454 protein-coding genes, 1 tRNA gene, 12 pseudogenes and 7 riboswitches (2 of these 474 cut by a window edge) are annotated in these 461,373 nt (G+C 40.4%); of the genes and pseudogenes, 304 read left to right on the top strand and 163 right to left on the bottom strand.

Annotated features, from left to right (window positions below):
* Positions 1 to 67, top strand: the final stretch of a protein-coding gene (locus BS1321_RS07495; RefSeq protein ID WP_053347531.1) for an SRPBCC family protein. It extends 374 nt beyond the left edge of the window; 67 of the gene's 441 nt are visible here — the last part of the coding sequence; the start codon falls outside the window, past its left edge; it ends in the stop codon at positions 65 to 67.
* A gap of 436 nt (positions 68 to 503) precedes the next feature.
* Here the strand turns inward: BS1321_RS07495 and BS1321_RS07490 are convergent, their stop codons facing one another.
* Positions 504 to 959: a YfmQ family protein gene (locus BS1321_RS07490; protein WP_063236452.1), complete on the bottom strand. Its 456-nt coding sequence runs from the start codon at positions 957 to 959 to the stop codon at positions 504 to 506.
* Between the two features lie 296 nt (positions 960 to 1,255).
* On the opposite strand from BS1321_RS07490, the gene BS1321_RS07485 reads away from it, so the two are divergent.
* The 6 genes from BS1321_RS07485 (at position 1,256) to BS1321_RS07455 (ending at position 6,145) form a co-directional block, all read left to right on the top strand.
* Positions 1,256 to 2,530 (top strand): IS110 family RNA-guided transposase, encoded by a 1,275-nt coding sequence (locus BS1321_RS07485; RefSeq protein WP_063236580.1) that lies wholly within the window; start codon positions 1,256 to 1,258, stop codon positions 2,528 to 2,530.
* 471 nt (positions 2,531 to 3,001) lie between these two features.
* Positions 3,002 to 3,298: a TIGR04104 family putative zinc finger protein gene (locus BS1321_RS07480; protein WP_063236574.1), complete on the top strand. Its 297-nt coding sequence runs from the start codon at positions 3,002 to 3,004 to the stop codon at positions 3,296 to 3,298.
* A gap of 200 nt (positions 3,299 to 3,498) precedes the next feature.
* A complete protein-coding gene (locus tag BS1321_RS07475; protein ID WP_063236575.1) occupies positions 3,499 to 4,020 on the top strand; it encodes a DUF2199 domain-containing protein in 522 nt (173 codons plus the stop codon).
* A 142-nt stretch (positions 4,021 to 4,162) separates the two neighbouring features.
* Entirely contained in the window at positions 4,163 to 4,834 is a 672-nt protein-coding gene (locus BS1321_RS07470) for a hypothetical protein (protein ID WP_063236576.1), read from the top strand.
* Positions 4,835 to 5,341: 507 nt separating this feature from the next.
* Entirely contained in the window at positions 5,342 to 5,659 is a 318-nt protein-coding gene (locus tag BS1321_RS07460; RefSeq protein ID WP_063236588.1) for a hypothetical protein, read from the top strand.
* Positions 5,660 to 5,806: 147 nt separating this feature from the next.
* Positions 5,807 to 6,145, top strand: a complete 339-nt coding sequence (locus tag BS1321_RS07455; protein ID WP_094246593.1) for a hypothetical protein — start codon at positions 5,807 to 5,809, stop codon at positions 6,143 to 6,145.
* Between the two features lie 322 nt (positions 6,146 to 6,467).
* Here the strand turns inward: BS1321_RS07455 and BS1321_RS07450 are convergent, their stop codons facing one another.
* From BS1321_RS07450 to BS1321_RS07415, 7 genes are all read right to left on the bottom strand, one after another.
* Positions 6,468 to 7,742, bottom strand: coding sequence for an IS110 family RNA-guided transposase (locus tag BS1321_RS07450; RefSeq protein WP_063236581.1), 1,275 nt, complete (start codon positions 7,740 to 7,742; stop codon positions 6,468 to 6,470).
* 305 nt (positions 7,743 to 8,047) lie between these two features.
* On the bottom strand, positions 8,048 to 9,283 hold the full coding sequence (locus BS1321_RS07445; RefSeq protein ID WP_094246592.1) for an IS110 family RNA-guided transposase: 1,236 nt from the start codon (positions 9,281 to 9,283) through the stop codon (positions 8,048 to 8,050).
* Between the two features lie 870 nt (positions 9,284 to 10,153).
* Positions 10,154 to 11,479: an MFS transporter gene (locus tag BS1321_RS07435; protein WP_230161051.1), complete on the bottom strand. Its 1,326-nt coding sequence runs from the start codon at positions 11,477 to 11,479 to the stop codon at positions 10,154 to 10,156.
* 31 nt (positions 11,480 to 11,510) lie between these two features.
* Entirely contained in the window at positions 11,511 to 12,659 is a 1,149-nt protein-coding gene (gene dgoD, locus BS1321_RS07430) for a galactonate dehydratase (RefSeq protein ID WP_063232406.1), read from the bottom strand.
* Between the two features lie 51 nt (positions 12,660 to 12,710).
* Positions 12,711 to 13,337: a bifunctional 4-hydroxy-2-oxoglutarate aldolase/2-dehydro-3-deoxy-phosphogluconate aldolase gene (locus BS1321_RS07425; RefSeq protein WP_063232405.1), complete on the bottom strand. Its 627-nt coding sequence runs from the start codon at positions 13,335 to 13,337 to the stop codon at positions 12,711 to 12,713.
* A gap of 13 nt (positions 13,338 to 13,350) precedes the next feature.
* Positions 13,351 to 14,304: a sugar kinase gene (locus tag BS1321_RS07420; protein WP_063232428.1), complete on the bottom strand. Its 954-nt coding sequence runs from the start codon at positions 14,302 to 14,304 to the stop codon at positions 13,351 to 13,353.
* A 17-nt stretch (positions 14,305 to 14,321) separates the two neighbouring features.
* Complete coding sequence (locus BS1321_RS07415; protein ID WP_063232404.1) at positions 14,322 to 15,083, bottom strand: IclR family transcriptional regulator; 762 nt, start codon at positions 15,081 to 15,083, stop codon at positions 14,322 to 14,324.
* Positions 15,084 to 15,266: 183 nt separating this feature from the next.
* Here BS1321_RS07415 and BS1321_RS07410 point away from each other — a divergent pair.
* The 5 genes and pseudogenes from BS1321_RS07410 to BS1321_RS07390 all read left to right on the top strand — a co-directional run.
* A pseudogene (locus BS1321_RS07410) lies at positions 15,267 to 15,407 on the top strand (HU family DNA-binding protein); the annotation flags it as partial.
* Positions 15,408 to 15,516: 109 nt separating this feature from the next.
* Positions 15,517 to 15,767 (top strand): annotated as a pseudogene (locus BS1321_RS28095) (DDE-type integrase/transposase/recombinase); the annotation flags it as partial.
* Between the two features lie 575 nt (positions 15,768 to 16,342).
* Positions 16,343 to 16,516: pseudogene (locus BS1321_RS07400) on the top strand (aromatic acid/H+ symport family MFS transporter); the annotation flags it as partial.
* 1 nt (position 16,517) lies between these two features.
* A pseudogene (locus BS1321_RS07395) lies at positions 16,518 to 16,847 on the top strand (monooxygenase); the annotation flags it as partial.
* A gap of 69 nt (positions 16,848 to 16,916) precedes the next feature.
* Positions 16,917 to 17,474 carry a hypothetical protein gene (locus tag BS1321_RS07390; RefSeq protein WP_063232400.1) on the top strand — a complete coding sequence of 186 codons (558 nt, stop codon included), beginning with the start codon at positions 16,917 to 16,919 and terminating at the stop codon, positions 17,472 to 17,474.
* A gap of 229 nt (positions 17,475 to 17,703) precedes the next feature.
* Here BS1321_RS07390 and BS1321_RS07385 read toward each other — a convergent pair whose 3' ends face one another.
* The 3 genes from BS1321_RS07385 to BS1321_RS07375 are packed head-to-tail and all read right to left on the bottom strand — an operon-like array spanning position 17,704 to position 20,303.
* Positions 17,704 to 18,255, bottom strand: coding sequence for a TVP38/TMEM64 family protein (locus tag BS1321_RS07385; RefSeq protein WP_063232399.1), 552 nt, complete (start codon positions 18,253 to 18,255; stop codon positions 17,704 to 17,706).
* Between the two features lies 1 nt (position 18,256).
* Positions 18,257 to 18,934 carry a response regulator transcription factor gene (locus BS1321_RS07380; RefSeq protein ID WP_063232398.1) on the bottom strand — a complete coding sequence of 226 codons (678 nt, stop codon included), beginning with the start codon at positions 18,932 to 18,934 and terminating at the stop codon, positions 18,257 to 18,259.
* Entirely contained in the window at positions 18,912 to 20,303 is a 1,392-nt protein-coding gene (locus BS1321_RS07375) for a HAMP domain-containing sensor histidine kinase (protein ID WP_063232397.1), read from the bottom strand. The genes BS1321_RS07380 and BS1321_RS07375 overlap by 23 nt, the downstream gene beginning before the upstream one ends.
* Before the next feature lie 956 nt (positions 20,304 to 21,259).
* On the opposite strand from BS1321_RS07375, the gene BS1321_RS07370 reads away from it, so the two are divergent.
* Complete coding sequence (locus BS1321_RS07370; RefSeq protein ID WP_034315019.1) at positions 21,260 to 21,736, top strand: chromate efflux transcriptional regulator ChrS; 477 nt, start codon at positions 21,260 to 21,262, stop codon at positions 21,734 to 21,736.
* A gap of 37 nt (positions 21,737 to 21,773) precedes the next feature.
* On the opposite strand, the gene BS1321_RS07365 is transcribed toward BS1321_RS07370, so the two are convergent.
* Together BS1321_RS07365 and BS1321_RS07360 are read right to left on the bottom strand one after the other, a co-directional pair.
* The gene (locus tag BS1321_RS07365; RefSeq protein WP_063232396.1) at positions 21,774 to 22,325 is read right to left on the bottom strand and encodes a chromate efflux transporter ChrA; all 552 of its coding nucleotides are present in this window, start codon (positions 22,323 to 22,325) and stop codon (positions 21,774 to 21,776) included.
* The gene (locus BS1321_RS07360) at positions 22,325 to 22,912 is read right to left on the bottom strand and encodes a chromate efflux transporter ChrB (RefSeq protein WP_063232395.1); all 588 of its coding nucleotides are present in this window, start codon (positions 22,910 to 22,912) and stop codon (positions 22,325 to 22,327) included. Before BS1321_RS07360 ends, BS1321_RS07365 begins: the two co-directional genes overlap by 1 nt.
* 275 nt (positions 22,913 to 23,187) lie before the next feature.
* Here BS1321_RS07360 and ggt point away from each other — a divergent pair, with 275 nt between their 5' ends.
* Positions 23,188 to 24,765 (top strand): gamma-glutamyltransferase, encoded by a 1,578-nt coding sequence (gene ggt / locus BS1321_RS07355; RefSeq protein WP_063232394.1) that lies wholly within the window; start codon positions 23,188 to 23,190, stop codon positions 24,763 to 24,765.
* Positions 24,766 to 24,882: 117 nt separating this feature from the next.
* Here ggt and BS1321_RS07350 read toward each other — a convergent pair.
* Positions 24,883 to 25,744: pseudogene (locus tag BS1321_RS07350) on the bottom strand (DMT family transporter).
* A 678-nt stretch (positions 25,745 to 26,422) separates the two neighbouring features.
* A complete protein-coding gene (locus BS1321_RS07345) occupies positions 26,423 to 26,635 on the bottom strand; it encodes a hypothetical protein (RefSeq protein WP_063232393.1) in 213 nt (70 codons plus the stop codon).
* Positions 26,636 to 27,109: 474 nt separating this feature from the next.
* On the opposite strand from BS1321_RS07345, the gene BS1321_RS07340 reads away from it, so the two are divergent.
* The 8 genes and pseudogenes from BS1321_RS07340 to BS1321_RS07315 all read left to right on the top strand — a co-directional run bounded on the left by BS1321_RS07340 (position 27,110) and on the right by BS1321_RS07315 (position 31,601).
* Positions 27,110 to 27,295 (top strand): response regulator, encoded by a 186-nt coding sequence (locus tag BS1321_RS07340; protein ID WP_063232392.1) that lies wholly within the window; start codon positions 27,110 to 27,112, stop codon positions 27,293 to 27,295.
* 131 nt (positions 27,296 to 27,426) lie between these two features.
* Positions 27,427 to 27,618: pseudogene (locus tag BS1321_RS28725) on the top strand (GntR family transcriptional regulator); the annotation flags it as partial.
* Between the two features lie 9 nt (positions 27,619 to 27,627).
* Positions 27,628 to 28,116 (top strand): GntR family transcriptional regulator, encoded by a 489-nt coding sequence (locus BS1321_RS07335; RefSeq protein ID WP_063232391.1) that lies wholly within the window; start codon positions 27,628 to 27,630, stop codon positions 28,114 to 28,116.
* A gap of 405 nt (positions 28,117 to 28,521) precedes the next feature.
* A complete protein-coding gene (locus BS1321_RS07330; protein ID WP_063232390.1) occupies positions 28,522 to 28,743 on the top strand; it encodes a 4-hydroxyphenylacetate 3-hydroxylase C-terminal domain-containing protein in 222 nt (73 codons plus the stop codon).
* Between the two features lie 29 nt (positions 28,744 to 28,772).
* Positions 28,773 to 29,564 carry a carbon-nitrogen family hydrolase gene (locus BS1321_RS07325; RefSeq protein ID WP_063232389.1) on the top strand — a complete coding sequence of 264 codons (792 nt, stop codon included), beginning with the start codon at positions 28,773 to 28,775 and terminating at the stop codon, positions 29,562 to 29,564.
* Positions 29,565 to 29,709: 145 nt separating this feature from the next.
* A complete protein-coding gene (locus BS1321_RS07320) occupies positions 29,710 to 30,105 on the top strand; it encodes a DUF2848 family protein (RefSeq protein WP_063232388.1) in 396 nt (131 codons plus the stop codon).
* A 390-nt stretch (positions 30,106 to 30,495) separates the two neighbouring features.
* Positions 30,496 to 30,636, top strand: coding sequence for a hypothetical protein (locus BS1321_RS27820; protein ID WP_169803971.1), 141 nt, complete (start codon positions 30,496 to 30,498; stop codon positions 30,634 to 30,636).
* Positions 30,637 to 31,151: 515 nt separating this feature from the next.
* Positions 31,152 to 31,601: a hypothetical protein gene (locus BS1321_RS07315; RefSeq protein WP_063232387.1), complete on the top strand. Its 450-nt coding sequence runs from the start codon at positions 31,152 to 31,154 to the stop codon at positions 31,599 to 31,601.
* Positions 31,602 to 31,789: 188 nt separating this feature from the next.
* On the opposite strand, the gene uraH is transcribed toward BS1321_RS07315, so the two are convergent.
* From uraH to BS1321_RS07295, 4 genes are all read right to left on the bottom strand, one after another.
* Positions 31,790 to 32,149, bottom strand: coding sequence for a hydroxyisourate hydrolase (gene uraH / locus BS1321_RS07310; protein ID WP_063232386.1), 360 nt, complete (start codon positions 32,147 to 32,149; stop codon positions 31,790 to 31,792).
* Between the two features lie 9 nt (positions 32,150 to 32,158).
* Positions 32,159 to 33,652, bottom strand: a complete 1,494-nt coding sequence (gene pucL, locus BS1321_RS07305) for a factor-independent urate hydroxylase (RefSeq protein ID WP_063232385.1) — start codon at positions 33,650 to 33,652, stop codon at positions 32,159 to 32,161.
* Positions 33,653 to 33,666: 14 nt separating this feature from the next.
* A complete protein-coding gene (locus BS1321_RS07300; RefSeq protein WP_063232384.1) occupies positions 33,667 to 34,992 on the bottom strand; it encodes a nucleobase:cation symporter-2 family protein in 1,326 nt (441 codons plus the stop codon).
* 161 nt (positions 34,993 to 35,153) lie between these two features.
* A complete protein-coding gene (locus BS1321_RS07295) occupies positions 35,154 to 36,770 on the bottom strand; it encodes a PucR family transcriptional regulator (RefSeq protein WP_063232383.1) in 1,617 nt (538 codons plus the stop codon).
* Between the two features lie 308 nt (positions 36,771 to 37,078).
* Here BS1321_RS07295 and BS1321_RS07290 point away from each other — a divergent pair, with 308 nt between their 5' ends.
* The 4 genes from BS1321_RS07290 to BS1321_RS07275 all read left to right on the top strand — a co-directional run bounded on the left by BS1321_RS07290 (position 37,079) and on the right by BS1321_RS07275 (position 42,279).
* Complete coding sequence (locus BS1321_RS07290) at positions 37,079 to 38,134, top strand: Rieske 2Fe-2S domain-containing protein (RefSeq protein ID WP_063232382.1); 1,056 nt, start codon at positions 37,079 to 37,081, stop codon at positions 38,132 to 38,134.
* A 210-nt stretch (positions 38,135 to 38,344) separates the two neighbouring features.
* Positions 38,345 to 39,592, top strand: a complete 1,248-nt coding sequence (gene allC, locus BS1321_RS07285) for an allantoate deiminase (RefSeq protein WP_063232381.1) — start codon at positions 38,345 to 38,347, stop codon at positions 39,590 to 39,592.
* Between the two features lie 14 nt (positions 39,593 to 39,606).
* On the top strand, positions 39,607 to 40,869 hold the full coding sequence (locus BS1321_RS07280; RefSeq protein WP_063232380.1) for a pyridoxal-phosphate-dependent aminotransferase family protein: 1,263 nt from the start codon (positions 39,607 to 39,609) through the stop codon (positions 40,867 to 40,869).
* 30 nt (positions 40,870 to 40,899) lie between these two features.
* Entirely contained in the window at positions 40,900 to 42,279 is a 1,380-nt protein-coding gene (locus BS1321_RS07275) for an allantoinase (RefSeq protein ID WP_063232379.1), read from the top strand.
* Between the two features lie 165 nt (positions 42,280 to 42,444).
* Here BS1321_RS07275 and BS1321_RS07270 read toward each other — a convergent pair whose 3' ends face one another.
* From BS1321_RS07270 to BS1321_RS07260, 4 genes and pseudogenes are all read right to left on the bottom strand, one after another.
* Positions 42,445 to 42,891, bottom strand: a complete 447-nt coding sequence (locus tag BS1321_RS07270) for a PaaI family thioesterase (protein ID WP_063232378.1) — start codon at positions 42,889 to 42,891, stop codon at positions 42,445 to 42,447.
* A 15-nt stretch (positions 42,892 to 42,906) separates the two neighbouring features.
* Positions 42,907 to 44,434, bottom strand: a pseudogene (locus BS1321_RS07265) (solute symporter family protein).
* A gap of 24 nt (positions 44,435 to 44,458) precedes the next feature.
* Positions 44,459 to 44,623, bottom strand: a complete 165-nt coding sequence (locus BS1321_RS28720; RefSeq protein ID WP_155726448.1) for a DUF485 domain-containing protein — start codon at positions 44,621 to 44,623, stop codon at positions 44,459 to 44,461.
* 9 nt (positions 44,624 to 44,632) lie between these two features.
* Complete coding sequence (locus tag BS1321_RS07260; protein WP_063232377.1) at positions 44,633 to 44,812, bottom strand: DUF485 domain-containing protein; 180 nt, start codon at positions 44,810 to 44,812, stop codon at positions 44,633 to 44,635.
* Between the two features lie 264 nt (positions 44,813 to 45,076).
* Between BS1321_RS07260 and paaK the strand changes: the two genes are divergently transcribed.
* From paaK to paaX, 14 genes and pseudogenes are all read left to right on the top strand, one after another.
* On the top strand, positions 45,077 to 46,405 hold the full coding sequence (gene paaK / locus BS1321_RS07255) for a phenylacetate--CoA ligase PaaK (RefSeq protein ID WP_063232376.1): 1,329 nt from the start codon (positions 45,077 to 45,079) through the stop codon (positions 46,403 to 46,405).
* Positions 46,406 to 46,623: 218 nt separating this feature from the next.
* Positions 46,624 to 46,853: pseudogene (locus tag BS1321_RS07250) on the top strand (ferredoxin).
* 129 nt (positions 46,854 to 46,982) lie between these two features.
* Positions 46,983 to 47,939, top strand: coding sequence for a 1,2-phenylacetyl-CoA epoxidase subunit PaaA (gene paaA / locus BS1321_RS07245; RefSeq protein ID WP_063232375.1), 957 nt, complete (start codon positions 46,983 to 46,985; stop codon positions 47,937 to 47,939).
* Between the two features lie 18 nt (positions 47,940 to 47,957).
* The gene (paaB, locus tag BS1321_RS07240) at positions 47,958 to 48,317 is read left to right on the top strand and encodes a 1,2-phenylacetyl-CoA epoxidase subunit PaaB (RefSeq protein ID WP_063232374.1); all 360 of its coding nucleotides are present in this window, start codon (positions 47,958 to 47,960) and stop codon (positions 48,315 to 48,317) included.
* Positions 48,307 to 49,107: a 1,2-phenylacetyl-CoA epoxidase subunit PaaC gene (paaC, locus tag BS1321_RS07235; RefSeq protein WP_063232373.1), complete on the top strand. Its 801-nt coding sequence runs from the start codon at positions 48,307 to 48,309 to the stop codon at positions 49,105 to 49,107. The genes paaB and paaC overlap by 11 nt, the downstream gene beginning before the upstream one ends.
* 24 nt (positions 49,108 to 49,131) lie before the next feature.
* Positions 49,132 to 49,629: a 1,2-phenylacetyl-CoA epoxidase subunit PaaD gene (paaD, locus tag BS1321_RS07230; RefSeq protein WP_063232372.1), complete on the top strand. Its 498-nt coding sequence runs from the start codon at positions 49,132 to 49,134 to the stop codon at positions 49,627 to 49,629.
* 20 nt (positions 49,630 to 49,649) lie between these two features.
* Positions 49,650 to 49,955 carry an EthD family reductase gene (locus BS1321_RS07225; RefSeq protein ID WP_063232371.1) on the top strand — a complete coding sequence of 102 codons (306 nt, stop codon included), beginning with the start codon at positions 49,650 to 49,652 and terminating at the stop codon, positions 49,953 to 49,955.
* Positions 49,952 to 50,728 carry an enoyl-CoA hydratase/isomerase family protein gene (locus BS1321_RS07220; protein WP_063232370.1) on the top strand — a complete coding sequence of 259 codons (777 nt, stop codon included), beginning with the start codon at positions 49,952 to 49,954 and terminating at the stop codon, positions 50,726 to 50,728. The genes BS1321_RS07225 and BS1321_RS07220 overlap by 4 nt, the downstream gene beginning before the upstream one ends.
* 10 nt (positions 50,729 to 50,738) lie before the next feature.
* Positions 50,739 to 51,512, top strand: a complete 774-nt coding sequence (locus BS1321_RS07215; protein WP_063232369.1) for an enoyl-CoA hydratase-related protein — start codon at positions 50,739 to 50,741, stop codon at positions 51,510 to 51,512.
* 23 nt (positions 51,513 to 51,535) lie between these two features.
* Entirely contained in the window at positions 51,536 to 53,053 is a 1,518-nt protein-coding gene (locus BS1321_RS07210; RefSeq protein WP_063232368.1) for an aldehyde dehydrogenase family protein, read from the top strand.
* Positions 53,054 to 53,173: 120 nt separating this feature from the next.
* The gene (locus BS1321_RS07205) at positions 53,174 to 54,046 is read left to right on the top strand and encodes a 3-hydroxyacyl-CoA dehydrogenase (RefSeq protein WP_063232367.1); all 873 of its coding nucleotides are present in this window, start codon (positions 53,174 to 53,176) and stop codon (positions 54,044 to 54,046) included.
* The gene (locus BS1321_RS07200) at positions 54,043 to 55,251 is read left to right on the top strand and encodes an acetyl-CoA C-acyltransferase (protein ID WP_063232366.1); all 1,209 of its coding nucleotides are present in this window, start codon (positions 54,043 to 54,045) and stop codon (positions 55,249 to 55,251) included. The genes BS1321_RS07205 and BS1321_RS07200 overlap by 4 nt, the downstream gene beginning before the upstream one ends.
* A 67-nt stretch (positions 55,252 to 55,318) precedes the next feature.
* A complete protein-coding gene (locus BS1321_RS07195; protein WP_063232365.1) occupies positions 55,319 to 56,095 on the top strand; it encodes an enoyl-CoA hydratase-related protein in 777 nt (258 codons plus the stop codon).
* A gap of 85 nt (positions 56,096 to 56,180) precedes the next feature.
* On the top strand, positions 56,181 to 57,062 hold the full coding sequence (gene paaX / locus BS1321_RS07190) for a phenylacetic acid degradation operon negative regulatory protein PaaX (RefSeq protein WP_094246683.1): 882 nt from the start codon (positions 56,181 to 56,183) through the stop codon (positions 57,060 to 57,062).
* A gap of 73 nt (positions 57,063 to 57,135) precedes the next feature.
* Here the strand turns inward: paaX and BS1321_RS07185 are convergent, their stop codons facing one another.
* On the bottom strand, positions 57,136 to 57,648 hold the full coding sequence (locus BS1321_RS07185) for a gamma carbonic anhydrase family protein (RefSeq protein WP_063232363.1): 513 nt from the start codon (positions 57,646 to 57,648) through the stop codon (positions 57,136 to 57,138).
* Between the two features lie 80 nt (positions 57,649 to 57,728).
* Between BS1321_RS07185 and BS1321_RS07180 the strand changes: the two genes are divergently transcribed.
* Positions 57,729 to 58,694 (top strand): NAD(P)H-dependent flavin oxidoreductase, encoded by a 966-nt coding sequence (locus BS1321_RS07180; RefSeq protein WP_094246591.1) that lies wholly within the window; start codon positions 57,729 to 57,731, stop codon positions 58,692 to 58,694.
* Between the two features lie 187 nt (positions 58,695 to 58,881).
* Here the strand turns inward: BS1321_RS07180 and BS1321_RS07175 are convergent, their stop codons facing one another.
* Positions 58,882 to 59,016, bottom strand: coding sequence for a YjcZ family sporulation protein (locus tag BS1321_RS07175; RefSeq protein WP_063232361.1), 135 nt, complete (start codon positions 59,014 to 59,016; stop codon positions 58,882 to 58,884).
* 216 nt (positions 59,017 to 59,232) lie between these two features.
* Here BS1321_RS07175 and BS1321_RS07170 point away from each other — a divergent pair, with 216 nt between their 5' ends.
* The 5 genes from BS1321_RS07170 (at position 59,233) to BS1321_RS07155 (ending at position 63,706) form a co-directional block, all read left to right on the top strand.
* Positions 59,233 to 59,976 (top strand): metallophosphoesterase family protein, encoded by a 744-nt coding sequence (locus BS1321_RS07170; RefSeq protein ID WP_063232360.1) that lies wholly within the window; start codon positions 59,233 to 59,235, stop codon positions 59,974 to 59,976.
* A gap of 95 nt (positions 59,977 to 60,071) precedes the next feature.
* On the top strand, positions 60,072 to 60,200 hold the full coding sequence (locus BS1321_RS28495) for a hypothetical protein (RefSeq protein WP_257790334.1): 129 nt from the start codon (positions 60,072 to 60,074) through the stop codon (positions 60,198 to 60,200).
* 200 nt (positions 60,201 to 60,400) lie between these two features.
* The gene (locus BS1321_RS07165; protein ID WP_063232359.1) at positions 60,401 to 61,327 is read left to right on the top strand and encodes a cation diffusion facilitator family transporter; all 927 of its coding nucleotides are present in this window, start codon (positions 60,401 to 60,403) and stop codon (positions 61,325 to 61,327) included.
* A gap of 269 nt (positions 61,328 to 61,596) precedes the next feature.
* A complete protein-coding gene (locus BS1321_RS07160; protein WP_063232358.1) occupies positions 61,597 to 62,286 on the top strand; it encodes a response regulator transcription factor in 690 nt (229 codons plus the stop codon).
* Positions 62,276 to 63,706, top strand: coding sequence for a HAMP domain-containing sensor histidine kinase (locus tag BS1321_RS07155; RefSeq protein WP_232522803.1), 1,431 nt, complete (start codon positions 62,276 to 62,278; stop codon positions 63,704 to 63,706). Before BS1321_RS07160 ends, BS1321_RS07155 begins: the two co-directional genes overlap by 11 nt.
* Before the next feature lie 55 nt (positions 63,707 to 63,761).
* Here BS1321_RS07155 and spx read toward each other — a convergent pair whose 3' ends face one another.
* Positions 63,762 to 64,157 carry a transcriptional regulator Spx gene (spx, locus tag BS1321_RS07150; protein ID WP_063232356.1) on the bottom strand — a complete coding sequence of 132 codons (396 nt, stop codon included), beginning with the start codon at positions 64,155 to 64,157 and terminating at the stop codon, positions 63,762 to 63,764.
* A gap of 247 nt (positions 64,158 to 64,404) precedes the next feature.
* On the opposite strand from spx, the gene modB reads away from it, so the two are divergent.
* Positions 64,405 to 65,058, top strand: a complete 654-nt coding sequence (modB, locus tag BS1321_RS07145; RefSeq protein WP_063232355.1) for a molybdate ABC transporter permease subunit — start codon at positions 64,405 to 64,407, stop codon at positions 65,056 to 65,058.
* Here modB and BS1321_RS07140 read toward each other — a convergent pair.
* Positions 65,020 to 65,499 carry a GNAT family N-acetyltransferase gene (locus BS1321_RS07140; protein WP_069981686.1) on the bottom strand — a complete coding sequence of 160 codons (480 nt, stop codon included), beginning with the start codon at positions 65,497 to 65,499 and terminating at the stop codon, positions 65,020 to 65,022. The genes modB and BS1321_RS07140 overlap by 39 nt on opposite strands.
* A gap of 116 nt (positions 65,500 to 65,615) precedes the next feature.
* Between BS1321_RS07140 and BS1321_RS07135 the strand changes: the two genes are divergently transcribed.
* Together BS1321_RS07135 and BS1321_RS07130 are read left to right on the top strand one after the other, a co-directional pair.
* Positions 65,616 to 66,107: a hypothetical protein gene (locus tag BS1321_RS07135; RefSeq protein WP_063232353.1), complete on the top strand. Its 492-nt coding sequence runs from the start codon at positions 65,616 to 65,618 to the stop codon at positions 66,105 to 66,107.
* Between the two features lie 198 nt (positions 66,108 to 66,305).
* On the top strand, positions 66,306 to 66,503 hold the full coding sequence (locus BS1321_RS07130) for a cold-shock protein (protein WP_028393295.1): 198 nt from the start codon (positions 66,306 to 66,308) through the stop codon (positions 66,501 to 66,503).
* A gap of 40 nt (positions 66,504 to 66,543) precedes the next feature.
* On the opposite strand, the gene BS1321_RS27375 is transcribed toward BS1321_RS07130, so the two are convergent.
* The 4 genes from BS1321_RS27375 to BS1321_RS07115 form a co-directional block, all read right to left on the bottom strand.
* Complete coding sequence (locus BS1321_RS27375; protein ID WP_155726447.1) at positions 66,544 to 66,711, bottom strand: hypothetical protein; 168 nt, start codon at positions 66,709 to 66,711, stop codon at positions 66,544 to 66,546.
* Positions 66,712 to 66,832: 121 nt separating this feature from the next.
* Positions 66,833 to 67,270 (bottom strand): flavodoxin domain-containing protein, encoded by a 438-nt coding sequence (locus tag BS1321_RS07125; protein ID WP_081112850.1) that lies wholly within the window; start codon positions 67,268 to 67,270, stop codon positions 66,833 to 66,835.
* Positions 67,242 to 68,294 (bottom strand): ribonucleotide-diphosphate reductase subunit beta, encoded by a 1,053-nt coding sequence (locus BS1321_RS07120; RefSeq protein WP_063232351.1) that lies wholly within the window; start codon positions 68,292 to 68,294, stop codon positions 67,242 to 67,244. Before BS1321_RS07120 ends, BS1321_RS07125 begins: the two co-directional genes overlap by 29 nt.
* A gap of 42 nt (positions 68,295 to 68,336) precedes the next feature.
* On the bottom strand, positions 68,337 to 70,634 hold the full coding sequence (locus tag BS1321_RS07115; RefSeq protein WP_081112849.1) for a ribonucleoside-diphosphate reductase subunit alpha: 2,298 nt from the start codon (positions 70,632 to 70,634) through the stop codon (positions 68,337 to 68,339).
* A 141-nt stretch (positions 70,635 to 70,775) separates the two neighbouring features.
* Positions 70,776 to 70,955, bottom strand: a riboswitch (cobalamin riboswitch).
* 294 nt (positions 70,956 to 71,249) lie between these two features.
* Here BS1321_RS07115 and BS1321_RS07110 point away from each other — a divergent pair.
* Positions 71,250 to 72,179, top strand: coding sequence for a manganese-dependent inorganic pyrophosphatase (locus tag BS1321_RS07110; protein ID WP_063232350.1), 930 nt, complete (start codon positions 71,250 to 71,252; stop codon positions 72,177 to 72,179).
* Positions 72,180 to 72,278: 99 nt separating this feature from the next.
* Here the strand turns inward: BS1321_RS07110 and BS1321_RS27370 are convergent, their stop codons facing one another.
* Together BS1321_RS27370 and BS1321_RS07105 are read right to left on the bottom strand one after the other, a co-directional pair.
* Positions 72,279 to 72,425, bottom strand: a complete 147-nt coding sequence (locus tag BS1321_RS27370; RefSeq protein WP_155726446.1) for a hypothetical protein — start codon at positions 72,423 to 72,425, stop codon at positions 72,279 to 72,281.
* Between the two features lie 85 nt (positions 72,426 to 72,510).
* Positions 72,511 to 73,968 carry a SulP family inorganic anion transporter gene (locus BS1321_RS07105; protein ID WP_063232349.1) on the bottom strand — a complete coding sequence of 486 codons (1,458 nt, stop codon included), beginning with the start codon at positions 73,966 to 73,968 and terminating at the stop codon, positions 72,511 to 72,513.
* 305 nt (positions 73,969 to 74,273) lie between these two features.
* Between BS1321_RS07105 and BS1321_RS07100 the strand changes: the two genes are divergently transcribed.
* From BS1321_RS07100 to BS1321_RS07060, 8 genes are all read left to right on the top strand, one after another.
* Positions 74,274 to 76,487: a helix-turn-helix domain-containing protein gene (locus BS1321_RS07100; RefSeq protein ID WP_063232348.1), complete on the top strand. Its 2,214-nt coding sequence runs from the start codon at positions 74,274 to 74,276 to the stop codon at positions 76,485 to 76,487.
* 498 nt (positions 76,488 to 76,985) lie between these two features.
* A riboswitch (cyclic di-GMP riboswitch) is annotated at positions 76,986 to 77,076 on the bottom strand.
* A 367-nt stretch (positions 77,077 to 77,443) separates the two neighbouring features.
* Positions 77,444 to 78,580: an acyl-CoA dehydrogenase family protein gene (locus tag BS1321_RS07090; protein ID WP_063232346.1), complete on the top strand. Its 1,137-nt coding sequence runs from the start codon at positions 77,444 to 77,446 to the stop codon at positions 78,578 to 78,580.
* Between the two features lie 22 nt (positions 78,581 to 78,602).
* Positions 78,603 to 79,463, top strand: a complete 861-nt coding sequence (locus BS1321_RS07085; protein ID WP_063232345.1) for a 3-hydroxyacyl-CoA dehydrogenase family protein — start codon at positions 78,603 to 78,605, stop codon at positions 79,461 to 79,463.
* Between the two features lie 13 nt (positions 79,464 to 79,476).
* Positions 79,477 to 80,250, top strand: a complete 774-nt coding sequence (locus tag BS1321_RS07080; RefSeq protein ID WP_063232426.1) for an enoyl-CoA hydratase/isomerase family protein — start codon at positions 79,477 to 79,479, stop codon at positions 80,248 to 80,250.
* A gap of 43 nt (positions 80,251 to 80,293) precedes the next feature.
* Positions 80,294 to 81,478, top strand: coding sequence for an acetyl-CoA C-acetyltransferase (locus BS1321_RS07075; protein WP_063232344.1), 1,185 nt, complete (start codon positions 80,294 to 80,296; stop codon positions 81,476 to 81,478).
* Between the two features lie 32 nt (positions 81,479 to 81,510).
* A complete protein-coding gene (locus BS1321_RS07070; protein WP_063232343.1) occupies positions 81,511 to 83,097 on the top strand; it encodes a class I adenylate-forming enzyme family protein in 1,587 nt (528 codons plus the stop codon).
* Positions 83,098 to 83,116: 19 nt separating this feature from the next.
* Complete coding sequence (locus tag BS1321_RS07065; protein ID WP_063232342.1) at positions 83,117 to 83,554, top strand: acyl-CoA thioesterase; 438 nt, start codon at positions 83,117 to 83,119, stop codon at positions 83,552 to 83,554.
* Between the two features lie 28 nt (positions 83,555 to 83,582).
* Positions 83,583 to 84,887 (top strand): MFS transporter, encoded by a 1,305-nt coding sequence (locus BS1321_RS07060; RefSeq protein WP_063232341.1) that lies wholly within the window; start codon positions 83,583 to 83,585, stop codon positions 84,885 to 84,887.
* Positions 84,888 to 84,946: 59 nt separating this feature from the next.
* Here the strand turns inward: BS1321_RS07060 and BS1321_RS07055 are convergent, their stop codons facing one another.
* A complete protein-coding gene (locus tag BS1321_RS07055; protein ID WP_063232340.1) occupies positions 84,947 to 86,158 on the bottom strand; it encodes an MFS transporter in 1,212 nt (403 codons plus the stop codon).
* A gap of 202 nt (positions 86,159 to 86,360) precedes the next feature.
* Between BS1321_RS07055 and BS1321_RS07050 the strand changes: the two genes are divergently transcribed.
* Both BS1321_RS07050 and BS1321_RS07045 read left to right on the top strand, forming a co-directional pair.
* Entirely contained in the window at positions 86,361 to 87,668 is a 1,308-nt protein-coding gene (locus BS1321_RS07050; RefSeq protein ID WP_063232339.1) for a CitMHS family transporter, read from the top strand.
* 169 nt (positions 87,669 to 87,837) lie between these two features.
* Positions 87,838 to 88,470 (top strand): superoxide dismutase family protein, encoded by a 633-nt coding sequence (locus BS1321_RS07045; RefSeq protein WP_063232338.1) that lies wholly within the window; start codon positions 87,838 to 87,840, stop codon positions 88,468 to 88,470.
* Between the two features lie 308 nt (positions 88,471 to 88,778).
* Here BS1321_RS07045 and trhO read toward each other — a convergent pair whose 3' ends face one another.
* Positions 88,779 to 89,744 (bottom strand): oxygen-dependent tRNA uridine(34) hydroxylase TrhO, encoded by a 966-nt coding sequence (gene trhO, locus BS1321_RS07040; RefSeq protein ID WP_063232337.1) that lies wholly within the window; start codon positions 89,742 to 89,744, stop codon positions 88,779 to 88,781.
* Positions 89,745 to 89,885: 141 nt separating this feature from the next.
* On the opposite strand from trhO, the gene BS1321_RS07035 reads away from it, so the two are divergent.
* A complete protein-coding gene (locus tag BS1321_RS07035; protein ID WP_081112848.1) occupies positions 89,886 to 90,902 on the top strand; it encodes a nitronate monooxygenase in 1,017 nt (338 codons plus the stop codon).
* A gap of 17 nt (positions 90,903 to 90,919) precedes the next feature.
* Positions 90,920 to 91,375 carry a GNAT family N-acetyltransferase gene (locus tag BS1321_RS07030; protein ID WP_063232424.1) on the top strand — a complete coding sequence of 152 codons (456 nt, stop codon included), beginning with the start codon at positions 90,920 to 90,922 and terminating at the stop codon, positions 91,373 to 91,375.
* A 265-nt stretch (positions 91,376 to 91,640) separates the two neighbouring features.
* Here BS1321_RS07030 and BS1321_RS07025 read toward each other — a convergent pair whose 3' ends face one another.
* On the bottom strand, positions 91,641 to 92,219 hold the full coding sequence (locus BS1321_RS07025; protein WP_069981679.1) for a GNAT family N-acetyltransferase: 579 nt from the start codon (positions 92,217 to 92,219) through the stop codon (positions 91,641 to 91,643).
* 103 nt (positions 92,220 to 92,322) lie between these two features.
* On the opposite strand from BS1321_RS07025, the gene pdxR reads away from it, so the two are divergent.
* Entirely contained in the window at positions 92,323 to 93,714 is a 1,392-nt protein-coding gene (gene pdxR, locus BS1321_RS07020) for a MocR-like pyridoxine biosynthesis transcription factor PdxR (RefSeq protein ID WP_063232336.1), read from the top strand.
* A gap of 62 nt (positions 93,715 to 93,776) precedes the next feature.
* Here the strand turns inward: pdxR and BS1321_RS07015 are convergent, their stop codons facing one another.
* Positions 93,777 to 94,196, bottom strand: coding sequence for a MarR family winged helix-turn-helix transcriptional regulator (locus BS1321_RS07015; protein ID WP_063232335.1), 420 nt, complete (start codon positions 94,194 to 94,196; stop codon positions 93,777 to 93,779).
* A gap of 379 nt (positions 94,197 to 94,575) precedes the next feature.
* Positions 94,576 to 94,779 (bottom strand): hypothetical protein, encoded by a 204-nt coding sequence (locus BS1321_RS07010; RefSeq protein ID WP_081112853.1) that lies wholly within the window; start codon positions 94,777 to 94,779, stop codon positions 94,576 to 94,578.
* A 128-nt stretch (positions 94,780 to 94,907) separates the two neighbouring features.
* Here BS1321_RS07010 and ytvI point away from each other — a divergent pair, with 128 nt between their 5' ends.
* Positions 94,908 to 95,951 (top strand): sporulation integral membrane protein YtvI, encoded by a 1,044-nt coding sequence (ytvI, locus tag BS1321_RS07005; RefSeq protein WP_174524157.1) that lies wholly within the window; start codon positions 94,908 to 94,910, stop codon positions 95,949 to 95,951.
* A gap of 344 nt (positions 95,952 to 96,295) precedes the next feature.
* On the opposite strand, the gene BS1321_RS07000 is transcribed toward ytvI, so the two are convergent.
* The gene (locus BS1321_RS07000; RefSeq protein WP_063232333.1) at positions 96,296 to 97,648 is read right to left on the bottom strand and encodes a hemolysin family protein; all 1,353 of its coding nucleotides are present in this window, start codon (positions 97,646 to 97,648) and stop codon (positions 96,296 to 96,298) included.
* 598 nt (positions 97,649 to 98,246) lie between these two features.
* Between BS1321_RS07000 and BS1321_RS06995 the strand changes: the two genes are divergently transcribed.
* From BS1321_RS06995 to uptA, 4 genes are all read left to right on the top strand, one after another.
* Entirely contained in the window at positions 98,247 to 98,819 is a 573-nt protein-coding gene (locus BS1321_RS06995; protein ID WP_307264028.1) for a YitT family protein, read from the top strand.
* Positions 98,820 to 98,913: 94 nt separating this feature from the next.
* Positions 98,914 to 99,630, top strand: coding sequence for a FixH family protein (locus BS1321_RS06990; RefSeq protein WP_081112847.1), 717 nt, complete (start codon positions 98,914 to 98,916; stop codon positions 99,628 to 99,630).
* 91 nt (positions 99,631 to 99,721) lie between these two features.
* Positions 99,722 to 99,874, top strand: coding sequence for an Lmo0850 family protein (locus tag BS1321_RS27365; RefSeq protein ID WP_155726445.1), 153 nt, complete (start codon positions 99,722 to 99,724; stop codon positions 99,872 to 99,874).
* A gap of 174 nt (positions 99,875 to 100,048) precedes the next feature.
* On the top strand, positions 100,049 to 100,678 hold the full coding sequence (gene uptA, locus BS1321_RS06985; RefSeq protein ID WP_069981685.1) for an undecaprenyl phosphate transporter UptA: 630 nt from the start codon (positions 100,049 to 100,051) through the stop codon (positions 100,676 to 100,678).
* A 53-nt stretch (positions 100,679 to 100,731) separates the two neighbouring features.
* Here the strand turns inward: uptA and BS1321_RS06980 are convergent, their stop codons facing one another.
* From BS1321_RS06980 to BS1321_RS06965, 4 genes are all read right to left on the bottom strand, one after another.
* Positions 100,732 to 102,063, bottom strand: a complete 1,332-nt coding sequence (locus BS1321_RS06980) for a hemolysin family protein (RefSeq protein ID WP_063232330.1) — start codon at positions 102,061 to 102,063, stop codon at positions 100,732 to 100,734.
* A gap of 281 nt (positions 102,064 to 102,344) precedes the next feature.
* Positions 102,345 to 103,454, bottom strand: a complete 1,110-nt coding sequence (locus BS1321_RS06975) for a histidine kinase N-terminal domain-containing protein (protein WP_063232329.1) — start codon at positions 103,452 to 103,454, stop codon at positions 102,345 to 102,347.
* Positions 103,455 to 103,690: 236 nt separating this feature from the next.
* Positions 103,691 to 104,581, bottom strand: coding sequence for a cation diffusion facilitator family transporter (locus tag BS1321_RS06970; protein WP_094246589.1), 891 nt, complete (start codon positions 104,579 to 104,581; stop codon positions 103,691 to 103,693).
* A gap of 474 nt (positions 104,582 to 105,055) precedes the next feature.
* Positions 105,056 to 105,580: a universal stress protein gene (locus BS1321_RS06965; protein ID WP_063232327.1), complete on the bottom strand. Its 525-nt coding sequence runs from the start codon at positions 105,578 to 105,580 to the stop codon at positions 105,056 to 105,058.
* A gap of 311 nt (positions 105,581 to 105,891) precedes the next feature.
* On the opposite strand from BS1321_RS06965, the gene BS1321_RS06960 reads away from it, so the two are divergent.
* Positions 105,892 to 107,889 (top strand): transglycosylase domain-containing protein, encoded by a 1,998-nt coding sequence (locus tag BS1321_RS06960; protein ID WP_232522772.1) that lies wholly within the window; start codon positions 105,892 to 105,894, stop codon positions 107,887 to 107,889.
* Positions 107,890 to 108,337: 448 nt separating this feature from the next.
* On the opposite strand, the gene BS1321_RS06955 is transcribed toward BS1321_RS06960, so the two are convergent.
* On the bottom strand, positions 108,338 to 108,646 hold the full coding sequence (locus BS1321_RS06955) for a hypothetical protein (RefSeq protein WP_063232325.1): 309 nt from the start codon (positions 108,644 to 108,646) through the stop codon (positions 108,338 to 108,340).
* A gap of 191 nt (positions 108,647 to 108,837) precedes the next feature.
* On the opposite strand from BS1321_RS06955, the gene iadA reads away from it, so the two are divergent.
* From iadA to BS1321_RS06920, 6 genes are all read left to right on the top strand, one after another.
* Positions 108,838 to 110,013 (top strand): beta-aspartyl-peptidase, encoded by a 1,176-nt coding sequence (gene iadA / locus BS1321_RS06950; protein WP_063232324.1) that lies wholly within the window; start codon positions 108,838 to 108,840, stop codon positions 110,011 to 110,013.
* Between the two features lie 529 nt (positions 110,014 to 110,542).
* Positions 110,543 to 111,631 carry a pyruvate dehydrogenase (acetyl-transferring) E1 component subunit alpha gene (pdhA, locus tag BS1321_RS06940; protein ID WP_063232420.1) on the top strand — a complete coding sequence of 363 codons (1,089 nt, stop codon included), beginning with the start codon at positions 110,543 to 110,545 and terminating at the stop codon, positions 111,629 to 111,631.
* On the top strand, positions 111,631 to 112,614 hold the full coding sequence (locus tag BS1321_RS06935) for an alpha-ketoacid dehydrogenase subunit beta (RefSeq protein WP_063232322.1): 984 nt from the start codon (positions 111,631 to 111,633) through the stop codon (positions 112,612 to 112,614). Before pdhA ends, BS1321_RS06935 begins: the two co-directional genes overlap by 1 nt.
* Before the next feature lie 30 nt (positions 112,615 to 112,644).
* Positions 112,645 to 113,925, top strand: coding sequence for a dihydrolipoamide acetyltransferase family protein (locus BS1321_RS06930; RefSeq protein ID WP_063232321.1), 1,281 nt, complete (start codon positions 112,645 to 112,647; stop codon positions 113,923 to 113,925).
* Positions 113,926 to 115,350, top strand: a complete 1,425-nt coding sequence (gene lpdA / locus BS1321_RS06925) for a dihydrolipoyl dehydrogenase (RefSeq protein ID WP_063232320.1) — start codon at positions 113,926 to 113,928, stop codon at positions 115,348 to 115,350.
* Between the two features lie 371 nt (positions 115,351 to 115,721).
* Positions 115,722 to 117,101, top strand: coding sequence for an amino acid permease (locus tag BS1321_RS06920; RefSeq protein WP_063232319.1), 1,380 nt, complete (start codon positions 115,722 to 115,724; stop codon positions 117,099 to 117,101).
* A 105-nt stretch (positions 117,102 to 117,206) separates the two neighbouring features.
* Here BS1321_RS06920 and hisC read toward each other — a convergent pair whose 3' ends face one another.
* A complete protein-coding gene (gene hisC / locus BS1321_RS06915) occupies positions 117,207 to 118,304 on the bottom strand; it encodes a histidinol-phosphate transaminase (protein ID WP_094246588.1) in 1,098 nt (365 codons plus the stop codon).
* Between the two features lie 173 nt (positions 118,305 to 118,477).
* Here hisC and BS1321_RS06910 point away from each other — a divergent pair, with 173 nt between their 5' ends.
* Positions 118,478 to 118,945, top strand: a complete 468-nt coding sequence (locus tag BS1321_RS06910) for an Lrp/AsnC family transcriptional regulator (protein WP_063232317.1) — start codon at positions 118,478 to 118,480, stop codon at positions 118,943 to 118,945.
* 115 nt (positions 118,946 to 119,060) lie between these two features.
* On the opposite strand, the gene BS1321_RS06905 is transcribed toward BS1321_RS06910, so the two are convergent.
* Entirely contained in the window at positions 119,061 to 119,456 is a 396-nt protein-coding gene (locus tag BS1321_RS06905; protein ID WP_063232316.1) for a carboxymuconolactone decarboxylase family protein, read from the bottom strand.
* 118 nt (positions 119,457 to 119,574) lie between these two features.
* Here BS1321_RS06905 and BS1321_RS06900 point away from each other — a divergent pair, with 118 nt between their 5' ends.
* Positions 119,575 to 120,003 carry an Lrp/AsnC family transcriptional regulator gene (locus tag BS1321_RS06900; RefSeq protein WP_063232315.1) on the top strand — a complete coding sequence of 143 codons (429 nt, stop codon included), beginning with the start codon at positions 119,575 to 119,577 and terminating at the stop codon, positions 120,001 to 120,003.
* A 387-nt stretch (positions 120,004 to 120,390) separates the two neighbouring features.
* Positions 120,391 to 121,323: a catalase family peroxidase gene (locus BS1321_RS06895; protein WP_063232314.1), complete on the top strand. Its 933-nt coding sequence runs from the start codon at positions 120,391 to 120,393 to the stop codon at positions 121,321 to 121,323.
* A gap of 217 nt (positions 121,324 to 121,540) precedes the next feature.
* On the opposite strand, the gene BS1321_RS06890 is transcribed toward BS1321_RS06895, so the two are convergent.
* Positions 121,541 to 123,211, bottom strand: coding sequence for an ABC1 kinase family protein (locus BS1321_RS06890; protein ID WP_063232313.1), 1,671 nt, complete (start codon positions 123,209 to 123,211; stop codon positions 121,541 to 121,543).
* A 14-nt stretch (positions 123,212 to 123,225) separates the two neighbouring features.
* Positions 123,226 to 123,528 (bottom strand): phasin family protein, encoded by a 303-nt coding sequence (locus BS1321_RS06885; protein ID WP_063232312.1) that lies wholly within the window; start codon positions 123,526 to 123,528, stop codon positions 123,226 to 123,228.
* A 221-nt stretch (positions 123,529 to 123,749) separates the two neighbouring features.
* Between BS1321_RS06885 and BS1321_RS06880 the strand changes: the two genes are divergently transcribed.
* On the top strand, positions 123,750 to 124,499 hold the full coding sequence (locus BS1321_RS06880) for an SDR family NAD(P)-dependent oxidoreductase (protein ID WP_063232311.1): 750 nt from the start codon (positions 123,750 to 123,752) through the stop codon (positions 124,497 to 124,499).
* A gap of 2 nt (positions 124,500 to 124,501) precedes the next feature.
* On the opposite strand, the gene BS1321_RS06875 is transcribed toward BS1321_RS06880, so the two are convergent.
* Both BS1321_RS06875 and BS1321_RS06870 read right to left on the bottom strand, forming a co-directional pair.
* Positions 124,502 to 124,708, bottom strand: a complete 207-nt coding sequence (locus BS1321_RS06875; protein WP_232522771.1) for a hypothetical protein — start codon at positions 124,706 to 124,708, stop codon at positions 124,502 to 124,504.
* Positions 124,709 to 124,796: 88 nt separating this feature from the next.
* A complete protein-coding gene (locus tag BS1321_RS06870) occupies positions 124,797 to 125,588 on the bottom strand; it encodes a TIGR00266 family protein (protein ID WP_063232309.1) in 792 nt (263 codons plus the stop codon).
* Positions 125,589 to 125,778: 190 nt separating this feature from the next.
* Here BS1321_RS06870 and glpK point away from each other — a divergent pair, with 190 nt between their 5' ends.
* Both glpK and BS1321_RS06860 read left to right on the top strand, forming a co-directional pair.
* On the top strand, positions 125,779 to 127,269 hold the full coding sequence (glpK, locus tag BS1321_RS06865) for a glycerol kinase GlpK (protein ID WP_063232308.1): 1,491 nt from the start codon (positions 125,779 to 125,781) through the stop codon (positions 127,267 to 127,269).
* 68 nt (positions 127,270 to 127,337) lie between these two features.
* Complete coding sequence (locus BS1321_RS06860; RefSeq protein WP_063232307.1) at positions 127,338 to 127,805, top strand: CBS domain-containing protein; 468 nt, start codon at positions 127,338 to 127,340, stop codon at positions 127,803 to 127,805.
* Positions 127,806 to 127,860: 55 nt separating this feature from the next.
* Here BS1321_RS06860 and BS1321_RS06855 read toward each other — a convergent pair whose 3' ends face one another.
* The 4 genes from BS1321_RS06855 to BS1321_RS27360 all read right to left on the bottom strand — a co-directional run bounded on the left by BS1321_RS06855 (position 127,861) and on the right by BS1321_RS27360 (position 132,163).
* Positions 127,861 to 129,975, bottom strand: a complete 2,115-nt coding sequence (locus tag BS1321_RS06855; RefSeq protein ID WP_081112844.1) for a peptidoglycan D,D-transpeptidase FtsI family protein — start codon at positions 129,973 to 129,975, stop codon at positions 127,861 to 127,863.
* A 381-nt stretch (positions 129,976 to 130,356) separates the two neighbouring features.
* Complete coding sequence (locus tag BS1321_RS06850; RefSeq protein ID WP_063232305.1) at positions 130,357 to 130,710, bottom strand: hypothetical protein; 354 nt, start codon at positions 130,708 to 130,710, stop codon at positions 130,357 to 130,359.
* A 74-nt stretch (positions 130,711 to 130,784) separates the two neighbouring features.
* Positions 130,785 to 131,903, bottom strand: coding sequence for a DUF2515 family protein (locus tag BS1321_RS06845; protein ID WP_063232304.1), 1,119 nt, complete (start codon positions 131,901 to 131,903; stop codon positions 130,785 to 130,787).
* 89 nt (positions 131,904 to 131,992) lie between these two features.
* Positions 131,993 to 132,163 carry a hypothetical protein gene (locus tag BS1321_RS27360; RefSeq protein WP_155726444.1) on the bottom strand — a complete coding sequence of 57 codons (171 nt, stop codon included), beginning with the start codon at positions 132,161 to 132,163 and terminating at the stop codon, positions 131,993 to 131,995.
* A gap of 506 nt (positions 132,164 to 132,669) precedes the next feature.
* Here BS1321_RS27360 and BS1321_RS06840 point away from each other — a divergent pair.
* The 3 genes from BS1321_RS06840 (at position 132,670) to BS1321_RS06830 (ending at position 136,817) form a co-directional block, all read left to right on the top strand.
* Positions 132,670 to 134,421 carry an ABC transporter ATP-binding protein gene (locus tag BS1321_RS06840; protein WP_063232419.1) on the top strand — a complete coding sequence of 584 codons (1,752 nt, stop codon included), beginning with the start codon at positions 132,670 to 132,672 and terminating at the stop codon, positions 134,419 to 134,421.
* A complete protein-coding gene (locus BS1321_RS06835; RefSeq protein ID WP_063232303.1) occupies positions 134,418 to 136,436 on the top strand; it encodes an ABC transporter ATP-binding protein in 2,019 nt (672 codons plus the stop codon). The genes BS1321_RS06840 and BS1321_RS06835 overlap by 4 nt, the downstream gene beginning before the upstream one ends.
* A gap of 132 nt (positions 136,437 to 136,568) precedes the next feature.
* A complete protein-coding gene (locus BS1321_RS06830; RefSeq protein ID WP_063232302.1) occupies positions 136,569 to 136,817 on the top strand; it encodes a type B 50S ribosomal protein L31 in 249 nt (82 codons plus the stop codon).
* Positions 136,818 to 136,920: 103 nt separating this feature from the next.
* Here BS1321_RS06830 and metC read toward each other — a convergent pair whose 3' ends face one another.
* Positions 136,921 to 138,102 carry a cystathionine beta-lyase gene (metC, locus tag BS1321_RS06825; protein ID WP_063232301.1) on the bottom strand — a complete coding sequence of 394 codons (1,182 nt, stop codon included), beginning with the start codon at positions 138,100 to 138,102 and terminating at the stop codon, positions 136,921 to 136,923.
* Positions 138,099 to 139,211, bottom strand: a complete 1,113-nt coding sequence (locus tag BS1321_RS06820; RefSeq protein WP_063232300.1) for a methionine biosynthesis PLP-dependent protein — start codon at positions 139,209 to 139,211, stop codon at positions 138,099 to 138,101. Before BS1321_RS06820 ends, metC begins: the two co-directional genes overlap by 4 nt.
* A gap of 86 nt (positions 139,212 to 139,297) precedes the next feature.
* Positions 139,298 to 139,411, bottom strand: a riboswitch (SAM riboswitch).
* Positions 139,412 to 139,736: 325 nt separating this feature from the next.
* Here BS1321_RS06820 and fumC point away from each other — a divergent pair.
* Positions 139,737 to 141,119 carry a class II fumarate hydratase gene (fumC, locus tag BS1321_RS06815; RefSeq protein WP_063232299.1) on the top strand — a complete coding sequence of 461 codons (1,383 nt, stop codon included), beginning with the start codon at positions 139,737 to 139,739 and terminating at the stop codon, positions 141,117 to 141,119.
* Positions 141,120 to 141,228: 109 nt separating this feature from the next.
* Positions 141,229 to 141,471 (top strand): hypothetical protein, encoded by a 243-nt coding sequence (locus tag BS1321_RS06810; RefSeq protein WP_063232298.1) that lies wholly within the window; start codon positions 141,229 to 141,231, stop codon positions 141,469 to 141,471.
* A 58-nt stretch (positions 141,472 to 141,529) separates the two neighbouring features.
* Here BS1321_RS06810 and BS1321_RS06805 read toward each other — a convergent pair whose 3' ends face one another.
* Both BS1321_RS06805 and BS1321_RS06800 read right to left on the bottom strand, forming a co-directional pair.
* Positions 141,530 to 142,675, bottom strand: coding sequence for an ABC transporter ATP-binding protein (locus BS1321_RS06805; RefSeq protein WP_063232297.1), 1,146 nt, complete (start codon positions 142,673 to 142,675; stop codon positions 141,530 to 141,532).
* 124 nt (positions 142,676 to 142,799) lie between these two features.
* Positions 142,800 to 143,684 (bottom strand): PucR family transcriptional regulator, encoded by an 885-nt coding sequence (locus tag BS1321_RS06800; RefSeq protein WP_157732803.1) that lies wholly within the window; start codon positions 143,682 to 143,684, stop codon positions 142,800 to 142,802.
* A 199-nt stretch (positions 143,685 to 143,883) separates the two neighbouring features.
* Here BS1321_RS06800 and BS1321_RS06795 point away from each other — a divergent pair, with 199 nt between their 5' ends.
* A complete protein-coding gene (locus BS1321_RS06795) occupies positions 143,884 to 144,921 on the top strand; it encodes an NAD-dependent epimerase/dehydratase family protein (protein ID WP_063232295.1) in 1,038 nt (345 codons plus the stop codon).
* Positions 144,922 to 145,043: 122 nt separating this feature from the next.
* Here BS1321_RS06795 and BS1321_RS06790 read toward each other — a convergent pair whose 3' ends face one another.
* The 4 genes from BS1321_RS06790 to BS1321_RS06775 form a co-directional block, all read right to left on the bottom strand.
* Complete coding sequence (locus BS1321_RS06790; RefSeq protein ID WP_063232294.1) at positions 145,044 to 146,150, bottom strand: iron-containing alcohol dehydrogenase family protein; 1,107 nt, start codon at positions 146,148 to 146,150, stop codon at positions 145,044 to 145,046.
* 62 nt (positions 146,151 to 146,212) lie between these two features.
* On the bottom strand, positions 146,213 to 147,034 hold the full coding sequence (locus tag BS1321_RS06785; RefSeq protein WP_063232293.1) for a MetQ/NlpA family ABC transporter substrate-binding protein: 822 nt from the start codon (positions 147,032 to 147,034) through the stop codon (positions 146,213 to 146,215).
* Positions 147,035 to 147,089: 55 nt separating this feature from the next.
* Positions 147,090 to 147,758 carry a methionine ABC transporter permease gene (locus BS1321_RS06780; RefSeq protein ID WP_063232292.1) on the bottom strand — a complete coding sequence of 223 codons (669 nt, stop codon included), beginning with the start codon at positions 147,756 to 147,758 and terminating at the stop codon, positions 147,090 to 147,092.
* Positions 147,745 to 148,761 (bottom strand): methionine ABC transporter ATP-binding protein, encoded by a 1,017-nt coding sequence (locus BS1321_RS06775; RefSeq protein WP_063232291.1) that lies wholly within the window; start codon positions 148,759 to 148,761, stop codon positions 147,745 to 147,747. Before BS1321_RS06775 ends, BS1321_RS06780 begins: the two co-directional genes overlap by 14 nt.
* A gap of 69 nt (positions 148,762 to 148,830) precedes the next feature.
* Positions 148,831 to 148,935: riboswitch (SAM riboswitch) on the bottom strand.
* Positions 148,936 to 149,228: 293 nt separating this feature from the next.
* On the opposite strand from BS1321_RS06775, the gene BS1321_RS06770 reads away from it, so the two are divergent.
* Together BS1321_RS06770 and BS1321_RS06760 are read left to right on the top strand one after the other, a co-directional pair.
* Positions 149,229 to 150,056, top strand: coding sequence for an MBL fold metallo-hydrolase (locus BS1321_RS06770; protein ID WP_063232290.1), 828 nt, complete (start codon positions 149,229 to 149,231; stop codon positions 150,054 to 150,056).
* Between the two features lie 104 nt (positions 150,057 to 150,160).
* A riboswitch (cobalamin riboswitch) is annotated at positions 150,161 to 150,361 on the top strand.
* A gap of 268 nt (positions 150,362 to 150,629) precedes the next feature.
* Positions 150,630 to 150,863: a hypothetical protein gene (locus tag BS1321_RS06760; protein ID WP_063232288.1), complete on the top strand. Its 234-nt coding sequence runs from the start codon at positions 150,630 to 150,632 to the stop codon at positions 150,861 to 150,863.
* 33 nt (positions 150,864 to 150,896) lie between these two features.
* On the opposite strand, the gene BS1321_RS06755 is transcribed toward BS1321_RS06760, so the two are convergent.
* From BS1321_RS06755 to BS1321_RS06730, 6 genes are all read right to left on the bottom strand, one after another.
* Positions 150,897 to 151,085: a hypothetical protein gene (locus BS1321_RS06755; RefSeq protein ID WP_063232287.1), complete on the bottom strand. Its 189-nt coding sequence runs from the start codon at positions 151,083 to 151,085 to the stop codon at positions 150,897 to 150,899.
* An 85-nt stretch (positions 151,086 to 151,170) separates the two neighbouring features.
* Positions 151,171 to 151,374, bottom strand: a complete 204-nt coding sequence (locus BS1321_RS06750) for a YheE family protein (RefSeq protein ID WP_063232286.1) — start codon at positions 151,372 to 151,374, stop codon at positions 151,171 to 151,173.
* Between the two features lie 63 nt (positions 151,375 to 151,437).
* On the bottom strand, positions 151,438 to 152,634 hold the full coding sequence (locus BS1321_RS06745; RefSeq protein ID WP_063232285.1) for a YheC/YheD family endospore coat-associated protein: 1,197 nt from the start codon (positions 152,632 to 152,634) through the stop codon (positions 151,438 to 151,440).
* Positions 152,631 to 153,998: a YheC/YheD family endospore coat-associated protein gene (locus tag BS1321_RS06740; RefSeq protein ID WP_063232284.1), complete on the bottom strand. Its 1,368-nt coding sequence runs from the start codon at positions 153,996 to 153,998 to the stop codon at positions 152,631 to 152,633. Before BS1321_RS06740 ends, BS1321_RS06745 begins: the two co-directional genes overlap by 4 nt.
* Positions 153,999 to 154,001: 3 nt before the next feature.
* Complete coding sequence (locus tag BS1321_RS06735) at positions 154,002 to 155,072, bottom strand: YheC/YheD family endospore coat-associated protein (RefSeq protein ID WP_063232283.1); 1,071 nt, start codon at positions 155,070 to 155,072, stop codon at positions 154,002 to 154,004.
* 16 nt (positions 155,073 to 155,088) lie between these two features.
* Complete coding sequence (locus tag BS1321_RS06730) at positions 155,089 to 156,450, bottom strand: YheC/YheD family endospore coat-associated protein (protein WP_081112842.1); 1,362 nt, start codon at positions 156,448 to 156,450, stop codon at positions 155,089 to 155,091.
* A gap of 136 nt (positions 156,451 to 156,586) precedes the next feature.
* Here BS1321_RS06730 and BS1321_RS06725 point away from each other — a divergent pair, with 136 nt between their 5' ends.
* The 4 genes from BS1321_RS06725 to BS1321_RS06710 all read left to right on the top strand — a co-directional run bounded on the left by BS1321_RS06725 (position 156,587) and on the right by BS1321_RS06710 (position 159,558).
* Positions 156,587 to 157,726 carry a DUF445 domain-containing protein gene (locus BS1321_RS06725; protein ID WP_063232280.1) on the top strand — a complete coding sequence of 380 codons (1,140 nt, stop codon included), beginning with the start codon at positions 156,587 to 156,589 and terminating at the stop codon, positions 157,724 to 157,726.
* A 72-nt stretch (positions 157,727 to 157,798) separates the two neighbouring features.
* Positions 157,799 to 158,155, top strand: coding sequence for a YlbF/YmcA family competence regulator (locus BS1321_RS06720; protein WP_034314741.1), 357 nt, complete (start codon positions 157,799 to 157,801; stop codon positions 158,153 to 158,155).
* A 149-nt stretch (positions 158,156 to 158,304) separates the two neighbouring features.
* Positions 158,305 to 159,171 carry a Cof-type HAD-IIB family hydrolase gene (locus BS1321_RS06715; RefSeq protein WP_063232418.1) on the top strand — a complete coding sequence of 289 codons (867 nt, stop codon included), beginning with the start codon at positions 158,305 to 158,307 and terminating at the stop codon, positions 159,169 to 159,171.
* A 114-nt stretch (positions 159,172 to 159,285) separates the two neighbouring features.
* Positions 159,286 to 159,558 (top strand): transcriptional regulator SplA domain-containing protein, encoded by a 273-nt coding sequence (locus BS1321_RS06710; RefSeq protein WP_230160273.1) that lies wholly within the window; start codon positions 159,286 to 159,288, stop codon positions 159,556 to 159,558.
* A gap of 388 nt (positions 159,559 to 159,946) precedes the next feature.
* On the opposite strand, the gene BS1321_RS06705 is transcribed toward BS1321_RS06710, so the two are convergent.
* Positions 159,947 to 160,396: a DinB family protein gene (locus BS1321_RS06705; protein ID WP_063232279.1), complete on the bottom strand. Its 450-nt coding sequence runs from the start codon at positions 160,394 to 160,396 to the stop codon at positions 159,947 to 159,949.
* 343 nt (positions 160,397 to 160,739) lie between these two features.
* Between BS1321_RS06705 and BS1321_RS06700 the strand changes: the two genes are divergently transcribed.
* From BS1321_RS06700 to BS1321_RS06655, 10 genes are all read left to right on the top strand, one after another.
* A complete protein-coding gene (locus BS1321_RS06700; RefSeq protein WP_048687392.1) occupies positions 160,740 to 161,042 on the top strand; it encodes an urease subunit gamma in 303 nt (100 codons plus the stop codon).
* Between the two features lie 13 nt (positions 161,043 to 161,055).
* Entirely contained in the window at positions 161,056 to 161,370 is a 315-nt protein-coding gene (locus BS1321_RS06695) for an urease subunit beta (protein WP_063232278.1), read from the top strand.
* A gap of 4 nt (positions 161,371 to 161,374) precedes the next feature.
* Positions 161,375 to 163,084, top strand: a complete 1,710-nt coding sequence (gene ureC, locus BS1321_RS06690; protein WP_063232277.1) for an urease subunit alpha — start codon at positions 161,375 to 161,377, stop codon at positions 163,082 to 163,084.
* A 10-nt stretch (positions 163,085 to 163,094) separates the two neighbouring features.
* Positions 163,095 to 163,541 (top strand): urease accessory protein UreE, encoded by a 447-nt coding sequence (gene ureE / locus BS1321_RS06685; RefSeq protein ID WP_063232276.1) that lies wholly within the window; start codon positions 163,095 to 163,097, stop codon positions 163,539 to 163,541.
* Entirely contained in the window at positions 163,534 to 164,220 is a 687-nt protein-coding gene (locus BS1321_RS06680; RefSeq protein WP_174524156.1) for an urease accessory protein UreF, read from the top strand. The genes ureE and BS1321_RS06680 overlap by 8 nt, the downstream gene beginning before the upstream one ends.
* A 50-nt stretch (positions 164,221 to 164,270) precedes the next feature.
* Positions 164,271 to 164,888, top strand: coding sequence for an urease accessory protein UreG (ureG, locus tag BS1321_RS06675; protein WP_048687385.1), 618 nt, complete (start codon positions 164,271 to 164,273; stop codon positions 164,886 to 164,888).
* Positions 164,885 to 165,700, top strand: coding sequence for an urease accessory protein UreD (locus BS1321_RS06670; RefSeq protein ID WP_063232275.1), 816 nt, complete (start codon positions 164,885 to 164,887; stop codon positions 165,698 to 165,700). The genes ureG and BS1321_RS06670 overlap by 4 nt, the downstream gene beginning before the upstream one ends.
* Before the next feature lie 21 nt (positions 165,701 to 165,721).
* Positions 165,722 to 166,366, top strand: coding sequence for an urease accessory protein UreH domain-containing protein (locus BS1321_RS06665; RefSeq protein WP_063232274.1), 645 nt, complete (start codon positions 165,722 to 165,724; stop codon positions 166,364 to 166,366).
* 170 nt (positions 166,367 to 166,536) lie between these two features.
* A complete protein-coding gene (locus BS1321_RS06660) occupies positions 166,537 to 166,932 on the top strand; it encodes a hypothetical protein (RefSeq protein ID WP_063232273.1) in 396 nt (131 codons plus the stop codon).
* 136 nt (positions 166,933 to 167,068) lie between these two features.
* The gene (locus tag BS1321_RS06655; RefSeq protein WP_063232272.1) at positions 167,069 to 167,479 is read left to right on the top strand and encodes an HIT family protein; all 411 of its coding nucleotides are present in this window, start codon (positions 167,069 to 167,071) and stop codon (positions 167,477 to 167,479) included.
* Positions 167,480 to 167,546: 67 nt separating this feature from the next.
* Here BS1321_RS06655 and BS1321_RS06650 read toward each other — a convergent pair whose 3' ends face one another.
* Together BS1321_RS06650 and BS1321_RS06645 are read right to left on the bottom strand one after the other, a co-directional pair.
* On the bottom strand, positions 167,547 to 168,425 hold the full coding sequence (locus BS1321_RS06650) for a dimethylarginine dimethylaminohydrolase family protein (RefSeq protein ID WP_174524155.1): 879 nt from the start codon (positions 168,423 to 168,425) through the stop codon (positions 167,547 to 167,549).
* A 119-nt stretch (positions 168,426 to 168,544) separates the two neighbouring features.
* Positions 168,545 to 168,766 carry a hypothetical protein gene (locus BS1321_RS06645; protein WP_155726443.1) on the bottom strand — a complete coding sequence of 74 codons (222 nt, stop codon included), beginning with the start codon at positions 168,764 to 168,766 and terminating at the stop codon, positions 168,545 to 168,547.
* A gap of 273 nt (positions 168,767 to 169,039) precedes the next feature.
* Here BS1321_RS06645 and BS1321_RS06640 point away from each other — a divergent pair, with 273 nt between their 5' ends.
* Both BS1321_RS06640 and BS1321_RS06635 read left to right on the top strand, forming a co-directional pair.
* Entirely contained in the window at positions 169,040 to 170,656 is a 1,617-nt protein-coding gene (locus BS1321_RS06640) for a long-chain fatty acid--CoA ligase (RefSeq protein ID WP_063232270.1), read from the top strand.
* Between the two features lie 93 nt (positions 170,657 to 170,749).
* A complete protein-coding gene (locus BS1321_RS06635) occupies positions 170,750 to 171,547 on the top strand; it encodes an enoyl-CoA hydratase (protein ID WP_081112841.1) in 798 nt (265 codons plus the stop codon).
* Between the two features lie 105 nt (positions 171,548 to 171,652).
* Here the strand turns inward: BS1321_RS06635 and BS1321_RS06630 are convergent, their stop codons facing one another.
* A complete protein-coding gene (locus tag BS1321_RS06630) occupies positions 171,653 to 171,841 on the bottom strand; it encodes a YhzD family protein (protein WP_063232269.1) in 189 nt (62 codons plus the stop codon).
* Positions 171,842 to 172,182: 341 nt separating this feature from the next.
* Here BS1321_RS06630 and cysK point away from each other — a divergent pair, with 341 nt between their 5' ends.
* From cysK to BS1321_RS06590, 8 genes are all read left to right on the top strand, one after another.
* Complete coding sequence (gene cysK / locus BS1321_RS06625; RefSeq protein ID WP_063232268.1) at positions 172,183 to 173,106, top strand: cysteine synthase A; 924 nt, start codon at positions 172,183 to 172,185, stop codon at positions 173,104 to 173,106.
* A gap of 195 nt (positions 173,107 to 173,301) precedes the next feature.
* The gene (locus BS1321_RS06620; protein WP_232522802.1) at positions 173,302 to 174,504 is read left to right on the top strand and encodes a metallophosphoesterase family protein; all 1,203 of its coding nucleotides are present in this window, start codon (positions 173,302 to 173,304) and stop codon (positions 174,502 to 174,504) included.
* Positions 174,505 to 174,525: 21 nt separating this feature from the next.
* The gene (locus tag BS1321_RS06615) at positions 174,526 to 177,546 is read left to right on the top strand and encodes an ATP-binding protein (protein ID WP_063232266.1); all 3,021 of its coding nucleotides are present in this window, start codon (positions 174,526 to 174,528) and stop codon (positions 177,544 to 177,546) included.
* 41 nt (positions 177,547 to 177,587) lie between these two features.
* Positions 177,588 to 177,995 carry a hypothetical protein gene (locus BS1321_RS06610; protein WP_232522770.1) on the top strand — a complete coding sequence of 136 codons (408 nt, stop codon included), beginning with the start codon at positions 177,588 to 177,590 and terminating at the stop codon, positions 177,993 to 177,995.
* Between the two features lie 333 nt (positions 177,996 to 178,328).
* A complete protein-coding gene (locus tag BS1321_RS06605; protein WP_063232264.1) occupies positions 178,329 to 179,153 on the top strand; it encodes an ABC transporter ATP-binding protein in 825 nt (274 codons plus the stop codon).
* Positions 179,146 to 179,844 carry a (2Fe-2S)-binding protein gene (locus BS1321_RS06600; RefSeq protein ID WP_063232263.1) on the top strand — a complete coding sequence of 233 codons (699 nt, stop codon included), beginning with the start codon at positions 179,146 to 179,148 and terminating at the stop codon, positions 179,842 to 179,844. Before BS1321_RS06605 ends, BS1321_RS06600 begins: the two co-directional genes overlap by 8 nt.
* A 176-nt stretch (positions 179,845 to 180,020) precedes the next feature.
* Positions 180,021 to 180,959, top strand: coding sequence for a 3'-5' exoribonuclease YhaM (gene yhaM / locus BS1321_RS06595; RefSeq protein ID WP_063232262.1), 939 nt, complete (start codon positions 180,021 to 180,023; stop codon positions 180,957 to 180,959).
* A gap of 98 nt (positions 180,960 to 181,057) precedes the next feature.
* On the top strand, positions 181,058 to 181,240 hold the full coding sequence (locus tag BS1321_RS06590; protein ID WP_053344914.1) for a sporulation YhaL family protein: 183 nt from the start codon (positions 181,058 to 181,060) through the stop codon (positions 181,238 to 181,240).
* A 53-nt stretch (positions 181,241 to 181,293) separates the two neighbouring features.
* On the opposite strand, the gene BS1321_RS06585 is transcribed toward BS1321_RS06590, so the two are convergent.
* Positions 181,294 to 182,160 carry a peptidylprolyl isomerase gene (locus BS1321_RS06585; protein WP_063232261.1) on the bottom strand — a complete coding sequence of 289 codons (867 nt, stop codon included), beginning with the start codon at positions 182,158 to 182,160 and terminating at the stop codon, positions 181,294 to 181,296.
* A gap of 199 nt (positions 182,161 to 182,359) precedes the next feature.
* Here BS1321_RS06585 and BS1321_RS06580 point away from each other — a divergent pair, with 199 nt between their 5' ends.
* Both BS1321_RS06580 and BS1321_RS06575 read left to right on the top strand, forming a co-directional pair.
* Entirely contained in the window at positions 182,360 to 182,443 is an 84-nt protein-coding gene (locus BS1321_RS06580) for a YjcZ family sporulation protein (RefSeq protein WP_081112840.1), read from the top strand.
* Between the two features lie 183 nt (positions 182,444 to 182,626).
* Entirely contained in the window at positions 182,627 to 182,710 is an 84-nt protein-coding gene (locus BS1321_RS06575; RefSeq protein WP_061462016.1) for a YjcZ family sporulation protein, read from the top strand.
* Between the two features lie 112 nt (positions 182,711 to 182,822).
* Here BS1321_RS06575 and BS1321_RS28090 read toward each other — a convergent pair whose 3' ends face one another.
* Entirely contained in the window at positions 182,823 to 183,005 is a 183-nt protein-coding gene (locus BS1321_RS28090; RefSeq protein ID WP_034314696.1) for a hypothetical protein, read from the bottom strand.
* A gap of 108 nt (positions 183,006 to 183,113) precedes the next feature.
* On the bottom strand, positions 183,114 to 183,500 hold the full coding sequence (locus tag BS1321_RS28715; RefSeq protein ID WP_369691210.1) for a DUF3267 domain-containing protein: 387 nt from the start codon (positions 183,498 to 183,500) through the stop codon (positions 183,114 to 183,116).
* Positions 183,501 to 183,895: 395 nt separating this feature from the next.
* Between BS1321_RS28715 and BS1321_RS06560 the strand changes: the two genes are divergently transcribed.
* Positions 183,896 to 184,222: a DUF1878 family protein gene (locus BS1321_RS06560; RefSeq protein WP_063232259.1), complete on the top strand. Its 327-nt coding sequence runs from the start codon at positions 183,896 to 183,898 to the stop codon at positions 184,220 to 184,222.
* Between the two features lie 2 nt (positions 184,223 to 184,224).
* Here BS1321_RS06560 and BS1321_RS06555 read toward each other — a convergent pair whose 3' ends face one another.
* Complete coding sequence (locus BS1321_RS06555) at positions 184,225 to 184,803, bottom strand: HTH-type transcriptional regulator Hpr (protein WP_034314691.1); 579 nt, start codon at positions 184,801 to 184,803, stop codon at positions 184,225 to 184,227.
* Between the two features lie 188 nt (positions 184,804 to 184,991).
* On the bottom strand, positions 184,992 to 185,354 hold the full coding sequence (locus tag BS1321_RS06550; protein ID WP_063232258.1) for a YtxH domain-containing protein: 363 nt from the start codon (positions 185,352 to 185,354) through the stop codon (positions 184,992 to 184,994).
* Positions 185,355 to 185,647: 293 nt separating this feature from the next.
* Here BS1321_RS06550 and yhzF point away from each other — a divergent pair, with 293 nt between their 5' ends.
* Positions 185,648 to 185,851 (top strand): membrane protein YhzF, encoded by a 204-nt coding sequence (gene yhzF / locus BS1321_RS28895; RefSeq protein ID WP_473743244.1) that lies wholly within the window; start codon positions 185,648 to 185,650, stop codon positions 185,849 to 185,851.
* A gap of 99 nt (positions 185,852 to 185,950) precedes the next feature.
* On the opposite strand, the gene BS1321_RS06540 is transcribed toward yhzF, so the two are convergent.
* From BS1321_RS06540 to BS1321_RS06530, 3 genes are all read right to left on the bottom strand, one after another.
* A complete protein-coding gene (locus BS1321_RS06540; RefSeq protein WP_063232256.1) occupies positions 185,951 to 186,469 on the bottom strand; it encodes a tryptophan transporter in 519 nt (172 codons plus the stop codon).
* A 126-nt stretch (positions 186,470 to 186,595) separates the two neighbouring features.
* Positions 186,596 to 187,699, bottom strand: a complete 1,104-nt coding sequence (gene serC, locus BS1321_RS06535) for a 3-phosphoserine/phosphohydroxythreonine transaminase (RefSeq protein ID WP_063232255.1) — start codon at positions 187,697 to 187,699, stop codon at positions 186,596 to 186,598.
* Positions 187,700 to 187,972: 273 nt separating this feature from the next.
* Positions 187,973 to 188,395 carry an HIT family protein gene (locus BS1321_RS06530; protein ID WP_063232254.1) on the bottom strand — a complete coding sequence of 141 codons (423 nt, stop codon included), beginning with the start codon at positions 188,393 to 188,395 and terminating at the stop codon, positions 187,973 to 187,975.
* Between the two features lie 660 nt (positions 188,396 to 189,055).
* Between BS1321_RS06530 and BS1321_RS06525 the strand changes: the two genes are divergently transcribed.
* The 3 genes from BS1321_RS06525 (at position 189,056) to BS1321_RS06515 (ending at position 191,810) form a co-directional block, all read left to right on the top strand.
* Complete coding sequence (locus BS1321_RS06525; protein WP_048677969.1) at positions 189,056 to 189,799, top strand: ABC transporter ATP-binding protein; 744 nt, start codon at positions 189,056 to 189,058, stop codon at positions 189,797 to 189,799.
* Positions 189,792 to 191,000, top strand: a complete 1,209-nt coding sequence (locus BS1321_RS06520; RefSeq protein ID WP_063232253.1) for an ABC transporter permease — start codon at positions 189,792 to 189,794, stop codon at positions 190,998 to 191,000. Before BS1321_RS06525 ends, BS1321_RS06520 begins: the two co-directional genes overlap by 8 nt.
* A 102-nt stretch (positions 191,001 to 191,102) precedes the next feature.
* Positions 191,103 to 191,810 carry an EcsC family protein gene (locus tag BS1321_RS06515; protein WP_311631705.1) on the top strand — a complete coding sequence of 236 codons (708 nt, stop codon included), beginning with the start codon at positions 191,103 to 191,105 and terminating at the stop codon, positions 191,808 to 191,810.
* 29 nt (positions 191,811 to 191,839) lie between these two features.
* On the opposite strand, the gene BS1321_RS06510 is transcribed toward BS1321_RS06515, so the two are convergent.
* Positions 191,840 to 193,051 carry a M20 family metallopeptidase gene (locus tag BS1321_RS06510; protein WP_063232252.1) on the bottom strand — a complete coding sequence of 404 codons (1,212 nt, stop codon included), beginning with the start codon at positions 193,049 to 193,051 and terminating at the stop codon, positions 191,840 to 191,842.
* A 92-nt stretch (positions 193,052 to 193,143) separates the two neighbouring features.
* On the opposite strand from BS1321_RS06510, the gene BS1321_RS06505 reads away from it, so the two are divergent.
* Positions 193,144 to 193,767: a phosphatase PAP2 family protein gene (locus BS1321_RS06505; protein ID WP_063232251.1), complete on the top strand. Its 624-nt coding sequence runs from the start codon at positions 193,144 to 193,146 to the stop codon at positions 193,765 to 193,767.
* A gap of 184 nt (positions 193,768 to 193,951) precedes the next feature.
* Here the strand turns inward: BS1321_RS06505 and BS1321_RS06500 are convergent, their stop codons facing one another.
* Positions 193,952 to 194,467: an antibiotic biosynthesis monooxygenase family protein gene (locus tag BS1321_RS06500; protein WP_063232250.1), complete on the bottom strand. Its 516-nt coding sequence runs from the start codon at positions 194,465 to 194,467 to the stop codon at positions 193,952 to 193,954.
* Between the two features lie 271 nt (positions 194,468 to 194,738).
* Between BS1321_RS06500 and hemE the strand changes: the two genes are divergently transcribed.
* The 3 genes from hemE (at position 194,739) to BS1321_RS06485 (ending at position 197,655) form a co-directional block, all read left to right on the top strand.
* The gene (gene hemE / locus BS1321_RS06495) at positions 194,739 to 195,782 is read left to right on the top strand and encodes a uroporphyrinogen decarboxylase (RefSeq protein WP_063232249.1); all 1,044 of its coding nucleotides are present in this window, start codon (positions 194,739 to 194,741) and stop codon (positions 195,780 to 195,782) included.
* Between the two features lie 78 nt (positions 195,783 to 195,860).
* Entirely contained in the window at positions 195,861 to 196,796 is a 936-nt protein-coding gene (hemH, locus tag BS1321_RS06490; protein ID WP_063232248.1) for a ferrochelatase, read from the top strand.
* 283 nt (positions 196,797 to 197,079) lie between these two features.
* On the top strand, positions 197,080 to 197,655 hold the full coding sequence (locus tag BS1321_RS06485; RefSeq protein WP_063232247.1) for a TetR/AcrR family transcriptional regulator: 576 nt from the start codon (positions 197,080 to 197,082) through the stop codon (positions 197,653 to 197,655).
* A 163-nt stretch (positions 197,656 to 197,818) separates the two neighbouring features.
* Here the strand turns inward: BS1321_RS06485 and yhfH are convergent, their stop codons facing one another.
* A complete protein-coding gene (gene yhfH / locus BS1321_RS06480; protein ID WP_065310849.1) occupies positions 197,819 to 197,947 on the bottom strand; it encodes a protein YhfH in 129 nt (42 codons plus the stop codon).
* 173 nt (positions 197,948 to 198,120) lie between these two features.
* Here yhfH and BS1321_RS06475 point away from each other — a divergent pair, with 173 nt between their 5' ends.
* From BS1321_RS06475 to BS1321_RS06445, 7 genes are all read left to right on the top strand, one after another.
* Positions 198,121 to 198,855 (top strand): MBL fold metallo-hydrolase, encoded by a 735-nt coding sequence (locus tag BS1321_RS06475; RefSeq protein WP_063232246.1) that lies wholly within the window; start codon positions 198,121 to 198,123, stop codon positions 198,853 to 198,855.
* Positions 198,856 to 198,896: 41 nt separating this feature from the next.
* Positions 198,897 to 199,886 (top strand): lipoate--protein ligase, encoded by a 990-nt coding sequence (locus BS1321_RS06470; protein WP_063232245.1) that lies wholly within the window; start codon positions 198,897 to 198,899, stop codon positions 199,884 to 199,886.
* Positions 199,887 to 200,066: 180 nt separating this feature from the next.
* Positions 200,067 to 201,611, top strand: a complete 1,545-nt coding sequence (locus BS1321_RS06465) for a fatty acid--CoA ligase family protein (protein WP_063232244.1) — start codon at positions 200,067 to 200,069, stop codon at positions 201,609 to 201,611.
* Between the two features lie 173 nt (positions 201,612 to 201,784).
* Positions 201,785 to 202,312, top strand: a complete 528-nt coding sequence (locus BS1321_RS06460) for an HD domain-containing protein (protein WP_063232243.1) — start codon at positions 201,785 to 201,787, stop codon at positions 202,310 to 202,312.
* Positions 202,313 to 202,494: 182 nt separating this feature from the next.
* A complete protein-coding gene (locus BS1321_RS06455; protein ID WP_162268735.1) occupies positions 202,495 to 203,163 on the top strand; it encodes a LuxR C-terminal-related transcriptional regulator in 669 nt (222 codons plus the stop codon).
* A 307-nt stretch (positions 203,164 to 203,470) separates the two neighbouring features.
* The gene (locus BS1321_RS06450) at positions 203,471 to 204,736 is read left to right on the top strand and encodes a M48 family metallopeptidase (RefSeq protein ID WP_063232241.1); all 1,266 of its coding nucleotides are present in this window, start codon (positions 203,471 to 203,473) and stop codon (positions 204,734 to 204,736) included.
* A gap of 142 nt (positions 204,737 to 204,878) precedes the next feature.
* Positions 204,879 to 205,688: a YitT family protein gene (locus BS1321_RS06445; protein WP_063232240.1), complete on the top strand. Its 810-nt coding sequence runs from the start codon at positions 204,879 to 204,881 to the stop codon at positions 205,686 to 205,688.
* A 72-nt stretch (positions 205,689 to 205,760) separates the two neighbouring features.
* Here BS1321_RS06445 and BS1321_RS06440 read toward each other — a convergent pair whose 3' ends face one another.
* The gene (locus tag BS1321_RS06440) at positions 205,761 to 205,997 is read right to left on the bottom strand and encodes an IDEAL domain-containing protein (RefSeq protein ID WP_063232239.1); all 237 of its coding nucleotides are present in this window, start codon (positions 205,995 to 205,997) and stop codon (positions 205,761 to 205,763) included.
* Between the two features lie 323 nt (positions 205,998 to 206,320).
* Between BS1321_RS06440 and BS1321_RS06435 the strand changes: the two genes are divergently transcribed.
* On the top strand, positions 206,321 to 206,884 hold the full coding sequence (locus BS1321_RS06435) for a competence protein ComK (RefSeq protein ID WP_063232238.1): 564 nt from the start codon (positions 206,321 to 206,323) through the stop codon (positions 206,882 to 206,884).
* Between the two features lie 77 nt (positions 206,885 to 206,961).
* Here the strand turns inward: BS1321_RS06435 and BS1321_RS06430 are convergent, their stop codons facing one another.
* Positions 206,962 to 207,180, bottom strand: coding sequence for a DUF3006 domain-containing protein (locus tag BS1321_RS06430; RefSeq protein WP_063232237.1), 219 nt, complete (start codon positions 207,178 to 207,180; stop codon positions 206,962 to 206,964).
* The gene (locus BS1321_RS06425; RefSeq protein ID WP_063232236.1) at positions 207,181 to 208,020 is read right to left on the bottom strand and encodes a ComEC/Rec2 family competence protein; all 840 of its coding nucleotides are present in this window, start codon (positions 208,018 to 208,020) and stop codon (positions 207,181 to 207,183) included.
* A gap of 570 nt (positions 208,021 to 208,590) precedes the next feature.
* Between BS1321_RS06425 and BS1321_RS06420 the strand changes: the two genes are divergently transcribed.
* Positions 208,591 to 209,445, top strand: a complete 855-nt coding sequence (locus tag BS1321_RS06420; RefSeq protein ID WP_063232235.1) for an STAS domain-containing protein — start codon at positions 208,591 to 208,593, stop codon at positions 209,443 to 209,445.
* Between the two features lie 257 nt (positions 209,446 to 209,702).
* On the opposite strand, the gene BS1321_RS06415 is transcribed toward BS1321_RS06420, so the two are convergent.
* Complete coding sequence (locus tag BS1321_RS06415) at positions 209,703 to 210,074, bottom strand: YhjD family protein (RefSeq protein ID WP_063232234.1); 372 nt, start codon at positions 210,072 to 210,074, stop codon at positions 209,703 to 209,705.
* Between the two features lie 290 nt (positions 210,075 to 210,364).
* Between BS1321_RS06415 and BS1321_RS06410 the strand changes: the two genes are divergently transcribed.
* The 6 genes from BS1321_RS06410 (at position 210,365) to trpB (ending at position 220,281) form a co-directional block, all read left to right on the top strand.
* Complete coding sequence (locus tag BS1321_RS06410; protein WP_063232233.1) at positions 210,365 to 210,979, top strand: TVP38/TMEM64 family protein; 615 nt, start codon at positions 210,365 to 210,367, stop codon at positions 210,977 to 210,979.
* Positions 210,980 to 211,012: 33 nt separating this feature from the next.
* Positions 211,013 to 211,576 carry a signal peptidase I gene (gene lepB / locus BS1321_RS06405; RefSeq protein WP_063232232.1) on the top strand — a complete coding sequence of 188 codons (564 nt, stop codon included), beginning with the start codon at positions 211,013 to 211,015 and terminating at the stop codon, positions 211,574 to 211,576.
* Positions 211,577 to 211,578: 2 nt separating this feature from the next.
* On the top strand, positions 211,579 to 211,752 hold the full coding sequence (locus tag BS1321_RS27355; RefSeq protein ID WP_155726442.1) for a hypothetical protein: 174 nt from the start codon (positions 211,579 to 211,581) through the stop codon (positions 211,750 to 211,752).
* Between the two features lie 12 nt (positions 211,753 to 211,764).
* Positions 211,765 to 215,262 (top strand): helicase-exonuclease AddAB subunit AddB, encoded by a 3,498-nt coding sequence (gene addB / locus BS1321_RS06400; protein ID WP_063232231.1) that lies wholly within the window; start codon positions 211,765 to 211,767, stop codon positions 215,260 to 215,262.
* Positions 215,255 to 218,989, top strand: a complete 3,735-nt coding sequence (gene addA, locus BS1321_RS06395) for a helicase-exonuclease AddAB subunit AddA (protein WP_063232230.1) — start codon at positions 215,255 to 215,257, stop codon at positions 218,987 to 218,989. Before addB ends, addA begins: the two co-directional genes overlap by 8 nt.
* 128 nt (positions 218,990 to 219,117) lie before the next feature.
* Entirely contained in the window at positions 219,118 to 220,281 is a 1,164-nt protein-coding gene (gene trpB / locus BS1321_RS06390) for a tryptophan synthase subunit beta (protein ID WP_063232229.1), read from the top strand.
* A 43-nt stretch (positions 220,282 to 220,324) separates the two neighbouring features.
* On the opposite strand, the gene BS1321_RS06385 is transcribed toward trpB, so the two are convergent.
* The 6 genes from BS1321_RS06385 to BS1321_RS06360 form a co-directional block, all read right to left on the bottom strand.
* A complete protein-coding gene (locus tag BS1321_RS06385) occupies positions 220,325 to 220,543 on the bottom strand; it encodes a spore germination protein (protein ID WP_063232228.1) in 219 nt (72 codons plus the stop codon).
* 36 nt (positions 220,544 to 220,579) lie between these two features.
* Entirely contained in the window at positions 220,580 to 220,972 is a 393-nt protein-coding gene (locus tag BS1321_RS06380) for a spore germination protein GerPE (protein WP_063232227.1), read from the bottom strand.
* A gap of 5 nt (positions 220,973 to 220,977) precedes the next feature.
* A complete protein-coding gene (locus tag BS1321_RS06375; protein ID WP_034314611.1) occupies positions 220,978 to 221,157 on the bottom strand; it encodes a hypothetical protein in 180 nt (59 codons plus the stop codon).
* Positions 221,147 to 221,758 (bottom strand): spore germination protein GerPC, encoded by a 612-nt coding sequence (gene gerPC / locus BS1321_RS06370; RefSeq protein WP_063232226.1) that lies wholly within the window; start codon positions 221,756 to 221,758, stop codon positions 221,147 to 221,149. The genes BS1321_RS06375 and gerPC overlap by 11 nt, the downstream gene beginning before the upstream one ends.
* Before the next feature lie 83 nt (positions 221,759 to 221,841).
* On the bottom strand, positions 221,842 to 222,048 hold the full coding sequence (locus BS1321_RS06365) for a spore germination protein GerPB (RefSeq protein WP_063232225.1): 207 nt from the start codon (positions 222,046 to 222,048) through the stop codon (positions 221,842 to 221,844).
* Positions 222,049 to 222,070: 22 nt separating this feature from the next.
* Entirely contained in the window at positions 222,071 to 222,292 is a 222-nt protein-coding gene (locus tag BS1321_RS06360; protein ID WP_063232412.1) for a spore germination protein, read from the bottom strand.
* 212 nt (positions 222,293 to 222,504) lie between these two features.
* On the opposite strand from BS1321_RS06360, the gene BS1321_RS06355 reads away from it, so the two are divergent.
* The 4 genes from BS1321_RS06355 to BS1321_RS06340 all read left to right on the top strand — a co-directional run bounded on the left by BS1321_RS06355 (position 222,505) and on the right by BS1321_RS06340 (position 227,389).
* Complete coding sequence (locus BS1321_RS06355; protein WP_063232224.1) at positions 222,505 to 224,097, top strand: long-chain-fatty-acid--CoA ligase; 1,593 nt, start codon at positions 222,505 to 222,507, stop codon at positions 224,095 to 224,097.
* A gap of 319 nt (positions 224,098 to 224,416) precedes the next feature.
* Positions 224,417 to 225,691, top strand: a complete 1,275-nt coding sequence (locus tag BS1321_RS06350; RefSeq protein ID WP_063232223.1) for an MFS transporter — start codon at positions 224,417 to 224,419, stop codon at positions 225,689 to 225,691.
* Positions 225,692 to 225,731: 40 nt separating this feature from the next.
* The gene (locus BS1321_RS06345) at positions 225,732 to 226,913 is read left to right on the top strand and encodes a DUF418 domain-containing protein (protein ID WP_063232222.1); all 1,182 of its coding nucleotides are present in this window, start codon (positions 225,732 to 225,734) and stop codon (positions 226,911 to 226,913) included.
* 134 nt (positions 226,914 to 227,047) lie between these two features.
* Positions 227,048 to 227,389 carry a YisL family protein gene (locus BS1321_RS06340; RefSeq protein ID WP_063232221.1) on the top strand — a complete coding sequence of 114 codons (342 nt, stop codon included), beginning with the start codon at positions 227,048 to 227,050 and terminating at the stop codon, positions 227,387 to 227,389.
* A gap of 56 nt (positions 227,390 to 227,445) precedes the next feature.
* On the opposite strand, the gene BS1321_RS06335 is transcribed toward BS1321_RS06340, so the two are convergent.
* Positions 227,446 to 228,012, bottom strand: coding sequence for a DUF2777 domain-containing protein (locus BS1321_RS06335; protein WP_063232220.1), 567 nt, complete (start codon positions 228,010 to 228,012; stop codon positions 227,446 to 227,448).
* A 285-nt stretch (positions 228,013 to 228,297) separates the two neighbouring features.
* Between BS1321_RS06335 and asnB the strand changes: the two genes are divergently transcribed.
* Positions 228,298 to 230,145: an asparagine synthase (glutamine-hydrolyzing) gene (gene asnB / locus BS1321_RS06330; RefSeq protein WP_063232219.1), complete on the top strand. Its 1,848-nt coding sequence runs from the start codon at positions 228,298 to 228,300 to the stop codon at positions 230,143 to 230,145.
* A 41-nt stretch (positions 230,146 to 230,186) separates the two neighbouring features.
* On the opposite strand, the gene BS1321_RS06325 is transcribed toward asnB, so the two are convergent.
* Positions 230,187 to 231,938 (bottom strand): glycoside hydrolase family 13 protein, encoded by a 1,752-nt coding sequence (locus tag BS1321_RS06325; protein WP_063232218.1) that lies wholly within the window; start codon positions 231,936 to 231,938, stop codon positions 230,187 to 230,189.
* A 367-nt stretch (positions 231,939 to 232,305) separates the two neighbouring features.
* On the opposite strand from BS1321_RS06325, the gene BS1321_RS06320 reads away from it, so the two are divergent.
* From BS1321_RS06320 to BS1321_RS06305, 4 genes are all read left to right on the top strand, one after another.
* Complete coding sequence (locus BS1321_RS06320; RefSeq protein WP_063232217.1) at positions 232,306 to 233,553, top strand: extracellular solute-binding protein; 1,248 nt, start codon at positions 232,306 to 232,308, stop codon at positions 233,551 to 233,553.
* A gap of 149 nt (positions 233,554 to 233,702) precedes the next feature.
* Positions 233,703 to 235,238 carry an alpha-amylase family glycosyl hydrolase gene (locus BS1321_RS06315; protein ID WP_063232216.1) on the top strand — a complete coding sequence of 512 codons (1,536 nt, stop codon included), beginning with the start codon at positions 233,703 to 233,705 and terminating at the stop codon, positions 235,236 to 235,238.
* A 79-nt stretch (positions 235,239 to 235,317) separates the two neighbouring features.
* On the top strand, positions 235,318 to 236,967 hold the full coding sequence (locus tag BS1321_RS06310; protein ID WP_063232215.1) for a glycoside hydrolase family 13 protein: 1,650 nt from the start codon (positions 235,318 to 235,320) through the stop codon (positions 236,965 to 236,967).
* A gap of 342 nt (positions 236,968 to 237,309) precedes the next feature.
* Positions 237,310 to 238,353 (top strand): LacI family DNA-binding transcriptional regulator, encoded by a 1,044-nt coding sequence (locus BS1321_RS06305; RefSeq protein ID WP_063232214.1) that lies wholly within the window; start codon positions 237,310 to 237,312, stop codon positions 238,351 to 238,353.
* 38 nt (positions 238,354 to 238,391) lie between these two features.
* On the opposite strand, the gene BS1321_RS06300 is transcribed toward BS1321_RS06305, so the two are convergent.
* The 5 genes from BS1321_RS06300 to BS1321_RS06280 all read right to left on the bottom strand — a co-directional run bounded on the left by BS1321_RS06300 (position 238,392) and on the right by BS1321_RS06280 (position 242,059).
* Positions 238,392 to 239,171 (bottom strand): MBL fold metallo-hydrolase, encoded by a 780-nt coding sequence (locus BS1321_RS06300; protein WP_232522801.1) that lies wholly within the window; start codon positions 239,169 to 239,171, stop codon positions 238,392 to 238,394.
* A gap of 115 nt (positions 239,172 to 239,286) precedes the next feature.
* The gene (locus BS1321_RS06295) at positions 239,287 to 240,162 is read right to left on the bottom strand and encodes an SDR family oxidoreductase (protein ID WP_063232212.1); all 876 of its coding nucleotides are present in this window, start codon (positions 240,160 to 240,162) and stop codon (positions 239,287 to 239,289) included.
* A gap of 235 nt (positions 240,163 to 240,397) precedes the next feature.
* A complete protein-coding gene (locus BS1321_RS06290; RefSeq protein WP_063232211.1) occupies positions 240,398 to 240,889 on the bottom strand; it encodes a YajQ family cyclic di-GMP-binding protein in 492 nt (163 codons plus the stop codon).
* A gap of 103 nt (positions 240,890 to 240,992) precedes the next feature.
* The gene (locus BS1321_RS06285) at positions 240,993 to 241,124 is read right to left on the bottom strand and encodes a DUF3941 domain-containing protein (RefSeq protein WP_072272565.1); all 132 of its coding nucleotides are present in this window, start codon (positions 241,122 to 241,124) and stop codon (positions 240,993 to 240,995) included.
* Between the two features lie 68 nt (positions 241,125 to 241,192).
* Positions 241,193 to 242,059, bottom strand: coding sequence for a DegV family protein (locus tag BS1321_RS06280; protein WP_063232210.1), 867 nt, complete (start codon positions 242,057 to 242,059; stop codon positions 241,193 to 241,195).
* A 156-nt stretch (positions 242,060 to 242,215) separates the two neighbouring features.
* On the opposite strand from BS1321_RS06280, the gene BS1321_RS06275 reads away from it, so the two are divergent.
* Both BS1321_RS06275 and BS1321_RS06270 read left to right on the top strand, forming a co-directional pair.
* Positions 242,216 to 243,058: a YitT family protein gene (locus BS1321_RS06275; RefSeq protein WP_063232209.1), complete on the top strand. Its 843-nt coding sequence runs from the start codon at positions 242,216 to 242,218 to the stop codon at positions 243,056 to 243,058.
* A gap of 136 nt (positions 243,059 to 243,194) precedes the next feature.
* A pseudogene (locus BS1321_RS06270) lies at positions 243,195 to 243,443 on the top strand (KGG domain-containing protein); the annotation flags it as partial.
* Positions 243,444 to 243,490: 47 nt separating this feature from the next.
* On the opposite strand, the pseudogene BS1321_RS28710 reads toward BS1321_RS06270, so the two are convergent.
* From BS1321_RS28710 to BS1321_RS06260, 3 genes and pseudogenes are all read right to left on the bottom strand, one after another.
* Positions 243,491 to 243,592, bottom strand: a pseudogene (locus tag BS1321_RS28710) (DUF3813 domain-containing protein); the annotation flags it as partial.
* A gap of 146 nt (positions 243,593 to 243,738) precedes the next feature.
* Entirely contained in the window at positions 243,739 to 243,891 is a 153-nt protein-coding gene (locus tag BS1321_RS27815; RefSeq protein WP_164468789.1) for a hypothetical protein, read from the bottom strand.
* A 104-nt stretch (positions 243,892 to 243,995) separates the two neighbouring features.
* Complete coding sequence (locus tag BS1321_RS06260) at positions 243,996 to 244,811, bottom strand: Cof-type HAD-IIB family hydrolase (RefSeq protein WP_063232207.1); 816 nt, start codon at positions 244,809 to 244,811, stop codon at positions 243,996 to 243,998.
* A gap of 231 nt (positions 244,812 to 245,042) precedes the next feature.
* On the opposite strand from BS1321_RS06260, the gene BS1321_RS06255 reads away from it, so the two are divergent.
* The 3 genes from BS1321_RS06255 to moaA all read left to right on the top strand — a co-directional run bounded on the left by BS1321_RS06255 (position 245,043) and on the right by moaA (position 247,380).
* Entirely contained in the window at positions 245,043 to 245,831 is a 789-nt protein-coding gene (locus BS1321_RS06255) for an alpha/beta fold hydrolase (RefSeq protein ID WP_063232411.1), read from the top strand.
* Positions 245,832 to 245,949: 118 nt separating this feature from the next.
* Entirely contained in the window at positions 245,950 to 246,258 is a 309-nt protein-coding gene (locus BS1321_RS06250; RefSeq protein ID WP_063232206.1) for a metal-sulfur cluster assembly factor, read from the top strand.
* A gap of 108 nt (positions 246,259 to 246,366) precedes the next feature.
* Entirely contained in the window at positions 246,367 to 247,380 is a 1,014-nt protein-coding gene (gene moaA / locus BS1321_RS06245; RefSeq protein ID WP_063232205.1) for a GTP 3',8-cyclase MoaA, read from the top strand.
* Positions 247,381 to 247,637: 257 nt separating this feature from the next.
* Here the strand turns inward: moaA and BS1321_RS06240 are convergent, their stop codons facing one another.
* Entirely contained in the window at positions 247,638 to 248,327 is a 690-nt protein-coding gene (locus BS1321_RS06240) for a Crp/Fnr family transcriptional regulator (RefSeq protein WP_063232204.1), read from the bottom strand.
* A 232-nt stretch (positions 248,328 to 248,559) separates the two neighbouring features.
* Between BS1321_RS06240 and argC the strand changes: the two genes are divergently transcribed.
* The 8 genes from argC (at position 248,560) to BS1321_RS06200 (ending at position 258,755) form a co-directional block, all read left to right on the top strand.
* Entirely contained in the window at positions 248,560 to 249,597 is a 1,038-nt protein-coding gene (gene argC / locus BS1321_RS06235; RefSeq protein ID WP_063232203.1) for an N-acetyl-gamma-glutamyl-phosphate reductase, read from the top strand.
* Between the two features lie 16 nt (positions 249,598 to 249,613).
* Positions 249,614 to 250,846 (top strand): bifunctional ornithine acetyltransferase/N-acetylglutamate synthase, encoded by a 1,233-nt coding sequence (gene argJ, locus BS1321_RS06230; RefSeq protein WP_063232202.1) that lies wholly within the window; start codon positions 249,614 to 249,616, stop codon positions 250,844 to 250,846.
* A gap of 11 nt (positions 250,847 to 250,857) precedes the next feature.
* Positions 250,858 to 251,631, top strand: a complete 774-nt coding sequence (argB, locus tag BS1321_RS06225; protein ID WP_063232201.1) for an acetylglutamate kinase — start codon at positions 250,858 to 250,860, stop codon at positions 251,629 to 251,631.
* The gene (locus BS1321_RS06220; RefSeq protein ID WP_063232200.1) at positions 251,628 to 252,779 is read left to right on the top strand and encodes an acetylornithine transaminase; all 1,152 of its coding nucleotides are present in this window, start codon (positions 251,628 to 251,630) and stop codon (positions 252,777 to 252,779) included. Before argB ends, BS1321_RS06220 begins: the two co-directional genes overlap by 4 nt.
* Before the next feature lie 82 nt (positions 252,780 to 252,861).
* Positions 252,862 to 253,944 (top strand): carbamoyl phosphate synthase small subunit, encoded by a 1,083-nt coding sequence (locus BS1321_RS06215; RefSeq protein WP_063232199.1) that lies wholly within the window; start codon positions 252,862 to 252,864, stop codon positions 253,942 to 253,944.
* Positions 253,937 to 257,056, top strand: a complete 3,120-nt coding sequence (locus BS1321_RS06210; protein WP_063232198.1) for a carbamoyl-phosphate synthase (glutamine-hydrolyzing) large subunit — start codon at positions 253,937 to 253,939, stop codon at positions 257,054 to 257,056. Before BS1321_RS06215 ends, BS1321_RS06210 begins: the two co-directional genes overlap by 8 nt.
* On the top strand, positions 257,053 to 258,012 hold the full coding sequence (gene argF, locus BS1321_RS06205) for an ornithine carbamoyltransferase (RefSeq protein WP_063232197.1): 960 nt from the start codon (positions 257,053 to 257,055) through the stop codon (positions 258,010 to 258,012). Before BS1321_RS06210 ends, argF begins: the two co-directional genes overlap by 4 nt.
* 563 nt (positions 258,013 to 258,575) lie before the next feature.
* A complete protein-coding gene (locus tag BS1321_RS06200) occupies positions 258,576 to 258,755 on the top strand; it encodes a YjzC family protein (RefSeq protein WP_034314546.1) in 180 nt (59 codons plus the stop codon).
* A 54-nt stretch (positions 258,756 to 258,809) separates the two neighbouring features.
* Here BS1321_RS06200 and BS1321_RS06195 read toward each other — a convergent pair whose 3' ends face one another.
* The gene (locus BS1321_RS06195; protein WP_063232196.1) at positions 258,810 to 259,568 is read right to left on the bottom strand and encodes an IclR family transcriptional regulator; all 759 of its coding nucleotides are present in this window, start codon (positions 259,566 to 259,568) and stop codon (positions 258,810 to 258,812) included.
* A 406-nt stretch (positions 259,569 to 259,974) separates the two neighbouring features.
* Between BS1321_RS06195 and BS1321_RS06190 the strand changes: the two genes are divergently transcribed.
* The 5 genes from BS1321_RS06190 (at position 259,975) to clpB (ending at position 266,705) form a co-directional block, all read left to right on the top strand.
* On the top strand, positions 259,975 to 260,922 hold the full coding sequence (locus BS1321_RS06190; RefSeq protein WP_063232195.1) for a fumarylacetoacetate hydrolase family protein: 948 nt from the start codon (positions 259,975 to 259,977) through the stop codon (positions 260,920 to 260,922).
* 1 nt (position 260,923) lies between these two features.
* Positions 260,924 to 261,415 (top strand): DinB family protein, encoded by a 492-nt coding sequence (locus BS1321_RS06185; protein ID WP_063232194.1) that lies wholly within the window; start codon positions 260,924 to 260,926, stop codon positions 261,413 to 261,415.
* Positions 261,416 to 261,447: 32 nt separating this feature from the next.
* The gene (locus BS1321_RS06180; RefSeq protein ID WP_063232193.1) at positions 261,448 to 262,560 is read left to right on the top strand and encodes a cupin domain-containing protein; all 1,113 of its coding nucleotides are present in this window, start codon (positions 261,448 to 261,450) and stop codon (positions 262,558 to 262,560) included.
* Positions 262,561 to 262,686: 126 nt separating this feature from the next.
* Positions 262,687 to 263,886 carry an FAD-dependent monooxygenase gene (locus tag BS1321_RS06175; RefSeq protein ID WP_326152052.1) on the top strand — a complete coding sequence of 400 codons (1,200 nt, stop codon included), beginning with the start codon at positions 262,687 to 262,689 and terminating at the stop codon, positions 263,884 to 263,886.
* A 230-nt stretch (positions 263,887 to 264,116) separates the two neighbouring features.
* On the top strand, positions 264,117 to 266,705 hold the full coding sequence (gene clpB / locus BS1321_RS06170) for an ATP-dependent chaperone ClpB (protein ID WP_063232191.1): 2,589 nt from the start codon (positions 264,117 to 264,119) through the stop codon (positions 266,703 to 266,705).
* A gap of 82 nt (positions 266,706 to 266,787) precedes the next feature.
* Here clpB and BS1321_RS06165 read toward each other — a convergent pair whose 3' ends face one another.
* Positions 266,788 to 266,979: a YjzD family protein gene (locus tag BS1321_RS06165; RefSeq protein ID WP_063232190.1), complete on the bottom strand. Its 192-nt coding sequence runs from the start codon at positions 266,977 to 266,979 to the stop codon at positions 266,788 to 266,790.
* Between the two features lie 297 nt (positions 266,980 to 267,276).
* On the opposite strand from BS1321_RS06165, the gene BS1321_RS06160 reads away from it, so the two are divergent.
* The 3 genes from BS1321_RS06160 (at position 267,277) to BS1321_RS06150 (ending at position 269,353) form a co-directional block, all read left to right on the top strand.
* A complete protein-coding gene (locus BS1321_RS06160; protein WP_063232189.1) occupies positions 267,277 to 267,999 on the top strand; it encodes an alpha/beta fold hydrolase in 723 nt (240 codons plus the stop codon).
* A gap of 102 nt (positions 268,000 to 268,101) precedes the next feature.
* Entirely contained in the window at positions 268,102 to 268,932 is an 831-nt protein-coding gene (locus BS1321_RS06155) for a Rossmann-fold NAD(P)-binding domain-containing protein (protein WP_063232188.1), read from the top strand.
* 238 nt (positions 268,933 to 269,170) lie between these two features.
* A complete protein-coding gene (locus BS1321_RS06150) occupies positions 269,171 to 269,353 on the top strand; it encodes a ComZ family protein (RefSeq protein WP_034314525.1) in 183 nt (60 codons plus the stop codon).
* Between the two features lie 43 nt (positions 269,354 to 269,396).
* Here the strand turns inward: BS1321_RS06150 and BS1321_RS06145 are convergent, their stop codons facing one another.
* Entirely contained in the window at positions 269,397 to 269,618 is a 222-nt protein-coding gene (locus BS1321_RS06145; protein ID WP_063232187.1) for a hypothetical protein, read from the bottom strand.
* 201 nt (positions 269,619 to 269,819) lie between these two features.
* Here BS1321_RS06145 and BS1321_RS06140 point away from each other — a divergent pair, with 201 nt between their 5' ends.
* The 4 genes from BS1321_RS06140 to BS1321_RS06125 all read left to right on the top strand — a co-directional run bounded on the left by BS1321_RS06140 (position 269,820) and on the right by BS1321_RS06125 (position 273,813).
* Complete coding sequence (locus tag BS1321_RS06140; RefSeq protein WP_063232186.1) at positions 269,820 to 270,755, top strand: beta-ketoacyl-ACP synthase III; 936 nt, start codon at positions 269,820 to 269,822, stop codon at positions 270,753 to 270,755.
* A gap of 50 nt (positions 270,756 to 270,805) precedes the next feature.
* Entirely contained in the window at positions 270,806 to 272,044 is a 1,239-nt protein-coding gene (gene fabF / locus BS1321_RS06135) for a beta-ketoacyl-ACP synthase II (RefSeq protein ID WP_063232185.1), read from the top strand.
* Positions 272,045 to 272,181: 137 nt separating this feature from the next.
* Positions 272,182 to 272,949: a DUF2268 domain-containing putative Zn-dependent protease gene (locus BS1321_RS06130; RefSeq protein WP_063232184.1), complete on the top strand. Its 768-nt coding sequence runs from the start codon at positions 272,182 to 272,184 to the stop codon at positions 272,947 to 272,949.
* A 108-nt stretch (positions 272,950 to 273,057) separates the two neighbouring features.
* Complete coding sequence (locus tag BS1321_RS06125) at positions 273,058 to 273,813, top strand: YjbA family protein (protein WP_034314514.1); 756 nt, start codon at positions 273,058 to 273,060, stop codon at positions 273,811 to 273,813.
* A 36-nt stretch (positions 273,814 to 273,849) separates the two neighbouring features.
* On the opposite strand, the gene trpS is transcribed toward BS1321_RS06125, so the two are convergent.
* On the bottom strand, positions 273,850 to 274,836 hold the full coding sequence (trpS, locus tag BS1321_RS06120; RefSeq protein ID WP_063232183.1) for a tryptophan--tRNA ligase: 987 nt from the start codon (positions 274,834 to 274,836) through the stop codon (positions 273,850 to 273,852).
* Between the two features lie 540 nt (positions 274,837 to 275,376).
* Here trpS and BS1321_RS06115 point away from each other — a divergent pair.
* A complete protein-coding gene (locus BS1321_RS06115) occupies positions 275,377 to 276,555 on the top strand; it encodes a putative glycoside hydrolase (protein WP_081112852.1) in 1,179 nt (392 codons plus the stop codon).
* A 51-nt stretch (positions 276,556 to 276,606) separates the two neighbouring features.
* Here the strand turns inward: BS1321_RS06115 and BS1321_RS06110 are convergent, their stop codons facing one another.
* Positions 276,607 to 276,795, bottom strand: a complete 189-nt coding sequence (locus BS1321_RS06110; RefSeq protein WP_034314508.1) for a hypothetical protein — start codon at positions 276,793 to 276,795, stop codon at positions 276,607 to 276,609.
* Between the two features lie 96 nt (positions 276,796 to 276,891).
* Here BS1321_RS06110 and BS1321_RS06105 point away from each other — a divergent pair, with 96 nt between their 5' ends.
* The 6 genes from BS1321_RS06105 to pepF all read left to right on the top strand — a co-directional run bounded on the left by BS1321_RS06105 (position 276,892) and on the right by pepF (position 284,927).
* Positions 276,892 to 277,473 (top strand): GNAT family N-acetyltransferase, encoded by a 582-nt coding sequence (locus BS1321_RS06105; RefSeq protein WP_063232182.1) that lies wholly within the window; start codon positions 276,892 to 276,894, stop codon positions 277,471 to 277,473.
* A 955-nt stretch (positions 277,474 to 278,428) separates the two neighbouring features.
* Positions 278,429 to 278,824, top strand: coding sequence for a transcriptional regulator SpxA (gene spxA, locus BS1321_RS06095; RefSeq protein WP_034314502.1), 396 nt, complete (start codon positions 278,429 to 278,431; stop codon positions 278,822 to 278,824).
* Positions 278,825 to 279,317: 493 nt separating this feature from the next.
* Complete coding sequence (gene mecA / locus BS1321_RS06090) at positions 279,318 to 279,986, top strand: adaptor protein MecA (protein WP_063232180.1); 669 nt, start codon at positions 279,318 to 279,320, stop codon at positions 279,984 to 279,986.
* A gap of 116 nt (positions 279,987 to 280,102) precedes the next feature.
* Positions 280,103 to 281,611: a cardiolipin synthase gene (gene cls / locus BS1321_RS06085; protein ID WP_063232179.1), complete on the top strand. Its 1,509-nt coding sequence runs from the start codon at positions 280,103 to 280,105 to the stop codon at positions 281,609 to 281,611.
* Between the two features lie 93 nt (positions 281,612 to 281,704).
* Positions 281,705 to 282,913 (top strand): competence protein CoiA, encoded by a 1,209-nt coding sequence (locus BS1321_RS06080; protein WP_063232178.1) that lies wholly within the window; start codon positions 281,705 to 281,707, stop codon positions 282,911 to 282,913.
* 196 nt (positions 282,914 to 283,109) lie between these two features.
* Positions 283,110 to 284,927, top strand: coding sequence for an oligoendopeptidase F (gene pepF / locus BS1321_RS06075; protein WP_063232177.1), 1,818 nt, complete (start codon positions 283,110 to 283,112; stop codon positions 284,925 to 284,927).
* Positions 284,928 to 285,865: 938 nt separating this feature from the next.
* Here the strand turns inward: pepF and BS1321_RS06065 are convergent.
* From BS1321_RS06065 to BS1321_RS06050, 4 genes are all read right to left on the bottom strand, one after another.
* Positions 285,866 to 286,759 carry a ClpXP adapter SpxH family protein gene (locus tag BS1321_RS06065; protein WP_063232175.1) on the bottom strand — a complete coding sequence of 298 codons (894 nt, stop codon included), beginning with the start codon at positions 286,757 to 286,759 and terminating at the stop codon, positions 285,866 to 285,868.
* Entirely contained in the window at positions 286,756 to 287,160 is a 405-nt protein-coding gene (locus BS1321_RS06060; protein ID WP_063232174.1) for a globin domain-containing protein, read from the bottom strand. Before BS1321_RS06060 ends, BS1321_RS06065 begins: the two co-directional genes overlap by 4 nt.
* A 232-nt stretch (positions 287,161 to 287,392) precedes the next feature.
* Positions 287,393 to 288,058 (bottom strand): lytic transglycosylase domain-containing protein, encoded by a 666-nt coding sequence (locus BS1321_RS06055; protein WP_311631683.1) that lies wholly within the window; start codon positions 288,056 to 288,058, stop codon positions 287,393 to 287,395.
* 22 nt (positions 288,059 to 288,080) lie between these two features.
* Positions 288,081 to 288,659 (bottom strand): CYTH domain-containing protein, encoded by a 579-nt coding sequence (locus tag BS1321_RS06050; RefSeq protein WP_063232172.1) that lies wholly within the window; start codon positions 288,657 to 288,659, stop codon positions 288,081 to 288,083.
* Between the two features lie 319 nt (positions 288,660 to 288,978).
* Here BS1321_RS06050 and yjbM point away from each other — a divergent pair, with 319 nt between their 5' ends.
* The 3 genes from yjbM to BS1321_RS06035 are packed head-to-tail and all read left to right on the top strand — an operon-like array spanning position 288,979 to position 291,376.
* On the top strand, positions 288,979 to 289,599 hold the full coding sequence (yjbM, locus tag BS1321_RS06045) for a GTP diphosphokinase (RefSeq protein ID WP_034314484.1): 621 nt from the start codon (positions 288,979 to 288,981) through the stop codon (positions 289,597 to 289,599).
* A 50-nt stretch (positions 289,600 to 289,649) separates the two neighbouring features.
* The gene (locus tag BS1321_RS06040) at positions 289,650 to 290,444 is read left to right on the top strand and encodes an NAD kinase (RefSeq protein ID WP_053534153.1); all 795 of its coding nucleotides are present in this window, start codon (positions 289,650 to 289,652) and stop codon (positions 290,442 to 290,444) included.
* 17 nt (positions 290,445 to 290,461) lie between these two features.
* A complete protein-coding gene (locus tag BS1321_RS06035; RefSeq protein WP_063232171.1) occupies positions 290,462 to 291,376 on the top strand; it encodes an RluA family pseudouridine synthase in 915 nt (304 codons plus the stop codon).
* Between the two features lie 92 nt (positions 291,377 to 291,468).
* Here the strand turns inward: BS1321_RS06035 and prpE are convergent, their stop codons facing one another.
* On the bottom strand, positions 291,469 to 292,212 hold the full coding sequence (prpE, locus tag BS1321_RS06030) for a bis(5'-nucleosyl)-tetraphosphatase PrpE (RefSeq protein WP_063232170.1): 744 nt from the start codon (positions 292,210 to 292,212) through the stop codon (positions 291,469 to 291,471).
* 122 nt (positions 292,213 to 292,334) lie between these two features.
* Here prpE and mgtE point away from each other — a divergent pair, with 122 nt between their 5' ends.
* Together mgtE and fabI are read left to right on the top strand one after the other, a co-directional pair.
* Positions 292,335 to 293,705, top strand: a complete 1,371-nt coding sequence (gene mgtE, locus BS1321_RS06025) for a magnesium transporter (RefSeq protein ID WP_063232409.1) — start codon at positions 292,335 to 292,337, stop codon at positions 293,703 to 293,705.
* Between the two features lie 134 nt (positions 293,706 to 293,839).
* Positions 293,840 to 294,613 carry an enoyl-ACP reductase FabI gene (gene fabI, locus BS1321_RS06020; RefSeq protein ID WP_063232169.1) on the top strand — a complete coding sequence of 258 codons (774 nt, stop codon included), beginning with the start codon at positions 293,840 to 293,842 and terminating at the stop codon, positions 294,611 to 294,613.
* Here the strand turns inward: fabI and BS1321_RS06015 are convergent.
* On the bottom strand, positions 294,598 to 294,861 hold the full coding sequence (locus tag BS1321_RS06015; RefSeq protein ID WP_063232168.1) for a GerAB/ArcD/ProY family transporter: 264 nt from the start codon (positions 294,859 to 294,861) through the stop codon (positions 294,598 to 294,600). The genes fabI and BS1321_RS06015 overlap by 16 nt on opposite strands.
* Positions 294,862 to 295,077: 216 nt before the next feature.
* On the opposite strand from BS1321_RS06015, the gene BS1321_RS06010 reads away from it, so the two are divergent.
* From BS1321_RS06010 to spoVIF, 9 genes are all read left to right on the top strand, one after another.
* Entirely contained in the window at positions 295,078 to 295,392 is a 315-nt protein-coding gene (locus BS1321_RS06010) for a hypothetical protein (RefSeq protein WP_063232167.1), read from the top strand.
* Between the two features lie 11 nt (positions 295,393 to 295,403).
* Positions 295,404 to 295,973, top strand: coding sequence for a hypothetical protein (locus BS1321_RS06005; RefSeq protein WP_063232166.1), 570 nt, complete (start codon positions 295,404 to 295,406; stop codon positions 295,971 to 295,973).
* 14 nt (positions 295,974 to 295,987) lie between these two features.
* Positions 295,988 to 296,353 carry a DUF1360 domain-containing protein gene (locus BS1321_RS06000; protein ID WP_063232165.1) on the top strand — a complete coding sequence of 122 codons (366 nt, stop codon included), beginning with the start codon at positions 295,988 to 295,990 and terminating at the stop codon, positions 296,351 to 296,353.
* Positions 296,354 to 296,642: 289 nt separating this feature from the next.
* Positions 296,643 to 297,140, top strand: a complete 498-nt coding sequence (locus BS1321_RS05995) for a YhcN/YlaJ family sporulation lipoprotein (RefSeq protein ID WP_063232164.1) — start codon at positions 296,643 to 296,645, stop codon at positions 297,138 to 297,140.
* A 17-nt stretch (positions 297,141 to 297,157) separates the two neighbouring features.
* Complete coding sequence (gene spoVAC / locus BS1321_RS05990) at positions 297,158 to 297,628, top strand: stage V sporulation protein AC (protein ID WP_063232163.1); 471 nt, start codon at positions 297,158 to 297,160, stop codon at positions 297,626 to 297,628.
* 3 nt (positions 297,629 to 297,631) lie between these two features.
* Positions 297,632 to 298,657: a stage V sporulation protein AD gene (gene spoVAD, locus BS1321_RS05985; RefSeq protein ID WP_063232162.1), complete on the top strand. Its 1,026-nt coding sequence runs from the start codon at positions 297,632 to 297,634 to the stop codon at positions 298,655 to 298,657.
* 16 nt (positions 298,658 to 298,673) lie between these two features.
* Positions 298,674 to 299,030, top strand: a complete 357-nt coding sequence (gene spoVAE, locus BS1321_RS05980; protein WP_057278904.1) for a stage V sporulation protein AE — start codon at positions 298,674 to 298,676, stop codon at positions 299,028 to 299,030.
* Between the two features lie 101 nt (positions 299,031 to 299,131).
* The gene (locus BS1321_RS05975) at positions 299,132 to 299,281 is read left to right on the top strand and encodes a YjcZ family sporulation protein (RefSeq protein ID WP_081112837.1); all 150 of its coding nucleotides are present in this window, start codon (positions 299,132 to 299,134) and stop codon (positions 299,279 to 299,281) included.
* 114 nt (positions 299,282 to 299,395) lie between these two features.
* Positions 299,396 to 299,650: a sporulation-specific transcription regulator SpoVIF gene (spoVIF, locus tag BS1321_RS05970; protein ID WP_034314458.1), complete on the top strand. Its 255-nt coding sequence runs from the start codon at positions 299,396 to 299,398 to the stop codon at positions 299,648 to 299,650.
* 38 nt (positions 299,651 to 299,688) lie between these two features.
* Here spoVIF and BS1321_RS05965 read toward each other — a convergent pair whose 3' ends face one another.
* Positions 299,689 to 301,962, bottom strand: a complete 2,274-nt coding sequence (locus BS1321_RS05965) for an ATP-dependent helicase (protein ID WP_063232161.1) — start codon at positions 301,960 to 301,962, stop codon at positions 299,689 to 299,691.
* A 151-nt stretch (positions 301,963 to 302,113) separates the two neighbouring features.
* Here BS1321_RS05965 and BS1321_RS05960 point away from each other — a divergent pair, with 151 nt between their 5' ends.
* Positions 302,114 to 302,302 (top strand): hypothetical protein, encoded by a 189-nt coding sequence (locus tag BS1321_RS05960; RefSeq protein ID WP_063232160.1) that lies wholly within the window; start codon positions 302,114 to 302,116, stop codon positions 302,300 to 302,302.
* Positions 302,303 to 302,465: 163 nt separating this feature from the next.
* Here the strand turns inward: BS1321_RS05960 and BS1321_RS05955 are convergent, their stop codons facing one another.
* The 5 genes from BS1321_RS05955 to BS1321_RS05935 form a co-directional block, all read right to left on the bottom strand.
* Positions 302,466 to 302,954 (bottom strand): spore coat protein, encoded by a 489-nt coding sequence (locus BS1321_RS05955; RefSeq protein ID WP_063232159.1) that lies wholly within the window; start codon positions 302,952 to 302,954, stop codon positions 302,466 to 302,468.
* 235 nt (positions 302,955 to 303,189) lie between these two features.
* A complete protein-coding gene (locus tag BS1321_RS05950; protein ID WP_063232158.1) occupies positions 303,190 to 303,453 on the bottom strand; it encodes a hypothetical protein in 264 nt (87 codons plus the stop codon).
* A 158-nt stretch (positions 303,454 to 303,611) separates the two neighbouring features.
* Positions 303,612 to 304,040, bottom strand: coding sequence for a GNAT family N-acetyltransferase (locus BS1321_RS05945; protein WP_063232157.1), 429 nt, complete (start codon positions 304,038 to 304,040; stop codon positions 303,612 to 303,614).
* A 4-nt stretch (positions 304,041 to 304,044) separates the two neighbouring features.
* Positions 304,045 to 304,560 carry a YjcG family protein gene (locus BS1321_RS05940; protein WP_063232156.1) on the bottom strand — a complete coding sequence of 172 codons (516 nt, stop codon included), beginning with the start codon at positions 304,558 to 304,560 and terminating at the stop codon, positions 304,045 to 304,047.
* 88 nt (positions 304,561 to 304,648) lie between these two features.
* Positions 304,649 to 305,371 (bottom strand): alpha/beta hydrolase, encoded by a 723-nt coding sequence (locus BS1321_RS05935; RefSeq protein ID WP_063232155.1) that lies wholly within the window; start codon positions 305,369 to 305,371, stop codon positions 304,649 to 304,651.
* Between the two features lie 188 nt (positions 305,372 to 305,559).
* Here BS1321_RS05935 and BS1321_RS05930 point away from each other — a divergent pair, with 188 nt between their 5' ends.
* On the top strand, positions 305,560 to 306,117 hold the full coding sequence (locus tag BS1321_RS05930; RefSeq protein ID WP_063232154.1) for a phosphatidylglycerophosphatase A family protein: 558 nt from the start codon (positions 305,560 to 305,562) through the stop codon (positions 306,115 to 306,117).
* A 17-nt stretch (positions 306,118 to 306,134) separates the two neighbouring features.
* On the opposite strand, the gene BS1321_RS05925 is transcribed toward BS1321_RS05930, so the two are convergent.
* Entirely contained in the window at positions 306,135 to 306,356 is a 222-nt protein-coding gene (locus tag BS1321_RS05925; protein WP_063232153.1) for a hypothetical protein, read from the bottom strand.
* A gap of 1,337 nt (positions 306,357 to 307,693) precedes the next feature.
* Here BS1321_RS05925 and BS1321_RS27345 point away from each other — a divergent pair.
* The 6 genes from BS1321_RS27345 (at position 307,694) to BS1321_RS05890 (ending at position 312,948) form a co-directional block, all read left to right on the top strand.
* Positions 307,694 to 308,089, top strand: a complete 396-nt coding sequence (locus BS1321_RS27345; RefSeq protein WP_157732799.1) for a hypothetical protein — start codon at positions 307,694 to 307,696, stop codon at positions 308,087 to 308,089.
* Positions 308,089 to 308,643: a hypothetical protein gene (locus BS1321_RS28700; RefSeq protein ID WP_144477861.1), complete on the top strand. Its 555-nt coding sequence runs from the start codon at positions 308,089 to 308,091 to the stop codon at positions 308,641 to 308,643. The genes BS1321_RS27345 and BS1321_RS28700 overlap by 1 nt, the downstream gene beginning before the upstream one ends.
* A 595-nt stretch (positions 308,644 to 309,238) precedes the next feature.
* Positions 309,239 to 309,310: transfer RNA gene (locus tag BS1321_RS05905), tRNA-Val, on the top strand.
* A gap of 816 nt (positions 309,311 to 310,126) precedes the next feature.
* Entirely contained in the window at positions 310,127 to 310,474 is a 348-nt protein-coding gene (locus BS1321_RS05900) for a hypothetical protein (protein WP_063232119.1), read from the top strand.
* A 1,113-nt stretch (positions 310,475 to 311,587) separates the two neighbouring features.
* On the top strand, positions 311,588 to 312,325 hold the full coding sequence (gene truA, locus BS1321_RS05895) for a tRNA pseudouridine(38-40) synthase TruA (RefSeq protein ID WP_063232118.1): 738 nt from the start codon (positions 311,588 to 311,590) through the stop codon (positions 312,323 to 312,325).
* 98 nt (positions 312,326 to 312,423) lie between these two features.
* Complete coding sequence (locus BS1321_RS05890) at positions 312,424 to 312,948, top strand: type 1 glutamine amidotransferase domain-containing protein (protein WP_063232117.1); 525 nt, start codon at positions 312,424 to 312,426, stop codon at positions 312,946 to 312,948.
* A gap of 145 nt (positions 312,949 to 313,093) precedes the next feature.
* Here the strand turns inward: BS1321_RS05890 and BS1321_RS05885 are convergent, their stop codons facing one another.
* Positions 313,094 to 313,786 (bottom strand): DUF421 domain-containing protein, encoded by a 693-nt coding sequence (locus BS1321_RS05885; protein ID WP_063232116.1) that lies wholly within the window; start codon positions 313,784 to 313,786, stop codon positions 313,094 to 313,096.
* Between the two features lie 361 nt (positions 313,787 to 314,147).
* Between BS1321_RS05885 and BS1321_RS05880 the strand changes: the two genes are divergently transcribed.
* From BS1321_RS05880 to BS1321_RS05865, 4 genes are all read left to right on the top strand, one after another.
* Positions 314,148 to 316,250, top strand: coding sequence for a YhgE/Pip domain-containing protein (locus BS1321_RS05880; RefSeq protein ID WP_063232115.1), 2,103 nt, complete (start codon positions 314,148 to 314,150; stop codon positions 316,248 to 316,250).
* Positions 316,251 to 316,535: 285 nt separating this feature from the next.
* Positions 316,536 to 317,378 (top strand): ABC transporter ATP-binding protein, encoded by an 843-nt coding sequence (locus BS1321_RS05875; protein ID WP_063232114.1) that lies wholly within the window; start codon positions 316,536 to 316,538, stop codon positions 317,376 to 317,378.
* On the top strand, positions 317,311 to 318,069 hold the full coding sequence (locus BS1321_RS05870; protein WP_063232113.1) for an ABC transporter permease: 759 nt from the start codon (positions 317,311 to 317,313) through the stop codon (positions 318,067 to 318,069). Before BS1321_RS05875 ends, BS1321_RS05870 begins: the two co-directional genes overlap by 68 nt.
* A gap of 35 nt (positions 318,070 to 318,104) precedes the next feature.
* Complete coding sequence (locus tag BS1321_RS05865; protein ID WP_063232112.1) at positions 318,105 to 319,121, top strand: aliphatic sulfonate ABC transporter substrate-binding protein; 1,017 nt, start codon at positions 318,105 to 318,107, stop codon at positions 319,119 to 319,121.
* A gap of 205 nt (positions 319,122 to 319,326) precedes the next feature.
* Here the strand turns inward: BS1321_RS05865 and BS1321_RS05860 are convergent, their stop codons facing one another.
* Positions 319,327 to 320,265, bottom strand: coding sequence for a DHH family phosphoesterase (locus BS1321_RS05860; RefSeq protein ID WP_063232111.1), 939 nt, complete (start codon positions 320,263 to 320,265; stop codon positions 319,327 to 319,329).
* 455 nt (positions 320,266 to 320,720) lie between these two features.
* Between BS1321_RS05860 and BS1321_RS05855 the strand changes: the two genes are divergently transcribed.
* From BS1321_RS05855 to BS1321_RS05845, 3 genes are read left to right on the top strand one after another with little or no spacing between them, the layout of a single operon-like run.
* Entirely contained in the window at positions 320,721 to 321,908 is a 1,188-nt protein-coding gene (locus BS1321_RS05855; protein WP_063232152.1) for a CaiB/BaiF CoA transferase family protein, read from the top strand.
* A 14-nt stretch (positions 321,909 to 321,922) separates the two neighbouring features.
* Positions 321,923 to 323,128 carry an acyl-CoA dehydrogenase family protein gene (locus BS1321_RS05850; protein WP_063232151.1) on the top strand — a complete coding sequence of 402 codons (1,206 nt, stop codon included), beginning with the start codon at positions 321,923 to 321,925 and terminating at the stop codon, positions 323,126 to 323,128.
* A gap of 23 nt (positions 323,129 to 323,151) precedes the next feature.
* Positions 323,152 to 323,463, top strand: coding sequence for a DUF3870 domain-containing protein (locus BS1321_RS05845; protein WP_048682993.1), 312 nt, complete (start codon positions 323,152 to 323,154; stop codon positions 323,461 to 323,463).
* Between the two features lie 508 nt (positions 323,464 to 323,971).
* Here the strand turns inward: BS1321_RS05845 and BS1321_RS05840 are convergent.
* Entirely contained in the window at positions 323,972 to 324,310 is a 339-nt protein-coding gene (locus BS1321_RS05840; RefSeq protein WP_063232110.1) for a hypothetical protein, read from the bottom strand.
* Positions 324,311 to 324,332: 22 nt separating this feature from the next.
* A pseudogene (locus tag BS1321_RS28695) lies at positions 324,333 to 324,386 on the bottom strand (hypothetical protein); the annotation flags it as partial.
* 154 nt (positions 324,387 to 324,540) lie between these two features.
* Between BS1321_RS28695 and BS1321_RS05835 the strand changes: the two are divergent.
* Together BS1321_RS05835 and BS1321_RS05830 are read left to right on the top strand one after the other, a co-directional pair.
* Positions 324,541 to 325,632, top strand: coding sequence for a CotH kinase family protein (locus BS1321_RS05835; protein ID WP_063232109.1), 1,092 nt, complete (start codon positions 324,541 to 324,543; stop codon positions 325,630 to 325,632).
* 145 nt (positions 325,633 to 325,777) lie between these two features.
* A complete protein-coding gene (locus BS1321_RS05830; RefSeq protein ID WP_063232108.1) occupies positions 325,778 to 326,749 on the top strand; it encodes a TRM11 family SAM-dependent methyltransferase in 972 nt (323 codons plus the stop codon).
* A gap of 53 nt (positions 326,750 to 326,802) precedes the next feature.
* Here BS1321_RS05830 and BS1321_RS05825 read toward each other — a convergent pair whose 3' ends face one another.
* Positions 326,803 to 327,768, bottom strand: coding sequence for an MBL fold metallo-hydrolase (locus BS1321_RS05825; protein ID WP_063232107.1), 966 nt, complete (start codon positions 327,766 to 327,768; stop codon positions 326,803 to 326,805).
* Between the two features lie 328 nt (positions 327,769 to 328,096).
* Between BS1321_RS05825 and BS1321_RS05820 the strand changes: the two genes are divergently transcribed.
* Both BS1321_RS05820 and BS1321_RS05815 read left to right on the top strand, forming a co-directional pair.
* Entirely contained in the window at positions 328,097 to 329,074 is a 978-nt protein-coding gene (locus BS1321_RS05820; protein ID WP_063232106.1) for a 2-hydroxyacid dehydrogenase, read from the top strand.
* Positions 329,075 to 329,454: 380 nt separating this feature from the next.
* A complete protein-coding gene (locus BS1321_RS05815; RefSeq protein WP_094246681.1) occupies positions 329,455 to 330,678 on the top strand; it encodes a multidrug effflux MFS transporter in 1,224 nt (407 codons plus the stop codon).
* A gap of 62 nt (positions 330,679 to 330,740) precedes the next feature.
* On the opposite strand, the gene BS1321_RS05810 is transcribed toward BS1321_RS05815, so the two are convergent.
* Positions 330,741 to 331,526, bottom strand: coding sequence for an SDR family oxidoreductase (locus BS1321_RS05810; protein WP_063232104.1), 786 nt, complete (start codon positions 331,524 to 331,526; stop codon positions 330,741 to 330,743).
* A gap of 207 nt (positions 331,527 to 331,733) precedes the next feature.
* On the opposite strand from BS1321_RS05810, the gene BS1321_RS05805 reads away from it, so the two are divergent.
* The 20 genes from BS1321_RS05805 (at position 331,734) to BS1321_RS05710 (ending at position 353,477) form a co-directional block, all read left to right on the top strand.
* Positions 331,734 to 332,720: a Gfo/Idh/MocA family protein gene (locus BS1321_RS05805; protein WP_063232150.1), complete on the top strand. Its 987-nt coding sequence runs from the start codon at positions 331,734 to 331,736 to the stop codon at positions 332,718 to 332,720.
* A gap of 100 nt (positions 332,721 to 332,820) precedes the next feature.
* On the top strand, positions 332,821 to 333,129 hold the full coding sequence (locus BS1321_RS05800) for an iron-sulfur cluster assembly accessory protein (protein WP_063232103.1): 309 nt from the start codon (positions 332,821 to 332,823) through the stop codon (positions 333,127 to 333,129).
* Positions 333,130 to 333,150: 21 nt separating this feature from the next.
* Positions 333,151 to 334,272, top strand: a complete 1,122-nt coding sequence (locus tag BS1321_RS05795; RefSeq protein ID WP_063232102.1) for an NADH-dependent flavin oxidoreductase — start codon at positions 333,151 to 333,153, stop codon at positions 334,270 to 334,272.
* Positions 334,273 to 334,590: 318 nt separating this feature from the next.
* Positions 334,591 to 336,000 carry a glycoside hydrolase family 1 protein gene (locus BS1321_RS05790; protein ID WP_063232101.1) on the top strand — a complete coding sequence of 470 codons (1,410 nt, stop codon included), beginning with the start codon at positions 334,591 to 334,593 and terminating at the stop codon, positions 335,998 to 336,000.
* A gap of 542 nt (positions 336,001 to 336,542) precedes the next feature.
* Positions 336,543 to 338,183 (top strand): SulP family inorganic anion transporter, encoded by a 1,641-nt coding sequence (locus BS1321_RS05785; RefSeq protein WP_063232149.1) that lies wholly within the window; start codon positions 336,543 to 336,545, stop codon positions 338,181 to 338,183.
* An 84-nt stretch (positions 338,184 to 338,267) separates the two neighbouring features.
* Positions 338,268 to 338,681, top strand: a complete 414-nt coding sequence (locus BS1321_RS05780; protein WP_063232100.1) for a MerR family transcriptional regulator — start codon at positions 338,268 to 338,270, stop codon at positions 338,679 to 338,681.
* 237 nt (positions 338,682 to 338,918) lie between these two features.
* A complete protein-coding gene (locus BS1321_RS05775) occupies positions 338,919 to 340,433 on the top strand; it encodes a carboxylesterase/lipase family protein (protein ID WP_063232099.1) in 1,515 nt (504 codons plus the stop codon).
* A gap of 56 nt (positions 340,434 to 340,489) precedes the next feature.
* Entirely contained in the window at positions 340,490 to 341,752 is a 1,263-nt protein-coding gene (gene kynU, locus BS1321_RS05770) for a kynureninase (protein ID WP_063232148.1), read from the top strand.
* Between the two features lie 60 nt (positions 341,753 to 341,812).
* The gene (locus tag BS1321_RS05765) at positions 341,813 to 343,114 is read left to right on the top strand and encodes an amino acid permease (protein WP_063232147.1); all 1,302 of its coding nucleotides are present in this window, start codon (positions 341,813 to 341,815) and stop codon (positions 343,112 to 343,114) included.
* 17 nt (positions 343,115 to 343,131) lie between these two features.
* Complete coding sequence (gene kynA / locus BS1321_RS05760; protein ID WP_063232098.1) at positions 343,132 to 343,977, top strand: tryptophan 2,3-dioxygenase; 846 nt, start codon at positions 343,132 to 343,134, stop codon at positions 343,975 to 343,977.
* A 111-nt stretch (positions 343,978 to 344,088) separates the two neighbouring features.
* Positions 344,089 to 344,235 (top strand): cyclase family protein, encoded by a 147-nt coding sequence (locus tag BS1321_RS28605; protein ID WP_144477883.1) that lies wholly within the window; start codon positions 344,089 to 344,091, stop codon positions 344,233 to 344,235.
* Between the two features lie 348 nt (positions 344,236 to 344,583).
* Positions 344,584 to 345,237: a nicotinate (nicotinamide) nucleotide adenylyltransferase gene (gene nadD, locus BS1321_RS05750; protein ID WP_063232146.1), complete on the top strand. Its 654-nt coding sequence runs from the start codon at positions 344,584 to 344,586 to the stop codon at positions 345,235 to 345,237.
* 258 nt (positions 345,238 to 345,495) lie between these two features.
* The gene (locus BS1321_RS05745) at positions 345,496 to 346,527 is read left to right on the top strand and encodes a sulfate ABC transporter substrate-binding protein (RefSeq protein WP_063232097.1); all 1,032 of its coding nucleotides are present in this window, start codon (positions 345,496 to 345,498) and stop codon (positions 346,525 to 346,527) included.
* A 66-nt stretch (positions 346,528 to 346,593) separates the two neighbouring features.
* Positions 346,594 to 347,433: a sulfate ABC transporter permease subunit CysT gene (gene cysT / locus BS1321_RS05740; protein ID WP_063232096.1), complete on the top strand. Its 840-nt coding sequence runs from the start codon at positions 346,594 to 346,596 to the stop codon at positions 347,431 to 347,433.
* 65 nt (positions 347,434 to 347,498) lie between these two features.
* Positions 347,499 to 348,332, top strand: a complete 834-nt coding sequence (cysW, locus tag BS1321_RS05735) for a sulfate ABC transporter permease subunit CysW (RefSeq protein ID WP_232522797.1) — start codon at positions 347,499 to 347,501, stop codon at positions 348,330 to 348,332.
* Positions 348,333 to 348,342: 10 nt separating this feature from the next.
* A complete protein-coding gene (locus tag BS1321_RS05730; RefSeq protein WP_063232094.1) occupies positions 348,343 to 349,407 on the top strand; it encodes a sulfate/molybdate ABC transporter ATP-binding protein in 1,065 nt (354 codons plus the stop codon).
* Between the two features lie 523 nt (positions 349,408 to 349,930).
* Complete coding sequence (locus BS1321_RS05725; protein WP_063232093.1) at positions 349,931 to 351,301, top strand: C40 family peptidase; 1,371 nt, start codon at positions 349,931 to 349,933, stop codon at positions 351,299 to 351,301.
* A gap of 198 nt (positions 351,302 to 351,499) precedes the next feature.
* Positions 351,500 to 351,946, top strand: coding sequence for a hypothetical protein (locus tag BS1321_RS05720; protein WP_063232145.1), 447 nt, complete (start codon positions 351,500 to 351,502; stop codon positions 351,944 to 351,946).
* Positions 351,934 to 352,233, top strand: coding sequence for a YxcD family protein (locus tag BS1321_RS05715; protein WP_063232092.1), 300 nt, complete (start codon positions 351,934 to 351,936; stop codon positions 352,231 to 352,233). The genes BS1321_RS05720 and BS1321_RS05715 overlap by 13 nt, the downstream gene beginning before the upstream one ends.
* Positions 352,234 to 352,502: 269 nt before the next feature.
* The gene (locus BS1321_RS05710) at positions 352,503 to 353,477 is read left to right on the top strand and encodes an aldose 1-epimerase (RefSeq protein ID WP_063232091.1); all 975 of its coding nucleotides are present in this window, start codon (positions 352,503 to 352,505) and stop codon (positions 353,475 to 353,477) included.
* A 34-nt stretch (positions 353,478 to 353,511) separates the two neighbouring features.
* On the opposite strand, the gene BS1321_RS05705 is transcribed toward BS1321_RS05710, so the two are convergent.
* Positions 353,512 to 354,900 carry an amino acid permease gene (locus BS1321_RS05705; protein ID WP_063232090.1) on the bottom strand — a complete coding sequence of 463 codons (1,389 nt, stop codon included), beginning with the start codon at positions 354,898 to 354,900 and terminating at the stop codon, positions 353,512 to 353,514.
* Positions 354,901 to 355,424: 524 nt separating this feature from the next.
* On the opposite strand from BS1321_RS05705, the gene BS1321_RS05700 reads away from it, so the two are divergent.
* The 3 genes from BS1321_RS05700 (at position 355,425) to BS1321_RS05690 (ending at position 357,088) form a co-directional block, all read left to right on the top strand.
* A complete protein-coding gene (locus BS1321_RS05700) occupies positions 355,425 to 355,592 on the top strand; it encodes a YezD family protein (RefSeq protein WP_069981673.1) in 168 nt (55 codons plus the stop codon).
* A gap of 173 nt (positions 355,593 to 355,765) precedes the next feature.
* A complete protein-coding gene (locus tag BS1321_RS05695) occupies positions 355,766 to 356,551 on the top strand; it encodes a serine hydrolase (protein ID WP_063232089.1) in 786 nt (261 codons plus the stop codon).
* A 39-nt stretch (positions 356,552 to 356,590) separates the two neighbouring features.
* Positions 356,591 to 357,088, top strand: coding sequence for a YdcF family protein (locus BS1321_RS05690; protein WP_326152022.1), 498 nt, complete (start codon positions 356,591 to 356,593; stop codon positions 357,086 to 357,088).
* A gap of 50 nt (positions 357,089 to 357,138) precedes the next feature.
* Here BS1321_RS05690 and BS1321_RS05685 read toward each other — a convergent pair whose 3' ends face one another.
* Entirely contained in the window at positions 357,139 to 357,399 is a 261-nt protein-coding gene (locus BS1321_RS05685; RefSeq protein WP_063232087.1) for a hypothetical protein, read from the bottom strand.
* 310 nt (positions 357,400 to 357,709) lie between these two features.
* Here BS1321_RS05685 and cspC point away from each other — a divergent pair, with 310 nt between their 5' ends.
* The gene (gene cspC, locus BS1321_RS05680; protein ID WP_010331195.1) at positions 357,710 to 357,910 is read left to right on the top strand and encodes a cold shock protein CspC; all 201 of its coding nucleotides are present in this window, start codon (positions 357,710 to 357,712) and stop codon (positions 357,908 to 357,910) included.
* 125 nt (positions 357,911 to 358,035) lie between these two features.
* On the opposite strand, the gene BS1321_RS27805 is transcribed toward cspC, so the two are convergent.
* Positions 358,036 to 358,203: a hypothetical protein gene (locus tag BS1321_RS27805; RefSeq protein WP_169803969.1), complete on the bottom strand. Its 168-nt coding sequence runs from the start codon at positions 358,201 to 358,203 to the stop codon at positions 358,036 to 358,038.
* Positions 358,204 to 358,322: 119 nt separating this feature from the next.
* Between BS1321_RS27805 and BS1321_RS28080 the strand changes: the two are divergent.
* Positions 358,323 to 358,648 (top strand): annotated as a pseudogene (locus BS1321_RS28080) (hypothetical protein); the annotation flags it as partial.
* Between the two features lie 101 nt (positions 358,649 to 358,749).
* Here BS1321_RS28080 and BS1321_RS05670 read toward each other — a convergent pair.
* Both BS1321_RS05670 and BS1321_RS05665 read right to left on the bottom strand, forming a co-directional pair.
* Positions 358,750 to 359,982 (bottom strand): aminopeptidase, encoded by a 1,233-nt coding sequence (locus BS1321_RS05670; protein ID WP_063232086.1) that lies wholly within the window; start codon positions 359,980 to 359,982, stop codon positions 358,750 to 358,752.
* A gap of 383 nt (positions 359,983 to 360,365) precedes the next feature.
* Entirely contained in the window at positions 360,366 to 361,853 is a 1,488-nt protein-coding gene (locus tag BS1321_RS05665) for an aldehyde dehydrogenase family protein (protein ID WP_063232085.1), read from the bottom strand.
* A 270-nt stretch (positions 361,854 to 362,123) separates the two neighbouring features.
* Between BS1321_RS05665 and BS1321_RS05660 the strand changes: the two genes are divergently transcribed.
* Positions 362,124 to 363,329, top strand: coding sequence for an MFS transporter (locus tag BS1321_RS05660; RefSeq protein WP_063232084.1), 1,206 nt, complete (start codon positions 362,124 to 362,126; stop codon positions 363,327 to 363,329).
* Between the two features lie 40 nt (positions 363,330 to 363,369).
* Here BS1321_RS05660 and thiE read toward each other — a convergent pair whose 3' ends face one another.
* From thiE to tenA, 5 genes are read right to left on the bottom strand one after another with little or no spacing between them, the layout of a single operon-like run.
* A complete protein-coding gene (gene thiE / locus BS1321_RS05655) occupies positions 363,370 to 364,002 on the bottom strand; it encodes a thiamine phosphate synthase (protein ID WP_063232083.1) in 633 nt (210 codons plus the stop codon).
* The gene (thiM, locus tag BS1321_RS05650; protein ID WP_063232082.1) at positions 363,983 to 364,798 is read right to left on the bottom strand and encodes a hydroxyethylthiazole kinase; all 816 of its coding nucleotides are present in this window, start codon (positions 364,796 to 364,798) and stop codon (positions 363,983 to 363,985) included. Before thiM ends, thiE begins: the two co-directional genes overlap by 20 nt.
* A complete protein-coding gene (gene thiD, locus BS1321_RS05645; protein ID WP_063232081.1) occupies positions 364,795 to 365,601 on the bottom strand; it encodes a bifunctional hydroxymethylpyrimidine kinase/phosphomethylpyrimidine kinase in 807 nt (268 codons plus the stop codon). Before thiD ends, thiM begins: the two co-directional genes overlap by 4 nt.
* Positions 365,570 to 366,097, bottom strand: coding sequence for an energy coupling factor transporter S component ThiW (thiW, locus tag BS1321_RS05640; RefSeq protein WP_174524152.1), 528 nt, complete (start codon positions 366,095 to 366,097; stop codon positions 365,570 to 365,572). Before thiW ends, thiD begins: the two co-directional genes overlap by 32 nt.
* 9 nt (positions 366,098 to 366,106) lie before the next feature.
* Positions 366,107 to 366,796: a thiaminase II gene (tenA, locus tag BS1321_RS05635; protein WP_063232080.1), complete on the bottom strand. Its 690-nt coding sequence runs from the start codon at positions 366,794 to 366,796 to the stop codon at positions 366,107 to 366,109.
* A gap of 89 nt (positions 366,797 to 366,885) precedes the next feature.
* Positions 366,886 to 366,991, bottom strand: a riboswitch (TPP riboswitch).
* Between the two features lie 158 nt (positions 366,992 to 367,149).
* Positions 367,150 to 367,254: riboswitch (SAM riboswitch) on the top strand.
* A 176-nt stretch (positions 367,255 to 367,430) separates the two neighbouring features.
* Here tenA and BS1321_RS05630 point away from each other — a divergent pair.
* Complete coding sequence (locus tag BS1321_RS05630) at positions 367,431 to 367,619, top strand: Fur-regulated basic protein FbpA (RefSeq protein WP_034314291.1); 189 nt, start codon at positions 367,431 to 367,433, stop codon at positions 367,617 to 367,619.
* Between the two features lie 255 nt (positions 367,620 to 367,874).
* Positions 367,875 to 368,069 (top strand): aspartyl-phosphate phosphatase Spo0E family protein, encoded by a 195-nt coding sequence (locus tag BS1321_RS05625; protein ID WP_063232079.1) that lies wholly within the window; start codon positions 367,875 to 367,877, stop codon positions 368,067 to 368,069.
* Between the two features lie 68 nt (positions 368,070 to 368,137).
* Here the strand turns inward: BS1321_RS05625 and BS1321_RS05620 are convergent, their stop codons facing one another.
* On the bottom strand, positions 368,138 to 368,644 hold the full coding sequence (locus tag BS1321_RS05620) for a GNAT family N-acetyltransferase (RefSeq protein ID WP_063232078.1): 507 nt from the start codon (positions 368,642 to 368,644) through the stop codon (positions 368,138 to 368,140).
* Positions 368,645 to 368,863: 219 nt separating this feature from the next.
* Here BS1321_RS05620 and BS1321_RS05615 point away from each other — a divergent pair, with 219 nt between their 5' ends.
* The gene (locus tag BS1321_RS05615; protein ID WP_063232077.1) at positions 368,864 to 369,565 is read left to right on the top strand and encodes a GDSL-type esterase/lipase family protein; all 702 of its coding nucleotides are present in this window, start codon (positions 368,864 to 368,866) and stop codon (positions 369,563 to 369,565) included.
* A gap of 51 nt (positions 369,566 to 369,616) precedes the next feature.
* Here the strand turns inward: BS1321_RS05615 and BS1321_RS05610 are convergent, their stop codons facing one another.
* Complete coding sequence (locus tag BS1321_RS05610) at positions 369,617 to 371,434, bottom strand: ABC transporter ATP-binding protein (RefSeq protein WP_094246586.1); 1,818 nt, start codon at positions 371,432 to 371,434, stop codon at positions 369,617 to 369,619.
* Between the two features lie 186 nt (positions 371,435 to 371,620).
* Here BS1321_RS05610 and BS1321_RS05605 point away from each other — a divergent pair, with 186 nt between their 5' ends.
* The 3 genes from BS1321_RS05605 (at position 371,621) to BS1321_RS05595 (ending at position 373,391) form a co-directional block, all read left to right on the top strand.
* Positions 371,621 to 372,103, top strand: a complete 483-nt coding sequence (locus tag BS1321_RS05605; RefSeq protein ID WP_063232076.1) for a DinB family protein — start codon at positions 371,621 to 371,623, stop codon at positions 372,101 to 372,103.
* A gap of 74 nt (positions 372,104 to 372,177) precedes the next feature.
* Positions 372,178 to 372,717 (top strand): M15 family metallopeptidase, encoded by a 540-nt coding sequence (locus BS1321_RS05600; RefSeq protein ID WP_063232075.1) that lies wholly within the window; start codon positions 372,178 to 372,180, stop codon positions 372,715 to 372,717.
* Positions 372,718 to 372,848: 131 nt separating this feature from the next.
* Positions 372,849 to 373,391 (top strand): acyl-CoA thioesterase, encoded by a 543-nt coding sequence (locus tag BS1321_RS05595; protein WP_063232074.1) that lies wholly within the window; start codon positions 372,849 to 372,851, stop codon positions 373,389 to 373,391.
* Positions 373,392 to 373,594: 203 nt separating this feature from the next.
* Here the strand turns inward: BS1321_RS05595 and BS1321_RS05590 are convergent, their stop codons facing one another.
* Positions 373,595 to 374,230 carry a Bax inhibitor-1/YccA family protein gene (locus BS1321_RS05590; protein WP_063232073.1) on the bottom strand — a complete coding sequence of 212 codons (636 nt, stop codon included), beginning with the start codon at positions 374,228 to 374,230 and terminating at the stop codon, positions 373,595 to 373,597.
* A gap of 494 nt (positions 374,231 to 374,724) precedes the next feature.
* Here BS1321_RS05590 and BS1321_RS05585 point away from each other — a divergent pair, with 494 nt between their 5' ends.
* From BS1321_RS05585 to BS1321_RS05555, 8 genes are all read left to right on the top strand, one after another.
* On the top strand, positions 374,725 to 375,750 hold the full coding sequence (locus tag BS1321_RS05585; RefSeq protein ID WP_063232072.1) for an ABC transporter ATP-binding protein: 1,026 nt from the start codon (positions 374,725 to 374,727) through the stop codon (positions 375,748 to 375,750).
* Entirely contained in the window at positions 375,728 to 376,654 is a 927-nt protein-coding gene (locus BS1321_RS05580) for an ABC transporter ATP-binding protein (protein ID WP_053534228.1), read from the top strand. The genes BS1321_RS05585 and BS1321_RS05580 overlap by 23 nt, the downstream gene beginning before the upstream one ends.
* Positions 376,655 to 376,669: 15 nt before the next feature.
* Positions 376,670 to 377,635 carry an oligopeptide ABC transporter permease gene (opp4B, locus tag BS1321_RS05575; protein ID WP_063232071.1) on the top strand — a complete coding sequence of 322 codons (966 nt, stop codon included), beginning with the start codon at positions 376,670 to 376,672 and terminating at the stop codon, positions 377,633 to 377,635.
* 22 nt (positions 377,636 to 377,657) lie between these two features.
* Positions 377,658 to 378,557: an ABC transporter permease gene (locus BS1321_RS05570; protein WP_063232142.1), complete on the top strand. Its 900-nt coding sequence runs from the start codon at positions 377,658 to 377,660 to the stop codon at positions 378,555 to 378,557.
* Between the two features lie 19 nt (positions 378,558 to 378,576).
* Positions 378,577 to 380,340: an oligopeptide ABC transporter substrate-binding protein gene (gene opp4A, locus BS1321_RS05565; RefSeq protein WP_063232070.1), complete on the top strand. Its 1,764-nt coding sequence runs from the start codon at positions 378,577 to 378,579 to the stop codon at positions 380,338 to 380,340.
* Positions 380,341 to 380,451: 111 nt separating this feature from the next.
* Positions 380,452 to 380,640, top strand: a complete 189-nt coding sequence (locus BS1321_RS05560) for a hypothetical protein (protein ID WP_063232069.1) — start codon at positions 380,452 to 380,454, stop codon at positions 380,638 to 380,640.
* A gap of 32 nt (positions 380,641 to 380,672) precedes the next feature.
* Positions 380,673 to 380,810: a hypothetical protein gene (locus BS1321_RS27335; protein ID WP_155726441.1), complete on the top strand. Its 138-nt coding sequence runs from the start codon at positions 380,673 to 380,675 to the stop codon at positions 380,808 to 380,810.
* 92 nt (positions 380,811 to 380,902) lie between these two features.
* Positions 380,903 to 381,949: a M42 family metallopeptidase gene (locus BS1321_RS05555; RefSeq protein ID WP_063232068.1), complete on the top strand. Its 1,047-nt coding sequence runs from the start codon at positions 380,903 to 380,905 to the stop codon at positions 381,947 to 381,949.
* Positions 381,950 to 382,097: 148 nt separating this feature from the next.
* On the opposite strand, the gene BS1321_RS05550 is transcribed toward BS1321_RS05555, so the two are convergent.
* Positions 382,098 to 382,520, bottom strand: coding sequence for a pyridoxamine 5'-phosphate oxidase family protein (locus BS1321_RS05550; protein WP_063232067.1), 423 nt, complete (start codon positions 382,518 to 382,520; stop codon positions 382,098 to 382,100).
* A 184-nt stretch (positions 382,521 to 382,704) separates the two neighbouring features.
* Between BS1321_RS05550 and BS1321_RS05545 the strand changes: the two genes are divergently transcribed.
* Both BS1321_RS05545 and cphA read left to right on the top strand, forming a co-directional pair.
* Complete coding sequence (locus BS1321_RS05545; RefSeq protein ID WP_063232066.1) at positions 382,705 to 383,517, top strand: cyanophycinase; 813 nt, start codon at positions 382,705 to 382,707, stop codon at positions 383,515 to 383,517.
* The gene (gene cphA / locus BS1321_RS05540) at positions 383,514 to 386,135 is read left to right on the top strand and encodes a cyanophycin synthetase (protein WP_063232065.1); all 2,622 of its coding nucleotides are present in this window, start codon (positions 383,514 to 383,516) and stop codon (positions 386,133 to 386,135) included. The genes BS1321_RS05545 and cphA overlap by 4 nt, the downstream gene beginning before the upstream one ends.
* Before the next feature lie 112 nt (positions 386,136 to 386,247).
* Here cphA and yidC read toward each other — a convergent pair whose 3' ends face one another.
* From yidC to BS1321_RS05515, 3 genes are all read right to left on the bottom strand, one after another.
* Complete coding sequence (gene yidC / locus BS1321_RS05535; RefSeq protein WP_230160119.1) at positions 386,248 to 387,033, bottom strand: membrane protein insertase YidC; 786 nt, start codon at positions 387,031 to 387,033, stop codon at positions 386,248 to 386,250.
* A 28-nt stretch (positions 387,034 to 387,061) separates the two neighbouring features.
* A complete protein-coding gene (locus BS1321_RS05530; RefSeq protein ID WP_063232064.1) occupies positions 387,062 to 387,349 on the bottom strand; it encodes a hypothetical protein in 288 nt (95 codons plus the stop codon).
* An 811-nt stretch (positions 387,350 to 388,160) separates the two neighbouring features.
* Entirely contained in the window at positions 388,161 to 388,982 is an 822-nt protein-coding gene (locus tag BS1321_RS05515; RefSeq protein WP_063232061.1) for a glycerophosphodiester phosphodiesterase, read from the bottom strand.
* Between the two features lie 220 nt (positions 388,983 to 389,202).
* On the opposite strand from BS1321_RS05515, the gene BS1321_RS05510 reads away from it, so the two are divergent.
* Positions 389,203 to 390,519, top strand: coding sequence for an MFS transporter (locus BS1321_RS05510; protein WP_063232060.1), 1,317 nt, complete (start codon positions 389,203 to 389,205; stop codon positions 390,517 to 390,519).
* 53 nt (positions 390,520 to 390,572) lie between these two features.
* Here the strand turns inward: BS1321_RS05510 and BS1321_RS05505 are convergent, their stop codons facing one another.
* Positions 390,573 to 390,989 (bottom strand): organic hydroperoxide resistance protein, encoded by a 417-nt coding sequence (locus BS1321_RS05505; RefSeq protein WP_063232059.1) that lies wholly within the window; start codon positions 390,987 to 390,989, stop codon positions 390,573 to 390,575.
* Between the two features lie 191 nt (positions 390,990 to 391,180).
* Between BS1321_RS05505 and BS1321_RS05500 the strand changes: the two genes are divergently transcribed.
* The 3 genes from BS1321_RS05500 to BS1321_RS05490 are packed head-to-tail and all read left to right on the top strand — an operon-like array spanning position 391,181 to position 394,402.
* Entirely contained in the window at positions 391,181 to 391,564 is a 384-nt protein-coding gene (locus BS1321_RS05500; RefSeq protein ID WP_063232058.1) for a GntR family transcriptional regulator, read from the top strand.
* The gene (locus BS1321_RS05495) at positions 391,561 to 392,460 is read left to right on the top strand and encodes an ABC transporter ATP-binding protein (RefSeq protein WP_063232057.1); all 900 of its coding nucleotides are present in this window, start codon (positions 391,561 to 391,563) and stop codon (positions 392,458 to 392,460) included. Before BS1321_RS05500 ends, BS1321_RS05495 begins: the two co-directional genes overlap by 4 nt.
* A complete protein-coding gene (locus tag BS1321_RS05490) occupies positions 392,435 to 394,402 on the top strand; it encodes a DUF6449 domain-containing protein (protein ID WP_063232056.1) in 1,968 nt (655 codons plus the stop codon). Before BS1321_RS05495 ends, BS1321_RS05490 begins: the two co-directional genes overlap by 26 nt.
* Positions 394,403 to 394,504: 102 nt before the next feature.
* Here BS1321_RS05490 and BS1321_RS05485 read toward each other — a convergent pair whose 3' ends face one another.
* Positions 394,505 to 394,708 carry a cold-shock protein gene (locus BS1321_RS05485; protein WP_061462203.1) on the bottom strand — a complete coding sequence of 68 codons (204 nt, stop codon included), beginning with the start codon at positions 394,706 to 394,708 and terminating at the stop codon, positions 394,505 to 394,507.
* A gap of 894 nt (positions 394,709 to 395,602) precedes the next feature.
* On the opposite strand from BS1321_RS05485, the gene BS1321_RS05480 reads away from it, so the two are divergent.
* From BS1321_RS05480 to nhaC, 7 genes are all read left to right on the top strand, one after another.
* Complete coding sequence (locus BS1321_RS05480) at positions 395,603 to 397,177, top strand: peptide chain release factor 3 (RefSeq protein ID WP_063232055.1); 1,575 nt, start codon at positions 395,603 to 395,605, stop codon at positions 397,175 to 397,177.
* Positions 397,178 to 397,414: 237 nt separating this feature from the next.
* On the top strand, positions 397,415 to 397,612 hold the full coding sequence (locus tag BS1321_RS05475; RefSeq protein WP_063232054.1) for a hypothetical protein: 198 nt from the start codon (positions 397,415 to 397,417) through the stop codon (positions 397,610 to 397,612).
* A 1,339-nt stretch (positions 397,613 to 398,951) separates the two neighbouring features.
* On the top strand, positions 398,952 to 400,547 hold the full coding sequence (gene dcuS, locus BS1321_RS05470) for a DcuS/MalK family sensor histidine kinase (protein ID WP_063232052.1): 1,596 nt from the start codon (positions 398,952 to 398,954) through the stop codon (positions 400,545 to 400,547).
* A gap of 1 nt (position 400,548) precedes the next feature.
* Complete coding sequence (locus BS1321_RS05465; protein ID WP_063232051.1) at positions 400,549 to 401,256, top strand: response regulator; 708 nt, start codon at positions 400,549 to 400,551, stop codon at positions 401,254 to 401,256.
* Between the two features lie 295 nt (positions 401,257 to 401,551).
* Positions 401,552 to 403,246 carry an NAD-dependent malic enzyme gene (locus BS1321_RS05460; RefSeq protein ID WP_063232050.1) on the top strand — a complete coding sequence of 565 codons (1,695 nt, stop codon included), beginning with the start codon at positions 401,552 to 401,554 and terminating at the stop codon, positions 403,244 to 403,246.
* 121 nt (positions 403,247 to 403,367) lie between these two features.
* Positions 403,368 to 404,315 (top strand): AEC family transporter, encoded by a 948-nt coding sequence (locus BS1321_RS05455; protein WP_063232049.1) that lies wholly within the window; start codon positions 403,368 to 403,370, stop codon positions 404,313 to 404,315.
* A 788-nt stretch (positions 404,316 to 405,103) separates the two neighbouring features.
* Complete coding sequence (gene nhaC / locus BS1321_RS05450; protein ID WP_063232140.1) at positions 405,104 to 406,483, top strand: Na+/H+ antiporter NhaC; 1,380 nt, start codon at positions 405,104 to 405,106, stop codon at positions 406,481 to 406,483.
* A gap of 114 nt (positions 406,484 to 406,597) precedes the next feature.
* Here the strand turns inward: nhaC and BS1321_RS05445 are convergent, their stop codons facing one another.
* Positions 406,598 to 407,791: an FtsW/RodA/SpoVE family cell cycle protein gene (locus BS1321_RS05445; RefSeq protein ID WP_063232048.1), complete on the bottom strand. Its 1,194-nt coding sequence runs from the start codon at positions 407,789 to 407,791 to the stop codon at positions 406,598 to 406,600.
* 728 nt (positions 407,792 to 408,519) lie between these two features.
* On the opposite strand from BS1321_RS05445, the gene BS1321_RS05440 reads away from it, so the two are divergent.
* The 4 genes from BS1321_RS05440 (at position 408,520) to BS1321_RS05425 (ending at position 413,536) form a co-directional block, all read left to right on the top strand.
* A complete protein-coding gene (locus BS1321_RS05440) occupies positions 408,520 to 410,079 on the top strand; it encodes an aldehyde dehydrogenase family protein (protein WP_063232047.1) in 1,560 nt (519 codons plus the stop codon).
* Between the two features lie 259 nt (positions 410,080 to 410,338).
* On the top strand, positions 410,339 to 411,121 hold the full coding sequence (locus tag BS1321_RS05435; RefSeq protein WP_063232046.1) for a TerC family protein: 783 nt from the start codon (positions 410,339 to 410,341) through the stop codon (positions 411,119 to 411,121).
* Positions 411,122 to 411,476: 355 nt separating this feature from the next.
* Entirely contained in the window at positions 411,477 to 412,220 is a 744-nt protein-coding gene (sigI, locus tag BS1321_RS05430) for an RNA polymerase sigma factor SigI (protein ID WP_063232045.1), read from the top strand.
* On the top strand, positions 412,217 to 413,536 hold the full coding sequence (locus BS1321_RS05425; RefSeq protein ID WP_063232044.1) for an anti-sigma-I factor RsgI family protein: 1,320 nt from the start codon (positions 412,217 to 412,219) through the stop codon (positions 413,534 to 413,536). The genes sigI and BS1321_RS05425 overlap by 4 nt, the downstream gene beginning before the upstream one ends.
* 56 nt (positions 413,537 to 413,592) lie before the next feature.
* Here BS1321_RS05425 and BS1321_RS05420 read toward each other — a convergent pair whose 3' ends face one another.
* Positions 413,593 to 413,784, bottom strand: a complete 192-nt coding sequence (locus BS1321_RS05420) for an alpha/beta-type small acid-soluble spore protein (RefSeq protein WP_034314196.1) — start codon at positions 413,782 to 413,784, stop codon at positions 413,593 to 413,595.
* 232 nt (positions 413,785 to 414,016) lie between these two features.
* Here BS1321_RS05420 and BS1321_RS05415 point away from each other — a divergent pair, with 232 nt between their 5' ends.
* The 14 genes from BS1321_RS05415 to BS1321_RS05350 all read left to right on the top strand — a co-directional run bounded on the left by BS1321_RS05415 (position 414,017) and on the right by BS1321_RS05350 (position 427,858).
* Entirely contained in the window at positions 414,017 to 415,369 is a 1,353-nt protein-coding gene (locus BS1321_RS05415) for a TrkH family potassium uptake protein (protein ID WP_063232043.1), read from the top strand.
* Positions 415,370 to 415,714: 345 nt separating this feature from the next.
* Positions 415,715 to 416,890, top strand: a complete 1,176-nt coding sequence (locus BS1321_RS05410) for an ATP-binding protein (protein ID WP_063232042.1) — start codon at positions 415,715 to 415,717, stop codon at positions 416,888 to 416,890.
* 163 nt (positions 416,891 to 417,053) lie between these two features.
* Positions 417,054 to 418,226 (top strand): acyl-CoA dehydrogenase family protein, encoded by a 1,173-nt coding sequence (locus tag BS1321_RS05405; RefSeq protein ID WP_419555887.1) that lies wholly within the window; start codon positions 417,054 to 417,056, stop codon positions 418,224 to 418,226.
* Positions 418,223 to 418,996 (top strand): SDR family oxidoreductase, encoded by a 774-nt coding sequence (locus tag BS1321_RS05400; protein WP_063232040.1) that lies wholly within the window; start codon positions 418,223 to 418,225, stop codon positions 418,994 to 418,996. The genes BS1321_RS05405 and BS1321_RS05400 overlap by 4 nt, the downstream gene beginning before the upstream one ends.
* Before the next feature lie 37 nt (positions 418,997 to 419,033).
* Positions 419,034 to 420,644: a long-chain-fatty-acid--CoA ligase gene (locus BS1321_RS05395; protein ID WP_063232139.1), complete on the top strand. Its 1,611-nt coding sequence runs from the start codon at positions 419,034 to 419,036 to the stop codon at positions 420,642 to 420,644.
* A gap of 72 nt (positions 420,645 to 420,716) precedes the next feature.
* Positions 420,717 to 421,280, top strand: coding sequence for a TetR/AcrR family transcriptional regulator (locus tag BS1321_RS05390; RefSeq protein ID WP_063232039.1), 564 nt, complete (start codon positions 420,717 to 420,719; stop codon positions 421,278 to 421,280).
* A 43-nt stretch (positions 421,281 to 421,323) separates the two neighbouring features.
* Positions 421,324 to 422,211, top strand: a complete 888-nt coding sequence (locus BS1321_RS05385; RefSeq protein WP_063232038.1) for a 3-hydroxyacyl-CoA dehydrogenase family protein — start codon at positions 421,324 to 421,326, stop codon at positions 422,209 to 422,211.
* On the top strand, positions 422,208 to 422,987 hold the full coding sequence (locus tag BS1321_RS05380; RefSeq protein WP_063232037.1) for an enoyl-CoA hydratase: 780 nt from the start codon (positions 422,208 to 422,210) through the stop codon (positions 422,985 to 422,987). Before BS1321_RS05385 ends, BS1321_RS05380 begins: the two co-directional genes overlap by 4 nt.
* A 15-nt stretch (positions 422,988 to 423,002) precedes the next feature.
* Complete coding sequence (locus BS1321_RS05375; protein ID WP_063232036.1) at positions 423,003 to 423,404, top strand: acyl-CoA thioesterase; 402 nt, start codon at positions 423,003 to 423,005, stop codon at positions 423,402 to 423,404.
* Between the two features lie 30 nt (positions 423,405 to 423,434).
* On the top strand, positions 423,435 to 424,496 hold the full coding sequence (locus BS1321_RS05370) for a phosphotransferase family protein (protein WP_063232035.1): 1,062 nt from the start codon (positions 423,435 to 423,437) through the stop codon (positions 424,494 to 424,496).
* Between the two features lie 4 nt (positions 424,497 to 424,500).
* The gene (locus BS1321_RS05365; RefSeq protein WP_230160140.1) at positions 424,501 to 425,259 is read left to right on the top strand and encodes a 2-phosphosulfolactate phosphatase; all 759 of its coding nucleotides are present in this window, start codon (positions 424,501 to 424,503) and stop codon (positions 425,257 to 425,259) included.
* Between the two features lie 28 nt (positions 425,260 to 425,287).
* Positions 425,288 to 426,067 (top strand): SDR family NAD(P)-dependent oxidoreductase, encoded by a 780-nt coding sequence (locus tag BS1321_RS05360; protein ID WP_063232034.1) that lies wholly within the window; start codon positions 425,288 to 425,290, stop codon positions 426,065 to 426,067.
* A 17-nt stretch (positions 426,068 to 426,084) separates the two neighbouring features.
* Positions 426,085 to 426,864 (top strand): enoyl-CoA hydratase/isomerase family protein, encoded by a 780-nt coding sequence (locus BS1321_RS05355; RefSeq protein WP_063232033.1) that lies wholly within the window; start codon positions 426,085 to 426,087, stop codon positions 426,862 to 426,864.
* 16 nt (positions 426,865 to 426,880) lie between these two features.
* Positions 426,881 to 427,858: a quinone oxidoreductase family protein gene (locus BS1321_RS05350; protein WP_063232032.1), complete on the top strand. Its 978-nt coding sequence runs from the start codon at positions 426,881 to 426,883 to the stop codon at positions 427,856 to 427,858.
* A 71-nt stretch (positions 427,859 to 427,929) separates the two neighbouring features.
* Here the strand turns inward: BS1321_RS05350 and BS1321_RS05345 are convergent, their stop codons facing one another.
* On the bottom strand, positions 427,930 to 428,265 hold the full coding sequence (locus BS1321_RS05345) for a DUF3905 domain-containing protein (protein WP_063232031.1): 336 nt from the start codon (positions 428,263 to 428,265) through the stop codon (positions 427,930 to 427,932).
* A gap of 122 nt (positions 428,266 to 428,387) precedes the next feature.
* On the opposite strand from BS1321_RS05345, the gene BS1321_RS27800 reads away from it, so the two are divergent.
* Positions 428,388 to 428,546, top strand: a complete 159-nt coding sequence (locus tag BS1321_RS27800) for a hypothetical protein (RefSeq protein ID WP_094246584.1) — start codon at positions 428,388 to 428,390, stop codon at positions 428,544 to 428,546.
* Positions 428,546 to 428,692: a hypothetical protein gene (locus BS1321_RS27795; protein ID WP_169803968.1), complete on the top strand. Its 147-nt coding sequence runs from the start codon at positions 428,546 to 428,548 to the stop codon at positions 428,690 to 428,692. Before BS1321_RS27800 ends, BS1321_RS27795 begins: the two co-directional genes overlap by 1 nt.
* Positions 428,693 to 428,729: 37 nt before the next feature.
* Here BS1321_RS27795 and BS1321_RS05335 read toward each other — a convergent pair whose 3' ends face one another.
* Together BS1321_RS05335 and BS1321_RS05330 are read right to left on the bottom strand one after the other, a co-directional pair.
* The gene (locus BS1321_RS05335; RefSeq protein ID WP_063232030.1) at positions 428,730 to 430,490 is read right to left on the bottom strand and encodes a B12-binding domain-containing radical SAM protein; all 1,761 of its coding nucleotides are present in this window, start codon (positions 430,488 to 430,490) and stop codon (positions 428,730 to 428,732) included.
* 202 nt (positions 430,491 to 430,692) lie between these two features.
* Positions 430,693 to 431,718: an acyltransferase family protein gene (locus BS1321_RS05330; RefSeq protein WP_063232029.1), complete on the bottom strand. Its 1,026-nt coding sequence runs from the start codon at positions 431,716 to 431,718 to the stop codon at positions 430,693 to 430,695.
* A 275-nt stretch (positions 431,719 to 431,993) separates the two neighbouring features.
* On the opposite strand from BS1321_RS05330, the gene BS1321_RS05325 reads away from it, so the two are divergent.
* Positions 431,994 to 434,153: a PAS domain-containing sensor histidine kinase gene (locus tag BS1321_RS05325; protein WP_063232028.1), complete on the top strand. Its 2,160-nt coding sequence runs from the start codon at positions 431,994 to 431,996 to the stop codon at positions 434,151 to 434,153.
* Between the two features lie 448 nt (positions 434,154 to 434,601).
* A complete protein-coding gene (locus tag BS1321_RS05320) occupies positions 434,602 to 434,844 on the top strand; it encodes an aspartyl-phosphate phosphatase Spo0E family protein (RefSeq protein WP_063232027.1) in 243 nt (80 codons plus the stop codon).
* A 304-nt stretch (positions 434,845 to 435,148) separates the two neighbouring features.
* Here BS1321_RS05320 and BS1321_RS05315 read toward each other — a convergent pair whose 3' ends face one another.
* From BS1321_RS05315 to BS1321_RS05305, 3 genes are all read right to left on the bottom strand, one after another.
* Positions 435,149 to 435,880, bottom strand: a complete 732-nt coding sequence (locus BS1321_RS05315; protein ID WP_063232026.1) for a ZIP family metal transporter — start codon at positions 435,878 to 435,880, stop codon at positions 435,149 to 435,151.
* 113 nt (positions 435,881 to 435,993) lie between these two features.
* On the bottom strand, positions 435,994 to 437,217 hold the full coding sequence (locus BS1321_RS05310) for an MFS transporter (RefSeq protein ID WP_063232137.1): 1,224 nt from the start codon (positions 437,215 to 437,217) through the stop codon (positions 435,994 to 435,996).
* A gap of 142 nt (positions 437,218 to 437,359) precedes the next feature.
* A complete protein-coding gene (locus tag BS1321_RS05305) occupies positions 437,360 to 438,856 on the bottom strand; it encodes a PAS domain-containing sensor histidine kinase (RefSeq protein WP_063232025.1) in 1,497 nt (498 codons plus the stop codon).
* Between the two features lie 156 nt (positions 438,857 to 439,012).
* Between BS1321_RS05305 and BS1321_RS05300 the strand changes: the two genes are divergently transcribed.
* From BS1321_RS05300 to BS1321_RS05290, 3 genes are all read left to right on the top strand, one after another.
* Positions 439,013 to 439,450: a MarR family winged helix-turn-helix transcriptional regulator gene (locus BS1321_RS05300; RefSeq protein WP_034314147.1), complete on the top strand. Its 438-nt coding sequence runs from the start codon at positions 439,013 to 439,015 to the stop codon at positions 439,448 to 439,450.
* A gap of 227 nt (positions 439,451 to 439,677) precedes the next feature.
* Positions 439,678 to 441,372 carry a M3 family oligoendopeptidase gene (locus tag BS1321_RS05295; RefSeq protein WP_063232024.1) on the top strand — a complete coding sequence of 565 codons (1,695 nt, stop codon included), beginning with the start codon at positions 439,678 to 439,680 and terminating at the stop codon, positions 441,370 to 441,372.
* 260 nt (positions 441,373 to 441,632) lie between these two features.
* On the top strand, positions 441,633 to 442,673 hold the full coding sequence (locus tag BS1321_RS05290; RefSeq protein ID WP_063232023.1) for a YkvI family membrane protein: 1,041 nt from the start codon (positions 441,633 to 441,635) through the stop codon (positions 442,671 to 442,673).
* 52 nt (positions 442,674 to 442,725) lie between these two features.
* Here the strand turns inward: BS1321_RS05290 and BS1321_RS05285 are convergent, their stop codons facing one another.
* Both BS1321_RS05285 and BS1321_RS05280 read right to left on the bottom strand, forming a co-directional pair.
* Positions 442,726 to 443,352, bottom strand: a complete 627-nt coding sequence (locus tag BS1321_RS05285; RefSeq protein ID WP_063232022.1) for a hypothetical protein — start codon at positions 443,350 to 443,352, stop codon at positions 442,726 to 442,728.
* Positions 443,353 to 443,552: 200 nt separating this feature from the next.
* A complete protein-coding gene (locus tag BS1321_RS05280) occupies positions 443,553 to 443,729 on the bottom strand; it encodes a YkvS family protein (RefSeq protein WP_064505160.1) in 177 nt (58 codons plus the stop codon).
* Between the two features lie 454 nt (positions 443,730 to 444,183).
* On the opposite strand from BS1321_RS05280, the gene BS1321_RS05275 reads away from it, so the two are divergent.
* A complete protein-coding gene (locus BS1321_RS05275) occupies positions 444,184 to 444,378 on the top strand; it encodes a hypothetical protein (RefSeq protein ID WP_063232021.1) in 195 nt (64 codons plus the stop codon).
* A 48-nt stretch (positions 444,379 to 444,426) separates the two neighbouring features.
* On the opposite strand, the gene BS1321_RS05270 is transcribed toward BS1321_RS05275, so the two are convergent.
* Both BS1321_RS05270 and BS1321_RS05265 read right to left on the bottom strand, forming a co-directional pair.
* Positions 444,427 to 444,918, bottom strand: a complete 492-nt coding sequence (locus tag BS1321_RS05270) for a sigma-70 family RNA polymerase sigma factor (RefSeq protein ID WP_063232020.1) — start codon at positions 444,916 to 444,918, stop codon at positions 444,427 to 444,429.
* Positions 444,919 to 445,674: 756 nt separating this feature from the next.
* Positions 445,675 to 446,493: a thermonuclease family protein gene (locus tag BS1321_RS05265; protein ID WP_069981670.1), complete on the bottom strand. Its 819-nt coding sequence runs from the start codon at positions 446,491 to 446,493 to the stop codon at positions 445,675 to 445,677.
* 188 nt (positions 446,494 to 446,681) lie between these two features.
* Between BS1321_RS05265 and BS1321_RS05260 the strand changes: the two genes are divergently transcribed.
* The 7 genes from BS1321_RS05260 to BS1321_RS05230 all read left to right on the top strand — a co-directional run bounded on the left by BS1321_RS05260 (position 446,682) and on the right by BS1321_RS05230 (position 452,731).
* Positions 446,682 to 447,311, top strand: a complete 630-nt coding sequence (locus BS1321_RS05260; protein ID WP_069981675.1) for an ABC transporter ATP-binding protein — start codon at positions 446,682 to 446,684, stop codon at positions 447,309 to 447,311.
* The gene (locus BS1321_RS05255) at positions 447,311 to 448,096 is read left to right on the top strand and encodes an ABC transporter permease (RefSeq protein ID WP_063232018.1); all 786 of its coding nucleotides are present in this window, start codon (positions 447,311 to 447,313) and stop codon (positions 448,094 to 448,096) included. Before BS1321_RS05260 ends, BS1321_RS05255 begins: the two co-directional genes overlap by 1 nt.
* Before the next feature lie 214 nt (positions 448,097 to 448,310).
* A complete protein-coding gene (locus BS1321_RS05250) occupies positions 448,311 to 448,577 on the top strand; it encodes a phosphocarrier protein HPr (protein WP_034314127.1) in 267 nt (88 codons plus the stop codon).
* Positions 448,577 to 450,295: a phosphoenolpyruvate--protein phosphotransferase gene (gene ptsP / locus BS1321_RS05245; RefSeq protein WP_063232017.1), complete on the top strand. Its 1,719-nt coding sequence runs from the start codon at positions 448,577 to 448,579 to the stop codon at positions 450,293 to 450,295. The genes BS1321_RS05250 and ptsP overlap by 1 nt, the downstream gene beginning before the upstream one ends.
* Before the next feature lie 310 nt (positions 450,296 to 450,605).
* Positions 450,606 to 451,391, top strand: coding sequence for an SDR family oxidoreductase (locus BS1321_RS05240; RefSeq protein ID WP_063232016.1), 786 nt, complete (start codon positions 450,606 to 450,608; stop codon positions 451,389 to 451,391).
* Between the two features lie 39 nt (positions 451,392 to 451,430).
* The gene (locus tag BS1321_RS05235; protein WP_063232015.1) at positions 451,431 to 452,300 is read left to right on the top strand and encodes an NAD(P)-dependent oxidoreductase; all 870 of its coding nucleotides are present in this window, start codon (positions 451,431 to 451,433) and stop codon (positions 452,298 to 452,300) included.
* Positions 452,301 to 452,365: 65 nt separating this feature from the next.
* Entirely contained in the window at positions 452,366 to 452,731 is a 366-nt protein-coding gene (locus BS1321_RS05230; protein WP_034314117.1) for a hypothetical protein, read from the top strand.
* 98 nt (positions 452,732 to 452,829) lie between these two features.
* Here BS1321_RS05230 and BS1321_RS05225 read toward each other — a convergent pair whose 3' ends face one another.
* Positions 452,830 to 453,978 carry an aminotransferase A gene (locus BS1321_RS05225; protein ID WP_063232014.1) on the bottom strand — a complete coding sequence of 383 codons (1,149 nt, stop codon included), beginning with the start codon at positions 453,976 to 453,978 and terminating at the stop codon, positions 452,830 to 452,832.
* 157 nt (positions 453,979 to 454,135) lie between these two features.
* Between BS1321_RS05225 and corA the strand changes: the two genes are divergently transcribed.
* Positions 454,136 to 455,110, top strand: a complete 975-nt coding sequence (gene corA, locus BS1321_RS05220; RefSeq protein WP_063232013.1) for a magnesium/cobalt transporter CorA — start codon at positions 454,136 to 454,138, stop codon at positions 455,108 to 455,110.
* 437 nt (positions 455,111 to 455,547) lie between these two features.
* Complete coding sequence (locus BS1321_RS05215) at positions 455,548 to 456,453, top strand: chemotaxis protein (RefSeq protein WP_063232012.1); 906 nt, start codon at positions 455,548 to 455,550, stop codon at positions 456,451 to 456,453.
* Positions 456,454 to 456,508: 55 nt separating this feature from the next.
* Here BS1321_RS05215 and BS1321_RS05210 read toward each other — a convergent pair whose 3' ends face one another.
* The gene (locus tag BS1321_RS05210; RefSeq protein ID WP_063232011.1) at positions 456,509 to 457,015 is read right to left on the bottom strand and encodes a YkyB family protein; all 507 of its coding nucleotides are present in this window, start codon (positions 457,013 to 457,015) and stop codon (positions 456,509 to 456,511) included.
* A 290-nt stretch (positions 457,016 to 457,305) separates the two neighbouring features.
* Positions 457,306 to 457,617, bottom strand: a complete 312-nt coding sequence (locus BS1321_RS27790) for a hypothetical protein (RefSeq protein ID WP_375781428.1) — start codon at positions 457,615 to 457,617, stop codon at positions 457,306 to 457,308.
* Positions 457,618 to 457,779: 162 nt separating this feature from the next.
* Between BS1321_RS27790 and BS1321_RS05200 the strand changes: the two genes are divergently transcribed.
* Positions 457,780 to 458,160 (top strand): fluoride efflux transporter FluC, encoded by a 381-nt coding sequence (locus BS1321_RS05200; RefSeq protein WP_063232010.1) that lies wholly within the window; start codon positions 457,780 to 457,782, stop codon positions 458,158 to 458,160.
* The gene (gene crcB, locus BS1321_RS05195) at positions 458,157 to 458,519 is read left to right on the top strand and encodes a fluoride efflux transporter CrcB (protein ID WP_063232009.1); all 363 of its coding nucleotides are present in this window, start codon (positions 458,157 to 458,159) and stop codon (positions 458,517 to 458,519) included. The genes BS1321_RS05200 and crcB overlap by 4 nt, the downstream gene beginning before the upstream one ends.
* 169 nt (positions 458,520 to 458,688) lie before the next feature.
* Here the strand turns inward: crcB and BS1321_RS05190 are convergent, their stop codons facing one another.
* On the bottom strand, positions 458,689 to 459,552 hold the full coding sequence (locus tag BS1321_RS05190; RefSeq protein WP_063232008.1) for a metallophosphoesterase: 864 nt from the start codon (positions 459,550 to 459,552) through the stop codon (positions 458,689 to 458,691).
* Positions 459,553 to 459,715: 163 nt separating this feature from the next.
* Between BS1321_RS05190 and BS1321_RS05185 the strand changes: the two genes are divergently transcribed.
* On the top strand, positions 459,716 to 461,373 hold the 5' portion of the coding sequence (locus BS1321_RS05185) for an SLC13 family permease (RefSeq protein WP_069981668.1). It continues 199 nt past the right edge of the window; the window shows 1,658 of its 1,857 coding nt (coding positions 1-1,658); its start codon is at positions 459,716 to 459,718; its stop codon lies beyond the right edge, outside the window.

Here is a 461,373-nt window from a genome sequence, read left to right as displayed (position 1 = left end):
GGCTGTTCCAAAAGTAGCATCTCGTTTAACAGAATCTATCGCACGTAAAATTGCAGTATTCTCATAGTTTTCAAAGATTGAAAGCCAATTCATTTTGGAGATACCTTCTCTGAAGTATAGATGGTAACATTCTGAAGTGACCAATATAATGATATCGAGCTCTACTAGAAATTTTATAATTAGCGGAAAGGGGGCTGTCCAAAAAGGATGGCCTCTTTTTTTAATATTCCAGAATCGCTTTTCTTAATGAACTAACGGGTGCGTTAGCGTCATAAGAAGGCAGCCATTTGGCTGCCTTTTGAACGTGCGATTCTTTACATTATCATACATTCAAATCAAGTAAAAAAAATTCCCTTGTTCAGCTAAAGTGTGCGTCGTACTAGAAAATAAGCGAGCAAAAAATGAAGGCATCCTAATAAGAGAAGAAGAAGTCGTGTCAGAAAATAAATAATTCCCTATCAAAAAACCACACATCATGGTGTGGTTTTTCATTTTTCTTCCTTTTATGCTCCTTTTACATCCATTCCCTTCATCATCGAACGGTCTTGGAGGCTTTCGGAACGCATGCTATATGCCACAAGCTTCTTATTGTCCTGTTTTACGACATCCACATGGTCGCCGTACACGAACACCAATAACCGAATATCCTTTTTGCCTTTTTTCGTATCGATGACCAATGGCTTCACACCGCTCTTTGGCTTTAAAAACAAGGAATCGTTTCCAGGAAATATATGATTTTTCTTCAAAACCATCGCGTGGTTAACATCCTGAATCACTTGGTTCTTCTCTTCCCCTTCCAATCGTTTTCCGTCAATCGTGATCACGGTATTCCCGTCACTAAGTGTTGGATGCATCTTAAATTTATTCAAAAGCCAATTGACGACATCGGTTGGAAGGCAGGTAACAACTAGTTTAAATATCGTTAAAATAATGGTCAAAATCAAAACGGGTCCTGTCATTTTTTCATCATCTCCGTATGTTATAAATGCCTCATTATAAACAGCTGCCTCTATATTACCAAAAGAATGGACATTTTTTCTTCGGAAATATGTCCATTCTCGTAACAATTTCCTTTTGGAGCGTGCGGTATAAACTAACGGACAGGGGTTGTTCCCGCAGCTCCTTTCATATTGAAAAGGGTAGATTAGCATTCCTGTAGATCGTTAAATATCAGGTTTGAAAAAAATAGAGCCCCTCAGTAAGATACGAGTATAGAGTCCAATCTAACTCAGAGTCTTAAGGAGGAAGCCCTACTATGAATTTTAAAATGCAAGACAAACAAAATCAACTAATAGAAAGAATTTCCGATACACACCTTATTGTTGGTGTGGATATCGCTCAACAACTACACGTTGCAAGAGCAGTTAACTTCCGTGGAATTGTAGTTGGAGAGCCTCTTACATTTGAAAATAATGAAGAGGGGTTCCTTAAACTATTAAAATGGATTCATGATTTAAAAAGATTAAAAAACTTAGATGCAGCAATAGTAGGTATGGAGCCTACAGGCCATTACTGGATTAACCTTTCAAAATGGTTATATAACCAAAACATTGAGGTTGTAACAGTCAATCCCCACTTAGTAAAAAGGAATAAAGAGAATCGTGATAATACCCAATCTAAGAGTGATAAAAAAGATGCGCTCGTTATCGCGGATATGGTCAAAAACGGCTACTATTCCTTTATTCGCCCATCATCAGAATCATTTGAGAAGCTTAGAGTTCTAATGTCTAATCGTGATGTGATTGTTAAACGTCTCGTGATGTCTATTAATCAAGTAAATCGATGGGTGGATGTGGTCTTTCCTGAACTCAGACAAGTGTTTAAAGATGTAACGTGCAAAGGGGCGATCGCAACCCTTCGTTTATTTCCTACACCGGATGAAATATCTTCACTAGAAACACTAGATGTCATGAGGGGTTGGAAGTCTTTAATGAAACGACAACCAGGACCCAAGAAGGCTCAATTACTAATCAATCTAGCAAAATCCTCTATTGGGACCGGACAAGCTCTTGATGCTTATAAATTCCATTTAGAACAATTATTAGAGGAATATGACCTCGCTGTCAAACAACTCGAAAGAGTTGAACAACAAGTTAAAGAAGTTCTCTACAAAATACCATTTGCAAAAAAACTACTTATGATTAAAGGAATAAGTGAAATTTCATTAGCCGGGATACTGGGTGAATCAGGAGATCTAAGTGGTTTCTCTCACGGAAACTCTCTATTGCGGCATGCGGGATTACATCTAGCTGAAGCAAGTTCAGGCAAATGGAAAGGTCAGATTGTCATTTCAAAGCGTGGAAGGTCAAGACTACGACGATTCCTCTACTTAGCAACTATGAGCCTTGTGATGAATAACCCTGAGTTTAAGGCCGTCCATTCCCATAATGTGAAGGTAAAGAAGATAAAGAAAATGAAATCAATCATGAAACTCATAGGTAAACTAGCAAGGATTTTTGTAGGAATAGCACGACGAAACGAGTCTTATTGTCCAAATAAAGTCCAAGTATTAATCCCATTAGCAGCATAGAAATAAAACATTAGTTATATAGAATGTATCATTCAAAATAGTTAACTTTAATTTTGAATGTTGTCTTATTCGTAGGATTTCAAATATGTACGAGTACCAGGTTTCTTAAACAAAAGGGCACAGTGACCCATCAGGTTAGCATAACTGGCCTCCACCCCTTGGATAGGCATGACGAAGGAATGAGAGGGCGATTGACCCGTTGAGACATGGGAGGGAAAGCCTCCAGGGGCGGCATGGAGATGTACATTATATGGTAAAATGTGGAGTGGTAACTGACTCCTTTATTTAACTATGCCTTCACGAAGCCTAACTTATCTGAACTCATTTCATTTACCCGTAAGTCTAATTACAAGGGGTATGAAATCCTGCGAATAAGTGAGCATTCGAGAGATATTCGCATCAAACTGAGGGAGTTTAGGAATAAATGATATAATTTGTAATATTGATTTAATTGAAAGGAGGTTGCTTCATATGCCAATATGTCAGCACTGTGGCTATAAATGGGGTTGGATAGAGGCTTTTTTTAAAATGTTTACCTTTAAAAAAAAGTTAAGATGTCCATCCTGTGATTCATCTCAATACGTTTCCAAGAAATCAAGAAAGCTATTAAGCTTATATATATTTATATCTTTATTGTTTGTCCCATTAGTATCATTTGGTGTACCTAAAGGTTATGTCTTAGCTTTTGAAATAGTTGCTTATGCTTTGGTTATTATTTTGATGCCATTTATATATAAGCTAAGTAACAAGGATGAACCGATGTGGTAGGCATTTAAGTAACCAGTGCGTTAGCTGAAGATCGGAGCTGGCTTTAAGGCAGCTTTTTTTTATGGAACTAAAGGGGCAGTTTAGTTCCATAAGAATTCTATGTTATTCGACCAACGCGTCAGGCTAAATTATCAAACTTAGTCTTGTCTTTTTGGGTTAATATTGAGGTAAGGCTATTGTTTTTATATGGGGGATGTAAAATGAGCAATTATAATATTGGTTTTCAATGTAAATGTTGTGGAAATTACCACGAGGAACTTCCCTTGAGTTATGGAAGTCCTGTTCCTGATTACTATGAAGAAGTTCCAATCGAAGAACAAGAAAATCGTATTGAGATGAATGAAGATGTGTGCATTATAGATGATGAATATTTCTTTATTCGTGGATGTATTGAACTTCCAGTAATAGATGGGGAAGGTCCTTTTATTTGGGATGTTTGGGTTTCATTAAGTGAAACGAATTTTGATAAAATGATGGAGTATGGGGAAGTTGAAGGAAGAGAAAAGGATTTGGAACCAATGTTTGGTTGGCTGCAAACTTCTATCCCTTGTTATCCTGAAACACTAAACTTAAAAACAATGGTACACACTCGTCCAATAGGTTTGCGACCTTATATAGAATTAGAACCAACACAACACCCATTATCCTTAGAACAAAGAGAAGGAATTGGTTTTAAAAAAATAAAACAGATTGCAGAAGATTTATGTGATGTAGAAGAATAATAATAACCCTCAACGGGTATGTGAGCTGATTGATTGAGCTGTCTTTAAGGCATCTTTTTTTATAGAACTATCGGGGCAATTTAGTTTAATAAGTTCAAATGATAAGATAAAGAATTAATGGCGAATATAGGGGCGATTCAAAATGGATAACTGGAGAAATAATACGATTTGGTTTGAACAATTACCAGATATTCTTCAGTCTTACTTAAACTTAAAAGAAGATAAGTTTAATGAGATGCAGCTTGAAAACATTGAGTATTTAACTCTTTGGTACCATAAAAAGAATAAGCTGGGCAACTTTGTTGGTATTCCTGAAAATCTCCTCTATCTAGAATTAAACAGGTCCAATATACAAGAATTCCTTGGGATAGAAAAAATGACTAAATTAAAGCGTTTAGAATTACATTATTGTACTAATTTACAAAATGATTTTGGTTTATCTGGATTAGCCAATACTCTAGAACATTTACATATTAATCAATCAGGGAAATTTGTACCAAATGAAGAATTATTCTCTCTGACAAATCTACGGGTTCTGTGCCTTAATTCTTGCGGTAATCTTGAAAATTTGAATTTTTTAAATCAATTTCTTAACCTAATTGACTTTAGATTTGTTGATACTAATGTGTTAGATGGTGACTTATCACCAATTTTAGACCATCCAACAATCCGAAGTGTAGGCTTTCTGAATAGGCGACATTACAATATTAAAGATGATAAGATGGATGCTTTGTTAAAGGATAAAAATGGTGGAGAAGAATTTAAAACTGTTATCAAGTATGGAAAATACGAGACTTTTAGATATATTTATTAACTCAATTGTTAATGAACTAACGGGTGCGTTAGCTGAAGATCGGAGCTGTCTTTAAGGCAGCTTTTCCTTATGGAACTAAAGGGGCAGGATAGTTGCATAAGGATTGAAACTTTATTAATTTCGGAATCGTATAAAAGAGAGTAAATACGGGTAGGATACGATAACTTATAAGGGATGATATTTAATGGAAACTTGTAGCAAATGCGGCAACGAACTTACGAAGGCCTATATTTCTGGAATTCAAGGAGAATTTCAGATAAACCAAAAACCAAGAGGTTTTTTCACGGATAGTCCGATTTACAGCAAAGTATCTACTTATGTTTGTTCTAAATGTGGGTATTTAGAGTTCTATGTAGAACAACCTGACAAATTCAAATATTGAAAGGGATTTCTACTTCTTGTAAAAGACTCAAGGTTGCTGCGGCAACCTTTTTATATGGCACTAACGGGGCAGGATAGTTGAACAAAAGGTACAATAATCTGGTATTTCATTTAGGAGGCTTAGATATGAATGATTACGGATATTTTGACAATGTAAATTATACAGGTAACCACCTACATATAGACAATTACCAAAACGAGTTTACTCCTTATATCGAGGCCATTGCTTGGGAAAGACAAGATAAGACAATGGATATATTTTTCGATGATTTTGAAAATGAAAAGGAGTTTAACACATTATTTGGAGCTAAGGAACGTTATTATGATGACTTTATGGGGGTATTTTTAGGTAATGTAAAAACAGACGAACAAGCCTATGAAATGTTTCGTAGTTGGGTCGATACAGTGCTATATCCGTATAGAAATGGAACTAATAAAATGTAATCTAGTTAAACTAACCGGTGCGTTAGCTGAAGCCGAAGATCGGAGCTGTCTTAAGGCAGCTTTTTCTTTATGTAACTAACGGGGCGGGGTAGTTCATTACAGTTTATAATATGAGTAGACTTTGATTTAGATTGAGGAGATAAAATAATGCGTTCTTTTTTGAGAAAAGAATTTTGGGATGATAGAAATAAACCTATTCTGTTTATACAGTGGGCATTGACACTCTTTGCAATAATATTATATTTCCAAACTTATGACAGTATAGATTACTTTTACTCTGGAATTTTAAGACTAATTGCAGGAATAATCACCCTTCTAATAGGAATTGAAAACTATATTGTTAAAAAAAGAGAATATATATTTTGGTTCATCCTAACGATATTGTTTTGTGGAATGGGGATAGACATATTAATGAACTCCCTCAGTTTAATAGATAATGCTCACGAATACTCGCTTATTCGCAGGATTTCAAACCACATGGTATAGGTTGCTATAGATGAACGCAAGAGATAGGACCGTTTTGATAAGATGAGGGCAGATTGAAATAGGGGATCTGTTGAAAATCCCATATTATTACATATACTGCACGCATTCTCCACGCTGCCCCTGGAGGCTTTCCCTCCCATGTCTCAACGGGTCATAATCCTATGCCCTTTCATTCCTTCGTCATGCCTATCCAAGGGGTGAAGGCCGGTTTTGCTAACGGAACGGGTCATTGCCCTTTTGTTCATTACATCCAGTACTTCGTGCTTTCTTTGAAATCCTACGAATAAGCCAACTTTCGTTAAATAACAATGTGAATGTAAATTTACGCTGCTAGTTGTTCAAATGGGAAGATCATTTCCGGTTTATAGGCAGAGCCATTACGAGCTATACCTACTAGGACACGGGCGAGTTTTCCACAAAGTTTCATGATGGATTTCATTTTCTTAATCTTCTTCACTTTAACATTATTCGAGTGTAGGGCTTTAAACTCAGGGTTATTCATCACTAGACTCATGGTCGCAAGGAAGAGGTAACGCCGCAGGCGTGATCTTCCACGTTTGGAAAGAACAATTTGGCCTTTCCACTTCCCAGAGCTTGCTTCAGCGAGATGCAATCCTGCATGACGAAGGAGCGCATTCCCGTGAGCGAACCCACTCAGATCTCCAGCTTCTCCTAAGATTCCCGCTAGTGAAATCTCGCTGATTCCTTTAATGGCAAGTATTTGCTTAACGAATGGAATCTGTTCCAAGACGTTTGTGACTTCTTGCGTCACTCTTTCGAGTTGGGATGAAGCGAGATCATATTCCTCTAATAATTGTCCCAAGTGAAGTTTATACGCATCAAGGGCTTGTTTCGTACCAATTGAACGCTTGGCCAATACAAGCAGGGAACGGGCTTTTTTATGCCCGGAATGTCGCTTCATACATGATTTCCAACCGGTTACGATATCTTGAGGCTGTAAGGAACATAATTCAGCTGGGGTAGGAAAGAGGCGTAGGGTTGCGATTGCCCCTTTACATGATACGTCTTTAAACACTTGCCGGAGCTCGGGAAAGACCACATCCACCCATCGATTAATTTGGTTGATGGAGCTAACATGACGCTTAACGATCACATCTCGGTTAGCCATAAGGACACGAAGTTTTTCAAATGATTCTGAAGTGGAACGAACGAAGGCATAGTAGCCATTCTTCACCATATCAGCGATGACAAGGGCATCTTTTTTATCACTTTTGGATTGCGTATTATCACGATTTTCTTTGTTTCTTTTGACATGGTGAGGATTGACGGTGACGACATCCATGTTTTGTTTGACTAGCCACTTTGAAAGGTTTATCCAATAATGTCCGGTAGGTTCCATTCCGACTATCGTTGTGTCTAGGTTTTTCATTTGTTTTAGTTCCTGGATCCAGTTTAGTAATCGAGTAAAACCCTCTTCGTTATTTTCAAAAGACAAGGGTTTCCCGACCACAATGCCCCGAAAGTTTACAGCACGGGCCACGTGTAAGTGTTGGGCAATATCCACACCAACAACTAGATGTTGATCCGTAATTCTCTCAATTAGTTGATTTTGTTTGTTTTGCATTTTAAAATTCATAGTAGGGCTTCCTCCTTAAGACTTTGAGTTAGATTGGTCTCTATACTCGTATCTTACTGAGGGGCTCTATTTTTTTCAAACCTGATATTTAACGATCTACAGGAATGCTAACGGGTGCGTTAGCTGAAGATCAGAGCTGTCTTTAAGGCAGCTTTTTCTTATGGAACTAAACCAGCTAATAGTTTGTCAACATTTTTCAATAAAAAGATAAAAACATACGTGATATACTAATAATAGGCATACCAAATAACCTTCCTTCAGACTCTCATTTGGAAGGTTTTGTTCTTTTTAGTTAAATATAAATTTTAAACAATATCTTGGAAAGTCATTTTGTTCTTTAATAGAGCGAAAATCCAGTGTAAGAGCTTATTTACACAGGCTATGACGGCTACCTTATAAGGCTTTCCTTCCTCGCGTTTCTTGTCATAAAACACGCGTAGCTTCTTATTTCGAGGGATAATTTCATCAGTTGTCTTAGACTTCCGGCAATCACGAATAGCACAACGAACCGCCATATATAAGGCATGTCGAAGTCTGCTAGAACCTCTTTTAGTGATTCTATTTTTGGTAGCTGTAAACTTACCGGATTCGAATACACTAGGATCAACTCCAGAGAAAGCTACAAGTTTTTTAGGATTATTAAATCGATCTATCTCACCAATTTCAGAAATAATCGTTGCCGCGATCTTTTCTCCGATACCTGGGATAGATTTGAGGATCGTATATTCTTCAATTTCTTTAGCGAGGGCGTCTATCTCTGCCTCTAACTTTGATAGATGCTCTTTGTACTGAAGAAGAATATTTATATACATACCAAGGCTTAAAATATGACTCTGATAGACTGTCTTTTCAAAAGGGTTACGAGCTGCCGCAGCTTTAAGCTGAATCGCTTTTTCATTTGCCCATTTAATTGATCTACTCTTGCATAACTCAAATATCCTTGCTGTAATTGCTTCTTCACTTGCCTTCAAAATGTCCTCTGAAGAGGGAAACTCTGAAAGAGTTAAGAGTGACACCACAGAATATAAATCTCCAAAAACTCCTTTATATTCAGGAAACACTTGTTCAAGCACTGCCTGAAATTGAAGCTTTGTTTGAATCATAACGCCAGTTATGTTTTCATGTTGTCTTGTGAGATTACGAAGGTTCAATAACTGGACTCCACGCTTTTTATATGGCTCTAACTCTTCTTTATAAAACAACTCACAGAGAAGATAGGCATCAATGGCATCTGTTTTTACCTTTCTTAAGCTTGATCCTCTTGCCTTATATGAAATCAATGGATTAATGATAATCAATAAATATCCTCGTTCTTCCAAGTAATGAACGACTGGAGTTTGATAATGTCCAGTGGCTTCTAAAACGACTGAAGGCTTCTGACCAGACACTTTCTTTACATCCTCAAGAAACGCTACAAGTAAATTAAGCCCCTCAACAGTATGAGTTATTTTAAAACTCTTTTGATAAGGTTTCCCCTTATCCAAAAATGCTTGAACCTGACTTTCCCCTTTTGAAATATCCAGACCAACGACTGGATTCATTCTAAATCTCCTCCTAATCTAGTGGATTACCGGTACCCCTATTTCTCCTTGCAGTGTCACAGCTTCGCTTGTTATACGAGATCTACGTCCCAACCAGCCTAATCATGTTTCTACAAGTAGGGGGCAAACTGTTTAGTTGACGGGGTCTATCCCCACGAGCAGGTACGTTTTGCCCCGGCTACCGTTATAATAAAACCATATAAAAAATGGTCAACCAGAAATATTTTCTGGCTGACCTTATAATACGAAAGGGGCAGGTTAGTTCAATAAACTTAGTGTATTCGGACTGTGCGTATTTATATAGGTTAAATAAGCAATATTAGCTTTATAAAACTAAAGACCCTAATTTGTTTTAGTATATTTTTTCGGAAGAAAGACTTATTCATAATCTTCTTTATTAACTTGAAAAAGTTAACCGATCAAAATATTTCTGTAAGAGGTTTGTACTTCTCTGAAACCGGCTCTTTCTTTTCAGTAACCCCTCTAATATTATTAAATAAGAATACCTTATTCTGTGGATCAGATTTAATTATTCTATATTTATCATCCATTATTACAAAGGCACAATTGTTATCAATTGCAATACCTGGAATATTACTTACTGAGCAAAGGCTTTTTACAATAGGGTTCGTACTTATAAGAACCAACTTCTTTTCCTCATTATTATAGTTTAAGGTACTCTATACAAAAGTATTTGAATATTGTACTTTCCCTGCCTATTCAGTTCCTTTTTATTCTAAATAGGTTCGAGAAATAAGGTCGTCATTAAGTGCTTACGATATATGATATCTAAACAAACAAAAAAGCTGTGATCCCAATTTTCGGGATGCACTGCTTTTTTGTTTGTTTAGGTATTCTACGCATTCATCATTAGCTCGATAACTTCTTATCATTCGTTAAATCAAAATCCGCATAATCCTGAACCCTTTCGATTTTACCAACCAAGAAAATGTATGACAGGGCTCCAGCAAAGGTTATACAAGCAATAAAGGTAAGTGCAGGAGCAAAATCACCGCCCTTTGCCAGGAAACCAATCACAATCGGTATAATAATTGATGCTGTACCACCAATGAAATTGAAGGTACCTCCAGCAATCCCAATCAGCCTTTTTGGGGCAAGCAATGAAACAAACACCCAGGTGATTGAAGCGAAACCGTTTCCAAAAAAGGCGATACACATGAATAAAATAACTAGATTAGTATTGTCAACGAAATTCGCTCCAATGATTGAAGTGGAAAGCAATAATCCTGATATTACCGGAACTTTCCTTGCAATATCTGCAGATACTCCTTTTTTAACAAGGAAATCAGATAGGAAGCCTGCGAGTAAAACTCCGACAAATGCCGCTAAGAATGGTAGGGAAGCCAGAAGACCAGACTTAATGAATGTTAAGCCTCTGTATTCAACAAGGTAAGTAGGGAACCATGTTAAGAAAAACCATAGTGTGGAAGCTACTGCAAACTGTCCTATATATATTCCCCATAGTTTTCTGCTTGTCAGAACAGCCAAGAAATCTTTTTTACCTATTTTTCTAACAGGTGAATCATCATTTCCAGAAGAAGATTCAACGATAGCTCCACCTTTTTTGATATAATCCATTTCAGCCTTGTTAATGCTCTTACTATGCTGTGGATCTCTATATAAAACATACCATAAAATGGACCAAGCCACCCCTATGATACCTGTTATAATGAAAAGCCCTCGCCAGCCTACTGACTGCTGGAGAAACACTAATGTTGGAGTTAAAAAAGCCAGTCCTACAAATTGACCAGATGTGTAGATGGAGATGGCTCTTGCTCGTTCATTTTCTGGAAACCAGCTAGCCGCAACCTTACTGTTGGTCGGGAAGGCAGGAGCTTCGAACGCTCCAAGCCCAATCCTCAACAAGAAAAACCCTGAAAAACCGCTTACAAATCCCTGTAGAAGCGTTGCGATGGAAAAGCCCGCAATTCCGTATGCGTGAGTTCTACGATTTCCTAGTTTTTCTAAAATCCACCCGCCTGGAATCTGCAAAGCACAATAAGTCCAGCCGAACGCAGAAAAGATTAACCCCATACTTACGGAATCCAATCCTAGTTCTTTTGAAATAAAAGGTGCTGCTATGGAAATATTGCTTCGATCCATGTAGTTAATAATTACGGTGAAAAATAGCATCATTACAATTCCGTAACGAACTTTTGTCATTTTCTTATTCACTGTACTCACCTTTTTCATTTGGGATTTTCTTTTACCACTCCGCGATACTACCGTCCTTGTGTCTCCAAACAGGGTTTCTCCAATTATGACCAATCTCCGTCATTTTTCTCACATGGTCCTCATTTATCTCGATTCCCAGTCCTGCCCCATCCGGAATCTTCACATAACCTTCCTCGTATTTGAACACTTGGTTATCAACTATGTAATCCAGTAAATCACTACCTTGGTTATAATGAATGCCTAGGCTTTGTTCTTGGATAAATGCATTATGGCACGTAGCATCCACTTGTAGGCAGGCTGCCAAAGCAATCGGCCCTAATGGACAATGAGGAGCAGCTGCCACATCAAAAGCCTCAGCCATCGAGATGATTTTCTTACATTCTGTTATTCCCCCAGCGTGCGATAAATCAGGCTGAATAATATCGGCATATCCATCTGTAAGCAGCTTTTTAAAATCCCACTTAGAGTACATTCTTTCACCGGTTGCAATCGGAATCGCAGTATGATTCACAATTTCCCGCAAAGCTTCATTATTCTCTGGTAATACAGGCTCTTCAATGAACATCGGTCTGTATGCTTCCAGCTCTTTTACAAGGATTTTGGCCATTGGTTTATGGACCCTTCCGTGAAAGTCAATTCCGATTCCAATATGTGGGCCTACTGATTCACGTACAGCAGCAATTCGCTCTATCACCTGATCAATTTTTTCATATGAGTCCACATATTGGAGTTCCTCAGTCCCATTCATTTTAACCGCTGTGAATCCTTTAGATACCACTGCCTTAGCAGCTTCACCAACATCGGAAGGACGGTCTCCGCCAATCCAAGAATAAACCTTAATAGAATCTCTGGCTTTTCCTCCAAGAAGCTGGTGGACCGGGGCGTTATAATATTTCCCTTTGATATCCCAAAGAGCTTGATCAATCCCAGAAATCGCACTCATTAAGATTGGGCCTCCACGATAGAATCCTGCTCTGTACATGAGATTCCAATGATCTTCAATATTAAGTGGATCTTTACCAATTAGATTTTCCATTAATTCATCAACTGCAGCTTTAACAGTTGCCGCTTTTCCCTCAATTACGGGTTCTCCCCAGCCAACAATGCCTTCATCTGTTTCAATTTTTAAAAATAACCAACGAGGTGGTACTTGGAATAATTCATAGCTTTTAATTTTCATAGTTAATCTCTCCTTAGTAGTTTTATGGGTGATTGATAGACATCTATGTTTTTAAGATCGAATAGCAGAAACAAATGATCTAGCTTTTTGCGTCAATTCCATTAAGTACCTTTCATTTACTTCCTGTTTTGCGTCGACAAGCGAGCTGCCAATTCCGAAACCAACAACTCCAGCTTTTTGGAACTCGGCTATATTGTCTAAAGTAACTCCCCCTGTAGGTAAAAGAGGGATATGAGATAACGGACCACGAATATCCTTAAAATAATTTGGACCGACACTTGCCGGGAAAACCTTGATAATATCTCCTCCATTTTCATATGCTGTTAGAATTTCTGTAGGGGTGTAAGCTCCTGGTATACTAACTGCACCATATCTTTTCGTCATTTTAATGGTTTCTAGATCTACGGTTGGAGATAAGATGAATTTTGAACCTGCGAGGAGGGCTGCCCGGGCTGTTTCAGGGTCTAATACCGTACCAGCGCCCACCACCATTTCCTCGCCAAGCTCTTGAGAAACAAGTTCAATAGATTCTAGAGCATTAGGAGAGTTAAGAGTGATCTCAATTAATCTGATACCACCATCCCGTAAAGCCTTTGCAATTTTTAATGTATCCTCTGGCTTTGCCCCTCGGACAATGGATATGATTTTATTTTCAAAAATACGAGTAAGCGTATTCATTCTGAACACTCCTTTAACGGATTACATCCTCTTTATTGGTTTGGTTCATATATTTTTCAAGTGTTTCTTTATCTGGAAGCCCTTCAATATCACCATTTACAGATGTAACAATTGCTCCTATCGCACAACCACGTTTTACCGCTTCATGAATAGGTATTTCATCCAATATCCCGGATAATACGCCGGCAGCGAATCCATCGCCAGCTCCAATAGGATCGATTACCGTTTCGACTTGATAAGGCTGAACATAACCAGAAGTATCAGAAGTGGAATAGTATGCTCCCTTTTCTCCTAGTTTCACTATTACCATTTCAGCACCTAATTGTTTACATTCTCTCGCTATCTGTTCACAATCTGTTGACTTGAATAAGTAGTATCCTTCCGTGATTCCTGGAAGAATGATATCGGACTTTGCTGCTATTTCCAATAACGTTTCTCTACCTGTTTTATCATCAAGAAGCGTCTTTCGTACATTGGGGTCAAATACAATTTTTTGACCATTTTTCTTGGCAAGCTCTATTGCATGTAAAACGGTATTTTTACAAGAATCACTAAGTGCAGGTGTTATTCCAGTAAGATATAGGAACTTTGCTTTGGCTATATAGCTTTCTTCCATATCTGCAGGGACCATTTTACTGGCAGCAGATTGATTTCGGTAATAGAAGACTCTTGAACTATTGTTAGTTGTTCTTTCTCTTAAAAACAAACCTGTGGGTGCGCTTTCATCTTCTTTTACAAAAGAAGTGTCTACGCCTTCCCCCCGTATTCTTGAAAGGATACGTTTTCCAAGCTCATCCTTGCCTACTCTGCTCATCCAGCCCGTTTGATAGCCAAGCTTCGCTAATCCAATAAGTGTATTTGTTTCAGCACCGGCAACTCTCGAAGTGAAATTCCGGTTGTATCGTAATTGACCTGTATCTTCAGCAGAAAATAAGATCATCGTTTCCCCTAAACTTACAACATCCATATGAACACCTCGTTTCATTAAAACTGACTATTCCCTGCATTTCCAATACTGGTTGCAACGTCTTTTGCGGTGGTAATCAATTTTCCTACGATAAAATCCTTTTGCTTAATCATCCTTTCTTTTGGACCCGCCACACTGATGGCTGCTTGAATGGTATGGTTTGTTCCATAAATCGGAGCAGCCAGACAGAATAAACCATCTTCATTTTCCTCATCATCTATCGAATAACCAAGCTCATTGAACATCGTTAGCTGCTGTTCAAGCCGCTTTTTGTCTGTGATGGTGTGCTCGGTGATAGGGCGTAATTCAAGACTATCTAGGATAGTAGTCCTTTGTTGCTGAGGTAAAAAGGCCAAAAAAGCCTTTCCGAGACCTGTGCAATATAATGGTTTTTGACTTCCAGGCTGTGCGGTAGTACGAATAGAACGGTTGTTATCAATTTTCGCAACATATACCAGTTCATTCTCTGATAACACCGCCATGAATACCGTTTCTTGAACATCCTCCATCAATTTTTTTAAATAAGGCAAGCCTTGAGAGGAAATATCCAACGAATCCATAGCAGCGCTACCAATTTGAATCAGCTTTGGTCCTAATTTATATTTATTATAGGAATCGAGAGAGAGATACCCCTCATTTAACAACGTTCTAATGAGACCAGAAGTACTGCTTTGTGGAAAAGACAAGGATTCACTAATTTCCTTAATGGTTAAACCATGCTGATCCTGGCTTAATAATTCAAACACTCTTAAAACTCTTTCTGCAGATTTAACGGACATTTGTTTACTCTCCTTTAAATCACATATATGATTTAATATCCTATATATGATTTGATAATTTAATATTATCATAGGGATATTAATTATCAAGATTAAAATTTTTATTTTTCAAAAAATTTAAATTTTAAGAATTATAAACCCGTTAAGAATAATTCTGATATCGACTTTCGCCAAATTGCATTTCTTGTTGGATTCGGCACATTTGAAGTAAGTGATCGTGCTGATCGTACTTGTAGAAACCCACAAACAGGAGAGGAAATACAAATTGCGGTATCCAAAGTTCCTACTTTTAAACCAGGTAAGGAATTAAAAGAGGCTGTTAAAATAAAATTCAGCGTTCAAAGTCAACAACCCCTTGTAATTTCTTCAATTTCCCTGAATGTCATTCTTTGAGAATAACATTGCAATAGCAGCCTGATACAATCACAACTTGAGCTCGGTTATGCGTTGGGTTCATCAATATGAAACGGAATTAGAAAGGGCACAGCGTATATCTTAGGCCAACAAATGACTCCTGGAGAGTCGGTGAAACGTATATCAAAGAAAAAAGTAAATGTATTTATCTGTATTGTGCAGTGGATTCTAAAGGGGAATTTTTATCTCAGTAAAACAAGAGACAAAAAGACTGCAAAGCGCTTCTTCAAGAAAAGCTTTGCAGTCTTTTTGAAATCAAACGAAAAAGTAGAAAGAAAGAATTCACAAATAAACAAGGATACGAAACTAAGAAGCAATTTTCAAATGAACAATAGACTCGGTAGAAGATACTGATAAGGCCATAACAAACAAGGTTAGTAGTCATATGGTTAAATGAGAGGTCTACATAATATCCATTTTACTATTAATTTATGGCTCGCCCCTTATAAATTGCTTAGGAATCGAAAGAGATTAGGATCAAGGGAGATTTGAAAACGGAGTTCCATGCTTTTCTAAAACAATATAAATTAGTCGAATGATTCAAGTCTAAGAAGAGAACTGTGCAAAATAAATTAGCGAACTTCTTCTTTTTTATATATCACTCAGCTGTTGTACTAGTTAGGATAGGTTGCACTATCCGAATAGACTACATAATAACTGAAAATAAACTTCTTTTTTCCTACATTAAGTGGCTAACAATCTTAACCTCCAGCTAATAAAATTAGATTACGGAAAATTCAGACATTAAAAAGGAGGGGACAAAGGTTATTGAAAAATGAAAGCGTTTCCTATTGGTGCGGGATACGATTTGTTAAATGAAATCTAAATTTAAGGGGGGCAATAATATGAAGTTGATTAACCCAATGAAAGTAATTGACGGAAGCCGCATTCATTCATTTCATATTTGGCTTGTTTTCTGGCTTTTTCTTGTCATTTTGTTTGATGGATATGATGTTGTCATTTACGGGGCTGTCGTTCCATCTCTTATTAAGGAGTGGGGAATATCGGATGTGACAGCACGCACCTTTTGGTGCACGTGGATTGAATTCCGGAGTACCGGATGCAATTATTTCTGTAAGGGGAATTGAGAAAGCGCTTCAATCTAACTCTGAAGCGAAGCGAAAAGAAGCAATTGATGCAGCAGCCACTGAAAGACGTATTGCCGCAAAGTGGAACCGAGACGGTTCAACCACTGCATTGCATCACCTTCAAGGGGATGCCCCTGAAATGAACCTTAAGCGTGAACTTGCAGCATCCCTCGTATCCATAGTTCCAAGACTGGGACGCTGGTTCGATGAAGGACCATATGGACCGAAATTTGGTCCTTCAGAACTGACAACAAAATATTAACAGACATTGGTCGGCAGGGAAATCCCAGTCGGCCTGATAAAACGGAAGATATGAAAGGAGCGGACTAATATGGCTTTAGCCGGAATAATCAATGAAGAAAAGTACGGTACGGACGCACGGTCTGCCAATGAAATGATTGAGCGACTTACATCCATCGAATGGTATTCACAAGTCGGGGTAAAGTGTAGTGAAGCAGAGAAAAAAGTAAATCAGTTTATGAGCGCAATTGGCGTCAGTGAATATAAAATAAAGTGGATTTCGGCAGCGCAGGTTTCAGAAGCAATCAGCTGTCTTTCGTTTGAAAGAAGTATGCTTTGGGAAGTTCTGAAAGAATTACCGGATCAACTTAAGGAAAAGATCGATGCCTCTGGAAGTGAAAAACTGCTTGCAGATATCGTGGACAAAGTGCCGGATGCCGTTTTTCATGGAGCATATAAACAAGCATTCAATACATTTAGGGATGAAAAGGCAATCAAGTTCCTCGTAGGACATGCCATGTATATAAGTATTCTTGCTTGTACAGCCGAACTTGCCTGTGAAGAAAACCCATTTTCATTTATTGTAGAATTGCTTGCAGATGGACATTTGCCGCTCGGTCCTGAAGGAAATACATTTTATCTTCTATAATTTAGGAAGCAAACATTATAGTGATGTTTGCTTTCTAATATCACCTACTCACACATATCTACCGGATAACACATATAGTAGTGTTGAGATACTATTGCGTTTTTACATTAGCCCGTCGGACGACCACTATCTTCGAATAAGAAAACATAGAAGAATGGCGCCTTATCAATTGTAGGGTTAAAAAGGAAATCCCCTACCAATTTACCCCGGAAGTAGAGGAGCTTTTTTCCTACATTCCTTTTTTCTTATTTCTATTAAAGTAATAAAAGACTGCGATTACCAGAATCAACAGTACCAAAACAATCCTTACATCGTCCGATGCCTTCAATACTTGTGTTACCGAATACGCTTCGACAAGGAGGGCAGGCAGTTTTCCGATGGATGTCGCGAGAAAGAAAATCATCATTCCCGTCTTGCTTAATGCTGCTGTAAGGTTGATCACGCCGGATGGTATAAAAGGAAGGAGCCTAAGCATCAGGATCATCCAAAAAGCATGAAACCCTTGTGACTTTTGCAGCTTCATGACCCACCGGTTCTTCATGAACTTGGGTTTGAATGTTTGAAAGCCCTTCCGATATAACCAAAAGCTGACCACTGCTCCGGCAATTTCTCCCATGTAAGAAAGGATCAATCCCTTTTCAAAACCAAATACGGTGATATTGGCAGCCGTGATGAATACGCTTGGAATAAAACCGAGCACGCTAATCAATATATTGAATACTAAACTTACAGCAATGGAAAAAGGTCCGCTGGATAGTAATGCCTCAGAAATGAAATTCATATCAATCCACAGAACTCCATTTATATCCGATGCCCCAGACCGTTTTCAAATGTTGATCTGTTGGAAAACCGGCATGACGCAATTTCTCTCTAATATTTCGAATATGGGAATCGATTGTCCGATCTTCCGTATCCGTTTTAAATCCCCATATGGTCGAAAGCAGGTGATCTCTGGAATACACTTGATCTGGGGATTTTAAAAACAAGAACAACAGTGAGAACTCTTTTGGTGTTAATGGGATTGTTTTGGCATCATAATGTGCTTCATAAGAGGATTCAGTTAATTTTAGCCCCCTAAAGATCACATGATCATCCTGGCTTTGCATTCGCCGCGTCACCGCTTCGATTCTGGCAAGTAAAACATCTTCATTAAAGGGTTTCGTAATATAATCGTCTGCGCCCTTTTTCAACCCTTTCACCATTTCTTGTGCAGCATCCCGGGCGGTGAGCATGATTATGGGAATATTGGAAAACGCACGGATCCTTTCGCACGTTTCCCACCCATCCATCTCAGGCATCATTATATCAAGAAGTACTATGTCCGCATGTTTATGCCCTAAGAACTGTAAGGCTTCATGTCCAGATTTCATCTTCATGCATGTATATCCGTGAGGTACAATGTATAGCTCTAATAGATCAAGCATTCTCTGTTCATCATCAACCAGAACTACTGTCTTCATTTGTTATCTCCTTAAATGTGATGGTGAAGCACGTTCCTTGCTCCAAGTTGCTTTTAACCGAAATGGTTCCTCCTTGTATTTCCACTAATTGCTTGACGATGGAGAGGCCCAATCCGAATCCACCGGTATCTCTGGCGCGTGATTTCTCGACACGATATAAACGATCAAAGATATGGGGGATATCTTCAGGAGGAATGCCAACCCCTTGATCGATTATGGAGATGGAAATCCTGCCATTGCATTCAGTGGCTTTGATGGTGGTGACTGTATATTCGTTCGAGTACTTCAGTGCATTATCCAGCAGGTTAAGAATGACTTGCTCAAACCGTGAGGGATCTATATCTATAAATAAATAATCCTTACATTCCAGATTCAATTGAATTCTTTCATTTGCAAAAGCCGGTAACACTTTTTCATGAATGTTTTGCAGGATTGAAGAGAGCTGGACGGTTTCTTTTGATATGGTGAATGTATTTACATCCATTCTAGCGATATTGAATAGTTCGTCCAATAATCTGTTTATTCGTTCGGATTCATCATGGATGATCTCTAAGTATTGTGTTCTTTTGGATACATCTAAATCTTTCCGGCGGGCAATATCTGCGTATCCCTTGATATAAGTTAGCGGCGTGCGCAGTTCATGTGAGATGCTTGCCAAAAATTCATTGCGTTCCTTCGTTAAATAGTTCAATTCATTAGCCAAGCTTTGAATGGATTGGGCAAGCTCCCCAAGTTCATCATGAGATCGTACTGGCACAGCTACCGAAAAATTCCCTTTGCTGAGTTTGGTTGTCGCTTCCTTCATGGCAATAAGCGGTCTAGTCAAAGCTTTTGATAGAAAATAAATGATGATAAGCATGAAGAAAAGGAGCAATGCAGTCGCAAGAAGGAAATGCCTATTCAATTGTGCGATTAAATCCTCAACATCTCTAGTATCTTTGAACATATAAACATAGCCTTTGTTTTCTTTATCACTGATAAATGGCGTAACGGTGGCTATATATCTATCATCCTTCCAACTTGATTGTATGACCAGACCTTTTCGGGGTACTTGTGGGATGTTTATTGCTAAGGTTTTTTCCATTCCCCCATTTACCTTTTCTGAAGATATCAGAATATCTCCTCTTGTGTTCGTAATCACGACATCTGTATCGGTATGTGATTCCATTAGGGCGATATGCTGAAGTGTTGAGTCGGAATACGTAATTTCCAACACATCACGATGACTATTGCCACGGGCCTTCAGTGATTCCAATTCTTGATTGATACGGGAATGGATCACTTTATTATGTAAGTAAATCATGGAAACTGTTTCCAATAAAAAAATGCAAACAAATATAGATAGTCCGAGTTTAAAGGAGATTTTCAATGCATTCACCTTCTTATAGAATAAAGTCAGTTTAGCGAAAAAGTATGAAGAAAGTATGCAGTTTTTTCAATTTCTTCGCATCTTCTTAAACAACGATAATCCGAATGATCACTTGTTGCAAGAAGGACAACATTTTAATGGACCCAAACTGCATTTTTTCAGTCTTGGTTATATGGTAATCGGAAATCAAGTTGTATTTTGACACCTACTCCAAATAAACATAAGCATTGCTAAACAGCACAAAAATCAATTGGAAATATACATAACGCTTTTAGTTGATTTAGTCTATTCGAAATATTTTGCATAGAGGAAACATTTTGTCATAAATGAATACTATGTAAAAAAGGAGCTGATCCAAATGAATTGTACAAACCGTACGCAAAAAAAAATAATGGCTTATTCCGCATTATTCAAAAAAATGGGCATTCTCAATGATGAGGAATACAAAAATATCGCAAAGACCTTTCAAACAAAGGATTGAGGATGTGTCCATTGGATATTCATACACTTTTATCCTGCATTAAACGGTCTGTAAAACCCCCGCCTTCCATTTTTTCGAATGGGGAGGGGGACTGCAGTCTGGTAGGAACTCATTTGCTCCCATTAATTACAGAGGAGGATGATGGTTTCCCTTGTTGTCTCTTAAGGGGGTGTCTCCGATGCGGTTAATTTGTCCGGTTCTGATTCCTATCGGATTTCATCTTTTTGACGGCTTCACTTTTAGCCATACAGCTGGACGGAATATGTATCCTAAGTTTGAAAAATTACATATATGATGGACGTTCATGTGAAAATAGGAGGTTGATTATTAAAAATGGGCAGGCCATTATATATTTTGCTATTGCTTAATTTCTCTGTTTTTATGGATGTTAAAAAGTGAAAAGGAAGATTGTTGTGATCCGGTGGTGTTCTCTGCGATAATGTTTAATAAAGAAATCGAAAAGGAGTTACGTAGGATGGCAGAGGACTTTAAGATTCCCAGCTTGAAAGTTGATGAGATCGATAAGAAAATCATATCGGTTTTACATGAAGATGCGCGAATTTCATATACCGACTTAGCGAAGAAAGTGGAGCTCTCCAGGGTTGCGGTTCAAATGAGAATTAATCATCTTGTTGAAAACGGTGTGATCGAGAGGTTTACCGCAGTTATAAATCCAGCAAAGGTCGGCATCCATGTTTCGGCTTTCTTTAACGTTGAGGTTGAGCCTAAATATCTGGAATCGGTAGCGCAGCAATTAGAAAGTGAACCGGCAGTAACGAGCTTATACCATATGACCGGTCCGAGTAAACTCCATATGCACGGAATCTTTACTGATAATCAGGAGATGGAACGCTTTCTCAATGAGAAGCTGTATGCGGTCGTCGGTGTTGTCAGCGTTGATTGCCAAATTCTAATTAAACGTTATAAAAGCCGGATGGGCATGAAGCTTTAAATGAAAAAATCCCCCTATATAGGTGGATTTTTTATTATCATGTGAGCGGTATGATAAAGCCGCCGTACGCAAATGCAAGAATGATTACGAATGCAGGGTGAATCTTGAATTTACCTAAAGCCAGGAAGGCTAATCCAGCGATGACGATTGAATGGATGTAGCCGATGGAACCGACGGCATCAGCAGCCATATTCCAGGTGAGCAATAACATCATGATCGCGATCACGGGCTGCACAAGCAGGGACATGCCTTTTACGATAGGTGATTGCTTGTATTTTCGCAGGATTTTTAATAAATATATCAAAGCCACGGCTGAAGGGATGATCGTACCCGCCAATGCAGCTAAAAATCCTGGCCAGCCATATACATCATATCCGACATATGCGGCTATTTTGGTGGCGATAGGACCTGGGAGTGAATTTCCTAACGCAAGCATTTGTGAGAACTCGGTATTATCAAGCCAGCCGTAACGGGTGACGATTTGATCATACATAAGCGGAATCGAGGCTGGACCACCGCCGTATCCAAGAATATTGGCTATGAAAAATGCTAGAAAAACAGCAACTCCAATAGGGATGATTAGACCCATTAGGCGGATTCCTCCTTCCTATTAACCTTTTTATTTTTCAATCTATCCTTTAATTTAAAATGGAACGCCCCATATATAAGGAAAATCATAATGACGATACCCGGATGTAGGGAAATGATCTGCAGGAGGAAAAAGGAAATCGCAAAAAAGGTGATTCCGAGCACCTTTCCTAAACCTTTTACCGCCTTTTCGCCAAACTCATAAGCCATTTGACCAAGCATGACGGCAACAACTGGCATGACAGCAGCAATCATATTACTGATCATCGCTGAATTACTTAAAACATTAATGAACGCAATTAAGAAAACCATCGCAAAGCATGAAGGTAAAACGTGTGCGGCCACACTTACGAGGGCTCCCGGCCAGCCTTTTAATTTATAACCAAGATATGCTGCCATCTTCGTGGCAATCGGTCCTGGGAGTGTATTGGCAATCGCCAAAGTGTCCCCGAATTCATCATCGTCGAGCCAATGATAGCGGGAAACTGCTTCATGGCGGATGAGCGGGATGACAGATGGCCCGCCGCCGAAACCTAAAATGCCCGTTCTCATCATCCCGACCGTTAATTCCGTATATGAATTTTTCAAAAACGATTCCTCCTTTGTTTTAAATTTAGAGTTCATTTCCATGATTATGAATTAATGATAACAAAAATGATTTCGAAATGTACATAAAATTCAAATGATAATTACGTAATGAATGTATAAATGGTATTTATTAATTAAATTGACTGATGAGTATGAAAAAAAACCAACTTTTTGTCATAAAGATGAATTTGGATTTCTAAAAAAAACCAAACAAGTTATAATACAATTATCATGAATTTTTGGAAAAATCAAATAATTATAGAAGGAGTGAATTTATGACCCAATCGATAATTGGAACGAAAAGTATGGTGGTAAGTCCTCACTATTTAGCGTCGATGGCAGGAAATAAAATTCTTGAAAAAGGGGGGAATGCTTTTGATGCGGCAGTGGCAGTCAGTGCCTGTTTGGGTGTAGTTTATCCACATATGACCGGACTTGGTGGGGATGCTTTCTGGCTTACATATGAAAGGGAGGTCGGGAAAATTCGTGCTTTCAATGGAAGCGGACGCTCAGGAAGCAATGTCAATCGTGATGCATATAAAGGGGAAAAGAAGATTCCTTTTCGAGGGGTGAGAAGCGCAATTACAGTTCCTGGGATGGTAGACAGCTGGGATGAGATATTGAGAGAATGCGGGAAACTTACGTTAGCTGATGTTCTTGATTCGGCGATCGAGTATGCAGAAAAGGGTTTTCCGATTACGAAAAATCAAGTGATGTATACGGAGAAAAATTGGGATTGGCTCTCGACGGCACCGATAACATCTGAAATATATGCACCGGGTGGACATGTTCCGCAGGTAGGTGAACGGTTTGTTCAAAAAGATCTTGCTCGAAGCTTAGCGTTGATTGCTGATCAAGGTCGTGACGTTTTTTATAAGGGAGAACTTGCAAAAGCAATCGTATCCTTTTTAAAAGAGCAAGGGGGTCTGTTATCCGCTGTTGATTTCGCTGATCACCATGGCAATTGGGTAGAACCCATTTCAACTCAGTATCGAAATTATACGATTTATCAGGTTCCGCCGAATTCTCAGGGGTTCGTCGGGCTGATGGCTCTCAATATTCTTGAGAATTTCAACTTTGACAACATTGATCATGGTTCTGCTGAATACTATCATTTATTGGCAGAGGCTCTAAAAGCAGGTTTCCGCGATCGGAACGAAGTCCTTACAGACCCTGAATTCTTTGATATTCCAATAGATAAGCTGCTAGATAAACAATATGCAGCGAAGCTAGCATCAGCAATTCAGACAAATGCTGAGAAAGTTACGAGTCCTTCAATGGGAAATGACACGGCCTATGCCGCAGTGGTCGATAAAGATGGAAACTCGGTTTCCTTTATTCAAAGCCTTTATTTTGAGTTTGGATCTGGTGTCACTGCCGGTCAAACAGGGGTCATGTTACAAAATAGAGGATCGTTTTTCTCGCTTGATTCCAATCATGTCAACTCACTCGAACCTAACAAGCGCTCATTCCATACATTGATGCCGGCAATAGCCTGCAAAGATGGAAAACCCAGCATTTTATATGGTACTCAGGGTGGGGAAGGACAGCCGCAAACACAGACTGCTATCATTACCAGGATGATAGATTACGGAATGGACCCACAAGCTGCAATCAATGAACCGCGATTCGTATGGGGAAGAACCTGGGGTGAAGATAGCGAGTCGTTGAAAATCGAAAGCCGTGTCAAAAAGGAGGCGGTAGATGAACTGAAAGAAAGGGGACATCATGTCGAAGTGGTGGAAGAATTCGATGGGGTGATGGGCCATGCACAAGCAATTCGGATTGATGAGCATAACTTCCTCAAAGGCGGGGTCGATCCGCGTGGGGACGGTGCGGCGGTCGGTTCTTGAAGGTTTCTCCTTCTTATTAAGACAAAGGGGAATAATGAAAAAAATTACAAACAAAAAACAACTTTTCCCTAATCTCCCTTTTTAATATATAACTTTAATAAACATTTTTAATGTGGGTTATTCTTCCTGAATGACTAATAACACACCAATAAAAATTAATATTGTACCTATCCAAAAAGACAGGCCGATTTGTTTCACCTAGTATTAACCAACCTAAAAAAGTACCGACTATAGGTTGTAAAAAGAAAAATAATCCACCACTTGAAGCAGTAAGCATTTGCAGTCCGCGATTCCACAGTAAAAAGGCACATGCTGTGGAAATAACGCCCAAGTATAAAAGGCCGCCCCATATGGATGGATGCATGATTGCTTGAAAATCAAGCTCATCTAATCGACTAATCGTAATAGGTGTTAAAAAGACAATTGCCACATGCACAGCATAGGTCGTTATAACAATTTGTAAATATTGCCCAGGTACACGTTTAATTAGAACAGACATAAGTGCCCAAGTTAATGCAGCAATAAGCAGTGATACGCCCCCAAGTTGGTGAGATGAGCCGATATGAGCATTTCCGACAATGATACCGACACCGATTGACGCTAAAATAACAGAAATTGATTTTTTTAATGTGATCTTTTCTTTTAAAACGATACGTGCAAATATCACCATAAATGCAGGTGTTGTTGAAGTAATGATGGCTCCCATTTGTGCAGTAGATAGTAGCGTACCGACTTCCTGGGTTACGATAGAAATTGTGTTTCCAACAAGTCCTATAATGAAAACCAAAAGCCAGTCTCGTTTTTCGATCCGCCAAGATTGTTTTGTTATAAAACCAATAGTTAGCAATGCTAAAATCGCAATAACATATCGTAATAATACTAATTCAAGTGGTGGAACAACGTCTACCACAACATACATCCCGCCCCAAATGCTAGCAGCGAGTGATAAATATAAAGAACCTAATATAGTGTTTTTCATTTTGTACCCTCCGTTTTAACTAAACGTTTCCAGTCCCTAACGGAGATGCAAGTTTTCTACCGTTAAGGAAGAATAACTGCAGGTACATCATTTTCGAATAGCGGTGACCACATCATTAGCTTTCAGCTTACTTTCAAAATATTTATTTTATCATACAATGATTATAGTTAAGTGTGTATAAAGTTGTTCGAGATTCTACTAATCATTCGATTCAAAATTCTGTAAAAAATAACTACATACTCATTTGAATAAACAAGATTTTAGTAACAAATAATAGTCTTAGATCTAGCGTACCATTAGAAAAACAGCAAGAGGATTGTACATTCTAATTTGCAATCTTACATAAAATAAAAGCAAAAGATTATTCGTCAATCAGGATAGTATAATAAAACTTAAAACACATGACAAAACCCCACCTGTTACTATTAACAACTGATGGGGTTTCTATTTGGCTTATTGGATTCTAGTTGGAATGTAAAGAGGGATTTATAGGGAAGGGAAAGAACAAATGGTACAGTAATAATGTTAGTCAAATTGTCGGTAGCGGTAATGATCGATATTACATAGTAAGTTATAAAGCTGGAAAGAAAACGTGGATTAGGATTAAACGGCACCCTTAAGGAGTATATTCCTAATCAACCGTTAAGTTATATTTAGTGCTTGACCTTTCCAGAAACATCACAATTCGTTATATTTTCTTTCAATTTTCCTGAACTCGTCTGATAGTTCAAATAGGGTGTGTAATACGGCTGTTTGAATATATAGATTCATATAATTATCATTGCTTTTCTTTTGAAAAGATAAATCATGTTTTTCATTAATTTTCCGAGTTATACATGCATTAATTTCTCTCCACATTTCTTTCGTTCCTTCTTTAATTTTAGTCTCCATAATCTCCCACTCCTTTTTTATTAGTTTATCCACTCTATTACATTCTTATACTTATTTTTTGGCCAAGCTGGAACTTTTTTTATCTTAAAATTAATTTCTACTGTTCAAGTTTATTTTCATAAACTGAAGTTTAATATTGGGTTCAGCAATAAAACCAGTGCATGATTCTTTGGCGTAGGAGAGGGAGAGCGAAGCGAATATAGGGTTAGTCCACAATATTTTTTTGTAGCAATTAAAAACCTCTAATGGATGGATGACTTCTCCTTATTTTTCGAGTTTGCTTTCATACAGCAGGATACCTAAAGGGGGATTTCGGGGGAGTCACTATCGCATCTCTTCTCTAAAGTTTCTTTAATTGGACCATATTCTGGAGTGACGTATTGTACAAATGACAGGAGTTTGGAATAATTAGCATTATGAAATTAAAGAAAAAATTTAAACCTTTATCGATCAGTCCATGAATAGGAGATTGTTATGTTTAAAATTATGATAATTGAAGATGATGAAAAAATTAGAAAAATAGTAGCTGATACCCTAACAAAGTGGAAATATGAAGTTGTGGAGGTTATGGAGTTTGACCACATTTTAGATGATTTTGAGAAAACAAGTAAAAGGAAAAGAAAAATAAATGACTTTATTAATGGCCGTTCGGTCTGGTAGTTTTGGAAAATTCAGAAAAATATAAAATATATTATTAACTTATTTCTTGGATGTTATGTATTATGTATACATAACACATATGGAGTTTTAGCCAATCATATAGATTTAAATTGTTCATATTGTAAAGACTTATCAAAAAGGACGGATTAATAATATGGCGAATTCAATTAAAACCAATCGAAAAGGAAAGAACAACGCAAGATAAAATTTATAAGCAAATAAAAAAAGCAATTTTATTTGGTGGTATTGCCAGTGATGAAATATTTACAGAAGTTCAATTAGCGGAAAGGTTAAATACTTCAAGAACGCCTGTAAGGGCCGCTATTCAAGATTTGGTAAAGGATGGATTACTTGTTTCTATCCCAAGGAAGGGCTTAACTGTAAGAAAGATTACACCGGAGGAACAGGATGAAATCTTTTTACTAAGAAGTGCTATTGAAGTTGAATCGGTGAAAAAACTAACACAAGAAATTACAACACCTGAACAATTGAGGTTACTTAAATTAATTCTGAAGCAACAAGAAGCATTGCAAAATGATGATGCTATTAGTTTTATTAGGCTAGACCATGATTTTCATCTCTCGCTGACAAGACTAGCAAACTTCACCATAATAGAGCAAGTTTTGAACAATCTTCATAACCTTACTCAGCTTATGGGTTTAAAAGCAGTCAGTAAACATGGGAGAATGAAAAATGTTTTAATGGAACATAATCAGATTATCCAGGCCTTAGAGGAGAAAAATCCCGAACTAGCTTCACAGGCGATTTTGAACCATTTAGAAAAAACAAAAGAAACATTAATTATTGTTGATAATTCCTGATTTTCTATCAAATGCTTGAAGGGGGGGATTGCTCCTAGTAAAAGGTAGTTTACTACATCTCTAGGGACAAAAATAAGGGTTTAGAATCAACTTCAACCTATGAAATAGAGGATTTAAGAGGTAAGTCTATAGTTTATTTGAAATGAAAGCGTTTCCTCCTGTTGTCTCGTTGTAACAATTTAACAGCGAACCTTAATTGTATTGCGTGTGGTGTATTATGTTTTTTGTATACATTAAAGGTTTTGTATTTCCAATCATGTAATTAAGGTAGGTAATGACACTACAATCGAATTTCATGTTTATTCCGTCATATCCTTTACTCTTTTACTTATGAACATTAACAACGGGTTCTTTTACTTATGAACATTAACAACGGGTTCTTTTACTTCTTGATGAGTGCTTCCGATGTCAAAGTTGGAAAGCCTGATAATATTTAAGTTAGTATGGGATATCATTGGTTCAGAATTCGGTGGTGGACATCAACAGTATGAGACGTTCTATAATGGTGCACTCTTCGTCACGAAAGGCTTTTCATTTAGAAATTACGGATATGATGAGCCGGTTCAAATGGTGGATGAATTTTTAGGAAGCTATTCTCTTCCCACTCAGGTGAAAGAACTAATATAAGAAATATAAATAAAAGGATGGTTGAAGAAATGAAAATTGCATCGATACAATTAGAGATTAAAGATAGTGAATCTAAAAATGCTCGCATAGATCGTGTGGAGTCAATGATTGACGGATTAAAAGGACAAGATTTAATAGTTTTACCAGAAACGTGGGCAACGGGGTACTTTTCTTTTGATCGTTATATTGAAGAATCAGAAGAATTGAATGGGAATTTTGTACAACGTTTCTCCTCAAAGGCCAAAGAAGTTAATTCATATATATTTGCAGGTAGTTTTATAGAAAAAAATAATGGAAAATACTACAACACAAGTGTTCTATTTTCTCCTGATGGGACACTTATAGGAACCTATCGAAAAATGCATTTATTTCGTTATGGTTCAAAAGAAGGTCAAATATTGACGAGAGGAAATGAAACAACTGTAGTAGATACAGAATTCGGGAAAGTAGGCTTATCAACTTGCTATGATTTGCGATTTCCTGAATTGTATCGTGCTGAAGTAGATTTAGGAGCAGAATTACTTCTTGTTACATCTGCTTGGCCACATAGAAGGCTGGAGCATTGGAAATTATTCAATTCAGTTCGAGCATTAGAAAACCAGTGTTTCTTGATTTCGAGTAATTGTGTTGGTAATACTAATGACGTCCTTTTAGCTGGTCATAGTCAAGTGGTTGACCCATGGGGGATTGTTGTGGCTGCTGGAGGAGATGAGGAAACTATTATAAAAACAGAGATTGATCCATCTCAGATTTCTAAAATTCGTGATGTATTCCCTAATTTGAAGCACCGAGTCTTAGATAGGCAGGAGGAATTCAGTTGATAAATATTAATGTTTGTGGAAGAAATATTGTCGCAGATCCTAAACGATTACTTATTGCCGGCTATACGGGAAAAGACCAGGAATCTGTAAAAAACATATTGATGAATTGAAGGAGAACGGCGTTCCAGCTCCTCCATAAGTTCCGATGATTTACGATCTTTCAACAAATCTTATTACGACAAATAGGTCATTTTCAGTTATTCAAGAAAGTAGCAGCGGAGAAGCAGAAGTGGTCATTATGAAAATTGAAGGGAAATGGTATTTAGAACTAGGTAGTGACCACACGGACCGTGGGCTTGAAAAAGTGTCAATTCAGAAATTCAAACAAGTATGCAGCAATCCTATTTCAACACAATTTTGGTCCTTGGATGACGTAAAAGATCGATGGGATGACATTGAAATGAGAAGCTGGATGATTGTTGATGGGTTGAAAAAAGATTACGAAACAGGCAAACTAGGAGAGTTCTTGCATCCTAAAGAATTGCTCAAAATTATAGAGGAATGTGGATATGATTGTGTTTTGCGGAATATTACCGATTAAAAATGGTGAATTTATTTATGGATTTCAGAAATCACCTGGAATGTTTTTTTGAGGGTTTTAAAATTTGAGATAATCTATAGTTGAAAAGAAAAAAACCAATTTTCCTTTATATGGAGAGTTGGTTTTTTAACGCTTTCGAAAGGTCGTTTATGTAAACATGCATTCCTTTTCTTGCTTTTTATAGAAACAACGGGTTAGTTAGCTTTTTATCGGAGCTGTCGCTAGGATGGCTTTTTCTTTATAAGACGGTTAGCGAAGAACAATGTGGGAAATACTAAGAGAATGAAAATGTTACCGAATTTTCAGAAAAATATATTGACGGGAAATTACAGTTGTTATATATTATTAATAAGTTAAATTTATTGTTATATAACAGAAGGAGGAGTCAAGATGATGAACATTCATGATAAAGCCTATGAAAGTTATTTAAAGATTTGTGAAAGGTATGAAATCGAGTCGATAAACTTCGACCGCTTCATCAAAAATCTAACCAAAGACCAGTTGGATGAATACAGTAAATTAGCCGTTTAAATGAAAGGGCGTGATTGCACAAGATGGACCTCCCAGTTGATGTAGATGTAGAAGCCAGTTAGAAACCCCACCAGTTGCTATGGGAACAGGTGGGGTTTTGTCATGTGTTTAGCGTATTTTCATTTAGTTACACGCCGCTATTGGGCAAGGGTATTATAGCCCTTCTTACTAGCCTTAACTTACCTTTTCTGTGCTACTAATACCACCACTGTGTGAACAAACCCACAGTTTAAAATAAAAATGGCTCCTATATTTAAAATATCCCATGTATTTTATAGAGAATTGTAGTAATTCGGCGTCCCGATAACAAAAGCATTGCAACGATAATTCAAGCTGGTGCTTGTCCAAAATGTGGTGACAAAGAAGACCGCTGAACAATAGCGTTTTTGTTTAGTACAGATGCTTTATAAAACTTTATTTCAACCGCAGCTGTTGTGACGCTTGTTCTTTGATATACAATATATGTAAGGAGGTTTGGTGATTAAAAGATAAGGGTTAGACGATGGAGGTTCGTAGTGAAAAAAATCGGGGTTTTATTTGGAGTAATTGTTATTATAGGTATTGCACTTTATTTTATACTTGCTCAACCAAAACTTGTAGCGGATTTATTAGGAACAGGAGAAGATAAAAAGGTCATATTAGTCACTTTAGAAAACACGGGATTTCGTGATATTCAATTACTCGATATTCACGTTAACGGTACTGAAAAACCCGATATAGTTAAGCTACAAGTAAATAAAACAGGTAAAGGATTTACTATTACTGATACTTTCGATGATCCGGGATATGAGTTTATGGATTATGACTCAATAGCAATTGAGCCTGAAAAAGTAGTGAATAAGAATAAAGAAGAAATTGTTTCTGTCTATGCGCTGACCATAAAACATAGTGTTGAAGTTCATTCATTAACTGTGAGTTATAAATATTTAGGTAAGGAATTTGAAGAAATTGCTAGGATAGATTAGTTCGCCTTTGTTATATAGTTTTCTCATCTTCTATTGAAATCAAGCATCAATATAAAGACTCGCTATCCACCTTTACTGATGCTTTTCAGTTGTAAACATTTAGATTGCTCATCCAGCTAACTATCCTGAATGTAATCAATCAAACAAGAAACTGCCGGAGAAGGAAGTTATCTTCTCCGGCAGTTTTTTTAACTTCCCCGATAAACTTGATAGCCCCATGGGGAAACGAGCAGTGGCACATGATAATGGGAGGATGGGGAAGATAGTCCGAAACGGACAGGTACCTGGTCCAAAAAGGGCGGATCAGGAAGCTCGATGGACTTATTCCGGAAGTAATCCCCGATATGAAAAACGATTTCGTAGTTTCCCATTTTAGTATTTTCTGCGTTCAGCAGCGGGGCATCGAGCCTCCCATCTGTATTTGTGACAGCTGACTGGAGCAGCTGCCAGTCAGCTGTGGATGATTCGGAAAAGTATAATTCAATCGTCACGTTTTCGGCCGGCTTGCCGTGCATTAAATCCAATATATGTGTTGTTATACCAGGCATAAATACTCCTTAACCGATGTTTTCTTCAGCAGCAGCCAGGATTATGTTGTTTTCGAGATTTTCTTTTTTAACGGTGAAGACCTGAAAACCATATGGCGGGCGTGGCTCTGTATATACTTTTCCTTTGGATTCCGGGATTTCGGAAACGACTGTATCCCATGTGTGGTTTTGGGATTCGAATGTAACTTCAAGAAGCTGGGGGAATCTAGTTAAAATACGGCAGCCGATTTCATAAATCAGATTTTGGATTGAAGGAGTCTCCATTTCGTGGAAAATGGATGTAGCAATATCGATTACCTGTTCAGCAGCTACGTATTTAGAGGGATCCACGCCGAATGCATCCTTTTGATCCTCATAGACCCAATGGAGATTCAAATAGATGAAAAGCGGACGATTTCCATCTTCGGGAAGCGTCGTATACTCATCACGGACAAAACCGACAAAAGAGTTCCCGCTTACTTTGATTAATTGAAGGTCGAGGATGGAGCTGCTTTGCTGAACGATTTCGCTGCCGTTTTCCCCGCGGATGATTTCGACGGCAGCATTGGCACGTTCGTTGCGGGACTTTTTGAATACTAGGTCGCTCGGTTTCAATTGAGGATCCGTCGCTTCAGTAACAGCTTCGAAAGGGATATCTTCGGCAATCAATTTAACAGTATCGATTTGAGGATATTTGTTCAGGAAGGCTTCTGACACATATGAAGCAAACCCTTCTAATGTGGCCCCTTTGAATGTTGCTAAATGCTGTTGGATGAAGTTTTTCATCGAATCTGTCGCGACGACCATGGAATTGTCTCCTTCCGTGAAGGAGGGAAGAAAAGAGGAGCCGCCAACGGAAACTTTTACATTGGTGCCAAAAATGATATGGTCTCTGCCTGAAAAAGTGGATTCTGGTATTTGTTTGATTCCGGTTAAAGGATTTGAATAGGTCCTATAGGCAAAAACATTCCCTTTTCCATAGCTGAGTGTTTGTGCGGCTGATTTATTTTTCATTGGTTTCTCTCCTTCAATTTTGATTTTATCCTGTAAACGAAATAGGGCAATTTGATGAATTTCAGATAGGGCCTTATCGAACTCGGCTGTTTCGGAATGGTGAATCCTTGTTTTCATCGATTGATATATGTCATTTTTATCTTTGCCGCGTACTGCCAGGATAAATGGAAAGCCGAATTTATTCATATATTGTCGGTTCAATGATATGAAATTTTCATATTCATCGGCAGTAAGGTCCTTTAAACCGGCGCCATGCTGTTCTTTAATCGAATCCTCACTCATTTCAACTTTGTCCCCAAGGTTCGGATGCTTCCTGATTAACGTTAACTTTTCTTCCTTTGACGAATTGCTTACAATGTTTACCATGCATCGATGCAAGTTGATTATTGATGAAAAGGGCCTATTGGCGGCTGATTTTTCTGCAATCCAAGGTGAATGTTCGAAGGTATCACCAAGGAACTTCGTGAACTCCTTTTCGCTTAGTGCATTTAGTGACTTAAGAGTAATCATTCTCAGGCTCCTTCTTATATACTTTTTGCCATTAACTGATCTGTATCAGGAATGGTACTATCGGCTGCCTTTTTCCTTCGCGGAGTCAAGATCACATTTAGGATGATGGCTGTCAGGCTTCCTGTGATGATTCCATCGCCGACAACGATACGGATTGCTTCCGGCAGACTTGAGAATAACTCGGGAACGACGGTGGCGCCCAGTCCGAGTGAGACTGAACAAGCAATGATCAATAAATTAGCATTATCCGAGAAATCGACGTCATTCAACATTTTAATTCCTGATGAAACGACCATTCCGAACATGACGACGGTAGCACCCCCGAGGACGGCAGTAGGAATCAGTGTAGCGAGTGCTGCGATTTTCGGTACAAGTCCAAGCCCGATTAAAATGAAGCCGGCTACAATGGTGATCGTTCTTTTTTTCACACCGGATAATTGAACGAGGCCTACATTCTGGGCGAATGTACTATAAGGAAAGGCATTGAAAATCCCACCTAAAGTGAATGCAAGGCCTTCTGCCCGGTAGCCCTTGACAATATCTTTTTCACTCAATTCCCTACCGGTTATTTTTCCGAGAGCAAGGAATGCGCCAGTGGATTCGACCAGGATGACTGTGCCAACCAACATCATCGTAAGTATGGGTGCTATTTCAAAACTGGGTGTACCAAAATACAAAGGAGCAGGGATATGGAACCAAGAAGCCTCGGCAACAGTTGAAAAGTCCATTTTCCCAAAAAATGTTGAAGCGATCGTTCCTGCTATGATGCCGATCAGAACGGAAATGGATCGAATGAATCCAGTGAAGCAGCGATTGATAATCAGAATAACAGCGAGGACTCCTAAAGAAAGCATCAAGTTTTCGGCTGATCCAAAGTCTTTGCTGCCGGAACCCCCAGCCATATTCTTTATGCCAGTGGGTACTAAGGATAATCCGATGATGATGACGACGGTCCCGGTCACGACAGGAGGGAATAATTTAAGCAGTTTACCAAATATGTTGGAGAAAAAAATGATGAATAATCCAGCGGCGATAATTGATCCATAGATAGCGGAAATGCCATAATTACTGCCGATGGATATCATGGGGGTGACTGCTACGAAAGAAGTTCCCAAAACTATAGGGAGGCCAATGCCAAAGTATTTATTTTTCCAAGATTGCAATAATGTAGCGATTCCGCAGGTCAATAGATCAATGGCAATAAGGTAGGCGAGCTGTTGGGAATTGAATCCCAATGCCCCGCCGACAATGATCGGTACCAAGATGGCACCAGCATACATGGCAAGAACGTGCTGAAGACCTAATGAGAAGGCCTTGGACTTGTTAATTCTTTCATTCATAAAAAAACTCCCTTCTCTAATAGAATGTCATTTTATATCACGTGATTTTGTTATGATTAATATCATCATAATAAAAAATCAGAAAATTGTCATTAGTTAGATTAGACAATTTTTGGTTGTGGATATAGACAACTTGTATAAAGTGAAGGGAGAATTGTGTTTTATATATTAAGTAAGGATTTAATGCGAAGGGCAAGACGTATCTGGAGTGTTGTCTCTGAATCTTTTAAGCTCTTGCCGAGTAGCTCTTCGCATTTCTCTAGTCTGTATACAACGGTGTTCCGATGAACGAATAATCTTTTGGCAGTTTCGGATATTTGGCAATGCGTTTCGAGATAGACGGATAATGTCTGTAATAAAGTTTGTTCCTCCTCTGTGAAAATCTTCGAAAACCCTTGTAGTGCAAAATGGTGAAAATTCATTAGGTCTTCTTCAGGTATGATTCTCAATAACTCCATAATATCCTTTGTCCGGAATATTTGGATGTATTCGGTCCTTTTCGAAAGACCTCCTTCGAGAAGGGAGTCGTTCGCTTCTTTATAAGAGTTCTTGGTCTGTAAAAAACTCGGGCTCATATGGCTCACTCCGAAAGAAATCGTGCAGTCGAACTGGCTGGCTGTTATCCTTTGCAATGATCTTATCGAGGTTTCGACAGTTTGGAGAACATCTGCAGAGACTTCATTCACTTCGTATAAAAGAATGCATTTCTTGCCTTTTGTAAAGAGGTGAATGGGATCAGGTGATAGGTGAAGTTCATCTTCCAAAAACTCGTATATCGAATCAGCTCTTCGTTGCAGCTGTGTGTAACTTATGTCCGAGTCGGATTCATCGATCTTACCCACTGCACATATATAGGTTTGTTCATTGTGTAAGGAAAACTCTTTTGCTCGGTTTATGATTTCCTCCTGTGAGGAGAAACTGCCATCCAGAAAATGAAGGAAGAAATCGTTTCGGATATTCCGATCATGCTGTTTAAGGGCATGTTCTTTCATCAGGGCGAAAGAAATGACATTAGTTGCCTGCTCTATCGTCAATGTTATGAGGTTATCGCTAGTCTTGATTTCTCCCGATATCGTCAAATAACCAAATTTTTCTTCATTCATATAGATGGGGAATACGGTATAGGGCTGTTTATTGGAAAGGGATGAAAATGAAAAGAATGAAGTTTTGGTTTTATGGAATCGAAATCCCTCTTCGTTCATTTTTTTGATTATTGGAATAATTCCGGATGTTGAGATTGGATGGAATATCGGTTTTAGGTACTGATCAACTAATAAGATGGGGTATCCAATCATATCCGATAAATGATCAAGCAGCTTTTGAATCCCTTTACCCCGCATGATTAAGTTTGTGAATTGTTTATGTGTTTCCATGGCAAAAGTCAATTCTGTTGCACGTTGATCCAAAATCCCCCGTAATGTATGGTTGATGATTTCCCCGAGTGACAATTCTGCCGGGAGTTCAATGATTGGAAAGGATAAATCATTGGCAAGAACCAGTGCTTCCGCCGGTATTTCTTTTAGGTACCTCCTTGTCTTTATCCCTAGGGCTGCGCAGCCTTGATTTGCCATCGCTTCGACGAGTGATGACAAGAGTTGTGGTTTGTCCTTTATGTGATAAGCCGTGGTTACAAGGAATTCATTTGGTTTTAAAAAGTTGATGATATCTGGAGCGTCCATCATATTGACTGTGCGGACTTCCCGTTCGATCCCTGTTCTTCCGGCAATTAAATGCATGCCGTTTAATGCCGGCAATGTTAAAAGCTCGCTTACCTTCATCTGAAACACCTCATTTTGGTAAATTAGAGTATTGAGTGTGATTTTATACATACAGGGGAATTGAATCCGTTTTAATAGTGCGTGTTACTGATATTTATCTGAATCCCTCCGTTTAATAGAGTGCTTTGCGGATTTTCATTATCATATCATACAAACCCTTTGGCATATCCTACAAATTTCATTGTTTGGATTATCAGGATAAATAAAAAGTGTTTTTATGTTAGGTTTTATAACATTGTTGGTGACATATTATCTGAATTTTGTTAATATTTATAAAAAATTAACGTGAGGATAAGGGAGACGATAAAATGAGCGAAGGCACAGTTGCTTCAAGTAAGAAAAAAAGAGTAACGCCGTTTCCAAAAGAATGCACATTCAGCAAAGAAGACTGGGAAGTATTATCGCAATATTGGTTTCCTGTGGCTGCAGTCGAGGAAGTATCGGAAAAACCGATAGGCATTAAACTTCTGGATGTACACCTTGTCCTTTATCGGGCCAATGGGAAGATTATCGTTGCAAGGGACCTTTGTCTGCATCGCGGTGTGCCATTAAGCATGGGGTGGGTGGAAGGTGATGATATCGTATGCCCTTATCACGGTTTTAGATATGGCCCTGAAGGGAATTGTACAGGGATACCTGCGCATCCCAATGCTAAAATATCCCCGCGTCTTTGCATTAATATTTATCCCACGGTAGAACGCTACGATTTGATTTGGACATCGATTGCGAGCGATAAAGAGGATATTCCGAAGTTACCGGCCTGGGATGATGAGGAATATTTGAACATCCTACCGCCATCCATAGACATTGCCGGTTCAGCCGGTCGGCAGATGGAAGGTTTTTTGGATGTGTCGCACTTTGCTTGGGTTCATTCGGAAAGCTTCGCTGATCGCAACAATCCTATCGTTCCTAGTTATAAGGTGGAAAAAACGGAGTATGGCCTGCATGTGGAATACTTAAGTTCCGTCAGTAATTACGGAAAGGGTATGCGCCATTTAGAACCTGCCAACTTTGAGTGGCTGCGTGTTTTTGATATCTATCCGCCGCTTGCGGCCAGGCTTACTGTCCATTTCCCGGAGGGTGGAAAACTTCATATCCTGAACTGTGCCAGTCCAGTTTCTGCACGAAAGACAAGAATGTTTTCGCCGATGGCCCGTAACTTTGATTTAGATGCCCCGATTGAAGATACCTATGAATTCAACTTGCAGATTTTCAATGAAGATAAGGAAATGGTGGAAAATCAAAAGCCGGAGGAGCTGCCTCTCGATTTGCAAGCGGAAGCACATATCGCGGCAGATAAGACGTCGATCGCTTATCGTCAGCTATTGAGGGAATTGGGCTTAGGTTCGAATTATACAAGTTGACAAAAAGAGGGTGTCCCTGTTAAATGGGCACTCTCTCTTCTTTTATTGGTTTGTTTCGCTTTGCTTTCAATTGGTTATTTTGCACAAAAAAACACCGGAATACTAACAAAATTGTCAATGAAGTTAGATGCGAAAGCAAGTAAAATAATAGATAACATAAATTTGTGAATATTCATAACATGAATGAATATTGAGAAGGGAAGCGATGTGATGGGCATTCAAATCGAAAAATTCATAGATGAAAAGGATGATGTTGCGTCGATGATTGAATGGTTAGCATCTTTCGGGGCAACGGAGAGTAATGGGGTGACCCGGTTATTATATTCCAGGGAATGGATGAGCGCTCAGCAGGCAATGAAAGCTGAGATGGAAAAAGAAAACCTTATTACATATTTTGATAGTGTAGGCAACTTGTTTGGCAGGCTAGAGGGAACAGATCCCTCCGGTGGAACCATTCTAACCGGTTCTCATATAGACACGGTCAAGGATGGAGGGAAATATGACGGCGCATATGGGGTCATCGCCAGTTTCCTCGCAGTTAAGAGGTTGTATAAAGCCTATGGGGCGCCGCGAAAGACGATTGAAGTCGTTTCCTTTTGTGAGGAGGAAGGAAGCAGATTTCCCTTAACGTTTTGGGGGTCGAGGAATATTAAAGGAGTCTATGGTCTTGAGCATGTCAGGGATTTAAAAGATACAGAAGGAATTCCTTTTTTGGAAGCCATGAAAAAATCAGGGTTTGAACCTGAAGCCTATATAACCCCGGTCCGCGATGATATTGACCGGTTCGTCGAAATTCATATAGAACAGGGAATGATACTTGAAAAGAATGAGAATTCAATTGGGGTCGTCAGCCATATTGTCGGGCAGCGCCGTTATACGGTGAAAATCATTGGTGAGAGTAATCATGCGGGCACCACTCCCATGTCATTTAGGAAGGATGCAGTAGGTCTTGCTTCGGAATTCATCTCTTTTTTAACGAAAAAAGCGAAGGGTATGGACCTGGATTTAGTTGCGACGGTTGGCAGAATGGATGTTAAACCTAATGTTCCGAATGTCATTGCTGGTGAAGTGGAGTTCAGTCTCGATATCAGGCACCACGAGGAAGTTGTTCTTGAAGGGTTTTGTAAGGAAATCTTTTCGACTTTCGATTCCTTGGCAAAAGAAGCTGAAATGAAGCTGGAGGTTTCACAATGGATGGATGTCAAACCTGTTGCGATGGATCGGGAAATGAATCGCCTTGTCCGAAAGATAGCTAAAGATAAAAATATACCTTACCAAGATATGGTCAGCGGAGCCGGGCATGATGCACAGGTGTTCGGTTCGTTTTGTCCGACTTGCCTGCTGTTCGTTCCAAGTGAGGGTGGGATCAGCCATTCTCCTAAGGAATTTACGAGTGTTGGGGATATGGAAAAGGGAATCGACGTTTTAAGTGAAATACTATATAAATTAGCCTATTAAAGGAGTTGGGTAAAATGGCATATTCAGAATTGAATGCACCGATGAGAACGATCATGACACCAGGCCCGGTCGAAGTGGACCCGCGTGTTTTAAGGGCGATGAGCACACCGATATTAGGGCAATTCGATCCTGCTTTCACTACTATCATGAATGAAGTGATGGAAATGCTGCGTTTGGTCTTTCAAACGAAAAATAAATGGGCGTTCCCGATAGATGGCACCTCAAGGTCGGGTAATGAAGCGATTCTATGCAGCATCATTGAGCCGGGAGATAAGGTTCTGGTTCCCATATTCGGAAGGTTCGGGCATTTGTTGGTGGAAATTTGTGAGCGATACGGAGCTGAAGTCCATACGATAGAATGTCCTTGGGGAGAGGTGTTCGAACCGCAAGCTGTCATCGCGGAAATCAAGAAAGTCTCCCCTAAAATAACAGCAATCGTCCATGGGGAAACTTCCACTGGTTGTATGCAGCCTTTGAAGGAAATCGGGTTGGCCTGCCGTGAATTAGGTGTCCTGCTTGTGGTGGATGCGGTTGCCTCCATCGGGGGCACCGATGTTAAGGTGGATGAATGGTGTATTGATGGATTGATAGGCGGGACACAAAAATGCTTGTCCGTTCCTTCAGGTATGGCACCTATTACGTATAATGAGCGAATAGAAGAAATCATCCAGTCCCGCAAAAAAGTGGAACGTGGTATTGCAACGGATGAAGACAACCAAAGGGTTTCGGACCGCCGTCCGATCACCAGTAATTATTTCGATTTAAGCATGCTGCAGGATTATTGGGGACCGCGCCGCTTGAATCACCATACAGAAGCGACTTCCATGATTTATGCGTTACGTGAAGGATTGCGCCTTGTGCTTGAAGAAGGTCTGGAAACGCGCTTTGCCCGTCATGAACTCCACGAAGCTGCTCTCGTTGAAGGGATCAAGGCGATGGGACTAAAGTTATTCGGGGATGGGAAAAACAAACTTCCGTGTGTAACTTGCATCGAAATTCCAAAAGGAATCGACGGTGAAGCTGTAAGAGCGATGCTGTTGAATGAATTCAGTATCGAGATTGCGTCCTCGTTTGGTCCACTTCACGGAAAAATCTGGAGAATTGGGACCATGGGATTCAGTTGTAGGAAAGAAAACATCCTCTTTGTATTGGCCTCCTTGGAAGCTGTCCTTTTGCGCCAGGGGTTCCAAGTTAATCGGGGAGAGGCTTTGCAGGCTGCACTGGATGTGTATATGGGAAAGACGGAGAAAGTGGTTGCACCAAGGGGATCTTTTTGATTAAAAAACTATTTTGGAGGAGTGGTCCGTATGTCAATATATGATCTTATTATCCGCAATGGATATGTAGTTTTTCCTGATGAAGTGAAGAAAGCTGATCTTGCCATCCAAGATGGGGTGATTGTTAAGATTGGGGAACGTCTGGATGGTAATGCGAATGTAGAGTATGAAGCGGGTGGCCAGCATATCTTTCCTGGTATGATTGATGTCCATGTACATTTTAGCGAACCTGGCCGCGCTCATTGGGAAGGCTTTGAATCAGGATCGCAAATGATGGCAGCGGGAGGTTGCACCACATATTTCGATATGCCATTGAATGGAATCCCTTCAACCATCGATCGAAAGGCTCTCCTTGAAAAGGGCGAGATCGGTGAGATGAAGTCGGTTATAGACTTTGGATTATGGGGAGGACTGGTCCCGGGAAATATCGATGATTTAGAGGATCTCGCCAAATCCGGAGTCATTGGATTTAAAGCTTTTCTCTCAGCGACGGGAAATGAGGAGTTTGAACGAGCGGATGATTTCACCCTTTTACACGGAATGAAGAAAATTGCAGAATTGGGCAAGGTCTTGGCCCTTCATGCGGAAAGTGATCCGATCACTCAGTGGTTTAAGCAGGAAAAAGAGAAGAATGGACTATTCAGTGCGAATGATTATGCAGCTACAAGACCTGTGCAAGCGGAAGCTGAGGCTGTGGGACGTGCCATTACATATGCAGAGTTAACAGGATGTCCGCTGCACTTTGTCCATATTAGCAGTGTCTTGGCCATCGAAAAAATTGAATCGGCCAAACAAAAGGGGCTGGATGTGACGGTTGAGACGTGTCCGCATTATTTATTATTCAATCAGGATGATTTAATAGAAAAAGGCGCGGTTGCAAAATGTGCTCCCCCACTAAGGGAAAGAGAAGAACAAGAAAAATTGATTGCCTGTTTAATGGAAGGGAAATTCGATATGATTTCTTCCGACCACTCACCATGCCCTTATGAGCTGAAAGATCCTGCCATACATAATATTTTTGAAGCGTGGGGCGGAATAAGCGGGGGGCAATTTTCATTGATGTCGATGATAGAATTGGCTGTTTTACACGGTATCCCGCTTCATAAAGTCGCTGAGTGGACAGCTTCAGCCCCGGCTGAAAGATTCGGTCTCTCTTCTAGAAAAGGACAAATTAAGGAAGGGAAGGATGCAGACCTTGCAATCGTTTCCCTTAATGGTACGCATGAAGCTTCGGAAACGAATTTTTTCGCGAAACATAAGCAAAGCGTTTATATGGGCCATACCTTTCCTTGCCAAATCACGGCTACCATTAATAGAGGGAAAATAGTTTATCAGACTGATGTAATAAGTGAAAGGGAGCGTGGGGAGTGGTTAAAAGTAATAGATTCCAGTATTGCGGCCAATAACTAGGAAGAAGACTTTGCAAATAAGTTTCGGGGTAATTTAATTCATTAAAAGGGTGGGGGATTCCAAATCGGGAATCCCCCCTTTTATCAGTTCTGCGTATGTATCATGGGCAAAACAATGGGAAAAGAAACCGGACAAGTGGATTGCTTGTCCGGTTTCAAACGTTACTTATTCAACTTGGTCGACGAAATATTGATTTTTCCTGAATACCATCGCTTCCATGGATGCAATCAATTCCCTTTCATTTAACACATCTATTTTATACCATGCCAGTTTATGGTTTTTCTTTATCTCTTTCGCTCTAGCAGTTAATGTCTCACCCCGTTTACCAGCTGATAAGAAGTTTATGTTGTTTGAAACGCCAACCGCTATTCTGCCATATGAATTGCTGGCTGCTGCGAACACGTAATCAGCAAGCGAAAAAATAATGGCACCGTGAACCGTTCCGTGTGCATTAAGCATGTGGTCACTTGGAATCAATTCTGCTTCCGCTGTGCCGGGACCAAGTTTCGTCAACCTCATCCCGAGAAAAGAAGCATATGGTTCGTCTACCAGTACTTGTTTGATTTGGTCGTAATGCAATTCGTGAATATCCTGATCTAAATGTGTGGTCATGGAAATCCCCCTTCTTTAATGGTCTTTTGCTGAACTTATCCCATATCCGGTGTTAGATTTGAACAGTACTTCAGGAAAATTGTTTTCCCCATCTTTTGCCTTTGACAAGATGGTACCTAAATAGGCTCCAATGAAGCCAAGCGGTACGGTGAAAATGGTCGGGTTGCTCATCGTGAAGAGGGGATTGCCTGTGAAAATCCCCATTCCAGGTTCCGGATTCCATACATTAGGACTGAGCATGACCAGTATGATGGAGCTGAGTAACCCGAATAACATTTCTGTGATCGCTCCGGTTGCGTTGAAGCGTTTCCAATATATTGTGCAAAGGATGATCGGTAAATTGGCACTGGCAGCAATTCCATTCCAAGCGCAAGGACTGAAAGAAAAGCGACATTCATTGATTGAGCAAATAAAGCAAGTAAAATCGAAATGACCGCTACGCCGATCGAAGCCATTCGGGCAACGAGTATCTGCTGTTTTTCCGTAATATTTCCTTCCTTGATGATTTCACCGTATATATCATGTGTAAAAGCGGATGCCGACGTTAAAACAAGACCGGATACAACCGCTAAAATCGTGGCAAATGCCACAGCTGAAACGAATGCGAATAAAAATTCACCGCCCATGGTTAATGCAAGAAGGGGTGCGGCTATGTTTCCAGCAGAGTTTGCTTCGACGATCCGCTCAAAACCGACGAAAGATGCAGCGCCGAAACCAAGGAAAATCGTCATGATGAAAAATACCCCAATAAACCATGTGGAATATACGACGGATTTCCTTGCGGTAGCTGCGTCCTTTACTGTAAAGAAGTGGACGAGTAAATGCGGAAGGCCCGCCGCTCCAAGGACAAGCGACATATTAAATGAAATCATGTCAAGTCCATCTGTGTATTTATTTCCAGGATTCAAAAAATCCTTTCCGAGTGGTGTTGCAGTTTGGGCATGATGGAACATCTCTGAAATGTTAAAATTAAAACGGGAGAATACGATGAACGTCAACACAGCGGAACCGCCTAATAAGAGAACAGCTTTGGTGATTTGCACTCAGCTTGTCGCTCTCATCCCACCGAAAATTACATAAATCGTCATCAGTACACCGACAAGAAGAACGGATAGCCAATAATCGATGCCGAGCAACAGTTTAATTAATCCTCCTGCACCAACAATTGTGCAATCATTTAAAAGATTGAAATGACAAGTGTGTTAGCCGCAGCTATCCCTCGCACTTTTTTTGATTTGAAGCGTGCTGAAATCATGTCTGCCAGCGTAAACTTACCTAAATTGCGAAGTGGTTCCGATACAAGATACAATAAGACAAGAAAGGCAACAAGGTTCCCGATGCTCATGTAAAAGCCATCAAAACCAATCAATGCGATTGCACCTGTAATTCCCAGGAAAGAAGCGGCTGACATAAAGTCACCGGCTACGGCCAATCCATTTTGCCATGCTGTCAATCCGCCCCCGGCAGTATAAAAATCACTGGAATTTTTAGTTTTCTTAGAAGAGTAATAGGTTATTGTAAGCGTTAACAAAATAATGCCCAAAAAAAAGCGTGAGGGATAAAATGCTCATTCGCCAAGCTCCTTCTCATATTTATTCAATATGTTTTTAGCTATCTTGTCGTACTTCGCTGCTTTTTTGATATATACAATTCCCCCTAACCATACGACAGCGAATTGGAGAAGTGCATATACCCAAGCCCAAGTAATATTGAAAAAGGCTTCACCTTTCAATAATTCGCTTTAAGCAGCTAAAATAGGCATAACAAAATAAAAAGCAAGAAAGAAGACGGTGACAGGTACGATGAAAGCTTTTTTCTTTTGAAGCAAATACTTGAATTCTTCAGTTTCAATTAATTGTCGATACTTATTTTCCTTGTCATGACCTGATGGTGAATGCCCAGTTTTAGCTGGTGATTCCATAGTAAGCCCCATTTTTAGTGTAGTACGTTTTTAAAACGATTGTTTGATAAAATGATATATCATTGTTAAAATTAACATAGTCTGAAAATTTAGTAAATTGATATTTTGTTTATTCGGTCATTTTTCTGAATTAAAAAAACATTATTGACAACGTACAAATGACGTATTAATCTTGAAATGAATCATAACAATAATTTAATATCCGTTTCTTTACCGTTATGTATATATGAGGGGACAATAGTAAAATTGAGGGGGACTGAAACAATGTACAATCCGGAAGTTGAAACGGCTACGCGTGCTGAAATGGAAAGTTTGCAAATGGCACGCCTTAAAAAAACGATAAGCCATGTATATGAAAATGTACCTTATTACAGAGAAAAGTTTAGAGAGATGGGCCTGGAACCAGAAGATATTCAAACTCTGAACGATGTGATAAAGCTTCCATTTACAAAAAAACAAACACTTCGTGATCAGTATCCATTCGGTTTATTCGCCGTTCCAATGGAGGATGTAACACGTATTCATGGTTCATCCGGAACAAGCGGAAAGCCTACAATTGTCGGGTATACGAAAAATGATTTGGAAAACTGGGCAACAATCGTCGCACGTGGAATTGTAGCTGCAGGAGGTCGCAAGTCAGATATTTTCCATAACGCATATGGATATGGTCTGTTTACAGGGGGCCTAGGTTTGCATTGCGGTGCAGAAAAGCTAGGAGTTGCAACAGTCCCAATTTCAGGGGGGAATACCGATCGCCAGATTACGATTATCAATGATTTTAAACCGCGTGGGATTTGTGGCACCCCTTCTTATATATTGAATATTGCAGAAAAGATGGAAGAGATGGGAATTGACCCAGCCAATAATGGGCTTGAGTATGGGATTTTCGGAGCTGAGCCGTGGTCAGAGGAAATGAGGGCTACCCTAGAGAAGAAACTGAATTTGAAAGCAGTCGATATTTATGGATTAAGTGAAATCATGGGGCCAGGGGTTGCAATAGAATGCCATGAAGCACAGGATGGACTGCATATCGCAGAAGACCATTTCCTTGTTGAAGTCATTAATCCGGATACGCTTGAACCGGTTGAGGACGGCGAGGATGGTGAACTTGTCTTTACAAGCCTTACAAAGGAAGCGCTTCCAATCATTCGTTATCGTACAGGCGATATTGCCTCGATTACCCATGAACCATGTACCTGCGGACGTACCACAACAAGAATGTCCCGTGTTAAAGGCAGAACGGATGATATGATCATAGTCAGGGGAGTGAATGTATTTCCATCTGAAATTGAGCGAGTGTTATTCCAAATGGACGGAATTGTACCTCATTACCAAATTCACCTCCTTAAAAAGGGGAAAATGGATAGTGTTGAACTACACATCGAAATTGAAAGCGGTTTCTACAGGGAGATTGAAGAAGACTTAACACATATAAATGTAGAGAAATTAAAGAAAACGATTCAACATCATATGAAATGCACATGTCTTGTAACGATGGATATTGTTGTTAACACTCCAAAAAGCATTCCGCGTTCAGAAGGAAAAGCCATTCGTGTCGTGGATAAACGGAAGGATGAAGTCATTAGTTTATAAATTCCGTGCTCATGAACATAGCGTGGAAACAGTACGATTTTGTCGTTCAGTATTTGCCTGCTTATGTACCGGTTGAAATACGCGGAGCTGAAGGAAATCGAACGAGTGGTGTGAAAACGCGATACATAAAGCGGATGCAGTCTTGGTTAACTATGGGTTTATCTCTTGATGGAAGAGAAGATGAACCAATCATAAAAATAGAGAAGGAGGAGGGCATCTTGGCTAAATATACAGTTGTGGATCAAGAAACTTGCATTGCTTGCGGTGCCGCTGCGCCGGAAATCTTTGATTACAATGATGGGGAGTCGCATTCGTCATCCTGGATGAAAATGAAGGAACCGCAGAAATCGAGGAAGATTTATTTGATGACTTGGATGATGCACTGGAAGGCTGCCCAACAGAGTCCATCAAGGTGGAATCGTCGCCGTTTAACATATTAGTTGAATAAAAGACTGGTCCAATTCCGATAATTTCCTTTTATTTAGTAAAAAGACGGAATAGTCTTGCATTTAATATAACAATAAAATATAATAACGTTATATAAACGTTATATATTATCGAATAAGAGGTGTTTTGGATGAACGTTCTTTTAAATGATATGGCAGAACAAGAAAAGCTAAATCAATTTATTGCCAGAATCGAGGCTGGAGAAAAGATAGAAGCGGATGATTGGATGCCGGAAGATTACCGAGGCACCCTCATCAAATTAATTTCAATGCATGGCATAAGTGAAATCATGGGGGCGCTTCCAGAAAAGGAATGGGTACCTAAAGCTCCGACCTTAAATAGAAAACTTGGAATCATGGCAAAGGTGCAGGATGAAATGGGGCATGGACAATTATTGCTTCGAGTCGCAGAGGATTTGCTAAAGCCTTATAACAAAAAACGAGATGACCTAATGCAAGATTTATTTAAAGGAGATTTAAAGTTTCATAATGTTTTCCATATGGAAGCAAAAACTTGGGGAGATGCAGGATTGATTGGCTGGTTGGTTGATGGGGCAGCGATCATTTCCCAAACGAACATGCTTGGCGCTTCATACGGACCTTATGCCCGTGCGCTACAAAGGATTTGCGCGGAAGAAGTTTTTCACGCTCAGCATGGTGAAGCGATCATCATGGCTTTGGCTGAAGGAACGGAAGAACAAAGGAAATTGGTTCAAGACTCCATCAATTATTGGTGGGAATCCTTGTTACTCTTCTTTGGACCTCCGAGTAAGAAAGAAGTGGGCTCATCCAAACAGGATGTAACGATCAAATACAGGATCAGAACAAGTACGAATGAAGAGCTTCGCCAAGCCTTCTTTTCTAAATATGTGAAGCGGATCCTTTCACTCGGCTATACCATTCCTGATGAAACACTTCGATTTGATAAAGAATCGGAAACCTGGATTTACCAACAACCTGATTGGGGGAAATTGAAGGTATACGCAAGGAATGAAGGGCCCCGTTCACAGGATCGCTTAAGTCTTCGAAGAATTTCTTATGAAAATAATAAATGGGTGCGCGAAGCGTTAGCGCCGAAGGTCATCTAAGAGAGGGGGAAGGACTATATGGAAACTAGACAAAAAACTTACTTTGAAGAATTTGAAGTATTTAGCCGTAAAACACAAACCTCACCTGTTCAATATCATTTTAGCTTGCTGGCCCCTAATGAGGATATTGCCATCATGATGGCACAAGAAAACTTCATGAGACGTGAAGCGGTTGATGATATCTGGGTCGTCAAAAGACAGAATATACGGAAAATGACGGTCGAGGAAAAGAAAACGCTTCAACGTATTGATAATAAAGATTACAGGACCACAAAAGGGTACGGGTATTTAAAGAAAAAATGGCGAAAGTATGAGCAGGGAATGCTCGATGAAAAAGAGATAATGTCTTGGGCTGGAGGTGTGAAAAATGAAGAATGAATCATTGAAGAACATCGCAATCAAGGAATTGCTGCTTCAACTGGCGGACGATGACTTCATCCATTCATACCGTGGTGCAGAATGGCTTGGACTCGCACCGCATATTGAAGAAGATGTTGCATCCGCTTCGATATCTCAAGACACGATGGGGCATGCAGCCATATATTATAAGTTACTGGATGAACTCGGTGAAGGCGATGCTGATAAGCTTGCTCACGACCGTCCCGCCAAGGAACGGCGCAATGCGATCATTCTCGAATTGGTCAATGGTCCTGGGTACTATATGAAAGACCCGGATTATGATTGGGCGTTTGCGGTAGTGCGGAATTATTTTTATACCCAAGCCAAAGCGATTAAGGTTCAATCCCTTCATTCATGTTCATATGAACCGCTTTCTGAAGTGGCGCAAAAGGTACAAATGGAACTTTACTATCATTTGATGCACTGGAAAACATGGTTCGTCCAATTGCTGGGATCTGGTCATTTGGAAGCGGTTTCGAGAATGCAAGCGGCGATTGGGAAAACAATGCCGGATTTTGCTGGCGTATTTTCACTGGGACAATATGGAGAGGAAATGGTTGAGCTCGGCTTGATAGAGGGCGAAGCTGACTTACAGAAAAAATGGATCGAGGCTATCACCCCAATTTTTGAAAGTGTTGGCTTGGCAATAACTATTGAAATAGGCATGGCAAGAGGTGATGGTCGTAATGGGCAGCATACGGAAGATTTGGAAAAGGCGCTAGAAACGTTAAGCGAAGTGTACGCAGCCGATAAAGCAGCTTCATGGTGAATCAATAGAAAGGGGAGGGGTACCATGTCGGCCGTACAGTTAAACACAGAAGAAATATATAAACTCCTGGAAGACGTTAAAGATCCCGAAATCGATACAGTAAGTATTCTGGATTTAGGGATGGTTGAAGACGTGACGGTTTCGGGCCATGACGTTTCGGTAAAAATGCTGCCAACTTTTCTTGGGTGCCCGGCATTGTCGATCATTCAAAAAAATGTGGAAACAGCCCTTCGACAGCTGCCTGCCATAAAAAATGTAAGTGTGGAATTTTTACGTTCCCCTTCCTGGACATCCGATCGAATTACGGAAAAGGGGAAAGCTGGATTGAAGGTTTTCGGAATCTCCCCTCCTCCTCGACAAATGAAAAGTGATGGATCATGGCATGTGGACTGCCCATATTGTGAATCGACATATGTCACGATGGAAAATATCTTCGGTCCAACGGCCTGCCGCAGCATTTTATATTGTAAAGCATGCAAAAATCCGTTCGAAGCAATGAAACCGATGATAAAAATAATCTAATAAAATGGAGGTTCTATAAAATGGTAAAGTTAATCGCCCTATACAAACAACCTGAAAACAAGGAAGAGTTCGATGAGCACTATTTCAATGTACATGGTCCGATAACGGAAAAAATTCCTGGTCTTCAAAAAATGGAGGTAACTAAAATTGTAGGGACCCCAATGGGCAAAGACTCTGAGTATTACATTCTTTGTGAAATGTATTATGAAGACCACGATGCATTGCAACAAGGAATGCGTTCCGCGGAAGGAAAAGCATCAGGGAAAGACCTAATGGGCTTTGCCGGGAAACTTGTAACGATGATGATCGGAGAAGAAATAAAATGAATGCGCTTCAATTCATTGAAACGTCAATTGCGGAGGGCATTGGTTATATTTCTTTAAATCGTCCGAAGCAACTGAATGCCCTTAACAGGAAAATGGTTAGGGAAATAGTTTCAACCATGGAAGAATTCGACCGGGACCCACAAGTGAAGGTGATCTTGCTATCGGGCAATGGAAAAGCATTTTCCGCTGGAGCTGATATTGACGAGATGGTGAACGACAATCCAATCAGTATGGAGTTAACGAACCAATTTGCCGATTGGGACCGAATAAGCCTAGTCAAGAAGCCTGTGATTGGTGCGGTGAAAAGTTTTGTATTCGGTGGTGGTTTTGAACTTGCTTTATCCTGCGATTTCCTTATCGCTTCCAGTGATACCCAGTTTTCCTTTCCGGAAGTGACATTAGGGGTCATGCCTGGTGCAGGAGGAACCCAAAGGTTGACGAAATTGGTAGGCAAGACAAAGGCACTTGAATGGATATTGACGGCTGAAAGGATAAAGGCAAAGACAGCTCTGCAATATGGTTTCATTAATAAGATCGTGGCACCTGAATTGTTAATGGAAGAAACGGTTGATTTTGCTAGAAAGATAGCAAAGCAACCCGCGTTAGCTGTAAGACTGATTAAAGAATCCGTCAATAAAGCCGTTGATTACCCCTTATATGAGGGCATGCAATTTGAAAGGAAGAACTTCTATATTCTTTTTGCATCAGAGGACCAAAAAGAAGGAATGAAAGCATTTGTTGAAAAAAGAGAGCCGAATTTCACAGGCGAATAAGGGGTGCTCTATGTACGAAACGATCAAATATAGGGTTGAAAATGGAGTGGCTTGGCTTACTTTGAACCGTCCTGATAAACTTAATGCCTTTACGTCCCAAATGAATAAGGAAATACAGAAAGCGATCAAAATATCCGCAGGGTCAGATGAAGTGCGGGCCATTATCATTACAGGGGAAGGCAGGGCCTTTTGTTCGGGGCAGGATTTATCGGATGTTAATGAAGGCATGAATTTAGGCCAGATGCTTCGCGACGACTACGGTCCGATGATGCAGCAAATAGCAAACTGTGAAAAACCGATCATTGCAGCAGTCAATGGAGTGGCTGCAGGGGCTGGTTTCAGCCTAGCGCTGGCATGCGATTTCCGGCTTGTTTCTGAAAAAGCCAGTTTTTTAAATGCTTTTGTCAATATCGGGTTGATCCCTGATTCGGGGAATTTGTATTACCTTTCGCGGATCGTTGGTCATGCGAAGGCCTTGGAATTATCATTATTGGGGGAAAAGGTTCCTGCAGCCGAAGCGAAAAATATCGGGCTCGCTACAAAAGTGATCGATGTGGAAGAATGGAACGAGCAATTGAAAGCCTTTGCAGAGAATATCGCAAACAAACCAACGAAAGCAATCGGTTTAATTAAAAGATACTTAGAAGCTTCCTATCACCTTTCATTGGAAGAATACTTAAAAGAAGAAGCTGAGGGTCAGCGAATTGCTGGCTTAACGAAGGATTATGCAGAAGGTGTGGCAGCATTCACTGAAAAAAGGAAAGCTCAATTCATAGGCAAGTAATATAGAAAAGGGAGTGGGATTACATGGTTAGAGTACAAGAGGCGGCATTTGAAAAAGCGGAAATGAAGCGTGATTATTATCATCTGATCATTAATGGAGAAAGAGTGGAAAGCTCTGACGGTTCTACGATTGATGCGTACAATCCTGCGACTGGTGAAATCATTGCCAAGGTTGCAAAGGCGACCAAGGAAGATGCAGAAAAAGCTGTTCAAGCTGCACGTGAAGCATTTGATAACGGGAAATGGAAGAGGACCCCGATTAATAAACGGTCTCGTGTATTGAATAAAATTGCTGCAATCATGCGTTCACGCTTTAATGAATTGGTTGAATTGGAGGTCCTGAACAGCGGCAAATCCATTTCTGCAGCGCAAGGCCAAGTCATGCAGGCAATTGAAGATTTCGAGTTTTATGCAGGCGCTTTAGTTGCACACCGCGGATCTGTCAATAATGTTCCTGGTCAATTCCATAACTATACGGAAAAAGAGCCAGTAGGTGTTTGTGCTCAAATCATCCCTTGGAATTACCCTATGATGATGGCAGCGTGGAAAATTGCACCTGCAATCGCAGTTGGATGTTCAGTCATTGTCAAGCCAGCTTCGTTAACGCCGCTGACTGCCATTGTATTAGGGGAAATCTGTTTAGAAGCTGGTGTTCCTTCCGGCGTGGTCAATATCATTCCAGGTCCTGGATCGGACGTAGGGAATTACCTGGTCGAGCATCCGAAAGTGAATAAGGTGGCCTTCACGGGCTCTACGCCAATCGGCAGGGATCTCATGGGCAAAGCCTCACAGACATTAAAAAGGGTGACATTGGAGCTTGGCGGTAAGTCCCCTAATATTGTCTTCGAAGATGCGGACCTTGAAGCAGCTATCGATGGATCATTATATGGCATTTTCTACAATACTGGGCAGTCTTGCGAAGCTAGATCCCGTTTATACGTTCACGAAGACATATATGATGAGTTCGTTGCTAGATTCGTAGAAAAAACGAAAAAATTGAAATTGGGCAATCCGCTCGACAAAGAAACACACGTCGGTGCAGTCATAGATCAAGGGCAATTGGATGTCATCGACAATTATGTACAATCTGCCATTACTGACGGAGCGAAAATCCTGACAGGAGGAAAGCCAGCGGTAATTGAAGGTTTCGAAAACGGTTATTGGTATGAGCCGACGGTGATAGCGAATGTCAATCATGAAATGGATGTAGTGAAAGAGGAAATATTCGGGCCGGTTGTTGTCATAATGAAATTCAAAGATGAAAAAGAAGCCGTGAGACTCGCAAATGATACGGAATTCGGTTTGGGTTCAGCCCTATGGACAAAAGATGGCGGGCGTGCGACTAGAGTGGCGAATCAAATAGAAGCGGGAATCGTCATGGTGAATTGCCCATTCTCCGCATTTCCTGGAACACCTTTCGGAGGGTATAAACAGTCAGGGTTCGGCCGGGAACTTTGTATTGAGACACTTGATCTTTATACAGAAACGAAAAGCATCATTTCCTATCATGGAAGCCGTCCCTTAAATCCCTTTGGAATTTAATAAAACATAAAATAGGCGGCTGGCTGAACGGTATGTCGGAAAAGTAATTCAGGTATGGATGAATGCTGATCTGGTTCATCGTAGCCAGCCTCTATTTATTTTTGAAGGAGGAATAAATGAATGATTAGAAATTTAGTGATTGTCGGATCTGGTGTCATGGGCAGGGGAATAGCTTATGTAGGAGCAACAGGCGGCTTTAAGGTAGTACTGGTGGACGTGAATCAGGATGCTTTGGAAAGTGCAAGAAAAGAAATCGATGCCATTTTTGAGAAGGGTGTGCGCTACCAAAAAATCACCCAGGAAGAAGCGGCAGCCGCAAAAAGCAGATTTTGCTATTCTTCCAATTTGAAAGAATCAGCAGCATATGCCGACTTGATCATAGAGGCAGTTCCGGAAAAGGCGGAAATTAAGAGGGCAGTCTTCGAAACGATTGAAGTCCATGCAAAAGAAGACTGTTACTTTGCAACCAATACTTCCACGATGAGCCCTACGGAAATTGGTTCTTATGGAAAGCGTCCCGAAAGAACGATTGCCATGCATTTTTTCAATCCTGTACAAAAGATGCCACTCGTTGAAATTGTACGTGGTCTAGAAACCAGCGATGAAACGGCAGCCATAATAAAAGAGGTAGCCGGAAAAATGGGAAAAGAAACCGTGGTCATAAATGAATTCCCTGGGTTTGTAACCAGCAGGATCAGCTGCTTGGTAGGTAATGAAGCGTTCTATATGCTTCAAGAAGGTTTAGGAACACCGGAAGAAATCGATAAGGCAATAAAGTTAGGGCTGAATTACCCAATGGGACCTTTTGAGCTAGGTGATTTGGTGGGATTGGATGCCCGTTTAAATAATTTAAAATATTTACATAGTAAACTTGGTGAGAAATACCGCCCGGCCCCGCTCCTTGAACAATATGTTAAAGCTGGCAGGCTCGGCCGAAAGTCAGGTAAAGGTGTGTACGATTATACAAAAGATGGCGAGCTGGTGAGGAAATGAAGGATGTTGTGATTATCGATGCTGTGAGAACACCAATCGGCAGATATAAAGGCGCTTTGAAAAGCGTTCGCCCGGATGACCTCGGTGCAATTGTAATCAAGGCGCTGACCGACCGCAATCCAGAGTTGCCGCCGGATCAAATAGAAGATGTCATATTCGGGAATGCAAATCAAGCAGGGGAGGATAATCGTGATGTTGCCCGGATGTCCGCCCTTTTAGCTGGTCTTCCGGTAAACGTAGCTGGAACGACAATAAATCGTTTGTGTGGATCCGGACTGGATGCCGTCATGTATGCTGCACGCTCCATTGCTGTAGGTGAAGGCGATATTTATATCGCAGGCGGTACTGAAAGCATGACAAGGGCACCGTACGTCATGGCCAAACCTGAGAGTGAATTTCCGCGGGGTTCAATGGAACTTCAGGATACAACGATCGGATGGCGCTTCACGAATGAGAAACTTAAAGAAATGTATGGCACGGATTCCATGCCTCAAACGGCTGAAAACGTCGCACGGCGTTTTTCCGTTTCAAGGGAGGACCAAGATCAATTCGCGTATCAAAGCCAGCAAAGAGCGAAAAACGCAGTGGAAAATGAGCGTTTCATTAATGAAATCGTACCTGTTCGATATACAGACAGTAAAGGGAATGAGGTCATTTTCGATAAAGATGAACACCCTCGTCCTGACACGACCATCGATAAGTTGGAAAAACTCAAACCGATCTTTAAAGGCGGCACTGTAACGGCCGGTAATGCTTCAGGTGTAAATGATGGAGCCTCGGCATTACTTTTGATGAGTGCAGAAAAGGCACGGGAGCTTGGATTGAAACCTCTTGCCAAATATGTTGTAGGGGCGGTAGCGGGCTTAGAACCGTCCATTATGGGCCTTGGTCCGGTTCATGCCACTATAAAAGCATTGGAGAGGGCGAGTTTGACGATTGAAGACATCGGGCTAGTGGAATTGAATGAAGCATTCGCTTCCCAATCCTTGGAGTGCATCCGCCAATTGAAATTGGATCAGGAGAAAGTGAATGTCAACGGCGGGGCAATAGCGTTTGGGCATCCGCTTGGTGCAAGCGGGGCGCGTATTTTAACAACACTTGTCCACGAAATGAAAAAGCGGAAAGTACGCTATGGTCTTGCGACGATGTGTGTAGGCGTTGGCCAAGGCATATCCGCCATTATAGAAAATATTGAAAAAGATTGATGATGTGCCCGGTCCTAATTAGTTTTATCTGCAAAAGGGTCATTTTTATAAAAAGGGGAGGAGACTCATGTCCAAGGTTATTTATAAAGTGATAAATCAAATCGGCTATGTAACAGTGAATCGGCCCGACGTATTGAACTGCTTCGACTATGAGACACTTTGTGAACTGCAGGAAGTCATCGATGCAGTTTATTATGACGGCGATATCCGTGTCGTTATTTTCACCGGTGCAGGGGAAAAAGCATTCAGCGCAGGAGCGGATTTGAAAGAAAGGAAGTCTTTGAATGATGCGGAAGTAAGAAGGAACGTTAAAGCGATTCGCGATGTTTTTAATAGTATCGCAGGGCTTCCGCAGCCAACCATAGCTGCCGTCAATGGATATGCATTGGGGGGAGGATTTGAATGGCTGCTTTCATGTGACTTTGCAATTGCTGCGGAAGGTGTTTCTTTGGGGCTCACTGAAACTAGCTGGGCCATTATTCCTGGGGCAGGCGGTACACAGCGGCTGCCAAGATTGATTGGGGAAATGAAAGCGAAGGAATTAATCTTCACCGCTAAAAAATTGACTGCAGAAGAGGCATGTCAATTAGGGATCCTTTTAAAGGTCGTGCCAAGGGATCAACTTATGTCAGCTTGTGAAGAATTGACAGCCAATATCATGAAAAATGGGCCGATTGCAGTCAAACAAGCCAAATATGCGATTGACCAAGGAATGAATACCGACTTGCAAACCGGAATGGCCATAGAAGGAAAAGCCTATGAATTGACCATCCCGACTCAAGACAGATTGGAAGCGCTCCTAGCATTTAGTGAACGGAGAAAAGCACGATTTACTGGTGAATAATATTGCGCTTTCATTTTAAAAAGATATAATAATTATTATGTCTTCCGTGTGAAAATAGTAACAAAGTAAGGACGAGGTGAGAAAGATAGGTACTAATACTCAATCTATGATTTTTACGATATACGGCGATTATATCCGTAACTATGGAAGTAAAATCTGGATAGGCAGTTTAATTCGTTTGTTAAAGGAATTCGGTCATAATGAGCAGGGAGTTCGTGTAGCCGTTTCACGAATGGTCAAACAAGGGTGGATTCAGTCAGAAAAGCAGGGAAATAAAAGCTATTATTTTTTGACTGATCGCGGTGTGCAGAGAATGGATGAAGCGGCCAATCGCATATATAAGATGAAACCGAATGAATGGGACGGTAAATGGCGTATTTTAATGTACACGATCCCTGAAGATAAGCGGCAATTACGGGATGATCTCCGTAAAGAATTATTATGGAGCGGGTTTGGCAGTTTTTCAAGTGGTTGCTGGATTTCTCCTAATGATTTGGAGAAACAAATCAATCGCTTGATCGAGAAATATGACATCAATGAATATGTTGATTTTTTCATTTCGGAGTACAAAGGTCCAAAAGAAAACCAATCGCTTGTAGAGAAGAGCTGGCATTTAGAAGAGATTGAAAATAAATATGAAGAATTCATCGAGAAATACAGCAAACAATTCATCGTTCATCAAAGCATCATCAGCAGGGGGGAAATGTCCGATGCTGATTGTTTTGTGGAACGAACGAACTTGGTGCATGAATACCGTAAATTTTTATTTATCGATCCGGGCCTGCCAAAGGAACTTCTGCCTTCAAAGTGGAATGGGAATCATGCTGCTCTTTTATTTAGCCAGTATTATCAAGTCTTGGCTGAACCAGCAAGCCGTTTCTTTGAAAGCGTATTTCAGGAAAACAATGATCTATGCCGGAAAGACGAAACATATGATGCGAAGGATCATCCACTTATCATTAAGTGAAAAAGAGCTTCAGCCAGTCGCTAATGACTTGCCGAAGCTCTTTTCACATTATCAATTTCGACTCTTGCAATAATTAATCAAGTATCCCTTTGAAGTCTTTTCCTTTTTGAACATATGTATCGATCGAAAGTTGGATCAATTCAAGATCTTTATTATTCAATCTGCGAACCACTTTCCCCGGGGAACCAATAACCAGTGAACGTGGTGGTATGATTTTGCCAGAGGAAATCAATGTGTTCGCTCCGATGATGCATTCTTCGCCGATCTCTACATTATCCAAAATCGTTGAACCCATACCAATAATGGAGCGTTTGCCTATTTTACAACCATGCAGGATAACATTATGACCAACCGTCACTTCGTCTTCAATGACAACCGGGCATCCTTCAAATAAATGAATGGTGGAGTTATCTTGAATACTGCATTTTTCTCCTATTGTAATTGAATCCTCATCACCGCGCAGTACGGCATTAAACCAAATGGTCGAGTCTTTCCCAATCGAAATATCACCGATTAAATGAGCACCAGGTGCCACGAAAGCGGTATCATCAATGGATGGTTTTTTATTATTGTACGGAATAATCATAGTCTCGCTCCTTTTGGAATAGTCAGAATTGTTTTTCTAATGAATATAGTATAACATTAAATAGACAGGGAGGGATGAAAGTGAAATATATTTGTGAACTTTTTGCGATAAAATATCCAATTATACAAGGTGGCATGGGGAATATAAGCAATGCAAGTCTTGCCGCTGCAGTATCCAATGCAGGGGGCCTAGGGACAATAGGGTGCGGTACCATGAACCCTGGACAGGTAGAAGCCATCATTCTCGAGACCAAAGATAAAACCAATAACAATTTTGCGTTGAACATTCCAATAAACGTTAGTCCATATACAGATGAGTTAGTGAATCTTGTCCTGAAGCATGATATACCTGTAGTTTCCTTATCTGCAGGAAATCCTGCCCCTTTCATTCCACTATTGCAAAAAAAGAATATAAAAGTGATCGCCATCGTTGCGTCGGTCAAGCACGCGCAAAAAGCGCAAGCTGCAGGGGCCGATGTGTTGGTCGCAGAAGGGTTTGAAGCTGCCGGCATCAATTCGAACCTGGAAATGACGACCTTTACACTCATTCCGCAAATCAGCAAGCATGTGACGCTTCCAGTTTTGGCAGCTGGCGGAATAGGCAATGGACAGGGGTTGGCAGCTGCATTGATGCTGGGGGCTTCAGGAGTCCAATTAGGAACCAGGCTTATCGCTACACAAGAAGCACCGTTCCATCCGTCATATAAACAGAAACTCATCGAAGCGATGGGCAATGATACGGTAATTTTGGGCAGATCATTTGGCCAGGTCAGAAGGGTATTGAAGGACCCCTATACCGAGAAAGTCCTGGATTTGGAAAAACAGGGACTGTCTCCTATGAATTATCGTGAAATGACCTCTGAAGTCCATCATATTAATGGGGCGATGAACGGGGATGTTAACAATGGTTTTATGAACAGCGGCCAGGTTGCCGGATTGATTGACGATATACCTACGGTAAAGGAATTACTTGATGGCATGATGAAAGATGCGAAAAAACAAATGGAGGATGGATTGAGCAGGCTCTCTGCCCCTTTTATGATTTGAGAACGGAGACTACGATAGTCTTGTCTACCAGAGGTTATTCCCTTCGTTAACAGCTAAAATTAATGGATCTTATGTAATAACCATTTGAAAAGGGAAAATTCTATGGAAAATCAAAGACCAATCACTATTAGTCAATTCATAACAAAGAAGGCGCCTTGATCAGGCGCCTTTTTGATTTATGTCATTATTAGCAGCATCCACCGAAGCCGCCGCCGAATCCCCAACTGCATCCGATGATGATCAACAAGATGAATAATACGATCAGCAATGCAAATCCGTTATCGAAACCGCCGCCACAACAATCGTTACCATTTCCACCCATTTGATTTCCTCCTCATACATATTATGAATAACATACCTAGCAAAACATCTTTACCAGGAATACTCCATACTATGTATTCTAGGCCGAAGTGTTTGCTTATTCTAAAAAAATGGGCATGGGTAGATCAGGGGGAATAAGCCCGAATATTTTTTTGATTTCGTTTTAAATGTTATAATATACCATGTGGATTGTGGGGGAAGGGAGCTGAATTAAGTCATGAAAGTTGCCATTATAACGGATGTGCATGGTAATGCATCAGCGTTAAAAGCCGTTCTTAGGGATATTGATCAAAGGGAAGATATAGATCGTCTCTATTGTTTGGGAGATATGGTTGGGATTGGCCCGGATACAAATGAAGTTCTTGAACTTTTATTTTCAAGAAATGATTTATCGATGATAACTGGAAATCATGATGAAGCTGTCTTGGCCATCATTAACGGGGAGCCGCATCCGGCCGGTCATATTCATGTAAAGGAGCATCATGAATGGATAGCAGATAGGATGCATCGGAAATTCATAACTAAATTGGAACAATTACCTCGTACCATACATCATATCATTAATGATCACTCCGTTTACTTCACCCATTATCACATGGAATCGAAGAAATTGGATGAGCACATAAGCCAAAATCCATTTAGTAAAATCGTTGAACCGAATTTAAATAACTTAGAAATGCTTTTCAAAGATCAGCATCACGATTTAATAGGGTTTGGTCATCATCACCCTATCCACCTTTTTAAAAATGACCGAACGATATTCCTGAACCCTGGTTCTCTTGGCTGTAATGGTGAACCAGTTGCTCCTTATGCCATTGTTACGATTAAAAATACCGGTATTCAGGTAAATCTTGAAAAAGTATCCTATGATAATACATCGTTCCTGTTATCGTATAAAAGCTTACAAGTTCCAGAGCATGAATTCATTATACGTGCCTTCCATGGCGGGCAGCAGGCCTAATACGTTTATAATTGAAGTATGGGGAAATGTTGAGCATAAAGGTACATGCTTGTGGATACGATAATAGGCAAACATCATGATGCTGGAGGTAGGTTATGAAGGAAAAGGAACAGGTAAGTCAAGAGCAGGAAGAGATGGAACGGCACAGTCTTGTCTGCAATGATGAATTGTTTAATAAGGATCTGCACGCCATTGTCGATGATACGATGCAAGAAGAAAGATAAAACGGGAAAAACGCTGCAGGAATTGTCTGTAGCGTTTATTTTTACTTTGAAATGGGAAGGCAGAATATTGGTTTTTCGTAAAAAATCACGCCCTGCATCTCTCTTTTTACAGCCAGTGAATCGCGGAAGTGAATCATTTGAAACCATTCTGGATTTATCCCATACTATATATAAGTTTCAAATCAGAGAGGAGGGATGGCATGGGACATCATCATGGTCACTCCCATGATCATGGGCACGGACACCACCATCATTCTAATAATAAAAAAGCATTGTTGGCTTCTTTCTTATTAATCTCCACATTTATGATAGTCGAGGTCATTGGTGGATTCTTGACAAATAGTCTGGCTTTACTGTCGGATGCAGGTCACATGCTTAGCGATGCGGCAGCTTTAGGGCTTAGTTATACAGCGATAAGGTTGGGGGAAAGGAGAGCAACATCGTCCAAATCGTTTGGATATAAACGTTTTGAAATCATTGCTGCTTGTTTGAATGGATTGACTTTGATCGTCATATCCGTATTTATTTTCGTAGAGGCAATTAAGAGGTTCCTGGATCCCCCTGAGGTGCAAAGCATGGGAATGCTAATGATTTCTATCATCGGCTTACTTGTTAATATCATTGCGGCCTGGATTTTAATGAGCGGAGATAAGGAAGACAATCTGAATGTACGGAGTGCTTTTTTACATGTTATTGGTGATATGCTTGGATCTGTGGGTGCCATCGCGGCCGCACTCTTTATTTATTTTTTCGATTGGGGAATAGCAGACCCGATTGCGAGCGTCATAGTAGCGATTTTAATTATTATAAGCGGTTTTAGGGTAGTGAGGGATTCTTTCCATATCTTGATGGAGGGCACACCAGACCAAGTCGATATGGATGAAGTGAAAGCATCCTTGACGGAATTGGTGGGTGTATCCGAAGTCCATGATCTCCATATCTGGACGATCACCTCTGGTTTTTTGACAATGAGCTGCCATGTTGTCATAGATGAAAGCGGTAATCACGATTCAGTTTTAGCAGAAGCGCAAAAACTACTTCATGATCAGTTTGGAATCGAACATAGCACGATTCAAGTGGAAAGACAGGAAGCAGGCTGTCCGAATCCACACGAGACATGTAATTGAAAAGGGCTGGCTCAGTTTAGAGCCAGCCTCTTAAGAGTGTAATAAGAGTTCAAGCAATTTTATATCCATTTCCGACCATGTAGTACATTCCTGTTAAAATGAACCCAGATCACTTGCACGAAATGACTAAGTGAAAACATCGGTGAATTTTACTGCGAACATAATCCTGACACATAAAAAGGGTAAGATTGAGGGAAAAAGCTTGGTGCTTTTAATAGTTAGCATATACAACATGATTCCACTATAATTCAGGAAGGAGGAATCCATAAATGAAGAAAATTCTTGTAGTAGAAGATGAAATTGCCATATCGATGGTATTGAAAGCATATTTGGAGCGGGAGGGTTTTGATGTAGTCCAAGTTTACGATGGGCTAAAGGCCATTCCGGTGTTTGAAGAAACGAAGCCAGACCTTGTCCTGCTTGATGTCATGCTGCCGGGTAAGGAAGGCTGGGATATATTGAATGAAATTCGGGAGGACGATACATGTCCGGTCATTATGTTGACTGCACTGACAGATGTCGATTACAGATTATCGGGATTTAAGTCAGGTGCGGATGATTACATCTCCAAACCCTTCGTTGCCGAAGAAGTCGTGGCCCGGGTACATGCCGTTTTAAGAAGATCCTCATCGGTAGTTACGGAAGATGGTCATGTACATGAGTTTGGGAGTTTAACCATCGATGATCTGTCTTATATGGTGCATTTGAATGGAGAAGAGATAAACTTGACGCCGCGTGATTTGTCGCTGCTCGTTTTTTTCGCTAAGCACCCTAATCAAATTTTCACGAGAGAACAGCTGCTCGACCAAGTGTGGGGCTTGGATTATGACGGCAGTGACCGTGCGGTGGACCTGGCCATCAAACGAATTAGGAAGGCGATAGATGCATGGCCTGTAACTGAGGGGGAAATAAAAACCTTGCGTGGATTGGGGTATCAATTGAGTGTCTATGAAAACTAAAAAAAGAACCACTTTACAACGCTATTGGACTAAGAGATACGTATTGACCTTGATTTCCGGTTTGATATTATTGTCTGTTTTTTCCTTATGGTGGATGGAAAAAACGGCTCTGGAATATAGGCTTAGCCTTCTTAAGTACTTAGCTGATGAAACATCCGATCGGGCGATTAAGGAAAATGGTCAGATTGTCATTGGCCCGATCCTTTCGGAAATTGTTGAGGAAAGGGAGAAAATCCTCCATCTGAACCAACAGCCAATCATCTATATCGTCGATCCCGATGCCACCATCATTTATACGATGCCACAATTGTATATAGATCCGGATGAAAATAAACTCCCTGACGTCATCATGAAAAATACGGAGTTAATCCAGAAGGTCAAGATTTCCGACAACAAAGTATATGTCGTCAAATCCCCCATTACGTTTAATGATGAGACGAGAGGCTGGGTGGTCATTGCACAGGAAGAAGGGGCATTGAAGGAAATCAACCAAGATCATGGCTTGTTGGCGATCATGATTGGAGGCCTTCTGATTCTGGGAACGGGAGTCATTTATTTTCTTTCCAGGCAGATTTCGCGGCCCATTCAAGACGTAGCTAACGCCGCTGTCCAGGTTCGTGAAGGCAACTATGATATCCATTTCAAAGAGGAAGAGGAAATCAAGGAAGAAGAAATTTATGAACTGATAGAATCATTTAAGGAAATGACCAACCGATTGAAGGTCATGGAGAAGTTGCGGGCGGAATTGCTTGCAGGCGTAACCCATGATTTGAAAACGCCAGTCACTTCCATTAGCGGACTGATACAAGCGGTTAAGGATGATGTCGTTAAGGGAGAGCAAAGTAAGGAATTCCTCGATATTTCCTTAAAGGAAACTCAACGTTTACAAGGGATGATAGAGGATTTACTCAATCATAATGCCATATCTGCAGGCGCTTTTAAAATTCGGGTGCAAAAAGAGAATATCAATATATTCATTAAGGAAATTGCCCATCGCTGGCAGGTGACCCAGGATGATGATCAATCGTTCGCTTTTGAGATAAAAGTTCCTGATGAACCGGTCTTTGGTCAAATAGATTCATTACGGATGCAGCAAATCGTCATTAACCTTTTGAATAATGCCAGACATGCACTTGATGGCAAAGGGAAAATAGAGATTCACCTTTATGAAAAGGATGAAGAACGAATCTGCATTGATGTACTGGATAGTGGCCGGGGGATCCCGGAACATGAACAACAATATGTGTTCGAACCATTTTACCGAGGTGAAAACAAAAAGTTGAAGGTACGTGGTTTAGGTTTGGGACTGCCATTCAGTAGAATGCTCGCAAAAGCGCAAAAGGGAGATCTTGTGCTTAAGGATAGCGATGAACAAGGGACTACCTTCACGATTGTCATAGAGAAAGCGGATCAGATATAAAAAAGGGTTGTCCAATGTAATGGACAACCCTCTTATTATGCAGAATGCTAACTAATTAAGCCAATTGGCTGATTGCACGCCATAATTGTACATGACGGACCTTCCTTGGAAGGAAGCGTCCCATTTCTTCTTCATTATATCCTGCATGCAAGTTCTTATGGTCGAAAATGATTGGCCGGCGAAGTAAATCCGGGTTATCTTGAATAAGCTTGCAAAGATCATTAAGTGGTGTATTATTTATATCGATATTCAGGCTTTTGAATTTTTTGGAACGGGTTGAGATGATTTCATCTGTCCCGCCTTCCGTTTTACGTAAAATCTCTTTTATTTCTTCTATAGAAAGAGGTTGGGAATATAGGTTACGTTCATTAAAGGAAATTTCGTTCTTCTTAAGCCAAGCTTTTGCTTTACGACATGCTAAACTGCTTGGAGTAGTATAAATTGTTATCATTAAAATCGACTCCTTCAAAGTTTTCAAGTTTATTGGAATGAAATTATTTTTATATTTGTGATACTCTTACTTTAACGTTTCTTTGTGTCAGCAAGATGTCAAGAAAAATAAACTTAAATGTTATTTTAAAAAGAAAGGGAGAAACTGAAATGAAGTCTGCCTTTAATGAAAAAGAAACCGTTTGGGTAATGATGCCGAACAAGGACCTGCATAGGCCGATATTTAACAATGATGTGCGGATAGTATCATGACAGAGGATTTTTGGTCACCAGTCAGGCTATCGATACAAGTAGCGGGACTATCGGGTATCCTTGTTTTCATTTTAGGAATTATCCTAGCGCGAATGATGGCTAAAAAGCAATTCAGGGGAAGAGTCCTGTTGGAAACAGCGTTTTTATTGCCGCTTGTTTTGCCGCCTTCCGTCGTTGGTTTTTTATTGATTGTGATTTTTGGCAAGAGTGGAATCCCGGGACAATTCATTGAAAGGGTTTTTGATCAGCCCCTGATGTTCACGTGGTGGGCGGCGGTCATTGCATCTACCGTGGTAGCGTTTCCGCTTATGTATCAATCTGCTAAAACGGGCTTTGAAGGTATAGATGAAGAAATCGAAAATGCAGCAAGGGTAGACGGGGCCGGCGAGTGGAGATTATTCCTGAATGTATCCCTTCCATTGGCGGTCAAATCCATCGTCACAGGTGCCATCTTAAGTTCTGCGCGTGCGTTGGGGGAATTTGGGGCCACACTCATGTTTGCCGGAAACATTCCCGGACAGACACAAACCATACCGACTGCGATTTATATCGCCATGGACTCCGGGAATATGACATTAGCCTGGCTATGGGTTGCCGTAATCATTGTCATTTCATTCATTATGCTTTTTATCGTGACATACATAAAATGAATGCTTTTTCTCGTATATGCTTATGAATAAGAGAGGTGCGGCTTCTACGTCCTCTTTATGAATGAAGCCGTTTTTTTCGTAAAGGTTCCGTGCAGGCAGGTTCATTTTACCGGTCGAAACGGATATCTTTTCCCAGTCGCAGTGTAATTGAAGAGCATGCAACAGTGCATCCGCGATACCCTGCCGAAAATAATCAGGATGGACGACCATTCGGCAAATCAGCAATTGACCATTCTCTTTTGTATAAGATATTGCACCCGCTATGGCATCACCCTTTAAATAGCATAAAAACGTTTCATGACAATGAATGAATTGTTCATATGTTTCCAATAGAGGAGGTATATCGGCAAAACCGATCATTTCAGCTTCCACCTTATAGGCTTCTTTCTGAAGTTTAAAAAGCTGCTGGCCGTAATCGAAGTCCAGGTCCCGAATTTTCATGATCAAATCCTATCACTCCCTTTCCTTACATTATTAAGGAAGAGGGAGATTATTGTTTCTAATCAGTCTGTGTTATAATCGACAAACAATATGAACTAATGAAATGAGGAAGAAATTTGTTAACATTTGAAGAAAAATTGAGCATCATTGAAACTTTTCCGGAATTACAGCGAAAAGACGTTTCATTGGGACGTGTGAACTTCCATTATCCAGATAGTGTCCAGGAGAAAAAGATCGTCGTTCAGCACTTGCATCCCAATGGAAATGGATTCGTTTACGCAGGGCATATGAGAAAAAAAGACACTGACCGTAAAGGGTTTATCAATATACGTGACTATAATGAAGCGGAATTAAAAGAATTGATTCAAAAAAGCGTGGATTACCTATCTGAACCTCCTGTTGAATTCGAAGAAGAGGAAAACGAGTTCGCTAGGTTGGAAGGGACATGGATTGGCCCTGAAAAGCAAGAGCTTACACTTGAAAGGGAAGACCTGCTTTGGAATGTGTATTCAGGGTCGAATCTTGAGGAGTGTTTCGAGAGTCCAGTAGAGGCGGAGCGCTACTTATTGGACGAAGGCTTCCGACAAACCAAGAAGAGGAATATGTAGAATTTTAGGATAATTTGTCGGTTGATTTACTGCGATAATCTTGTTTTTTTAGGATTTCCCATGATATAATATAAGTAATTATTTTTGTTCGGAATAAGTTTGATAGAAGGATTTACTGTAATAGGATTCCTCTTGAAACATTATCCAGAACCAAAAATAGTAATAAAATGGATTTTTCCAAACACAGGAGGAACTATCATGGTACAAGGTAAAGTAAAATGGTTTAACGCAGAAAAAGGTTTCGGTTTCATCGAAGTTGAAGGCCAAGACGATGTATTCGTACATTTCTCAGCTATCCAAGGTGAAGGCTTCAAAACGCTTGAAGAAGGCCAAGAAGTTTCTTTCGAAATCGAGCAAGGCGCTCGTGGACCACAAGCAGCTAACGTTCAAAAATAATTGAACGCATATAAAAAAAGACTCCGATTTTGGAGTCTTTTTATTTTTCTTTTTTTTCGGCCATTTCCTTTAATACTTTGTCCAATTTTTCTTCGATCCGTTTAGAACGATTAAAATGCCCTGACAGGAAAAACACGATGAATATAACGAATACGACAAGCGCTAGCATAAAAAGGATAGGCAGGAACTGGGTTATATTTTCAGTCATTGGATATTATCTCCTTTTTTCTTCCATTATACTTCATGCTTACCGCTGCTATGCTAGTGGGACCCAAGTTTTTTTAAAAAAAACTGAAAGGGGATATGCAAAAACGCATATCCCCTTTCAGTCAGTTCTGGAATAGCGAGGCGAACTTTTGAAGTCTGGGCAAGTCTGATTTTTGATACATCTGTTCTATCTTCAATGTCACCAATAACTGGCTCTTGGCAAATAACATATCCCGGAAATGATCAACCGCCCCACAAAAATGATTATAGTTGGTTTCACCAGTGCCGAAGACTCCCGTTTTCAGATGGGCAATAGGCAACTGTTCCAGTTCTTTATAAAGTGCTGCTGATTTAGCGGGAAGCTCCCCATTGCCCCATGTATAGGTGCCGATAATCAAAGCATCGTAATCCGGCAATGTACGTAAATCAAATTCATTCATTCGATATAGTTCAGCTTCAGGTAAAAGGGAAGTAAGGGCTTCAGCAAGCGCTTTTGTATTGCCGCCGGCAGAATGATAGACTATGGCAACTTTACAGCTCATCGAACCCATTGCTGGCATTTACTTGACTGTATGTCCTTGACTTCTGTTCGAAGAAATCGGTTTTGGTAAGTCCGATGGATTCATCATCGAACGTTTTGATCCATGGCATCGGGTTCTCGTCATACTCTCTATACAAATTTTCAAGGCCTAGCATACGTAACCGTTTGTTGGCGATATATTCGATGTACTCATTGAATTCTTCCAAATCGAGATCGGCTTTGGTTTGGATATCTTCGAGCATATATTCAGACCATTCCTTTTCGAGTTCGACTGCTTTTTCAATCGTTGTATAGATGAACTTAGTATTTTCTTCATTATTTAACTCAGGATATTCATACATCAAGATTTGAACGAGCATTCCAATGAAATCGAAATGGACCATTTCATCGCGATGAATATAGGATATCATCGTAGCGGAACCGGTCATTAAATTTTGGCGTCCTAAATTATAATAAAAGGCGAAAGCCAGGTAGAAATAAATCCCTTCAAGGTTCGTTGAATGGATCAGTGCCTCGAATAAATGCTGAGGGCTGGGATCATCCACGAACGTTTGATAAGCATCAACGATCGGTTGGTTACGCTTAATCACTTCAGGATGTTCTTTAATGCGGTCGAAAAGCTGTTTTTGCTTGCCTACCGGAATCAAGGAAGCAAGGATATAGGAATAAGATTCATTATGGATCGATTCCTGCTGGGCCATGTTGGCCAGGATAGCCTTTGCCGCCGGATCCTTGATGTACCGAAGGATTTCTACTAAAGTGGGCGTTTGAAGACTGTCCATTCCAGCAATCATCGTAAGGATATCGAGAAAAGCGTCCTGGATATCTTCGTCCAATTCGCCCCACTGCTTTTTATCCTGAATCATGTTCACGCTCGAAGGCTTCCAAAAGTTATTGATGAGCTGTGTATAGGTATCATAGAATTTTTCATACTGAATATCGTTCCAAAGGAGGAAGCCTGAAGCTTCTCCTTTGAAAACACCGGTTGCCTTGGTTGGATGCGTTGGTTCCAGCATCCGAATCTTTTTGATATGATTGGTCATTCGTGAAAACTCCTTTAATAGATTACTGGGTTATGATTGTCGTTAACTTGAACAGCTTTCGCAGGCATTGTCATATTCGGAAGAAGTCGAACGAACATAATACGTTGATTTCAACCCGCTTTCCCATGCCGTTAAATGGATATCCAATAGGACCTTCGCTTTGATTGTATTGTGTACATACAGATTAAAGCTGATTGCTTGGTCAATATGGCGTTGGCGGGCTGCATTTTGCCTGATGCTTTCCAGTTGGTCCAAATTAAATCGCGTCTTTTTATAATATTCATAAGTTTTTGGCGTCAAGCCTGGTGCGGTCACCTTGAATTTGAAGTTTTTCTTTTCTTCGTAAAATTCAATTTCATACAAAGGATCGATTCCATCCGTGGAATTACCGATTTTAGCGGTCGATGAATTGGGTGCAATGGCCATTAAATATCCATTACGGGTCCCGTGTTCCTGCACGTCTGCTTTTAAATCCATCCATTTTTGATCTGTATAGTCACGCAGTTCGAAATAGCTCCCTGTATGCCAATCCGATCCTTCAAAATATGGGTATGATCCTTTTTCCTTGGCTAATTCGTTGGATGCCTTAATTGTTAAGTAAGCGATCTTTTCGTATAAAGCATCGGCATAGTGAACAGCCTCATCGGATTCCCAATAAATATTCTGTGTGGCAAGTAAATGATGCCATCCAAACGTTCCTAAACCAATTGCCCGGTAACGTTTGTTCGAGATGGATGCTTGTTTGACAGGAAGATTATTCACATCAATGACATTATCCAGCATACGGATCTGAATGGGAATCAATCTTTCCAAAACATCACTGCCCACCGCTCGGGGCAAGTTAATGGATGAAAGGTTGCAGACAACGAAATCGCCGCTTTTACGAACCACAACAACATCTCCATCTTCTGTTTCATATTCATCCGTGATCGTCGAAGGGCTTAGGTTTTGGGCAATCTCCGTGCAAAGGTTAGAGCAATAAATCATACCTTTATGTTTATTGGGATTCTTCCGGTTCACTTCATCGCGGTAGAACATATATGGTACGCCTTCTTCCAATTGAGAAATCATGATGCTTTTCATGATGTCCATCGCATTGATTTTTTCAAAGCTATAGTTTGGAAGCGTGCCATTTTCTGCGGCCTCGACAGCAAGTGCATAATGATTCCTGAAGCTTCCTTCGCCTTTCTTCTCGTCATAAAGATCTTCAAGTGAAAATCCAAGGGTTTGCTTAACGGTATGCGGATCGAAAAGATACCATTCTTTTCTGTCGCGTACAGCCTCCATGAATAAATCAGGTATGCATACACCTGTAAAAATATCATGGGCTTTTAATCTGTCATCCCCGTTTTGTGTTTTCAAATCGAGGAAGCTCATGATATCTTTATGCCAGGCATCCAAGTAAATCGCGATGGCACCTTTACGTTGACCCAATTGATCGACACTTACAGCTGTCTGGTTGAATAGTCGAATCCAGGGAGTCGTGCCGGAACTGTTTCCAGAGAAACCTCGGATATCAGAACCAAGAGAGCGAATCTTACCAACGTAAAGACCGACGCCGCCACCGAATTTAGATACTTTTGCTGCATCGTAGTTAGATAGGTAGATGCCGTCAATGGAATCTTCAATTGCGTCGATAAAGCAAGAGCTTAACTGTCCATGTGTTTTACCTGCGTTGGAGAGTGTAGGAGTCGCAACGGTCATATAAAGATTGGACATGGCCCAGTATGCTTCTTTTATAAGTTGCAGGCGGTGCTCCGTTTTTTCCAATCGCATGATTTCCATCGCGATGATCATGAAGCGTTCTTGTGGCAGTTCGTAGACCTTGTCCTTTTTTGGGCGGGCTAGGTAGCGATCGTTTAATAAGTAGATGCCTATGTAAGAGAATAATTTATCTTTTTCCGGGTCGATCACCGAACCCAATTCCTCAATTTCCGCTTTTGTATATGAAGATAGCAGTTCTGATTTATAAATGGGATAACGCTGACCTTCTGAAAGCTGGGAAAGTTCCGTGATCAGTTCATAGAATGGACCATAACTCATGCCTTCATAACCTCGATTGGCTCGTGCATCCCTATACATTGTATTCAATAGTTCTGCTGCAGCAACAAACGTCCAATCTGGAGCATCAATATCCACACCTTCAAGAGCGAGCTGAATCAGTTTTCTTGATGCCTGTTCTTCGGTTGAGTCACTTTTGCGATCAAGCCATTTTGTAAAACGCTTTTTGAACTTTTCCATATCGAGACGGCCTTCGAACTCCTTCGATAACATCTCAAGCTGGATGGATTTCGTTTCTGTGTCATTTTCACTTATGGTAGAGTTATATGTTTGAGTCATTAATATTCCTCCTTGTTAACTTCCGCTAAAATAAAAAAAAAACCGCCCAATGAATTGAGCGGATCAAACGATAGAATAAAAGAGCCATGAAAAAATAGCCGTTATACTATCGTTTCATCATCTCAATCCCCGAAGAATAAGAAACGTGAAAAATTCAAGGCAGGTCTCCTGACTCATGATCATCCTACTTTGAGTCCTTCCCGTATAGAGAGCTATACAGTGGTTTCTCATTTCGTCACATTTACAGTTGCGGGGACAGTTCCGGGTTTACACCGGATTCCCTTTTCAGCCATCACTGGCACCTTGGATTATAAAAAAATTCTATATATAGTTATTATTATTGTTTATGTAATCAATATCTAGTATTTCTGCTTATATTATCGTAAGCCATATACGATGATAATTCAACTAATATATTTGAAAAAAAACAGCCCTTATCTATTGACAAAGTGAGGGTAGAAGGTGAAGGAATGAAAGTTTTTATTGGGGAATGGGTAATTCAGGCGCTGATTTTACGGGATTTTGTGTTAAAATAAATTGTCTAGTAAAGGTGGCTCTCCCTTATTGCGATGAGGGGATTCGCGGAAAAATATTTATGAAAAAGGGGATAAAATCTTGGAAAAAGTATTAGTTTTTGGACATAAAAACCCGGATACAGACACAATCTGTTCAGCAATCGCTTATGCAGATCTGAAAAAGCAGTTAGGTATCAACGCTGAACCAGTTCGTCTCGGTGAAGTGAATGGTGAAACTCAATATGCATTGGACCAATTCAAATTCGATGCTCCCCGTCTTGTGGAAAAAGTTTCAGGGGAAGCTGACGGCGTAATCCTGGTCGATCATAACGAACGCCAGCAAAGTGCTGAAGATATTGACCAAGTCCGTGTGTTGGAAGTTATCGACCACCACCGTATCGCTAACTTTGAAACAAGCGATCCTTTATATTACCGTGCGGAACCAGTTGGTTGTACGGCAACCATTTTAAATAAAATTTATAAAGAAAACGGAATTGAAGTCCCTAAAGCAATTGCAGGTCTTATGCTGTCTGCCATCATTTCCGATTCTTTATTGTTCAAATCACCGACCTGCACGGAGCAAGACGTTGCAGCAGCATTGGAACTGGCTGCCATTGCGGGAGTCGACGCTGAAACATACGGCTTGGAAATGTTGAAAGCTGGAGCTGACTTGAGCGACAAGACGATTGCCCAGCTTATCACTCTTGATGCAAAGGAATTCTCCATGGGAATGGCTAAAGTGGAGATAGCACAGGTCAATGCTGTAGATCCGAACGAAGTCCTTGCTAAGCAAGCAGAATTGGAAGCGGCGATTGAAGCGGTCATCGATGTGAAGGAATTGGACTTATTCCTATTCGTCGTAACGGATATCTTGACTAATGATTCTGTTGCCTTGGCTCTTGGTAAAGCAGCTTATGCAGTGGAAAAAGCATACGACGTTTCATTAAACAATAACATAGCCGTCTTAGAAGGCGTTGTATCGCGTAAAAAACAAATCGTGCCGGTCTTAACGGACGTATTCAGCAAATAATACAGAAAAAGGGGGTGCTCATTAAAAACATGGGCATCCTTTTTCTGTACATGCAAAAAAAGACTCAACCATCCATTAAGGGTGTTTGAGTCTTTTTTCTTAATTCAAAGCTTCCTTTTCTTTTTCATAGGCGATGACAATCAATTCTTTATTGGCTTCCTCGCCAAGTTTGCTTTCAAAACTTTTCAGTTCATTCAATAAATCCGGTGACAGATTTGCTGCCGTATAATCCTGCTCGGGTGTCATGCTTTTCGCTCCTTTCAAAAGAAAATAATTCACGTTATCTATTTTGTCGGTTTGAAAAGTTTCTATTCAGCAGAATTTTACTACTTCAAGATATTTTACTTTCTGAGGTGGCGAGTTTTTCAAGCAATAACGAACTTTCGTCATCGAGTCCTTGCACTTGGACAGTTATTCCCTGAAGCTGATATTTAAGGACAACCGTATCAACAGCACCGACTGCTGAAGCATCCCAGATTTTAGAAAGGGAAAAGTCTATGACGATTGCATCTGCTTTTTCCTTGAAGTCGAACTTCGAAACAAAGTCCTGGACAGAAGCGAAAAATATTTGTCCGCTGATACGATAAATGATTTTCTTAGCCTGGATGTCTTCCGTTTTCTCTACAGTTACTTTAGAAATTTTAGCCGAGAAGAAAATCATACTCAAGAGCACTCCAGCAAATACCCCTTTAGATAAGTCATGAGTATAAAGGACAATGAGGACCGTCACGATCATCACGGCAGCATCTGACTTTGGAGCTATAGTGAGCCTCTTTAGGGAAGACCAGTCAAAGGTCCCGATTGAAACCATGATCATGACTGCGACAAGTGCAGCCATCGGTATTTTAATAAGGACATCATTCAATACCACGATTAATACCATAAGGAATGCGCCAGCTACAAAAGTGGAGAGCCGGCCCCTTCCTCCTGATTTAATGTTGATGCCGGATTGGCCGATCATCGCACATCCTGCCATTCCTCCAAAACATCCGGCAATGATATTCGAAATCCCCTGGCCTTTGGCTTCCTTATTTTTATTACTGTCCGTGTCAGTCATCTCATCAACTATTTGAGCTGTCAATAACGATTCAAGCAACCCCACAAACGCAAGGGCTATGGAATAAGGGAAAATGATCGCCAAAGTTTCGAAGGTCAAAGGGATGTCTGGAAGCATGAACATCGGAAGCGCTTCGGTCAATTGCCCCATATCCCCTACAGTCCGCACTGTAGCCCCCGTGGTAACTGCAACGATCGTCATGAATATGATGGCGACAAGTGGTGAAGGTATGATTTTCGTGATCAGCGGAAAAAGATAAATGATAGCTAATGAAACGGCTGTCATGACATACATGACCCATGTTTCGCCCACGAAATGGGTGAGCTGTGCCGTGAAAATCAAGATGGCTAAAGAATTCACAAAACCAGTCATGACCGGCTTCGGAATGAACTTCATTAATTTCCCGATTTTTAAAACCCCTAGTAAAATTTGTAGCAACCCAGTCAATATTGTTGCAGCAAGTAAATAGTTCAAGCCATGATCTTTAACAAGGTCGACCATGACGAGTGCCATTGCGCCAGTGGCAGCCGATATCATTCCCGGCCTTCCGCCGACAAAAGAGATGACGATGGCAATGCAGAATGAGGCATATAGACCAACCATTGGGTCAACGCCAGCAATGAGCGAAAAGGCAATCGCCTCCGGAATCAATGCCAAGGCAACGACAATTCCCGATAGGACATCTCCTCTAACGTTGCCGAACCATTCCTGTTTGTATGCAGATGTATTCAAAGAAACACTCCTTCTTTCTTTTATATATGTGTGTTGAATTCTTTTTTTAACGCACTAAATTATAGCATGAGCCCTTCTTTCTATCTATATGGATAATATAAACGACAAGTCGAGGGCTATTCATTTCTTACATTGGCGAATCAAGGTAAAATGCCTTAAGAGAGAGTTTTCAAGAAATGACGATGAGCAACAAGAAAGGGCGAAAAATTTCCAAAGGCTTCTGAAAGACTTCGCTTTATGATTCAGATTTTTCTGCATTTAAATGTGTTATTCTTTTATTATGGATGAAAATGGGGGTTACTCCTATGAATAAGAGTGAGAAAAGAATGAAACTAGTGGAAAAAATTGAGAATCATTTAAGACTGACGGCAAGAAATTTAGTGAAATTCGATACAATCCAAGAAACATTGGATTTTACGGTGGAATCATTTCAATTGGAATTTTCATGGGACTTTGTGGCAATCGTATTGAGAGATGATGATCGTTTATATCCAAAAGTATGGAAAGGCGGTTCGCCGCATTTTGCAGATTCTTTTCCCATTCACCTTAGTGAATGTTCCCCGGAAATTCTCGAAGAAGGATGGGATATTAGGAAAAAGGAAAGCAGCCTCAATTGTGAATTCTATAAATTAATGAAGAATGAAATGATTTCAACTTGGTTCACCGTTCCTTTAAAAGATGAGGGAGTTAGCTATGGATTCTGTATAATCGGTTTTCATAATTTCGTTCCTTTGATTTCTGAAGTGGAGAGGATTTTTGTTGAATTTGGAAAAGATGTTGCAGTTGCCATGCAGCTTGCGAAGGAAAAGGAATTTGAGAAAAGGAAGTTAAACAGCATCAGTTGGGTCAATGAAAATGTGACGCCAGGTTCGTCGATGGAAGAATTGGTGCAAAAGGTGCTTGAGCTATCATGTGAAGGAACCAAGGCTGAAGCAGCCTCAATTTATTTATACGATGAATCGGAAAACTGTTTTAATTTGCAAAGCCCTTCGATAGGATCTCCAAAACTGGAGGAAACAATCATGGTCAAGGGGGAGAATGAATTACATGCCTATTTCCCATACTTTGAAAAATCGGGTGGCATTCAGTTGTCGGTTCCGTTGGTAGTGAATCTTAAGACTGTAGGAATGATTCATTTAGCGAATAAGGCAATGGGTGCATTTACATTGGGGGACCTCGAGCTATTAAAATTCCTCTCGAACCATGTGGCCGCATTATTTGAAAATGCGAGGTTATATTTAAATGAAATACAGTTGAAGAAGCGGTTACAACAAATCATGGGCTATCAGCAGGAGCTGGTTAAGGAAACATTGTATGGGGAGGATTTTGATGTGATAACGGACACACTCAGCGGGTTGTTGTCCTGTTCGATCATTCTGTTCGATAGATTTTTCAGGTACATCTCCATTCATCTGGAAAATGAAGATGAATCCTCACTACCAGATATATATAGCCTCATCGAAAAAGAAAAAGCTGGAATCGGTAAAGAAAAAAAAGGAATGTGGCTCGGGAATTTTAAAAATGAATCGACTGCGATTGGTTTTTGGCCAGTTATAGGAAGTGGTGAATTATTAGGTTATTTAGCGATCATCACGAATGAAAATGCCGTGGATGAGGTTACGAATTTAACAATTGGACATGCGCTTAATGTGTATGCCATTCAGTTCATTAAGCAAAAATTGATCATGGAAACGAAAGAACAGGTAAAGGACAGTTATATAACTAAATTGTTCGAAGAGAAAATCGAAGATAAAGCTAAAATAGTCGAATATGCGACACTGATGAACATTGATCTATACAGGCCACACCGGATTGCAGTATTGAAACTGGAAGAGGAGTCACTTCCTGCCCATTCGAATCTAATTGAAAGAGAGGCAGAAAAAGCCTCGGAATGGGATCATATGAAAGAACAACTTTATCTTAAATATAAAGAAATCATCGTGACTAAACGGGATGATATGATGATTTTGATGATACCGGTGGAAAGGGAAAATAAACTCGCATCCTCATACTGGGAAGGGATTTATCATTATCTTAGTGAACAGCCGATATTAAAGAAGCTTTCATTGACGATACATATGGGGGTGGGTGGAACCACCAATAAGCTGGAGGATTATTATTATGCCTACAAACAGGCCATGCATGCCTATAATGTCAGCCGAAATGGATTCCCGAAGAATGGCTTGGCCATTTTTGACGAATTGGGCTCCTACACGCTATTGAATAACTTGAAAGACCCTGGACTTGCCGATTTATTCCTTAAGAAATATTTGGCCCCATTGATGGAATATTCAAAGGGAAGCGGAGCAGATCTAATGGGAACGTTAAGAGCCTACTTATTCAATAACGGAAATTCTAAAAATACCATGGATTCACTTTTCATACACCGCAGTACATTGCGTTACCGATTGGAACGGATCCATGACATTTTGGATATGGATTTAGAAGATGCAGAAACGCGGTTGAATCTGATGATCGCTTATAAACTGCATGATTTATATCAATCGAGTCAGCTATAGTCCGCCGCTCATTAACTTTACAAAGCAATGACAAAAGACCTTGAAAGGGTCTTTTTTTATGTCGATTTTGTGTGTAATCTGGGTCAGCATAAGGAGGCATGGGAAGATGGCTTTTGTTTACCGGAACAATAACTTCCCTTTACAACATACATGGAAGTGGTGAGGGTGAAAAGGCCAGCTCTATCAAAGTTTGGGAGTAGGAACCCTCCCGGTGTTAAGAGGCTATTCCTTATCAATGATACTGGATTTACATAAAGGACATGTAACTTCTTTATAATGCTTGAACCTGATCTTTCGAAGGTCGCTTCTGGTCAACATTGCGAATACATTATATCTTGTGCCGCATGCACAAGTATTTTTATCTTTAACTATGTGTCTCTCATCCGTAGTAGCTGAATAAATGGTTGGAAAGAACATATATAACCCTCCTTGTTTTAATTTCAGGCAAATTAAAAAGGGGCAAGAAATTGATAATAAAGTGATCCATTCAAGAAAAATCTTGGCAGCCCGGCTGCCATGACAACTAAGTTGTTGGTTTAGGCCCGTGGCTTTGCGTCTTTTACTTTCATAAAATTTGCCTAAAATAATCTTAACATAAAATTTAATGCGTGATGAAGTGCAGAAAAAATACTTATCAGTTTATGGCTTTGGCCAACCTTCACCTTTTATTCAAAAGTTTCATCAAGAATCTGCAGGGTTGTCTAAAATATAGACGGAAAATCGAGAAGAAAGATTTGAAACGGGTACTTTTATAGTTGCTAGGTATATTACATTATTGAACTCTAATTTTGGGAAATTAGTGAATAAGACAAATGGTTTGTAATCGATTCGTACAAAAAGTACGAATGGAAGAGACCCTTTTGGTACGCTATGTACCTATAACTTGGGAAACCATGGATATATAATGACAAATATCAGGTAATAAAATTAATATTCTGTCAATTAGGAGGACGGCTATGGATTTCAACTTAACCGACGACCAGCAAGCGATTGTATCTATGGCAAGAGATGTAGTGAATGCTGAAATCATCCCACTGGCAAGGGAGTTCGATGAAAAAGAGGCATTTCCGGTGGATATCATGAACAAGTTGAGGGAGTGCGGATTATTCAATCTTTCGATTCCTGAAGAATACGGCGGTCCAGGTATCGATAAATTATCACATGCCTTAATCGTTGAAGAAATAGCAAGAGGCTGTGCTGGCATAGCAACTTCATTGGAAGCCAATTCCCTTTCTTCTTACCCAATTTTAGTTGGAGGGGATGAAGCCCTTAAGCAAAAATATTTGAAACGATTAACACAGGAAGGGCAATATGCTTCTTTCGCCTTAACTGAACCGGGTGCAGGCAGTGACGTATCTGGCATGTCATCGACTATTGTAAGCAAGGACGGCGGTTATCTATTAAATGGGGAAAAGTGTTTCATCACCAATGCAAGCTTTGCCCATTTCTATGTGGTACTTGCCAAGCAGACACTTGGAAATGGGGAAACTTCTTTTACCGCTTTGGTTGTCGAAAGGGATTCTGAAGGTATTACAGTCGGTGAAAAGGAAAAGAAAATGGGCCTTAGAGCATCCAATACGGCTTCGGTTATCTTTGATGATGTCTTTGTACCTTTTGAAAATCGAATTGGAGAAGAGGGACAAGGTTTTAAGATTTTCATGAAGGCTCTTTCCTTTGCAAGGCCGATGGTTGGTGCCCAAGCAGTGGGAATTGCTCAGGGAGCATATGAAAGCGCTTTAAATTATGCGAAGGAAAGAAAACAATTCAAAAAGCCGATTGCGAATTTTCAATCCATCCAATTCATGCTTGCGGATATGGCGATGACCATCGAAGCATCTAGATTATTGGTTCATAAATCCGTATTTCTATTAGAAAGTGGAGTACCTTCAGCGAAGCATGCTTCTTTCGCTAAATGTTTCGCTGCTGATACTGCCATGAGAGTAGCTGAGGATGCGGTGCAGATTCATGGCGGCTACGGGTTCATTCGGGAATATCCGGTAGAGAAGTACTTCCGTGATGCAAAAATCATGCAAATTTATGAAGGTACCAATCAAATTCAACGTGTCATCATTGCAAAAGAGATACTAAGTTAATTTAAAGAGGAGGAAAAGTAATATGACTGAAACGATTATCGGTGTTGTGGGATCGGGCACAATGGGAGGCGGAATCGCACATCAAGCAGCTCTATCAGGTTTCAAAGTAATACTATGTGATGTAGAAGATAGATTTTTGGATCAAGCTATCAATAGAATGGAAACGTTCATGGATAAAAGCGTAGCCAGAGGCAAGATGAAGGAAGAGCGAAAGCCGGAAGTGCTGGGTAGAATCAAGAAAACGACTGATTTGGAAGATTTAAAGGATGCCAACTTTGTCATCGAAGCCATCATTGAGAATTTGGAAGCGAAGAAAGAAATATTTTCCCAGTTGGATAAAGTTCTTGGCAAAGAGGCGATAATTGCCACCAATACTTCATCGATGTCGATCACGGTCATTGCAGGAGCTACCAAGCGGCCTGATAAGGTAGCGGGTATGCATTTCTTTAACCCGGCACAAATCATGAAATTAGTGGAAGTGGTCCGTGGCTATAATACGAGCGATGATACCGTTTCGAAACTAATGGAACTTTCTAGGGCATTTGGAAAAGAACCAATCGAGGTTAAAAAAGATTCACCTGGATTCATCGTGAATAGAATCATGATTCCGCAATTCATCGAAGCAATCAAATTGGCTGAAGAAGGGGTGGCTTCTTATGAAGATATCGATAAAGCCGTTAAATTGGGTTTGAATTATCCGATGGGTCCTTTTGAATTGCAGGATTTTGCCGGTGTCGATATTGGTTTACATGTCATGGATTATTTTTACGATGAATTTAAGGATGGGCGTTTTGCCGCTCCGCAACTAATCCGTCAAATCGTGAATAGCGGACGTACAGGGAAAAAGGCAGGTGCAGGATTCTATGACCATGACAAAAAGTGAGGGGGCAATGAATATGGAGCTGGAAGTGCTAAAATATGAAATTGAGCTGGGGGTAGCCACCATATATTTGAATAGGCCCCCTCATAATCCACTAAACTGGCAATCTTTTAAAGAACTTTCCTTGCTGATGGATCAATTGGATCGTGACAACAGGGTAAGAGCAGTCATCATTACAGGCAGCGGTGATCGATCATTTGCAGCCGGTGCTGACATTAAAGAAATGATGGATCTGTCGGAAATGGAGATTCTCCAGAATAATGAAATTTCTCGTGAGGCGTTCGGAAAAATGGAAAGGTTGTCAAAACCGGTAATTGCAGCCGTGAATGGGCTGGCTTTAGGCGGAGGTGCGGAGCTTGCACTTGCCTGTGACTTGATCATTTGTTCAGATCGGACGAAATTCGGGTTTCCGGAAATTAATCTTGGGATTATTCCAGGTGGCGGCGGAACTCAGCGTTTCCAACGTTTGGTTGGCCAAAAGGCGGCTAAGGAAATTTTATACTTGGGCGAAATGTTCTCTGGTGATAGAGCATATGAACTTGGTTTTGTTAATAAGGTCGTTCCTGCAAATCAACTGTTGGCGGAAGCGAAAGAATGGGCAGTCAAATTGGCTGGAAAACCATCTATGGCTATGAAAATGATGAAGAAGGCAGTCAATGCAGGTGCCAATACAGATTTAGATACGGCATTGGATATAGAATTGGCATGCTTTGGGAATGCATTTGCATCTCCTGACCGTAATGAAGGCATGCAGGCGTTCGCAGAAAAAAGAAAAGCTAATTTCAATTGATGAAATGGGAGCTTTAGTATAGGTTAAAGGGAGGATTTGAAACATGGCAGGAAACGATATCGTATTAATAGAAGGAGCAAGAACGGCATTCACTGAATTTGGAGGTTCTTTCAAAGATATTTCGGCCATTGATCTTGGTGTGACAGCTACCAAAGAAGCATTGTCACGTTCAGGGATCAGCCCTGAAGAAGTTGACCAAGTCGTGATGGGCAATGTTATCCAATCAAGCGGGGACGCTGTATTCCTTGGCAGGCACATCGGATTGAAATCCGGTATTCCCCAGTCGACGCCAGGGCTTACCGTCAATCGTTTATGCGGTTCTGGATTGCAGGCCATTGTATCGGCTGCCCAATCAATAAGGCTTGGGGAATCTCATGTAGCACTTGCTGGCGGTGCGGAAAATATGAGCCAAATCCCCCATGTTATCCGCGGTGCACGATTCGGTATTCCTCTTGGACAAGCGCCAATGGCTGATTTTCTATGGGAGTCCCTCTATGATCCATACGGGGATTGTACAATGTCGATCACGGCAGAGAATATTGCCGCAGAATACGGAATAACAAGAGAGAGTTGTGACGAGTTTGCTGTAAGAAGTAATGAGCGGGCATTAGCAGCCATTGAGAAAGGATATTTTGGAAAGGAAATTACGCCTGTAGCGATTAAAACGAGAAAAGGTGAAATGTGGATTGACCGTGATGAACATCCTAGGGAATCAACTTATGACAAACTTTCCAAGTTGAAGGCACGGTTTAAAGATAATGGGGTCGTTACTGCAGCAAATGCAAGCGGGATCAATGATGGAGCGGCAGCAGTGATCCTGACATCTTCGGATTACGCTGAAAAAAATAACCTAAAGCCGCTAGCCCGCCTCGTTTCCTATGGGATTTCCGGGGTAGATCCAAAATTCATGGGACTGGGTCCGGTTACGGCCGTCAAGCAAGCGCTTTCAAAAGTGGGTATGAAAACTAAAGATCTCGATCTGGTGGAAATAAACGAAGCATTTGCTGCACAATATCTTGGGTGTCAAAAACTGCTGGATTTTGACCCGGAAATCGGAAATGTCAATGGAGGTGCAGTAGCGTTAGGGCATCCGCTAGGGGCAAGCGGTGCACGCATTTCACTATCCTTGATTTATGAATTGCAAAGACGAGGGAAAAAATATGGTGTCTCTTCCCTGTGCATAGGTGGAGGCCAAGGCATCGCTGCAATCTGGGAAGCGATTCAGTGAATCATTCAGTTAGGGAAGGGGGCAGGCATTTGATGGCCAATCAGTTTGAAGGGGATGCTTGTACAGTATCACAGGTCTTTAAACATGCAGTTTTGAACACTCCTGAAAAAGAAGCTATATATGATGGAGAAAAACGTCTTACTTACGGTGAAATTGATGCTGAGGCTGATTTATTGGCCTCTGGGTTGATCTGGAGTGGGATTGAAAAAGAAGATCGGGTTGCTGTCTGTTTACCGAATTGGAATGAATTCATGATCATTTTCATGGCATTATCTAAAATCGGAGCAATCCTGATCCCCTTAAATATAGATTATCGCAAAAATGAAATCATATATATTTTAGAAAATTCGGGTGCGAAAGCTGTTTTTTTCACTAATGCGATTGGAAAAGTCGATCAGCTTTCGCAATTGATGGAAGCCCAAAAGAATATCCCCACATTGAAACAACTGATCTCCGTCCGTTTTCAACAAGATTCCATTAACAATTATGATCAATTAATTCAATTAGGAAGAAGTAGTCAAGCGGTAGTGAAAACTGAGGTTGGAAAAGACGACATCTGTGTAATTCTTTATACTTCCGGAACGACTGGAAATCCAAAGGGCGTCATGCTGGCCAATGGGAACATGGTGAGCATATCGAGGACAGCAGCAAACAAAATGGAGTGCAGTCCTGAAGATGTATTTTTAATTCCTGTACCATTATTCCATATCATGGGCTTGATGCTCATGTTGCGATCCATTACCTGTCGGGGAAGACTCGTTTTAATGGAAAGATTCAAAGCCGAGAAGGCATTGGAGTTCATTCAACATGAAAAGGTGACCGTTCATCCTGGAGTGCCTACCATGTTCATCCTCGAATTGAATCACCCTAAATTTCCTTCATATGATCTATCGAGCTTACGGACGGGGGAAATGGCTGCTGCACCTTGCCCGATTGAAATCCTCCGTCGGATCAAGATTGAGATGAAATGCAATATCTTGGTGGCGTATGGCATGACGGAAACATCGGCCAGTTTAACTATGACGAATTTTGAGGATGATGATCTTCTAAGGGCCGAAACGGTTGGCAGGGCGATGCCTGGTGCTGAAGTGAAGATTGTGAATGAGAACCGGGAAGAGGTCCCGCCAGGCACAGTCGGGGAACTTGCATGCAAAAGTCCAGGTTTGATGAAGGGTTACTTCCGGATGGAGGAAGAAACAAGAAAGTCCAAGGATGAACATGGGTGGTTTTATACGGGGGATCTGGCGACGATGGATGATGCCGGATATATACGTATTGTCGGGCGGAAAAAGGAATTGATCATCCGTGGGGGATACAATATCTATCCGCGTGAGGTTGAAGAAGTCTATTATCAACACCCTAATGTAATGGAGGCGGCCATCATCGGTTTACCGGATACAGTCCTTGGTGAAATCACATGTGCGGTGATCCGGCTGAGACCAGGTAAACGAGCATCAGAGGAGGAAATGAGAAGTTTTGCCGAAGAGAAACTCGTTTCCTATAAGGTCCCGAACAAATTTGTCTTTTTAGATGAGCTCCCTATGACATCATCAGGGAAAATATTGAAACGGGAATTGATTAGGAAAATTAAATCAGAGCTTAAAGAAGAATTACGGTAAGAAAGAAGGAGGAAAGAGTATGAGGGAAAATGAATATGAAGTCATCATCGAATTCGGGGAGACGGATGGTGCGGGCATTGTTTATTTTCCTAATTATCTAAAGTGGTTCGATAATGCAACCCATCGATTTTTCCGTGAGATGAACTTGCCCTTATCGCACTTAACAAAGGAAAAGAATATTATTCTGCCGTTGATCGATGTGCGTTGTACGTTCGAAAAACCGCTTCATGATGAACAAAGGATAGTCATTAAGACGACTGTGGGAAAAATGAGTGCAAAAACCATTCAATTCAATCATGAAATATACCTGGATGGTGAAAGGGTCAGTAATGGTTATGAACTCCGTGGTTGGGTTTTTAAAGGGGACGATGGGATATCTGCTCAGCCGATACCAAAGGAAATTCGGGAATTATTATCATGTGATGATGTAATTGAACAAGAACGAAGTGCTATTTAGATAAAAGCCGGAAGAGGGCGATCATGGTATGGATTCTATTCAAAAGCAAGGCGTCATTTCAAAGCAAGGGTGGATTATGATCATCCTTTTGTTTTTCTTGACCGTCATCAGTAACGTGGACAAAGCCATTATTGGGTTTGCTTCCGTTCAGATCATTGATGAGTTAAAGATCACGCCTACGCAATGGGGATTAGTGGGTAGTGTGTTCTTTTGGTTATATTCTGTATCAGCCATTTTGATGGGTGCTTTATCGGATAAAACAGGTGCCAAGCGTGTCATCACAATGATTGCCGTAATATGGGCTATAGTCCAATTCTCTACTTTTTTTGTTTATAGTCTCCCATTATTATTGGCAACCAGACTCATTCTAGGGGCCGGGGAAGGTCCGGCCTATTCGCTGGCCATGACTTCCGCCTCTAAATGGCTGCCTAAACAAAAGCTTAGTTTTGGGTTGACGCTCGTTTCGATAGGAGGACCATTGGGTGTGGCCATTTCAGCTCCCGTCTTGATGTATATCATGCAAAGCTTCGGATGGCGAAGCGGGTTCATTGCCACTGCCGTTGTGGGTGTAATTTGGGTGCTCATCTGGTTGAAGTTCAGCAAGGAACAACCGGAAGTGAAGGATTCATCTGCCGCCGCATCCAAAACACTTGAAGCGGATGAGGAAGAAAAGGAAAAGGAAACTAGATTCATATTTTCATTATTTTCAAAAAACTTCCTTTTCATCGCGCTCTGTGGTTTTGCAACATACTGGTCTTATACCTTTGGATTGAACTGGTTGCCAAATTACTTGGCTAATGTCAGGCAAATCAGTGAAGCTCAATTAAGCTTTGCAGTAACAGTTCCATGGATTTTAATCACTCTCTCTCAGTTATTCTTTTCCTTTGTATCGGATAGGCTGTACAGTAAGACGAATAGTATCATCCGTTCCAGGGTATTCGTACTCGGGCCGGTCATGATAGCAGGATCTGTATGCTATATCCTTGGAACCATGGTTTCTTCTGATATCCTGGCTGTCGGGCTGCTTTCTTTAGGATTGACATTTGGATGCATCACCTTAATTCTCGGACCGACTTTGTTAGTCAATCTTATCTCCAAAAGGCATCAAGGGAAAATTCAAGGGTGGTTCATGGCCATTGCCTCATTGGGAGGGATTGTGGGTCCATATATAACAGGGCTATTCGTGGAAAAATCCGTGTCGGCAGCAGCTGGTTTCCAATATTCCTTTTTCATGTGTGCAGGACTTTTGTTCGTTTTTGGCCTCACTGCCTGTATCGGAATACGACCGAAACGAAATCTAGTTCCAGAAGTATCTAGCACTACAGCTGTATGAGCATTGAACATGAGAAAGCCTGCTTCCATCTGGAAGCAGGCTTTCTTGCCAATGTGTGATCAATGTGATCTGGCCAACTCTGGATTGCGGTGCATCGCGAAATAGAGGACAAGTCCGGCTATGAGGAGTAACGTGCTGGTCGTGATGAAAACGGCGGAGAATCCGTAGAAACCAGCAACCATTCCGCCCATTGCGGGTCCGATGATATTGCCTAAAAAGCGTAGGCTCGTATTGTACCCAAGTACTTCCCCCTGCATGGCAACAGGAGCTTCTTGGCGAATGTAGGCAATCCTTACAGGGATGATGCCGCCTATTGCCATGCCTAGTATGAAACGTACCAAAACAAGCTGCCAAAAATGATTGATGAAGGCACCGGGCAAGTAGACTGTAGCAGTCAGAAAAAGAAGCAGCACAAGAATCTTCACATGTCCATGCCGATCACCTATCTTGCCCCAGTGACGCGCCATCAATAAATTCCCTAGGCCTGCTGCAGAAAAGGCGATACCTGAATAAAATCCAAGATTGGAAGTTCCATGCAGCTCGCCAACGTATAAAGAAAGAATGGGCTGAATGCTGAAGTGGGCAACTTGAACAAGAGTCGAAATGAGCATGACATTCACCAGGATGGGATTCCTTAAGATATGCGAGAGAACCTCCCTGCTTGTATAGCTCGACTTTGTTCCCTTTTGCCGTTCCATTTGGTACTCCTTGGTTGCAAAAACAAGAAGTCCAGAGATGAAAATGGTGATGGAGGTGAATTTAAAGGCGGTTGAATAGCCGAGTGTGTCTGCAAGCAGGCCGCCAAGTAATGGTCCGAAAAGGGAACCGGTAATATTTCCCGTTTGCAAGGTTCCCAGTACGCGTCCGGCAATTTCTTTTGGGGTCTGCGTTGATATGAAGGCCTGTGACATGGAAATGAAGCCAGTGAATATTCCGGTGAACATCCTTAAGACGAATAGCTGCCAAACATTTTCAACGAATCCCATCAGGAAAATGGACAGCCCCATCCCAAAGGCACAGGCAATCAAGATTTTCTTTCTGCCGTACCGATCACCAATTCGTCCCCAAATGGGAGAGAATAAAAAGGCAGTCACAAACGTGATTCCAAATGTCAATCCGGACCAATGCTGGATATATTGAGTCGAATAATCCCCGAATGTACCAATGTATAAGGATATGAATGGGAGAACCATCGTCATGCTCCCGCCTATGAAGAAATTGGCGAACCACATGATGAAAAGATTCCGTTTAGCTATTTTATGAGCATTCATTTTACATACAACACTTCTTTCCTCCGAAAAAAACTTCGGGTTCCTAAATAATAGTATACATAATTTAACTAATTAATTAAACGAATTTGTTTTACTGGTTTTTTAATGAATGTGCAAATGGTATAATGTGAAAATATTGATTTTTCAGAAAAATTAAACAAAACGAAAGGTATTTACTTTTCCATTTAAAGGAGTTTTTAACATGTTGACGATTTTAGGATTTTGCATGATTTTAACGTTTCTGGTCTTAGTCATCACAAAGCGTTTATCAGTGGTTGTCGCTTTTATCTTCACGGCGATAGCTTTTGGTCTGATTGGTGGCTTTGCCTCGGAAATGGGAGATATGATGGTTGCGGGTATTTTAAAGGTGACACCGACAGCAGTCATGATTGTTTTTGCTATTCTATACTTTGGTTTAATGATTGACGTTGGTTTATTCGAGCCCATGATCGCTAAAATACTCAGTTTTGTAAAAGGAGATCCGTTAAAGGTTGTCATGGCAACCGCCATTATAACCATGTTGGTAGGTTTGGATGGAGATGGTTCTTCCACATTCATGATCACCGTTTCAGCCATGCTGCCGCTTTATATCAAATTAGGGATGAACAGGCTAGTATTGGCATGTGTCGTTGGTTTAGCCGCTGGCGTCATGAATATGATTCCTTGGGGAGGTCCTTTGGTCAGGGCGGCCGCGAGCCTTCAGGTTGAAGTATCGGAGTTATTCATTCCTCTCATTCCGGTCATGATTTGCGGTCTTTTATGGACGCTTTTTTCGGCATATGTACTTGGCAAAAAGGAAAGGGAGAGATTAGGAGTCAGCTCCCTGGGAACGAACATGCAACCTGGTCTGGGCGAACAGGCTGCAGCTGTTGAAACCGCACCTAAAGGAACATCCAAGCTTTTTTGGTTTAATTGGTTCTTGACGATTTTACTGATGGTTTTGCTGGTGATGGAAGTGCTGCCGATCCAAATCTTATTTGCCACCGCTTTTGCGATTGCACTATTCGTTAACTTTCCGAACCCAAAAGAACAGCAGGAAAGGATTTTAAGTCATGCCAATAGTTTCGTGATGATCTGTACTCTCATTTTCGCAGCAGGGATTTTTACGGGTGTATTCACAGAAACAAAGATGATGGACTCGATGGCTGCTTCAATCGTAACTGTCATTCCAGAGTGGCTCGGGGCACATTTGCCACTGGTGGTAGCGCTGACGAGCATTCCGATGGGGTTCATTTTTTCACCTGATGCCTATTACTTTGGCATTCTACCAATAATAAGTGAAACGGCATCGAACTTCGGTATTGCTCCTGTAGAAATCGGAAGGGCGGCTTTATTAGGCCATTCGACCGCAGGGTTCCCATTATCGCCATTGGTGCCTGCAACATTCATATTGATTGGCCTTGTAGGCGTGGATTTTGGGGATCACCAAAAATTCCTGTTTAAATGGGCGTTTGGGACAACCATCATCATGACGATCGCAGCCATTACTTTCGGGGTCATCACTTTGTAAAATGTGAGCTCATTAAGCTATATTGTAAAATCCTTGACTGTGAATTTAGTAAGGTGTTCACTCTCACTGGTGTAATCTATTTTCCTATTTATCCCGCTTTCTGTTTATTCTTCCATATTAGTGGAAAGTAATAAGAGGAAATACATATTAGAGAGTGAGGGAATTTATCATGAACTATAAACAAAAACTTATACTGCCTATGTGTACTGCCTTTTTATTGTATGGATGTAATTCAGCGGATGATTCAAATCAGGCGGACAAAAATGTTGAGGACATGAATACAGTGGGACAAGGAACAGATACAGAGGTCGATCCGCAGGTGAAAGCGGAAGTTAAAGATGTAGAAGGTAAAACACTTGGGACGGTAAACTTTACCGCTGAAGAGAATTCTGTAGTGATCGAGACCGCTTTGGAGGGCCTTGAGCCAGGCTATCATGGATTCCATGTTCACGAAAACGCAGCATGTGAGCCGGATGCTAAGGATGGCCCTTTCACTACAGCGGGAGGACACTTCAATCCAACTGATGAAACGCACTCTAAACATGCAGGGGATATGCCCCCTCTATATGTAAAAGAAGATGGGACAGCCAAATATAAGGCAACATTGGATAACATGACAATAGACCAACTTAAGAAAGAAGAGTTAGCTGTAATCGTTCATGCGAATCCAGACAACTTTGCCAATATTGCTGACCGTTATGAAGCAAATGGAGAAAAAGGACCGGATGAAGATACCCTGAAAACTGGTGATGCAGGCGATAGGCAAGCTTGCGGGATTGTTGTAAGTGCAGAGGAAAAATAACATTAATGAAGCTAGAGCGATTCTTCTATAGAGGAATCGCTCTTTTCATTGAAGGTAAAACAGCCGACCGCTAAAACCTTAAGGCTGAATTCATTCTTTTTACGTTTTAAGAAGGCTTTTTCTATTGTGATATAGAAGTAAAAGAGTAAGTAATATTGCATTAGCGGCATATGGTATTAAAAGATCATAGTTAATTCATACAGTGGGATGAAGTCCAAGGCATAGGTTTAATATAGGAAAATAAGTTTTGGTTTGAATGGATAAAAAACCCGAATAGGGATCATGTCCACTGATTCGGGTTTGCTTTATCATTTTGCTGTAATGGTTTCCTCGATTTGCTGTAATCTCTCAGCCACTTCTTCTTCAGAAAGGTTATGCTCGACTACATAGCGGTTACGTGGATGCACTCGGCATTCATGAGTACAGCTGCGCATGTGTTTGTGCTCGTTCTCTTCACTGCAAAGGATTTTCTTGTTGCATTCAGGGTTAGCGCAATTGACATAGCGTTCACAAGGTTCGCCGGAATAAATATCGCGTCCGACAATGACATGTTCCTTTTGATTGATAGGTACGGCAATCCTTTCATCGAATACATACATTTGGCCATCCCAAAGCTCACCTTGGACTTCGGGATCCTTACCGTATGTTGCGATGCCGCCATGCAGCTGGCTTACATCTTCAAAGCCTTCTTCGACAAGCCAGCCTGAGAATTTCTCACAGCGGATACCGCCGGTGCAATACGTAAGGATTTTTTTGCCTTCGAACATTTGTCTATTTTCCCGCACCCAATCCGGAAGTTCACGGAAATTCGTGATTTCTGGCTTGATTGCACCCCTGAAATGTCCTAAATCATATTCATAGTCATTTCTGGCATCAAGAACGATGGTATTTTCATCTTGCATTTGCTCGAAGAATTCCTTCGGGCTCAAGTATTGGCCTGTCGTCCGGTTCGGGTTGATGTCATCTTCCAAACGAAGCGTTACAAGTTCATTACGTGGACGAACATGCATTTTTTTGAAAGCATGGCCGTCAGCTTCATCTATTTTAAACACGATATCGGCAAAGCGGGAATCGCTTTTCATCATGTCCATATATTGGTTGGTTTGTTCGATCGTACCTGAAACGGTTCCGTTGATGCCTTCTGATGCCACCAAGATACGGCCTTTCAATTCAAGGGCATTACATGCCGCAAGATGCTCGGCTGCGAATTCTTCGTGATTCTCGATGGGTACATACAAATAATAAAGTAATACTCTATATGGTTTTGTTTCCATTTTTTATTTACCACCTATATTTTATATTTGCAAGATATAAAGGGTGATCATTTAGACACTTTTCTCTTACAGATAATCATTATACCAAGAAAACGTAAAAATGATAAGGGCATGAAAAAAAATCAAAAGGAGTTGTATGGAATGTTGAAAGAATTAATGAGATACCCAATCATTCAAGCACCTATGGCAGGAGGAGCTTCCACTCCGAAGCTTGCGGCTTCAGTATCCAATGCAGGAGGATTGGGCTTTCTCGCAGCTGGGTATAAGACTGCAGAAGAGATGAAGGACGAGATAGGGCAGATCCGTCAGTTGACTGAGCGCCCTTTTGGCGTGAATGTATTTGTGCCAGGCAACGAGGCGGTGGATGAAAATATATTATCTGCCTATCGTGAAAAGATCGAAAAAGAGGCCGAGAGCGTTGGGGCTGAGATTGGAAAAGCCGTTCGTGATGACGATGATTGGGGAAATAAACTACATGTATTGAAGGAGGCTGGGGTCGCTGTCGTCAGTTTTACGTTTGGATGTCCAACGGAAGATGTAATAAGGGAGCTCCAAGATGTCGGTTCCCTTATAGCCGTGACAGTAACCAACCTTACGGAAGCAAAAAGGGCGGCGGAAGTAGGCGCGGATGTTCTATGTGTACAGGGGTTTGAAGCAGGGGGGCACCGAGCCAGTTTTGAAAACCGCACAGAAGATGATTACGGTCTTTTAGTATTGATACGGATGATAAAAGGTGAGCTGAACTTACCGATCATTGCAGCGGGCGGACTGATGCATGGAAAGGATATCGCGGCTGTGCTCAAAGCGGGAGCAGCAGCGGCACAATTGGGAACTGCTTTCCTTCGCTGTCCCGAAAGCGGGGCAAGTCCCGTCCATAAGGCAGCTTTAGGAAATCCCCGATTTACTCAGACCGCTGTTACCCGAGCCTTCAGCGGCCGGCGGGCACGCGGGTTGGTGAATCACTTTTTAACGGAATATGATAGTGTTGCACCAGTCGCCTATCCTTATGTCCATCACATGACAAAGCAAATGCGAAAAGCGGCTGGACAAAAAAACAACCCTGAATTGATGGCTTTGTGGGCAGGACAGGGGTATAAGCTGAGCAGGGAACTTCCTGCATCGGAATTGGTTGAACTACTTGTAGAAGAACTAAACTGAGAAGGGTTTGGATGGAGATGGAGATAAGAGAATTATTCATGGATGAGCCACCGCCGATGCATTTATTACTTTTGGCAGATCCTTCAAGGGAATTGATCGAGGAATACTTGGGAAGCGGAACGTGCTTTGTTGCAGTGAGTGATAAGCGAATGATCGGTGTTTATGTTTTACTGCAAAAAGGTCCAAAGCTTATAGAGATAATGAACATCGCGGTGGATGAACGGCAACATGGAAGAGGAATCGGAAGGCAATTGATTGAACACGCCATAGGCCATGCAAGGGAACAGGGATATAAAACGATTGAAATCGGCACGGGAAATTCGGGAATAGGGCAGCTTGCCCTTTACCAAAAATGCGGTTTTAGAATAACTGGGGTCGATAGGGATTTTTTTAATAGAAACTATTCCGAGGCCATTTATGAAAATGGGATTCAGTGCCAGGATATGATTCGCTTGTCACAAAGTTTAGACTAAGCAATGATCATCCAAGTTTGACGGAAAAGCTTTACTGACGTAAGTGCGCGTCGCATTGCTTAGGGGGAATGAACTTGTTCTTTGGAGATATGATTTATCTTCTTTTTGCTTTACTAATTCCGTTTTTATTTGCGATTGGGGTTTTCATATTCATTCGATCAACGAAAAGACAAAAGGATTCTTTATCGAAAATTCATAAAGACTCACATGAAAAATAGCAGTAAGAGAAAAAGAGTGCAAAATAACGGCACTCTTTTTCTCATCTTTACCTTTCCAAAAAGGCTTCCAAGTTCCTTTTCACACTGGGCCATTCATGTTCGAGAATACTGTAGACCACCGTGTTCCTTATCCTTCCATCTTGCAGTTTTTTCTCCATCCTCAAAATGCCTTCTTCAAGGGCACCGAGCCTGGTTATTGCTGCCCGCGATCTTTTGTTGAATTCGTCCGTCCTGAATTCGACCCGTTTCATTTGCCACTTTTCAAAAGCATGTTGCAATAGCAGGTACTTACATTCTGTGTTAATGGCTGTTCGCCATTTGTCGGGATGATACCAAGTCGAACCGATTTCCAGGGATTGATTATGAAATTGAATATTTCTTAAGCTCGTGCTGCCAACTATCGTATCATCAATCTGATCGATAACGACAAATGGATGATGAAGTTCCTGTTCCCTTGCTCGAATGCCTTCCTTTACATAGGAAATCGCCTCTTCATATGACAAAATTTTTGTGGCGCTCCATTCCCATATTTCAGATGGCAGGGAAGCAGCGTAAAGCGGTTCGATATGATGATCCATCATCGGGGCGAGTATCACGTGTTTCCCGAATAATTCGAAATGCTTCATAGTCTCCTCCTATTGATTGATATCTTCATTATAAAAATATTCTGGTCCTGCAATAAGGACCAATGCTGATATAATTTATAGAACCAGTTTGAAGGAGGACCAAATGTTTGAAATCACTCTAACCTTAGATAAAAAGAATAAAGAAGCTTTATATGTCCAATTGTATAAATACTTTATAAAGGAAATCCAAAATGGACAAATAAAGGCCGGAATGAAACTGCCTTCTAAACGAAAACTAGCTGTGCATTTAGGGATAGGCTTGAATACAGTGGATACGGCTTATCAGCAGTTGATTGCAGAAGGATATGTGGAAAGTCAATTAAGGAAAGGTTATTACGTAGCCGATTTAGAACCGATCTCACCTTTAAATGAGCCGTTGTCTTTAACAGAAGGGAGGATGGGCCCTCCGAATGAAAGAAATGAAATAGATTACAATCATGGAAGGGTGGACGTGGATTCTTTCCCGCATGCAGTGTGGAAAAAATGCTTGAACAATACGTTATATCTACAGGAAAGGGAAATGTTCATGAGCGGTGATCCTCAAGGGGAATGGGGGCTCCGGGCTGAGATCTCATCCTATCTATTTCAATCGAGAGGAGTTCGCTGTGGGGCTGATCAAATCATCATTGGGGCAGGTACCCAGTATTTCATCCATCTGCTGCGGTTACTTCTAGGAAATGAGCGGATATTTGGTTTGGAAGACCCTGGCTTTCATCGAGTAAGGGAGGTACTGATGTTAGAGGGAGCGGATATGGCATTCATACCCTTGGATGAAAATGGAATGAGTGTGGACTCCTTGAAAGAGAGTATAGCGAATGTTGCCTATGTCACCCCTTCCCATCAATTTCCTTCAGGTATGATCATGCCGGTAACTAGAAGGGTTGAATTGCTGAATTGGGCAGTGGAAAAAAAGGGTTATATTATTGAAGATGATTATGACGGGGAATTCCGACATGCAGGCAAACCGATTCCGTCCTTGCAGGGGTTGGACACAAATGGAAAGGTCATCTACCTAGGCACGTTTTCAAAGTCGCTCATTCCATCAATCAGGGTGGGATTCATGGTGTTACCCACGGAGTTGGCTAGCTGCTATCAGCAGAAGTTAATTGGATATAAACAGACCGTTTCCAGACTGATTCAGGAAACGCTCTGTCTTTTTATGAAAAATGGACATTGGGAACGCCATCTGAATAAAATGCGAACGATTTATCGTAAAAAGAATAAGGTGCTGCTAAATGCAATTGAAGAGAGCTTCCATGATCGTGTAGCCGTAATCGGTGAAAAGTCAGGATTACACGTTCTTTTAAAAGTAAAAAACGGCAGCAGTGAGGCAGAGCTCATTCAAAAGGCTGCCGGTGTTGGGGTTAAAGTCCACCCAACTTCGGTTTATCATTCAAAGAATGTGAAAGATCCGACTATTTTGATTGGATACGGTGGTTTAACCGAAAGGGAAATCGAAGCAGGAATCCGACTTTTAAAAAAGGCATGGCTATAGCTTGAAAGAATATGGAAAAGGTCTTGATTCACACTTATTCATCAATGATATAAGATACCCATTTAGTTTCTTATATTATTGAGGATTTTAAGGACCGTTTGGAAAAATATTTCCTGTTCTTCTTCAGTAATGCCTTCCAGGGCTTTTCCTTCGATTTTTTCTGCAATCTTAAGACATTTTGTATGTACCTCTTTGCCCCGGGGGGTCAGTTCGATTCGTTTTTCCTGTTCATCTTTTCCAGGAACTTGTTTAATCATATTATTCTGTTCCATACTGTTGACCGAACGTGTGATGATAACATTATCTACATCCAAGTAACTGCAAATATCGGGGATTGTGGAATATCCGCAGTTCTTTAAATAATTCAGGATTGTCCACTGATTATGGTAAATTTCAAGGGCTGTAATTTGTTCATTCATTTTGCTGACTAATGATCTCGATACTTGTAAATATTGATGAAATAATTGAGTAGGGTTCGTCATATGATTCTCCTTTATAATGGTCGACCAATCCATTATATTCTTTAATTCTTAAAAGTCTATTGTAAAGAATCATTTATTTCAGTCAATGTTTATTTTTGGAAGCGGAGTAGGGAAGGGAGGAATTATGGAAATATGAATGAATTGAGAGAGAGTCCAGTTCTCCTAAATCATTTAAAAACAATGGGAGAAGCATATATAAACTGACAAGAGGGCACTTAATATATAATGGCAAATATTTATTTTTTCCTTCAAATGGTCTATTAGCAAGAATTAAGGGACCCCATAGATTGGTAAAAGTCAATCCGACAACTTACCTTGAAGCTGAATTCGATATATCCTGTAAACAAAAACCCAGCCTCTAATGTGGCTGGATTTTTGTTTATAACCTCTCGCTGGTGGAGCGGTGTTTTGTTTCTTTTTTATTACGTTCTTCTTGTCGTTCATATTTAATTTCATCAATTGGTAAATCATCAATGGGCATGACAACTTGATCACGTTCCAGCTGTTTTTCCTGATTTTTCTTGAATGCCTTGGATTTATCATTACGCTCCTCAAGATACTTTTCTTTATCTTTATTGTCCAATGTCAATCCCTCCATCTCTTATTATCTCTTTTTCCCCTTATTGAGAAAATAAAACGTATAAGCGAAATATATGTGACCCCATTTCATAAATATAAGGAGAACAAGAAAGTGCAAGGAGGGTTTGTTCAGTGAATGTCACCGTCTTTTTCCGCTGGTTTTGGAGGGGTATTCTCCTTTTAGGCATATTAATCGTCATTCCCTATTCATGGGCTTTGATTTTAGCATTGCTAACCGCCATTCTTTTGGATGGATTGGTCCGCATGATTGGTGAAACGGCAAAGCTGCATCGGTTTTGGGCAGTATTGATTTCATTTGTTATATATGTAGGCGGGCTTATGAGCATCACTTATTTTTCCTTTTCGGTGTTAATCAAGAAGGTGATTGTCTATTCGGAAGAATTTCCTGGTTTCATACGTGAAGTGTATTTGACGGCTATATTGCCAGTCATTAGGCAATGGGAACGGTATTCCCAAACGTTGCCGCCAAATCTCATTCAATCAATAGAACAAACGATGGAAAAGGGAGTCAGGGCTTTAGAGGGGTTCACAGAGGCCTTTGTTCAGGATATGGTTCAGTTCGTTACACTCATTCCCGGATTTTTCATTGACTTTTTAATTTATTTAATCGCCTTATTCTTAATTAGTCTTGAATTGCCTAAGTTAAGAAAAAAGGCGGTCCTTTATTTAAAGTCATCCACTTATCAAAAGATTTCGCTAGTTTATCAAGATTTAAGTATGGCAGCCGTAGGCTTCATCAAGGCACAAATCCTGTTGAGTTTAATCACATTCATCATGGCTTATGGAGGACTATGGTTATTAAATGTGAGGTATACGATTCCATTGGCACTGTTAATAGTAGTTGTGGACATTCTTCCTATCTTGGGGACGGGATCTGTACTGGTTCCTTGGGCAGCGATAGTTTGGGCTCAAGGAAACCATCATCTAGGTGTGGGCCTCATCATCCTATTCCTGGTCATTACCATCATAAGAAGGACTATCGAACCGAAAATCTATTCAGCAAATATGGGATTGAGCCCTTTGTCATCGTTGGTCAGCCTTTATTTAGGATTTAAAATGCTTGGTTTCATTGGGCTTTTCCTTGGACCTTCGATACTGATCGTTTATGATACGTTAAAAAGGGCAGGTGTCATCAAATCTAACTTCAAAATATGAAAGATTCTTAGATGTTTTTTGCCTGATTTCTTAGATTTGACATATCTTTTACCGCTTTACCTTGACCGTTGCAATGATTGCAGTCCCGGGAAAAGAATTGCAGATAACGGGTTTTCCCTTTCCCTTTGCAGTGTTGGCAAATGGTTATGAGTTTCATGTTTCCTCACTCCTTCAAAAAGTATCGCTTTTCTAACAGTATGAAACAATAAAGGTAGAACTATACTTCATGTAATCATTCGATGTTAAATGCAGCAGGTTTTATATAATATGTGTTTACTTTATTTCATGTACCAATTGGAAAAAAATAACCCCCGCTCCTAGTTTTTTAGGAACGGGGGTCATTATCATGACACAATTTCGGTTTGTGATATTATCGGGAATTCTTTCACTTCGCTTACGACTTTTGCTGGTTTGTATATTTCAATATAACGAATATGGTGATCTTCCATTTCTTTTATCCTAAAGTTATAGGGACCATAAGCCAGGATATCACCTTGTTTGGCCTCGTAATCTTCGGTAAGGATCCATCCGCCCATCGTATCAATATCTTCATCATTGATATCCAATCCAAGTAAATCATTCACTTCACTGACTAATACCTTGGCATCAATGATATAGTGATCTTCTTTTAATTTGCGGACATCCGGCACTTCATCCAAGTCGAACTCATCTCGGATATCGCCAACGATTTCTTCAAGTATATCTTCAACGGTCACCAAACCTGACGTACCGCCGTATTCATCCATGAGGATAGCCATGTGGATCCGTTCCTTTTGCATTTTTAAAAGTAAATCGTGAATCGGGATACTGTCAATGACACGGATGATCGGACGAACATATCGATCGATCGTTGACGCTGCCTGATTGTTCTTATCTATCATTTCAGTGAATAGCTCTTTGATATTGACCATTCCGATAACATGATCTTTATCACCATCAATGACAGGATATCGTGTAAAGTTCTCTTCCGCCATAACGGTGAAAAACTGCTGGATCGTATCATCTTTGGATACCGTTGCAATTTCTGTACGTGGAACCATGATTTCTTTTGCAATCCGATCATCGAATTCAAAAATTTTATTCACATATTTAAACTCTGATTGGTTAATTTCGCCACTTTTGTAGCTTTCGGAAACAATGATACGTAGCTCTTCTTCTGTGTGAGCCAAATCATGTTCGGAAACTGCTTTTAATCCTAGCATTCTTGTAAGCGTCCTAGCAGAGCCATTCAGTACCCAGATGAATGGATACATGATTTTGTTAAAAGCAATTAAAGGTTTGGAAACCAATAAAGTTACTTGCTCCGCTTTTTGAATTGCCAATGTTTTTGGTGCCAATTCCCCAACAACCACATGTATGAAGGTAATTAAAGAAAAGGCAATTGCAACCGAGAGTGCATGTGAAGCTGAATTTGGAAGATTCAATTGATTCAAGAGTGGGTGCAAAATGTTTTCAACTGTCGGTTCTCCAAGCACCCCAAGCCCTAGAGCAGTAACTGTAATTCCGAGCTGGCATGTTGAGAGGTATTCATCTAGGTTAGATATGACCTTTTTTGCTGAAAGAGCATTCGGCTTTCCTTCTTCAATTAATTGATCGACCCTCGTGCTTCTCACTTTAACAATCGCAAACTCCGTAGCTACAAAAAATGCTGTTAAAGCAATTAAAATGGCAATAAGAACCAAGTTTATTATGTCCAAATAGTCTCCCTTAACTCGCCTTCGAGACGAATAAGGAGTACACCTCCTACATTTTTAAAATATACAAGTATATTTTTTTTTGCCGTGCTGAATATTTTCGGGATTCATTCAAAATGGCTGTGCAGCCGCTTGAACTCCCATATCCTTTAGTGATGAAGAGAATAATAGTATATGCCGATTAGCGATGCGTAGACGGGAAATAGAAGAATTTCTGTCTGAAGGAGTGCAGCCATTTTTCAAAAGGATGCACATATCCGTTACGCAAAGCAGCGTCCGTCCGTCAAAACGAACATTCTTTAATGCCCCATCAAATCACCTCAATCTAATTAATTTAAATACTTTCATTATAAAAAGAGTTAATCATTCAGTCAAACAGCTTACGGCAGCTTAAATCCGGTAAATTGCTTGTAAAGGATCAGTTTGAGCTAATAATTAGCTGTTTTTGACTGTTTTCTCTACTTTATTATATTATATTATAGAATATTCAGAAAACTGAGGGCCGTTTCATAAAAATTGGTCCGTTTCATTATTTTTTGGATGGTTTAAACATATTCTATAGAAATCAAGACAAGTTTTAAATTTAAAGGGGGTGACAGCCATGAAAATCATGGAAAGGATGGCAGCAATCATTGCCGGCAGCATGCTTGTAGGAGTGGGAATCAATTTTTTTCTGATACCTTATCATTTATTGGATGGTGGCATGATAGGGATTGGGCTGATTTTTCATTACTATATAGGACTTCCGACAGGGCTGGGTGTGATTTTGAGCAGCATTCCATTATATATATATGCTTGGTACTTTGAAAAAAAACTATTTCTTAACAGCTTGCATGGCTTGCTTTTTTCCTCTTTATGCATCGATATTTTTTCCGACGCTGTCACCGGATGGAATATTCCGATCTATGTAAGTGCGATAATCGGGGGAGGGTTGATTGGACTTGGAATCGGCTTGATGCTTCGGTATGGGACCTCTACAGGCGGAACGGATATGTTGGCACAGATCCTTTCCAGGAAGAGCGGACTCAATGTAGGTTTGCTGATTTTTTTCATTGATGGATGCGTACTGCTTTGCGGACTGAGCGTTGTGGGGACTTCAATCTTTTTATATTCATTTTTAACGATCATCGCGGTAGCCATGCTAACTTCAGTCACAGTGATGCGAACCATTTAATGTTAAATCATGTATAAAAATCTGAAAAAAGGAAAGGATGGGCAATATGAAAAGGACAGATTTCTAGTCTAATAAATAGTAAAGGAAAGTTCTTATGAAAAAACTCTATATGTGTACTGCGATGTTGTTAGTTATACTGGCTGGTTGTCAAGAGTCTGAAATGCCAGAGGATAAAGAAGTGAACAGTGCTGTTCCTGAATCTATGGATGCATCAATTGTCATTAAAGGGAAATTAGAGCCTGGAAAAGAAGTCATTCTTGAAACGACCGTGAAACAGGGAAGCCAATTGGTGAATGAAGCTGATGAAGTACTGTTTGAAGTGAGAAAGTCCGGACAGGATAAACGCGAAATGCTTGAAGCGAAGAATACTGGAAGTGGCATGTATCAAGTGATGCATACTTTTGAAGAACAAGGAAAATATATTGTAGTCTCCCATGTAACGGCCAAAGGCCTTCATGTGATGCCTGAAAAAGAAGTTGTCGTTCCAGAACATGAAAGTGAAGGTGCATCGGTTCACCCTAGTACGGATGTATCTATCGAGTTTCAAAGTAACCCTGTAAAGGCAGGTAACAGTTCGAACTTTGAAGCGACAGTTGAATTGAATGGGAAGCCACTGACAAATGCAGATGTGAATTTCGAGGTGTGGAAGGAAGGCAGCGAAGAGAGTCATTTCACCAAAGCTGAAGAAGATGGAAATGGAACATATCTAAATAAGGTATCTTTCGAAGAATCGGGAACCTATAAGGTGCAGGTACATGTCGAAAAAGACGAAGTGCATGAACACCAACTGCAAACCATTCAAGTCAATTGATTGTTTTTTTACCGAATTGTTTAAACAGGTTTTATACTTTCGTTAAATGGGAAGTTAAAGGATAACGGTACAGCAGAAAGGGAGGGTAAGAATGAATAATCAAATAATCAACAAGTATAAAGATCTCGGGATTCATATTGAGAAAACGAAATCACGCCAGGAGATTTTCACTAATGTTTCACAAAATGATTCATCCTTACTCACCATAGCTGCTTTTACTCAATTCCCCAAAAACGGGAGCTAAAAGAATATTGATGCAATGAGACCGGAGTACATATCAGCTGGTCTTTTTTTGTGCATTCTTAAATGTGAGACACTGTGAAGCTGGATAGGAAAAATCGAATAGAACGTTATAAGCTGCAATAGTATAGAAGGACAAACAATTTGAAATTAGCGGTAAGGGGAGTCCGATAGCATGATATCACAGCTTATGATGACGATATTGAATTGGTTTGCGGAAATGGGGTATATGGGGATTTTATTGGGGCTGATGGTTGAAATCCTCCCGAGTGAGCTTGTTCTCGGATACGGTGGTTATTTGGTCGGCCTGGGGAAAATGAATTTTTGGGGAGCTGTTCTTGCAGGTGTTGCAGGCGGGACGATGGCACAACTATTTCTCTATTGGGCTGGTTATTATGGAGGACGGCCCTTTCTTTTGAAGTATGGAAAATATATTTTAATTAAACAAAATCACATTGTAAATGCTGAAGAGTGGTTTCAACGGTATGGCGTAGGCGTGATTTTTACGGCTCGATTCATTCCAGTGGTTCGTCATGCTATTTCCATCCCTGCCGGAATTGCGAGGATGTCCGTATGGAAGTTTATATTTTATACGGTTGCGGCTGTCATACCTTGGACAATATTGTTCCTGACCTTAGGAAGGATCCTCGGAGAGAATTGGCAGCAAATCCGGGAAATAACTGAACCTTATCTAATTCCGGCTGCTGGTTTTTCCTTTATCTTAATCATGCTTTATATTTTATGGAAAAAAAAGAGTACACCTCCAATCGTAACGGTCAAAAAAATGGGACGGTTTCCCGATAAATGAACAAATCAAAAAAAGCCACGTAAAATCACCTTTTACGTGGCTTTTTTTAATCATTATCCTTGGGGAAGGTCTTCTTCTAGAGAAAGCTGTACGACCTTTTGTGTCACCTCGATAGAACGAATGGCGTGATCTTCCATTTCAATCACTTTAAAGCAGAATCCGTCTTTTTCCATGATGTCCCCTACATTCACATCATAATTTTCAGTAAGGACCCATCCGCCTATAGTATCGACATCATCTTCTTCTAAGTGAATGCCAAGTAAATCATTTACTTCCTTAACAAGAAGCTTAGAGTCTAAAATATAATGTCCATCTTTAATTTTCCTGATCGAGGCAACCTCATCGATATCGAATTCATCACGGATTTCCCCAACGATTTCCTCGAGGATATCCTCGACTGTGACAAGTCCGGAAGTTCCGCCGTATTCATCCATCAAAATAGCCATATGAATGCGTTCTTTTTGCATTTTTAACAGCAAATCATGAATTGGTATATTTTCCATTACCCGAATAATCGGACGAGCGTAATTTTCAATCGCTTTGATATGGATTTCCCGATCTTTAATAAGATCCGAGAAAACTTCCTTTAAGTTCACTAAGCCGATGACATGGTCTTTATCACCTTCGACAACAGGATATCGAGTGTATTTTTCCAATTTGGCCACATCGACGAATTCCTGTACCGTTTCATCTTTGGATATGGTCATGATCTCTGTCCTTGGAACCATGATTTCTTTGGCAATACGATCATCGAATTCAAAGATGTTGTTTACATATTTAAATTCTGACTGGTTAATCTCTCCGCTTTTATAGCTATCTGATAAGATGAAGCGCAATTCTTCTTCCGTATGGGCTATTTCGCTTTCGGATGCTGGCTTGAAGCCAAATAATCCGACAACGAATCGGGAAGAATGATTCAAGGCCCAGATGAAGGGAAAGGCAATCTTATGGAAAAAAATCAGCGGGCCGGCAATTGCCAAGGCCACTTGCTCGGCCTTTTGGATGGCAACCGTCTTTGGAGCCAATTCACCTACAACCACATTCAGGAACGTAATCAGGGAAAATGAAATGACAAATGTCAGAATGCTTGTGACTTCTTGAGGTATATTCAAGGCATTGAATAAAGGCCCAACCAATTTGAGGATGGTCGGCTGTCCTAGCCACCCCAATCCAAGGGCAGTAACGGTAATACCTAGCTGTGTCGCGGATAGGTACTCATCAAGATCGGATGTAACCTTCTTTGCCGCAATGGCTTTTTTGTTTCCCTCTTCAATCAATTGATCGATCCTAGAGCTACGAACCCTTATGATCGAAAATTCCGAAGCTACAAAAAAGGCAGTTAAAGCGATTAAAATAATGACAAATAAAAAACTTAATATGTCCAATTAGTGTGGGACTTAATTGAATCGCCAGATGTACCGAACGACTTAATTATCCCAGTCACCTCCCAAAACCAATAATGAATGAAATGATATTAGTGTATAAAATGTTAGATGAAAAATAAGTCTCGTCTATCTTGTATGAAAATTATGCTGGTTATTATTTTCAATCTATTGGATCATTCACCTCGATTAGTAGTGGAACCTTCCTATTAGTATAAGTAACTGGACGTCAATCAGTCAAAAATTTCACACTAAAAACCTAAGGAAAAAAGGATATTTAACCATTATTTAGTTTTCAATTGTATGGAAAAGGTCGTTAGGAAATCGGTAGAGTGACAGGATAAGGTTCCTTGATGCTTCAAAACGATTTCTTTACAGACGAATAATCCCAATCCCGTGCCTCTTTTTTTTGTGGTGATGAATGGTTCAAAAATATTCGGCAGGACGTCGTCAGGTATCTTCGGCCCATTGTTCGATATATTTAAGGTTAGAATGCCGGGCGGTGATTCAGAGCCTGAAATGTAAATGGATGGGGAAGGCATCCCTGCAACCACATCAAGAGCATTTAAAATAATATTAAGTAAAACTTGCCGGAATTCTTCTTTAGAACCGGAAATGACGGCATCATCGGCAATGTTACATGTAATGGAAGCATTTACTTCCAAAATGCTGGGATATAAAAATTCAATCACTTCATTCACAAGTTGAGCAATGGAAAATAGATCAGGTGGTGATGCTGAAGTTTCCTTTTTGGAAATATTAAGAAATTGTGTAATCCGGTAATTGAGCTGATCCAATTCCTTTGAAATGATATCAAGGTATTTTATCTCAGGTTGTTCTGCCTGTAACAATTGTATGAATCCCATGATGGAAGTCAGTGGATTTCTGAATTCATGGACAAAGCTTGAGGTCATTTGGCCAAGGAGCGTCAAACGGTCTTTATGGTTTGGGCTTATGAATTGATAGCGTTCTTCAAGTTCCATCGTTTTCAATTCGGTATAATGGGATAATGCAAAATGAATGAGTTTATCGAAGTAAACGTTTATTTGCTTAATTAGATCCGATATTTCTTCTTTGGGTGCTTCGGAATTCAAAACGTGCTCTATGGTGATGGATCTCCCGATGGTTGCAGTGGAAAAGAAATTTTCCATATCCAATTGCTTATTAACTCGATCAGACGCAATTTTTTCCCCTACGACCTTCAGTACATCGTCTATTTCAGTATCCGATTTTCCAAGCTGATCCATTAGCAGATTAAAAATATTTTCTACTTCTCCTTTAAAATACCCCAGATATCCGTCCGGTAAATGCAGCAACTCATCTTTCCATTTGGAAATGATACTGCTTTTTTGAGAAGATAAAAAGTGAATGGTCATTTCTCGATTAGATACCATTTTGCCCTCCATACTGTAGGAAAATGAATTTACTTTTGACCCAGAAAGTGCTTTATTTGAATTAAATTACAAAATATCAAAATAATTACATCTTGTTTTCATGATAACAGATTACTGTTCTTTTAACATGTGTCAATTGGATAAATATTCGGCAATCAATCAATAAATACCTTTTTTTGACACAGTTTTATTACAGTAATTACAGGAATTAATAACAAAAAAAGGTATCCGTAAAGTTAATGACGGTTACCTTTTTTATGAAATGCATATGGTTCGATGTGAACAATCACATGCTGGATATTATAATCCTTCAAAAGATTTTCTTCGATTTTAACCGTAATATCATGACCTTGAATGACGGTCAAAAGAGGGTTAACATGAACGGTGGTTTCGAGCAAGATTTCACTTCCGTGCATCCGGGCTTTAATTTCACTCATATCTTTAACACCTTCTGTCAATATAATGGTTTGTCCGATCTTTTGCAGGAGCTGCTCGTCGAAACCATCGGTTAAAGAGATGGAGGCATCACGAAAGATATCCCAGGCCGTTTTACATATGATGACCCCCACGACTGCTGCAGCTATTGCATCCAGCCAAGGGATTCCCATCTTAGTACCGATGATTCCAATGAAAGCACCAACACTGACAAGGGAATCGGAACGATTATCCTGTGCAACGGCATAGATGGAAGAGCTGTTGATCTTTTTACTTAAGGATAAGTTATATCGGTAGATTCCGTACATGAAGATTGCAGAGAATAGAGCAACATAACCGGTCAGCATACTGGGAACGGTTGTTGTTGAAGCTTGGTGAAAGAAGGATTCAATGGCACTGAACACAACCTGAAGGCCCACGGAGATCATGATGAAGGCAGCTACCAACGAGGCTACGGTTTCCGCTCGTAAATGGCCATATGAATGATTATCATCAGGAGGTCTCTTTGAAATTTTTAAACCAATCAATACAGCTATGGAAGCGATGATGTCGGTTGTATTATTTAAACCATCAGCCCAAAGCCCTTTAGAATCACCGAAATAACCAAATGACAATTTAAGAGCAGACAAGAATATGTAAGCAGCAATGCTTATGTAAGCGCCTTTTTCAGCTGAAATCGAATGTTTATCCATGTCCATTCCCTCCCCAATGTAAATTAGGCTTAATAAAGATACCAAATCAAACCTTAGTGAGTCTATAGAAAAATTGTCGTATATAGCCATCTAACTTGGTTAATAGCAGGTGTATTGAAGGTCTGTAAAGAAGTTGGATAAATGAAAGAATATCGCCATAAAATGGGAATGGAAAGTTTTGATGATATGTACATTTTCTTTAATTGTATTCTAACCTATGATCGAAAATTAAATACTTCCAAGGGGAGCCAAAAAGGCTGAGAGTGAACGGTTCTAGTTCAGACACCTTGACCTAATAGTTAGCAATGGTGTAGGGAGGTGGTTTTGGGCAGCCATTAGCGCCCCTGTGTTTTTCGTTTGCTTCGAATGTATTACTGTGAAAATCCTATTAACAAAAAGGCCGGATTCTATAAGAACCCGGCCTTTTATCGGAGAATGCTCTACTCGAGCCATTCAGGGCGAACCCGCTCAATCTCATTTTGCAATGAATACCGAACAGGGTGCGTTTTTCGCAATGGAACTACTTGTACTGCCAAGGAAGAATTTTTCCAAACCGTTTTTAGCACTATTGCCGACAACGATAAGGTCAGCTGAAGTTCTTGCTGCAAAGTCACATACGCTATCTGGCGCATATCCTTCCAATATTTCGAATTTTCCCTTGACTTGACATTCACTTAACAATCTCAAAGTATTATTTTCTGCGTTCTGAATACTATTCTCGACGGCGGAAGGGGTGTCATTTACAATTTGATGTCCTTGATGATCAACTTCAACAACGGGATGTGTCTGGACTGGATCCACATAAAATCCGGCAGCAGGTACGAACCCCGGAGCCGAGGTGTTTCCCATGATACGCTGTTCAACCTTATCATTTAGGACATGAACTATGGTCAACTCGGCTTTTGGAAAGGCTTTTTTCAATGTTGCTCCATATTCCACGGCCCGTTTACTCTCTTCATTTCCATCAAAAGCGACGACAATATGTTTTAAGTCTTTCATTAATATCATTCTCCCCTTTATAAGACCTTAAAGTGTTATACCCAATTTTAAATGGCTTCACGCCTTTAATCGGTATATAGATTGCCTTTTAGGGGCAAAGGATAGATACGAGCATAGTTAAAATGGTAGGATGAAATCTGGTCCTTCATTTAATGCTCAGACGATGAAGGGATATCATCGGCAAGGATGCCGATTCGCGAGTATAGTGCTAAAAGAAAAGGGCGCCTTTTATTCAATCGACGAGTTTTCTTTAATAAAAAGGGTAAAATATTTTTAATGAAACATGTCGCAGATGGGAAATGGGGGTACAAATGAGAGGGTTAGTGAAATTAGGTCTAATTATAATATTGGCGATTGTGGTTTTAGGCGCCGGTTCACTATTGTATTTCAGGCAGGGAGCAGATATAAGCCATCTTGAAAATATTCTTCAGCAACCGACAGGAATATATGATCTGGATGGGAATCTTGCAAGTACGATCACGGCAAATAAATCCGAAGGTGTTGCGATAGATGAAATACCGGAACATATGAAACAAGCGGTGGTTTCCATTGAGGATCACCGTTTTTATGAACATCACGGCATAGATTATCAAGGGATTTTGCGGGCTTTGGTTAAAAATGCGAAGGCAGGAAGTGTTGTTGAAGGCGGGAGCACGCTCACCCAGCAGCTTGTGAAAATCACGATGCTTGAATCAGATCGAACACTTAAGAGGAAGATAGGAGAGTTTTTTCTAGCCCAGGAAGTTGAAAATCAATATACAAAAGATGAAATTCTGGAAATGTATTTGAATCAAGTTTATTTTGGCCATGGGGCATGGGGAATCAAAAAGGCTGCAAATATATATTTTTCCAAAGAGGTCTCTGAATTGACCGTTGCCGAGGGGGCTTTGCTGGCGGGTGTCATTAACTTGCCATCCAAACTTGACCCATACAAGAATTTAGACGGGGCAGTCAAGCGGCGTGATTTGGTTCTTTCGAGAATGGCGGAACATGGTTATTTGACGAAAGATGAAGAAGCAGCTGCAAAAAAAGATTCGGTGACACTTCTTATGGGGGAGAAGGAAACCGATCCATTAAGAGGTAAGTATCCTTATTATGTCGATCATGTTTTATCGGAAGCATCGAGTAAATATGGAATTAAGCTTGAGGAGCTGCTTTCAAAGGGGTATAAAATTTACACGACTTTGGACCAATCCATGCAGCAGACTACAGAAGCTGTGTATGAGAATGATGCCAATTTTCCAGTTGGAACAAGTACAGAAGAACTGGTTCAAAGCGGGTCTGTCCTCCTTGATCCTGAAACGGGCGGCATAAAGGCACTTGTCGGTGGGAGAGGGATGCATCAATTCATGGGTTATAACCGGGCGACCCAGCTGACACGGTCTCCTGGTTCATCCATTAAACCGCTTGTCGTTTACACGCCAGCGGTTGAAGAGGGATATGATATTACTGCCCCTTTAAAGGATGAAAAAATGAGCTTCGGTGAATATGAGCCAACAAACCTGAGTGGTGAATATAAAGGAGAAGTGCCTATGTATGAAGCGGTGATGAATTCCTTGAATGTACCAACGGTTTGGCTATTGAATGAGATTGGAATCGATAAGGGGCTTGATTCACTTAAGCGGTTTGGGATTCCATATGACAAGGATGATCGAAACCTGTCGATAGCTTTAGGAGGAATGAAAAAAGGTGTGTCCCCGCTGCAGATGGCAGGAGCCTTTTCAGCTTTCGCCAACGAAGGGGAACGGATGGAAACCCATGCCATTGTAAGAATAGAAAATGCCGATGGAAAAGAGGTAGCCGCCTGGAAAGAGAAAAGCACCAAAGTGACCTCTGTAGGCGCCGTCGACAAAATGAATGCCATGCTGCTTGGAACAGTGGAATATGGTACAGCGAAAAACGCGGCTGTTTCCGGTTATGAAATAGCAGGTAAAACAGGTTCCACACAAGTTCCCATCGAAGGAATATCAGGGGTTAAAGATCAATGGTTCATCGGTTATTCACCTACGCTGGTCGGTGCTGTATGGGCTGGATATGATAAGACGGATGAAAAACATTATCTAACGACACACAGCAGTCAGGGAAGTGCACTCATCTTTCAAAAAATAATGTCGCAAGCTATACAGAATCAAGCCGCTCAATCTTTTAAAGCTCAAGATATTGGTCCGCTTATAGCTGAACAACAGACACATATAGCTGAGCAACAGGAAAAGGAAGAAGAGGAAAAAAAGAGACAATATTGGATTGATAAAGGAAATGAAATACGGGAAGGTTTGAATAAATGGAGGGACTGGGAGCTTCCGTGGTGATTCTCAGGAAAGGGAAGTATGGCCACGCTCTTTAAATAAAATTAACAAACTGAGACTGTCAAGCATTTGACAGTCTCAGTTTGTCGGTAAAAGGGGGGATGGTCTCATCCTGAAGCATGATCTTAAAACAAAATTAGGTGTATTGGTTTTTAACTGTTTTATGAAACCCTCATTAAATTGAAGAAATTTGCGACACTCCTGCCGAATTCTGGAAGACAGTCGGCGGAAAGGGAACGGATTTCTGAAAACAACTGAAACGTTTTTTAAAAAGAAAAAAACTGCAGGCAAACTCGCGTTTGTCTACAGTTTGAAACTGTCATTCATTGACAGTATTTCGTCGTTCTTAAAAAATGAAATTTACTATTATGCCGATAACGACAATTGCTCCTATCACCATTAAAATGGTTCTCATTTCTATACACCCTCTTCATAACGTAGTTTGGATCATTTAAATATTAACGGTTTGGTTGGATTGGAAACCGTATGCACTTTCATCGTTTTCTTTACAAATAGCCTGTACTTTCTCTAGCATGGCATGTACATTCTCGCCTTCAAGTATGACTTTCATGGTTGCACACTCTTGAAGAATGAGCACAAAGGATACGAAAGTCGAAAGTTTCTTGGCATCGACCAATTTATGGTTGGAGATAAAATATATATTCCCTTTAAATTCTTTTGTAACTTGATATAGGTTCAAGATTTGTCGCATGGATAATCTTTTATTTGTGTTAATGTCAGAAGAAATCACTTTATTCATGTCGTTTACTCCTTTTGTTTTTATACTTTTGGAAAAGCATAATCAAGATGTCAATTCAGCTACAACTTTTAAAATGAACAAGTATGTTTGATCTTTTTTATGTAATTGTTAGCGGGTCATGTTGTATATTTACCCGAGTAAAAGATTATGAAACCTATTTGAAAATTTCTATTTTTGAAGGGAGAAGTAAAATGCTCACACTTATTAAAAATGGGGAGCTTTATGGTCCGGAATATATGGGCCAAAAAGATATCCTCTTGGTTGGAAAGCAAATTGGCTTCATCGAGGACAAGATTGATGTACCTGCCAATTTCGTTGAATTGGAAGTGATTGATGCGAGTGGCCAAATCGTGGCTCCGGGTTTTATAGATGCACACGTACATATTATCGGCGGAGGTGGGGAAGGGGGCTTTAAAACGAGGACTCCTGAAATCCAATTAACAGATGCCACTTTAGCGGGTATAACGACATTGGTAGGGGTAATCGGAACAGATGGAACGACAAGGACGATGCCGGCACTGCTTGCTAAAGCGAGAGCGCTTGAAGAAGAAGGAATTAGCTGCTTCGTTCAGACTGGTTCCTATCAAGTTCCAGTCAAGACGTTAACCGGTAAGATCGAAGATGATTTGATTCTTGTGGAAAAAATAATCGGTGTTGGCGAAATAGCCATTGCCGATCATCGTTCTTCGCAGCCGACTGCAGCTGAACTGGCTAAACTGGCCTCTCAAGCGCGTAATGGAGGTCTGTTGTCCGGGAAAAGCGGTATCGTCAACATTCATGTCGGCGACAGTCTAGATCATTTAGATGTAATTGAAGAAGTTGTCGAGACAACGGAAATACCGATCACTCAGTTTTACCCTACACATATAAACCGAAATCCGCATTTATTCAATGCAGGGGTGGAATATGCAAAAAACGGGGGGTATATCGATTTTACAACAAGTACGATCCAGAAGTTCCTTGAAGAAGGGGAGGTCAAAGCAAGTACAGCAATAAAAAGGGCACTGGAAGAAGGGGTTGAAATCGGGCAGATCACCATAACTTCAGATGGACAAGCAAGCCTGCCTGACTTCGATGCCAGCGGTAACCTGCGCGGTTTGAACATTGGTACATGCATGTCCTTATATGATTGTGTTGTCGATGCGGTCCTCGAGGATGGAGTGACAATTGCCGATGCCATAAGAGTTGTGACGGAAAATCCTGCAAACATTTTAAAACTTTCTGCAAAGGGACAGCTTGCGGTAGGTAAGGACGCCGATATCATCATGATGAAGAAAAAAACTTTAGAAATAAATAGTGTGATCGCGATGGGGCAGACCATGGTAAAAGATGGTGAAGCAATTGTTAAAGGAACATTTGAAAAATAGATTTTTCTAATATGGTGAAGCTGAAAAAGGAAATATGGCAGGAGCTATTTCCGGTGCGTGTAATAACCCCATCAATCATGAAATGCAAAAAAGACCCATAATTATATAATGGGTCTTTTTGTGCTGGATACTGTTTGGATGAAGGTAACCCCTGCAAGGCTGCAAGCAAGGAAATGACTTGAATCGATCGAAGCATATCCAACAATTGGTAGGTTTTCTGGTGATTTTCGATGAAAATTTCACATTAACGGTTCTCATTTTCAAAATGAAGGTGAAGTATCAGAAAACATATTCTAAATAAAGGTAATATGCAAGAAATTCATTCTATTTAACATATTATTAAAAACTTGGATGTATTATCCTTTTATATAAGGAAATGTAGTTTATGAAACAGCATTTAATCACAGACATAAAGACCAATAAAAACATTTTGGGCTGTTATTTCATGACTGTTCAAAACCTTGGTAAGTTTGCGAAACAAATCTATCTTAAGGGGAGAAATGATATGGAAAAGACGGGAAACCCAATAATGAAAGCGTATTCAAATGAAGATGAGCCGGAAATGTTTCGTGTATTGACTCCTGATGGGGAAATCATTGAAACGATTGATGGGAAAATCGATAAATCACTGATGTTAAAGATGTATGAGAGCATGCTCCTGCTCAGAACATTTGACCGAAAATCAATTAATCTCCAGCGCCAAGGCAGGATTGGAACTTATGCACCTTTCGAAGGACAGGAGGCATCCCAGGCAGGAAGCGCTTTAGCGTTGTCAGCAGGGGATTGGATGTTTCCCACATACCGTGATCATGGAGCGGCAATCATTCATGGGCAGGAATTATACCGTGTTTTCCTATACTGGATGGCGCATTTTGATGGCTCAATTTGTCCAGAAGGAAAAAGGATATTGCCTCCAAGTGTTCCCATTGCCACTCAAATGGTTCATGCAGTTGGAACGGCTTGGGCAAGTAAGATTAAAGGCGAAAAGAATGTTAGCATTGCTTATTTTGGTGATGGAGCCACTTCTGAAGGGGACTTTCATGAGGCACTGAATTTTGCTGGCGTTTATAAAACCCCAACAATCTTTTTCTGCCAAAATAATGGCTACGCGATAAGTGTGCCTTTTGAAAAGCAATCGGCATCCAAAACAATATCCCAGCGGGCTGCTGCTTATGACATTCATGGGGTCCGAGTGGATGGAAATGATATTTTCGCAGTATGGCTGACTGTAAAGGAGGCTGTCGAAAGAGCGCTTAAAGGGGAAGGACCTACATTAATTGAAGCGATTACCTTTCGCTATGGAGCCCATACTACTGCAGACAATCCGAACATATATCGCGATCAGGACGAAGTTTCAACGTTCTGGAGGGAAAACCGGGATCCCATTACACGTCTTAGAAAGTATTTGAATAAAGAGGGTCACTGGAATGAAAAGCAGGAGGAATTGGTTTTAAAACAATTCAACGAATTGATTGATGCTCACCTTCAAAAAGCCGAAGGGTATCCGAAATCCGACCCGCTCGAAATGTTTAACCATGTATATGCCGGGGAGTCATGGCATCTAAAGGAACAGAAGCAGGAATTGAACCAAATCTTAAGGAAAGGCGGGAAGAAATAATGGGCAAAAATTTAACGATGCTCCAGGCTATTACGGAAGCGCTGGACCAAATGCTGGGTCATGATGATCGCGTGATGATCTTGGGTGAGGATATTGGAGTGAATGGCGGAGTTTTCCGATCGACTGAAGGGCTTTATGAGAAGTATGGAAAAGATCGAGTTGTGGATACGCCATTAGCTGAATCCGGAATCATCGGCTCTGCCATTGGTTTAGCCCTTAACGGAATGCTGCCCATAGTAGAGATCCAGTTTCTCGCCTTTATTTATCCGGGATTCGAGCAACTAGTTTCCCATGCTGCCCGTATGAGGTATCGTACTCGTGGGCAATTTGGGGTGCCCCTCGTAATCCGCACGCCATATGGTGCCGGAATCAGGGGTCCTGAACTTCATTCCGAAAGTGTTGAAACCTTCTTTGCACATACTCCGGGTTTAAAGGTGGTTGCACCCAGTAATCCATATGACGCAAAAGGGCTGCTCATTTCTGCGCTCGAAGATCCTGATCCGGTGATTTTTTTGGAACCGACTAAATTATATCGGGCTTTTAAGGAAGAAGTTCCCGAAGAAATGTACCGAATACCAATCGGTCAAGCAAAAGTGGTCAAGGAAGGAAGCGACCTGACCATTTTTGCATGGGGGGCCATGTTAAGAGAGGCAATGAATGCCGCGAAAAAGATTGAAGCAGAAAAAGGCTGGAAGTGTGAAGTGGTCGATCTTCGAACATTATACCCTTTAGATAGGGATACGATCGTGCAGTCCATTAAAAAGACAGGTCGTGCATTAATCGTCCATGAAGCCCATAAAACTGCCGGATTAGGTGCGGAGATTATCTCCATCATTAATGATGAAGCTCTTATTTACCTGAAAGCGCCGATTAAGCGTGTAACAGGATTTGATGTACCGGTTCCGCCTTTTACAATAGAAGATCATTATTTACCGACTGTTGACCGTGTAAAACAAGGAATAGTCGAAACGATATCATTTTAATTGATGATTAAGGGAGAAGGAGGAAGTCGCATGTTGGAATTTAAACTTCCTGATGTAGGGGAAGGGATGCATGAAGGGGAAATTATCCAATGGCTCATCAAAGAAGGGGATGCGGTAAAACAGGACCAACCCATTGTTGAAGTGCAAACGGATAAAGTCAATGCGGAATTGACTGCTCCCGCAGCGGGAGTGGTCAGGAAAATATTTTTTTCCGAAGGGGATATCGTGGAAGTGGGAACCACTATATTCACAATTCAAGAAGAGAACGATATGCCAGCTACGGATACAGGCATTATTGAAGAAGAAATCCAAGTCGTGCGATCTGATGATGTAAAAGTAAATGCAGAGCATATTACGACTAAACCGCATCATGAGGCAGTGCGTGCGTTGGCAACGCCATTCGTGCGTCAAATGGCGAGGGAAATGAAGGTTGATATCGAGAAGGTTAAAGGCTCCGGTCCGGCTGGGCGAATTACCGAAAGTGACTTGAAGCAGTTTAAAGAAAATAACTCGATTACACGGGAAAATGCCAATCAGCATGATGACAAGATTGTTCAAGAGATGGCCCCGATGAAGGATGCCATCCAGGCAAAAGGAGTGGAGAATGAGTGGGAAGAGCGGATTCCGCTTAAAGGCATTCGTAAAAAAATCGCTGAACATATGGTAAAGTCTGTTTCGACCATTCCTCATGTAACCCATGTAGATGAATTGGAAATGGACCGATTGAAGGAATTTAAAAATCAATTAAAGGAGTACTCCGATGATAAGGATATTAAATTGACTTTCTTGCCATTTTTCGTTAAAGCCATTGTCATCGCCTTAAAGGAGTTCAAAACATTAAACGCTTCAATTGATGAAAAGACCAAAGAAATCATCCTGAAGAATTATTATCATATTGGGATTGCGACGAATACAAAAGAGGGTCTCATTGTTCCAGTCATAAAACATGCCGATCAAAAAACCATTTTCGAACTGGCTGATGAAATCAGGCAATTGGCAGCCCAAGCCCGTGAAGGGAAGTTGAGCATAGATCAAATCACAGGCAGTACATTTACCATAAGCAATGTAGGACCAATCGGAGGGATGCACGCGACCCCGATCATTAACTATCCGGAAGCGGCCATATTAGCTTTGCATAAAATGGAACATCGCATGGTCGTTCGCGATTTGGAAGGTGTTATCCGTTTAATGATGAATATGTCTCTTTCTTTCGATCATCGTTTGATTGATGGGGTAACAGCGGTGCATTTTACCAATAGAATCAAAGAATTGCTGGAAAATCCAATTCGTTTAGTTGTGGAGATGAGATAAATGGTAGTAGGGGAAGTTGCTGTAGAGACGGATGTTATCATCATGGGAGGAGGTCCGGGAGGATATGCTGCGGCAATCCGTCTCGGCCAGTTAGGGAAATCGGTCGTGCTGGTTGAAAAGGATAAGCTGGGCGGGGTTTGCCTTAATCGGGGCTGTATACCTTCAAAGGCATTAATTCACGCAGCTGATCAATACCAAAGGCTTAACGATTTAGGGAAAATGGGAATCCGGCTATCTCAGGAAAGAACGACTATGGACTTGGGAGTTTGGCAGGAGTGGAAAGCGGGCATCACTTCTCAGTTGAATCAAGGTATTGCCCATTTGTGTAAGGAAAATGGAGTGACGGTGGTTAAAGGTCAAGCAACCTTTTTATCTGATGACCGTATTGGAGTCGAAACCGATGGCGATTTTGAAACCTACAAGTTTGAACAGGCAATTATTGCGACTGGGTCCAGACCTTTCATTCCATCCTTCATTAAAGTCGATGGAGAATATATATTGGATTCAACATCATCTTTGCAGCTGCAGGAAGTTCCTTCAAGCCTGTCGATCATTGGAGGAGGATATATCGGAATTGAATTAGGTATGGCATTTGCAAAGCTAGGTACTAAAGTGACCATTATTGAGATGGCCAATCGCATACTCCCACAAGTTGCTGAAAACCTGGTAAAGGAAGTCACCCGGAATGCCAAGAAGCTTGGAATGAATATCAAGACATCCTCGAGGGTAGAAAAGGCGAGTGTAGTGGATGGTCAAGTACACCTTCATGTGTCCTCTGAAAAAAAGGGGACGGAAGTGGTCGTGAGCGAAAAGACCCTGGTTACAATTGGCAGGATACCTAACACTGAAGAAATTGGCCTGAATCGGGCTGGAGTTACGGTTAGTGAAAAAGGGCATATAGCAGTGGATATAGAATGCCGTACAAATGTGCCGCACATCTTTGCCATCGGTGACACTACACCTGGTCCGGCTCTTGCACATCGAGCGACCAAGCAGGGAATCGTGGCAGCTGAAGTGATAGGGGGGGTGCCAAGTGCCGTTGACTCACCTTATGTTCCCTATGTAATCTTCTCGGACCCACAAATAGCTGGGGTTGGTTTAAGCCGTGAAGAAGCTGAACAACAGGGATACAGCGTCAAGATCGGCAAATTTCCGTTCAGTGCCAACGGAAGGGCGCTTGCAACGAATGAAACAGAGGGTTTTGCTGAAGTGATCGTGGATGCTAATAGCCACATATTGCTCGGAATGCATATGGTAGGTGCTGATGCTTCCAACCTTATAGGTGAAGGGGTCCTTGCCCTGGAGCTGGCGGCTCGGGTCGAAGATATAGCCCTCAGCATGCATCCACATCCAACTTTGACTGAAGGGTGGATGGAAGCGGCTGAGGCAGTTTTGGGACATGCGATTCACATCGTAAATAATTAAGGTAAAAATGTAAAGACATGGGGATTACCAATGTAGTCCCCGATTAGAGTGTATTTTTTTTGGAGTCAGAAACCTGTCATTGGCCCCGATAAGGCAAGGCTATCAGCAAATTCACTCCATTCCGAAGATCAGACCCGGCGTTTGACCAAACAGTAGTAATTTTAGCCTGCAATGATTCCTCTTGTAAAACTAACGGCATATTGATATCATTTTTACTTTGGTGGTATGAGAAGATTTTTCAAGAAGGCTTTGCATCCTTCCCCTCCTAAACCATTACGGTTGATGGGATAATTTATCTATTCGCCATTCAACGATTGAAATGGGTTTAATTTTTTATACAAAGAAATCATGGAATGAAGGAGGCAAATGTAATGGATTCAAATGGTGGGTCACTGCAAAAGAGATTATTGCCGCGGCATATTAGCATGATGGCAATGGGAGGGGCAATAGGTACTGGTATTTTTAAAGGAAGTGCCGAAACCATATCGTTAGCAGGGCCAGGAGTCATATTCACTTATATTTTTGCAGGATTATTGCTGCTTGTAGTCATGGGTGCTATAGCAGAAATGGCAATCGTCTATCCAAATACTAATATGAAAGGTTTCGTTCAGAAAGCATTCGGTAAGCGCTTTTCATTCATCGTAGGCTGGATGTATTGTTTCATGTGGCTGTCCGTATGTGTCATTGAGGTAGTGGTGGCAGGAAGCTTCTTGCAGTATTGGCTCCCAGCGATCCCGCTATGGATATTAAGTTTAGGGTGTGCGGCATTCATCATTGGAGTTAACATGATGAATGTTAAAAATTATGGTGAATTCGAATTTTGGTTTGCTGGCATTAAGATTACAATGATCATCGTATTCATTATACTGGGAGCCTGTATTTTATTTGGAGTCATCCCAAGCGGCGGATCTAATTATCTGCATAACTTCACAGGGCATGGAGGGTTTTTCCCAAATGGGTGGATGTCCATCTTTTCGGCATTACTGATCGTTATGTTCTCGTATGGCGGTTCCGAGTTAATAGGGGTGACGGTAACGGAAACAAAGGATGCAGAACGCATTTTGCCGAAGGTCATTAAAAACTATATTTGGAGAGTCGTATTATTTTTCACCTTACCGATACTTGTAATCTGCGGTTTGATTCCTTGGAACGAAATTAGTGACCAGGCAAGTCCGTTTGTACAAGTTTTGTCAATGTCCGGTTTTCAGGGATCTGCACATATCATGAATTTCATTTTGATTACGGCCGTCTTATCTGCCGCTAACTCTGGAATCTATGGGTGTACTCGCATGCTGCATTCTTTAGCTGCAGAAGGGGAAGCACCCAAGTCGTTCTCTTATGTATCTAAAAATGGCGTTCCCTTATATAGTTTGATATTAAGTGCATTTGTCTTGATCGCCGGTTCCATGATTACTTATGTTGCACAGGACAAGGCATTTACTTTATTAATGGCGTTTCCGGGTTTTGTAGTATCACTTGTATGGATCAGCATCTGTTTAGCGCAGCTAAAACTTCGCAATTCATATCCTAAAGCTCCGAGTTTTAAATTGTGGGGCTTTCCATATGTAACCTTGTTTGCTGTAATCACCTTAAGTATCATTTGTGTCACGTTCGTGTTCAGTGAACAGAATCGGATCAGTATCATTGCTTGCCTTATAGTGTTGGCTGCATTAATCTCGATTTCGATTTTTAAATTTAAAAGTGTGGATGAACAGGAAACAACTATAGTAGAAAAGGATATTGCTAAATAAATCCATGGAAAAGATACGACATGAACAAAGGCGTCCATGTCGTATCTTTTATTTATAACCTTCGATATACTGCAACTTCATTTCGATCGTTCATGTACCTGAAGTTTAATTGATTATATGTTGTAAGGAGGTTATGAACCTCTCATTTTCAAGTGGAGTGCCGATGGTCACGCGGATAGTATTTTCATAGCCTAGCAAATGACCGGAACGGATGATGACACCTTGAATTAATAACTTTTCAAAAATATCCCTGCCAGGATGGGTCAGTTTGACCATCAAGAAGTTGGCATGTGAAGGGAAGAATGTTAAACCCATCTTGCTTAGTTCGTTTTCTAAATATCTTCTTCCTTCTCCATTCTTACGAACACATTTCTCAACAAATGGATGGTCGTCGAGGGAAGCGAATGCCGCAGCCTGTGCTAAACGATTGGTATTGAAGGGTTCCTTCACTTTAACTAGCTCTTGTATGATGGAAGCATCCATTAAACCGTATCCAATCCTTAATGCAGCCAGTCCATAAATCTTTGAAAAAGTGCGCAAGATAACCAGGTTTGAATGCATATTAAGAAGTGGTAAGGTTTCTAAATATTCTGCATCATCGACATATTCATAGTATGCTTCATCAACAATCAGTAAAATATGTTTCGGGACCTTCTCGATAAAAGTGCGTAACTTTTCTTTTTGAACGATCGTTCCTGTCGGATTATTGGGATTACAAACAAATATCATTCTAGTTTTTTCTGTTATGGCATCATACATACCCTGCAGGTCATGTACACCATTAATAAGAGGTATTTTTACAGGTGTGCCACCGTCAATCAATACATTCGTTTCATACCGTGGAAATGTCACATCAGCCATGATGACTTCATCATATTGTTGGATATAGGTTCTTGTTAACAAACGTATCACTTCATCAGATCCATTGCCTAAAATGATATGATCTTTATTGATATTCAATTTCCTTGCCAGCTTTTCAGCTAATGCAGGTGCCATACCTTCAGGATAAAAGGAGGTGTGCTCCATTTCAGTAAGCATGGCTTCCTTTGCTAGAGTTGAGCAACCGAATGGATTCTCATTGGATGCCAATTTAACGATCGTTTCAAGACCAAGTTCACGTTGCACTTCTTCAATTGGCTTGCCGGAAACATATGGGCTAATGCTTTCGATGTTTTGTCGAACCGGGATTTTCGTAAAGGTCAATGCAGGTTCCTCCCTTTGGTAAATTCTGAATTTTCTTTTTCTATTTGATTATTTTAATGATAGAATATTAACTGTTAAAATTACATACAAAAAAGAATGTATTTTTCGCTATCCATACAACATTTTAAAGAAATATAAGCTTATATTCCTTCATTATGAAAGGTGGTTGCTTCATGGATGAAATAGATGTCAGTTTACTGGAACTTTTACAAATGGATGGACGCATTACGATTAGTGAACTATCGAAAAAATTGGCTCTCAGTCGACCTAGCATCTCTGAACGTATGTATCGCCTGCAAGAAAAAGGGATCATCGAAGGGTTCAGTGCGAGGGTTTCACCTCTGGCAATAGGAAGGGGTGTACTTGTGTTCATTCAGGTGAGTGAACTTAAGGTTCCTGTTTCCGATTTTGAGCAATTGGTGAAAAATGATTTAGACATTATCGAGTGCCATCGTGTAACAGGAACAGTTGGATATTTTTTGAAAGCCGCTCTGGCTGATATGGACAGCATGAGAATACTAATAGATCGATTAATACCCTATGGACATCTGAATACATCCGTGGTTTTGACATCCCCGGTACCTTCCCGCTCCATTCTTCCAAGGATCAATGAAATGGAGGATCATGGTGCGAAATCTTAGGTGGTAGCTCAACTGATCCTGGTAAATGGGTTCGGACGGAGACTAATGAAGATTGGAATCTGGGTTTCTTTACAAAAAGGAACGAGGCGGAATGCCTGTTCCTTTTTTTGCGTTGTTATAAATCCATCAAAGCCCCGAAATATTGCTGGGCCGTCGTAAAACAAATGAATGCCATTAGTTCAGAAATCTCTTCATCACTGAATGCCTCCTTCAATACTTGGAAAAACTTTTCCTCCGTTTTTTCACGTTGCATGAGGAATACTTCCGCAAAGGCGATTGCATAGCTTTCTTTCATATCTTCCGGCTTTAGTGGAATCCCTTTTGCCTGACAGTATGAGCAGCCATTACCGAATGCCAGCACCCTTCTGACGTTTTCCTTTAACTTCTTTGAAAGTTTTCCATCTGCAGATATGCAATCTGACAGGTCCGACCATTTATGCGAAATATCTTCAGAATGAAATAATCTTTGAAACGGACTGGATCCCTGCGATGATTTTTTTATTCTTGTCATGAACATCTCCCCTTTGAGATAATCCTAATATAAAAAACCAGGAATATTAATTCCGTTTGTAAATCATTTTGATTGAATAATTAATAAATGTAAAGAAAAGAAGGGGAATAATAGTAAAATGAAAATAGATGAAAAAGACCAGAGCATCCTTGCTGAATTAACGATGAATAGCCGAATTTCCATGAGGGAATTGGCAAAGAAAGTAAACCTTTCCGCCCCCACCGTTGCAGAACGGGTACGTCAAATGGAGTCGTTCGGGATCATTAAAGGGTATGTTGCCGAGATTGATCATAAAAAGATCGGTTTCCCGATTGAGTGTATCGTGGAAGCAACGATAAAAAATGGGGAATATGAGAAATTCAAAAAGTATATCTCCAAGGTGCCGAATGTTGACTTTTGTTATCGAATTGCTGGGCAGGCTTGCTTTATGCTGAAAATCCACAGTGAGAGCCTTGAAGAAGTGGAGGAATTCATCAATCGGACGATTCCTTTTGCTGCAACCGTTACCCATGTCATCCTTTCACAGGTGGAGCGGGAACAGGAATGAGTATTTATGTTATTCCTTTCGGATAATAGTGTTTGGGGTTTCATCGACCATCCTCTCTATTGCCTTTTGTACTTGTGATATCAATGCTTATGGCACTGCTGTTCATGTTGAATGAAAGAAAGTTTAGTTTTGGTTCTTTTTCAATAAAACGGATAATTTACCGTGATTGAAATGTCGAATAGCGTTTTGAGTCGGTCGAAGCTCCCTTCGAAATGGAAAGCGATATAGAAAAAACTTTTATTACATGATTTGTGCAGCGCCTGGATATTTCCAGGTGTTTTTTAGCGATCAATGCTTTCGGGATTCATGAAAGAACCTGAATAAGCTAATGGAATAAGGGGTACATGTAATAATGGATTCGAATCTGAAAAGGTGGGGTGAGGTATCATGGAAGGCACTGACGACTTTAAACCTGAACTAGCAAGAGAAGCAGTCAATGTGATTGAAAATGTAGCTGGAACACATCCTGGTTATCGGCGTGCGCATGCAAGGGGATATGTTTATGAGGGAGTTTTTACTCCAAACGGAAAAGCGTCCTCATTAACGGTGGCTTCGCATCTTCAGAATGAAGCCGTGCCGGTGATCATTCGGTTTTCAAATAGCTCGCCGATTCCAAGCCATCCTGATGCCATTTCCCCTGTAAAGGGCATGGCCGTCAAGTTTCAATTGCCGAATGGAGAGGTGTCAGATCTTATTACTGTGACCATTCCGTTATTCTTTGCGAAAACACCGGAAGCGTTTGTTGATATTGCTGACTTTTTCAAATCTGCAAAAGAGGGTTTCCCCAATCTGAAAGAGCTTGCAAAAATCCTGTGGCAATACCCTGAAAGCAAGGCAAGCCTGCAAATGCTTAAAGAAATGCGTTCTCCAGCCAGTTTCTCAACGTGTCAATATTACTCCATACATGCATTCTATTTCATTAACGCGGAAGGAAGGCGGCAGGCCATTAAGTATGAGTGGGTACCTGATGCCGGCCTTAGTATGCTAGAAAAAAGGGAGGTAGCCAAGCATTCGCCAGAGTATCTGGATGAAGAAATGGAAGAGAGGCTCAAGCAAGGTCCGTTGGGCTTTAAATTGAACATACAAATAGGAGGGGAAAATGACCCGACTGACGATCCGACCACAGCTTGGTCGGAAGATAAACAGGTAATCACGATCGGGCATTTAAAGGTCTCCAAAAAATCGGAAGTGTTTAAAGATCATTTAATGTTTGATCCAACCAATATACCTGAAGGAATCGAGTGCTCGGAAGACCGAATCTTGCATTTTCGCCATAGTGCGTATGCTGTTTCATATGAACGTCGGATAAATAACCAATGAAATCATAAAAAAGGGGAACCCCTTACTAATGGGGTTTCCCTTCATATTGTAGGCAAACTTGTTTTCAGAAATCCGCTCCCTTTCCGCCAACAGTAGCGCCGAGGGCGGACCGCCCGCGGAAAGATAGTGCCTGGAGGCAATGCTCAAATTTCATAAACCCACAAAAAAACGTTTCATGGTTCGGGATGAAACCAATCCGAACCCCTTATTCGTAAGTTTACATTTTTCCGGATCTGAAAATGGTGTAGAGCATAAGTAAGAACATCAGGGTTGCGACGACAAATCCAATTTCGATAACCGGTATTTTCCAAAGAATCAAGGTTTCCCCGCCTATTGCAGAGCCGATAATGAGACCGACCATGATTATGCTGAATGCAAGCAGGATAATACTGAAAGACAGCCGGTTCGAGATTTGATCTAGCTTATGTAAAAAAACTTGAAGTTCAGGAATATTGATATCGAGCCGCAATTTCCCTTTTTTAATGATACCTGTTACTTCCCTGATATCCTTGGGTAGTTCGGCAATGGCTTCAGCAGACTCGATGAATTGATTCCAGGCGTTCTTCGCAATATTTTTTGGATTGTAGCGTTCCTTAAAAAGCCTTTCCCCAAAAGGTTCAGCTGCCTTCATAATGCTGAAGTTCGGATCTAGTCCTTCGACAATCGCCTCCATGGTAAGCAGAGCTTTGCCGAGCATCGTGAATTCGGGAGGGATTTGGACTTGGTGCCGATTGGCAACCGTGAACAGGTCATTGACTGCTCCGCCTAAGCTGATTTGGCTCAATGGGATATCATAGTATTTATTTCGCAGTTCATCAATATCCCCCTTTAATGGGGCCATATCGATTTCGTCCGTCAGGAGGCCCATATCTGAAAGCGTCTTGATCAATCCATTAGTGCTTCCGCGTTTCAGATTGATGACAAGCGAGGCGAACTGATACTTCGTTTCTTCCTCCAAACGTCCCACCATTCCGAAATCCATAAGTGCGACGACATTCCCAGGCAAAATGAGGATATTGCCTGGGTGGGGATCTCCGTGGTAAAAGCCATCGATCAATATTTGATGTAGCATGGAGTTCGCTAATCTTTCCGCGATTTGCCGGCGATCATACCCTTCATCATCAAGCTGTTTATAATGATTGATCTTAATTCCTTGAATGAAATCCATCGTCAGGACCCTTTTTGTGGAATACTCCCAATGGATCCTCGGTACCTTAAACCCTTGATCATCGATGAATTGCTTGGCTATTCTTTCCCCGTTTCGACCCTCGGAGTTATAATCGAGTTCTGCGCGGAGTGATTTAGCGAATTCATCAATCATTTTTCTTATTTGGTAGCGTCTTGCCCAAGATATCCGTGCTTCCATAAGTCTTGCCAAATCGTCGAGAATTTCCAAATCTGTTTCCACAGTCGGCAGAATATCGGGCCGCTGCACTTTGATTGCTACGACTTCCTGCGACGGAAGCCGTGCCGTATGGACCTGCCCAATCGAAGCGGTTGCCAGTGGTTTTTCATGGAATTCAAGAAAAATGTTTTCCAAAGAATCACCCAATTCTGCTTCAACAATTTTGCGAACCCTATCAAATGGAAATGGGGTGACCTGGTCCTGTAGCTTTTCAAGTTCGCGGACGATTTCGTCCGGAACGAAATCACGCCTCGTACTAGCAATCTGACCAAGTTTAATGAATGTAGGTCCCAAGCTTTGTAATATCGTATGCAGCCGCTCTCCGATTGAGCGGAGGTTCAGGTTTTCATCGGGTTGGAGTTTCGATCCCGCTTTGCTCTCGGATAATCCGAGGCGATAGATGAAGTAACCGAAACCATTTTTCAAGAAGGCATTAATGATTTCCTGGTAACGATGTGCGTGTTTCAGTCGCTTGCGAAACATTCAAGTACCTCCTGTCACGATTGTAAGTTTTGGTTTTGTTTCTCCAAAATTACGATACGGCGCTCCAATTCCTGAACTTCTTCTTTAGTTGCCAAGTTTAGGCCATTGAGCGCTTGATTGACTTTGGCCTTGACGGAATCATCCAGCTGCTTTTGGGCTTGTTCCCCTTTTTCGACCCATTGCTTCAAAAGGACCTTGGAGTCTTCTTTGCTGATATCGCCTTTTTTGACAAGAGAGTCCACTGCTTTTTCAATTTGCTCTTTTGTAGCAGCGGCAGCACCTAATCCTAAAGAAAACACATTTTTTAATAAGTCCATTTTTACATTCCTCCAATATAAGTTTTTTACACCGTAAGAAAGATAATAGCGGATTGCCGTTCACTCTGGTTCATTCTTGCTGTTACTATCTATCATACATCACTTTAGGGCAGCTAGAGAAATATAAGGGTCCTGCAGGTTATTGATGATAGGAAATTGTTTGAAGTGAAGCGAATTGGATATTATGATAGGGACAAATCTATGAAAGTGAGGATGGGAAAATGGGTTTCAAAAATAAAACGGTGATTGTAACAGGCGCTTCGAATGGTATAGGGAGAGGCGTGGCAAAGGGATATGCAGAAAGCGGCGCTTCAGTCGTTCTCGCAGATTTGGACGAGCGGGAAGGTCAGCTGTATGTGGAAGAGCTCAAAAGTAACGGTCATGAAGCCATATTCGTCAAAACGGATGTACGCAAGGAAGCTGACATCCAACATTTGATGGATATAACTCTAAAAACATATAAGACCATTGATATATTAATCAATAATGCAGGAAAGGCATTATTCAAATCGCTTTATGACCTGACGATTGAGGAATGGGACGATATGATGAATACGAATTTGCGCAGTGTTTTCCTTTGTTCCCGGGCTGCGGCAGAATCGATGCGGAAAAATGAAACGGGAGGTGCAATCATCAATTTGGCATCAACCAGAGCGATGATGTCTGAGCCTGATTCGGAATCCTATGCAGCGACAAAAGGGGGGATCAAAGCACTGACACATGCACTTGCCGCTTCTTTAGGAAAAGAGAAAATTACGGTCAATTCGATTTCTCCGGGATGGATTGAAACGCGAGATTATGAATCGCTGAGGGATAAAGATCACCAGCAGCATTTTTCCAATCGGGTTGGCAAACCTGAAGATATTGCAAGGGCCTGTCTTTATTTGACGGCATCGGAAAATGATTTCGTTACGGGTGCGGATCTTATCGTCGATGGAGGCATGACAAGAAAAATGATGTACGAGGAGTAATCTCATTTTTTTCGATAAAGATATTGCAGTTCAGTCCCGAGTTCACGGTTGAGCAACTGTTCCATTTCTTCAAGCTCTTTTATGCCGATTGGGCCATCGGCAGCTGTCCAGTGAATGGTATAAACAAAATAGTAATCACTTATTTTTCGGAAAATAACAGGCGAATTCGGAAATTGATCAAAAATTGCCTTGATATTATAGCGTCTCATGTAGGACCACTTAACAAGCTGCATGTAGCTACCCATCCTTTTCAAAAGAGATCAATGACTGCCATGATGGCAGCCATTGGTCCGGTTCTTATTTATCGTTGAATAAATTGAATAAGCCTCTAGCTACGCTGCCTTCTTCGGAGGATCCTCCATTTTGCGGCGCTGCAGCAAATACCCGGCTTGCAAGCCGGCTGAATGGCAAAGATTGCACCCAGACGGTTCCGGGTCCTTTTAATGTTGCAAAGAATAAACCTTCGCCTCCGAATAAAGCGGTTTTCACGCCTTTTACAGCTTCAATATTATAATCTACCCCGCTAGTCATTGCTACTAAACATCCTGTATCGACGCGTAATATCTCTCCTGCAGCCAATTCTTTTTTATGGATCGTGCCGCCGGCATGAACGAAGGTCATTCCATCTCCTTCAAGTTTTTGCATGATGAAGCCTTCACCGCCAAAGAAGCCTGCCCCTATCTTTCTTTGAAACTCAATTCCGACTGAAACGCCTTTCGCTGCCGCCAGGAATGCGTCTTTTTGACAAATGATTTTCCCGCCGAGCTCGCTTAAATCCATCGGAATGATTTTACCTGGATAAGGCGAGGCGAATGAAACATGTTTTTTATCTCGTCCTTCATTCGTAAAAGCCGTCATGAAAAGACTCTCACCAGTAAGGAGCCGTTTCCCGGCACCGAATAGCTTACCCATCATTCCGCTGTCACCATTCGAAGACCCATCGCCAAAGATGGTTTCCATCTTGATTTGATCTTCCATCATCATTAAACTTCCAGCTTCGGCAATTACCGTTTCCTGAGGATCCAATTCCACTTCAACAAACTGCATGTCATCTCCATATAATTTAAAATCTATTTCATGGTTATTCATTTTCCATTCCTCCTATCAATCTTATTTTCATTGTAAAAGATAAACTCTTAACCTGCCAATATTTTTCAATTTTTCGCCGTAATTTATATATTTTTTGTTTTCACGGGTATATCTAGTAAAATGTAGGAAGAAAAACAGCATGACACTTAAGCGGGAATGAACCTTTTCTTAAGTGCAGGAGGAGACAGCCATGGAGACTTACATATTATCATTGGACCAGGGAACGACAAGTTCCCGGGCCATTTTATTTAATAAAAGCGGGGAAGTTTTGCATATTGCCCAAAAGGAATTCACCCAATATTTCAGAAATCCTGGATGGGTGGAGCATAACGCCAATGAAATTTGGGGTTCCATCCTATCGGTAATCGCTTCCTGTCTATCGGAAATGAATGTAAAGCCTGAACAGATCGCTGGAATTGGCATAACGAATCAACGGGAGACGACCGTGGTATGGGATAAGGAAACAGGTCAGCCGATCCATCACGCCATCGTCTGGCAATCCCGGCAGACGAGCGAAATTTGCACGCAATTGAAGGATGAGGGTCTCGAAGACTTATTTTTGCAAAAAACCGGTTTGTTGATTGATGCTTATTTTTCCGGTACAAAGGTGAAATGGATTCTCGACCATGTAGATGGGGCACGGGAAAAGGCTGAAAACGGAGACTTATTGTTTGGTACGATTGATACGTGGCTGATATGGAAACTTTCGGGTGGTAAAGCACATGTAACCGATTATTCGAATGCTTCAAGGACGCTGATGTATAACATTCATGACCTGAAGTGGGACGAAGAGCTGCTGGAAATCCTGCAAGTGCCGCGATCGATGCTTCCGGATGTTCGCTCTTCATCGGAGATATACGGGAAAACAGCGCCACACCATTTCTTTGGGCACGAAATCCCGATTGCCGGGGCAGCGGGAGATCAACAGGCCGCTTTGTTCGGCCAAGAATGCTTTGAAAAAGGAATGGCTAAGAATACGTATGGCACCGGATGCTTCATGCTAATGAATACAGGAGAAAAGGCAGTGAAATCAGAGCATGGACTGTTGACCACGATTGCATGGGGGCTGAATGGAAAAGTCCAATATGCCTTGGAAGGCAGTATTTTTGTCGCAGGTTCGGCCATACAATGGTTAAGGGATGGGCTGAAACTCTTGCATGATCCGAAAGACAGTGAAAAGTATGCTTTGCGGGTCACTTCAGCCGATGGTGTCTATGTAGTTCCCGCATTTGTTGGATTAGGTACCCCTTATTGGGATAGTGATGTCAGGGGAGCTATATTCGGACTGACAAGGGGGACATCGAAGGAGCATTTCGTCCGGGCAACATTGGAAGCGCTGGCCTACCAGACAAAAGATGTCCTTAAGGCCATGGAAGTCGATTCAGGGATTAACCTAAAGGCATTGAGGGTCGATGGCGGGGTTGTCAAAAACAACTTCTTGATGGAATTTCAAAGCGGCCTCCTGAATGTACCAGTCGAAAGACCGGTTATTAGTGAAACGACAGCGTTAGGCGCAGCGTATTTGGCTGGACTCGCTGTCGGATATTGGGAAAGTCAGGAAGAGATTTCAAAGCTATGGGCAGTCGATAAGAAATTCGAACCCGAGATGGAAGAACAGGAACGGAAGGATTTATATGATGGCTGGAAAAAGGCAGTTCAGGCGGCAAGGGTTTTTAAATAGAGTAAGTAAGGGTATTAATAGAGGAGAGATGAATACAGAACGTACAAACTTAAAAAAGGGGTGGTAATATGTTAGTTAAGGATTTCATGATAAGGGAAGTCTACGTAGCCCGTCCTGATTTTACATTAAAGGAAATTCTGCGGATCTTAATCGAAAATAAAGTGGGCGGGGTCCCCGTTGTGGATGAACAAGATAAGCTATTGGGAATGGTGACGGACGGGGATATCCTCCGTTATTTGACACCTGCTGAGGAAGCCATCATGGGATATTTCACCTACATTACGGTTCTTCCCGGTGAAGTGTTGGATGAAAAGGTTACATCCAAAATGCATGATAAAGTCTCACAAATCATTAAAAATAAAAGGATAACAAAGCTTTCCCCCGAAGATCCGTTAGATGAATTGATAAAGGTCCTTTCCAAGCATCATTTCAAGAAAATCCCCGTCGTGGACAAAAATGATAAAGTCGTCGGCATCATCAGCAGGGGAGATGCACTCAGAGCTCTTTATAAGGAATTCGTTCAAAAGCTTGAATAAAGGAAGCATCAAAAAAGGCTTGCTCGTATATTGAGCAGGCCTTTTTTTGTAAACATCATTGGGTGCTTTCTACTGCCTTATCTGCATCAGATTCACCTTTTGCTCTTTTTTCCTTCAATTTAAAGTAGGCGTCCATTACGTCCCGCCCGATACGTTTGTTGATATCATCAGAGGGCTTGCCTTGATACACCCATGGCACGACGACAGAGAATGCCACTTCCGGATTATTGTGAGGTGCATAACCTGCAAGTGTTAGATTGATAGTCGGGACTGGTTCACTATATTGATTTCTTCGCGGTCCGTCGTAAAAGGCTTCGGCAGTACCCGTTTTCGCTGCCGCACGGTAAGATTTACCGCCGAAATATTTATATGCCGTCCCGCCTGGCTCCTGGGCAACCTGTCTGAATCCTTCCTGGACACGTTGAATCCAAACGTCTTTCCCGCCTAAGTCGTTTAACACTTTGGGACTCATTGTTTTAAAAACGCTACCCAATTCTTGGTGTTGGTCAGAAGGATTCCTGATTTCCCTGACCATATGTGGCTCAAGCCTTTTACCGCCATTTGCAATCGTCGATGCGTATTGTGCCAATTGCATTGGAGTATATGTATCATACTGCCCAATCGATAAATCCAGCAGCAATCCGTCTGTTGTAGTATCTATTCCTTTAAATCCGACAGACTCATTAGGCAGGTCTATGCCGGTACGTACACCCAATCCGAATTGAGCAAAATGATTTCGCATGATCGCATATGCTTCTCGATTAATTCCTAGCGGCTGATTTGGAACATAATGCCCACCGCCAATTTTGATTGCCGTCATGAACATATAGACATTCGACGATTTCTTTAAAGCGGTGACATCGGTTACATACCCTAAAGGGCTATAAGATTTTTTGGGATTTGCACCAGCTAAGAAAAGTGGATGGTCATGAAATGCCGACCCTGGTGTGATGGCCCCAGTCTGAAAGCCCGTGTAGACCGTTGCCCCTTTAACAGATGACCCCATCGTATAGGAGGTCGTAATGTTTCCAAGGGCGAAATCTTTCATTTCGGTCAATCCGGTTTCACTGTTGCGGCCGTATTGCCTGCCAGCCATCGTAAGCACCTCGCCTGTATTCGGGTCCATTAAAACGACGAAGGCACGATCCAATAAGTAGGTATTTCCCCTAGCCTTAGTTCTGTACAATTCTCTCTCAATGATTTTTTCAACCTGTTGCTGCAGCTCCATATCAATTGTAAGGATCAAGTCTTTTCCGCTTTGCCCTTCAGTGAGGGTATTCGTATTGATGACTTCCCCTTTGCTCAGCACATTTTCAATCCGCGTCTTTTGACCGCGCAGGACATCTTCATATTGTTTTTCGATATAACTTTTTCCGACCCGGTCATTCCTGGTATAGTCACGTGCCAGATAATAGTCAATATTTTCACTGGGAATGCCTTCTTCGGAAGAAGAGACCTTGCCAAGAACCGAGCGGAGGGTCTCATCATACTTATAGGTCCTTTCCCAATCCGTCGTTACGTCCACGCCTGGCATTTCATCCAAATGTTCACTAACCCTGGCGAATTCCTTAGTGGTGACATCTTTATTCTTCACGATCGACGGTGCGAGGGCATAGCCACTATTGAATTCCCGGAAGATGGCGATCACTTCCAATTCATCCTTGGAGAATTCCTTGATATTTTCATCGGTTACCCGTTCCATTTGAAGTTTGTATAAATCTTTTTGCTCTAGTTTTTTTTCGATTACTTTCTTCTTCTCAGCCTTGGTAATCAAGGCATCGGCTTCTTTCGGATGTTTTAAAATCCAAAAGTCCTTTTTATCTGGCAGGGTTACCTTTTTAGTATCTTTTTCTATCAAGGTAGCAAGGACCTCTGCCGTCTTCACCATATCTGCCGTTTTTGTATTCGGGTATTTCGTATAAGTGATGGCATTACGTGGCTCATTATCAACGACCGGATTCAAGTTGCGGTCATACATCTTACCACGGGGAACGGGGGTATTGGCCACATCGTTTTCCGTTCGGTCGACTTCGCGGAGGTAATCATCCCCATACACGATCTGGACGATGCCAAGCCGGATTATTAAGCTTGAAAATAAAATGAATATTAAAAAGAACAAAAAGTTCAGTCGGAAAGGAATTGGGGTTTTTTTCTTTTTTTCTTTGGCCATCATTAACATTCCTTTCTAGTAAAAGTAAAAAATAAGAAAATTCCTATCTCCAATGATATATAAAATTAACTTATTTTTCTATGCTTTATCCGTAAATTTATCTATATTTCCAAAAGATTGTTTTGAAGTTATATAATTCCTAGTAATCTTATAATTAAGAAAATTGATATAAATATAATGGTCAATAAGTCCGAAGGGGTTTTAAGAGATAAAGAGAGGGCGAAGCGGCACAGCGACAACCATGAGGAGGGATGGGTCGCTCATGTGAAAAAGGGAAGCATAAACCATAAGTACTTGAAAAGATGGTCTTGTAAAAAAAGAACATTTAATGACTTTAGAATCCAGTCACAACGACTTAAGTACCATGATTTTATTTAAGCATTAATTTGCTTCATATTTCCTAACGGGAGTTTGAGTCGCGACACTGATAATTTCTTTGAAATATCCGCATAGCTCAAGCCATTTTTCAGGGTAGATATAGATGAACCGTTCGATCGTTTCTGGAGAGTGAAGCACAAGGCAATCGATTTGATCCGTTTTTCTATTTTGTAAATTGAATAGAAGCTCATGCGGGATGGTGTAATAAAGATGGATTTGATACGGATTCAGTATGACCGGGGAAATATTCTTCTCTTCCATATACTTGTCCGTCACAATCTTTTGGATTGCAAAGCTCTCATTCGTATGTAAATCCCCGATTTTGTAATTTGGATTCAATAGTACAATGCCTCTCATTTGATTCACCCATTCTTTTTGCTAACCATTCTTGCCAAATGGAGGATGGGATATTCAAAGTAAGAGGCTTGATGCTAGAAAATGGCTTTCATTCCGTTAAGAGTTTTGAGCTGATTGACATTTTCGAGCACCTTGTTGGTCAGGTCCGCCTTTTTAATGATCGGTGTGCTACGTAAATCTTCTATAAAGCTTTCATTCGTGAACCAATCAATGGAATGGGGAGGAAAGAATAGTTGATCTGCCCATGCATCATGAAGAGTGGGGCTGTACACTTTATCATCTTTTGACGTGGATGCATCAGAGGTATATATGCTTCCCCAGTAATCCTTTCTGGACCCCGTGTGTGGAACTTCTTTTGTAAATTGGCTAACACCGCGAAAAACAACCGGATGCTGAAAAAGAAGCTCATATAATGATTTTCCCGTTTCAATACGCTGTTTTGGGTCGGCAAAGCGTTCAACGGTCAGGCCTGTCAAGGAATGAAGACCGTTTTGCTTGTTTGCATAAGGAAAGATCACTTTCATGAAGCCTAAGTATTCCTGAAGTAGAAAATCAAGCCTTCGGAGGATTTCACCATGACGGGTGCGTTTTAATATCCTTTCCTGAAGCATTCTTTGTTCATTAATGATAAGGGCCGTTGTCAAAAGGGGTGAATGGGGCTCTTCGATGAAAGATTCCCAAATCGGGGCCATGAATCTTGAAATGCGGAAAACTGGTAAATACCTTCTTAGCGGAAGTTCTTTTTGTTTAGAATGTTCATATAAAAGAAGCTGGGGGAATGCATCTGCAAATATGGCTGAATTGGCGCGCTCAAGGAACAGGAAAAATTTCTGCCGTTCCGCTTTGTCAAGGAGATGGGTCATGGATGAACTTTTCAAGTCAGTCATATGGTATCCTCCATTCCTCGAAACCATATGTGCTAAAAAGGCCCAATGGACCTCTGGATTACGATTGTAAAAGGCAAGATAGGCTTGTGTTCTTGTGATATTGTTCCGGTTCAAGGCAGCCGTCTCGGTTCGAATACTTTTTATCAGAGCGGTTTCCTCAGGAAAGAAAGCCTTTGACCCTTCAAAAGGCTGAAAAAGCTCTTTTTGTAAATGGGATCTTAGCGTTTCATATTTTTCAGCATCGATGATGGGTTTTGTTTTGACAGGGTGTTTGCCCATCAGCTTTTGCAAATATTGGGAGAACATACAATCACCACAAATGTTTTTCGATCATTATATGCAGAGCCGTCAAGAAAGGGGCGTTGCATTTGCAACGCCCTGTATTTCTTTTGTCATCAGTTATTTTTCTTCTTCTTTTCCAGGTACAATAAAATATAATAAACTATCCAGAAAAGAAACACAGGAATGAAGGATAACATTCTATATTTTTCCGGTACGGCAAATAAGATGAAAATGGATGAAAATAAAAAGGGAACCGCTAGGAGTATATATTTTCTCCATTGCATATGCTGAACCTCCTTAGGTTACGTCATCCTTATAAGAATAAAGGATTATCCAGCAATAATCTAGAAAAGTCGCAATTGACAAAGCTATGTAAACGTAGTAATCTTTAAACACAAGTTAAATATTACCAATAATTATTGAAAAAGGAGGCGAACGTCATGACTAAATCAGTTAAGCACAGTGATGTCACAATTGAATATCATACGTCCGCCTGCCCTGAAACCTTGTCTTCCTAGACAAAGAATTCAATGTGTTCATTGATCATTTTAAAGCGCAGGTGTGGAGTTTTCGCGGCCTGCGCTTTTATATGTGTATTACTCATCTAAAAAAGCTTCCGCTAATTGGCGGGGGCTTTTTGGCATTTGGGATACAGGTGCATTAGCATCCTTCCATATAAAAGACAGGAGGAATTTTAAATGAGACGAAAGACATTGGAAAACTTATGGCAACCCGGAGATCCAGAAAGCGGTTAGCGAATGAAAGGTTTGAGCAAAAGGGAGGGGAATTCATGTTTGCGATTTTTAAAAAGCTGTCCTGGTTCTTTAAAGAACAGTGGCGGCGTTATACCTTGGCGATTTTATTTCTATGTCTGGTGAATATCCTGGAGGTTATCCCGCCAAAACTCGTCGGGAATGCCATCGATGATATGAACAATGGCAGCATGACACAGGAAGGGGTCATGAAATACGTTATTTATTTGCTCATGGTACTGAGCGGCAGTTACCTATTTGGTTACTTATGGAGTTATCTGTTATTCGGCGGCGGAAACCTGGTCGAACGAAAGCTAAGGTCCGGATTTATGGGCCATTTGCTGAAAATGACGCCGACGTTTTATGAAAAAAACCGTACAGGGGATTTAATGGCAAGGGCAACCAATGATTTAAAGGCAATATCCCTCACTGCTGGTTTTGGGATATTGACGCTCGTTGACTCGGTGCTGTTCACCATTACGGTTGTGGTCATGATGGGAGCCACGATCAGCTGGCAGTTGACGATTGCGGCGGTGCTGCCGCTGCCGATCATGGCAGTGATGATGCAAATCTACGTGAAGAAAATTTACAAACGTTTTACGGATGCACAAGCAGCCTTTGGTACTTTAAATGACAAGGTCCTGGAATCCATTTCAGGTGTCCGTGTTATCCGGGCCTATGTCCAGGAACGGGAAGATGAAAAGCGATTTGATGAAATGACAGAGGATGTATATCGCAAAAATCTAGCCGTGGCAAGAATCGATGCCCTCTTTGATCCGACAATCAGCATTATCATCGGCATCAGTTATTTAATCGGGTTGGGTTACGGGGCTTATCTTGTGTTTCAACAGGCCATAACGCTTGGCGGACTTGTTTCGTTCAATGTGTACCTAGGCATGTTAATTTGGCCGATGATCGCGGTGGGGGAACTGATCAATGTCATGCAAAGGGGAAATGCTTCACTAGATCGTGTTCAGGATACCCTTTCATATGAAGCGGATGTGAAAAATTCATTGGGTCTGGAAAGTATTCCAAAACCGGGAAATATCCAATTCAATTCAGTGTATTTTACATACCCTTCCTCAACGGTTGTGAATCTATCCAATATTTCCGTTCAGCTTGAGCGCGGTCAAACATTGGGGATAGTGGGGAAAACAGGAAGCGGAAAAACGACATTCGTAAAGCAATTGCTGCGGGAATATCCTTTAGGAACAGGTGAAATCGCTTTTGCAGGCATGCCTCTGGAGCAACTGAACCTTGAAGATATTCGTAAATGGATCGGTTACGTTCCACAGGACCATTTTTTATTCTCGAAGTCTGTTAGGGAAAATATCTTATTCGGTAAAATGGATGCAACGGAAGATGAACTGGCTGAAGCTATCCGGCTTGCGGATTTTGAGAAGGACTTAATGATGCTGCCAAATCGTCTTGAGACACTCGTCGGTGAAAAGGGTGTAGCTCTATCTGGAGGGCAAAAGCAGAGGATCTCGATTGCCAGGGCACTGATCAAAAATCCGGAAATCCTTATATTGGATGATTCCTTATCCGCTGTAGATGCAAAAACTGAAACGACGATCATCGAAAATATCCAAAATGAACGGGCGGGGAAAACGACCATCATCACAACCCATCGCTTATCAGCCGTTCAGCACGCGGACAGAATTATCGTGTTGGACAGCGGAGAGATCATCGAAGAGGGGACTCATGCGGACTTACTGCAGAATGATGGCTGGTATAGGGAACAATATGAACGACAGCAGGTTGACGAAGGGACGGAGGTGAAGGCATGAAGGTCGTAAAGAAACTTTTTAATTATGCTGCCCTTTATAAAAAACTGATCATTGGCGCTCTGATCATGCTGGCACTTTCGGTAGCGGCCGATTTAACAGGTCCTTTCGTTGCCAAGAAAATCATCGATTCACATATACTTGGCATCGAATCTACCTGGTATGAAGCGGGTAAAGGAAAGGATGCTGTTAAGTATGATGGAAATTGGTATAAACGGGCTGATTACTTTGCAAAAGGTGAGAAGAAAGGCAGGGAAGTCCATGTTCTGCAGGTTGGCAATCAATTTGTCTTCGTAAATGAAGCTGTCCCTATCGATGGGCGCAGAACCTTGGAGAGCCAATCGTTGATCATCAAGAAAGACGGGAAAGAGCAACGTGCGCAAGCAGTGAAATTGACGAGTCAGGAAGTGATGCGGTTTTACCAACCGGAAATCCCGCGGATCATTAAGCTTGTGACTTTTTATTTTAGTCTTGTCATCCTTTCCTCCATTTTTCAATATGGGCAGAGCTTTTATTTACAGAAAGCGGCTAACCGAATCATACAGAAGATGCGAAATGATATTTTCACACATATTTCCCGTCTGCCGATACGTTATTTCGATAATATGCCAGCGGGGAAAATTGTTGCCAGGGTCACTAATGATACGGAAGCGATCCGGGAATTATATGTAACCGTGCTAGCCAACTTCTTCTCGAGTACAATTAATATCTTAGGCGTTCTAATTGCTTTGTATATTCTGGATCCACGAGTCGGTACCATTGGCCTTTTACTTATTCCGATCATCGTTATCTGGACGATGGTATATCGTAAATTCGCCTCGAAATATAATCACATCATTCGGGAAAGGGTCAGCGATATTAATGGGATGATCAATGAATCCATTTCTGGAATGAGCATCATTCAGGCATTTGGACGTGAAAAGGAGACGAAGCAATCTTTTGAAAATCTGAACCGGGAGCATTATTCCTATCAAAATAAAATGCTCCATTTGAATTCGTTGACGGGTGGAAACTTGATTGGTGTCATTAAGGTTTTGGCGCTAATGGCATTCGTCTGGTATTTCGGTGGGATTTCCCTTACAGCGAGTTCGGCCATTTCCTTAGGGATGATGTATGCAATTGTTGATTTGATCAGCCGCCTTCTACATCCGCTTCATGGAATCGTCAATCAGTTCGCTAATCTTGAACAGGCACTTGTTGCAGGGGAGCGGGCGTTCAGTTTATTGGATGAGCAGGGATTGGCAGTCAGTGATGAAAACATATCCAGATACAAAGGGAACGTGCAATTCGAAAATGTTTCTTTTGGTTATAAGGATAATGAATATGTGTTAAGGGACATTTCCTTCTCTGCTAAACAAGGGGAAACGGTCGCTTTAGTTGGCCATACTGGGTCAGGAAAAAGTTCCATAATGAATTTATTGTTCCGTTTTTATGACAGTAGTGAAGGGCAAATTAAAATCGACGGAAGGAATATATTGGATATTCCTCATCAGACGCTTAGGGAACATATGGGAATCGTCCTTCAGGATCCCTATTTATTTACTGGCACCATCGCATCCAATATCAGTCTGAATCATAAAGGCATCACAAGGGAAATGGTTGAAAAATCATTAAGAGATGTTGGGGGAGACAAAGTGCTTAAGCATCTTCCTTTAGGGCTGGACGAACCCGTGATCGAAAAAGGAGGAACGCTGTCTTCTGGACAGCGGCAGCTAATCTCTTTTGCCCGTGCTCTTGCATTCAATCCTGCAATATTGATTTTGGATGAAGCGACAGCAAGTATCGACACCGAAACCGAGGCAATTATCCAGGAGGGAATGGAAGTGCTGAAAAAAGGGAGAACGACCTTCATCATTGCACATAGACTTTCCACGATAAAAAATGCCGACCAAATTCTTGTACTGGATAAAGGCCGGATTGCTGAGCAAGGTACACATGAAGAATTAATGGAATTAAAAGGGAAGTACTATCAAATGTATGAACTGCAGGCAGGTCCGCATAAGGACATGGCTGGCTGACCACGATTGTATAAGGTTGGATAATCAAGATAAAAATATAATGAGGGTGCCGTTATTGGTACCTTCAAGCATAATTATTGATAATAGTAATCATTACGTTTAACATAAACCTATACTGACGAGGTGATAATAATGAAACAAGAAATTCATCCCGATTATCAACAAGTAGTATTCATGGATACCAACAGTGGTTATAAATTTTTGACAGGCTCCACGAAAACGTCCAATGAAACGGTCGTGTGGGAAGACGGCAACACGTATCCATTATTAAAAGTGGAAATCAGTTCAGATACGCATCCTTTTTATACTGGAAAGCAGAAGTTTGCTGAAAAAGGTGGACGGGTGGATCGCTTCCTGGATAAATATAAAATGAAGAAATGAGAGTAAGGCCAATGGGAAATCATAGCCTTTTTATTATGAAAAAGAATAAAAATGATGCAAACAAAAAAGGGTGCCCATAATATATGGCGCACCCTTCCTTTAATCATTTTGCAGCAATTGCTTCCCCTTTTGCAATATTTACGAGGGCCACATCGAAGTCCTTGATTAAATCGTCTGGATTTTCAAGTCCGACAGAGAGACGGAGCAAGCTGTTCGTGATGCCTCGCTTTTCCCTTTCATCAGCAGGCATTGCAGCATGGGACATTTTGGCCGGGTAGGATAATATAGATTCGACCGCTCCAAGGCTTACGGCAAAAACAGGGAGTTCGACAGTGTTAACGAAAGAACGGAAGACTTCCTCACTTTCCAATTCAAATGATAGGACCGCCCCTGCTCCAAGTGACTGGCCTTTCTGGATGGCGTGCTGTGGATGATCAGCTAGGCCGGGATAATACACTTTTTTCACCAAGGGCTGTTCCTTTAAGTAGGCTGCAATCTTTTCTGCCCCTTTTTGTGAATGTTCCATTCTAACTGACAAGGTTTTCAGACCTCTCATTACAAGCCAGGCGTCCTGGACACCAAGAACCGCTCCAAAGGAGTTTTGAAGGGAACCGAGTCTTACTGCTAATTCCGGATCTTTTACGACCGCAAGCCCAGCTACCACATCACTGTGTCCGGATAAAAACTTCGTCGCGCTATGAAGGACAACATCAGCGCCCAGATTCAGTGGTTTTTGCAATGCTGGCGTCAAGAATGTATTATCAACAAAACTTAAGGCGCCGGCTTTTTTTGCGATATCACATACGGCTTGAATATCGGTCACTTTAAGTAACGGATTTGAAGGCGTTTCGATGTATATGGCCCTGGTATTTGGCTGAACGGCCGCTTTGACGCTTTCAAGGTCCGTCATGTCAACGAAGGTATGCTCAATATTGAAACGCGACAATACGCTTGTGACCATCCTGAACGTTCCGCCATAAACATCTTCGGAAATGACGATATGATCCCCGGCAGACAATAGCAGGAAAGCTGTAGAAATGGCAGCCATTCCTGATGAAAAAGCAAAGCCATGGGTGCCGTCCTCAAGTTCGGCAATGATGTCTTCAAGTGCCTCGCGAGTTGGGTTCCCGCTTCTGCTGTAATCATATTTGCCGAATTGATCGATATCGGATTGATGGAAAGTCGATGCGTGCTGAATGGGGACGCTCACGCCGCCCGTTGCCGGATCGAATTTATGTTGATTATGAAGTAATTTGGTTTCAAAGCTAAAGTCATGATCTGTCATCGTAGTGCCTCCCTTTTTACCTGTGCGAATGCTTGCTGTAAGTCACCAATCAAATCATCGCTATCCTCGATGCCAACGGAGAAGCGGAGCAGGCGATTACAAACACCATTTGCCGTTCTGACTTCAAGCGGAATATCGGCATGTGTTTGTGTGGCAGGATAGGTGATGAAGCTTTCAACCCCTCCAAGGCTTTCTGCAAAAGAGATTAATGAGAGCGATTGTAAAAATGGGTTTACCGCCGCTTCATCAATGATACGGAATGAAATCATGCCTCCTCTGCCGGGATACAATACGTCTGTAACACAATCATGTTCCGATAAGTAATCTACAAGTATCTTGGCATTCTTTTCATGACGCTCCATCCGCAATGCCAGGGTTTTCATTCCGCGCATCAACAGCCAAGAATCAAATGGGCTCAAGACAGCTCCAGTACCATTATGATGGAAGGCAAGTGCATCACATAATTCAGCGCCGCTAGCAACGATCAGTCCGGCGAGCACATCATTATGACCACCGAGATACTTGGTTGCACTGTGAATCACAATATCCGCTCCAAGCAGGATGGGTTGTTGAATTAGAGGCGTGTAAAAAGTGTTATCAACGATTAACAATAAATTATATCGTTTGGCCAATGCGGCAACGGCGCTAATGTCCGTTTGCTGCATAAGAGGGTTAGTGGGAGTTTCGATGAAGATGGCTTTCGTGTGAGGAGTGATAGCTTTTTCGATATCCTCCAAACAACAAGTGTTTACATAGTCACACTGCAACCCCCATTTTTTAAAACCTTGTTCTAACAGACGATATGTACCGCCATAAAGATCTTCGCTGACAATCCATGCATCACCAGATTTAAAAAGGGCGAGTATAGTGGAAATGGCGGCCATTCCTGAACTGCAGGCATAACCTTGGTCCCCTTTTTCCAGATCGGCGATGGATCGCTCCAATAGTTGGCGTGTAGGATTACCTGTCCTTGTGTAGTCGAATCCCGTCGATTGGCCAATTCCTTCGTGACGAAAAGCTGTTGAAAAGTATACCGGCGGATTGACTGTTCCTGTCGCCGTTTCGCTGCGATTTCCTAATTGAGCAAGATATGTTTCAGTTTTGTACATGGTTTTCACTGCTCCTTTGAGTTATATAAAATAAAAAAAAGTCTTCTTTAAGAAGAAGACTTTGATTAAGTAGGGACGAGTCATTCTTCTTATCTTCCAAGTTCACAAACTTGTGGAATTAGCACCTTTTCATTGGTTTGAAACAAATGAAGGTTGCTGAGGTGTCATCGGGCCATTCCCTCTACCTCTCTCGATAAGAGTTTAGATTATTCAATTTCTTTTGAATTTACTATATATACAAAATACTGTCAAGAACATTTTGGGTGGATCATGCTTTGATGTTCATGACTAGGTCAAGTGGAGCCTAGCGGTGTCAACACTTTATGTGTCTAAAAAAAATATCCGAATTTTCATATAAACAGGAAGAATCATGGGTTTTTCAGAAAAATGGGAAGGGTCAGCCGGATATTTTTGCTTTAAAATAATAAAGTTTGTACAATGTATGGAGAGAAAGAATAATACAACATTATTCATTTCATATGCAAAAGGTCTTCAATGAATAGTGCAAACATAGGAGGAGAACACATGGAATACAGAATCGAACGAGATACGATGGGTGAAGTGAAAGTTCCTGCTGATAAATATTGGGGAGCACAAACTGAGAGAAGCCGTAACAATTTCAAAATCGGTAACGAAAAAATGCCGATTGAATTAGTTCGTGCATTTGCATACGTTAAACAAGCTGCGGCAAAGGTGAACTATGATCTTGGTGATCTTTCGGAAGTTAAAAAGAATGCCATCGTCAAGATTTGCGGCGAAATCCTTGAAGGTACACTAAATGATCATTTCCCGCTTGTAGTTTGGCAAACGGGAAGCGGCACGCAAAGTAATATGAACGTGAATGAAGTGGTCGCTAACAAAGGGAATGAATGGTTGAAAGAAAATGGTGAATCGGAAACCCTTCACCCAAATGATGATGTTAACAAGGCACAAAGCTCCAATGATACTTTCCCGACCGCCATGCATATTGCTGCCTTTATGGAAGTCGCTGAAAAATTGGTCCCTGCCATCAAAGCTCTTCGTGCTACATTCGATACAAAAGAAAAAGAATTTTGGGATGTCGTGAAAATTGGCCGGACACATCTTCAAGATGCTACACCATTAACATTAGGACAAGAAATTTCCGGTTGGAAAGCGATGCTCGACAAAGATCTAGCGATGATTGAGGAAAGCAGCCAAAAATTATTGAACCTTGCACTAGGCGGAACGGCTGTAGGAACCGGAATCAATACAAAAAAAGAATTCCCGGGACTTTCTGCCAAACAAATTGCAGCGGATACAGGACATCCTTTTGTCACATCTGATAATAAGTTTCATGCATTGACAAGCCATAACGAAATCGTCTACGCACACGGTGCTTTAAAAGCATTGGCAGCCGATTTAATGAAAATTGCGAACGATGTCAGATGGCTGGCAAGTGGTCCTAGAAGCGGAATCGGCGAAATAGCCATTCCGGAAAACGAGCCAGGCAGCTCCATCATGCCAGGTAAAGTCAATCCAACACAAAGTGAAGCGCTTACCATGATTGCAACACAAATCGTGGGTAACGATGCTACAATTGGCTTTGCAGCTAGCCAAGGTAACTTTGAATTGAATGTATTCAAACCAGTCATCATCTATAACTTCCTGCAAACGGTCAAATTATTGACGGAAGGCATTCATTCATTCAACAATAATTGTGCGGTTGGCATCACTGCAAATGAAGATAAAATCAAAGAAAATGTAGAACGTTCCCTTATGTTGGTAACAGCATTGAACCCGCATATTGGTTATGAAAAAGCAGCCAAGATCGCCAAAACAGCATTCAAGGACAACTCTACGTTAAAAGAAGCGGCGTTGAAATTGGAGTTCCTGACGGAAGATGAATTCAAAGCATGGGTAGATCCTGCTAACATGGTTAATAAATAATTGCATATAAGTGCCCTCCCTCTGGTATTAGGGAGGGTGTTTCCACGTGTTAAAATAATGGAATCAACAAATACTGAGATCATAAGTATCGGGAACAGGAGGAAAAACAATGTCTTTATGCCCGCTTTGCAACGGTCTAAGAAAAATTCATGTGAATTGCCCGGAATGCGGCAGTGATCTTGATGATAAAGGGAAATTCATGGACTACGCTGATGATTACAGTGCTTACATGGATATCGACATACTTAAAGAAAACGACGGATATCCTCAATCCCTTCAAAAAGGCCAATGCCCGCATCTCATGAAATGCTCTGAATGCGGACATGATGAAGTGGTATTGGTCCAGGAATAAATCTACCCCTTATTTGAATAAACGAAAAAGACCCATTCATGAACGGGTCTTTTTTCGTTTAATTGGCAGGTAACTTCATGCTTTCCTGCATCAGTTCATCTTCTTCAACTAAAATGCGATGTTCAGTCCCTTTATCAAAAAAGTGTGCTTTATTCATGTCGAGGGCAAGTTCGATGTTTTCGCCTGCCTGGATAATATTCTTGGCATCAACCCGTGCGACGAAGTCCTGCCCCTCTAACGTGGAGTAGAGCATGATCTCCGCGCCCATGAGTTCGGCTACATCAATTTGGGTCGTGAATGTAGTGTTAGAGGACTCCGTGAAGCTAGTTCCTTCATTATGAAAATCCTCCGGACGGATGCCAAGGATTATATCCTTTCCGATATATCCTTGATCACGCAGCATTTTCATCTTCAATTCAGGTATTTCAAGCGTTTGTTCGCCTATTTTAATTGTGCCTTCTTTTAATGTTCCGGTAAAGAAGTTCATGGCAGGCGATCCGATAAAACCGCCGACAAAGACGTTTATTGGTTTCTCGTATACGTCTTTTGGAGCACCGACCTGTTGGATGATTCCATCTTTCATTACAACAAGACGTGTCGCCATGGTCATTGCCTCTGTTTGGTCATGCGTGACATATATCGTCGTGGTGTCGAGCCGTTTATGTAGTTTAGCGATTTCTGCACGCATTTGAACCCGCAGCTTTGCATCGAGATTGGATAATGGCTCATCCATCAAGAAAACTTTTGCGTCCCTTACAATTGCACGGCCAAGTGCCACACGCTGGCGCTGACCTCCTGAAAGGGCTTTAGGTTTCCTGTTTAGCAGCTCTTCAAGTCCGAGAATCCTTGCCGCTTCATTGACCCTTTGCTTGATTTCCGCTTTTGGCGTTTTCCTGAGCTTTAATCCGAATGCCATATTGTCATATACGGACATATGAGGATATAAGGCATAGTTCTGGAAAACCATCGCAATATCGCGGTCTTTAGGGGGGACATCATTGACTCGCTTCCCGTCTATGTATAAATCCCCTTGGGAAATGTCTTCCAGTCCGGCAATCATCCTTAATGTTGTCGATTTGCCGCAACCTGAAGGTCCCACAAAAACTATGAATTCCTTATCGGCAACACGAAGGTTGAAGTCTTTAACAGCCGTCACCTTTTTATCATAAATCTTGAATATATGATCTAACACTAACTCTGCCATGAAAAATCCCCCTTTTAAACTCCTGATTACTTGTACCAATTAGCTATAGTCTAAGCTATCGGTTTAGAAAAAAGTATGGGCACATTGCACAAAAAAGGATGATATTACCTGTTTGAATGGGAAATTAATCATTCAGTAAAAAAATCAAGTACGCAGTAAGGGCATGACGGAAGTTTCTAATATCGAGACCAGTTCTTTCAGAGAATTTATCGATTCGGTATTGTAAGCTGTTCCGATGTATATAAAGCTGTTTGGCGGCATGGGTGGCATTGGAATTACATTCGATATACGTTTTAATCGTTTTGATAAGTTCAGTATCCTGCTTGGTCTTGCCAAGAATCTCATTGATATACCATTTTGCATTTTTACCGGATGGATCATTAATTAATGAATGAGGAATGATGTCTGCCAAATCAGCGACCTTAAGATCCGGCAGGTGCACCTGTGCCAAATCAAAACACTTTTTCTCCTGAGTCCAGTGATGATGAAGGTCTTGATTTACAGGGTGAAAGCGCCCGGTGAACATACGGGTCTTAACATAAAAGTCACTTTCAAGTGTGGAAGAAATGGCGATTAGTTCTTTATTTGATAATGGTTCATCCTTGTCCGTTTCAATTAAGACTCCTGCCGTTTCATTTTCCCAGACCAATGCTGCGTCAGATGGAACGAAAGCGAGGAAGGCCTCTTCAAAGTCGGAGTTGGAAAAATCAGCATGAGTCAGCTTAAAATGAAGAAATCGAACATTCTCCCAGCTCGTTAATGGCAATGTTGCATTCGGTTCGGATAAAAAAGTTTTCCATGATGAGTCTGGATGTACATTGAGGTAATTTGGGTTTATGGAAGGAGCAAAAAGCAGTTCCAATAAACGGATTTCTTCGGCTGTGATTTCTGAACGGGGAATGCCAAGTATACTTCTTGAGTCTTCGAACCAAACATAGTCAGAAATATCATCAATTTCCTTTTTATTGGTAAGAGCATTCGGGAATTTTTGTTTGAGATTTTCAAGCATCGTTTCCACCTTCTTTCTCCCTTTCCATATCATTATAGCGAAAAAGAATAAAGTTCAAAAGAATAGGATATTGCCAGTTTTCTCGAGAAGGGAAATTCATGGTTTAAAAAGAGTTCAAAGAAAAGTTGCAAATATTATTAATTTTAGGAAAGGGTATTGCGTATGCTTAATGGAATATCGTTAAAGAGGAGGAGATCTTATGAACATTTTAATATTGGGTGGTACACGGTTTTTAGGCCGAAATTTAGTAAAAGCTGCGATAGTGAAAGGGCATGATGTCACACTTTTTAATCGAGGAAGCGATCCTTATGTTTTTCCCGAAATAGAACAGTTAAGAGGGGACCGCGACGGGGATCTGGAAATGTTGAAAGGTAGACAGTGGGATGCAGTCATTGACACATCTGGCTTTATCCCTCGAACTGTATCGAAATCTTGCAGTTTGCTTAATCAAGTTAAACATTATACATATATTTCAAGCATCTCAGTTTATAGTGATCCAACCGAACCAGGTATTGATGAAAATGGAGAGGTTCATACACTAAATGAGGATAAAGCAGAAGAGATCACCCGCGGAACTGCTGGACCGATATACGGTGAATATTATGGACCATTAAAATCATTAAGCGAAAAAGCAGCTGAAAAAGAACTGCCGGGGAAAGTCTTGTCAATTCGTGCCGGTCAAATAGTAGGTCCGTATGATTACACTGACCGATTGCCGTACTGGCTTAAAAGAATAGCGGAAGGGGGAGAAATTTTATCTCCTGGACGACCTGGACGTCCAATCCAAGTTATCGATGCAAGGGACTTGGCTCAATGGGTCATACAAATGATAGAAAAAAATATGACAGGTACATATAATGCCGTTGGACCAGATTACACACTAACTATGGGGCAATTACTTGAAGGTTGCAAAAAGGTAACAAGAAGTAATGCTGATTTTACATGGGTATCGGAAAAGTTTTTAAATGACAATAAAGTAGAGCCGTGGGGAGAGATGCCTTTATGGATACCAGAAGAGTTCCCTTTACCGGGAGCTAAGGAACCTTTGAATGGGTTTTTGGCTGTCGATAACAATAAAGCCATCAATAATGGACTAACATTCCGTCCCCTTTCAGAAACTCTCGAAGATATATGGAACTGGGAAAAGGGACGTCCGGAATCTGCTGATAGAAAAGCCGGTATCCACAGACAACATGAAAGTGATCTTCTTGGATTATGGAAACAGACAGTAGGTTGAAACCTTCTTTTATTTTACTGAAGTATTGACGGCACTTTATGTTGGCTTGGTGAAAAGGATGATTTAAACAAACAAAGTGAAGGAATTAAAAAAAGCGATGGGGTAAAAACCCCATCGCTTTTTTAGTCCATGGCTGTGCTTACGGGGTTTGTGAGGATTTCAAGGATTTCCATGGCGGCCGCTACTTTTTCCTTGTTGATATCAGGGAAAAGAAGATGGATGTCTTCACCTTCTTTGACAGACTGGGCTGCAATCTGTTGAAGTTCCGCCTTATGTTCAACCGTCAGGCCAATATCAAGCAATGTCATCGGCAGTTTAAGCACCTGGTAGATTGGCAGCAATTGTTTGATTTCTGAGAATTTCCCTTCTAAAACAAGCTGGACTAAAATGCCATATGCCACTTTTTCCCCGTGAAGTAAATGATGCGTTTGCGTGATGGTAGTCATGCCATTATGAATCGAGTGGGCACCGGCAACGCGCAGGTACTGGTCACCAAAGCCGCCAACTAGACCACTGGTGATGATGTTCGTTTCAATTACACGCTGCAGCGAGTCTGTCCATTTACCATTTTCCAAATCACCTAGGGCTTCCTCGCCATATGTCAATAAAACTTCCTGGCATTCCCTTGCGGCTAAATGGGCCAATTCAATACAAACGGACTTGGTGGCAAGCTTTTCGGCCAGTGCATTGCCTTCGTACCATTTCGCCAATGTATCGCCGATTCCAGCCCGTAAATAGTTAATAGGTGAATTCAGAAGAATACCTGGTTCGATAAATAACATCCAAGCGTTTCTTTCATGAATATCATAGCGGACATATGAACCATTATCATCATAAATGACACTCAACGGAGTCCAGGCCGCGCAGGTGGAAGCAAGGGTAGGAATGAGGATGATTTCCTTTTGAAGCGAGTTTCCGGCCGATTTGGCGAGGTCGAGCAGCTTACCGCCGCCAATGCCGATTAATGCATCCACACCGTGTTGAAGAGCAGACTTCTTGACGCGTTCAATTTCTGCGTCACTGCATTCCCCGCCGTATTTGAAAAAAATCGGCTCAATATTTTCTAAGGAAGGAAAAAAGGGTTCAGCAACTTCCCATGATTTTCTTCCATGAATAACGAGCACTTTACGAATGTTCCCTTTACTCAGTTTTGCTTCCAGGTTTTCAAGGACATTATCTTTACAGGCGTAATAAGCGGGGCCGCTGCGGACCTCCAGTAAGTTATTCATATTCGTTCTCCTTAATGAAAGGCCTGTTCCCAGTAAAGGGGAAGCAGGCCTCGATTATTTGATCATTTCATCCAGTCTGGTTTTCCGAATCCGGCAAATTTGTCATCGATCACTTTTTCAAACTGATCGGATTCCACAACTGATTTAATATCCTTTGCAAATTGAGCGTCTTCATCTTTTGTATTCACTGCAACAACGTTTCGATACATATCCGGCATTTTTTCTAAAACAAGGGCATCCTTTAGGTCCATTTTCGCTGCAAGAGCGAAGTTGCCAGGGACCGCTGATAGGTCAACACTGTCTGTTGCCCGTGGCAATTGAGCGGATTCCAATGGTTTGAGTTGGATGTTTTTTGGATTTTTCGTTACATCCTTTTCGGATATTTTTAAAGGATCGACATCTGGATCGACTTCAATCAACCCTTCATCCACCAGCACTTTAAGTGCACGTGCGAGGTTAACCGGATCATTGGGCACTGCAAGGGATGTACCGTCTTTAATTTCTTTCAATGATTTATACTTGTTCGAATATATGCCCATTGGTGCTGTTGGAACAATGATAAGGTCGGAAAGCTTCAAATCATTTTCTTTAGCGAAGTTATCCATGTACACTTTATGCTGGAATAGGTTGGCGTCGATCGAATGGTTGCCAAGCGACTTATTCGGCTGGATATAGTCGGTGAATTCGACGATCTCTATTTTGTAACCGAGATCTTCAAGACCGGGTTTGATGGCCTCTTTAACCATATCGGCGTAGGGCCCGGTAGTCGCCCCGATCTTCAATTCTTTTTTGTCTTCAGTTTTTGGGGATGCATCATCGCTCCCGCAAGCTGCCAAGCCAAGGGCAAGTGCACAGACTGATAATAACGAAGCTATTTTCTTCATTTGAAATTCCTCCTGAGTAATGAAATGTATTGAATCATTGAAAAAATGACTGATCCTATCGTTTGTTAACTATGTATGAGGCTTTGTCACCAACCATTTGAATGATTTGCACAAGGCAGATCAGCACGACGATCGTCGTGATCATGACTGTGTTGTCATAACGGTAATATCCGTACCGGATGGCCAGGTCGCCAATTCCGCCTCCGCCGATTGTCCCTGCCATTGCAGAGTAACCGATAAGCGAAATGGTCGTTAATGTAAGTCCTTGAATGATTCCCGGTTTTGCCTCTGGAAGAAGTACATCCTTAATGATCATCCATGGAGTGGCACCTACGGCAATTGCAGCTTCAATCACTCCTCTGTCTATTTCACGTAATGCCGATTCAACGATCCTTGCAAAAAAAGGTATTGCGGATACGGAAAGGGAAACAGAAGCCGCTCTTGGCCCTATCGTCGATCCCGTAAGAAGGTCCGTTAAAGGAAGGAGGGCGACCAATAGAATGATGAACGGGATTGAACGTACAATATTGACTGCGAAACCGAGAGATCGGTTCACGATGCTATTTTCAAAAAATAAATTCCTGGTTGTCGTAAACAGCAATACTCCAAGCGGTAAACCAATCAGCAGAGCTACTGCAAGGGAAACGCCGACCATATAAATCGTTTCAAGAAAGGCTTTATTAAGATCAGGTAAAATATTGATGATGGGATCAAGCAGTGACATGTTTTAACACCTCCACAGAACTGGAACGATTTTTTATATAGTCCAATGCCGAATGAATTTGGGCGGCATCGCCAATTAACTCGATGATCAAAATGCCTAAAGGGACATCCTGGATATACTCAATTTTACCGTGTAAAATATTACCCTTTACTGAATGGGATTGGAGAGTATCCGAAAGAATCGACTCACCGGCGGTATGCCCTTCGAATTGAATTTTAATAATCGTACCTTTACTTTCTTCAATCAAGTGCGAAGGGAGTTCGAAATCCAGTACACTGCTAATGAATTGCTTCGTTAATTCCTGCTTAGGCTGTGAAAATATTTCATAAACGGGACCTTCCTCAATTACCCGGCCATCCTGCATGACAGCGACTCGGTGGCATAGTTCTTTGACCACTTCCATTTCATGTGTAATCAACACGATGGTGATACCAAGCTCACTGCTTATCTTTTTCAATAACTGTAAAATCGCTTTTGTAGTTGTTGGATCAAGGGCTGAAGTCGCTTCATCACATAATAGTACAGTGGGATCATTCGCTAAGGCGCGAGCAATGCCGACCCGCTGCTTCTGTCCACCGCTAAGCTGTGCCGGATAAACATCTTTCTTATCGCTGAGGCCTACGATTTCCAACAATTCCAATACACGTAACCTGATGGCATCCTTCGATCGATGCGCGGCCTTTAAGGCGAAAGCGACATTTTCATAAACGGTTTTTGAACTGACCAGGGAAAAGTGCTGGAATATCATTCCGATTTTTTGGCGTTGTTTACGAAGCTCTTTACTTGATAAAGATGTTAAATCAATGCCGTCGATGATGATATTTCCACCTGTCGGACGTTCAAGCAAATTCAAGCAGCGGAGTAATGAGCTTTTTCCAGCTCCGCTGTAGCCGACAATTCCATACACTTCGCCTGTTTTAATGGTCAAAGAAACGTTATCCACTCCGATAACTCGGTTTTTCTTCGAGACGTATTCCTTTCGGACTGAACGGATTTCAATCATGAGCTTTCCCCCTTAAACATTAAAAAAGCTGCCTCTATCATTCAGAAAGAGGCAGCGAAATTATATCTCGTCTTATCTTTCAGAATGCAATCATCCTGCAGGAAGTGGCACCGTTCCCTAAGGGCGGTTGCTGGACATCACAGGGCCTGATCCCTCCGTCACTCTTGATAAGTAAATTATTATTTTAGAATATTTCAAGTTTTATAATATAATCTATATTATTTGTAAAATTCGACAATGTCAATCGTTTCTGTGATTTTGGGATGATTTTTGTCGTTAAATTTGGTACGGTCCGTTGAAAAGATTTGTGGAAAAAGGGCTATTATGTAATAATCCAGCATTTCCATCCAGGTTAATTATTCCAATATTTCCTTGTCAAAAAGGTAAAGTGGTACTACATTTATTATAGTAAAGTTAAAAAAAGGAAGATGAAACTATTGTTGTACAATGATGGGGGAGGCGATTGAATGATAGAGATTAAGACGGTAAATGATGTGGTTTGTGTGCAAGGGACTCCTGGCGGGAACAAGTCGGGGATGAGTGTTTATGTCTTTTTAACGGATGGCCTATTGATAGATACTGGAGCAGAGATTTTATTGGAAGAGCTTATTCCATTCTATGAGTCCTCAGACTTCGACTCAGTGGCCCTGACTCACTATCATGAAGACCATACGGGGGGCGCTGCATGGATACAGGAACATAAAAAGGTCCCGCTTTTCATTCACCCGATGTCGGTTGAGGTTTGTGCAAAGGATGCTGTATATCCTGAATATCGCAAAATTTTCTGGGGAAAGAGAGACGCCTTTAAAGCTGAGCCGCTAGGGAAGGCCATTCATTCCCGTACCCAAACGTGGGAGCCGATTTTTACACCTGGTCATGCGAAGGACCATATGGTGTATTTGAATCACAGTAATGGCATGCTCTTTTCAGGAGACCTTTTCGTAACGCCAAAAACAAAGCTTGTCTTACGGGAAGAGTCTGTCCCGGTCATCATCGATTCCATAAAAAAATTACTTCAATATGACTTCGGGGAAGTGTTTTGCTGCCATGCTGGGCATGTGCCTGATGGGAAGGAAATGTTTCGAAAAAAACTCGATTATTTGGAAAACCTCCAAGGTGAAATTTTACGCTTACATTCTCAAGGACTGACCGTTCATGAAATCCAGCAGGTCGTTTTACCGAACCGCTATCCCCTTATCGAGATATCTGGGCATGAATGGGATTCAGAGCATATCATTACATCGATATTAAAAGAAAAAGTATTGATTAATAAGGATAATCTAGCAAAACACTAATTAGTGGTTTTGTGTAATGGAAGAGGTTCTAAGCAAATTTCTTTTTGAACACCGTAGCACAAATTGTAATTTAATGGATAATTCGATACATTTAAACTGAAAATTAAATACGTCTAGAAAAAGGTGCAGGCAATATTTTTGAGGATTGTCTGCTTAAAAGGGAAGTCCGGTTAGAGTCCGGCGCTGTCCCGCAACTGTATATGAGAGCGATTCGAGTAATGCCACTGTCTTCTGCAAAAGGGGATGGGAAGGTTCGAAAAGCGATGATCATGAGCCAGGATACCTGCCTATTTTTAGCACAGCATCATAAGCCTACGAGGATAGGAGGTGTTAAGTGCGAAAATTGACAAAAGCATGTTTTTCATTTTTAGAAAAATGGAAAATTCATGTTTATTTTTTGTTATGTTTCGTTTCGTTTGCACTCTAACAACTTCTAATCGGGAAGTTGTTTTTTTATTTTTTAAGAAGGAATCCGATTTAATAGTAGACTTTTATCAAAATCATAAGGAGAACTCTTCTTCCTATGGAACAAAGAAAAGTATTCTTTATAAAAAATTTAAAGAGGTGTAATGCATGTTTGGAACAGTTAGGTACTATACGGATTTTTTAAAAGCTCAGGTTATGTATAATTTTTCTGGGGAGGAAATGGTTTCTTTAAGTGAAAATTATGCAAGGTTGAACAAGGAAATTAATGTGAAGGCAAAAAATTCAAATGAAAAAGTAGAGTATTTACTTAATCTTGAAAAGGCTTATGTAATAATTAATAAAGAAATGTTCGGGCTAAAGGAAGAGTTGGCAGTTTTATAAAAAGGAGCCACCTAAAGGAGGCTCCGAACATTATTATTTATTTTCGTTTGGATCTGTTTCATCATAAAAATCATGTGCTTCTTCAATGTTTTGAAGGTCAGCAGCTGAATAAACATTTCCACCAGCCAGTCCTTCATTGATGTAACGGTCGATGTCTAAGAAAGCGGAGTTCTTGCCTTCATATTCGGTATCCTTCAAAAATGTCATTTTTTCTTTATCCAAGATAAATCCCTCCTAGCCTTTTCTTTAGTTTAGGCAAAGGAGTTTTTTTTATTCTGTTTAGGGATTTCATGAATGTAAAGGGGGGTCATTCGTATACATGGAAGATCATTAAATCATGTATCATGCTTTTGAGTTTGGCTTCATCTGTTTCAGAGGGCGGATTGGCTGTCCACTCGATGGATCCATCTTTATGATACAAGGCCTGGACTGCCTGCTTGTTGAAGTAAAAGGAAATTTTCCATCCTGGCAGATTCTTATGCAATGGTGCCCATTGAAAATGAGTGATCATATGTATTACCTCCATATATACAGTTTCTCATTTAATTATAATGGAAAACAGCAGCTGGAGGTGTTATTTTATTGTCAGGTTAGGAAAAGTTAATTCAATGAAAAGATTTTTTAAATGCAAAAGCCTGTTTGTTTCAATTTCCTCCTCATCGAATTGCATGGGCTTTGAGTTAACTTCGTATATGAAGAGAGAGCCTGATTCGTCTTCCCCTATATCAATGGAAAACTCTCCGAGAAACCCGATTTTTTTTGAAAGTATCTCTCCGCATTTTTGGGCGATTTTCGCTAATTTTAGATCCAGGCTTCTTGATTGCAGGTCTTGATAAGGAAAAAGCTTACCCCCTCGGGGAGTGTGGGTGGTGATTTCCTGAGTTTGTGACATCCTTACCGCTTTGCCGGTCACTTTATAAAAACCTTTTTCATAATGAACCAGAATCCGGTAATCGTAACGATGTCCAAAAAGTTTTTTTGGTATGATCGCCTGTTGAGCAATGTAGCTCCTTTTTAATAAATCCCTTTTTTTTGTTTCCCAGAATGATGCGAAGTCCGGGAAGGACTCACTATGCTTTAAGCTATTGAACAATAGTGTATCATCATTATTTTTGATTATGGTATAAATGCCCTGCCCTTGGCTTCCTTTGCAGGGTTTAAGGTATATATGCCTGTAGGTCTCCAGGAAAGCATCAAGGCAACCGCTGTTTCGTAAGACCATAGTGGGGGGAAGGTGATTGGTGAGGGATCCATCTTCCATTAATGCTTCGAACATCACATATTTATCTATAAAACAGGGGTTGAATAGATTCAATCGGCATTCTTTAAAATATTTGATGAGATTTTGGAATTCCTCTGACGCCTCATAGCTCCTCGAGGGGATACGGTTATAGACGATGTCAGGTAAGGGCACTTTACATTCAATCCACTTGTTTGAAATGGAGGAAAAAACATAAGCTCTCATCGACTCAGAATGAAGGGCATTTCCTGTGAATACATACGCCAATATTCCGTGTTTCAATAAATATAAGGATAGGTCCCGAAAAAGGTTCAGGTTTCCACCCAAACCTGATTCCTTTTTGGGATTGGAAATGGTTAAAATTCCGACAGCAAGCATCCGGTTACCTGGAAACATTGTGATTGGAATAAGGGGTTGATTTGAATGGTCCTTTTTATAGCTGATTTCCTCTTCGGCAGAGCCGGCGAAAAGCTCCGCATTCTCATGAGTGTGGTACCAATTTTCAGTGGGGATATCGTAAAAAATGTTCATCGCGGCACACTGATTGATTTCGTAATCGTCTGTTCCGTTAGATAAATGGCATAATCAAGGCTTAGCTTTCTGGTCAGCAATTCGAAATCCTTGAGTTTTGGATGGGAGAAGATGGAACGTCCCGGTTTGGAATTGGCTTCAAACATCCAAACCTGCCCTTTTTTATCCAATCCAAAATCAAATCCTATTTCTGCAATGATGCCAGCCAAGTTCTTTTCTATACTGTCACTTAAAATCAGTGCGGCTTCCGATAGCTTTCGTTCGACTTCCTTGGCCTCATAGTCATCTCCAAACAGTTCTGCAACCGTTTTGATGACACCCCCGCTTTTAATGTGGGTCGTGACACTGCCGGCGCCTGCGATTTTTGCGGCGATCGCGGTTACCTGCCATTCTCCATTACTGTCCTTGTTCGTATGAACCCGGAAATCCACTGGACGTTTTTCAGATCGAATTAATGGGATGCCCTGCTGCACGATAAGATTCTCAAGCGGTCGGTCGTGAAAAATATGTTTAACAATGGATTCCAATGTTGAAAACTTTTGAAGTTTATTTTCTTTTGCTTCATTTGTATAGCGGCAATAGTAAACATCCTCATGCTTATCATAAAGAATTTGGTGAATCCCTAGACCGAGGCTGCCGTGAATGGGCTTTATATAAACTTGCCGGTAATGGGAAAGAAGGGTTTCCACCACGGACATGGATTGAAATGGGTACGTTTCCGGTAAATAAGGCAGTGCCCGCTCATCAGCGCATAACCTTTCATTTACATCCCATTTATTGAAAAAACCTGGATTATACCAAGGAATGGTATATTCTTTTTGGAATTTTTGCTTCACTTCTTTAGGTCCATCGCGGTTTTCCATCAAACGATTTGGGAGACGGTCATAGATGACATTAGGAAAAGGAAATTCATTAATGTGCCAGTCATCGTTATCAAATACATAGCCTTTGATTGTCTCCTCATCCCAATTGATTACATTCTCTCCAAAAACAAAGGGGATACAGCCTGTGGTCCTGCTAAGCGAAAGGAGCTTTGAGAAAAATTCCGATCTCTCCCCTAATGGTTTGTTTGAAAGGCCAGTGAAGCCTGAAGAAAAAATTCCGACAAGGGGTCCTATATGGATGCTCTTGCCGTATATGAATAAATGAAGGGGAATATCGGTATGATCGAATATTAGAGATTCCGCAAGACTTTCAGATAGGACGATTGATTGATTGACTGCCGGGTTTTGTTTGATGATGGCAGGACATGAATGTCGTCCGAAATAAATTAATTCAATCTCTGCCAAATCTCCAAGCTCTGAAGGGTAGAAGAGAACATTGCCAGGGATAGCGGCAATTTCGGCAGGATAAGTCTTTCTCACTTTCTATTCACCTGCTTTCTGAAGATGTTCGGCTAAATACTGGCTATATTGAAACGGTGCGCGATGAATATCTTTCATGGTCTCCGGCTGAAGTGCCTGAATGATTTTCCTTCCGGGCTTCGAGTTAATGTCCATTATCCATATTTGACCTTTTTTATCGATGCCTAGGTCAATCCCCAACTCGAATAATCTTTCAAAGACAGCTTCGGTTTCTATGGGCAGGGTACGAAGGATATGCTGAATCTTTCGTTCGACAGCAATCGTAATCGTTTCCGGGTTTCTTTTGATGAAAGTATCCAGTGAAAAGGCTTCCCCGCCTGTGGCAAGATTTGAGGTAATTCCGTCTTTTTGTCCCGTCCGAATTCCGCGACCCCGTTCCATCCAGTGATTCCTCTCGTTTTTTTGAAGTAAAATCCGTAAATCAAATGGCTCGTTATTTTGGTTGCAAAGTTCCAAATATGGCTGGCAGAGGTAACGGTATCGATTTAATAAATGCTGCAGCCATTTGTTAAGCTGAGATTTGGAAGAGAATTGGCGGTCATATTTGGTGCCCTTTTTCGTCATGGATACCAAAGTGCCGTCTTCGGTATTTGAAAGAAGATAGATTCCTGTACCGCCTGCACCGAATTCAGGTTTGATGATGATTTTATCCAGGCGTTCCAAATGACCGGTTATATCTTCAGGTGTCGTCACTTGTACGGTCTCTGGAAAAAATGCCTGTAGGTGTGGATGGTTTTTTAGGATTTGGTACACTTCCCACTTACCAGGAAGGCCCAGCCCTAAGAAATTCGAGTTATCTTTTAACCAATCGATTTTGTGTCGCGTTTCGGTTGACTCACGAACTAATCCGTGAAAACAGCGATCATATACAAAATCAGGTAAATCAAAAGATGCGGCGATCCAAGTTTCGTTTTCGGCATCAAAACGCTCGCCCCGCACTTTTTTTAGACCCATATCTATATTTTCCGGTAAGAATTTACAAACTTTCATATTAAATGATTTAGCGGTTTTGGCTATTTCGGTGAAGTAGTTGTTTTCATGTATATCCGACGCGGCCATTAATCCTATTAACACGTGCTAGCAACTCCTTTTATGGATGGTTTTCGCGGTTAAGGGCAAGCATGAAATCTATGATTGACTTTACTGACGGACGAAATGTTTCATAGTTGCCTTGAAATTTTTTCGACGGTTTTGAATTCACTTCGATGATCCATGGATGGATATCGGTATCCAGTGCTAAATCGATCCCTAGCTCACCGAATGAATCGTCATGGTTTTCCACTAAGGCGTGGGCAGTGTTTTTAGCCAGCCGTACGAGCTTTTGATATATGCGGCTGGCGTCCTGAAGGTCAAATGCTTCCTTTAGAAAATCCGGTCCATTTTTCATCAATCCGCCTTGTGCAATATTGGAAACGATAGTACCAGGGTCCCCAATCCGGGCAACCATTGATGAAACTTTCCATTCAAGCTGATCATTCCGATGAAGAAGTATGCGGAAATCAACTTTTCTCTGATCGGTTTCGAATAGGGGAATCCCTTTTTGAAGAATGAAGGATTGTTTTCTGGAAAATCTTTTTAAGGTTTCATACAACTTTTCATCCGTATCAGCAAAATGCACATCCTGGAGATGTCCAGATTGCTCGATTTTCCATTTTCCAGCTACTTGCGTTAATCTGCAAATATTCCTGCCTTGGCTGCCTGATACGGGTTTAAAGTAGATTACCGAATGCTTTTCTATAAATGTGAAGAAAGATTCCTTTTCGTTAAAAAGTATCGTCTCTGGCAAATTAGGCAACAGCTCATCTTCTAAGATTAGCAGCTCATGTACATGATGTTTGGAGAGGAACCTTCCATTGAACATCGGTTTTGACCGCTCCTCCAGTTCAGTTTTAAACAGTTTGAAAGAATGCGATTCCTCAACTTTGCGCGAATGAATCCGGTTATAAAATACATCAGGAATGGGGAGGGGCAAGGTTTGCCAGCCATCTTGCCCTGGCAGGTAGCCTTCAACAACTCCATCTTGAAGAGACTGCAGTTTTACTAAATAGAAGGGGATGCCCTGCTGATTACAATATGATTTCATTTCCTGATAAAATTTTTCCATCTCGCCGAATGTCCCGTCTTGTAAGGGAGTCTGGTTCATGAGTGAAGCGAAGAATGGGCCTATTTTAATTGACCTTCCCTCCGCATGGTATGAGACGGAGATTGGATCGGAAAAAATGGGTAAAGTTAAAATTTGGTTCATATCATATGAAAGTTTCAATGTAGGCTGGGATGACGGAAATGGCTGGACAAGTACCGGCACGGAACGGCATCCAGCCATGATCGTTACGGGTTCTCCAAATTGAAGGCCCCATCCCTCAAATAGTTTTTCTTCGATAAACAGTAGCGCCTTCTTTCTAGTCTCTGCGGGATTTACCGTAATGAAAACTTTCTGATGGTTAAGGTTCATAATAATTCCCCGTTTGCACTAAGTTTGATATCCTTTTATAATTAAATGCTGGGCAAATGTGGATAACACATTCTATGTTTTTTTAATTAGAAGGTGTCATCAAGCCTCTATTTCGAGCAATAAAAGGAGAAATTCCATGTGTGAGTTTTGGGTAACGATACTGTTTATGGTCGTCGTAGGTGCTGTAATAGGTGGCTTCACTAATTTATTAGCTATCAGAATGCTGTTCAGACCCTATAAACCAATCTATATTTTCGGGAAGCAGCTGCCGTTGACACCAGGGTTGATTCCGAAGCGGCAGGATGAGTTAGCCAAACAATTAGGCAAATTGGTGGTTGATCATTTAATCACGCCAGAGAGCATTCAAAGTAAAGCCATCAATGATGCCTCTATACAGAATATGAAAATTTTCGTGAAGGCAGAAGTAAAGAAAGCATTGTCCACGGAAAAAAGTACTGCTCAATTGCTTGATCAATTGGGAATGAAGAATTCTTCATTTACGTTAGAACAGAGATTTCAAACATTCATTCTTGGTAAATATGAAACCTGGTCGGAAGAGAACAGGAGCAAGAGCTTGAAGGATATCGTCCCGCCACACATTCAGCAAAAAGCCCTCGACTCGATTCCTGATTTGTCACGTTTCATCGTGAAAAAGGGAAAAGAATATTTTTACAGTTCAGAAGGTAAAAGCCGTCTTGAAGACATGTTGGATGATTTTTTCAAGGAACGGGGCAAGCTGATCAATTTAATTCAGATGTTCATTGGAAACGAAAAGTTAATTGATAAGATTCTGCCGGAAATCATTAAGTTCTTTGAACAATCGAGAACGATTGATATATTGTCAGTGATGATGGTGAAAGAGTGGGGAAATCTCGAGAAATGGGATGTAGAGAAAATCGAGGGAATGGTTGGACGAGAAACGATAAAACAAATGATTACCGAAAAAACGGCTGAAATGCTGCCTGTCGCTTCGATCATGAATAAGCCGGTTCGAGAATTGACGGCCAATTTCTCGGACACCATTGTGGAAAAGGGCGTCCCGATCTTCGTGGAAAAAGGTGCCGAGTACTTAATCAATCATTTTCAGCCGCTATTCCAAAAACTGCATTTGGGCGATATCGTGGAAGAACAGGTTTCATCATTTTCGGTGTCCCGACTTGAGGAAATGGTCGTTTCCATCACTAAGAAGGAATTGTCGATGATCACATACCTTGGGGCTCTGCTTGGTGGAATAATCGGTTTATTTCAAGGTTTCGTAACTGTTTTAATAGGATGACGTGTAATTCGCAATCGGATTTGTTATAGTGGAAAAGGTGTAGGAATACAATGATTACCGGGAGGGGAAAAAATGAGTAACGTATATGATGCAGCGTATGAAATGGAAAAGGCGATTAGGGCAAGTAATGAATATGCCGATTTGCAACGCTTATATGATCTTGTCAATTCTGATGAAGCAACAAAAGGAATGTTTGAAAACTTCCGTAATCTGCAGATGTCATTGCAGCAAAAGCAAATGATGGGACAGGAGATTGCACCGGAAGAGGTTGAGCAAGCACAAAAGACGGTACAGCTTGTCCAACAAAACCCAACCATTTCACAATTGATGGAAGCTGAACAACGGATGAGCATGGTCATCGCAGACCTCAATAAAATTATCATGAAGCCGCTTGAAGATTTATATGGCTTGCCTGAACAACAGCAATAAGCAGTTGGAGAGACTCCCTTCTATAATGGTTGGGGGTTTTTTTTGTTCCCTGAAAGCACGGGTGCAAGGGTCATGAACCACTATTTGTTCTATTCTCGAAATTTTAGTCATAAATTTGAAAGAGGATACTACAGATGGGGGAGATCAGCATGGTATATCGATTACTTGCGGTCAATATCGACGGGACATTGCTCCAATCGAATGGCCGTTTAAATAAATCGACTAAAGAAGCAATAGATTATGTTCACCAAAAAGGTGTCCATGTTGCACTTGTGACGTCAAGAAACTATCACTCAGCAAAAAAAGTGGCCAAAGCCCTAAAAATAAATCCGATGATCGTTGCTCAGCAAGGAGCCTTTGTCGGAGCTTCCATAGAAAAGCCTATAATGGTAAAAAGAATATCAGAAGAACTGACTGCAGAGCTCGTGCAAATGCTTGAAAAGACCACGTGCCAAATATTGCTCATTCATGAAAAATACTCGCTGGGCAATCGGGTGAACCTTCCGGAGAATTTGCTTGGTAAAACGGTTATGTATATGAATGATCAAAATATTTATGCTCAAAATTATGTGGACGATATCAGTGAAGAGCTTTTTGACCAGCCGATGGCCCCGACGAAGATGGACATAATATTTTCAGAAAAAAGTGATCGAAATGATATGTTGAAATTGATAAAGGAAATGTTCCCTGAAGTGGATGCAATCTTACATCCAGGACATAAAGTGACAATCGTTCCTAAGGGTGTTTCTAAATGGAGTGGTGTATTGTATTTAGCTGACCATTTAGAGGTGAAAAGAACGGAAATCGTCTCGATTGGAGATGGATTGGATGATATGGAGATGATTGCCGGTTCTGGTCTGGGAGTTGCCATGGGCAATGCGGATGAGGAAGTAAGGAAAGTTGCAAAATGGGTGACACGCTCCAATGATCAAGAGGGTGTTGCCTATATGCTGAGGGAATTTTTCCGGAAACAGCATCCGATCGATTTTTTACAAAAGATGAATATGCTTAAGTGAATGGCGGGGCCTCTTCATATAGAAGGGGCCCCATTCAGATAATGCCGCTTGCGAGACATGTTATATTTCATAATAATTATAAGTTTCTTTCCATAAACTAAAGGAAAATCAGTAATGGAAAGGAAGAATTCAATGGGTGTAATCAATGCAAAAGAAGTGCAAGTCGGTGACGAGGTGTTTGTGATTTATAATAATCCCCATGTTCCTACCGTTTCGAATATAAGGGCAGCGGAAATTGTTCCGCATCCCAAAGATCCCAATGCAGTTGCCTTGTTCCTGAACGATACATTTCATACGATTGAGGATGATGATGCTTTGTTCACTTCGGAAGCCGCAGCGGAAAAAGCATACAGTGATTATATGGATAACCAGGACCAGATGACTTGAAGAGCGAATACTTCGCTTTACGGAAAGAGAATGAACAGATGAAAGCCCTCGCTTAAAGAGCGGGGGTTTCTTTTGATTATTAAATTAGAGCGTCGAACAAACGTAGCTTGCATCGATTGGACCCATAAAAAGGATCCAAACTCACTCACGAGTAGATGCTCCGAATTTACGAGTAAAAGCTTCAAACTCACGAGTATTTGCTCCAAACTCACAAGTAAAAGCTCGGAACTCATGAGTAATTGCTCCAAACTTACGTGTAAACGCACCGATACTCACATGTCAGAAGCCATTAGTGATTAAAACAGCAAATTTGACTGGTGAATTTCCGTCTTAAATAAAAAAACTGTCACTCTTTTTTTAAGAAAAACAGAGTGACAGTTACTTAATATCAGTTATTGGATTGTATGAATAGTTTCATTGCGTGAATTTGGCCTATATGATTAGTTTCGTGCAAGACTACAAAATTAATGAATTCTCCCACTGTTTCCATTCCGTTGAAAGGCTGTGCTGTTTTTTCTGCCAATTGTTCTTCCGGAATTTCAAGAAGTCGATCAAGTTGATCATGCAACTGTTGCTTTAAAACTTCAACTGTAGGTACATCTCCGGTCCAGTCGGCAGGTTTTGAACCATATCCGAATAGCTGGCTGTAATTCGCTGGTAAGTTGCTGTTGGAGTTCAATAAAAATTTTTCCGCTGCAGTAAGAACATGTCCGATGTGCCAATGGATTGTATTATTAAAGCCTTCTGGCTGCACATCCATAAACTCTGGATTGATTCCCTCGATTTCTTTTAAAAGATTGCCACGCATGGCTGTCAGTTGATTATTAATATAATTCATTTTACATTCCCCTTTCAATCTTGTTTTTCTTACCGCTACTCATGAAATTATAGCAAGGATATTTCAATATTATCAAATTTTAGATAAGCCTTTTCAAAAGGGAAAGGCTTATCAATTTACAATTTATTTCATTTTAAGGGTTGTAATTGTCAGAAAATTTATTATAATTAAAATAATGTCAGGTAAACTTACATAGATATGTAAAGTTAAGGTGCGGAAAGAGAAACAAAGTGATGGTAATTGAAGTAAGTGTATGCATTTATTGCAAGGGAAGAGTGCATCCAAATTTAATGGAGAGTACTTGGAATATTTGGCGGTATAGTTTGGCAAAAGGAGAGAGGGTATGCGTTTAACAGCAAGGGAACAGGAAAAGTTAATGGTTGTAGTGGCGGCAGATTTGGCAAGAAGGCGAAAAGATCGCGGCTTGAAATTGAACTATCCGGAATCCATTGCCTTGATTACCTATGAAATAGTCGAAGGAGCCAGGGATGGGAAATCAGTATCGGAACTGATGCAATTTGGCAGGACGATTCTTTCAAGTGAAGATGTTATGGATGGGATTCCTGAGATTATTCATGATATTCAAGTTGAGGCAACGTTTCCGGATGGTACAAAGCTTGTGACTGTTCATAATCCGATTCAGTAAGGAGGATGAGGCCATGATACCAGGTGAATTTATCTTGAAAAAAGAACCGGTCGTATGTAACGAGGGAAAGATTTCAACGGTCATAACAGTCATCAACAGGGGAGACCGTCCGATACAGATTGGCTCACACTTTCACTTTTATGAAGTGAATCTTGGACTGGAGTTCATTCGTGAGAATGCTTTTGGGAAAAGGCTGAACATTCCTGCTGGTACAGCTGTCCGTTTTGAGCCGGGCGATGCGAAGGAAATCGAACTGGTCCCATTCAGCGGCAAGAGGGAAGTTTATGGATTAAGCAATAAAACGAATGGTCCGCTTGATAAGGAGTGAAAATATGAGTCATGAAATGTCACGTAAGCAATATGCCGACATGTTTGGTCCGACAACAGGGGATTTAATTAGATTGGCAGATACCGAGCTTTTTATAGAAGTGGAAAAGGATTTTACAAAGTACGGGGATGAAGTGAAATTTGGCGGGGGTAAAGTGATCCGTGATGGTATGGGGCAACATCCAACCGCTTCAAGAGATGAGGTGATGGATCTTGTTTTTACCAACGCGATCATCATCGATTATACAGGCGTTTATAAAGCGGACATTGGCGTGAAGGATGGAAATATTGCAGCTATAGGAAAAGCGGGAAATCCCCTATTGATGGATGGGGTGACAATGGTGATAGGAGCAGCTACCGAAATAATTGCAGCTGAAGGTAAGATCGTTACAGCTGGAGGTATTGATGCCCACATCCATTTCATTGCCCCGCAGCAAATCGAGACTGCACTGTCAAGCGGGATCACGACAATGATCGGTGGGGGAACCGGACCAGCAACGGGAACGAACGCCACGACGTGTACTCCGGGAGCTTGGAATATACATAAAATGCTCGAAGCAGCAGATCATTTCCCTATGAATCTCGGTTTTTTGGGTAAAGGTAATTCCTCGGCCAAAGAACCGCTTGCTGAGCAAATAGAGGCTGGTGCGATCGGGCTGAAATTACATGAAGATTGGGGCACGACGGCTGCAGCGATCGATACAAGTTTAATGGTGGCTGACGTTTACGATGTTCAAGTGGCGATTCATTCCGACACGCTTAATGAAGGTGGTTTCGTCGAGGATACGATCAGAGCGATCGACGGCCGTGTCATTCATACATATCATACCGAAGGAGCGGGCGGGGGGCATGCCCCTGATATCATCAAGGCGGCTAGTTATCCGAATATTCTCCCGTCCTCGACGAACCCTACCCGTCCATACACCATCAATACGTTGGAAGAGCATTTGGATATGCTGATGGTATGCCATCATTTGGATCCATCCGTTCCGGAAGATATCGCTTTTGCCGATTCCCGGATAAGAAAAGAGACTATTGCAGCTGAAGACATTCTTCATGACCTGGGTGTCTTTAGCATGATCAGCTCCGATTCCCAAGCGATGGGTCGTGTAGGAGAAGTTATACTACGAACATGGCAGACGGCCGATAAGATGAAAAAGCAGCGTGGCAAAATGCTGGAGGATACAGGGGAAGGGGACAATTTCCGCGTTAAGCGTTATATTGCCAAATATACGATAAATCCTGCAATTACACATGGGATTTCTGATGTCGTCGGATCTGTGGAAGAAGGGAAATTCGCAGACTTGGTGCTATGGGATCCTGCCTTTTTCGGGGTTAAACCGGACATGATTCTAAAAGGGGGCATGATCGCGCACAGTATGATGGGAGATCCGAATGCTTCGATTCCAACGCCTCAACCCGTGTTATACCGCCCGATGTTTGCAAGTTTTGGAAAGGCCGTTGCGAGTACGTCGATTACGTTCCTATCAAAAGCGTCATATGAAGCGGGGATTCATGATGACCTGGGTTTGAAAAAAATAGTGAAGACTGTCTCGAACATTCGCAATCTTACAAAAAAAGATATGAAGTTAAACGGGGAGACCCCTGTCATAGAAGTTGATCCGCAAACATATGAAGTGACGGTGGATGGTGATTTAATTACGTGTGAGCCGGCGGAAATCCTGCCGATGGCGCAACGATACTTTTTATTCTGAGGTGAATGACATGATAGTTGAAGAAGTATTGGGGAATATAGAGTTTATTGAAAAAAAAGCGAAACATATGGAAAAGGTTTATCTGGAAAGCGATGCATTAAGAAAACGGATACTAAGGGTTAAAACGGATCATGGAAATGAAATTGGGATACGCCTTAAAGAAAACAAGGATTTGATGGATGGCGACATCCTTTATATGGATGAAAATAATATGATTGTGATCCATACAATAGATGACGATATTTTGACGATCTTGCCTACAACTCTAGGGCAGATGGGCGATATAGCGCATCAATTGGGAAATCGCCACTTACCTGCCCAATTTGATGGGGATGAAATGCTTGTTCAATATGATTACCTGGTGGAAGAGCTTTTAATGGAACTTGATATACCGTTTCGTCGTGAAAAGAGAAAGGTGAAGCAGGCATTCCGTCATATCGGCCATTCACATGATTGAACGTTTGTTTCCGTTGATCCAGCTTTGTGATTCCAATTTTCCTTCTGGGTCGTTCTCCCATTCATTCGGGATGGAGACTTACATTCAAGAAGGGAAGATCCATGATGCAACTTCTTTAAAGGAGTTTTTGAAGGTATACATTTCTAAATCTTTAACTTATACAGATGGACTGGGGTGCCGGCTTGCATATGAATTTGTAAGTAGTCATAGGGCTGAAGGAATATGGGATCTGGATGAGTTGCTTTATGCCGCATGTTCCGCCCGGGAATCCAGGGAAGCCTCGAAAAGAATTGGACAGCAGATGGCTAAACTATGCTCGAACTTATACCCATCCAAAGAGTTATCGGCATACTTGAAGAAAATCAAAGGAAAACAATGCTATGGACATCCGGCCATTGTATTTGCGCTTGTGTGTAACGAACTGAACCTTACCGTAGAAATGGCCATTCATGCCTGTTTGTATGCAGCCGTGTCCTCGCTGATCCAAAATGCAGTAAGAGGAATCCCTTTAGGTCAGACAGCTGGACAATCATTGTTATTTTGGACACATGAGGTCATCCAGACAGCCGTTGCATTCATTAAAGGACTTCCAGAGGATGAACTCGGACGGACACTGCCGGGATTGGAAATCGCCCAAATGAGGCATGAGGGTTTACATGTAAGACTATTTATGAGTTAACCAGAAAAGAGGTGACAGGTTTGCCTCATATGGAGGTAAATCGATAATAGATGAAACAAGTAGTCAAAATAGGTGTAGGCGGCCCGGTTGGTGCCGGAAAAACGATGCTTGTCGAGAAGTTGACACGGGTAATGGAAAATGACTTCAGCATGGCAGTTGTAACGAATGATATATATACAAAAGAAGATGCGCTGTTTTTAATGAAAAATGGTGTACTTCCTGAAAATCGAATCATTGGTGTGGAAACCGGCGGCTGTCCACATACAGCTATACGTGAGGACGCCTCGATGAATTTTGCAGCGATTGATGAATTGATGGAACTCCATCCGGAACTGGATTTGATTTTTGTGGAGAGCGGCGGTGATAATTTAGCGGCGACCTTCAGCCCTGAACTCGTTGACTTTTCAATCTATATCATTGATGTCGCACAAGGGGAGAAAATCCCTCGGAAAGGTGGCCAGGGAATGATTAAATCGGATTTATTCATCATTAATAAAACGGACTTGGCCCCGTATGTAGGAGCAAGCCTGGAAGTGATGGAGAGGGATACATTAACGACCCGAGGGGATAAACCTTTCTTTTTTACTAACTTAAAAGACGAAAAGGGTTTGACTGATGTCGTGAACTGGATAAAGTCAGAGGCGTTTCTAGTAGGTCTTGAGCAGTGAGTTGGACAGGCAGCATTCGCATAAAGGCGGTACTGAAAAATGCTCGAACGATAGTGAGTGATGCTTATTATGACGGGGCATTCAAATTGTCCCGTCCTGTGTTTCTTGATGAACTTTCACCTACCTATTTTCTCATTCATGTTGGAGGCGGCTATGTAGGTGGTGACAAGTACCATCAGCTTTTTTGTTTGGAAGAAGGGGCTACAATGACATTGACGACACAGTCTGCGACAAAGATATACAAAACGATGGATGAGCCGGCAGTGCAGAAAACCGAGTTAGTTTTAAAAAAGGAAAGTTTTCTTACCTATGTTCAGGACCCTGTAATTGCCTATGAATCTGCTCGATATATTCAGGATACGACGATACATATGGAAAGCGGAGCGGGATTGTTGATGACTGATATATTTACACCAGGATGGTCAGAGAGCAGGGGGGCATTTACATATGATTGGATCCGCTCCAAATTGAACGTGTTTCAAGATGGTAAAAGGCTGATAATGGACCACTTGTTTCTGAATCCTTCAGACGAGATGGACTCTGTACTTTTATTGGAAGGATATAGTCATTTTGGCTCGCTATTATTGATATATCAAGAGGTGGATGGGGAATTCATTACCGAACTCGATGAAATGCTTTCTCCGTTAGGAAGCAATGTTAGAATAGGTTTTTCCCGGTTGCCAATACGGGGTTTGATGCTGCGGGTATTGGCAAATCAAACTCAACAGATAGAAAAGGTATTTTCAGTTTGTGAGGATCTCTTCCGAAGGAAAATGCTTCGGGAGGATCCAATTTTTTATCGTAAATATTAGTAAAGGGAAAGGCTGTGTTTTATGGAAATGAGTTTATTGCTGGTTTTAGGCATTGGATTTGTATTAGGCATCAAGCATGCTCTGGAACCCGATCATATCATTGCCGTTTCTACGATTGCGAGCCAAAGCAAGAAAATATGGAAATCTTCACTTGCAGGCGTATTTTGGGGAATCGGGCATACACTTACTCTTTTGGTGTTCGGTGTCATCCTGATCCTTTTGAAAAACGAAATTCCGGAAGCTTGGGCAATGTCATTGGAATTTCTTGTGGGAATCATGCTGGTATATTTAGGTATCACGACGATTTTTTCTTGGAAGCAAACGGAGCGGCATGACCATACAGGCCGGGCTACATATCTGAAATCGATGTTAGTGGGAATTGTCCACGGACTTGCAGGCAGTGCTGCAATGGTCCTTCTTACTATAAGTACGATAGATGAAGCATGGCAGGGGGCAATCTACATTATCATATTTGGTGTAGGTACTTGTATAGGCATGCTTCTGTTCACTACGATTTTAAGCATCCCCTTTGTCACAAGCTCTTCCTCCAAAAAAGTCAATCGTTTACTCATACGATTGACAGGTGTGATAAGCACGGTTTTCGGAATCTATTATATGTACAATCTGGGCATCAACGAGGAACTATTTTCTGTATGGTTTGGTTGAATGCAGGCCATATGCAAGGGATACAAGGTTCATGAACTCTCAAGCCAAAAGCTTGAGGGTTTTTTTGCTGTTTATAAATCGATAAACATTCCTATTACTCTTTTGAGAGGACTAGTATAATGAAATATATTGGATAATTAATCCATTGGGGTATGAGGAGATGACATGTAATGAAAAGGAAACCGTTCCTGGTTGCACTTAGTCTAATATCAATAACGTTAGCATCAGGTTGCACAACAAAGCAAGAACATATTTCCGTTCAAAAATATGAAGGTGAAAACTACAAATTCGAAGCATATAAAGAAAAGATAGAAATGGGGAAAACAGAAAAAACAAAAGAAATAGTAAAGAATGCTGATTGGGAAGAATTCGCATTGGAGAAGGATCATCCTAAGGCGGACTTCATCTTTTATTTTAATGATGAAAAAAGCGAAGGTAAAATAGCTGTATTTTATGTTTGGGTTAATACGGATGAAAATATTGTAGAATTGACGAAGGATGAACATAGCCATTATGTACAGTTAAATAGAAAGGATTCTGAAACTATATTAAGACTGCTGCATTAATGAAAAGGAAAAGATCCGCAAAATTCCAGACAAGCATCTTTTTATTGTATTTAGAACTCTCATGTGCCCGAATATCAACAGAGTTAGAGTTATTTAGCGTATCCGGATTTTTAAGGTGTAATCTTTTGGGGGACTTATGTGGAAAATTACTTTATCTAATGGAAAAACGGTGGAAGTTGAGGGTGGTGTAATAGTCGAATCAGAATATTTTCATGCTCACCAAGACGTTGCATATTCCATTGAAGGTTTAGTTATTTTAGCATCTAAACGCCATATTAAGTGCTTTGATGAATTAAATGAACCAGAAAAGGTTGATTACATAAACTTATTATCCAAGATTAGAAAAGCTCAAAGGGAAATATTAGGGATAGAACATGTTTATTATTTTTACAATGAGGATACTACCCACCATTTTCATACTTGGATGGTTCCTCGATATGAATGGATGTACGAGTTTGGACGTTCGGTGGAATCAGTTAGACCGGTTTTGCTTCATGCAAGAAACAGATGCGTGATTTCCTATACAAAAATCTATAATAATGTTTGATAACACTTTGTTTAAAAAAGGAGAAAGAAACCGGACTTCCATACAAGTCCGGTTTCTTTCATTCTGCTTAGGCTAAATCAGTCTTCTTATTCGTTGTCCTCAATAGTGGCATGGTGCAACAACGGAAAGAGCCACCGGACTTGATGATTTCGCTTATATCGACTTCAATGACTTCGTATCCGCGTTCACGAAGCTGACTATTTACCTGTTTATTACATGGAAGGCTGAATAATTTTTTATTCCCAATCGAAAGTACGTTGGTTCCTAATGTAAATTGTTCTTCTTTAGTCACTTCGATCATGTCATAACGTGAAGCTAATAGATCCATCTCTTTTTTTGTAAAGGACTCTGGAAAAATAAGCGCCTCTGTAGGTGATATGATATTGAATACACAATCTAAATGAAGGAATTTTTCAACGAAAGGAACCGCGATGACATTGTATTCCGGTAATAATGTTTGAAGATGCTTGATGGATGTTTCATCCGTTCTTTCACTGACTCCAATATAGATGGTCTTTCCGTCAATAATGACATCTCCGCCCTCGATATGATTTTTGCGGAGATTGACAAGTGGGATATCGTTCGTTTCGAGCCAGGATTTCAATATTAGTTCTTCACCCTGCCTGATACCTGTTGCCAACTCAGCTACATAAACGGTATTGCCAAGAGTGAAACCGATATCTCTCGTGAAGACTTGTTCTGGATATGTAAATTTCGGCGGAAGTTTTATGACCTCAATCCCTTCATGTTCAAGAGCCCTTATAAATTGGGTGTGCTGCTCCAAGGCAAGTCCTTGATCGATATTTTCTTCTTGAAACTCTTTTTGAGTTTCGTTAATGATCTCCCGGATCTCCATGTAACGAGGTTCACAGACGATCACTCGTGACAGCTTTGAATATTCACTCGCACAATAAGCTTCTAGTTCTTCGTTTATTTTGTTTACCATAAATGAGCTCCCTCTAAATATAATTGTATCTTTACTATTTCCTCTTTTTTCTAGAAAGAAACATAAAAAATATGTCAGAGAACTGTACCACTAAATTTGGATGGTTTAAAAATAACATTTCAGATTACGCTCCTAATAAATGAATCCGATATATCCCGGTTAGATCCTTTCAATTCGAAGAAAAGCGAGTTTGCCTGCAGTTTTTTTATTAAAAAAACGTTCCAGTTGATTTCCGAAATCCACTCCCTTTCCGCCGACTGTCTGCCAAGCCGCATCAAAGCAAGCGGCTGTGGGGTCTCGACTAGCCAGTTATTCGGAAGGAGTGTCGCAAATTTCATCAATCTAGGGAGGTTTTCATCCATATAAAAAAGTAAAAAAACATGAAGGATAACCAAGTTTTCTTTTAAAAACATGGTTCGTGGGTGAGGGCGTTCCGAACGTCCTTTTTGTCGTCAAACAGAAAGGATCTGGTTTAGATCCTTTTTTTATTTGAAAATATCATCTAGATAAAGCCGGATTCAAAATAATCGTAAAAGGCACCTAGGGAAAAAGGATTATTTTTTTTCTGGTCGAATATATAATGAGCATGCTTTTAATATAAGGGGGAGATTGTAATGATGGATACTCCATTGATCATGACTCAAATCATTGAGAGAGCTGAAAAATATTTTCCGAAGAAAGAGGTAGTTTCGCGTACGGATGGTGGAATTCATACATTTACATATGCTGAGATAGCTGAGCGTACAAGAAGGCTGACAAGTAATCTTGAAAAATTCGGTATTCAAACAGGTGACCGTATTGGAACACTTGCCTGGAACCATCATCGTCATTTAGAAGCTTATTTTGCGATTCCTTGTCATGGTGCTGTCCTACATACAATTAATATGCGTCTGTCTCCTCAACATGTTTCTTATATCGTCAATAGTGCGGAGGATCGGTTATTATTGATAGACCCGGATGTCATCCCCCTTTTGGAAGCAATTAAAGATGAGTTAACGACAGTGGAAGGTTATATCATAATGACGGATAAAGAGGAGCTGCCCGATACGACCCTTTCTCCTATTTATCATTATGAAAAATTATTAGCCGAAGGGAATCCGAAACAGCCATTCATTCAAACCTTGGATGAAAATGCACCTGCCGGCATATGTTATACTTCCGCCACGACCGGGAATCCAAAAGGTGTGGTTTATTCACATCGCGGAATTTTGTTGCATGCGATTGCACTGGGGCTTGCCGATTCTACAGCATTAAGCGAACGTGATGTGGCCCTTCCTGTCGTGCCTATGTTTCATGTGAATGCCTGGGGCATGCCTTTTGCCAGTGTTTGGTTTGGAACGAAGATGGTTTTGCCGGGACCCTATTTCACCCCAAAGATTTTGGCTGAGCTTATAGAAACGGAGAAGGTTACAATCGCAGCAGGGGTTCCGACGATATGGATGGGCTTATTGAAGGAGCTAGAAGAAGGCAGCCATGATACGAGCAGCATTCGTGCTGTTTTATGCGGAGGGTCGGCTGCTCCGAAAAGCATGATTAAAACCTTTGAACAGAAGTATGGGATACCATTCCTGCATGCCTATGGAATGACTGAAACAAGCCCGCTCGTATTTATATCCAAACCAAAAAGCTATCAGGAAGACCTCCCTGAAGAAGAACTTTATGAGTTGAAGGCCAAGCAGGGCCTTGTTTCGCCAATGATAGAAATTAAAGTGATCGGTCAGGATGGCGAAGTGAAACCTGATGGAAAAGAAATGGGAGAATTGCTGATCAGGGGTCCTTGGATAGCAAATGAGTATTTTAAGGATGGGCGGTCAGAAGATACGTTTAAAGATGGCTGGCTGTATACGGGGGATGTTGTCACGATTGATGAAGAAGGATTCGTGAAAATCGTCGACCGGACTAAGGACTTGATAAAAAGTGGCGGTGAGTGGATTTCTTCCGTAGATATAGAGAATGCATTAATGGCTCATGAAGGAATCTTTGAGGCGGCGGTAATTGCAGTGCCTCATGAAAAATGGCAGGAACGGCCGATTGCCTGTGTTGTTTTGAAGGACGCATACAAGGGGCATGTGTCCCAGGAGGACATCATCGAATTTTTAAAGCCGCAGTTTGCAAAATGGTGGCTGCCTGATGAAGTGGTCTTTTTGGATGAAATCCCGAAAACCGGTGTTGGGAAGTTCTTGAAAAGGGCATTGCGTGATCAGCTTCAGGATAAATATATCAATAAATAATGCTATATTTGTTTAATTATAACTTTTCACCCTATTCTGTTAATGGACGAAAAATATATAATAGAGTCATAGAACGAAAGAGGAGGAAATAAATTGAGTATTGAATCGACATCACCTGCCGGCACTGTTTTAGTCACATATTCGGACAGGACGGCTACTGTTGCAATGAACCGTCCAGAGGCCATGAATGCTTTAAATCCGAAAATGCTGCATGATTTTATTAATGCCCTTAAGGAAGTAAGTGAGAATGATAAAGTGGACGTCGTCATTTTAAAAGGAAATGGAAAAGCATTTTCCGCGGGTGGTGACATTAAGATGATGCTCTCGCCTAGAGAAGAAAACGCTTTCAATGAACTGATGGATGGAATCAGTGAATTGGTGACCACTCTATACTTCATGCCTAAATTGACCATCAGTGCCATTCATGGTGCAGCTGCAGGGCTTGGGTTGAGTATAGCTCTTGCAACCGATCATCTTATTGCCGATTCGGAAAGTAAGGTTGCGATGAATTTTATCGGGATTGGATTAATCCCTGATGGCGGCGGACACTTCTTCCTTGAACGTCGCCTTGGTGAAGTGGGTGCGAAAGAATTGATCTGGGAAGGTAAAGTTCTTACAGCGCTTGAAGCAAAAGACAAGGGCCTCATTCATGAAGTGGCAGACGGAACCTTGGAACATGCGGTAGAGAAGAAAGTGCAATCATGGCTGCAAAGCCCGGTTCAGGCCATGATTAAAACGAAAAAGATCCTTAGTGAAAAAAATCGCCCACTACTAATTAAGATGCTTGAGATTGAAAAAGCTGCTCAGATGAAAATGCGCCAAACAGCGGACCACCAAGAGGGAATAAAAGCTTTCGTGGAAAAAAGGAAACCGAACTTCATCGGAAAATGAATGAGAAAGGCCGTCACGTTTTTGTGACGGCCTTTCCTATATAGTTTAAAAAGGAGGATGTAGAAAAATTGATTACATCTTTAGTGATTGCGCTTCCATTTCAAATCAGCGATGAAAAAGCAATAAAGCGCCTGAAGGTGATGTACAGCGATGTGTTTGATCTTGATAGTTTTTTTCATTCAATAGATTTTGTCCCAATTCTTTTGCTTGTTCATCATTCTCGGCTGTAAATGATTCATCCAATAGTTTTTCCCCTGACGGTTCAAAAACCGTTAATTTGTATATTCTGCTCATTTTCAAAAACTCCCTTGTCAAAAATAATACTGTCTTTTATCTAAAAGATAGGAACTGTTATAAAAATTTTATCATTATCTGTCAATTTTGACTATTGTTATGTGAGGGAAATGTAATAAGACAGGGAATATTGATAAGTAGCTGAAAATCTTGAAAAATGATGGAAAATAACCATATCGAACTAATTTCAAAGTTTTTTTCCTTTAAGTTTGGAAAGAATGAAAACAAAACCTATTTATACTAGAGGAATTCTCTCTTTAAAATGAAAAATCATAAATGATATAATAAACCTGAGTAAAAGTGCATGTAGGAAGTGTATGGGCCGAAGGGGGATTTTTTGAATGACGGTAAAAATCGTTAATAATATCACTGAATTGATAGGAGATACACCTGTTGTAAGGATTAATCATTTAACAGCGGAGGGTGACGCTGAAGTATTTGTGAAACTTGAATATTTCAATCCGAGCCGCAGCGTAAAAGATCGGGCTGCCTTCAACTTAATTAGGCAGGCTGAATTGGATGATATCATTCAATCTGGGGCCACGATCATAGAACCAACATCAGGGAATACAGGTATTGGGCTTGCTATGAATGCCGCGGCAAAGGGGTATCGGGCCATTATGGTCATGCCGGATAATATGTCGAAAGAAAGAATCAATATCTTAAAAGCATACGGAGCAGAAGTTGTCCTCACCCCTGCATCTGAGCGGATGCCGGGAGCCATTCGAAAAGCTGAGGAACTCGCCGCAGAGATTCCTAATAGCTTTATTCCGCAGCAATTCGAAAACCAAGCCAACCCTGATATTCACAGAGTGACGACAGCAGCCGAGATTCTAGATCAGATGGATGGAAACCTGGATGTGTTTGTCGCTACTGCTGGAACGGGAGGGACGATTACCGGTACTGGTGAAGCCTTAAAAGAACATCTTCCGGATTTAAGGGTTGTCGTTGTCGAGCCTAAGGGTTCTCCAGTTCTATCCGGCGGAAAGCCTGGGCCTCATAAGTTAGTGGGTACGAGCCCTGGTTTTATCCCCACCATCTTAAATACAGAGGTATTTGATGAAATCGTTCAAGCGGCTGATGAAGATGCGATTTCCACCATGAAGGATATGGCTTCGAAGGAAGGTATATTGATTGGACCTTCAGGAGGTGCCTCTGTCTGGACTGCCCTGCAGGAAGCCCGTCGTCTTGGAAGTGGAAAACGAGTATTATGCATTGCACCGGATAATGGTGAACGCTATTTAAGTATGGATATTTTTAAATGATGAAAAAAGACCGAATGCCGTGCATGAAACAATGTTCACGCCATTCGGTCTTTTTCCTGTTGAATTTGCCCATACTGGAATATCTAGGTACCAGGATGCCATATTAAAATAATAATGTATGGGAAAGTATGTTCTGTTCATGTTAAAATTAAATGTGAAATGTTGATAGAAATCGAGGTGATACTTTTGAGCGGTGTGAAGTTCATTCATGCGGCGGATCTCCATTTGGATAGTCCCTTTTCAGGGTTGAAGGATATGCCGTCATCTATATTAAAGGAATTAAGGGAAAGTCCGTTTAAAGCTTTTCAAACTATCATTAAAGAAGCAATTTCCCATCAGGTTGACTTTATCGTGTTATCGGGAGATCTATTTGATGGGGAAAATCGGAGTCTCCGGACACAGGTCCGCTTTCGAACCGAAATGGAAAAACTCCAGCAACATCAGATCCCTGCTTATATCATTCATGGTAATCATGATCATCTTAGCGGCTCATGGATTACTGTGGAGCTGCCGGATAATGTCCACGTATTTTCAGGGCAAACCGAAGTGAAACGGTTTGAAAAAATCAATGGGACGACTGTCAACCTTTATGGATTCAGTTATCCACGCCGTCACGTAAGGGAGAGAATGATAGAAACCTACATAAAAGCTGAAGGGGCCGATTATCATATAGGTCTGCTTCATGGGAATTTGGAAGGCAATTCCGAACATAGCCCATACGCCCCTTTTTCATTGAAGGAACTAACTGCTAAAGATTTCGATTACTGGGCATTAGGCCATATTCATAAGCATCAGGTGGTTTCAGAAGATCCGCTAGTGATATACCCAGGGAATATTCAAGGCAGGAACAGAAAGGAGTCTGGCGCTAAAGGATGCCTGCTCGTCGAATTCGACGGGGACATGAAGCGTCATTCCTTTATTGAAACCTCTCAAGTGATATGGGAAAGCGAAACAATTGAAATATCCGCGGAAGGTGGATTTGATGCCCTGTTCAAGCAATGCAAGGAAGTAATTGAACAGAAGGGTTTCGATGGGAGAAGCTTTCTTTTGGAATTGAAGCTGGATGCAGGTGACGCAGCAGGAGCTTCCGGGGAATATCTTGAAGAATTGACCCGGATCTTGCAGGAAGAGGACCAGGGGGAATCATTTGTCTGGGTGTATAAAATCAAAGTCATCCAGTCCATGCCGATGATTAGGTCAAATGAAAGAATATCGCCATTTATGGCTGAGGTATCCAGGCTTGCTTCTGAATTTGATGATACGGAGGCTGCTCTTGCCCCGCTTTATATTCATCCAGGTGCAAGAAGGTTTCTAGATTCAATAGAGCCGGAAGAGGAGAGGGAGCTTTTGGATGAAGCGGAAAGATGGCTTTTGCAAGTTTTTGAAGCGAATAAATGAGTGTAGGGAGGAGGAACGGATTTGATTATTAAAGACCTCCATGTTTATGGTTACGGCAAACTGGAAAATCAGCGTTTTCCTGAATTGGGACAGCTGCAGATTTTCTTTGGGGAAAATGAATCGGGAAAGTCAACTATCATGTCCTTCATTCATAGTATGCTATTTGGATTTCCGACAAAGGTTCAAAACGAACCGCGTTACGAGCCCAAAATGCATGCCAAATATGGGGGAAGGCTCAGTCTCATAACAAAAAAAGATGGGGAAATCGTTATTGAACGTGTGAAGGGAAAAGCTGCTGGTGATGTAAAATTGACCTTCGAGGATGGAAGGGTCGGCGGCGAGGAAGAATTGAATGAGATTCTCCATGGCGTTGATAAAAACTATTACCAGGCCATTTTTTCTTTCGATCTTCAAGGTCTGCATGGTTTACATACGCTAAGTGAAGGGACCATGAGTAAATATCTGCTCTCAGCTGGGCTGATTGGGAATGATAAACTTCTTGAAGCCGAAACGAAATTGCAAAAAGAGCTAGATTTAAGGTTCAAGCCATCAGGCCAAAAACCTTTACTGAATGTGAGATTAAAAGAACTTAAGGAATTGCAGAAAAAGGTGAAAGCATCAGAAGAAGAACAGCAGTCATATACGGGATTGCTTCAGGAAGAAGCAAAACTTAAGGATGAGCTCTCTAAAGTCACGGAAGATATTCAAGAGATTGAAGAAAACCTTGTTAACGTGAGTACTTTTTTGAGAATTAAACCATTGGTTGAAGAACAGGGGGAACTTGAAACAGAAATAAGTAAAATTCCGGAAGACAGTTTTCCTGTTGATGGCTTAAAAAGACTTGAACAGTTGCAGGCAGTTGGAATGCCCATGAAAGCCCAACTTGCCGCATTGACAGAGAAAATGGACAAACTTGAAGGAAAACTCACGGAAATCGAAATCAATCCGTTCATCAAGGAGCATAAAGAGCAAATTGAACATGCAATCGATCAAGGAACATTGCTGGAGAAGCTCGAGCTGGATATAAGAAAAGCGGAACACGAAAGGCTGTTGGAAGAAAAGAATATCGAAAAGGTGAAGCAGGAATTATTCTTGGATGTTACTGATGATGAAATAAGAAAACTGGATATCAGTACATTCATGAAGGAAAAGGTGAAAAGGGCCGAGAGAGAAAAGCATCAACTTCAAAATGATAAAAAACAGCTTGATGAGAAATATGGACTGCAAAAGGAAAGTCTGGAAACGGCAGAAGCCCGCTTGAAGGAGATAAAGGCCCAGTTACTTCCAGATGAAAAAAGAATCGAGCTGGAGTCCTTATACAACAAGCAGAATAACATCGAATTTGAAGCAGCACAATCCCATATTCTTGATGAACAAATACTCGAACTTGAAAAACAATTGGCAATACAGAGGAAGAAGGAAGCGCATAATCGCAAACGTTCACTTATCATGAATGGCAGTTTAATAATACTTCTTTGTTTAGGTGCGATCGGGAGTTATTTCAGTGAACAGATTTTGTTGGGGATTACACTTCTAGCCGTGGCTGTTCTGTTTGCGGTTTCCAGGTATCTCTTTAAAGGTGATGATATATTGTCCGGATATATCAGGCAATTGGATGAGGTGAAAAGGAAAAGGGCTGCAATTGGGAGTGAAACCAATAGTGGGAGTGAAGGAGAGTCGATTGGACGGTTGCTTGAACTGGACCAACGTCTTCAAAAGCGGTTAGAAAGTGAAAGGTTCAAATATGAAGAAAGAGAGGAAGCGTTTGAATCGACCATTCAGGAGTATGCTACTTGGGAAGCTAGCAGGGACCGATTGGATAAAGAAGTGAGGAGCATCTTAAGTGGTTGGGGTCTGTCTTATCCCGGAATGGAAATCAATCTTGAATCTGTATTTGAACTTCTTGAGAAATGGAAGGAAGCCGTTGATAGGAAATATGAAACAATAAAGAGGCACAATTTTCTGCATGCAGAATTTGAGGGTAAATCGAAGGCTTTATTTCATTTTGCACACAGCCTCGAATTTGAACCATCCACATGGCGGGAAGCGATTGGCATATTGAAACGGGAAATGAATAAAGCGGTTGAATTCTCCGTTCAACTAACACAATGGATGCAGGAACGGAGTCGTTTAACGAACGAAATCGAGCAGTTGACGATGGAAAAAGGCTATCTTGATGCAGAAATGGAAATGCTTTTTAAGTTAGCGAAGGTTAAGGACGAGGAAAAGTTCAGGCAAGACGCTGCATTGTCCGAAAAGAAAATCACTTTACAAAAACAGCTTGATTTGATTAACATTCAAATTGGACAATCCAGAATGCTGCCTGAACAAATCCAAACTTACCTAAAGCAGGGGATCAACACGTATACATTTGAAAATTTAGAACGGAAACGGAAGGATTCTGTAAAGGTGAAATCACTTTTATTAGAGAAACAGGCGGATGCGAAGCATAGGATAAGACAGCTTGAAGTTTCGGGGGTTTATGATGACTTACTTCATCGTTTTTATGAAGAAAAGGCTGCTTTTAACGAAGAGGCGAAGGAATGGGCGAAATTGGCAATAGCCAAAAGCTTATTGAATAAAACCTTGGACCGATATAAAAGGGAACGCCTACCGAAGGTCATCGCTGATGCCGAGCGGCATTTTTCCTTTTTAACGAATGGAAACTATCGTAAAATCATCTTTGATCAGTCGGGAGAAGGAATTTGGGTACAGCGCAGTGATGGCTTAAGTTTCAGGGTTGAAGAGGTCAGCCGCGGGACAGCAGAGCAAATTTATGTTTCCCTAAGGCTCGCACTTGCTGATCATACTTTTGAAAATGATTCATTCCCTCTCATCATTGATGATAGTTTCGTCAATTTTGATGCGGAAAGGACAAAGCGGATGCTCGAGTTATTGACAAAAGTTTCGGAAAAGCGGCAAATTTTATTTTTCACATGTCACAGATATATAATGGAGTACTTTAGCGAAAATCAAGTGATTCGTCTATCCAACCCCATATTGCGCCAAAATATGAATGAAATGATCATCCCCGAAATATAATGGGTTTTAAACTATAAATAAAGAGAGTGAAGTCATTGAATATGAATGAGTTTGTAAGCCACCATGATTCTTCTTTGGAGTTAATCATCGAAACGGAGTTTCCTGGTAAACGATGTGTTGGGGGAAAGTATTCTGCCAAAGGACACAGCATCACTTTATATAAGAGAGATATCGAAATTCAGTGTGAACGCTCCCTAGGCTCGCTTGCAAGGCTTGAGGAATATACATGGGTGATCCTCACACATGAGATGGGCCACGCATTAGACCCCGATCTTGCTGTGCTTAGTGAGGAGCTATACAAAACAGGAAAATCAGAAATCCTTTATCAAATAGAGGTCAATGCATGGAATATTGCAGAAGGATTAATTCCTTTTATCGTTCAGGATTTATTTACCTTCATTAGGGATGAATCCCTGGAACATTGTACAAATCGCCTGCTGGTCGGTTAAAAGGCTCTCCATATGGAGGGCATTTTTTTTTTTTTTTTCGCTAGATGGAATTTGGAAATTCCGCTAGGGATTGCGCGGAGGGGGAGAATGGACTATTGAATCGTTCGGAAGCTACAGGAAGCGGTAAATGATATGGCAAGTTAATATAATGTACTAATTTTTTTACATTAATGTTTCCAAAGGAAGCTTCATATCTTTAAAGGAGTATTCACTTTAATGAATCATTTAAGCGGAATGGGACATGGAGTTTTTGGTTTATATTCATTTTTAAGATTGACAGTGAGAATCATTTTCATTAAACTAGTATTATTAGACTAAAAGGGGAGTATTTTAATGCGACCAGCTATTAACACACAGTCTTTATCGCTCGGTTATGGTGATAAATTAATTATAAATGATATGAATATAGAAATACCCAAAGGGGAGATCACCGTATTCATCGGTGCCAATGGATGTGGAAAATCAACACTGCTAAGGTCGGTTGCCCGATTGTTAAAACCTCAATCCGGCTCAGTTTTGCTCGAAGGTAAAGCGATTTCAACCATGTCATCGAAGGATGTAGCAAGAAAGATGGCAATTCTTCCACAATCCCCGGCTGCTCCTGAAGGACTTACAGTCTATCAACTTGTTAAACAAGGAAGATATCCTTATCAAAGTTGGTTGAAACAGTGGAGTTCTTTGGATGAAGAAAAAGTTCAAAAGGCGATTGAAGCAACGAACCTGACCGATTTAAAGGATCAGGCAGTCGATGAATTATCGGGAGGCCAGAAGCAACGGGCATGGATAGCAATGACGCTGGCTCAGGATACGGACGTCATTTTGTTGGATGAACCGACTACATATCTTGATATGACCCATCAAATCGAGATTTTGGACTTATTGTTCGACTTGAATGAGTTTGAGAACCGAACGATCGTGATGGTGCTTCATGATTTGAATTTAGCTTGCCGTTATGCGGATAATCTGGTGGCACTTAAAGATGGGGCGATACATGCTCAAGGCCGGCCAGAGGATATCATCACGTCTGAATTGGTACAGCATGTATTCAGCATGGAATGTCAAATTTCTTTCGATCCAATTTTTGGCAGTCCCATGTGCGTTCCGTTTGGTAAAGGACGCTACGCCCAAAGGCATGTAAAAGCGCTGGCCAATGCATAACCTCACACCATCTATTGAAAAAGAGCTGCAAGGATATCGCATATTCTTTCGAGATGAAGCCAAAGTTTCCAAGACCTTCAATCAAGCTGATGAGCTTATTCAGTATGCACAAGCCCGGACTGGGGCGGAAACGTCAAGGATTGCAATTTCAATGTGGTTCAGACGTTATGCTTTTTTTGTCACGGCACAATTTTACATGTTAAGCAAACATCGGCTTATCTGGGAAGGCGCACTTCAGGACATTGGAGTTTTGGATGATCCAGAAGATGAACATTGGCTCCCGAATTTTTTGCTGAAAACTAACAGGTGGAGCAATGTTACGGAAAAGGAAAGCCCTTCTGCCCTCCATTCCATATTAAGCAGCTTTGGTGCTGATGCCATTCGCTTCTTTTCCAGAACTGCTAAAATATCGAAACTTGTACTCTGGGAAAATATTTGGAGCTATACGGTATGGATGTATAGTGAGTTACTGAAGGAGACAGATATAAAGACGCGAGTTGAAAAGGACATTGAAATGCTGCTTGCAGATGATGTATGGCTGAATATTGAAACGCATTCCCCCTTTAAACGATTCATTGGGGAAAAAAGTGTTCCGGCGTCCATGAATCCTTATAAACGGGTGACATGCTGTTTATATTACCGAATTGAGGGCCAGGAAAAATGCGCGTATTGTCCGAACAAAAACTGTTGAAATAGATTTGATTGGAGAACCAGGCTTGGGGTCAAGCCTGGTTTTCTTGTGGCGTGATAAGAGATGTCAGCTTAGGCTTTTCTCGTCCATTGTCTATTACTTATTAACGAAAACTAAAAGCACTAACGAGATTGGTATGTTATAATGTTGATATTTAATTGAACGGAGGCAGTCGCATGGGAAATGGGATCATACACTACGGAATTGGTGAAGTAGTAGATATATATATGTACATTAAAACGAGTACAAAAGCGGTGGCAAGTAATGGAAAGCCGTTTTTAACATTGATTTTGTGCGATAAAACCGGGGAGATCGAGGCAAAGCTATGGGATGTTTCCGAGACTGATGAGAAAACATACAGTGCGGAAGCTACGGTGAAAGTTCAAGGGGAAGTCCAGAATTATCGAGGACGCAGCCAATTGAAAATCCGTAATATTAGAATTACTTCAGATGCTGATGGGGTCACGAAAGCCGATTTAATTCAAACGGCCCCTTTAAGTCAGGAAGAAATGATGGAAACCATTACTCAATTCATTTTTGAAATGAGGAATCCGAATATCCAAAGGGTGACTAGGCATCTCATTAAAAAATATCAGAATGAATTTCTGACGTTTCCTGCTGCCACCAAGAACCATCATGAGTATATGTCGGGTCTGGCCTATCATGTTGTATCGATGCTAGGGCTGGCTAAGGCCATATCAACCCTATATCCTTCGCTCAATAAGGATCTTTTGTATGCAGGAGTCATTCTGCATGACCTTGGAAAGGTACATGAGCTATCTGGACCTGTTTCGACTGTTTATACAGTGGAAGGGAACTTGTTGGGGCATATCACCATCATGGTAAATGAAGTCGGTAAAGCTGCAGAGGAATTAGGCATTGAAGCGGAAGAAATCATGATTCTCAAGCACTTGATATTAAGCCACCATGGTAAAGCTGAGTGGGGTAGTCCCAAACCGCCAATGGTGAGGGAAGCGGAAGTGCTGCATTATATTGATAATATGGATGCCAAGATAAATATGATGGACCGGGCATTGGAAAAAGTGAAACCGGGTGAATTTACGGAAAGAGTCTTCGCGCTCGATAATCGTTCATTCTATAAACCAACATTTTAATGAAATATGCTTCTTTCTCGATGAGAAAGAAGCATATTTTTTTTATTCGCGCATATTCTCTAGTAAATGAATAGTAGATTTTTTGGGAGGGAATGGACATGCCAATTTGGATCTGGTTCGTGTTTATTGGGATAATTGTCAGTGCAGTCATGTCAATTTGGACAGCTAGACAGGAACGCCTCATAGATGATGCTTGGATTGAGAAGGAAGGTCAGAAGTACATTGAACGCATGGAAGAAGAGCGCGAGAGGCGTAAAAAGGATATAAATCAGGGAGCATAGCTCGAATGATGAAAAAAAGCGACAGGCAAGTCCTGTCGCTTTTTACTATTCAATTATTTTTCAGCCTTGGTTGCGTCACCAGAAGTGATGGCATCTTTTAGATCTTCATCTTTAATCTTCACGTCCGCTTTTTTGACTTCTGAATTCAAAATATCCTGAACTTTAGTTTGGTCAATTTGAGCGACTTTCAAATCATATTCAAGATCTTTTTTCATATCTTTGTATGATTCTTTTTCTTTTGTATCAAGAAGTTGGATGATGTGGTAGCCATAATCGGATTTAATAGGCTTACTTATTTCATTCTTCTTCATTTTGTAAGCTTGTTCTTCAAATGCAGGAACCATTTCACCTTGACCGAACCAGCCTAGCTCCCCGCCTTTTTCAGCTGTGCCTGTATCTGTTGAATATTCTTTGGCAAGTTTAGCGAAGTCTTCGCCTTTGTCCAATTTAGCTTTAACTTCGTTGGCTGTTTTTTGGTCTTCCACTAGAATATGTCTCGCTTTTATTTGTGGTTTATAGTCTTCATAAGCTTTTTTCACATCAGCTTCTTTTACTGTAATATCGGCAACGGCTGCTTTTTCTTGAAGCATGCCGATTTTAAGTGCACGTTTAAGATCATCTTCGCTCTTATATCCGGAAGAGGCCAGGGCCGTTTCGAAATTTTCACCCATTTGCTCTTTAAGCTCGTCCGTTTTAGCCTTAACTTCCTTATCGGTTACTGTATATTTTTCAGAAAGAACTTTTTCATAAACAAGTTCCTGAAGAACGGTTTCACCATAACGGTCTTTCATTACATTGTAAAATTCTTCTTTAGTGATATCCCCCGCTTTAGTTTCCACGACTGCTTCCTTGTCGCTGTTGCATGCTGTAAGTCCGATCAGCCCTGCAGTAACAGCAATCGATAATGCCCACTTCTTCATAAAAACAACTCCTAGTTTTAAGTTTCTGATTTTCTATTTTTCGTATTTCCACAAAATTAACTATAACATATTCTGGTTACTTTACAAAAAATAATATATTGGTGTAGGAATAAGATTTTTTTAAAAAATGGGTGTACGCCTACCCAGAAAATAAACCATTACATATGATAAATCGAGGACAACAAAAGGAGGTAGCAAAATGAGTAATGGATTTAACGGAGGTTTCGCTTTGTTAGTGGTGTTATTCATATTATTAATAATTGTAGGATCAGCCTGTTGCTAATCGGTTGCAAAATTAATAATGGAAAGAGCCCACTCCTTTTGCCATGGAGTTGAATAGGATAGGGTAGCCGCTCAACAAAAAGACGAAGTGATTATCAAGCTTAGAAAGGAATGGATTCCTTTTGGCGGATTTAAGGGTGTGCATGAAATTACAATTACTTAAGAATGGAAAGGAGGAAGATCAATGTCTGGAGGAATAGGTGGAGGCTTTGCTCTAATTGTCGTTCTTTTCATCCTGTTAATCATCATTGGAGCTTCTTGGTTATAAACTCATAAACAAAAGGCGAAGCTGATTGCTTCGCCCTTTTTCTTTATGTGGATAATGCTCCGGGTATCACCAATGTATGTAACAAATGATGGCCATCATTTGTTGCTCATCTCTACGTATACAAAATTTCAATATAGGAGGATAATAACATAATAGTAATTAATACATTAATGGTCCTGAATACTTTAGGCTGCCGGTCTTCAGCAATTTCCTTTTGAATGCATAAAGAGTTTGTCATTCTATTAATATTATAAAGAATCAAAATAGCAAAAATAATAAACCAGAACGAGATCAAAACCTAAAATCCCTCCTTGCAAAACATCATGTATAAATACGATACCAAATTATAATGAAAAAAGATACCTAAAAATCTTATTAGGCATCTTTATGAATAAATAAGAAATCACTTTTGAATAAGTATATCGTATCCTTCGAGATGTTCCTCGATAAAAGAATTCCTTGGGGAACCAACCAGGTTTTTTATATAAATAAAATCCGATACGCATAATCCGGTGTGCAGGGATAATAAAATAGTGAAATAATGGATATAATGTGGAAAACTAAGGGCACAACCAATCAATATGACAGTCATAATGAAGAAAGGCAACACAAGGGTAAAGAGATAAAGATGCTTTCGAATCGGATAATGCACATTGACTTTGCATGTAAGCACAAGGTTCCACTTCAAGGACCAAGAAGTTTTTACTTTTTTACATAATAATCGTAAAGGTAAATAGTGTAATAGTTTGTGAACAGGATATAATAAGAATAATAGGCTAAAAAATACCATTGTTTGATCACCATACAAAATAACATGGGTTGAAAAGACACTAAATAATGTATAGATCAGAACAAAAGACATCAATATAGTAAAAACTGAAAAAAAGATCAGACGGCAATTCCCATATTGTTTTGCCACGTCAATTGTTTTCCACGAATTCATTTCGAAATCAGCCCTCCAAAGCTGTTGAATATACTTACATACATTACGATGAATTGGTGGAAAAAGCAATGAAATTCTTGGATTAAGTTCAAGATAAAATCACTTTAGTGTGTAAGCATGCTAAGGGCGTTTAAGTCCAGGTTTTGAACCAGGGATCAGGCGGATTACTTAGTGTGAAAAATCAAGAATTGGTTATAAGCCTATTATGTTAAATTGAATGATCGATTGGGGATTAGTGATGTATGAAAAATATAAATGAAGAAATAGAAATACTCCGTTTTCATCAACGGCTTTTATTAAACCTGATACGAAATCCGGAGGCAAAGTTGGACTATCTATTTGTGGAAAAAAATTTCACGAAGCAGGAAGCGGAAGAATTATTGGAAACATGTGATATCTTGAGCAAACGCTATGAAATAGAAAAAGCGGAAGGGTATATGAACTTTCGACCGCTTTTTAATCAATTTGAAAGAAAGGTTAATCCAAAAATAACCATAAAAGAATGCATTGATGCATGCCTTTCACAAGGTTTATATGTATCATTCATGAAGGAAATGGATAGAGTATGAGATTAAACTGGCTCAGTTTCTTTCTCTATCTTTTTTTTTGTGATTTTACCCTCCACGTCAGTAAACTCCTGATCGATGTTATCGAAGGATCGTTCAAAGATTTGCATGAAATCTTCACCGTAGATATTACGGATGATGGCCATCATTTCGATCATATCCGGAAACTTACCATAAAGCTCACGCAGTGGAAGTGCACCTGAAAAAGCAGAGTTCTTGCTTGGGTCGTATGTCTCCATTAAATCAAGTAGAATTTTTTCACCTTCTGCTGTGATCTCTATATACGTATTCCTTTTGTCATTTTCTTTTTTTGAAAATGTTAAGTACCCGCGTTCCTCTAATTTTTTTGAAAAGTTAAATGCCGTAGAAACATGCATGACCCCAAATTTTGCAACATCAGAAATGGAAGAGCCATTAAGATGGTAGGCAATCCAAAGAATATGGTGCTCATTGATATTTAAATCATAGGGCTTGATCCATTGCTGCCAATCTTTTTCAATCGATTTCCATAATGCCTTGCTTAATTGTGCAATTCGTTGACTAAAAATCATTGCTTCTTTCATAGAATAATTTTTATTCTGCATATTATGGGCTCACCTACTTATAAGATTCTATATATTTATTATGACAATAAAATAAAAATTAATAAAGATAAATATTTGCAAAATTTTTAGAAAATTTTAGTTTTTTAATGAATTCTCCATTCTTCTCCAATAAACCATGTGATTTATTGGGAAAAATGGAGAATCAATCTTGTGTGACGATGTCACTATTAATTTTTAGAAGAAGGGGTGGCCGCTTCCAATTCTTTTAATGAATTTTCAATTTCTTGAACGTTCTTCAATAATTCATTCTTATTGGGTTCGATTTCCCGCTTCCAGTTCTCGATGACGACCTGAACATCCGAAATGAACGTTTTTACCGTTTCTTTGCTGATTTGTGAAGCTTCCATCGTGTCATCTTTAATATTTAGCATCTTTACCTTTAACTCATCAATTGTATTCTTAATTTCGTCGGTATTCGATTTGATGCGGGTCCGTAGGTCTTTACCTGAACTTGGTGTTGAAAGTAAGGTTGCCGCACCAGCTACTACTGTTCCGGTCAAAAAGCCAATTAGTAATGATTTTGCTTTCATTAGGATCACCTCATTTTATAATATGTTTTCGCTTTCCATGGTCAGAATCCCTGCTGAAAAAAGCATCAATTGGAAATTTTGATAAATAGGGGGAGAAATACTATTGATATCAAAATACCATAATTTTCATTCTTATGGAAGAGTATCGACCATTTTATCTTTATATCACAAAAATATTTTTTTAAACTTAGAGAGTAAATATATAATATTTAAAAATAACTTGAAGCTTTACTAATAATGCTTCATATAAAGGGAAGAGCAGCATATAGATAATAAAAACAAGCTGTCGGAACATGGATGGCACTGGTGGGTTAATAATGAAAATCATTTTTTTATTAAGCCTGGTATGCCTGTGCGGAATGGGGTATTTTCTAAGGCAAGCAAAAACTCCTGGCATCTATCCGCCTAAGAGGGTGCTCCAGGCTAGAGCCTTCGCAATGGGTCTCCCCGGGGTTTTACTGCTTTTCATTTGGTTTATGTGGATATTGATTCATTGACCCTTGGAGGATGATTCTGACTAGAATTCCAGATTCATAAGATTAGAAAAAAAAGCACCGGACATTCCGGTGCTTTTTTAGGTATGATGATCCTGCTGCTTAAGCATTAATGGGTATATTTGATTTTCTTACGATGCCGTTCACAATTGGATAAATGATGACCATCGCAACTGTATTTAACAGTACGGCAGGAAGTACAACAGCGCCGAAAAGTGCAACGAAAGGCCCTGGAAGGGAAACGATATAATAAGCCGAACCAAGGAAGACAGCGCCGGAAATCATTGTTCCTAAGGCAGTCAAGATACTAACGGTGACAACGGATGTTGAAAACTTCTTAAGACTGATGAATAAAAGGTAAAACAGAAAGGCTGTTGCCAATTTGTCTATGATATTTGGAATCTGTCCTCCAGGAAATGTAGTTGTCATGGCAGAGATGGCTCCAGCTGCCAGGGCGACAATGAATACATTCTTCTTCGCGGGAAACAAGGTAATCGCCAAAAACATCATCAACAGCATCATATCCGGTTTCATTCCAAGGAAGAATCCAGGTACGATAAAATGCAGGGCAGCCCCAATCCCGATTAATAGGGACAGTGACACAAGGGTTTTCGTTTTCATTTACTCATCTCTCCTATTCTCATCTCAACTAACATCTTTTCTTCAACAATGCACTATTGCCTGTTGCAAGAAGTTTAAAATAGTATATCATAAGACCTATTTTTTTAGAAGTTATATTTGTTTGAATTAAAGGGTTTGAGCTTCCTTTGCTTTATACGATTCCTGGAAATTCTTCATGAAATCAGCAAGGTCCTGGCAATGGGATAGAGGGACCGCATTATAGATGGATGCTCTGCAGCCACCGATGGAACGGTGACCGTTCAGTCCTACGAATCCGGCTTGCTTCACTTCATTAAGGAATTGTACTTCAGCTTCTTCAGACGGAAGCGTGAACGTTACATTCATTAATGAACGGCTGTCCGGTAGGGCATGGCCTTTATAAAAACCATCACTGCCGTCGATTGCATCGTAAATGACTTTTGCTTTTTCTTCATTGATTTCAGCGATCTTTTCCACGCCGCCCTGTTCTTTTGCCCAATCCAACACAAGGGACAATAAGTAAATGGCCAATGTCGGAGGAGTGTTGTATAAAGATTTATTTTTCGAATGGATAGAATAGTTCATCATGGATGGGATTTTGTCATTATCCGTTATTAAATCTTTACGGATGATAACGACTGTGATTCCCGACGGACCTAGATTCTTTTGTGCACCTGCATAGATGATGCCAAATTTACTAATATCAATCTTTTTGCTGAGAATATCGCTTGACATATCAGCTACTAAAGGAATGTCGCCTGTTTCTGGGAATTCCTTCCACTGTGTTCCGTAAATCGTATTATTGCTTGTGATATGAAGATATGCAGCATCATCATTCAATTTGATGTCTTCCACTTTAGGGATGAACGTATATTTTTCATCTTTGGATGAAGCGACTACGGCCGTTTCACCAACCTTTTTGGCTTCTTTTAATGCTTTTTCCGACCAAGAACCAGTGAGGACATAATCTGCCCTTTTTCCATCATTCAAAATGTTCATGGGAATCATGGAAAATTGTAGACTTGCTCCTCCTTGCAGCAGGAGAACTTCATAATTCTCAGGAATTTCCATAAGGTCTTTTAATGATTGAATGGCATGGTTATGAATTTTTTCGAATTCCGAACTTCTATGGCTTAATTCCATGACGGACATACCGGAATCCTCAATATTCAACCATTCGTTTTGGGCTCTTTGTAAAACTTCTAAGGGAAGGGCGGCTGGCCCAGCGTTAAAATTGTGTGCACGTTTCAATTTTTTTCCTCCTATACGACTATGTGATAAAGTATTTGAGACTATTCATATATCCTACCAGAAAACTAAATTCAATAGGAGGAAAATTTAGAATTTTAAGTGACAATCCGTTTTAATGATAGGCCAAAGTAAAAAGGTCCTGCACTTTGGAGTGAGGACCAAAAAGGGATTATTGTTTTTTCATGCAACCAGCGTTTAGCTAAAGTTCAATTGCCGATTCTTTTAAAAAGATATAACGAAAGGAGAAAGTAACCTTCACAGGCCATCACAGTCTCATTTTAAATGCTGTGCAATGGAGTCAGCGATTTGTTTCAGGTCATCTGGTGTATAGTCGCTGGTATTCGTCTTCCAAACAGCCCCAAAGCCGTCTCCTTCCCCATGCCGGGGAATTAAATGCATATGAAAATGGAAAACGGACTGTCCTGCAGCTTCACCATTATTATTTAAAAGATTCAGGCCTACAGGTTGGAATTCCTGCTTCATGGCGCGGGCAATTTCCGGCACCACTTCAAAAAGATTCTTGGCAATCTCAGGTGTCAACTCATAAAGATTTTCCTTATGTACTTTAGGTATTACCAGCGTATGGCCTTTTGTTACTTGACTGATATCGAGAAATGCCAATACATGTTCATTTTCGAAAACTTTCGTACTTGGAATTTCTCCATCGATTATTTTGCAAAAAATGCAATCACTCATTAAAAACGCTCCTTTAAAAGTTAATGTATTTGGTTAATCGTACCATAGCTTGAATCCTTGAGAAAAGGAAAAATCATAAAAACAGGATGCAACATTAAGTTGCACCCTGCCTGTCGAAAAAGGGGGTTTTGCTTCAAAATTCGCATTAGCATAAATTCTCTGCGACAAACACCTCATCTACATTGTAGTAAAATATGGTTATTATCTGTTTAGAGATTTCCATTCAAAGCAACCATCTCCTATATCTTTAAAGTTTCATCAACTTTCAAAGCATAATTGATAATTATTGAATGATTTTTCTGCTTTTACGTGCAAGAGAACCATCTCCTTGCTCGAAACGATTTTTTTTTAATGAAGCTTCTGGTTTAATTCAGTTATACGTCTTTAACTGACACCTCATTTACAATATGATGTGAATCATTTGTAATAAAACTTATGGGTATTTCAGTGTAATACGTCTTTAACTGACACCTCATTTACATTATGATGTGAATCACACGTAATGACTAACCCCTTCTTCCTTATATATGATGACCACCAAGCCGGGAAAATATAATTAGTTATTTATGGAAATTTTGTTCCGAGAACACTCGACTATGTAAAAGCAGGAGAATTTGATAAAATGGAAATAAGAACCTCTATATAGAAAGGATCGTTTATATGTCCTTATTGGAAATAAAGCAATTAGTGGGCGGATATACGAAAACGCCCGTTTTAAAGGGAATAAGTTTTGACATTCAACCGAATGAGCTAGTAGGGTTAATTGGGCTCAACGGGGCTGGGAAAAGTACGACGATTAAACATATCATCGGACTCATGGAGCCGAAAGGCGGAAGTGTCTCGATTCATGGTAAAACACTTGCCCAGGATCCGGATACATATCGTAAACAATTCACTTATGTTCCAGAAACGCCAATCTTGTATGATGAGCTTACACTTGAGGAGCATTTAAAGCTTACGGCAATGGCACATGGTTTGGCGGAAGCCACATTTAAAGAAAGGATGGACGTTCTATTAAAGGAATTCCATATGGAAAAAAGACTTAAATGGTTTCCTGCCCATTTTTCAAAGGGAATGAAGCAAAAGGTCATGATTATGTGCGCCTTTTTAGTACAGCCATCTTTATATATAGTCGACGAACCCTTCGTGGGTCTTGATCCATTAGGCATTCAATCCCTGCTTGATTTGATGAGGAAAATGAAAGAGAGCGGAGCGGGAATATTAATGTCTACACACATACTGGCGACAGCCGAGAGGTATTGTGATTCATTCATCATACTGCATAATGGAGAGATCCGGGCAAAAGGCAATCTTGAGCAACTTCGTGAACAATTTTCCATGCCGGGTGCAACTCTTGACGATTTATACATTCAATTGACGAAAGAAGAAATCGGTCATGAATAGCCAAAATCTCTGGAAGGAAAGATATTTAGGCTATATAAATGAAACGCAAAAATATCTTCGCTATATTTTTAATGGCCATCTTGTTTTTGTCATGGTATTGGTTCTTGGTGGTTTGGCTTATTATTACAGTGATTGGGTGAAGACGTTAGACAGTGATTTCCCTGCTGAATTGATCATGGCCTTTGTTTTATCGATCATTGTAACCAGAAGCCCGATAAATACTTTTTTGAAAGAACCTGATACGGTATTCCTGCTTCCGCTTGAAACGAAGTTGAGAAGCTATTTCAAGAATTCACTGATATTAAGTTGGGTCATGCAGGGTTTTATTCTTCTGGTTGTCCTAATTGCATCTATGCCGATGTATTCGAAGGTTACGGGTGCAGGAGGTACGGACCTTGGAATCATCCTGGTCGTTTTGCTTATTTTGAAGTTCTTGAATTTAACCATGCGCTGGCAGGTGTTGAAATATCAGGATACATCAGTGAGCCATTGGGACTCTCTCATCCGCTTTTTACTTAATGGAGTGATTCTTTATTTCATCTGTTCAAGGGCAAATATACTGTTTTCACTTATAACATTTTTAATATTGTTAGCACTTTACATGTATTACCGAAGTGCAACTAAAGGTTTTGTGTTGAAGTGGGAACGGCTGGTGGAACTGGAAAACAAACGGATGAATTCTTTTTATCGAATAGCGAACATGTTTACTGATGTTCCTCATTTGAAAGGGAAAGTAGCGAGAAGGAAATGGATGGACTGGCTATTATCTTTCATTCCGTATGGTGAAAAATCAACTTATACCTATCTTTACGCCCGTACTCTTTTGCGATCCAATGATTATGTGGGACTTTGTTTTCGCTTGACTATCATTGGGTCCGTGATTTTAAGTGTATTCACTAACATATGGGCACATTTAATTGTAACGTTCATGTTCTTATTCATGACAGCCCTGCAGCTGCTGCCGGTTTGGAAGGCTCATGAATGGAAAGTATGGGTCTCATTGTATCCATTGCCAGCAAAAATGAGAGAATCTGCAGTCATAAAGCTAATTTCCTATTTCTTATTATTTGAGGACCTGGTCTTCAGTTTGGTCCTGCTAGTGAAAGGGGAATGGATGTCCGCTTTAGCCGCCTTGGCAATGGGGCTTGTTTTCTTATTCGGTTTTAAAATTTATGCAGCAAAGAAAATTAAAAACTTTTAATCAAAAGCTGATTTTTCATAAAATCAGCTTTTTCTTTTAAGAAATGAAAATTGAAAATAAAAGCTTCATTGGGGGTATATACATATTTAACGGAGGTGTTAAATGATGGATGAATATGGACAAAAGGCATTATCGGAACTAGTATCATGGAAAAAGAAAGTAGCCAAGAAATCCGGCAGACTTGAGCGGATGTCCAAAAAGGCGCAAATCAAATTGAATAGTTATATTCCAGATCGAGTGCACAAAATGATTACTGATAGTATTAAAGGGATGATAGAGGCCGTATTATCAGGTTCTAAATATATGTCTAAAGAAAAAAATGTAGTGCTTCTATCCTTGCAGCAAAAAGAAGAATGGGTTGCGGAAACTGTAACGGCATATCGGAAAACTGCCGTTATAGAAGGTGTGGGAACCGGGGCGGCAGGGCTTTTAATTGGATTGGCAGATTTCCCATTACTGCTTAGCATCAAGATGAAGTTATTATTCGAAATATCCCGTATATACGGTTTCGATCCAAATAAATATGAAGAACGCCTGTTCATTCTCCATATCTTCCAGATGGCATTTTCAAGCGAGGAAAAAAAACTGGAAACGTTACGGGTAATAGAAGAATGGGATTCAGGTAAATGGCCGGAAATAGACTGGCAAGAATTTCAGCAGGAATATCGCGATCACATCGATGTCATCAAAATGTTCCAGCTTGTTCCAGGTTTTGGGGCAGCTGTCGGTGCATATGCCAACCATCATTTGTTGGAACATCTTGGGGAGACGGCTGTAAATTGTTACCGAATTAGACTTCTTAAAGAGTAAAGGGACGGGGATAACCCGTCCCTTTACCATTACCGCAATAAAGATTCATTCACCTTTTGGGATGATTGTTTCTTATTGTGATAGGTTACCGCTGCAGTGCCTAATATTTTGGCTGCAATGAGCATCGCTTTTTCATCAATGTCAAACAAAGGATGATGATGCGGATATGTATGTTCATTTTTTGGCCTGGCCCCTGTAAAGAAGAATGTACCTTTTACATTTTGTAAATAATAAGAAAAATCTTCACCTGTCATATCCGGGTCGATTTCCTCTGTAATCAAAACTTCCTTGACGGACTCAGTGCTTTCGATTAGGAATTTAGTTTCCTCAACATGTGGAATAACAGCTGGATAACCTTGAAAGTATTGATATTCATAAGTGCAGTCAGCAGCTAGGCAGGTTCCTTTAACAATTCGCTCCATTTCTTCGCTTATGAATGAACGGACATCTTCCTTGAAAGTGCGGACGGTACCGATTATTTTAGCCTTATCTGCTATGACGTTAAAGGCATTATCCGCTACAAAGGAACCGACGGTAATGACTGCAGAATCTATTGGGTTAAGGCGGCGGCTTACTATTTGCTGTAGGGCCATGACTAGCTGAGAGCCGACTACGATTGCATCACGGGTTTTATGCGGCTGGGCTCCATGGCCGCCCTGCCCTTGAATGATGATTTCAAAACGGTCAGCAGCGGCCATAATAGGTCCATAAGCGTATTGGACTGTTCCGGTAGGGACAGTAGCCCATAAATGGGTGCCGAAAATTACATCCACCCCATCAAGGCAGCCAGCCTCAATCATTGGTTTGGCACCTCCTGGAGCATATTCTTCAGCATGCTGATGGATAAATATATATTCACCTTCGAGCTCATCCTTCAGTTCATTCAGGTTTTTTGCAAGGACAAGGAGTGTCGCAGTATGGCCATCGTGTCCACACGCATGCATTACCCCGGGTACGGAAGATTTATAGGAAACTTCTTTTTCATCTTGAATGGGTAAGGCGTCGAAATCAGCGCGCAATGCTACGGTTTTACCAGGCTTATTGCCTGTGACCTTGGCAATAACACCATTACCGCCTACATTCGTCCGGTGTTCGATTCCAAGTTTTTCATAATATCCAGCGATGAAGGCCGCCGTTTGGGTTTCTTGAAAAGAAAGCTCGGGATGTTGATGAAGATAACGCCTGATGGAAACCATTTCTTCATACGAACCATCTAGAAGATTGTGTAATCGCTGTATCATTTTGCACCTCCCAATGATTGGTTTAATTGTAAATAGTATATCATATTCTGAATAATTCAAAGAGAATTAAATACCTCGAGGAGAGTTATATAATGATTAAATATTCCTGGATTGCTATGGTTTTGCTTTGCTTGTTGCTATTCTTTTTTTTGATGCATGAAGTCCAGAGTGAGAAGACTTTAGCGTTCGATACATATATTGCGGAACTTTTTTCCGTAGGTGAAAATACTTTTTCGTTCACTTTCTTCAAGTCCATTACCTATCTTGGGAAATCCAAGTTCATTGGTTTTGGAAGCTTACTATGTGTTCTATATTTGTGGATAATAAAGAAGGATTATTGGACCATGGCCGTATTCTCTATCGGAGTCACTGGGGGCGATGTATTAAACGGGTGGATAAAAAATCATATTCAAAGAGCGCGCCCTGAAAATCATTTGATGGAGACCACCGGTTTCAGTTTTCCAAGTGGTCACGCAATGGTAGGCCTTATTTTCTTCAGTATGGTTGCTTATTTAATTATTAAAGAAGTTAAAGGAGACTTTTTGAAATGGGCAGTGGGAATCGGCTTCGTTTGTATGGTTCTGCTCATCGGAGTCAGCAGGATCATTATGAAAGTTCATTTTCCAACTGATATCTTGGCAGGTTTTGCACTAGGAGCTGCATATAGTTTAACCTTGTTTAATTTGTATAAGTACCTGGGGCGGAGAGTACTTTGAAAAAAGGATTCTTAGATGAAATATATGTAAATATCCGTTGCATTTCCCCGGAAATAAAGAAGGAATTTGTCGGATTGTTATAGGTTTATATGATTTTTGGGCCGTCCAAAATAACGGTCTGTATTACTATGAATTCAAAGAGGCCCACCTTTGAGGGATGGGCCTCTTATTGAGCAAGAATGGATTATTCTTCTGAATCCTTCACCAAAGTATACTGCGTAACATAGGCTTCACCTGAAAACATCTTCTGGCTGGAATTCGTAACGGGAGCTTTGGAGTCGCTGTTATGCGCCTTCTGAAAGGAACTGGATTTCTTCCAGTTCAAGAAATCGGTTTGTTTCTCCCAAATCGTTAAGATTACATAAGTTTCAGAGTTGATTGGCCGCAGTACACGAAGTGCGACGAAACCTGGTTCATTTTCGATGAATTCGGCCCTGTTTTTAAAACGATGTTCGAATACCGGCCTTCCTTCTTCACTGACAGGTATATTGTTCATGACTACATACCCATGATCCTGAAGGTTTCCTTTCCCATCAACTACTTCATACTTACGTGGAGAGCTGAAGATCGTTTTACCTGCTGTTTCATGTAAAAGTACTGCAGTGCCAGGATTTTGCATAAGTAATATTTTTTCATTCGGATGCTTATCTTTTTTGATTTTCAAAAAATCGAAACTGCCTGATGTGATGAATACATTCATAAATTCCCCTCCAATATCTATATAGTACCTGTATACCCATTTTACCCAATGAATAGTGCTTTTACCATTTACAAACTAACCATTAGGCTTGGGTACAGGTAAGATACTTATAAAAACGTCGATTTTCTGACAAATATATAGGTTGGCTATACTTCTATTATAGAAAAAGCTATAGTTTAAGGAGATTCGATTTGAAATTCAACATCCTTCTGATATTCTATGTAGGTAATGAATAAAAATAGAAACGTGATTGCTTGAAAGGTGGATATTAATGTCTAAGGAAATTACGAATGATACATTTTTAAAAGCTGCGAGAGGAGAGAAAACGGATCATGTGCCTGTTTGGTATATGCGACAGGCTGGCCGTTCACAGCCGGAATACCGTAAATTGAAAGAGAAGTATTCCCTTTTTGAAATTACTCATCAGCCGGAATTATGCGCTTATGTGACTAGATTGCCAGTTGAGCAATATGATGTTGACGCTGCGATTTTATATAAAGATATAATGACACCGCTACCAGCCATTGGTGTCGATGTTGAGATTAAGTCCGGAATCGGTCCGGTCATATCCAATCCGATCAAATCGGTGACAGATGTTGAAAAATTAGGTGAATTGAACCCAGAGAAAGACATCCCATATGTGTTGGACACGATTAAATTATTGACCACGGAGCAATTGTCAGTTCCTTTGATCGGTTTCTCCGGGGCACCGTTCACCATTGCTTCATACATGATTGAAGGCGGTCCCTCCAAAAACTACAATAAGACGAAAGCTTTCATGTATTCCGAGCCAAAGGCCTGGTTTGCATTAATGGATAAGTTAGCGGATATGATCATCATCTATGTCAAGTCACAAATTAAAGCCGGCGTTAAAGCCGTCCAAATCTTTGATTCATGGGTGGGTGCTTTGAACGTTGAAGATTACCGAGTATTCATCAAGCCAATCATGACTCGTATCTTTTCTTCATTGCGTGAAGAAAATGTACCGCTAATCATGTTCGGGGTCGGCGCAAGTCACTTGGCACTTGAGTGGAATGATCTTCCGATTGATGTAGTCGGGCTTGATTGGAGACTACCAATTACAGAAGCAAGACAAATGGGAATACAGAAAACGGTACAAGGTAATCTTGATCCTGCCCTACTATTATCATCATGGGATGTTATAGAAGAACGGACAAAAAGGATCCTGGATCAGGGCATGGAACAAGATGGCTACATCTTTAATCTTGGACATGGGGTTTTCCCTTCCGTAAACCCGGAAACACTGAAGAGGCTGACCGCTTTCATTCATGAATATTCATCAAAAATGAAGTAAGGTGAGCGATCCATTTGCTAAAAATACTTAATTGGATGAACAATAAAAGAACGAAATTTTTAAAAGAGGTGTAACTTCATGTCAAGAAAAAAAATGGGCCTTTTAGTGATGGCTTATGGTACTCCGTACACTGAAGAGGATATTGAAAGATATTATACACATATTCGTCATGGGAGACGGCCTAGCGACGAATTGATTGCCGACCTAAAAGGCAGATATGAAGCGATCGGTGGATTATCCCCGCTTGCAAAAATAACAGCAGGACAAGCTGAAGCCCTTGAAAAGAAATTGAATTCCGTTCAGGAGGAAGTTGAATTCAAGGCATATCTTGGACTGAAACATATTGAACCTTTTGTTGAAGACGCAGTGAAACAAATGCATGAAGATGGAATCAAAGAAGCGGTCAGTATAGTTTTGGCACCGCATTTTTCAACATTCAGCGTGAAGTCTTATAATGGACGTGCCGAGGATGAAGCCGCTAAATTGGGGGACCTGACCATCACTTCCGTTGAAAGCTGGTATGATGAGCCAAAATTCATTCAATATTGGGTAGACCAAGTAAAAGAAGTAATCGGAAAAATGACCTCGGAAGAACGCGATAATTTCGCTTTGATTGTGTCGGCACATAGCCTCCCTGAAAAAATCTTGCAATCAGGAGATCCGTATCCAAATCAACTGAAAGAAACGGCAGACATGATTGCTAAGGGCGCAGGGGTTACCAATTATGCAGTAGGCTGGCAAAGTGCTGGACAAACACCTGAACCATGGTTGGGACCTGATGTACAGGATTTAACCAGAGATCTTCATCAAGCAAAAGGTTATAAAGCTTTCATTTATATTCCTGTTGGCTTTGTTGCCGAGCATCTTGAAGTCCTTTATGATAACGATTATGAATGTAAGGTTGTGACTGAAGATATTGGTGCATGCTACTATAGGCCTGATATGCCCAATGTTAAACCTGAATTCATCGATGCTTTGGCCACAATCATATTAAATAAATTACAGGAAAAGTGATCAGTCAAAAGAGGTAATTAGTTTAACCATGCTTGCAATGTGCTCTACATATTTTCATATGAAGTTGATAGATGCTATACACCTGGAAAAGCGACGCTTTTTTACTTTACCTTGCTGACTTAAATAAATATCCTATTTTCGAAAAAGTGGCTGTCCAGTAAGGAGGATGGCCATTGTTTCTCTAAAAAATTGAAAATTTAATTGAAAAGACTGAATATTTTTGGTATGATATCGTTGAACATAATGACTGTTTTGTCCGATTGGTCAGGATTAGAGGTGTGAAATGTCTGTTGATCGTAAAAAATTAATTTTAGAAGCCGCGACCAAGTCGTTTTCACTTTTTGGATATAAGGCAACGACGATGGATCAAGTCGCTAAAATTGCCAATGTGGGTAAAGGGACCATTTATACCTTTTATAAAAATAAAGAAGAACTGTTTAAAGAAATCGTTCAGCGGATGATTGAGGAAATGAAATATGAGGCGGAACAATCTTTGGATGACCAACTCTCCTTTTTTGAAAATCTGCATCGGGCCGTTTATCGAATTCTGGAGTTCAGGCAGGAACATCAATTATCTTTGAAACTTCTTCAGGAGGAACGGGAAATTGGTACGCCGGCCGTTCAAGAAATGGTTAATGAAATGGAAGAAGCCATTGTATCCTACATTAAGGAAAAACTAAAAATAGCGATTGAAAAGGGCTATATACAGCCTTGTGATCCAGAGATAACAGCTTTCCTGATGTTAAAGATGTACCTTGCCCTGATTTTTGATTGGGAAAGGAACCATGCCCCATTAGAGAAAGAGGAAATTGCTGAACTATTTAAAATATATTTGTTCAAAGGATTATCCGTTACGTGATAATTCTATTTTTTTTGCTGGAAGGCAATGAATCCCAATAAAAAGAAGAGATACCGATCGTCGGTATCTCTTCTTTTTATTGGGGATGTTTTTCAGCTGCGAAATCGAACCTTATATGAAATCATCCTGCTATTTGGGAAGCGGATGGTGAAACACAAGACTACTACTCTCCAGAAAGGCAATGATCACAGTGGTTTCCATAACATTCGTGCTGTTCTTCAATTTTTTTTCCGCATTCCGTGCATTGTTTCGGAGGCAGGTTTTTAAAGAACTCAACGCTACTTTGAATCATGAACATCATCTCCTGAATTTTTTTATTATTCGCTTTTCTATGGTTTCATTGTATTATAACAGATTTATAAAGTCAATGAATGTTTTATAACATAAGTAAAAAAGGTGAAATAAGGGCAAGAATAGTTTATATTAATGGGGAAGTCATTGAGAGAAAAAAAGGAGTGCCTAAGCATGAAAATCACCGTAATTGGCTGCTGGGGCGGTTATCCAGCTAAAAATGAGGCAAGTTCCGGCTATTTGCTTGAATATGAAGATTTTCGCATTCTGCTTGATTGTGGCAGCGGTGTTCTATCACAGCTGCAAAACCATATGAAGCCGGAGGACCTTGGTGCAGTTGTATTATCCCACTATCATCCGGATCATGTAGCGGATATTGGTGTCCTGCAGCACGCTGCGTTCATTCAGCAGATATTGGGCAGCGAAAAAAGGACCATTCCTATTTATGGTCATGATTTAGACGAAGTCGAATTTGGTAAATTAACTTATAAAGACGTGACAAAGGGTATAGCCTATTCTGCTGATCAACCCTTAACCATTGGACCGTGTAAATTTACGTTCATGAAAACAAAACATCCAGTCCCTTGTTATGCAATGAGGATTGAAGCTGAAAATCATTCGATAGTTTACACAGGTGACAGTTCATATATGGATGAGCTTGCAGATTTCGCTAAAGACGCTAATGTTTTATTATGTGAAAGTAACTTTTACAGTGATATGGATGGTTCAAAGGCTGGACATATGACGGCAAGAGAAGCGGGCATGCTAGCAGAAAAGGCTGACGTCCAGCTTTTGCTGTTAACTCATCTCCCTCATTATGGGAATCTAGATCAACTGAAAAAAGAAGCATCCGAGGTATTCAAAAGGGAAATAGCGGTTGCTAAAACCAATCTCGAATTCCAACTATAAATGAAACATCAGTGATATGAAGTCTACAAGGAGGAACAATTGTGCTTTTTATTGATAATAAGGGAATTACAGATCCAAGAATTAACCTGGCCATCGAAGAATATGCGCTTAAACATTTAAATATAGATGAAACTTATCTACTTTTTTACATTAATCGTCCTTCAATCATCATAGGTAGAAATCAAAACACGATTGAAGAAATCAATGCAGATTATGTAGATGGAAATGGCATTACAGTTGTTCGCCGCCTTTCCGGGGGTGGAGCGGTTTATCATGACCTAGGGAATCTCAATTTCAGTTTCATTACGAGGGATGACGGGGATAGTTTCCATAATTTCAAAAAATTCACTCAACCTGTCGTGGAAACGCTTGAGAAACTTGGAATACATGCTGAATTGAGCGGTCGTAACGATATTTTGGCTGAAGGAAAGAAAATCTCGGGAAACGCGATGTTTTCAACGAAGGGCAGAATGTTCAGTCATGGGACATTGCTGTTTCAATCAGAAATGGATCACATTGTATCCGCTTTAAAAGTGAAAAAAGATAAAATCGAGTCCAAAGGGATTAAATCGATAAGAAGCCGTGTCGGCAATATCGCTGATTTCTTAAAAGAACCGATGTCCGTTGAAGAATTCCGTTCATACCTTCTGCAAAATATTTTCAAAGATAGCGGAAAGGTTACAGAGTATGTTTTAACGGAGACGGATTGGGAGAAAATTCACAAAATCTCGGAAGAAAGGTATCAAAACTGGGAGTGGAATTACGGAAAGTCACCTAAATTCAACTTGCAAAACTCACATAGATTTGCTGTGGGATCTGTTGACATCCGCCTAGAAGTGAACAGGGGAATCATTGGAAATTGTAAAATCTACGGTGATTTCTTCGGGGTAGGAGAGGTTGCGGATATTGAACAAAAGCTTACTGGAACACGCTATGAAAAGGAAGCAATCAGCAGTGTACTAGATGAGATTGATGTTCGTCATTATTTTGGCAATGTAACGAAAGAAGAAATAGTGGCTTTAATATATTAAGCCTGAAAAAGCCGTCCCGACTTAATAGGACGGCTTTTGTGTCTAATAATGACAGTAATTGCTTGAATATGGATAAAATTGTTGCTGTGATCGCTTTCTTTTAATATAATAAAAATGTATTTAGTTCACCATAAAAATGAATGACTATTCATTCATGCTATTTGCAGGGGAGGGAGAAAGATGAATTTATCTGAACAGCTTCATCAAATGGCTTTAAAAAAGGCTGGTAAGCCAGCATATTACTTTATGGATCAATCCACTTCATATGGGGAATTGGATAAAGCCGTTACGAAGTTCGCAGACGAATTACATAGGCTTGGTGTTTCAAAAGGTGATAACGTTGCACTGTTATTGGGAAACTCTCCACATTTCATCATTTCGTTGTATGGAGCTATGCGAGCAGGGGCGACCGTAATTCCCGTCAATCCAATTTACACACCTGACGAGATTGGTTACATCCTGAATAATGGCGATGTAAAGGTTGTTGTGGCATTAGATAAGCTTTTACCCTTACTAGAGAAAATGAACCCGATCCTCTCAACCGTAGAGCAATATGTAATTTGTGAAACGCAGCCGGTTAATAGGGATAATAGCCAATTTAACATCTACCCAAAAATGGAATCGTTTACAAAAATGATCGAATCGGGGGATGATGGCTTTAAAGGTCCAGAACTGGATCCTGAAGATACTGCAATCATACTCTATACTTCCGGGACAACGGGGAAACCAAAGGGGGCCATGCTTACACATACCAATATATTTTCCAATGCACATGATGTTGGTGAATATTTAAAAATCACGGAAAGTGACCGTGTCATTACGACATTGCCAATGTTCCATGTTTTCAGTTTAACGGTAGTCGTGAATGCCCCATTGATAAGCGGAGGTACGCTTTTAATTGTCCCGCAATTCAGTCCAAAGGAAATATTCAGGCAAATCAAAAAATATGAAGCAACCGTTTTTGCTGGAGTGCCTACGATGTATAACTTTCTTTTCCAATATCCAGATGCGAAAGAAGATGCTTTGAAGTCGTTGCGGATATGCATATCGGGCGGATCTGCCATGCCAGTGTCCCTGCTTGAATCATTCGAGCGGAAATTTAATGTCAGGGTTTCAGAAGGATACGGCTTATCCGAAGCATCCCCTGTTACCTGCTTCAATCCTTTGGATCGTCCAAGGAAGGCGGGATCCATCGGAACCTCCATCCTTAGGGTTGAAAACAAAGTGGTCAATGAGCTTGGAGAAGAAGTGCCGATCAATGGGGTAGGAGAATTGATCGCCAGAGGTCCCAATGTAATGAAGGGTTATTATAAAATGCCTGAAGAATCAGCCGCTGTCTTGAAAAATGGTTGGTTATATACAGGCGATTTAGCCAGGATGGATGATGAAGGCTATTTTTTCATTGTAGACCGTAAAAAGGAGCTTATCATCGTCGGTGGCTATAATGTCTATCCACGTGAAGTGGAGGAGATTCTTTATGCCCATCCTGAAGTAGTTGAAGCAGCAGCCATAGGCGTTCCGGATCCCAATCAGGGAGAAGTGGTTAAATGCTTTGTGGTAAAGAAAGACAATGCATTGACCGAGGAAGAACTTCTTGCCTATTGCATGGAACACTTGGCCAAATATAAGGTACCGGCAAAAATTGATTTTTTGGATGAACTTCCAAAAAATGCGACTGGTAAAATTTTACGCCGCTCCTTGAAAAACCATGTACTACAAAACTAATTTATTGATCATAAGGGGATCATTGCCTATAACCGGCAATGGTCCTTTTTTGTACAACCAAAGTGTATCAGGCTGCATAAAATATATAGGAGAATCTTAAAATCTTGATTCTTGTTTCGAAAAGAGTTATGATTGTCATTAAAAATTTCCACATAATTGTAAGGAGGAGTTAGATGAGAGATGTAAAGCTTTTGGATATTTTTACACATCCCATTGCTCAAAAATACTTGAACCGTTCAGGTCTAGCACATGCAATTGCGGTAGCATACCATGCGTTTCACTTAGCAAACGAATATAATATAGACCCTGATATTGCTGCTAAAGCTGGACTTTTGCATGATATGGGTCATTTCACCTGGTATCGCAATGGTAAATGGGATTATGATCTGTATAAACAAAATGATATCCATCCCATCAAAGGTGCAGAACGAGCACATAAACTGTTAATCCGCTTGGGAGAAAACCCGATAAAGGCAAAGACCATTTCCCTCGCCATTTTATTTCACACCGATTCGTTCTTACCTTCAAATGATATTGTTCGTACACCGCTTCAGCAAGTCGTCAAATGGGCCGACGAAAAAGATGAAGAAGAAGGTGGAAAACACCATTATCGCAAAATTGATTTTGTACGGGCAGAAGAGAGCATCATGAAACTTGATACGCTCATAGATGAGGAACAAAGAAAAAGGCTATCATCCTGAAGGCAAACGGGTTGATAGCCTTTTTACTTGTCAGGAGGTGCCCATTTTTAAGCATTCTACAGTTTAAATTTGTTATCAAGTGAATTAATGATGTAAAATATAGACCAATAGAACTATTCGCGGCAGGCAATTATAAAAAATTATCGGATTAATAACAAATAATGAAAGTAACGGGTGAAGTTATGAAGTCGATTAAGCTAATGATATATGGTGGTCAGGTAGGACTTGAGGGAATCATCGAAAAAGAAGAAGACATTAAGGTCATGGGGATAACCGGAGATGAAATGGAACTTCTTGATTCTGATCATACATCATCAGTCATGCCGGATGTCATTCTTATTGATGCCCGGTCATCAGGGAAGTATGGGCAGGAAGTCATGCCAATCCTAAAGGAAAAACATCCATCTACTCCTTTCCTCATTTTTACTACCTATTCAGAAGATCATTTTCTTATCGAAGCGATATGCCATGGTGCAGCAGGTTATGTGTTACAGGATGGCGGAATGAAACAAGTGCTGTCGGCAATCCGTCAATGTGCCAACGGCCAGATAGTTTATCCTGCCTCATTTAAATCAATTTTAATGAAGAAGCTGCAGCAGGATGTTGAAAGATCACCAGTAACTTTGGATAAGGCAATCGAAAAATTGGGGGCCTTTTCTAAACGCGAGTATGAACTGCTTATCCTCCTAACCCAAGGCGAAACGAATCAGCAAATTTCAAAAAAACTTTTTCTATCCATCGGCACGGTAAAAAACTATATAAGCCGGATTTACAGAAAACTGAATGTTAATAATCGACCGGAGCTTATGGCACTTTTGTATAGGTTTCAAAGTAGCGGGATGAAGGGATGACTAATCATAAACTTTGATGAAACGATTTTGATCAAAGCAATTAGGTGGCGGCAGAGAGACAAATTCATCGGTGCCTTATACGTCCCCAGCCCCCCGTTTTTTAATGTCTCTGCATATGCATCATTCCGCCTCCTCATCTCGGAAGTACAGGTGTATTCTGTGAAATCTTAAGGTTGATAATAAAGGATAAAAAATCAACAAATGTTGGAGATTGAAAGGAATAAATAATATAGAAAGAAAATGCGGTTCTAACCTGTCCATTTTGGATTAAACTAATAAGAGGGAGATTCGTTTAAGGAGGGGCATCATGGTTAGAAAATGGGCTGGAAGAGCGATTCTATTATATATCCTTTATGCAGCAGCGATGTATTGGTATATTTTTTATGGAGCTGATACCTCCATTCCCGAAGCTTTGCGTGGAACTGCAGCAGATCCTGCAACATTCCTGAATGCAAGGGAACTAAAGCTTAGCGAAGAGTATTCAGGACTGCGGAATTTTATTTTTTTCGTATCCACGCCATATGAATGGCTGCTTTATTTCTTCATTTTATTATTTGGTTTTTCGAAAGCATTTGAAAAGTCGTCAATGGCAGTCTCGAGACGGAAAGTGATCAGAACGGGCATTTACTTATTTTGGCTTTCCGTGATTTCTTACCTGGCACTGTTTCCAATCAGTTTCATTGGATATAGGATGAGCAAGAGTTACCATATAAGTACACAAAGTTTCACCTCGTGGATGAAGGATGGAGTCATAGAATTCTGGGTGAATTTTGGGATGATGTTCATCATCGTTTCCGTTTTATATTGGTTAATGAAGAAAAGTGTGAAGAAGTGGTGGCTCTATGCTTGGATGTTGTCCATTCCATTTACCTTGTTCCTGATGTTTGTTCAGCCTGTACTGATTGATCCGCTGTACAATGAATTCTATCCGCTCAAAAATAAAGAGCTGGAAACGGAAATATTGACACTTGCCTCACAGGCTGAAATTCCGGCTGAACACGTGTATGAAGTAAATATGGCGGAAAAGACAAATGCCTTGAATGCATACGTGACCGGCATAGGTTCCAACTCAAGAATAGTCCTTTGGGATACGACCCTGAACAAACTGAAGGAAGATGAAATCCTTTTTATCATGGCACATGAAATGGCTCATTATGTGGAAAAGCACATTTATATAGGGATTGCAGGTTATTTAGGACTGACTTTAATCGGTTTGTGGCTGACATCGAAAATCATGAATTTTATCATTAGACGCTGGGGCCATCTGTTAAAGGTTCGTTCGGTTGACAGCATTTCTTCTCTTCCATTATTTCTCTTAATAACGTCAGTGCTGCTCTTTGCTTCAAGTCCGCTGTCCAATTATGTTTCCAGATATCAAGAAACAAGGGCTGACCGCTATGCCATTGAAATGACCGGGGATAAAGAATCAGCAATCACGACGTTCCAGGAACTCACGAGGTCGGGTTTGAGTCAGGTCAACCCACCATTCCTGGTAAAATGGCTGCGCTATTCCCATCCAACCATGCTCGAGCGGATTTCCACGGTTGAAAATGCAGATACAAAGGGTGATTGAAAGCCAGCTGATAATCAGCTGGCTTTTTTTCTTTGGAAAGGGGTAGTTTGTAGTTGTTTTCAGAAAAAACTATTATTTTTAAAAATCTTAGGTTCTCTACTATAATAAATTAAATTCCCAGTTCGTTTTAAGGAGATCGGATATGTATAATGTACTTTTCATCACTATAGGCTCAGTGCTTGTTGCAGTAGCCTACAACTTATTTTTGATACCTCATTTAATTTTAAGCAGCGGACTTAGTGGACTTGCGATTATGTTCGGAATCATTACCCCAGTCAACACAGGGATATTGAATTTTTTGTTGAACCTGCCACTGCTGATTCTTGGATACCTGAAATTAGGGAGACGCTTTATCACCTATACGATATTATCAGTTGTCGTGATTTCGGTCAGTTTATACCTCATTCCAGTTCACGGAATATCCACTGAACCGATTTTGTCTTCTTTATTTGGCGGAATCATATCGGGATTCGGTATAGGCATCATCTTTCGTGCTTCGGGGTCTTCGGGCGGTTTTGATATCATTGCCATGCTATTGGCTAAGAAGAGCGACTTTCCACTTGGTACATTGCTTTCGGTGATGAATGCAGTTGTGGTGGTTATCTCAGGCTTCATCTTTGGGTGGGATGCCGCATTATATACGCTGATTTCCATTTATGCAGCAGGAAAGGTGATCGATACGATCCATTCCAATCACATTAAATTAACATTGATGATCGTTACCAAAAAGAGTGACGAAATGAAAACGAAGCTCCTGACCAACCTATATCGTGGAATTACAGTCATGGATGGTGAAGGTGCATATTCAGGAGAAAAGAGTAAAGTAATGATGACAGTCATTACACGTTATCAGTTAACCGATGTAAAAACGATGATAAAAGAAGTGGATCCGAATGCTTTTGTCAATATAACCGAAACAGCCGAGGTCATGGGGATGTTTCATAAAGAGTGATGATAATTAGAAAAGCCTCCCAACATTATGGGAGGCTTTTTTGAACATTAGGCTGTTTTTTAATCATGCATTTTAATTTCCAAACTGTTTGAGTAAAACGTTCATTTCAGAACTTAGTTTTAAGAATAAAGGTTTGTTTTTCATATCCAAGGCTTCATCGATCTGTTTTGCAAGGATATTCTTTTTGTTAGTAAGGACGGCTTCCTGAATAATCATATCAATTAACATTTCCTGAACCACGGCATCGTTTTTCATTTCGCTCATTGATAAGGACTTCACTGACTCTGAATAAGATTTTTCATTTTTCAAAGTTACCACCCCTGACCCTTTTTATTATTATATGGATTTGAGCGGATAAAATCAACTGAAAATTCAAAAAAATTAAATCCTAATAGAGAATGTGTCGTTTAGATGACGAAAAAGCCACTATATAAAAGAATTTTTAATTTTTTGTGAACTTACTTTTTATGTTTGAGGGTTGTGCTATTATAGTGAGTAATTTAACATACATTTACTATCTCCCTTCATTATTCTTCTTGGACAATGGGGAATGGAAGGGTACAAGCAATTAAGAGTATAAGCTTTGGTAAAGTAAAAGCGGTGTTTAGCAATGAGGAAGAGGTGGATTAAAAATGAAGGAAAACAATCTGGGAATCATCGAGGAATATGAAATCACGCCACATACACTAATGGTTTCGCCAATCAATTACGGCAGTAAAATATATGCCCGTATCGTTGAAATGGAGGACGAGTTCATCTCCCCCTTTAAACCTATGGAAATAATAAAGAAAAGCTGTGAGTTCTTCGGATCAAGTTATGAAGGGCGCAAGCAAGGCACGAAACAGCTCATAAACATCACACATAAAGCGCCTATTGCGATTGATCCGACCAGTTCGATTTTCTTCTTTCCCACTACATCTCCGTTGCGTCCTCAATGCACCTGGTTATCACATGAGCATGTGGTATCCTATGATCGCCTGGATTCCAAACATACAACCATCACATTCAGGAATAGACAAACCATCGATATAGAAGTATCATGCAGTTCTTTCGAAAACCAGTTGCACCGGACATCTTTTTTAAAAACGAAATTGATCCAGAGGATTGAGGAAACAAAGAGGAAATCATTCTACCTGTTCACCGAATCAAATGGGGCAAAGGCTTCAGAGGTAATGTCAAAGTATATACCACGTTAGGGATATTCATAGAAGAATGCAAACGGGATTCATTCAAAATTAAAGCAAGCCCTTCTTATTAAAGAAGGGCCCCGGAATTAATCTTCAAATAATTCATCCATTAAATCGTCAATCTCTTTTCTTAACTTCTCAGTGCCTTCTTTGGAAATGGTGATAGTATTACCATCGATAATCAGCATATCTCCTACTTTTGCTCCCTTGGGAAGAGAGCTTTTAGGAAAATCCTTCATGTTACCACCATCGATTTCAACGACAGCGATCTTTCCCTCGAAGCGATCGATAATTCCTTGTACCATTTATTTCACCGTCTTTACAGTAATTTTCTGACCTGTAGAAGTAAAAATAATGTTACCTGATTTATCTGTGCGATAAGTTTTGGCTTTCACTGTATTCAACCGTTTTACAACAGTAGAAGTAGGGTGCCCATATCCATTTTTCCCTACACTGATTACAGCGTATTTCGGTTTTGCTTTGTTAATGAAAGCTGAACTTGTTGATGTTTTTGCACCATGATGGCCGACTTTAAGTACATCCACACTTGGTACCAGTTTTTTAGCCAGCATATCTGACTCTGCTTTTTCTTCAGCATCACCTGTAAACAAGAATGTTTTTTTGTCGTGTTTAAGTAAAAGGACTGCACTCCAATTATTTAAGTCAGACTTAGCATATTCTTTAACAGGGGCAATGAATTTAAGGGAATTATCCTTAGCTTTAGTGTTGATTTCCACGCCAGTCTGCGCTTTTTTTATTGAAAGATTCTTCTGCTTAACAGCCGTTAAAAAGTCTTTGTATGCTTGGGTAGTATGAGAAACTTTAGGGGCGTACACAGATTTCACATTAAGCGATTTAATCACATAAGCCAGACCGCCCACATGATCCGCATCTGGGTGAGTGGATACTAATGCATTAAGTGTTTTTACCTTTTGTTTTTTTAGGTAAGCTACAACTTCGTCTCCCTTTCCTTTACCGCCACCATCAATTAAAACGTTTTCGTTACCGGTTTGAATAAGGATTGAATCTCCTTGTCCAACGTTGATGAAATGTACCTTCACATTTGAGGCTGCCTCAGTTGTTTTAAGTCCAGTGAATAAAGACAAAACAAGAACAGCAACCAGTAGAATATTAATTTTCTTCATTTTTCCCCTCCAATTAATAATTTACCATGTGTAATTGGAAAAATGGGGATTTGGACATAATTTTCTTTGGGATAAAAAAGGAAACGGGCGTCTGAATCGTGGTTAGATAAAATAATCCTGGGTATTTATGATCAAGTGTCGCTGATGAAGAAGGGGAATGCACCTTTCTCCTGAGCTTTTAGAATCGGTATGATTCATTACGTGAAAGATATTAGGAGTGAAGGTGAAGCAATCCGAAATTCAAGATTAGAAGGTGATTTTGTTTGATACTTTCATAAGATCGTTCAAATCAAAAGATAATATATGCTTACTTTAGCAAAATGCTTTATTGCACAACTAAAGCCCTTCTCGTATGAGAAGGGCTTTAGAATTAATCTAATCCCGTTACGATAAATCCTCATATTTACTGATTAAGCTTAACCTTGTCTCTCAAATAAGATAATGGATGATATTCTCTATTTCTTCTAATGCAGGTTAATAACATTCTTTTGCAAAAACGTTGTACTGACTCTAAAATGATAGTGTTGTCGAATAGTATAATAGATGAATAGAAATTAAGAGGTGATTAAAATGACGATTAATTATGAACTGACGAGCCCGACCTATTATTCGTTAAGATCTGTGTCCTCGAAAATGTTTGCCTTAATCAGTAAGCAGCTAAATGTGCAAACGGCTTATGTAACAAAAAGAGGGGAAACGGCGATGACAGTCCTCAGTTCCTATAATAGGGAAGAAGAGATTATACCAGAAGGATACAGCGTCGAATATGGAGGGACATTCTGTCGTTTAATCATTAAGAACAAAGGCGATGCTATGCATACAGCAAACTTAATGAAGGATGCCATAACAAGGGAGCTTGAAGTAACCGGTCAGTTAAATGTAAAAGGTTTCTTAGGAGTGACGTTAAAGGATTTGAAAGGGAATGTTTTCGGGACCCTTTGTGTAATGGACAAGGAGGAAAAGGTGTTTTCAGAAGAAGATTTTAACTATCTGAAATCCATGGCAGACATTTTATCCCATATGATAGAGCTCGATCAAACAAAGTATAGCATGGGCTTTTTAAGCGTACCGATCATCCCGATCACTAAAGGCATTTCCATTCTTTCGATACAGGGTATTGTTGACGGCAATCGATCAGAGCAAATCATGAGTGATGTTTTACATTCAGCAGCGGATAATGATATTGGATACTTTATCATTGATTTGTCGAAGCTCCTCGTTCAAGATAACTGTTTTCCTAACTTTCTCTTCAATATGATGAGTGCTCTTAGTTTGATGGGGGTGGAAACGATCATAACGGGTGTCACTCCAACCTTTGCCAAGGAGCATGTGAATAACTTTGATTTAAAGAATCTCAAATCTAAAATGGTTAAGGATATTCAGTATGCACTTGATTACATAGGTTATGCCTTGATTGAAAAGTAATTTCATGGCAGTAAATCCATGGTTTTGAACCTATCCAATGATAATGGAAAATCCAAACAGGTGAATGGATGTAAGTGAGTCTTATCGATCTTAATTCTGAAAAATTGAAATCCCTTACCTTTAAGCCAGGAAAGATGAGATGATTTTTTAATGGTTATACTTTTTTACATCCAAGAGCATCTGTATCCTCCCCGAAAGGCTCCAAACACCCATCCATATTTCACAGACAAACATATATGGAGGATGCATGTAACCCGCTAATTCCTTGAACGTTGTTTTTTTTCGAAAAAGTAATAACATAACAAGTCTTCGGTTTTGTTGCGAAGGCGGGGATTGAAATAATTATGATGTTCCTCGTATCCTTTATATAAAAAACAATACATCGTGAAGGATTCATCGCGTTTGATTTCACTAACCTTAATATTCTCCTTGCGCAAATAGCGCCGTACCTCGGCAAGTTCGTCTTGAACCACTTTTAAAATATGTTCGACTAGCTCCGAATAGGGCCTTTTTAATTTAAACGGACAAATTTCGATGACCTTGAGATCCCGGTTTAAGATTGTAATAACCATAGGAAGGTAGATGGCTTTTTCAATCATATTTCGGTCATCTTCTGGAATGCGGGTCATCTTGACCGCTCCTTTCTAAAATAGCACGTTTTTAATATTAGTATGTATACTTTGTAAAAATAAGAACATTTGTTCTATTTTTTATCCTAATGTATTTTCAGTGTATATGCAAGCAGTTTTGATAAATCATAAAATATTCGTTAACAAGATTATGTTTTCCGGAGATAGGGAAAGTATGAAGATATATGGATAATAATTCTTGCAATTTCAGGGGAAAGTGATATATCTAAAATAAACAGTTTTTAATAAGTTTATGCTGCTTTGATAGCAGCATGTCGAGGGAGATAATTATGGATTTGGATACTATACGTGAGTGGTTTACACTTGATCATATATCTGAACTTATTCAGCAATATCGCTCATTCGGTCCAATTCCTGGGATCTTACTGCCGATGCTGGAAGCTTTTTTGCCCTTTTTGCCCTTAGTAGTGTTCGTGCTTGCTAATGCAACGGCTTTTGGTCTCTGGTGGGGATTTTTATTTTCTTGGATTGGTGCAGTAGCGGGTTCTTTTTTAATCTTTTTGGTTATTAGAAGATATGGTCAAATGAGGTTTTTCCGATTTTTGCAAAAGCATAAACAGGTGCAGAGGTTGATGGTTTGGGTGGAAACCCATGGATTCGGTCCTTTGTTCATATTGCTCTGCTTCCCTTTTACACCTTCGGCTATCGTTAATATCGTGGCAGGACTTTCAAAAGTCAGTCCTTTGCAATATGGACTTGCAGTAGTGGGAGGGAAAGCGGTGATGATTTTTACTATCAGCTTCGTAGGTTACGACTTAGTATCCTTAATTCATAAGCCGGTGCGTACGATCATTATCGGGATCGTCATCTTTATCCTTTGGTATGTGGGTAAAAGACTGGAGGTCCGGTTAAATAAAAGCATGAAGAGGGAAGAAGGACAATAAATTAGTATATAAATGTAGTAGGGGTTGAACTAGATGGAAAAAACAAATAAGAATTCTTTATCCGATTGGATAAAACCAGCGATGATAGCTTTTGTTATTTACATCTTAATCCGTACATTTTTCTTTTCAAGCTATGATGTTGAAGGGAAGTCGATGCAGCCGACCCTTGAAGATGGAAATAAACTTGTCGTGAATAAAATCAATTACCAGATTCATGATATCAACCGTTTTGACATTATTGTTTTTCATGCGAATTCACAAGAAGATTATGTTAAGCGAGTAATAGGAATTGCAGGTGACCGAATTCGTTATAAAGATGATTGGCTTTACGTAAATGGTGAGAAAGTGGATGAGCCTTATCTTGAGAAATTCAAGGAAGGTTTCCCAGGACAGGACTTTACGGGGGATTTTACATTAAAAGAATTGACGGACATGACCAAAGTTCCGGAGGGAAAGCTTTTTGTAATGGGTGATAATCGTCTTGAAAGTGCTGACAGCCGTCACTTTGGTTATATACCGGTTGAAAATGTTGTCGGTAAAGTGGATGTTCGATATTGGCCGGTGAAAGAATTCAATTATAAATTTAAAGGTGAATGATTGTGGAAGCCCAAAGATTAGTGGGCTTTTTCTTTTGGGGAAAAACGCGAACGTACGATTGGTGTTTTTTAAAGGGAAACGGTAAAATAATAGAAAGTAAATCTAATTGGAAACAGAAACCTAGTCAAAAAGACGAAAGTATTTCTGGTATGATGGATCTAGATATTATGTTGTAAGGGGGAAAAGAGATGTCACTCCGTTTTTTACTGGGAAGATCGGGTACAGGGAAAACTTCGAATATATTGGACGAAATTCGCTCCAAATTGGCAGAAGATCCCGAAGGAAATCCAATTATCTACCTCGTTCCTGATCAGATGACGTTTCTATCTGAATATAAATTAATTAAAACACCAGGCCTTGCCGGAATGATCCGGACACAGGTTTTCAGTTTTAGCAGGCTTGCTTGGCGCGTTCTTCAGGAAACCGGGGGGATGAGCCGGCTACATTTGGACAGTGTTGGCGTTAATATGTTGATACGGAAGATCATGGATGATAAAAAGGAAGAGTTAAAGATGTTTCGTCGATCTGCTGATAAGCAGGGGTTCATTGCACAGATGGAGCTAATGCTGGCTGAGTTCAAGCAGTATTGCATCCAACCTGATGACATTCAAAACTATTTGGCCGAAACCTCACAGGCCGGCAGCGGCATTCAGGATAAACTGCATGATCTTGAATTGGTCTATCAGGCTTTTGAGGATGAAATGGTTAACAAATATTTAGATTCCGAAGATTATTTCACTTTGCTGATCGAAAAAATGTCAGAGTCTTCATATATAAGGAATGCGGATATATATATCGATGGTTTTTATAGCTTGACTCCACAGGAATTATTGATTGTGGAAGAAATGATGAAGCTGTGCAGGAGTGTAACGATTTCGCTGACGTTAGATCAGCCCTACAGACAAAATGCTCCGGATGATTTGCAATTGTTCAGGCAAACAGGAAATCTTTATCATCACCTTTATCAGGCTGGATTGAGGAATAGCATATCAATTTCAGAAGATGGAATCTTAAAAGGAACGGAAAGGTTTGGAAAGAGTCCAGGGCTGAATCATCTCGAAACTTATTTTGCCATTCGTCCTGCACAAACGTTTGAGCAGTCACCTGGTGTAACGATCGCCCAGGCAGTTAACCGCAGAGCTGAGATTGAAGGAGTTGCCCGGGACATCTTGTCGCTGGTCAGACAGAAACAGCACCGTTTCCGTGATATTGCGATTTTAGTCCGTAATGGAGAAGCATACGCAGATATTTTACAAACCGTTTTTCGGGATTATCAAATTCCCTTGTTCGTCGATTCCAAACGGACGATGCTTAATCATCCTCTGATTGAACTGATTCGTTCCACTTTGGAGATCATCAATGGCTATTGGCGTTATGAGCCGGTATTTCGTGCAATCAAGACGGAGCTTCTATTTCCGCTGCAAAAAAACCACGATAGGATGCGTGAACAGGTAGATAAGTTGGAAAACTATGTGCTGGCCCGTGGCATTAAAGGAAGCAGGTGGACGTCCAAAGATCGTTGGACCTATCGGCGTTTCCGCGGACTGGAACTCGAGGATCGGAACCAAACTGATAAGGAAATGCGGCTTGAGCAAGAGTTGAATGAGATGAAGCAATTATTTACCGAGCCCATCTTGAAGCTCTCAAAACGTGTTAAAAAGGCTGCTAATGGCAGGGAATTGTGTGAAGCCCTTTATCTATATCTTGAAGAATTGCATGTACCGGAAAAATTGGAAAAGCTGAAACAAGAGGCAGAAGAAGCAGGTGATTTGGTATCGGCGAGAGAGCATGAGCAAACATGGAATGCGGTTGTCGACCTATTAGACCAATTCGTTGAACTGCTGAGCGGGGAAGAGCTTTCCATGAAACAGTTTGCGGTAATCATTGAAGCTGGTCTGGAGTCTCTTGAATTTTCTTTGGTACCGCCGGCAATTGACCAAGTATTAGTCGCTAATCTAGATTTATCCCGTCTGGATGATGTGAAGACAGCTTTTGTTATCGGCCTGAACGAAGGGGTTCTGCCAGGAAAAGCTGTATCTGATGGGATATTTTCAGATAGTGATCGTGAGGTGCTGCTGGCTAGTGGACTTGATGTTGCCCCAAGTTCAAAAGTGCGCCTGCTGGATGAGGAGTTTACAGCGTACAAAGCATTTACAACGCCTGCTGAGGCCCTTTATTTATCATATCCGCTTGCCGATGAGGAAGGAAAGGCACTTTTACCCTCATCCTATTTGAAACGGGTAAGGGACGTATTGCCTAACGTTTCCGATGTGTTTTATATGAACGATCCGTCCGATCTGTCTGCTGAGGAACAGGTGAAATATGCTGCAAATCATGATGTGGCCCTATCGTACCTGGCTGCCCAATTGCAGCTGAAAAAAAGGAACTATCCAATCCATTCACTATGGTGGGATGTATATAATGCCATTATTGATGATGAAATGGCCGGTCCTTCAGCAACTAAGGTTTTATCGAGCCTTTTTTATCAAAATAGGACAAAGAAATTATCTGAGGAAACAAGTAAGCAATTATACGGTGAGAGCATTCATACAAGTGTATCCCGGATGGAGATGTTCAATAGCTGCCCGTTTTCCCATTATGCCGCACATGGCTTGAAATTACGGGAACGGCAAATTTTCCGTTTGGATGCACCGGATATAGGCGAGATGTTCCATGGAGCGTTGAAAATGATTTCCGATTACTTAAAGGAACATGATATTCCTTGGTCTACATTGACCTCGGAACAATGCTTGGAGTTGGCCAGAATTGCTGTGGAGAGACTTGCTCCTAAACTCCAAAATCAGATTTTGTTAAGTACGAACCGCCATCACTATTTACGCAGGAAACTGGAACACGTGATTGGACGGGCCTCGATCGTATTAAGTGAACATGCAAAGGTGAGCGGTTTTGCTCCAATCGGATTAGAACTTGGATTCGGAAAAAATGGCGAGCTGCCTCCACTTTCTTTCACATTGAAAAACGGTACGAAGATGGAATTGATCGGGCGGATCGACCGCGTGGATAAAGCGGAAGAAGATGAGGGTGTCTATTTGCGTGTGCTCGATTATAAGTCGAGTGAAAAGGAACTGAACATGAGTGAAGTATATTATGGACTCGCGCTCCAAATGTTGACATACCTTGATATCGTCGTCACCCATTCCAAGTCGCTTATTGGTAAAGAAGCGATTCCAGCCGGCGTTTTGTATTTTCATGTGCATAATCCCGTTGTCAAATCAAAGGGAATGCTCAGTTTGGATAAAATTGAAGAAGAAATTTATAAAAGTTTTAAAATGAATGGACTTGTACTAGATCATTCAAATGTCATTCAGATGATGGATACCTCGCTTGATATTGAAAATTCGGGTAAGTCGGATATCATCCCAGCTGGATTTAAAAAGGACGGATCGCTCCTGGCGGCTTCCAAAGTTGCCAGCAGTGAAGAGTTTTCGCTTCTGAATCATCATGTGCGCCGTATTTATCAGGAGGCTGGTGATCGAATGGTCGATGGTGATGTGGATATAACGCCATACAAATTAAAGGAAAAAACGCCGTGTACCTTCTGTTCCTTTAAATCTGTATGCCAATTCGACCAGTCACTGGAGGAGAACCAATTCAGGAATTTGGCACAGAAGAAACAAAATGACGTTCTTGAGCTATTAAGGGGAGAGGGGGAGAGCGATGAGTAAAACGAAAATTCCTGCTCTGCCAGGAGACGTGACTTGGACGGAAGATCAATGGAAGGCGATATGGGCTAAAGATCAGGACATTCTGGTTGCGGCCGCTGCAGGTTCAGGGAAAACAGCGGTGCTGGTCAATCGGATCATTCAAAAAGTCATTTCAGAAGAAGATCCAATCGATGTTGATGAACTGCTCGTGGTTACATTCACCAATGCCTCTGCAGCCGAGATGCGCCATCGGGTAAGTGAGGCATTAGAAAAAGCGATCAATGATAATCCCCATTCACAGCATTTACGTAAGCAGTTGAGCTTGATTAATCGCGCATCGATTTCCACACTTCATTCCTTTTGTTTAGAGGTCATCAGGAAGTATTATTATCTGACGGATATCGACCCGGGCTTCCGGATTGCAGATTCTACGGAGATCCAGCTTCTCCGTGATGAAGTGATGGAAGAGCTTTTCGAGGAGCAGTATGGCCAAAGTGATAATGAAGAGTTCTTTAATTTGGTTGATGCTTTCACAAGCGATCGAAACGATGATGCACTTCAGAATATAGTTCGATCGCTGCATGATTTTTCGCAATCGAATCCAGACCCGGACCGATGGCTCGATGGTGCCGCTAGCATGTATAAGTTGGCAGATGATGATGGGATTGATGACCTTTCGTTTATCGATTCATTGAAGTTCGATATTGGTTTACAATTGGACACTGCCAGGGATTTATTGGAACGCTCGCTTGCGTTGACTAAAGTCCCTGGGGGGCCGGCACCGAGGGCTGAGAACTATATAGCCGATCTTGCCCTGGTTGCTAAACTTTCGGAAGTGAAGGACCAATCCTGGAATGCCCTTTATGAAGAAATCCAAAACGTGAAATTTGGAACGGCAAAACGCCTTACTGGTGCAGATTTTATCAAAGAAGTTACGGATGAGGCTACCAAGTACCGGGATAAGGCGAAGAAGATCATCAAATCGTTACAGGAAGAGTTATTTTCCCGTAAACCGGAAAGCTATCTGCGGGATATAAGGGAGCTCAAGGGTTATGTCGATACACTAGTAATGCTTGTTAAAAGGTTTGATGATCGATTCTTCGCTGCAAAAGCAGAAAAGAACTTGGTGGATTTCGCGGATTTGGAACATTATTGTCTTCGGATTTTGACAGGGGAAACTGTGGATGGTGAACGAAAACCATCAGCAGCAGCCGTCGAATACAGGAACCAGTTCAAAGAGGTACTTGTAGATGAGTATCAGGACACGAACCTGGTTCAGGAATCCATCTTAAAACTGGTGACGGCTGACGGCGAATATAATGGGAATCTTTTCATGGTAGGCGATGTCAAACAGTCCATTTACCGGTTCAGGCTTGCGGAACCGAATCTCTTCCTTGGAAAATACACACGTTTTACCCATGATGGTGTTGATTCCGGACTGAAAATTGATTTAAACCGCAATTTCCGGAGCCGAAAGGAAGTTCTCGATGGGACCAATTTCTTGTTTCAACAGTTGATGGGCATTACAGTCGGTGAGATTGATTATGATGAAGATGCCCAATTGAAAAAAGGTGCCCCATATCCCGAAGACGATCCAAACCCGATCGAACTCCATTTAATTGATGGAACAGCCGATCCGGAAGCTCATACGGAAGCGGAAGGATCGGATGGCGGGTTTGAGGCTGAGGAGCTTGAAAAAGCGCAGCTCGAAGCAAGGCAGATGGCAAAGCTCATTAAAAAGGCTATAAGCGAAAAGCATCGGATATATGATACGAAAACCAAAAAGTACCGCTCTGCCACTTATCGAGACATGGTCATTCTTCTTCGTTCGATGCCATGGGCACCCCAAATCATGGAGGAATTTAAAAAGCAGGGAATTCCAGTCTATGCCAACTTGTCGACAGGGTATTTTGAAGCGACCGAAGTGGCCATCATGATTTCCTTATTGAAGGTGATTGATAATCCGCAACAGGATATCCCATTGGCATCCGTTCTCCGTTCACCTATCGTCGGACTGGATGAAGAGGAGATGTCACAGGTGCGTTTATTCCATACAGGGAGCTACTACGAAGCGCTAGCTGATTTTTATAGAAAGAGTGATCCGGAAGAACATCCGGGGCTTTATGAAAAAGCCTCAGCTTTTTATAAAAAACTAGTGAAGTGGAGGAAGCTTGCCAGGCAGGAGGCATTATCAGATTTGATTTGGCTTCTGTACCGCGAAACGCAGTTTTATGATTTTGCAGGTGGGATGCCGGGTGGCAAACAGCGTCAGGCCAATTTAAGAGCTCTGTATGACAGGGCAAGACAATATGAAGCGAGTTCTTTCCGCGGTCTGTTCCGTTTCCTGCGGTTCATAGAAAGGATGCAAGAACGTGGAGATGATTTAGGGGCAGCTCGGGCTTTAGGGGAACAGGAAGATGTAGTCCGGCTGATGACGATTCACTCCTCAAAGGGGCTTGAGTTCCCGATCGTTTTCATTGCCGGTCTTTCCAAGCAATTCAATATGATGGATTTACGCAAGCCCTATTTACTGGATAAGGATTATGGCTTTGCGGCAAAGTATGTGAATTCTGAATTACGGATAACTTATCCATCCCTCCCTCAATTGGCTTTTAAGAAAAAAAAGCAGCTTGAATTAATTGCCGAGGAGATGCGTGTCCTCTACGTGGCGCTTACAAGGGCTAAGGAAAAGCTTTATTTGATTGCCAGTATCAATGATGCAGAAAAAACGCAGCAGAACTGGGAAAGTAATGCGGCACATGGAGATTGGCTATTAAAGGACTATGTTCGGGCAGGTGCAAAAAGTTATCTTGATTGGATTGGTCCATCCCTTGTCCGACATCGGGATTCTCTTGGTGCTGCTGGTCAGGGCTTGGAAATGGAGTCGCATCCATCGAATTGGTCCATTTCCGTCATTCCAAGCGAAGAGCTTGCTGTTCTGGATGAGGAAGAGGCACTAGTTCAAGAGCAAATACTTGATCATGTCCAGAAATCGGAGAAGGTCGGTATCGTTTCCGAGTTTTATGATGATATCAAGGAACAGCTAGAATGGGAATACCCCGAACATGAGGCGACGGTGTATCGTTCCAAGCAATCCGTTTCTGAACTAAAACGTCAATATGAACTTAAGGACGAGCAAAGCTCCACAGAGTTGTTGCGTAAATTTAAGCGTCCTATCACGAAGCGGCCGACTTTCATGCAAGAAAAGTCACTAACTCCTGCTGAAAGGGGTACGATTACACATTTAGTCATGCAGCATATTGATCTATCTAATGAGATTACCATTCAATCGATTCAGGAACTGATGGTTGATTTGATTCAACGCGAGTTGTTGACGGAGGAACAGAAAGAAGCTGTGGATCCGGAGACGATCGTCTATTTCTTTGACAGTGAAGTTGGGCAAAGAATGCAGAGGGCCGAAAGCATTCGCCGTGAAGTGCCATTTACGATGTCGTTGCCTGCAAAGGAAGCTTACAGCGATTGGGCAGCTGGAGATGAAGAGATCCTTATCCAAGGTGTGATTGATTGTATCTTTGAGGATGAACAAGGTCTTGTGCTTCTAGATTATAAAACGGATACAATCACCGGCCGTTTTGCTAGCGGGTATGAAGGGGCTAAAGAGATTCTTGCCGATCGATACCGGATGCAGCTTCAGCTCTATACGAGGGCTGTTGAAGGGATAATGAATAAGAAGGTCACCGGCCGTTACTTGTTTTTCTTTGACGGCTCGCATTTATTGGAAGTATAAGAGAGAAGGAGTGTCCCATTGATGTGGGATGCTCTTTTTGATTAAATAAACAGAATAGTTTGAAAAAGTATAAATGCTTACTATATACTAGTGGAGAAAAATACCTTTTTAAAGGAGTAGAGAAGAGTATGACGAGTGAGATCAAGAGCAAGGGATACTTTGGTGAGTTCGGTGGAAGTTTTGTACCGGGTGAACTACAGGAAGTTATGGATATTTTAGAAACGGAATTCCTGAAATATAAGGATGACCCGGAATTCATTGAGGAGTTTCAATATTATCTGAAAGAATATGTCGGACGCGAAAACCCGTTAACACTTGCAAAGAATTTAACGAAAAAGGTTGGCGGGGCAAAAATATACTTGAAGCGTGAAGATCTGAATCATACAGGTGCTCACAAAATTAATAATGCGATTGGACAAATCCTGCTCGCTAAACGTATGGGTGCAAAACGCATCATCGCAGAAACTGGAGCTGGACAGCATGGTGTGGCGACTGCGACAGCATGTGCGATGTTTGGCATGGAGTGTGTGATCTATATGGGTAAGCTGGATACGGAGAGACAGGCATTGAATGTCTTTCGGATGGAATTGTTGGGGGCAAAAGTCGTAGCGGTCGAAAAGGGACAGGGGCGATTGAAGGATGCCGTTGATGAGGCATTGAATGATTTGGTGCAAAACTATGAAAATACTTTTTACTTGCTTGGTTCAGCAGTAGGACCACACCCATTTCCAACGATCGTTAAGCATTTCCAATCAATCATAAGTGAAGAATCAAAGCGCCAGATCCTTGAAAAGGAAGGAAAACTGCCAACTGCCATCATTGCTTGTGCAGGAGGGGGAAGTAATGCGATTGGTGCTTTTGCTCATTATATCGATGAAGAAAATGTCCGTTTAATTGGTGTAGAGCCAATTGAAGCCCCAAGTATTTCGCAAGGGGTACCGGCAGTATTGCACGGATTCAAAAGTTTGACGTTAGTGGACGAACAAGGGGAACCAAAACCGACATTTTCCATAGCCGCCGGTTTGGATTACCCAAGCGTGGGACCCGAGCATAGTTTTTTAAAAGATAGCGGACGAGCGGAGTATGTGACGGTAAAAGGGGAAGAAGCTCTTGAGGCTTTTCAGGTATTATCCAAAATAGAGGGAATCATTCCAGCTCTCGAAAGCTCACATGCTCTAGCTCACGCCATGAAGCTCGCAAAAGAGTTAACAAGAGATGATATACTGATCATTAATTTATCAGGCAGGGGAGACAAAGATGTTGAGCAAGTATTTAACATGTTAGAAAAATAGGCCGAATTTAAAAGCCTCCCTGGAGATGGGAGGCTTTTTATTTCTAATTATTCCCTGTAATGGGCTGGTCGATCCCATTGATATCAAGGACATTGCTTCCATTCAGGCCATTGGCCGTAAACACGATTGCAGCTGTGTTCCCTGAACCGGATCCGGAAACCGATTTGGAGGAAGACTTAGGGGAAATGACGGCGCAATCACCGAATAACAGGTTTCCTTCCGCGACATTAAATATTTGAACTGGGCCGATAATGGCGGGCATATGAACCCCTCCTTTAAAAGTTTAAGTGTTGTTGGTTTAATCCACTATTGGTGTCTCTTCGATTTCTTTAGGAACCTCCCGAATATGTTTCACTCTTGATTCCATACGTGCATGGCCTACGTTCCCCACACCAACCACAGATGAGGATGATATCCCGATTATATTGATATTGCCGACCCGTATGAAGGGATTCGGGTTTGAAAATCTTGATATGACGGGTTCATTCAATCTCGGGATATAAAATGGTTTTTTAAAAATGTCATAGTCTTCGAAATGAATATCCACTGAATGGAAAGTTTCACTTTTCTTTTGAATCGCTAAAGCCAGGGCATTTCCGTCAATATATGAAGTATCCCCGATTTGCAGGGTGGAGCTGAATGATACCGTGTCGGATAATAAAGATTTTACTTTTGATATTCTAGAAAACATGTTATTTATCCTTCTGGAGAAAGCGGCACGAATGGCCCGATGATAAGGGATTCCGGCGGGGTATCGAATGCTGAGGATAGTTGGACCGTTTGTACATCCCCTATGAGAAATAAAGCAGAGCTCGCTACACCGGTAATTTTAATATCTCCTACGCAAAGCTGGTGATTGGTTACATTAAACTCCATTTGGATTTCCTCCTGTCTCGGCTTGTGAATGGGTAATGAATTGAAATAATGCAGTTTGAATATCGGATTTCACCTTTTCCCGGACCTTTTCCTTGATATTATCCCTTTGCTGCGGTGCACGTTCGGCGTAAGAAAGATTATCGAAATACATATTGATCCGTTGATGAAGCTGGCGTTCGACGTCCTGCTTTATGAAGTCATGATAAGAGGGTTCCAATGATATTTTCAGCTGGTTTTCCGCATCGTTGATCATAATTTCCAAGTCTGAAAGTATATCATTGTAAATTTCCTGGACGACGATTTCCCTCCCTGGAAATAGGTTAGGTGCAGGTGGAACGGGTTGGTTGTTGACGGCAAATTCATCAATGTTGTTAAGGTCAGTTGGATTTAAACCGATATTCAATGTTCCATCTAAGGATTCGACTTTTAACTGATCGAATTTATATTCAATTTTATCTACATGGATTGGCGGTTTATTTTTCAGCTCAGCAAGTTCATCTGTCAGGCGTTTGAGTTCGTGTTCAAGTTTCATGATCCGTTTATCCTGGGCTTCAAGAAAACGCTGCATTTGTATGGAATATGAATATAGATCCTGATTCACGATTCAACACCTCACCTTCACAATAAGTTAATTTCATATATGACAGTATATGAAAAAGTAGGATGTAGGTGAATGCCTATGAACTAGGAGGGGGTAAATGGGACGAAACTAGTTAATGGGGTTACATCAGCTTCAATTTGTGGAGCAGGCTCAGTGTATCCTCCGGTATTGGCTAATGTGGAATATGGTTTAATAACCCCGGCACTTCCTATTTGAAAAACGGATGAATTGGCGATGCTTTCAATTTTTATCATATTGATTTGTATGGTCTGGTGAATATTGAAGATCATGCTGACTCCTTTCTTAAAAACATTAGAGATTTAAGACCAGTGGCTGATCAATACCATCTGTATCATTTGTATTTGTGGTGCTATAGGCATTATAAAGGGATATGGATTCACCCGTATTAAACGAGCCAGCACCTGCAAACGTTTTTGAAGTGGAATATGGACTAATTTTAAAGACGTCACCAATATGGACAATTCCACTGCTACCGACGTTGATGACTTGAACGATTCCTACGATGGCCGGCAAGAAAATCACCCTTTTTTCATTCTGTTTTTCCCCTTGAATCTCAGGCCATGAGCCTATCATTGAAGGGAGTTTCAATGTATTGTATGTTGACTCTTGATTGATGTGATTCATCTGCCTATCCAATACATTGTTATATAACAATGGTGGGTATTGTTGAAATATGGTAATATAATTCTAATTCAGAATTTTCAAATAAAATAAGAGGTGAAGAAATGAACGTACCATTAGTATTATCGCATTTCTTAGATCGAGCAGCCTTACTATATGGCAATAAGAAAGCCATCATTGGAGATGACAAGGTATTAACCTACTCAGAGTTGAACGGCCGTGTAAACCAGCTTTCAAATGGTTTAAGGGATCTTGGAGTCAAAAAGGGTGATAGGGTGGCATATTTGGCACCTAACTCAGTTGAAATGCTTGAAGGTTTTTATGGGGTATTTCAACTTGGGGCCGTAATCGTTCCATTGAATATCCGCTTGAAGCCTGCCGATTATGTATTCATTTTGAACCATAGCGAGTCAAAGGTCCTTTTCGTAGATCAGGAATTGTATCATCTAATTTCCCCTGTCAAGGATGAACTTGAATCAGTGGAGCACATAATCGTTCATTATAAAGATGAAGAGATAAATGAAACCGATTACAACCGTTGGCTGGAACGTTATGATAACATGAGCTTTAACCGGGAGTCAGTGGATGAAAATGATGTTTCGAGCCTCCTTTATACGAGCGGGACCACAGGAAATCCCAAAGGAGTGATGCTGACTCACCGCAACAACTATTTACATGCCCTAGGTGCGATGCATCATTTCAGGGTCAATGACCGCGATACATATTTGCATGTACTGCCGATGTTCCACGTGAATGGGTGGGGTGCCCCATTTTATTATACGGCAAATGGTGCCACTCAAGTTTGTTTGAGGAAAACCAGCCCCGAAAGGATATTTGATGCACTGCAAAAGCATAAGGTTTCCATAATGCACATGGCACCAACGGTTCTGAATTCCCTGTTTCAATATTATGAACGGAATGTTCCGAATATCGAGCAGGATATCCGAATCGTTGTTGCGGGTTCCGCACCGCCTCCTGCATTCGTTACAAGGGTGGAAAAAGAGTTAGGCTGGGAATTCATTCAAATTTACGGAATGACTGAATCAACACCTGTTAGTCTGATATCGCTGATTCGTTCTGAATTCGAAGATCTTTCGGAAAAAGAAAAATACAGAATGAAGGCGAAAGCCGGATATCCCATCATAGGCAGTGAGGTAAAGGTTATCCATGACAATGGTGAGGAAGTTGCCCATGATGGCGTGGATATCGGGGAGCTCATCGTCCGCAGTCATGGAGTGATGTTAGGTTATTGGAAAAATGAAGAAGCGACCAGCCAGACACTGATAAATGGATGGCTGCATACTGGGGATATGGCCACAATCGATGAAAATGGTAATGTTGATATCGTTGACCGCAAAAAGGATATAATCATTAGTGGCGGAGAAAATATCTCTTCCATAGAAGTGGAAGGAATACTCTACGAACATCCGGACATTCTTGAAGCGGCAGTCATTGCCGTTCCACATGAAAAGTGGGGAGAGACGCCGCATGCCTTCATTGTGCCAAAACCGGGTGTGGAATTAACGGAGGATGATATAAAGATCTTTACACGTGAAAAATTAGCTCATTTCAAATCAGTTACCAGTGTGTCGTTTGTCGGGGAGCTTCCTAAGACGGCATCGGGGAAAATACAAAAAATCCATCTCCGTAATGATTACTGGGAATCTAAGGGGAAAACAGGCAGATTCGTTAATTGATGCTCGCTAACGCTGTTCAGAAATGATCAGCGTTTTTTTCTGTTTGCCCTTTAAATTCGGTTTCATATTAAGCTATGAAGATATCGATCCTGATGAAATGAAAATTGAGGGGACACTGATATGTTTCCATTCGTAAATAAGCCATAGTAACTCATTCCATTGTGGATAAGGGATGGTCATTCAAGAGCATTGAAATTTGTTTCGATAAAAAGCTTCCAGTTTAATGATAAAGTGTTACTATTATAAAATATTTCAAATTATTATAATTTTTCTTTTTCATCATGTTGATTCTAAGAGTTTTGGATTGTGGGGGAGAGCATTGAAACGTATTCATTATAGCTGGGTTATTTTAATCATAACATTCTTCTCGATTATTGTAGCCGGAATCGTTAGGTCATCATCGGGAGTATTCATCGTACCATTTGAAAATGAGTTTGGGTGGGACCGGTCCGTCATTTCTTTAGCCTTCGCCATAAGTCTTTTTCTTTATGGATTATCGGGTCCATTCATGGCCGCTCTAATTGAAGTGCTTGGATTAAAGAAAATGATGGTATTGGCCATGTCCACTTTATTGGCAGGGGTTTTCCTCACTTTTTTCATGGAGCATGAGTGGCAGCTCATTCTAATTTGGGGAATTATCATTGGATTGGGCTCTGGAGTGTTTTTAACGGTATTGAGCCCATATGTGGCAAATCGTTGGTTCGAGAAAAGGCGGGGGCTGGCGGTCGGGATACTAACGGCAAGTACGGCCACAGGTCAGCTCATTTTACTTCCGGTTTTAGCTATCATCATTGAGAATTACTCGTGGAGATGGGCGATTGGATTAATTTTGGTACTTAGCTTGATCATGCTGGCAATCATCCTTTTATTCATGAAAAACAATCCGAAGGAAGTAGGCACTCTTCCATATGGATTAGAAGAGGAAAGTCAGGGGGCTGTTACAGTCCAAAAAAAGAACCCCATCGCCATGGCTTTTCAGTCGTTGATTGAAGCAGTGAGAGTGAAGGAATTCTGGTTATTGGCAGGAAGCTTTTTTATATGCGGACTTTCAACGAGCGGGTTGATTGGCACACATTTCATTTCTTACTGCATTAGTTTTGGTTTACCGGTCGTGACGGCAGCATCACTGCTATCTTTCATGGGAATCTTTGATTTGATTGGTACGACTGTATCCGGGTGGTTATCAGATCGTTTTGATAACCGTTGGCTGTTGTTTTGGTATTACGCTCTGAGGGGTGCTTCCCTCGTATTACTTCCTTTTGCTCTTAATGAAGGCTCAATCGGTCTATTGATCATATTCTCCGTTTTTTATGGCCTGGATTGGATAGCCACTGTTCCTCCTACCATAAGCATTTCAAGGCAAATCTTTGGCATGGAGAAAAGCGGGATTGTATACGGTTGGATATTCGCGGCCCATCAGGTGGGTGCAGCAGTGGCGGCGTACGGTGGAGGGCTTATCTTCAAAATATTCAACTCCTATACATGGGCATTCTTCCTTGCAGGAATCTTTTGCTTATTGGGCAGCTTGTTTGTCATATTGATAAAAAAGCAAAAAGCGGTCACGAAGGTTAAAGATGATGTAATGGAGTTATAGAAATGATGTTAAATCTGTATGGATGAAAGAGGGTCTACCTATGAAGGGCACGATGGTTCCATTGCAGGAAAGTAAACGGATCGTAAGCATCGACATTTTACGTGGATTAGCCATTTTAGGGATTTTTTTAGTGAATATGCCTTCTTTCCACTCTCCACTCTTGTACATAGATGGTGCCGAGCGGTGGTCCGGAGGATGGGACAGGATTTTGTACAGATTCAGTGATATTGTCGCACAGGCCAGCTTTTATCCGTTATTTGCCTTTCTGTTCGGTTTCGGGGCAATCATACTAGCTGTAAGGAGTGAAGAAAAGGGTATTTCATTTCCTTTACTATATATTAAAAGGCTAAGTTTCCTGCTGATACTTGGGTGCATTCATGCCTTTTTCATCTGGCATGGGGACATCCTCATTAATTATGCTGTATTTGGCTTTGCCTTTTTATTTTTTTATAAGATGAAGGGCAGGAATTTAATTCTGCTAGGCTCGGTTTGTTATGTCCTGCCTTTTGCGATATTGGGTTCACTATTTCTTATAATGGGCATTTTTGATAGGGAAGGGATGGCAATTACGACTGATTCGGCGATGATGAAACAGTCTTTGGAAGTTTATCAATCTGGTACATTTACGGAAATAATGAGTCAAAGGGCACTAGATTGGTATATGGTGAACAACCCTTTTAATGCCATTATCCTTTTTTTATCGATTTTTCCGTTTTTTTTAATTGGAGCAGGGGTTGCAAAACAAGGCTTTCTCAAAAAAACAACTCAATATAAACGACAATTGAAAGCGATATCGATTGTAAGCTTGCTGTTGGGCATGTCAATTAAGATACTGCCATATGTGACGGTATACCATTTTGGTACGATATTCGTGCAGGATTATTTGGGAGGACCGTTACTTACGATTTTTTATATCACGGCAATCGCGCTTTTGGCGGAGCAGGCAGGGGCTTCCCGCCTTTTACACCCGTTTTCGTATATCGGAAGGATGTCGATGAGCAATTACTTGTTCCAATCGATGGTATGTACGGCCATTTTTTATTCATATGGTCTTGGTTTATATGGATCAGTCTCTTATACGACAGGTTTTGTTTTCTTAATAGCCCTGTTTTGCCTGCAAATTCTGCTTTCCTTATTGTGGATGGGGCTGTTTAAATACGGACCGGTTGAATATATATGGCGTTTTGTTACATATGGTAAAAAGCCGGTTATGCGCCGTTGAGGACCAGTTAAGAAGAAATGTAAATGATGTTCATTAAATTGTTGATTTTACCCATTCAGGTGAATCCTTAGTTTTGTTTTTTTGTAAAAGCCTATGATATGATGATATGGAAACTGAACGAGGGGGCAAAAAAAATGACACATATGCATATTACAGCTTGGGTTATCGGAATCATTCTTTTCTTTGTCACATATTCGATGCTTAAAGGTGGAAATCCGAAAGCGAAAATGCTACATATGATAACAAGGTTGTTCTATCTATTGATTTTCCTTACTGGCGGTATGCTGATCACTGATTTTGGTGCTTACGCAGTAAAAATGATTGTTGGAATCATCGTGATTGCGGCAATGGAAATGGTGTTGGTCCGTACGAAAAAAGGAAAAAGCACAAGTGCCATGTGGATATTGTTCATCGTAGCACTTATATTCGTCCTTTATTTAGGGCTTTCACTGCCACAAGGAATGGACTTTTTTTAATAAAGAATTAAAGCGGGTAAATGAGGAGATCTCATTTACCCGTTTTCTTTTACCCGTTATTGTGAATTCACTTTCTCAATGACGATCCTTTTTCCCGTGTTCAGGGTAAATTCAAAACGATCGTGATCCTTTTTCCCATAAGAAAAATGGTGCTGAACGAGACATATTTGGCTCTCGTTATCAAAGGTGAAGAAATTCACGCCGGACTGGTTAGGGACGGCCCTTAAAAAAGTGAGCTGGTTATAGCTATATATACAATCATAAATAGAAAAATCAAGTGAATTCAATGTCGTTACAAATTGGAAAAAGGAATCGTCGTTCAATTCTTCCAATAAACGTTCAAAAGAGTAGAGCAGTTTTTTGCGTATCCGAATGGGCTCATTTTCCCTTAAGAAGGTGATTTCCCGGTGAAGCAGGATTTTTCCTTCTTCTTCAACTACTCCTTGCTGCCAGCGCCCACCCCTGTACACTTCAATGATGCTATCAACGTGGTCTTCGATGGAGCAGGCCTCATCTGTTTCATCATCGAAAAAAATCCATTGTTGATTGATATTTTCCACTGTTCCTTCGGTAAAAGCTCTTGTTTGCCTGTTCATTAACTTGGTTCGTTGTTGCTGACTCATACATATACCTCCAATAGTGGAATCCTCACCTACTTTTTAGTCAAAATCCAATGAAAATATAACTGTATATTTTAAAATATTATGGACAAATAACCATCTTTCCGTCTTTGCATAGGCTATGTTTAAACACGGGATTCTTTGCTCAACAATTCATTAACAACGCCGGGCGTTGTGGGCAGGGGGTCCTACGGAATGATGCTGATCGATACTTAGGAACTGTAAATCTTTTTAAGACAGGGAGCCAATATATTTTTGATAGTCCGGATAGAAAGGATGAAGTGTAAAATGTGTGGGATAACAGGCTGGGTGCATTTTCAAAAAGATTTACGGACAAAAACGAAAACACTGGAAAACATGACAAAAACGTTGGCAAAGCGGGGGCCAGACGAAGAAAATGTTTGGAGCGAAGCCCATGTTGCCTTTGGTCATAAACGGTTAACGGTTGTCGATGCGGAAGGCGGAAAACAGCCGATGACGAAAAATCACGAGAACGCCAGATATACGCTTTGTTATAATGGTGAGCTATATAACACCGAGGATATTCGTAAACAGCTATTATTAAAAGGATATTCCTTTAACGGTCATTCTGATACAGAAGTTTTGCTAACTTCTTATATAGAATGGAAAGAAAAGTGCATTGACTTGTTCAATGGGATTTTTGCGTTTGCGATTTGGGATGAAAAGGAACAAAAATTATTCGTTGGAAGAGATCGCATGGGGGTAAAACCATTCTTTTATGCAGAAAGGGACGGCGGGTTCATTTTCGGATCGGAGCTTAAGGCGATTCTGGCCCATCCGGATGTTAAAACGGAGATTGACCGCGAAGGGTTGTCTGAAGTATTTGGTGTTGGTCCATCCCGAAAGCCAGGTTCAGGCATATTTCATAATATCCAGGAATTAAGGCCTGCCCATGCGCTTACCTTATCAAGGAAAGGGCTCCGGATTTGGAGATATTGGAATGTGAAAAGCGAAGAACATCGGGATACGCTTGATGAGACGGCCGAGAAGGTTCGCTTCCTTGTCGAAGATGCAGTGACACGGCAACTTGTTTCAGATGTTCCACTTTGTACCTTCTTATCAGGAGGGCTTGACTCAAGCGCGATAACGGCCATTGCTGCAAATGCCTATCAAAAAGAAGGGAAAGGCCAGCTTCATACGTATTCCATTGATTATGAGGATAATGAGCGCTATTTTAAGGCAAATGATTTTCAGCCTAACTCTGATGGGTATTGGATTAAAAAGATGTCGGATAGTTTTAACACGGTTCACCATTCATCGATCATCACTCAAGAGCAGTTGACTGATTATTTAACAGAAGCTGTCCTTGTAAGGGACCTCCCAGGCATGGCGGATGTCGATTCTTCTTTACTTTGGTTTTGTAAGGAAATCAAGCGGGATTTTGTTGTAGGCCTGTCCGGCGAATGTGCGGACGAAATTTTTGGAGGCTATCCTTGGTTTCATCGTGAGGATGATTTGAATCGTGCTGGTTTTCCATGGATGAGATCTACGGATGAGCGGGTATCTTTATTGAAAACGGGATGGCGTGAGAAATTGAAGCTGGAGGAATATGCACAGGAAGCTTATTTGACCACCCTTGCCGAAACGCCTAAATTGGAAGGGGAAAACGGCGTAGCAGCAAAGCGGAGAGAGCTTTTCTATGTGAATTTATTATGGTTCATGACGACGCTCCTTGACCGGAAGGACCGGATGAGTATGGGTGCAAGTCTAGAGGTGCGCGTGCCATTTGCCGATCATCGCCTTGTTGAATATGCATGGAACATTCCTTGGGAAATGAAAATGGAAGGCAACCGTGAAAAGGGTATTCTAAGGAAGGCTTTGGAGGGGCTATTACCGGATGAAGTATTGTATCGTAAAAAAAGTCCATATCCAAAAACCCATAACCCTATATATACAGACCGTGTGCAGGCATGGTTAAAAGACTTACTGACGGATAAAAATTCGGTCCTGCATGAGTTTTTCGATAAACAGAAGCTAACCGATATAGTAGATTCCAAGGGTGCCGCTTTTAAAGTGCCGTGGTTCGGGCAATTGATGTCAGGTCCACAGTTGCTCGCTCACTTGGCACAAACCCATGTATGGTTCAAAGAATATGACATCCAAATAATCGATTGAAAAAACGGGGCGGATGATTTTCATTGCCCCGTTTCATTGCCTCAATGATTGAATGCGAGAATTTTATATTGATAACCACCCAATTCAAATTTACCTTCCTGAGTGGTTTCTTTTGTTCTTAAATCCGTTAGTGTACGTCCTTTCAAATCAAAAGGGAGGGTAAAGGATTGCTCGACATCCGTCGGATTGATGAGGATCACGACAGACCGTTTTCCATCATACTTTTGGTAGGCCACGATATTTTCGTTTCCGGCTGTATCAAGGAATTTGAACTTTCCGTCATTGGCAAGTAATCGTTCTTCTTTTCGCAAGAGGATCAATGCCTTAATTTCATTGAAAAGCTCGGTATTTTGTTTTTCTTCTTCCCAGACCATGCATTTTCGGCACCCTGGATCCATGCCTCCGGTTAAGCCGATTTCATCTCCATAGTATATACAAGGGCTGCCATTGAATGTCAGCAGGATTGCGTGGATGAGCTTGGCTCGAGCTAGATCTTCCCCGCAATCCGTGAAAATCCGCGGTGTATCATGGCTTCCAAGAAGATTGAATGTCACGTCAAAAACATTGGTGGGATAACTGTGATAGATGGCTGTCATTTCTTCTGTGAACTCGCGTGCATTGATGGTTTGTGAAGCGACCAAGCGAAAAACTTGGTTGGTAAAAGGGTAATTCATGACCGCATCGAACTGATCGCCGCGAAGCCATGGCATCGAGTCATGCCAAATTTCCCCAAGAATATAAAGGTCAGGCTTTATATTTTTCACGGTTGTTCGAAATTCACGCCAGAATGGCTGATCTACCTCATTTGCCACATCGAGCCGCCAGGCGTCTATATCGAACTCCTTGATCCAATAAGCCGAGACTTCGAGTAGATATTCTTTCACCTCAGGATTCGCCGTATTCAATTTTGGCATCGATTCAAAAAAACCGAATGTTTCATAATTGGGCCTTTCCCCTCCCTTAAGAGGGAAGCTGTGCGGGTGGAACCAATCCTTATATTTCGATTTCTCTCCTTTTTCGAGTAAATCCTGAAAAGGGGGGAAATAGTAGCCGCTATGGTTAAAAACGGCATCCAGCATAACCCGTATATTCCGTTTGTGGCATTCGGTTATTAGTGTTTTCAATGTTTCCTTCGTTCCGAATTGCGGATCGATACTCCGATAATCAATCGTATCGTATTTATGATTGGAGTAGGCATGGAAGATTGGCGTGAAATAAATTCCGTTGATGCCGAGATTCTCTAGGTAATCCAAATGTTCAATGATTCCTTCGAAGTCCCCGCCAAAAAAATTATCCACGGCCGGATCTTCACTTCCCCAAGGTTTCACACCTTCCGGATCGTTGTCGGGGTTTCCGTTCGCGAATCGTTCAGGGAAAATTTGGTACCAGGTTGTATCTTTTACCCATTCCGGTGCCCCGAAAACTTCATTTTGATGTAGATAGGGAATCGCGAAATAGCTCCCTGGATCTCGGGGTGGTTCTTTAAAGAAGCCCTTTTCCGTATAAATGGCACTTTCATCTTCTGAGGATACCTTGAACCCATATCGAATTCTTCGGTAGGGAGGCTTCACATAAATATGCCAATAATCATAACGGTTATCGCTGCCTGACAAACTCATTGGAAGTTCTTCGTACTGCCATTGACCATTATCTGAAATGTATGGATCCCCAAAAATCAATCCAACTGAGGAGATATCTTGTTTTTTCGTACGTAGGCGGATATGTAGGGTTTCAGTGTTGACGGGATAGCTGTAATTGTCATTAGGTCTATGGTGTATGGATGAAAATTCCATTTAAAATCACTCCAATTCTATAAGTATTTGAGGATGTGAATATGAAAAAGGGAACTTCAGGCTGTTTATGAGGGGGGTCTATGCATTTACTAAGCCGTGTTTAAGTTTTTTTTCAATATGGTTATATACCCAATTCCAATTGAAAGAAGCACTTATTAACTAAAAAATAACAAAAAGTGTTCAACACTACAAGGAAATAAATACGTCGAGGAAAATGTTGTAAAAACCAAAGCCGTTCATATAATGATAACAATAGCCTTGGCATCGCTTTCATTAAGGGGCTTTATTTGAATGACTGAACTGAAAAACAGTATTATTTGAAGCTTTTGGACATGATAGAATAAACATTTTAAAAAGGAGAATGAAAGTGAAGAAGCTGATTTTTCATTTGTTCATGTCCATATTTTTGATCGTTAGTGTAAGTGCTTGCGGATCCAGTTCAGATTTGGAAAATAAAGTAGTGAAAGAAAATAAGAAAAAAGAAGAAGCCACCAATGAAGCGAAGCCGGAAAAATTGATCATTTGGGAGGAAAAAGGTAAAGCGGAGGCCCTAAAGCCGGTGATTGAAGCTTTTGAAAAAGAATATGGAATCAAAGTTGAGCTTGAAGAGCTAGAAATAGATACCGAAATGTATGAGCGGCTTCGTCGTGATGGGCCAATTGGAAATGGAAAGGCCCCGGATGTCGTAACTTTTTCTCATGAAAAAGTCGGGCAAATCGTGAAGGAAGGCCTAATTCAGGAAGTGAAGGTGAATGATGAAGTATTAAATGCCTTCATTGAACCTTCAATTAGGGGAGAAATGTATCAAGACAAGGTATTTGGATTGCCAAAATCCGTGACCACTTCCGTTTTCATTTATAATAAAAAATTGATGGCTAAGGCTCCTGAGACGATGAATGACCTATATAAAATGGCTAAGAAATTAAGAAAAGGTAACGTGCATGGTTACTATGCGAAGTGGAATGATTTCCATGATTCGTTTGGGGTAATGGCTGGAATGGGAGGTTATATATTTAAAGATAAGAATGGAAAACTAGACCCTTCTAACATTGGTTTGAATAATAAGGGTGCTATAAAAGGGGCTGCATACATCCAAAAATGGTATAGGGCGGGTTTGATTCCTAAAGGCGACAAGGCAGCGATCGAGAAGTTGTTTATACAAGGGAAATTGGCTTCTTTCATGAGTGACGGGAACGCATTTACCGAGCGAAAGGATACAGGTGTTGCCCCCATGCCCGAATTGCCCAATGGACAGCCAATGAAAACGTTAATGAAAATCAAAGGCTGGCATGTAACAGCATTCACAAAACATCCTTATTGGTCTACGAAGTTAATTGAATATTTGACAAATGATGATAATGCAATGCAGCGTTATGATTTAACAGGGGAAATCCCTCCTAATAGATCAATCAAACACAATGCCGCAATCAATGAAAATGAAAGGGCACAAGCCTTAAGCATACAATTACAATACGCTGAACCAGTGCCGAATATTCCGGAGATGAATAAGGTATGGGGACCGATGAATTCAGCCATGGATGAAATAACCACTCAAAAAGCTAAACCAAAAAGGGCCTTGGATAAAGCGGTTAAGACGATAAAAAAAGAACGTTAATCGTGTTCTGCCTTTTCCAATTCAGTAACCATAACCAGTATCCCCAATTTGTCCCTTTAGTGTAAAGTTTTTTATAAATTGGATTTGACGTTAAGGGGTCAAAAGGCTAATCTTAAAGGCGTAAAGAGATAGCTAGGAGGAGAGCGGATATGAGAAAAAGAGTGTTATCACTCGCTTTAATTCCGTTGCTTCTTTTTTACGCCATTCCAGTAGGAGCAGCTGAAAAAGAACAACGAACATGGAAGGATGAAATCGTATATTCATTATTGGTCGACAGATTTTTCGATGGGAATACTCAAAATAATGGAGATGCGAACGTGAATGACCCTTCCACGTTTAATGGTGGGGATTTCGAAGGTGTCACGAAGAAGCTGAATTATTTAAAAGATATGGGTTATACCGCTATCATCCTTTCACCGATTTTCGCTAATGATGAAAATGGCTATCATGGCGATTGGGTGGCCGATTTTTATAAAACGGATAAACACTATGGGACAATGAAAGAGTTTAAAAAACTCGTGAATGAGGCACATAAACGCGATATGAAAGTGATCATTGATTTCCAAGCAAATAATGTGGGTCCTGACTCCACCTGGCTGACCGATCCAAAAAAACAAGATTGGTTCCATGAAGAAAAAAAGATTTCCAAGGAAGGTAGCCAAACGGATTTGGAAACAGGCTGGGTCGATGGTCTTCCCGATTTGAATCAAGATAATGAGGAAACAAGGGAATATTTGCTTGATGCTGCTAAATGGTGGATAACGGAAACCGATATTGATGGATACCGTATAAATAAAGTCCAATACGTAGCAAAAGATTTTTGGAAGGAATTTGTGGATGCAGTCAAATCTGAAAAATCAAATTTCTATACAATCGGCGATGTACAAGGTGATGCCGATTTGATTTCAAGCTACAAGAAGACGGGTATCGATGCTTTTATGGCTTATCCGCAAAATGCTGAGCTACGGGAAGCATTTGCTGCACCCGATAAAGAATTGAAACCTATTTTTAATGCGTTTGCGAAAAGCGAAGATGAACTAGGGGGCAATGCCCATCAGGCATTGTTCATGGATACTCAGGGAATGCCCCGTTTTACAAAGGATGCAGCCGATCATAACGAAAACCCAGGTACCAGATGGAGAATGGCGCTGTCGTATCTATATACGATGCCAGGGGTGCCAATCGTATTTTATGGATCGGAAATTGCCTTAAATGGTGATATTGCCCCGGATAATCATAAGTTGATGAATTTTAAGACAGAACAGGAATTGGTGGAATATATAACAAAGCTTTCTGATCTCAGAGACATGTACCCGGCATTGGTAAAAGGGGATATGGAGCTTTTATATGAAAAAGTTGGAACTTCGGTATTCAAGCGTGTTTATGGTGATGAAACGATTGTCGTCGCCATGAACAATACGACTAAAACTCAAACGATAAACCTTACTGATAAGGAACTTGAAAGTAATAAAGAGTTGAGAGGTATGCTGAATGGGGATCTGGTCCGCAGTAAGGACAACAGTTACTCTATCGTAATCGATAGGGAGACGACAGAAGTTTACACGCTGTCACCTAAGTCGATTATTAATATTCCTTACCTGTTAGTTATAGGATTAGTTCTTCTTATTTTTGGTATATTCATTGCTTTGGTTATTAAGCGTTCAAAACGGAACCAACCAAAATAATCATATGCCTCTCGATTGTCGGTAGCCGCCAAACATTGTCCCTAAGGCTTTGTGGAAAACAGGATCGGGAGGTTACAGCATGAATAAGACCTGGTGGAAAGAAGCGGTTTGCTATCAAATATACCCGCGCAGTTTCATGGATAGTAATGGTGATGGAGTCGGAGATATAAAGGGTTTGATTTCAAAGCTTGACTATCTGCAGGAATTAGGGATAGATGTTATTTGGATTTGCCCGTTTTATAAATCGCCCAATGCGGATAATGGATATGATATTAGTGATTATCAAGCAGTTTCCGATGAATTCGGATCAATCGAAGATATTGATCTGTTATTGAAAGATGTCCACGGACGTGGAATGAAGGTGATACTCGATCTTGTTTTGAATCATACAAGTGATGAGCACCCCTGGTTCGTAGAGTCACGTTCGTCCCGCGATAATCCGAAACGGGATTGGTATATATGGAGGGATGGGCAGGACGGTCGTGAGCCTAATAATTGGGAAAGCATCTTTTCCGGAAGTGCCTGGAAATTCGATGAAAGGACCAATCAATACTATTTACATTTATTTGCTGAAAAGCAGCCCGACTTAAACTGGAAAAATACTGATGTGCGACAGGCATTATATGAAATGGTCAATTGGTGGCTCGATAAGGGAATCGATGGCTTCCGGATTGATGCGATCACGCATATTCATAAGCGTGAAGGCCTTCCGGATATGCCCAATCCTTATTGGCATCAGTATGTACCTGCGTTTGAAATGCACACCAATCAGGACGGGATTCTGGATTACCTTCAGGAGTTGAAAGAAGAGACTTTCTCTAAGTATGATATCATGACGGTTGGTGAGGCCAATGGCGTCAGGATTGAGCAGGCGGAGGAATGGGTCGGGGAATCGAATGGGAAGTTCAATATGATATTTCAATTTGAACATCTTGGACTTTGGAATAGGGGACAGAATCACGCTGTTGATGTTCAGGGGTTAAAGCGCACAATGACCAAATGGCAAAAGGGGCTGAAAAACAAAGGATGGAATGCTTTGTTTTTTGAAAATCATGATCAGCCAAGAAGTGTGTCCACCTGGGGAAATGATCATCAATACTGGTTGGAAAGCGCAAAAATGATTGGGGCTCTTTACTTTTTCATGCAAGGCACACCTTTTATTTATCAAGGTCAGGAAATTGGCATGACGAATGTCCAATTTGATTCGATTGATGATTATGATGATGTAGGAATGAAAAACTTTTACCGGATAGAGACCTCCAAAGGTCGTCCGCATGATGAAATCATGAACATTATATGGCATAGCGGCCGTGATAATTCACGAACACCGATGCAATGGAATGATATTGAAAATGGCGGATTCACGCACGGCACACCTTGGATGAGGGTTAATCCGAATTATCGCGCCATTAATGTAGAACAGCAGAAAAATGATCCGTTGTCCATTTATCATTTTTATAAAAAGATGATTGAACTTCGAAAAAAACATCAGGTCCTTGTGTATGGGGAATATGAATTATTATGGGAAGATCACCCTGAACTTTATATTTATACAAGAAGTATGAATGATAATTCAGTAATGGTAGTATGTAACTTTAGTATGAATCACCACCAAATTGACCTTTCTTATTGGGGGGAAATGGAACTTTTGCTAGCTAATTATGAGGATTGTCCTGAGGTGTCCTTTATTGATTTACGTCCATATGAAACGAGGGTTTATCGTTATTAATTTGTAAATCACTTTTATGTACTTGATTGGAAATTAGCTTAAAACCTATGTAGTTAGTCGTCTGACTTCTTAATTCCCAATAGTCCTGTCGTTTTTTTAGAAGCTGATCATACATCAGCTTCTTTTTGAATTTTAAAACATAGATGAAAAAAACGGAAAAGTAAGTATTTTCTGAAAAATTGAACAAACATTAAAAAAAGTATGGATATAACTATTGAACTGAGTGTATTATGAATACATACAAAATGTATAAATATAAAACGAATATTAGAGAAGTGTTTATTGGTATTCACCTTTTTTTAAATGAAGTCAATAAAGGCTAAGAGAGGAGAGGGGAAATGCATGGCCATCACAATAAAAGATGTGGCACAGCTAGCGAATGTTGCTCCTTCAACAGTTTCTCGAGTGATTGCAAACAATCCTCGTATAAGTGAAAAAACAAAGGTACGGGTACGTAAGGCGATGAGTAAATTAGGATACCATCCAAACTTCATTGCACGTAGTCTTGCCAATCAATCGACAAGGATCATTGGCTTGGTAATGCCTAGTTCGTCAAATGATTATTATCAAAATCCATTTTTTTCGACGATCCTCCAGGGTCTAAGTGAGGGAGCTCAGGAAAACCATTATTCCCTGTTGCTAAGCACGGGAAAAACAGAAGATGAAATCTACGAAGGAGTAGTCAATATGGTGCAGGGGGGGATGGTGGATGGAATAATCCTGATGTATTCAAGGATGAACGATCACATCCTGACCTATTTGAGAGCAAGGGCTTTTCCATTTGTGATCATTGGGAAACCCTTTGATTTTATCGAAGAGATAACATATGTTGATAATGATAATGTCTTGGCTGCCGAACAGGCAACGGATTACCTCATACAGTTAGGACATGAAAGGATTGGATTCATCGGAGGTGATGTAACCCTTGTGATGACCCTTGATCGCTTGTCGGGATATGAACGGGCATTGAAGAGGGCTGGAATCGATCGAAGGAGGGAATATACCCTGCATGAAGATTTTTTGCATGAAGGGGGACAAGCAGCTGCAAAAAGGTTACTATCCATTGATGAACCACCAACCGCATTGGTGGTCAGTGATGATCTTATGGCACTTGGAATCGTGCATTCACTTCGCGAGATGGGCGTGCGCACTCCTGAAGAAATGTCAATCGTCAGCTTCAATAACGTTGTTTTCTCTGAACTGTCATTACCAGCCCTGACTTCCGTAGATATTAACATTTTTGATTTGGGATATCAGGCCGCTAAGGGCATCATTCACATGCTGCAGACCGGAGATACTCCTGCTGGGACCATCATTCCACATCATTTCGTGGAAAGGCATTCCTGCAGATCGATCAAGCAAGGTGCAATGGCCATGACTTATTGAACGGAAAGGGCATTGCGTAAAAGCAATGCCTTTTTTTGCTAGAAATGTACGCTGAAACTTTTGAATGCATGTACACCCGTTCCGTGTCTGACTAAATTATTCTCTTTAAGATATTGAATGGCTGCAAGGACTTCCTCAAGAATCCTTGGTTCGAGGCCGAGTTGGTTGTGTCCGCCATAGATTTTGGAGACTGCCTTGATCTTTGCGATTTTTTCTAACGAATTCACAAGGTCTTCAGGGCTTGTCGAGGGATAAAATGCATAAACTGGAGTATCTGAATAAAGCAGGTCGCCAGTAAATAAATAACCTGTTTCATTATCCAAAATTGAGATGTGGCCAGGTGAATGCCCAGGTGTGTGATAAATGTTTAAACTGCGGTTCCCAAGATCGATCGTGTCCCCATCCGATAAGAGCCTATCAGGGTACCCCTGGTATGGGTTGTATGTAAAAGGATCGAATGATTCGGGTATGGGTACAGTGATATCCCGGGCCATGTTCTTTCTTATTTGTTCCAAGGACAAACCTTCAATGCCGTTGATTAGCCAATTGGCATCATCACCATGAACATAAATTGTATCATAATCTCCATGACCGCCAATATGATCCGCATGAACGTGTGTGGTCAGGACGATAATTGGAAGATTGGTAAGCTGGTCTGTAATCCGCTTAATCGAACAGATGCCTAACCCTGTGTCGATTAACGCAGCTCGGGTCTCCCCAAGTAATAAAAAGGAATGAACTTTCTCCCAATGACCATATTCACTGATTGCAAACGTTTTTGAGTCCAATTCCTGAACGGTGAACCATGGATCTACAATATTTTCCAAAAATGACTCCACTCCTTCCCATCCATATATTCCGCGTTAACCGGAAATATCCTGCTTGAAAGAGTAAAAGCAGTGGATTTGTGAAATCCACTGAAAAGGTAAGGCCCTATCCGTTTACAACGGTCCCGCCGTTTACATGGATGACTTGTCCGCTGACATAGGATGAATCATCACTTGCCAAATATACATAGGCTGGTGCTAATTCCTCTGGCTGCCCTGCGCGGCCCATTGGAGTATCCTGTCCGAATTTGGCAACATCCGCTTCACCGAATGAGGCAGGAATCAGCGGTGTCCAGATCGGGCCTGGCGCAACACCGTTCACTCTGATGCCATCTTTTGAAATGGAGTTCGACAGGGCTCTTGTAAATGCCAGTATTGCACCTTTTGTTGAAGAGTAATCGATTAGTTTTGGGTTGCCTTGATAGGCTGTGATAGAGGTTGTATTAATGATGCTGCTTCCTTTTTTAAGGTGCTTCAACGCAGCTTTAGTTAAGTGGAACATCGAGAAAATATTCGTGCGGAACGTTTTTTCCAATTGTTCAGCTGAAATGTCAAGGATACTTGTCTGCACATGCTGTTCTCCGGCGTTGTTGACTAGAATGTCCAAACCGCCAAATTCATCAACCGTTTTTTTGACTACATCCTGGCAGAAGGCTTCATCACCGATATCTCCGGAAATGAGTAAACATTTCTGACCTTCTTTTTCGATCAATTCTTTTGTAGTTTTGGCATCCTCGTGTTCATCCAAGTATGCAACTGTCACATTTGCTCCTTCTTTAGCGTAATAAATGGCAACCGATTTACCGATTCCGCTGTCTCCACCTGTTATGATTGCCGTTTTACCTTTTAGTTTGCCGCTTCCTTTGTAGGCAGCTTTAACAGAATCTGGGTTCGGTTCCATTTTTGTTTCCAATCCAGGTTGATGCTGTTGATGTTGAGGTGGAAATCCTTGCTTGTTCTGATTTTGGTTTTGAGTAGTCAAGATTAAAACGCCTCCTGTTTAATTTATCTACGCTTTTTCTATTCCTTTTTTTTGAAAAAAGGAAACATGGAAAAATTGACCAAAATAAGTCTATTAATGTTTTAACTGAAGGGAACATGACTAGTCTTTCCATGTTCCATGAAGGCGATTCATTTGAAGCAGAAGGTGATTTGACCGTTGATAGAGGCAGTTGCAATAAAAAAAGACCCACCCAAAGCAGGTGAGGCCTTCATACTTAGCGGTAATTTAAGAATTGTACATCAATGGACAGATCAGCGCCCCGGATTGCGGAAATGATTCCTTGCAAATCATCCCGGTTCTTACCGGTAACACGGATTTGATCATCCTGGATTTGGCTTTTCACTTTAAGACCGCTATTTTTAATGATGGTATTGATTTTTTTTGCTTGTTCCTTATCGATGCCTTGAATTAGCTTAGCCCGTTGGCGAACGGTTCCACCAGAAGCACCTTCTAATTTGCCATAGTCCAGGTTCTTGACTGGTACGTCACGTTTAATGAGTTTACTAATGAGAACATCCTTCAGCTGTTCGAGCTTATATTCATCGTCGGATACTAAAACCAGGTCCTCTTTTTCAATGGTGATGCTGCTTATACTCCCTTTAAAATCATAGCGTGTTTGTATTTCCTTCATAGCCATGGTAACTGCATTCGTTACCTCTGAAAAGTCTACTTTCGAAACAATATCAAATGAATTTTCCTTTGCCATCACTTACCTCCAGCAGGGTTTATTTCCTTTATTATAGAGAAAGTGTGATAGGAAGACAACTATATAAACCATATTAAAAAAGCGAGGGGACAAGCCCCGCGCTTCATTTATGGTCCGTTTTCTTCGAATAGGAGTGCTTACCGGCAGCAAGGTTTTCCTGATATGCGATATTTTTTTCAGCATTTCTCGCTTGGTTATCTTTTGGCCTTTTATTGTCATCGGTTGTTTTGGACATAGTGAAAACTCCCTTCCATTATCTGATCAATATATATTGTTCACAATTATGGAAGGGAGTATGTATGTTTATGATTTCTCAGGGGTATCGTTTAAGAAGAAGAGGGCAATTGTACCAGGACCGGCATGTGCACCGATGACGGAGCCAATTGTATGGATCATGAAATCGGTTGTCCCGAATTCATTTTGAATGGCTTCCTTCCATTCCAGGGCCGTTGCTTCATCATCACCATGACTGATGGCAATCGTTTGGGTTGTTAAATTTTTGCCTCTTTCGTGCATTAATTCGATTACACGTTTAATCAATTTCTTTTTGCCGCGTATCTTTTCAAGTGGAACAAGCTTCCCATCTTCAACATGCAATAACGGTTTAATGTTTAATAAACCGCCAACAAGGGCAGATGTCTTGGAGATGCGGCCGCCACGAGCCAAATATTCAAGGTTATCTACAGTGAATAAATGCTCCATATGCCGGGTTTGGAATTCGATATCAGCTAGGATTTCTTCTTTAGTGGCACCGTTTGCTGCTAGATCGGCTGCTTTCTTTACAATTAAACCGACGCCCATCGAAGCGCATTTCGTATTGACGATTTCAATGTCAAGGTCAGGGTACTCTTCCTTCACCTGATTAAGAATCATCACTGCCGTTTGATATGTTCCTGATAACTCAGAGGAAAAGGCTATATAAATCCCTTGTTTTTTCTCCTTGGCAAACTGTGTGAAAGTTTCTATAAAGTATTCTGGGGAAGCTTGCGATGTTTTCGGGGCTTTTCCCTCCAGCATCGCCTGATAGACTTCGTGAGAATTAATGGTAAGTAAATCTTCGTAATTTTCCCCGTCAAGATGGACTTGTAAAGGGATTAATGAAACATTGTTTTCCTTATAGAAAGACAACGGCAAATCACATGCACTATCTGCAAGAATTGTGATAGCCATAATACACCTGCTTTCTTTTTACAATTTTTAGAAAATGAGTGGTCACTCTACTTTTTAGTGTAGCATGTAACGGTAAAAATTCAATCTCTACGTAAATAGAATAAATAATTAAGGGTAAAAAGATAATAGAATAAGGGTGAAATGGAGGTTTTTAGGATGTACAGTGGTGAAATGAAGAAAATTATCATAGTTGTGGTCGGAGCATTACTGAATGCCATCGCAATGAACTTTTTTCTAATACCGGCAAACGTATATGCAAGCGGCTTTACAGGAGTGGCCCAGCTTTTATCGAGGATGATTGGTTCTTTTGCTCCTTTTAATGTATCGACAGGTATTCTATTGCTTTTATTGAACATTCCAGTAACGATCATTGCTTGGCGAAAAGTTGGAAAGTCTTTTACTTTTTATAGTTTCCTCAGCGTTGTCTTGATGTCCTTCTTTATGGAAATCATTCCGATTACACGCTGGTCACCTGACATATTATTGAATGCGGTGTTTGGCGGAGTGATAGCTGCAGTAGGTGTGGGGATCACCTTGAAATACGGTGCATCGACTGGGGGAATGGATATTATCGCTATGCTTCTATCACGGAAGAAAGATAAACCTGTGGGTACTTATTTATTTCTGCTGAATGGCGTGATCATTGTAACGGCAGGTGCTGTTTATGGACCGGAAAAAGCTTTGTACACACTTGTTACCCTTTACACATCGACCCGTGTTGTTGACGCGATACATACGCGACATGAAAAGCTTACGGCCATGATCATTACAAAGAAAAGTGAAGAACTTAAACAGGCAATCCATGCTCAGTTAGTTCGCGGAATTACAAGAGTTCCTGCAAAAGGGGCGTTCACCAACGAAACTAAGGAAATGTTATTGATTGTCATTACAAGGTATGAACTGTATGACCTTGAACGGATCATAAAGGAAGTGGATCCTCATGCTTTCACAAACATCATAGAAACTTCAGGCATTGTTGGAACTTTCCGCAGGGAATGATGTTAACAAAAAATTAAGGCCATTACACTTCTATTACAAAAGGTAGTATTTAGGCGTTTTAAGTTTATTGCCTGTACAAAACGGCTAATTCTCATATTGTAGCGCCAATTTAAAATCTTATGAAGGAGTGATAAAAATGGCTAACGACGAAAAAATGAGCAGGCAGGAAGCAGGCCGTAAAGGCGGGGAAGCTACTTCTAAAAATCACGACAAGGATTTTTACCGGGAAATTGGGCAAAAGGGCGGAGAAGCCACATCGGATAATCATGATAAGGAATTTTATCAAGAAATTGGACAAAAGGGCGGAGAAGCCACTGCTGATTCCCATGGTAAAGACTTTTATAAAGAAATCGGTGAAAAAGGCGGTAAGGCACGAAATAACAATTGATGAAAACAAAGCGAAAGCCTCCAGAAATCCTGGAGGCTTTCAAGTTATTTAGAGTGGTTTTCCAGCTCTTCCTGGAGTTCTCGCAGTTGTTCTTTTTCGGCCTCACTCGTATTGGCAAAGGCTGATGAAAGAGCATTTTTAGCGATTTCCTCTGTCTTTTGCTGGTCACCGCCATGCTCAGAGTGGAGAGCTTTTTCAACGATTTCCTCTGTCTTATGCTGGTCACCGTCATGCTCAGAGTGGAGAGCTTCTTCAACAAATTCCCTAGCCTTCTGAAATAATTTGTTTCCCATTAGAAGCCACCATAGCTTTGTTCAGACATAATTCTCAACCTGTCTTTTTCAGCTTCTTCAAACGTAGTGTGATAAGGGATTTTTTCGGCATGCCTGGCAACACTTTCTTTGCCCTGCTGTACAAATCGTTTAGATTTACTGCTTTTACCCATTCTTATCTCCTCCGATTCTGAGCGTTTTCGACAACGAAATGTAAGTTGTTGTCCATATTAGTTTGGCTTGAATGATAGAAATTATGAAGGTAAAAAATGACGTATTAGGCTTTTATATTGAATTTTTCTTCGAGGAAGACAGCTATACCATCTTCTTCATTCGTCAATGTAGTCGCATTTGCTACCGTTTTTACTGGTGATATCGCATTCCCCATAGCCACCCCGGTTCCCGCGTAATCGAGCATTTCCAAATCATTATCTTCATCACCGAAAGCGATTATCCTGTTTTGAGGAATTTCCAGATAGTTGGATACGCGTTTTAGCCCCACGGCTTTACTTAACCCGCTCTTTATAATTTCGATGATATGAAAAGGCTCTGCCCAACGGCGATGATCGACCAATTCTGCATGGACATCTGATAAATGCTGGCGAATCTGTCCTACAAATTCACTATCTGTGTGAATAAGCATCGAAGTTGGGGAATCCTGAAGGTAATTGCGCAAGTCACCCGTCTTCATGTTCGGATTTCCTACATTAAACATGTTCATCAACTTTTCATCATGATAATGGACATAAACATCATCCCGGACTTCTGCGATGATGTTGTGATATTTAAACTGATCACACGCTTCAACAATATCTTTCGCAACGCTAATATCCAGTGGAGAGTGGTATACCCCCCAGCTTGTATGTAATGGGTGATGAACGAAAGCGCCATTGAAATTAACGATTGGTGTAGTCAACCCTAATTCCCGGTAATAAAGTTCACTTGAGCGAAAGGGACGACCGGTAGCGATCATAACTTCGTGTCCATCTTCTTTTAGTTTTAGGAGTGTTTTTTTAGTTCTTGAAGAAATTGTTTTGTTATCTGTAAGTAAAGTACCATCAAGATCCAATACGATTAAATGTTTCTCAGCCATGTACACACCCTCTGTTCTTTTTGATTTCATTATATGCAAATATTGTTAAGCCTATTTTAAAGTAAATGTAAATCTTTTTCATTCTTTATGCATTCCTGTATGATATTACTATATCCAGGATAATGTTAATTAAAGCGATGCTCAGGTTTAAAGGAATTGAATGATGAATGCCAATGCCTTTTTGAGAAGGGTATTGAAAAGACCGGAACAAATTTATTCGGAGGGGTTAACTTGATAATAATTGAAAAAGAACATATTGGACATATTCCTGTATTGCACCTAGGTAAAGAAGCCACTTTCAATCAGGAGTTGCCGCTTATTATTTTTATACATGGTTTTCAAAGTGCGAAAGAACACAATCTTCACTATGCTTATTTATTGGCTGAAAAGGGGTTTCGTGTGCTTCTTCCCGATGTGATTCATCATGGGGAAAGGGGAGCTGGTTTAAGTGATTCTCAAATGATGCCCCGTTTTTGGGAAATGGTTTTACAGACAATCCAGGATTTATCTTTGTTGAAGGATGATTTATTATCCCGAAAATTAATTGATCCTGACAGAATTGGCGTAGCAGGTACCTCTATGGGGGGAATAGTGACTAATGGGGCCCTGGCTGCTTATGAATGGATATGCGCCGGAGTCAGTTTAATGGGTAACCCATCATATGTCGCGTATGCAGAGCTCCAAATGGCGGAGATTAAGAAAAGGAAAGTTAAATTCCCAGCTACTGATGAGGAAGTTGCCAAGGTGATTGAACAGCTCAAGCCATTTGATTTGAGTCTTAATCAGGATAAGCTTTCCAACCGTCCGCTTCTTTTTTGGCATGGTGCCAAAGATCCGGTTGTGCCTTATCAACATGCATATCGTTTTTATGAAGGGGTTAAAGCAGGGTATAAAGAGGCAGATGAAAAAATTGATTTTATCCTTGACCCTAAGGCTGGACATAAGGTCAGTAGAGAAGGCGTGCTTATGACTGCAGACTGGTTCGCGAAACATTTACTGTCAACTGTGCAAAATGCTTAAGTACTCACTCAAAATCTGTTATGATGCTAATACGGACATAATATAAAGTCTAAAATGGACATAATGATGAAACCGACAATCTAAAACGAAGAGATTTTCCATAAAAGGAGTGATCGAAGTGGATCAAGATACAAAAGACATTATCATTGGAGCTTTGGAGCAGGTCATTGACCCTGAGCTTGGTATAGATATAGTTAATTTAGGCTTGGTATATGATGTGGATATGGATGAGGAAGGTCTGACTACGGTGACGATGACATTGACAGCAATGGGCTGTCCGATGGCTGGGACGATCGTCGATCAAGTTAAATTGGTTCTGGAAGATATCCCTGAGGTCAAGGAAACGGATGTGAAGATTGTCTGGAGTCCGCCATGGACGAAAGACAAAATGTCCAGATATGCTAAAATTGCCTTAGGAATCAAATAATAACTCTGTAATAGAAATGAAAAGCCAGTCAAAAAACAGTGAATCCATTCAATGGAGCCACTTTTTATGGTCTGGTTTTTTTCTAATACCTCGGCTAGGAGTGGTTAATTGAACAGTCAAATTAAAGATTCATTGGACAGGCCACTAAGGGATTTAAGGATTTCAGTCATAGATCGCTGTAACTTTCGCTGCCAGTATTGCATGCCTGCGGAAATTTTTCATGAGAATTTTCAGTTCCTGCCTAAAAGTGAGCTATTATCTTATGAGGAAATCGTAAGGCTTTCTGAAATATTTGCAAGCTTAGGGGTTAAAAAACTAAGGTTGACAGGCGGAGAACCATTACTCCGGAGAGATCTTACCACTCTGATTTCAAATCTCGTTAAAATTGATGGTATTGAAGATATTGGATTGACTACGAATGGTGTCTTCTTGAAAAAACATGCCGCGAATTTGAGGGCAGCTGGTTTGCAGAGGGTGAATATAAGCTTAGACAGCCTCGATGATGAACTTTTCAAGAAGATGAACGGCAGGGATATCGGTATAAAGCCTGTTATTGAAGGCATAGCTGCTGCCAAAGAAGCAGGGCTTGGCGTTAAAGTGAATATGGTAGTGAAAAAAGAGACCAATGAATCTCAAATCCTGCCGATGGCCCGATTTTGTAAAGATGAGGGCATTCAATTACGCTATATAGAATTTATGGATGTCGGGCATACAAATGGCTGGCAGTTGAAGAATGTCATTACGAAAAAAGAGCTGCTAGCGATGCTCCAAACCGAATTCGATCTTGAACCGGTTGAAGAAGATTATTTTGGAGAGGTGGCAAAGCGCTTCCGTTATAAGGGCACTACTGCAGAAGTGGGCTTCATAACCTCGGTTTCCGAGTCTTTTTGTTCAAGTTGTACACGTGCACGTCTCTCTGCTAATGGAAGTTTATATACATGCCTGTTTAATGGAAAGGGACATGACTTGAAGTCTTTGCTCCGTTCCGACATGACAGATGAAGAATTGACCGGGTTCATCATTTCACTTTGGAATCGTAGGGACGACCGCTATTCGGATGAGCGGGCAGCGGGAACAGTGAAGAAACAGGAAAAAATCGAAATGTCATTCATTGGCGGGTAAAATACATGGGACTCCCGTCCGAATGAATAAAAAATTAAGGGATGGCAACTATGCCATCCCTTTTTTGTATAGTTGTTAGGAACCTAAGATGCTAGCAATGGCCGAAATCGATTTTTATACTTTTTTTATGCACTTTTATATAGGACACATGGTAATGAAAATAATTCAATGGTCCTAGGGATGGATTTAGCCTGAAATAAACTCCAATCATTTTAAGACAGTAAGGCATTATGTATTGTTCTTTTTATGGGAGGGATTTAATCTATGGTACAGATGTCTATTGGACAGTTTTCACAGTCGATTTCCTGTTTCAAATAGTCAAAGTCCAGAATCGTAATGCGTCCCTTTTTAATGGAGATGACATTGTTTTTCCTTAATTGAGCGAGCATTCGATTGACTACCTCGCGGGATGTGCCGCAAAAATTGGCGAGTTCTTGGTTTGTAAAGGGAAGATTGATAACTTTACCGTCTTCTACTTCAGTGCCATAGCTATTTGATAAACGGATGAGGGTGGAGTAAAATGCACCTTTTTTACCGTGCAGGAGCATATCGCGGAATTTAGCCTGATTTTTACGGTTTTGAGCGGATAACCATGTCATCATATCAACTGCAAGACGGCTATCGGAGGCGATTTTATCTTCTAATGCTTCTTTGGAAATAACCGCTACAGTTCCATCTTCCATCATTTTTGCATTCATCATATATTTAGGATTTTGAGAAAATAAGACTGTTTCCCCAACCAAATCATTCTCCGAACTAATCCGTATAGTTAATTCCCGACCGTCGGGAACAACCTTACTCACTTCTACTTTCCCTTTTATAATGTAATACAAATCACTTGCTGGGGTGCTCTCCTGAAAAAGGTAGCGCCCTTTTTCCATATGTTTAACTTGATGTTTATTATCTAAAATTGCATGCATCCGATTAGTTAACGATAATTCATTCATGCATATGACCACCTTTCAGATACCGTTATTACTCAATTACTACCTTTGATTTAAACGGAAATAACCCTAGTAGTCAACAAGTTTGGATAATTCTAGGATTTTAGGTGGATAATTTTTCATTTAAAATTAATGTTTATAATTTTATAAAAATACATTTGATTTTATTTTTATTCAGTCTTATAATAATAGAATCAAAGAATGACAGGGACCTGAAATTATAGGAGATGGTTTTATGAACGTATCATTAGTAGGTGCGACGGGTTATGGAGGACTGGAACTAATAAGATTTTTGAATAATCATCCGCAATTTAAAATAAAATCATTGCATACTTCATCCCAATTTGGTCGAAGTTTATATGAAGAAAATGCACATTTAATGCATATGAAAGATAAATTAGAAGAAATTGACCCGGAAGCGATTGCTAAAAAATCCGATATAGTATTTCTAGCAACTCCTTCTGGTGTTTCCTCGCAACTGATTTCGGAATTTTCTGACCTTGACATTAAAGTAATCGACCTATCTGGAGACCTCAGGCTTCAAACTCCAGGTGAATACGAACACTGGTATAAAAAACCGGCCGCGCCACAGCAAATTATTGAAGAAGCCGTATACGGATTGGCTGAATGGAATGCCGAAGCAATAAAAAAAGCAACGATCATTGCCAATCCAGGGTGCTACCCAACCGCATCACTATTAGGTCTTGCCCCTTTATTCACTGAAGGATTGGCCGGAGCAGCTGCCGATGTGATCATCGATGCAAAATCCGGGGTTTCAGGGGCGGGTAAATCACCTTCGGCAGTCACCCATTATAGTGAAATGAATGAGAACTTTAAGATATATAAGGTAAATCAACATCAGCACATACCGGAAATCGAACAACAGCTTGGGCGATGGTCATCAGGTTTACAGCCCATCACCTTTAATACACATCTTGTTCCCATGACAAGAGGGATAATGGCAACGATGTATATAAAGGTAAATCGGGAAACCTCAAATGTTGAATTAAAGGATTTATACGAAACAGTATACGAGAACCACCCATTTGTCCGGGTACAGCCCCTTGATCGCTTTCCATCCACGAAACAGGTATATGGATCGAACTTTTGCGACATTGGCGTCGATTATGATGAAAGAACAGGTAAGGTAACGGTGGTTTCAGTTATTGATAATTTAGTGAAGGGTGCTGCAGGGCAGGCCATTCAAAATGCAAATATATTAATGGGACTAGAAGAAACGGCAGGACTATGGAACAGTCCGTTATATCCGTAAACTATGGAGGGAAACAATGAATACACTACAGCCAGTTGAAGTAATCAAACAAATTCAAGAGGGAAACATTTTAATGCCCCAAGGGTTCAAAGCATCAGGTGTCCATGCAGGATTACGCTATTCTAAAAAGGACGTTGGCATCATTTTTACCGATGTCCCAGCATCAGCCGCGGCGGTTTATACACAAAATGTAGTTCAAGCCGCTCCAATCAATGTAACGAAAGATAGCATTGCAGTTACTGGAAAACTTCACGGCATTGTAGTGAATAGTGCTTGTGCGAATGCTTGTACAGGTGAACAGGGTTTAAAAGATGCAAATGAAATGAGGAAGCTTGCGGCTCAAAAGTTCGGTTTGGAGGACCATTCATTTGCAGTGGCTTCAACGGGAGTCATCGGGGAATTCATGGAAATGGAAAAAGTAAGAAAAGGCATAGAGTCATTGCAGCCAGAAAATACACCTGAAGCTGCTGAAGCTTTTGGTACAGCCATTTTAACAACGGATATTGTAACGAAGAGCTGTGGTTATGAAACAATTATTGACGGTAAAACCGTGAAGATGGGCGGCGCTGCGAAGGGATCGGGAATGATTCATCCAAACATGGCTACAATGCTCGGTTTCATTACCACGGATGCTGTAATTGAACCGGATGATTTACAGCAAGCACTATCCTCCATAACAAATGATACATTCAATCAAATCACGGTTGATGGTGACTGTTCAACGAACGACATGGTATTAGTGCTCGCGAATGGAGAAGCGAACAATGACCCTTTGACACCTAACCATCCAGAATGGTCTATCTTCCTGGAATTATTAAAACAAACTTCCGAAAATCTCGCTAAACAAATTGCGAAAGACGGAGAAGGTGCCACAAAACTGATAGAAGTGAATGTTCATGGCATGCATACGAAGCAAGATTCACAGATGATGGCGAAGACGATCGTAGGGTCAAATCTAGTGAAAACGGCAGCTTTTGGAGCGGATGCAAACTGGGGAAGGATCATTGCTGCGATGGGAAGAAGCGGAGTGGCATTCAATCCGGATCAAACAACGATCGTTTTTGGTGATATCGTTGTACTTAATGATGGTGAGCCGATCATGTTTTCTGAGGAAGAAGCCAAAGCATACTTGGAAAATGAAAGTATCATCATTCATGTTTATTTAAAAGATGGTAATGAATCAGGCACAGCATGGGGCTGCGATTTAACCTATGATTATGTGAAAATAAACGGAAGCTATCGTTCGTAAGAGGTGAAAATATGGACATATTAGTCATAAAGTGCGGCGGCAGCATCATTAATGAGTTATCTGAGTCGTTTTTCAATAGTGTTAGAGAGTTACAAAACCGCGGCTACCATATTGTCTTTGTGCATGGAGGCGGCCCTGATATAAATTCAATGCTTGAAAAATTTGAAATTGAACCAGTATTTGAAGATGGTTTAAGAAAAACGACCACTGAAGTGTTGGAAATTGTGGAACTTATGCTGGCAGGCAAATCGAACCGCAGCCTCGTTCATAAATTGGAAGCTCATGGCATCAAGGCAATCGGTATAAATGGCTCTGACGGCGGAATTCTCACAGGTGATTATATCGACAAACAGAAACTTGGAGCTGTTGGTGAGATACAACAAGTCAATACGGAATTATTCGGACTTTTATTCGAAAAAGGTTATTGTCCGGTATTGACGCCCATTTCAACTACCGAAGAAGGCACTAAATTAAATGTGAATGCCGATATGGCTGCTGGGTCTGTAGCGAAGGCACTATCGGCCGATATGTGTTTATTTGTGACCGATGTTAAAGGGGTCTTGAAGAATGGGCAGATCATTGAGAAATTGAATGAAACGGAAACGAAGAATATGATCATGGATGGAAGTATCCATGGGGGAATGATCCCGAAAGTCAATACAGCGTTGTCTGTGCTGAATAAAGGGATTGAAGAAGTGATGATCGTTAGTGGGAAAGATCATTTTTATCAAGGCGGACAATTCATCGGTACGAAATTTCTTCAGGAGGAAGGGGTATTTCAATGAGTTCTTTATTTCCAACATATGCAAGGTGGAACATTGAGCCAGACACTGCGTCAGGATTGAAGATTACGAGTGCAACAGGTAAAGAGTATCTGGATTTCACATCCGGTATCGGGGTTTTGAATCTTGGACATTGTCATGAGAAGGTAAAAATGGCTGTCACGGAGCAGCTTAATAAATATTGGCATGTATCGAACATGTTTCAAAGTTCCATACAGGAACGGACAGCAAAAATGCTGGCTGATGCCTCTGGTTTAAGTCAGGTGTTCTTTGCCAACAGCGGTGCCGAGGCGAATGAGGCAGCAATCAAACTAGCACGTAAAGCTACTGGGAAAAGCAAAATTATCACATGCCAGCAGTCTTTCCACGGCCGTACGTTTGCAACGATGGCTGCAACGGGGCAGGAAAAAATCAAGACTGGTTTCGGACCGATGCTAGCTTCGTTCGAATATGTTCCATTTAATGATAATGATGCCATGACAGCAGCCATTGATGAAAATACGGCAGCTGTAATGATTGAAATTGTTCAAGGAGAGGGCGGCATTCATGTTGTACAGCAATCTTATCTGGACGTGATTCAAACTCAATGCCAAGAACACGGAGCTCTCCTTATCATAGATGAAATTCAGACTGGAATAGGGCGTACAGGGAAACCATTTGCATTCCAGCATTTTAATATCCAACCGGACATCATCACTTCAGCAAAGGGGCTGGGAAATGGCCTGCCAATCGGGGCGATGATTGGAAAGGAAGCACTGTCTGAGTTCTTTAACCCTGGAAGTCATGGATCCACTTTTGGAGGTAATCCCGTTAGTGTCTCAGCGGCCGAAGCCGTGTTAAAGGAAATTTTCCAATCAGGGTTTTTAAAAGAAACCGTTAAAAAGGCTGAATACCTTGAGAGCGAATTGGCAAAAGCATTGAAGGACATGGAAGAAGTGAAAGAGATTCGCGGTCTGGGAATGATGGTCGGAATTGAATGTAAACAGGATGTTCAAGCTTTTTTAATGGAACTGCAAGAAGAGGGCTTACTTGTATTGAGTGCAGGTCCTAAAGTACTTCGTTTACTCCCATCTCTGACAGTTACCGAATCGGAGATCAACAGTGCTATAAACAAAATTAAAAAAGTATTGGCAATAAAACAAACTGTCTAAATTTATTGAATTTTTTATAGAACAAAATGAATAATTATGCTATTGTGTATATAAATATACATCATCTAAAGAGGTGAAGATCATGAAAAGCTATCTATATTTAGAGAATGGTTCCGTCTTTGAAGGGGAACTGCTGACTAAATCGACTGAAAAAACAATCACTGGAGAGATTGTCTTTTTTACAGGAATGACCGGATATCAAGAAGTGTTGACAGATCCTTCATATAAGGACCAGATTGTCATCTTCACATACCCACTAATCGGAAATTATGGAATCAATGAACATGATTTTGAAAGTAAGAAACCGCATGTTGCCGGTGTGATTGTTTATGAAGGAAATATGAGCCATTCACATTATCAAGCTAAATATTCACTTGGTGAATATCTAGACAAGTGGAACATTCCTCTTTTAAGCCATGTTGACACAAGAGCGGTAGTTAAGAATATAAGACAGGAAGGTTCCATGCAGGCAGTCATCACAGCGGAAGAAAAATACACTGTCGTACCTGGCCTGAATGGTTTATCAGCACACGTTGCTGAGGTATCCACAAAGATTGTCGAGAGTTTTGGGAAAGGCGACAAGCACGTGGTAATGATGGATTTCGGCTATAAAAAATCCATATTGGATTCATTGGTCGAGCAAGGCTGCCGAGTCTCTGTCGTACCATTCGATACTGAATTCGAACAAATCAAGGACTTGAAGCCAGATGGTATTTTGCTTTCAAATGGGCCTGGGGATCCAAAACAGCTTGAATACCTTTTAGGAAACATTAAAAAGATCATTACGAATTTTCCAACGATGGGCATCTGCCTCGGTCATCAATTAACGGCCCTTGCCTTAGGTGGAAATACAAAAAAAATGCTGTTTGGACATCGCGGTGCGAATCAGCCCGTGGTCGATTTGAAAACGAAAAAGGTGTATATGAGTTCGCAGAATCATAGTTATGAGGTTGATGAACCGAGCTTACAAGGAACATCGCTGCAAGTGAGATTCAGAAACGTGAATGATAACACAGTTGAGGGGCTCATGCATGAAGACTTGCCAATCTTCACTACCCAGTACCACCCAGAGGCAAATCCAGGACCTATCGAGAGTTCATTACTATTCAATGACTTTTTACAAATGATAAATGATTATAGCGGGAGAGAAAAAGCTTATGCCTAAGGACGACGCGATACAGACCATTTTAGTGATTGGTTCGGGGCCGATTGTCATTGGGCAGGCCGCCGAATTCGACTATGCAGGTACACAGGCCTGCCTTGCTTTAAAGGAAGAAGGATATAAAGTCATACTGGTCAACAACAATCCTGCAACGATCATGACTGATGATATGAATGCGGATGCTGTCTATTTCGAACCTTTAACAGTTGATGTACTGGAAAAGATCATTTCCAAAGAAAAGCCGGATGGCCTGCTCGCTACATTAGGCGGTCAAACAGGATTGAATCTTGCTTATCAATTGGATGATGCTGGAGTGCTTGAAAAATATAATGTCAAATTATTAGGAACTCCGATCGACTCCATCAAAAAAGGGGAGGATCGTGAACTGTTTCGTGAGTTGATGTTTGAAATAGGTGAACCCGTTCCTGACAGTACGATTGTCCATACTCTTGAAGAAGCGCTGGATTTTGCCAACAAAATCGGTTTTCCGATCATCGTTCGTCCCGCTTATACACTCGGAGGAACTGGCGGTGGGATTGCTGATTCACTGGACACCTTTAAGGAACTTGTACGGGGGGGACTTCAAGAAAGCCCGATTACACAATGCTTGATTGAAAGAAGCATAGCTGGTTATAAGGAAGTCGAATATGAGGTTATGCGAGATGGCAACAATACGTGCATCACTATCTGTAATATGGAAAATATCGATCCGGTAGGAATCCATACAGGTGATTCGATTGTCGTGGCACCATCACAGACTTTATCGGACGATGAGTTTCAGATGCTGCGTGCCGCTTCTATTAAAATCATCTCTGCGTTAGGTATCATAGGCGGCTGTAACATTCAATTTGCACTTGATCCGAATAGCAAGCAATATTATTTAATAGAAGTAAACCCGCGTGTCAGCCGTTCATCAGCACTAGCTTCCAAAGCAACAGGTTATCCCATAGCACGCATAGCCGCAAAGCTCGCTGTCGGCTATGATTTATCGGAGCTCATCAATCCTGTAACGAAAAGCACATATTCAAGCTTCGAACCTGCTCTTGACTATGTAGCGGTGAAGTTCCCGAGGTGGCCATTCGATAAATTCACGACCGCCAACCGAAAATTGGGAACACAGATGAAGGCGACTGGTGAAGTGATGGCTTTACACCGCAGCTTTGAAGGAGGAGTCCAAAAGGCCGTCGATTCTTTGGAATTGAAAACGATTGGGCTACAGCTATCATCGCTGAAAAATAAAACGGTTACTGAACTTTGGGGAAAGCTTGCCGAAAAATCTGATGAACGAATATTTGTCATTTTTGAAATGCTTAGAAAAGGTGTGACGATTGAAGAAATTCATGAAGCGACAGCCATAGATTATTTCTTCCTTAAATCCTTTGCGTCATTGATCCAAAATGAAATGGAGATTGAAGCTAAGGCAATCGATCAGGTAACAAGGGAAGAACTGCAGACATACAAGGAAAAGGGCTTTTCAGACCGCTATCTTGCTTCCGTATGGAAAGTAAGTGAGATGGAAGTGAGAGCACACCGCAAATCACTAGGCCTTACGGCGGTCTACAAAACGGTTGATACATGTGCAGCCGAGTTCGAATCACATACGAACTATCACTATTCAACATATTTTGGTGAGAATGAACAGAAAAAAACTGATAAAAAGAAAGTCTTGATGATTGGCAGCGGTCCGATCCGCATCGGACAGGGAATAGAATTTGATTACTGTTCGGTTCACGGTGTTTATGCACTCCAGGATGAAAATGTTGAAACGATAATGATCAATAATAATCCGGAAACGGTAAGCACGGATTTTGCGACTGCAGATCGCCTTTATTTTGAACCTTTAACTCTTGAATATGTTCTTAATGTAATAGAAGCGGAAGATATAAAAGACGTTATCGTCCAATTTGGTGGGCAGACTGCGATAAATCTGGCAAAAGGCCTAGAAGATTACGGTGTCAATTTGTTGGGGACCTCCTTCGATACACTCGATCAATTAGAAGACCGTGATCGTTTTTATCAGCTTCTTCAAAAACTGGATATCCCCCATGTACCGGGTTCAATGGCTAATGGTGAAGAACAATTAATTGCCTGTGCAGAGGAAATCGGTTTTCCAGTGCTCTTACGCCCATCCTATGTAATTGGCGGCCAGGGAATGGAAATCATCCGCTCCAAGGAAAGCTTAATGAATAGAATGGTAAATGGAACGGCACTTGTATATCCCGTGTTGATCGATTCCTATATTCCAGGGAAGGAAGCCGAAATCGATTTGATTGCGGATGGAAATGATGTATACATTCCCATCATTGCCGAACATATAGAGAAAGCAGGTGTCCATTCAGGGGATAGCATGGCATTATTGCCAGCTCAATCCTTAACGGATGATATCAAAGATAAAATGACCCTTTATGCTAAAAAACTAGTTAGGGAACTTGGTTATAAAGGACTTATGAACATCCAATTCGTGATTGAAGGAAATAGTGTATATGTATTGGAAGTGAATCCTCGTGCCAGTCGGACAATTCCAATCATCAGTAAAGTGACCGATGTATCCTTGGTGCAAATAGCGACAAAAATATTGCTTGGGAAATATTCATTGTCGAATGCGTTCGAAAAAACGGGCTTAATGGAAGAAATTCCGTATGCTGTCGTTAAATATCCGGTATTCTCTACCTTTGCACTAAGCGGACTTGATTCGAAGGTAGGTCCGGAAATGAAATCAACAGGTGAAGGAATCGCCATCGGAGAAACGGTAAATGAAGCGTTGACAAAAGTATTCCATGCTCAAAAAGCTAAACATACTTCAGGTGTTTATCAATCAGGATCAGTCCAATTAAGTGAAGATTTGTTAGTGCAAATCAAAGAAGCAGGTTTGACATTGAGGAATTCAGATTTTGATAAATGGTTAAATGAAGGAAATGCTGCGGTCGTTTTGGCATATGGAACAACGGAAGAAGATAAGAAGCTAAGATTACTTGCAGCGAAATACCGACTGCTTGCATTTACGGAAGAAGAGACTTTCAAGGCCTATCTACAATCGGTAGAGAATGCTGATCCAGGGGTTACCTCGCTTCAGGAATGGCTTGTACCATATTCGAAAGGAGTGTCACACGTATGAGTTCAATGACGGCACCGACACAAGCGAAGATTTTAAATGGAAAAGATTTTTTGACCATGAAAGAGTCTACACCAACGGCAATTGCAGATTTATTAAAGCTAGCGCAGACCATTAAAGGCAAATTGCAAGCTGGTGAAGAATATACGCCTTTAAAAGGGAAAACGCTGGGGATGATCTTTGAAAAATCGTCTACCCGTACCCGTGTTTCTTTTGAAGTAGGCATGATGCAGCTTGGTGGACACGCTTTGTTCCTGAGTGGCAATGACTTGCAAATTGGACGTGGTGAGACTATTTCGGATACTGCAAAAGTCCTTTCTGAATATATTGATGGCATCATGATTCGTACCTTCGAGCATGAAAAAATCCTGGAATTGTCAGAAAACGCTTCTATCCCAGTCATCAATGGGTTAACTGATCTTGCCCATCCTTGTCAGGTGCTTGCTGACTTCTTGACGATCATCGAGATAAAAGGGCAGCTAAAAGGCTTGAAAATGAGTTATATCGGTGATGGCAATAATGTTGCCAATTCATTGATGGTAGGCTGTGCAAAAATGGGAATGGATTTTTCCATTGGGTGTCCTGAGGCCTATAAACCCGATGAAAAAGTCGTCGCCTATGCTCAAAAAGTGGCAGAAGAGACTGGCAGTGAAATTGTGGTCACAACCTCAGCTTCAGCAGCCATAAAAGATGCGGATATTGTCTATTCCGATGTTTGGACCTCCATGGGGCAGGAAATCGAGAATGGTATCCGCTTAGAAGCTTTTAAAGATTATCAAATCAATGGTGAACTTGTAAAACTTGCTAAAGAAGATTACTTATTCATGCATTGCCTGCCTGCACACAGGGAAGAAGAAGTAACGGCTGAAGTCATCGATGGACCTAATTCCGTCGTTTTCCACCAAGCTGGAAATCGTCTGCATGCCCAAAAGGCGGTTCTGGTGGACTTAATGTCTTAACCAAAAAGGCGTCTCCTCAGAGAGCAGTCGCTCAGTTTGTAGAAAAAAAGGTTTCGGAATGGTCTCATTCCGAAACCTTTTTGATTTTAATTGTAGCAGCAGTTAGAGAATAATAACTGGATCAATAATTGAGCGTCCCACCTCTGAAACATATCTTCCACCAAGTCAAAAATGAAAAGGCACCAATTGTTGCCTCCACGAACCAAATGGTTCGATGGCACCAGTTGATCTAAAGTAAATCATTTCAAGTTGATCTCGCTGAATAGAACCATGTTTAGAAAGCATCCTTATCACCTCAAGTTTTAATCCATCTATTTAAAAACAAAAAAGACTGCAGGTAAAAGGATCTCCTTAATGTTAAATCAAAGGACAAGTTTTAAAAACTTAAAAAGACTGGTAGACAAACTCAAATATTATCGAGTTTGTCTACAGTCTAAGCGTTTGCTCAGAGTACAGACGCTTTTTTAATTTAGCTGAATTTCCTGTGTGTCCTTAATTTTTCTGACATGAAAGAAAGGAACCTGGTAATAATAACAGGGAAAGCATGTAAAGGGGTGAAATCTATGGGGCAAAATCGTCAATTTAAGCCAGGTCAGAAGGCACCTAATAATGGGACCTACGTAGAAATCGGTGAAACGGGCAGCACGGTAGTGAATCCGAAAATGGTCAAGCTTGATGCAGGGGATTCTTTTCCTGAAACATCCAATCATAACCGGATATGGACATATAAGCGGAAGCCATGAAACATCTAAAAGCAGGAAAAAGGAATGATCGCCATCCTTTTCCTGCTTTTTTTTCTATTCAGCGGAATAACCGAATATTTTCGAGATTTCCAAACAGCTCTTTCTTAAATAGTGGCTTAAAGGATCTTCATAATGATCAGGAATGCTTTCGGTGAACCCAACGGCAGTGATCGCTCCCAATAATTCTGAATTATAATTAAAAACCGGAATGGACATGGAGGAAACTGATGGTACAAGAGGCTCTTTGGCAAAAGCTATTTTGTATTTCAAAATTTCATCATATTCATTTGTTTCTTTAAGGAACGAGCTTGTAACATTACGATCTTTTTCAATCCATTCCGCCGTCAAGGAAGGATCCTGAAATACAGTGAATACCTTTCCGGAAGAGGATGATGGCGGAAGTCGAGTACCTAACTGTGCCCCGATGTTTAAGTTTTGGTTGGAATTCCATATTTTTGCCGTGATTGGTCCATCATATGTCCAAACGGAAAAAAGGACCGTGCAAGAAGTATGGTGACTGATTTCCTGTAAATAAGGAGTTATTCTGCTCGTGACATCCTCATTTCCTATCGCTGCCATGCCGTATTGAATCAATTTGCTCCCAAGGTGATACATACCGGTTGTCTTATCGCGATATAGTAACTCCAGTTGTGTCAAAGTATTCAAATACTTATAGAGGTTACTTTTCGTTATTTCCGTTAATTCTTGAATATCAGAGAATCTTAAAGGAGTTCTTTGAGAAGCAAGTAAATCTATGATGCTCATCCCAACTTGTAATGATTGAATCGTCGAACCGGATTTTACGATTTCCATAAATCAATCTCCCTAATCTGTTTTAATTTAGGTCTAGTATATCAGAATCTGTAAAATTTAAATGAAATTTAGCAAGAAAAACCGGAGGCTGCTTGAAGCTATCAATATACTTTCCTTTTAAATAAATAACTTTAGCGGACCTTTTTATTGATTCCGAAGTAGTCATAATGGTGTAGATGATAACATTTGCACAAAATTTTGCAATACTTTCTTGACAATATTCCGAAAATTAAGTTATTATTTATATAAATAGTGAACAATGTTATCTATAAGTGAAATTGGTAGATGTACAGTCATTCATATTCTGGTTTGTGAAGCGAATCCAGCAGAATTAGCCCACAAATAAGGATAGTGGGATCGAAAAGAGATTTTTAAAAAAATCCAGATTAATAAAGGAGAATGAAATATGAAATTAGTAACTTTCAGCAGTAAAGGATTTAAACGTATTGGTGCAATTTACCCGAATAATGTAATAGTCGACTTGAATTATGCCTATCAAGCGCTTCTTGAAAGCGAAGGGAAACTTCGCAGTGAACAAATCGCTGAAGCATATGTCCCTGCAACCATGGAGGCGTTTTTACAGGGAGGGAATGAAAGCCTTTCCATCTCGAAAAAAGCTGCGGACTACGCATTGAACAATCGTGATTCCTTCAGACATGAATTGGTGCATGATGTTGAAAATATAAAGCTTGAGGCCCCTGTCCAAAAGCCAGGCAAAATTATTTGTGTCGGACATAACTACCGTGAGCACATTGCTGAAATGGGTCGCGAATTGCCGCCATTCCCTGTGGTATTCGCAAAGTTCGCCAATACAGTAATCGGTCCCCAAGATGATATACCGTTTTTTCCAATCTCTGAACAACTTGATTATGAAGCGGAATTCGCTTTTGTAGTCGGACAAAGGGCACGTAATGTTTCAAAAGAAGATGCTCTTGATTATGTAGCTGGTTATACAATTGCGAATGATGTTACGTATCGTGATATCCAACGGCGTACACTTGAGTGGCTTCAAGGGAAAACGGTTGAAGGAAGTGCTCCGATGGGTCCTTGGTTAGTCACTTCCGATGAACTATCCGATCCATCTGGCTTAAATGTCCGATTAACGGTAAATGGTGAAGAACGCCAAAAAACGAATACATCCAACTTCGTATTCGATGTGAGATATCTTGTTGAGTTCTTATCGAATTTAATGACTCTTGAACCAGGTGACATAGTTCTCACAGGAACACCGGGTGGGGTAGGAGTAGCCCGTGATCCACAAGTGTTCTTAAAAGATGGTGACGTAGTCAAAATCGAGATCGACAAAATAGGTTATCTTGAAAACCGTGTGCGACTTGTCGGGGAGGGGAAATAAAATGGCTTATCAGGAAATCGGGACATCAATCCAATCGGTTCAACAATCAATCGACCACATTCTTGAGACAGCGGCAAACCTTCCGGAAGAAACGATCCGATTTAAGCCTGCAGATGATGAATGGTCAATCATGCAGATACTTTCCCATTTAGCTGAGGCCATTCCTTATTGGTTAGGTGAATTGGAAAATGTAATAGCGGTGCCTGGATCCAAATGGGGGCGTGGATTGCAAGATCCAGCCCGCCTGGCAGCAGTTACCGATACTGACAAACTTGCTGTTGATGATGTCATGAAGCAAGTGGAGGAGCTTAAATATAAAGTGGAAAGCAGTCTCGGGAATTTAGATGAAGAAACACTATCCAAAGAATCGCCACACCGGAATTTCGCTAAATTCGGAAACAAACCAGTTTCATATATAGTCGATCACTTCATCGATGAGCATGTTTCAGGACACTATGATCAAATTAAGCGAAACCTTTCTAAAATCCAGTGAGGAAATGATAAAAAAAGAAAGTAGGGATTAATATGGCTGAAAAATCAGAATACATGAATAGTACAATCGTAAAAGATTTTACAAAGGATATTCAGCAGTATAACCTTGGGCCACTGTGGGAAGCCATTCCCGCTCTGATGGACCATGAACCTAAACCTCATGCCCATGCTTATTTATGGAAAGAAGAGCTTTTGACAAAAAAATTGATGGAAGCAGCTGAAATCTTCACTCCTGACCGAGGAGGGGAGCGCAGGGCCATATATTTTCAAAACCCTGGCCTTACTTATCGCCAGCCTTGGGGATGGGCTTCGACAACACAAACGCTTTATGCAGCGGTTCAGCTATTGCTGCCAGGTGAAGTGGCCCCTTCCCACCGTCACTCCCAAAGTGCACTTCGTTTCATTACGAATGGTGAAGGTGCATACAGCATCGTGCAGGGAGAAAGGATCTTCATGGAAGAAGGAGATTTCTTGATCACGCCTAAAAACCTATGGCATGGTCATGGACATGTTGGCGAAAAGCCAATGATTTGGATGGATGCCCTTGATATCCCTACCATCTATTCCATAGGTGGCACTTTCTTTGAACCATATCCAGATCGGATTGAAACGCCTAAACGGCCGGATAATTTTTCAGAGCTCCGTTATCAAGGCGGAATGGTTCGTCCAGTATCCGACCGTTATTCACAAGTGGCACCGCTTGCCAACTACAAGTGGAAAGGCACCAAAGCCGCGATAGAAGGATTAATGAATTTTGAACCTGATCCATATGAAGGGTTCGCCGTGGAATATATCAATCCATCGAATGGCCAAACGGCCAATCCGACGATGGGGGCATGGATGCAGAAACTTCCTAAAGGTTTCCATACGAAAGCACATCGCCATACCCATTCCACAATTTATCAAGTGCACCAAGGATCAGGCTATACGGTCATTAATGGAGTGCGTTTTGACTGGTCCAAGGGAGATTACTTCGTCGTTCCGAATTGGGCCTGGCATGAGCACGTTGCAGAAGCCGATTCTTACTTATTCTCGGTAAACGACCTACCAATAATGGAGAGATTCGATTTGGAACAGCAACAGGCATTAGACACAAATGATGGTTACCAAAAGGTTGAAAGTGAATTCAAGCCTGTTTTGGTTTAAAAATAATCGGTTTGAAACTTTAAGAATGATCCTGATGGATATATAGAATGCCAGTCGAATGAAAACGCTTACTGTGGTATTGGTCCGCAACATTGGCTAAAACAACTAATTTAGGGGGAATTGATGATGAACATAGAAAAAAAACCATTCATCGTTATCGGTGGGGGAATTGGCGGATTGGCAACTGCTTTAGGAATCGCAGAAACGAAACAGTATGTAAAAGTCCTGGAACAAGCTCCCGAATTTGGTGAAATTGGTGCAGGGATTCAGCTTGCCGCAAATGCCACCAACGTATTGCAGCGTTTAGGAGTCATGGATAAAATCAATGAAATTGCAGTATTTCCAAAAAGATTGGTGCTAATGGATGCCTTTTCCGGAAAAGAGCTTTCCGCTTTGGATTTAGGTGATGTTTATAAAGAAAGATATGGAGCTCCGTACGTTGTATTGCATCGTTCTGATTTGCATAAAGTACTGGCTGAAGCATGTGAAAAGAACCCGTATATCGAGCTGGTTACGAACCAAACCATTATTGAGACAGTAGAAAATGAAGGTGAGGTGACGGTCACTTCTGCCAACGGGTCCCAATATTCAGGAACTGCTGTCATTGGAGCCGATGGATTATGGTCCAAGGCACGGAAACTTTTTGTGGAAGATCAACCGGTCTGCTCTCAATATGTTGCATACAGGGGAGCGATCCCGATGGAAGAGGTTACGAGCCATGGAGATCTAGATGATGTATATATGTGGATTGGGCCAAACCTTCATCTTGTTCAATACCCGGTTAGAAGGGGAGAACTTTACAACCAAGTAGTGGTGTTCAAAAGTTCTCAATACACGGAAGAAAACGAAAAAACAGATCAATGGGGAACACCGGAAGAAATGGACTGTGTATTTGCCGGAACTTGTGAGCTTGTTCAGAATGCGATTTCATTCATTCAAAGGCAACGCCGCTGGCCAATGTATGACCGGTTACCAATTGATAATTGGACAAAAGGAAGAATTACGCTTACGGGCGATGCGGCACATCCGATGCTTCAATACTTGGCACAAGGGGCTTGCCAGGCTTTAGAAGATGCAGCTTATTTGTCGGATATGCTTCATAAGCATGGGAATGACATTGAACAGGCATTTTTGGAATATCAAGAGGAACGGATTCCGCGTACGGCTCATGTTCAAACAAGCGCAAGAATGTGGGGGGAAATCATTCACAATATGACCGATGCAGGCATTCTGCTTCGAGATACGATCCTTGCGGGTCGCACGGATAAGGATTTTCAATTCGTCGATGAGTTTCATGGTTACAATAAAACGGCCGTGAAAGCATAACCCGTTATTTCATCCAAATACTGTGCTAAGTGATTTTATGCATTTTACAAATGGGTCGCCTTTCTTCTATATGAAGAAAGGCTTTTGCCGTTTATCCTCCATGCCTCCTGCATTTTTTATAACTTTCCTTTACATGGGGAGAATTAGAAGTATAATGAAAATATAAAGGTCAAATTTGGTCAAACCCAGTGGGAATTCGTTCATGATATAGATGAATGGGAGGTTTTAAGATGGATATTAATAAAATGACGGAGAGAACCCAACAGGCGTTCATTGGCGGCCAGGAACTAGCCAAAGATAGAGGGAATCCCGAGCTGACGGAGCTTCATTTATTAAAGATCTTAATGGAACAGGATGAAAGTTTATTAATCAGAATTTTATCGGAATCTGGTAAACCGATGAATCTATTTGATATAGAGCTAAATAAGGAACTGGATCGATTACCGGAAGTGAGCAGGAGTGTTTCCCAGGTTTACATGTCATCCTCCCTACAGCAAATTTTAACGGCTGCCGAAAAAGAAATGCAGATGTGGGAGGATGAATATTTATCTGTAGAACATATACTGCTTGCGTCATTGCAAGTCAATAAAACGAATGTAAACAGGCTTTTTTCATCATATGGAATTGATTATGCTAAAGCAAAACGGGTTATAAACGATATAAGGGGGAATCAGCGAGTGACTAGTCAAAATCCTGAAAGCACTTATGAAGTACTGAAAAAATACGGCAGAGATCTCGTTGCTGAGGTTAAATCGGGGAAGGTCGATCCCGTAATTGGTCGAGATACGGAAATCCGTAACGTCATCCGGATCCTTTCACGTAAAACGAAAAATAATCCTGTATTAATAGGGGAACCGGGAGTAGGTAAAACAGCCATCGTCGAGGGGTTGGCACAAAGGATCGTCAGGAAGGATGTGCCGGAAGGATTAAAGGACAAGACCGTTTTTTCACTAGATATGAGTGCGCTTGTCGCTGGGGCCAAATTCCGCGGTGAATTTGAAGAACGCCTAAAAGCGGTGTTGAATGAGATCAAGAAGAGTGAAGGTAAAATTCTTTTATTCATTGATGAATTACACACAATTGTCGGTGCAGGAAGAACAGATGGCGCACTTGATGCCGGAAATATGTTAAAACCGATGCTTGCGCGCGGTGAGCTGCATTGTATCGGTGCAACGACCCTTGATGAATATCGACAATATATTGAAAAAGATCCGGCCTTGGAACGCCGTTTCCAACAGGTTCTGGTTCCTGAACCGGATGTGGAAGATACGATTTCAATTTTGCGGGGATTAAAGGAACGGTTTGAAATTCACCATGGTGTCAGGATACATGATCGGGCGATCGTTGCTGCCTCTGTCCTTTCGAACCGATATATAACGGAGCGATTTTTACCGGATAAAGCGATAGATCTTGTGGATGAAGCATGTGCGATGATCCGAATGGAAATCGATTCAATGCCATCCGAGTTGGATGAAATCACGAGAAAAGTCATGCAACTTGAAATTGAAGAAGCTGCCTTGAAGAATGAGGAGGACCCTCAAAGCAAAGCAAGGCTTGAAGTGCTTCAAAAAGAACTATCAGAACTTCAGGATCAAGCGAATAGCATGAAATCCAAGTGGCAAATGGAGAAATCGGCGCTTCAAAAGGTGCAGGATCAACGTGAAGAGCTTGAGAAACTGCGTCATGAACTGGATCAAGCAGAGAATGACTATGACCTAAACCGGGCAGCTGAACTTCGACACGGAAGGATTCCGCAGCTTCAAAAAGAATTGGAAGCAATGGAAGACGAATTGGAAAAGGAAAAACAGGAATCACGATTGCTTCGCCAAGAAGTGACGGAGGAGGAAATAGCCTCGATTGTTGCAAGGTGGACGGGGATCCCCATAAGCAAGCTGGTGGAAAGTGAAAGGGAGAAACTGCTTCGCCTATCTGATATCCTGCATGAACGCGTAATAGGTCAAGGGGAAGCGGTGGAACTCGTATCCGATGCGGTTTTAAGAGCAAGGGCTGGAATTAAAGACCCAAACAGACCAATCGGTTCATTCATCTTTCTTGGGCCGACGGGTGTCGGTAAAACCGAACTGGTAAAAGCTTTGGCAGAAACGTTATTCGATAGTGAAGAACATATGATTCGAATCGATATGTCGGAATATATGGAGAAACATTCTGTGTCCCGACTTGTTGGTGCACCTCCTGGATATGTTGGGTTTGAGGAAGGCGGCCAACTTACGGAGGCTGTCAGGAGAAACCCATACTCAGTCATATTATTAGACGAAATTGAAAAGGCGCATCCGGAAGTCTTCAATATTTTGCTACAAATGTTGGATGATGGAAGGATAACAGACTCTCAAGGCAGAACAATCAACTGTAAAAATACGGTGATCATCATGACTTCCAATATCGGTTCCCATTTCTTATTGCAGTCCAACCGGGTGGATGGAGGAATTGAAGAAGAAATAAAAGATCAGGTCTTTAAAGAGTTAAGAGGCCATTTCCGTCCGGAATTTTTGAATCGCGTTGATGACATTGTTTTATTCAAACCTCTGACGAAACAAGAAATCGTTGAAATCGTAGATAAAATGGTTCATCAATTACAAGAAAGGTTAACTGAACAAAATATAGTCCTGAACGTCACTGAAGCGGCTAAGGAATTCATTGCGGACCAGGGATATGATCCGGTATATGGAGCAAGACCGCTGAAGCGATTCATCCAAAAGCATCTGGAAACGAAAATCGCCCGTAAAATCATAGCTGGGACTGTTGAGCTAAAAGAAGGAATAACGATTGATTATGATCATGATGAATTGGTCCTCATATAAAAACGTTGCAATGTAGTTTACCCGTAAGCAAAGTATGGTATAACAAAAAGGACATCCTAAAAAGGATGTCCTCTTTTGTTTCTTAATGTTGATGAGAGTCTTTAGCTGGCCCAGCAGGCAAGATAGCAGGGATGATAAGAATCAGGATAGCAGCAGCTAATCCTAAAATCGTTCCCTGCGCAGCATCGTATGAAACTCCGCTCATGGAAGAAACAACATATACAGTCATATGCACTAATAAGAATGTCCAAAAAATTGCCCAAGCATAACGCATCGAATTTCACCTCATTCCACTACATTCATTTTTATCTTACCATAATTAATATACAGTTAAAACGTGTTTTTAATAATAACCTTTAAATAAATCAATACATTAAATCATAAGAGAACTTTTTCTGGCAGACTAGTTGGTTCCAAACGTCAAAAGGGAAATCATAGGGGAAAAATAAACACAAAAATCATCCCAGCTTGGTTAATTTAAGATAAGAAGTTAGGCGTTTCCACTGACCCTTTCTATTTTTCGTCATAAATTAATATAGTAGTAGTAATATTCCTTAAAGGAGTTTGAACGATGGAACAACGAACTTTTCAAATTGATGACCAATGGAATATCATCTATTATCCAGAGCGGCCCAGTGGTTTTTCCGTAATGGTAATTGGAGACCGTAGTCATTTTGTCGAAAAAGACAGCAGCTTTTGGCTGCAGCATCCTGGCAGGCTGCAGATATTGGAACATTTAAAGGAATACGGATACACGCTATTTTCATCGAATTTCCACGGAGCCAACTGGGGCAGTCCTAAAGCACTGGACCTTTCCCTTAACCTATATATTCTTTTCTTGAAAAAAGAAATAGTCAATCAAAGGGTTCATATATTGGCAGAGGGGACAGGCGCGCTCCTTGCCTTAAAGTTAATGAATGAACTTGGTAATAAAATACGGTCTGTCGTATTGATCGATCCGGTTTTTTCCTTGAAAGCACAACTGGAAAAAGAAAAGGAAAATAAGTTCTTCTTTAAAAAGTGGCTGTCCGAGGTCGCTGCTGCATATGAGCTCGATCTGGCAGAATGTGAACAGCATATCCTGGACACTGAAGATTCAGTAATCGCAGAGAATATCCCCATGAAAGTGATCCAGGTTTTTGGAAGCTTACGGAAAGAGCAAGCCTCCCTTTATCGACAAATCCAGCTGGCTAGAAAAGCAGACTTGCAGCTGACGTATATATTGCCCGAAAAACGTTATAAAATCCCCTATCAAATACAAAAGTTTTTCAATGAGAATGAAGAGACTTTATGAGAAGAGATATATTTTTACAATAGTTTGCATACGATACAGCATCTAAAAAAACTAGACGTGCCGAATGAAGTGGGCTTGATGGCATACGAGGAGGCTGTATTTATGCAAACAAACATTGTCATTGGAACTTATCGATTCGTGGGATTCTATGTGACTCAATATTTATTGAACCAAGGAGAAGAAGTAATCGGAATCGATTGGGCTGATTCAGAAGCAAGTCAATATATTATGGAAGAAAAGGAACTTGAAATAGGCAGGAATTCAAATTATATATACTTTCCGATAAATAAACTTAAATTATTGGATATTAAACAGCAGGACACGGTGTTCATATCTTGTTACGATATTCAAAGCGGAAAAATGGACAAAATCGATTTTGTAATAGGCGAAATCGTTTCCCTCATTGAGAAATGCAAAAAAAATGGCAAGAATGAAACGCCAAATTTCGTTCTTTTCATGCCCATCGAAAAAGATGTCAGTATATTCCAGTACGTATTAAGCTCGATTCGTGGAATAGATTCTGCAAAAATTATATTCTTACCGACGATTTATGGACCTTGGCAATCGGAAGGCATGAGCTTTGAAGCTGGAATCAATCAGCTTGAACAGTCTGATATCAAGGCGGCAATTGCTGCCGAATATACCGGAGATGCTCTCTACATCACTGATTTTGTTAATGCTTTGGAAGAAGTCACCTCATCTTCCGATAGGGACATCCAATTGTGCAGCAGTATAGATGATCATTGGAATAAATGTGCCATGTTAATATTTGGTGAGAGTATGGATTCAGTCGCTTCCCAATCAACAACTAAAATCAATAAAGGAACAATTTTTGAAGTGAAAAGCAAATTGGAACCAGAAGAAGGCATTGCTTTACAAAGAAAACATAATAAACGATTAAACTTACTTAAAACATGGAGAAAGCGTGATTAACGGAGGAGACCATAATCAAATATGAAATCGAAATTTTTCGTTATTTTGGGAAGGACAAAACTGCATATTTGCCTCTAATCCATATGTCTTGTACTATAATGTTCAAGGATAGGAATTAACTTCAAAAGATATTCATGATTTTATATGTACGCCCTTTACGAAAGGGTCATGTGGAATTATGATAATATTGAGGTTTATTTGGACATCACAATGATCTCAAAAGATAGGGGGAAAGCGAATGAGTTCAGATAAAACTCTTGAATTTATGGGAATCGCCATGAAGTACTTCCCAGAGGCTAAAGCGAAGCTTGAAGCAAGCGGGATTCCATTCTCAATGGAGATGGCAGAGCCATTCATGGAGCTCTTTAAAAGCGTAATGCAAGAAGCTTATGAGCTTGGAAAACAAGATGCTCAGCGTTAATTAAAGGCAGGCTGTCCGGTAAAAGGGCAGCCTTAAATTTTTTTCATTCTTTTTTCAAGAACTTTGCGATCAATGGGTTCAGATTAATTTTTTCAATTGTCGGTTTGTATTGACTGTATAAGCCCATCAATGTTTCGACGCTCTCCATCAATTGCATGTAATCAACCCTCGATTCCTCTTGCTCCGGTTCAGCTTTCCTGCCAAACATCAAATTCGAAAAATGATCATCCGGGTTTCTCTCGCCGTTGCGATTGAATATGTCCACAATGAATTCCTCCTATCTCCTTTTATTAATAATGTATGTCCCTAATTTCCCCTGGCATAGGCGCTTGGCCGACTTTGGAAAGAGATTTCCTTAGCCTTTCAAATTGTTAACTCTTGCAAGGAAGTGTTTTTTTATATAAAATTAGTACCAGGTAATAATAGATGCTTATAATAACTCATTAAAATATAAGGGGATGGCAAGATGAATGCTGGAATATTAGGGCTTGGCCGCTACTTACCCGACAAAATCGTTACAAATGCGGATTTAGAGAAAATTATGGATACTTCCGACGAGTGGATTCGGACTAGGACGGGTATTGAGGAAAGAAGAATTGCAAAAGATGATATTGATACATCAGATATGGCTTATGAAGCCGCAAAAGCTGCATTGAAAAATGCGGAAATTTCGGCTGAAGAGATAGATTTAATTCTTGTAGCTACTGTTACACCGGATCAGTCGTTTCCTTCTGTCGCTTGCATGATTCAAGAGAAATTGGGAGCGATGAAGGCAGCTGCAATGGATGTAAGTGCTGCATGTGCCGGTTTTATGTATGCAATGATCACGGCACAGCAATTTATTAAGACAGGTGCATATAAGCATGTGTTGATTGTCGGTGTTGAAAAGCTTTCGAAAGTAACCAATTGGGAAGACCGTAATACTGCTGTACTTTTTGGTGACGGAGCGGGTGCAGCTGTACTTGGACCTGTATCTGAAGGCAAAGGGGTCCTTTCCTTTGAATTAGGCGCAGATGGAACTGGTGGGAAGCACTTATTACAGGAAGGAGATTTCATTCATATGAATGGACGTGAAGTATTTAAATTTGCTGTCCGTCAGATGGGGGAATCCAGCCTGAGTGTATTGGACAAAGCTGGTTTGACAAAGGAAGATGTGGATCTGCTTGTTCCGCATCAAGCAAACATACGCATTATGGAAGCTTCAAGGGAACGCTTGGGTCTCCCACTTGAAAAAATGACAAAAACGGTTCATAAATATGGAAATACTTCATCAGCGTCCATTCCAATGGCCCTTGTGGAAGAAATGGAAGCAGGAAGAATCAAGGACAATGACTTAATCATCATGGTCGGTTTTGGTGGTGGCCTTACATGGGGAGCGATCGCTCTTAGGTGGGGTAAATAAAAGAAGAAGCAAAACGTAAGAGCTTTAAAAATAGGAAGGAGCGATTTTTAATGACTAATCGCCGTGTAGTTGTAACAGGTATTGGAGCAATCTCTCCAGTTGGTAATGATGCAGAAACTGGATGGAAGAATATAATTGAGGGGAAATCGGGGATAGGGCCTTTAACTCGTTTAAATGCTGAAGAATTCCCCGTTAAAGTTGCTGCTGAAATCAAGGATTTTGATATAGAGACATATATAAATCGTAAAGAAGCACGCAAAATGGATCGTTTTACCCATTATGCAATTGCAGCATCCGTTATGGCATATAATGATAGCAAGCTGGAAATAACCGATGAAAATGCTGCACGTGTCGGGGTCTGGATCGGTTCGGGTATCGGCGGGCTGGAGACACTTGAAACACAGCATGAAAACTTTTTAAATAGAGGATATAAACGGGTGAGCCCATTTTTCGTTCCAATGATGATTCCGGACATGGCAGCTGGCCAGGTTTCTATCTTACTGGGTGCAAAAGGAATCAATTCATGTACGGTGACAGCCTGTGCAACAGGAACAAATTCAATTGGTGACGCGTTTAAAGCCATTCAACGGGGCGATGCCGATGTCATGATCACAGGTGGGGCCGAAGCGCCAATCACAAAAATGTCGGTTGCAGGCTTCTGTGCAAATACTGCTTTATCGACCAACCCTGATCCACAAACCGCTAGCCGTCCTTTTGATCTTAATCGTGATGGTTTCGTAATAGGGGAAGGAGCTGGAATTATCGTTCTGGAAGATCTTGAACATGCATTGAATAGAGGAGCCAAGATTTATGCTGAAATAGCTGGTTATGGCTCAACTGGAGATGCCTTCCATATTACAGCTCCGGCACCAGGTGGAGAAGGCGGGGCAAGAGCGATGAAAATCGCAATTGAGGATGCAGGTTTGAATCCGGAAGACATCCAATATGTGAATGCCCACGGAACGAGTACACCATACAATGACAAATACGAAACGATGGCAGTCAAAGAAGTCTTTGGCGACCATGCTAATAAACTTGCAATAAGTTCCACTAAATCAATGACAGGCCATATGTTAGGGGCAGCAGGAGGTGTGGAAGCAATATTCACGATTCAGGCAATCAGGGACAGCATTTTGCCTCCAACCATCAATATTGAAACACCTGACCCTGAGTGTGATTTGGACTATGTTCCGAATCAAGCAAGGAAGGGCGAAATCAATGCAGCCATCAGCAATTCACTTGGATTCGGTGGACATAACGCAACTATTCTTTTCAAGAAATATCAATAAGTTTTAAAGGAAGGGCAGATCTTTTGGGATCTGCTCTTTTTATATTGAAGGGAAAATGAACATGCAAAGGATAGAATATGTGTCAACCGCCCTCTTTAAATCATACGATAGTCAATAGAAGCGGAGGTGTATGGGAAATGGGAGTCATTTCAACCAATGAATGGATGAAGAAGGATTTTAACCGCCCGGTCCAGATGCTGGAAAGACTTAAAAGTACATTCAACAACCTTGGTGCGGACATGATTTATCATCATTTATTGAAGCATGGCATGTATTCGCCGAATCAAAAAACAAAACTCATTTTGGAAGACTTAAAAGAAAATAATATATGGGAAAAAACACAAAGCTTGTTTACAGCTTATAAGAAGCTATGGGGAGGTCCTGATGTTCCCATATATATTTTTCCGCTCATGTCTTCAGGTATATGGAATAAAAAAGTTGAAACGAAGTCAGGGTTGGCATTTAAAGATAAACTATTCCTTTTTTACGGCAAGGGGATAGCCGAAAAGGAAATGGAGGCCCTATTGATTCATGAATATCATCATGTTTGCCGTCTGCATCATTTGAAAAAGGACCAAAAAGAATTCACTCTCCTGGATACGATGATCATGGAGGGACTGGCGGAAAGAACGGTGGGAAAATATTTAGGAGCAAAATTTTTAGCGAAATGGACTAAGTTATATCAGGAAGATAAACTACGAGAATTTTGGAGTAAGCATTTAGAGGAAAATCACATGATAAAACGTACAGATCCTCTTCATGATGTACTTCTGCTTGGGACGAAAGGATATCCATATATGCTTGGATACTGTAGTGGCTATTATCTGGTGAAAAATTCTGAAAAACTCTCTGTGAAAAAATCATTCACTATTCAATCTGAAGAATTCTTATCAAAAAAGAGTTAAAATATACGTTCTTTTTTTCTTAATCTGTTTTCTAGAATAGGAATAAATTGTATGGTTCCTGCCTATACTGATTGACAAACAGAAATTTGTTTAAGTGAGGGATGAATGATGCTATATCTTCATGATGTATGGGTTAACTGGTTTGAAGGAGAAGAAAACGGCTATAATATTTGTCATTTTCATGAATGGAGGAAGGATGATGGGATTGAACTACTAGATCAAGTTCCTTTGTTGAAAGTGTCATCAACATTGTTCCACTACATAGAAAACGACTTGTCAGAATTACCTAAGCCTTTGCTGAATGATGTGTATCAAAAAGCATATGCAAGGAAAAATCATGAACGAATTCAGCTTGACTATTGTTTTATCGTGACTGATGGAAATGGAATTTTAGCTGTTGATACGATAGGTTATCATATTCCGATTAGGAAAAGCAGAATAATTCCCCGGCAGGAACAAATTGTTTATGACATGATAGAAAACCATGATGAGATGGATTACACCTTTACTGAAAAACCTACATCTGAGAAAGAATATCATATTTTGTCGCCGTCTCCCTTATTCATGAACGGTTTGACAAGAAAAGAAAGACAGCTTAAGCAATTGCTATTCATGGCCATGGACCAATTATTCACGGCGAAAAACACTGCTGAAATCCGCTATTGGTATACAGAATGGGCCCCTGAGAAATATGAAAGTATTCAAGAAATGGATTTTCAGATAGCTTGGCTTGAGTTATATGAAGAAATGAAGGAAGGCTGGTCAGAGAAGCACCTTCAACTTTGTGAAAACCTTGTGAAGGGGCAGCCTTTTTTTGAAAAGCTTTGGCAAGTGGAGGCTGGCGATAGCCCATCAATATTATGAACAAAAAAAGACGATCCGTTGAGGATCGTCTTTTTTTTATCTCTTTCTGCCAAGTCCCATGCCATTATACATTTTTCTGATCATTTTATTGGCTTCAATGTTCGCCTTTTCTGCCCCGCGGTCCAGAATTTCATCCAATTCAGGAGAATCGATCAATTCATTATAGCGTTCCTGGATTGGTAGGATTTCTCCAAGAACCACCTCAGCCAAATCACTTTTAAAGTCACCATAACCTTTGCCTTCATACATCTCTTCAATTTCTGAATAGGATTTTCCACTGAAGATGGAGTATATGGACATCAGGTTGGAAACACCCGCTTTGTTTTCCTTATCGTAACGGACAATTCCTTCCGAATCGGTAACTGCGCTCTTGATGTTTTTTTCGATTTGCTTCGGATCATCTAATAGGGCAATTGTTGCCTTTTTATTAGGATCAGATTTGCTCATTTTCTTGGTTGGTTCTTGAAGGGACATAATACGTGCCCCTTCTGTAGGGAGGCTGATTTCCGGGATTTTAAATATATCATTATGCTTTTTATTGAACCGTTCAGCCAAATCGCGTGTCAATTCAAGATGCTGTCTTTGATCTTCCCCGACAGGAACCACATCTGTACTATAAAGGAGAATATCGGCAGCCATCAACGGCGGGTAAGTAAGCAGTGCTGCGGATACCCCTTCTTTGCCAGCGGATTTGTCCTTAAATTGCGTCATTCTCTCAAGTTCACCAATATAGGAGATACTTTGTAAAATCCAGCCCGCCTGTGCATGCGCTGGTACTTCTGATTGAATGAAGATGGTATTCTTTTCAGGATCCAGACCAATGGCCAAATATAAAGCGGCCAATGTTTTGATGTTTTTCCTTAACTTTATGCGATCTTGTGGAACTGTAATTGCATGCTGGTCAACAATACAAAAGAAACAGTCATATTCATTTTGTAAGTTAACGAATTGTTTCATGGCTCCGATGTAATTTCCTAAAGTAACGGAACCGGATGGCTGAATGCCGGAGAAAATCCTTTTCAACTGCTAGTCACTCCTCTAATTGCGTTTATTGATAAATGGATATTCGCTCTTCATTATTGTAAGGATAAATAGAAAATGAATCCACTTTCATTGAAAGAAATGTGCGGTGCTCCCATGATAGGGAAACGCTCATTTAAATCTTGTGGAGGGCCGTTTTGTCCTGTATCGATGCCATTCTGAGAATACGAAATGTCCACTATACTGTATTTTAGCATTTATTCATATTAAATGTATAATCGAAACGGCAATCAAGCAAATAGAACGGATTTTCCGTTTCTTTTTTTTGATTATGGAAGAAATGAAGGGTTCAAGGAAAATCAAACCGTTTAACATATTTCACAATGAGCAGACCATTTTAGGGAAGGATACTCACAAGGGAATACAGGATTGTGAACGTATTCTTAAAACTGAAACTTTGTAAGACAAGTTTTTTAATTATTTATAATATATAGGAGTAAAGTTAATTGTTTGTGGTATTAAAGAAAGGGGTTTATTATATTTGTTGAATATTGATGACTGATGGCGAATGAGGTGGAGAAAATGAAACCAAAGTGTAAATGGTTGATGACAGGTATGTGCATATTCCTGATTCAACAGCCAGTTCATGCACAAGGCATGAACGAAACCAGGCAGGTGGCATTAGAAAATAAAGAATTGCCTGTGAGCGTACCGCGTTTTGTTTTTGATTCGGGGTTGAAATTCGACTATCCGGATGCTGTGCGCGGAATATATGTGACCGGACCTGCAGCGGGTGGCAATAAATTGAATGAACTTATTAAGTATGTAGATGAAACCGATTTGAATGCGATGGTCATTGACATTAAGGATGACAGGGGGAACGTTACGTTTAAAACCGAAGATCCCGATTCTCCATATGCTGGGATTGGTAAAGACTACATAAAAAACCCAAGGGCAATGCTGAAAAAATTTGAGGATAAACAGATTTATCCGATTGCAAGGGTAGTCGTCTTTAAAGATTCCCTTCTGGCTAAAGAAAAGCCTGAATTATCATTTTTAGATGGTGAAAAGGTATGGAAGAATGGTCGAGGGGAAGCCTTCGTTAACCCATTCTTAAAAGAAGTGTGGGATTATAATGTCGGTATTGCCATTGAAGCGGCAAAGATGGGTTTTAAAGAAATTCAATTTGACTATGTCCGTTTTCCTGAAGGATTCGAAAATAAAGAAGAAGATTTGAAATATGATGTCGGTGAATATGATGAAGCGAAAGTGAGTCATACAGCCAAAAGGGTTCAGGCAGTGACAGATTTCGTAAGTTATGCGAGGAAACAACTGGAGCCATATGGTGTGGAAGTGTCAGTGGATATTTTTGGATATTCGGCTACATTGCCTGAAGCTCCAGGAATTGGGCAAAACTTCACAAAAATCTCTGAGAATGTCGATGTAATTTCCTCGATGATCTATCCAAGCCACTGGACATCTTATTTTGGTATCGATAAGCCCGATTTGGAGCCTTATAATCTCGTTAAGGAATATGCGAAATTGGAGAACGGGAAGCTGAAGGAATTAAAAACACCACCTACTTCAAGACCATGGCTACAAGATTTTACTGCCTCATATTTAGGAGAGGGGAATTACCAAAGATATGGTAAGGAAGAAGTGGAAGCTCAAATAAAAGCATTGAATGATAATGGTATTGATGAATACTTATTATGGAATGCAGCAAATCGATATACAAAGGGAGTAGACTATACCCCATAAAAAAAAGGATGACCTTGGAAGATCCTTCCGGTCATCCAAATTCTCTCTGAATTACCGCTTTTTATTCCCGCCAACTTGACTCCACCCTGACTGAATTCGTTTCGATTGATCGAAAATATGAGAGTGACGTTTCCCGCCAAACCATTTTTCGCCGATGCCATTCGTCACAACGCCATTCACAGCTGTAATGCCAATAACGCAAGCAGCGACTAAAAAAAAGTCCAAAAAGTAACTAATCATCAAAACCCTCCTAATATTTTCAAGCTATTCAAGTTCCATTGTAGTGGATAAGAAAAAATCTGGAAAGTATAAACTAGCAAATGAGGAGATTAAATTATGAATTGGTATGAAAAACTAAACCAGTATTTCCCTATTGAAGAAATGAAGTCCAAAGAACATATAGAAGTTCTTTTAGAAGATAAGCAGGAAATATATAAGAAGGATGAAGGGCCCGACCATGTTTTATTGTATGTGGAAGGGGAAGAGTTTATATTCGTTGATTACCTTTTTGTATCCAAGAAATCAAGGGGGCAGGGACTAGGAAGGAAATTAATTCAAAAATTGCAAAAAAAGCAGAAAACGATCTTGCTGGAAGTAGAACCAATACAAGAAAATGATGATGATACATTTAAAAGGCTGAAATTTTATAAAAGGGAAGGGTTCCAGCATGCCTCTTCGATTTCCTACAGCAGAAAATCACTTGCGACCAAGGAGAATACGCCTATGGAAATCTTATATTGGCCGGCAAATCCATCTGTTGATGAAGAAGACGTATTTGATTTCATGAAAGAGATTTATTCTGAAATCCATACTTACAAAGATGATGATCTATATGGGAAATCTTATCAAGATGTAGAAGATGTACTAAGCTTGAATGCAGGTCAGGAAACGGATATTTTTAAAGAGATGGAAGTTTGAGAAAAAAGGGCTGGTTGTTCACCAGCCCTTTTTAGTTTGTCGAAAAAAGTACGGTAAAGGACGAAAAATTGTGTGAACGGCCGAAAAAGTGCTCCAGCAGAAAACAACCGGAACATTTTTCAAAGAAAAATTGAGGCAAACTATCTTTTCTTAGAATTTGTCGATAAAAGGAGCTCCGGAATGGTTTTACCTCGAACCATGTTTTTTAAAAGGAGAACTTGGTTAACCTTCAATTTTCACTTTTTTTATTTGGATGTAACCCCCAATATATTGAAGAAATTTGCGACACTCCTGCCGAATAACTGGCTTGCCGAGACCCGCTAGATGCTTGCGGCAAGGAGGCTTGGCAGACAGTCTGCGGAAAGGGAGCGGATTTCTGAAATCAACTGGATCGTTTTTTTTGACTGTAGCAAACTGTCTTTTTTTATTGTGCATATTTTGCAGGAAAACGAATATCTATAACTTCTTGGATGGTAGATTGCTCCCTTATCGCTGATTTTTTCGAATTACCTTTTTTACTTTTGGAAATATATGTGCTAAAAGAATGGTTTTTCTTGTAAAAGGAGGAATTTGCTTTTTATTAAAGAAAATATATTAACATGATCTTGTTTATTGACAAAGATTGGGGGTAAATAAAAGTAACGAGTTAATTAAAAAATCATGAGGGCCGTATTGAGAGTTAAATGAGAATGGTAGGTAGGTATTTTCAATTAGAAAAAGCGGTTTTAATGTATTACATAAAAAACAGAAATAGCTATAGTACAGGCAAAACTAGAAGTTTAAAAGGATTTTTCCAAATATCAAAAAGGGTATTCATTTTAAATAAATTAGTGTATAATAAAGAAAATGAATTACTTATTTAAAATTATTTCAAATTAGAGTGGTACTTATGAATACTAATAGTAGATTTCCCCTCATAGATCACCGATTCTATATTTAGGGAGTGTGAGTAAACATGGTAACATTATATACATCACCTAGTTGTACTTCATGCAGAAAAGCAAAAGCATGGTTAGAGGAACATGAGATTGGATATAAAGAAAGAAACATTTTTTCAGAACCGTTAACGATTGATGAGATTAAAGAAATTCTTCGAATGACAGAAGATGGAACCGATGAAATCATTTCAACACGGTCAAAAACTTTCCAAAAGTTAAACGTAAATTTAGAGAGCCTGCCTCTTCAAGAATTATATAAATTAATCAAGGAGAATCCAGGTCTGTTAAGACGTCCAATTATCCTTGACGAGAAACGGCTTCAAGTTGGTTATAACGAAGATGAGATAAGACGCTTTTTACCGCGTAAAGTTCGTACCTTCCAGTTACGGGAAGCACAACGTATGGTCAACTAATAAGGTCTTTCAAGCTCTGCCAGGAAATGTGCAGGGCTTTTTCTTTATACATAACCAATTTTCGCTGATTTTTTTAACATAATAACGGGGAACATAACAGGATTCATAGGCGACAGCAGACGTTTCTGAGCCTGCAGCAGGTCCCTTGAACCGGTCATCATTTAAAGAAAAAATAAGAATGAAGCTCATCATGCCATGTATATAATAAGGCATTAACGGCAGTAAGATTAAAATTGAATAAAGCATTATGATAGTTGCATGCGGATGAATTTTTTTATAGAATGAATGGAATATTAGGCAAACAATTGTTTTTTAGATAAGTAATGTTTTTTATTTCCCTTCTTCAAGGTTTTGTCATAAAATGATGTAAAATAGTCTGTTTTAATGACTATCATGATTTACAGTATTCACTTACGGGTAAAGAGCTTTTAAGAGCAATTTTCGCTTGGGGGTTATTATCCCTTCAAAATGAGAAGGAAGGGAGAGGGGAATCATGGAAATCGAACGCATTAATGACGATACAGTTAAATTTTATATTTCCTATATAGATATTGAGGAAAGAGGCTTTGATCGCGAAGAAATTTGGTACAGCCGCGAACGAAGTGAGGAACTTTTTTGGGAAATGATGGATGAAGTGCATCAAGAAGAAGAATTCATGATTGAAGGACCTTTATGGATTCAAGTTCAAGCCCTTGAAAAAGGCTTGGAAGTTTTGGTCACAAAAGCCCAGCTTGCCAAAGATGGTCAGAAACTCGAGCTGCCTCTTTCAGATGATAAGTTAAGGGATTTGAATGTATCAGACAAGATGGATACGCTACTTGATCAACATTTTCATGGTAAAGATGAAGAAAGCGGTATGACATTCGAAGATGGTATGATTGAATTCATCACGATTTTCGAGGATTTTGAAGATGTCATTTCATTAAGCAAGCGTCATGGCTTGGATGACTGGACGACAAAACTTTATGTTTATCAGAATAAATATTATCTTTATATCGAATTTTCCGAGGCGGAGATTGATGAGGAAGAAATCGATAATGTTCTAAGTCTTTTATTGGAATATAGTCAGGAGTCACCTATAACGGTGCACATGCTTGAAGAGTACGGGAAGATAGTTATCGAAAATGATGTATTCACAACGGTCGATAAATATTTCGCATAGACTGTTGAGGCCGATTTCAGTAGAAATCGGCCTTTTCGTCCAAGAATAAATGTTTTTTTTACCTTAGCAGGGAGGTTTTTAAATGTGCCTGTGTTTGTTAATTGGAGGTAGTCTAGGTGAAGAATATAGTTGGCATCGGTCTGCTTATTCTCTTGTTGGTCAGCACTTGGTATTTTCTAATAAATGGCGTCGATGGCGGGCTGATTTTTTATTCTAGCCTTATATTGACCCTTTTCTTGGTGATAATTGGATTCAACATTTTCCTGGAAAATCGAGATCCCATCCAGACCATAACATGGCTTGTTATTTTTGGCGCTTTTCCATTCATCGGTTTCATTTTTTACTTTTTGTTTGGCCGTAATTTTCGGAAAGAAAGGATATTTCGCAAGAAGTACTTTTTGGATAAGCAGAGTTTCGTGAAAATTAGCGGCGAAGCGGAATATAATGAACGAATTAAGGAAATGGGCGAGAACCCTCAGCAGTTAATCACTCTTGCAAATAGGCTGGGGAATAGCCCTATTTCATTTACGACTGAAACTCGGGTTTTAAGGAATGGTGAGGAGACATTTTCCAATATCATCGAAGAATTAAAAAAAGCCAGACATCATATTCATTTAGAATATTATATTGTGAGGGATGACCGCATTGGCGGTCTGCTAAAGGACATCTTGATACAAAAAGTAAAAGAAGGGGTAGAGGTCCGATTTCTCTATGATGCGGTTGGTTCTTGGAAGTTAGCTCGCTCTTATATCGATGAACTGAGGAATGCGGGAGCCGAAATAGTGGCCTTTGGTCCGGTGCATCTCCCTTTATTAAATAATAAATTCAACTTTCGTAACCATCGTAAAATAATTGTGATCGATGGCTCGGTCGGTTTCATCGGCGGCCTTAATATTGGGGATGAATATTTGGGACAAGATCAGAAATTCGGTTCCTGGCGGGATACGCATCTTATCATAAAGGGGGAAGCGGTCAGGACTTTACAGCTCATATTTCTGCAGGATTGGTATTATAGCACCAATAATAGTTTTTTAAGTGATGAATATCTCATGGCTGGCCTGCCGAACCATCACGGACATGGCGGAGTTCAATTGATTGGCGGCGGACCGGATAGTGAGTGGACGATCATTAAAAGCATTTTTTTTAAGATGATCACATCAGCAGAAAAGTCCGTCTGGATTGCCTCCCCGTATTTCGTTCCTGATGACGATATCTTTCAAGCGTTGAAGGTGGCTGCTTTAAGTGGTTTGGATGTCAGGCTGCTCGTCCCGAAGAACCCCGATAAACGTATCGTATTTCATGCTTCGAGAACTTATTTTCCCGAATTGCTTGCTTCCGGAGTTCGTATATTTCAATATAATGAAGGCTTCATGCATAGTAAAATCATCATCGTTGATGACCAACTGGCATCAATTGGGACAACCAATATGGATATGAGAAGCTTTCACCTGAATTTCGAAGTCAATGCTTTTCTCTACCGAACGGAAAGTACTCAGCAGCTGGTGAATGATTTTTTGGAAGATATAAAGGTATCCCAAGAAGTGGAGATTGATGCGTTTTCCAAACGGAATTTCGGTTTGAAAGTATTGGAGTCCACTTGCCGTTTGCTTTCACCCCTTCTTTAGATACTTTCCTTTATGCCGATCAGGCATTTTTTTTTGCGGATTAAAAGGAATCCTAAGCGAAGCAGGCGAATGTAGTGGATGAGGAGGAGATTTATGCTAACTGCGATAAAGAAGGATGGGACATGGATTACCCTCCCTGAAAAGATACCGGCAAACGTGATTGATGAATGGAGAAAGTCAGCAGACTATTACTGTCCATGCTGCAAGATGGAAATGACCATCAAAGCGGGAAACGTCAGGGTCCCGCATTTCGCCCATAAAAATGGTTCTTCATGCCGTGCTTTTTCAGAACCGGAATCCGCCTATCATTTAATGGGAAAAAGAAAATTGTTTCAGTGGTTTTTATCACATGGTTATCAAGTGGATCTAGAAGCCTACCTTCCCGAAATTAAGAAAAGGGCTGATATTTTAGCTAGGATAGGAGGTAATCGCTATGCAATAGAATTTCAATGCTCAGTTATCCCCGAGGTTGAATTCATGGAAAGGACAAGAGCCTATCAAAGCATAGGCATCAAGCCAATCTGGATCCTCGCTGCAAAACGCTTAAAAAGGAAAAGCTTGTATGAATTCAGTTTATCCCGCTTCCAATGGCTCTTCGTCACCGGCAGCTTCCATCATCCGTTTCTTTGGATGTTTTGCCCGGAAACTGATCATTTATCAGTATTGAAGAACCTCACTCCTTTTACCCCTAGAACCGTCTTTGCCGAATTGACAACAGCTTCTTTAAAGCTGCTTCCCCCTAATCGTGCATTGCCCCAAAACTGCTTTAGTTTCCCTTTTCTGCCTGCGTGGAGATATAAACGAAATGGCTGGTCCCTCCATCGAGTGAAAACAGCACGCAGATGCGATCCTTTTTTCGAGGGGTTATATTTACATCATATTTCACCTGCGACACTTCCCATTGAAGTGGGTGTTCCCGTCAGAGGGATGCTGTTAATCGAAACTGCTTCAATCGAATGGCAGGCATGGTTATACATGGATGTGTTTCAAGAGAAAAGAACAGGGGAAAAGATTTCTATGGCTGATATTATCCACATTTTTAGAAAGCGTTCAAAAATAGGGGAAATAAAGTTCAGACCGTTGCCATTGCTTCATGAAAAACCCATCGAGTTTCCTGTAGGTCAATATATCATGATTTTGGAGCAATTGGGTTATCTATCAAAGCTGGAAGAAGGGGTTTTTAAAGTTGAAAGGGAATTTACCCTTCCCTTAACCAGTGATCAAGCTCAAATTTTGGAAAAAAATTTCTATGATAAGCATAAATTGATGATGGAAAAGGGAAATATCCAGTATAATCAGTGATAACATCTCTATTTATCTTGAATTCAGATGAAATGGCAGGATTATTTTTGTGAATGGAGAAATAGTAATAAGAACTGGGAATTAAAAACTTTAAGAAAGTATGAACGCCGAATGAAGTATTGCGGCGTTCAATCCGGTTTAACGAGTTAGCCCAATGGCCAATGGCAAGTTTCTATAGAATGGGGAGGAATTTTTTATGGCACAGAAAACAAAAGCGAATACATTACCCTCAAGAAGTGAAATAGCTCCTGAAGATACTTGGAGACTGGAAGATATCTTCGCAACCGAGGAAGATTGGGAAGCGGCCTTCAAAGCGGTAAAGGAAGACCTCAAGAAAGCGGAGGCACATAAAGGGACGTTGGGAGAAAGCGCAGAAAAATTATTTGCGGCCCTTCAACTCCAAGATGAAGTATTCGAGAAGCTAGGGAAAGTTTATTCTTATTCACATATGCGCAATGATCAAGATACAACCAATCCTTTTTATCAAGGGATGGAGGATCGGGCAAAAGCTTTATACGCCCAGGCAGCAGCTGCGTTTTCATATATGGTTCCTGAACTATTGAGTATTGACGAAAGCAAAGTGGAAGGGTTTTTGGAAGAAAAAGAAGAATTGAAATTATATAAACATTCTTTAGAGGAAATTAATCTTCAGAGACCCCATATTTTATCTGCAGAACAGGAAGAATTATTGGCCCAAGCATCAGAAGTACTCGATGCATCGGGCAATACTTTCGGAATGCTTAACAATGCCGATTTGAAATTCCCGACCATCAAGGATGAAGAGGGAAATGAAGTGGAAATAACTCACGGAAGGTATATTAGTTTTCTTGAGAGTGAAGATCGCCGTGTACGTGAGGAGGCATTTAAAGGGGTATATAGCAAGTATGGGGAGTTCCGTAATACATTTGCTTCAACCCTGTCAGGTGAGGTGAAAAACCACAACTTCAATGCCACGGTTCGAAAATATGATTCAGCACGCCAAGCGGCGTTAAGTAATAATAACATTCCGGAGACCGTATACGATAATCTCGTTAAAACGGTCAATGACAACTTGCCATTACTGCACCGTTATCTTGATTTACGTAAAAAAGTACTGCAATTAGATGAACTTCATATGTATGATCTATTCACTCCTCTTGTTAAAGAAGTGAAGATGGAGGTGACATATGACGAGGCCAAAGATTATGTCCTAAAAGGTCTTGCTCCGCTTGGGGAGGACTATTTGAACGTTTTGAAAGAAGGATTTGAAAACCGTTGGGTCGATGTGCATGAAAATAAAGGGAAACGAAGTGGTGCCTATTCTTCTGGTACATACGGGACGAATCCTTATATTTTAATGAACTGGCAAAATAACGTCAATAACTTATTCACGCTCGTTCATGAGTTTGGGCATTCGGTCCATAGCTACTATACACGTAAATATCAGCCATATCCATACGGGAATTATTCAATATTTGTAGCGGAAGTTGCATCGACTTGTAATGAAAACCTGTTGAATGATTATTTACTGAATTCAATCGAAGATGAAAAGAAACGCATCTATTTATTGAATCATTACCTGGAAGGTTTCCGTGGCACATTGTTCCGACAAACGATGTTTGCAGAGTTTGAACATACCATTCATTTAAAGGCTCAAAATGGGGAAGCGTTGACAGCGGATATGCTTACTAAGGAATATTATGAGCTGAACAAGAAATACTTTGGCGAGAACGTGACTATTGATGAAGAAATCGGTTTGGAATGGGCTCGTATTCCACATTTCTACTATAATTACTATGTTTATCAATATGCAACTGGAATCAGTGCAGCAACAGCATTGAGCAAGCAAATCCTTGAAGAAGGAGAGCCTGCTGTCAAAAGGTATCTGGAGTTCTTGAAGTCAGGAAGTTCCGATTATCCGATTGAAGTACTCAAAAAGGCTGGCGTTGATATGACAAAATCCGAGCCTGTACAAGAAGCCATGAATGTATTCGAAGAAAAATTAAATGAGTTGGAAGAGCTTTTGAATAAATAGGATGTAGATGGGACCCGAGCACTTCGGGTCCTTTTCAACTTATATGGATGTCTTTCATAATCCTTTAAAACGATTTCTCTGATTTAAGCTATGAAGAATTATGAAGAAAACAAAAAATAAAATAGGGGAGGTAAAATACAGAGGAATGAGGTCCATGATACCGAGTAGCTGGACAAATAGCGACCCTATCAAGAGTATGAGTAGAATAAAGCCTTTCAATTTGGTCACCTCCAACCTGACAGAAGTAAAAGATTATCTGCTCTTTATTAGATAGTATGTTTTAGAATAAGCAGTATTCTAAGATTATGACAATAATGTGAAGTTGCGCACAAAGTTCTTGCAAATAAGGTGTATAATCTGCTATAGTACAGATATAGAAGTTATCACATCCCAAACATATACCCCTTTGTTTGTTCGTCGTGAAATTTCTCCCATCCCCTTATTCGTATAAATAGATGAAAACCCCAGCAAATTTCGCGATTTGCCGGGGTTTTTCATTTGCATAAAAAGTAAAAAGATTAAAATGGTACCGGTTGTAACAAAAGTTGAACAAAAGATTAAGTAATAAAAAGAAATGATTTGATTATTATTGTGATTTATTTCACAATTAGATTTATTCTCAATATAAAAAGATATCAAAAACACTTATAATATTAAATTTAAAAGGGCTTCTATTTAGCTATATTCCAGAAGGGGCAATAAAAAATGAAAAATATATATTGTGAACAATTTGTGAAAAGTTACACATAATGTTGAAACATAAATGGGTTATCTGTTATATTATTTATTGTGAAGTGGATCACAAACAAACTTATACCCCTTTGTTTGATCGTGAAAAAATTTCTCCCATCCCCTTATTTCTTATAAAAAAACCATGCAAATCGAAAGATTGCATGGTTTTTTCTTTTTTATATAACAAATTAAAGAAGCAGTCAATTTCATGACTGCTTCTTTGTATATCTCCAAAACGTTCCGTATTTAGCAGGTATTTTCTCTGCCAACTGTTTTAAAACAAGTTTTTTCATTTCCAACTCGACGTTATTCTTATTCATATTATAAACCGTTTCAATTTCCTTTGTGGCCACTAGTTTGAAACAGCTTAAAAACTCTTCGAGAGAGGGGGGGGTTGCAGGGGCGGGAAGACCATTCAGCATATCTTCTAAAATTTGAACATATACCTCGTATGAATAGACACCCGAAACTTTAATTCCCTCTTCTTCAATATTTTGATTGAAAAAAACAAGGGAAGGTATTTCAGTTACTTCCATTTCGCTTGTGATTTTCATGTCACATTGAAAGCCTTTAGCTGCACTGGAAGAATTGATGTCATAAAGGAATTCCTCCACATCCAATCCAACCATTTTGGCACATTCGGTTAAGACTTCGATATTGGAAATATCCTTTTTTCCTATGAATACATATTCTTGAAGCTGCCTTAAAAAGCGAATAGCCAATTTACGGCCCTGCAATTCCGCTGCTTTTATTGCGATGGAAGCTGTGTATGGAGAAGAGATTGGGTTTTCGGACCAAAGGCTCCCGTCGCAGGACATTCCCGAGCGGCTGGCTGTCTTTTCCCAAACTTGAGCAATGTTTTCAAAATTTTTATTTTTCCCCATATTAAGAGAATCGATTTTACCGCTTAAAACATGGCGTAAACTGAACAATTGGCCATATTCTATCTGTAATTTCCTAATAATTGGTTCTAAGCCCCAGCATTCGGGACAAAGCGGATCAACAAAAACATAAATTTCAATTGGCTTTTTTCCTATATCATAGCAATGCTGCGTCTTGATCCAATCGGAAATATTGAAAACTGGTTTTTGTGCGCTCAACTGTCTTCTCCTTTCCCGTCAGTTCCGGATGTATTGATCATATGCTGTGCCGTCAAATAGAGGCGGTGATAGAAAAACTCCCTAATCTCGCCCTCAAGTCCAACTTCGTCCATAGCTTGATACATGCATGTGAGCCATGCTTTCGCACGTTCTGGTGTAATTTCAAAAGGTATATGTCGAGCCCGCAACATAGGATGGCCATGCTCTTCGGTATATAAAGAGGGACCACCTAAATATTGAGTCATAAATTGTTTTTGCTTACGGACCGTTTCAGTTAAATCGTCAGGGAATATTGGCTGCAGATCCGGGTGTTGACTAACGTTGGAGTAAAACACATCAATTAATTTGTGTAATTGCCCTTCTCCTATTAATTCATATGGTGTAGGGTTCCCTTGCATCATGTTGATTACTCCTTTTAAAGAAAGATGATTGATATTTATTCATATTTTATCAATGACGTACTGATATAACAAATATATAGCTTAAAGAAAATTTTACATCTGTAGTATGACACAGGGGAATGATCGGAAATGACAGCTTTTGGGGAGCTTTACCATTTGTTCTGGGTTCGTGGAAGAAGCATATATTGACATGAAAAAACTGACCCGTCACAAATAATAGGGTCAGCTTGCTTTAGCTTGAAAATGTGCCATAAACTTTTTGAACATAGTTCTGAGTTTCTTTAAATGGCGGGATGCCGTTATATTTATCGACATTTCCTGGCCCTGCATTATATGCAGCAAGGGCAACCTGGATGTCCCCGTCATAGCGTGCCATCATTTGACTTAAATATTTACTCCCGCCCATGATGTTTTGTTCTGGATCGGTTGCATCATTCACCCCAAGGCTTTTTGCAGTTGCTGGCATTAACTGCATAAGGCCAGTTGCACCTGCATAACTGGTGGCTTCAGGGTTGAAGTTCGATTCTTGTTTAATGACAGACTTAATCAGTTTTTCAGGGAGATTATATAAACTGGCCGCCTGGCTGATTATATGATCATAGTTTGTTGCGGTTTCGCTGCTCTGATTGTTAGCATGGACAGTGGATATCGGATTAATGTTCATGGATGTCAGGCCGCCGGGGTGAAGAAAGGACTTCGTTTCCGCTTCCACATTAGACAATAAGGAACCCAATGTCTGCGAAGTACCTTCAAGAGCATCACCCGAAACCAGTTCCGAGAGCATGTCCTGGAAAACGGATCGAGATGAATTTGTATTTGTGATGTTGCCATTTGTGAATTGCTGGATTGCCTGCAATTCCATAAACGTTTTGAAATCTTGGATTTTCAAACTCTCCACCTCCAAATGGGCTCAAACAGGATTATTCCTGGAATTTGGCACGATAAAACCTCTTAACTTTATTTTCGGTTTCCCTTACCGGAATTTGAAGGGTTTCAAGGAGGGTCAGGAAATTTTTTTTTCCGGCTATTGCATCCGTCACTTCATATTCAAGCTCAAAGTCTTCCTGATTCAAATACGAACTATTATCTAAAACAAGTAAACCCCCTTTGTAAGGAAATTCAAGGCGGTCCGTCTTTAGTGTCCCAAAGCAGGTAAAGTCTTTTGGATCAATTCCGCATTCGAGGATAAGATGGTGGACCTCACCATCAGGGAATGTGTTATGTTTCAGAAACGCATATGCGGTTTCTTTTGGAATATCTTGATTCGTTTCCAATAATCCTTCTGTAGCGGGCTGTTTTAAAGTCAGCTCATAACGCCCGTTTTTCTCCCGGATCCTAAGCGCAGAGTCTTGATTTTTCAAAGAGAATTCGAGTGTATCGAAGTAATGATTTTTCTGTGTTTTAAAGTTCGAAGCCCCGACATCAAAGTATTCGATCAGTTGACGAAATTCTTTTTCGGTTATCAGGTTTTTAAATTCAATTTCAATATGCTGGTTCATGTGTTCCTTCCTTTCTGGCTGATTCTTAGGTTAATCATATAAGAACCATTCCAGCTGTCAAATTGAATTCAATAATTTTTTGCTATTGTACTTGAATATTTAGGAATCAATTGCAGGATATGATAAAATATAAACGTTGAGCATGGGAAATGGATTATCGTATATATAGAAATTTAATACATACTTTTTGCTAGAGAAAGATTTAATAGGATCCAGTGGTGAATTGGCATAAAGTCATGTGACTACTGGATTTAGGAGAGCGTTCTGCCCATACCAGAGTTGAACAGGCGCTTTTTAGATAGATATAGGTGGTGTGGCAATGGAGAGTTGGGACGATTTCTTGGCGCCTTATACTCAGGCTGTCGAAGAATTAAAGGTTAAGCTAAAGGGATTAAGGAAACAGTTTGAGAGAGAGAATATTCACTCACCGATCGAATTTGTAACAGGCAGGGTAAAACCGATTGTCAGCATTTTGGATAAGGCGAGCCTGAAGGATATTCCCATTGATAAATTGGGAACTGAAATTCAGGATATTGCAGGGCTTCGCATGATGTGCCAGTTCGTGGATGATATCGAACAGGTAGTTGAACTATTACGAGGTCGCAATGACTTCGAGATAGTCGAGGAGAGGAATTATATTTCCCATAAAAAAGCAAGCGGCTATCGTTCTTATCATGTTGTAATCCGCTATCCGGTCCAGACGATCCATGGCGAAAAAAATATCCTTGCCGAAATTCAAATCAGGACTCTTGCGATGAATTTTTGGGCGACGATTGAACATTCTTTAAATTATAAATATAAAGGCATTTTCCCGGAAGATATTCAACTGCGACTTAAACGTGCAGCGGAAGCGGCCTTCCTGCTTGATGCAGAGATGTCACAAATCCGTACGGAAATCCAGGAAGCACAGCGTCTTTTTTCCAGGAAGAAAGATTCTTGAACGCATAAATGGGTAAACGAGAAGAAATCTAATTTGTGAGGTGGGATTACATGAAATTTGCGATTACGTCAAAAGGAGATGCGAAATCGAATACTTTAATGCAAAGGATGCGAACGTATCTTCAGGACTTTCATTTGGAATATGACGAAGATCAGCCGGATATTGTCATTTCTGTCGGTGGTGATGGCACTTTATTATATGCTTTTCACCGTTATAAGAATCGATTGGATAAAACCGCCTTTGTTGGAGTACATACAGGACATCTTGGGTTTTATGCAGATTGGACCCCTGATGAAATTGAAAAATTGGTGATAGCTTTAGCGAAAACCCCATTTCAAATAGTGGAATATCCACTGCTCGAAACGATCGTCCGTTATCAGCATGGAGGACGGGAAGCCAGATTTTTGGCTTTGAATGAATCGACAGTCAAAAGTGTTGAAGGGACGCTCGTCATGGACGTTGAAATACGCGGCCAGCATTTCGAGACGTTCCGTGGAGATGGTTTATGCATTGCGACGCCATCTGGAAGCACGGCGTATAATAAGGCGCTTGGCGGGGCCATCGTCCATCCATCAATCGATGCCATCCAGATTACCGAATTGGCATCCATTAATAATCGGGTGTTTAGGACGGTAGGATCTCCACTTCTGCTGCCGGCACATCATACATGTATGTTCAGGCCGGTCAATGCGGTCAATTTTCAAATTACGGTCGACCATTTGTCCTTGCTTCAGGAAAATGTAAAGTCGATACAGTGCCGAGTGGCAGATGAAAAGATCCGATTTGCCAGATTCCGCCCTTTTCCTTTTTGGAAAAGAGTGCATGATTCATTTATTGCTAATTAAGGAGATATACTCACCTCATGTCAAATCAAAACTTTTCTTTGACCTGGTCGGTTTTTGAAGAGGATTCTGGCTCTTTATTGCGAGAGTTCCTCAGCAAATGCGATATTTCAAAACGAGCATTAACGGATATTAAGTTTAAAGGTGGATATATCCAGTTGAACGGCGAAGAAGTAACCGTAAGGGAACGGATTGAAACAGGCGACATCGTCACCGTCATATTTCCGCCGGAGCAGGCAAGCGAAGGTCTTTTGCCGGAACCCATCCCCCTGAATGTCAGGTATGAAGATGAGTTTGTATTGGTGGTGGCCAAGCCCCCTTCCATGAATACCATTCCTTCCCGCGAGCATCCCAACGGCAGTCTGGCGAATGGCTTGGCGGGTTATTATAGGAAGACTGGAATACAGGCAACGATCCATATAGTTACACGTCTTGATCGGGACACATCAGGTCTGGTTTTAATTGCTAAGCACCGGCATATCCATCACCTTTTAAGTGAACAGCAAAAATCAGGACAGGTTAAACGGAGATATCAAGCCATAGCTGAAGGAATCGTTGAAGGACCTGTAGGAGAGATAGTGGCGCCAATCGGACGAAAGTCGACCAGCATCATTGAACGGGAAGTCAGGGAGGATGGCAGGTATGCCCGTACCCTATTTAAGGTATTGGCACACACAGAGTCCTATACATTCCTTAATTTGGAACTCCAAACAGGGCGTACACATCAAATCAGGGTCCATATGGCTCATATTGGTCACCCGCTGGCTGGTGACGATTTATATGGAGGGAACAGGAGAGGGATCCCTCGCCAAGCCCTTCATTGTTTTGAATTGAAATTTTTACATCCTTTCACCAAGAAGATGATGTTGTTTCAAGAAGAATTACCAGAAGATATGACCCGTTTGCTCGAGGGAAGTAAAGGATGGGATTCCTGACTTTATAACGGGGCCGCATAAGAACGAATTCAAGTTTATGAAAAAATCCATAGTCGCAAAAAAAAACTCACCAAGATGGCGAGTTTTTTTGGTTAATCAAAAGATGTCCTGAATTTTTCCGCTATATATGGCATGGTTGAAGGCACCTCTTGAAGATTCATTTCGGGATAACGGACAGCCGTCAGTTTTCCACCGAAGACGCAGCCGGTATCAATGTTGTATGTATGATTGACTCGTCTAGCTTCAGGGACTGGTGTGTGTCCATATACGATCCATGTTTCCCCTTTGTATGATTGGGCCCAGTCTTTCCTGACCGGGGAACCATCGGGATGTTTAGAGCCATTGATATCACCATAGAGGACAAAGGTTTTTACCTTACTGCTATATTGACCAATATAGTCACTGCGAATTCCTGCATGGGCAATGATCAATCGCCCTTCATCAATGAGTTGATAAAGTGGGGAACGTTCATACAGATCCATGAATTTTTTTCGGATCTTCTTCTGCTCCCGAATGTTCAGTGATTCATATTCAGCTACAGTAGTCTCTAAACCGTGTGATATTTGAACTTTATTGCCTGAAAAATAACGATACAATTTATTACAGTGGTTACCTGGGGCATACCTTGCTATATTTTGGTTAATGACTAATTCATGGACAACCTCGATTACTTGAAGGGAATTTGGGCCGCGATCGGTTAAATCCCCTACAAAGCCGAGAATCCTTCCAGAGGGATGTACAGGAAACCCAGTCTCCCATGTATAGCCCATTTTTTCGGTCAGCTGCCTGAATTCAGCGAAACATCCATGAATGTCCCCTATGATATCGATGTTCATTTGACACACCCTTTGTTTGTTTTGTATATGTTTATGGTATTAGTATAGTATTATTTAAAAAAATAAAATATAAACGATAAAATGAAAAAATATGTTTTAGGAGGTGTATGGTTATGGAGGAGATGAAGGACCGGGAGCGGGAGAGTAGTCAAATGAATAACGAGCTTTTGCTTGATGCGCTTAAAAAGGAAAATCTAGAACAGTTTCGTACGGAGTTCCTTGAAATGCATCCGTATGATCAGGCTCAATTTTATACAAGTTTGTCAGATGAATTCAGATCCGTCGTTTACACATATTTGTCACCGGAAGAAATGGCGGCCCTTTTTGAAAATATAGAAATAGATGAAGAGGATTACGAAAGCCTGTTGGCTGAAATGAATCCTTCTTACGCAGCCGATATGCTTTCCCATATGTATGCGGATGATGCGGCTGACGTCCTGAATGAAATCAATGATGAGCAGGCCGTCAGCTATTTGACCATCATGGATGATGAAGCGGCAAGTGAAATCCAGGAGCTTCTGAACTATGAGGAATCTACGGCAGGAAGTATCATGACGACAGAGTTCATTGCCATTGAAGCAAACGAAACGGCTCGATCAGCCATGCAGATCTTAAAAAGGGAAGCTCCGGAAGCGGAAACGATATATTATGTGTTCGTTACCGATCAGGATAAGAAGCTGCTTGGTGTTTTATCGCTCAGGACATTGATCATAGCTGATGAAGATGCTTTAATCGGTGATTTAATGGATGACAGGGTAGTTTCCGTACCTGTATCTGAAGACCAGGAAGAGGTGGCACGAAAAATAAGGGACTATAACTTCCTTGCCGTGCCGGTCGTCGATTTCCAAAACCATTTGTTAGGGATTATTACGGTTGATGATATCATTGATGTCATGGATGAAGAGGCATCCGATGATTATTCTAAATTGGCAGGTATATCTGATCTTGATCATGTTGATAAGAGTCCATTTTCAGCTGCAAAAAAACGGCTGCCATGGTTGGTCATCCTCTTGTTTTTAGGCTTGCTGACTGCGAGTTTGATCGGGCGATTCGAAGAGACACTAAGCCAAAAAGCGATTCTTGCTGTATTTATTCCATTGATTGGCGGCATGGCTGGAAATACAGGAACACAAGCATTGGCAGTAGCGGTCAGAGGAATCGCAACAGGTGAATTAGAACAGGAAAGCAAGTGGAAACTAGTCCTTCGAGAGGCTGGAACTGGCCTTATTATTGGCCTGACATGCGGAATTGCCATCATTTTTATCGTTTATTTTTGGCAAAACGATTTAATGCTAGGACTATTAGTCGGTATTTCGATTTTCATTACTCTAATCGTTGCCACACTTGCGGGTTCAATTGTCCCGCTTCTCATGCATAAAATGAAAATCGACCCAGCAGTAGCTTCAGGTCCTTTCATTACAACTATCAACGATCTTATCAGTATTCTGATTTATTTCGGATTAGCAACATTATTAATGGGCTATTTACAATAAGTTAAAGAGGGTCCTCTTGGAGGGTTATTACCAGAGGACTTTAGAAAACGTTGTTTTTATCAAAGGAATTTTGATATACTGTCATTAGTAGCAGGTACTAATAACTTGTATTAAAAAATAGGAGGTCACATACGATGACTTTTTCATTAGAGGGAAAAACGTTTGTCATAATGGGTGTAGCGAATAAAAGAAGTATTGCATGGGGAGTTGCCCGTTCCTTACATAAAGCAGGTGCAAAGCTGATATTCACTTACGGAAAAGACCGTACGGAAAAAAGCGTTAGAGAACTATCTTCTACATTGGAAGGTGAGCCTTCCACCATTTTACAATGTGATGTAACGAAGGATGAAAGCATTGAAAAATGTTTTGCGACGATTAAGGAAGGAACAGGTATCATTCATGGCGTGGCACACAGTATCGCATTCGCTAACAAGGAAGAGTTGGACGGTGAGTTCGTCAACACGAGCCGTGAAGGGTTCTTGCTTGCCCATAATATCAGTTCATTCTCTTTAACGGCTGTAGCTAAAGCGGCGAAGGAAATCATGCCGGAAGGTGGCAGCATTGTCACAATGACGTATCTTGGCGGTGAACGGGTCATGCCAAATTATAATGTAATGGGAGTGGCTAAGGCTTCACTTGAAGCCAATGTCCGTTACCTCTCAAGTGATCTTGGCAAAGATAACATTCGAGTGAATGCAATTTCAGCAGGACCAATCCGTACCTTATCCGCTAAAGGTGTTCGTGACTTCAATACAATTTTAAAGAAGATTGAGGAAGAAGCACCGCTCCGTCGTACAACGACTCCGGAAGAAGTAGGGGATACAGCAGTATTTTTATTAAGTGACATGTCCCGCGGAATTACCGGGGAAAATATCCATGTGGATTCTGGTTATCATATAATTGGATGACAGTAAAGAAGGGGGCCGATATCGGTCCCCTTTTTTAATATGTTGGTCTGACCGGTGGCTTTGTGAATGTAAAATAAAAGTAAACACCAAATCATTATCAACCCAAAAGCAAGCAGTACGGAAATCCATCCGTCCCGTTTTGCACTTGGCAGTAAATGAGGAAGAATCGTTACATGATTTTTTAAACCGACAGCCGTCATCACGATTAAAGATAGTTGTACGGTTGAAACCTTTCCATTTTTCCCCATCTTAGGAACTCCTTTAACAACCATTATTTATTAGTTTTCTCCACTAATCCCCTACATATCCAAGATTGGTTGATGTCCTTTTTTTGGGGAACGGCACATCCCCAGCATAAAGAAGGGTGAATCTCATATAAATGATACATAGAGCTGATATTCATTGTTTGAGAATCGGCAAAAACCTGCTTTCAACCCTATTCGTGAAAAAGAAGGAGGGGCATCATGGACGTGAAGAAAGTTGGTCTGCCTTGTGCTGTTGGAAAACAAACCATACACCATACGCTGAAGAGACAAATTAATTTGAATGAAAAAAATATCAGCACTTCATATACCGCCGAGGAATTGGTGGAGCTATTGTCCCGACTTCCAGCCTTTGCACCTAAGCCTGTATGTAAGTTCATCATCAATGACCGTACACTATTCGGGAAATTGGAACAAAAAAAAGAGTCAAGTTTGTTCATAAGGCATAAATTCGGGAAAAAAGTTGTCCAATACCAGATGGAACAGCTGCAGTCTGTGGATATTCTGAAATATTAAGGAGGATTTTCATGTCAGAGAAAAATGGCGATAAGGAATCCAAACCACTTTTATATGTCGATCAAGCAAAGATATCAGATCTGCGTGGGAATATGCAAAGTGATTTTCGAACGAAAAAAGATACACCTCAAGACAGCGCTGAGCCGGAACTTCAAGAAGCCGAGGATAAAGAAGAAAAAATCGAAAAGGTCAAACGCGAATTTGGTGTTTATGATGCCATGAAGGAAATTGAAAAAGAGATTTCGGGATTAAGGGAAATCACCGAACAATATATCCCTGAGCAAACTCCGGTTGAACAAATGGAACATCCTGAACAAATAGAACAGGAAAACGAAAAGCCAGTTAAAAGAAAAAGGAAAAAGGTGGAGAAGAAAGAATCTTCCCGGGACATCATTTCCCGCCTATCCAATCATCAAGGTTTTCCAAAGCCATTATGTGAGGCTGTTATTAACGGAGAAAAGCTTCAGTTTTATGTGTTGGGAATGAAGGGGGAATCAGTGAAGATTAAAAGAGGGAACCGTATTCGTTTCGTGGGTCTGCCGGATATTATCGATGCCAAAATAATTGAAGAATCCAAGTGAAGGAGCAATATTAGATGTTTCCCCCACAAAATGAATTTACCTTATTTATAATATTAGGCTTGGCTTCCTTCAGGCTGACCCGCTTGATCGTTTTCGATAAAATCATTGAGCCGCTGCGCCGCCCCTTTTTTAAAGAGATAGAGGAAAAAAATGAAGAAGGAGATGTGGAAATATTTTTAATGCCCAAGGAAAAGGGCCTGCTTGGCTGGTTTGGACAATTGCTAAGCTGTTTTTGGTGCGTGGGTGTCTGGGTCAGTCTTTTTCTGGTTTTTCTTTATATCCAACATTGGTTTATAGGCGACGTACTGATATTAATCCTTGCCGTAGCAGCAGTAGGAGCGATTATTGAGGTCATAATCAGCAAAATTATGGACAATTGATTGGAAACAACTTGTCTCTTCGTTCATATAGTATGATATAGATCTTAAAGGAGGAGTCATAAATTGAATCAGAAACAGAATCCATGGACTTATGCCAAACCGATCAAAAAAGATCAGCCGGTCAAAATCAAAAAAGACTGTGGTTGTAATAATAACAATAAAAATAAAGGCTATTGAGTAAAAAACCTTTCCACTTCGGAAAGGTTTTTTTATTTCCTAATCCTACCATTCATAAAAATACAGTTAAACAAGAAAATAACAATAGAACGATAAATTAGGATGTGATTCAATGTTCAGACAAGGAAGGTATTTTAAGGGTAGCTTGCTGGTTTTTATAGTTGTTTTGTGTGTGCTTTCTGCATGCAGCAATAAGAATGATGGAAAAACGGAGAATTTAGCAATGATTAAACGTACGAATCCTGAACCAATGGATATCATTAATGGAATGGATGAGAAGGATGAAAAGGGACTGATCTCAAAGGTCAAGAAAACAGTTGCTAATGAAGACACGATCTATGACGTGATAGTCGTGAAAAACGAAAAAAAGATTATCGTCGCTTATAAAGTTAAGCATTTACAACGCTTTCATATGAAGAAAATTGAAAAGGCTGTGACTGAAAATCTGGAAGAGAAGTTTCCCAAAAATGATTTTATCGTATCAAGCGATTATAAAATCTTTTTGGAATCTGTAAGATTGAACGAGTTACTCAAGGAAAAAGATGTACCTGAGAAAAAGGCAAGGAAGAAGTTCAAGGAAATTGAAGAACTTCAAAAAGAATTAATTTAGAAGAGAGGTTCAGCACTATGAGCGGCAAGGAGAAAACGACCCCCGTGCAGGATGCGTATCAAGAGCTTCAAGGGAAGCATGAAATTAAAAGACCAATAGTGAAGAATTGTTTGAAAGCCTTTTTAGTAGGTGGCATTTTCTGCATAGTGGGACAAGCTATTTCCTACTTCTATATTTACTTTTTCAACTTTACGGAACAGACAGCCGGTGGTCCGACAACTGCTACCATGGTGTTCCTGGCTCTTTTGATGACCGGTTTCGGATTTTACGACCGCATTGGCCAGTTTGGTGGGGCAGGAAGTGCCGTCCCTGTTACAGGATTCGGAAACGCAGTCATTTCGGCAGCAATCGAACATCGGACGGAAGGTTTTGTACTTGGTGTTGGATCCAATATGTTTAAATTGGCCGGATCGGTCATTTTATTTGGAGTATTTTCAGCCTTTGTCGTGGCATTGATAAAAACGATTTATCAAATGATTGGGGGCTAAGCGGTGTTAAAGGGAAAACAATCATGGATGTTCACCAATAAGCCGGTCATCTTGGAAACAGGGGTAACAGGCGGGCCATTTGAAGCAAATGGAGAAATCGCGGGTGATTTCGATATTCTATACGACGATTTGTGGATGGAGCAGGATTCATATGAGAAGGCTCATCGACATTTGATTGAAAAAGCGGTTGAGCTTGCATTGGAAAAAGGTAAGATCGACAAGGAACAGGTACAATTTTTCTTGGCGGGTGATTTAATCAATCAGGTTACACCTACAAGCTTTGCAGCCAGAACTAATGGAATTCCATATTTCGGCTTGTTTGGAGCCTGTTCCACTTCAATGGAAGGGCTTGCTCTAGCTGCCTTCATCACTAATTATGGCGGGGCTGACTATGTGTTGACAGGCGCCTCGAGCCACAATGCAGCTGTTGAAAAACAATTTCGCTATCCAACTGAATATGGAGGGCAAAAACCACCTACAGCTCAATGGACGATAACAGGAGCAGGGGTGGCGCTGGTTGCTCCTAATGGAAGCAAGCAAGGGGAATTTCCCCATATTGTCTCAGCCACTATCGGAAAGGTCATTGACATGGGATTGAAAGATCCTTTCAATATGGGGGGAGCGATGGCCCCGGCGGCCGTCGATACGATACTTGCCCATTTCAAAGATACTGGTTTGACCCCGGATGATTATGATTTCATCATTACCGGTGATTTAGGTCAAATAGGGAGGGAGACAGCGATTGACTTATTAAAGCAAAAGGGCTGTGACATCAATCAGGAAAAATTCAAGGATTGCGGATTGATGATTTTTAAAAAGGATCAGCCTGTTTTGGCTGGCGGGAGCGGTGCGGGATGTTCGGCAGTGGTTTTATACGGTCATATACTAAATGAAATGATTTCTGGTAAATACAAAAAAATCCTGCTTGTCGCAACAGGAGCATTATTGTCACCACTTTCGGTCCAGCAAAAAGATACGATTCCGTGCATTGCCCATGCGGTAGCCATTGAATATGGGATGAATTCATGAAAAAGGAGAGATTTCGATGTTAGCAATGTTTTTTTGGGCCTTTGTCATCGGTGGCTTGATCTGTGTAGTCGGCCAGCTTCTTTTTGATGTTGCTAAGCTGACACCAGCACATACGCTAAGCTTGTTCGTTGTAATAGGAGCTGTCCTTGGCGGATTTGATTTATATGAGCCACTTGTTGACTTTGCCGGTGCTGGAGCAACCATACCGATCGTTTCGTTTGGGAACTCACTGGTGAACGGGGCGATGATGGAATCGGAAAAGCATGGTCTGGTTGGCGTACTGACTGGTATGTTTGAAATTACAAGTTCCGGTATCTCTGCAGCAATCATCTTTGGATTCATCGGAGCTTTGGTTTTCAGACCAAAAGGATAAAATAAGCTAATTAGGCAGCCTGGACTAGGACATGGCCTATACATATTTGTCCAGACCTACATATGTTATCAGTAAGCTTTAGCGAGAGCGAGGTGATATATATGTTTGGTTATGGTGGCTACGGTTGTTGTGTCAGCGGTTATGGATACGGCGGCGGTTATGGCGGAGGCTACGGTGGCGGCGGTTCTACTTTCGCGATAATCGTTGTATTATTTATCCTATTGATCATTGTAGGGGCTTCTTTCTGCTAAGGTAAATGGAATAGGCAGAAGAAGCCTATTCCATTTATTTTTTTATTTGTTGGGCCTAGCACCATTTTTCTGATATTGCCATAGGATAGGTACAGAAAAGGGAGGGGCTTAGGTATGGATAATAACTTTTTTAAAAACATAGAAGGTAAAACGGGCGTAAATATGAAAGATGTATTAGAATTGGCAAACTCGCTGCAAGGAGCCAATTTCAAAGATGAAACAACAGTTAGGAACGTCATTAAGCGCGTATCAAAAATAGCGAACAAACCGGTCAATAAGGAAACGGAAGATAAAATCGTCCATTCCATCGTAGCTGAAGGGAATAAACTGGATTTCGGGACTATTTCCAATATGATAAATAAAAAGTGACAAATAAGGCCTGCTATCATGCAGGCCTTTTTATTTTATCAAAGCTTCAGGAAACGTGATGGATGGGATGTCCGTCCGCGTCTAGTTTGCAGGATGGATAGGTAAAGATCCTTTTTAGCCCTGGTTGCCGCTACATAGAGCAAACGTCTTTCCTCTTCAAGAGGGGATAGTTCCCCTTTTCGGTAAGATTCAAGTGCGAAATCATGAGGAATGCTGCCATCGACAGCAGCAAGAACATAAACGGTTTGATACTCAAGCCCTTTGGAACGGTGTATGGTTGTAAGCTGTATCGCATCCTTAAAATGTTTAGACAGCTGTTTTATCTCTTGGACCATGGCAGTCATATGGTCGACATGTTCAAGGAAAGCAGCGACTGTAGGAAAACGATTTGCTGCCACCTTTAGGTCGCGGATGTCATCGGAACCTTTTTCAAGGTTCGCTTCATTTCCGCGTTTTTTTACATATTCCTGGTATCCTAAATCTTTCTCGATGATTTCTAAAGCTACGAGTGGCGACATAATTTTTAATGAGCGGATCTGCCCTGGGATCGTTTTTAGTTTTCGTTCTTGAAAAGCATGTCCCGTCTTAACAAAAGCAAATGCATCAATAAAATCACAGTCCTGGAGGATTGTCTGTGCTTTTAACTCCTGTAATATACTTTGTTTTAAAAATAAGGCGGAAAGAACATCGGATGCTGCCTTGCTATCATGGGGAAATAAACTCAAGCGCATAAAGGCAAGCATGCCGCGAATGACCCTGCGCTGATAAAACGAATCCGCATCCTTTTCAATGACGAATGGCAGGTTGGAAGCGGCTAGCCGTTCAAAAATGGCCCTGGACATCGTGTGTGTCCTGTACAATACTGCAAAGTCCCCAGGGTTTGCTCCCTTGGATATTTTCTCTTGGATATCGGATACGATCATCGTTGCTTCCAATTCCTCATCATAAGGATAAAATAAAACAGGGGGATTTCCTGAATCATGCTGTGCCCTCATCTTTTTCTCCATCCGGTTCTGGTTGCGCTTGATCAATCTGTTCGCTGTAGCGACAATTTCATGGGAAGAGCGGTAATTCTCCGTCAGCTTCACAACTTGGGATTGAGGGAAATCATGATTGAAATTCAAAATATACTTCGGATCGCTTCCCCGGAATGAATAGATGGATTGATCATCATCTCCAACTGCACATACATTTTTTGATTCAGCAGAGAGGAGTTTTATCAGTTCATATTGAACTTTATTGATATCCTGAAACTCATCTACCAAAAAATAGTTAAACCTTTGTTGATATTTCTTTAAGAAATCCGGGTGATTTTTTAAAAATACATAACAGCCTACAAGCATATCATCGAAATCATACTTCCCTGTTTGCTGTTTATATTCTTCATATTTCTTATATAAAAATAAACACGATTTCTCCCAATCGTCCTTAGGGTGAATATCTTCTGGAAAGGCCAATGAGTTTTTCCAAAGCCCAATTTGTTGAAGGGCTTGATCATATGCAAATTCCTTATCATCAAGTTCCAATTCCCTGCCAGCCTGTTTCAATATCTTTTCTTTTTCCCACTCCCACTTCAATAGGAAATCGCGCTGCCATTTGGCTGGTTCATGGAAAATCAGGATTTTATAAAAGATGCTATGAAAGGTCCCGCTAACGATTTGAGAAACAAGGGAAGGAGTCATATAGGGATAGCCGAGCAGACGCTGCTGCATTTCCTTTGCGGATTTCGCCGTAAATGTTACAAGCATGATACTTTTTGGATCAATCTTTTTCACTGTAAGCATATAGGCAGTACGTACCGTCAATACGCGGGTTTTCCCGCTGCCTGCTCCTGATAGGACGAGAATGGGACCATCGATAGTCATTACCGCCTTGAGTTGCTCTGCATCGAGAACTACCCCTGATGAGGATAATTCTTGAAAGTATGGTTCCTCAGATGGTGCCAGGCCATATGGTTTATCTGAATATTTCGGATTGCCGGTTATGGGCCGGCTTTTAAGGAAAGGTTCTGTAATGGTTTTTATTTCCGTAATGGTTCGTGATGTAGGAATCCTAAATCCATTCTGTTCCATATATTCTAATGGCTTGTCCTCATTTATTGGTTCTGAAATTGGCATTTCACAGGGTCCCTGCGATGGGTCACTATGATAAAAATATGGTGTCTCATGGATTCCAATAAATAATTTCACTGTTTTATGACAAATGATACAAGAAAGCTGATCACGTTTTCCTTTTTCAAAAAGTGTCTGCAGCTCACCAGCTGAAACGGTATGTAAATGTACGATTTCATTGCCAGATTTTGCTTGATTCATATAAATGGATACCTCTAATCTATTAAAAATATCGGCAATACTCATCATACCAGAAGATTAGAAAAAAAGAATGCGGAAATCATGTTTAAATATTGTTCTGGATGGGTAATTAACTGGCAACATACATATTTAAATATAAGGAGGGGTTACTTTGGGATACATAGCTCCTGTCACACAATTTGATTATATTCAATATGCCAACCGGACGGCCGAAGCTGCAGAGAAAGTAAGAATTGTTATAGGTACGACACCCATTCAACCTATCCGTTTTGATCAGGTGTTGGTTAGGGAAGGGGATGCGTTGAAGGATTATATCAATATCAAGATAATGATCGAGTAAGTACATATGGAGCAGGCACATATAAATATCAACGGGGCATGAGGGGCAGTGAAGAATTAATGGCTGAAATGACAGGAAAAGGCGGGTTTTTCAACGAAAATTGTCTAGATATGCCATGAAAAACAAAAGAGGACACGTGAAGTGTCCTTTTTGTGTTGATTCCTTAGAGAATGTCAATTTCCACGATTAGAGCTAACAATAGTTGCAGCAATAGTTGGATGTTAAGAGCGATTTGTGCATCAGTTGTTGTGATGTCGATATCACGGCTGTTTTCAACAATTGTTTTTTGGCGCGTGATTTGTTTAACATTTGAAGATTGGATTAATTCTTGAGTGATCTTTTCAGCATTATCAGCATCTGCGATGGAAATGCTTACGATGACCGCAATTGCAGCTTGTAGAGCAGCTTGTAGAGAAAGGGCCGCTTTAACATCCGTTGAAGTGATATTTACATTACAAGAATCTTTAATGTAAATAAGTTCTTCGGAAAGCTGAAGTTGATTATTATCCTGTTTTGCCTCTTGGTCAATTCGTGTGTCATCGTCGTTACAGAATCCTGACAGGGGATGTCTGGAAGCGGAATCTAGAGCCGACCATGATCTTTCAGAGTCATCATGTGTGTTACAGTTGCTACGATATACATTTTGGTTCATGTTGTTTTTTCCTCCTTAGGTTTTATTCCCTATTAAAATATGCTTTGATGGGTAATCGGGTTGGACGAATAAATCAGTTAATTCGTCTATTTTTTAAATACTTAGATAAAGTATTAGTGTGTGGGGGATGAATAATAAAGAAGCTGGAGCTTTAGGAATGAAATGTAAGTGCTGCTATGTCTTGTTTTACTTATTTCTCGCCAGCAAGTAAGGTTTAATTAGGTGATATGGTGCATCATTTTTTTTTGGAATCCGTGAATTTGTTGTGAATGGAATTTGTAACTGGATTAACATCATGTTCCGTGATGTTCTTTTCTTGGTTTATGATTTTTTGTGATTGCTCTTGTAAATAGCGAATGGTTTCTTTAAGGTTGTTTCTCTCTTTTTCAGTTAAATCGACATTTTCCTTTTTGAAACCATGTTTTCTCATAGTCCTCGAAACCAGCAGTTCCATCAGTCTTTTTTGAGACTCCTCCAGGTTAAATTCATTGTTACCCATAAAATTTTCCCTCCTTCTTGCTTTCTATATATAGACTATGTATTTTTGCGGAGATTGCCATTGAACGGAAATGGTTTTTTTATAAAACGATAATTTAAGTTCATGAACAAACAAAAAAAGCTGTCCAATCAGAAGACTGAAAGGACAGCTTTTTTATATCATAAAATGGTTTTCTTCATCGTTTTATGAGGAATGCCAGCATCCATGAATTCGTCGGAAACGATCTCGTACCCTAATTTCGAATAAAAAGGGATCGCATGTACCTGGGAATCAAGCTTCAATTGAAGGACTTCCTGCTGGATTGCGTATTCCTCAATAGCATTCATGATCATGGCACCGGCACCATTTTTACGCCCCGATGATAGTACACAAATGCGCTGGACTTTACCTATGTTGTCGATGACCCTGAAGCGGCCGGCACCGATTGGCTGTTGCTGCTCATCATATAAAACGAAATGTGTAGACTCTTCTTCATATTCATCGATCTCTTCTTCAAGAGGGACGTTTTGTTCTTGGACAAACACTTTTTTTCTAATCATATAAGCATTTTCAAGCTCTTGGCTGTTCTCTGCGATCTTTACAAACACGAAATCATTCAGCTCCTAATCTAAATGTTTCATAAACGGTCCATGCCCCGTCTTCAAGTTGATACAGCAAGTGAACTCGTTTCACTTCTTCTTCATGGCTGATGTCAAGCATGCTTAGTTGGCCTAACACATCAGAATGCTCATTATCGGATAAATCTTGAGCGATGGTAATATGAGGGACAAATGCATGTTCACTTTCACTTTTGATGAAGTCCTCATTGTTAAGTGCATCATGCAGCTCTTGAAGCCCTTCGGATAATTCCACTTTGAAATAAATAGTATTGCTTACGGGTTGGAAAGACTTCGTTTTCGTTACGCTCAACGTAAAAGGCCTGCACTTTTGAGCTATGCCTTTTAATTGTTCCGCGATTGTTGAAATTTCCATATCCGTCGCTTCGAACGTTGGTTTAAGCGTCAGATGCGGTGGTATGAAAGCATATTTCGTATCATACCGTTTGCGATAGGAGTTAGCTAAATCTTGAAGTTTTTTTGAAGGGAAAATTGCTACACCATATTTCATAAATAAAACCTCCTGATATTTTTATTGTTGTATTATAGTTGGACATGTTTTTTCTAGAAACCATCTCAAAGAGATGATTTCGAGTAAATTAGAACATTTCCAATAGTGCTCGTTTTAAATCTGCCTGCCAGTATTTCCAGGTATGATTACCTTCAAATTCTTCATAGAAGCAAGGAAATCCTTTTTGGTTTATTAATTTATGCAATTCCCTATTGGGTTCTATGAAGTTTGCCTTGTTGCCATCCGTAGTCGGAACATCCGTTTCACCAGTCCCGATCACATGGTAAAGTTCGAGGAGATGCGGATCCTCAAAATTACGTACAGCATCCATTACTGCATCATTGGCAAGTGGCGACTGCATGATGCATTTTCCGAATGTATGCGGATACTTTAGTGCGGCCAATAAAGAAACTGTACCGCCAAGAGAGTCACCGATCAAAGTTCGACCATGTCCCATTTGATAGGTTGGGAATTCATCATCTAAAAACGGGACAAGTTCATGGGCAAGAAAACGTATGTATGCAATGTGCTGTTCCCCGTCCGGATGATATTTGCGCCTGCGGTCAAAGCGGTCTTTATAAGGAATGCCGACAATGATGATATTCTCGATCTCATCGTTCCCTAACAGTTCATCTGCTACCCGACCAATTCGGCCCATTTGAAAATAATCACGGCCATCCTGAGCAATCACAAGCGAATATTTATACAATGGCGAAAAATTTGCAGGCAAGTAAACAAGTAGTTCCAATTCTTCTGCTAAAGCTTCGCTTTTAAACATGTACTCTTTAATTGTGCCTTTGCGTAAACTCATTCTTCCGCACCTCGATGATAATTAATGAAAAACAACTTACTTGATTATTTTAGCATAGCCTTGCGACTTTTTCCTGTGACAAGAATTTAGAATATAAAATTTTCGTTATATTTTCTAAAAATTTAAATTATAAGGTGCTATAATACAAGGATATAGAAAAATAATACAAAAAAAAGGTGGCGAATAAAATGGCAGATGTACACGTACACAGCAGGGAAGTAACAAAGGCGGCTAAGCGAACATTATTAGAGCGTGGTGTCAGTGTGGAGGCAATTGCAAAAATCGTTTATGAATTGCAGTTCCAGTACAAACCTGATCTTAAGCTGGAGGAATGCATCCATAGCGTTGAGCGTGTCCTGTTGAAAAGGGAAATTCAACATGCCATTTTAGTCGGTGTGGAGCTGGATAAACTGGCAGAGCAAAAAAAGCTATCAGAACCCCTGCAATCGATTGTTGAATCTGATGAAGGGCTATTCGGAGTGGATGAAACGATTGCCTTTGGTGCAGTACTCGGTTACGGAAGCATTGCTGTAACGACCTTTGGCCATTTGGATAAAAATAAAATAGGCGTCATACACGAACTTGATAAGAAGCAGGAAGGAATCGTGCATACCTTCCTGGATGATATCGTTGCAAGCATTGCCGCGAGTGCCGCCTCAAGGTTAGCTCATCGTCTGAGAGATGAAGAAGAATCGTTAACTGAACAGGAAAAGGACATCCAGGAAGAAGAAGAGTTAATAGGTTGAACCTTGATTAATAATCTTCAACCAGACCTGTCAAACCTGGGTTTAATGAGGCGGGCAGAAAGGATATTAGCCACTTTAAACGTCCGTTTTGTCTGCCTTAGAAAACAGAAAGCGTGAATATGATCTGGATAAATTTCAAGCACCTGAATTTTCCGCTGCGTAATCTTACCTTGTTCGGAGAGATAAATTATCTCCAATGGAGCATTTTCTTCCATATGTTTACGAAGTATATATTTCATTACCTGTCACTCCTTTGCTGACTTGCTTGCTATTATTGTATGCGAACGTACGTTTTGTATGCAAGTAAAAGGGGAGCGTTTGTTCGTTTTTTTATGTTGAGCGAAATAAAAAAAGAGAAAATTAAGACTTTGTTAATATAATGTGTGGACTTTTTAACAAAAAAACTTATCTGAATCACTTTTCTTTTTGATTTCAAAAAAAGGGAGGTGATTTTTTGTTGATTCGATTTGCTTTCAAAAAGTTTATTTATGATTAGGGACTAGAAGGATTAATAGAGACAACTCTCAGTGGTTGCAAAAAGCTTTTTAATGATTCCATTTTGTTTTCTCGGGTTGTGAAGGGGGGGGAATGTTTTGTCACTTCTTTATGCTCTTCAACTTCTGACCTTTCTTCTAACGATCCTCTTATATGTACAGTAGCTGGTTCTTCATCAATCCATAATGAAGTGCCATTACACCTTACCTCAATGTCAGATGGAGAAGAAAGAATCTGTTTCCACGATTAACATCCACAAAAACCCCTTCCTTATTATTAGTCTTATTAATATGTGAAAAAACATAAATTTTTATTGTTTTTATAAAAGGAATGTAAAAGACCAGGTAGACACTGATGAACCCATATCACGTAATGGAGGATAGAGCGAATAGCCAACTTATAGGGTGCTGGATTGCTTCTCAATATAGATATGATTAAGAGAGCGGTTCTATAACACCATTCTTTGACAATATGGTGTGTGCAGTTATCTAGTGAGTGATGGAGTATAAACAAGATGGGTCCAAGTAGGGGGAAATCATGGTGAAGTTGGGGACTTTTGTACGATAGTTTGACATTCTAAGGAACTATTAAAATAGAATGTTTTTTTATTTTGAATAAATTTTCCTCCTTAGTGAATGACTGGAATCCATCGAATTAGCAATATTTAGGTGTCTATTCTTATAAATCCATTGAACGTCGAGTACAGCATTCAAAGTAACATTGTTTAGTGTTTCTTAATGAACTAGACTACCTGTTTGTTCTTGTTTTTGAAAATTTAAGAAGTTAATTTTCTAATATTACTTCAACTCCTTTTTGTTAACAACCAACTTCTTAAAAACGTTATAAACCAGTAGTTTTTTACTGTTTGGGTTAGAATTATTTTCACTTTTGTACCATATTGTACAAACATTATTTTTAATAATGAATAAAATAACCCGAAAATAAAAAAAGAAAAAGGTGATTATAATTAAAAATCATATTCTTATCCCACATTGTAATTCCTTTGTAGACACCACATATCTTAATAAGAAATGTGATCAAAAAAATCCGGATGACTGTCATTGTTGTCATAAGAAACACAATGACTGTATTTGTGTTCAAAAGAAACCGGATGATTGTCATCGTTGCCATAAGAAACACAATGACTGTATTTGTGTTCAAAAGAAACCGGATGATTGTCATTGTTGCCATAAGAAACACAATGACTGTATTTGTGTTCAAAAGAAATCCGATGATTGTCATCGTTGTCATAAGAAACACAATGACTGTATTTGTAATCAAAAGAAACCGGATGATTGTCATTGTTGTCATAAGAAACACAATGACTGTATTTGTGATCAAAAGAAACCGGATGATTGTCATTGTTGTCATAAGAAACACAATGACTGTATTTGTGATCAAAAGAACACCGATGACTGCCATTTGTGCCACAAGAAACATAATGACTGTCACTGTGACCATAAGAAACATAAGCTAGTGAGAGCATCTGCTTTTAGGGCTAATAAGAACACACCGCAACTTTACAAAGCAGCGGTTACTCCCTCTGTAAAAGTTTTATTCCAAACTGAACAATTTGATTTAGCAAATGAATATAATCCGCATATATCAACATTTATTCCAACTGAGAATGGAATTTATGAGATAACAGCAAAAGTCTCATTTTGTCCGTCAAAAAGTAAAAACGATAATTCTTCAAAAAACAAAAAAGATAATTGCAAATGTGATTATTGTAAAAAAACTAGTTGCAATTGTGATTATTGCAAAAAAAATCATTCTTCAAAGGACAAAAAAAAGCATTCTTCAAAAGAATATGTCGCATCCCTTTCAATTAATGTAAACGGAGATGATTTAGATATTGATAATGAGTTCTTTGAGAAATCAAGACCCATTGGACTATCGGTTACTACAATCCTTCAGTTACAAGCAGGAGATCGTGTACAAGTAATATTTAGCGCAAGTGCAAACGGAGAAATTTTAGCAGATGCACCTTTAACTAACTTTCAAGCTGCTAGATTCCCCTCTCCAATGTAAAGATCTTTTTTGCTTTTCTTTGCTTAATCCTAGATTGAGCACCTAGACATCATATTTGTTAATTAAAGTTGAGTAAAACTTATGTGTAGGATCCTAGGATTTTCCTCATAAAAGGTTAGGTGGATTCTATTCTGAGAAATTTTGGGGTCAGATCCTGCTGGCTTCTTTTTTCTTTGACTTTGTTCAAAAAAAACGTTTATCGAGAAAAAAGAGTAAACTCTCTTGAACAAATTCTCAAATACAATGACCTTATTCAGTGTCATCCTCTCAGTAGAATGACTAAAATAAAGACACAGACAATATCTGACTATAAAGAGAAAAGATACGTCCTCAATTTGGCCCATGTTGCTTTACGAAGATCTGGAGATAACGGATATAGGGAACTAATAAAGATGTAATAGTTTAATTATTGAACTGGTTCTTACAAGCTTGCAACTTTCAAGGATTAACTTCACAGACATTTTACGACAAAAACTTTTTTAGCAAAACTACTTGTTTTATTTTGAATACCACTATATAATAAATCTTGTTCAGAAAAGAAGTCAGCAACTAAGTAAGGTTTAAAAGCAAGCTCTAAAGGGCTTGATTTACATACGACTTGTTAGCTCAGTGGGAGAGCACTTCCTTGACAGGGAAGGGGTCGTGGGTTCGAATCCCTCACAGGTCATCAACTACCAAAGGCTCAAATCCTTGATATAACAAGGGTTTGAGCCTTTTCTTGTTTTTAAAGATATAGTTCATTATGTATTATTTACTCAATTGGTGGCGGATAGAGAAGGATTAAAACGTATTACAGGACAATTATTTGAAATAATTAATATTTCAAGGAACTGTAGGCAAAGCCTTTCGCTTATTCAGCTAACTATGGAGGTAAAAAGAAGACCATCTTTTTGGCTTTTCTTTAAAAGGTACATAATCATATTCTTCGGTAAAATCCACTTTACTATAATGTGTTGGATTACCTTTACTACCAAATACCATGCACGGGAATACTTCTTGGAAGCTCTGAACATGACGCATGAAGACTATGGAAAATATAGCAAACAATGAAAGACTTCAAAGATAAATTTTCAGCTCACAGAGAGTGACACGAATCTGTCCCCTACTTTGATATTGCGCATAATGTAGCACTTCATTACGTTTCTTGGCTTGGAAAAGTATAATACAATTCCTTCACTTGAAATGATGGTAGAACAATATCAAGAAGAATTACAACCAATGATAGAAAGTTTTAAAGTGAAATAAATAGAAGGAGGAAAGTATGGAAGAGTAATTAAAAGTAAATTCCTTTCCTTTTAGGGGTTCTATTAGGGGATTAATTACACTTCTCGTATGACTTACCCTCCACTTCAGTATTATATAGTAAATATTCCCTTTATTTTTAACTGTGTGATTTTAATATCTCAACAGTTTATTATATTGATAAAGGAAGAATAACTTAATCTATAATGAAGTAAGTCTTTAAAAGGGAAGTGATAGTTAAATGCTTTATATAAGCGATATCGAAAAGATAATTAATAACACATTAAATGCCAATACTATAAAATTCAATTACCTTCAAGTTAACGGTTATAAAGGGAAAATTAGAATTAAAGAGACAGAGGAAGACTTTGTTAAAATTATTCTTTATCGTATGATTGGTTATTATTTAGATTTTAAGAAAAACAAACATGATTTAAGGATTTTAATGTATGGTCACGAAGAAGAAAAAGAAAAGCTAAAATCTGAAATAGAAACTAATGCTTGGGATTATGGGAGAACATTAATACCTGAACAACTATTGGAGTCATATGATAAAGTTCGTGAATTAGATAAAATGCTAATAAATTAATGTACTCTAAGAAAATGGAGACCCGACTTTAAACTAAAACAAGAAAAAGAAGCCTCCTTGGAGAATATCTCTGGAGCTGACTTTTGAGTGAGAAATTAAACTGATATCCAATAAGACAAGACTCAGAGAAAGAGGAGTTGTCTTAGAAAGCTTGATAAATAAGCAAATATAAAATGAAGTTCAAAGTTCGTGCTCAATTTTTAAGAGAAAACATGGAAAAGCATATCGATTACTTGACTAAAGAAATACACAGGACTGAACATACTCTGAAGAAAGGTTTTAATGAGCAACATATACTAGATAATGAGGAAAGAGAATTATTGTTGAAGTGGGCTACAGAGAACGATTGAGTAGATAAGTATTATGACCTGCTCATCCAACAATTTGTTCATAGCAGTAATTTCGATACAGCAGACCATAATTACGATGTTTTTATCCAACCAAACTTGAAGCAATTTAATCGAGAACAATTTCTTGAGATATATGATGGTATTATCAGAAACCGTCAATGTTATGCGCATAGATTTGGACGCTTAGTGCTATCATTGTAAATTCAATTTTATTAATATTTCCTTTTGTATATATGATTTAGGGAACAGTGATATTTGGTGTTTAAGTTTTTGATAATACTGATGACCTTTCTTCAATTAACAGGTGCTTTACTTCAATTTATTTTTTCCTGTGTTGTGTATGCATCGCACAAAGTTGCACAGAAACTGAACATGACGGTGTATCGTTCGTTGCATGACGTTAGCCACTTTGGTACACTATGCAGAAGTGCATTTCACTTTGATAGCTAGGATTTACTATCGAATGGCATAGATAATATGTATATCTTTACATAAATCATGGTCCTTGTAAGCGGTGGGGTGATCCAAAACGAAACATGAAAATGGACCTCCTTTTACTGCATGCACTGTAGACTTGTGGAAGTTAGGGAATAAAGGGACAAAACTCATTATTTTATGATATATAACCCATTAACAACTTAACATTTTAAATGTGTTTCTAAGGAAAGACCATCTGTTCCCTCATACAGCAGGAGTTGTATGGGGGCTTGTATTTTATCAAGAATTTTCTGTTTAGAGGGCTATACAGTAATAGGAGGAAGCAATGAACAATTATAAATTGACCATTCAATATGATGGCGGGCGCTATAAAGGTTGGCAACGACTCGGTAATAGTGATGATACGATTCAAGGAAAAATAGAAAATGTATTAACGGAAATGGTAGGGGAAAAAATCGAGATCATCGGATGCAGCAGAACGGATGCCGGTGTACATGCCCTTGCTCAAATCGCCAATTTTAAGATCGGTGAAAATTTGACTGAAGCTGAAATCATGAATTATTTGAATAGATATTTACCAAGAGATATCAGCATTGTCGAGGTCAGGCTAGTTCCTGAACGTTTTCATGCCCGTTATAATGCTAAGGATAAAACCTATTTGTATAAGATCTGGAACGAGCAATATACAAATCCTTTCATGCGAAAGTACAGTATGCATGTAGAGAAAAAGCTGGATATCACAAGAATGAAAAAAGCATGTCAACATTTTATAGGTGAACATGATTTCACTGCTTTTTCAAATGCAAAGTCTAAGAAAAAATCCATGGTGCGTGAAATATATTCCATTGATATAGAAGAAAATGCCGGTTTCATCCAAGTTATAGTGCGAGGCGATGGATTTCTTTATAATATGGTTAGAAAGATTGTCGGGACGTTGATAGAAGTTGGGTTGGGTGAAATAGATGCTGAAAGTATACCAAGTATCTTAGAGTCAAAAGAAAGAATCCAAACGGGCCGTATGGCGGAGGCAGCTGGGTTATACTTGGTAAAGGTTGATTTTTAGACCAAATATTGATGCATCGGTTAATGCATGTAAAGTGTACAGGCAGTAGAATAAGGGAAGTAAGAGGGAAGAATGGTAAAAAAGAAGGAGAGATTTTCATGAGATTAGCAGGAAAGAAAATAATCAGTCTTGTGCACCATGATTTTGAAGATTTAGAGCTCTGGTATCCGATTTTACGACTAAAAGAAGAAGGAGCGATTGTTCACCTCGCTGGAGAAAAGGCGAATGAAACATACATTGGAAAATATGGTGTACCAGCTATATCTGAATATGAGTATGGCAGTATTAAGGCTGAAGAATATGATGCCATTCTTGTACCGGGCGGATGGGCACCTGACAAAATTCGCCGGTTTCCCGAAGTGATATCACTTATCCAAAGCATGGAAGAAAATAAAAAACCCATCGGGCAAATTTGTCACGCTGGTTGGGTGTTGATCTCAGCTAAAATTTTACATGGGAAGAATGTAACGAGTACACCGGGCATTAAAGATGATATGGAAAATGCAGGGGCAACTTGGATAGATAAGCCCGTCGTCGTAGATGGAAACCTTGTATCAAGCAGGCGTCCGCCTGATCTACCGGATTATTTAAGGGAATTGATAAACGTGATTGAAAAGAGTTAAATCATCATAGGCTGAAAAAGTGGTTTTTTCTTCTGGAAAAACCACTTTTATTATTGCTGCTATCCAATTACCCAATGCGATAAATTTAACAAAATTGATAAGATATTATTAATCTTGATTAAGATACTCACTGAAAAGCAAAAGATTATTCCCTTGAATGATCCTTAATCAAATCAATATACAAATTTCCTTTTGTCCCTACGACAGCATACGAGATATCAAAAACATCAAGGTTTCTTTTTGTGAGTTCAGCCATTAACCATTCGTCATCGTAGGTATGTTTGGATAAGTTATCATATAAGATCTTCCCGTCATAGACCAGTTCAATCGGTACAGTTCCTGCTGCGGGCAGTAAAGGTAAATCCTGCTTGGTGGTATTTTGGTATTGTTCTTTTTTTAATACAGAGAGGGAGCCATTTATCTCTAAAATGGCACATTCCACTTCTTCTATGTTGAAGATATCTTTTCCGCGCAAAGCCTGTTTAAGAGAATCCAGTGAATACCCCATTCGTTCCATTGACTCTTCGAGAATTTTTCCTTTTTGAATTAAGGTAGCAGGTTCTCCAGCGATCCATTTCCCGAAGCGCGGATTTCGAACCGCTAGAAGATTCAGCATAAAAACGACGGTACCCATAATAACAATTGCAATGATAAAATACAGGAATTTAATTTTAATATTGAATGCTAGATTTCCTGCAATTGTCCCCATCGTAATTGAAGCAATATAAAGGTGATAGGTACTCTGGGCAATCGTCTGTTTACCGAGGAGATGGACAAATACCCATAATAAAATAAAAGAGGTAAAGGTTCGAAAGATTATTTCAACGGCTTCTGACATGACTATTTCTCCCTTGCAAAACTCCCGACAGTTAGTTTGGATAGTATGTTCTTACAGCAAGCCGTTTATTCTGTAACTAAAAAGGAAAAAGACATGAAATCGTTTTTGAATTTGGGAACCCATCTTACATAAATTGATAGATTTATTCAATAGGTGCGATAGATCAAGAAGAATTAATCATAATTATGAAACAACTTCCTTTTTAACCAGGCATTCATAATAAGTGAAATCTCAGGAAGCAAGTAGCTCATTACTTGCTTCTTTTTAATTGGTTTAATTAATCCATGGATATGTTTACTTAGTATCGATTAAGAAATTTCTTCGAATAATAGTATCAAAATACTTTGCACGGGGGTATGTTTTGAGAAATATTCAGGAAATTTTCATTGACGATTTAAAAAGCATTTATAAAAATTTCTTTGTTTGTATCGTAGTTGTTTTTCTCATGTTCATCCCTTCCATTTATGCGTGGTTTAATATTGTCGCATCTTGGGACCCGTATGCAAATACGGAAGGAATTCTTGTCGGTGTTGCCAATAATGATAAAGGTGCGGAGTTAAATGGCGAAGCCGTGAACATAGGCAAGGAAGTCATAGAGGGGTTGAAGGAGAATAAGGATTTAGGCTGGAGATTCACATCGGAAAAAGAGGCGATATCAAAGGTGGAAAAGGGAGATTATTATGCATCCATCATCATTCCGGAGAATTTTTCCGAACATATTGCGACAATCATGACCGATGACCCTAAGAAGGCGGAGATTGATTACTATGTTAATGAAAAAATCAATTCCATTGCTCCTAAAATTACGGCAGCGGGTGCAAACAGCATTGTGGACAATGTGAGCAAAACCTTTATCAAATCGGCCAGTGGGAGTATCCTTACAATCTTTAATGAATTGGGGATCACCTTGCAAAACGAGTTGCCGACGATTCAAAAAATGAAGAATATGGTGTATTTATTAGAGGGTGAACTGCCTGAGCTTGAACAAAATATCAAAACCGTTCAAACACATGTTAAAAAGGCTGAAGATATCATTAAGAGGGTTAATGATGGTTTGGATTCAATAGAAGGAATAACGTCGCAGAAGGACAAATTGGTATCGGGCGTTTCTAGTTATGTAGATTCAACAAGGCAGGCATTCGAAGGAATCAATCCCCTCTTGAAAAATGATATTGCGAATATCAGGAGCGATAATGAATCCGTTCTAGTGCTGGCGAACCGGCTAACAGGTCAGGATTTGCCTGGCAATGAGTCGGATCAGCTAGTTGAACAAGGGGTAACGAGGATAAATAAAGAGTTGTACCTTTTGGACAGTATGTATAATTTATTGGTGAGAGTCAATCAATTTAATGAGAAAAACTTGCTTCAGCCAGAAATACAGCTAGTTGATGAACTAAGGGATAATACTTCGAACCAACTTCAAGCGCTGAATAACCGAGCCTTCGGCAATCTTATCGAACTTGGCGGGGATAATGATCAAGTCTTGGCAAGATTCCAGGAGAACTATTCAAAGGAAACAGGGCCAAAATTCAATGAAATCTGGAATGAAACGGAATCAATATTGAATAATGTCCAGCTTACGATGGATGAGGGCACCAAGGTTCTTCCTGAGGTGAGGACACTGTTGAATGAGACCAATCGAACACTGGAAACACGTACAGGGGATATCGATAAGTTACAGAATAAGTTTCCGGAAATCGAAACGAAAATAAAGGCTCTAGCTAATAAAATGAGGGAAATCGATAAGTCTTATAATATGGAAGAAGTGATCGATTTCCTAAGGAATGATATTGAACAAGAAAGTGAATTTTTTTCAGAACCAGTGCTGCTCAATAAACACAGTCTTTTTCCGATTCCGAACTATGGGTCCGCCATGTCTCCTTTCTTTACGGCACTTTCCCTTTGGGTCGGCGGTACAATATTGATTTCCATGCTTAGTGTGGGAGTTTCTCAAAAAGTCTACAACCCATATCAAATTTATATCGGGCGGTATCTTATATTTTTCATCATTGGGGTATTGCAGGCTCTTAGTGTTTCCATTGGGAATATCATCCTTATCGGTGTTTATGTAGCGGATAAATTTGAGTACATCCTGTTTTCTGTTCTGATTAGTACAGTATTTACACTCATTGTCTACACCTTCGTTTCCGTTCTTGGAAATGTTGGAAAAGGGATAAGCGTCGTCTTGATGGTCCTTCAAATATCCAGTTCAGGAGGCACCTTCCCCATTCAAGTCACACCGCCCTTTTTTCAACATATTAACCCTTTCTTGCCATTCACCTATGCTGTGGGTTTACTTCGTGAATCTGTTGGGGGAATAACTTGGAGCGTAGCTGGCAAGGACATTTTTATCTTGATTCTCTTTTTAATAATCACGCTCATCTTAGGTATCATTTTGAAAAAGCCTCTGCATGCAAGGACACAAAAGATGAAGGATAAATTGTATGGAAGCAGGATTTTTTAAGGTCATCGAATGAGTGCTGATAACCTCGGTTAACTAAACTTAAAAAAGATAATCAAAATTGGCCTGAACCCTAGAATGGGCTCAGGTTTTTTATTTGTTGAATGGAATTTGTTCATATGTATCTTTATGTAAAATTGGAATATATATCAATGTATTGACAGTTAGATAGAAAGATACCGATAAATTAGAATTTTTGCATTTTTATAGTTGACAAAAACCATTGGATTAATCATTATTAAGAAATAATGTTTAGTAATCGATGTGATATAAAAGTGGGGTGACTTTATGTATTTAACAATAGATGGCATTGAAAAAAGTTTTAAGAATGAAAAGAAAGAAAGCATAAAGGTGCTCGATAAGATAAACATAGAGGTCGAGAAAGGAAGCTTCGTTTCGATCGTAGGTCCTTCAGGATGTGGAAAATCCACACTCCTTTATCTAATTGCCGGCCTTGATAAGGCAGATGTAGGTGAAATACGTGTAGCTGGGAAAAAAGTGATGAAGCCAGGTCCGGAACGGGTCGTAGTGTTTCAAGAGGCAGGGTTATTTCCTTGGTTGACGGTACTTGAAAATGTTACATACGGATTGAAGTTAAAGAAAATTCCCAATGAAGAGGCTAAAGCCAAGGCATTGGACATTTTAAAGATGGTTCACCTCAGCCGATATGTTGACTCCTATCCACATCAACTCTCAGGGGGCATGAAACAGAGGGTAGCCATCGCAAGAGCGTTGGTGATGGAACCGGATATCCTGTTGATGGATGAGCCATTCTCTGCACTTGATGAGCAAACGAGGATGGTCTTGCATAAAGAGCTGCTCGAAATCTGGAGAAAAACTAAAGTGACAATCTTTTTCGTGACCCATAATATTCGTGAGGCTGTTCAGCTTTCCGAAAAAATCATCGTCTTTGCAACCCGTCCAGGGAAAATTAAAGAGACGATTTCCGTCCCTTCCATGAAAGATGGAGTTATGCCGGATAGTGTAACTTTACATACAGAACAAAGGGTTCTATCGATTTTACAGGAGGAAATTGAAAAAGTGCTGAAGGAGGAAATGGGGAATGATTACAGCTTTAAGACGAATCATATTCATCGCGATGATAGCGGGGATATGGGAAGTCACATCTAGACTTTCCAGTCTTCCGGAGTTCATGTTCCCAAGCCTGACTCAGGTTTTGGAAACTCTTTTTAATGGACTGATGAGCGGACAAATAACCGAAGCGATCGGAAAAAGCCTTGGCCGTATCCTGATCGGCTTTACGATTGCCATTATAGTAGGTCTAATATTAGGATATTTCATTTGGCGCTTTAAATTGGTTGAAGACACTTTAGGATTCGTCGTGACGGCATTACAGTCCATCCCGAGTATCGTCTGGTTCCCTTTAGCGATCATTTGGTTTGGATTGAATGATTTTTCGATTCTCTTTATCGTCACCATCGGCGCAACTTGGACGATGACGGTTAATGCAACCAGTGGATTCCGGAATGTACCCCAGTTGTATCAGCGGGTTGCCAAAACATATGGATCGACAGGATTTCATTTTCTTCGTACCGTGATTTTACCAGCATCCGTCCCGCAAATAATATCCGGTCTGCGGATTGCATGGGCCTTTTCCTGGCGTGCATTGATGGCCGGTGAATTACTTGGCGGGGGAGGCGGTCTTGGACAATTGCTGGAAATGGGCAGATCACTGGGACAAATGGATTTGGTCATCTCCGTGATGATCATAATAGCAATCATAGGAACAATCGTGGATAATGTTGTCTTCTCCCGCCTTGAACGTAATGTTCAACTGAAATGGGGAGTGAATCAACGGTAGTTTAATAAAATAATAGTTCAAAAGGAGAGAAAAATATGCTGAAAAAATCATTTTTTGCCCTTATTCTGTCTGTATTGTTAATTGGAATAGTAAGCGGATGCACTCAAACCAGCAGTAATGATGAAGAAGGAAAAGGTTCGGGGAAAAAATCCGTGAAAATCGGATATTTTCCTAACTTAACTCACAGTGCAACGATCATTGCACTTGAAAAAGGCTTTTTCGAAGAAGAGTTCGGTAAAGATGTTAAGATTGAAACCAAAACAGTGGCCAATGGCGGATTATTCATGGAAGCAATGGCCACAAACGCCATTGATGTCGGAACGGTCGGACCTGGTCCATTGCTTAACTTTTACGTAAAAAACCCTGAATACCACCTGATCTCCGGGGCTGTTAATGGAGGTGCCGTACTAGTGGCTAGCGAGGGCAGCAAGGTTACGGATTTAAAAGATTTGGACGGTAAAAAGGTAGCGATTCCCGTCATTGGGAGCACACAGGATGTCATGCTTAGGAAGGCCCTTCAAGATGTTGACTTAAAACCGACTACAAATGGGGGGACAGTTGAGCTTTATGCGGCAGCACCTGCTGACACAACCGCCCTTTTTGTCCAAAAGTCCGTCGATGCAGCAGCTACCCAGGAACCATGGGGTTATGTATTGGAAAACCAGGCAAAAGGAAAGTTAGTGCTTGACTGGGATCAATTTGCATGGGGAAAAGATTCACCTAACACGGTAGTGGCTGCAAGCCAGAAGTTCTTGGATAAAAAGGGGCTCGCTGCTTCCTATTTGAAGGCGCATGAAAAAGCGGTGAAATTTATTCAAGACAACCCTGAAGAAAGCCAAGAACTGGTTATTAAGCATTTAAAGGAACTGACTGGTAAAGAATTAAGTAAAGAAGAAGTGGCTTCAGCATTTTCACGCCTTGAAGTGACAACTGAAGTTAATGAGCAAGTCATTCAGGAAATGGCCGACATAAGCAAAGAAGCTGGTTATATCCCTACCAGTGATATAAAAGGCATGATCGATTTATCAATTCTTGAAGAAGTGTCCAAATAAATTGAAATAAGCAAGCGCCTCAGTCATCCTGGCTTTGGCGCTTTTTTTGTAATCAGGTAAAGGCCGGAATAATTCCGGAAAAGGTCGAAATAATCCCCAATTTAGGTCGGTTTATTCCGTTGTATTGGACCTGGGAATATAATCATACATATAAACTCGACAGGGAAATGATTGCTGTCATGATAAAGAAATCATGCACATCCTGTTATGGACAGGCTTGATCCAGTGCTTGGATAACTTGATCAACCTCTTCCCAGGAATGGATGGTAGCGCCTGAAGCCAGTGAATGTCCTCCTCCATTGAATTGACGTGCGACTGAAGCGATGGGTATATTCCGTGAACGTATCCTGACACGGGTTTCAGAAGGATATTCGATGAAGAAAGCCCAGATTTTATTGCCCCTTACACTTGATAGCGTATTAACTAAATTCGAAGCTTCGAGTCGATCCACACCATACATTTTTAAAAGATCCTCCGTAATAATGAAGTAAGCTACCCCTTTATCGGTTACCTTGAAGCTCATGAGAATGTCTTTTTGAAGTCGGGAAGCGTTTTTCGCCTTTACATTAAGGTTGTTGTGGATTCTTTCTGGCTGAATATTATAAGTTCTTAAGTGCGAAACAATTTTTAATGTCCTTGGAGTGGTATTCCCATTCATGAAATTACCTGTATCACTAAGTATTCCTGCATAAAAGGATTTAGCCGCTTCTTTATTCATGATAAAGCCTTCTGGAAATTCCAAGAATAAATCAACAAGCATTTCACTGGCAGAGCTATAAGAGGGGTCGACCCAAGAAAGATCACCAAATTGCTCATAATCGGGGTGGTGGTCAATTTTGATTAGCATGTCCCCGTGATCAAATCGGGAATCACTGATCCGTGAAATGTTGGCAGTATCACAAACAATCACTAAGGCACCTTTGTATTTGTTATCGGAAATGACATCCATATCACCAATGAATAGAAGCTTATCCATTTCCTCGCCTACCGCATAGACTTCTTTAGAAGGATAGGAATGCTTCAATAGTTTCTTTAAACCGATTTGTGATCCCAATGCATCCGGGTCCGGATTAACATGGCGATGAATGATAATTGTGTGGTATTTCTTAATCGCTTTGATTATTTCCGCTTTTTTATTGTCCATTTCGCCATCTCCTTTTAATCTTTTCTTTTCTGTCGAGCGATAATTGATAGTATGAAAAATTCATATATTGACAGTTATGCATATTCAATCATCACATGCCTCACGAATAAAGGCAATTTCCGATTACTCTGGATTGAGGGATGTATTTTTATATTAAACGGGAAGTATGCTAAATAGTATTTCAATGGAAGTAATAAAAACAGCTGAACAAAATTATTGCAAAATTCAAACAATGGCTCTATACTTAATTTACCAAACCGATGACAGCAAGTTACCTTGTTGCATGGCCGGCTTGTCATAAATCTGGAATCCATAAAAATTGACTTGGTTCACTTGATCTTCCTTTGCAGGAAGACAGTTCGTGGATAAGGGTCAGTGAAACATCAATGTATGACATTGTTGGTTTTACTGGCTCTTTTTTGTGTATCCCGACAGTTTTTGAAAGGGGTGATGATATGAATGGAGCTTTGGAAGGAGTCAGGATTATCGATGTATCCCGTGTATTGGCGGGGCCGTTTTGTTCAATGATCCTCGGTGATTTGGGTGCCGATGTAATTAAAATCGAGCATCATGAGTCAGGTGATGAAACGAGAGGATGGGGTCCGCCATTCGCCCAAGGAGAAAGCGCTTACTATTTATGTGCCAATCGAAATAAGCAAAGCATGACCTTGAATTTAAAGTCGGAACAAGGGAAAGAGATTTTCCGGAAGTTAGTGGGTTCAGGAGATATATTGATTCAAAATTTCAAGACGGGTACATTGGAAAAAATGGGGTTAGGTTATGAAAATTTAAAGGAATGTAACCCCAAACTGATCATGGCCTCGATTACGGGATTTGGTTTAACCGGTCCTTATAAAGATTTACCTGGCTATGATTATATCATTCAAGCGATGAGTGGTTTGATGAGCATCACAGGAGAAAAAGATGGGAGTCCGGTGAAAGTCGGAGTGGCCATAGCTGACATATTGACTGGCTTGTATACTTGCATTGGCATTTTATCCGCTTTACATCATAGGGATAGAGCGGGGGAAGGACAGGAAATTGATATTTCATTAATGGATTGTCAGGTCTCTTCATTGGTGAATGTCGCCAGCAACTACTTATTCAGTGGCTTGACCCCTGAACGGATGGGAAACCAACATCCCAATATCGTTCCATACCAGACGTTCCGGACAAGCGATGGAGAGCTTGTTGTGGCAGTAGGAAATGATGATCAGTTCAGGAGATTTTCAACCGTTATAGGCAGACCTGATTTAGCCGAGCAGGAACAGTTTAAGCAAAATGAAAAACGTTTGCTTAACAAGGAAGAATTAATACCGATAATAGAGGATTCGTTGAGCGGAAAGACAAAGAAACAATGGAAAAGGCTGTTTGATGATGCAGGGATACCCAATGGTCCGATTAATGATATCGCAGAGATGTTCGAGGATCCACAAATTATCGCAAGAGGCATGTTGGTGAACATGGAACATCCTACAATCGAAGATCTTAGAGTGACGGGGTCGCCCCTGAACCTTTCAAAAACGCCGGTTACGATGAGAAAGCATCCGCCGCTCTATGGTGAGCATACCGACTCCATTTTGGCGGAAATTGGATATAGACCAGACCAAATAAGCAAATTCAAGGAAAATAAAATTATTTAGGAGGAATTTTAATGATGAATTTCGAATTAACAGAAGAGCAGCAAAGTGTGAAGAAAGTGGTAAGGAAATTTGTGGATAAGGAAATTATCCCATATATTCAAGAGTGGGATAGGCAAGGTCAATTCCAGCCACATATTTTAAAAAGGTTAGCGGAATTGCAGTTGATGGGCGTTTGTATACCCGAAGAGTATGGTGGAGTCGGAATGGATTATAATACCCTGGCCATCGTCTGTGAAGAGCTGGAGCGAGGCGATACGGCTTACCGAACTGCAGTTTCTGTACATACAGGGTTGAATAGCATGACCCTGCTGCAATGGGGGACGGAAGAACAAAAACAGAAATATTTAGTTCCCCAGGCAAAAGGGACCAAAATTGGCGCTTTTGGACTGACTGAACCGAATGCAGGGTCTGACGTTGCGGCAATGAAAACAACGGCAAAACGTGTTGGGGACCATTATATCTTGAACGGATCTAAAACATGGATTTCGCTCTGTGATTATGCAGATCATTTCCTCATTTTCGCCAAGACTGATCATGATGCCGGTTCAAGGGGAATCACTGCTTTTATTGTGGAACGGACTTTTGAGGGAGTGGAGTCGAAAGCCATTAAAGGGAAATTGGGTATTCGCGCCGGAAATACAGGTGAAATCTTTTTAACGGATGTAAAAGTTCCGGTGGAGAATAGGCTTGGTGAAGAAGGAGAAGGCTTTAAAATTTCCATGTCGGCATTGGACAGCGGCCGGTTTACAGTTGCCGCAGGTGCTGTAGGATTAATAGAAGCAAGCCTGGAAGCAAGCTTGAAGTATTGCCATGAACGAAGTACCTTCGGAAAAGAGATTGGCAGGCATCAGCTCGTTCAACAGATGATTGCCAAGATGACCGCAAATTTAGAGATTTCAAGATTGCTGGTCTTTAAAGCGGGTACCTTAAAAAATCAAGGAAAAAGGAATACGAAGGAAACATCACTTGCCAAGTGGATATCATGTAATGCTGCTAACGAAGCGGCCAATGATGCTGTTCAAATTCATGGTGCCTATGGCTACTCGGATGAATATCCAGTCGAACGTTTTCTGCGGAATTCAAAAGCACCGGTCATTTACGAAGGAACCCGTGAGATTCATACTGTAATGCAGGGTGAATACACACTTGGCTACAGACAAGATAAAGAGCTTCGTAAGCAATTGCCTGCATGGCCCTTCGAGCAAGTTTCCGTACATTAACTATAGATAGAGGAGATCAGATGATGAACACATACTTTATTGCAGGGCATGCAAAGCTTCCACAAGGGATGGCGGCGAGAAATATATATGATTCCATCACGATCACGGTAGAGCTTGACTTTAAATATGGAGTAATAGTCGAGGCTTCCTGTACACTTGCTACAGAACATGGCAGGGAATTCATTCGTCAACTGCTGCGCGGTTATTGCCTGAAAGATGGTATCGAAGAATTGATTGATCGTGTGCAAATGCATTATCGTGGGAAGGCTGGTCAAGCCATCCAAGCAGGGCTGAAGGATGTGTATGCACAGTTCGAATTGGTCTCCGTTAAATAAGCGAAACTGGAAGGATCCTACCTTATGTATGAGGGTAGGGTCCTTTTTTATAGATTCGGGTACATGGCACATAAATGATGGAGTTGCGGATTTAATGAAAATATTAGTGGAACTGATGTTAACCTGCTGCTGGTATGGCTTCGACAGGATTATGCTAGAGTTGGACTAACAGTAGTAGGCAAGTTTGATATTTTCGGCCAATTGGCTAGTATTTCTCAATCGTTAGCAAATTTAATTGAACAGTAAATTATCTTTAAATGAAATGTTGCAAGAAGAACCTAATTTATTTGTGCGATAATAATATTTCCGATACTAAATTGTCCACTCTCATTATAAATGGCAGTGTTTTTTATTGTTTAAGGAACGGGACATTTGAATGGATTTAACGATCGTGATAATTTTAAAAACACAAAACTCGCCCCTACCTATAGGACGAGTTTGTGTTTTTTTATAGAAATTGGACTTTAAAGTAAAGCTTAATATCCAGTAAAAAAATATTAGTTGTACATTAAAACGGTACCATGAAACTAGAAGCACCTTCTCCGTTTATTGCGAAAGATATTGCCGCAAAGCCAACTGCAGTGGTTGGACGAACACCGGTTTCTGTTGGAGTGCCTTTGTCTGTTGCAAGTGGACCTCCTCCTGCTAGTGCGCCTTTGCGTACGGCAAGTGGACCTCCTCCTGCTAGTGCGTCTTTGCGTACTGAAAGTGGACCTTCTCCTGCTAGTGCGTCTTTGCGTGCTGCGAGTGGACCTCCTCCTGCTAGTGCAACGTTTAGTGCTTCTGCGGGAAGTTCGCCTATTATTGTTTTTTTTACGTGAAGAACGGCCTTTTGAAAATGGGTCATTATACATGAAATCGCCTAACCCGAAGGAATTGGCTCTATCCACCGCATTTTGAATATTTCGAATGATGTCAGACATATTTATATATCCCCCTTTCTATACGTTAAACTATGCGCTTGTACGTAATATGCCAGAGATAATAGCACAATTTTTAATAAAAATTTGTTTTTGGTGACACCCCTCGCTTTTTTTCATAATTTAATATGAAAGTGAAAGGGAAGTGAAGGGTTATATGAATTCTGACAAGAAGCTGCCTGTGTACCAGCTTTTTATTCCACCAGTTAATTTAATGGAACTTCGCAGAGATATATGGTGCAATGATCCTTTACCGGCAAAGTTAACACTTAACAGAAAAAAACTGGATATTGATATTGTTTACCGTGGCTCACATATCCGCGGTTTTCACAAAAAATCCTATAATGTAATCTTTTATAAACCTAATACTTATAAGAATGCCAAGGAAGTTCATTTAAATGCCGAATATAAAGATAAATCTTTACTAAGAAATAAATTATCTTTAGACTTTTTTGCGGATATAGGCACCTTATCACCGAACTCCCAGTTCGTTTTCCTGAATCTGAACGGAAAGGACGAAGGGATATACCTGGAATTGGAATCGGTGGATGAATATTATTTGAAGAAAAGGGGGCTGCCCAAGGGGTCCATTTTCTATGCAGTGGATGGTGATGCCAATTTCTCATTGATGAGCGATTTGGATAAAGGAATCAAAAAATCGTTGGAGATGGGCTATCAAAAAAAATGCGGGACAGCAAAGGATGAATTATATTTACAAGAGTTGATCATTCAGATCAATACAATTTCAAGAGTGGATTTTGAAAAGGAAATCGTAAAATATGTCGATGTAGAAAAGTACCTCCGCTGGCTGGCCGGTGTCATATTCACGCAAAACTTTGATGGGTTCGTTCATAACTATGCCTTGTATCGAAATGGAGATACTGGACTCTTTGAAATGATTCCATGGGATTATGATGCGACATGGGGCAGGGATGTTAACGGGAAAGTGATGGAGGAGGATTATGTGGGAATCGAGGGATTCAATACATTGACTGCTAGAATCCTTGATGTAAGGGAATTTCGTGTACGATACCAAGAACTTCTTAAGGAGATTTTGAACAATCATTTTAACGTTGGCTATATGAAACCTATCATTCAGGAAATGCATGATCAAATAAGACCTTATGTTTCAAAAGATCCATATATCAAGGGAAACAAGGTGAAATTTGATAATGAGCCCGAATTCATCCTGAAATTCATTGAGGCCCGTGCAAAGTATATAAATAGCCGGCTGTATAAATTGGATTAATAATTCCCTTCCTTTAGTGATGGAACATTGAAAAAATAACAGCGGGAGTGTTGAAAGAAAAGCATTCCTGCTTTTTTCTGCACGATTCCATTTGCTTTTCTATACTATTACAGCTATGTTTGATAGAAAGATATAATCTAAAGTAATGAAGGATGGGAATGGATTGACTAAGCATAGCCGCATACCGGCATATATATATACGTTTACATGCAGCCCTGACGAACGCTCATTATCTAAAATGGAGATGCGCTCGTTCTTTGGCTTTGAGACTTCAGGAAATATTTTGAAAAGCGATATAGCTATTGAACCGAGCAGGAGCCCTTTTATAAAAGGACGGGTCGACGTCATGTTTGAAGGGGAAAGCATATCCGAAATCGTTGAGCAAGTGAAGGGTATTTATTTGCCTGATTCGACGTTCAAAGTATTATTCGTGAAAATTAATGATCTGAATAAAGACGCAAAAATAGATTATGATGGACAGCGTGAAATTGAACGTGAGATTGGCTGGCACATTCAGGGGAATGCCGATGTACGTAATCCTGACCAGGTCTTTGGAATCGTGACCTTGGGCGGGCGTTGGTATTTTGGGAAGTATATCAAACCTGAAGCGGTTTGGTTAAAACATATGAAGAAGCCCCGTGAATATTCAACAGCGCTTAGCACAAGAGTAGCGAGGGCCATTGCCAACATAGCCGTTCCACATCCGGATGGAGTGAAGGCAATTGATCCATGCTGCGGAATTGGAACGGTATTGGTAGAAGCCCTGTCGATGGGGATCAATATTGTTGGCCGGGATATCAACCCGCTTGTTACCGACGGTTCTAGGGAGAACATTGCCTATTTCGGACTCGAAGGTGATGTAACTACAGGTCCGATTTCGGAGGTCACCAGTAAATATGATGTAGCGATTATCGATATGCCTTACAATTTATATACACATGCGACGCCGGAAGATCAGCTATCGATCCTTAAACATGCCAGGGGCTTTGCTGACAAGGTCGTCGTCGTAACGATCGACACGATGGATCATATGATTAAAGAAGCAGGGTTTGAAATTGCTGATCGATGTGTGGCCAGGAAAGGCATTTTTTCCCGAGAGGTTGTAGTGTGTGTCTGAGTTTCGTCAGCAAGAAAAGGCTGAAATCTTTAATGATTTCAGCCTTTTTGATGTCATTTAGCTTGATAATGAACTACATTTTCAACGAGTTGTTTCTTGACCTTCCCCTGATATTCTAAATAATCCAAATGGCCGATGATTTCTGACATGACGAGCGGGAATTCTGCTATATACTTTTGTTTGTAAAATTCCTTAGCCAGTTCATTGCCTGTAGAAATTCCGGTTTCTATCAAGGTCAGGAGTTTTTGTGATTTTCTCTCTATGCTGTTGAGTCTTTTTTCAATCAGATTACCAGGTTGTTCAATGATGTTACCATGACCAGGAAAGAGGAGATTCACCTGTAATGCTAAACATCGTTTTAATGAATCGATATGATCTACAAGAGTCAGCATTCTATTACCGTTTTCATCTGGTTCGATCAAGGCATTGCTTGATATATGTTCAATCAATAAATCACCAGCAAGAAGCCGGTTCCCTTCTTGGTCAAGGAAAGCAATTTGATCCGGGGCATGCCCGGGAAATTCGATCACTTCAAAATTCAGCCATTGTTTTTCCGTGATTGCGATGATGTCACTATTCAATTTTTGATCTTTATTATTATCGACCGCGTTGAATAGGTAGGCCACTTGTTTATCTCCAAGTTCACCACAGCCCATCTCAAGGTATAGCTGCTTATAAAATTCAATTCTCATACTTAAGAAGTCAGGGTCCCTTTTTAAACGGGGAATGGATTTAGAATGTGCATAAACGGGAATCGGATGGAGTTCGGTAATCCGGTTGACCAACCCAACATGGTCCCCATGGTGATGGGTTAACAAAATTTCCGTGATATTTCCAACCGTAAATCCATTTTCCTTTAATGTTTGCTGCAGTGCATTCCAGCAGACGTCATCATTCATACCTGCATCGACTAATGTTAAAGATTCATCCTGTTTAACTAAATAAAAGTTTATACTTTTTAAAGATAAAGCGCTTGGAGCTATAATTGGATAAATTTTAAATGTTGTATTCGTTTTCATGAACGTCCCATATCCTCCTAAATCGAGATAAACTTCATCTGGAAAATTGCGATATTACTAATGACCGAATAGATTTAAAGGGTTATTATTCTATGATTAGTTGAATGAACTGAAACTGTCAAGCGGAAGCTTCCAGGCAATCGAGAAATTTAATAGTAAGATTGATTGGAAATGGATGGTCTATTTATCTAGTTTAATTTAAAATTAAATAAACAAGCCAGTAATTTTTCCAATATTCTTATAATTAATTGTTGTGTAATGAAAACTGAAGGCGACGAATGGTGCAAGTATGCGTTCCATGGAAAGAAACGGTATAGGAGGTTATGGTTTGAAGCCAAAAATTTATATAACAAGGAAATTGCCAGAACAAATCATCGAAGGTCTTAGTCGGAAATATGATGTCAGGATGTGGGATCAAGAAAATATACCGGTCCCTAGAGAAGTCCTTGAAGAAGAAATAAAAGAAGTCGAGGGGCTGCTTTGCTTATTGACGGAACAAATCGATGAGTCACTGATTGAACAGGCGCCTAATCTGAAAATCATCGCGAATATGGCAGTGGGCCATAATAATATTGATGTTCAAAGTGCAATAAAACGGGGCATCATGGTAACGAACACACCGGGGGTTTTAACGGAAACGACAGCTGATTTAACCTTCGGCTTACTGCTTGCAACGGCAAGAAGGATGATGGAGGCAGAAGATTATTTAAAGAGTGGAAGGTGGGAAACATGGTCGCCGATGCAGCTGACTGGACAAGATGTACACGGTGCAACGCTGGGTATCATCGGATTAGGCAGGATTGGCGAAGCCCTTGCAAAAAGAGCTAAGGGATTTGATATGAACTTAGTTTATTTTAATCGAAGCCGTAAATATGAACAGGAAAAAGAATTAGGAATCGAATATCAGCCCCTTGGAAATTTGCTCCAAATCTCGGATTTCGTTTGTGTCATGCTGCCGCTCACACCGGAAACCGCTTATATGATTGGCAAGGAACAGCTGGAATTAATGAAAGAGACGGCTGTGCTCATAAATACCGCGAGAGGCGGGATTATCGATGAAAAAGCGTTGTACCAGGCGCTGGAAAATCGAGAGATTTGGGCGGCTGGATTGGATGTATTCGAAGAAGAGCCCGTCCCTGTGGACCACCCGCTGCTAACATTGCCCAATGTAGTAACTTTACCGCATATCGGGAGTGCTAGTATTGCCACAAGATTGAAAATGGCAACTCTTGCTGTACAAAACTTGATGGAGGGATTATCTGGTGATACTCCCCGTAATTTAGTATTGTTGAATAAATCAAAATGACCCTAAAAGGGGGTTCGGAATGGAAAACAACTGGCACGTTTTTTTAAGAAAAAAATGCAAGCAAACTCGCTTTCTTCGAATTTGTCTACAGTCTGAAATGACCCCAAAATGGGGTCATTTTTTATGGGGAATTGTTTGGAACTTTAATAGTTTTTCTTTGGTTCGAAGTATCTTCAAATATATTTCCTGATTTAAGATTTGTCCTTTTTAGAAAATTTCCGAGTTTTGAAGCATTACTTAATTGAGTGCTGGAGGGAAGAATCCAATTCAAGGGAAGCATACTTATCGTAAATTGTTCGGATCTTTTGTAAAATAAAGAAAGTCGAGTTTTATTTAGGAAAAACAATTAGTTGAAAGGGATAGGGGTAATAATGATTGAAATGAAGGAATCGATATCATCAGGCAACGAAATGACTAAATCCAAAAGGCTGTTGATGGCTCTTATGCTGGGATCTTTTGCAGCGATTGGACCACTGTCACTTGATATGTATTTACCAGGTCTCCCTACACTGGCAGAGGATCTGAAAAGCAGTACGTCTTTAGCGCAGCTGAGCTTGACTGCCTGCTTGTTAGGATTGGCTTTAGGCCAAATTTATTTAGGGCCGCTAAGTGATGCAAAAGGAAGGCGGACACCGTTAATCATATCTTTATCCATTTATTGCATTTCATCTCTATTATGCGCTTTTGCTCCAACCATTGAATTGCTTTTATTATTACGTTTTATCCAAGGTATTGCGGGAGCGGGAGGCATTGTCATTTCAAGAGCCATAGTTCGTGATCTTTTTTCAGGAACGGATTTGACCAAGTTCTTCTCCATGTTAATGCTAGTGAATGGGGCGGCACCGATATTGGCTCCGGTTTTTGGTGGTCAACTTTTGCAGTTTACTTCGTGGCCGGGAGTTTTCGTTGTCATTTCAGTATTAAGTATCATTATGGTTGCGGCTGCATTTTTTGGGATAAAGGAAACTTTATCATCTAATCTCAGGAGTGCCGGTGGGGTAAATGATACTATCAGGACATTTGGGAACTTATTGAAGGATCGTGTGTTTATGGGCTATGCTTTTTCACAAGGGTTCATAAGTGCCGCTATGTTCGCTTATATTTCCGGATCGCCTTTTGTTCTTCAGAACATTTATGGGGTTTCCCCACAGACCTTCAGCCTGATCTTTGCAATAAACGGAATTGGGATCATCATCGCTTCACAAGTTGCCGGGAAGCTGGCAGGGAAGGTTAAAGAAGAAAAACTTCTTCAAATGGGATTATTTCTAGCTTTGTTTGGGGGAATATTACTTCTTGCCTCAGTCCTTCTCGAAATTGGGTTGGCAGGAATCTTGGTCGCTTTATTCCTCTCCGTCTCCAGCGTCGGTATTGTCGGTACAACGAGTTTTTCTTTAGCGATGCAAAATCAGAAAAAAACTGCAGGCAGTGCTTCGGCTTTAATTGGCTTGCTTCCCTTCATATTGGGATCACTAATGGCTCCCCTGGTGGGATTAGGTTCAGGTGAGTCACCCTTGCCGATGGGAATTGTGATGGTAAGTTGTCATGTCATTGCCATGTTCGCTTATTTACTCCTTGCCCGTCGTGGGTTAAGGCGAGTTGCTTAATAAGGAAAAGCTGAAATCCTGATGTGGATTTCAGCTTTTTCCTTTAAGGGGGGAAGTATGAATCATAATAGTGATTCTGCTCCATCGATATAAACTTCCGTGCCCGTAACATGGGAAGACATGTCTGATGCTAGAAACAATACGAGATCACCAGCTTGTTCGGTAGTCCCCGCTTTCTTCGCCAGGGGCTGTGAGCCTTGCGGATATTCAATGGGAATCCTGATTTTTTTTAAGTTTTCATCTTCCGGGAATGTGTTATCGTGAATGTTCGTATCGATGGAGCCGGGACAAATGGTATTTACCCTGATTTTATATCTTGCCAATTCGAGTGCAGCCATTTTTCCGAAAGCGACTTGACCAGCTTTGGATGAACTATAAGCGGAAAAACCAAAATTCTTGAAATATCGATTTCCATTGATGGAGCTGTTGATTACGATGCTGCCACCCGTTTCCTTCATGTAGGGAATGGCGTATTTGATGGTGAGAAAGGTGCCTTTGAGGTTAATGGTATGTGTCTGATCCCAATCTTCTGGCTTTATATCTTCTATAGGGGCAATCACTCCGTTGATGCCTGCGTTTGCAAATACAAAATCAATTTTCCCAAAATGTTCATAGGCCAACTTGTAGGCTTGTTCAACTTGCTCAGCCTTGGAAACATCCGTTTTAATGATTAAAGCCTCTCGACCAAGGTTTTCCACTTCTTCCTTCACTTTTTCGGCATTTTCGACTGTTCGGTCAAAAAAGATGATGTTTGCGCCGTTTTCAGCTAATTTCAGTGCCGCGCCCCGGCCAATTCCCGAGCCTCCACCGGTAATGATGGCAACTTTGTTTTTCATTAATTCTGTCATAAACTTCACACGCTCCTTTTAAGTCTTCTTTTCCCATTTAGGGAGTATGTAGAAACATCATGGCAGTGGTAATATAACAAAATTATAAACGAATATTACCTAAAAAATCCAATTTAAACAGTTGCAAGTGTTCATTATACTTTGTTTTTCAGTGAAATGTCTGTATATTGAGGACATAATTAAGTTCACTTGAAAGGGGATAGGATGTTGATAAGATTAGGAGTAATAGGTACAAATTGGATCACGGAACGATTTTTGGAGGCTGTAAAGCATGTAGAGGATTTATCATTAACCGCCGTGTATTCACGTACAGAAGAGAAAGCAAAAGAATTTGCCAATAAATACGAAGTACATACGACTTTTACGAATTTAGAAGCTATGGCCGCCAGCGATGAAATCGACGCTGTATATATAGCAAGCCCTAACTCACATCATTGCAGGCAAGCAGTTTTGTTTTTACAAAATAAAAAACATGTATTATGTGAAAAACCAATGGCTTCAAATGCGGCAGAAGTAATGGAAATGATTGAGGCAGCAAAACAAAATGATGTGCTATTGATGGAAGCGATGAAATCGACCATCATGCCGAACTTCGAAAGTATAAAGGAGAATCTGGATAAAATCGGGAAGGTACGACGTTTCTCGGGAAGCTTTTGTCAATATTCATCACGATACGATTCGTATAAACAAGGCACTGTGCTGAATGCATTCAATCCTGAATTCTCCAGTGGCTCTTTAATGGATCTAGGTATTTACGTCCTCTATCCACTTGTAGTTCTGTTCGGTAAACCAAATAAGGTGCAGGCATCAGGAACGATGCTTGAATCAGGAGTTGATGGGCAGGGGACGATTCTGCTTTCCTATGATGAAATGGAGGCAGTCGTCATGTTTTCCAAGATTACTGAATCCAATTTGCCATCGGAAATTCAAGGTGAACTTGGAAGCATCATCATTCAGAAAATTTCAGGACCGCAAGCGGTGGATATTCAGTATCGGGATGGAACCACTGAAAATATTTCAGTTAATCAGGACATGCCTACCATGTATTATGAAGCGAAAGAATTTGTTGAATTGATACAGCAGGGGAAAATGGAGTCCGATATAAATTCATATTCAAATTCACTGTTGACTATGGAAATCATCGATGAGGCAAGAAAGCAAATCGGCATCGTCTTTCCGGCAGACCGATTATAATTGGTCATGGCCAAGTAGGAAGGGTATAAATGGATGTTACTGATACCCTTTAATTGGGTAGAATTTATACATGGATAATTTTATTTTTGGAGGAATGGACATGAAATGCAAAATTAATCGTAATGCAGCTAAGGTCTTACAAAAAATGCTGAGCACTGAAGAAGCCGAAGGGAAAATGATTCGTGTATATATCACCCATATGCATGGTGATCATGCCCATTATGACATGAAACTAGATACTCCGACTGAACATGATGAAATCGTCAAAACAGATAAAGATATCGATATTTTACTTGATTCACGTGAAGAATTTCTGGATGGTGTTTGGATTAAATATTTTTATGTACCTGAAGAAGGCTTTGAAATCACGAACCCTTCTAAAGAACCGCACGGACATCATCACCATTAAGAGTAAAGGGGGAGGATTGGCATGAATCAAAAATACGAAAAGATCTTTCAACCATATATATTTCCATCAGGGGTAGAAGTGAAAAATCGTATCATGATGGCTCCTATGACCACTTATTCTTCGGATGATCAAGGCGTTGTAACCGATGATGAACTGGCCTATTACGCTGAACGCTCGGCTGGTGTAGGCGCGGTGGTCACTGCATGTGCCTATGTATCTGCTGGAGGCAAGGGATTCCCGGGCCAACTTAGTGCAGATGACGATTTCTTTATCCCATCCTTGAGAAAACTAGCTGAAACGATTCAGTCAAACGGGTCAAAAGCGATTCTGCAAATATATCATGGAGGCCGGCAAAGTCCGCCGGAATTATTGCCTGATAACCAACCTGTATCTGCAAGTGCCATTGCTTCCAGCGAGGAAGCACCTGTACCGCGGGAAATGAGTGAAGATGAAATACAAGACGTTATTAAGGCATTTGGCGAAGCAACAAGAAGGGCCATCGAAGCAGGATTCGATGGTGTGGAAATCCATGGTGCCAATACGTACTTGCTTCAACAATTCTTCTCGCCGCACTCGAACCGTCGTACGGATAACTGGGGTGGAACACTGGGAAAACGATTGATTTTCCCGCTTACCATTGTGAATGAAGTCGAGAAAACGGTTGCTGAGCATGCGAAAAAGCCGTTTATCATCGGCTACCGCCTTTCTCCTGAAGAAGGCAGCAATCCTGGAATCACTTTAGATGATACGATCCAATTCGTTGATAGATTAGCGAATCAAAATCTGGATTATCTACATATATCGGTAGGTCACTTCTGGAATGGCTCATTCCGTGAGAGTGATAGGACAAAGTCGCGCATCGTTAAAATTTACGATAAAGTAGGTAATCGTATCCCGGTGGTCGGTGTAGGATCACTGCATACACCCGATGAAGTTGCAGAAGCTATGGAAACGGGTGTCCCTTTTATCGCCCTTGGCCGTGAACTTCTTATGGAACCGCATTGGATTGAAAAAATCAGGTCTGGAAAAGAAGCGGAAATACGGACTACCCTCTCAAAAAAAGATCAGGATGAATTGGTCATTCCAGATCCGCTTTGGGAAAAGTTGATTCAGATAAAAGGTTGGCTCCCGGTTGTGGAGTGATTAGCAACATCTTGAATATGTGTAACCCGTCCTCCAAAGGTGGACGGGTTTTGTATGTGTTCATATGAAACTAAAAAAAGAGATGTAAGTTATTCTTCTTTTGTTAAAAAGAGAGATTGATTCAGCAGAATTAATGTCCTTTATTTTAGTATTGATTCTGGATTTAATCATTCTATGATAGTGAATACTATCTTTAATGCTTATGTTTTACAAATAGTCAAATATGAATTAAAGTAATATAATCAAAGAAATTTGTACCAATGAATAAAATATATTATTATCAATTTAATAAGCGGGTATGAAAACGGAGGGGTATTAATGAAGTTTCCACACGATTTTTTATTCGGAGCTGCTTCTGCTTCTTTTCAAATAGAAGGAGCATGGGATGAAGATGGTAAAGGTATAACGAATTGGGATGTCTTTTCAAAGATTCCGGGGAAAACATATGAAGGTACAAACGGGGATGTAGCGATAGACCATTATCATCGTTACAAAGAAGATATTAAATTAATGGCAGAGATGGGACTTGAATCATATCGGTTTTCCATTTCATGGGCACGTATTTTGCCAACAGGTGACGGGGAAGTAAATGAAAAAGGCTTGGAATTTTATAATAATGTTATTAATGAATGCTTAAAATATGGGATTGTTCCATTTGTTACGCTGTATCATTGGGATTTGCCTTTGACGCTTGAACAGGATGGGGGATGGACGAATAAGCGAACAGCTGAAGCATTCGTTAAGTATGCCGAAATTTGTTTTCGCGCATTCGGAGACCGCATCAAGCATTGGATCACGTTTAATGAAACGGTTATGTTTTGCGGTTTGGGCTATTTAAAAGGAGCGCACCCGCCTGGAATCCAAAACGATGAAAATAAATACTTTCAAGCGACACATTACGTTTTTTATGCACATGCAAAAGCGATAGAGGTATACAAGGCACTGAATCATTACGGTGAAATTGGAATTACCCATGTATTCCTGCCAGCCTATAGTATTGATGACAAACATGAGAATGTATTAGCTGCTCGGCATGCCAATGAATATGAAACTTTTTGGTATTATGACCCAATTTTAAAAGGGGAATATCCATCTTACGTGGTTGAGCAATTAAAGGAGAGAGGCTGGACACCAAGTTGGACCGAAGAAGAACTGGATACGCTAAAAAGAAATGCGGAGAAAAATGATTTTATTGGACTCAACTATTATCAGCCCATTCGCGTGGAAAAAAATCGGGAAGCCGTTTCAAACATGGAGCATTCAAGAGAAACATCTACTCTAGCTCCAGGAAATCCGTCTTTTGATGGCTTTTATCGGACCGTAAAAATGGAAGATAAAACATATACAAAATGGGGCTGGGAAATCTCACCTCAAGGATTTTTAGATGGACTGCATATGTTAAAAGAACGTTATGGTGATATTAAAATGTATGTTACAGAAAACGGACTTGGTGATGAGGATCCGATTATCGATGGTGAAGTAGTGGATGTTCCCTGTATTAAATATATTGAGGAACACTTAAAAGTGATTAAGCGTGCAATCAAAGAAGGCATCCATTTAAAAGGGTATTACGCATGGTCTGTCATTGATCTATTAAGTTGGTTAAACGGGTATAAGAAGCAATACGGATTTATTTACGTGGATCATCATGATCAGTTAAACCGAAAAAAGAAGCTCTCGTTTCATTGGTATAAGCATATTATCGAGACGAGAGGAGAAGAGCTGTAAACTGAAAGAAAACCTCTTGATTTTATCAAGAGGTTTTGCGTATATAGAGTCTTGAGTTTTTGTCAGAGCATGTTTTGAGCAATCTTTCTCAAAACATGCTTTTTTTATTGGTCATTAATCAATGTTTCCGGTATGGGGAATTAGTCCAAAGTTCAAACCTCCTGATTCGTAGTCTGAATCTCCGGCTTCAAATTAACTAGACTGGAAGTATGGTCCCGGATTGTAATATGCATGTAAAAATATCCGAAAAAATGTAAACAAATGTTTACATTGCTAACAATGTACAGTTTTACGTTTTACTGTATAATGTTGAAGCGTGGTCGAGACCATGTCAAATAACTTAACATAAGGAGATTACATATGACGATTATTTCTTAGTTATGAAAAGTCCCCCGTATGGTTTGTCCCGTTGGAAAAATATCCTCAACAATAGTTAGATTAATTTCGATCAAGCAACTCCCTCTAAAATGAAAGAATGTCATTTTTCCTGATGATGGTAGATCCCAACTTAAAAAACGACTAAGGATGTGAGTTTGAAAAAGATGATAAAAGATTCTAGATTTCAAGGATATAATATGAAGGGTTTTCAAAAGGACGTAACGGCAGGATTGGTCGTAGGTGTTGTAGCCATTCCTTTAGGATTGGCTTTTGCAATTGCTTCAGGCGTCGAACCGATATACGGGTTATATACGACCATCATCGCTGGAATCCTCATATCGATTTTGGGTGGCTCCAAGTATCAAATTGGAGGACCGACCGGGGCATTTGTTCCTTTATTATTTGGAATCGTTATGCAATATGGGTATGAAAGTCTGCTTATTGCCGGGTTTTTAGCGGGGATGATATTAGTCTTGATGGGTCTTCTTAAGTTAGGCAATTTGATGAAGTTCATTCCCCGTCCAGTCATCATTGGATTTACAACAGGAATTGCGATAATAATCTTTTCAGGGCAAATTGCCAACTTCTTTGGTATGAAAGTGGAAAAACATGAAGCGTTCATGGATAACATGAAGGAACTGGTGATTAAAGCAGACACGATCAATATATATAGTGTGATTGTTGCGATTATATGTTTTGTCGTCATACTGCTGGCACCTAGACTTCTGCCACGAGTGCCAGGACCGCTTCTGGGTCTGCTAATATCAACAATGGCAGCTTACCTTTTATTTCCCGATAAGGTGGCTACGATTGGTTCCACGTATGGAGCGATTCCGAGAGGTTTTCCGGAATTCCAAGTGCCGGAGCTTTCAGTGGAAGTCATTATCACACTCCTTCCCGTTGCTTTTACAATTGCCTTGTTAGGCGGTGTCGAATCATTGTTATCCGCTACCGTGGCCGATAACATGGGGGGAACCAAGCATGATAGTAATAAGGAATTGGTTGGGCAGGGAATCGCGAACATCGCGACCCCATTTTTCGGCGGGATACCTGCAACAGGTGCTATTGCCAGGACAGCTACCAATATAAAAAGCGGGGCAGTCTCCCCGATGTCCGGAGTCATTCACGGAATTGTCGTTTTACTGGTTTTGCTAGTACTTTCTCCATATGCAGAGCACATACCTTTGGCTAGCATGGCACCCATATTGATGTTTGTTGCCTGGAATATGAGTGAAAGAAAGGAATTCGCTCATGTATTGAAAACGAAGACGGCAGATTCTGCGGTTTTGCTAGTCACCTTCCTCGTCACTGTCTTCACTGATTTAATCATGGGAGTGGGAATCGGCTTATTGATTGCATTCATCACCTTCATTGCAAAAATGAGCCACACGTTAAAGGTTAGGGAAAGAAGTCATGAGATTACTGAGATTGTTCCAATTGATAATTCGGATTCAAAGATCAATGTGTATAACTTGGAAGGTCCCCTCTTCTTTGGTTCGATAGACGTCCTGGAGTCATCGATATTGGCAAACTTGGATAATAAGACGAAAGTGTTGGTATTGAGCATGCACCGGGTAACATATATGGACACTTCAGCAGAGGCTGCACTATTGGCGATTGTTAACCGCATCGGAAACTATAAGGGGAAATTAATCATTTCCGGAATCCAGCAGCAACCAAAGGAATTGTTACTCAGCACTGGTTTGTATCATAAAATAGAAAAACAGCATTTTTTTAAATCGAAGGAAGATGCCCTGTATTTTGCCAAGAAGCAGTTGAAGGGCAATTCGGATAAAGTAGTCTAATAGATTCATCCTCGAGGTCACCTTATAGGATAGTTATGTTATAGTATCGTTAACAGTAGAATTTAAAAGAAGGTGACTATCTGGGTGAATATATATCGGATTGGCCAGCTTGCTGAACTTGCGAATGTTTCGAGAAGAACCATTGACTATTACACACAATTAGGAATGCTGAACTATGAAAAAACTGGGTCAAGATATCGATATTACACAGAAGATGCTTTAAATCGTCTTCAAATGATTAATCGGTATAAAGAACAGAATATGCCGTTGACTGAAATCAAGGAACGGTTACTTGTCTGGTCTGAAGCCACTGTTGATTCTGAGCAAGTGCTCTTGATGGTGGACAAGATATCTACAGACCTTAAAGGACTGGAGAATGAATTGCTTGAATTAAAGCCGTTACTGGAACAGCTCGATGAACAGCAATTAACATATGCTGCACAACAGCTTTCCGTTCGGGGCAGCTCTTTATTGAGCATCATTGCCATGCTCACCTAAGCTTTTTGCCGACTTCAACAAAAAAGACCTGATTGGGTCTTTTTTTGTTGAACTGGTCATTTGAAAATCTAAATCCAATTACGATTCAAACTCATAATCTGAGCTTTATATACGATAGCGGTACTTTATTTTGGCTGATCAGATCATATAGATCTTTTTTCGATAAAGATGAAGGATATAAGGGAATGGAAAAAGAAGAACTTAAGTATCTACTACTATATGAAGAGGTGAAAAGGAATGATTGGATCAATAGTAACGACGGTAAAAGGACATCTTCAAGGTACTATGGAAAACGATATATGCGTTTGGCGTGGAGTCAGGTATGCGAAAGCGCCGATTGATGGTCTGCGTTTCCGCTCACCGGAGCCAGTTGATAATTGGAGCGGTGTCATGGATGCGGTGGATTTTGGTCCCATACCCCCGCAGCCGATGGATCGGGCGGTAAGAACAGGAATGGCCGGAAATGAAAAAATGGATGAGGATTGCTTGTTCCTGAATATTTGGTCGCCTAGAGCTGATGATAAAAAACGCCCGGTCATGGTGTGGATTCCTGGAGGAGCATATATAACGGGAGCTGGATCCCTTGATATGTACAATGGACACTTACTGTCAAAAAATGGAGATGTAGTAGTGGTAAGCATCAACTATAGACTGGGGGCACTAGGATATCTGGATTTTACCGAGTTGGCAGGTAATGGGGAAATATTTGAAACCAATTTAGGTTTACGTGATCAAGTTGCGTCTCTGAAATGGGTTAAAGAGAATATAGAAGCGTTTGGCGGCGACCCTGAAAATGTTACGATATTTGGTGAATCAGCTGGAGGTAATGCGGTGACGACTTTACTTACTGTTCCTTCAGCGAGAGGTCTTATTAAACAGGCCATTGCAGAAAGTCCTGCTCCAACATCTGTTTATGGAAAAGGATTTGCGCGCCAATTCAGTGAAAAGTTCCTTGAGATATTGGGCATTGGAAAGAATGATATCCACCGGTTAAAAACACTTCCAGCTCAAGAGATTGTCGCGGCCTCCTACCAACTCTTACAGGAAAATTCACAGGCCATGCCGGGCTCACTATCATTTGGACCTGTCGTAGATGGTGACTTCCTGCCCGATTATCCACTCGATTCGATTCGATCAGGAAAAGCAAAAGGAATATCCTTGCTTATAGGAACAAATAGGGATGAAGCGACGTTATTCGACCAGATGGATCCCCCGTTAATCCCAACCAATGCGGCGATGATTCATAAAATGTTCGAAAACACTGATCCAGAGGCGAAAGAGCGAATTACGAATGCTTATATAAATTACCCAGAAAAGGAAGCTGTGCTTGGCATTGGCCGTGATGCGACTTTCCATATTCCCTCGGTTTGGTATGCGGAGGCATACAGCCGCTTTGAAAAAACATGGATGTACCGTTTTGATTATAAAACGGCGGCAATGCGCATAAGTAAATTAGGGGCGACGCATGGTATGGAAATTCCTTTTGCCTTCCAGACTTTCGACTCTGCATTGGGGAAACGGATTACTTCATATGGTTCCAGGCCAGCTGCCCTAAAGGTTTCCCATAGAATACAGGGCCATTGGGTCAAATTTGCGAAACATGGAAACCCCAATCCCCCGGAAGGCGAAATCTGGCCGAAATATGATGAAACGAACCACTACACAATGATTTTTGATAAAAAGGATTATATTGAAAGAGATCCTAACAGAATGATAAGGTTGGCATGGGAAGGGGTAGGGATTTACAAGTGAAAAATAATGGAATGGAGGAAAGCGAGGAGAACACGGATATCAATAATTTCATTTCAATGAAAGAGTATGCGAAAACTTTAGATCAGGAAGATCCATTAGTTTCTTACAGAAAGGAATTCTATTTGAACCCCGGGATGATTTATATGGATGGAAACTCATTGGGACTTTTATCGAAGCGGGCTGAGAAAAGTTTAATGAAGTCATTGGAAGATTGGAAAAGGTATGGAATAGACGGCTGGACGGAGGGTGCAGAGCCCTGGTTTTACTTTTCTGAGAGATTGGGTGAATTGAGTGCCCCGTTGGTAGGGGCTGCAAGGGATGAAGTAATAATGGGAGGATCAACTACAGCTAATCTGCATCAGCTTGCGGCCACTTTTTTTGAACCGAGAGCTGGCAGGAATAAGATTTTGGCGGATGAACTAACGTTTCCGAGTGATATCTATGCACTTCAAAGCCAACTCCAATTGCATGGGCTTAATCCTTCAGAACATTTAGTTCAGGTGAAAAGCCGAGATGGTAAATTCCTTGAAGAAGATGACATCATTGCAGAGATGAACGAGGAAATCGCGTTGATTGTGCTTCCGACGGTTTTATATCGCAGCGGTCAGATCCTTGATATGGAGAGGTTGACGAAGGAAGCGCATGCTCGTGGAATCATGATAGGTTTCGATGCCTGTCATTCCGTGGGTGCCGTTCCGCACTGGTTTGACAACTGGGAAGTGGATTTCGCGTTTTGGTGTAATTATAAGCATTTGAATGGCGGACCGGGTTGTGTAGCTGGGTTATATGTGAACCGTAAGCATTTTGCAAGGCTGCCCGGTTTGGCTGGTTGGTTTGGCTCAAGGAAAGATAAGCAGTTCGATATGGAACATTCCTTTACCCAGGCAAATTCGGCAGGAGCCTTCCAGATTGGAACTCCCCATATATTAAGCATGGCTCCCCTTTTAGGCTCACTTGAAATGTTTGCGGAAGTGGGGATAGAACAAGTTCGGAAGAAATCCTTGAGGCTGACTCAATATCTTATGGAGTTATTAGAATCGGAATTGATGGGATATGGATTTGAAATTGGGAGTCCAAGGCATGAATCAAAAAGGGGCGGTCATATCATCCTTGAACATCCAGAAGCTGCGAGAATATGTAAAGCATTGAAACAAGAGGCCATCATACCTGATTATCGTGAACCGAATATGATTCGTTTAGCACCTGTTGCTCTTTATACCTCTTTTCAGGAAGTCTATGAAACTGTACAGGTACTAAAAAAGATCATGGACGGCAGATTATATGAAAACTATGAAAATAAAAGGGGAATCATTGCCTAGAATGGGAGTAACATATGGAGAAAAATAAGCTGCATCGTGAATTCATCGAATCAAATCACTATGATAGCCATGGGATGTGCAATTGGCACCGGATTATTTTTGGGCAGCGGCCTTGCGATTTCAACAGCAGGTCCAAGTGTACTTATCAGCTATGCAATAGGTGCATTCATTGTCCTTCTACTGATGGGCTGTTTGGCGGAAATGACTGTAGCCTATCCAACATCGGGATCCTTTGGAACCATTGCTGAAAAATATATAAGTCCATTTGCTGGTTTTGTTGTGAGGTATTCATATTGGATAGCGAATGTCCTAGCCATTGGTGTCGAAGTGAGTGCCATCGCTGTTTATATGAAATATTGGTTCCCAGCTGTACCTGGAAGCGTTTGGATTTTCCTTTTTGCTGCACTGCTAATCTATGTAAATGCGACGAGTGTCAATACATTCGGGAATTTTGAGTATGTATTTTCAATGATTAAAATCAGCGCCATTGTCATATTCATTCTACTGGGCGCCTACGTGGTGATTGGTGCCGAACCTTCAAGCGGGATCGGTGTAGAGAACTATGCAAATGATGGAGGGTTTATGCCTTTCGGGTTTTGGGGGCTCTGGGTCGCCATATTCATTTCGCTCTTCAGCTTTTTAGGAACTGAGTTGATTGCGGTGACGGCGGGAGAAGCAAAGGATCCGGATGTTGCCGTACCTAAAGCTTTGAAGGCAACTGTCTTCAGGCTTGCCACTTTTTATGTACTGACAATCGGGATCATGTTAATGATTGTTCCCTGGCAATCGGCTGGTATTGATAAAAGCCCATTTGTTAGGGTAATGGAAATCCTGAATATTCCTGGAGCATCGGGGATAATGAATTTCATTATTTTAACCGCTGCTTTATCTGCAATGAATAGTCAATTATATGCCTCCACCAGAATGATATATTCATTATCGGAGCAACAGCAGGCTCCAGCCCTATTTCAAAAAGTGAGCAGGAAAGGAGTTCCGGTAAGGGCCCTTCTCATCTCCACTTTGGGCATATTTCTTGCTGCGGGAGTAAAGGTCCTGCTTCCGGATACTTCATATGCATTCATGATGGGGATATCGATGTTCGGAGCCATTTTAACCTGGTTCATGGTGTTCATTTCCCATTTATATTTCAGGAAGAGGTGGGAGAAATCAGGGGGCCGCAAATTACCGGTTAAAATGTATGGATTTCCATATCTAACGATTCTTGGTGCATTTCTTTTGTTAGCTTTGACGGTATCTACCTGGTTCACTGGCCCGTTTAAAATCGTGCTCCAGTTCGGTGTTCCTTGGCTGATCTTTCTTTGCATCGTTTATTTATTGATGTCGAAAATAAAAAGAATGTAAAGGGAAAGAGGGATAGTATGGATAAGGGACCAAGAGATGAACATCGTTTGGAAGAAAGTATGGTAACTGATTTTGAAAAAGATATGTCCTATGAGGACTACCTACATTTAAATCAAATATTATCAAGTCAGCATCGGCTTTCAGGCCATCACGATGAAATGCTGTTCATCATCATTCACCAAACTAGTGAATTGTGGATGAAATTGATCCTCCATGAATTGACTGCGGCAACAGACCACATTCAGGCAGGACGTTTGGAGCCTTCCTTTAAGATGCTATCCAGAGTGGCCAGGATCCAACAGCAACTTGTTCAATCCTGGAATGTGCTTTCGACCTTGACTCCATCCGATTATATGGAATTCCGGGAGAAACTAGGAAACTCTTCAGGGTTTCAATCATTTCAGAACAGGTTGATAGAATTTGCAATGGGTCAAAAGAATTCGCAAATATTGGCCGTTTTCCGTCATCAGCCCGAGCTTTATGAGTCGATGATGGCAGCCTTGAATAAACCTAGTATTTATGATGCGGCTATAGGGGCTTTGGCTGCAAGAGGGCTTCCCATTGATCAATCGGTCTTGAACAGGGATTGGTCTGTAATTTATCAGGAAAATGCAAGTGTTGAAAACGCGTGGCTGACAGTTTACCGTGATGTGCATAAATACTGGGATTTGTATGAGTTGGCCGAAAAACTCGTTGATATTGGAAGTCAACAACAATTCTGGAGATTCAATCATATGAGCACCGTAGAAAGGATCATCGGTAATAAAAAGGGAACTGGCGGATCGTCCGGTGTAAGTTATCTGAAGAAAGTGGTCGAACAGTCGTTTTTTCCTGAGCTTTGGACATTAAGGACCAAACTTTAAGCTTTGACCGGAGAGAGAAATACGTGAATCAATGGTTAGATATTACTCAGCGCCTGAATGAAAATACGCCATATTGTTTGGCCATGAGATACGCAATCTCATAATTCATCAATGGCTGAAGGGGTCATCTGTCAATGTAGGGAAATCCGGATGAGTACCCATTTAGGAACTTATATTGATGCTCCCTATCATTTTGATGGGAATGGAAAAAAGTCATCGAACTTGATCTTGATTAATAAATTGGCACTGCTACTGTAGTTAAGGTGGGCGAAGCTGAAAGCAATGGCATTAAAGCTTTTGAAGGCATCTAATGGAAGGGACTCAGCCGTTTTCCTGAATGGATTCCACCGGTTGAACCAATGTAGCTCCCTTCCTTGCAAATAAAGGGGTGGTTGAACTCGATTTACCTTCCGTTGACTATCTCGGCAGCAAAGAATTGCCTGCCCACCATGCACTGTCAGCCTGTGTGATTCATATCCTCGAAGGACTGGTCCTTGGGAGCCTCGGATGTACGATTTGGTTGCATTGCCGCTTGCATTAGAAGCTGGGGACGGGAGTCCGGTCAGGGCATTGTTGAAAAGAAAGGTTGATGAGGGGGATAAAAGGATGGGCAAAATTGGAGTTTATGGATCTTCCTTTGATCCGGTCACGAATGTGCATTTATGGACAGCATCGACCATTGCGCATCGTGCTAAGCTAGATAAGGTGATTTTTTTGCCTTGCGCAGATGGCCGTATCGATAAACAGATGAAAACGAGCAATGAACACCGTTGGGAAATGCTCAAGCTGGCTATAGGGGGCAATCCATTATTCGAAGTTAGTGATTATGAAATAAATGAACGCGCCGGAACTAGTAAACAATATACTTGGTATACGATGGAATATTTTAAATCACGATTTCCAAAGGACGAAGTTTATTTCATAATGGGTGCAGATTTACTTGAAGATATTGATAATCAGGAGTTACCGGTACACTTACGATGGAAATTCAGGGAAAAATTGATTGCCAATCATAAATTCATCGTCATGTCACGGGATGGGATCGATATGCTGAAAATAATATCCAAAAGTCCATTGCTAAGGAATTATGATGATGGCAATACATTTCACCTTATTGATAAAGGCCTATCCATGGAAATCAGCTCTACATATATAAGGGATGAATTCGCGATGGGCGGGGAACCAAGATATTTGCTGCCTGATCAGTGTTATCAGTATATCGTGGACAATAAGCTGTATCAAAAAGGATCAAATTCTTAAATGTTGGGCTCGATCTCTCAGTTGGATCGAGCTCTTTCGTTTGGAAAATTCTTTACTCTTCTATTCGTGAATGAGTTTATAAAAGGGCTTGTTTATTTATAAAACACAGTTGACAACTTGGTATACTTTGCTTTATGTTAATGATACATAAATTCAGAATATTTGCTGATCAGAGAACTGAAGGCATACTATCTCCTTGAATAAAAATAAAAAGGGAAGTAGTGTGCTTTTTTTGTTGCAAAAAACAGGGGGGATTCCATGAAAAAGTTGATGATATTGACAAGTTTGATTTTAGCCTTCGGTGTACTTGCAGGATGCAACTCGGAAAAAACGGAAGGGGATGGGTCATCAAAGTCAGTCGAGCTACTGAATGTGTCGTATGATCCGACACGAGAATTGTACCAGGAATTCAATGAAGCGTTCGTGAAGCACTGGAAAGAAGAATCCGGTCAGGATGTAACGATTCAACAATCCCATGGCGGATCTGGTAAACAGGGCAGGGCAGTCATTGATGGATTGGAGGCGGATGTCGTTACATTGGCATTGGCTTATGATATTGATGCCATATATGAAGCTAGTAACCTGTTAGCGAAGGATTGGCAGAAACGGTTACCGGAAAACTCTACACCATACACATCAACCATTGTGTTTTTGGTGAAAAAAGATAACCCTAAAGGCATTAAAGATTGGGATGATCTTATTAAAAAGGATGTATCCATCATTACACCAAATCCAAAGACAAGCGGAGGGGCAAGGTGGAATTACCTGGCTGCCTGGGCTTATGCGGAGAAGAATTTCGATAATGATGAAACAAAGGTGAAGGATTTCATGAAAAAACTTTATCAGAATGTTGAAGTCCTGGATTCAGGGGCACGCGGTGCAACCACCACTTTTGTAGAAAGGGGAATTGGTGACGTACTTATCGCTTGGGAGAATGAAGCCTATTTAACTCTGGAAGAATTTGGTGCTGACAAATATGAAATCGTCAATCCTTCAATCAGTATATTAGCAGAGCCACCGGTAGCTGTTGTCGATGAAGTGGTCGAGAAAAAAGGAACAAAGGAAGTGGCTGAAGCCTACCTGGAATACCTATATACGGATGCCGGCCAGGAAATTGCCGCGAAAAACTTCTATCGTCCAAGGGATGAAAAGATTCTCGCTGAATATGAAGAGCAATTTGCCAATATCGATATGGTGACGGTTGATGATACGTTTGGCGGGTGGAAAAAAGCCCAAGAAACGCATTTTAATGATGGTGGTACATTTGACGAAATTTATCAACCGCAATAAGCATGAAGGAGAAGATGGCTTAACATCTTCTCCTTCATAAATCAGAAAAAGGGCTGAGGCGAAGCGATGAATATAGTGACAGAAGGTAAACAGACGAAAAAGAGGACCATACCCGGTTTTGGATTGACGATGGGTTTTACGCTGCTGTATCTCTCCATCATCGTTTTGATCCCGTTATCCATGGTTTTTCTAAACACATTTTCAATGGGGTTCCAGGATTTTTGGGCGACCATAACTGAACCAAGGGTTCTCGCTTCATATAAATTGAGTTTTATGACAGCGTTAACTGCGGCCTTCGTGAACGCAGTTTTTGGTGTGTTAATTGCCTGGGTGCTTACTCGTTATGAGTTTCCAGGCAAACGGATCATCGATGGATTGGTTGATTTGCCTTTTGCCCTCCCGACTGCTGTGGCAGGGATTACTTTGACCACTTTGTATTCACCGAACGGATGGATAGGGCAATTTTTCAGCTTTAAAGTCGCTTTCACTCCTGCGGGGATCATCATCGCCCTAATATTTATCGGTCTTCCATTCGTGGTGCGGATGGTTCAACCGGTGCTTGAAAATATCGAAAAAGGGATGGAAGAAGCATCCGCCTCTTTAGGGGCGAATCGAATGCAGACATTCATTAAAATTATTTTCCCGGAATTGATTCCAGCGATATTGACGGGTTTTGCACTTTCTTTTGCGAGGGCACTTGGAGAGTATGGATCTGTTGTCTTCATTGCCGGAAATATGCCGTTTAAAACGGAGATTTCCCCGCTGATCATCATGACAAAGCTCGAACAGTATGATTATGAGGGTGCAACAGCTGTTGCAGCCGTCATGCTCATTATTACATTTATAATTCTGTTCACCATCAATATCTTACAATGGTGGACCGGCAAAAGATATTCAGGGAAGTAGGAGGGGACATGATGGAAAATGATAATTCAGTGGTTGCTAATAAAACGAATCACTCAGTCATTTTTATGAGAAACGCAACAAAAGAGCCTAAATCCATACAGTGGGTCCTTATTTCCATTGTATTGCTATTTCTGACTTTATTTTTAGTTGTCCCATTAATCGCGATCTTTGTAAAGGCCTTTGAAAAAGGTGCCGAAGCTTATTTTGCGGCCATTACCCATCCTGATGCCTTGGCTGCAATTAAATTAACATTGATCGTTGTCCTCATCACTTTGCCACTCAATGCCATATTTGGTGTAGTTGCTGCGTGGACCATAACAAAATATGATTTTAAGGGAAAAAACTTCTTAATAACATTGATAGATTTGCCTTTTTCCGTTTCACCCGTCATTGCTGGGTTGATTTTTGTCCTTCTGTTTGGCTTACATGGAACACTTGGTCCACTGCTGCAATCCTTTGACATTAAAGTGATTTTTTCAATACCGGGGATTGTCATCGCCTCCATTTTCATTACCTTCCCATTCATTGCGCGTGAATTGATTCCGCTCATGCAAAGTCAGGGGACGTCTGAAGAAGAGGCCTCACTCACGCTGGGTGCGGGAGGGTTTAAGACATTTTGGTATGTGACGCTTCCAAATATAAAATGGGGACTTCTATATGGAGTCATCCTTTGCAGTGCAAGGACAATCGGGGAGTTTGGAGCTGTATCGGTCGTATCGGGCCATATAAGGGGCATGACCAATACGATGCCGCTTCATATTGAAATCTTATACAATGAATATCAATTTTCGGCTGCCTTTGCCGTTGCATCCCTGATGTCCATTTTTGCAATTATAACCTTGATCATTAAAAGTTTCATAGAATGGAAAACGGACTTTAAATCAACCAAAGCGAGTTAGGAGGAATGAAATGAGTATCATCATTGAAAATGTTACAAAATATTACGGTTCTTATCAAGCACTCCAAAACATCAATTTGGAAATAAAGAGCGGTGAACTCGTAGCCCTTCTTGGCCCTTCTGGATCGGGAAAAACGTCATTACTGCGTATCATCGCGGGTCTTGAACAAGCAGAGTACGGAAAGATCCTCTTCAATGAAGAGAATTACACGCATAAGCATGTAAAAGATAGAAATGTGGGTTTCGTCTTTCAGCATTATGCCCTTTTTCGTAATATGACCATTTTTGATAATATCGCCTATGGATTAAAGGTCCGTCCTAAAAAAATAAGGCCCAGTAAAGAAGTTATTGAACAAAAGGTTACTGAATTGCTTCAGCTCGTCAAGCTGGAAGGATATAAAGATCGTTATCCATCCCAATTATCAGGCGGCCAGCGCCAGCGTGTCGCATTGGCAAGGGCACTTGCGGTTGAACCGAATATCCTTTTGCTTGATGAACCATTCGGGGCATTGGATGCCAAGGTTCGCAAAGAACTTCGGCGTTGGCTAAGAAGGCTTCATGATGAATTCAATGTTACGAGTGTGTTCGTGACGCATGATCAGGAAGAGGCGATGGATGTTGCTGATCGGGTCGTAATCATGAATGAAGGGAAAATTGAACAGATTGGAACTCCGGAAGAAGTATATGATCACCCGGAAAATCCCTTTGTTTATGATTTTCTCGGCAGTGTCAATCTTTTCAAAGGCAATGTTCATCAAGGTAAATTGGTAACTGGGAATGTGGAAATGAATGCCCCGGGCAGCGAAGATGGTGTGGGCACTGGTTATGTAAGGGCTCATAACTTTATCATAGAAAGAGAAACATCCGAAAAGGATTCGATTGCATCCATAATTGACCACATCCATACAATTGGCCCCATCGTCCGGATAGAAGTCATTCGTCAGGATACAAACGAACCGCTGGAAATCGAACTGACGAAAGAACAATATTTGAATCTGGAGATAAGCAAAGGCGAAAGTGTATTTGTTCGACCAAAAGAAATGAAGGTTTTTGTCGACTATATGGCTGGAATTTAAGAATGGGTCGAATATTGACGGAAAAACCGCTGATGAGCGGTTTTTTTTGTTTTTTTAATGGGGATGCCAGCGGACCTTCCTTTATGTAAGGAAAATAAGCTGCAATCTGTTTCAAAAGGGCTTCCATACATTCGAAAATGGTCAGTTTTAATCTGCCAATAGTCTGTGGTCCCTTGGTGCTAAACACTAGATAGAAAGTCTTGCATCAAAATAAGAAGGTTATTATGTAAAAAAATGGTTGTTTTATCACACGAAAAAGTCGAATTTTTATGTTTTATGTTAAAATTGAAATATAATTGTAATATTGCTATTACGCATTTGACAAAATCTGATGATATACTACGACTTAGATGAAAACATAGTAGAGTTTAAGAAATGTATTTTATATAATTACAATCTTAGAAAATTACATAAAGAGTAAAAAAAATAGAGAAGAGTTCCCAGCAATTTATTTTGACTAATAATTTTTCATAGAGAAAAAGAAGTGGGTCGATGGAAATGCAAGGGGAGGAAAGCAGGGGAAATGAGTTTGAAGAAAAAACTTATCGTATTGAACACGACAATTATGCTTGGATTAGGGAGCGCTTTTGCCATACCATCTGTAAAAGCTGAATCTATCTCGGATATTCAATCGCAACGCACAGGAATACAATCAGATATTTCAGAGGCAGAACAAGTTATTCAGGAATTGAAAAAAGAACAAACGAAAATGAATTCCCAAATTGCCCAGATAGAATCGGCAATGAAAGAAAATGACCAAAAAATCAAAGATACTAAACAAGAAATTAAAGACACCGAAAAAGATATAGATTCTTTAAAGAAAGAAATTAAAGCCTTGGAAGAAAGAATCGCAAAACGCGAGGAAGTCTTGAAAGAGCGCGCCCTTTCATTCCAAGAGAGCGGCGGGGACGTTGAGTACCTAGAAGTTGTTTTAGGTTCTAAAAACTTTGGTGAATTCGTTAATCGTGTGGGAGCGGTAGCCACTATCGTGGAAGCTGACCAACAGATTCTTAGCGAGCAGGAAGCGGATAAAGCTGACTTAGAAAAAAAACAAGAGACTGTTGAGAAAAAATTGCAAAGCCTTAAGGATATGGAAGTAGAGCTGAAAGGCATGCAATCTCAAATTGAAGATCAAAAAGCTGAAACAGTCAATATGAAGGCAAAGATTGAAAAGAAAGAATCGGAAACAGAGGCACTTAAACAATCTTTAGAAAATAAAGATGCTGGTTTAGAAGCACAAATAGCTTCCATTCGTGAAAATATCAAAAAAGAGGAAGAACGTAAGGCATCAGAGAAAGCTGATCTTGACCGTGCTGCTGAAGAAGTGAATTCTTCAAATTCTTCTAGTGAAGAATCATCAAGTTCTTCTAAAGCTGAATCGTCAGCATCTGGTTCGTCTAAAGGTGAATCATCTTCAAATTCATCTAAAAACAGTTCTGCTGATAAACCTGCAGCAGCTAGTAAGCCTGCAGCTAGTAAAACTGAAACTTCAAGTAAGCCAAGCAGTGCAAATACAGGCTCTGCAATTACAGCAGGTTATAAATATATCGGTAACTCCACATATAAATTTGGTGGCGGAAGAACGGCATCCGATATTGCTAACGGTTTATTCGATTGTTCAGGATTCGTTGCATGGGCTTATAAACAAGCTGGTGTGAACCTTCCAGCCAGTACGGGTGCATTGACAAGTGCAGGACGTCAAGTTTCTAAGAGTCAAATACAACCTGGAGATTTAGTGTTTTTCAATACCTATAAAACTGATGGCCATGTCGGTATTTATGTCGGTGGCGGCAAATTTATAGGTTCCCAAAGTTCAACAGGTGTTGCAATCGCGAATATGGAAAGTGGATATTGGGCAGGTAAATTCAACGGCCGTGTCGTTCGTGTAAACTAATATTTCTTTAATAAGCAGGGGAGAAATGGCCTCTGCTTATTTTTTTTGAAAAAAATCGAAAAAAGTGAAACTTATTTTGAAACTAAACGTAAATACTATAAGATAAAACAAGGATAGGTGATGTGGACTTTCAGTTAATCTGGGAAAAGATATAATGAAACAACATTCCATACTATTAAACGGAGGCAAAAAAACATGATGAAAAAATTTATGGCTGCATTACTTACAATTACACTAGCATTCTCGCCAGTCGGCACTTATGTATTCCAGGATCATTCGGAGTCAGTCGATGCAAGGGGTTACAAGTCTGGAAAAAGAAGTTTTAACAGCAACAACAATAATAATTCGAATTTCCAAAATAAAGAAACGAAGAAGTCCGATGCTACTACTACTAATAAAGCGAAGACTGATACAAAAAGTGGAAACTCATTCACAAAAGGCGGCTTAATGAAAGGAATTATGCTAGGTGGACTGGCAGGTTTACTTTTTGGTAGCCTATTCGCCAATATGGGCGCGCTTGGTTCTATACTAGGACTATTAATCAACGTGATAGCAGTTATTGCATTAATCGTTGTAATCCGTAAAATATTCACATATTTCAAAGATAAGAAGAAGAAAGAGGATCCAAACCCATGGAGAGGCTAAAGATTTCCGAACAAGATATCATCAACGCGGTTTGTGTTTATATTGGCCGTAAAAAGCAGGTACAACCCAATGAGGTAGAAGTGGAGTTAATGTATGATGATGATTATGGCTTTTCGGCGGAAGCGTTTGTCGATGGCCGGAAACAAGTGTTAATTACCATCAATTTGATAGAAGCGCTTCGCTTATGGCTGGATGAATATATGAGTAAAGATCCATACTCGGGTATTGAACTTGTTTTGGATGATGAAGAAGGCATAGTGGCTTTAGTAAGTGAAAGTAATAGATAAGTAAAAAAGGATGCCGTTTAGGCATCCTTTTTCTATTTAATAAGGTTTAATGTTAGTCGATTGGTGTGAAGGAAAAGGATAAAAGAGAAATAGAAAAATAGAAAAATAGAAAAATAGAAAAATAATAAAGCAAGCTAAGCAAAATCCTAGATTACCAACACTTATTTCAAACAAATAAATAATAAGAATGAAATGTATTTTCCATTTGTTGCAAAAAATGGTCGATGGAAGTAGGATGGATATATGTTCAAGACAAAGGAGGAGAATAAGTGACAGGTTATATAGAAGATATCACTTTTTTAAATGAAAAGGCCATAAAGTTCGGCAATGAAAAAGTGGAAGCGATACTTGCGCCATCTTTAGGAAGCAATCTGCTTTCGTTTAGGTACAAGCATAAGGATATGGAGGTGCTGCGGACTCCGGATAGTTTGGAAGAGTATAACAAAGCTCCCATTTTATACGGAATGCCAATCCTGTTTCCACCCAATCGAATTGAAGATGGTCAATTTACATATAAGGGGACTGCGTATAAGTTTCCAATCAATGAAATGGAAAAAACCAATCATATTCATGGTTTTTTGCATGACAAGCAGTGGCAAGTCTGCAAAAAGGAAGTGAACGGGAAAGAAATCGTCATTAATACTGAATTTTCAAGCAGTGATTTTGATCTAAAAGGTAGCTTTCCACAAGATATCACTGTGAAAATGTCTTTGTCTTTAAGAGCTGAAACATTGGATATCAAATTGGAAATCACCAACAAGGGCGATAAACCCTTTCCATGGGGAGCAGGTTATCATACTGTATTCAATTTTCCATTTGGACCAGTGAGTAAATTGGAGGATTGCAGAATTTCTCTTCCCGTCAATAAACAATGGGAGTTGAATGAAAGGTCATTGCCCACTGGTGCAATTCATGAAACGGCCAATACATTGGAAATCCAAAACGGTTTTAGCTTGGACGGCCGGCTGTTTGATGACCTATTTGGATATGATGAGGAAAGAGCTCTGGAAAACGAGTGCATTCTCACTGACCAAGAGGCTGGCATAGAGGTCATCTATCATGGCGATCAACATTTTAAGTTTTGGGTATTGTTCAACCAGGAGGGGTTCGTATGTCCTGAACCATATACATGGGTAACGAATGCTCCTAATTTGGATCTGTCTGCAAAATTGACTGGATTGAGGGAGTTAAGCTCAGGGGAAACGGTACAGCTGAGAACTAGATTGGCAATAAACGAAATATAAAAAAACACCTTGGCGAATGCCAAGGTGTTTAAGGTTATGATTTTTTTCTCATCCAGAGCGGGTATAGGACGATTCCGAATACATATAAGGCAATGCCAAGTATGAATGTATTCATATCAGCTGTACCTGTCTTGATGACCCAGATCGAGTAGATTAATGCAAGGATGGTGATAATGCCATCACGTACCCTTGAGCCTTTCATGATGTCATAGGTTTCCCCAGTCATGACTAGTTTCAATTGATACAGAGCGGATGCAAGATACGGGATCAAGTAAGCGAGTGTAGCGACGATCATTGAGAATTTATATGCTTCCAAAATCGTACCCGAAATAGTGGAGAATAAGAATATCTGTGTCATGATATTTGTTATTGTCATAGAACGGACGGGTGTGCCATTTTTGTTCGATTTCGCAAAATAGGCCGGAAACAGATCCGATTTCGCTGCCTGGTAAGGAACCTCAGATGCTACGACAATCCATCCGATTGTAGATCCCAATAAGGAAATGACGGCAAGAGCAGCCATTATATATGTGCCGCTTGAACCAACTACAGCTTGTAGTGCGTCAACAAGTGGTTTTTGTGATATTTTCAATTCCTCTTGTGATATGGCACCCATCGTCAATAAAGTAATGCCGATATAAATGGCAACAGCAATAAGTAAACCAAGAATCGTCGCTTTCTTTACATCATTTTGTGACTTGGCACGGTTTGAAAGCATGACGGCAGCTTCAATACCAATGAAGGCCCATAATGTTGAAATTGCAGCAGCATTTACTTGATCACCTAAAGAGATTGCAGATCCCGTCTTATCATAAAATTCGGCTCCGTTCCCTAGATTGGAAGTATCGAAGATGAAAATCGTGATAATGATGAAAAATAAGAATCCAAGCACTTTGGTAACCGTAGCAAAAAGATTCATTTTCCCAGCACTGTTAAAACTTCTTACTAAGATTGCCTGAATCCCCCAAAGGGCAATGGAACAAACCGCAAACGTTAATGCTTTACCTAGCTCAAGTTGAAACGAACCCGCTGTATAAATCACTTTCGAACTATGCATCACCGGGAAAAACGTTGATAGGTAACCAGCAAATGAAATGATGACAGAAGCTGTCGCTGCCCAATTCGCAGCCCAATAGCCCCAAGCCATGCTATACCCTGAAACCCTTCCTTTAGCAGGAGATTTAAATAATGATTGAGCATAACTTTGCGGTCCAGCCTTCAAATCCGGTTTCCGGATTGCAAGGTTACCAAACACCAAAGCTATTAGAAAAACTCCCAGTCCAGTAACAATCCATGCCAATGTGGCCCCTAATGGACTGGATACTTGTGCTAATTGAGCAGGGAGCATGAAAATTCCGCCGCCGACCATATTTCCAATTACGAATGTGGTCAAAATCAATAAACCCCATTTTTTATTTACCATTTATATCGAACCTTTCTTAAATACAAAGTGTGTGTTTATACCGACAACTTATACTAAAATAGTATATCTCAAACAGTTTAGTTTGGTAAAGTGGTAAATAAGTAAAATATAAAACGCAGACTAATCAGAAAATTTAAATGCAAGATTGACAAAAGGGTGAAATTGGATTATATTAGTAATACCAAGTTAATTGGTACGAATAATATGGTTTGTCACTTTAAATCGTATTTTTCTATAACATAAGCAACTCCCGAATATTGCCGATTAGTCAACTAAAGGCACCCTTACATCTAATGTATTAGATGGCGGGTGCCTTTTATTTTTTATAGTGAGGGGAGGGGAATATGGAGTTCCTATTAACTGGTTATTCTTATACGGAAAGTAAAGTGATGAGGATATGATAGGTAAACCAAGTTCCTCAAGAAAACATTGAAAGTGGGAAGCGAACATGTGCTTTTCGTTCGAACCTTTTTAACATTAGGCATGAAACGAAGCTTTATTACCAGTAGTGAAGGGGAGATATTATGGAAAAGAAAGAAGAATTGAAAATCAGGCATATCATTTCAAGCTTGGAAGATCTGCAATATGGGTCCGTGATAATAACCATACATGATGGTGAAATAACACAGGTGGATACAACCGAGAAGAAACGATTCCCATTAGCGAAGAGCAGGGCCGTTAAAGCCAGATGAATAACAGTTATTAAGGGAGCTTTCGATATGAAGGCTCTTTTTTTATACTGAAATCTATTCAATTTGGAATTTCGAAGAAGATTGTACTGCTTTTAACATGGTAGAATAAGTTAGGGGATAAGGGAGTTTTTTATAGGGGATTAAATGATATCTAAGGGAGGAACAGGGAATAGATGACCTTACAAACTATAGAACATGATATCTTGGCATTAATTGAAGCATTTAATGGGAAAATCGCATATAAAATTGAAAATGGTCTTGGGGACACGATTGGATATCACGAGAATGAATCCTTTCAATCAGCGAGTTTGATCAAAATACCAATGATCATCGAAGGTTATCGTCAAAGTGAACAAAAGAAGATCTATTTGAATCAACCAGTGACCATCCCGCCTAATGAAGTGACTGGGGGATCTGGGGTCCTGCATGTCTTATCGAATAAGGTATTTTTAACCGTAGAGGATTTATTGACATTGATGATAACTGTTTCCGACAATACATCCACGAATATGATGATGAACCTGTTGGGCTTTGAGGAAATCAATCAATGCATCAAGGAACTTGGTTTGAAAAATACTGTCCTTGAACGAAAAATGCAGGATTTTAAGGCATTAAAAGAAGGGCGCGACAATACCATATCGGCTGAAGATACGATTACCTGTTTAAAAGCCATACATACAGGAAACTTTTTAATGAAAGAAAGTCAGGAAAGAATATTGCGTGTATTTGACAATCAGCAATTAAGGGATAAACTTCCATCACTGATGGGCAGAGGGGTCAAGATAGCAAGCAAAACGGGCGGAATTCGGGGAGTTGCCCATGATTGTGCAATCATTCGTTCAGAAACACAAACTGTTTATGCTGCAGTTCTTACTGAAGATATAAAATCAGAGGAAGAAAGCCGTCAAGTAATCAGTAAAATAGGAAAATTGATATATGATGATATAGTCGCAGAATAAACTAGCATAATGAATATTGGAAAAAGCGGGAAGTCTTTCATGATTTCCCGCTCTTCGATCTTAGTAAATGCCGATTACCTCATTATTCTTGGAGCAAGGGTCAAAGGTTCGGTTCCATCATTATCCTTACAATACCGGATTGAAAAAGCTGCAGAATATTTAACGGCGAATAAACATACAGTGGTCATTGTATCTGGTGGCAAAGGACCGGGAGAAGATATATCGGAAGCAAAAGCAATGCAACAGAGGCTAATCGCCCAGGGAATTGAAGAAGCACGCATCATGATGGAAGACAAATCTACAACAACTTACGAAAATATAGTTTTCTCTAAAGAGCTCATTCCTGATACAGCAGCTTCTGGATTGATCGTAAGTAATGACTTTCATATCTACCGGGCAGTTGAAATAGCAAAGAAAGAAGGCTTGGACATGAAGGGAATACCGGCAAAGACACCAAAAGTGTCACTGTTGAAATCATATACCCGTGAATATCTTGCAATTACCAAATATTATTTGACAGAGTTGATTGGGAGGTAACATCCAGTGGCTTAATTCGATTTCTCCTAAAGATGGGGAGGGTGCTTTCATTATTCGACTTCCACGACAACATTAGGAACTTCCCAAAAATCTTTCTCTTGATATAGCTCTTTAAGTGTCTTAAAAACGGGATAACCGGTATAGGTAATCTCGACTTGTTCATCAGCATCCACTTCTTCCACATCTATATCATCAACAAAACCAAGTTGATCATCGATTTCCATTAAATAAAATCCGAGTGCCTCATACCCGCTATAGGCTACAATAACCTTACTGTCAAGACCGCTATTAGAAACTTTGTAATATTTCATTGATTGACCTCCTTGTTGTAAATTCTTTAAGTGAATATGGTTACTTTTTCTTATACTCTGATATACCCGTTAATCGATATCTGAATCATTCAATTGGATGAATAAAGAAAATATTGGATGAATAAAGAAAATAAAGGAAATAGGAAGGCGAACCAGTATTTTTAAAAATATTTCTAGAAATTTGCAATCTTTATCATTTCATGTTAATCTAATAAAGAATTGTTTTTGATTGTGGAAGAGGATAATAATTATTTTCCAAATGATTAAAAATAGTAATACAATGTGTGTTATGCACTAGGAGGCAACAACAATGGAACAAGGTACAGTTAAATGGTTTAATGCAGAAAAAGGTTTTGGATTTATCGAACGTGAAAACGGAGACGACGTATTCGTACATTTCTCAGCTATCCAAAGCGAAGGATTCAAATCTTTAGACGAAGGTCAAAAAGTAACTTTCGACGTTGAGCAAGGTGCTCGTGGAGCTCAAGCTGCTAACGTTCAAAAAGCTTAATTTTAATATTAAATCGTAACCTATATGAACAGACTTCCCGATGGGGAGTCTGTTTTTTATTGTGCCAAAAAATAAAAGCAAAAAAAATCCCACTCTGAGCTGAGTAGGGTTTTAGGGACGTGTTATTAAGATTTTTTTAATTCTTCCTCAAAGAAAAAAGTAGTTGGATGTTCTTTTACAGTATAAGAATATCTTTTCATGTTTTTTACATATGCCCATTTATTAATGGTTACTAATTCATTAGTATCCTGAATAGTTACTGTTTCACCAGTATTATACTTATTGCTTTTCAATTTAGCCACCCTCTTTACTAATAGTATAACATATTTGGGAATGAAAGATGTGACCAAGATATTACAAGGATATATTAGGTTTAAAAAATCAGGCTATGTATACGGCACTGAGCTGCTATGATGGTTTAGCGAATACAGAAGGTGAAGGGCGGAATGCGGTTTTTTTAGCTGAACAAGGAATGGATATCACAGTTCGGGATTATGCGGAGTCAGGTTTCGGAAGTCTATTCCATTTATCAATTACCGTATGAAAGCGGAGGACCACGGATACGGAGTTTTTGTATTCCCTCCAAGAATTTTTAGTGACTTTTGAGGACTGGCGAATCATTCATTTCTTTATGGGGAGGCTGTCCGAAACGAGGGGGGTCTTCATAAAGGCGTATGCCATGTCATTCCGTTTGCTGGACAAAAGCTAAAAGCTAAAAGCCTGATGGTGATTGATTAACGGGGCATGAAAAAACAGCCACATGTTCCCTAGTATACAGGAAACACGTGGCTATGAATTAAATGAAGGTTTTCAAGTGATGGACGCTTAATGTCAGTTAATTAAAACGCCCAATCCCCATTACGGAAGACAGGTTCCGAAGAGCCGTCCTGTTTGATGCCGTCGATGTTCATTTTCTCTGATCCAATCATGAAATCGACATGTGTAAGGCTTTCATTCAGTCCATTTTCTGCAAGCTCTTCTGGACTCATGTTTTTTCCGCCTTCAATACAGAAAGCATAGGAACTGCCGATAGCGAGATGGTTTGATGCGTTTTCATCGAATAATGTATTGAAGAATAAAACATTCGATTGGGAAATTGGTGAGTTGAATGGAACAAGTGCCACTTCACCAAGATAGTGTGAACCTTCATCCGTTTCAACCAATTGTTTTAGGATTTCTTCCCCTTCTTCAGCTTTTACTTCAATGATCCGTCCTTCCTTAAAGGTCACAGAAAAATTATTAATGATGTTTCCGCCGTAACTAAGGGGTTTAGTACTGGAAACTGTACCATTAACACCTGTTTTCAATGGAACCGTAAACACTTCTTCGGTCGGCATGTTAGCCATGAATTCATGACCCTGTACGTTAACGCTTCCTGCTCCGACCCAAAGATGTTTGTCAGGTAACTCAATTGTCAGGTCAGTTCCAGGAGCCGTGTAATGCAATTTTTGGTAATGCTTGTCATTTAAATAATCAACCTTTTCATGCAGGGTATCATCGTGTTTTTTCCAGGCCTCTACAGGATCCTTCACATCAACACGAACAGCTTTGAAAATGGCTTCCCATAGCATATCAATGCGTTTTCCTTCTGCCTCTTCAGGGAATACTTTATCGGCCCAAGCTTTTGAAGGGACGGCGACTATGGACCAGCTAACTTTATCGGATTGCATATACTGACGCCACTTTTTCAGTGCAGTCCCGGATGCTTTTTGGAAGTTGGCAATCCTTTCAGGCTTTACACCTTTCAATAAGTCTGGGCTGGAGGAGATGACGGATAGATAAGCAGCTCCGTTTTCTGCAAGTTCGATCGTTTCTTCTGCACGCCACTTTGGATACTCGTGGAACACCTCATCGGGAGCGAGTTCATATTTAGTGCGTGAAACGATATCGTCATTCCAATTAACAATGACATTGCGCGCACCGTTTTCATATGCTTTCTTTACAATGAGACGCACAAGGTCAGCACCCTCTAATGTTGTGTTTACGACCAGCGTTTGATCTTGTTGGATGTTTACGCCGACTTTTACGGCAAGTTCTGCATATTTTTCTAAATTCGTTTGAAAATCACTCATCATTTCAAAACTCCTTTTCCATTTTCTACATTTATAATTGTACTTATTGTTCTATAAAAAAGAAACTTTTTACATCGTTTGTGAAAACTTATAGTTAATTAAACGAAGGAGTTCTTTGTAACTGTCAAGGAGCCGAAATCAATTCGGATCAGTTTAGGTTCAATCACTTTACCAACCCCGGCATCATTATCGTATGAGCACATAACCTCCCCAGCCAGCTCAAGCCGCAGCCGGTTTGCCTATCTTGCATTCTACCAAAATTATAGAAGGAAAGACTATTGAAAAGGTTTGAATAGTTGCATAATTTAATTATTTGGCACAGTGAATCAATGGACTGAAAGAAAGAGGGCCTCTTTGAGACCCTCTTCTTAATAGTCAAAAACTCACTTACCCAAATTAATCCAAACGCTTTTCACTTCAGAATAGTTGTCCAGTGCATAAGATCCCATTTCACGTCCGATTCCGGATTGTTTGTAACCGCCGAACGGGGAAGCTGCGTCGAACGCGTTATAACAGTTCACCCACACTGTACCGGCACGGAGTTTTCCTGCAACATAATGGGCATTGGCTATATCGCTTGTCCATAAGCCGGCAGCCAACCCATATTCACTGGCATTTGCACGGTTAATGACATCATCTAAATCCTCGAATGGCATTGCAGCTATGACCGGCCCGAAAATCTCTTCTTTAGCAATCGTCATATCCTCTTCAACACCAGCGAATATAGTAGGAGAAACAAAGTAGCCTTGTTCACCCGGTTTATTTCCGCCGACAAGAACTTCCGCACCCTCGTTTTTCCCTTTTTCAATATAGCCCATTACCCGATTTTGCTGCTCCTGGGAAACAAGCGGTCCAATTTGAGTACTTGGATCTAATCCTGCCCCTTGTTTGATGTTTTTTGCATGGCTGGCCATATCGGCAACAACATTATCATAATGTTTCTTTTGAATATAAACCCTTGAACCGGCACAGCATACCTGCCCTTGGTTAAACATGACCCCATTCAAAGCTCCAGGGATGGCTTTTGAGAAATCCGCATCAGGTAGGATGATGTTTGGAGATTTCCCTCCAAGTTCCAATGTGACACGTTTCAATGAATATGAAGCGGAACGCATGATCAATTTTCCAACTTCGGTCGAACCGGTAAATGCAATTTTATTTACTTGCGGATGGTCGACAAGTGCTTGTCCAGCGGTTTCACCAAAACCGGGAACGATATTGACTACTCCATCAGGGAAACCGGCTTCAGCCAATAAATCAGCCAGGTAAAGAGCGGAAAGCGGTGTTTGCTCAGCAGGCTTTAATATGACCGTACAACCTGTAGCAAGTGCCGCTCCCAGTTTCCACATCGCCATAAGAAGCGGAAAGTTCCATGGGATGATTTGGCCTACAACACCAACAGCCTCGTGTTTCGTGTAGTTAAAGTAATTTCCGCTAACCGGAATGGTCTGTCCAACAATCTTGGTGGACCAGCCAGCAAAATATCTCATATGTTCTATAGCTAAAGGAATGTCGGCATTGGTAGTTTCACTGATTGGTTTACCATTATCCAACGTTTCCAATTGAGCAAGTTCAGTTTTATTTTCTTCCATTAAATCGGCAAGTTTATACATAAGCCTACTGCGTGCAGCTGCGCTCATTCTTGACCAAGGCCCCTCATCGAATGCTTTGCGTGCAGCTTTGACAGCTAAGTCGATATCCTCTTTATCAGCTTCATAAACATCGGCAAGTTTTTGTCCTGTAGCAGGATTAGGAGTGGAGAAGGTTTTTTTTGAAGCACTTTCTACAAACTGACCATTAATATAGAGCTTTTTTGGTCCTGTTAAAAATTTTTGCAGCTTTCCACTTACTTCTAACGTTAGATTTGTCATAATTACCCTCCTGAATTAAATGATTATCTTGGGCAAAACATGATGACTTATTGTTAACGCTATGATTTATGCCAATTTTTATGATAAATGAAAAAAAGGGAATATTCAATCTATAACATTCGACAGAATAACCAAGATTTCTTCATCATTTTAAAAATGAGATATTTTTTGTCATGACATGTGTAATTACTATAGCAAAAATGAAAGTTAATAGTTAAAATGAATAAGGATAAAATAACAAGAAGGTCTAAAGTTCTTCAGGAGGAATATATGGGAAATAATGCAAAAATGATATCGCAGCGTAAGTTACTTGGTGTTGCGGGTCTTGGATGGATGTTCGATGCACTTGATGTAGGTATGCTTTCTTTCATCATTGTTGCATTAAAACAGGAATGGAACTTAACCAGTGAGCAGGTTGGCTGGATTGGGAGCATAAACTCTATAGGAATGGCTGTTGGAGCAGTTTTCTTTGGTGCGATGGCCGACAGGGTAGGACGAAAGAATGTCTTTATTATTACATTATTATTGTTTTCAATCGCAAGTGGCCTTTCTGCAGCAGTCAGTACACTTAGCTTGTTCTTGATACTGCGATTTTTGATTGGAATGGGACTTGGAGGAGAACTTCCGGTTGCATCGACATTGGTCTCTGAAAGCGTTGAAGCGAGTAAAAGGGGAAGGGTCGTCGTCCTTCTTGAAAGTTTTTGGGCAGTTGGCTGGATTTTGGCAGCACTCATATCCTATTTCATCATTCCGGCTTATGGTTGGCGGGTTGCATTGTTATTGAGCGCAGTTCCAGCTTTATATGCGCTGTATCTGCGCTTGAAACTGCCGGATTCACCGAAGTATACGGAACTTGAAAAAAAGCAGAGACCATCTGTATTAAGCAATATGAAAAGTGTCTGGAAAAAGGAATACTCACGTCAGACCCTTGTATTGTGGATTCTATGGTTTTGCGTGGTCTTTTCTTATTACGGGATGTTTTTATGGCTGCCAAGTGTGATGGTCCTAAAAGGCTTCAGCATGATTCAAAGCTTTGAATATGTTTTGATCATGACGCTTGCACAGCTTCCGGGCTATTTTTCAGCTGCATGGCTGATAGAGAAGATGGGACGTAAATTCGTTTTGATCACATACTTAATTGGAACGGCCGTCAGTGCCTTTTTCTTTGGATCGGCAGAGGGGTTAGCACTGCTGATAGTTTCCGGGATGTTCCTATCTTTCTTCAACCTAGGGGCATGGGGTGCACTTTATGCGTATACACCTGAGCAGTATCCAACAGCAGTTCGTGGTACAGGTGCTGGGTTAGCTGCAGGGATCGGGAGGATTGGCGGTGTCCTGGGACCGTTGCTTGTAGGGTATTTAGTTGCCGCAGACACCCCGATTTCATCGATTTTCACCCTATTTACAATTGCTATTCTAGTGGGTGCAGTTGCCGTAGCTTTTGGCAAGGAAACAAAGAATACCGTTTTGACATAAACAAAAGGAAGGGGACTGTATTCAGTCCCCTTCCTTTTGTTTATTTAAAGTCTTTTATTATTTTTAAAAGGGATTCGGAGGCAGTCTTCGGACTATCTGCATTCATGATGGCCGAGACGACTGCGGTACCGGATAACCCGCTATTAGAAAGAGCGGAAATGTTATCGGCAGTGATACCCCCAATTGCTACGGCGGGAATTGATACGCTTCGACAAATTTCCTCCAGATCCCCAATTGCCATAAGAGTTGCATCTTTTTTGGTCTTGGTAGGGAAAACGGAACCGACTCCGACATAGTCTGCTCCATTTCGTTCAGCTTCGAGAGCTTCTTCAAGAGTGGAGACAGATACACCGACAATCATATCTTCAGGAACCATTTGTTTGACGACAGGCAGTGGAAGGTCATCTTGCCCAATATGAATTCCGTCCGCTGCAACCGCAAGTGCTATATCCACCCGGTCATTGATGATAAGGGGAATGGACAGCTCGTTCAATAACTGTTTTAATGCAGAAGCTTTTTTATAAAAGGAGAGTGAGGAATTATTTTTCTCTCTAAGTTGTACAATCGAGACTCCTCCTGAAACCGATTCTGCAATTATTTTGGTCAATTTTTCTAATGCTATGGACTCTTCAGTAACTAAATACAGACTTAAATCAATTTGGGACTTCTTCATTTATTTTCACCTCATGCATCCAGATTTCCTTATCCATTCTCGATATTGCATCGATTAATCGCACACGAAACGTCCCTGTTCCTTCATCTTTTTGAAGGTTTGCAGCAGCTAGTTCCCCTGAAATACTCATGGTTGAGATACCGGCAATTGCCGCAGAATAGAAATCATCAGTGACTCCGGAAAAAGTGCCGATTAGAGCAGTGGACATGCAACCGGTACCTGTAACATTTGTTAATAGGAGGTTCCCATTGTCGATGATGGACGTATGTTTTCCATCGCTGACCGCATCCCTAGCTCCGCTGACCACGACGATACTATTCAATTTATTTGCCGCTCGTGCAGCCAGCTCTGCATTGCTAATCGCAAGTTCCCCCGAATCCACCCCGCGTGTAACGGTATCCCCACCCATCAATGAAAGGATCTCACTCGCATTTCCGCGAATGATTTGGAAAGTAACCTTACTTAGGAGCTCTTTGACCTGCTCTGTACGATAGGAGGTGGCACCAACTCCAACCGGGTCCAAAATGACCGGGATATCCAGGGCATTTGCCGTCTTACCGGCAATCTCCATTGCTTCCAAGGCTTTATCATCGATCGTACCGAAATTCAGGACCAATGCATCTGCTAATTTGACCATATCCGCCACTTCTCTTGGGCTCGATGTCATTACTGGTGAACCACCGATGGCAAGGGTGGCATTTGCACAGTCGTTGACCGTAACAAAGTTGGTGATTTGGTGAACGAGTGGTTTTCTTTCTCTAACCTTCACGAATAAATCAGCTGCAGAAACCTTCATACTAAGTCACTCCGTTCTTTTTTTGAAAATGAATGAAAATGATGGACAGGTCCATGACCTTTACCAATTGAAAAGCTATTGCGTATCGCTTCAGAAATATAGGTCTTGGCCAGTTCGATCGACACTTGCAATGGCAGTCCGTTTGCCAGGTTTGATGTAATGGCGGATGATAGGGTACAGCCTGTACCATGAGTGTTTTTTGTATGAATGCGCTCTCCCCTGATCCAATGGAAGTCAGTCCCATCATAAAAAAGATCATTTGGATTTCCTGCTGCATGGCCTCCTTTAAGTAGAACGGCTTTGGGACCCATTTCTTGTATCGAAATGCATGCCCTGTAGAAATCTTGTTCCGTCCGAATCGACAAACCTGTAAGTACTTCCGCTTCCGGTACATTTGGGGTTACAAGTGTTGCAAGCGGAAGCAAATCCATTTTTAAGGCAGAGACAGCTTTTTCGTCGAGCAAATGGTGGCCGCTTTTGGAAATCATGACAGGGTCAAGGATAACGATGGCAGGCATGAAGGTTTTAAGGGACGCAGCGACTGTTTCCACTATTTCTTTTGATCCAAGCATGCCTATTTTTACTGCATCGACAGGAATATCTTCAAAGATAGCAGCAATTTGATCTGATATGATAGCTGTTTCAATTGGCTGTACTGAACGGACTTCCATTGTATTTTGTGCGGTTACGGCTGTGATGGCAGACATCCCAAAGACACCATGTGCAGAAAATGTTTTTAGATCCGCTTGTATTCCAGCACCGCCCCCTGAATCAGAGCCTGCGATGGTTAATGCTGTTTTCATAAAAAAACCCCTTCATATAATTATTTTTTAGAAGTATTTTAAGTAATATGAAAGCTAAAATCGCACCTGCGAATGAACTGAGCATAAAAGCCGGTAAAAAACCAAAAAGAGCAGCTTTTTCTCCCAATAGGAGGATGGCAAGTGGATAACAGGCTAGGGAACCGAGAATGCCGGTCCCGATCACTTCCCCTAAGCAAGCGAATTTTAAGCTTTGTGTTTTTCGATAAAGGATGGCAGCCAAAAGTGCACCGATCATGCTGCCGGGAAAGGCGAAAATTGAACCGGTACCAGACATGTTTCTAATGATGGATACTAAAAAGGCTTGAGTCACAGCATAAGCAGGCCCTAATAGAACGGCAGTCAGGACATTTGCCAGATGCTGAATAGGAAAGACCTTTGCAAATCCTGCAGGGATGAAAATAAATGAACTGGTCAGCGTCGTTATAGCCGTGATCATTGCAGTCAACGTCAGTTTCTTGATAGGATTTATCATCATGTCAACGACCTACAGTGGCCAATCCTGCTCATTTTGAACCATATCCCAGAATAAATATTCATATCGGGAAGTAACCAAAAAGTGCTTTTCTAATCTAAGAAGTTCCTTTTCTGGCATCCCTTCCGTCAATTCTTCCAACAAAGCGATCAGCCACTTGTGTGCTTCCCCGAATTCAGGAGATGAATAGGACCTTATCCAATCTGCATAGCGATTGTTCTCCAATGCTGCTCCATTTTGTTCTTTTAATAGCAAACCGATTTCATAATAATCCCAAGCGCAAGGCAGGAGACAGGCGATCAAGTCTGCCAAAGTCCCATGCTGAGCTGCATTTAGCATGTAACCTGTATAGGCTAGAGTGGTTGGAGTAGGTTCTGTATCTTCCAATTCCTTGGAACTGATCCCGAATTCGGAGGCATAATGCCGATGAATATCCATTTCCACTTGAAGGGTTTCATTTAAAATACTCGCAAACTTTGCCATGGTTTCGATGTTATGAGCTTTGATGACACCTAAAGCAAAGAGCTTGGAATAATCCATGAGATAGATATAGTCCTGCTTCAGGTAATAGGCAAATTTCTTTTCAGGAAGAGTGCCGTTTCCAATTGCCTGGACAAAGGGATGTGAATGGTTCCTTTTCCAAATCTCTTTTGCCCGTGCATGCAGTCTATCACTGAATGTTTCTAATTTAGTATTCTCCATTGTTCATCCTCCTTTAGAATGGATCCCCTTGTAAATAAAAAAACCCGTTCCTGAATACGGAACGGGGTAGATGGATATAGCCTGTAAATGGACGATATCATCCACTTCCCTCCGCCGGTATGAGCCGGTTCAGGTTCAAAGGGTCCGGAACTAATTCCATCTCAGTCTTAAAAAAAGACTCCCCTAGTGGTGTGAATTGTATGTAATTACTGACATCATATCAGAAAGACAAGAAAATGCAACCCGTATTTGAAAGAGCAATCACTTTATGTCCAGGAAAAAAGGGAGAACCAGGTAATTGACTTTTGATGATTATTAGGATAAAATCATGTCTACATCATTTATATATCGAATTCTTATCCAGAGAGGTGGAGGGACTTGGCCCAATGAAACCTCGGCAGCGGACCCGTTTTGGGAACTGTGCTAAATCCAACAAGCGTATGCTTGGAAGATAAGAAGAGCCGTACGGACACTGTCAGCCTCTTCTTGAATTAGAAGGGGCTTTTATTTTTGGGAAATAACGTTTAGTGACATAATAGAAAAGGTATATATAATTTGGTGAAAATCAAACAAGTTGATAAAGTTTAGCTATCTAGAAGCAGGCTCTAGGATGACTAGGAAAGGAGCCATTTACATGGCAGAATTATTTAAGAGGATTGAACAGAGGAAGGCAAAGCTTATTGAAGAGTTATTGGCTAATGGAGTATACAAAACCTCTGATGAAAGGCACCTTTATGATGCCCCATTAAAAGTACTTGAAGATGAATATAAGATTGTTATAAATAGACCTAATAACGAGTCACCTTCTGAATGGATGACATAGTAAGTGATGGACTATATTTTGGGTTCTTTGATAAGGGATATGATGTAAGCATTCGCAGTCTACACTAGTGGGTGCTTTTTTTGCGTTTAATAGAAAATGACATAAAATATACATAATTAAAGAATAAAATAGGTTATTTGTCACATTTATCCTATAAAATAACACATTTAATTTCTGAAAAATAGTTGATTTTAACTAGTAGTTTCATTATGATGAAAGTGTAAAAATATTGAATAAATGGGAGGTGACTATATAATGCCTTGCCGTAAGGTAACTATAGAAAAAGTAGAAGAGAAGAGACAAGAAATGATCAAATTGGCAGCAATTTACGGCCTAACAAGTCTGCTAACTGTTCAAGCCAGTCAAGAATTGGATACGCTATTAAATGCGTTAACAAGTAAAAGAGATTCTGAATATTTTTCCCTCCAGAAAGCATATAGGTATTTTTAAATTAGCCAATTCGACCTCGATTAATCTGAAAAAGCTACTGCTCAAGGCAATAGCTCTAAAGAATTATATTAAATATCGACACGTTTACCAAGAATGATCAAATCCCTCTCAATGCCATCCAGCTCGGCAACTTGAGGTAAATGTGCCCATTCTTCAAACCCGAACTTTGAAAAAAGCTTAAGGCTTGGTATATTGTGAGCGAAAATGAAACCCAATAGAGTCTTAACACCTAATTTTGGACTCAATTCAATTGCCTTTTGAATCGAAATTTGACCGATTCCTTTTCCCCGGAAATAATCATCAATATAAATGCTGATTTCGGCAGTGGAATTATAGGCCGGTCGGCCATAAAAGGATTGAAAGCTCATCCATCCAGCAGTTTTCCCTTCTATAGTAATGATATATAGCGGTCTACTTTCTGAATGATGTTCCTCAAACCATTTAACCCTCGATTGGACGGATACAGGTTCCGTATCTGCCGTGACCATTCTTGAAGCAATTGTCGAATTATATATTTCAACAATTCTGGGTAGATCAGATAGTTCTGCCTCACTAAACTCTATGTGTTCTTCCATGATTAAAACTCCTAACTATCATTTATTCAATCTCCAGAATGAAGGGAAATCCCGTTTTTTGTTAAGGGACGGTGAATGACACCCAATCCATTGAAAGTTTTATATTATCATACACGCTTAACTCTTTATCTGACAATTCTTTTTTTATGTTAAGACTGCAGATTTTTTGGGTATGTAAAAGATTAAATGCTTCTAGTAAAAAGACAAGAGGAGAACCAAATGAAAAAATTGGCAGGTTTATTGATTATAGTACTAGTTATATGTTTTGCTGCATATGAATTTCAGGCCTCGGAGTCGGAGGATGTGCAAAGGGTGATGGCTTTTGGAGATTCATTAACCTATGGAAAAGGGGATAAGGACGGGGAAGGATATATAGAAGGTCTGGAAGATGAATTGAATAATCCGGAATCGGAACAAAAAGTGAGTTTTTGGAATTACGGTATAAAAGGCCAGGAAACGGATGGGGTGATGAAACAGCTTGATGATTACCGCATTAAAACGAAACTTGATGAAGCCGATACTTTCATCGTTTATATTGGAACGAATGACTTGATCAATAGTAATGGAGGGGACTTGGAGAAAATAAGTGACCGAAAAATCAATGAGGGTAAACGGGAGTATATCAGCCATCTGAATAAGATTACATCAACACTGATAGATGCAAACGGTAAAGCGGATATTCTGGTAGTAGGACTATATAACCCAAGTAAAGGCAATCAAAAACTTGAAAAGCACATTCACGATTATAACCAGTCAATAAAGGGAATAGCGGATAAAGATAAAAGGATGTTATTCATTCCTACGAATGATCTTTTTGAAGATAAAAAGAAAACAGAGTATTTCAGTGATAAGTTACATCCGAATGAAAAAGGGTATCAGCTCATTGCGAATCGGGTTTTGGAAAGTTATGATTTCAAATGAAAGAAAAAAATGCACAAGAAGGCTTTCTGTGCATTTTTGCCTGCTAAGTCGCTAGGAATTTGATATGACTTTTAGTTGAGGGAACTGCAAGTCATGGAGCTGCTTGTATCTGCCGTTATTTTGCAATAACTGTTCATGTGTTCCTTTTTCCTGAACCTGCCCTTTTTCCAGAACGACAATTTGATCGGCATTATGAATGGTTGATAAACGATGTGCGATGACTATTGAAGTGCGGTTTATCAATAAACGTGACAATGCTTCCTGGATCAAATGTTCGGATTCTGTATCCAGGGCCGCCGTTGCTTCATCGAGAATGATGATTTGCGGATTTTTCAAAAGTGCCCGGGCAATGGCAATGCGCTGTTTTTGTCCACCTGAAAGCTTGACTCCGCGCTCTCCAATTTGAGAATCATAACCATCAGGAAAGGTACTGATAAAGTCATGCGCATTTGCCGCTTTGGCGGATTGGTTGATTTCATCATCTGTAGCATCAAGTTTGCCATATACGATGTTATCACGGATGGAACCGTTGAATAAAATGATATCCTGGGAAACAATTCCTATTTGTCCCCGTAATGATTTCAGTGACACATCTTTGATATCATGACCATCCATTTTAATTGTTCCATCTTGCGGATCATAAAATCGGATCAAAAGGCTCGTTATGGTCGATTTTCCTGCGCCAGAGGAGCCGACCAGAGCGGTTACTTGACCAGCTTTCATAGTCAGGTTTAGATTGTTGAGTACAGGAACACTCTCATCATAAGCAAAATCAACACATTGAAATTCAATTTGCTTTTTTATGGAAGGGAGTTCAATGGCATTTCGCTTGTCACTTATTTCAGGTTGTGTTTCCAATATTTCAGTTATCCTTTCAAAGGCGGCGGCTGATTGCTGGACAATGCTGATGACCCGGCTAAAATTGCGAACGGGACTCTGCAGTAACCTCAGATAGGCGAGGAAGGCCACGATTAATCCTATTGTGAATTCACCTTCCATCACTTGCCAAGCCCCGAACACAATGACTGCTACAAGACCGATATTGTTCAATAAATCAATAATCGGACCGAACATGGAACGTAGCCGAACGGACTTAATGTTTGCAGCCATATTTTCCTGATTACGCTCAGCAAACCGCCTTGATTCGAATTCTTCATTAGTAAAAGATTGAATGAGCCGCATTCCTGAAATGGAATCCTGTAACTGGTTGCTGACATCTCCTGCGGAACTTTGCACAGACCTAAATGACATCCTGATGCGTTTCCCGAATACCCTTGTGATATAGAACATGAAAGGGAATGTAAAAAGAAGGACAATGGTCAGCTTCCAGTTAATGAAAAGCATATATACCGCCACGGCAATGAAAGTCACCGTGTCAGTCAAGACTTGAAGCATGCTTGAAGAGATGAGCTGCTGCAGTAAATTGACATCATTGGTCAACCGGGACATTAAGTCACCAGTACGGTTTTTATCAAAGAATTTCATATCCAGTGTTTGAATATGGTCATACATGCTATTCCGTATATCCATAATAGCTGTTTGACCGACCTTGGAAACGATATAGCTGTTAAAGTAGTTCAGTAAAGCCAATAAGATGGCAGCACAAAGAATTCCTGTGCCAATCCAGATTAACGAGTCATATCTTTTTTCGGGAATGATTTTATCAATTGTAAACTGCGTCAACTGGGGGATGGAGAACTCAAGCAATGAAATGAAAAGCATGATACATAAAACCAAAGTGCAAAACTTCCATTTGGATGGGACCCGATTGAACATTTGTTTGAACATCAACCATATGCTTCCTTTTGAGGGTATTGCATGCATGGCACTGCGGCCTTTGTGGCTGAATGGAATATGTCCTCCACTCATAGCGATCACTCCTATTTAGACTGTCCTTGATGAATTTTACCTTAATGACTATCATAGAGCTTTTCAAAAAATAGACAACTTTTAATCGGTTCGTTTCTGTTAAAAAGTATTATTATTTTACACTTTCCTATAGGACATGGAATAATTATAGGAGATTAGCGAGGCTTATATGAGGAGATGCTAAAAATGAATGAAAATGAAAAAATCAGGGAAGAACTTTTACATGCGGTCAACGGTCTATCGGATGAACAGCTGAACGCCCATCCTGAAACAGGACGATGGAGCATCATCCAGGTATTGGATCATTTATATTTAATGGAGAGGGCCATAACAAAGAGCATTTCCGATAAATTGAAAAGCGACGATAGCAATCCTGCTGTGGATAAACCGATCGAGCTTACTTTAAATCGTGAAGTGAAGGTCCAGGCCCCGCCATTTGTCATTCCGTCAGAATCATACCAAACTTTGAGTGAAGTTAAAGATAAGTTGTCCGAATCACGAAAAGCTTTTGTACAGGTCATTGACCATGCAAAGGAAATTGATCTCGAGCAAAAGTCTTTTCCACACCCTTTGTTTAAAGATTTAAGCTTGAAGCAATGGATTCCGTTCGTGGGACTACATGAAAAACGGCATTTATTGCAAATTGAAGAATTGAAAGCAAAGTTATAATAGAAGAAAAACTCATCCGTCTTTGGTTGAGTTTTTCACTTTCAGACAGTTATTCGTAAAGGAAGGATTTTTCAGTGAAAGCCACTTGGGTAAGGACATGTTTGGTATTGGGCTTTTTCGGATTGTTGCTTGGGCTCTTGTTCAAATATATGCTTCCGCCAGATTTAGATGAAATCGAACTGACTGACGAGCTGAATCCGATCGTCGCCGAAAAAAAAGATGAGCTCATTCAACAGGCTAATGACAAAGGCATCCCGGTAATCATTACGGCAGGGTACCGGTCTTTAGCCGAGCAAAATGAACTCTTTGAAAAGGGCCGAACAGGCTCGGGGAACATCGTAACGAATGCAAGAGGTGGCGAGTCACTGCATAATTTCGGTTTGGCGATAGATTTTGCCCTCCTTAACAAACAAGGCGAGGCCATTTGGGATATGCGTTATGACGGCAACGATAATGGAAAGTCGGATTGGATGGAAGTCGTAACCATCGCTAAAGAGTTAGGTTTTGATTGGGGAGGAGATTGGGCAGGGTTCAAGGATTATCCGCATTTACAAATGACATTTGGCTTGAGCCTGCGTGAGCTGCAACAAGGCAAGCGGCCAAAAGGGCGGTGAGAGTGGGTGGCTTCATTATAAATAGCATAATTTTGACTAAAAGCAGGAAAATAAGCATGTGAATTGCTTTACAGGTAAGAATTCGATAAAGTGAACTAGTGAGAAGTCAGACATAAAGGAGTGCAGTCACCATGGAAGAAATAAAACATTGCCGGGACTCTTTGGTCATAAAAACAAGCCTTGTCCTCCCGCCGGATACAAATAATATTGGTACGATGTTCGGAGGCAAATTAATGGCATACATTGATGATGTAGCGGCTATATCAGCTATGCGTCATGCGCGAAGTAACGTCGTTACTGCATCAACTGATTCTGTCGATTTCCTGCACCCTATTCACGAAGGAAATGCAGTTTGCCTTGAAAGCTTCGTGACTTATACGGGCAGAACATCAATGGAAATCATCGTAAAGGTGATTGCAGAGGATTTAGTTACAGGAGATCGAAATTTATGCGTCATTTCCTTCTTGACATTTGTTGCCATTAATGAAGAAGGTAAACCAATTCCGGTTCCGCGTTTGGTTCCAGAAACAGAGATGGAAATGAATTTAAATGAATCAGCAAAACAACGGGCCCAAATAAGGAAAAAAAGAAGGGAAGATACACAGTTCATTGCAAGTACTTTCGGTGTGAAACTGCCATGGACCGATCAATCAAAACCAGGATTATATAAATAAGATACGCATCCCTTCAGACGTTCTTATTAATGATTGAGACCAAATTCTGTAATTTGGTCTCTTATTCATCGCCAGGGGTTTTGGGAAAATCAGAACTATCATGAATTGGATTTTTGTTTTTACAGCGATCCGATGGGGAGATATGTGAAAAGACGCTTGGAAAAGTCCAAGCGTCTTTCTTATGATACATTGTTGGTATGCCTTTAGTCATCGCTTGCTAAAATACCAAAGAAGCGCAAGATGTTAATGAATAGGTTAATGAAATCAAGATATAGATTCAAGGCCATTAGCGGTACTTCTTCGGCTGTAACCCCGTAATGCTTCATTCGATTGAAATCATATAAAATATAACCACTGAAAACTAAAATCCCAATAAATGAAAAGACCAGCATGGCTGTAGAGCTTAATGGAGAGAAAATGTTGAAAATGCTAATGACCAATAAAGCTAATAAGGCCGCAAATAACATTCCTCCCAAGAAAGAAAGGTCCCTTTTGGTGGTTGTGGCATAAACCGCCAGTCCTCCAAATACGACTGTCGTCGTAACACCTGCCAGGATTACCACATTTGCCCCTGCAGCGGCTAGGTAGTGTGCAATGATCGGATAGGTCGTAATGCCAGAAATCAAAGTGAAACTATACAAGAATGTGTAACCGATGGCTTTTTTCCTTCGTAATATGAACGCTCCAATCAACATGACGATCTCAAGTATCGCTAAGGGAAGAAACAAGGATGGCGGAACAAGAGTGCCGAGAGCCATCCCTAAAACGGAAACGGCAAGTGATAAAGCGAACGTCCGCATGACAGACGGCATATATGTTTGTACAGTTTGTGAATACATTCAATCACCCCATCATTTATTTTCTACCGTTTTCTACGAATCTGTTTTAAAAAGGTTTCATTGCATTTTATGAAAATTAGGTGTTTTTTTAAAAGTATTGAAATATATATGAAATAATTACCTTTTTTATGATATTCTTACAAATATACTAACTTTTCTGAAATATTAAAATACTTCAATCAGAACCATTCTGCGGTATGTAAAATGACAGGGTCAATAGATAGGTATGAACTTTGAATTAGTTATCTTGAAATAATAAATTATAAAATTATTGGTTCGACGCAATTAATCGGACTTCAAAACTTTACTGTATAACAGTTATAAAGGAATCGTTTTTTTATTGCAGAAAAATATTCCTAAAGTTATAAAATATGAAAAAAATGTGATTATTTTCTATGAAAACTATTGTATAAATGTAAAAAATTGATTAAAATTCTAACTAATTATCAGAAGATTAATTATTTTCTCGATAAAATAGTTTAGGGGGAGCAAGGATGAAGAAAGCTATTTTGCAAATAGAAAACCTAACTACCTCATTTCGAATCGGTAACAAATATCATGCAGCGGTGGATGATGTTTCGTTTACGGTGAATGAAAATGAAATTGTAGCAGTTGTTGGAGAATCAGGTTGTGGAAAGAGTGCATTGGCCTTATCTATCATACAATTACATAATAAGCAGAGAACGAAATCCGAAGGAAACATCAATTATAAAGGTCAAAATCTACTAAAGTTGAATGATGTGCAAATGAATAAAGTCCGTGGTAAGGAGTTGGGTATGATATTCCAGGAACCTTTAACGGCTTTGAACCCGCTCATGACCATCGGAAAACAGATCGAGGAGAATCTTGATTACCATACTGAACTTTCTAGTGCTGAAAAAAAGAACAGGACGATCGAACTTTTGACACAAGTGGGAATTCCATACCCTGAACGGACGTACAAGCAATATCCGCATGAGCTCTCGGGCGGAATGCGGCAAAGGGCAATGATCTCGATTGCCATTGCTTGCAACCCTGCACTGGTCATTGCCGATGAACCCACGACGGCACTGGATGTTACGATTCAAGCGCAAATACTTGATTTGCTGAAAGATATCCAAAGCAGGACAAAAATGGGGATCATCTTAATTACACATGATCTGAGCGTCGTAGCAGAGGTAGCTGACAGGATCGTTGTCATGTATGCAGGTCAGGTAGTGGAAACGGGAAGTGTTAAAGAGATATTCAACAATCCGCTGCATCCATATACGAGGTCGTTATTGAATTCGATTCCTTCGGCTGCAGACGAGAAAAACCGTTTGCATGTTATCGAGGGAATCGTTCCATCGATAGCGAAAATGGATAGGATAGGATGTCGCTTCCAAGATAGGATTCCTTGGATACCTAAACATGCGCATGAAGAGACACCCCGACTTCACGAAGTGGGCAACGGTCATTTTGTGCGCTGTACCTGCTATAAAGAATTTTATTTTCAAGCTGAAGGAGATGCATCGGCCCATGACATTACTCAAATTAGATAATTTAAAAGTGCATTTTCCAATAAGGGGCGGTTTTTTTCGAAGGGTGGTCGATCACGTAAAGGCCGTGGACGGTGTTTCCTTTGAGTTGCAGCAAGGGGAAACATATGGTTTGGTCGGGGAATCCGGAAGCGGCAAGTCCACGACAGGCAAGGCAGTGGTCAAACTGAATGAGGTGACATCCGGACAAATTCTGTTTGAAGGCAGGGATTTAGCATCTTTAAGTAGAAGAGAAATTAAACCATTTAGAAAAGATATCCAAATGATTTTCCAAGACCCGTATTCATCATTGAATCCCAAGAAGAGGGTACTGGACATCATTGCCGAACCGCTGAGGAATTTTGAACGGTTATCCCCTTCAGAGGAAAAGAAAATCGTACAGGACTTCTTGGACAAAGTCGGACTGAGTCCGGAATCGATTCACAAGTATCCTCATGAATTTTCTGGGGGGCAGCGCCAGCGGATTGGGATTGCCCGATCATTGACATTGAAACCTAAACTGATCATTGCGGATGAACCGGTGTCAGCACTGGATGTTTCCGTTCAGGCACAGGTATTGAATTTTCTTCAGGATCTCCAACAGGAGTTCAATTTGACTTATTTATTTGTCGGTCATGATTTAGGTGTAATCCGGCATATGTGTGACCGGATGGGGGTTATGTATCGCGGTAGATTGGTAGAGGAAGGCAAAAGTGAGGAAATCTATGAAAATCCCCAACATATATACACGAAGCGCCTGATTGCCGCCATTCCGGATTTAGAGCCGGAAGTTCGCGAAGATAAAGTGCAGCTTAGAAAAAAACTCACCTCAGAATATGAGTCTACCTACTCAAAATATTTCGATGAAAATGGACGTGCTTACGATTTGAAGCCAATCTCATCGACACATAGAGTCGCATTACAATAAGGAGGTGGAAAGAATATGTGGAAGTTTATCTTAAGACGTTTATTAGTTATGATCCCGCAGCTCTTTTTATTGAGCATCATCGTTTTCATGATGGCAAAAGCAATGCCGGGAGATGCACTGTCAGGCCAGGAAATGAACCCTAGGGCCAATCCAGCCGAGCTTGATAGGATCAGGGAAGAACTGGGTTTGAATGACCCTTGGTATCAACAATATATTAGGTGGGCATCCAATGCAGTACAGGGGGATTTCGGTATTTCCTATACACATAAGACGCCCGTTATGGATGTGATCGAAGACAGGCTTTGGAACACGGTGTTCCTGGCGTTGGTCACGCTGATCTTTACATATATGCTTGCTATTCCATTAGGCATACTTAGCGGAAGGTATAACGATACCTGGGTGGATAAAACCGTTACAGGTTATAGCTATGTAGGGTTTGGGACGCCGATTTTCATTTTTGCTTTAATCATGTTATTCGTTTTCGGATTTGCCCTGGATTGGTTTCCGTCTGGAGGCAGTGTAGATTCAAAGGTGGATGAAGGAACATTCGCCTATGTTGTAAGCAAGATCAATCATTTGATTTTACCAGCTTTAAGTACAGCATTAATCGCAACAACAAGTACGATCCAATATTTGCGAAATGAAATCATCGATAATAAAATCAAGGATTTCGTAAGGACAGCGCGTTCGAAGGGAGTGCCTGAGTCAAAAGTATATTCACGGCATATCCTGAGAAATTCCTTTTTACCGATAGCAGCATTCTTAGGTTATGAAATTACTGGATTGATCGGCGGCTCGGTCATAATTGAGACCATTTTCAGTTATCCGGGACTGGGGCAGCTTTTCCTTAGTTCAGTCAGTCTGCGGGATTTCAGTGTTGTCACGGCCATCGTCATGATGACGGGATTTGCCACTCTGCTTGGCACACTTCTTTCGGACATCATACTTAGTGCGGTCGATCCGCGCATACGGATAGAATAGGAGCGGGGTGAGTCGTATGGAAATGAAAGTAGAAACCGGAAAGAACATACAAGTTAACGATGTGAGCCCTTCAGGAATCAAAATCATCTGGCAGGAAATCAAAAAGGATAAACTTGCCATGGGCTCATTGATTATATTAGCAGCCATATTGCTTTTTGTTTACGGTGCGTCGTTCTTCATGGACGCCAAGGAAATAGCCAAGGTCGATTTTCTCTCCATTTATATGGAACCTTCTTCGGACTATTGGCTTGGAACCGATTATGGTGGCCGGGATGTATTTGCACAATTGATAGTGGGTACCAGAAATTCATTCACGATCAGTTTATTCATAACATTATTCACGGCTATCATCGGTTTATCATTAGGGCTTCTGGCTGGTTACTTCGGCGGGGCAACCGATAATGTGATCATGCGTGTTATCGATTTCGTGATTGCCCTGCCGCAATTGATGTTCATCATCGTTGTGGTCGTGATTGTACCGATCTTCAATGTATATGTTTTCATTTTAATCATGACGATGTTTTTATGGACAGGAAAGGCACGGCTGATTCGTTCAAAGGCTTTGTCTGAGCGTGAGCTGGATTATATTCACGCCTCACAGACACTCGGGACGCCACATTGGAAAATCATCCTGTTTCAGCTTCTGCCCAATGTCAGTTCATTGATCATCGTTAACTTCATTTTGAACCTTGCTGGCAATATTGGCTTAGAATCCAGTTTGACTTTCTTAGGGTTCGGCCTTCCGGAGAGCACACCGAGTTTAGGGACGCTCATCAGTTATGCTCGAAATCCAGATGTTCTGGAAAACAAGTGGTGGATATGGGTACCCGCATCACTCATGATTTTAGTGTTGATGCTGAGTATAAATTTCGTTGGTCAAGCGTTAAAACGCGCCGCCGATGCAAGACAAAGAAGAGGATAAAAAAAGGGGAGTGTATGATATGAAAATCAAAAGCTACAGTAAGGTATTAAGTGCATTGGCCATTTCGTCTCTATTGCTTGCTGCATGTTCGAATGATACGGAAAAATCGTCAACGAAAGAGAAAAAAGGGAAAGATGTCGAACAGGTCGATACCTCTAAATTCCCGACAAAGACGACAAATCAAGGAGAGCCGATTGAAGGCGGCCATCTAACATATGGTTTGGTATCCGATACCCCGTTTGAAGGGATATTAAACAAAGTTTTCTATCAAGGAGATCCGGATAACCAAGTTATCACATTCTTTGATGAAGATTTACTGGATACAGACGAAAACTATGTTTTCACAAATGACGGTGCTGCTTCTTATGAAATATCAGACGATAATAAAACGGTAACACTTACAATAAAAGATAATGTTAAATGGCAAGATGGAAAACCTGTGACAGGTGCTGATTTAGAGTATGCATACCTTGTCATGGGAAGCAAAGATTACAAAGGTGTACGCTATGATGAACAAATGGCTTTAATTGAGGGTATGGAAGAGTATCATGAGGGGAAAGCGGATAAGATTTCAGGCATTAAAGTGGACGACAAGAAAATCACTTTCACTTTCAAAAAAGCGAATCCTTCCGTCACGACTGGTTTATGGACATATCCGCTTCATAAAGAATACTTAAAAGATGTTCCGATTGCAGAGTTGGAATCTTCGGATAAAATCCGTAAAAACCCGATTGGTTTTGGACCATTCAAAGTGAAGAAAATCGTTCAAGGGGAAGCGGTCGAATTCGAAGCGAATAAAGATTATTACCGCGGTGCACCTAAATTGGACAGTGTCACATTGAAAGTCGTGAATCCGTCTGTTGTCGTTAAGTCACTTGAAAATGGTGACCTCGATGTAGCGGAGGTCCTGGCTGAACAATATGAACAGGCCAAGGAATTGGACAATGTCGAATTATTGGGGAAAGTTGAATTAGCTTATTCCTATATTGGCTTCAACTTTGGCCATTATGATAAGGAAAAAGAAGAAAATGTTATGGATGAAAATCCTAAATTCGAAGACAAACGTCTTCGTCAGGCGATGGCATATGCCATCAATAATGAAGAAGTTGGCGAAAAGATGTTCAAGGGCCTTCGTTTCCCTGCTAACTCGGTCATTACACCGAACTTTAAATATAACAATAAAGATCTAAAACCATATGAATATGATCCTGAAAAAGCTAAAAAACTTTTGGATGAAGCAGGATTTGTAGATACGAATAATGATGGCATTCGTGAAGATGCGGATGGAAAAGAGTTCAAGATCAATTTTGCTTCCATGAGCGGCTCCGATGTTTCTGAGCCACTAGCAAAATATTATATCCAACAATGGGAACAAGTAGGCCTGGACGTCGAATTGCAGGATGGAAGGCTGCATGAGTTCAATTCATTCTACGACCTGCTGAAAAAGGATAATGACGAAGTTGATGTTTATTCAGCTGCATGGGGTGTCGCATCCGATCCTGATCCATCAGGAATATGGTCAAGGTCTGCAGAATTTAACTATACCCGCTGGGTGAATGATAAAAATGATGAGCTTCTTGCTAAAGGGATTTCAGAGGAAGCCTTCGATGATCAATATCGGATCGATACGTATAATGAGTGGCAAGAATTGATCCATGAAGAGGTACCGGTCATTCCAACATTATTCCGTTATCAATTGGCTGGAGTGAATGAACGCGTTACAGGTTATGATTACCTCGCAGGCCGCCAATATCAGTGGCATAATGTAGGTGTAACGAAATAATTTAATTGACGAATCCAATCGACCGCCTTTATGGGCGGTCGATTTTTTGCGTTTCAATGGAGTGGATAAAGGTTATATAGATAATAGTAAGTAATTGGAAGGGTGATATTGATGGAAGTGAGAAATCCTAATGAAACAAAGAGAGAGCTAGAAATATTGTTTATTGAATCGGTTGGCCGTTTACTGAAACCTCTTGAAGAGGAAATCATTGCAGACATTGTAGCCTATCCAGACGAAAAGAGAATTGCCTTCTTGGAATATATGAAGGAAATGTCCAATAAACAAAGACAGCTAAAGTAAGTTGAACCTTTCATCATAAAGGAGGTTTTTTTATGAGGAACGAAGATATGAGCATATACAAAGTATGGCGCGATAAGTGGAAAAGAAAAGTGAATATGGAGAATTTAGCGTTATATGGCATTTCAACGTTAGTTATGGCCATCTTGCCTGTCCTGACCCATATGAGTTAATTCGATTAAAGGACCGTCTTTTGGCGGTCCATTAATATGTTAAAAGTTGCCATGAAAAGATATAATGAACAAAGAGGAAAGGAGAGATATGCATGAGTGTGATCGAAGAAAAAGAAATCGTATCTTACATAAAAGAATTGGTGTCCATACCTAGCCCCTCCGGCTATACAGATCAAGCCATTAAATACGCGGCCGATTTCATGGAGCAGAGGAAGGTTCCTTACAAGATCACGAATAAAGGGGCATTGCTTGCTTCATTAAAAGGCGAAGATGATGGCAAACATCGTTTGCTGACTGCCCATGTCGATACTCTGGGAGCCATGGTAAAGGAAATCAAGGCGAATGGCCGCCTTAAATTGACGATGATTGGCGGTTTTCGCTGGAACTCAGTGGAAGGGGAATATTGTAAAATCCATACAGCTGACGGAGCAATTATCACCGGGACCATTTTAATCAATCAGACCTCTGTCCACGTATATAAAAATGCCGGGGATGCCAAGCGTGATGATGAGACAATTGAGGTCCGGATTGATGCTGTCGTGAAAACTAAAGCGGAAACGGAGGCCATTGGCATTTCTGTTGGAGATTTTGTCTCCTTTGAACCGAGAGTGGAAGTGACGGATACAGGCTTTTTGAAATCAAGGCATTTGGATGATAAAGCGAGCGTTGGCATCCTCCTTCATATCATTGACCTCATTTCCGAAGGAAAGATAAAATTGCAATATACGACCCATTTCCTGATTTCAAACAATGAAGAAATTGGCTATGGCGGTAATTCCAATATTCCTGAGAAAACAGTCGAATATCTAGCTGTTGATATGGGTGCGATCGGTGATGGACAATCGACGGATGAATTCAGCGTTTCCATTTGCGCAAAAGACTCCTCGGGTCCTTATCATTATAAATTACGTCAGCACCTAGTCTCACTTGCCCAAGCAAATGCTGTTGACTACCGCGTCGATATTTATCCATATTATGGATCGGACGCTTCCGCTGCGATCCGGGCAGGATATGATGTCGTACATGGACTGATCGGACCTGGGATCGATGCTTCACATGCCTTCGAGCGGACACATGTCTCTTCATTAAAGCATACAGCCAATCTGATTTTGCATTATATCCAATCAGAGTTGGTGTAAACGTTAAAAAAGCCCGCAGTCATATCATATGAGTGCGGGCTTTTACTGGTTTTTTAGCGATATTCGTGAGTTTTAGCATAATACTAGTGAATATCGGTCAAAAGCTCGTGAGTTTTGGCGTTTTACTCGTGAATGACAAATAATGGATTTATAATGATAATTCTTGTGGAGGTTCACCATTGTTGTTCATCAACCGGATGCTTTCTGGCTTAATCTGAAGGATTAAATAATTTGGATCTTTCGGACCTTCGAACCAATCTTCAAATGATTCATTCCATAATTTATCTTTCAGTTCCTGTGAATCGTTTATTTTCGAGGTACCTGAGATTTCCAAGTAAGAATCGCCTAATCCTTCATTATCATAGCCGATCAGGATATGAACATTAGGATTCTTTTCAATTTCATCAATTTTTTCCGTCTTTCCACTCGTTGGTGTGTATAAAGTTAATTCATCGTTAAAAAATGTCATATAGCGTGAATGTGGTTTGTTGTTTTCAACCGAAGATAAAACTCCTATTTTATGATCACGGATGATGTTCAATACTTTTTCTTTTATTTGGTTTTGGCTCATTTTTACACACTCCTTTTATTTTTTTACTCTATTACTTTTCCTCTTTTTTCATTAAGTTAAACAAAATTCTGCAGTTTGTCATTTTTATGAATGAAGACTGAAAGAAGTTGCCATACTAGTCATTATGTGTTTTGTATAGAGCAATTTCATGATGTTAATCCATATGTAAAGGTGAGTATGATGAATGAATTGTGGTGAATTACTTATCATTGGCGGGGCAGAGGATAAGTGCCTTGAAGGTGAAGTATTAAATAAATTTGTAGAGCTTGCAAGCCATAGCGATGGCGGAATAGGAATATTGCCTACAGCGAGTGAAATTCCAGAGGAAGTGAGTACAGAGTATATCAAGGTTTTCAGGGAATTAGGCGTGGACAGGGTGGAAGTGATCAAGCTGGATTCAAGGCAGGATGCAGACGATCCGGAAATTTGTGAACAGCTGACATCTTTTTCAGCTATCTTCATTTCAGGGGGAAACCAAAGCCGATTGTCTGAACTGATTGGAAAAACCAAATTCCACGATGCCCTTTCTAAAGCTTGGCATAAAGGAATGGTGATAGCAGGGACAAGTGCTGGCGCTTCCATTTTAGGTAATCATATGATCGTTGCTGCGGACACGATGCTGAATGACAATAAGTTAAAGGTTGAAATTGGGGTTGGTTTCGGCTTCCTGGACGACCTGATAATCGATCAACATTTTTCCCAACGTGGTCGCTTTGACCGTCTGTTAAGTGCGATAGCAGGGAGTAGAGAAATTATGGGTATTGGCATTGATGAAAATACAGCAATTTTAGTTAAAGACGGACTTTTTGAAGTAGTTGGCCAACATCAAGTATTGGTTCTTGATGGCAGAACCAGTGATTATATCAATATCACATCTTCTGATAATGGCAGTGAAGAGTTGACTCTTTCGGGATTTAACCTTCATGCACTAACCAGGGGATACCGTTTTGACCTGCTTACCAGGAAATTGTTGATGAAAAAGGGGATCCAACAATGATGATCAATCGAGTCCGTTATTTAAAAGGACCTAATTATTTTGCTTATACACCTACAATTTGCATTGAATTGGATATAGGGGAACTGGAACAGAAACCATCTGATTCAATACCTGGATTCAATGAAAAATTATTAAGGGCGCTTCCGAACTTGGGAAGCCATACATGTTCAAAAGGGTATCGAGGCGGTTTCGCCGAAAGGCTGAGAAAAGGAACATGGATGGGACATATATTGGAGCATATAACGATTGAGCTTCAAAACTTGGCCGGAATCGAAGCCATTCGTGGAAAAACGATAATGATGGAAAAGAAGGGTTTTTATTATGTTACCTTTGACTATCAGGAGCCTCACTCAGGTCTTCAAGCTTTTTTAGCAGCAAAAGATATCGTGGAAGCCATCCTGAATGGTGAAAAACTTATAAATGTACAATCTTATGTAAAACAAATAGAGCAGTTATATTATAAAAATAAACTGGGGCCAAGTACCGAAGCCATTTTTAAGGCAGCACAAGCAAAAGATATCCCTGTCGAGCGAATGGGTGATGAAAGCTTACTACGTTTAGGAACCGGTACAAGGCAGAAGTATGTCCAGGCGACAATTTCTAGCCAGACTTCGAATATTGCCGTTGAGAATTCATGTGACAAATCATTGACCAAATCAATTTTAAGAGGATGTGGTCTCCCTGTACCTGAAGGGGAAGTTGCCCATTCCATTGAAGAAATCTTTGCCACGGCGGACAGGCTGGGGTTTCCACTTGTCATAAAACCGTATAATGGGAGACAGGGGCAGGGTGTCATCACCCATATCAAAAATAAGGATGAACTATTCAATGTAATCAATTGTTTGGAGTCGCATGTGGAGAAGTACATTGTCGAACGGCATATTGAAGGACATGATTATCGGTTACTGATAGTCAACGGGGAACTTATCGCCGTTAGTTTGAGGCTTCCTCCCTATGTTATTGGCAACGGTAAGGAATCGATACGCAGTTTGATAGAAAAGGAAAATAGTAATGATTTACGGGGAGAAGGTCATGAAAAGCCGATGTCCAAAATCCCACTTACACATACGGTGACGTGTTACTTGGAAAAATCGAATCGGACGCTCGATACCATTCCGAATCAAGGGGAATTGGTTCAAGTTGTCGGCAATGCAAATCTTTCGACTGGTGGAAAGGCAATCGATGTAACGGACCAGGTTCATCCCACCATTAAGAATATGGCCGTTGCTGCCGCGAAAGCGATCGGTTTGGATATAGCCGGAATAGATTTTATCTGTGAGGATATATCAAAACCAATCGAACATTCAAAGACTGCGATTATTGAAGTGAATGCTGCACCGGGAATTCGAATGCATCATTATCCGAGTGAAGGGAAAAAAAGGGATGTAGGCAAGGCCATTGTCGATTATTTATTTCCGACTCGGGAAGAGGCGGCTATACCGATCATCGCAGTGACCGGTACAAATGGAAAGACAACAACGACCCGATTGGTTCATTATTTTCTTACTAATGAAAAAACAAAGGTGGGTATGACAAATTCTGACGGAGTATATATCGGCGATGAGGTATTGGATCAAGGTGACTGCAGTGGCCCGATCAGTGCAAGAATGGTATTGGCCCATCCTGAAGTTGATGTAGCCGTATTGGAAACGGCCCGGGGCGGGATTCTGCGTGAAGGTCTGGCTTTTCGTAAATGTGATGTGGGGATCATTACCAATATAAGTGAGGATCACCTCGGCCGTGATGGAATCGATACATTGGATGATCTCATAAAATTAAAGAGGCTGGTAGCCGAAGTCGTAATGAAAACAGGCTATTGTGTGCTGAATGCAGATGATCCGAATGTAGCTGCCATGAACACTTATACAGATGGGGAAGTCATTTATACCTCTACTGATGTCACCCAGTCTCACGTGAAGGCAGCGATAAATGGGGGATGTAAAGTTTGGTACGTCAATGAACAAGGCGTGATTTGTCATTCATCTGATGGTGTCATCCATCAATTTATGGATTGCACCATGATTCCAATAACGATTTCCGGCATGGCACGTCATAATATCGCCAATTTACTTCAGGCGTTAGCCGCAGCCGAAACACAAGGCATTTCCATGGAAGAACTAAGAAGGAAGGCTGCTACATTTATGCCTGATACAAATTTGTCCAAAGGACGTTTCAATTTAAAAAAATTGAAAGAGCGCACGATCATCATCGACTATGCCCATAATGAAGCAGGATTGAAGGCCATATTTGAAACGGTCAGTGCCTATAACAAAAATCGTCTTATCACTGTTTTGGCAGGACCGGGTGACCGTATTGATGAAGAGCTTATCAGACTCTCCAAGGTGGCGGCCATGAATTCTGATCTGTTCATCATTAAAGAAGACGATGATTTGCGGGGAAGGGAGCCGTTCGAAGTAGCCGGGCTGCTTCAGGAAGCTGCCGTAAAAGCTGGGTTACAAAAAGATCGGACATTCATCGAACCTAATGAATTGGACGCATTCGTAAAAGCCTGGGAAACATCACAACCGGGTGACCTATTATTGTTCTTTTACACTGATTTCGAATATGTAGAGAGGTTTTTCGAAAAGGTTTCAACAAATCCATTGCCGAAGAAATAAAACAAAGTGCATTTCGCCCTGAAAATCCCTTTACTGTCCATCAAGGCAAGCAATTACGCGCTTTTCGGTGGAGTGGAAAGTGACTGTAAGAAAAAAAGCTAATCCAAATGGATTAGCTTTTTTTCATAACCGTTTCATTTGCAGCAGGGACAGTGGCATGGTCTTTTTTATATACCCGCTGAAGCACGATTGACTGAACAATCATGAATAAACCTCCGATTGACCAATACAGTGGCAATGCAGCAGGAGCGGAGAAAGAAATGAATAAAATCATTGCTGGTGAGAGCAGACTCATCATCTTCATTTGTTTCTGCTGTTCTTCCGGCATTTGTCTCATGGAAATGACCGATTGGAAGTAATAGATGACACCAGCGATAATTGCCATGGCAATATCAGGTTGGCCAAGGCTGTACCAAAGGAAACTATGGGTCGCGATTTCATGGGAACCTTGAATCGCATAATAAAAGCCCATAAGAATCGGCATTTGAATTAAAAGCGGCAGACAGCCCATGTTTAGCGGATTGACTCCATGTTTTTGGTAAAGCTGCATCATTTCCTGTTGAAGGGCCTTTTGTTTAGCCGGATCTTTCGTCTCTTTGATTTTCTGCTGGATTGCAGACATTTCCGGTTTCAGCCCATTCATCTTCGTTTTCATGCTAAGCTGTGTTTTATATTGCTTGGCAGTCAGTGGAAGCAAGACAAGGCGAATCAAAAATGTCATCATGATGATGCTTAAACCATAGTTGCCATTAAATAAATCAGCATTAAATTCTAGCATTTTTGTCATGGGGTTAACCAATGCAGTATGAAATGGACCGCTCGTTGCTGCTGAGCATCCTGTCAAAAGGGTCGTTGCCAGAAATAGGACGGCAATTAGAAACATGTTTTTCTTCTTCAAAATAATTTCCTCCTCGAATTGTTATTGGTTAAACTACGAGAAGGAGGCTTGGCTCATCGGAATCATCTGGTGAATCCTTTTGCCGGATAAATGTGAAAAAGCGCTGTGCACCGCGCCAGTCAAAAATGCTGCCTGCATGAACAGGAGATTTACCTTTATCTGTATGAACGGAAGCTTGATATTTGTCGTTCAAGAGCGATTGCTTTTTATTTAAGAAGTAAAACGCAGCCAGTGGAAAGACAAAGGTAAATAAGTAACCTGCCCATACCGCATGGCGAACGGTCTGATAATCGAATTCTAATAATAATTCCCACATAGGAATCCCTCGTTTTTTCTAAGATAAGAAAATTTGGCCTCAAAAAATGATTTAGGGCCTGAAATGACTTTTGACCTTATTGAGTTTAAATCATTAAGAACACTATATCAAATTCTAGTACAAGAAAGCTAAAAAATATAGGGATATTTTCAAAAAATAAACAGGGAATATTTTCTGATGCATTAATTTGACGTTAAAGGTCAAGTAGAATCCAGATTCGAGTAATTAAGAGCGTAGATTGCACAAATGGTCATTCGTCTACATACGGATAAAAGGAAGTTTAATTTATGAGGTGAAGAGGAATGAAACCATAAGATTCATTCAATCAAAAGAACCACAATAATGGTACTGAAAATAATTTATATCAAAATGCATATCACCCAAACATGAATAATGATTTCCCGGCAGCGCCATATCCATTTGAAAATCAGTAAATGGATGAAAGAACTCCGCCTGAACCGCCAGGTCCATCCTACGGAGGGGGCCAGCCGCCGCCACGGCCGCCGCACGGAGGTGGCCCGCCACATATAGCTCTGCCTTTATTTATTCCACAACTTCAAGATGGAATGTTTAAGGCTTCTGATGCTGATTCAATGAAAGGGTGTTTATACCAAAATACGTATGTTTGGCTTAAAAATGGCCGTTCATTTTGGTTTTACCCCACATATGTCGGTTATATTTCAGTGGCGGGGTATCGATGGAGACGAAGTCAACAGAGATAGGCTTATTATGGAACGGACGCGCATGAGATAAAATCATTTCAATGTTATTAAAAAAACAATCCGCATTGGCGGATTGTTTTTTCAAAGTTTCAATCCGAAAAATAATCAGGAAAATCGGAAATGATACCATCCAACTGCATCTTTTTGAACATGCGTATTTGTTTTTTATTGTTGACAGTCCATGTATATACTTTCATCCCGTGCTTTTGGATTTGAATTTGCAGCTTCGTACTTAAAATCGTTTGCTTTGGATTTAAAAATGATGCAAACTCGGCAATCTCTTTTAATTTTTGGTCATTAATCCGCCGTTTTATCAAAACGCCCACTGGTATATCCGGCATTAATTGATGAAACCTTTTCATGGATTCCATATCGAACGAATGAACCATTATCCTATTTTTACTGGTTGAATATTCTTGAAATTTTCCTAATTCTTCTGCAAGTTTCTGTTCAATGCCGGGATAAGAAGATGGATGTTTTAATTCGATTAAGATTCCAACTTCAGACCCGAAATTCTCCAATACCTCACTTAGTAAAGGAATCCTTTCGTTTTTATAGCGAGAATGATACCAGCTTCCTGCATCCAGTTCCTTTAATTCGGCAGCCGTGTAATCACGGATGTTCCCTTTGCCGTTCGTGGTTCGATCCAGAGTGGGATCATGATGAACCACAAGTACATCATCTTTACTAAGATGGATATCCACTTCCAGGAAATCTGCTCCCAATTCAATTGCTTTATTATAAGATGCCATTGTATTCTCGGGGCAATATCCAGATGCACCGCGATGTCCAATTTTAAGAGGGGAATGCTGCGTTTTGAAGCTCTCAGGGAAATCACTATTGGTTCTTTTAGAATAGATAGCGAACAGGACAAGTATGGTTACCAAGATAATAAGAAAAAATGCAATCATCTTTCACACTCCTATTAGGCACATTAATTAAAATTCTTTGATATCCTTTACCCAAACTTAAAAGAATATAAAGAAGTTAGCAGGACAGCCTCCTTTCATAATTTTACATGTTAGGCGGGAAAAAATCATGTTTTACACAATGTTATAATCCCGACTTAAAGGATTTATTGGAAAGGTATGGAATACATATAATTTAAGTATCAATAAGGAGGGAAAGCAGATGGAATTGCAGGTGAAACCGAAGTCTAAAAAATGGAAGGGGAATTTTGGTTTATATTTTTCCCTGCCCATTCTCTCTTGGGCGTTTTACGATTTTGCCAATACGATTTTTTCTTCTAATATCAATACGATTTTCTTTCCATTCTTCCTTCAGGAACAAATTGGGGAAAATGCCGTTCTTGACCAAATTGCCAGTACCTTCATATCCTACGCAAATGCGATTGCCAGTATGTTTCTTGTTTTGTTTTCCCCGCTGTTCGGTGTCATGATCGATCGAACGGGAAAAATGAAAAAATACATTATTATTTTCACACTCATTTCTGTTGTATGTACATTTTTAATGGGGGTATTTGGAGGGGCGCCGTTCGATGGAAAGCTTCTGGGCATTCCAATTTCCTTAGCGATCGTCATTCTTTTATTTGTGATAGCAAAGTTTTTCTATCATTCGAGTCTTGTTTTCTATGATACGATGATGAGTGATTTAGGCACGAAACAGCAATTGCCGCTTATATCAGGATTTGGCGTGGCGGTAGGCTACCTTGGAACATTAGTGGGCCTGTCAATCTATCCATTCATAAGTAAAGGGAGTTCACATGAAGCCTTTATTCCCACGGCCATTTTATTTCTGGTTTTTTCCCTTCCCTTATTCTTTTTTTTAAAAGAGTCTCCAAAGCAGCAAAAAGCGAAACAACCTTTTTTATCCGGTTATAAGGAAATTAAATCAACATTTAGAGAGATGCAATCCTATCGATCGGTTTTTACATTCATGATTGCTTATTTCTTTTTAAATGATGCAATTGCGACTACTATCGGCATGATGGCCGTATATGCCAAGACTGTTGTTGGATTTTCCTCAAGCGGATTCATTTTGCTTTACTTGGTATCGACAGTATCGAGTATAGCCGGATCGTTTCTGTTTGGATACATCACGCAGTCGAAGGGACCGCGGCTAGCTGTGACATATGTGGGAGTTCTGCTCTTGGTCGCTTTATTTATAGCGGTCTTTGCACAAACCGCTCTTTGGTTCTGGGTCGCAGGGAGTATGTTCGGCATTTCGCTAGGTTCGATGTGGGTGACATCACGGACATATATCATTGAATTGACCCCGGATGAGAAGAGGGGGCAATTTTTTGGACTATTTGCATTCTCTGGAAAAGTCTCTTCAATAATCGGTCCGCTATTATATGGAACGATAACGTTGGTATTCCATGACCTCGGTACATTGGCGAGCCGGATGGCATTAGGGTCATTGATCATCATGGCGGTAATAGGTCTGGGCTTTCTTTTGAAATTGAAGGGATTGGAAGAAGTGAAATAAGAAAAAGGGAATGGAGCCGGCCTTAATGCCGTATCCATTCCTTTGCATAAACTTTATACCAAAATCAAGGTGACATCGACGTTCCCGCGAGTTGCTTTTGAATAGGGGCAAGTCATGTGTGCTTTTTTGGCGAAGTCTTGGGCTTCTTCCCTGCTTAGGTCGGGAATCGAAACATCCAACCTTACAGCCAATTTAAAACCGCCGTCTTCCTCGTCTTTACCGATCGTTACATTTGCTGTCACGGAAGTATCGACCTTTTTCTTTTCTTTTTGCAGAACAAGATTCAAAGCACTGTCAAAACATGCCGCGTAACCGGCTGCGAATAGCTGTTCAGGGTTTGTAGCGCGCTCACCGGAACCACCTAATTCCTTCGGTGACCTTACATCGAAATCCAGAATCCCGTCCTCTGATTTAACATGTCCCTCACGACCACCGTGTACGGTAACTGTAGCTGTATATAATGGTTTCAATGAAAACAACTCCTTTGTTTATTCTTAATATCATTAGTTCCCTACTGTAAGTCTTGTTAAACAAAATGAAAGCGAGTTTATGGAGAGTATTGATTAAAAATGGTTTTAAATTGGTTTTAAATTGGAAGATATTGTTTTATAATGTACTGTATTAGGAGATGTAATACACCCATTTGCAAGGAGGGTTAATGATGTTTGAGTTGGATGTTCAAAGTGGAAAGCCGATATATGAGCAATTGATGGATAAGTTAAAGGAACTAATGATCAATGAAGTTTTACAGGAACATAATCAGCTCCCATCCATACGAATATTGGCTCAGGAATTGACCATCAATCCAAATACAATCCAGAAAGCTTACAAGCAACTTGAATCTGACGGGTTTATATATACATTACCAGGCAAAGGGAATTTCGTGGCACCTCCTAAATCCTTGAAAAATTCATTGAAAGAAGAAGAGATCAGAAACGAGCTTTCAAAGGTACTCGCTGAAGCTCTGTATATCGGAATTGATAAACATGAAATTTATAGAATAATAAAGGAAATCAGACCATTGGCAAAGGGGGGAGATTCATGATTCAAATAAAACAGGTGAGTAAATTATATGAAGGAAAAGAAGCAATCAAAAACGTCACTTTGGTCATACAAAAAGGCTCCATATTCGGGTTATTAGGTTCAAATGGGGCGGGGAAAACTACTCTATTAAAAATGCTTTCAGGCAATCTGATACAGGATGCAGGTGAAGTTCTTATTAATGGATCATATGTCTTTGAAAACCGTGAAGTGAAAAATCGTTGTTTCTTCCTCCCTGATACGCCTTATTTCCTGGCTAACTATTCGATCATGCAAATGGCAGGTTTTTATAGCCATATTTATAGTGAATGGAATCAAGAACGGTTCTATCAATTACAGGAAGTATTCCCAATACCCGTCCAAAATAAAATACATAAACTATCGAAGGGAATGCAGAGACAGGTTGCCTTTTGGCTCGCACTCTCGACGATGCCGGAAGTTCTCATCTTGGATGAACCGTTTGATGGATTAGATCCTGTCATGCGTAAAAATGTGAGACAGTTGTTGATTCAGGATGTATCGGAAAGGGATATGACGATTTTACTATCATCCCATAATCTTCGGGAAATTGAAGATTTAGCCGATCATGTAGGGATTTTGCATAGAGGTGAGCTTGTTATCCAAAAGGATTTGAATGACTTAAAAGCGGATGTACACAAAGTGCAAATTGCCTTTAAACATAAAATTCCCCACGGTTTATACCGCGGAATTCAAATTCTTAACAAGGAAAGGCGCGGCAGCGTTATCGTTTGCATCGTTAAAGGTAAAGAATCCATGATTAAATCGCACTTTAATCAGTTTCAGCCAGAAATATTAGATATTCTCCCCCTTACTCTAGAGGAGATATTCATTTATGAAATGGGGGATATCGGTTATGTCATCCAGAATAACCTGGTTTAATAGAGAACTGATTATCTATATTTTCAGAAGCACTGGCTGGATTGGTTTCCTGTATCTCGTCGGCCTCATATTTGCACTGCCTCTGGAAATGTTAGCGATTATCTTGAATGAGAACAATGATTATGTGGAATTCGAAAACCTTTTTTCCTGTCAGCAGATGATACAGTTTGTCTTGGTCATCGTTATTCCAGTATTACTTGCCATCTTCCTTTTTCGGTTTTTACAAATGAAACAAGCCTCAGACTTTATTCATAGTTTACCGATTACTAGACGCAGCATCTACGTTCATATGATTGGGACGGGAATTGGCTTCATGGGTTTGCCGATTTTACTTACAGGTTCAATATTGGTATTATTCCACTCGGCCATTGATATAGAAAGGCTATATACCATGACGGATATATGGTCTTGGATGGGGACTACATTTATTTTGGAAGCTTTGATCTTTTCTGTTGCCGTTTTAATTGGAATGGTGACGGGATTATCAGCCTTTCAAGGATTACTGACCTATATTTTTCTTGCTTTGCCGGTGGGGCTTTTTGTTTTGTTTACAGCCAATGTGAAGTTTTTGATCGCAGGATTTTCTGCAGATTATTATCTAAGTGCAAATATGAATGGCATCTCTCCCTTATTAGCAGCAACGGAGATGGAAAAAATCACTTTTTTCTCTATTAATACATTAATTTATAGTATATTAACCTTTCTTTTTCTGATCAGCTCTCTTTTTCTCTATGAGAAGAGAAAGCTGGAGTATGTATCACAGGCATTTGCTTACCCGAAGATTAAGCCATTATTTAAATTCGGCCTGACATTATGCATGATGCTGTTTACAGGGCTTTATTTTAGCGAAACGACAGGAGAACCTGGGTGGATTTTCTTCGGATATACCGTCGGTTCATTGCTTGGATATTATTTAGGGGAAATTGTCCTGCAAAAGACTTGGCGAATACGGGTCAACCTGAAAGGTTATGTAGCATTTATAGTGGCTATCATTGTACTGGTATTCATTATAAAAATAGATCCCCTTCAGTATAAGGCCAAGATTCCTGATGAAAAGATGATTAGCCAAATTTATATTGGCAATTCTCCTTTATTTTTTGAAGATGATGAAACGTTGGATAATTCTTCCGATTATCTTAAAGAGAAGGAAAATATAGAAGCGATAAGGTTATTGCATCAGGAAATTATCGAAAAGGGTAAAAAGGTTTCCATTGGTGAATTGAATGATGGACAATCCGTATTTCTGATGTATGAACTCAAGAATGGAAAACGGTTAGCAAGAGGGTATCATTTGCAAAATTACGACTCATACATGCCATTATTGGCGAAAATTTATGAGTCGAATGAATATAAAAAAATGGTTAATGAGTTATTGAATGTTTCTGCCGAAAATGTTTCTAAAATCAAGGTAACGGCGAGCGGACAAGTGGACAAATCAATAACGATCACGGACAGTCAACAGCTGGAAGCTGCCGTGCAGGCCTTGTCCGCGGATCTGAATAATCAATCGTTCGCCCAAATGACATCTTCTTTTGGTGATTATGCCTCCATCGACATTCTTTTGAATAATAACGAAACCATTTATATGAATTGGGACTCTTCATATACTCAGTTTTCAAAATGGATGGAAAGTACAGGACAATCGGAAAAAGCGCGGTTAATGGCTGATGATATCTCTTATATCCTGGTTGCGAAGACCGATTCGGAAATTTATCATTCTAATTCTGAAAGTGAACTTGCACAGCAGATTGAACAACAGCCAAATCGCTTGAAAATTAAGACCGCTTCGGAAATCGAGACGGCCATTGATAATGCCCAAATCGATTGGGGCGGAGAGTATTCAGCTGCCTTTTATTATAAAGAAAGCAGAGATGTGGACATCAAGAGTTTTTCTGGCGAACATGTTCCCGGTTTCATCTTGGATCATTTTAATGAAAGATAACGTGAAAATGCCGTGATGGATCAAATATAAAGGAAAGGATGCCACCCAATATGGGCGGCATCCTTTTGCATTGCATATCCATTATGTTTTTGTATCTATGCTTTAGAGTTTTACGACGTTTTTAGCTTGAGGTCCGCGGTTTCCTTCTTCGATCTCAAATTCAACCTCTTGACCTTCATCAAGGCTCTTGAAACCTTCTCCTTGAATGGCGGAAAAATGAACGAAAACATCATCTTCGTTTGGTACTTCGATGAATCCAAATCCTTTGTCACTATTGAACCATTTTACTTTACCTGTTACTGTCATTCGATGAATCCTCCTAAAAAGTTAAAAAATATTAATGGTGATGATTTTACCTGGATGGAAAAATCAATTTCACACATTATCCAGCAGCCTCAATCAAGTTAAAATTATCATACGAAGATGCTTGATAATATGTGAATGGCCACAGGAAATATTAACCCACTAACCTCTGGAGTAATTTCCAGTTTTTTAGTATATACCCACCTTTATAAAGGATAAAACAAATGGAAGTAATTTATACATTCCCATTTTGGGGAAATAATATTAGGAAGGTTTTATACGGGGAAGTATAACTTTATTGTCGCGCAGGATTTTCCTGGATTGAAATTTGATGGTGGTTGCGATGTCCATGAGGGAAAAGCCTTTACAGTTGAAATCAGGAAAACAATTTGGCATTAAAGTTTTTCACGAAAATAATCGGGTATAGGATAAGAAAGAAAGGACTGATGAAAAATGAAGAAATTATTAAAAAGGGCCCTCATTTTTGCTGCTCCCATCATATTCAAAGAAGTAAAAAAACGCTGGAAAAACAAGCGGAATCAAAAAGCGATTAAAACTGCAAGGTAAATAAGTTAAACCATGAATAAATGAACGGTAACCATATGGATTAAGATAAGGGGCGCTGATTAAGCGTCTTTTGTTTTGCATTTGAATAAATCCTCTTATCGTGATTCATTCACCTCTACATCTTTCCTTCATATCGTGTTAAAATAGTAAGGTTGATTGAAATGAATGCCGAGTAGCCAAGGCTTAAGCCTTATGATATATTTCTTCTTACATATATTGTGTATGATCAGGATTTATGCATACAAAGAAAGGTTGCCATTCCAATGTAAAAAATACAGTAAACCTCATATAAATTTTTTTTGATGACTCCAATAATGAAAGGAACATTTTATGACTACTTTAAAAGACGAGGTTCAATCCCGACGGACCTTCGCAATCATCTCTCACCCGGATGCCGGGAAAACAACTTTGACAGAAAAATTATTACTGTTTGGTGGCGCAATCCGTGATGCCGGAACAGTTAAAGCTAGAAAAACAGGAAAGTATGCAACCAGTGACTGGATGGAGATTGAAAAGCAACGGGGAATTTCCGTTACATCTTCAGTCATGCAATTCGATTATGATGATTTTCGTGTCAATATTCTCGATACACCAGGTCACCAAGATTTCAGTGAAGACACATATCGTACACTGATGGCTGTTGATAGTGCCGTGATGATCATCGATTCGGCAAAAGGTATCGAGGATCAGACGGTTAAATTATTCAAAGTATGCCGGATGAGGGGTATCCCGATTTTCACTTTTATCAATAAAATGGACCGACAAGGTAAAACGCCGCTCGAATTGCTTGCCGAACTCGAAGAGGTATTAGGTATAGAAACATACCCAATGAATTGGCCGATTGGGATGGGAAAAGACTTCGTGGGCATATACGACAGGTTCAATAATCGAATTGAACAGTTCAAAACTGAAGGGGAAGAGCGTTTCCTTCCATTGAATGATGAAGGTGAACTCGAAGTGGATCATAAACTTAAGGATTCCCAGTTATATGAGCAAACTTTGGAAGAAATCATGCTGTTGACGGAAGCGGGCAATCAATTCTCTGAAGAAAACATTGCGAATGGAAAACTTAGTCCCGTATTTTTCGGTAGTGCTTTAACGACATTCGGTGTTCAGACGTTTTTGGATGCTTATCTGAAATTTGCACCAGCTCCACAAGCACGGATGACAACGTCAGGTGAAATGGATCCTGTCAGTAATGATTTTTCTGGTTTCATTTTCAAAATCCAGGCGAATATGAACCCAAAACACCGAGACCGGATCGCTTTCCTTCGCATTTGCTCCGGTAAATTCGAGCGTGGAATGAGCGTCAACTTGAGCAGGACAGGGAAACCGATCAACCTTTCTTCTTCTACCCAATTCATGGCTGATGATCGGAACACCGTAAATGAAGCGGTAAGCGGAGATATCATCGGTTTATATGATACCGGTAACTACCAAATTGGCGATACGATTACAACAAGCAAAGACTTGTTTCAGTTTGAAAAGCTGCCTCAGTTTACACCGGAACTATTCATGAGGGTAACAGCTAAAAACGTCATGAAACAGAAACATTTCCATAAAGGAATTAACCAACTTGTACAAGAAGGGGCAATTCAGCTCTTCAAAACGGTTCGGATGGAAGAATATCTGCTTGGTGCGGTTGGGCAACTTCAATTCGAAGTATTCGAGCATCGAATGAGGAACGAGTACAATGTTGAAGTCGTGATGGAACGCATGGGCAGCAAGATTACACGCTGGGCTGAGGATGAAAAGCTTGATGAAAATCTTCATAGCTCAAGAAGCATCCTTGTTAAAGACCGGTTTGATAAATATGCATTCTTATTTGAAAATGAGTTTGCACTTCGTTGGTTCCAAGATAAAAATCCTGACGTGGAATTATATAATCCAATGGATTTGAAATAATGGAGAAGCCCGTGTTATATACACGGGTTTTTTTCATTATCTGGATCATTGTTTTCGAAAGGTTTTTTTTGATAGTACCTTAAACATGTTTCCATAGCTATATTTACCTGTTATTATGTGAAATTACCTATAGAGCAAATTTATGGAGGAACTTCATAATCAATAATTAATATATCACGTGAAAACTGATATTCGATTTTTCTGAGAATGGTTCTTTGTATCAGGGGAGCCTATTGAATGGAAATGGTCGGTGAAGGTACCATAGGCGAACTAAAAAAGTCACTAAAACCTCATGGTATTAAAAAATCTGTGGATGTCACTAGGGAAAATGACGACCCTTTTTGGTCAAAAAGTCTAGAAAGGAAAGTACTTGGCAAAATAGCAGACTATATAATCATAATAGGTTATGTCGTGCATTGGGGGGGAGCCCAGTAGCTGGGTCTGTTACCTCGATACCTTGGACCAAAGAAGGAATTAAGCTTTTAATGAAAGAAGTACCTTATAAGATAATATTGGCTGTACCATTTTATACGAGAGAATGGGTAACCGATTTATCGACTAATAAGTGAAAAGTCATGACCGTACCATGGCTGAGGTCGACCGAATTATTTCATCTCATGGACTTAAAAAGGTGTGGAATGAAAAGACCTTACAAAATTATGTGGAATATACGGCCAATGGGGAAAAGCATCAAATTTGGATAGAAGATAAAAAATCAATCGGGCTTCGACTTAACCTGTTAAAACAAAATCACTAGGTAGAGTATCAGCTTGGTACAATGGATCAGAACCCCCTGACATTTGGAATGTATATCATTTTAATCAGGTGGAGGTTGTTCAGCTTGTAGGATAAGGTCCCTTTTAGGGTCTAAATCTGCAAGCTTTTTTGTGTAATCAAAAGTAATAGATTCCAGATAAAAGTAAAAGTAATATAAACAATAAAGACTGATGTTATAAATACATAAGTAGGATTTGCATGTATTTTCGATTTATAGGTTACAATTGCCCCCTCTACATCCGCACTGATGTCTACAATTACTGAACCTTATTTCATAATCATTAACATATCTCTAGTAATAAAATGATCTTTTCTATGTTTAGGCCATTTTACACAATTGATGACTAAGTCTAAACCTTGAGTACTTTCTTAATTACTTTTTTGATTTGAAATCTGTTGAAAATGCGGGTATTTTAATCATTCCCCCTGTTTTAAACATGTCGATTTTAGATAAACGGAAACAGAGAGATAGAAGATGTTAGACAGCTGTATTTTTGAAAATTAAATAGTAACTAATTGGAAAGGTTAAATAAGAAAATCGTAGTAACTTTTAGCATTGTAAGAATTGCTGGGATATTCCGCTAAACTTCTAATGAACTCCATAATACTAATAGAAAACTTGCGGCTTTAACCCTAGTGCAGGAGGAGTATAGCAAAAATAACTTATATTGAACTACTGAGGTATGTAGGGGTAAAGATATGAAAGGAGAATAATGAGGGTGCGAGTAAGATTTTGAATATTTATATCCAAGCCTACGAAGGTATAGTCTGTTTTATTATTGGAAAATATTGCAGCTAAATCAGTATTTTTAAGGATACCATTGGCAAATGGTTAGGTTATATATCTTATCTCAATTGATTTAAATCACTTGGCTACCTTTTTGGAACTTGATAAGGTACCGAATAATTGTGTGATGTAAGCAAAATGAAAATACTTAACATAAAAAGTATCTTCCTTAAAGTTAATAGAGTTTTTAGACCAAAGAGGTGTGTAGCAGTGAAAAAAGGGAAATGGAGTCTACAGTTTACTATTATGATACTGGTGTGTGGGGTAGTAGCCCTATCATTATTTATTACAGATATTCTCATTAGCCAAACAGTTGCGGATACAATAGAGAAGAGCCAGACTGAAAAAGCAGTAAACGTAGCACGCATGGCAGCACAAACGCCGCTTGTAATCGAAGCGTTAAGTGGAAGTGAGAACAATCAGGAAGTTCAGCAATTTACCAATAGGATAAAAAAATCGACAGATGTAGAATTTGTGGTAATAATCGATAATAATGGAATCCGGAAAACTCACCCCGATCCAAGTAAAATAGGAAAAAAATTTGTTGGAGGGGATGAGAAAGATGTATTAAGAGGTAGTGAGCACATTTCTATTTCCAAAGGAACTTTAGGCAGATCTTTGCGTTCTTTCACCCCTGTTTATGATTCAGAGGATAATCAAATTGGAGCCGTGGTGGTCGGCATTTCTCTTCAAAAAGTTAATGATGCTGTTTTAAAAAGCCGTTTTAATATTTATGTAGGAACCGTTTTTGGAATATTAACCGGAATTGCCGGCGCAATACTTTTGGCAAGATATATTAAGAAAATATTATTTGGGCTGGAACCTTTTGCTATTGCGAAGGTTTTAAAAGAGCGAAATGCCATTTTACAATCAGTTCGGGAGGGAATCATAGCGGTAGATCAGAGTTCAACCATTACTCTCGTAAACAAAGCAGCTTTAAAGATATTTAAAAAAGCGGGTATTAATGAAAATCCAACGGGTAAAAAGGTAACTAGTTATATGCCTGACTCAAACCTGGATAAAATCCTAGAGACCGGAAAAGTCGAATTAGATAAAGAGCAGGATTTAAAAGATAGTGTCTTACTAGTGAATAGGGTACCAGTATTTGTGAAGGATGAAATCGTAGGTGCCGTGGCTACATTTCGTGATAAAACAGAAATACATCTGCTGGCGGAACAGCTGACTGGAGTCCGTTTATATGCTGAATCGTTAAGGGCCCAGTCGCACGAATTCATGAACAAACTGCATGTAATACTTGGTATGGTGCATATGCATTATTATGATCAGCTTGCAGCATATATTAGTGATCTTGTTGACCACAGAGAAAACGAGATTGGCTTTATTACCAAAACCGTTAAAGATCCAGTACTTGCCGGTTTTTTAATTGGTAAACTAAGTTATGCCAGGGAAGCAGGTGCTAAGCTGGCATTATCCTCTGACTTTCAATTGCCAGAACCAGAAAATGCAGCTATTACTCATGAGCTAATTACGATAATAGGAAATTTGATTGACAATGCTATAGAAGCAGTAGAAAAAAGGCCCGTTAAACGAATTGAATTAAAGTTTGATTATGCAGATGATATTTTAACTATTGAAGTTCATGATACTGGACAGGGAATATCTGATTCCAATCTTAATCATATCCTTCTAAAAGGATTTACAACAAAAGGAGAGGACAGGGGGATTGGTTTATATTTGGTTAAGGCAAGCCTGGATAAGCTAGGCGGAGATCTCAATATTAGTTCAAAAGAAGGTCAAGAAACAACGTTTGTGGTTTATATACCATACAAAGCAAGGATGATGTAGGATGATTAAGGTAATGATCGTAGAAGATGACCCGATGGTTGCAGAGTTCAATAAGCGCTATTTGAATCAAGTCGATGGCTACGAATTAGCTGCTGTCTGTTCCTCAGTGGATCAAGCTCTGAATGTATTGGAAGATCAAAGAATAGGGTTAGTTCTATTAGACATTTTCATGCCTGGGAAAAATGGACTCGATTTACTCTCACAAATTCGAGAAAGTGAAAAAGAGATAGATGTTATTGTCATTTCTGCTGCGTCGGACATTGAGAGGATTCAGAAAGCATTAAGACTAGGTGCTGTTGATTATTTAATTAAGCCGTTTGAATTTGAACGTTTTAACGCGGCCTTATCAGCATATCGGAACAAATCAGATTTTATTCAAGATAAGAATATGCTAAATCAAGAAGAATTAGATTATCGAATTTTACATCAAGAAGAAATTCATTTACCAGAGGAATTACCGAAAGGATTGGCTCAAGATACCTTAAAGATTATATGGAATGTGATACTGGTATTTAAAAATGCTCCCTTTTCAACAGAGGAAGTCGTAAATGTGGCGGGTATATCCAGGGTATCAGTAAGGAAATATTTAAAATTCATGAAGGATATCGGTGTCCTTGATGTTAAGGTAATCTATGGAACGGTAGGCCGACCAGTCTCCCAACACAAATTTAATGATGACAAGAGCCATATTATTCAACGTTATCTGTAAGCAGCCAAATGGCTGCTTACTTTTTTTAATTACATAATACTAAAATTAGTTAAATAAGCTAGTGTCCTCCGTAAATGACTACTAAGATATAGACTGGCGATTGGGTATTTATAAATTTTTCACAAGATTGAACAAATAAGCAGTAATGAGGAAATATTTAAGTTTTTATGTGCTGTATATTTATTTTCCTTTTTACAGTTTTCTTTTAGTAATTACACTTCCTCAGGGAAGAATATACTCTATTGCCTGGTAATGATCATTTTTAAATATACATTTTTAGGAAGAGGGAACGTCTATGACAGCTTATGAAAAGACAAAAAAGGGTTTGGAAACAACTTTAAGAGGAAAAGGTATTCTGTCAAACCCTTTTATTAATAAAGGGGTTGCTTTCACTAAGGAAGAAAGAAATGAACTAGGATTGGTAGGCTTGCTACCATCCCAGGTGCTTACTCTTGAGGAACAAGTAAAAAGAGCTTATGAACAATTCTCCACTCAACATAGCAATATTCGGAAGAATGGAATGTTATATGATTTATTTAATAGGAATGTGGTACTGTTTTACCGTCTACTTAAAGACCATCTAAGTGAAATACTGCCGATCATTTACACACCTACTGTAGGAGAGGCTATTCAACAGTACTCCCAAGAATATCAACGTCCAGGAGGTCTATACCTATCTATTGATAATATGGATGGAATGGAAGAAGCATTTAAAAACCTGGACCTTTCATCTGATGATATCGATTTAATAGTTGTTACAGATTCTGAAAGTATTCTTGGAATCGGAGATCAGGGAGTTGGTGGAATTAACATTGCCATTGGCAAATTGGCAGTCTACACAGCAGCTGCGGGAATTGATCCAAGCAGGGTGCTACCTATTGTCCTGGATGTTGGGACAGACAATGAAAGCCTGATTAGTGATCCACTGTATATTGGTAACAGGTTTGGGCGTGTTCGCGGTGATGAATACTCCGAATTCATTGATTTATTTGTTAAAAAGTCTCAAGCCTTCTTCCCAAGGGCATTACTTCACTGGGAAGACTTTGGAAATATAAATGCACGAAATATAATCGATAATTATGGCGACAAAATTCTCACTTTTAATGATGATATACAAGGTACAGGTGCAGTAACACTAGCCGCCGTAATGTCTGCCTTACAAGTAACTGGTGTTCCTTTAAAGGAACAAAGGGTTGTTGTTTTTGGTCCAGGTGCAGCAGGAATCGGTAATGCTGATCAAATGGTTGAAGCCATGATCCTAGATGGCGTTTCCAGAGAAGAGGCATATGGTAAGTTTTGGGCCGTCGATTATCGTGGATTGTTGATAGATGACATTCCAGATGTTTTGAAATTCCAAAAGTCGTATTGCCGGAAAGCTGAAGAAGTCGAGGAATGGGATCGGAATGAAGTCGGAATTATTCCATTATTAGAGGTAATAAAAAAGGTTAAACCAACCATCTTAATCGGCACTTCTGGTCAAACAGGGGCTTTCTCAGAAGAAGTTGTAAAAGAAATGGCAAAGCACGTGGAACATCCTATTATTATGCCGATGTCAAATCCGACTCCCTTAGCGGAAGCTGTTCCTGAAGACCTTATAAAGTGGACTCAAGGTAAAGCCTTAATAGCGACTGGAAGCCCGTTTGATGATGTTGACTATAATGATGTGATTTATACGATCGGACAATCTAATAATGCATATATTTTCCCAGGACTTGGACTTGGTGCAATTGTCGCAGAAGCAACAAAAATCTCTAAGGGCATGCTTGCAGCAGCCTCATCTGCTGTTTCAAGATTATCGGATAGCAGTAAGCATGGTGCTTCTTTACTCCCTTCAATCAAACAATTGCAAGAGGTTTCTAAATCTGTAGCCATTGAAGTGGCAAAGACAGCCATTGAAGAAGGAATTGCGAAAGCGGATATAACAGATATTGAAAAAGCAATAACAGAATCCATGTGGAAGCCGGAGTACAAAACTATTCATGGGAAATAAAGCTAGCTTATTTTGTTGTCTCAAAAGAAAGGGGATACGCTTTAGGGGAATCTCCGTATAAGTCAGCCTTAGTAGAATCTTTTAAATTGGACAATTTTTTGGAAAGAGAAGTGCATCTCGAGTGAATATTGGGAATATATTTTTAACATTAATACCAATCTTTTTTACAATTATTATTGGTTATTTGGGTGGCTATTTTAAAATTTTTAATTCAGAATCCTCCAAAGGGCTTAATACGTTAGTTACAAAATTTGCTTTACCTGCACACTTATTCATTGGGATCACAACAACCTCAAAACAAACCTTAATTAATCAATGGTCATTTTTCTTAACTATGACCATAGGTGTTATTGGCTTTTACATTATCCTTTTAATAGTGGCTCGTTTGGTGTTTAAATACGATTTAACTGCAGCATCTATGTTTTCATTAAACGCAACTCAGCCAGCCTTTGCTTTTATGGGGATTTCTGTATTAGGCAGTTTGTTTGGGGCGCAAGAGATAGCTATACCTATTGCGATTACGGGTATTGTGGTGAATGCCCTTCTGGATCCATTAGCAACAATAGTTGGTACGGTCGGACAATCCAGATTGGGTAAATCTAAAGATGAAAAAACAAACATTATGGGTATCGTTTTGCATGGTCTTAGCGAACCGCTTGCATGTATTCCCTTACTTGCTGTTGTATTAACACTATTGGGGTTCCAGGCACCGGATATCATAAAAAATGCGCTCGATCAAATTGGGTCAGTGACATCTGGGGTTGCATTATTTGCTGTAGGTGTAACCGTGGGTATCCGTAAGATTAGCTTACGACCAATTGCTTTTGGTATTTCCATTTTAAAAGTTGTGGCTATTCCATTATATATGATTCTGGTTGCTCATCTAATTGGCCTTGATCATGCAGATACAATTAAAGCTATTTTGCTAGTATCATTTCCAGGATCTGCTGTAGCGGCAATGATTTCAACTAGATTTGATTCGTTATCAACTGAAACAGCATCTTCATTTGTAATTAGTACCATTCTATCTTTAATTACATTGCCTATCTATATATCCTTGTTAATGTAGCCTTCTAAGTATCCATCCTTCTTGGATGGATACTTTTTAACGGAAGTTTGTGAAATATTTAACAAACTTATTGTATAACATTAACCTTTTTTTGAAAAGAGGAGAAGTTGGCTATTTTTATTTAAAGCTAAGATAAAGGTAAATTAATAAAATAGATAGATAGTTTAAAAGATTTGGATGGCTTTTGAATAAAGGTGTAAGCCCAGGAAAATGCGTCGCAAATAGTATCAATTGCAAAAATTCGCTATTAATCAAAATAAGATTATAATAAAAGGATTTGTGTAATTACACATTCGAATGCAGCAGTTGATGAAATTTAAAATCTAATTCTTCGGTGTACAGGAATCATTTTTTTACTTACAAAACGTAGTTTGTGCACATTAAAAATTTTTATTAATTGGTAAGTTAAAAAGATCTGATGATCAGGAACGGTTTGCTGTTCATTTAGGTGGGACTACGACATAACTGAAAGAATTGTAGGGACATCGGTATTGGATTAAGATAGGGCCTTATTTGGGGGCTAAGCAAAGAAGAGAACTTATATCTTAGGTTATACTAGGCTGAACCTATACGAAGCGAAGTATGGGTTTTCGTTCGTATTGTGATAAAAAGGAAATGAAGAATCGAATTCTACTAAAATAGATTATTATTCCTTTGACAATCTCCTGAAACTCCTTTATATTTAGCTAGTAACTTTAGCGCTTAAAAGCGTTTCAGTAATTATGAGGAGTGAAAAGGTCCGATCCTTACCTCAGAGAATACACAACATGAAAGCGGGGAAATACATCATGCGTCTTGAAGATGCAAAGCTAAAACTCTCCTTACCTGAAGCAATCGGGGTTTTGGCAGTTCTTTTCTTAATCATTGCAACTGGTATCATACATTATGGACTTGCCCCCCATATTCCAATAATAGCTGCTATCCTATTTCTATTTGTTTATGGAAAGATCAAGAAGCTGCCATTTTCGATTATGGAGGCTGCTATCGTTAAAGGTGCAGTTTCTGGTATGGGAGCTATCTATATATTCTTTTTCATTGGAATGCTAATTTCGATCTGGATGGCAAGCGGGACGATCCCTACCATCATGTACTATGGGTTTGACTGGATTTCTGGTGAATATTTCTATGCGGTCACATTTCTGGTGTGTTCGCTAATTGGGCTCTGTATCGGGAGTTCACTTACAACATCAGCCACGATCGGAGTTGCTTTCATAGGTATGGCGGCGGCGATGGATTTATCGTTGGCGATTACAGCCGGTGCAATCATTTCCGGTGCATTTCTTGGGGATAAAATGTCTCCATTATCCGACTCGACCAACCTTGCTTCCGGAACGGTTGGAGTACCATTATTTGAACATATTAATAATATGCTTTGGACAACGATTCCAGGTTTTATAATATCACTTATCATCTTTTACTTCCTTTCACCGAATGTCAAACTGTCCCGTGTTGAGGAAATCGAAGCCATGACCAAAGCCTTGGAAATGGAAACGAACATTAGCATATGGAGTTTGATTCCGTTTGTCATCGTTCTAGTCATGGCTTTGAAAAAGGTGTCGGCGATTCCGACATTGTCAGCAGGAATCGTTTCGGCGGCTGTCATTGCTTTCATACAAACGCCAAGTTTGACAGTTGCAAAACTAGCGGATATCTTATACGGCGGTTTTGTACTGAAGAGTGGAATGGATCAACTTGACTCAATCCTATCGCGGGGCGGCATTGAAAGTATGATGTTCTCCGTTTCGATGGTGTTGTTGGCATTGGCGATGGGCGGACTATTGTTTGAATTAGGAGTCATCCCTTCTATTTTAAATGCGGTCCAGGATTCATTGACGAGTGTAGCGAAAGTGATTTCAGCTACCGTATTTGCAGGAATCAGCGTGAATTTCCTAGTGGGGGAACAGTATTTGTCAGTTATACTGCCTGGGAAAGCCTTTCAGCAGAAATATGAAGATTTAGGATTGCAGCCAAAAACGCTTGGGAGGGTACTTGAAGATGCGGGAACAGTTGTGAATCCTCTGGTTCCTTGGGGTGTCTGCGGTGTATTCCTGACACAGGTATTGGGTGTATCAACCCTTGAATATGCCCCATTTGCATTCTTCTGCTTACTTTGTCCATTGCTCAGTTTGATTGCTGGCTTTACGAAAATCGGTATCCATTATAAATAAAAAAACAGGCGGTCGGTTTCGACTGCCTGTTTTTTTAACTTCCATAACCTTGAGGAAGAAGGGAAAGACCCCCTGACATGAACAGAAATATCAGGGGGTCAAGAAGTTGATCGTTTATTTTGAAGACGCAATCTCATCTTTTGGGATGGACACGACCTTTTCTTTCTGTTCAAGTAAATTCATTCGCATGACGACATTTTGGAATATGCCCATTGAAAGCATGAGCAGCAGTAAGGAAGATCCTCCATAACTGATGAATGGAAGGGTGATCCCTGTAATTGGGATAAGTCCAGTCACTCCGCCAACGTTGATGCCAACTTGAATGCCGATCATGGATGAGATGCCGATCAATAAAAGACTTCCAAATGGATCTTTGCATTTTGCTGAAAGTACAAATCCCCTTAGGACGATAAAACCTAGTGTCAATAGAACGAATCCCACTCCGAATATTCCGAGCTCTTCTGCAATGACGGCCATGATGAAATCAGTATGTGATTCAGGCAGGTACCCGTATTTTTGTACACTGTCACCAAGTCCCACTCCAGTAAGTCCGCCGGATCCTATTGCGAATAATGAATTCACGAGTTGATACCCGCTTTCTCCTGCCTTTCCGAAAGGGTCTGCAAACCCCGTAAAACGAGACACTTTATTTTCAGAGAGAACGGCTGAGAAATTTCCTGTCACGAGTACCCCTAATGCAAAAATGGCAACAAAAATCGCAGTAATCAAAGAGAGTTTGAATATACTCTTAAAAGACATCCCGGATGAAATGATCATGGTACTTGAAATCAGGAAAATGACAGCTGCCGTTCCATAGTCAGGCTGTATTCCGATTAAAAAACAGATGAATACCAGAAAGAAAATCGGGGGAATGACGGCTTTATCAATACTATTGATACGATCCTGCCTTTTTCCGTAAATGGCTGCCAGATAAATGATCATGGCTAATTTGGAAAATTCGGCGGGCTGGATCGATGCTGTCCCTAACTTGAACCAGCTTGTGGCATTTCCTGCTGTATGGCCGAAGATAAATAGCAGCAAAAGGACACCGGCCATCCCAAACATCATAGACATCAAGAACATTTTGTTTTTGTACATCTTATAGGGAAGGATCATCGTGACAATCATTGCCAGAAATGAAATGAGAAAGGCCGTTTTTTGTTTCTCAAAGAAGAAATCCATGGGCTTGTCGTATCGAGCGACAGCAGTAATCATGCTCGAACTGTAAATCATGACTAAACCAAACAAACAGAGTAATACGACAGCGATGAAAATAGGGAAGTCGTATGCTTTAATTATTCTTTTCACTTGTGCGCTCACCTCAAATATGTATGCGCGAAAAAATCGCCTTCTTATATAGTAACGGAAAATCGGTTATATAGATAATAATTTTTATTCGATAATATGAATTTATCCTCCATTACCCAATATTAAACACTAAAAACCGATAAACTTGTCTGCTGGATTTCCTTTTTGCCTATAGCCGAATTCGGATTCCTATACATTACCTTCGATAGCGAACGTGAATACTCCTCTTAATAATGAAAACTTTTTACTATATATTCCATTTTTGTGGTGCTGTTATGTCTGGAAGATTACTATTTAAGGTTATTTGTGAAAGGGATGGATTTCAAGGGGTTTCACCAATTGAGTTGTAAAACGTGATGTGATGTAGTGGTTACTGTAAACGAATTTATCAGAGTAAGAGGTATACTTATTTTAGCACCGATTATGTGGCAGGAATCGGGCAGGAATCTTATGAAGAGAGGGGACCGGTTGTGAACTTGGTTCCAAACGATTATATTATACAGGCTGCTGCGTCTCTGGCATTATATAAAGAGGGTTCAAGGAAAAACCTCGTACGTTTGTGAAGTTTATTAACGTTTCGCTGGTGAACTGTTTAAGAAAAGTAGTCAGACGCTCTTATCTTTTTGCTGCATTTCAGGGAAGGCATTCCTGCTTTGGTCGATTTTTATTTAAAGCATAAAAATGATATGGAGTACCAATAAAAATAAGGTAAAGCAAGGGGAGTAGTTATGGAAGAAATACATGACAAGTTGGAAGTGTTTTCTCCGGCAACAGGTGAGAAGATTGCGGAAATCGTCACAACGCCATTGAATTCGATACCTCATATATATAAGAAATCAAGACATGCGTTCCAATCTTGGTCGAATCTTCCCATCAAGGAACGGTTGCACTATTTAAAACGGCTCCGTTTATTGATGGTTGAAAAAATGGATGAAATAGCTGAAGTCATTTCAAAAGATACGGGAAAAGTGAAAATTGAAGCGCTGGTTGCTGACATCATGCCAACCATTGATGCAATCAAGCATATCGAGAAACATGCAGTGAAAACTCTTTCCGGACGGAAGGTCACCACTCCACTCATGTTAATTGGAAAAAAATCTTATATCCATTATATGCCCCGAGGAACGATTCTCGTCATTTCACCATGGAATTATCCGCTGCAGCTTTCCATGGTTCCCATTCTTAATGCTCTAGCAGCGGGAAATACAGTCATCGCCAAGCCTTCAGAGGTAACTCCTTTAGTTGGGGTGTGCATCGAAAATCTGTTTCTTGAAGCTGGTTTCCCAGAAGGAACTATACAGTTTGCCCATGGAGGGAAAGAATTGGGTGCGGCATTAACTGAGCAAAAACCAGATTATATATTTTTTACTGGATCTGTAAGGACCGGAAAAATGATTGGTGAGGTCGCAGCAAGACACCTGATTCCAACGACACTGGAGCTTGGCGGTAAGGATCCGATGATCGTTCTGGGTGATGCTAACCTTGAACGGGCTGTGAATGGGGCTCTTTGGGGGGCTTTCACAAATAGCGGGCAGGTGTGCATGAGTGTTGAAAGGGTTTATGTGGAACGTCCGGTTTATAACGAATTCCTAATGCTTCTTAAAGAAAAAACGAAGTCCATGAGGCAGGGGGTGCAATCGAAGGATGATATCGGTTCAATGACTTTCCCGGCACAAGTTGATATTGTGGCTGGACATCTGGAGGATGCACTGAATAAGGGCGCTGTACTTGAAACCGGAACACCTCCAAAAGAGTGGAAAACGGGACAGACCCATTTCATTCCGCCGACAATTCTGTCCAATGTCGATCATTCCATGAAAATCATGAAAGAAGAAACGTTCGGACCCGTGTTGCCTGTTTTGCCTTTCGATACGGAGGAAGAAGTGATCGCCCTGGCAAATGAAAGTGAATATGGACTCAATTCCAGCGTTTGGACGATGGATAGGGAAAAAGCATGCAGGATTGCGTCTCAGTTAGTAACCGGGGCGGTGACGATCAATGATGTGCTGATTACTGTTGCTAATCATCATTTACCATTTGGCGGTGCCAAACAAAGTGGGGTTGGCCGTTATCATGGCGAGCATGGATTGAAGATTTTCTGCCATGAAAAAGCGATTATGATCGATAAAGGTAAAAACGATACAGAAATACAATGGTATCCATATGAAGGGAAATACACGAGTTTTTTATCGCTGTTTCAGAATTACTTTTCTGCCAAACCGAATTGGATTCGTTTCGGCAAAGAATATTTGCGATTGATTAAATTATCCAAAGGGAACCGAAAATGAAATCCATTTATAAAAAAGATTGTTATTTTCATAACGAGCGCGTATACTATTAATATACTTAATAACTGATTTTCCTTTTCAAAGGGGAGTAGCGTTAGGGTTCGCCCTAAAACAAAGTCGTCATTACGTGAATGTTAAACATTCATCGGCTTTGTTGACATGATTTCATGTTCAGCAAGACCTTTGCCTATATGGCAGAGGTCTTTTTATTTTGCCAATGCCAATATGGAGGAAATACAAACTATTGGAGGTTGAATGGATGGAAGCATCAATATTATTGGAATATGGCTGGGTACTTCTTATCTTGGTTGGATTAGAAGGGATACTTGCTGCTGATAATGCAGTCGTCATGGCTGTCATGGTTAAGCATTTGCCAAAAGAACAACAGCGAAAAGCCTTGTTTTATGGTCTGATGGGAGCTTTTGTTTTCCGCTTTGCAAGTTTATTCCTTATTTCCTTTCTTGTCGACGTGTGGCAAATTCAAGCAATCGGTGCGATTTATTTACTTTTCATTGCTTTTCAGAACATTTACAAAAAATACGCTGGTAAAGGTGAGAAGGAAATCACGAAGCCTAAAAAGCAATCTGGCTTCTGGATGACCGTAGTAAAGGTTGAAGCGGCTGATATAGCTTTCGCAATCGATTCCATGTTGGCTGCCGTCGCACTGGCTGTTACACTTCCGGCAACAGGCTGGATGAAAGTCGGCGGTATTGACGGAGGGCAATTCGCTGTCATGTTCCTCGGCGGTATGATTGGATTGATCATTATGCGATTTGCAGCAAATGCATTCGTGAAGTTGCTTCATCAGCGTCCTTCACTTGAAACGGCAGCATTTTTGATTGTGGGTTGGGTTGGAGTGAAATTGGCGGTACACACACTCGCGCATCCTTCACTGGCTGTCATCGATCATCATTTTCCAGAATCAACTCTTTGGAAATCGATTTTCTGGGTCGTTTTGATTGGAATTGCAGCAGGTGCATGGATCATTTCAAGCAAAAAAGAAAAAAAAGAGAAAGAAGAGAAAAAAATACAGGAAGCTTAAAAAAAACAGGCGTGCTGGTCACGCCTATTTTTTTTGCTTTTTAATGTATTTATGAAGATGACCCTCATAAGGGCAGGTATGTTTACGAATGATATGTTAAAAGATGTGAATATTAAATTCCGGTTATAAAAATGACAATTGTCCCATTGTATTGGACAAAAATCCGTAAAAAGATACTTTACTGTAATTGCACTGTAATAAACGAGAAAAAACTAAGTATTTTATCATGTTGATATATTATGTGATTTCATTTAAATCGCAAAAATAGTTCTTTTGGTACTGTCTTTTAGACTCCCTCCGCTTAATATAAGTATGTTGATGCGTATTTTATGTTCAACAGGAGCGAGGTGAGCAGATGCTTGGTGTGTTGTTTACAGCATTCAAAAAAAAGCGTTCTTTAGAAGAAACCGTATTGAAAATTCAACAAGGCGATATAAGCCTTCGTAATGATACTATAGAGTCATTCAAACCTTTTATTGCGAAAACAGTGTCATCGGTTTGCAAACGTTACATATACGAATCAGATGATGAATTCAGTATTGGAATGATTGCTTTTAACGAGGCAATCGAAAAATATTCCCCGGAAAAAGGCCGTTCTTTATTGGCATTTGCCGAAACCCTCGTTAAACGAAGGGTTATAGATTATTTAAGAAGCCAGTCCAAACAAAAAGAAGTTGTATTGGATTTATCACTGAATGATGATAATGATCAAAGCCATATATATATTGATAATGAAAATTCCATCAATGAATACGAGAAGCAGAAGGAATCGGAAAGAAGAAAAGAAGAAATTCAGCTTTATATAAGCCATCTACAGGATTTTGGTCTGTCATTTGAGGATTTAGTTGAAAACTCTCCCAAACATGCAGATGCCAGGAAGGGAGCTATTATGATCGCTAAATTGTTAATGGAAGATGACGAACTGAAAGAAATCCTGTTTGCAAAAAAACGGCTGCCAGTAAAACAGCTTGAGGGAAAAGTGGAACTAAGCAGAAAAACGATTGAACGGAACAGAAAATACATCATTGCTGTGGCAATCATAATAAACGGAGATTTTTTATATTTGAATGATTATATAAAAGGGGCTATCGATGGATGAAAAAAGGAGTTATTCTTTCAGTTAATAAGCGATTTGTAACCCTATTGACCCCCGAGGGTGAATTTCTGAAAACCAAAAGGCAGGAACGGGTATATGAAGTGGGTGAGGAAATCACTTTTTCACCTGCTAAACAAAAGTTCACTTTAGCCTTTTCCAATTTTCATTCATCTTTCAAAAAAACCGCCGTGCTAAGCATTGCCTCCACCTTCTTGATTCTCTTTTCGATTCTTCCTTCTTATTTCTCTGGTCCTGTGTCGGCATATATGACGATAGATGTGAATCCAAGCATTGAATTGGAGCTTGATAATGATTTAGAAGTTCTCAAACTTACCGGTTTAAATGAAGACGGCAAGCTTGTGATTAGTCAGCTGAGGGACTGGGAAGGCAAGGATATAAAGATTGTTACAAACCGAATCGTTGAAACGACGAAGCAACTTGGTTATTTGAAAGGAAATAAACAAATCGTCGTTTCCACAACGTTATTGAAAAAAAATAAAGAACTGGATAAGAATTTAAAAGAAGATATAAAAGAAATATCTGAGCAGGATAATGTTTCTAATACAAGAATGAAAGTGATCCAGGCAACAAAAAGCGATCGGAAGCAAGCAAGGGAACAAGGCATATCCACGGGTAAGTATCTCGAAAAGAAGTTGAATGAAGATAAAGAAAAGGTAAAAGTCAATAAGAGGGAGCCTGCTCCAGCGCCAGATAAAAAAGTCGCGGAAAAGGTTGTTATTCCTAAAGAGAAGAGCGTAACGCTGAGTACGGAAAACAAATCGGATGAAGAAAAGAAAAAAGAGAATAATGCAATTGAAAAAAAGCAAAAACCGGCCAATGAAGCCAAACCGACTGAACGGAAAAACCCGGGAACGCAATTTACCAAAATTAAGGAAAAAACCGAACGGGAAGATACAATTGGAAAACGGAATGCCATAAATGGATACAAGGAAAAAAGCAACGAGTCAAAAGGAAAATACGATAGCGATCACAGCAACCAATCAAAGAACAAGCAGAAAAATGAAAAGAATGATAAAAAGTTCGATGTGAAAAAAGTTTCATCAGCCATAGAAAAGAATAATAATGATCAAATAAAGCACGACAATAGAAATAAGCAAAATAAACAATGGAAGCAAGATAAACAAAATAAGCAAAATAAAAATAAACAAGGTAAGCAAGATAAGCAAAATAAACAAGGTAAGCAAGATAAACAGAATAAGCAAAATAAGCAAAATAAACAAGGTAAGCAAGATTGGGATAAGTCGAAAAGGGGTAAAGGCAAAAATGGAAACGGAAATGGACATGGACATAAGGATTAAAAAGAGTCCAGCATGCAGCTGGACTCTTAGCCATGGATATTTAATTGTGATAGAAATTATTGACCTTTAAGTTGAGATTGTGCTTGTTGTACAAGACGTTTCGTGATTTCTCCGCCAACTGAACCATTGGCACGTGCTGAAGTATCGGAACCTAATTGTACACCGAATTCAGATGCAATTTCATATTTGATTTGTTCTAATGCTTGTTCGATTCCAGGAACAAGAAGATTGTTACTGCTGTTAGCCATTTGAATCTCCCCTTTACTTTTTCAACGGCTTTTGCCGCTGTAATGATAGTATAAGTAGAAAGCGGATTTTTACTTATATGAGCGGCATCAAACTTATTGGTAAACCTGCCTTTTTGTTGTAAGAAAGTCAGTTTTAAAAGAGAATGGAAAAAAGAATGAAAAAAGGGTAAACTAGATTTTTAATGGTTATGTGATTCGCATAACTATAGAGGAGTAAGAAAGGAAACTCTTTATGGTTGCTATCAAAAAAATATTATCAAAGTTAACACCAGCTCAGCTTATCGTCGGTTATTACTTTTTGGCCGTAAGTATCTCGACCGTACTGTTGAGTCTGCCTGTTGCTCTTAAGCCAGGCGTAGAATTTGAATTCATGGATGCATTATTCACAGCCGTAAGTGCAGTTAGTGTGACAGGTCTAACAGTTGTTAGTTTGCCCGAAGTGTATAATGAGGTAGGCTATTTCATTCTAATGTTTGTTCTCCAATTTGGCGGTATTGGCATCATGACACTTGGAACGTTTTTCTGGTTGATTTTGGGTAAGAAAATCGGCTTGAAGGAAAGACAATTGATCATGACAGATCAAAACCAATCGAATCTTTCGGGGCTTGTTAAATTATTGATTCAAATCATTCAGATATTTGTCGTAATTGAAATGATTGGGGCTCTAGTTTTAGGCATTTACTTTCTGAATTATTTTCCAAACTGGAAAGAAGCTTTTTTAAATGGCTTATTTTTAGCCGTAAGTGCCACCACGAATGCTGGTTTTGATATTACCGGTATTTCAATGATTCCATTTAAAGACGATTATTTTGTACAATTCATCACGATTATTCTGCTTACCCTTGGAGCTATCGGGTTTCCTGTGTTGATTGAGTTGAAAGAGTTTTTATCCAATAGAGCCCGTACTTATAAGTTTCATTTTTCTTTGTTCACGAAACTGACATCAGTCACTTTCTTGTGCCTTATCATTGGGGGAACTATTCTTATCTTCCTGCTGGAGATGAACGGGTTTTTTAAAGATAAGAGCTGGCATGAATCTTTTTTTTACTCTCTATTTATGTCATCGAATACGAGAAGTGGTGGCCTTGCTACGATGAATGTGAGCGATTTCTCGGAACCGACCCTTTTATTGATGAGCATATTGATGTTTATTGGAGCATCTCCTAGTTCAGTTGGAGGCGGTATCCGGACAACTACCCTGGCAATAATGATTCTCTTTTTATGGAATTTTATGAGGGGAAGGCGTTCCATTAAAGTGTTCAAGCGGGAGATTCATCCCGATGATATTCGAAAAGCGACAGCAGTTATGATCATGGGATCGCTCCTTTGCATAATCGCGGTCTTCATTTTATCTATTACTGAAAATTTTACTTTGATGCAAATCATTTTTGAAGTGTGTTCGGCTTTTGGTTCAGTTGGCCTTTCGATGGGCATTACGCCTGAACTCAGTAATACCGGTAAAATTGTCATTATGATCATTATGTTCATTGGCCGTGTCGGGATAACCTCCCTCCTGTATATCATAGGCCATAAAGAAGTTACGGAAAATTTCCATTATCCAAAGGAACGCGTAATCATTGGGTAAATGATATAAGTAGGACAGTAACCTTTCCATCGAGGAAAGGTTTTTTGTTTTGTTTGCAGGAATCACGGACAAAATGTTGAAATTTACCTATAAGTGAGTATTCTACCATTTCTATATATATAAATATGCTTATTTTGACCCCTTACTTCGAATTCATTCTGATAGAGTATAAATCATTTTGATAAGGAGGTGGATGAAGTGAAGAAATATACTGGAAGGATCTTTATCCCTGCCCTTTTCTTCATATTGATATTACCCTATATAGGGTAATATCAATATGAAGAAAGAAGGTTTTCCGCCTTTGCAGGAATATATTTAATCGTAATTTTAACCATTGCCTGGTGTTTGGGTGCCATATTTGATCATAAACGGAAAACGATTGCTTTATTGCAGGATAGCGAAGGGCGTTATCGCATTATCTCCAATTACTCTAAAGAATTGATCAATAGCTTCAATGAGGTTATATTCCAAACGGATGAGAAAGGGAAATGGTTGTACTTAAACCCGGCATGGAAATCGATGAGTGGTGCAACCGTGAATGAATCCCTGGGGCTTCACTTTTCTAAATATATGGATAACACTTCTTATCAAGACGTATTAAAGGCCTTTGCGGACTCCTTTCATCGAGGGAATAAATATTTTCGTGCAGACATTAAACTAAATGCGAAAAAGGGAACAAGTTGGGTTGAAGCATTCGTTAAACTAATTTACGATGACGCTGGGAAATTCATCGGGACGGCGGGCATATTATCGGAAATCAATGAACGTAAACATGCGGAGGAAAAGCTTGTGAGCCTAAACGAACATTTGGCAATCACATCAAGCAAATTATCAACGGCTGCCCAACTTGCGGCAGGGATAGCACATGAAGTCAGGAATCCGATGACAGCGATAATGGGATTCGTGAAGTTGATTAAAGATGGCGGTGCCGAAAAGCAGGAATACTATGATATTATTTTTTCGGAAATAAATCGAATCGAGCAAGTGCTGAATGAACTCTTGCTGCTATCGAAACCTACTGAGGCGGTTTTTCTTGAAAAGGATTTAAAGGAAAGCTGCAACCATGTTGTTACGCTGTTGGAGACAAACGCCGTACTGAACAATATTCAAATTCATAAAAATTATGATTCAGAACCTATTTTTATGTACTTTGATGAAAACCAAATCAAGCAAGTACTAATAAACATGATAAAAAATTCCATAGAATCGATGCCTTATGGAGGAAATATTTTTTTGAGCATAAATGAAAAAAATGGGGAAGTTTTTTTGAGCATTTTGGATGAAGGGGAGGGTATTCCGGAAAATTCCCTTCAAAAAGTAGGAGAACCATTTTTCACTACAAAAACATCAGGAACAGGATTGGGTCTTTCCGTTTGTTTTAGAATCATCGAAAAGCATGGCGGAAAAGTTTTCATCACAAGTGAACTGAAAAAAGGTACGAAAATCGTTTGTATATTTCCAACCGTCCAACAAAAGGAATTTAGTGAGAACGAAAAGGTCCAGATACAGGGCCTTGATTGACAAGAAAATAAATGATTTAATTGTTGAAAAAATCTGAATGTTGTGTATATACTTTAAAAGTAATAACATACTAACCGGTTAGTAAGTTTAAAAGGAGGAATTCAATTTGAACTTTGAACATACTCAAAAGGTGAAAAGTCTGGAAAAGAAGTTAACGGAATTTATGGAAAAGCACGTATACCCAAATGAATCATTATACAAAAAGCAGCTCGAAGCACAGAAGAGCCGCTGGAGTGAAATACCCCCGATATTATCTGAATTGACGGCAAAAGCAAAAGAAGAAGGATTATGGAATTTATTTTTACCTGATAGCGATTATGGCGCGGGTTTAACAAATCTAGAATATGCACCGCTTTGTGAAATCATGGGTAGGTCGTCGATAGGACCTGAAATCTTCAACTGTAACGCGCCGGACACTGGTAATATGGAAGTGTTGGTGAGATACGGTTCAGATGAACATAAGGAACGCTGGCTGAAGCCCTTGCTTGCTGGGGAAATCCGCTCATGCTTCTCGATGACAGAACCGGAAGTGGCGTCTTCCGATGCGACCAATATCGAGTGCAGGATAGAAAAGGCGGGTAATGAGTATGTCATAAACGGCCGAAAATGGTGGTCTTCAGGAGCAGGCGATCCCCGATGCAAGATTGCCATCGTCATGGGTAAGACAGATCCTGAGGCGTCCAAGCATGAACAACAGTCAATGATTCTTGTACCGCTGGATGCACCGGGTGTCAAAATCGAGAGAATGCTACCTGTGTTTGGTTATGATCATGCCCCGCATGGCCATGCCGAAATCACTTTTGAAAATGTGAGGGTCCCGGCAACGAATATTCTATGGGGTGAAGGCAAAGGATTTGCGATTGCCCAAGGAAGACTCGGGCCAGGAAGGATACATCATTGCATGAGGCTGATCGGCGCTGCTGAAAGAGCACTTGAAGAATTATGTAAGCGCATTCAAAATCGTGTCGCTTTTGGTAAAACATTGGCGAGACAAGGTGTGATCATGGAGTGGGTGGCTGATTCACGGATTGAAATCGAACAAGCAAGACTTCTGACCTTAAAAGCTGCTTATATGATGGATACTGTCGGGAACAAGGAAGCGAAGGCGGAGATTGCCATGATAAAAGTGGTGGCACCAAATATGGCATTGAATGTGCTGGACAGGGCCATCCAAGGCTTTGGAGCTGCAGGGATTTCCGATGATTTCCCTTTTGCTGCACATTGGGCAAATGCACGGACGTTAAGGCTTGCTGATGGTCCAGATGAAGTTCACCGCTCACAAGTAGCTAAAATAGAACTTCGAAAATACCAGCAAAAGCATGAGGTGAAAATATGAAAGTTACCGACTTATTCGATCTAACTGGAAAGACGGCGATCATAACCGGTGGAGGGAGAGGATTGGGAGCACAAATAGCGACCGGATTTGCCGAAGCTGGGGCAAATGTCGTTCTTTGTTCAAGGAAGAAGGAGGCATGCGACGAAGTTGCTTCGCAAATCGAAAAGCTTGGAGTCAAGGCGCTTTCCTTCAAGTGTGATATCACCAATCCGTCAGATGTACAGGAAGTCGTTAACGAAACTTACCGTGAATTTGGTGCCATCGACATTTTAGTAAACAATAGCGGGGCATCCTGGGGGGCACCAGCCGTCGACATGCCCCTTGAAGCGTGGCAGAAGGTGATGAATGTCAATGTAACCGGAACCTTTATCATGAGCCAGACAACAGGCAGGGTCATGATTGAGCAGGGACATGGGAAAATCATAAACATCGCTTCCGTTGCCGGATTAGGGGGGACCGACCCGAGGGTGCTCGATACGGTCGGATATAATGCGAGTAAAGGGGCGGTCATTACTTTAACGAAGGATTTAGCTGTTAAATGGGGTCAGCATAATATCAATGTTAATGCAATCGCACCCGGATTCTTTCCGACAAAAATGACGAAAGGGGTTCTTGAGCAAGGAAAGAATCCTATCTTGGATTCCACGCCTCTAAAAAGATTAGGAAGTGATGATGATTTGAAAGGGGCAGCGGTTTTCCTGGCCTCAAAGGCATCTGATTTTGTGACTGGAAATATCTTGATTGTCGATGGGGGGTCACATGCAAAGTAATGAAAGGAAAGTAAATATGGCTGGAGGGTATGAAATGATGAATGAAAAAAAATGGCTTTCCGTTTATCCTGATTCAATTTCAAAGGAAATAATAGTCCCTGAGTTTCCGATGCAAAGAATCCTTCAAAATGCATGTCAGTCCTATCCAAACAATACAGCTATTACTTTTTATGACCGAAAGATATCTTATCAGGAACTTTTTCATGCATCGCAAGCCTTTGCTTCAGCCCTGCAAAAAAAAGGTGTTCAAAAAGGCGATCGTGTCGCCATCATGCTACCTAATTGTCCGCAATATGTAATAGCTTATTATGGATCGTTGACAACAGGAGCCATTATCACCCAAATCAACCCAATGCTGGTTGAAAGGGAGCTGCAGCATATTTTACAGGACTCCGGTGCAGAAACGATCGTGGTATTGGATGGATTATACCCGAAAGTGAAAAGTGTGCAGCAACATGCAAATGTGAAAAATATTATCGCCGTAAGCCTTCAGCCTTCGGATGCAGATTTCCAGCCTGATGCTTCTTTTGACCAATTCATGAAGACAGGGGACGGCAAAATCAATCCCGTATCTATCGATCCGGAAAATGATATAGCCGTTCTTCAGTATACAGGAGGAACGACTGGCCGTTCAAAAGGGGCGATGCTGACTCACAGCAATATTCTCGCCAATGTCGTTCAATCGTATGAATTCTTCAAGCATGAATTAAAAATGGGCTCTGAAAGAACGCTGTCGGTCATCCCGCTATTTCATGTTTTTGGAATGACGTCCGCAATGAATTTATCCGTGTATATCGCGGGTGACTCCATCATGCTGCCACGTTTTGAAATAGAAGAAGTGCTGGAAACGATTAAGCGTGAACAGCCGACCACTTTTCCTGGTGTACCGACTATGTATGTAGCATTGACGAATCATCCAAAGGCAGAAGAATATGGAATGGGCTCAATTCAGGTCTGTAACAGCGGAAGTGCACCGATGCCCGTGGAACTGCTACGTGAGTTCGAACGAAAATCAGGTGCGAAGATATTGGAAGGCTATGGACTTACGGAAGCTTCGCCAACAACGCATTGTAACCCCGTATTTGCCGAAAGAAAGCCTGGGAGTGTCGGGATTGGTATCCCTTCGACTGAATATAAAGTGATGGACCTGGGAGACGGGACAAAAGAAGTGGCCCCTGGCGAATTGGGGGAATTGGTCGTCAAAGGTCCTCAAGTGATGAAAGGTTACTGGAATATGCCGGAGGAAACGGCGGTGACCCTTAGGAATGGTTGGCTTTATACGGGTGATATCGCCAAAGTTGATGAAGACGGGTATCTCTATATTGTCGACAGGAAAAAAGATTTGATCATCGCAAGTGGTTATAATATATATCCGCGAGATGTGGAGGAAGTTCTCTATGAACATCCTGCTGTCCAGGAAGCGGTTGTCATCGGAGTTCCAGATGCTTACCGAGGGGAGTCGGTAAAAGCGGTGCTTGTACTTAAAAATGAAAAAACGGCAAATGAACGGGAAATCATAGATTACTGCCGTGCAAACCTATCGGCCTATAAAGTTCCGCATTTCGTTGAATTTCGTGAAGAGTTACCGAAAACAAATGTCGGAAAGATTTTAAGGCGAGCTTTAAGAGAAGAACTTTCCAGGAAATAAGAGGGCTTTGATAGTACGAAAGCGTATGATATCAATTCAGCTGAAATTTTAACAGATTGCGAGGATGCATACATGAAAGAAAAAATGACAGAACATAGCATACGCTTATTTGAAAAGAAGGGCTTTAGTGAAACGTCGATTTCTGATATCGTCGAATCGGTCGGGGTGACGAAGGGAACGTTTTATTATTACTTTACGAGCAAAGAGCAGTTGCTTATGGATATTCATCTAGCTTATATAGACGAGTTGCTTAGTGAGCAGGAAATAATCATGTTGGAACCTGGGAAAAGCTGTAAGGATAAGCTTTTCGATATGGTATTGATGCTTTTAAAAAGCATAAAGACCAAAAAATCCAGCGCAACGGTCTTTTTCCGTGAAATGAAAAATCTAAGTGACGAAAAACTTGCACAAATCCTTCCAAAGCGGGATGAATTCCGTAATAAAATCGAGCAAGTGCTGATTAGTGGCATCGAGAGCGGAGAACTACGTTCCAATCTCGATGCATCCATCATCTCGTTTGCTATTTTGGGAGTGGCCAATTGGAGCTATCATTGGTTCGACCCAGAAGGTGAAAAAACCGAACAGGAAGTTGCAGCCATTTTTATGGGGATGATTCTGCAGGGAATTGAAGCGTGACCAGGTTACATACTAACCAGTTAGTAGAAGGGAGATAGAAGGCATGACCAACAAGCAAATTCAATCAATAACCGTAATTGGGGCTGGGCAGATGGGGCATCAAATTGCGATGCTTGCTGCACTTGGAGGTTACGAAACGATTCTTCAGGATGTTCAGGAAAAAGCGTTGAATACAGCCCAAGAAAAATTGGACGTCATTTTGACTAAATGGGTTCAAAAAGGAAAATTGTCTGAAGATCGTAAATTGGCTGCTTTTAGCCGTCTTCAATATACCACCGATCTTGAGAAAGCGGCCAGTGGAGCTGATTTGATCATTGAAGCGGTTGTTGAAAAGCTTGATGTGAAACAGGAAGTCTTCGCTAAACTTGAAGAAATGGCCCCAGCAGAAACCATTTTTGCCACGAATAGTTCAACAATCGTCAATAGCCTGATTGCGAGTGTGACGAATCGTCCGGAAAAGTTCATTAATATGCATTTCTTTTTCCCGCCTCTAATAATGGATTGTGTTGAAGTTGTCATGAGTGATCAAACATCGGAGGAAACAGCGAAGCTTGCGATGGAAGTCACAGAGAAAATGAATAGGACAGGAGTTTTGTTGAGGAAAGAGATATCGGGATTCGTAGCCAATCGAATTTTGGGAGCATTGCAGCGTGAGGCCTTATATTTGTATGAAGAAGGAATTGTGGACTATAAGGATATCGATTTAATTTGCAGGAAAGCTTTAGGCCATCCCATCGGACCTTTTGAACTGATGGATCTATCAGGTATTGATGTAGGATACTTTGTCATGCAGCAGCGATACAATGAAACTGGAAATCCAGAAGACAAGCCAAATGCTTGTATAGAAGAAAAGGTGACTAAAGGACATTTAGGAAGGAAAACAGGAAAAGGCTGGTATGATTATCCAAATCAAGGAGTGAAGAATCAATGACAAAATTAATTAGAGTCGTTAAGGAAAATAAGCTTGCGGTCATAACCATCGATAATCCTCCATTAAACGTAATCAGTAAACAAGTATTCAGAGAATTGGGAGAAACATTCGATGAACTTTCAAAAGATACTGAAACTGTTGCGGTACTCATAACCGGTGCAGGCAATACCGCATTTGCGGCTGGTGCTGATATAAAAGAATTCCCTGGCATGATGGGGAACCCGAATATGAAAGAAATGGTAAAGGAAAGTCATGCAGTCCTAACCAAAATCGACCAGTTTCCTAAACCTACAATAGCTGTATTAAACGGCCTGACTTTGGGCGGCGGATGCGAACTGGCTCTGGCCTGTGATTTGCGAGTGGCTGAAACACAGGTTCAAATTGGTCTGCCAGAAGTGAAATTAGGCTTATTTCCTGGAGCTGGCGGTACACAGCGTTTGTCCAGACTTGTAGGAAACGCAAAAGCAAAAGAGATTATATTTACCGGTGATCCGCTTGGTGCCATAGAAGCGGAAAAGATCGGGCTTGTAAATAAAGTCGTTGAGCAGGGCTACGGCTTATCGGAAGCGAAAATCTTGGCCTCACGAATGACAAGGCACTCACTTCAGGCACTTTCGAGAATCAAGAAGGCGATTAATGAAGGAAGTGAGGCAACGCTTGAACAAGGTCTAGAGATTGAAACGAATCTTTTTGAAGAGATCTTCCAAACTGAAGATATTAAAGAAGGGGTTTCCGCTTTCTTGGATAAACGTAAACCTGCTTTTGTACATCGTTAATCAAGGAGGGGTTTTATGCATGAATTGGAAGTCAAAGTCCGTTTTTCCGAAACGGACGCTTTGGGCCATATCAATAACACAAGCTATTTCATATACCTCGAAGAAGCACGCATGAAATTTTTTGAAGATTTAGGCCTAGCGACGAATGTTGAATCTTGGAATTTTTTGTTAGCCTCCACTAAATGCGACTTTATTGCTCAGGGATATTTCAATCAACTCTTGACCATTCGTACATCTTTGACAATGGTAGGTACGAAAAGTTGTGATATGGTACATGATATCCTCTGTTCACAAACTGGGGAAGTGATTGCTAAAGGAAGTGCAGTTTTAGTCTGTTTTAATTTTTTGAATCAAAAAAGTGAACCTATTCCTGAATTTATTAAAGAAAAGCTCATTACACATCTTGTTCATAATTAGAATGACAAAAGTCTAAAGGAGTGGAGGAACATGGTGGACGATACGATTCCTGTTCGGCCCGGCGAGGAACTGAATATTGGTGCATTAGAAGGTTTTCTAAGAAAAAATGTATTGGACCTTCCAAATGAACCGTTAGAATTGCAACAATTTTCAACGGGCTATTCCAATTTGACCTATCAACTGAAAATTGGTGATTGGGAGGCTGTTCTCAGAAGGCCACCGCTTGGCCCTGTTGCTCCAAAGGCACATGATATGAAGCGTGAACATCATATCCTTTCCTCAATCAACCCGTATTTTCAAGCAGCTCCCGAGCCTATTCTGTTCTCGGATGATGAATCGATTGCGGGGGCCCCTTTTTTCCTAATGGAAAGGAAACATGGAATTGTAATAGATACCGAATTTCCCAAGGGAATCGAGCCTACTGTTGAAATGTGCCGACAGCTTTCTTATGTCATGGTCAATCGGCTTGCTGATCTTCACTCGATTCCCTATGAGAACACGGGGTTGGTTGAAATTTCCAAACCTGAAGGGTTCATTGAAAGACAAGTACGCGGATGGATATCCCGCTATGAGAGAGCAAAGACAGATGAAATCAAGGAAATTCGTCCGCTTATCGATTATTTTCAACAGAATATCCCGAAATATAGCCAGACTTCAATTATCCATTATGACTATAAGATCAATAATGCCATGTTTAACCAGGACCTTACAGAGATGGTTGGTTTATTTGATTGGGAAATGTCCACCGTTGGTGATCCGCTAGCCGATCTAGGAGTGGCTTTAAGCTACTGGACGGAAAGTGGTGACCCGGAACTTATCAAAATCGGCGTTGGTCAAGCGTCCGTAACGACTTTAACTGGTTTCCTGACACGAAGGGAATTTATCGAGACTTATGCAGCAAGAAGTGGCAGGGATGTTTCCAACGTCGATTTTTATTTAACCTTTGGTTACTTTAAGTTAGCTGTCATCCTTCAGCAAATCTATTATCGATATAAAAAAGGCCAGACTAATGATCCCCGTTTTTCCAATCTCGGAAAAACGGTTAAAAGCTTACTCACTCATGCTGCAAATGTAGCTGCGAAGGAAGTTTAATAAAATGGAATATATACAAAACATTCATTTGCTACTAAAAAAAGAAGAGATAGATGGGGAAAAGCTTCAAGAAGGGGAGAAAGTTGCGGTCATCCTGGATGTGTTATTAGCGACCACAACGATTATTTCGGCACTTCATGATGGAGCACGCCAGGTGATACCGGTCATGGATCCAGTGGATGCCTTGGTGAAAAGCCAGGAATTGGACCATGGGGATTCCATAGTGGCAGGGGAACTAAAAGCAAAGCCGGTTGATGATTTAATGTATCCGAGTCCTACGCTATTGAGTAAGTTGGTACGCGGCAAAACATTAATACTCTCTACTACTAATGGAACGGTTGCGTTGAGAAATTCTGCAGCTGCCAAAAAGGTTTATATCGCATCTTTGTTGAATAACCCGTCTGTTGCAGAAAAAATAAAAAAACATCATAAAACAGAAACGATCATCATCGTTTGTTCGGGAAATTCAGGTGAATTCAGTCTGGAAGATTTTTACGGTGCAGGTCATTTGATAGATTGCCTGATTGCTGGGTCGCAAGGCTCGTTCATACTCAACGATGCAGCAAAGGCTGCCAATGCGCTTTATCGTACGAATAGCGAAAATGCCTTTGATATCCTGAAATCATCATATGTCGGACAGTTGTTTGACAAGCATAGTTTGATCGCCGATTTGGAATTGGCGGCGCAAAAAGGTTCGTTGGATCTTGTCCCAGAGTTGGTGGATGGAAGGATCGAGGCTGAATTGAAAAGGCAGGAAACGTAGTTCAAAATCCAGATAAGGAGTGAAGGGGATGAGGTTTTCACAGTCAATAGTGGTGGTGACAGGTGCAGGCTCTGGTATTGGGAAAGCTACAGCGATGCGCTTGTCTGACGAAGGGGCAAAAGTGTTATTGGTAGGGCGGACGAAAGGAAAGCTGGAGGAGGCAGCTGCAGAAATCAATGCGAGGCACACGATTCCAGTGGCCGACATTTTCCCTGCAGATGTTACCGTCGAGGAAGATGTAATAGAGCTGGCCATGTATGTGAAGGAACAATATCGTGACCTTCATATTTTAATCAATAACGCAGGTGGATCAAAGTCCTCGAAGCTCTTGGATACGTCTGCAGCTGATTGGGATATGATTCAACATGTCAATTTGAAAAGTGTCTTTCTAGTTTCCAAGTACTTGGGGAAAGTGATGGAAGAAGGAGCGGGTAGTGGAAATGAAGGCTCCATCAATCGGGCAATCGTGAATGTGGCTTCACTGTCAGGGCACCAGGCAGGGGCATTCATCCCGCATTATAGCTCTGCTAAAGCCGGAGTCATCAGTTTAACGAAATCATTGGCACTGGAACTTGCTCCAGTCGGCATTCGGGTCAATTCCGTATCGCCGGGATTCATTGAAACGCCATTAACGGAGGATGGATTGCGAAATGAAAAATTCGTAAAGTCCATACAACGGAACACGGCACTGGAAAGAGTGGGGAAAGCGGAGGAAATAAGTAATGTCATTACCTTTGCTGCTTCCCCGGAGGCTTCCTATATGACTGGGACGGATTTATTGGTGGATGGCGGCTGGTTGATCAAATAGAAAAAGGGGATGGGTAAATGTTAAAAGAACACTTATTGACAGAAGTAATCGATAATGTAATGATCCTGACTTTGAATCGTCCTGAAAGTTTGAATGCATTTAGTCCGGATATGATTGCAAGCTTAACGAAAGCGATTAAGGATGTAAAACAAACACCACATATAAGGGCAGTCATCATCAAAGGGGCGGGAAGGTCATTCACTGCAGGAGGAGACGTTAAGTCAATGGGGAAGGCGTCTGCAGGTCAATTGTATGATCATGTTGGCAGAATGAACGAATGCATATTGGCTCTGGATGCCTCTGAGGTTCCCGTAATCGCTGCTGTCCATGGATTTGCGGCAGGGGCCGGATTCAATTTGGCACTCGCTTGTGATATGATCTTGGCTTCCGATGACAGTCAATTTGCCATGAGTTTTTCACAGGTAGGCCTGATCTCTGACGGAGGGGGCTCGTATTTTTTACCTAAATTAGTAGGGCCCCACCTTGCAAAGCAGCTCTTCTTTTCAGCAGAGCCAATTTCTGCGGAACGCTTATACCAGTTAGGTGTCATTAATTGTATATATCCACTCAATCAACTTGAAGAGGAATCATTGAAACTTGCGGAAAAGCTGGCAAATGGACCGACAAAGGCATATGGGATGATGAAAAAGCTCGTTAGCCATTCATTTACGGCTACACTTGATGAAATACTCGAACAGGAACGTATCACGCAAACCTTGATGGCTTCCACAGAAGATCATCTAGAGGGAGTTGCAGCATTCAAAGAGAAAAGAAAACCGGAATTTACAGGAAATTAATAAGGGAGGGATAAAGATGAGAGCTATTCATTTTGAAGAATACGGCGGACCGGAAGTACTGAAATTGACTGAAATGGAAAGACCCGTGCCAACTGGGCATGAAGTTCTGATTGAAATCGATTGTGTCGGCGTCAATTATGCAGATACGGCCAGAAGGGAAGGGCAATATGTAGTACCTACGCCGCTTCCGTTCATTCCAGGTGCGGAAGTGGCTGGCGTAGTGGTGGAAGTTGGTGGAAAGGTGACCAAAATCAAGCCAGGTACAAGGGTCGTGAGTTTAATTGAATCGGGTGGATATTCAGAATATGCCCTATCTGATGAATTCTCGGCCATTCCGCTTCCTAATGCCATTCAGTTCCATGAAGCTGTTGCACTGCCCCTTCAAGGTCTAAGCGCCTATCATATTCTAAAGACAATGGGACGCATGCAACAGGGGGAAACGGTATTGGTTCATGCTGCTGCAGGTGGAGTGGGAACGATTGCTGTACAGTTAGCCAAAATCTTCGGGGCTGGAAAAGTGATAGCCACCGCCAGTACAGTGGAAAAGTTGGAACTCGCTAAAGAGATGGGGGCAGATGAACTTATCGATTACACGAAAGAAGGATGGGAAATGAAAGTCCGTGAGGTCACGGGAGGGAAGGGAGTAGACGTGGCGCTGGAAATGGCTGGAGGGGATATTTTCAATAAAACATTGAAATGTTTGGCTCCATTTGGACGTCTTGTTGTTTTTGGTAATGCCAGTCGTAAGCCTTATACGATGAACCCGCAGCAATTAATGAGGCGCAATCAATGCGTCGTAGGTTTTTTCCTGCCACAGATCATGAAACAGCCAGATTTGCTGTTGCCTAGCATTGAAGACCTTTTTTCTTACGTTGCGTCTGGGGAGCTTAAGCTAACTATCGGCGGCATCTACCCAATTGAAAAGGCAGCAGCCGTTCATGAGGAAATGAACGCCCGTCAAACGAAAGGGAAGTTGATTTTGCAGGTTAAATGAGAATAAGGGGTATATGATGCACCCCTTGTAGGTTAATGAGATTTCACTGTCATTTGACCTTCTGGAACGACTCAATCCGTATCAGTGCTAACATCTTTATCGGGATGCATGAAAGGCGGCTGCGGCGCTTTTTTAGCCTCTAACAGTTCACGGTTTTCAGTTGAATTCCACCCTATATCATTGGTGGGGTGTATCCATTCGTCTCCAGCCATGATTTCCGGGTCTGTATCTTCGCTCCAATTTTCGAGTGGTGAGTTTTCAGATGCATATTTACTGTCGCCAATGACGACTCCATAATCATTGACGAATGGAGCCTGTGGTTTTATGCCGGTTCCTTTAAAGCTTGGTGCGTTAATTTGGTGTGGTTGTGTATCGTCTACAATTGGTGAATCCAATTTCTTTTTCATATAGTGTCTCCCTTTTCGTTTTACGGTTATTTTTCTCGTCTGTCCCTATATTATCCCTGAATAATTTCAGGCATTTTTACCCCATTCTAAAATGTAAACTATATTAAAAAGGGTGGATGAAAATGAAACGGAAAGCCAATGTGGATGGTGCTGTCAAAGCAAGTAAAACGCCAAAAAGAAACCAAGCTGAAAATGAATTTTCCAATGAGTTCGCAATGGAGGAAAACGCAATGAAAGGTGCCAACCGTAATTCAAAGCAAGGCAGAAAAGGAAGAAGTTAATGGATAAAGAAAAACAGAACAGCCAGGAAGAGATGGGAAAACATGTACGAACTGAATTTGGAATTGAATTCAGCGGCGATATGAATGCAACCAAAATTTATGAAATTTTGGCAAAAGAAAATAAAAAACGTGATAGTGATAAGTAAATAAGGACGGACCCAATTCTTGGGTCCGTCCTTATTCTTAAAAAATGATGCTACCGGATTTTGAGTGAGGGAAAATCGTTGAGCCCTTACCACTCGGATCAAAATAGGCAAGCATGAACGATGGTTTCTCGACCATTGTTCCCTCAGCTAAATACGTTTCCAAATCAAAGGGAAGTGCCTCGAGCAATGTGTGTTTGTGTATTTCTTTTTCATTAAGTGCCAAAGCTGTGAAAGAGGAACCAAGCTGCTCAGGCTTATTCAGAATATCTTCATATATCTCTTTCCGCCCATTTTTATCTAATGAAGCTTCCCACCAAGGTTTACGTGGTTTGTATTTTTGATTCGTAAAATAATCCAATTTCATAAGCCCGATAATGTTTTTCAGTTCAGCGGATTCACGGGAAGCCAAAAACTGCTGTAAACGTCTGAACAAGTCTTCTAGCTGATGTCCGATTCGTGACCACCCTTGTTCATCCCAATAGGTACCGAAATCTTGAAAGAAGTCGAATGGTGATTGAAATACCGTTTTGACAAGATATTCCGTGGTATGATCCATTCTATGATCGTTCCAGTATTTTTCAAGGACATCTTCAACTTGTTTAATACGGACAATGTCATCAAAGGATAAAACATTATTTCCCAGGATTTCATAGGGAGCATGTTCGCTGTATATATATTGGTGTTCATCGGCACGTATCCGTAAGCCAGTGCCACGAAGCATCTTTAAGAAACCAAGCTGCATCTCTTCAGGTCTGAGCTCGAAAACATCATTGAAAGTTTTTCTGAAAGAATGATAATCTTCTTCTGGTAAACCGGCAATAAGGTCTAAATGCTGATCAATTTTCTGCCCTTCTTTTACCATGGTTACGGTTCTGGTCAGTTTTTCGAAGTTCTGCCTTCTCATTACTAGATCATTCGTATGATCATTCGTCGATTGTACCCCTATTTCAAAGCGGAACAGTCCTGCAGGGGCATTATCGTTCAAGAACTGGATAACTTCCGGACGCATGATGTCCGCCGTGATCTCGAACTGGAAAACCACACCGGGAAGATGTTCATCGATTAAGAATTGAAACATTTCCATGGCATAGCTTCGGCTAATATTGAAGGTTCGGTCAACGAATTTAATGGTCTTTGCACCATTAGACATAAGGTACCTGATATCTTCTTTAATCTTTTCACGATCAAAATACCTGACACCCACTTCAATTGATGAAAGGCAAAATTGGCAGCTGAACGGGCACCCTCGACTAGTTTCGATATAGGTGACACGTTTAGATAGGTCGCCACGGTCTTCCTCCAAACGATATGGAGAAGGGAGCGATTTCAAATCAACCTTGCCGTTCTGAGGCTGGATGATTTTTTTTCCATCCTGTCGATACGCAATGCCGCCGATCTTCTTATAGTCATTCGAACCTTCAATTTCAGATAAAAGGGCCTTGAAGGTGATTTCACCTTCGCCAATTACGATGAAATCAGCCCCGGGAATCTGATCAAGCCATTCCCCAACATCATAGGTGACTTCAGGTCCGCCGAGAATGATAACCAATTCTGGATTGATCTTTTTCAGCATGGCAACGACTTTCATTGTTTCCTCGATGTTCCAAATATAGCAGCTGAACCCTATGACATCAGGTTTTTTTGAATGAAGGTCGCCAACTATGTTCATAATTGGATCTTTTATCGTATATTCTGCCAGCTGTACATCATAATCTGGCTGGGCATAAGCTTTTAAATATCGGATGGATAGCGATGTATGGATATATTTTGCGTTAAGAGTACTGATTATTATATTCATGTTAAAGGGCGTAAAAGATACGCCTGGCTCCTTTCGTGTACATGTCTTTTTAAGCCAACAAGCACTAACGAGTAATTTTACCATAGCGTGCTCCATTTGAAAAATGAGTTAAGGTATTGAAGGGGAATCTTTTCAGCTTGAAAGTCTAAATGAAATGGACTTTAAAAAACGGATAAAGCAGAAAATGCTTCATCCGTTTTATTTAAAAAGCTTGTTTAATATACTCTTTCGTTTTAGTCATGAAACGTTTAGTTTTGGTCGCCTTCAATTCGATGATCGGCTGGGCCATGGTAGCGATCATTTCACTTGATAATAACACGGTAATCAGGAAAGAGAGGCCGGCGAGCATGATAAAGCTCTCTGTATTGCTGAAGTATTCCTGTATGGTGCTTTCACGGAAGAACCGAATGAAGAAACCATGCAGCAGATAGACATAAAGGGTTTGTTTACCCCAATTCGTAAAGAAATATTGTCTGCGTGGGATGAACGACAGGAAGCTGAACACTGAAATTATGCTCAATCCATAAAATCCTAGGCGTTTAAACATGGACACGATTGTCGCATCTTCAAGTTCGGCATATGGTTTCGAACCGAGCAGCCATTTATAATTGATATCGGTATTTAAATAAAAACCGATAAAAATCACTAACATAACACTAAGTGAAGCCAAACGAACTTTGGGAGTGAATAGTTTTTTTAAATGTTCCTTGCTTAAATGGTACCCGATCAAAAACATCGGGAAAAAAACGAATGTCCTGGAGAGACTAAGGTAATTGGAGATATTGTCAATATATCCAATAAATAATGCGATTAAAAAAGATAAACCTATGCCTACTGATGGCTTTAGCTTTGAGAAACCAAGCAGCATGATGTTCCAACAAAATAAACTGATCAAGAACCATAGCGACCATTGGGGGTCAAGCAGGTCTACAGTGATGGCAGAACGTTCATATAAGAAATAATAGTAAACGGTATATATCAATTGGAAAATGATGTAGGGTAAAATCAGCTTTTTAGTAATTTTACCTAAATACCCTTTTTGATAAAAACCTTTCGCAAAGAACCCTGAAACAAGGATAAAGGCAGGCATGTGAAAGGAATAAATGGTTTTATATAAAGCATATATCGTTTCACTGTCATGTATATACGTATTCAGCAAGTGTCCAAAGACGACAAAAGCCATGAGAATGAACTTGGCGTTATCGAAGAAAAAATCACGTTGTTTCATTGTTGCCTCCATTTAATAAATTTTTAAGGTAGCTAGAAAGCATTGTTATTTTTATACCCTAAATACCTTGTACGAAATCAATATTTATTAAATTTATTATAAAAACCTTAAATTAAGCTTAACGCTAAGTTTTACTGCATTCAATATACTATAATTTGATATATAGTAAAATTTTGGGATTGTATGATTGCGCCGATTTTCGAAAAGTACCGAGGAAAATCAAGATGGATGTCGAATAAAGTTGGTAAGTATGGGTTTTGATGAGGGGGGTTAATATGAATATCGGTTATGAGAATGAAACGGAATATAAACTGGAAATTTTAAAATTGAATAAACAGATCGAAGGGTTTTTGAACATTTTCAATTCGATGTCAGAACCTTTTATTAGGGTTGATGAGGAACTGCGTCTCACTTATGCCAATGATGCCGCTTGTGCCCTGCTGGAAACAGCGAAAGATCAGCTGGAGTCCATGAAGATAACTGATTTTCTCTATGTCATACCATTAAATAACCAGGAAGTGTCAAGTTCCCTAAAAACCTCGAATGAAAGTGAAAGGCAAATTATTCAGCTACATACTGGAGCCCTTAAGCAAATAGAGTTTATACGTATAGGCTCACTTACCGAAGGACAGCAGTTCTATCGTTTGGGGGATGTGACATTGGATGTTTCTTCTTCAAGGGAAACAAGGATGTCAAGGCAGATGTTTTTGGACATTTTCGATACAGCCATAGAAAGCATCGTTCTATTCGACAGTTCAGGAATAATAATGGAAGTGAACCATGCCTTTATCCATGTCCTGGGCATCCCGAAAAAAGAGATTGTCGGTAAGAATATGAGGGACCTCATATCCCCAGATTATAGGGGATATTGGGATGAGAGCATACAAAGAGCCTTTGATGGGTCGAACTTCAAAGGAGAGGTAGAGATAAAGGTTGGGGATGAACTTCATCATTTTACTTTTTCAATAAGTTCAACGGTAGGAAATGAATTATATATGTCGGTGCTTCGAAGAATTACAGAATCAAATATAATAGAAAAAAAGTTAGAGACGAGCGAACGGATTTTTGCGGAATTATTCGACCAGTCCATGGATGCGATCATATTCTGGAATGATGACGGGATCATTTTTCGGGTCAATCATTCAGCATGTAAAATATTCGAATCCAGCAGAGAGGATTTGATAGGCAGTTATATCTGGAAATACGTGTACAGCAATAATCACCATTTTGGTCAGATGATGGAAACGTTTGAAAGAGACACCCAGGTGCGGGGTGAGCTGATTTATAAAATGCCTAATAACCAAATTAAACTGCTTGAATTGACTGCCAAAAAACATGAAGGTGACGGATATAACGTAACAATCTTTCGAAATGTCAGTGAGCGCTGGCTGATTGAGAAGGAATTAAGGGATAGTGAGAAGAAGTTCAGGAAGATTTTTGAGGGAACATTAGACGGCTTGATTTTATGGAATCATGAAGGGTTCACGGATATTAATGAAGCGGGTCAGAAAATATTGGAGATTTCGAAGCGCAAACTGCTCTCTTTATCAGTAAAGGGATTCATCGAAAAAATTCCTAAAAATACTCCTGTCTTGAACGCTCACATTGAAAATGTTTATAAGCATGAGGTCTACTCTTCCATCATTCCGATAACATTCGAAGATGGAAGAGTAAAACATATTGAATTTTTGACGAGGAAAAATTTATATTCGAACCTGAATTTAAGCATTTTCCGTGATGTGAGTAAAAATCTCGAAATGCAGGAACAAATTCGAAAATCGGATACTTTGAATGTCGTTGGTGAACTGGCGGCCGGGATTGCTCATGAAATCAGGAATCCAATGACAGCCTTAAAAGGTTTTATCCAGTTGCTTGAGGATGGTGTTAAAGGTGAGTTTTCCACATATTTTCATGTGATTACATCCGAAATTAAGCGAATCGAAACCATTATCACGGAATTTTTGGTACTGGCAAAGCCACAGGCGCTAAAAATTTTCAAACAGGATGTTCATACCATATTGAGAGAGACACTAGAATTACTGGCCGCTCAGGCACTGTTGGAAAATATTCAATTCGAGACAGACTTTGAAGTAGATGAATTCAAAGTTTTATGTGAAGCGAACCAGTTAAAGCAAGTGTTTATTAACATCATCAAAAATGCATTGGAAGTCATGCCGGATGGCGGATCTGTTCACATTAAAACAAGCCGATTTTCAAAGAAATACGTTTGCATTTCAATTACCGACCAAGGCATGGGGATTTCAACGGAAATGCTAAAAAAATTGGGTGAACCTTTTTATACGACGAAGGATAGGGGAACCGGGCTGGGGCTCATGGTCAGCTATAAAATCATTGAAGAGCACAATGGCTATATAGAAGTGGAAAGCGAAGTGGGAAAAGGGACGAGCTTTCATATTTATTTGCCATTCGAGTAATGCAGTAGGGAATGTTCTAAACCTTAGTTAAGTTAACAGAAAGTATATGAAATTTTCATTATTTAATGGAGAATCCTTTATCGGATTCCTTTTTTTGTTCCATTATTTATTATCATGGAATCACAATTGAGGTTGTAACCATGAAAAATATTGTGCTTCCATTAAAGGGAAACTGGCCGAAATAATTAAGCGGAAACTAATAATTACATCCGAATTGTGGAAATTTAGAATCGATTTTCATAGATGGCTTCATATGATATCTTCCTAACCAATATAAGAGGTTTATGCTTAGAAATTTCCGTCATATCCTGTCTGCTGGTGGGTAAAGCCTTATCGCAATTTAAGAAGTTTTGTCTTTTTTTGCGAATCTATTTACATATAAGGCATATTTTGTAATACTTCTTTATTATAATGTAACTTTAAAAGGGCAGGAGTAGTGAATGTAGTTATGAATTCTAGGTGTGCAACGGAAATTTGTTCAGAGATTCGAATGAAGCGTTGGGAAATGATGGAGTTGGCCAAGATGTATGGACTAGGTCATGAGTATACCCTTCGCCAAAGTGAGCAGCTTGATAAACTAATAAATGAGTATTTGATCCTTCAACATCATTCATCAGTGGAAGTGAGAAATAAGCGAGAAGAAATGGTTGTTATTGTGCAGCAGCCCTTTAATGATGACATTACATTTTAAAGGGACCTGAATGCATGCATGACTTTTTAAATTAGCAGGCAGGGAGACATTCTCTATCCGATTTCTGGTGAATGAACCTTTTCAAACATATCATGAAAACAATTAAAGAAAGACTCATATACACAAGAATATATCTTTTGATTTTCCTATGGGTTTAAGGTATATATCGAGGGGAGGTCACCAGAAGGTGTCCTTCATGCATCGGGATTGGTTTAGAAGTCTTAATTTTTTTGAATGGATTTCACTGATAACTAAAAAGTAAGAGCTGACTCACTTGATGGAGCCAGCCATGGAAGTTTGGGAATTACAAAATTTCCAATAATATTACCATGAACAAAAGGCCGACAATGAAGGAATAGGTAGATGTGCGTTCATTACCATCCCCATGGCTTTCAGGAATCAATTCCTTATAAACGATGAAAAGCATGGCCCCGGCGGCGAAAGCTAGGCCATATGGAACCAGGAACCCAATGTAAGAGGTTAAATAATAACCCAGTAAGCCCGTAATTATTTCGATGGTACCGGTTAAGGTTGCTATCAGGAACGCTGTGAGTTTACCGATTTTTTGATTAATTAAAAACAAGGCGACTAGTAAGCCTTCCGGAGCATTTTGCAGGCCGATGGCAAAAGCGATCAAGTTACCTGTATCAGCAGTATCAGAGGCGTAACTGACCCCCACAGAAAGACCCTCAGGAATATTATGGAGTGTAATGGCAGTGATGATGAGCAAAGCCTTTTCATCGAACTGAATGCCACTTTTCGTATGGCTGAGATCGATATGAGGAATGTTTTGTTCCATGATCGTTAATGTCATTACCCCGAGAAAAACCCCAATTACTAGCTGAATATACCCTCCTGTGGCCAGAGACTCCGGGATCAGGCTCAATAACGAAGCAGCCATCATGATTCCAGCGGTAAATGCCAGAAGCGTGTCTCTGAATCGATGTGTGATTGAACCTTGAATGAACAAGATCGGTAACGCACCAAACCCTGTAGACATAGCAGATAGGATGCTGCCTAATAAAACTCCACTCATAAATTTCTCCTTTGTAAGGTACTTATCGTTACATACTTGTAAATTTTTGGGCGGAACAATAATTTATTGTATTTAGACATAAAGAATATGTTCCAGGAAAAAACCATTTTGCATCATTCTTCTGCATACCATTTTTTCAATGTTAGATCAGTCGGTAGCAATATGCTGATGATCCCCAGTAATGGCAGGAATCCTACTAGCTTAATCATGGATTCGATTCCAATTATATCTGCAATGGCTCCCAATGAAACGGATCCAATGGCACCCATTCCAAAGGCTAACCCTACAGTCAAGCCTGCCATCGTTCCGACTTTTCCCGGGACCAATTCCTGTGCGTATATTACAGTGACGGAAAAACTGCTCATTATAATGAATCCCGCTATCAATAATAAGATAAAAGCGGCTGTAGGAGGTACGAATGGTAAAAGTGCGGTTATTGGCATGCTGGCAGCGAAAGAAAAGAAAATGACATTTTTACGCCCGAATCTATCAGCAAGCGGACCTCCGAAAAATGTACCTACAGCACCAGCGGCTAAAAAGGCAAATAGGAAAAATTGTGCAGATTTTATCGTGAATGAATACTGCTCGATCAAATAAAAACTATAAAAGTTCGTCATGCACGATACATACCAGGAACGGGCAAAGATTATGAATAAAATCAATACCAGGGCTTTGGCCACTTTATGTGACCGCTCTTTATTGACTATTTTTGCAGCAAGCTTTTTAGGCTGGAAGTGAACTAATTTTTGAGAATACCACTTGGCAATATACAGCAATAGGATAACGGCCATTAGGGCAACCAGGGCAAACCAGAGTGCGCCTTTTTGACCAAAAGGAACAAGTATGATGGCTGTGATGAGTGGGGCAAGTGCCTGCCCACTATTCCCGCCGACCTGATAAATTGATTGTGCCAGGCCTCTCTTTGGTCCTCCTGCCATGTAGGCAACCCTGGAGCCTTCAGGATGGAATATGGCTGACCCTAAGCCCATCAAGATGACTGCACCAAGGATCATGGTATAATTTGGGGCAATTGCGAGAATGATGACCCCGATTAAAGTACTGGTCAACCCAATGGGCAACGCATATGGAAATGGCTTTTTATCCGTATAGAAACCAACTGCCGGTTGCAGGAGCGATGAGACGATATTCAGGCAGAATGCAATCATCCCCAGCTGAGTATACGTTAATGACATTGATTTTTCGAGGATTGGGAACATGGCCGGTACGACGGCCTGAAGAGAATCATTCATTAAATGGCATATGCCTATGATGATCATGATCTTCAAAGTCATATCTTGTTTTTGCGGTTTTGTTTTAATGGCAGCGATACTTCCCATCTGTATATTTCCTTCTTCCTGATTAAGATTTTTACCTATTCCATAAATAGATTCAAGAAGCATGCACCGTATGCATGACACCTTTAAATAACTCGGAATCGTTACTAGTCTTCATAAAAAAATGAAACTCTTCAAAGTATTGCTAAGGGTGGTCTTTTATCAGCGGTAAGCTGATTGTAACGGTTGTACCGTTCAGAGGTTTACTTGAAAACTCGATGGTACCGTTAAAAGATTCAATTATTCGTTTACACACAAATAGCCCTAATCCCGTTCCTTCCTTTTTGGATGTATAGAAGGGATCGAACACTTTACCTATATCTTTTTCATTCAGTCCTTGTCCGGTGTCGATAATCATGATTTTAGCCCATTCATTTTCATGGTGAATTCGAATCCTTAACTTTTTCCCAACTTCCATGGCCTCGAAACCGTTTTTGGCAATGTTGAGAATTACTTGTTTGAGTTGGTCCTTTGTACAATGAACCAGGATCGGCTCCTTTATGATATTCCATTCCACTTCAATATTGGAGTGACGTGCTTCTGATTCTATTATTGGTCTCAATTCAGCAATGATACTGCGAATATCATATAAGGATAAAGACTGGGCCATAGGCTTCCCTAAAATCAAAAATTCGCTGACGATACTATTGATCCGTTCAATTTCCTTCATGATGACAGAGTAATAGAACTGATCTTGTTCTTCAGGGTGTTTTTCAACCAATAACTGCACTAGCCCCTTTATTCCGGTAAGTGGGTTTTTTATTTCATGTGCAGTACTGGCAGCCAATGTACCGACAAAATCTATTTTTTTCCTTTCGTTTAGTAACTTTTGGTTTTTGGTATTTCTGCGAACGATCAGTTCCTCCACGATGGTATAGATCATGTGAGTGAAAAAGAAGGTGAAAAAGACAAGCATTAAAAATACATTCATGTTATTTGTGTTAATCTTGTCGGGCACTTTGACGGACAGTGTCCAATCGACTTCGGTCAAAGGAACATCCACCCATGTAGAATGTCCAGTGAATCCGTCGGTATTTATATCCAAGATTCGGGTTTTGTCCTTTGTTTCCAATATAAAGGTATGACCAGGGCTGAGCATTTTTAATATTTTTTCCATATGATCAAGCCTGATATGTGCCAATAAAAACCCTTGCACTTTTTTATCATGATCCAGAATGGGAGCAAAGATGGAAAAATAGTTGAAATCAGGGTTATATAGCTCCTTTGTTCCTACAACAACGGCTTTTTGAGTTTTTACTGCACGCTCAATATCATTTTGTTCAATTAAATAGTGATGATGGAAATTCTTATTCGTACCTGAAATGGAAACACCGTCGCGATTTAGCCAATATACTCCGGCATACCTGGAATCTGTATCTTTGATCCATTTCATAAGAAGTTCGGTTTTTTTGTCATCCATATAAAGCACGGAACTGCTAAGGCTAAGCAGCTCAAGGTTTTCCTTAGTTTCTCTGATAACTTGATCTATGTATTCTTGATAAACCGTTCCCGCCCATTCAGCTTGTTCCTGTCTTTCTTTTTGAAAGGAACGTTCTAAATGCATCCAATAAATGATAGAGAGAATAATTAATGGTAAAATAACAATAAGTAGATATGTGGTAAATTTATGCCTTGTTTTCATGTTTGTCACTACTTTAGCTTTTTTTTCAAGTATATCAAAATGAGTGATTAAACAATAGTGCATACTAACAGGGCAGATTGACAAAAAAGTCTTAATGTCATATAATAACTTTTAATTCAAGATATTTTAATTAAAAATTTTTAAGGTTGTGAAGTTATGGAGAATAATAACATCCAACAGTCTTTGAAACTGTTCATTGTGATGTCAAGAGCTCATCGATCCATTAATGATGTGGTAAATAAACATATAGCTGAAGAGGGTTTGAATCCAACTGAGTTTGCAGTACTGGAATTACTTTATCATAAAGGGGATCAGCCTCTTCAGCAAATAGGCGGAAAAATCCTGCTAGCGAGCGGCAGCATTACCTATGTCGTGGATAAACTTGAACAAAAGGAATATCTACAGCGAATAGCATGTAAAGAGGATCGCCGTGTAACCTTTGCAAAAATAACGGATAAAGGAAAGGCCTTTATTGAAGGAGTATTTCCTGAGCATGAAAAAAGAATCGATGATATCATGAGTGTACTTACGCAAGATGAAAAGGCCACCGTGATCGAATTGCTTAAAAAGATTGGGTATTCCGCTCAAAATTAGCTAAAGAACCAGCACCTGAATTTTACTATAGGTGCTGGTTTTTTATGTCTGATAAAACCTGAATTTGTTTCGAGGACATAAAGGTTTTTAATAACGCTGTGGCGAATTAAATTATATTACGATAACCGCGATAATGTTGAATGTGTCTTGAAAGCAATTCGATTGGATAACTTTCTCTGGATTATACAGGAAAAAATTTTTTATATCGTGAAAAGGAGCGTGTACATATGAAATTTAATGAGTATGAATATAAACGTCCTGAAATGGATGAAATTAAAACCCGGTTCATGAAAGCTTTGGAAAAGTTTACTGACGCTGCTAATGCTGATGAGCAAATAAAAGCCATGGAAGAAATAAATGAAATACGAAATTATGTAGGCACGATGTTTAATTTGGTCTATATACGGCATTCCATTGATACCAATGATGATTTTTATAAAGCGGAGAATGATTATTTAGATGACTTCTCCCCTGAAATGGAAGAGTTAACCTCAAAATTTTACAATGAACTCGTTCGCTCGAAATATCGTAAGGAGCTTGATGTGAAATGGGGAACTCAACTATTTGACCTGGCAGAGGCCCAACTCAAAACTTTTTCGCCCGAAATCATACCACAGCTGCAAAAAGAAAATAAATTATCAAGTGAATATTCACAATTAATTGCATCTGCAAAAATTCAATTTGATGGAAAAGAATTAACACTTGCGCAGCTTCAACCTTTTATGGAGTCCTCGGACCGTGAGTTAAGGAAAAATGCAAGTGAGGCATATTACGGTTTCTTTGAGGAAAAGCAGGAGGAATTGGATCGTATATTCGATGAACTTGTCAAGGTGAGGCATGGAATTTCGACAGCGCTAGGTTATGGGAATTTCGTGGAACTTGGGTATTATCGAATGACAAGGACTGATTATGATGCCGAAATGGTTGCTGCATTCCGCAAGCAGGTTAAAGAGGAAGTGGTACCGCTTGTCACCCGGCTGAAGGGACGTCAGCGCGAACGTCTTGGATTGGAGAACCTGAACTATTATGATGAGAATTTTCATTTCAGAACGGGTAATGCCATTCCAAAAGGCGATGCTGAGTGGATCATCGAAAATGGGAAAAGGATGTACCAGGAGCTTTCGCCTGAAACGAATCAGTTTTTCAACTATATGATAGATAATGATCTGATGGACCTTGTGGCGAAGAAAGGAAAAGAAAGCGGAGGCTATTGTACTTTTATAGAAGACTATAAAGCTCCATTCATCTTTTCTAATTTCAACGGTACTTCCGGGGATATAGATGTTTTGACACATGAGGCAGGTCATGCATTCCAAGTGTATCGCAGTCGTGATCTTGACATTCCTGAGTATTATTGGCCCACATATGAAGCGTGTGAAATCCATTCGATGAGCATGGAATTTTTAACTTGGCCATGGATGGAGCTATTTTTCAATGAAGATACGGAAAAGTATAAGTTTTCCCATTTAAGCGGTGCCCTCATATTCCTCCCGTATGGGGTAGCTGTCGATGAATTTCAGCATTTTGTCTATGAAAATCCTGATGCCTCCCCCGTTGAAAGAAAGCAGGCTTGGCGTAAGATCGAGATGGAATATTTGCCACATCGCGATTATGAAGGAAATGAATTCTTGGAGAATGGCGGGTATTGGCAGAGGCAAAGTCACATTTATCAATCACCTTTCTATTATATCGACTATACATTGGCCCAGATTTGTGCTTTCCAATTCTGGAAAAGGTCGACTGAAAAAGATGAAACGGCTTGGGAGGATTATTTGAATCTGTGCCAACTTGGAGGCAGCAAGTCCTTCCTTGATCTCGTTGAATCTGCAAATCTGAAATCCCCATTTGTTGAGGGGACTGTACAGTCCGTTGTTAAGGTGATAGACGAATGGCTCTCCACTGTAGATGATAAGGCATTATGAACTTTTAGGCTGTATGATACGAACTGGATACTTGAGAAAACGCTTGGAGATTATTCCAAGCGTTTTTTTTAATCTTTCAATGCTCAGAATTGTGGGCATGAAAAGTGCTGATTTAAGCCTCACAAAGAAATGCACAGGGAGTTACAGACTGCACAATGAGAGAATGTTAGCCAAAGAAAAAACAGCCGACGAAAGGAATATTGCTCGGCTTGTCTTAAATGTCTCTTCCTTACATATAAATGTAGGGAGGAGGGGAGAGTATGCTGTCAAGGTGGTCAGGGAGTTTCCAGATTGCAGCGGTTTATGTAGGCACAGTCGTCGGTGCAGGATTTGCAACTGGAAAAGAGATTGTCGAGTTTTTTACCCGTTATGGCTTTTATGGCTTTATCGGGATTTTAATAGCAGGTTATATTTTCATTTTCACTGGAACGAAGATCATGCTCATTTCCGCAAGGATCAGAGCATCTTCATATGAGGAGTTCAATCAATTTCTTTTTGGCAGGAAAATAGCAGGAATCATCAACATCTTTTTCCTTATTATGCTGTTAGGGGTGACGGCTGTCATGATTTCGGGTTCAGGAGCCGTTTTCGAAGAACAACTCGGCGTGCCTAAAAGTTTAGGAAGTTGGTCTACGATCATACTGGCATCCTTGGTCCTGATGATGGGCATGCGCGGTGTTTTCACTGTGAACTCTTTTGTTGTACCAATCATGATCTGTTTTAGTTTAATCCTTTTTTTCTCGACTTTGGGTAATGGGGATTTCTTTAAGACCCTTACAAAAGTTCCTGATGAAGTGATCACCGTTAAAATGATTTTGTCACCATTTGCCTATACAGCCTTTAACCTTGCTTTGGCACAGGCTGTGCTGGTTCCGGTTGCGTATGAAGTTCGAGATGAGAAGGTCATTAAACATGGTGCAATCCTTGGAGGGATATTCCTAACGATCATTTTATTAACGGGGCATTTTTCACTTATGACACTTACTGACGTGAATAGTTATGAAATTCCTTCAGCAGTTATTATGAGAACGGCAGCCAGTCAGTTATATTGGATGTTCATTTTGGTGATTTACGGGGAGATATTCACTTCGGTCATCGGAAACATATATGGATTACAGAGGCAAATCAGCAGTTATATTAAATTGCCAAGCATGCTGATCATAGCGGTGATTTTTTTAATAGCTTTGATCATTAGTGAATTCGGATATGGAAGGTTACTAGGATATATTTATCCGGTTTTTGGATACATAAGCCTCCTTTTTTTAATGCTGGTCTGGAAAAGTAAGGAGGGAAAGGAGTAATAAAGGACGGGGGGCCTGTCCTTAGCCCTCCGTATCAGGGTAAAATGGATGTTCATCCTTTCATCAGCGTCTTAGCCATCTCTAGAAAAGCATCCCGGTAATCTCTATCTTTTTTCGTGAATATAGTTAAGCGGACGGGTGCTTTTTCATCCTTGAGCAATATGGAAGTGATCACATCATCCCCACTTTCCACTTCAAAGCCCGTGCCGCCCTCGACATCAAGTGAAGGATCCCTAATCGTTTCTGAAATGCTTTTCAGCTGGGCTTGAACATTTTTTTCCACCTCATCCCAATTGACATCCGCCTTCAACAATTCAATTCTCATAGAAATGGAGTCATCTTCAGTCAGGAACACAATATCCTTTCCTGGTTCTTCGGCACTTAATCTGAATTGTTGCAAAACATAGAGGCTGAACGGTTGATTATCACTTTTTTTTAGGAACGCTGTTTTTTCTTTTGCTTCCCCGTTAATTGTATACTGCAGGTTTTGCTCCATTAGTCTTACTTTGTTATCACTTCGGTTATTGCGATTATCTTCTTGAGAAGTATTACCTTCTTTCCCCTCTTTTACTGAATCTTCCTGTGGCTCATCTGCATTTTCGTCTATGGTCGTACCGCAGCCAGTCAGAAGAAAAGCGGCGAATGTGACACAGCCAAGATAACGTGTCCAACTAGTCATGTGTTTCCCTCATCTTTCTGATAGAAATTCCAATCTGAATTTGGATATACCTGCATCACATACAGGTGTTTTGCCCTTTAATGAATTAGACGGAATGAAATGGAAATGGTTACAAAAAGCGGGAGAATCAATTCGCACGATTGCTATAAAGTGAAAAACGGAATGGTCATCTAGTAACCATCCCGTTTGAGTACATTGAATTATCCTATGATTTTATAATTTTTATGGTTGACGACGGTTTTCTGTTCAAGTTCCAAATCACGATAATTTTCCATATACGTGACGTCCACGATTACTGAGTTCTCGTTCACTTTCTCGACGATTCCTTTTAAGCCTTCTCTAAATTCAATGATATTTCCAACTTCCGCTTTCTTCATGGTAATCATCCTTTCCCATTTTGTTTCCAATGATCAAAAAGTAACTATGGAGTAATTGGATTATTCGAACATCTTGCGGTTTAGATTTTGACGTGGGAAGTGCTAGTAAGAGAATTAGTTATCTCTTATGTCGGTACAGTAAGCTAAACTTTTTAAGGAAGGTGCAATTCTTAAAATGGAGCAACTGCAATGATTTGGCATAATTTGGCATATCTTGCAAACGCAGTTATGCATACCAGTATGTAATTCTATGTACAAAAAATGCCAATCATTTTACATTATGATATTTTACTATACAGTTTGCACTATTTTAAAGCATTCGTAAAGAATAATGTAGCAAGTGGGCCTCAAAAAATTCTGATTTATATTAAGTGGCAAGCTTATGTTAAAATGAAAACGGAATTTCTCCTGTCTGTATATGATTAAACATTTGATAATTAAGGAGGATAATATGATGAATGCAGAAGAAGCAAAAGATGTACTCGATAAACTGGCAAATCGTGAAATGGATGAATTCCGGATAACAAAAGAAGAATTTTTAGCTTTTCGTGAGGTTCTTGTTAAAAGGGAAGACTTTAAACATTTTCGGGGGAATGCTCAACATAACGGTGTGATAATTTATACGTATTTAGAAGAAGCGAGAAGTTGATGGATGTATATTTTGGGGGTGGCTCATGATTGAGCCACCCTAAATTATTTATAATGGAAAAATTAATTGTTTCCTTAATTTATTTAAAGCGGACCTTCTCCATGATTTGACGGCTGCTGCAGTAACTTGATATATCTCAGCGATTTCAGTCACCGTTTTATTTTCCAGGTATGTCTGTAAAAGCCAGCGTTGTTGATTCAGTGTCAATCCTTCCGTGTAGTTTAAGATATTATCGATGGCAAAGGCCTCTTCATGCATTGAAAAAGGATCCTTAATGTCTAATATGAAGGAATCACAGGGTTCGGTGCGGATTTCATATTTATGATGATGCTTTAATTCGTTCAGAATTTTGCCTTTGATTACCGTATAGGCATAGTTGGAGAACTGACCGTATTCCTCATCGAATTTCCCATATGACTCCCATAAAGCAATCAATCCTACTTGAAAATATTCTTCCTTATTTTTATAGATTGAAAGTGAGCGGATTATATGATGGATCATGGGCGTGAATTCAGACGTTAGTGCTGAGAAATCTTCCATTAAGCAAGCCACCTTTAGAAAGTGCACTTTCCTGTATTCCCGGGTGCTTCTACCATAAATAAATCGTTCGGCTAAAGCCAAATGGCATAAGGGGTTAATGGAAGGAATAAACAGTGGGTTTTAAAGGGATTAACGAGGATCTTATTAATAGGAAAATGTTGATTCAATTGAAATTGAATGAGGGGATGGCCAAATGAAAAACACATCCTTAGATTGGATGTGTTTTTCATTTAATGTAAAGCCATATATCATGGGGAGGTGTTCAGTTTGTCGACAAAAGGGGTTTCTGAAATCACTGAAACGATTATTTGAGGGTTTGTAAAAGGAACGTTGATTTCCACTTCAGGCACTCGCTTTCCGCGGGCGGTCCGGGAGCCTCCTCGGCGCTTTTTCGCCTGTGGGGTCTCCCTTAGACGCGCTTTTCCCGCAGGAGTCTCGTACCTTCCGTTCCAATCAACTGGACTCATCCCAAACCAAGTTTGAGACTAGCTTATCTTCAATGGTTTTTCTGTGATCCTCATTTGATTGAAGAAATTTGCGACACGCCTGCCGAAAAACTGGCTAGCCGAGATCCTCTAAATGCTTGCTTTGATGAGGCTCGGCAGACAGTCGGCGGAAAGGGAGCGGGTTTCTGAAATCAAGCTGGAACTATGTTAAATAAAAAAACTGCAGGCAAACTGATCCTCTTTTAAGCCCCTCTTATACGTTCTTAATTGTGATTTCCGAAGCGGGCATATAATTAAGCCATTGTATTTGTTAACTTTGCGATTTGCGGAATCCGGAATCCTGTGCGTCTTGTTCAGTACAAAACATTTCTTCTGGTTTCGTTATTTCGTAATATTGGCCCGAAGGAATGTGATAAATTTTATTGCCTTTAGAGTTTATATTCCCTTTAATTTGCGGGTTACTGCAAGACCCGGTGGGCTTTTCCACTGATGCTTCTTTTGACTTCGAATCATCAAACCCTTTTGAGGTTGCATAGTTTTCAATTGACCAAATACCGATTTCGTCTTTTTGGGCTTGTTTCTGAATATATTCCAATTCATCAAGATATTTCGTGTTCGGTGCATAAACATAGGCTACCCTGGCCAGTCCTTTTTCAAGCAGGAGTTTATTCACCATTTTACCATCAACATAAAAATAGGCCAGCAGCCGGCCATATTTATCTCTTTCACCTATGCCGGTTTCTACTTCCACTTTTGAACCCGCAGGCATGAGTTCCTTGGTGAATTTGCTTGCTTCAGGTCCAAAAGGCTGAACGGGCTTGGATGGGTGCACGGTTTCTGGAGTATCTACCAAAAGGAGCCTGACCGTTTCTTCATTTCCATTAGCCAATTTGATTTTTACTGTATCTCCGTCAACAACTTTGATGATCTCGGCTGTGAATGTCTTGCCATTTTCTTCATTTGAAGAATCCGCACTGGATCGGATATCTTCGTTGGAAATTGAATCTTCCTGTTTGGATTGATCAATCAGGTTATCTGATTCTGCCTGGCAGCCAGACAACGTGATCAGGCAAAGTGCAGTCAGGAGAAAAACATTCAGATAAGAATGTAAAAAGGAATTTCCGTTCATGATAAGTCCCTCCATTTACTAAAGTGTTTTCCACGTCCGTCATGGATATATTCGGCAGGAATAATACTAACCTATAAAAAAGCGAAAGAAAATGAAAATCATTGAAATTTTTACATGCATCGCTACCCCATATCATGATAGTTTCTTATAATGATATGGTGGAGTAAGGGAGGCGGGCGTGAAAAATGATATTTAGGCTTGAAAATATAAGGTATAAAGGGATCCTGAAAATTGATGATTTGAAAATACCCGCTTGTATGGTTACTTGCCTGACTGGGGAAAGCGGCGCAGGAAAAACCTCACTGCTCCGATTATTGAACAGGATGGATGACCCGGATAGCGGTTCGATCTATTATCGGGATCAGTTGCTGGATAAATTAAACCCGATAGAGCTCCGACGTAAAGTCACAATGCTTTCTCAGGCACCGTTCACTCTACCAGGTACGATTGAAGAAAATCTTCAGATTGGCCTGGAATTGACAGAACGGGAAAAAAAGGATAAAGCCGAATTAGTTAAAGCACTTGAAACCGTCCAGTTGCAGAAGTCTTTAGACGAGGGGGCGGAGAATCTTTCTGGCGGGGAGAAACAGAGGCTGGCACTAGCGAGGTTACTTTTATTGAAACCCGAGGTGTATTTACTGGATGAGCCGACTTCAGCTCTAGATGAGGAAGCCGAGCTGACGGTCATGAGCCGTTTTTTAGAAGAAGTAAAGCGGGAAAAAGGAACCGTCATCATGATAACCCATTCAAAACAGCTTGCGGAAATATGTGCTGAGAAGAGGATCGTTCTGAAAAAGGCGAAGGAGGGAGACTATTAATGGGGGCGAATGGGATAATAGATATTGAGTTCTGGCGTCTTTGTGCGGCCTACGTCTTTGTAGTAATTCTGCTAATAATAGTGAAATGGCGGGGGATTTCAAGGGAAAAGCAAATCATGCTCGCTACAGTACGGATGACGGTCCAACTCATTCTCGCCGGATATGTTTTGACATATATCTTTGAAAATCCCCATCCTTTACTTTCTTTAGGATTTTTATGTGCGATGGCCCTGTTTTCTATCCATAATATTTTTAAGCAAGTGTCCCACGCGCTTAATAAGAAAATCAAAAGGATGGTTATCCTAAGTATGTTGTCAGGTCCCATGGCTGCCTTGTTTTATTTTAATGTGGTCGTGATCCATTTCACGCCATGGTATGAACCGAGGTATTTCATTCCAATTGCAGGGATGATCGTGGGGAATGCCATGACTGGAGTGACATTGGCGCTTAAAAACCTCCATGATGGGATTAGCAGTAATCGAGAAAAGGTAGAAGCGATGTTGATGCTTGGAGCGACTCCGGCGAGGGCTGTGAAGAAATATGTGGATGCTGCATTCGACTCTGCAGTGCTCCCGACTTTGAACAATATGCTCGGGATGGGGATTATCTTTCTTCCAGGAATGATGACAGGACAAATCCTGTCGGGGATAAGCCCGCTCATCGCTATTGAATACCAGATTGCGATACTAATCGGGATTCTTGGAAGTGTTTCATTAACGGTGGTCCTTTTCATTATGCTGAGTTTCAGGGCTTTTTTCACCAAAAATGCACAGCTTTCCATTTAATATTGAAGAATCTGAAAAGTAATAGTTGCAGTTCCATCTATATTTTTGTACTATTTTTTAGGTACCAGATAGTTTTGGTTTGTTTGTTGGGAATGATAATGCTATTCTGATAAGGAAAAGGGTATTTCTTTTTTTCATATCTTTCCTGATTGGGTAGAGAAAACCCCTTACATAACCTATTTTTGTTAATTTATCTTAAAGGAGATTGATTTATATGGTAGAAAAAACATTTACAGTAACTGCAGAAACAGGAATTCATGCTCGTCCGGCTACATTGCTTGTACAAGCTGCAGGAAAATTTGATTCAGAAATAAATCTTGCTTATAAAGAGAAAAAAGTGAATCTTAAGTCCATTATGGGTGTAATGTCACTAGGTATCGGCAAAGGTGCGGAAATTACGATTTCTGCTGAAGGAAGCGATGAAAATGATGCATTAAACACACTTGCTGAAACGTTGAACAGAGAAGGATTAGCAGAATAATGTCCACTTTGATTAGTGGGATAGCAGCTTCAAACGGAATAGCCATCGCTAAAGCCTATCGACTGACTGAGCCAGATTTATCGATTGAAAAAAGAAGCATAGAAGATGTCGGGGCGGAAATATCCCGTTTTAAGGAAGCTATTCAAAAGTCAACAAATGAATTGGAGATAATCAGGGATAAAGCCGAAAAGGATTTAGGGGCAGATAAAGCCGCTATCTTTGATGCACACCTGCTTGTTTTGGCTGATCCGGAACTTATAACTCCAATTCAGGATAAAATACAATCGGAAAATGTCAACGCCGAGTTTTCCTTAAATGAAACCGCAAGCATGTTCATTACGATGTTTGAACAAATGGATAATGAATACATGCAGGAACGTGCAGCGGATATCCGTGATGTCACGAAACGGGTGCTGTCACATCTTTTAGGTGTTCATATTCCAAATCCGAGCATGATTGCTGAAGAAGTGATCATCATTGCGGAGGATTTGACTCCATCCGATACAGCACAGTTGAATCCGGCATATGTCAAAGGATTTACGACCGATATCGGTGGACGTACATCCCATTCAGCCATAATGGCACGTTCTTTGGAAATTCCAGCAGTCGTTGGAGCGAAGTCAGTGACCTCGTCTATCGAAAATGGTGACTTGGTCATTATTGACGGGTTAAAGGGTGAAGTACACATCAATCCTACTCCTGAACTCGTGAAACGCTATGAAGAGGAACAGGAAGCTTATGCTATGCAAAAGGCCGAATGGGCGAAACTGGTTCATGAACAAACCGTTACAAATGATGGTCATCATGTGGAATTGGCAGCCAATATTGGTACGCCGAAAGATCTGGAGGGTGTACATCAAAATGGCGGTGAAGGCATCGGGCTATATCGTACGGAATTTCTTTATATGGGCAGAAATGACTTTCCAAGTGAAGAAGAACAGTTCGAGGCATACAAAGCGGTGCTCGAAGGAATGTCAGGTAAGCCTGTAGTCGTCAGAACGCTTGATATAGGCGGAGACAAGGAGTTGCCTTATTTAGAGCTTCCTAAGGAAATGAATCCTTTCCTTGGATACCGTGCGATACGTCTTTGCTTAAATGAGCAGGAGATTTTCCGGACTCAGCTCCGTGCCCTGCTTCGTGCAAGCATTTACGGAGATTTGAAAATCATGTTCCCGATGATTGCCACACTAGCTGAATTCCGCGAAGCTAAAGCCGTCTTGGCTGAAGTTAGGCAGGAATTGCTTGATAATGGTGTTCAAGTTGCCGAAAAAATTGAAGTCGGTATCATGGTTGAAATCCCTTCAACTGCAGTGATGGCGGATATATTTGCTAAGGAAGTCGATTTCTTCAGCATAGGCACTAATGACTTGATCCAGTATACGATGGCCGCTGACCGAATGAATGAGAGAGTATCTTATTTATATCAACCATACAATCCAGCGATTTTACGCCTGGTTAAAATGGTCATAGATGCAGCTCATAAAGAAGGGAAATGGGCCGGAATGTGCGGGGAAATGGCTGGAGATGAAGTTGCCATCCCGATTTTGATCGGATTGGGCCTTGATGAATTCTCAATGAGTGCCACTTCGATTTTAAAAGCACGTTCTTTAATTAGCCAACTTTCGCTTGACGAGATGAAAAAACTATCTCAGGAAGTTTTAGGGCTGGATACGAATGATAATGTGAAAGAAGCGGTACTTAACGCATTGAAGAAGTAAATAAATGAGGAAAAACGCACCCCATCCACAGAACCTTCGGATGGGGTGCTGTTCTGTAATTTTTGCTTGATCATTTGAGGAAAAATGTTTATTGCACCAAAATAGGGGTAAATAAAAAGCAAGCACAGTTGTTTAGCTCTATTAGGGCAGCTGACATTCTCTTTTCCCCCTTTGACGTCGGTTGGGTTATCCAACCGGCTATTTTTTTGTAAATAAAAAAATCATAAGAATGATTATTCAGATTTTTCACTTTACGGTAATGACGATATAATGGAATTATAATTTTAAGAAAATGGAGGTTAGATATTATATGGAATTACATTTGGAAAAGAAAAATGCTTTGATTTTAGCTTCAAGTCAAGGTTTGGGGAAAGCTATGGCAGCTGAATTGGTTAAAGAAGGAGCAAATGTCATGCTAGCCAGCCGCGATGGAGAAAAGCTTGCCGCCGTGCAAAGGGAATTATCGCAGCTTGGGGCGGGTAAAGTTTCTTATTTGGTAACGGATATAACTAAAGCTGAAGATATTAAAAACTTGGTTGGGCAAACTGCTAAAGAGTTCGGCGGTATCGACATTCTTATTAATAACGCCGGAGGTCCTCCAGGGGGTTCATTTACAGATTTCAACGATGAAGAATGGCAACAATCTTTCGAACTTAATTTACTAAGCTTCATAAGGACGATCCGTGAGAGCTTGCCACATTTAAAAAAACAGGGCGGGAAAATCGTTAATATTGCTTCTTCATCCATTAAGGAACCGATTCCAGGATTGATTTTATCGAATACATTCCGGACTGCAATCGTTGGATTGTCAAAGACGTTAGCTTCAGAATTAGCACCAGACGGGATATTGATCAATACAGTTGGACCAGGAAGAATCGCAACGGACCGCGTTCAGCACCTTGATAAAATGAATGCTGAGAAACAAGGCGTCACTCCTGAGGAGGTGACTGAACAATCCATTAACAAAATCCCTCTTGGCCGTTATGGGGAACCCGAGGAATTTGCAAAGTTCGTTACTTTCCTTGTTTCAGGTGCTAATACATATTTAACGGGGCAGTCCTATTTAGTTGACGGAGGATTGATAAAGTCCATTTAAGGATTTTTGAAACAAAATGATTGGGAGGAATCTGCAGTGATGCAATCGAACAAAGTGATCGGCTTCATAGGTTTAGGAGTTATGGGAAAAAGCATGGCCGCAAATCTACTTAAGGCGGGATTTGAGGTATTTGTTTATACAAGGACGAAAGATAAGGCAAGTGAACTGCTCTCACAGGGTGCGAAGTGGGCATCTGCACCTAAGGAAATTGCGCAGAAAGCTAATGTGATCATTTCCATGGTAGGATACCCTAGTGATGTGGAAGAAATCTATCTTGGGGAAAATGGGCTTATCGAGAACGGGAAACAAGGAACCCATTTAATCGATATGACGACCTCCACTCCATCTTTGGCAGTGAAAATAGCAGAGGAAGCCAAGAAAAGAGGCATGGAATCATTGGATGCACCGGTTTCCGGAGGAGATATCGGTGCTCGTGATGCAAAGCTTACGATCATGGTCGGCGGGTCTAGTGAGGCATTTGAAGCGGTCCGGCCCATTTTTGATATCATTGGCAGCAATGTTGTCCATCAAGGCCCGGCTGGTTCAGGACAGCATACGAAAATGTGTAATCAAATCGCCATTGCATCTAATATGATCGGAGTGACTGAAGCGATTTCCTATGCCAAAAAGGCGGGGTTGGATCCGGAACGGGTTTTAAGAAGCATATCATCGGGTTCTGCCGGAAGCTGGTCACTGTCCAATCTTGTACCGCGGATGGTTGAAGGGGATTTTGAACCTGGTTTTTATATCAAGCATTTTATCAAGGATATGAAGATTGCACTTGATGAAGCGGAAAGAATGGGAATGGACGCTCCTGGATTAAGCCTGAGCAAATCCCTATATGAGAGGCTGGCAAAAGCTGGCGAGGAAAATAGCGGTACACAGGCATTATATAAACATTATAATTAAGTGCTAGCATTTCTTTATCATGAATAAGCTGATAGCGACAGCCTTTACAAAAAGGAGTGAAAGCTATGGGCGAATTTGATGATATCAATATGAAATTCCAGGAATTAGAAGATGGTCGATATATTGTAAGGATTGAAGGTTTTAAACGAGAAAAAACCATTCATCAAACAAAGCCCATTCGTTGGGACCTGAAATTAATGAATGAAAGTCCGCTAATCTTGCCGGTGAAATTCAGTCATATCGAAACGAATGCTGGTTTTCAGATCCTGATGCGCGAATTGAAGAGTTTAGGTTTTTCAAAGCCGCGCTCCGCAAAGGAATTTGAAGAAGTGATGGCTGATTTACTTGGGTCCATCGTTGAAGTGAGCCTTACCACGACAAATAAGGAAGAAGGCTATCGGGAAATTCGTTTTTTACGGAGATTGTATTAGTTGACAGGCTTGGTGAAAACCTTCGGTAGCCTGACATCTTTGAAAATAGGAAATTGGCCTTCAATTGTTCATTCAATTGAAGGCCAATTTTTTTTCGATCATTTTATAGCTAAAAAAGCTTCAATACGGTCCAAAGCCTTTTCCAGGGTTTCCATGGAATAGGCATAAGATATCCTGAAGTACCCTTCGCCAAGGGGAGAGAAGGCATCTCCAGGGACCACTGCAACTTTTTCCTGTTGAACAAGCTTGAGGCAAAAATCAAGGGAAGAAGCATAGCCTTCAGGCAGCTTTATAAAGAAGTAAAAGGCACCATTTGGTTTGACTATTTCCAGTTTCATCGCTTGTAAGCGACTGTATACGTATTCCCGTCTCCGTGCATACTCAATCTTCATAGGGATGGCATCATCTCTGCCTGCCGTCAATGCTGCCAAAGCAGCTCTCTGCGATATGGAGGCGGCACAAGTCACATTGTATTGATGAACCTTCAGGATGTGCTGAGAGATGGCTACAGGCGCAAACAGAAGGCCAATTCTCCACCCGGTCATGGAATGGGACTTGGACAATCCGTTCAGGACGATGGTTTGTTCTTTTAAGAAAGTGGCAATCGAAACATGCTCCTGATCGAATACCAGTTCACTGTATATCTCATCGGCCAGTATGAAGATGTCCTTGCCTCTTACAAGTTCGGCAATATCCAATAATTCTTCGGCAGATAATGTAACCCCGGTCGGATTCGATGGATAGGGCAGAACGATGCACCGAGTATGATCAGTTATGTACTTTTCAATTATATCAGCAGTCAAACGAAATCCATTTTTTGTTGTATCGGCATAAACAGGTGTTGCACCGCACATCTTAATGATGGGTTCGTATCCCGGATATACTGGACCCGGTAATATTACTTCGTTCCCTGGGATGAGGATCGTTCGAAAGGTAATGTCTATACCTTCGCTGGCACCAGAGGTCACTAGGACTTCATCCGCCGGATCATAGCTAAGCTTGTATTTATCCTTTACATATTTTGAAGCGGCTTCCCTTAATTCCAGATAGCCGGCATTGTGAGTATAAACGGTGTAGTCATTATCGATGGCTTGTTTTGCTGCTTCTTTAATATGCATTGGAGTTGGAAAGTCAGGCTGTCCTATCGTTAAGGAAATGGTGCCTTCGATATCAGCGACCATATTGTAGAATTTACGGATTCCTGATATTTGAACGTCTTTTACTAGAGGGTTTATTAAATGTTCCATCTATGAATATCCTCCCTTTTCTTACTACATGAATTATGTACTATGTTTGACCCATTCATTCTATTTTATCATTTAGTTTGGATGGGGGAGAAAACTTTTTGAGATTAATGAATTAAAGGTATAATGTATGATAAGAAAATTTTGAGGGTTGATACATATGATAAGGACTTGCGCAATTACTTCTAATCAAGAAGTCAGTTTTGGTTTACCGCTAACGGATATGAATAATCCGGATATCGAGTGGTACTGGGTGGATTTTTCCAACCCCACAAACAAGGAAATTGAATTTTTATCCAATCATTTTCACTTTCATCCGCTGGCAATTGAAGACTGCCTGGATGATTTTAACCAACGTCCCAAAATGGATTTTTATGAGGGCTACCAATTTCTTGTGATTCATGCGCTAAGGGAGAAGGTATTTAAAGCAGTGGAGTTGGATATGTTTGTTGGTGAAAAATGGATAGTCAGTTTTCATAAGGAAGATATGCTTGAACTGGAAAAGGTATGGGAAGAAATTGCTGGTAATAAAATGTTGAAGCAAAGTCCCTTTTTCTTGATGCATAGGATAATTGACAGGATCGTCGATGAATTTTTCCCACCTGTTTATAAAATTGAAAGCGAATTGGGTAGCATTGAGGAAAATACTGAAAATGACACGATTAACGAATTGATGGATCAGCTTTTCGATTTACGTACAGATATGTCCAGGCTCCGTCGGACCATATTGCCAATGCGTGATTTATTATACAGAATGATTTCATCAGAGCGTCTGAAATACTTGAAAGATCAGCACCTTTATTTTAATGATGTGTACGATCATCTTCTTAAATTGACTGAAATGCTTGAATCCTATCGAGATTTTTCTTCCGATATCCGTGATAGTTATTTGTCTGTGAACTCTAATAATATGAATTCAACGATGATGACATTGACTGTCATCACTACCATTTTCATGCCGCTGACATTCATAGTGGGCGTATATGGGATGAATTTTGAATATATGCCGGAATTAAATTGGCATTATGGCTATTTCCTCATTCTTGGAATGATGGGCGGAATTGCCTTGATGATGTTTTTATTCTTTGTTAAAAAAGGTTGGCTCAATCCAAAGAAAAGGTCGCGAAAAAGATGAAAAGACTCAACTGACCTGCTATTCTAAGTTTCAGTTGAGAAATTGGGGAGAATGCTGGATTTTGTTTCCGCAGCGAGAATATCATTGGAAGGGCTGCAGGGCGTTAATTTGCGACCATCCAATCAGGTTTGTTTTATCCATGTCAGTTATATCATGGAGGGGTTTATATCGAAGAGACAGGCCTTACGATCGATATGGTGGCCGGAATGGCAGTGGTGAAATGAGCTTGGAAAAAGGGGGACTCTGATGGGTCCCTTTTTAGTTTGGCTTTAATTAATAATCACTTCTTGATTCTTTTTTATTCTTGCTCTAAACAAAAGAAATATTTAACCGAATTATTAGGTATGAGTTCATTGATAAAACCATGATATTTTTCCTAGCGGTTAATTGACTTATGGAATTATGAAAATGAAAAAGTAGAAGGGCGAGATGAAACAATGGAAGCAAATAAAGGAATATTACTGGAAAGTGGAACGAATGAGCTAGAGATAGTGGAATTCGGTCTCGGAAAAAATAAATTCGGCATTAATGTAATTAAGGTGAGGGAAATCATTAATCCTGTCCCCATCACGCTTGTCCCTCATTCCCATCCAAATGTGGAGGGGATCATTGAGCTTCGCGGAGAAGTCCTGCCAGTTGTGAATGTGGCGGATGCTTTAGGATTTCCGACATCTGAAACTCCTGAGCAGGATAAATTCATAGTGGCTGAATTCAATCAGCAAAAAGTGGTTTTCCATGTACATACCGTAACACAGATCCACCGTATTTCCTGGTCCCAAATCGAAAAGCCTTCGGATATGTATCAAGGCCTTGAAAGTCAGATTATCGGAGTAATAAAATTAAATAGTGAAATGTTACTGTTACTCGATTTTGAAAAAATAGTGGTCGAAATCAATCCAGAATCAGGAATAAACATCCAACAGGTTAAAAAGCTTGGTATTCGGCAAAATTCAGACAAGAGAATCCTGATTGCAGAAGATTCTCCTTTACTGAGAAAGCTGCTGTTTGATACATTGTCAGAAGCTGGATTCAAGTACTTGGAGTTTTATGAAAATGGACTTGATGCATTTAATTATCTGGAGAATTTAATTGAATCAGGAAAAGTGGTTGAAGATGAAGTGCAACTGGTGATTACCGATATTGAGATGCCTCAAATGGATGGACATCATTTGACTAGAAGAATAAAGGAAAACGGGGAACTCGCTGGGTTGCCGGTGATTATTTTCTCTTCTTTGATTACTGAAAGCCTGCGTCATAAAGGTCAGGTTGTAGGGGCTGATGCACAAATCAGCAAGCCTGAAATTGCAGAGCTTATAAAGTTGATAGACAGATTGGTATTATGAATGTGAAAACGGGCCGATGAGGCGTTACCTCACGGCCCGTTTGGTTTATCAATAATCAATACTTGGAACCTTTTCCTAAAAAGGAGGATGGGAATGGATTGTGAAAAGGTTGCTTGACCGACCCACGCCCGTGAGCCCTTTTCTCGGTGTTGGTAGGGTTCGGTTGCTTTTCACCTGCTTGTCCAACGTAAGATTGCAGGATCTGTTTTGCCTTGGATAATGACAACGCGGCTTTAGGATTCCGTATGGAGGCTGCCCGGCTGCCGAGGTGGGGCAGTTTTTTCAAATCTTCCTTAGTGGGAGGTAAATGAAAAACATATGATCCGCATTCGACAATGACGTCGGATTGTTGTGCTGCAAAGCGAGGGTTATCAGAGAAATGAAGTCCAATCTTCTTCGCTTTTCCTTCTTGCATAAGCTTGCTTAATGCGAGCCGTTTTAAATTATATAAATTCTTGGGCTCCAATGCAGTCTTTGCGTGTTTATTGACAATAAACACGGCTTGGGCAAGGGAGTTTATCGAAAACTCATCCCTTTCAGAATGTCCTTTCGTTTGGTTCATTATGGAAACTCCTTTTCTTAATAAGGTTAGAAGGACGTTACAAACAGACTTCCTTCAGTAAAAACCTGTTTTTATATATTGGTTGAAATAGAGACGTGTGTGCAACCAGGCAGAAAATAGTGAAAAAATAATGCATGTACATCTCTAGGGTATGACCAGCATTTCCCAACACTTTACCATCTATTCATTTTCATATTATACCACTTCAAAATATATAGGGAAGTAAAATTCAATCGGACGCCTTTTGGTCCAAGAAAAAGAAGGCGTTTATGTCGCCTTCTGTCCAACCTTTATTGAGTGTATATATTGATATTTTCAGATACCCCTGCCTGTGCGCCGAATTGTTGCTGCTGGTAACCCTGAAAGCCTTGATAAGCAGGGTACGCAGGATAAGCGGGGTAAGGAGGGTAAGCGGGCGGGTATGGAGGAGGATATGGAGGATAGACAGGTGGACGGTTATTGAATAGCAACGGTCCAATTGCCAACCCTGCAACAAAAGCTACAGGCGCCAATAGCGGAAAGAAAGGAAAGAAGCGCTCGTCATTCCAATATTCAGGTCCATATTCATTCCCATATGCATTTCTGTAATCGTTCTGTAGCATTAAGGTCTGCGGATAATGGTAGTAAGGAAAATACTGTGTTTGCATAATTAGCCTCCTTTTCTCAAATTCTTTACATAGTATGGATTTTTTTAAGAAAAGAGCCTGTTTCATCTTAATCTGTTATAATGAATCTACTTATGAGAAAAATTTGGGGGGACCTTAATGGATCGGTTTAAAGGCATTTTTGCAGTCGGTTTTGGAGGAGCGGCTGGAGCGATATTGCGTTATTGCGTAATCTTGACTGCTGGCCATACCTTCTTCCCGTTTGGAACCCTCTTAATAAATATAGTAGGCAGCTTTTTACTTGGAATGATCAATGGCTATATCGCCTTGAAAAAGAAATCGCTTGTTTTTTTAGCGCTGGGCAGCGGGTTTTGCGGCGGTTTCACCACGATGTCCACATTTTCCCAAGAAGTGGTGAATCTACTGCAGACTTCTCTGCCATTGGCGGGACTGTATCTTGGTTCCACGCTTTTTTTTGGTTTGGTCGCTGGTTTCCTCGGACTGGGCCTTTTTAATAGACAGAGAGGTGAGTCCCTTTGATTGAGGTTCTTTCAGTTTTTATAGGAGGCTTTTTTGGGGCTGCCTCTAGATATGTCTTGCAGATTATTTTTAATAGGCTATTGCCAGCCGTCTCGATACCAATTAGCATTTTACTGATTAACCTTATAGGTTCCTTTGGGCTGGGAATGGCGTTGCCACAGAAAGAAAGCTGGGCTTTATCTTTGCAGGTTTTTCTGACAATAGGTTTCCTGGGGGCTTTTACGACCTTTTCGACATTCAGTATGGAAACACTTGAACTTATTAGAAAACACCGATATATAGATAGCCTGATCTATATATCGGTGTCTGTTTTAGGTTGTATCGGCACTTTCCTGAGTGGGTATTTAATTATGGTATAACCTTAATGGCAATTACCATTGGTATTGGTGAAAAAAACCTGGTTTTCTCAGATATACTTCTAATGCTATAATTCATAGGAGTCCATTACGAATGATATGGCAACAAGTTGTTTTATTCGCACAGGTTTTGTTAATAAGTCTGGCGGTTTTCCCCTGTGTTCTTTTTCTATCATTTTTCGGCTTGGAATTCGTAAACAGTCAATTCCGGACGTGAAAGGAAACGATAGGGGAGTCGGGTAGTGCCAAGCCCTCTATTAACATGTAACGTTAATGAATCGATTTCATACGTGCCTTCCCTGTACTTTTCAGCGTATGGGGGAGTTACAAGGGCACCGGCAAAGGGGATTTGCACTTGACCTCCATGGCTGTGACCGCTTATTTGATACTGAATGTCATAAGTCCTTGATGTGTCGGCAAGGTCAGGGGCATGCGAAAGCATAATGGTGAACACTTCTTCCGGGATGCCAGAAAGGGCTTCTTCAAAATCAGGTTTTCCAAGCATGGCATCATCAACCCCGGCAATGAATATTTCTTCAGCGGTTAATAAGGTAATCTTGGTTGAGGTATTTTTCAACATGGTGAAATGGGATTTTTCCATGATATCGTTGTAAATTTCTGAGCCATATCCCCCATGATCATGGTTACCGTAGATGCTGAATTTTCCAAGTGGCGCTTTGAGCTGATTCAAAACGGGGGGGATTTTCTGGTGAGCCTTGTATTTATTAGGCTGGTCCATTAAATCTCCGGTAAATAAAATAACATCCGGGTCCAGTTGGTTTATCTTGTTGACAATTGCTTGTAAATCTTTAAGCTGAAATTGAAAGCCTAAATGCGTATCACTGAATTGGACCATTTTCATGCCATGAAAACCTTTTGGGATAAGCGGGTGGCTGATGATTTTATGCTTGGTTTCTAACCATTTCGGCTCCAAATTATGGGCATAATAGCTTCCGCCAATACCTAAACCGGTTAAGGTAGCCAATGTACTAAGACTTTTCTTAAGGAATGTTCTTCTGGATATGGGTTTATTCAAATTAATCAACCTATCTAATTTAAAAATGTTACTTCCTCATACTAACAAACAATATACATAAATTGAAGAAAATATCTTCTATAAGCATATGAAAAACATGTAAACTGGGGTTTAATGAAACCGTGTCAGGTTTGAAATTGAACATCTATACGGAGGTAACATGATGACCGAACCAATGTTTATTACACTGATTATACTTCTATGCGCGATTGCGCTTTTTATACAAGGAAAATTTCGAGCAGATTTAATTGCACTTAGTGCACTATCCATACTTGGTTTACTGGGGATTCTTACATTGGATGAACTGGTGGCCGGTTTTGCGAATCAAGTGGTCATCATGCTGGCTGGGCTATTTATCGTCGGTGCCGGCCTGTTAAATACAGGAATCGTGGAAAAGGCAGGAAATAAGTTGTTGGCTTTATGTGGGGGCAGTGAATGGAAATCGCTGCTCATCGTCATGCTGACAGCGGGAATATTAAGTGCATTTTTAAGCGGAACAGGAATTGTTTCCATACTGCTTCCGCTCGTCATGAGCATGGCCTTACAACAAAAAACAAGTCCGACAAGGTATTTATTGCCCCTTGCCTATGCAAGCAGTATTGGAGGGCTATTAACACTTACAGGTACTCCCTCCAATATGATCGTCGCTGATGTATTACGGCAAAACGGAATAGGGACATTAGCATTTTTTGACTTTACACCTGTGGGCTTAATCGCCTTTGCAGCAGGGTTATTCTTCATGTTGACACTCGGACGCCTGTTGCTTCCCGAGAAGACCATTGCTGCGAACAATAGTGTCAAGGGACTCTCGGCAGGGGAGCTTGCCGGCATGTACAAAGTATATGACCGATTGCATTATCTGCATATACCCGCTACTTCCGATATTGTTGGAGAAAGGCTGTCGGACCTCCAGCTTCCTATTCAGTATGAATTGACTTTGATTGAAATCCAGAGGAAGCCAAAGGATAAGCAATTGCCGCTGTTGCAAAGACAGCTGACGATTTCAGCCAGGGCGGATGAGGTTCTTCATCCTGAAGATATCATTTTGGTGTTTGGGGAAGAAGAAGCAGTTGAGAGATTGGCACTTAACTATGAACTGGAGTTTAAACATTTCAATACCGAACAAATAAAGAAACATTTTCTTAGCAGTAGATTTGGATTGACAGAAATATTGATCGTCCCGAACTCGGATTATGAAAATCAAACCTTGATAGATGTGCATTTTCGTGAGAAATACCAATGTAATGTGCTGGCAATCAATCGGAATGGAGAATATATTCAAGCGGATGTCGGAACGGAACGCCTGAAACCGGGGGATGCAATCCTGATACATGGAGAATGGGAGAACATTGAGAGGATTTCCTCGGATTTACAGGATGTCATCGTTATTGGAAGTACCTCGGAAGATGGCTCTCCGGTCAACTCCAAGGGCAAAGCATGGATTGCCTCGGGAATCACTGCATTGATGGTCATTCTTTTATCGATGGAGTCCGTTCCTGCGGTACTATCGGTTTTGACGGCTGCATTGTTGATGGTGATCACTGGCTGTGTCCGTTCGATGGAGGATGCTTACCAAAAGATTAATTGGGAACCTGTTCTATTGATTGCCGCCATGTTCGGCATAACGGCAGCGTTGGATAATACGGGTGGAGTGAGAATGATAAGTGATTGGCTGGCCGTTTTATTCAGTAATATCGGGGCACACGGCATTTTAGCGGTCTTTTACCTCCTGACACTGATCCTGAGCCAATTCATCCCGTATGGAGCCGCGACAGTAATCATGACGCCCATTGCCCTGACATCTGCGGTGAATCAAGGAAT

Source organism: Peribacillus simplex NBRC 15720 = DSM 1321 (assembly GCF_002243645.1).
Lineage (GTDB): Bacteria > Bacillota > Bacilli > Bacillales > DSM-1321 > Peribacillus > Peribacillus simplex.
This window is presented reverse-complemented; position numbering and strand designations above follow the sequence as displayed.

What these genes read in the sequence shown, in the direction of transcription:
- BS1321_RS06015 (WP_063232168.1), bottom strand. Translation starts at nt 294,861, where the DNA reads ATGGGGAAAAATGGAAAGGTTTCAACCGTACAACTATCTTTAATCGTG.
- BS1321_RS07045 (WP_063232338.1), top strand. Translation starts at nt 87,838, where the DNA reads ATGAACTATAAACAAAAACTTATACTGCCTATGTGTACTGCCTTTTTA.
- BS1321_RS07160 (WP_063232358.1), top strand. Translation starts at nt 61,597, where the DNA reads ATGAAGAAAATTCTTGTAGTAGAAGATGAAATTGCCATATCGATGGTA.
- BS1321_RS05705 (WP_063232090.1), bottom strand. Translation starts at nt 354,900, where the DNA reads ATGGTAAATAAAAAATGGGGTTTATTGATTTTGACCACATTCGTAATT.
- BS1321_RS06860 (WP_063232307.1), top strand. Translation starts at nt 127,338, where the DNA reads ATGTTAGTTAAGGATTTCATGATAAGGGAAGTCTACGTAGCCCGTCCT.
- BS1321_RS06455 (WP_162268735.1), top strand. Translation starts at nt 202,495, where the DNA reads ATGAAGTCGATTAAGCTAATGATATATGGTGGTCAGGTAGGACTTGAG.
- BS1321_RS07220 (WP_063232370.1), top strand. Translation starts at nt 49,952, where the DNA reads ATGAATGCGCTTCAATTCATTGAAACGTCAATTGCGGAGGGCATTGGT.
- asnB (WP_063232219.1), top strand. Translation starts at nt 228,298, where the DNA reads ATGTGTGGGATAACAGGCTGGGTGCATTTTCAAAAAGATTTACGGACA.
- BS1321_RS05320 (WP_063232027.1), top strand. Translation starts at nt 434,602, where the DNA reads ATGAATTCTAGGTGTGCAACGGAAATTTGTTCAGAGATTCGAATGAAG.
- BS1321_RS07075 (WP_063232344.1), top strand. Translation starts at nt 80,294, where the DNA reads ATGGCAGGAAACGATATCGTATTAATAGAAGGAGCAAGAACGGCATTC.
- BS1321_RS06305 (WP_063232214.1), top strand. Translation starts at nt 237,310, where the DNA reads ATGGCCATCACAATAAAAGATGTGGCACAGCTAGCGAATGTTGCTCCT.
- BS1321_RS06810 (WP_063232298.1), top strand. Translation starts at nt 141,229, where the DNA reads ATGTCTTTATGCCCGCTTTGCAACGGTCTAAGAAAAATTCATGTGAAT.
- iadA (WP_063232324.1), top strand. Translation starts at nt 108,838, where the DNA reads ATGCTCACACTTATTAAAAATGGGGAGCTTTATGGTCCGGAATATATG.
- BS1321_RS06465 (WP_063232244.1), top strand. Translation starts at nt 200,067, where the DNA reads ATGAATTTATCTGAACAGCTTCATCAAATGGCTTTAAAAAAGGCTGGT.
- BS1321_RS06900 (WP_063232315.1), top strand. Translation starts at nt 119,575, where the DNA reads ATGAAAATAGATGAAAAAGACCAGAGCATCCTTGCTGAATTAACGATG.
- BS1321_RS06540 (WP_063232256.1), bottom strand. Translation starts at nt 186,469, where the DNA reads ATGAAAACGAAAACCCTTGTGTCACTGTCCCTATTAATCGGGATTGGG.
- BS1321_RS05365 (WP_230160140.1), top strand. Translation starts at nt 424,501, where the DNA reads ATGGAATATATACAAAACATTCATTTGCTACTAAAAAAAGAAGAGATA.
- BS1321_RS07325 (WP_063232389.1), top strand. Translation starts at nt 28,773, where the DNA reads ATGAAAATTGCATCGATACAATTAGAGATTAAAGATAGTGAATCTAAA.
- BS1321_RS05800 (WP_063232103.1), top strand. Translation starts at nt 332,821, where the DNA reads ATGAAATGCAAAATTAATCGTAATGCAGCTAAGGTCTTACAAAAAATG.
- paaC (WP_063232373.1), top strand. Translation starts at nt 48,307, where the DNA reads ATGAAGAATGAATCATTGAAGAACATCGCAATCAAGGAATTGCTGCTT.
- BS1321_RS06200 (WP_034314546.1), top strand. Translation starts at nt 258,576, where the DNA reads ATGGGGCAAAATCGTCAATTTAAGCCAGGTCAGAAGGCACCTAATAAT.
- BS1321_RS05995 (WP_063232164.1), top strand. Translation starts at nt 296,643, where the DNA reads ATGTTCAGACAAGGAAGGTATTTTAAGGGTAGCTTGCTGGTTTTTATA.
- BS1321_RS06655 (WP_063232272.1), top strand. Translation starts at nt 167,069, where the DNA reads ATGTGGAAAATTACTTTATCTAATGGAAAAACGGTGGAAGTTGAGGGT.
- BS1321_RS07390 (WP_063232400.1), top strand. Translation starts at nt 16,917, where the DNA reads ATGGCTTTAGCCGGAATAATCAATGAAGAAAAGTACGGTACGGACGCA.
- BS1321_RS07385 (WP_063232399.1), bottom strand. Translation starts at nt 18,255, where the DNA reads ATGAATTTCATTTCTGAGGCATTACTATCCAGCGGACCTTTTTCCATT.
- BS1321_RS05765 (WP_063232147.1), top strand. Translation starts at nt 341,813, where the DNA reads ATGATAGCCATGGGATGTGCAATTGGCACCGGATTATTTTTGGGCAGC.
- BS1321_RS06660 (WP_063232273.1), top strand. Translation starts at nt 166,537, where the DNA reads ATGAAAAGGAAACCGTTCCTGGTTGCACTTAGTCTAATATCAATAACG.
- BS1321_RS05330 (WP_063232029.1), bottom strand. Translation starts at nt 431,718, where the DNA reads ATGAAACAACGTGATTTTTTCTTCGATAACGCCAAGTTCATTCTCATG.
- BS1321_RS06850 (WP_063232305.1), bottom strand. Translation starts at nt 130,710, where the DNA reads ATGAGAGGCATTGTACTATTGAATCCAAATTACAAAATCGGGGATTTA.
- addA (WP_063232230.1), top strand. Translation starts at nt 215,255, where the DNA reads ATGAGTAAAACGAAAATTCCTGCTCTGCCAGGAGACGTGACTTGGACG.
- lepB (WP_063232232.1), top strand. Translation starts at nt 211,013, where the DNA reads ATGGAAAAAACAAATAAGAATTCTTTATCCGATTGGATAAAACCAGCG.
- BS1321_RS07140 (WP_069981686.1), bottom strand. Translation starts at nt 65,499, where the DNA reads ATGAAAATTCGGGACCTGGACTTCGATTACGGCCAGCAGCTTTTTAAA.
- BS1321_RS07070 (WP_063232343.1), top strand. Translation starts at nt 81,511, where the DNA reads ATGGCCAATCAGTTTGAAGGGGATGCTTGTACAGTATCACAGGTCTTT.
- BS1321_RS06890 (WP_063232313.1), bottom strand. Translation starts at nt 123,211, where the DNA reads ATGTTTCGCAAGCGACTGAAACACGCACATCGTTACCAGGAAATCATT.
- paaA (WP_063232375.1), top strand. Translation starts at nt 46,983, where the DNA reads ATGAACGTTCTTTTAAATGATATGGCAGAACAAGAAAAGCTAAATCAA.
- BS1321_RS05285 (WP_063232022.1), bottom strand. Translation starts at nt 443,352, where the DNA reads ATGACTAGTTGGACACGTTATCTTGGCTGTGTCACATTCGCCGCTTTT.
- BS1321_RS07185 (WP_063232363.1), bottom strand. Translation starts at nt 57,648, where the DNA reads ATGATTATTCCGTACAATAATAAAAAACCATCCATTGATGATACCGCT.
- BS1321_RS05560 (WP_063232069.1), top strand. Translation starts at nt 380,452, where the DNA reads ATGGAAGTGAGAAATCCTAATGAAACAAAGAGAGAGCTAGAAATATTG.
- BS1321_RS06115 (WP_081112852.1), top strand. Translation starts at nt 275,377, where the DNA reads ATGAAACCAAAGTGTAAATGGTTGATGACAGGTATGTGCATATTCCTG.
- BS1321_RS07425 (WP_063232405.1), bottom strand. Translation starts at nt 13,337, where the DNA reads ATGAATACGCTTACTCGTATTTTTGAAAATAAAATCATATCCATTGTC.
- BS1321_RS07370 (WP_034315019.1), top strand. Translation starts at nt 21,260, where the DNA reads ATGGCAGAGGACTTTAAGATTCCCAGCTTGAAAGTTGATGAGATCGAT.
- BS1321_RS07115 (WP_081112849.1), bottom strand. Translation starts at nt 70,634, where the DNA reads ATGACTCAAACATATAACTCTACCATAAGTGAAAATGACACAGAAACG.
- BS1321_RS05795 (WP_063232102.1), top strand. Translation starts at nt 333,151, where the DNA reads ATGAATCAAAAATACGAAAAGATCTTTCAACCATATATATTTCCATCA.
- paaB (WP_063232374.1), top strand. Translation starts at nt 47,958, where the DNA reads ATGGAAACTAGACAAAAAACTTACTTTGAAGAATTTGAAGTATTTAGC.
- BS1321_RS27375 (WP_155726447.1), bottom strand. Translation starts at nt 66,711, where the DNA reads ATGACTGAAAATATAACCCAGTTCCTGCCTATCCTTTTTATGCTAGCG.
- BS1321_RS06290 (WP_063232211.1), bottom strand. Translation starts at nt 240,889, where the DNA reads ATGGCAAAGGAAAATTCATTTGATATTGTTTCGAAAGTAGACTTTTCA.
- kynA (WP_063232098.1), top strand. Translation starts at nt 343,132, where the DNA reads ATGGATAAGGGACCAAGAGATGAACATCGTTTGGAAGAAAGTATGGTA.
- BS1321_RS06875 (WP_232522771.1), bottom strand. Translation starts at nt 124,708, where the DNA reads ATGAGACGCTATAATATCAAGGCAATTTTTGATCAATTTCCGAATTCG.
- BS1321_RS05295 (WP_063232024.1), top strand. Translation starts at nt 439,678, where the DNA reads ATGAAATTTAATGAGTATGAATATAAACGTCCTGAAATGGATGAAATT.
- BS1321_RS05720 (WP_063232145.1), top strand. Translation starts at nt 351,500, where the DNA reads ATGAAAAAATTTATGGCTGCATTACTTACAATTACACTAGCATTCTCG.
- BS1321_RS06060 (WP_063232174.1), bottom strand. Translation starts at nt 287,160, where the DNA reads ATGATGCAAGGGAACCCTACACCATATGAATTAATAGGAGAAGGGCAA.
- BS1321_RS06965 (WP_063232327.1), bottom strand. Translation starts at nt 105,580, where the DNA reads ATGAAAGACTTAAAACATATTGTCGTCGCTTTTGATGGAAATGAAGAG.
- BS1321_RS07055 (WP_063232340.1), bottom strand. Translation starts at nt 86,158, where the DNA reads ATGAATGCTCATAAAATAGCTAAACGGAATCTTTTCATCATGTGGTTC.
- argJ (WP_063232202.1), top strand. Translation starts at nt 249,614, where the DNA reads ATGAATACACTACAGCCAGTTGAAGTAATCAAACAAATTCAAGAGGGA.
- glpK (WP_063232308.1), top strand. Translation starts at nt 125,779, where the DNA reads ATGGAGACTTACATATTATCATTGGACCAGGGAACGACAAGTTCCCGG.
- BS1321_RS06780 (WP_063232292.1), bottom strand. Translation starts at nt 147,758, where the DNA reads ATGTCACTGCTTGATCCCATCATCAATATTTTACCTGATCTTAATAAA.
- BS1321_RS05370 (WP_063232035.1), top strand. Translation starts at nt 423,435, where the DNA reads ATGGTGGACGATACGATTCCTGTTCGGCCCGGCGAGGAACTGAATATT.
- BS1321_RS07065 (WP_063232342.1), top strand. Translation starts at nt 83,117, where the DNA reads ATGAGGGAAAATGAATATGAAGTCATCATCGAATTCGGGGAGACGGAT.
- BS1321_RS05850 (WP_063232151.1), top strand. Translation starts at nt 321,923, where the DNA reads ATGAATTTCGAATTAACAGAAGAGCAGCAAAGTGTGAAGAAAGTGGTA.
- BS1321_RS06895 (WP_063232314.1), top strand. Translation starts at nt 120,391, where the DNA reads ATGGAAGGCACTGACGACTTTAAACCTGAACTAGCAAGAGAAGCAGTC.
- BS1321_RS07195 (WP_063232365.1), top strand. Translation starts at nt 55,319, where the DNA reads ATGTCCAAGGTTATTTATAAAGTGATAAATCAAATCGGCTATGTAACA.
- cysT (WP_063232096.1), top strand. Translation starts at nt 346,594, where the DNA reads ATGAATATAGTGACAGAAGGTAAACAGACGAAAAAGAGGACCATACCC.
- cysK (WP_063232268.1), top strand. Translation starts at nt 172,183, where the DNA reads ATGACGGTAAAAATCGTTAATAATATCACTGAATTGATAGGAGATACA.
- BS1321_RS05730 (WP_063232094.1), top strand. Translation starts at nt 348,343, where the DNA reads ATGAGTATCATCATTGAAAATGTTACAAAATATTACGGTTCTTATCAA.
- BS1321_RS06920 (WP_063232319.1), top strand. Translation starts at nt 115,722, where the DNA reads ATGGATTCAAATGGTGGGTCACTGCAAAAGAGATTATTGCCGCGGCAT.
- BS1321_RS06190 (WP_063232195.1), top strand. Translation starts at nt 259,975, where the DNA reads ATGAAATTAGTAACTTTCAGCAGTAAAGGATTTAAACGTATTGGTGCA.
- BS1321_RS06750 (WP_063232286.1), bottom strand. Translation starts at nt 151,374, where the DNA reads ATGATCACTCATTTTCAATGGGCACCATTGCATAAGAATCTGCCAGGA.
- trpB (WP_063232229.1), top strand. Translation starts at nt 219,118, where the DNA reads ATGACGAGTGAGATCAAGAGCAAGGGATACTTTGGTGAGTTCGGTGGA.
- BS1321_RS05200 (WP_063232010.1), top strand. Translation starts at nt 457,780, where the DNA reads ATGGATCGGTTTAAAGGCATTTTTGCAGTCGGTTTTGGAGGAGCGGCT.
- BS1321_RS07155 (WP_232522803.1), top strand. Translation starts at nt 62,276, where the DNA reads ATGAAAACTAAAAAAAGAACCACTTTACAACGCTATTGGACTAAGAGA.
- BS1321_RS27365 (WP_155726445.1), top strand. Translation starts at nt 99,722, where the DNA reads ATGAATAATCAAATAATCAACAAGTATAAAGATCTCGGGATTCATATT.
- BS1321_RS05620 (WP_063232078.1), bottom strand. Translation starts at nt 368,644, where the DNA reads ATGGAAGAACACATAGAGTTTAGTGAGGCAGAACTATCTGATCTACCC.
- BS1321_RS07120 (WP_063232351.1), bottom strand. Translation starts at nt 68,294, where the DNA reads ATGACCAATCATATCAAAAAGATTCGGATGCTGGAACCAACGCATCCA.
- BS1321_RS06630 (WP_063232269.1), bottom strand. Translation starts at nt 171,841, where the DNA reads ATGAGCAGAATATACAAATTAACGGTTTTTGAACCGTCAGGGGAAAAA.
- yhfH (WP_065310849.1), bottom strand. Translation starts at nt 197,947, where the DNA reads ATGATTCAAAGTAGCGTTGAGTTCTTTAAAAACCTGCCTCCGAAACAA.
- BS1321_RS06450 (WP_063232241.1), top strand. Translation starts at nt 203,471, where the DNA reads ATGGTTAGAAAATGGGCTGGAAGAGCGATTCTATTATATATCCTTTAT.
- BS1321_RS06790 (WP_063232294.1), bottom strand. Translation starts at nt 146,150, where the DNA reads ATGAATAACTTACTGGAGGTCCGCAGCGGCCCCGCTTATTACGCCTGT.
- cphA (WP_063232065.1), top strand. Translation starts at nt 383,514, where the DNA reads ATGATGATCAATCGAGTCCGTTATTTAAAAGGACCTAATTATTTTGCT.
- spoVIF (WP_034314458.1), top strand. Translation starts at nt 299,396, where the DNA reads ATGGATAATAACTTTTTTAAAAACATAGAAGGTAAAACGGGCGTAAAT.
- BS1321_RS05625 (WP_063232079.1), top strand. Translation starts at nt 367,875, where the DNA reads ATGCCTTGCCGTAAGGTAACTATAGAAAAAGTAGAAGAGAAGAGACAA.
- BS1321_RS05515 (WP_063232061.1), bottom strand. Translation starts at nt 388,982, where the DNA reads ATGATTGCATTTTTTCTTATTATCTTGGTAACCATACTTGTCCTGTTC.
- BS1321_RS05420 (WP_034314196.1), bottom strand. Translation starts at nt 413,784, where the DNA reads ATGGCTAACAGCAGTAACAATCTTCTTGTTCCTGGAATCGAACAAGCA.
- BS1321_RS07420 (WP_063232428.1), bottom strand. Translation starts at nt 14,304, where the DNA reads ATGGATGTTGTAAGTTTAGGGGAAACGATGATCTTATTTTCTGCTGAA.
- BS1321_RS06700 (WP_048687392.1), top strand. Translation starts at nt 160,740, where the DNA reads ATGCGTTTAACAGCAAGGGAACAGGAAAAGTTAATGGTTGTAGTGGCG.
- BS1321_RS06600 (WP_063232263.1), top strand. Translation starts at nt 179,146, where the DNA reads ATGCATAACCTCACACCATCTATTGAAAAAGAGCTGCAAGGATATCGC.
- BS1321_RS07035 (WP_081112848.1), top strand. Translation starts at nt 89,886, where the DNA reads ATGTTGAAAGAATTAATGAGATACCCAATCATTCAAGCACCTATGGCA.
- BS1321_RS05380 (WP_063232037.1), top strand. Translation starts at nt 422,208, where the DNA reads ATGACAAAATTAATTAGAGTCGTTAAGGAAAATAAGCTTGCGGTCATA.
- BS1321_RS05230 (WP_034314117.1), top strand. Translation starts at nt 452,366, where the DNA reads ATGGGCGAATTTGATGATATCAATATGAAATTCCAGGAATTAGAAGAT.
- BS1321_RS06525 (WP_048677969.1), top strand. Translation starts at nt 189,056, where the DNA reads ATGTCCTTATTGGAAATAAAGCAATTAGTGGGCGGATATACGAAAACG.
- BS1321_RS05395 (WP_063232139.1), top strand. Translation starts at nt 419,034, where the DNA reads ATGAATGAAAAAAAATGGCTTTCCGTTTATCCTGATTCAATTTCAAAG.
- BS1321_RS05460 (WP_063232050.1), top strand. Translation starts at nt 401,552, where the DNA reads ATGACAGCTTATGAAAAGACAAAAAAGGGTTTGGAAACAACTTTAAGA.
- BS1321_RS06325 (WP_063232218.1), bottom strand. Translation starts at nt 231,938, where the DNA reads ATGGAATTTTCATCCATACACCATAGACCTAATGACAATTACAGCTAT.
- BS1321_RS05385 (WP_063232038.1), top strand. Translation starts at nt 421,324, where the DNA reads ATGACCAACAAGCAAATTCAATCAATAACCGTAATTGGGGCTGGGCAG.
- BS1321_RS06475 (WP_063232246.1), top strand. Translation starts at nt 198,121, where the DNA reads ATGAAAATCACCGTAATTGGCTGCTGGGGCGGTTATCCAGCTAAAAAT.
- BS1321_RS06730 (WP_081112842.1), bottom strand. Translation starts at nt 156,450, where the DNA reads ATGAACCTTAACCATCAGAAAGTTTTCATTACGGTAAATCCCGCAGAG.
- BS1321_RS05325 (WP_063232028.1), top strand. Translation starts at nt 431,994, where the DNA reads ATGAATATCGGTTATGAGAATGAAACGGAATATAAACTGGAAATTTTA.
- BS1321_RS07450 (WP_063236581.1), bottom strand. Translation starts at nt 7,742, where the DNA reads ATGAATTTTAAAATGCAAAACAAACAAAATCAACTAATTGAGAGAATT.
- BS1321_RS06445 (WP_063232240.1), top strand. Translation starts at nt 204,879, where the DNA reads ATGTATAATGTACTTTTCATCACTATAGGCTCAGTGCTTGTTGCAGTA.
- BS1321_RS06310 (WP_063232215.1), top strand. Translation starts at nt 235,318, where the DNA reads ATGAATAAGACCTGGTGGAAAGAAGCGGTTTGCTATCAAATATACCCG.
- BS1321_RS07080 (WP_063232426.1), top strand. Translation starts at nt 79,477, where the DNA reads ATGGAGCTGGAAGTGCTAAAATATGAAATTGAGCTGGGGGTAGCCACC.
- BS1321_RS27820 (WP_169803971.1), top strand. Translation starts at nt 30,496, where the DNA reads ATGATGAACATTCATGATAAAGCCTATGAAAGTTATTTAAAGATTTGT.
- BS1321_RS05555 (WP_063232068.1), top strand. Translation starts at nt 380,903, where the DNA reads ATGAGTGTGATCGAAGAAAAAGAAATCGTATCTTACATAAAAGAATTG.
- BS1321_RS07280 (WP_063232380.1), top strand. Translation starts at nt 39,607, where the DNA reads ATGGCATATTCAGAATTGAATGCACCGATGAGAACGATCATGACACCA.
- BS1321_RS05265 (WP_069981670.1), bottom strand. Translation starts at nt 446,493, where the DNA reads ATGAACGGAAATTCCTTTTTACATTCTTATCTGAATGTTTTTCTCCTG.
- BS1321_RS07470 (WP_063236576.1), top strand. Translation starts at nt 4,163, where the DNA reads ATGGATAACTGGAGAAATAATACGATTTGGTTTGAACAATTACCAGAT.
- BS1321_RS06785 (WP_063232293.1), bottom strand. Translation starts at nt 147,034, where the DNA reads ATGAAGAAAATAGCTTCGTTATTATCAGTCTGTGCACTTGCCCTTGGC.
- ptsP (WP_063232017.1), top strand. Translation starts at nt 448,577, where the DNA reads ATGTCCACTTTGATTAGTGGGATAGCAGCTTCAAACGGAATAGCCATC.
- BS1321_RS06880 (WP_063232311.1), top strand. Translation starts at nt 123,750, where the DNA reads ATGGGTTTCAAAAATAAAACGGTGATTGTAACAGGCGCTTCGAATGGT.
- sigI (WP_063232045.1), top strand. Translation starts at nt 411,477, where the DNA reads ATGCTTGGTGTGTTGTTTACAGCATTCAAAAAAAAGCGTTCTTTAGAA.
- ggt (WP_063232394.1), top strand. Translation starts at nt 23,188, where the DNA reads ATGACCCAATCGATAATTGGAACGAAAAGTATGGTGGTAAGTCCTCAC.
- BS1321_RS07445 (WP_094246592.1), bottom strand. Translation starts at nt 9,283, where the DNA reads ATGAATCCAGTCGTTGGTCTGGATATTTCAAAAGGGGAAAGTCAGGTT.
- BS1321_RS05415 (WP_063232043.1), top strand. Translation starts at nt 414,017, where the DNA reads ATGGTTGCTATCAAAAAAATATTATCAAAGTTAACACCAGCTCAGCTT.
- BS1321_RS06040 (WP_053534153.1), top strand. Translation starts at nt 289,650, where the DNA reads ATGAAATTTGCGATTACGTCAAAAGGAGATGCGAAATCGAATACTTTA.
- BS1321_RS06365 (WP_063232225.1), bottom strand. Translation starts at nt 222,048, where the DNA reads ATGATCTTCAATATTCACCAGACCATACAAATCAATATGATAAAAATT.
- BS1321_RS05255 (WP_063232018.1), top strand. Translation starts at nt 447,311, where the DNA reads ATGGGGGCGAATGGGATAATAGATATTGAGTTCTGGCGTCTTTGTGCG.
- BS1321_RS05345 (WP_063232031.1), bottom strand. Translation starts at nt 428,265, where the DNA reads ATGAAAAAGAAATTGGATTCACCAATTGTAGACGATACACAACCACAC.
- BS1321_RS06935 (WP_063232322.1), top strand. Translation starts at nt 111,631, where the DNA reads ATGGGCAAAAATTTAACGATGCTCCAGGCTATTACGGAAGCGCTGGAC.
- fumC (WP_063232299.1), top strand. Translation starts at nt 139,737, where the DNA reads ATGGAATACAGAATCGAACGAGATACGATGGGTGAAGTGAAAGTTCCT.
- BS1321_RS05745 (WP_063232097.1), top strand. Translation starts at nt 345,496, where the DNA reads ATGAAAAAGTTGATGATATTGACAAGTTTGATTTTAGCCTTCGGTGTA.
- BS1321_RS05715 (WP_063232092.1), top strand. Translation starts at nt 351,934, where the DNA reads ATGGAGAGGCTAAAGATTTCCGAACAAGATATCATCAACGCGGTTTGT.
- BS1321_RS05215 (WP_063232012.1), top strand. Translation starts at nt 455,548, where the DNA reads ATGGAAGCAAATAAAGGAATATTACTGGAAAGTGGAACGAATGAGCTA.
- BS1321_RS06775 (WP_063232291.1), bottom strand. Translation starts at nt 148,761, where the DNA reads ATGATTGAAATCCGTTCAGTCCGAAAGGAATACGTCTCGAAGAAAAAC.
- BS1321_RS05550 (WP_063232067.1), bottom strand. Translation starts at nt 382,520, where the DNA reads ATGAGCCAAAACCAAATAAAAGAAAAAGTATTGAACATCATCCGTGAT.
- BS1321_RS05700 (WP_069981673.1), top strand. Translation starts at nt 355,425, where the DNA reads ATGGAAAAGAAAGAAGAATTGAAAATCAGGCATATCATTTCAAGCTTG.
- BS1321_RS05975 (WP_081112837.1), top strand. Translation starts at nt 299,132, where the DNA reads ATGTTTGGTTATGGTGGCTACGGTTGTTGTGTCAGCGGTTATGGATAC.
- BS1321_RS07205 (WP_063232367.1), top strand. Translation starts at nt 53,174, where the DNA reads ATGATTAGAAATTTAGTGATTGTCGGATCTGGTGTCATGGGCAGGGGA.
- hemH (WP_063232248.1), top strand. Translation starts at nt 195,861, where the DNA reads ATGTCAAGAAAAAAAATGGGCCTTTTAGTGATGGCTTATGGTACTCCG.
- BS1321_RS05405 (WP_419555887.1), top strand. Translation starts at nt 417,054, where the DNA reads ATGGAAAAGCACGTATACCCAAATGAATCATTATACAAAAAGCAGCTC.
- ureG (WP_048687385.1), top strand. Translation starts at nt 164,271, where the DNA reads ATGAAACAAGTAGTCAAAATAGGTGTAGGCGGCCCGGTTGGTGCCGGA.
- BS1321_RS05725 (WP_063232093.1), top strand. Translation starts at nt 349,931, where the DNA reads ATGAGTTTGAAGAAAAAACTTATCGTATTGAACACGACAATTATGCTT.
- BS1321_RS06335 (WP_063232220.1), bottom strand. Translation starts at nt 228,012, where the DNA reads ATGAGTCAGCAACAACGAACCAAGTTAATGAACAGGCAAACAAGAGCT.
- BS1321_RS05465 (WP_063232051.1), top strand. Translation starts at nt 400,549, where the DNA reads ATGATTAAGGTAATGATCGTAGAAGATGACCCGATGGTTGCAGAGTTC.
- BS1321_RS07090 (WP_063232346.1), top strand. Translation starts at nt 77,444, where the DNA reads ATGGATTTCAACTTAACCGACGACCAGCAAGCGATTGTATCTATGGCA.
- BS1321_RS06530 (WP_063232254.1), bottom strand. Translation starts at nt 188,395, where the DNA reads ATGAGTGATTGCATTTTTTGCAAAATAATCGATGGAGAAATTCCAAGT.
- BS1321_RS05930 (WP_063232154.1), top strand. Translation starts at nt 305,560, where the DNA reads ATGGCAGATGTACACGTACACAGCAGGGAAGTAACAAAGGCGGCTAAG.
- BS1321_RS06760 (WP_063232288.1), top strand. Translation starts at nt 150,630, where the DNA reads ATGTTTGGAACAGTTAGGTACTATACGGATTTTTTAAAAGCTCAGGTT.
- BS1321_RS06035 (WP_063232171.1), top strand. Translation starts at nt 290,462, where the DNA reads ATGTCAAATCAAAACTTTTCTTTGACCTGGTCGGTTTTTGAAGAGGAT.
- kynU (WP_063232148.1), top strand. Translation starts at nt 340,490, where the DNA reads ATGAAAGAGTATGCGAAAACTTTAGATCAGGAAGATCCATTAGTTTCT.
- BS1321_RS07170 (WP_063232360.1), top strand. Translation starts at nt 59,233, where the DNA reads ATGAAAGTTGCCATTATAACGGATGTGCATGGTAATGCATCAGCGTTA.
- BS1321_RS07060 (WP_063232341.1), top strand. Translation starts at nt 83,583, where the DNA reads ATGGATTCTATTCAAAAGCAAGGCGTCATTTCAAAGCAAGGGTGGATT.
- BS1321_RS05425 (WP_063232044.1), top strand. Translation starts at nt 412,217, where the DNA reads ATGAAAAAAGGAGTTATTCTTTCAGTTAATAAGCGATTTGTAACCCTA.
- BS1321_RS07050 (WP_063232339.1), top strand. Translation starts at nt 86,361, where the DNA reads ATGTTGACGATTTTAGGATTTTGCATGATTTTAACGTTTCTGGTCTTA.
- BS1321_RS05390 (WP_063232039.1), top strand. Translation starts at nt 420,717, where the DNA reads ATGAAAGAAAAAATGACAGAACATAGCATACGCTTATTTGAAAAGAAG.
- BS1321_RS27800 (WP_094246584.1), top strand. Translation starts at nt 428,388, where the DNA reads ATGAAACGGAAAGCCAATGTGGATGGTGCTGTCAAAGCAAGTAAAACG.
- BS1321_RS05275 (WP_063232021.1), top strand. Translation starts at nt 444,184, where the DNA reads ATGAATGCAGAAGAAGCAAAAGATGTACTCGATAAACTGGCAAATCGT.
- BS1321_RS05400 (WP_063232040.1), top strand. Translation starts at nt 418,223, where the DNA reads ATGAAAGTTACCGACTTATTCGATCTAACTGGAAAGACGGCGATCATA.
- opp4A (WP_063232070.1), top strand. Translation starts at nt 378,577, where the DNA reads ATGAAAATCAAAAGCTACAGTAAGGTATTAAGTGCATTGGCCATTTCG.
- BS1321_RS06000 (WP_063232165.1), top strand. Translation starts at nt 295,988, where the DNA reads ATGTTTCCCCCACAAAATGAATTTACCTTATTTATAATATTAGGCTTG.
- BS1321_RS06585 (WP_063232261.1), bottom strand. Translation starts at nt 182,160, where the DNA reads ATGAAGAAGTGGGCATTATCGATTGCTGTTACTGCAGGGCTGATCGGA.
- yhaM (WP_063232262.1), top strand. Translation starts at nt 180,021, where the DNA reads ATGGGAAATGGGATCATACACTACGGAATTGGTGAAGTAGTAGATATA.
- BS1321_RS06500 (WP_063232250.1), bottom strand. Translation starts at nt 194,467, where the DNA reads ATGAATGTATTCATCACATCAGGCAGTTTCGATTTTTTGAAAATCAAA.
- BS1321_RS05660 (WP_063232084.1), top strand. Translation starts at nt 362,124, where the DNA reads ATGGGAAATAATGCAAAAATGATATCGCAGCGTAAGTTACTTGGTGTT.
- BS1321_RS06590 (WP_053344914.1), top strand. Translation starts at nt 181,058, where the DNA reads ATGCCAATTTGGATCTGGTTCGTGTTTATTGGGATAATTGTCAGTGCA.
- BS1321_RS05875 (WP_063232114.1), top strand. Translation starts at nt 316,536, where the DNA reads ATGTATTTAACAATAGATGGCATTGAAAAAAGTTTTAAGAATGAAAAG.
- BS1321_RS06485 (WP_063232247.1), top strand. Translation starts at nt 197,080, where the DNA reads ATGTCTGTTGATCGTAAAAAATTAATTTTAGAAGCCGCGACCAAGTCG.
- BS1321_RS06410 (WP_063232233.1), top strand. Translation starts at nt 210,365, where the DNA reads ATGGATTTGGATACTATACGTGAGTGGTTTACACTTGATCATATATCT.
- BS1321_RS06975 (WP_063232329.1), bottom strand. Translation starts at nt 103,454, where the DNA reads ATGGTATCTAATCGAGAAATGACCATTCACTTTTTATCTTCTCAAAAA.
- BS1321_RS06160 (WP_063232189.1), top strand. Translation starts at nt 267,277, where the DNA reads ATGGAACAACGAACTTTTCAAATTGATGACCAATGGAATATCATCTAT.
- BS1321_RS06905 (WP_063232316.1), bottom strand. Translation starts at nt 119,456, where the DNA reads ATGACAAGAATAAAAAAATCATCGCAGGGATCCAGTCCGTTTCAAAGA.
- BS1321_RS05785 (WP_063232149.1), top strand. Translation starts at nt 336,543, where the DNA reads ATGATAAAAGATTCTAGATTTCAAGGATATAATATGAAGGGTTTTCAA.
- BS1321_RS05360 (WP_063232034.1), top strand. Translation starts at nt 425,288, where the DNA reads ATGAGGTTTTCACAGTCAATAGTGGTGGTGACAGGTGCAGGCTCTGGT.
- lpdA (WP_063232320.1), top strand. Translation starts at nt 113,926, where the DNA reads ATGGTAGTAGGGGAAGTTGCTGTAGAGACGGATGTTATCATCATGGGA.
- BS1321_RS06505 (WP_063232251.1), top strand. Translation starts at nt 193,144, where the DNA reads ATGATTAAATATTCCTGGATTGCTATGGTTTTGCTTTGCTTGTTGCTA.
- pucL (WP_063232385.1), bottom strand. Translation starts at nt 33,652, where the DNA reads ATGATTACTCTTAAGTCACTAAATGCACTAAGCGAAAAGGAGTTCACG.
- pepF (WP_063232177.1), top strand. Translation starts at nt 283,110, where the DNA reads ATGGCACAGAAAACAAAAGCGAATACATTACCCTCAAGAAGTGAAATA.
- BS1321_RS07460 (WP_063236588.1), top strand. Translation starts at nt 5,342, where the DNA reads ATGAATGATTACGGATATTTTGACAATGTAAATTATACAGGTAACCAC.
- modB (WP_063232355.1), top strand. Translation starts at nt 64,405, where the DNA reads ATGACAGAGGATTTTTGGTCACCAGTCAGGCTATCGATACAAGTAGCG.
- BS1321_RS05870 (WP_063232113.1), top strand. Translation starts at nt 317,311, where the DNA reads ATGATTACAGCTTTAAGACGAATCATATTCATCGCGATGATAGCGGGG.
- BS1321_RS07210 (WP_063232368.1), top strand. Translation starts at nt 51,536, where the DNA reads ATGGTTAGAGTACAAGAGGCGGCATTTGAAAAAGCGGAAATGAAGCGT.
- BS1321_RS05955 (WP_063232159.1), bottom strand. Translation starts at nt 302,954, where the DNA reads ATGAACCAAAATGTATATCGTAGCAACTGTAACACACATGATGACTCT.
- BS1321_RS06285 (WP_072272565.1), bottom strand. Translation starts at nt 241,124, where the DNA reads ATGTCCAAAACAACCGATGACAATAAAAGGCCAAAAGATAACCAAGCG.
- BS1321_RS28605 (WP_144477883.1), top strand. Translation starts at nt 344,089, where the DNA reads ATGGCTGAAGGGGTCATCTGTCAATGTAGGGAAATCCGGATGAGTACC.
- BS1321_RS05925 (WP_063232153.1), bottom strand. Translation starts at nt 306,356, where the DNA reads ATGAAATATATACTTCGTAAACATATGGAAGAAAATGCTCCATTGGAG.
- BS1321_RS06425 (WP_063232236.1), bottom strand. Translation starts at nt 208,020, where the DNA reads ATGAAGAAAATTAATATTCTACTGGTTGCTGTTCTTGTTTTGTCTTTA.
- BS1321_RS06345 (WP_063232222.1), top strand. Translation starts at nt 225,732, where the DNA reads ATGAAGGGCACGATGGTTCCATTGCAGGAAAGTAAACGGATCGTAAGC.
- BS1321_RS27370 (WP_155726446.1), bottom strand. Translation starts at nt 72,425, where the DNA reads ATGACACCCGAGCAGGATTATACGGCAGCAAATCTGTCACCGGATTTA.
- BS1321_RS07320 (WP_063232388.1), top strand. Translation starts at nt 29,710, where the DNA reads ATGATTTACGATCTTTCAACAAATCTTATTACGACAAATAGGTCATTT.
- BS1321_RS06515 (WP_311631705.1), top strand. Translation starts at nt 191,103, where the DNA reads ATGATGGATGAATATGGACAAAAGGCATTATCGGAACTAGTATCATGG.
- BS1321_RS06930 (WP_063232321.1), top strand. Translation starts at nt 112,645, where the DNA reads ATGTTGGAATTTAAACTTCCTGATGTAGGGGAAGGGATGCATGAAGGG.
- BS1321_RS05435 (WP_063232046.1), top strand. Translation starts at nt 410,339, where the DNA reads ATGGAAGCATCAATATTATTGGAATATGGCTGGGTACTTCTTATCTTG.
- BS1321_RS06460 (WP_063232243.1), top strand. Translation starts at nt 201,785, where the DNA reads ATGAGAGATGTAAAGCTTTTGGATATTTTTACACATCCCATTGCTCAA.
- thiW (WP_174524152.1), bottom strand. Translation starts at nt 366,097, where the DNA reads ATGATGATAAATCCTATCAAGAAACTGACGTTGACTGCAATGATCACG.
- BS1321_RS05545 (WP_063232066.1), top strand. Translation starts at nt 382,705, where the DNA reads ATGAATTGTGGTGAATTACTTATCATTGGCGGGGCAGAGGATAAGTGC.
- BS1321_RS06610 (WP_232522770.1), top strand. Translation starts at nt 177,588, where the DNA reads ATGAATGAGTTTGTAAGCCACCATGATTCTTCTTTGGAGTTAATCATC.
- BS1321_RS06845 (WP_063232304.1), bottom strand. Translation starts at nt 131,903, where the DNA reads ATGTTCTCCCAATATTTGCAAAAGCTGATGGGCAAACACCCTGTCAAA.
- BS1321_RS06210 (WP_063232198.1), top strand. Translation starts at nt 253,937, where the DNA reads ATGCCTAAGGACGACGCGATACAGACCATTTTAGTGATTGGTTCGGGG.
- BS1321_RS06195 (WP_063232196.1), bottom strand. Translation starts at nt 259,568, where the DNA reads ATGGAAATCGTAAAATCCGGTTCGACGATTCAATCATTACAAGTTGGG.
- nadD (WP_063232146.1), top strand. Translation starts at nt 344,584, where the DNA reads ATGGGCAAAATTGGAGTTTATGGATCTTCCTTTGATCCGGTCACGAAT.
- BS1321_RS05485 (WP_061462203.1), bottom strand. Translation starts at nt 394,708, where the DNA reads ATGACAGTAACAGGTAAAGTAAAATGGTTCAATAGTGACAAAGGATTT.
- pdhA (WP_063232420.1), top strand. Translation starts at nt 110,543, where the DNA reads ATGAAAGCGTATTCAAATGAAGATGAGCCGGAAATGTTTCGTGTATTG.
- BS1321_RS05335 (WP_063232030.1), bottom strand. Translation starts at nt 430,490, where the DNA reads ATGAATATAATAATCAGTACTCTTAACGCAAAATATATCCATACATCG.
- thiM (WP_063232082.1), bottom strand. Translation starts at nt 364,798, where the DNA reads ATGAAGGTTTCTGCAGCTGATTTATTCGTGAAGGTTAGAGAAAGAAAA.
- BS1321_RS06710 (WP_230160273.1), top strand. Translation starts at nt 159,286, where the DNA reads ATGGAAAGGAAGAATTCAATGGGTGTAATCAATGCAAAAGAAGTGCAA.
- BS1321_RS05210 (WP_063232011.1), bottom strand. Translation starts at nt 457,015, where the DNA reads ATGAACCAAACGAAAGGACATTCTGAAAGGGATGAGTTTTCGATAAAC.
- BS1321_RS05615 (WP_063232077.1), top strand. Translation starts at nt 368,864, where the DNA reads ATGAAAAAATTGGCAGGTTTATTGATTATAGTACTAGTTATATGTTTT.
- BS1321_RS05350 (WP_063232032.1), top strand. Translation starts at nt 426,881, where the DNA reads ATGAGAGCTATTCATTTTGAAGAATACGGCGGACCGGAAGTACTGAAA.
- paaK (WP_063232376.1), top strand. Translation starts at nt 45,077, where the DNA reads ATGTACAATCCGGAAGTTGAAACGGCTACGCGTGCTGAAATGGAAAGT.
- BS1321_RS06010 (WP_063232167.1), top strand. Translation starts at nt 295,078, where the DNA reads ATGGACGTGAAGAAAGTTGGTCTGCCTTGTGCTGTTGGAAAACAAACC.
- BS1321_RS07340 (WP_063232392.1), top strand. Translation starts at nt 27,110, where the DNA reads ATGTTTAAAATTATGATAATTGAAGATGATGAAAAAATTAGAAAAATA.
- BS1321_RS06640 (WP_063232270.1), top strand. Translation starts at nt 169,040, where the DNA reads ATGATGGATACTCCATTGATCATGACTCAAATCATTGAGAGAGCTGAA.
- BS1321_RS05670 (WP_063232086.1), bottom strand. Translation starts at nt 359,982, where the DNA reads ATGAGTGATTTTCAAACGAATTTAGAAAAATATGCAGAACTTGCCGTA.
- BS1321_RS05790 (WP_063232101.1), top strand. Translation starts at nt 334,591, where the DNA reads ATGAAGTTTCCACACGATTTTTTATTCGGAGCTGCTTCTGCTTCTTTT.
- BS1321_RS07455 (WP_094246593.1), top strand. Translation starts at nt 5,807, where the DNA reads ATGCGTTCTTTTTTGAGAAAAGAATTTTGGGATGATAGAAATAAACCT.
- BS1321_RS07165 (WP_063232359.1), top strand. Translation starts at nt 60,401, where the DNA reads ATGGGACATCATCATGGTCACTCCCATGATCATGGGCACGGACACCAC.
- BS1321_RS06575 (WP_061462016.1), top strand. Translation starts at nt 182,627, where the DNA reads ATGTCTGGAGGAATAGGTGGAGGCTTTGCTCTAATTGTCGTTCTTTTC.
- BS1321_RS06745 (WP_063232285.1), bottom strand. Translation starts at nt 152,634, where the DNA reads ATGAACATTTTTTACGATATCCCCACTGAAAATTGGTACCACACTCAT.
- BS1321_RS06340 (WP_063232221.1), top strand. Translation starts at nt 227,048, where the DNA reads ATGACACATATGCATATTACAGCTTGGGTTATCGGAATCATTCTTTTC.
- spoVAE (WP_057278904.1), top strand. Translation starts at nt 298,674, where the DNA reads ATGTTAGCAATGTTTTTTTGGGCCTTTGTCATCGGTGGCTTGATCTGT.
- spoVAC (WP_063232163.1), top strand. Translation starts at nt 297,158, where the DNA reads ATGAGCGGCAAGGAGAAAACGACCCCCGTGCAGGATGCGTATCAAGAG.
- BS1321_RS06150 (WP_034314525.1), top strand. Translation starts at nt 269,171, where the DNA reads ATGAGTTCAGATAAAACTCTTGAATTTATGGGAATCGCCATGAAGTAC.
- BS1321_RS06175 (WP_326152052.1), top strand. Translation starts at nt 262,687, where the DNA reads ATGAACATAGAAAAAAAACCATTCATCGTTATCGGTGGGGGAATTGGC.
- BS1321_RS05305 (WP_063232025.1), bottom strand. Translation starts at nt 438,856, where the DNA reads ATGAAAACAAGGCATAAATTTACCACATATCTACTTATTGTTATTTTA.
- BS1321_RS27360 (WP_155726444.1), bottom strand. Translation starts at nt 132,163, where the DNA reads ATGCAATGGAGAAAATATATACTCCTAGCGGTTCCCTTTTTATTTTCA.
- BS1321_RS05860 (WP_063232111.1), bottom strand. Translation starts at nt 320,265, where the DNA reads ATGGACAATAAAAAAGCGGAAATAATCAAAGCGATTAAGAAATACCAC.
- spxA (WP_034314502.1), top strand. Translation starts at nt 278,429, where the DNA reads ATGGTAACATTATATACATCACCTAGTTGTACTTCATGCAGAAAAGCA.
- BS1321_RS06910 (WP_063232317.1), top strand. Translation starts at nt 118,478, where the DNA reads ATGGATGAAATAGATGTCAGTTTACTGGAACTTTTACAAATGGATGGA.
- BS1321_RS05950 (WP_063232158.1), bottom strand. Translation starts at nt 303,453, where the DNA reads ATGGGTAACAATGAATTTAACCTGGAGGAGTCTCAAAAAAGACTGATG.
- BS1321_RS06550 (WP_063232258.1), bottom strand. Translation starts at nt 185,354, where the DNA reads ATGAAAGCAAAATCATTACTAATTGGCTTTTTGACCGGAACAGTAGTA.
- pdxR (WP_063232336.1), top strand. Translation starts at nt 92,323, where the DNA reads ATGTTTGAAATCACTCTAACCTTAGATAAAAAGAATAAAGAAGCTTTA.
- ureC (WP_063232277.1), top strand. Translation starts at nt 161,375, where the DNA reads ATGAGTCATGAAATGTCACGTAAGCAATATGCCGACATGTTTGGTCCG.
- hemE (WP_063232249.1), top strand. Translation starts at nt 194,739, where the DNA reads ATGTCTAAGGAAATTACGAATGATACATTTTTAAAAGCTGCGAGAGGA.
- BS1321_RS06385 (WP_063232228.1), bottom strand. Translation starts at nt 220,543, where the DNA reads ATGCCCGCCATTATCGGCCCAGTTCAAATATTTAATGTCGCGGAAGGA.
- ureE (WP_063232276.1), top strand. Translation starts at nt 163,095, where the DNA reads ATGATAGTTGAAGAAGTATTGGGGAATATAGAGTTTATTGAAAAAAAA.
- BS1321_RS06315 (WP_063232216.1), top strand. Translation starts at nt 233,703, where the DNA reads ATGAGAAAAAGAGTGTTATCACTCGCTTTAATTCCGTTGCTTCTTTTT.
- BS1321_RS07275 (WP_063232379.1), top strand. Translation starts at nt 40,900, where the DNA reads ATGTCAATATATGATCTTATTATCCGCAATGGATATGTAGTTTTTCCT.
- BS1321_RS05315 (WP_063232026.1), bottom strand. Translation starts at nt 435,880, where the DNA reads ATGAGTGGAGTTTTATTAGGCAGCATCCTATCTGCTATGTCTACAGGG.
- BS1321_RS27345 (WP_157732799.1), top strand. Translation starts at nt 307,694, where the DNA reads ATGACTGTATTTGTGTTCAAAAGAAACCGGATGATTGTCATCGTTGCC.
- BS1321_RS07380 (WP_063232398.1), bottom strand. Translation starts at nt 18,934, where the DNA reads ATGAAGACAGTAGTTCTGGTTGATGATGAACAGAGAATGCTTGATCTA.
- BS1321_RS05935 (WP_063232155.1), bottom strand. Translation starts at nt 305,371, where the DNA reads ATGAGTTTACGCAAAGGCACAATTAAAGAGTACATGTTTAAAAGCGAA.
- BS1321_RS05290 (WP_063232023.1), top strand. Translation starts at nt 441,633, where the DNA reads ATGCTGTCAAGGTGGTCAGGGAGTTTCCAGATTGCAGCGGTTTATGTA.
- BS1321_RS06130 (WP_063232184.1), top strand. Translation starts at nt 272,182, where the DNA reads ATGGGAGTCATTTCAACCAATGAATGGATGAAGAAGGATTTTAACCGC.
- BS1321_RS05830 (WP_063232108.1), top strand. Translation starts at nt 325,778, where the DNA reads ATGAAGGATGGGAATGGATTGACTAAGCATAGCCGCATACCGGCATAT.
- yjbM (WP_034314484.1), top strand. Translation starts at nt 288,979, where the DNA reads ATGGAGAGTTGGGACGATTTCTTGGCGCCTTATACTCAGGCTGTCGAA.
- argB (WP_063232201.1), top strand. Translation starts at nt 250,858, where the DNA reads ATGGACATATTAGTCATAAAGTGCGGCGGCAGCATCATTAATGAGTTA.
- BS1321_RS06580 (WP_081112840.1), top strand. Translation starts at nt 182,360, where the DNA reads ATGAGTAATGGATTTAACGGAGGTTTCGCTTTGTTAGTGGTGTTATTC.
- metC (WP_063232301.1), bottom strand. Translation starts at nt 138,102, where the DNA reads ATGACAGATCATGACTTTAGCTTTGAAACCAAATTACTTCATAATCAA.
- BS1321_RS05865 (WP_063232112.1), top strand. Translation starts at nt 318,105, where the DNA reads ATGCTGAAAAAATCATTTTTTGCCCTTATTCTGTCTGTATTGTTAATT.
- BS1321_RS07260 (WP_063232377.1), bottom strand. Translation starts at nt 44,812, where the DNA reads ATGGAATCACCAGCTAAAACTGGGCATTCACCATCAGGTCATGACAAG.
- BS1321_RS05240 (WP_063232016.1), top strand. Translation starts at nt 450,606, where the DNA reads ATGGAATTACATTTGGAAAAGAAAAATGCTTTGATTTTAGCTTCAAGT.
- dgoD (WP_063232406.1), bottom strand. Translation starts at nt 12,659, where the DNA reads ATGAAAATTAAAAGCTATGAATTATTCCAAGTACCACCTCGTTGGTTA.
- BS1321_RS06955 (WP_063232325.1), bottom strand. Translation starts at nt 108,646, where the DNA reads ATGAATAAAGTGATTTCTTCTGACATTAACACAAATAAAAGATTATCC.
- BS1321_RS05490 (WP_063232056.1), top strand. Translation starts at nt 392,435, where the DNA reads ATGTCATCCAGAATAACCTGGTTTAATAGAGAACTGATTATCTATATT.
- BS1321_RS06555 (WP_034314691.1), bottom strand. Translation starts at nt 184,803, where the DNA reads ATGCAGAATAAAAATTATTCTATGAAAGAAGCAATGATTTTTAGTCAA.
- BS1321_RS05840 (WP_063232110.1), bottom strand. Translation starts at nt 324,310, where the DNA reads ATGACCCATTTTCAAAAGGCCGTTCTTCACGTAAAAAAAACAATAATA.
- BS1321_RS06795 (WP_063232295.1), top strand. Translation starts at nt 143,884, where the DNA reads ATGAACATTTTAATATTGGGTGGTACACGGTTTTTAGGCCGAAATTTA.
- BS1321_RS06260 (WP_063232207.1), bottom strand. Translation starts at nt 244,811, where the DNA reads ATGGCTGAGAAACATTTAATCGTATTGGATCTTGATGGTACTTTACTT.
- BS1321_RS06885 (WP_063232312.1), bottom strand. Translation starts at nt 123,528, where the DNA reads ATGGACTTATTAAAAAATGTGTTTTCTTTAGGATTAGGTGCTGCCGCT.
- BS1321_RS06560 (WP_063232259.1), top strand. Translation starts at nt 183,896, where the DNA reads ATGAAAAATATAAATGAAGAAATAGAAATACTCCGTTTTCATCAACGG.
- BS1321_RS05825 (WP_063232107.1), bottom strand. Translation starts at nt 327,768, where the DNA reads ATGAAAACGAATACAACATTTAAAATTTATCCAATTATAGCTCCAAGC.
- BS1321_RS06770 (WP_063232290.1), top strand. Translation starts at nt 149,229, where the DNA reads ATGATAGAGATTAAGACGGTAAATGATGTGGTTTGTGTGCAAGGGACT.
- BS1321_RS06050 (WP_063232172.1), bottom strand. Translation starts at nt 288,659, where the DNA reads ATGAACCAGCATATTGAAATTGAATTTAAAAACCTGATAACCGAAAAA.
- BS1321_RS06105 (WP_063232182.1), top strand. Translation starts at nt 276,892, where the DNA reads ATGAATTGGTATGAAAAACTAAACCAGTATTTCCCTATTGAAGAAATG.
- BS1321_RS06110 (WP_034314508.1), bottom strand. Translation starts at nt 276,795, where the DNA reads ATGATTAGTTACTTTTTGGACTTTTTTTTAGTCGCTGCTTGCGTTATT.
- BS1321_RS27795 (WP_169803968.1), top strand. Translation starts at nt 428,546, where the DNA reads ATGGATAAAGAAAAACAGAACAGCCAGGAAGAGATGGGAAAACATGTA.
- BS1321_RS05630 (WP_034314291.1), top strand. Translation starts at nt 367,431, where the DNA reads ATGGCAGAATTATTTAAGAGGATTGAACAGAGGAAGGCAAAGCTTATT.
- BS1321_RS05480 (WP_063232055.1), top strand. Translation starts at nt 395,603, where the DNA reads ATGACTACTTTAAAAGACGAGGTTCAATCCCGACGGACCTTCGCAATC.
- BS1321_RS06715 (WP_063232418.1), top strand. Translation starts at nt 158,305, where the DNA reads ATGGTATATCGATTACTTGCGGTCAATATCGACGGGACATTGCTCCAA.
- addB (WP_063232231.1), top strand. Translation starts at nt 211,765, where the DNA reads ATGTCACTCCGTTTTTTACTGGGAAGATCGGGTACAGGGAAAACTTCG.
- BS1321_RS05570 (WP_063232142.1), top strand. Translation starts at nt 377,658, where the DNA reads ATGAAAGTAGAAACCGGAAAGAACATACAAGTTAACGATGTGAGCCCT.
- BS1321_RS06215 (WP_063232199.1), top strand. Translation starts at nt 252,862, where the DNA reads ATGAAAAGCTATCTATATTTAGAGAATGGTTCCGTCTTTGAAGGGGAA.
- BS1321_RS07290 (WP_063232382.1), top strand. Translation starts at nt 37,079, where the DNA reads ATGAGCGAAGGCACAGTTGCTTCAAGTAAGAAAAAAAGAGTAACGCCG.
- clpB (WP_063232191.1), top strand. Translation starts at nt 264,117, where the DNA reads ATGGATATTAATAAAATGACGGAGAGAACCCAACAGGCGTTCATTGGC.
- BS1321_RS06005 (WP_063232166.1), top strand. Translation starts at nt 295,404, where the DNA reads ATGTCAGAGAAAAATGGCGATAAGGAATCCAAACCACTTTTATATGTC.
- BS1321_RS07030 (WP_063232424.1), top strand. Translation starts at nt 90,920, where the DNA reads ATGGAGATAAGAGAATTATTCATGGATGAGCCACCGCCGATGCATTTA.
- BS1321_RS05310 (WP_063232137.1), bottom strand. Translation starts at nt 437,217, where the DNA reads ATGGGAAGTATCGCTGCCATTAAAACAAAACCGCAAAAACAAGATATG.
- BS1321_RS28495 (WP_257790334.1), top strand. Translation starts at nt 60,072, where the DNA reads ATGAAGGAAAAGGAACAGGTAAGTCAAGAGCAGGAAGAGATGGAACGG.
- nhaC (WP_063232140.1), top strand. Translation starts at nt 405,104, where the DNA reads ATGCGTCTTGAAGATGCAAAGCTAAAACTCTCCTTACCTGAAGCAATC.
- BS1321_RS07475 (WP_063236575.1), top strand. Translation starts at nt 3,499, where the DNA reads ATGAGCAATTATAATATTGGTTTTCAATGTAAATGTTGTGGAAATTAC.
- BS1321_RS07015 (WP_063232335.1), bottom strand. Translation starts at nt 94,196, where the DNA reads ATGACGAACCCTACTCAATTATTTCATCAATATTTACAAGTATCGAGA.
- BS1321_RS07215 (WP_063232369.1), top strand. Translation starts at nt 50,739, where the DNA reads ATGTACGAAACGATCAAATATAGGGTTGAAAATGGAGTGGCTTGGCTT.
- BS1321_RS05605 (WP_063232076.1), top strand. Translation starts at nt 371,621, where the DNA reads ATGAATGAAAATGAAAAAATCAGGGAAGAACTTTTACATGCGGTCAAC.
- BS1321_RS05510 (WP_063232060.1), top strand. Translation starts at nt 389,203, where the DNA reads ATGGAATTGCAGGTGAAACCGAAGTCTAAAAAATGGAAGGGGAATTTT.
- BS1321_RS06830 (WP_063232302.1), top strand. Translation starts at nt 136,569, where the DNA reads ATGAAACAAGAAATTCATCCCGATTATCAACAAGTAGTATTCATGGAT.
- BS1321_RS07365 (WP_063232396.1), bottom strand. Translation starts at nt 22,325, where the DNA reads ATGGGTCTAATCATCCCTATTGGAGTTGCTGTTTTTCTAGCATTTTTC.
- thiE (WP_063232083.1), bottom strand. Translation starts at nt 364,002, where the DNA reads ATGAAGAAGTCCCAAATTGATTTAAGTCTGTATTTAGTTACTGAAGAG.
- BS1321_RS06080 (WP_063232178.1), top strand. Translation starts at nt 281,705, where the DNA reads ATGCTAACTGCGATAAAGAAGGATGGGACATGGATTACCCTCCCTGAA.
- BS1321_RS07415 (WP_063232404.1), bottom strand. Translation starts at nt 15,083, where the DNA reads ATGTCCGTTAAATCTGCAGAAAGAGTTTTAAGAGTGTTTGAATTATTA.
- BS1321_RS07330 (WP_063232390.1), top strand. Translation starts at nt 28,522, where the DNA reads ATGTCAAAGTTGGAAAGCCTGATAATATTTAAGTTAGTATGGGATATC.
- argC (WP_063232203.1), top strand. Translation starts at nt 248,560, where the DNA reads ATGAACGTATCATTAGTAGGTGCGACGGGTTATGGAGGACTGGAACTA.
- BS1321_RS05855 (WP_063232152.1), top strand. Translation starts at nt 320,721, where the DNA reads ATGAATGGAGCTTTGGAAGGAGTCAGGATTATCGATGTATCCCGTGTA.
- BS1321_RS07100 (WP_063232348.1), top strand. Translation starts at nt 74,274, where the DNA reads ATGAATAAGAGTGAGAAAAGAATGAAACTAGTGGAAAAAATTGAGAAT.
- BS1321_RS05495 (WP_063232057.1), top strand. Translation starts at nt 391,561, where the DNA reads ATGATTCAAATAAAACAGGTGAGTAAATTATATGAAGGAAAAGAAGCA.
- BS1321_RS06855 (WP_081112844.1), bottom strand. Translation starts at nt 129,975, where the DNA reads ATGGCCAAAGAAAAAAAGAAAAAAACCCCAATTCCTTTCCGACTGAAC.
- BS1321_RS05375 (WP_063232036.1), top strand. Translation starts at nt 423,003, where the DNA reads ATGCATGAATTGGAAGTCAAAGTCCGTTTTTCCGAAACGGACGCTTTG.
- BS1321_RS06720 (WP_034314741.1), top strand. Translation starts at nt 157,799, where the DNA reads ATGAGTAACGTATATGATGCAGCGTATGAAATGGAAAAGGCGATTAGG.
- BS1321_RS07225 (WP_063232371.1), top strand. Translation starts at nt 49,650, where the DNA reads ATGGTAAAGTTAATCGCCCTATACAAACAACCTGAAAACAAGGAAGAG.
- BS1321_RS05775 (WP_063232099.1), top strand. Translation starts at nt 338,919, where the DNA reads ATGATTGGATCAATAGTAACGACGGTAAAAGGACATCTTCAAGGTACT.
- BS1321_RS27790 (WP_375781428.1), bottom strand. Translation starts at nt 457,617, where the DNA reads ATGCTACAGAACGATTACAGAAATGCATATGGGAATGAATATGGACCT.
- BS1321_RS05225 (WP_063232014.1), bottom strand. Translation starts at nt 453,978, where the DNA reads ATGGAACATTTAATAAACCCTCTAGTAAAAGACGTTCAAATATCAGGA.
- BS1321_RS05845 (WP_048682993.1), top strand. Translation starts at nt 323,152, where the DNA reads ATGAACACATACTTTATTGCAGGGCATGCAAAGCTTCCACAAGGGATG.
- BS1321_RS07490 (WP_063236452.1), bottom strand. Translation starts at nt 959, where the DNA reads ATGACAGGACCCGTTTTGATTTTGACCATTATTTTAACGATATTTAAA.
- BS1321_RS06725 (WP_063232280.1), top strand. Translation starts at nt 156,587, where the DNA reads ATGTGTGAGTTTTGGGTAACGATACTGTTTATGGTCGTCGTAGGTGCT.
- BS1321_RS05685 (WP_063232087.1), bottom strand. Translation starts at nt 357,399, where the DNA reads ATGAAATATTACAAAGTTTCTAATAGCGGTCTTGACAGTAAGGTTATT.
- corA (WP_063232013.1), top strand. Translation starts at nt 454,136, where the DNA reads ATGATAAGGACTTGCGCAATTACTTCTAATCAAGAAGTCAGTTTTGGT.
- BS1321_RS07485 (WP_063236580.1), top strand. Translation starts at nt 1,256, where the DNA reads ATGAATTTTAAAATGCAAGACAAACAAAATCAACTAATAGAAAGAATT.
- BS1321_RS06355 (WP_063232224.1), top strand. Translation starts at nt 222,505, where the DNA reads ATGAACGTACCATTAGTATTATCGCATTTCTTAGATCGAGCAGCCTTA.
- BS1321_RS06835 (WP_063232303.1), top strand. Translation starts at nt 134,418, where the DNA reads ATGAAGGTCGTAAAGAAACTTTTTAATTATGCTGCCCTTTATAAAAAA.
- BS1321_RS06435 (WP_063232238.1), top strand. Translation starts at nt 206,321, where the DNA reads ATGAAGGAAAACAATCTGGGAATCATCGAGGAATATGAAATCACGCCA.
- BS1321_RS07200 (WP_063232366.1), top strand. Translation starts at nt 54,043, where the DNA reads ATGAAGGATGTTGTGATTATCGATGCTGTGAGAACACCAATCGGCAGA.
- BS1321_RS06180 (WP_063232193.1), top strand. Translation starts at nt 261,448, where the DNA reads ATGGCTGAAAAATCAGAATACATGAATAGTACAATCGTAAAAGATTTT.
- BS1321_RS05595 (WP_063232074.1), top strand. Translation starts at nt 372,849, where the DNA reads ATGGAAGAAATAAAACATTGCCGGGACTCTTTGGTCATAAAAACAAGC.
- BS1321_RS05940 (WP_063232156.1), bottom strand. Translation starts at nt 304,560, where the DNA reads ATGAAATATGGTGTAGCAATTTTCCCTTCAAAAAAACTTCAAGATTTA.
- BS1321_RS05810 (WP_063232104.1), bottom strand. Translation starts at nt 331,526, where the DNA reads ATGACAGAATTAATGAAAAACAAAGTTGCCATCATTACCGGTGGAGGC.
- BS1321_RS05500 (WP_063232058.1), top strand. Translation starts at nt 391,181, where the DNA reads ATGTTTGAGTTGGATGTTCAAAGTGGAAAGCCGATATATGAGCAATTG.
- BS1321_RS06155 (WP_063232188.1), top strand. Translation starts at nt 268,102, where the DNA reads ATGCAAACAAACATTGTCATTGGAACTTATCGATTCGTGGGATTCTAT.
- BS1321_RS06695 (WP_063232278.1), top strand. Translation starts at nt 161,056, where the DNA reads ATGATACCAGGTGAATTTATCTTGAAAAAAGAACCGGTCGTATGTAAC.
- BS1321_RS07085 (WP_063232345.1), top strand. Translation starts at nt 78,603, where the DNA reads ATGACTGAAACGATTATCGGTGTTGTGGGATCGGGCACAATGGGAGGC.
- BS1321_RS06220 (WP_063232200.1), top strand. Translation starts at nt 251,628, where the DNA reads ATGAGTTCTTTATTTCCAACATATGCAAGGTGGAACATTGAGCCAGAC.
- BS1321_RS06415 (WP_063232234.1), bottom strand. Translation starts at nt 210,074, where the DNA reads ATGACCCGCATTCCAGAAGATGACCGAAATATGATTGAAAAAGCCATC.
- BS1321_RS06280 (WP_063232210.1), bottom strand. Translation starts at nt 242,059, where the DNA reads ATGGCTATCACAATTCTTGCAGATAGTGCATGTGATTTGCCGTTGTCT.
- BS1321_RS05965 (WP_063232161.1), bottom strand. Translation starts at nt 301,962, where the DNA reads ATGAATCAAGCAAAATCTGGCAATGAAATCGTACATTTACATACCGTT.
- BS1321_RS05270 (WP_063232020.1), bottom strand. Translation starts at nt 444,918, where the DNA reads ATGGAAGATTTCTCAGCACTAACGTCTGAATTCACGCCCATGATCCAT.
- opp4B (WP_063232071.1), top strand. Translation starts at nt 376,670, where the DNA reads ATGTGGAAGTTTATCTTAAGACGTTTATTAGTTATGATCCCGCAGCTC.
- cysW (WP_232522797.1), top strand. Translation starts at nt 347,499, where the DNA reads ATGAGAAACGCAACAAAAGAGCCTAAATCCATACAGTGGGTCCTTATT.
- BS1321_RS05530 (WP_063232064.1), bottom strand. Translation starts at nt 387,349, where the DNA reads ATGTGGGAATTATTATTAGAATTCGATTATCAGACCGTTCGCCATGCG.
- BS1321_RS05250 (WP_034314127.1), top strand. Translation starts at nt 448,311, where the DNA reads ATGGTAGAAAAAACATTTACAGTAACTGCAGAAACAGGAATTCATGCT.
- BS1321_RS05695 (WP_063232089.1), top strand. Translation starts at nt 355,766, where the DNA reads ATGACCTTACAAACTATAGAACATGATATCTTGGCATTAATTGAAGCA.
- prpE (WP_063232170.1), bottom strand. Translation starts at nt 292,212, where the DNA reads ATGAACATCGATATCATAGGGGACATTCATGGATGTTTCGCTGAATTC.
- BS1321_RS06380 (WP_063232227.1), bottom strand. Translation starts at nt 220,972, where the DNA reads ATGTTTTCTAGAATATCAAAAGTAAAATCTTTATTATCCGACACGGTA.
- fabI (WP_063232169.1), top strand. Translation starts at nt 293,840, where the DNA reads ATGACTTTTTCATTAGAGGGAAAAACGTTTGTCATAATGGGTGTAGCG.
- allC (WP_063232381.1), top strand. Translation starts at nt 38,345, where the DNA reads ATGGGCATTCAAATCGAAAAATTCATAGATGAAAAGGATGATGTTGCG.
- BS1321_RS05585 (WP_063232072.1), top strand. Translation starts at nt 374,725, where the DNA reads ATGAAGAAAGCTATTTTGCAAATAGAAAACCTAACTACCTCATTTCGA.
- cspC (WP_010331195.1), top strand. Translation starts at nt 357,710, where the DNA reads ATGGAACAAGGTACAGTTAAATGGTTTAATGCAGAAAAAGGTTTTGGA.
- BS1321_RS05300 (WP_034314147.1), top strand. Translation starts at nt 439,013, where the DNA reads ATGGAGAATAATAACATCCAACAGTCTTTGAAACTGTTCATTGTGATG.
- BS1321_RS06430 (WP_063232237.1), bottom strand. Translation starts at nt 207,180, where the DNA reads ATGGTACAAGGAATTATCGATCGCTTCGAGGGAAAGATCGCTGTCGTT.
- BS1321_RS05280 (WP_064505160.1), bottom strand. Translation starts at nt 443,729, where the DNA reads ATGAAGAAAGCGGAAGTTGGAAATATCATTGAATTTAGAGAAGGCTTA.
- BS1321_RS06240 (WP_063232204.1), bottom strand. Translation starts at nt 248,327, where the DNA reads ATGAATGAATTATCGTTAACTAATCGGATGCATGCAATTTTAGATAAT.
- BS1321_RS06420 (WP_063232235.1), top strand. Translation starts at nt 208,591, where the DNA reads ATGACGATTAATTATGAACTGACGAGCCCGACCTATTATTCGTTAAGA.
- BS1321_RS06870 (WP_063232309.1), bottom strand. Translation starts at nt 125,588, where the DNA reads ATGAATAACCATGAAATAGATTTTAAATTATATGGAGATGACATGCAG.
- BS1321_RS06960 (WP_232522772.1), top strand. Translation starts at nt 105,892, where the DNA reads ATGAGAGGGTTAGTGAAATTAGGTCTAATTATAATATTGGCGATTGTG.
- BS1321_RS06805 (WP_063232297.1), bottom strand. Translation starts at nt 142,675, where the DNA reads ATGGCAGAGTTAGTGTTAGATCATATATTCAAGATTTATGATAAAAAG.
- BS1321_RS06665 (WP_063232274.1), top strand. Translation starts at nt 165,722, where the DNA reads ATGGAAATGAGTTTATTGCTGGTTTTAGGCATTGGATTTGTATTAGGC.
- thiD (WP_063232081.1), bottom strand. Translation starts at nt 365,601, where the DNA reads ATGAAAACAGCATTAACCATCGCAGGCTCTGATTCAGGGGGCGGTGCT.
- yhzF (WP_473743244.1), top strand. Translation starts at nt 185,648, where the DNA reads ATGGATGGCACTGGTGGGTTAATAATGAAAATCATTTTTTTATTAAGC.
- BS1321_RS05440 (WP_063232047.1), top strand. Translation starts at nt 408,520, where the DNA reads ATGGAAGAAATACATGACAAGTTGGAAGTGTTTTCTCCGGCAACAGGT.
- BS1321_RS07480 (WP_063236574.1), top strand. Translation starts at nt 3,002, where the DNA reads ATGCCAATATGTCAGCACTGTGGCTATAAATGGGGTTGGATAGAGGCT.
- paaD (WP_063232372.1), top strand. Translation starts at nt 49,132, where the DNA reads ATGTCGGCCGTACAGTTAAACACAGAAGAAATATATAAACTCCTGGAA.
- BS1321_RS06165 (WP_063232190.1), bottom strand. Translation starts at nt 266,979, where the DNA reads ATGCGTTATGCTTGGGCAATTTTTTGGACATTCTTATTAGTGCATATG.
- trhO (WP_063232337.1), bottom strand. Translation starts at nt 89,744, where the DNA reads ATGGAAACAAAACCATATAGAGTATTACTTTATTATTTGTATGTACCC.
- BS1321_RS05590 (WP_063232073.1), bottom strand. Translation starts at nt 374,230, where the DNA reads ATGTATTCACAAACTGTACAAACATATATGCCGTCTGTCATGCGGACG.
- BS1321_RS06705 (WP_063232279.1), bottom strand. Translation starts at nt 160,396, where the DNA reads ATGAATTATATTAATAATCAACTGACAGCCATGCGTGGCAATCTTTTA.
- truA (WP_063232118.1), top strand. Translation starts at nt 311,588, where the DNA reads ATGAACAATTATAAATTGACCATTCAATATGATGGCGGGCGCTATAAA.
- BS1321_RS05475 (WP_063232054.1), top strand. Translation starts at nt 397,415, where the DNA reads ATGGAAATGGTCGGTGAAGGTACCATAGGCGAACTAAAAAAGTCACTA.
- BS1321_RS06990 (WP_081112847.1), top strand. Translation starts at nt 98,914, where the DNA reads ATGAAAAAACTCTATATGTGTACTGCGATGTTGTTAGTTATACTGGCT.
- BS1321_RS06375 (WP_034314611.1), bottom strand. Translation starts at nt 221,157, where the DNA reads ATGGAGTTTAATGTAACCAATCACCAGCTTTGCGTAGGAGATATTAAA.
- BS1321_RS07270 (WP_063232378.1), bottom strand. Translation starts at nt 42,891, where the DNA reads ATGACCACACATTTAGATCAGGATATTCACGAATTGCATTACGACCAA.
- BS1321_RS05580 (WP_053534228.1), top strand. Translation starts at nt 375,728, where the DNA reads ATGACATTACTCAAATTAGATAATTTAAAAGTGCATTTTCCAATAAGG.
- mgtE (WP_063232409.1), top strand. Translation starts at nt 292,335, where the DNA reads ATGAAGGACCGGGAGCGGGAGAGTAGTCAAATGAATAACGAGCTTTTG.
- BS1321_RS06970 (WP_094246589.1), bottom strand. Translation starts at nt 104,581, where the DNA reads ATGGATAAACATTCGATTTCAGCTGAAAAAGGCGCTTACATAAGCATT.
- fabF (WP_063232185.1), top strand. Translation starts at nt 270,806, where the DNA reads ATGACTAATCGCCGTGTAGTTGTAACAGGTATTGGAGCAATCTCTCCA.
- BS1321_RS07175 (WP_063232361.1), bottom strand. Translation starts at nt 59,016, where the DNA reads ATGGGTGGAAATGGTAACGATTGTTGTGGCGGCGGTTTCGATAACGGA.
- BS1321_RS07295 (WP_063232383.1), bottom strand. Translation starts at nt 36,770, where the DNA reads ATGAAGGTAAGCGAGCTTTTAACATTGCCGGCATTAAACGGCATGCAT.
- BS1321_RS05690 (WP_326152022.1), top strand. Translation starts at nt 356,591, where the DNA reads ATGATTTCCCGCTCTTCGATCTTAGTAAATGCCGATTACCTCATTATT.
- BS1321_RS27815 (WP_164468789.1), bottom strand. Translation starts at nt 243,891, where the DNA reads ATGGGTAAAAGCAGTAAATCTAAACGATTTGTACAGCAGGGCAAAGAA.
- BS1321_RS27335 (WP_155726441.1), top strand. Translation starts at nt 380,673, where the DNA reads ATGAGGAACGAAGATATGAGCATATACAAAGTATGGCGCGATAAGTGG.
- BS1321_RS05355 (WP_063232033.1), top strand. Translation starts at nt 426,085, where the DNA reads ATGTTAAAAGAACACTTATTGACAGAAGTAATCGATAATGTAATGATC.
- BS1321_RS07345 (WP_063232393.1), bottom strand. Translation starts at nt 26,635, where the DNA reads ATGGAGACTAAAATTAAAGAAGGAACGAAAGAAATGTGGAGAGAAATT.
- BS1321_RS07025 (WP_069981679.1), bottom strand. Translation starts at nt 92,219, where the DNA reads ATGAAGCATTTCGAATTATTCGGGAAACACGTGATACTCGCCCCGATG.
- BS1321_RS06995 (WP_307264028.1), top strand. Translation starts at nt 98,247, where the DNA reads ATGAAAATCATGGAAAGGATGGCAGCAATCATTGCCGGCAGCATGCTT.
- BS1321_RS06650 (WP_174524155.1), bottom strand. Translation starts at nt 168,425, where the DNA reads ATGGTAAACAAAATAAACGAAGAACTAGAAGCTTATTGTGCGAGTGAA.
- BS1321_RS05665 (WP_063232085.1), bottom strand. Translation starts at nt 361,853, where the DNA reads ATGACAAATCTAACGTTAGAAGTAAGTGGAAAGCTGCAAAAATTTTTA.
- mecA (WP_063232180.1), top strand. Translation starts at nt 279,318, where the DNA reads ATGGAAATCGAACGCATTAATGACGATACAGTTAAATTTTATATTTCC.
- BS1321_RS05610 (WP_094246586.1), bottom strand. Translation starts at nt 371,434, where the DNA reads ATGAGTGGAGGACATATTCCATTCAGCCACAAAGGCCGCAGTGCCATG.
- tenA (WP_063232080.1), bottom strand. Translation starts at nt 366,796, where the DNA reads ATGGAGAATACTAAATTAGAAACATTCAGTGATAGACTGCATGCACGG.
- argF (WP_063232197.1), top strand. Translation starts at nt 257,053, where the DNA reads ATGAGTTCAATGACGGCACCGACACAAGCGAAGATTTTAAATGGAAAA.
- BS1321_RS06510 (WP_063232252.1), bottom strand. Translation starts at nt 193,051, where the DNA reads ATGATACAGCGATTACACAATCTTCTAGATGGTTCGTATGAAGAAATG.
- BS1321_RS05835 (WP_063232109.1), top strand. Translation starts at nt 324,541, where the DNA reads ATGAATTCTGACAAGAAGCTGCCTGTGTACCAGCTTTTTATTCCACCA.
- BS1321_RS05900 (WP_063232119.1), top strand. Translation starts at nt 310,127, where the DNA reads ATGCTTTATATAAGCGATATCGAAAAGATAATTAATAACACATTAAAT.
- BS1321_RS05885 (WP_063232116.1), bottom strand. Translation starts at nt 313,786, where the DNA reads ATGTCAGAAGCCGTTGAAATAATCTTTCGAACCTTTACCTCTTTTATT.
- BS1321_RS06125 (WP_034314514.1), top strand. Translation starts at nt 273,058, where the DNA reads ATGCTATATCTTCATGATGTATGGGTTAACTGGTTTGAAGGAGAAGAA.
- BS1321_RS06605 (WP_063232264.1), top strand. Translation starts at nt 178,329, where the DNA reads ATGCGACCAGCTATTAACACACAGTCTTTATCGCTCGGTTATGGTGAT.
- BS1321_RS05235 (WP_063232015.1), top strand. Translation starts at nt 451,431, where the DNA reads ATGCAATCGAACAAAGTGATCGGCTTCATAGGTTTAGGAGTTATGGGA.
- BS1321_RS28715 (WP_369691210.1), bottom strand. Translation starts at nt 183,500, where the DNA reads ATGGTATTTTTTAGCCTATTATTCTTATTATATCCTGTTCACAAACTA.
- BS1321_RS06820 (WP_063232300.1), bottom strand. Translation starts at nt 139,211, where the DNA reads ATGTACAAAACTGAAACATATCTTGCTCAATTAGGAAATCGCAGCGAA.
- BS1321_RS06800 (WP_157732803.1), bottom strand. Translation starts at nt 143,684, where the DNA reads ATGCTTGAAAATCTCAAACAAAAATTCCCGAATGCTCTTACCAATAAA.
- BS1321_RS06185 (WP_063232194.1), top strand. Translation starts at nt 260,924, where the DNA reads ATGGCTTATCAGGAAATCGGGACATCAATCCAATCGGTTCAACAATCA.
- BS1321_RS05815 (WP_094246681.1), top strand. Translation starts at nt 329,455, where the DNA reads ATGAAGGAATCGATATCATCAGGCAACGAAATGACTAAATCCAAAAGG.
- BS1321_RS06840 (WP_063232419.1), top strand. Translation starts at nt 132,670, where the DNA reads ATGTTTGCGATTTTTAAAAAGCTGTCCTGGTTCTTTAAAGAACAGTGG.
- BS1321_RS06140 (WP_063232186.1), top strand. Translation starts at nt 269,820, where the DNA reads ATGAATGCTGGAATATTAGGGCTTGGCCGCTACTTACCCGACAAAATC.
- BS1321_RS06520 (WP_063232253.1), top strand. Translation starts at nt 189,792, where the DNA reads ATGAATAGCCAAAATCTCTGGAAGGAAAGATATTTAGGCTATATAAAT.
- BS1321_RS05890 (WP_063232117.1), top strand. Translation starts at nt 312,424, where the DNA reads ATGAGATTAGCAGGAAAGAAAATAATCAGTCTTGTGCACCATGATTTT.
- spx (WP_063232356.1), bottom strand. Translation starts at nt 64,157, where the DNA reads ATGATAACAATTTATACTACTCCAAGCAGTTTAGCATGTCGTAAAGCA.
- BS1321_RS06680 (WP_174524156.1), top strand. Translation starts at nt 163,534, where the DNA reads ATGATTGAACGTTTGTTTCCGTTGATCCAGCTTTGTGATTCCAATTTT.
- BS1321_RS07300 (WP_063232384.1), bottom strand. Translation starts at nt 34,992, where the DNA reads ATGAATGAAAGAATTAACAAGTCCAAGGCCTTCTCATTAGGTCTTCAG.
- BS1321_RS07125 (WP_081112850.1), bottom strand. Translation starts at nt 67,270, where the DNA reads ATGCCAGCAATGGGTTCGATGAGCTGTAAAGTTGCCATAGTCTATCAT.
- BS1321_RS07130 (WP_028393295.1), top strand. Translation starts at nt 66,306, where the DNA reads ATGGTACAAGGTAAAGTAAAATGGTTTAACGCAGAAAAAGGTTTCGGT.
- uraH (WP_063232386.1), bottom strand. Translation starts at nt 32,149, where the DNA reads ATGCCTGGTATAACAACACATATATTGGATTTAATGCACGGCAAGCCG.
- BS1321_RS06275 (WP_063232209.1), top strand. Translation starts at nt 242,216, where the DNA reads ATGTACAGTGGTGAAATGAAGAAAATTATCATAGTTGTGGTCGGAGCA.